Raw genomic sequence first — 461,373 nt, forward strand, 5'->3', positions numbered from 1 at the left:
CGCGGCACGATCGGCACATCGAGCCGGTGGCAGATCTGCACGATGCGCTGGACCTGCGATTCCGTTTCCGGCAATGCGACGGCGAGCGGCAAGCGCCGGTATGCGGCGAGGCCGTCGCACTCGTACGCAACGGTGTCTTCCTCCCGATACAGCAGGCAGTGTGTCGGCAGCACCGCCATCAGCGCCTGTACGACTTCGCGTTGGCGCTGCGCGAGCACTTCGGCAGTCAGTTCAGCGGGTGCATTCATCGGTGGTGTCTCCTCTTGCCGTTCAGCGGTCGCGCCGTTCCTGTCTTTGCTCAGGCCGCGGCGCGGTCTGCGCGTGCTGCGAATCAGGCTACCCAGTTGAATATCTTGCCCGGGTTCATCAGATTGCGCGGATCGAGCGCGTGCTTGATGGAGCGCATCACGTCCACCGCGACTTCGCCATGCTCTTCCAGCAGAAAGCCCATCTTGTGAAGCCCCACGCCATGTTCGCCGGTGCAAGTGCCATCCATGCTCAGCGCGCGTTGCACGATGCGATGGTTAAGCCGCTCCGCCTCCGCGAGTTCTTCGGGCTTGTCTGGATCGATCAGAATCACGACGTGGAAATTTCCGTCGCCAACGTGGCCGACGATCGGGCACGGCAGCGGCGACGCCTTGAGATCCTGCTCCGTCTCGACCACGCACTCGGCGAGACGCGAGATCGGCACGCACACGTCGGTGGTCACCGCGCGACAGCCGGGTTTGAGTTGCAGCATCGCGAAGTACGCGTTGTGACGCGCATTCCACAAACGGCTGCGGTCTTCCGGACGCGTGGCCCATTCGAAACCTTCGCCGGCGTTCTGCGCAACGATCTCCTGGACCAGCTCCGCCTGTTCTTTCACGCCGGCTTCGGTGCCATGGAATTCAAAGAAGAGATTGGGCGCCTCGCGCAACGTCAGATTCGAATGACGATTGATCGAGCGGATCGCGAGCGCGTCGACGAACTCCACGCGGGCAATCGGCACGCCGATCTGGATCGTCTCGATTACGGCGCGCACCGCGTCGCCCATCGACGGGAACGCGCACACGGCGGCCGACACCGCCTCGGGCTGCGGATACAGACGCAGCGTGATGCCTGTGATGACGCCGAGCGTGCCCTCCGAGCCAACGAACAGCCGCGTCAGGTCGTAACCCGCCGACGACTTGCGCGCCCGCGTGCCGGTGTCGATCACGCGGCCGTCGGCCAGCACCACGCTCAGACCAAGCACGTTCTCGCGCATCGTGCCGTAGCGCACGGCGTTCGTACCCGACGCGCGCGTGGCCGTCATGCCGCCGATGCTCGCGTCCGCGCCCGGATCGATCGGGAAAAACAGGCCCGTGTCGCGCAGCGCTTCGTTGAGCTGTTTGCGCGAGATGCCCGGCTCCACGGTGACGGTCAGGTCTTCGGCGTTGATCGACAGCACGCGGTTCATGGCCGACAGATCGATCGACACACCGCCCTGCACGGCGAGCAGGTGCCCTTCGAGCGACGACCCGTTGCCGTAAGGGATGATCGGAACGTTGTACTCGCCGCAAAGCCTGACGGCGGACTGTACGTCTTCGGTAGTGCGGGCGAAAACGACGGCGTCAGGCAGTTGCGGATCGAATGGAGATTCGTCGCGGCCGTGGTGAGCGCGTACCGCTTCGGAAATCGACGCCTGGTCGCCAAAAGTGGCCTTGAGCGCATTCAGCAGCTCGGCGGGAAACGGCCGGCGCAGCGAGGCCGGCGGCACGGGATGGTTCACGCATGTCTCCTGATATTGGGGCGGCGCTGGTCGACAGCCGTCTGCCGATTTTACGCCGATCGCCCACCGGCCGTGATGAAGCCGCCCGGCGCTTCTATAATGGCGGCGACCTGGCGATGCGCGCAATATGGATAAACGCGGTGATGCCGGCGCAACGCGCCGGCTGCGGCTCTCAAGGCGGCGCATCGTCTTCGAACTGGATGGGAGGCCTCATGGGCAACCGCTTGAGCAAGATCGCGACCCGCACGGGTGATGACGGCACGACCGGTCTTGGCGATGGCCGCCGCGTACGCAAGGACAGCGCGCGAATCGCCGCCATTGGCGACGTGGACGAGCTCAACTCGAATCTGGGCGTGCTGCTGTGCGAAACGCTGCCGGACAATGTTCGAGCGGCGCTGGTCGCGATTCAGCACGACCTTTTCGACCTGGGCGGCGAACTTTGCATTCCTGGCCACACCATGATTTCAGTGGAGCATCTCGCCCGGCTGGACGACTGGCTGGCCGACTACAACGCCACGCTGCCACCGCTGAAGGAATTCATTTTGCCGGGCGGCTCGCGGGCGGCTTCGCTTGCGCATGTGTGCCGGACTGTCTGCCGGCGCGCCGAGCGGGCGATCGTTACGCTTGGCGAGCAGGAAGAACTCAATGCCGCGCCTCGTCAGTATGTGAACCGGCTTTCCGACCTGTTGTTCGTGCTTGCGCGCGTACTGAATCGCGTGGACGGCGGCACGGATGTGCTCTGGCAGCACGAGCGTTGACAACTCCGCCGTTCATCGCTCGTTCAGCGAACGCTTTCGGCAAATGAAAAGCCCGGCTCATCATCGAGCCGGGCTTTTTGCCAATTGCCCGCGCAAAACAGGCGGGCGTTCAGTTGCCGCTGCCGCGTGCAATGCGCCGCTGCTTCACCGAATCGGCGAGACCTTCGAGCACGGCGACGCTTTCGTCCCAACCGATACACGCGTCGGTGATGCTCTGCCCATAGGTCAGCGCGCAGCCTTCCTGCAAGTGCTGGCGGCCCGCCACGAGATGCGACTCCACCATCACGCCGACAATCCGTTCGTCGCCCGAAGCAATCTGGCGGCCGATGTCCGCACACACCGGGATCTGATTCTCGTGCTTCTTCGAGCTGTTCGCGTGGCTCGCGTCGATCATCAGGCGCGCGGCGAGACCCGCCTTGCCGATGTCGGCGCACGCGGCGTTCACGCTGTCGGCGTCGTAGTTCGGCGTCTTGCCGCCGCGCAGAATGATGTGGCAGTCCTCGTTGCCGGCCGTCGAGACGATCGCCGAGTGACCGCCTTTCGTGACTGACAGGAAGTGGTGCGGCTGCGACGCGGCCTTGATCGCGTCGACGGCAATCTTCACGTTGCCGTCCGTGCCGTTCTTGAAGCCGACCGGGCACGACAGGCCCGACGCCAGTTCACGATGCACCTGCGACTCGGTCGTGCGCGCACCGATTGCGCCCCACGAAATCAGGTCGGCGATGTACTGCGGGCTGATCATGTCGAGGTACTCGGTGCCCGCCGGCAGGCCGAGTTCGTTGATGCGCAGCAGCAGTTCGCGGGCGGTGCGCAGACCGTCGTTGATCTTGAAGCTGTTGTCCATGTGCGGGTCGTTGATGAGACCCTTCCAGCCCACCGTCGTGCGCGGCTTCTCGAAATACACGCGCATCACGATTTCAAGCTCGCCCGCAAAGCGCTTGCGCTGCTCGACGAGTCGCCCGGCATATTCCATCGCGGCTTTCGTGTCGTGAATCGAGCACGGTCCGATGATGACGATCAGCCGGTCTTCCATGCCGTGCAGGATGCGATGCATGGCGTGGCGCGAGTTGTAGATCACGTCGGACACCCTTTCGTCGCAGGCGAATTCGCGGATCAGGTGGGCAGGGGGCGTGAGTTCTTTCAATTCGCGAATCCGGACGTCGTCGGTGTTATGCGGGGGCATGCTTGTTCTCCTGAATCGGTTCGTAGCGTGTTCGCTTAGGCAATGGAGACCGCGGAGGCTGCGAGGCAGGCAGCAGGATCAGCGGCGCCACGGCAAACGGCAGTCAAAAAGGTTTCAACGGCAAATATCAAAAGCGTCGGGCGAAAAAAAACCGCCAGGCTGGCTGGCGGTTTTTCGTGAATTCTGGTGTTCTGCGTGCACTAACACCCCTCTCGATCCGCCAGCGGTCTGAGATGCCAGAAAAAGTAAAAGTAAAACTTGGCGGACATGACGAGAGGTCGCTGGTCAAAAAGGGTGAGTGACTTTATAACCCGGTGAGGCTCGCCTGACAAGCCTGACCCGGGAAAAATACGGAAATACCGCATACTTTTAGGCAAGCATGCACGAAGTATGCGTTTTCTACACAATTAGGCCGTGCCGCCCACGGTCATCTTTTCGATGCGCAGCGTGGGCTGTCCAACGCCGACCGGCACGCTCTGGCCTTCCTTGCCGCACACGCCGACGCCCGAATCGAGCTTCATGTCGTTGCCGATCATGGTGACGTACTTCAGCGATTCAGGGCCGCTGCCGATCAGCGTCGCGCCCTTTACCGGATACGTGATCTTGCCGTTTTCGATCATGTAGGCTTCGGAGGCCGAGAACACGAATTTGCCGTTCGTGATGTCCACCTGCCCGCCGCCAAAGTTCACCGCATACAAGCCGTTTTTCACGGACGCGAGAATTTCCTGCGGGTCTTTGTCGCCGTTGAGCATGTACGTGTTGGTCATGCGCGGCATGGGCAGCGCGGCGTACGACTCGCGGCGTGCGTTCCCCGTGACCGGCATTTTCATCAGACGCGCGTTCAGCGTGTCCTGAATGTAGCCCTTGAGAATGCCGTCTTCGATCAGCGTCGTGCACTGCGTGGGATTGCCTTCGTCGTCGATATTTAGCGAGCCGCGACGGTTCGGCAGCGTGCCGTCGTCCACTACGGTCACGCCTTTCGCCGCCACCTGTTCGCCGATACGTCCGGCGAAGGCCGACGAGCCCTTGCGGTTGAAGTCGCCTTCAAGACCGTGACCGATCGCTTCGTGCAGCAGCACGCCCGGCCAGCCCGGTCCGAGCACCACGGTCATCGCACCGGCCGGAGCGGGGCGCGCGTCGAGATTCACGAGGGCCGCGTGCACCGCGTCGTCGACGTATTTCGACAATATGTCGTCTGTGAAGTACCCGTAGTCGAAGCGGCCACCGCCGCCGCCGCTGCCAATCTCACGGCGGCCGTTGTGCTCGGCGATCACCGTGACGGACACGCGCACGAGCGGCCGGATGTCGGCCGCAAAGCCGCCGTCGCTGCGAGCGACCAGCACCACGTCGTACTCGCCGGCAAGACCTGCCATGACCTGCTGGATGCGCGGATCGCGGCCGCGCGCCATCTGTTCGATGCGTTCGAGCAGCTTGACCTTGGCGGTTGCGTCGAGCGATTGCAGCGGATCGGCCGGCAGGTACAGATCGCGCCCGGCAATGCCGGTCAGCGACGACGCCACCTTGATTTTCTGCTTGCCGCCGCCCGCTTTGGCGATCGACCGGGTGGCGAGCGCCGCCTGCCGGATGGCTTCGGGCGACAGATCGTCAGAATAGGCGAAGGCCGTGCGGTCGCCCGACACGGCGCGCACGCCGACGCCCTGATCGATGCTGAAGCTGCCTGATTTCACGATGCCTTCTTCGAGGCTCCACGCTTCGCTGCGCGTGTACTGGAAGTACAGGTCCGCGTAGTCGATCTTGTGCGTGAAGATTTCGGCAAGCGTGCGGGTGAGCAGCGCTTCGTCGAGACCGTAAGGGGTCAGGAGAATGTCTTTGGCGGTGGCGAGATTGCGGATACCGGGTTCGATGATGTTCATTCGAAGTATGTTCTGCTCAATACGGAGGATTCGGTTAGCGCCACACGCTCATATGAGTGGGCAGCGCCGCAGTTTCAATGTCCAGCCATTGCGAACCGGCAGTTGGCTGAACGGGCGGGCCGATCGGCCAGCTCATGTACTCGTTCAGCTACCCAGCACGCGGTGACGCCAGGCCGGCAGACTCTGCCGCACTTCGTCGATGCGTGCCCGCTCGATTGTGCCGGCGACCACGCCGGCGCCTTCGTCGCGCACCGCGACGACTTCGCCCCACGGGTCGATCAGCATGCTGTGGCCCCAGGTTCGGCGGCCATTTTCATGTTTGCCGCCTTGCGCGGCCGCCAGCACGTAGCACTGGTTTTCCACCGCCCGGGCGCGCAGCAGCATGTCCCAGTGCGCGCGGCCGGTGGTGTAGGTGAACGCCGACGGCACCACGATCAGCGCGCAGTCGCCCATGCGCCGGTATAGCTCGGGAAAGCGCAAATCGTAGCAGACCGATAGTCCGACACGGCCGAACGGCGCTTCGAAGGTGCGGACTTCGTCGCCGGGACGAATGGTGCGCGCCTCGTCGAACGATTCTTCGCCTTTTTCGAAGCTGAACAGGTGGATCTTGTCGTAGCGCGCGGCCTCGTTGCCTTGCGGATCGAACACGAGTGTGGTGTTCAGCACGCGCGACGCTTCCGGCGCGGTAATCGGCAACGTCCCGCCGATCACCCACAGTTTGTGACGGCGCGCCGTGTCAGCGAGAAAACGCTGGATCGGACCGTCCTGATAGGGCTCGCGCACGGTGAGCTTGTCCGTGTCCTTGAAGCCCATGAAGCAGAAATACTCGGGCAGCAGGACGAGTTGCGCACCGCCGGCAGCGGCTTCTGCGATCAACCGTTCGGCCTCGGCCAGATTGCGATCGCGATCCGGCGTGCTCACCATTTGCAGCGCGGCGACGCGGAACGCGGTTTCGGAAGAGCCGCCTGCCTGCGCAGACGACGAAGCGGCCGAAGCTGAGGAAGAGACGTGTGTTTCGCTCATGAGCGTTTTGAAAAACTCCCGGCAAGGCGGCGGCGGGTGCCGCGGGCGCTGCGTTCAGTCATCAGGGCCGGCTGGGCCGGCGGCGCGGCTCTGCGTTTTCCCGCGGGGCCAGCGGAGCATGGCGCGGAAAGCTCAATTCGCCTCGACGGTCGAAGCCGGAGCGTCCATCTTACCGCGATCGCTTCTGACCCGCTCGATGTGCGGTTTCGACCATGCGCCGGTGATCGCATACTCGCGCGCAAACGCGTGCGACACCGATTGCGAGAACGCCAGATCGGCGACGAGCGCACCGAGCCCGAGCAGCGGATTGACGACCGCCGCCGCGACCACGGCCGCGCCGGCGCTGACCGTGGGAATGATCCGCACGTGCAGATCCTGCGTTTCCTGTGCCAGGTCTACCGAGCCTTTCATTTCGGCGCGAGCCGGCGCGGTCACCATCTCGAAATTTTCGGTGCGCCCGATGCCGTCGTGAACCTGCGCGGTGCCCGTCACGCGTTCGAACGGCAGGCCTTCGCCGATCACGTCGCGGAAATTCAGGGTGGCGAAACGCGCGAGGCTTTGCAGGCTGAGCACGCCGAGCAGCTTGGCGACGCCCGGATCGACCTTCAGGATCTGCCCGTGACGCAGGTCCACGGCAAGATTGCCGTTGAAGGTCGAGTAGTCGATGCGGGTGGGACCGCCCAACCACATCACCTTGCCCGACAGCGAGCCCGTGCCCGCCTTCAGCGTGCGCGGCTGGCCGAAGCGCTCCAAGAGCGCGCCCGCGTCCTTGATGTCCAGCTTGAAATCGAACACCGTGCGGCGGGGCGCGGTGTCGTCGGCGGACGTGCCGAGTTCGGTCGAGGTGCGCCAGTTTCCGGTCGCCGTCAGCGACGCGGCCGGATTGCTGACGTCGAGCTTGTCGAGTTGCCACACAGGCACGCCGTTTTCGTCGAAGTTATGCGCGTCGACTTCGAGACGCCCAATATTGCGATCGCGGAAAATCAGCTCGTTCACGACCAGATCGATCGACGGCATGTTCTGCGCCGGCGCGGACATTGCCTGGCCAATCAGATCCTTGTCTGTTGCCGACGGAATCACCACCCGTGCAAAACGCGCCTGCAACGTGCCGGGCGAGCCTTTGGTTGGGCCGGGAAGCCAGGACACGTGACCGGAGACCTGGTCCGACGCGATGTTCGCCTGCCATGTGTTATCCGCATGGGATGCGCCGACGACCACGCTCTCCCAGTGCCGCTTGAGCAGCGTCAATGTGCCGATGTGCACGGCGAAGCGGCTCGGCAGGAACTGCGCGACCATCGGATTGGGCACATTGGGCGCATTAGGCGCGTTAGACACATTAGCCGCGTCGGGAACATTAGCCGCGTCGGCCGCCGCGGCGGCAGTGACCGGTGCCGGCGCGGGCGCGTCCTTGCTGCGCATCTGGGCAACCAGCGCGCGCCACGCGTCGGCGTCGAACGCCTCCACCTCCACCGCCGCAACGACACCTTCGGCGGGCAAATCCGCCGGCCTGTTCACGCCGATCGCACCGCGCACCACGGTCGGCGTCGTTTTCGGCTGATAGTGCAGTAAATAGGTGGCGGCGATAGGTCCGAACGTGAGATCGGCGCGTTCCAGGCCGGCTTCACCCGGCGCGGCGGACGGCTTCACGGCAAAGCGCAGCGGCATCGGCTCGCCCACCGGCTTGTTGAACGGCGCGGGGAAATCGAGCGCGAGACCGGTCAGATCGGAATTGGCCGTCACCTCCGGCAGATGTCCTTTCGCGCCGCGCACGTTCAGCGCATACGGTGCGCTGCCGCTCAAGCGCGTGAGCACCTGCGTGGCCGGTCCATGCAGATCGAGGTTGCGTGCGGCATCCACGGCAATGTGGCCGCCCAGATCCAGCGCATAAGTGCCGTCCTGCTTCAGGCCGCCGTTCGCGTGCACGTCGCCGCCGAGGAACTGTGCGGTCAGGCGGTCCACCTGTGCGGTGTGCTCGGTGAAGCGTACTTTGCCGTTCAACTGCGACAGCGGCGGCACGTTCGCGACGCTCAGCCGGTTGTTCTGGAAGCCCACCGCGCCTTCCACGGCGATATGCGGCATCGGCGTGCGCGGCACGGTCAGCTTGAGTGCGAGCGACGCGCGTCCCTCGGCCTGTACCTTCTCGGTTTCATGCTTGGCCATGATGCCGAGCGAGCTGGCGTTCACATAGTCGAGCATGTCGGACAACGGCCCGAGGCCGTCGCCCTGGATCACGAGGCTCGACGCCTTCGTGCCGAGATCGTCGATCCGCCCCTTCACGCCGTGGAGCGCGACACGCTTGTAATGCGCGCGGTCGATGTCGAAGCGCATCACGTTCTGGCTGAGTTCGAACTTGCCGTCGATGCCGTCGAGCGGCGGCCAGATATTCGGCGTGCCGTTTCTCATCTTGCGGGGCGGGAAGGGCGACGGGTCGAACTTGCCGCCCCTGAACGGCGCGACGATATGGAAAATGCCGGCAGTCGGGTCGCGCGAATAAGGGAATTTGGTCAGGTCGCCGTGAATCTCGATAGTCGCGCCGTGGGACATGCCGGCTTGCAGACCATGTCCCAGATAAATGCGCAACTTCTCGCTGACGCTGGTCGGCAGATAACGGGCAATGCGCGTGACCTGCGCGCGCTGGAAGTCCGCTTTCAGGTCGAGCGCGCCTCGGCCGTGACCGGGGTTGCTGTAGTCGGCGGTGGCGGTGGCCGCCACGTCCGCGTTCGATACGCCGAAGTCCGCCAGCTTGACCTTGAACGCAGGGTGATTCTCGCCCGGCGCCTTGGGCGTGATCGTCCAGTCGGCGCGGCCATGCAGACGGTCGAGCTTCAGGCGCGGATCGTCGAACACGCCGGGCAGTGTAATGGCGACATTCGACGTGTCGAGCAGCGCGCTGCCGTGGTTCTCGTCGGCGTCGACGCTGCCCCACAGATTTTCGATGCCGGGCACGCCGGCGCGTGGGTGATTCAGCGCGGTGAGGCCCGGCGGCGGTTCCTGCGCGGCGAAGCTGATGCCCTGCAAATCGCCCTTGAAACGATAGCGCTCGACCGGCTCCGCGCCGGTCGCGTGACGGTCGCTGCCCGCTTCGCCGGATGGCGGCTTGTCGCGTTCGACCTCGATCACATAGTTGGCCACCATGCCGCGCGGGTTGAAGCGCACGAGATTGTTCAGCAGCCGCGGCGGCAACGGCAGCGCCCGGCTGAATTCCGCAAGAATGCCCAGGTCGACGCGATCGCCGCTCACGCTCATCAGTTGCCCATGTTGCTGCGACGCCGGCCGGAAGCGGCCGTCCAGCGTGGAAAACGACAGCGTGCGAGTGAGCGGCGTGCCGTCATCGAGCGGCGGCTGACCGAGTTCGGCGCGCAGGTCTTTCAGTTGCAGCGTGTAGTCGCCGCGTGTCGCTTCCACGCGCCACGAGAAGCTGGCGACCGGCACGAGCAGTTTGGGCTGGGTCGGACGCACGCGCATGGCGACGTCGGCGCCCGTTAGCTGGCCGCTCGCGGCGGTCATACGCCCATCAGCGAAGTCCGCCCAGATCGCATTGTCGATGCGGCCGGCAAAAGCCTCGATCGGGAAGTTGACGTAGCGCGCAAGCGCGGGCAGGTCCACGGGGCCGGTGGACATATAGATCTGACCGGTCCAGTTGGTCGGTTTGCCGATTGCCGAGAGCGCTGCGTGTCTGAAATGCGTGCGGAAATCGAGCGGTCCGTGCAGCACCTGACCGTCGGGCGGCGCCTGCAGCGCGAGCCGGTGGTCGTAACCGTCGTTGAGAATCGCAATTCGGATGTCGCGCAACGCGAGTTCCGGCGCGTTGTGCTGCGCGTCGCGCCAGCGCAGCACGCCGCCGCGTACCACGATAGCCTGCTGGCGCAGCAGCCAGGTGGACAGTGTGTCGTTGCCGCTATGTCGCGTGGGCACCGGCACGCCCGCTACGGAGAGCACGCCGTCGCTGGCGCGCGACACCAGCACGTCGGGCTGATCGACGATCAGGCTCGAGAGCGCCGGGTGCAACTGCCAGAGCGATCGCCACGACAACGTCGCCGTGGCGTGTGGAATGGTCAGTGCGGGCTTGCCGGCGTGGTCGCGAATGACGAGGTTGGTGACGTCGACACCGGGTTGGAAACCGCTCCAGTAAGGCGCGAGCTTGCCGATGGTGAACTGCGCGTGGAGCTTGCCGGACACTGCGGCCTCGATGCGCGGCCGGAATGAGTCGACTCGCGGCAGCACGACATAACGCAGGCCAAGGAACAGCCCCGTGGCGATGAAGTACAACACGAGCGCCAGCGCGAGGAGCACGTGAAATGTCCGGCGCAACGCGATGGGGTCGCTTCCGCTCGCTGGCCGGACCTGCCCGGCTTCCTGCTGGTCGGCGGATTCGTTTCGCTCGGACATGCTGCGGCGGGTGGGCGTATGGTAGTTTTGCGAATTAACGACGAAATGTAACACACGGGAAAGCGCCGGCGGACATCGTGCAAACGCTGTCTGTACGCCGCGTGGCGACCTGCGCAAGCACTTCACGCGTGGTCGCCGACATGATGCTGGCCCGGTGTACTGCGAACTGAACAACGCTGATCAAGCAACGAGCGAGCCAGACCCCTGATGACCGACGCCACTCTTCTGAGTTCGAAGTATTCCCACTATGCGGCGCGCGCCGTGGCGGCGCGTCCGGAACTCGCGGCTTATGTGGATGCGCTGGCTTGCGCGCCACTCACCCGCGAGCGGATCGACGCGCGCTTTGATGCGCTGTGCGCCGAAGCGTCGGGCGCAAGCGGCGCGCCGCTCTCCGAGGATGCACTCAAACGGGCCTTGCGTCAGTTGCGCACCGAGGTGTTTTGCGCCGTGATGGAGCGCGATCTGGCCGGTGAAGCCGATGTCGCCGAAGTCACCGGGGCAATGACCGACCTCGCGGAAACGACGATCCAGCGTGCGCTCTCCGTGCTGTCGGGCGAACTGGAAACGCTGTATGGCGAGCCGCGCGGACCCGAGGGCGAGCGGCTGTCGCTCGGCGTGGTCGGCATGGGCAAGCTGGGCGGTCGCGAGCTGAATGTGTCGTCGGATATCGATCTGATCTTCGTCTACGAAGAAGAGGGCGAAACCTCGGGCGGCCAGCGCTCGCCGATCGCGGTACAAGACTTTTTTACGCGGCTTGGCAAACGTCTGATCGGCGCGCTCGCCGAGGTGACCGCCGACGGTTACGTGTTTCGTGTGGATATGCGCTTGCGGCCGAACGGTGATTCGGGGCCGCTCGTGTGCAGTCTTGGCATGCTCGAAGAATATTTTTACGTGCAGGGCCGCGAGTGGGAGCGCTACGCGTGGATCAAGGGGCGGCTCGTGTCCGAAGGCGCGAGCGAGTCCGCGCAACGCCTGCAGAAACAGCTCGACGCGATCGTCACACCGTTTGTCTATCGCCGATACCTCGACTTCGGCGTGATCAGCGCGATTCGTGCGCTGCACGTGCAGATTCGTCAGGAAGCGCAGCGGCGCGCGTCGATGCGCCCCGATAAGGCCGACGACATCAAGCTGGGGCGCGGCGGCATCCGCGAAATCGAGTTCAGCGCGCAGGTGTTCCAGCTGATTCGCGGCGGCCAGGACGCGGGTTTTCGCGTACGGCCCACGCTTGCCGTATTGCGGCACGCGGCGACGCACGGGCTGATCGACACCTCGGTCTGCGTGAAGCTGTCGCAGGCTTATCGCTTTCTGCGCGAGGTCGAACATCGTCTGCAATATCGCAACGATGCGCAGACTCATGCGATGCCGGTCGATCCCGAGGATCGGGCGGCGCTGGCTCGCTCGCTGGGCTGCGACGATTACGCGAGCTTGATGACACGGCTGGACGCGCACCGCGAGTTCGTCGAGCAGCAATTCGATCAGATCTTCGCCGACAAGGTGAACGGTCGCGACGGTTGCGCTGCGCCCGAGGACGGCGCAGCGGCCTGGGTCTGGAGCAGCGCGCTCGACGACGACAGCGCCGGCGACGCGCTGCTCGCGCGCCTCGTCGAACTGGGCCTCCCCGAGCCGGCGCAACTGCTCGCAAGACTGAAGGCGGTGTGGCAATCGTCGCGCTACACAGGTCTCGCCGAGCGTAGCCGGCAGCGCTTCGACATCGTCGCGCAACGTGCGCTGGAGGCGGCGCGCACGCTGGAGCCGCCGGAGCGGCGCGGCGATACGATCGCGCGATTTTTCGACCTGCTCGAAACGGTGAGCCGGCGCGGCGCGTACCTCGCGTTGCTGACCGAGTATCCGCAGGCATTGCATCACGTGCTGTCGGTGCTGGGCGCCTCGCGCTGGGCGGCGGGCTACCTGATACGCCATCCCCAATTGCTCGACGAGCTGCTCGACGACGAGGCGCTCAATAGTCCGTTCGACTGGGCCGAGTTCAAACGCACGCTGCGTTTGCGTCTTGCCGCCGCCGACGGCGTCGAGCAGCAGATGGACCTGCTGCGCCACGCGCATCAGGCCGAAGTGTTCCGCATTCTGCTGATCGATCTGGCGGGCAAGCTGAGCGTCGAGCACGTGAGCGACCGTCTTTCCGAACTGGCGGACGCCGTGCTCGACGTCACCTTGCAGGCGGTCTGGAATCAGTTGCCGAAACGTCACCGCGATGTGCCGCGATTCGCGGTGATCGCTTACGGCAAGCTGGGGGGCAAGGAACTGGGCTACGCGTCGGACCTCGACGTGATCTTCCTCTACGACGATCCCGACGATGCCGCCGCCGATGTCTACGCGACCTTCACGCGCCGTCTGATTACCTGGCTGACCATGGCGACCGGCGCCGGCACGTTATTCGACGTCGACCTGCGGCTGCGGCCGAACGGCGAGTCGGGGCTGCTCGTCACCGATCTCGACGCTTTCCGCCGCTATCAGCTGCGTGAGGGCGATGCGGCGAATACCGCCTGGGTCTGGGAACATCAGGCGCTGACCCGCGCGCGTTTCTGCGCGGGCGACACGGAAATCGGCGCCACGTTCGAAGCGATTCGCGAGCAGGTTCTGACCATGCCGCGCGAGGCGGCGTCGCTCGCGAAGGAAATCGTGGAGATGCGCGCGCGGGTCGAGGCGGGGCATCCGAACCATACGCCGTTGTTCGACCTGAAGCACGATCGCGGCGGCATGGTGGATATCGAGTTCACCGTGCAGTACTGGGTGCTGCTGCATGCAGCAGGCGACCCCGAGCTGGTTCGCAACACCGGCAACATCGCGCTGCTGCGGGAGGTGTCGCGCCTGGGTCTGATGAGCGAGGAAGAGGCGGAAACCGTGGGCGCGGCTTATCGCACCTACCGCAAGCTGCAGCATAAGCTGCGGCTCGACGGAATGGAAAAGGCGCGAGTGGATCCCGCAAGCGTCACCGCCGAACGCGAGGCGGTGCTGGCTTTGTGGGAACGGGTGTTTGGTGAGAATGTGGCGCGCTAACGGTTGATGACGGCCTGAGGCGCTTGTGGTTGCCGAGTCGGCTCGCCGAGTGATGATGCCGCCTCGGGCCGCAGACTCAGACCGCTAAGTCAGCCAGCTACTCAGCCAGCTACTCAGCCAGCTAACTCAGCCAGCTAACTCAGCCAGCTAACTCAGCCAGCTACTTAGGCCGCGACTCAGGCCGCGACTCAGGCCGCCACCTCAGGCCGCCAACATTTCCTTCGCGTGCTTTCGCGTGGTCGCGGTAATTTCCAGACCGCCGAGCATGCGTGCCACTTCTTCGATGCGGCTCGTTTTGTCCAGCGAAATCACGCTGCTGGTCGTGCCGCCCTTGCCATTGCCTGCCTTCGCCACCTGGAAGTGATGATCGCCACGCGCGGCGACCTGCGGCAGGTGCGTCACGCACAGCACCTGCCGCGCTTCGCCGAGCTGGTGCAACAGCCGTCCGACCACTTCGGCGACGCCACCGCCAATGCCGGTATCCACTTCGTCGAAAATCAATGTTGGCGTGGGGCTAGCCGCGCTTGCGATTACCGCGAGCGCAAGGCTGATCCGCGCGAGTTCGCCGCCCGATGCGACCTTGGCGAGCGGCCGCAGCGGCACGCCCGCGTGGCCGGCGACCCGGAATTCGACCTGTTCGAGCCCGTGTGCGCCGCCTTCCGGCAGCGGCACGAGCGCGACTTCGAAACTGCCGCCCTTCATCGACAGTTCCTGCATGCCCGTGGTGACCGCCGAGCCCAAGGCCTTGCCGGCCTTCGCGCGCGCTTTCGAGAGCTTCTTCGCTTCGGCGAGGAATGCTTCTCTCGCGCGGGCTTCGGCCGCATGCAGGCTGTCGAGGTCGGCCGCGGCGTCGAGCGCGGCGAGTTGTGCGCGACGCGCCTCATGTTCCTCGGGTAGCGTCTCGGGCTGAAGACGGAATTTGCGCGCGGTCGAATGCAGTGCGTCCAGACGCTTTTCGACCTGCGCGAGACGGTCGGGATCGAGTTCGAGCTTCTGAGCGTAGTGACTCAGCGAATACGCGGCTTCCTGTAGCTGGATTTCGGCGGGTTCGAGCGCGGCCAGTACGTCGTTCAAAGCCGGATCGATCTCCGCGAGATCGCGCACTTTCGAAACGATCGACGCCAGATGCGTGATCATCGCCTCGTCCGATTCGGAGAGTGCATTGAGCGCGCCTTGCACGCCGTCGATCAGATTGGCCGAGTGCGACAGGCGTTTGTGCTCGCTGTTGACCTCTTCCCATTCACCCGGCTGCGGGTTGAGCCTGTCGAGTTCGGTGAGCTGCCATGCAAGCCGCTCGCGCTCGAGTTGCAGTTCGCGGTCACGCGTTTGCGCGTGCTCGACCGCCTGCACCTTTTCGCGCCAGGCCCGCCAGGCGCGCGTGACGGTGGCCGCGCTCTCGCTCAGGCCGGCATGCGTGTCGAACAGTTCGCGCTGCGCGTCTGGACGCATCAGCAACTGGTGCGCGTGCTGCCCGTGAATATCGACCAGCATTTCGCCGACTTCGCGCAACTGCGCGAGTGTCGCCGCAGTGCCGTTGATAAACGCGCGCGAGCGGCCATTTGCATCCACCACGCGGCGCAGCATGACCGTGCCGCCGTGGTGGTCGTCGCTTGCAGCCGTACCGAGCGCCTGCGCGTCGAGCCATTGCTCGACCTGCGCATGGGTATCGAACTCCGCGGTGATGTCGGCGCGGCTTTCGCCCGTTCGCACGACGCTCGCGTCGGCGCGCGCGCCGAGCGTGAGCGCGAGCGCGTCGATCAGAATCGACTTGCCAGCGCCGGTTTCGCCGGAAAAAACGGTGAAGCCGCTGTCGAATTCGAGATCGAGCGCGGCGACGATGACGAAGTCACGTATCGAGAGATGGCGAAGCATGAAGGGTCGTCTGGTGTGCTTGAGAGTCGGTTTCCGGCGGCGGTCGTATTCCAGCGTTGGCTCGCCGCTTACGGCTTGGTGTCTTCTTCGTGCGACGGGTACTCATTCCAGTGCAGCTTCTTGCGCAGCGTGGCGTAATAGCTGTAGCCGACCGGATGAAGCATGGGCACGGTATGGCGCGAGCGCCGCACTTCGATCGTGTCGCTCAATTCGAGCGACGTGAACGACTGCATGTCGAAATTGACGTTGACTTCGCGTCCCGAAACGATCTGAATGCTGACCTTCGAGTCGTCCGGCAGCACGATTGGCCGGTTCGACAGCGCGTGCGGCGCAATCGGCACGAGAACGATGCCTTGCAACTGCGGATGCAGGATGGGCCCTTGCGACGACAGCGCGTAGGCCGTGGAGCCGGTTGGCGTGGCCACGATCAGACCGTCGGAGCGCTGGTTGTACATGAAGCGTCCGTCTACCGATACATGCAGCTCCGCCATGCCCGAAAAGCCGCTACGGTTGACCACCACGTCGTTGAAAGCCAGCGCGTGGTAGATCGGCGTGCCGCCGCGCACGATGCGCGCTTCGAGCAACACGCGTTCCTCGCGCTCGAACTTGCCCGTCAGCATTTGCGGCACGATCTCGCTCATGTCCGAGATCGGAATGTCCGTGATGAAACCGAGCCGGCCGTGGTTGATGCCGATCAGCGGCGTGCGGTACGGCGCGAGCTGCCGGCCGATGCCGAGCATCGTGCCGTCGCCGCCGAGTACGACGGCGACGTCGGCGCGCGCACCGATTTCGGCAGGACGGAGCGCCGGGTAGTCGGTAACGCCGATTTCGGCGGCGGTGTCGGCCTCGAACACGACCTCGAAGCCGCGTTTCGCGATGCACGAGGCGAGCGCGGTCAACGGCTCGCGGATACCCGGCGTATTGTTGCGCCCGACGAGCGCGACGGTCTTGAACTGGCTGGTCACTTGCATGCCGGCATTACACCATAGGTAGGGCCTGAAAAGAACCGCCGGGCGGCCCGGTTGTGGGCCGGCCAGAACGGGCTGCCAGCGTAGCGCGGGATTATCGTTAGAATGGTGAAGCCTTGATGACATGCGCGCCGGTCGTCAGCGGCGCAGTGTTCGTCAGGGATGGGCGCCGTCAGCGCTCGCGGTGCTTGCGCCAATAAGCTAAAATTTTCCGTCATGCTAGATCCTCGCGCACAAACCCTCCTTAAAACGCTGATCGAGCGATACATCGCCGAAGGTCAGCCGGTCGGCTCGCGCACGTTGTCGCGCTATTCCGGGCTCGAGCTGAGCCCGGCCACCATTCGCAACGTGATGTCGGATCTCGAGGATCTGGGGCTCGTGATCAGTCCGCATACTTCCGCAGGCCGCATACCCACCCCGCGCGGCTACCGCCTGTTCGTGGACACCATGCTGACAGTGGAATCCGCCGCGGACGAAGAAGCCGTGATGCGCACCGTCAAGACTACGCTGCAGGCGGGCGAACCGCAGAAAATCGTCGCGGCGGCGGCGAGTGTGCTCTCCAGCCTGTCGCAATTCGCCGGTGTGGTGCTGACGCCGCGCCGCAGCCACGTCTTCAAGCAGATCGAATTCATGCGCCTGTCCGACAAGCGCATTCTGCTGATCATCGTCACGCCCGAAGGCGACGTGCAAAACCGCATCATGGCCACGCAGCGCGACTTCTCGCCGTCGCAACTCGTGGAAGCGTCCAATTACATCAACGCGCATTTTGCCGGCCTCTCGTTCGACGAGGTGCGCCGCCGCCTGCGCGAGGAGATCGACGCGCTGCGCGGCGACATGACCACACTGATGCACGCCGCCGTCACGGCGAGCACGGACGAAGCGGATACGGGCGAAACCGTGCTGATCTCCGGCGAGCGCAACCTGCTCGAGGTCGCCGATCTTTCTTCCGACATGGCGCGCCTGCGCAAGCTGTTCGATGTGTTCGATCAAAAGACGAGTCTCCTTCAGTTGCTCGACGTGTCGAGTCATGCGGCGGGGGTGCAGATTTTTATCGGCGGCGAGTCGAATCTCGTGCCGATCGAGGAAATGAGCGTTGTCACGGCCCCTTATGAAGTGAACGGCAAGATTGTCGGCACGCTGGGCGTGATAGGACCAACGCGCATGGCGTATAACCGCGTCATTCCGATCGTCGACATCACCGCGCGGCTGCTTTCGCTCACGCTCAGTCAGCAGTGACGGCCGCTGGCACCGCGTTGAGCCTCCAATAACGTCCGGCAGGTTCGTGCCGCATGTCATGCCGTCCATGATGCGCGACGGCGCGCGACTTGCCAATTGGCCGAACGGCCAGGGGTCCGCGGCGGACCCGGCTGCGAGCCCGCCGCTATAATGAATCTCACCTGAACGAGCCTCCGCCACAAGCGGACAACCCTGCTGCCTATGCGCTTCGACCTCGAGCGGCCTTCACAGAACGCCACGTCTCACCGCGTCGCCGTGATGCTGATCAATCTCGGCACACCCGACGCGCCTACGCCGCGCGCTGTGCGCCGCTATCTCGCGCAGTTCCTGTCCGACCCCCGTGTCGTCGAAATACCGGCGCTGCTGTGGCAGATCATTCTGCGTCTGTTCATATTGCCGTTCCGTAGTGTGGCGTCCGCAAAGAAGTACGCAACCGTGTGGATGCCCGAAGGCTCGCCATTGCGTGTTTATACGGAAAAGCAGGTGGAGGGGCTGCGCCATCTGCTGCACCTGAACGACTACACCGTGCTGGTCGACTACGCGATGCGTTACGGCACGCCTGGCATTCCGGCCATGCTCAACCAGCTGAAACTGGCGGGCGCCGAACGTATTCTGCTGATGCCGATGTATCCGCAGTATTCGTCGTCGACCACAGCCACCGCTTTCGACGACGCGTTCTCCGCGCTCAAGCGTATGCGCAACCAGCCGGAGATCCGCACGGTGCGTCAGTATGCCGATCACCCGGCCTACATCGGCGCGCTCGCCGCGCAAGTGCAGCAGTACTGGCATCAGCATGGGCGTCCTGATTTTGCCGCCGGCGACAAGCTCGTGCTGAGTTTTCACGGCGTGCCCAAGCGCACGCTCGACCTCGGCGATCCCTATCACGAGCAATGCCAGTTGACAGGCGCGTTGCTGATGCAGGCGCTCGAACTGACGCCGGTGGAATGCCGCATTACGTTCCAGTCGCGTTTCGGTAAGGCCGAGTGGCTGCAACCGTACACGGCGCCGACGCTGAAAGAGCTTGGCGCGGCGGGCGTGCGGCGGGCAGACCTGTTTTGTCCGGGGTTTACCGCCGACTGCCTGGAAACCGTCGAAGAAATCGGCATGGAAGTGCGCGATGAGTTCGTGCATGCGGGTGGCAAGGAGTTTCATCGCATTCCCTGTCTGAACGCGTCGCAGCCGTGGATCACGGCGCTCGGCGAAATCGTCGCGCAGAATCTGCAGGGCTGGCCGGTGCAGGCCGTTCCCGTACCGCACAACAGCGGAGGCTGATGAGCTCATGAATCACAAGATCTCCACCGAGCCAGGCGCGAAGCTGCGCATCGACAAATGGCTGTGGGCTGCACGTTTTTTCAAGACGCGCTCGCTCGCGGCAAACGCGGTCGAAAAAGGCCACGCGCGGATTGGCGGCGCGAGCGTCAAGCCGGCGAAAGAGGTGCGCGTGGGTGATCGGGTCGAGATCGAGATCGAGCGAGTCGTGTGGCAGGTCGAGGTGCTTGGCGTGTGCGACGTGCGCGGGCCGGCGAGCGTCGCGCAGACGCTTTATGCGGAAACCGAAGAGAGCAGGGCGAAGCGGCAGGCGGAACTGGAGCGGCGCAAAACGTATCGCGAGCCTGCCGCCACATTGCACGGACGGCCGACCAAGCGTGATCGCCGCACTATCGACAAATTTTCGCGTGAGGGTTGAACAGCTGTTCCATGGTCGCGTGAACGCCGCCGTACTCGGTGGTGCGGTCGTTCACAGCGCCGGACATGCAGATGGTCGTGGTGCCCGCAATCAGAACCAATGCGACCACCGAGATTGCAAAGGTCAGTTTCACGGTTGACTCCCCTTGGGAGGTTGCACTAAGGAAACGGGCTTTTCGGGTGGATTTTGAAAAGATGTCGGAAGGCTTACGTCAGATTAGGGTTAACGTGTCTTTTCCGGCCTTTTAATGGAGCATAGGCCACTTGCCGACTTCCCTCAATCTGAATCTCATTGCGCCGGAATAATGGTTGTAACCGCGCGTTTCCGGCGCGTAGAACAAGAATGAAAAGTTCGCCGGAACCGGCTTGAAACGGGTCTCTGCGGCCCCATCTGGGTTTGCGATGCGTGGTAGCGTAGTCTGCCGTCTGTCGCGATTTTGCAACGCACAAAATTGCGACCGGTTTAAACGTTACCGCAACCGTTCGTCCTTACTTTTTAACGACTTTCAGCGACATGGAAAACACGCAAGAGAACCCGACGAGCCAGAATCCCACGCCCGCCGACGAAACCGCGCGCCAGGCCGCCGAGGCCGCTGCCCAACAGGAAGCGCCCCAGTCCGGCGCTGAGGAAGCACCGGCAGCCGGCGGTGCCGAAGCCGCGCTGGCGGAAGCTCACGCGAAGATCGCCGAGTTGCAGGAGAGCTTCCTGCGCGCCAAGGCCGAGACCGAAAACGTGCGCCGTCGCGCGCAGGAAGACGTGGCCAAGGCGCACAAGTTCGCCATCGAGAACTTCGCCGAGCATCTGCTGCCGGTGATCGATAGCCTCGAAGCCGCGGTCAACCATTCAACGGACGACCTGCCGAAGGTCCGCGAAGGCGTCGAACTGACGCTGCGTCAACTCACCGGCGCGCTGGAAAAGGGCCGTGTGGTCGCCCTGAACCCGGTCGGCGAGAAGTTCGACCCGCATCGTCATCAGGCCATCTCCATGGTGCCGGCCGATCAGGAGCCGAACACCGTGGTCGCCGTGCTGCAAAAAGGCTTCGTGATCGCCGACCGCGTGCTGCGTCCGGCGCTCGTCACCGTCGCCGCGCCGAAGTAAGCGGCACCACGCGTTCGTCAGCCGCTCGCCCGGCAGGTACGGTCATGGCCAACATTCCCGTCGACGCCACTGCGTTCGCGGTCTTCGGCATGCAGGAACTGAGCGCTGCGTCGTTTGATGCCGCGCTGGCCGAAGCCGGCGACGAACTGGCTTTGGTGTTTTTCTGGGGTCTCGACTGCTTCAACTGCGAGATCGCCAAAAAGGCCATGCTGGCCCAGCCGGACGCGATTCGCGCGCTCGGCCTCACATGGTTCCACAGCAACGTGTACGAGCACCGCGAGCTGTCGAGGCGCTTCATGCTTCATGGCGTGCCCACGTGGTTCTTCTTTCACCGTGGCAAACGGCTCGGCCGCGCAACGGGCTGGCATGGCCTGGCGCAGTTCGAGGCGGCGGTTGCGGCGGCGCGCGACAAGATTCGGGCAGTGCAGGAACAGGGCGGCGCGCAAGAGGGTGCGCCCTGATTCGGCGAAAAGTTCGGTCGATTGAAAAAAATTAATGACCGCATCGCAAAAGAGGTCTTGAAAACGATGCGGCCGCACTTATGTTCAGTGCAGTGATGAATTGAGAGCGGATCGCCCCCCGCTGAATGGCAAAAAAGGGCGCTTCCCGCAGCGATCAAAGTTAGGAGATTAGTGAAATGGGCAAAATTATCGGCATCGACCTCGGCACGACCAACTCGTGCGTGGCGATCATGGAAGGCAATTCGGTCAAGGTGATCGAGAACTCGGAAGGCGCGCGTACCACGCCGTCGATCATCGCTTACATGGAAGACGGCGAGATTCTCGTCGGCGCGCCTGCGAAGCGTCAGTCGGTCACGAACCCCAAGAACACGTTGTACGCGGTCAAGCGCCTGATCGGCCGCCGCTTTGAAGAAAAAGAAGTCCAGAAAGACATCGCGTTGATGCCGTACAAGATCATCAAAGCCGATAACGGCGATGCATGGATCGAAGTGCGCGACCAGAAGCTCGCGCCGCCGCAAATCTCGGCGGAAACGCTGCGCAAGATGAAGAAAACCGCTGAAGACTACCTCGGCGAGCCGGTCACCGAAGCCGTGATCACGGTTCCCGCGTACTTCAACGACAGCCAGCGCCAGGCGACCAAAGATGCAGGCCGCATTGCCGGTCTGGAAGTGAAGCGGATCATCAACGAGCCGACCGCGGCTGCGTTGGCGTTCGGCCTCGACAAGAACGAAAAGGGCGACCGCAAGATTGCGGTGTATGACCTGGGTGGCGGTACGTTCGACGTGTCGATCATCGAAATCGCCGACGTCGATGGCGAAAAGCAGTTCGAAGTGCTGTCCACGAACGGCGATACGTTCCTCGGCGGTGAAGACTTCGACCAGCGCATCATCGACTACATCATCAGCGAGTTCAAGAAAGAGCAGGGCGTCGATCTGTCGAAAGACGTGCTCGCGCTGCAACGCCTGAAGGAATCGGCTGAAAAGGCGAAGATCGAACTGTCGTCGAGCCAGCAAACCGAAATCAACCTGCCGTACATCACGGCCGACGCGTCGGGTCCGAAGCACTTGAACCTGAAAATCACGCGCGCCAAGCTGGAAGCGCTGGTCGAAGAACTGATCGAACGCACGATCGAACCGTGCCGCATGGCGATCAAGGACGCAGGCGTGAAGGTCGGCGAAATCGACGACGTGATTCTGGTCGGCGGTATGACCCGCATGCCGAAGGTGCAGGAAAAGGTCAAGGAGTTCTTCGGCAAGGACCCGCGCCGTGACGTGAACCCGGACGAAGCCGTGGCCGTGGGCGCCGCGATCCAGGGCCAGGTTCTGTCGGGCGACCGCAAGGACGTTCTGCTGCTCGACGTGACCCCGCTGTCGCTCGGCATCGAGACGCTCGGCGGCGTGATGACTAAGATGATCAACAAGAACACCACGATCCCGACCAAGCACGCACAGGTCTACTCGACGGCTGACGACAATCAGAGCGCCGTGACGATCAAGGTGTATCAGGGCGAACGCGAAATGGCAGCGGGCAACAAGCTGCTCGGCGAGTTCAACCTCGAAGGGATTCCGCCGGCACCGCGCGGCACGCCGCAGATTGAAGTGAGCTTCGACATCGACGCGAACGGCATCCTGCACGTCGGCGCGAAAGATAAGGCGACCGGCAAGGAAAACCGTATCACGATCAAGGCGAACTCGGGTCTGTCGGAAGCCGAGATCGAGAAGATGGTGAAGGACGCCGAAGCGAACGCCGAAGAAGATCACAAGCTGCGTGAGCTGGCCGACGCCCGCAATCAGGGTGACGCGCTCGTCCACAGCACGAAGAAGGCGCTCACCGAGTACGGCGACAAGCTGGAAGCCGGCGAGAAGGACAAGATCGAATCCGCGCTGAAGGACCTCGAAGAGGCGCTGAAGAGCGGTTCGAGCGACAAGGCCGACCTCGAAGCCAAGATCGAAGCAGTGGCGACGGCCTCGCAGAAGATGGGCGAGAAGATGTACGCCGACATGCAGGCTGCTCAAGGCGCGGAAGCCGCGGCAGCGGGTGCGGCGGCGGGCGCGGGTGCCACGTCCGGTGGCGCGAGCCAGCAGCAGGACGACGTGGTCGACGCCGAGTTCAAGGAAGTCAAGAAAGACTAAAGCCAGGTCGCATTTAGACCGTAAAGCCGCACACAGCCTCGTGTGCGGCCCGGCTGCACGAGAGACTGCGTCCATTCGGACAGCAGACAGTGCAAGAGCGGTTATCTCGCCTGGCGAGCCTTTTTGGGCTCTCCGGGCACATTTGTTTTATGGAGGGCGTTGTTTCGAGCCGCATTCAGGCGGCACGAAACGGCGGCCGAACGAGTCGTAAGACTCCAGCATTCAAGAGGAGCCACCGTGCGCATTGCGCGAGTGGCGTTGAACCGATATGGCGAAACGGGATTACTACGAGGTTCTGGGCGTCGCAAAGAACGCGAGCGACGACGAAATCAAGAAGGCTTATCGCAAGCTGGCGATGAAGCACCACCCCGACCGCAATCCGGGCAACAAGGATGCGGAAGAGCGTTTCAAAGAGGTCAAAGAGGCCTATGAGATGCTGTCGGACTCGCAGAAGCGCGCCGCATATGACCAGTACGGGCATGCGGGCGTCGATCCGAATATGGGCGGGGCCGGCGCGCAAGGCTTCGGCGGATTTGCGGATGCGTTCGGCGATATTTTCGGCGACATCTTCGGTCAGGCGGCCGGGGGCGCCGCGCGTGGCGGCGGCGGTCGCGCCGGTCCGCAGGTGTATCGCGGCGCCGATCTGCGCTACAGCATGGAAATTACGCTGGAACAGGCCGCGCATGGCTACGACACGCAGATTCGCGTGCCGAGCTGGGTGTCGTGTGAAGTCTGTCACGGTTCGGGTGCGAAGCCCGGCACCAAGCCGGAAACCTGCCCGACCTGTAGCGGTTCAGGTTCGGTGCGCATGTCGCAGGGCTTCTTCAGCATCCAGCAGACCTGCCCGAAGTGCCACGGCACCGGCACCTTCATCCCTGAGCCGTGCGCCCACTGCCACGGTGCGGGCAAGGTGAAGGAAACCAAGACGCTGGAAGTGAAGATCCCGGCAGGTATCGACGACGGCATGCGTATCCGTTCGGCCGGCAACGGCGAGCCGGGCATCAACGGCGGTCCGTCGGGCGACCTGTACGTCGAGATTCACATCAAGCAGCATCCGGTGTTCGAGCGCGACGGCGATGATCTGCATTGCCAGATGCCGATTCCGTTCACCACGGCGGCGCTTGGCGGCGAGATCGAAGTGCCGACCCTCGCGGGCCGCGCGAGCTTTACCGTGCCGGAAGGCACGCAGTCGGGCAAGACGTTCCGTCTGCGTGGCAAGGGCATCAAGGGCTTGCGTTCGAGCATTGCCGGCGATCTGTACGTGCATGTGCAAGTCGAAACGCCGGTCAAGCTCACCGAGCCGCAGCGCGACCTGCTCAAGCAGTTCGAAAAGGCGCTGGTAGAAGGTGGTTCGCGGCATAGCCCGCAAAGCAAGAGCTGGTTTGACCGGGTGAAGAGCTTCTTCGATTAATAGCAGTTGGAAGTTGGCGGCAAGCATGACGGCAGAAGGGCGCGGCGCAGTGTTTGCGTTGCTCGACGATAGCGGCGCGTCGGTGGCGCGCCGTTCGAGCCGTCTGTACACAGGTTTCGTGCACGAACGGGTGTGCGCAGATGCCGCGCAGCTCGAAGCCGTGTGCGAGGCCGTCACGGCGGACACGCGGCGCGGCTTGCATGCCGTCGTGCTTGCCGATTACGAGTTTGGCCGGCATCTGCTCGAGCCGGGGTCGGCGAAGTCTTCAGAAACGCAGCGTGGCGATGCCACGCTGCGTTTTTTATTGTTCGAGCGCTGCGAAAGGCGTTCATGCGACGAGGTCGATGCGTGGCTCGCCGAGCACGACGCCGGGCTGCCTGAACCCTCGGTTGCAGGCATCGCCAACGTCCGCGCGAGCGTCGACCAGAAGCAGTTCACCGAGGCCATCGGCGCAATCCATGCCGCGCTCCGCGCGGGCGATTCGTATCAGGTGAACTACACGTACCGGCTGGATTTCGACGTGTTCGGGCCGCCCGTTGCGCTCTACCGGCGCCTGAGGGCGCGTCAGCCGGTCCCGTACGGCGCGCTGATCGCGCTGCCGGGCGGCAAATGGGTGCTGTCGTGCTCGCCGGAATTGTTCGTCGAAAAGGAAGGTGAGACGCTGCGCGCCCGGCCAATGAAAGGCACCGCTCCACGCTTCGCCGACGCAGAAGCGGACCGGCGCTCAGCGGATTTCCTGGCGAGCGATCCAAAGAATCGCGCAGAAAACGTGATGATCGTCGATCTGCTGCGCAACGATTTATCGCGCATTGCGCAGACGGGCACGGTCACGGTGCCGGCTTTGTTTTCGGTGGAACCTTATGCGTCGGTGTGGCAGATGACATCCACCGTGCATGCACGGTTGCGTGAGCACACGTCGTTCGCGGAAATCCTGCGGGCGTTGTTTCCATGCGGATCGATCACCGGCGCGCCTAAGCATCGGACGATGCAGTTGATCGAGGAGGTCGAGAGTACGCCGCGTGGGCTCTACACGGGGGCTATTGGCTGGCTCGATGCGCCATCGCCCGCTCCGGCGGCGTCCGCCTGCGAGGCCAGGCTAGCCGCTGAACCCGGCGCGTACTACGACACAACAAGCGTCGCGAACAGCAGCACCGACTTAAGCAACGGCACCGCCGCAAGCACCAGCTCTGGCACCAGCAGCATTCGCAGCACGAGCACGAGCAGCACCAGCCCCGGCTCAAGCCCCAGTTCATACCGCAGCCCCCTCCCTGCCTCAAGCCCCCGCCCCCGCGACAGCCATGTCGGCGACTTCTGCCTTTCGGTCGCGATCCGCACGCTGACCCTGATGCCGTCTGCGCAACCGGGCCTGTTACAAGGCCAGATGGGCGTAGGCGCGGGCATTGTGCTCGATAGCGTCGCAGCCGACGAATACAACGAGTGCCGACTGAAGGCCCGTTTTCTGACGGGCGCGCAGCCGGGCTTCGATCTGTTCGAAACGATGTACGCCACACGCGAAGACGGCGTGCGACATCTCGCGCGGCATATGGAGCGACTTGCATCGAGCGCAGCAACGCTGGGGTTTGATTTAGGTGATCCAGACGCGATTCGCGCGCAAATTCTGGCTCGATGCGACTCGCTGCCGGCCCATACTCCGCACCGTATGCGGCTCGCATTGAGCAAGGTCGGCACGCTGCAACTGACTGCCGCCGTGCTGATGCCGCTCGCGGAATCAACCGTCGGCGTATTGCTCGGCCCGGATCGCGATTTCGCGGCAACCGAGGCCGGCGACCCGCTGTTACGTCACAAAACCACGCGTCGCGGGGAATACGATCGCGGCTGGAAGCAAGCCGAAGCAGAAGGCGCGTTCGATACGCTCTTTTTCAACGAGCGCGGTGAATTGACCGAGGGCGGCCGATCGAATGTTTTCGTCCGAACGGCCGGACGATGGTGGACGCCACCGCTTGTGTCTGGTGTGTTGCCGGGGATCATGCGCGGTGTTCTGCTCGCAGACCCGGAGCTCGGCGCTGCCGAGCGAGTGCTCACGCGCCCCGATGTCGAGAAGGCCGAGGCGCTGCTGGTATGCAACGCACTGCGCGGCGCAGTCCCGGCCAGATTGATCGTGTGAAGCGCCGGAAGCACCTGGCCCCCGCTGATAGGATCAGAACGTATGTTCGGGACCGGGGAACGAGCCGTCTTTCACTGCGCGCACGTATGTTTCCACCGCCGCCTGAATACTCGGCTGACCGGCCATGAAATCCTTCACGAAGCGCGGTCGCTTGCCGGGGAAAATGCCCAGCATGTCGTGCAGCACCAGCACCTGCCCCGAGCAATCCAGGCCTGCGCCGATACCGATTGTCGGAACTCGCAGCTGTCTCGTGACTTCGCTTGCGAGCAGCGTTGGAATCGCTTCCATCACGACCATTTGCGCGCCGGCGTTCTGCACGGCGAGCGAATCGCGCAGCACCTGACTGGCGCCCGCCTCCGTCTTGCCCTGCACCTTGAAGCCGCCGAACGCATGCACGGATTGCGGCGTCAGGCCAATATGCGCGCACACCGGAATGGCCCGCTCGACGAGAAAGCGCACCGTGTCCGCAAGCCATTCGCCGCCTTCGAGCTTTACCATCTGCGCGCCCGCGCGCATCAGCTCCACCGAACTGCGAAACGCATCTTCCGGCGTGCCATACGTGCCGAACGGCAAGTCCGCGACGACGAGCGCCGAAGGCCGGGCGCGCGCGACACTTGCCGTGTGGTAGGCAATGTCGGCGAGGGTGACCGGCAGCGTTGTCGTCTGCCCTTGAAGCACATTGCCGAGCGAGTCGCCAATCAACAGCACGTCGACACCCGAGCGGTCGAGTAGCGCCGCAAAACTCGCGTCGTAGCAGGTGAGCATGGCGATTTTTTCACCGGCATCGCGCATCGCCTGCAGTTTCGGCACGGTGACGGCGCTCCGGCTCGCTTCCTGCAAATAAGTCATGGTCAATCCGTTGGAAATAAGAAGAAGCGCCGCCGCTCAGAGCGACGTGCCCTTGACGAAGAATTCCTTGCGGCCGCGCATGGTTTCAATGCGCTCGGCGAGCAATGCAAGGTCCGCGTCGGAGTCGAGCGGATTCAGATGTTCGGCGTTCACCGTCAGCACAGGAGTGCGGTCGTAGTGATAGAAGAATTCGTTGTACGCGTCGCATAACGCGTGCAGATAAGCGTCGGAAATCTGCAGTTCCATCGGCAATGCGCGTTTCTGGATGCGCGCGAACAGCACTTCCGGACTCGCCTGCAGGTACACCACGAAGTCCGGCGCGGGCGCGCTCACTTCGAGGTGCGCGGCGAGCGCGCGATACAGCTGCCACTCGTCTTCCTGCAGCGTCAGGCGCGCGAAGATGTCGTTCTTCTGCGTCATGAAATCGGCGATCAGCGGCGTGCGGGCAACGTGCGCGGCGGCCACTTCCTGAGCCTGCTGCGCGCGTTGCAGCGCGAACGAAAGTTGCGCGGGCAGCGCATAGCGCGCGGTGTCGCGATAAAAACGTTCGAGAAACGGATTGTCTTGCGGCCGCTCGAACAGTTCCTGCATCGACCAGCGCTGCGCGAGACGCCGCGCGAGAGATGTCTTGCCGACGCCGATCGGCCCCTCGATCGCGAGATAGCCGAACGGAGGCCGCAGTTGCGGCGCCGTGACGGTAAGCGGCGGTGAATTCATTCGCAGCGGCCCTTGCTGCCCGCAGCGTTACCGTCGGCCAATGTGTTCAGCATAGGGCACTGACACGGCGACTTGACCTTCTCGATACGTTGATCCTGTACGCCGCCAAGCAGCGCCTGGGCGTGGCCATGTTGCGGAATGATCAGTGCCGGGTCGATCTCGACGAGCGGCACGAGTGCGAATGCGCGTTCCACCAGGCGCGGATGCGGGACGATCAGATCGGGTTCGTCGATGGATTGATCGCCGAACAGCAGAATGTCCAGGTCGAGCGTGCGCGGTGCATTGCGAAACGGCCGCTCGCGGCCAAACTGATGTTCGATCTTGTGGCATAGCGCGAGCAGATGCCGCACGGGGAGCGTCGTGTCTACCTTGACGACGCAGTTGAAGTAATCGTCACCGCCCGCGTCGATCGGGGCAGTGCGATACAGGCTCGACTTGGCGAGCACGTTGATGGTGTGCTGCTGTGCGAGGCACACCACTGCGTCTTTCAGGGTCTGGCGCGCGTCCCCGAGATTCGCGCCGAGGCCGAGATAAGCAACCGTCATGGCATAACTTCCTACGACTATCGTTCGACGGCCTCAGCGAACGCCACGTCAATCTTCGTGCGAGCCGTTCTGGCTTGCGTCGTCGACCGTGCGTTCGGCTGGCGTGCCGCCCTCCATTCCGTCCCCCGGCTTGCGGTTTCTGGCGCCACTGCTGCGCCGCCGTCGTTTTCTGGGGCTCCGGTCTTTCCCGCCTTGCGTGAGCAACGCTTCACGCGCGGCAATGTCTCCTTCAATGAACTCCGTCCACCACGCGCCGACGGACTCATCGAGTTCGCCGGATTCGCAGCGCAACAGGAGGAAATCATACCCCGCTCTAAACCTTTGGTGTTCCAGCAGCTTCAGCGCGCTTCTTCCCGAACGTTTCTCGAGACGCAACTGCAGCCCCCAGATCTCACGCATGTCTGACGAGAAACGCTTGTGAATGGCGAGCTTCTCGGTTTGCATGTCGAGCACTTCGTCCATCGCGCGATGCAATGCGGGCACCGGATACTCGCCATTTGCTTCGAATTGTTGCCAGCGCTGCTGCACGTCGTGCCACAGCAGCGTGGCGAACAGGAAACCGGGCGATACCGGCTTGCCGGCGCGCACGCGTGCGTCGGTGTTGTTCAACGCAAGCGTAATGAATTTTTCGCCGATCGGTTGTTCGAGCACCACGTCGAGCAGCGGCAGCAGGCCATGATGCAGACCCTCCTGACGCAGTCGCTTGAGGCATGCGAGCGCATAGCCTGACAGCATCAGCTTGAGCATCTCGTCGAACAGACGTGCGGCCGGCACGTTGTTGATCAGGTCGGCCATTTTCGAGATCGGCTCGCGCGTGGTGTCCTCGATCTCGAAATCGAGCTTCGCGGCGAAGCGCACCACGCGCAGCATGCGCACCGGATCTTCGCGATAACGCGTGGCCGGGTCGCCGATCATGCGCAGCAGGCGCGCACGCATGTCGGCCATGCCGTTGTGATAATCCAGCACCGTTTGCGTGGCCGGATCGTAGTACATCGCGTTGATCGTGAAGTCGCGACGCGTGGCGTCTTCGTGCTGCTCGCCCCACACGTTATCGCGCAGCACGCGGCCGCTTGCGTCGACCGCATGCGTGCGCCGGTCGAGTTCGTCGCGTTTCAGGCGGCGTGCGGGCGGCGCATCAGCCGCGGGAGGATCGACCAGTGCACGGAACGTGGACGTCTCGATGATTTCCTGGCCAAACTGCACGTGCACGATCTGAAACCGCCGGCCGATAATGCGCGCGCGCCGGAACAGCTTCTGCACCTGCTCGGGCGTGGCGTCGGTCGCCACGTCGAAATCTTTCGGCTTGATGCCGAGCAGCAGATCACGCACCGCGCCGCCGACGATGAACGCGCGATGTCCGGCCTGCTGCAGCCCCTCGGTCACGCGAATCGCGTTGCGCGAGATCAGCGCGGGATCGATACCGTGTACGTCATGCGGAATGATGATGGGGACGTCGGGATCGCGCACGACCTTGGGCGCGGCAGCGCGCGCTGGTTTGCGGCGCGCCTTCGTCGTGCCGGATGCGTCCGTCGTACCGGACGGGTTGCGCGCCGATACGTTGCCGGCGGCTTCGGCGGTGGTGTCGGCGTCGTCGCCGGGCGGCGTCTCGTCAGCGGGCGCCGAGTCCTGGCCGAATAGCTTGCGGATAAATTTTTTGATCACGAGGGTTGAAAGAGTTCGAGGATGCGCCAGCCTTTGGCGTGCGCATGGGCGCGCAGTGTGTCGTCGGGATTGGTCGCGATCGGATCGGTGACCTTCTCGAGCAGCGGGATATCGTTGTGCGAATCGCTATAGAAATAGCTGTGCTCGAAGTCGCTCAAAGACTTGCCGAGTGACGCAAGCCACGCCTCGGTGCGCACGATCTTGCCTTCCTTGTAGCTCGGCGTACCAGTAGGGCGGCCGGTGTAGGCCGAATGCGGCTGACCGTCGACGGTCTCCACTTCGCACGCAATCAGCGTTTCGACGCCGAACGCCTGAGCGATCGGGCGCGTGATGAATTCGTTCGTAGCCGTCACCACGCAGCACAGATCGCCGGCGTCGAGGTGCTGCTTCACGAGTTCGAGCGCCGCGGGTGCGATCGTGGGTGTGATCACTTCGCGCATGTATTGCGCATGCAGGTCGGCAAGCTCGGCGCGCGTGTACTTCGCGAGCGGCGTGAGCATGGCGATCAGATAGGCGTGAATGTCCAGCTTGCCGGCTTTGTAGTCGGCGAAGAAACGGTCGTTTTCACGGGCGAAATTTTCGGCGTCGACCATCCCTTGTTTCACCATAAAGCGACCCCATTCGTGGTCGCTGTCGGTGGGAATGAGCGTGTGGTCGAGGTCGAAGAGTGCGAGGTTAGCCATGGGGGCCTATTTTACTTGAAGCAGCGGATGAAGCGGTTGAGCCCGGCGCGCCGCGCCGCTCGTCGGTGCCGGGCACGGCCAGCATGTCGCGCAGAAGCGGCAGCGTGACCGCGCGTTTCTGTTCGAGCGAGAACCGGTCGAGCGCGTCGAGCAGCGCCATCAGGCTCGGCATGTCGCGGCGAAAGTGCGTGAGCAGGTAGGCGGGCACGTCGTCGGCGAGCATGATGCCGCGCTCGCGCGCCGCGTGCTTCAGCACGGCCGCCTTGCCTTCGTCGGGCAGCGGCGCGAGATGAAACACGAGACCCCAGCCGAGGCGCGTGCGCAGATCTTCGCGCACCGTCATGTTGATCGGCGGTTCGCTGCCGGCGGCAACCAGCGCGCTGGTGGGATGCGCACGCACTTCGTTGAAGAGATTGAAGACCGCGATCTGCTGGGCGGCCGAGAGCGCGTCGCAGTCGTCGATTGCATACAGCGACACGCGCGGATCGAAGCCGAACGCGGCGAGACTGCTTTGCGGGCCGGCGTAGCGCGCGTGCCCCGGCGGCGCTTCGTGCACGAGCGCCTGCAGCAGATGCGTGCGGCCGTTGCCGGGCTCACCCCAGATATAGAAGGTGCGATCGGCGACCGGGCCGGCCGACAGCGCGTCGTCGAGCTCACGCAGACGCGTGACCAGCTCGGCGTTCGCGCCGGCGAAGAAATTGTCGAATGTCGATGGCGGCGGGGTGCCGAGATCGAGCGTCAGTTGACGAAGCACAGTAGGTGAATGCCGAAAATGAGGCTTGTCCGCAAATGGCCCGTGCGAAGGGCCCCAAACAGAGTCGATGCGCGGCCAGTGACGAGACCGCGACCAACCCGCGACGCGTCAATTGTTATAAAGCGTGCTGTCCAGATAGCTTTGCCGCAACTCGCGAATCGCCACCGACAGAATCGCGCTGACCGGCAACGCGAGCAGCACGCCGAAAAAGCCGAACAGTTGCCCGAACGCGAGCAACGCGAAGATCACCGCGAGCGGATGCAACCCGATCCGTTCGCCGACGAGCCGCGGCGTCAGATAAAAACTTTCCACGATCTGCCCGATGCCGTAAATCACCGCGACCGCGCCGAAACCGTACCAGTCGCCGAATTGCAGCAGCGCCGCGAGCAGCGCGAGCACGAGCCCGGTCGCAAAACCAATGTACGGGATGAACACCGCCAGTCCTGTGAAGACGCCCACCGGCAGCGCAATCTCGAAGCGCGCAACGCTGAGCGCAATCGCGTAGTACACCGCCAGCAATCCCATGACGAGCAACTGCCCGCGCAAATATTGCGACAGCATCTGGTCCATGTCGCGCGCGAGTTGCAGCGTCTTATCGAGCCAGCGGCGCGGAATCACGATCTGCGTGCGCGCGAGCATGCGGTTCCAGTCGTACAGCAAATAGAAGAGCACGAGCGGCACCAGCACGACATTGCCGACTACCGTCATCATCACGTTGCCGCTCGTGCGCACGTACGCCCACGCGTAGAGCGCCACGGTTTGCGCGCTGCCTTCGAGCTGGCCCATCACCAGATCGCGGATACTCGCGAAATCGAGCGAATCGGCCAGACCGAGCATGGCCAGTTTCGGCTGCAGCCACGCGCTGGCGTGCGCGAACATGACGGGCACCTGCTGGCGCAATTGCGGCCCTTCCTTCTGCACCACCGCGAGCACGAGCAACACGAGCAGTGTCATCAGCAGCGTGAAGAGCAGCATCATCAGCAACGCGGCGAGCGCGCGCGGCACGCGCCGGCGCACCATCCACGCGACGCCGGGCTGCAGGATGTACGCGAGTATCGCGCCGAGCAGAAAAGGCGTCAGGACCGGACTCAACAGCCACAGCAAAATGCCGACGCCCAGACCGATCGCCAGCCAGATGAAGGCGCGGCGTTGCACGGGTGTCAGGATCGTGGAGTTCTGTTGCAAGGTTGTTTCCTGGTGACGTCGACCGGATGATTCAAATTCCAGCCAGCCGGCCGGCATCGGGTAAAATCGCATTTTACCGACCTTCGAGCTCTTCCCCATGAATCAACCGAAATCCGCCCCGAATTCACCTGATTCGGCCCAAGGTTTGTCGTATCGCGACGCCGGCGTGGACATCGACGCGGGCGACGCGCTTGTCGACGCGATCAAGCCGTTTGCGAAGAAGACAATGCGCGACGGCGTGCTGGGTGGCATCGGCGGGTTCGGCGCGCTGTTCGAAGTGCCGAAGAAGTACAAGGAACCGGTGCTCGTGTCCGGCACCGACGGAGTGGGCACCAAGCTGCGTCTCGCATTTCAGCTGAACAAACATGACACCGTCGGCCAGGATCTGGTGGCCATGAGTGTGAACGACATTCTCGTGCAAGGTGCCGAGCCGCTGTTTTTCCTCGACTACTTCGCGTGCGGCAAGCTGGACGTCGGCACGGCGGCGACGGTCGTGAAAGGCATCGCTTACGGTTGCGAGCTGTCGGGTTGCGCGCTGATCGGCGGCGAGACGGCGGAGATGCCCGGCATGTATCCGGACGGCGAGTACGACCTCGCCGGTTTCGCGGTCGGCGCGGTGGAAAAGAGCAAGATCATCGACGGCAGCACGATCGCTCCCGGCGACGTCGTGCTGGGCCTCGCGTCGAGCGGCATCCATTCGAACGGTTTCTCGCTGGTGCGCAAGATCATCGAGCGCGCGCAGCCTGACCTGAACGCAGACTTCGACGGCCGTTCGCTGGCCGACGCGCTGATGGCGCCTACGCACATCTATGTGAAGCCGTTGCTCGCGTTGATGCAGCAGATCACCGTGAAGGGCATGGCGCACATCACCGGCGGTGGCCTGGTCGAGAATATTCCGCGCGTGTTGCGCGAAGGTCTGACGGCTGAACTGGATCATCGCGGCTGGCCGCTGCCGCCGCTCTTCTCATGGCTGCAGAAGCACGGCGGCGTCGCGGACGCGGAAATGCACCGTGTGTTCAATTGCGGTATCGGCATGGCGGTGGTGGTGTCCGCAGATGACGCCGACGCGGCAATCGGTCTGCTGTCCGCCGCCGGCGAACAGGTCTGGAAGATCGGCATGATTCGCGAAAGCGCGGCCGGCGAAGCGCAGACTGTCGTCGTCTAACTGGCTGATGAGCCGCGCGGCGCCTGAGGGCGCCACGCGGCGATATTTGTCTCTCAGAGCAGTTCTTCAATCAGCTTCGGCAGTTCCGCCAAAGCCCGCGCATCGCAGCAATCCACCACGATCCGTTCGGGCATGCTACGCAGCCAGGTGAGCTGGCGCTTGCACAACTGCCGCGTCGCAAACACGCCTTTATCGCGCATGGTCGAATAATCGACCGCGCCGTCCAGATATTCCCAGACCTGCCGGTAGCCTACGCAACGCATCGACGGCATCTCGGGCATTAAATCACCGCGCTCGCGCAACTTCACCACTTCGTCGACGAAACCGCTGTCGAGCATCGCGTCAAAGCGCTTTTCGATGCGCGCATGCAGCACGCTGCGCTCCGACGGCTCCAGCGCGATCGGCACGAATTGCCAGCGCGCGGCGGCGCTGTCTACGCGAGCGGGCGCGGCCAGCAGCGCCGACATCGGCTGACCGCTCAGCATGAATACTTCGAGCGCGCGCTGAATGCGCTGTGAGTCGTTCGGCGCGAGTCGCGCAGCGGTAACCGGGTCCACTGCCGCGAGACGCCCGTGCAGCGCTGGCCAGCCGTCGCGCGCGGCGTCGGCGTCCAGAGCGGCCCGCACGTCGGCATCGGCGCCGGGCAGCTCGCTCAAACCCTGCGTGAGCGCCTTGTAGTACAGCATGGTTCCACCGACCAGCAACGGCAGGCGGCCCCGCGCGCTAATCTCGCCGATGAGCCGCAGCGCATCCGCGCGAAACTCGGCGGCGGAATAGGCCGCCGTGGGATCGACGATATCGATCAGATGATGCGGCGCCACCGCACGTTCCGCGGCAGTCGGCTTGGCGGTGCCGATATCCATCTCGCGGTAGACGAGCGCTGAATCCACACTGATGATTTCTACCGGGCGCCGCGCGGCCAACGCCAGCGCGGCCGCCGTCTTGCCGGACGCGGTCGGCCCGAGCAGGCAGGGAACGCGGACCGGCGCGCGAGACGTGTTCGAAGTCATGAGCAGACCGGCAGGTTTAGTACGGGCGTCACCAGGCGCACGTCACTGCCCACGCATGAACAGCCGATCGAGATCGGACAGCGTCAGTTGATACCACGTGGGGCGGCCGTGATTGCATTGGTCGGCGCGTTCCGTGGCCTCCATCTGACGCAGCAGCGCGTTCATTTCGTCGAGCGTCAGTCGACGATTAGCGCGCACGGCGTGATGGCACGCGAGCGTGCCGAGCAGTTCGTGCTGACGCTCGGTCAGCACGCGCGAGCCGCCGAACGCATGCAGGTCGGTGAGTACGGCGCGTGCGAGTGCTGGAAGATCCGCGTCCTTCAGCAGCGCGGGCACCGCGCGGATCGCGAGCGTGGTCGGCGACAGCACGGCGAGATCGAAGCCGAGCGCGTCGAGCGTGTCGCGCTCCTCTTCCACGGTGCCGATTTCGATCGGGTCGGCTTGCATCGTCTGCGGAATCAGCAGCGGTTGCACCGCGATCGCACGATCGGCGAGCGCGTTCTTGAACTGCTCGTACAGGATGCGCTCGTGCGCGGCGTGCATGTCGACGATCACGAGGCCGTGCGCATTCTGCGCCAGCACGTAAATGCCGTGAATCTGGCCGAGTGCAAAGCCGAGCGGCTGCTCGTCGGCGGCATTGAATGCGGGCGACCCATACGGCGCGGCCGCGTGATAGGGCCCCGTCGATACGTCGCCCGAGTCGCGCATTTCGAAGAGCGTCGCGCCTTCCGACGTGCCGCTGTGGGTATCTTTACGGCCGAAGAGGGCGTCATAGAACGCCAGCGGTTGCGCAACGGGCAGCGTGCCTTGCGTCATGCGCGCCTGGCGCATCCAGGTGTTACCCGGTTGCGATGACGAGCCGAAGCCGCCGCTTATGCCGCTCATGCCGCTGATGTTGCCGCTCACACCGCCGCTCAAGCCACTCGTGCCGGCGCCGCCCGCACCGGCAGCGCCGCTAGCCGGCGCGCCGAAGCGACTATTCACAGCTCCCGCACCGTAGGAGCACAACACACCCGCGCCGCCCAAAGGCGTTGCGCCGAACGAAGCCGGTCCGCCCACTGACGGCGCAAGATGCGCGGCATGTCCGCCCGCCGTCGTCTCCGGCGACGCGCCCGCGTGCCGCGCCAGCGCGCGCTGCACGGCGTGAAACACGAACTGGTGAATCGAGCGCGAGTCGCGAAACCGCACTTCGATCTTCGACGGATGCACGTTCACATCCACCGCTTCGGGCGGCAGATCGAGGAACAGCACGTACGACGGGTACCGCTCGCCATGCAGCACGTCCTCATACGCGGCGCGCACGGCATGCGTGAGCAGCTTGTCGCGCACGAAACGACCGTTGACGAAGAAGTATTGCTGATCGGCACGCCCGCGACTCGCGGTCGGCAGACCTGCGCAGCCATACACGGCGAGCGGGCCGGCGGATTCGTCGAGCGGCAGATGCGCGGTCGCAAAAGTTTCGCCAAGAATTTTGGCGACCCGCACCGGCGGCTCGCTGGCATTCCAGTGCTCGATCGCCTTGCCGTTGTGCAATACCGAAATCGCGACGTCCGGACGAGCCAGCGCCGCGCGCCGAATCTGTTCGAGGCAGTGGCCGAGTTCGGTCTGTTCGCTTTTCAGGAATTTGCGGCGCGCGGGCGTGTTGAAGTACAACTCGCGCACTTCGATCGTGGTGCCCTGCGTACCGGCGGCCGGGCTCAACGCACCGGTTTGCGCGTCCACGCGCATCGCGTGCGACGCTTCGGCGGTGCGGCTCGTGATGACCATCTGCGCCACCGACGCAATCGACGCCAGCGCCTCGCCGCGAAAACCGAGCGTTGCGACCGCTTCGAGTTCGGCAAGCGAGCGGATCTTGCTGGTCGCGTGACGCATCAGCGCCAGCGCCAGTTCGTTTTCCGGAATGCCGCAGCCGTCGTCGGTGATCGAGATCCGTTTGACGCCGCCTTCGTCGAGCACGATGCGCAGCGTTTGCGCGCCTGCATCGAGGGCGTTTTCCAGCAGTTCCTTGACGACCGAGGCCGGCCGCTCGACCACCTCGCCCGCCGCGATCTGGCTGATCAACTGGTCGGGCAGCGGCTGGATTGCCCGCAACGCGCGCGGGACGGGCGCAGCGGCGGGAATCGCGGCAGCGGCGGCGTTGCCGGTGGACATTTCGGAGAATTCTGACATGGGCAAATTATAGCGATTTGGCGCATGTCGCCCGGGCGAGGTCTTAAACAGCTGGAGATTTTTAATTGTGCGCGGGCACTTTCTGTATCATGAGGCGGTCAATTTGCGGCGGTAAGCTGCTCTCGCCGTATCGCTCGCAGGCCGGCTTGTCCGGCCATTTCCGCCACGCTCACACTCGCTAATAAAGGACGCTTTTGGACACGTTGCTACATTTCGTCAACCTCGTCTTGCACATCGACAAGTTTCTGGGGGACTTCATCCACGTGTACGGCGCCTGGGTCTACGCGGTGCTGTTTCTGATCGTGTTCTGCGAGACCGGACTCGTCGTGCTGCCTTTCCTGCCGGGCGATTCATTGCTGTTTATTGGCGGCGCGTTTTGCGCGACCGGCGAGATGAATCTCCCGCTGCTGCTCGTGTTGCTGCTAGTGGCGGCCGTGGCCGGCAATACGGTCAATTACATGATCGGGAGGGCGATCGGGCCACGCGTGTTCAATTCGCATATTCCCGTGCTCGAACGCTTTCTCGATCGCGCGGCGCTGCAAAAGACGCACAATTTCTATGAAAAGCACGGCGGCAAGACGATCGTGCTGGCGCGTTTCATTCCGGTGGTGCGGACGTTCGCGCCGTTCGTCGCGGGCGCGTCGCAAATGACGGTGAGCCGCTTCCAGTTGTTCAACTTTATCGGCGCGCTGTTCTGGGTCTTGCTGCTGGTCCTGCTCGGCTACTTCTTCGGCAACATTCCGTTTATTCGTCAGTACCTGAATATCATCGTGCTGGTGGGTATCGGCGCGGCGGTCGTGCCGGTCGTGCTTGGCGGGTTGTGGAAGATGATGCGCAAGAACGCATCGACGAACGCGAGCAGCCGCTAGGCGTCGTAAGCTCGCGCGTTATCAGCGCGTAGACCACGCTGGTCGTGAAACGGCGTCGCGATTCTCGCGACGCCGTTTTTATTTTGGCTTTCGTCTCGCGCACGATTGCGCAGACAAAGCTCAATCACGCGAGGCTTGCGTTGCAGCGGGGGGCTCGTTGCTGCAATGCTCGCATCAAGGCGCATCGAGTCGTCTGAGGTCATGTGTCGTGGGCAGGGCGAGCGGCGTTTCGGACATCAGTCTCTGGTCGCTATCGGCGACGGCGAACTTGACCTCAGCACCGTTGCAGTGGGCCGCTGTGTCGTCGGGCGTCAGTTGCCACGATGCTGCGGGTAGGACGCTGCCTCACATCGGCAGATGAGACTCCGAATAGGGGGACGTGCGGATGACGACTGCGTCGCGCTTGGCCGCCTGCGCAACCGACCGGCGCTGCGCAACCCTGCGCGAGATCAACGCGATGCCCGCGGCCGCTACATACGCGCCGGCGCGCTCCAGAAATGCGGCGGTCGAACTGAACTGGCCGTAACGGCTCCGTGCGTCGGCGAAAACGAGAAAGGTGAGCGTGGCGTCGAGCACCATCGCGAGCAGCATCAGCGCGAAGAAAACGTGCGCTCCATTCAGCTTCACCCCTGGCATCAAGCGGTTGAACAGGTAACTCGCGCTCAGTACGACGACGAGCAGCGCGAGATTAAAAAACACGTTGAGAAAGAAATGGGTCATATCGACAGAATGAAAGCGCAGCGTAGTGCGGAGCGGCCCGAACTGTCGCGATTGCGAGAATCGCGCGCACATCCGGCCGCAGCGGCGGCGATCATTGCACGTCTTAATGTCTCAATAAACGTTGTCGTTCGAAGTGCGTTGTTTCGTCTGGCGCGGAAGACGCGGCCGCTGCCCTTTCACATTGTCTCTCCGGAGAATGCTGCCGAGTCGCGAGACATGTCGGTATGTTCAATCGGATTTTTCAGGCAGTGTTCCGGGGTGAGCGACAAGCGGCGAAGTCACGTTTAGGGGTGTCGGCGGTGATGGCGGGATGTGATCGGAATTGAGCTTCGGACTAACCGATACGCCGCGTGGCTACAGATCGATCTGCGGCACGTTGAATGCGCCTTCGAGCGACTTCAGTTCCGCGCGATGTGAGGCGGCCAGCTTCGCAAGCATTTTTTCTCCGGGTTTCAGCAGATGCACTTCTACCTAGCGACGGTCGGCTTCATTGATCTTGCGCTTGACGAGACCGAGCGCCTCGCAACGAGAGACCAGCGACACGACACCGTGATGCTGCGCTTGCAGACGTTCGGCAAGCTCACCGATGGTCGCCCAGTCGCGCTGCGGATACCCTTTGATATGCAGAAGCAGCAGATACTGCAACGGCGTGATGCCTTCGCTTTGCGCGGCCTGTTCCGAAAAACGTTCGAAGCGCCTCATCTGATAGCGGAACTCGGATAGTTGCTCGAAATCGGCTTTGTTCAGTTCGCGATTGGACGATTTCATTCGTATCACAATATGAGGTATTGGGATGGGATCACGCAGCGCTTTTCTATATCGTCAGGCGGCGCGCCTGTCGGCAACTGGCGACTGTGCCTGCTCTGCACGGTGATTCGGGCGACGGTATAACCCCGCAATCACATCCGCCTGCGTGACCGTGCCGGCGAGTTGGCCGGTCTCGTGGTTCAGCACAGGAATGTGGTGATGTCCGTGCTCGGCGAACAGCGGCACGAGTTCGGCAAGCGGTGTGTCGGTTCGGACTGTGCGAACCTGCGCTGTCATCAACGTGGCGACCGTGGGCTCGCTGCGGCTACGACCGCGAGTCATGGAGTGCCACAGGCGCACGAATCCACCGCGTCGTTCGCTGCCGCCGAGATCGGCGCGCGTGACGATGCCAATCACTTGCTGCGTGAGATCCGTCACCGGCAACGCTTTGACGCCATGTCGCTGCAACATCTGCGCCGCTGTTGAGGCTGGCATCGTTGCGCCGACGGAGATCATGTTGCGCGACATGATGTCTGCGCAGGTGAGTTCATCGAAACTGCGCGCGTAGGTTTGGAGTTGCAATGCACGCAGGAGCGCTTCGAGGTCGTCTGGCGCAACGTCGAGCCATTCCGTGCGACTGCTGAGCACCGCGTCGAGATCAGCGCGCGTGAAGGCTGCGCGTGCATCAGGGGCGAAATGGCTGGCGTTTGCGCCGTTGGTGCTGTTGATGCTGCCTGCGGTTCGCGCGGTGTGTGGATAGCGGTGGCCCGTCAGCGCGTGATAAACGATTGCAGACCCCAGCAGCGCGACTGATTGAAGCGCAATCGGCGCCAGGACGAAGCGGTAGCCGAGCGCATGCACGGTGGGTCCGCCGAGCACGGCTGTCAACGCGACCGCGCCCGAGGGCGGATGCACACAGCGCAGCGCGAACATCGCGCAGATGGCCGCCGCGACAGCGACAGCCGCCGCCTGCAGCGGATCATGAATCCAGCTGGCACAGGCGACCCCGAGCGTCGCCGACACAACGTTTCCGCCGATGATCGACCACGGTTGGGCCAGTGGACTCGCCGGCACGGCGAACAGCAACACGGCCGAGGCGCCCATCGGCGCGACCAGCATTGGGATATTGGCGCCGGGGCCTGACAGCACATGCGTGACGGCGCCGGTGAACGCGATGCCGAGCAGCGCGCCGAAGCACGAGCGCATGCGCTCCCGCCATGGAAGTGCGGCAGGGGCGGGGGCGGGGAGGAGGCGGGTCAACCAGCGAAGGGCAGCAGAACAGGGCAATGTTTTTGGCGCTTGAAGCGGTGGTAAAGAGCAGGCGTGACGGCGCGGAGCATGGCCGCGCAGCGACGTGAGCGGAAATTATATGTGATTGTGATATAAATTGCCGGCGGTGGATGCGGTGGCCGGCCACGTGCGGGGGCCAAGCCAAGGTCGGCCATTGACTCAAACACTTCCGCTGCCGGACCGAGTTTTAGCCGATCTGCGAGCAAGGCGTTGCTTCAGGATATTTTGACCAGGGCCGTGCTGAGTTCGCCGTCAAAGGCGGAGGCTGTGCGCGACGTTGATGCTCGCGACCAGTCGCCTGGTACAGCGCCATGATGAAATGGGCAGAAAGGAAGGGGCAAAAGAAAAAGGGCTCAGCTTGCGCTGAGCCCTTCGTATCTTTGGTAGGCCGTACGGGATTCGAACCTGTGACCAACGGATTAAAAGTCCGCTGCTCTACCAGCTGAGCTAACGACCCAAAAGAGAAGCAAAATTATAGCGAGCGACCCACCGGGTGTCAACCCGTTGCGCTCATCACAACGTTCGACACTTCAGATAGTGAAAAGCCCGGGCATCGCTACCCGGGCCTTCCAGCGAGAGGCGCGCGTGACTATGACGTCGGACACTGCGCGTTACTGCCTGCGTTGCCTACTGCACAACTACACGACGCCATCCGGCGTCTGACAACCCTGTCTGATCAAATCACTTGATCTGCGACAGTTTGCTCTGCGCTGTCTGCGCGACGTCCGAGCCACTGTATTGCGCGACAATCTGCTCAAGCGTCTTCTTGGCCGCAGCCTTCTGACCTTGTTCAAGCTGATTGTTGGCAATCGCCAGCAGCGCCTCCGGCGCCCGCGGATGCTGCGGATACTTCGTCACCACACCTTGCCAGGTGGCCGTCGAACCCTTGTAGTCGCGCAGCGCATACAGCGCGTTGCCGAGCCAGTACTGCGCAGTCGGCTGATAGGGGCTGTTCGGATACTTGGAGATGAAAGCGCGGAAAGAAGCCGCTGCGTTCTTGAAGTCGCCGTTGCGGAATTGCTGAGAAGCCGCATTGAACGAATCGGTCTCACCCGGCTGCACCTCACCCTGGACGCCGTCCACCGTCTGTTGCTGCGGCTCGAATTTCTTCAGGCGCGTGTCCAGATCGGTGTAGTAGTCCTTCTGCTGTTTCTGCAGCGTGGAGAGCTGGTTGCCCATGTCCTCGTTCTGTCCACGCAACGTTGCGACCTGCTGGTTCAACTGGTCGATACGGTTGGACTGATCGAGGATCGTGCGCTGCGCAGCCGAAAGCTGGCTCGACAGGCTATCGGTCTTCGAACGCAGATCGAGAATGGCCTGGCGGGCCTGATCGTCGTCGAAGATGCCCGCGTGCGCGGGCACAGCCGCGAAGGCCGTGCCCGCGACGCAGGCCGCTGCGGCGAACCGCAGCCAGGAGAAACGAAGCGTCATTCGGCTCATCACTCAGTCACTTACTGTTGATACACGAGGTCGGCGCGGCGGTTCTGTGCCCACGACGATTCGTCATGACCGTCAGCTTGCGGCTTTTCCTTGCCGAGGCTCACGGCTTCCATTTGCGAGTCGGGCACGCCCATCAGCGACAGCGAACGACGCACGGCTTCCGCACGCTTCTGGCCAAGTGCGAGGTTGTATTCGCTGGTGCCGCGTTCGTCGGTGTTGCCCTGGATCAGGACGTGACGTTGCGGATGGCTCTTCAGGTATTGCGCGTGTTGCTGCAGCAGCGACTGATAGTCGTCCTTGACCGAATAGCTGTCGAAGTCGAAGTAAATGCTGCGCTTCGCGAGCGGGCTGTTCGGATCGTTCAACGGATCGACGTTCACTCGCGCGACATCGTTCGGGTTCGGCTGCGTGGAAACTGTGCCGCCCTTGTTGGCGTTTTCATCGAGCTTGACGCCCGAGTGACATGCGGCCAGCGCACCGACCATCAAAACTGCAAATGCGATACGAAACTTGGACATCATTTGGTTACTCTCCTTGTGTTATTGCATCAACGTTATTGCATAAACGGGCCCCAGGACGGCTCGCGAACGCTGCCGCCCTGAACGGACAGGACCTGCCGGGTACGACCATCGGTCGATACTGCGGCCAACACGCCACGGCCGTTCACCTGAGTGGCGTAAAGAATGTACTGACCGTTCGCCGCGAAGCTCGGCGATTCGTCATGTGTCGTGTCCGTCAGGCCCGTGGCAGTGTTGCCTTGCAGGTCCTGGATATACAGCTTGAACCCGCCGCCGACGCGCGAGATATACGCAAGCTGTTTGCCGTCCGGGCTCACGCGCGGACTCGTGTTGTAGCTGCCCGTAAACGTGACGCGTTGTGCGGCGCCGGCACTTTCGCCTTGGGCCGACATTTTGTAGATCTGCGGTTGACCGCCACGGTCACTGGTGAAGTAGATCGACTGGCCGTCAGGCGAGAAGCACGGCTCGGTATCGATCGAGCTGCCTTGCGTGAGACGGCGCAGGCCGCTGCCGTCTGCATTGACGGCGAAAATCTGTGTGTTGCCGGTGCGCGAAAGCGCGACCGCCAGCGTGCGTCCATCCGGCGACCACGCCGGCGCGCTGTTGTTACCCTTCTGGTCCGAAATGACGATGCGGCGCCCCGTAGGCAGATCGTGAATGTAGACGATCGGCTTCTTCTTTTCGAACGACACGTACGCGACCTTCGTGCCGTCTGGCGACCATGCCGGCGAGATGATCGGCTCGGGGCTCGAGAGCGCGATGTGCGCGTCCTGGCCATCCGAATCGGAGATCTGCAACTGGTAACGACCGCCCGTCTTGATCACGTACGACAGACGCGTAGCGAACACGCCGCGCCCGCCCAACAACTTCGCGTAGATGTAGTCCGCGACCTTATGCGCGCTCATGCGCAGGCCGCTTTCCGGGCTCACCAGCACGAGGCCGCCGAGGCTTTCGCCCTTGACGGTGTCGTAGAGTTTGAAACGCACTTCGTACTGGCCGTTCGGCAAACGGTTCACGCTGCCCGACACGAATGCGTTGGCGCCCTTGGCTTTCCAGCTGCCGAGGTCGACGGAATCGGTCTCGGAAACCGGCGTGCTGCCCGCGTCGATATTCGTGAATTTGCCGCTGCGCTGCAGATCCTGGCGCACGATCGTGCTGACCTGTTGCGGGGAATTCGCCTCGTTGGCGAAGTTCGCCGTGGCGATCGGAAACTGGGTGGACCCGACGCCCGTCACGAGGACGTTGAGTTGAGCGTGGGCGGCGCCGCCAACGGCAATCAGGCACGACGCTACAAGTGTCCGCAGGCCTAGCTTGGTCATCAAACTCATGCTGTATGGATTCCCCAAAAACGGTTTTACTAACACTTCACGACAGCAGACAGACCCGAAAAGCCCTCATTCGTTCCCGAGCGCGCCCCTCCGGGGAGCGCACCGCGTCCGCTGTCGACGGACTGTCAAACTGCTGGATCAACTTGCCGGCCGCAACGTAATAAGGAAGCTGGTCGGTGTCTTGCCGTTGATGTCCTGAGGCATCGGATCGGTACGCTGGACGGCGCGCAATGCAGCGTCGTCCCATGCTGCGTTGCCGCTGCTGCGCGAGATCGTCGCACCGAGCAGGGTGCCCGTTGGCGAACAGCGCACGGAAACCACAGTTTCCAGGCCGCTCGTTTCGCCACCCCACGTGATGTTCGGACGCACTGCGCGGCGTACCTTGTCCGAGTATCCGGCGGACGCCGCCGTGCCACCCGACCCGCTACCCGTACCATTCTTGCCGAGGCCGTCACTGCTGGAACTGGTGCCGCCGGCCGAGCCCTGCATCATCTGCGCAAGACGCGCGCGACGCTCTGTGTCGAGCTTCTTCGCTTGCGCCGCAGCGTCCGCTTGCGCCTTGGCTTTCGCGGCCTTCTGCGCGTCAGCTTTCTTTTGCGCTTCGGCCTGAGCCTGCTTCTGTTGCTCCTGCTGCTGCTCTTCCTTCAGTTGCTGCTGCTTCTGCTGCTCGGCGAGTTGCTGCTGCTTCTGCTTTTCAGCCTGCTGTTGCTGCTGTTTCTGCTTCGCCGCCGCGGCCTTCTGCGCCGCAAGCTGTGCCGCCTGCTCAGCAGCGAGTTGCTGCTGACGCTTCGCTTCGGCTTCCTGCTGGGCCAGCAGTTTCTGTTGACGCTGCTGTTCAAGCAGCTGCGCCTCGCGCGCCGCTTCCTGTTGCTGGCGCTTCTTTTCCTGCAACGCGATGTCGGCCTGCTCGTCACGAACCGGCGGGGCAGGGGCAACCGGAACCTGTGGCGCGGGCGGCGGCGGATGCGGAATTGCCGTGTCGGGCACTTCGGTCCACAGTTCGGCTTCCTCGCCTTCCGGCGTGCTGTTTTGCCACTGAATCCCGTGATAGAGGAAGAACCCGAGCAGCACGTGCATCACCAGCGCGAACGCAAAGGCTCGCCCGGTGCCGCGTTCACGCGGTGGCTGAAGCGGGTAGTCGGAATTCTTGCGGATCATTGCGATTTGACGAGCAATCCAACGCGCTTGACGCCGCGAGCTTTCAGCTCGGACATCACGTTCATGACAGCTTCGTACTTCACGGTTTTGTCGGCGGCGATCACGACGGGCTGGTCGGGATGCGATTGCGCACGGTCGGCGATAAAGCCGTTCAGGTCCGCCTTCGTCATGTTTTCCTGCTGCTGCGCGCCGGAATCGTCCTTGTACTTGACGCTCATGTTGCCGTCCGCGCGAATGTTCACGATCACGGGCGGCGTTTGTTGTTGCGGCGCGGCGCCGCCGACGGTCGGCAGATTGACGATCGACGGTGCGACGAGCGGTGCGGTCACCATGAAGATCACGAGCAGCACGAGCATTACGTCGATGTACGGCACGACGTTGATGTCAGCCATCGCGCGACGCGAGCGGCCGCCGCGCATGCTGGAGGAACGGGAGCCTGGCATCGGGGACTCCTTACTGTGCCTGGCGCTGCAGGATATTCGAGAACTCTTCGATGAAGGTCTCGAAACGGATCGCCAGACGGTCGATGTCATGCGCGTAGCGGTTGTACGCCACCACTGCCGGAATCGCCGCGAACAGGCCGATGGCGGTAGCGGTCAGCGCCTCCGCAATGCCGGGTGCGACGTTCGCGAGCGTAGCCTGTTGGACGTTGGCGAGGCCGCGGAACGCATTCATGATCCCCCACACCGTCCCGAAGAGACCAATGTACGGGCTGACCGAACCGACCGACGCGAGAAACGCCAGGTTCGCTTCGAGTACGTCCATTTCGCGCTGGAACGCCGCGCGCATGGCGCGCCGCGCGCCGTCGAGAAGCGCGCCCGGGTCATTCAGACGCTTCTCCTTGCCTTTGAGGAATTCGCGCATACCAGATTCGAAAATTCGTTCGAGTGCGCCGATGGTGTGACGGTTGTTCGCAGCGCTTTGATACAGCGCCTGCAGGTCGCCGCCCGACCAGAAATCGCGTTCGAAGCGCTCAGTTTGCGCGCGGGCGCGGCGGATCGCAAACCACTTGCGGAAAATGAAGGTCCAGGACAACAGCGACAACAACAGCAGTAGCGCCATCACGGCCTGTGCCAGCAGGCTCGCATTCAGTACGAGAGAAACGATCGACAGATCTTGTGTAGTGTTCATAAAGATTCTTATTAACGTCCCGGAAAGGGGCGTCCGACTGCAGGGTCATTCGAAGCTTTCCGTCGGCAAAACGGAAGCGCCGGCGACACTGTTAGCCGAACCATGCTTTGTGCTGCTGATCGATACGCGTTCACTGGACCCGTAACAACGGGGCTCAGTCATGGTCCGTTGACAAGCCGGCCTCGCTCATGTCGCCGCCCGGTCCGCGGCGCAGTGCAGCGAGCACTGGCGGAGGGATTGCTGCCGGCCGCAATGCAATGCGGTCGACGCACCCAACCCGGATCGAACCCTTAGCAAGCAGCATGCCGCTGCGCCACGCCTCCTGTGCGAAGTCGACGGAGGCGCGACCCACGCGCTCGATCCGGCTAACTACATTGATGACGTCGTCAAGCCGGGCGGGCGCCCGGTAGTCGACGGCGGTACTACGCACGATAAAAATCGCGCCGCTTTCTTCCGCGAGCCTGTGCTGGTCGACGCCGCACGCGCGCAGCCATTCCGTGCGCGCCCGTTCGAAAAATTTCAGGTAGTTCGCATAAAAAACGATGCCACCGGCGTCGGTATCTTCGTAGTACACGCGAATGGGCCACATGTAGCCGTTTTCCGCACCGGGCTGGCTGGTCGACGTATTCATGCGGCGCATTTTACCGGAACGCCGACGCCCCGGTCTTTTTGCGCATGTGCGCCGCGCGTGGCGGGCGTGAGCGGCGCTCTCGCCGCTTCCATGTCCGCCTCAGTCCGCGCTTTTATCCGGGCTTCGAGTAGCCGGTTCCAGCCGCCTGTCCACTCAGGCTTCCAGCCGCGTAAGCACCCGCAGTTCTAGCCGCGATGCACCGCCAGACCGGCAAACGTCTGGGCCACGGGCATCAGTTCGATCGTATTGACGTTTACGTGCGCCGGAAGCGTCGCGATCCAGTAGATCGAGCCGGCAATGTCTTCGGGCGTGAGGGGTTGTACGTCTTTGTAGACGTTGGCCGCCTTGTCCGAGTCGCCGCGAAAGCGCACGTTCGAGAATTCGGTGCCGCCGCACAGTCCGGGTTCGACATCCGTGACACGCAGCGCCGTGCCTGCGAGGTCGGTGCGCAGATTCAGGCTGAACTGGCGCACGAATGCTTTGGTCGCACCATACACATTGCCGCCTGCGTAAGGCCACCTTCCCGCCGACGAACCGAGGTTGATCACGTGTCCGCGGTTGCGTTCCACCATGCCGGGCAGCAACGCGTGCGTGATTTGCGCGAGGCCCATGCAGTTGGTCTCGATCATCGTGTTCCAGTCGTCGAGGCTTGCCTTCTGTGCCGGTTCGACGCCGAGCGCGAGTCCCGCATTGTTGACGAGCACGTCGATCGCGGCGAAGTCAGCGGGCAAAGCCGCCGGCACCGCTTCGACCGCTTCGCGATCGCGCACGTCGAGTTCGTAGGGAAGGAGCGCGTCGCCGAGTTCATCGGCGAGCGCCTGCAGTCGATCCTTGCGACGCGCGGTAGCCACGACACGGTGGCCACCTTTGACGAAAACGCGAGCGATAGCCGCGCCGAATCCCGCCGACGCTCCGGTAATGAAGACGATCATTTCTGTTCCCTGCCCGGTGGATGAAAGAGGTCCAAAGCCTACTTGCAAAGGGCCGTGGCGGCAAGGATGAAGCGGCCGCACGTCGGCGCCCGAAGCCTTGAAAAGCGAATCCGCACGGACGTTTTATCAGACATTTGAAAGGCTTGCTCACCGGGGAACAAAGCCCAGTTGCGGACCACCTGGCGACGCGGTGGCGAGCGGTTGCCTATTCGATACTCTTCCAATAAACTAACGCGCTCATCCCTGCGTGACTGGCGATAGAACCGGTTCAATCAATCGGGTTCAAGGTGGAGCAACCCACCGTGAAGCGCAGGGTGCCGTTTTGCCGTTCGCCTGGGCAGCCGTCAACCGCGCGCATTGATCTGCGCTGACGGTGGCTGTCCTGCCTCGCGTGTGCGGCGACTCTCTCTGCCCCACGTCAGGGCTGGCCCAGCCGCCAGCAGCGCCGCGTACCCCCTACGCAAGATCCGGCGCACGATCCGGTCAACCTGAACACTCTCAACGGAATCCGTATGTTTGACAGAGCCCAAAGCACCATCGCCAACGTCGATCCTGAACTCTGGAAAGTCATCGAACAGGAAAATCGCCGTCAGGAAGAGCACATCGAACTGATCGCATCGGAAAACTACACCAGCCCGGCTGTCATGGCCGCGCAAGGCTCGCAGCTCACCAACAAGTATGCCGAAGGTTATCCGGGCAAGCGCTATTACGGCGGCTGCGAATACGTCGATGTCGCCGAGCAGCTGGCGATCGGCCGCGTGAAGCAACTGTTCGGCGCCGAAGCCGCGAACGTGCAGCCGAACTCCGGTTCGCAGGCCAATCAGGGCGTCTTCTTTGCCATGCTGAAACCGGGCGACACCATCATGGGCATGAGCCTCGCGCACGGTGGGCACCTTACGCACGGCTCGCCGGTCAACATGTCGGGCAAGTGGTTCAATGTCGTCAGCTACGGCCTGAACGAAGCGGAAGACATCGATTACGACGCGGCTGAAAAGCTCGCGCAGGAACACAAGCCGAAGCTGATCGTGGCGGGAGCTTCGGCTTTCGCGCTGCGCATCGATTTCGAACGTCTGTCGAAGATCGCCAGGTCGGTCGGCGCGTACTTCATGGTGGACATGGCTCACTATGCCGGCCTCATTGCCGCAGGCGTGTATCCGAATCCTGTGCCGCACGCCGATTTCGTCACCACCACCACGCACAAAAGCCTGCGCGGCCCGCGCGGCGGCGTGATCCTGATGAAAGCCGAGTTCGAGAAGCAGATCAACTCGGCAATCTTCCCGGGCATTCAGGGTGGTCCGCTCATGCATGTGATCGCCGGCAAAGCGGTTGCGTTCAAAGAGGCGCTGTCGCCGGAATTCAAGACGTATCAGCAGCAGGTCGTCGAAAACGCGCGCGTGCTGGCTGAAACGCTGGTCAAGCGCGGACTGCGCATTGTCTCGGGCCGCACTGAAAGCCACGTGATGCTCGTCGACCTGCGCGCGAAGAAGATCACCGGGAAGGTTGCGGAAGCCGCACTCGGCGCCGCGCACATTACGGTCAACAAGAACGCCATTCCGAATGATCCGGAAAAGCCGTTCGTCACGAGCGGTATCCGTCTGGGCTCGCCGGCCATGACCACGCGCGGCTTCGGCGTGAAAGAGGCGGAGCAGGTGGGTAACCTGATCGCCGACGTGCTGGACAACCCGGAAGACGCCGCTACGATCGAACGTGTGCGCGGCCAGGTCGCTGAGCTGACCCAGCGTTTCCCGGTCTACAAGTAAGCCGCCATGCACTGCCCCTTCTGCCGTCACGCCGATACGCAAGTGGTCGATTCGCGCGTATCCGAAGACGGCGCGACGATACGCCGGCGCCGCCGCTGCCCGGCCTGCGACAAACGTTTCACGACGTATGAGCGGGTCGAGCTGGCGTTGCCGGCGGTCGTCAAGAAAGACGGCAGCCGCACGGAATTCGATCGCCGCAAGATCGTCGCGAGTATGCAACTGGCGCTGCGCAAGCGCCCGGTTGCGGCGGACGCAATCGACGCGGCGGTTGCACGTATCGAATATCAACTGCTCGGCAGCGGTGAGCGCGAAGTGCGCAGCGAGCGACTCGGCGAACTCGTCATGAACGAATTGCGCGCGCTCGACACCATTGCCTACGTTCGCTTCGCTTCTGTATACCGGCGCTTCGAAGACGTCTCGGAGTTTGAAGACGTGATCGAGGAATTCCGCCGCGCTTCTTCTCCGCCCAAGCCTTCGCGCAAGCGCTGAGTGCGGTCGTAACCGGTCCGCCGTGTTCAACCCGTCCGTCAGGGTTGTCAATGTTCGCCGTACTGATCCACGCATCTGTGTTGTCCTTCCTTTTCTGATGGTCTCGCGTGCATTGTTGCGCGGGACGGCGTCTGAATAACACCTCGCCGTTCGGCCAATGGTTGGCGCTTCCAAAAGCCGCTAGATTGGCTGCGTTCTTCGAATGATCAGGGATGCAGATGATGTGGCTTGTGCTTCGCCGTCGGCCGTGCCGCGGCTTTACTCTCATTGAAACGCTGGTGGTGATCGCGCTGCTGGCCGTAATTGCGGTCATGGCAACGCCGTCGTTCGTCGCGTGGCAGGTGCGCGATCAGGTCGACGCGCGAGCAAAGGCGCTGATCTCGACGTTCGCCTATGCGCGCAGTGAAGCGCTGCGTCGCGGCTCACGCGTGACCGTGTGCCGGATCGATGCGGCGCGGCACTGCCTCGCCGTGGGGCAGCCATGTGCCAACAGCCTCACCGACTGGTCCTGCGGCTGGGCCGTCATGGCCGAGCGGGGCGCCGTCCTGTCGCTGTTGCGCGCGCATCCGGCGCTTGCCGCAGTCAGCGTGGTCGGCGCACAGACCAATCTCACGTTCACACCGCCAGCCGGGCAGCTGATCGGCGCTTTTCGGAGTTTCGATCTTGCCCCACGCATTCAATCGAGGGCAACTCAGGGTGACGCGCGGCGGCGTTGCATCAGGATCGCCGCAGGGGGCCGCGCCCGAGTGACCAACGGCGCATGTGGAGCGGCGTCGTGATGCGAAACCTTCGTGTCGGCCCACCGCGTTTCGGCGCATGCCCGCAGAGCGGTAGTTCGCTCCTCGAAGTGATGCTGGCCGTCGCATTGATGGCGGTGACTGCGCTGGGCCTGATTGCTGGCCAGTTATGGACTGCCCGTGAATCCCGTGCGATGGCCATGCGGGAGCACGCGGCATGGATCGCGGATTCCATTGCGGAAGCGCTGTACTTCCCTTCAGCAGCTGACGCCGCAGTCCGGCAATGGAGCACACGGGCAGCCGCGCTGTTACCGCATGGCGAGGCTACGCTGTCAATGGGCGGCGGCACGTCCGCCGCGCTTGTCACATGGACGACTTTGCGCGACACCCCGCACAGCGATGACGTGATCGACAAGCCGGAATCCTGCGGCACCGCGGACATGCCTGCAGGCTCCAGTTGTGTCGCTTTGGCGTTCGTCAAATGATGAAACGGCTTGAAGTCGAGGGTGGCCACACGTTGCTCGAATTCGTGATCGCCATCGCGCTGGGTCTCGTCGTGATTGCCGGCACGGTGTTGCTCTACACGGCGCAGCGTAGCGCATTCGAGCACGCGGCCGATGCGCAGCGAGTCCGCGACGCCGGGCTGACCGCGCTCACGCTGATCGGCCAGCAAGTACAGATGGCCGGTTTCGTTCCAGCGAACGTCACTCGCTATAACGCTCCGCCCGCGTTATTCGGTTGCTCGGGTGGCCGCCCGAGCGGCGCAGACGAGAGTCCCGCTTGCGAATCACTGCCGGGTCGCTCGGACGGCGTCGTCGTCCGGTATGTCGGCGACACGGTATCCACATGGCCGTCCGCAACGGCGCAGATAACCGATTGTCTCGGGCAGGCTGTGCCCAATGCCAGCGCCGTGCTGCTGGAGCAAGGCGCGCCCGTGGTGAACCGGTTCTTCGCGCGAACCAGCGGCTCGACCGGCGAGCCGGAGCTGTACTGCGAAGGGAACGGCAAGACAGGGTCAGCGCAACCGCTTGTCGAAGGCATTGAGCGCTTGCGGATCAGGTACTGGCTGGCGGGCGGCGTCGCGGCCATCGACGCCTCCGCAGTCACCGCCGATCAATGGGCGAGCATTGTCGCGGTGGATCTTTGCGTGCTCGTTCGTGGCGCCATGCAAGGGCAACGTTCGCGCTACGTCGACTGCGACAGCGTTACGGCGTTGGGCGCGGACACGCGTGTCCGACAAGCGTTTTGGCGCCGGGTAGCGATTCGCAATCAGGTAGGGGACGCAGCATGAGCGCGCAGCGGCCAGGCACGATTCGGTCAGGCTTGCAATTGCATTCTTGCGTGAGCCGCATGAGCAATGTCGACCGCAGCGGTTACACAGTCTGCGTCAACCAGCGCGGTGTGGTCTTGCCCATTGTTCTGCTGATCTCGGCGATGATCCTGACGAGTTTTGCGGCGTGGTTTGAAACGTCGCTTGCATCGGCGCGCGGCGCCATGAACGTGCGCGACTATCTCCAGGCATTTCACGCGGCCGATTCCGCGCTCACCCTGTGCGCTCGTACGACGCTAGCGACTGCCGCCGGGGCAACCGATCCGCTGCCCGTTACGGTCGGCGAGCCGACGCAATGGAAAGCCAAAGGCAGTTTTGAGACCAACGCTGTCCAGCCCGTCGCGCAGTGGCCCGGATCGTTACGCGCGCCGCAATGTCTCGTCGAACCCTGGCGTCTGCCGTCCCGGCCCGACGCGCGCGCATTTCTGCTGACGGCGCGCGGCTACGGTCGCAGCAAAGAGTCTCAGGTGTGGCTGCAACTGGAACTGGTGATCGCGGGTGAGACGGTCGAGCGCCATTGGCGTCGCGTCGTGGCGCGGCCATTCTGACAGGAGGATTCGTGATCAGGACTGCGACCAAGGGCTTCACACTGCTCGAACTGGTGATTACGCTGGCGATTATCGCTACGCTTGCCGTTTTTGCCGTGCCCGCGTATCGAAGCCATGTAGCAAGAACGCATCGTATCGACGCCGCCGCCGCGCTTTACCGCGCAGCGCAATTCGTCGAGCAGGCGGCCAGCAGCGCCGTGTCGGCGCTGCCGCCCGGCATGGACCAGGCACCGCAATTCGGTGCGCCTATTTACCTTTTGCGTGTGCTTCCGGCGAATGATACGAACGGCGGCTATTCGATCGAGGCGGCGCCGTCGGAAGCGGGTCCCGCGCGCGACGACGTCTGTGGAATCTTTACGCTCGACGCCACCGGGCAGCGAGGCAATCGCAACAGCAATACGGGTGCGAATGCGATCGCACCGTCGAGCGGCGAGTGCTGGAACACGAACTAGGCGTCGACGCGCGACGCGCACAACCCGCACGACGTGCGCAGCGCTCTCAGCCCGCGCTATCGAACGGCCCGGAGGCGGACTGCGGTGCAGTCGCGGAATCGTTCTTCATCTGTTGCCAGATTCGAAACGCTTCCCAACCGGCAAGCGCGAGACCGCCCCATTTGAGTGCCGGTTTTGCACCTGCGGCGACGGTCGCGCGCAGTGGTTTGGCGAGCACCATCGAAACAAAGGAACTGATCAACGGGTATTGCTTGAGCAGTACACCTAGGTTTCCCGCGTTGAGCAAACTTCCCATCGACCCACCGCCGCGGCCTGACCGCACCCGCGTAAAGCCGGGAACGATAAGTTTGAGCCAGCTAAAGTGGGTGACGGCTTGCCGCAAGTCGAGCGTCGCCTGGGCGAGTTCCATTCGCTCAACATCCGCGCGCACTAGCAGCAACTCCTTGCGCAACGCCCGCAGATGCGGCGCGCTGAGATCTTTGGCCGGATGGCGCTTGTTGCGAAAAGCAGTATCGGAATGGTTTTGGCTCATGGCGTGTCGGCGGCAGTGATAATCGGGCGGTGATGCAACGCTGCTAGCTGCGAGCTTGTGGAATCAGCACGCGGCAATAACCTTTGAACCGCGTACAACGCAACCGGATCGCGCGATTGCGCCCGCGAGGTTCAGTGCGTCATGGCTTACGAAATATGTCGCGGTCTTTCTCGAACTCGGCGATCGTCGCTTCGAAGACCATCGGACCATTGCGCAAGCCGCTGCGCGCTTTGAGCGCGCACGCTATGCCTGCTATTGCATAAATCGCGGTAATCCCGGCGAGCGCCTGCCACCGGTACGTGTCCCAGAAGGCAATGGCGATCAGCGCGGTCAGCGCGATCAGCGCCATGGTGGCAAGCATCATGGCGGCGAGACCAAGGAACAGTACGCCCAGCAGACGATCCTTTTCCTCGGCGAGTTCAATGCCGACCAGCTCGAGCCGTGTCTGCAGAATGGCAAACACGGAACCGAAAATACGGCGTAACGGACTATGTTCTCCGCGCTGCGATTGTGTGTCGATCGTCATAACTGTGGGCTGTGCGCGTGAAAGCCTGCCGGCGCGACAATGACATGCGCGCCAAGAGAAGCGGGCCGGCCTGACACGCGCCGGTCAGCTCGAATCACTAGCGTGCCGGACGCAAAAGCGCCCGGCACGCATTCAGTGTTACTTGCGGTTGATCAACAACCCAAGCAGCACGCCGGCGCCCGCGGCGACGCCGATGGATGCCCACGGATGCTCATGCACGTAGTCGTCGGTCGCGCGTGCGGCCTTCTTGCCTTTTTCGACGACCACGACCTGCACGTCGGCCGCCTTTTCCCTTGCTTGTTTCAGCCGCGTCAGCGCCGTTTCGCGCAGTTCGGAAGCACGCTCGCCAGTGGCGCTCGCGGCCTGTTTCAACAGATCTTCAGCGTCTGCGAGGACGGTTTTAATATCCGACATTAGTCTCTCCTTGTTGACTTCCGACATTGACAGCTCCCCTTCGTATCACGCCACGCGAGAATCGTAACCAAAGAAACGGTTCGTGGCGAGGCTATGGCCGGTGGGTTCAAACGAACGCACGAACCGTTCCTGGTTGAAGCTCTTCTAAAAAATGCGTTGCCCGCTGCACATGTCAGGCAAAGTTTGCTTACGATGGAGTTGATCTGTCCCGCAAAGTTTCCACTAAATCGGTGGAAATTACAAAAACGCATAAAGTAGTGACGCGATGTTTGTTCGCGGTGGTTCCGTGCTCCCGTATGCTTTATCGTTGCTTGGGCGCGGCGGGCGAACGTCCGCTTCGAATGTCCGAATATCTTAAGGAGATGCATCATGAGTCTACGTCTTGGCGATATCGCGCCGGACTTCGAGCAGGAGTCGAGTGTCGGCCGTATCAAGTTCCATGAATGGCTGGGCGATAGTTGGGGTGTGCTGTTCTCGCATCCCGCCGACTTCACGCCGGTCTGCACGACCGAGCTCGGCCTGACCGCGAAGCTCGCCGACGAATTCGAAAAGCGTAATGTGAAGACGATTGCGTTATCGGTGGACAGCGCCGAGTCGCACAAGGAATGGATCAAGGACATCAACGAAACGCAGGCGGCCAATGTCGGCTTCCCGATTCTCGCTGACGGCGACCGCAAGGTGGCTGAGCTCTACGACATGATCCACCCGAACGCGAACGAAACGCTGACCGTCCGCTCGCTCTTCGTGATCGATCCGAAGAAGAAGGTGCGCCTGATCATCACCTATCCCGCCAGTACCGGCCGTAATTTCGACGAAGTGTTGCGCGTGATCGATTCGCTGCAACTGACTGACAGCCACTCCGTAGCCACGCCGGGCAACTGGAAGCAGGGCGATGACGTGGTGATCGTGCCATCGCTGAAGGACGAGGAAGTGATCAGGCAGAAATTCCCGAAGGGCTATAAGGCGCTGCGTCCGTATCTGCGTATGACGCCGCAGCCGAACAAGTAAGCAGCGAAGTTGCCGCGCGTGCAGGCGCGGCGCATGGCAAAAGGCCGGTCCATATTGAACCGGCCTTTGTTTTTTTAAGCACGCCAGGCAAACCAACGCGCGTGATGCGATCAGCGGGTCAGAAAAATGCCTGAATGCCTGTTTGCGCGCGTCCGAGAATCAGCGCGTGGATATCGTGCGTGCCTTCGTACGTGTTCACCACCTCCAGATTGACCAGATGGCGCGCGATCCCGAATTCGTCTGAAATACCGTTGCCGCCGAGCATGTCGCGCGCGAGCCGGGCAATGTCCAGCGCTTTGCCGCAGGAGTTGCGCTTCATGATCGACGTGATTTCGACCGCCGCCGTGCCTTCGTCCTTCATGCGGCCAAGGCGCAGCACTCCCTGGAGCCCAAGCGTGATCTCGGTCTGCATGTCGGCGAGCTTTTTCTGGATCAGCTGGTTCGCGGCGAGCGGCCGGCCGAACTGCTTACGGTCGAGCACGTACTGACGCGCCGTGTGCCAGCACGACTCCGCCGCGCCGAGCGCGCCCCACGCAATGCCGTAACGCGCGGAGTTCAGGCAGGTGAATGGACCACGCAAGCCGCTGACTTCCGGGAAACGGTTCTCTTCCGGTACGAACACTTCGTCGAGCACGATCTCGCCGGTGATCGACGCGCGCAGGCCCACCTTGCTGTGAATGGTCGGCGCCGACAGCCCCTTCCAGCCCTTTTCGAGAATGAAGCCGCGGATCGCGTCTTTGCCGTCTTCCTCCAGCTTCGCCCACACGACGAACACGTCAGCGATAGGCGAGTTCGTGATCCACATTTTCGAGCCGGACAGCGAGTAGCCGCCGTCCACTTTTTTCGCGCGCGTGACCATGCTGCCCGGATCCGAACCGTGATTCGGCTCGGTAAGACCGAAGCAGCCGATCCACTCGCCGCTTGCGAGTTTCGGCAGGTACTTCTGCTTCTGCGTCTCCGATCCGAACGCATGGATCGGCACCATGACCAGCGACGATTGCACCGACATCATCGACCGGTAGCCGGAATCCACCCGCTCCACCTCACGCGCGATCAATCCGTACGCCACGTAGTTCAGACCCGGTCCGCCGTATTGCTCCGGAATCGTGGGGCCGAGCAGACCGAGTTCGCCCATCTCGCGGAAGATTTCGATGTCGGTCTTTTCGTGACGGAACGCTTCGAGTACGCGCGGTTGCAGCTTGTCCTGCGCGTAGGCCGCGGCGGCGTCGCGCACCATGCGTTCGTCTTCGGTGAGCTGCTGATCCAGCAGCAGCGGGTCTTCCCAGTGAAACTGCGCGGCCTCGGCCATGACGTATCTCCTGAATCCTTTGCTTGACTGAAACTATCCGGTACTTGACGCGTGTTCCGCTATGCGAAACAATGTTTTGCAAACCACGACCGAGTGTATCACCACATGTCGCCTCTATCCACTCTGCCCGAACCGCTCGACGACCGTAAATTCGTCGTCGCGCTCGCACGCGGGCTCGACCTGCTGCGCGCATTCAAACCGGGCGACACGATGCTGGGCAACCGCGATTTCGTCGAGCGCACCGGCTTGCCGAAGGCGACGGTCAACCGGCTTGCGTACACGCTCACCGTGCTTGGCTATCTGAGGCTCGACGAAACACTCGGCAAATATGCGCTCGATGCCGGCGTGCTGTCGCTCGGTTTTGCGCTGCTCTCGGGCACGGATACGCTCGAACTCGCGCGCCCGCACATGCGCACGTTCGCGCGCGAAGTGGGCGCGGCCGTGTCGTTGGGTTGTCGCGATGGGCTCGACATGATTTATCTTGAGACGATTCGCAGCGAAACCGCGCTAACGCTCGGGCTCGCGTCCGGGTCGAAACTGTCAATGCTGACGAGTTCAATGGGCCGTGCTTATCTTGCGGTGCAGCCGCCGGACGCGCGCGCGGCGCTCCTCGCCGAGCTGAAGAAAGCAGCGGGCAAGGAAGGCTCAGCGTTGGTCGCCGAAGCCGAAGCGGAAATCGCCGCTTTCGAGCGGCAGCGCTGCTGCTATTCGTTCCGCGCGTGGCATGACGACGTCAACGCGGTCGCGGTGCCGTTGCGCGAGCCGCGCGAGGGGCGCTGGCTGGTGCTGAGTTGCAGCGGGCCGGCGTCGTCGATGGATGAAGCGGTGTTCCGGGAGAGTGTGGCGCCAAGGCTGAAGGCGCTGGCACGGCGCCTTGGCGATACCGGCTGATAGAAAAACGGGCGGAGCGAATGGCGGCAAGTAAGTGCAGGCGGTAGCGGATCGTCGGCGAAACCGGACCCACGTCAGTCCAGCGAACTGCAAACCCGCGCTTCGACCCGTTTCACTCTGCCCGGTCGTGGTAGTAAGCATTGAAGAGCGGCCCCTGCACGAACCGCACGTCGTACTGCTGAAGCGCCACGAATTGCGGCTCATCCATCACGCGATTGAAGATCAGCGGGGTGCGCAGGCGGCTCGCATAGCCCACCAACGGTTTCACCATCGCATCACGTAACGCCGTGGTCGCATCCATTTTGATGAAGTCGAGCCGGGCGGTCTCCGACACGGACAGAATCTGGCCTGCGTTGGACAGATTGCCCGCCACCTTGAAGCCGTAGTGCTGGTAGCTCTTGGTCAGATAGCCAAGAAAAGTCTTATGCGCGACCGCCGCCGGCGGCAGTTCGATGACCACCCGCGACGGGTTCAGCCCGAACGACACCAGCACCGTCGAAAAATGCCGTCCGTGGTCATACTTCACGCTCTTGAGCAACCGCTCGTGCACACGCAGAAAGAGCAACCCATGCCGCTGTGCGCCAAAAAAGTTGATCGCATGCAGCGCGCGTGACATGCGGTCGAGCGCGACCAGCTCCTGATCGTCCGCGATACGTTCGAACGGATCGAGCGCCTCGAAAGGCGCACCGTCCACGCGATGCGTGACCGCCTGAAAGCCGAGTTCGTCGCCGAAACGGTCTACACCTTCAGCCCCCGAAGAGAGGGACTGCGCGAGCGCGTGCACGCTGATATCGAAGATCGGCTCGTAGGCGCTCGCCAGTTCCAGCCCGGCGAAATGCGCCAGCGCAACCTCGCCATGCTCGCCCGTTCCCTTTTCCAGATATTTGCCAAGGAACGGGTGCGCGGCGGCGCGAGCAATCAGGTCGGGGACGGTCGGCGGAATCATGTTGGTATGAAGGGCGATCAATGCGCGCTCGGCGCCGGCAACGCGACACGTTTGCCGCACCCACTGATGGTAGCAGCCCATACCACGGTCACATGAACAAAATGGTCATAACGTTATCGGCCGAACGCTTGTGGGCAGGGGTTACCGGCGTTTTTCCGTACCCGCCAGGGTATACGTTAATTTCACCATACGTAATTCGTTTTACTATACGTAAATCTTAAAAAGCGGAACGGGCGGCCGCCTGGCCGGAAGCGAAGCCGCCGTGCAGACAATCCATTCAGCAAGAGAGAGACGACCCATGAGCACCCACCAGGCCGGAATGCCGGCCAATGTGATTGAAGTCGAGCGCGTGCTCGCCGACACGCACCGCCCGGCATTCCAGTTGTTGCTGCTCGCGCTGTGCGCGCTCTGCCTCGTCATCGACGGCTTCGACGCACAGGCCATGGGCTACGTCGCGCCGAGCGTGATCGGCGAATGGCATGTACCGAAGGCCGCACTCGGGCCGGTGTTCAGTGCGAGCCTCTTTGGCATGCTGCTCGGCGCGCTTGGCCTGTCGGTGCTGGCCGACCGTGTCGGACGCCGTCCGGTGCTGATCGGCGCCACGTTCTTCTTCGCGCTCTCCATGCTGGCCACGCCGTTCGTCTCGACGATCCCCGCATTGATCGCGTTGCGCTTCATCACGGGTCTGGGTCTCGGCTGCATCATGCCGAACGCCATGGCGCTGGTCGGCGAGTTTTCGACGCCCGCGCACCGCGTCAAGCGCATGATGCTGGTGTCGTGCGGTTTTACGCTCGGCGCGGCGCTCGGCGGCTTCGTCAGCGCGGCGCTGATTCCGGCTTATGGCTGGCGCGCGGTCTTCTGGGTCGGCGGAACGGTGCCGTTGCTGCTGGCGTTCGCCATGCTCGCAGTGCTGCCGGAGTCGTTGCAATTCCTCGTGCTCAAAGGGCACAGCGAGCGCGCGCTGCGCTGGCTCAAGACATTCGACCCGGCGCTGCGTATCGACGCGAAAACTCGGGTGGTCGTGCAGGAAAAGGGCAACGGCGGGGCGCCGGTCGCCGAGCTGTTCCGCTCGGGTCGTGGTCCCGTTACGCTGATCCTGTGGGCGATCAGCTTCATGAATCTGATTGACCTGTACTTCCTGTCGAACTGGCTGCCTACCGTGATGCGCGACGCGGGCTACTCGCCGGGCACGGCGGTGATCGTCGGCACCGTTCTGCAGACGGGTGGCGTGGTCGGCACGTTGCTGCTCGGCTGGTTCATCGAACGCTTTGGCTTCGTGCGCGTACTCTTCGTGTGTTTCGCGGGCGCCGCGCTGGCGGTCGGCACGATCGGTACGGTCGCGCACGCGCTGCCGTGGCTGTTGATCGTGGTGTTCGCAGGCGGCTTCTGCGTAGTCGGCGGACAACCGGCCGTCAACGCGCTGGCCGGCCACTTCTATCCGACCACGCTGCGCTCGACAGGCATCGGCTGGAGCTTGGGCATCGGGCGGATCGGCTCGGTGATCGGACCGCTGGTCGGCGGACAACTGATCGCGCTGAACTGGTCGAACGTGTCGCTTTTTCATGCGGCCGCCGTGCCGGTGATGTGTTCGGCGCTGCTGGTTATCGCGCTGGCCGGCGCGATGCGCCAACGCCGCCGCCCGTCGGCCCCGCGCACGGCATAGGGAACGCGGCGCCCGCTGGACTTGGCGGGCTGACTGAACAGAACGAGTATCAACGGAGAACCTTGCATGGATACGCCAACACGTATGCCGAATACCGCCGGCTCACGGCTCGAAATCGAGCCGGGCTACCAGTCGGGTTTCGCGAACGAATTCGCGACCGAAGCATTGCCAGGCGCGCTGCCCGAGGGCCGCAATTCGCCGCAGCGCGCACCATACGGCCTGTACGCGGAGCAGCTTTCCGGCACGGCGTTCACCGCGCCGCGCGGGCATAACCGGCGGTCCTGGCTGTATCGCATTCGTCCCGCGGCGGTCCACATGCCGTTCACGCAACTGCCGTCGGATCGACTCGTCGCCAATTTCGCGGAGGTGCCGCCTACACCGCCCAATCAGTTGCGCTGGGACGCACTGCCCATACCCACGGAACCGACCGATTTTGTCGACGGCTGGGTGACGATGGCGGGCAACGGCTCGGCGGAATCCATGAGCGGTTGCGCGATTCATCTGTACTGCGCGAATGAGTCGATGAAGGACCGCTTCTTCTACAGCGCCGACGGCGAATTGCTGATCGTCCCGCAGGAAGGCCGTTTGCACATCGCGACCGAGCTGGGCGTGCTTGACGTCGCGCCGTTCGAGATCGCCGTGATCCCGCGCGGCGTGCGATTTGCCGTGACCTTGCCGGACGGCCACGCGCGCGGCTACATCTGCGAGAACTTCGGCGCGCTGCTGCGGCTGCCGGATCTTGGGCCGATCGGCTCGAACGGTCTCGCGAATCCGCGTGACTTTCTCACGCCGCATGCCGCGTATGAAGACCGCGAGGGCGATTTCGAGCTCGTCGCGAAAATGAACGGCAATTTGTGGCGCGCGGACATTGGCCACTCGCCGCTCGACGTGGTGGCGTGGCACGGCAACTACGCGCCGTACAAATACGATCTGCGCCGCTTCAACACAATCGGCTCGATCAGCTTCGACCACCCGGACCCGTCGATCTTCCTCGTGCTGCAGTCCCAAAGCGACACGCCGGGCGTGGATACGATCGACTTCGTGATTTTTCCGCCGCGCTGGCTCGCGGCCGAAAATACATTCCGGCCGCCGTGGTTCCATCGCAATGTGGCGAGCGAATTCATGGGCCTCGTGCATGGCGTGTATGACGCCAAGGCGGAGGGCTTCGTGCCGGGCGGCGCGAGCCTGCACAACTGCATGTCGGGTCATGGCCCGGACGCCGATACGTTCGAGAAAGCCTCGCATAGCGACACGTCCACGCCGAAGAAGGTCGGCGATACGATGGCGTTCATGTTCGAAACCCGCACGCTGATCAAGCCGACGCGTTTCGCGCTCGAAACCGCGCAGTTGCAGGCGCATTACTTCGAGTGCTGGCAAGGACTCACCAAACATTTCAATCCGGAGCAACGATGAGCGCATTGAGCGATCTTCAGGCGACGCTCGATCCGTCGCGCAGAAGCTGGGTCGAATCGGCGAACCATTCGACGAACGACTTCTCGATCCAGAATCTGCCTTTTGGCATCTTCAGCGACGCGCGCAATTCCGCGCGCCGAGCGGGCGTCGCGATTGGCGACGAGATCGTCGATCTGGACGCGCTGCAGGCGGCGGGTCTTCTTTCCGTCGCGCAGGAACGCGTGTTCGCGCACGACACGTTGAACGATTTCATCGCGCTTGGCCGCGACGCATGGCGCAGCGTGCGTATCCAGCTCAGCGATTTGCTGGCGCGCGACACCGCGACCTTGCGCGACGACGCTGCGTTGCGTTCCGCAGTGCTCGTGCGTCAGGCCGATGCGCAATTGCACCTGCCGCTGCAGATTCCCGGCTACAGCGATTTCTATTCGTCGAAGGAGCATGCGACGAACGTGGGCTCGATGTTTCGCGATCCGAAGAACGCGTTGTTGCCTAACTGGTTGGAGATGCCGATCGCTTACAACGGACGTGCGTCGTCGGTGGTGGTGAGCGGCACACCGGTACGTCGCCCGAATGGGCAGTTGAAGCTGCCGGATCAGGAGCGCCCCGTGTTCGGCGCGTGCCGCAAGCTGGACATCGAACTGGAGACAGGGTTCGTCATTGGCAGCGGCAACGCGCTGGGCGAGCCGATCGCCTGTGAAGACGCCGAAGCGCATATCTTCGGCATGGTGCTACTGAACGACTGGAGCGCGCGCGACATCCAGCAATGGGAATACGTGCCGCTCGGGCCGTTCAACGCGAAGACGTTCGCAACCACGATCTCGCCGTGGATCGTCACGCTCGACGCGCTCGAACCGTTTCGCGTCGCGCAGCCGGTTCAGGACCCTCAGCCGCTCGCGTATCTGCGTCACGAAGGCAGGCATGCGTTCGACATCTCGCTGGAGGTGAAGCTGCGCCCGCAGTCGGCCAGCGAGGCGAGCACCATCACGCGAACCAACTTCAGGCACATGTACTGGACGATGGCCCAGCAACTCGCGCATCACACGGTATCGGGATGCAACACACGTGTCGGCGACCTGGTGGGCTCGGGCACGATTAGCGGCCCGACCGCAGACTCGTTCGGCAGCCTGCTCGAACTGACGTGGAACGGCAAGAATCCGCTGGCGTTGAAAGAGGGCGGCACACGCAGTTTCATCGAGGACGGCGACGAGTTGACGCTCGCCGGCTGGTGTCAGGGCGACGGCTATCGTGTCGGCTTTGGCCCGTGTGTCGGCGAGATCCAGCCTGCGTTGAAGTAAGAGTGAGCTAGCGGCGAAGCCGCCGAACGGCGAGCACGGTGGCACGCCGCTTTTCCCACCCCACGGCAGCGAGGAATGCGAGCGCGGCCAGCAACAGCACGCCAACCATCGCATCGTTACCGACCGCCTTCATCAAGGCACCCGCGACCAGTGGACCGCCGAAGCTCGCCGCGCTCCACGAAGCGCCCACCAGCGAACTCGCGGACACCAGCGCGACACCGCGAAAGCGCTCGCCGCACGCCACGAGCGACAGCGTGTAAATCGCGCCGGCCGCCGCGCCAAGCCCATAGAGCAGCGGCCAGCACGACCACGGCGACGTCACGGCCCAAGGCAGAAACGGCAGCAACACGACGACGATCACGCCACAGCCGATATGCACGCGTTCGCGGCCGAGCCGATCGGCGAGCCAGCCGATCGGAAACTGCATCGTGGTGTCACCGAGCAGCAGAGCCGACGCGAACAGCACGGCCACCTCGCTCGAAATGCCATGCGACATCGCGAAAAGCGGCAGCAAAGACAGCGCGATCGTGTCGAACAACGCGAAGAAGCCGGTGCCGATCACGAGCGCGGGCATTTGCGGCAGTACGTGGCGCCAGCCTCCGTGCTCATCATGGTCTTCTTCGGAAGCATGCTGCGCCGTGCGGATCTGCGCGAGCATCGGCAACGCCAGCAGAAAAATCGCGCCGCAGATCATGAAGCGCCAATGCGGAAAATCGGCGATCTGACTGACCAGCACGGGGCCGGCCATCTGGAACAGCGTGAAGTTCGTCGCATAAATCGCAATGACGCGGCCGCGCGTGGCGTCGTCGGCGAGCTGGTTGACCCATGCTTCACCAATCGTGAAAAGCAGCATGAGCGCCGCGCCGCACAGCACGCGCAGCACGGCCCACAACCACAGGTTCGACGTGAACTGCATCGACGCGGTAGCCAACGCCACCGCCAGAACCGCACCGATAATCACCTGCCGGCCGCCGAAGCGGGCCGCAATCCATCCGGCCAGCGGTACGACGACGAGTCCGCCGCCCGCCTGCGCGGCGGTCAGGAGGCCAACCACGTCGGTGCCGTAGCCGGCTTGCGTGAGTGCGAGGGCAGTGAGGGGAAGCGTCGCGCCGCTGCCGAGCCCGACCACGGCGACGCTGAGAATCAGAGCGAGGAAATCGCGTGTGAAGATGACTTTCATCGGCCGGGATGCTACTACGGCCGTGCGTCATTCGCACCCTCCGCGTTGATGCGGTGCGGCAGCGCGTTCAGCCCGCGACGGGCATGCGGCGGTCGATCGACACCGACCACAACGTCAGCACCAGTGCGCCAATCGAGGTCGCCACGCCGACCCACGGCAGCGACGTGAGCGGGACATTCGCGCCGATCGCGATGCCGCCGAGCCACGCACCCGTCGCATTGCCGAGATTGAAGGCGCCCTGGTTCAGCGTGGAAGCCAGATTCGGCGCATGACTCGCGCGGTCGACGATCAGCATTTGCAGCGGCGGCACGACCGCGAAGGCGAGGATGCCCCAGACGAAGATCGTGATCATCGCGGGGATTTCGGCGTGCATGGTGCCCGCAAAGATCGCGAGAATGACGACGATCGCCAGCAGGAATGCGACGAGCGAAGGCATCAGCCGCCAGTCGGCGAGCTTGCCACCGAGCGTGCTGCCCACCGTCAGCCCGAGGCCGAACAGCAGCAGGACGAAGGTGACCGCGTGAGGCGTGAAGCCGGTCACGTCTTCGAGAATCGGCGTGATGTAGGTGAAGGTGGAAAAAAGGCTCGCCGACGCGAGCACGCTGATGCCGAGCACCATCAGCACCTGTGGATTTTTCAGCACGCTGAATTCGTGGATGAGGCTTGCCTTGTGCATCTCGATCTTCGCCGGCAGGCACGCCGCGAGCGCGGCCGCCGCCAGGATGCCGATGCCGGTCACGGCCCAGAACGTGGCGCGCCAGCCCACCGCCTGGCCGAGCGCCGTGCCGAGCGGCACGCCGAGCACGTTGGCGAGCGTCAGACCGGTGAACATCAACGCGATGGCTTGCGCGCGACGATTCGGCTCGACCAGCCCGGCTGCCACCACGGACCCGATGCCGAAAAATGCGCCATGACAGAACGCCGTGACGATGCGCGCGGCCATCAGCACCGCATAACCGGGCGCGATCGCGCATAACAGGTTGCCCACGATGAACACGCCGATCAGGCTCATCAGCGCTTTTTTGCGCGGCATGTTGGCCACCGCGATGGCGACGATCGGCGCGCCGATCGTCACGCCGAGCGCATACGCGGACACCAGCATGCCGGCAGCCGGAATCGACACGGACAGATCGCGCGCGACATCAGGCAGCAGCCCCATGATCACGAATTCAGTGGTGCCGATTCCAAACGCGGCAATGGCAAGAGCGAGCAGGGGTAGAGGCATGGCGACGGAGCAGATCGACGCGGCGGAAAGCGTCGCGCGGCAGGCGGCGCGTTTTCGGGTCGATAACGCATGCGCCTCAAGGGACAAACAGTAGGGGATTCTACCTAAGACAATTCAGGTTTGCTGAGCGTCAAAAGCGCCGTTGTGTTCGAGTGAAATGGTGTTGAAGCTCGTGCCGGTCGCGAGCACACTAGCTTCTATTGATAGCCGTGGAGGCGCGGAGCCCGGCTAGATCGCTTGGCCATGCCGGCCGGCGCCGCCGGTAAACCGTGCGGCGCCCGCCACCCCCTCGGCGAACACCGCCTCGTAGCCGCCGGCGCCTTCGCGTCTGAGTGCTTCGGCGAGATCGTCGCGCAGGCTGTTCTCGAGCGCGGAGCGCCGGTCGGCCAGCAGCGCGGCCTGTGGAAACGCTGCCAGTTCGGCCGCCAGCTGCTCGGCGGACGCGCGTGCGGTGCCGGTTGGCACGACACGGTTGGCGAGTCCGAACGCAAGTGCTTCCTGGGCGCTCACCGCGCGGCCGGTGAGGATCAGATCGAGCGCGCGCGACAAACCAATGAGACGCGGCAACCGGATCGTGCCGCCGTCGATCAGCGGAATTCCCACGCGCCGGCAGAACACGCCGAGCACCGCGTCCTCTTCGACCACGCGCAGGTCGCAAAGCGCCGCGAGTTCGAGACCGCCGGCGACCGCATAGCCAGCGACGGCCGCGATCACCGGTTTGCTGAATGTCATGCGCGTGGGTCCCATTGGACCGGGGCCGCGGCCGTCCGCATGCAGTTCATTGCGGCGGGTGTCGTCGGCGAGTGCGCTCAGGTCCGCTCCGGCGCAAAAGTTGCTGCCTGCGCCGAAGAGCACCGCGACGCGCCACGCCGGTTCTGCTTCGAAACGGACAAAGGCGGCGCTGAGCGCGTCGGCAGTCGGACGGTCGACCGCATTGCGCCGTTCGGGCCGCTCAAGAACGATGGTGGCGACGCCGTTATCCTCGTTAAATTCGATGCGTACATGATCGTTCATATTTTGCGTGGTTATCATTGTCGTCTCCTGGGGAGTTCAGCATTCGCGGTCGTGATGCGGATGTCTGTGCGGTGTACATGCGTAGCAATTAATAGCGTGGCTTGACATGCTTCTTACACAATCGGCTCGTAGCTTTAGCGCTCTCCTGACACGCTGGCGGTTCGCCGCCGGTATATCGAGCCTGCCTTTGCCCTTGACTCCATCATCGTCGGCCGCCGCGCCGGCCAGTGCCGAGACGGTGTGGCTCGTGCCCCTGCATGAGCATCCGTGGTACGACCATGTCCGCCTGAAACGTGTGTTCGTCGCTGACGGCACGCGCCACCAGGTCGTGCTGGTCGACGCGCGCAAACTGCTTGCCTGCGCCGATCGCGACAACACCGATTACGTGCTGCGACCCGTTGCCGAATGGCATTCCGGCAAAGTGCGCGGCATCCGCGAATTTCTGGACCCGGAGAATTCACGCGTGCCGCAAATGCCATACGTGACGATCTGCACGCGTCGCGCAACCGGGCTGCTCGGCTGGTTGGGGCTGGAGCGCGAAGGCGTGGTGGCGTTTCGCAACGGCCAGCATCGTGCGCGTTATCTGGCGGACGCCGGCGCGCGCTGGTTCCCGGTCGAAGTGCACGAACGCGAAGCGGCCCTGCTGCGTGAAATGTGCGGCGCCGCGGACGACGCCCGCACGGCAATCCGGGCTACCACGTTCACTAGCGACGGTCACGCCTGATCCAGCGCCCGCACCACGTTGCGCGGCGTTCCCGCCTGCCAGGCCGCGACGTTGTCGAGCGTGGTCCGGGCGATCTCCGCCATTGCCTCGCGCGTGAAGAACGCCTGATGCGCGGTGACGATCACGTTCGGAAACATCAGCAGACGCGCAAGCACGTCGTCCTGTAACGGCAGGTTCGAGTGGTCTTCGAAGAAGAGGCCGCTTTCCTCTTCATACACGTCGAGCCCGAGATGGCCGAGCTGGCCGTCTTTCAGCGCACCAATCAAGGCATTGCTCTCGACGAGCCCGCCGCGGCCCGTGTTGATCAGCATGGCGCCGCGTTTCATGCGGGCGAGCGCCGCGCCGTCGATCAGATGGTAAGTCTGCGGCACCAGCGGACAATGCAGGCTGACCACGTCCGATTCCGCAAGCAGCGTGTCGAGCGGCACGTAGCGCGCGCCGAGCGCGAGCAGGTCGGCAGCGGGGGTGCCGGGGTCGTAGGCGAGCACCTGCATGCCAAAGCCCGCCATGATGCGGCCAAATACGCGCCCGATCATTCCCGTGCCGATCACACCGACGGTCTTGCCGTGCAGGTCGAAGCCGAGCAGCCCATTCAGCGAGAAATCCCCTTCGCGCGTGCGGGCGACCGCGCGCGGAAGACGCCGGTTCAGCGCCAGAATCAGACCGACCGCATGCTCTGCGACCGCATGGGGCGAGTAGGCCGGCACGCGGGCGACAGTGATGCCGAGGCGTTCCGCCGCAGCGAGGTCCACGTGGTTAAAGCCCGCCGAGCGCAACGCGATTAACCGTGTGCCGCCCGCGTGAAGCCGTTCGAGCGTGGCGGCCTCCACGTTGTCGTTGACGAATGGACAGACCACTTCATAGCCTTGCGCGAGAACGGCCGTCTCGCTGTCGAGATGCGATTCCTGGAAATGCAGCGCGAAGCCGTAGCCGGCGTTGGCCTCGGTGAACGTGTCGGTGTCGTACGGTCGGGTGCTGAACAGGATCATGCGCATGACTGGCTCCGTAGGCATGGGCCCGGGCGCGAATAATCGAGACGCATGGCGCACGGACAGATCAGTATAGGAAAAGCATCCGGTAATGCATGCATTGTCTTCGTGTTCGGGTTGCCTTGCCGCAAATAAATCCGGCGATTTTCAAAGATCTTTTTTGCGCTGGCTCTCGCTGTAACAGAAATCATATTGACAGCTGTGAAGAACTGCCATATTTATAAAAAGCAGTCCGAAAAAAGCATGTTCAACATGCGTTCAGTACGGCCATCAGCAAAGCAATCTTCTCTAGACGTGACGCAACTTCGCGAGGAAAGAGTGACTGTCGAGCTACCGCACGAGCATTCTCGCAGCGCCGCCGCATCGCGGCCTCTCATTGATGAGCTGCCCGTCATCTCACTGCCATAAAAGCATTGGCATCCGTTTCCATGCGGAAGCGGCATGTCTTTGCATTGCGCAACAGAGCGCATTTTTATTTTGCAGTTTTAACTGGAAGTTTTTTGATCTTCTGCTAATGATCCCGTTAATTGGCGAGCCGACATGATCAGTGAATTGCTGAGGTCTCAACCGGAGATCGCGCTGTTTGCAAGCCTTGCTATCGGCTATTTCATTGGTTCGTTTCGCGTCGGACCGATCCAGCTTGGCGGCGTGTGCGGCACGTTGATCGTGGCCTTGCTGCTAGGGCAGACCGGCGCGCGGCTTGCACCGGATCTGAAAAACATCGCATTTGCGTTGTTCATCTTTGCGCTCGGGTTCACCGGCGGCCCGCAGTTCTTTGCGAATATCGGGCGCGGCTGGCGGTACGGCTTGCTGTCCGTCGTGGAGATCGTGTCCGTGCTCGCGCTCATCATGCTTGCGGTTACCGTGATGCGGCTCGACGCGGGTACGGCCGCCGGCCTGCTGGCGGGCGCGGCGACCGAGTCGGCAGTGATCGGTACGGCTTCCGAAGCAATCGGCAAGCTCGGCCTGCGCGACGCCGAAACATTGCGCCTGCAGGCGAACATCGTGACCGCTTACAGCGTCAGCTACCTGTTTGGCCTCATCACTATCGTGCTGTTTACAAGCCAGTTCGCTCCGTTGCTGCTGCGCGTTAATCTGCGTGACGAAGCCGAGCGCGTGTGGCGCAAGCTCGGCGGCGACGGCGCGTTCGGTGAAGGGCAGCAGGCGGCTGCGCCGGCCATCGTCGGCCGTGCGTTCAAGGTGGGCGCGGCCGCCGGCGCGACCATCCAGACGCTGGAACAGCAACAGGGCTTCAACCTCACCATCGAACGCGTGATGAGAGACGGCGCAGCGTTACCGGTCGAGCCGCACCTCGCGCTCGCGGCCGGCGACGTGATTCTGGTCGCCGGCCGGCGCGACGCGGTGGTGGCTTTGTCGTCGAGTCTCGGCGACGAAGTGGACGGCGCGGTCTTCGGTCAACTCTTCGCGGAAAAGATCGAAGTCGTGCTGACCCGCCGCGAAGCGGAGGGTCTGACGGTTGCGCAGGTACGCGAGCGGGCTGACCCGGCCGAAGGTCGCGGCGTGTACATCGCGGCTGTCACGCGGCTGGACACCACGGTGCCCGCGCTGCCCGGCACCGAACTGAATCGCGGTGACGTGCTGACGCTGGTTGGCGCAAAGGCCGATGTCGAGCGCGGCGCACAGCGGCTCGGCTATGTGCTGCCGCCGACCCAGAAAACCGACTTTGTCTACCTAGGCCTCGGCGTGCTCGTCGGCATGGCGATTGGCCATCTCGGCGGGCGCGTCGGCGGCGTGTCGGTCGCGCTCGGCACGGGCGGCGGCTGCCTGCTCTCGGGTCTGCTGTTCGGCTGGATCCGCTCGCGCCATCCGCTGATCGGCTCGCTGCCTTCGGCCGCCGCGCAGGTCCTCAAGGATTTTGGCCTTGCCACTTTCATCGCGGCCGTGGGTTTGTCGGCGGGACCGGACGCAATCAGGCTCGTGCGTGAATACGGTCTCGCTTTGCCCGTCGCCGGGATTCTGATGGTGCTCGTGCCGGGCCTGCTGTCGCTGTGGATCGGCCGCATGTTTCTCAAGCTCGACGCGCCCATGCTGCTTGGCGCAATTGCCGGTCAGCAGTGCAGCACGCCCGCGATCAGCGCGCTGGTGGGGGTGACCGGCAATTCGACGCCGGTAATCGGCTACACGATCACTTACGCGCTCTCGAACATTCTTTTGCCGCTGATGGGACCGGTCGTAGTCGGTCTCGCCGGAAAGATCGGCTAGGCGGCGGACGGGCCGCACGCCGACCGTGGCGCGCGGCCGGGTGCATGCGGGCGCCACGCTTCAAGCATGCGCAAGCGGCGACACCCTGCTTCAGGCTTCCACAGTAAGCCAGTGCGGCAACCCGTATCAAGCATCGCCAACTATTCAGTGAGGGCACGATGGACTGGCTACATGACATTTTTCACAAATCCCCCGAGATCGCATTATTCCTGTCTCTGGCGGTCGGTTACTTCATCGGGCAGATCAACTTCGGCAAGTTTCAACTGGGCGGCGTGGGCGGATCGCTGCTCGCTGCGGTCGTGATCAGCCAGGCGGGCGTGACGATCGACAACGGTGTGAAGGCGGTGATGTTCGCCGTGTTCATCTACGCCGTGGGCTACGACTCCGGGCCGGGCTTCTTCAATTCGCTGAATCGCAAGACGCTGCGTGAGATTGCGATGGCGATCTTTCTGGCCGTCTCCGCGCTGATTACCGTAGTGGTGTGCGCGAAAATCTTCCACCTGAACAAGGGCCTCGCGGCCGGGCTCGCGGGCGGCGCGCTCACGCAGTCGGCCATTATCGGCACTGCGGGCGATGCTATCGCGCGGCTCGGTCTGCCCGCCGACCAGGTGAAGTCGCTGCAGTCGGACGTGGCGATCGCCTACGCCGTGACCTACGTGTTCGGCTCGCTCGGCGCGATCATCGTTTGCGTCAACATTCTGCCCAAGTTCATGGGGCAAACCTTGCGCGACGCGGCGGCCGAGGCGGAGCGCGAGTTGGCTGCCGGTGCGCCCGCGCGCGCGGCGGGTCAGATTCCGGCGCTGCCGGAACTGGTGGGGCGCGCGTACATGATCGACGTGAGCGCCGGCAAGACGGTAAAAGCCGTCGAGACACAGCATAAGGACATGCTGACGATCGAGCGCATCAAACGCGAAGGCCAGTCAGTCGATCCCGCGCCCGACCTCGTGCTGAAGAATGGCGACGTCGTGCTGGTCGTGGGTCGCCGCGAGGCGATAGTCGAGTTTGGCGCGAACGGCAGCGAAGTGGCCAACGTCGGCGACATCGGCGTCGTCATGCAAACGCGCGACGGCGTGTTCACGCGCAAAGGCATGAACCATACGACGATCGCCGCCGCGCGCGAAGTCGTGGATCGCGACATGCGCCACGGCGTGTTTCTGCAGAACGTCACGCGCGCCGGCAGGCCGCTGCCGGTGCTGCCGGAAACCGAACTGGAACACGGCGACGTCATCACGTTCTATGGTTCGCCGAAAGATACCAAGCGCGCCGTCGACGCGGCCGGCTATGAGTTGCCGTACAGCATCAAGACCGACTTCATCTACATGGGCGTGGGGCTCGTGCTTGGTCTGCTGGTCGGCCTGATCGTCATCAACGTTGCCGGCATTCCGCTCACGCTCGGCTCGGGCGGCGGCTGTCTGCTGGCCGGTCTCGTGTTCGGCTGGATGCGCGGCAAGCATCCGATGTACGGGGTGATGCCGCCCGCGGCGTCGCGGCTCCTGCAGGACTTCGGGCTCGCGGCATTCGTTGCGGTGGTGGGACTCAATTCGGGGCTGCAGGCCGTGGTCACGGTCAGGCAGCTCGGCGTCACGATCTTCCTGCTCGGCGTGTTCGTCACGCTGTTTCCGTTGCTGCTCACCATGCTGTTCGGCCGCTATGTGCTCAAGTACAACAACGCGGCGATTCTGGCCGGCGCGCTGTCGGGCTCACGGAGCGCCAATCCGGCATTCGGCGGCGTGCTCGACAAGGCGGAAAGCGCCGTGCCGACCGTGCCGTTCGCGATCACCTATGCAATCGCCAACGTCGCGCTGACCCTGCTCGGCCCGCTCGTGGTCGGCCTCGTCTAGCCCACGTAAGTGGTTCCGGCTGCTTTCACGCTTGCGGGTGTCGCACTGCATGGATCCCACGCCGGCGTCTTTCACTCATTCATGGAGAACGCATCATGGCAAAAGAGAAAACCGGCAAGAAAAATGCCGACATGGCCCAGCCTGGACTGTCCGCGCTCAGTCCATTCGAACTCAAGGATGAACTTATCAAGGCAGCCGGTGGCGCCGCCGTGGAGCGTCCCGCCAACGTGTCGATGCTCAATGCCGGCCGCGGCAACCCGAATTTTCTCGCGACGATCCCGCGCCACGGCTTCTGGCAACTCGGTCTTTTTGCGATGCGCGAATCGGAGCGTTCGTTCGCGTATATGCCCGAAGGGCTCGGCGGCTTTCCGAGGCGCGACGGACTGGAGGAGCGCTTCGATCTGTTTCTGCGCGAGAACAAGGGCGTGCCCGGCATCGACTTTCTGCGCGGCGCGGTGTCGTATGTGCGGGACCAGCTGGGACTCTCGTCCGGCGACTTTCTCTATGAAATGTGCGAAGGCATTCTGGCGTCGAACTACCCGGTGCCCGACCGGATGCTTAAGTTATCCGAATTGATCGTCGGTCAGTATCTGCGCAAGGAGATGATTGGCGACCATCCGTTCGTCGGCGAATTCGACATCTTCGCGGTGGAAGGCGGCACAGCGGCGATGACCTATATCTTCAACACGATGCGCGAGAATCGCCTCATCAAGGCAGGGGACACGATCGCGCTCGGCATGCCGATCTTTACGCCTTACATCGAGATTCCGCGGCTGAACGATTATCAGCTGAACGTGGTGAATCTGGAGGCCGATGTCGAGAACGGCTGGCAGTATTCAGAGAAGGAACTGGACAAGCTGCGCGATCCGAAGGTGAAAGCCTTCTTCCTCGTGAACCCGAGCAATCCGCCGTCGGTCAAGATCAGCGACGAGAGCCTCCGGTACATTGCCGGCATCGTCAAGGAAAGGCCTGACCTGATCCTGTTGACCGACGACGTGTACGGCACGTTCGCCGACGATTTCGTCTCCCTGTTCGCGCTCGCACCGAAGAACACGATCCTCGTTTATTCGTACTCGAAGTATTTTGGCGCGACGGGCTGGCGTCTGGGTACGATCGCCACGCATCGCGACAATGTGCTCGACCAGCTGATCGCCGATCTGCCCAAAGACGTGAAAAGAGAGTTGCACGAGCGTTACGAGTCGATCACGACCGAGCCGGACAAACTGAAATTCATCGACCGGCTGGTGGCGGATAGCCGTACCGTGGCGCTGAATCACACGGCAGGTCTGTCAACGCCGCAGCAGGTGCAGATGGTGCTGTTCTCCCTGTTCTCGCTGATGGACACGCCGGACGCGTACAAGAACGCGCTCAAGCGTCTGATCCGCAAGCGCAAACAGGCGTTGTACGAAGAGGTCGGCATCTCGTTCAAGGACGACGATCCGAACAAGGTCGACTACTACACGATTCTCGACATTGAATTTCTCGGCGAGCGGATGTTCGGGCGCGAGTTCGTCGAATGGCTGCTGAAGAATACCGAACCGTCCGAACTGCTGTTCCGCCTTGCGCGCGAAGCGCGTGTGGTGCTGCTGCCAGGACGGGGGTTCGGCACTCAGCATCCTTCGGGACGTGTGTCGCTTGCCAATCTGAACGAGTCGGACTACCGGCAGATTGGGCGCTCCATTCGCAAGCTGATCGAGGAGTATGTCGAGCGCTTCAATGCGTCGACGGGAAAAAAGCTCGATAAGACGAAAGTGAAATAACACGCGACGCACGCTTGTTGGTGCGCTAGCAGCCGATGCGGTCAAGCGCGCATATAAAGCAGGAAGTACTGCCAAAAAACTTGCGCAATCCCGCCGAACGGTGAATGATCGAATGCATGGCCTCGCCAGTGTCACTCGCTGGCGAGGCCGCTTTTTCCTATGCGTTCCGACATTCACGTATTCATCATGCCGACTTCATCATTCACTCAGGTTTCGTCCGTCGTGCCCTGTCCGGTTGTCGAATCGCTCGACGCCATTCTTCCCGAAGAACCGTTGCTGATGATGGGCGCCGGCCCCGTGCCGATTCCCGCGGCCGTGGCCAAGGCCAATACGATCGTGATCAATCACCTCGGCGGCGCGATGGTGAAGGTGATCGGCCAGGTGAAGACGATGGCGCGCTACGTGTTCCAGACGAATTCGAAGTGGGTGCTCGGCGTGGCGGGGCCGGGCTCGGCCGCAATGGAAATGGCGATTTCCAATCTCGCGTGGGAAGGCACGCGCGTACTCAGCATCCGCAACGGCTTCTTCAGCGGACGGATGGCGGAAATGGGGCGGCGCGTCGGCGCGCGCGTGAGCACGCTGGACGTCGACGACCGCTCGGTGGCGAGCCTCGACCAGGTAGCCGACGCGATCCGGCGTGAGCGCCCGGAGATCGTCACGGTAGTGCAGGGTGAGACGTCGAATACGATCTGGAATCACCATCTGAAAGGCATCGCCGCGCTTGCGAAGGCAGCGGGCGCGCTCGTGATCGTCGACGCCGTTTGCACGCTGAGCACCATGCCGCTCGAAATGGACGCATGGGGTATCGACGCCGTGATCACGGGTGGTCAGAAGGGGTTGTCGTCGATTCCTGGCGTCTCGCTGATCGCGTTTTCTGACGCCGCCTGGGCTCGCGTGAAAGCACGGACCGCGCCGAATGCGCACTGGTGTCTGGACGCGTCGCTCGCGGAAAATTTCTGGCACAACGCGGGATATCACTACACGGCGCCGGTGTCGGGCGTGCTCGCGCTACACGAAGCATTGCGGCTCGTCTGCGCGGAGACGCTCGAAAAACGCTTTGCACGGCACCTGAAGTGTTCGCTCGCGCTACAGGAAGGCATCAAGGCGCTCGGGCTCAAACTGTACGCGCCCGAGGCGTGCCGGCTCAATTCCGTGGTCGGCATCGAGGTGCCGGCGGGCCTGAGCCCGGCCGATATTTGCGGGCATATCTCGCGGCATCATCAGGTGGAGATATCCGGGTCGTTCGGGCTGCCCATCGTACGCATCGGGCAGATGGGCGAACAATGCCGCGAGCACAATCTCTTCAGGACGCTGCATGCGCTCGGCAGGACAATGGTGGGTCTCGGCGTGCCGATGGATCTGCCGGCCGGCGTCGCGGCATTGGAAAAATCGTTGTCGGGAAGCGTGCGGGCGGCGGCGTAATCACGCATGCGGCGTTGCCGGCTCGCCACTGCGTGCGAGCCCTCGCGGCGCCGCTTGACGATAACCGGCGCCGCGCTCAGACGATCAGCGAAAGAGCTCGCATGACTCAGGTCGTAGCGGGCGCATTCGGCGCCCGTGAGTTGCGCATATAGAGCATGGTGGACAATCCCACTGCTGCCGCGGCGGCAACGGCCGCGAACAGAAACACCGACCCATAGCCGAATTCGCCCGCGATATAGCCGGCCAACGGCCCGGTAATACCGAGCGACAGATCGAGAAACACCGAATACGCCGAGAGCGCCGCACCGCGGCTTGCCGGCGGCACGAGGCCAACCGCTTCCACGCCGAGCGCCGGGAACACCAGCGCAAAGCCGAAGCCGGTCAACGCAGCGCCCGCGAGCGCAACGTGCGGCTCGGGCGCGAGCCACAGCATCAGCAACCCTGCACATTCGAACGAGAACGAAGCGATTGCGACGCGAAAGCCGCCATACGTCTTGATCGTATTGGCGAACAACAGGCGCGCACCGATGAACAGCGTGCCGAACACCGTCAACGACAGCGCCGCGTTCGGCCAATGCTTCGCGGCGTAGAACAGCGTGATGAACGTGGCGATGGAGCCAAAGCCGGCCGAGCCGAGTGCAAGTCCAATGCCGTGCGGCAGCACGCGCGTGAACACGCTGCGGTACGACATGCGCTCGCCGTGGACGATCGGCACCGGCGCCATTGGACGGGCCAGATAGAAGCCGAGCGCCGCCAGCAGGATCACCAGAATGCCGAGGGCCGCAAAGCCCACCGAATGCGCGATCGCCACACCGAGCGGCGCGCCGACCGCGAGCGCGCCATATGTGGCGATGCCGTTCCACGAAATCACCCGCGCGTTATTGCTCACGCCGACCCGGCCGATGCCCCACAGGATCGCACCCGTGCCGCACAGGCTTTCGCCGAAGCCGAGCACGAGGCGGCTGCATACCAGCAAGCCGAGGCTGAGCACGGGCCAGCGTCCGCACAATACGGCCAGCAGCAACAGCACGCCACTCGCGCCGCATCCCAGCAAACCGATCGTCACGGTGCGTTTTGGGCCGAGCGTGTCCGCCGAGCGGCCCGCCAGCGGCCGTGAAGCCAGCGTTGCCAGATATTGGACGCTGATCGCCGCACCCGCCAGAACCGCGCTGTAACCCAGGTCGTCGTGAACGTAGCCTGGCAGCACGGCGAGTGGAATACCGATGGTCAGGTAGCAAATAAAGGTGAAAAAGACGACCGGAATGATCTGCATGGTCGTCGCGAATTCGCTGCGGGATGACGCGGTGTCGGTGGACATGGGGAAAACGAGACTTGAAATCGGCGGGAAGCCGTGATTTTCCCATGGAACCGATTCTCTTGCAGGATTTGCTTAATTATTCGTCGGTTGAAAGAGGCCGTTCAGTTCACATAGTGGTCTCGCCGGGGCGGTGTGCGACGAAATTCGCTTGCAGGGCAACGTCGGAAAACACATAAATATGGCTGCTATAAGACAAAATCCGTCGAAGTGTCGATTTCGAGCCGCCGCACTATAAGCGCAGCGTGCGCAAAATTCATCTCGATATCGATTCGCCAGTATGTCCCGCATGCGATCCGAGCTATGGGTTGAGTTTATTGACGATGATAGTTTTCGAATCATCATCGCAGCACGTCCCCACGGACACAGAACATACGAGAGTACAGAGACATGACTGAGCCGATTCGCTTCTACCACCGCAACGCGATCCGCGAGATCAAGGACGCGCCTGTCACCCGCACGGTCCTGCAGTATCTGCGCGAGGACGCGCATTGCACCGGCACCAAGGAAGGCTGCGCCGAAGGCGACTGCGGCGCATGCACGGTCGTTATCGGCGAGCGCAACGCGGCGGGCGGGGTCGACTTCAAGGCGGTCAACGCGTGCATCCAGTTCGTGCCGACGCTCGACGGCAAAGCCCTCTACACCGTCGAAGACCTGCGCCAGCCGGACGGCTCGCTGCATCCCGTGCAGGAGGCGATGGTCGAGTGCCACGGCTCGCAGTGCGGTTTCTGCACACCGGGCTTCATCATGTCGATGTGGTCGCTGTACGAAAAGCACGGCCACGAACATAGCTGCGCGAACCGGACGGTGCCGTCGCGCGAAGCGATCAGCAACGCGCTGACCGGCAACCTGTGCCGTTGCACCGGCTACCGCCCGATTGTCGACGCCGCCGTGCGCATGTTCGAAGCGCCGGCGCCGAAAGCACCGGTGAATATCGAGGCGCTGTCGGAGACGCTCGCCACGCTCGAGCGCCGCGACACATTCCATTACGAGTATGCCGGCCAGGCGTTCGCCGCGCCGCGCACCGTCGAAGCACTCGCGAGGATCAAGCAGGCCGAACCGGCCACGCGCATTCTTGCCGGGAGTACGGACATCGGTCTGTGGGTCACCAAGCTGATGCGCGAACTCGGCAATATCGTCTATGTGGGGCAAATCGCGGAATTGCAGAAGCTCGAAACCAATGACGAGTGGATCGAGATCGGCGCGGGCGTGAGCGTCGAAAAAGCGTATGCCGAGATCGCGAAGCAGTATCCGGAACTCAACGAAATGTGGCAGCGCTTCGCGTCGCTGCCGATCCGTAACGCCGGCACGCTCGGCGGCAACGTCGCCAACGGTTCGCCGATCGGCGATTCGATGCCGGGACTGATCGCGCTCGGTGCGCGCGTGATCGTGCGCGGCGGCGAGATCGAACGCGACATGCCGCTCGAAGACCTGTACCTCGCGTATCAGAAGAAGGACATGGCCGAACACGAGTTCGTCGTCGGATTGAAGGTGCCGAGCCGTACTGGCGCGCGCAAGAACCTGCAGTTCCGCACGTACAAGCTGTCGAAGCGCTTCGATTCGGACATATCGGCCGTGTGCGCCGCCTTCTCGTTTATCGCCGACGGCAATGTGATCCGCGAGCCGCGCATCGCATTTGGCGGGATGGCCGCCACCTCGAAGCGCGCGAGCCACGCGGAAGCCGTGCTGCGCGACGCCGAATGGCACGAAGCGACGGCACAGGCCGCGATGCTCGCGCTTGGCAACGATTACGCGCCGCTCTCCGACATGCGCGCGACCAGCCACTACCGGCTCGAAGCGGCGAAGAACACGCTGTATCGCTTCTGGCTCGAAACGCGTCCGAATAATCCGCTGCCAAAGAGCGCGCTGGACGTGCGCGCAGTCGCTGCGGCGGGTGTGCCGGCCGGCGCGAACGTCTGAGACGCAGGAAGAAAACGGAGTCAACAACAATGAATCAGCAAGCCGAACCGTTCCTGAAAGACATTCAGGAAATCGAGAACTTCACGCAAGTCCACGTGTCGCGTCCGCACGAGTCCGCGCATCTGCACGTGAGCGGCCGCGCCACCTACACGGACGACATTCCGACGCTTGCCGGCACGCTGCACGCCGCGCTCGGGCTTTCGACCAAAGCGCACGCGAAGATCGTGTCGCTGTCGCTCGACAAGGTGCGCGCGACGCCCGGTGTGGTCGCGATCTTCACTGCCGACGATTTCCCGGGCGTCAACGACGTCGGCCCGATCGTCCACGGCGACGACCCGATTCTCGCCGATGGCGTCGTGCAGTACGTCGGCCAGCCGATGTTCATTGTCGTCGCGACGTCGCATGATATTGCGCGCCTTGCTGCGCGCCGCGCCGAAGTGGTGTTCGAGGAGTTGCCCGCCGTGCTCACCGCGCAACAGGCACGCGCTGCGAACCAGTCGGTCCTTCCACCGATGAAACTCGCGCGCGGTGAAGCCGCCACGAAGATCGCGCGTGCCGCGCATCGCGAAGCCGGTGAGATGCTGCTCGGCGGCCAGGAGCAGTTTTATCTGGAAGGCCAGATTTCCTACGCCGTGCCGAAAGACGACGACGGCATGCACGTCTACTGCTCGACGCAGCACCCGACCGAAATGCAGCATCTGGTCGCGCACGCGCTGGGCGTGGCCTCGCATAACGTGCTGATCGAATGCCGCCGGATGGGCGGCGGATTCGGCGGCAAGGAATCGCAGTCGGCGCTGTTCGCGTGCTGCGCGGCGCTCGCGGCGTGGAAGCTGCTGTGCCCGGTGAAACTGCGTCCGGACCGCGACGACGACATGATGGTCACCGGCAAGCGTCACGACTTCCACTACACGTATGAAGTGGGCTACGACGATCAGGGTGTGATCGACGGCGTGACGGTGGACATGACCTCGCGCTGCGGTTTTTCGGCCGACCTGTCCGGCCCGGTGATGACCCGCGCGCTTTGTCACTTCGACAATGCGTACTGGCTCCCCGATGTCACGATCGACGGTTTCTGCGGCAAGACCAACACGCAGTCGAACACCGCGTTTCGCGGCTTCGGCGGTCCGCAGGGTGCGTTCGCGATCGAATACATCATGGACAACGTCGCCCGGTCCATTGGCGTGGATTCGCTCGACGTGCGGCGTCGCAATCTGTACGGCAAGACGGAGAAAAACGAAACGCCGTATGGCCAGATCGTCGAAGACAACGTGATTCACGAACTCATCGACGAACTCGAAGCGACGAGCGACTACCGCGCGCGCCGCGCGGCGATCAACGAGTTCAACGCGAACAACACCGTGCTGAAAAAGGGCATGGCGCTCACGCCGGTCAAGTTCGGCATCGCGTTCAACGTGACGCACTTCAACCAGGCCGGCGCACTCGTGCACATCTACACCGACGGTTCGGTGCTGGTGAATCACGGCGGCACCGAAATGGGCCAGGGGCTGAACACGAAAGTGGCGCAGGTCGTCGCTCATGAACTCGGCATCAGCTTCAACCGCGTGCGCGTGACGGCAACCGATACGAGCAAGGTGGCGAATACGTCGGCGACGGCGGCATCCACGGGTTCCGACCTGAACGGCAAGGCCGCGCAGGACGCAGCACGCCAGTTGCGCGAGCGGCTGTCGGCATTCGCGGCCGAACGCTTCGGCGAGAGTGCCGTCGGTGCCGGCGAGGTGCGGTTCGCGCATGACCGCGTGATGGTGGGCGGCAATGTCGTGCCGTTCGAGGAAGTGATCGCGAAGGCCTATCTCGCGCGCGTCCAGTTGTGGTCGGACGGTTTCTATGCGACGCCCAAGCTCTATTGGGATCAGTCGAAGCTGCGGGGCCGGCCGTTCTACTACTACTCGTATGGCGCGGCGGTCTCCGAAGTGGTGATCGACACGCTAACCGGCGAAATGCGGGTACTGCGCGCGGATGCGCTGCACGATGTGGGCGCGTCGCTGAATCCCGCGCTCGACGTCGGTCAGGTAGAGGGCGCGTTCATTCAGGGCATGGGCTGGCTGACCACAGAGGAATTGTGGTGGAATGCCGGCGGCAAATTGATGACGCACGCGCCGTCCACCTACAAGATTCCGACCGTCAACGATACGCCGCCCGATTTTCGCGTGCGTCTCTTCCAGAACCGGAACGTGGAAGACAGCATTCACCGTTCGAAGGCGACTGGCGAGCCGCCGCTGCTGTTGCCGTTTTCGGTGTTCTTTGCGATTCGCGACGCGGTCTCGGCGGTCGGCGACCACAAGGTCAACCCGCCGATGAATGCGCCCGCGACGAGCGAGGAGATTCTGAAGGCGGTAGGCGCGGTGCGCGCGGCGACCGCCACTGCGCCCCATCGTGCGTGAATCGCAACCAACGGGAAGATCGACATGAACGAATTACCCTGCGTTCAGATCGGCCGACGCAGCGCCGTTCGGGCGCCGCGTCCGGCGCCGATGCACGTCGTGCTGTTTGGTGCGGGACACGTCGGGCACGCGCTCGTCGAGCTGCTCGGCAGCTTGCCGTGCGTGGTCCAGTGGGTCGATGAGCGTGATGAACTGTTCCCCGACGAGACGCCCGCCAACGTGCAGATCGAAGCAACCGACACACCCGAGGCGATCGTCGATACGGCGCCGCCCGGCGCGTATTTTCTGGTGATGACGCATAACCACGCGCTCGATTTTTCGCTCACCGAACGCATCATGCGGCGGCGCGATTTCACTTACTTCGGCATGATCGGCTCGAAAACGAAGCGCGTGAAATTCGAGCGACGTCTGCTCGATCGCGGCGTCGATCTGGACCGGCTGGCGGACATGACGTGTCCGATCGGTGTAAGCGGCATTGTCGACAAGGGGCCGCCGGTGATTGCGGTGGCGGTGTGCGCGGAGCTGCTGCAGATCCGCTCGCGTCAGACGGCGGCGCTGGCGGTCACACGGAAACTTTGTGCGAGCGCGTGAAGCGGGCGAATGCGTGATCGTTTGAGCACAGGCCGTTCGTGCGGCGCGCGGCAATCCGCCAACCAGGATGAACAGAAAACGTCAGCCCTTTGCGGCTGACGTTTCTTTTTGTTCAGCGGGCTTTGCACGTTTCACCGAAACCGGCCGCGGCCGGCGGACACGCTGCGCGACCAGACCATCCGACACCTGCGACATCAGCGCCCGCAACCAGCCGACATCGCTCGGCCGGTCGGGTTGCGGATGCCACAGCTGATAGCACTTGATGCGCGGGAACGGAATCGGCACCTCGATCACCGCAAGCGGCAGGATGCTCGCGTAGTGCGTGGCAAAGCGGCGCGTCGTCGTGAAAATCAGATCGGACTGCAACAGCGTTTGCGGGACGAGGCCGAAATACGGCAGCGTAGCGACGACGCGGCGCTCTGCCCGAGCGCGTGCGAAACCGATGTCGATGGCGCCGCCGCGCGCGCCGCTGTACGGCGTGGGCGCGAGATGCGGCGCGGCGAGATACGCTTCACGCGTGAGCGGCATGCGGGTCAGCGGATGATCGGCGCGCATCAGGCACACGACCGTGTCCGAGAACAGGTCGCTGCGCTCGAAGCGCGGGTCGGGCTTCGGCCAGTTGCCGATCACCAGATCGAGTTCGCCGGCGTCGAGCGCGGCGTGGTGGTCGAGCGTGGGGCTCAGCGATTCGACTTCGAGTCTCGCGTTCGGCGCCGCTTCGCGAAATTGCGCGATCACGGTCGGCATGAAGAAGTCGTTCAGATAATCCGGCGCGGCGACCCGGAACGTGCGGCGCGAGCGTGCCGCGTCGAAGTCGCCGTGCGGCGTCGCCACGAAATCGACCTCGCGCAGCACGCGCTGCGCGGACGCAAGCAGCGACTCGCCGTATTCGGTCGGCACCATGCCCGACTTGCCGCGCACGAGAATCGGGTCGTTCAGCGTCTCGCGCAACTTGCGCAGCGCGGTACTGATGGCGGGCTGGGTCTGATTCAGACGTAGCGCTGTCTGCGTGACGCTGCGCTCGACCAGCAGCGTGCGCAGCACGCGCACGAGCCAGATATCGAGGGAGGCGGCGGTATCGTCCATGTTATGTGGCGCAAGCGGATCGGGCAGCGCGGCATTGAAACCGGCTGCCGCGGGCCGGATCGGAACGCAAGGCGAAAAGGTTAATACCTTAGGCTCTTTGCCGTCCGGCGGCATAGCAGGCACGGTATGACCGGCATCAGCCGCCCGTCCCGACGCCCGTCTGTGATGCCGCAAAGATTACCCGTGATGCTAAAACCCTGGCTCGCGCTCGAACGACGGCATGCTTTTGCGCGCGTCACGTTGCCGGTCGATCCATCAATCCATCAATCCATCGGACCGGCGGCCAGCGCGCTGATGCGCTTCACTTCACGCGACTCCAGCCAGTTCGGGGTGCGGGCGCAGTAGAGCACCATCGGCAACGCGTCTTCGCCCCAGAACAGCTGGTCGTTCAGCACGAAGGTCGGCACGCCGTAGACGCCTAGACCGATCGCATCCGTGGTATTGCGCTTTAGTTGCGCTTTCACCTCTGCGCTTTGGATCAGCTGTGGGCCGTCGGGCATGCCGACGCGCTCGCACAATTCGGCGAATGCTTCGTCGCTCGACGGATCGCGGCCTTCACGCCAGATGAAGCGGAAAATCTCCCGCACGAACTGAAAGTCGCCTTTCGCCGCGGTGGCGAGCAGCAGCGGCCTCATCGAATCGAACGGGTGGGACGGCGGCATCTTGTACGGAATGCCGAGTTGCTCCGCGCGAAACAGCGCGTGCCGGTACATGAACGTGCGCTTGGCGGGCACGCTGTACGCGGGCCGCTGGCCCCAGTGCTTGTACAGTTCGTTGAGCACCACCGGCGTGAACACGAAGTCGAAGCCCGGCCATTTGTCGTGTTGCTCGAGCAACAGATAAGTAAACGGCGAGACGAAGTCGTAAAACCAAAGCGGTTGACTGGCGTCGATGCCAACGGTCATGAAATGTCTCCCTTTCGATCGTGTCAGCTGCAAAGCGCGCTGAGCCTTTGCGCCGACTGCGATCCTTGCAAGATACCTGCTGATTGCCTTGTGCGGCCGGTGCGTCCGCTGAAGCGGCGCAATGGTCATGATCTTACGCGGTGCCGCGCTGCCTTGCACCCGTCAATATGGTTTGGAGCCGCCGCGCGCGGGCGTTGCGCCGAGTTCCGCCTCTTGATCCGGCGTAGCCGGCGAAGCGAATTCGGCACACGCAGCCGACGTACCCGGCGCCTGTGAATTAGCCGCCGCAGCCGACGCCTGCGACACGGCCGGCGAAGTGCCAACACGCTCGCCGCTGTGCTCGCCCTCCGAAGCCTCGCCCGCCGAAGTCTTGTCCGCCGAAGTCTTGTCCGCCGAAGCCTCGCCCGCCGAAGTCTTGTCCGCCGAAGTCTCGTCCGCCGAAGTCGCCGCCTCCGCGTCCGCGTCGTCGCGATCATCGGGCGCGTCGTGCTGCGCGTCGCGCGCATGGGTCAAGCGTGCGCGCACGAAGCCGATATGCTCGCGCAGCACATAAAACTGATCCGCATAAGCAAGCGGCATCTTCAGACCATTGACCGATTCCTCGATGGCGTCGAGCCGCTCGATCAGCAACGCGCGCTCGGCGGCCGAATGCTCGCTCAGCGCGCTGCGCTCGATCGCGATCAGCGCGCCATACCAGCGATAGATCCGCGACTTGACCCGCCACGCATACAGCGACGGCACGAGCCGCAGCGCGGGCACCAGCAGCACGATCAGCGGTACCACGACCACCAGCAAGCGGTCGGCAAGGCTCGCGAGCCAGAACGGCAGGATGCGGTACAGGAAGCTCTTGCCCGACTTGTAGTAGCGCGCGGCGTCGTCGCTGATCGGGAAATCGTGCGCGAGCGGCGCGGGGAATTCGCCGGCGCGCTGCATGATGTTGGCCTTGCCGTGCACTTCGCGGGCCGCTTCGATCAGCAGATCGGACAACGCGGGATGCAGCGAAGTGCGCGCCACCAGTTCGGCGGTGGGGGCCACCATGTGAATGGGCGTCGAAGGCAGATTCTTGCCGAGATCGAACGCACCCATCGGCATTTCGAGCTGGGTCAGATACGGGAAGCGGCGCGTGTACGCGTCGGCCTGGGTGAAATCGTAGAACTGCACATTGGGCGTGCGATACAGCCTGCCCATGACCGCCGGCTGTGCTGAGTCGCCGGCGAGGAAGGCCGCGTCGACCTTGCCGGAGACGAGCGCCTCGGCGGCCTCGTCGCCGGACAGCGGCAGCAGTCGGGTCGGGCCGCCCGGCACGATGCCGTTGGCCTTGAGCAGCGCCAGCGCCAGTTCGCGCGTGCCGCTGCCCTCGGCGCCGACCGCGAGCCGCTGCCCTTTGAATTCGGAAAGCCGCGTGACCGTCGGGCCGTGGTAAAAAATGGCGAGCGGCACGTACGCCACGCTGCCGAGCGACATCAGACCGTCGCTTGCCGGACCGGGCGCCACACCGTCCTGCACGAAGCCTACGTCGACATCGGACTTCGGGTCGGACAGCCGTTTGAGGTTCTGCAGCGAACCTTCCGATGGCAGCACGTTCAGCGTGATCCGGTTGCGCGCGAGGATCGCCTTGTACTTCTGCGCCGCCGTCCAGAAGGTGCTGCCTTCCGGGCCCGCGCTGATGGTCAGCGTGCTGGGCGGCGCGGGCTGGATCAGCCGCACGGCAACCCAGATCGCGGCCACGGCGATCAGCAGGATCGGTCCGAAGGTGACCGCCAGATCGCGCCACGAGATCGCAACGAAACGGGCGACGAGTCGGGGAGGGCGCTTGCGGCCAAGGTCGGGCTTCATCGGGTGACGGGGCGGCTTCGGTGGAGATGGAAGGAGGAATGGACGTGCGGTTCGCGTCGCGCCGATGGTACCTGAGTTTCGCCTCGCGGCGGAACGCCGGACGGCGGGGCGCGCGGACAAACGCGTAACAAATCGTGAACCGCGTGGGACGGCCGTATGAACCGCACGTGAAGTCCGCATGAACCCCGTGCCTGCGGCTTCCGGTATGACTAAACCCTTTGCGCTTCTCGCCCGGCTAGATTAAATTGTGCGTCGCTGCCGCGGACGCACGTTCGCGCAGCGCGACCCGGCACGACACACAAGAACCGGGCGCGCTCGCGGACTTCGCGGCTTGCCGGCTTTCCTGCCGCATTGCATGCCCGTCATCGCATGCGGCCGGCGTCTGTCGGCCTCTCTCGCCTCTCGCACATCGTATTGCCGCCCATAGTCGGCCGTCGTCCGGATGCGTCACGCGCTTCGTGACGCCCGCGCGCGGTCGCCGGTAGTCGTAACGAAGCCGCTTGTAGAAGCGGTCCAATGTGAAGCAAAGGAGAGAAGAACGATGAAATCGGTTGGTTTTCTGAAGACGCTAGGCTCGGTGGTGGCAATGGTGGTGGCATGCAATGTGTACGCTCAGGCGAGCGACGCGGCCGCAAGCGGCGCAATGACGGCCGCCCCGGCTGCCAGCGCAAAGACCACTAAAAAGGCCAATAGCCAACTGGGTCGCAAGGTGCGCAGCGCGCTCGCGAAGACCCAGGGCATCGACGTGTCGAGCATCGCCGTGCGCGCGCGCGGCGGCGCAGTGACCCTGACGGGCACGGTGCCCAACCAGGGGCAGATCGACGCTGCCGGTGAAGCGGCCAAGGGCGTTGCCGGGGTGACGTCGGTGTCGAACAAGCTGACGGTGATGCAGCAGTAAGCGTCGGCTCATCCGGCGGCTCGTCAATGCAACTCAGGTGATCACGCATGGTGCAAGCGCATGGTGCAACTCATCGCCGAATTCATGTGGCAAGTTCTTGTCGCAAGTTCCTGCTGCAAGTTCATGTCGCATTGAGTTGACCCGTTCGACGCACTAAAACGAGCCGCGCCGCCATCAGGTCTGATCAACGCCGTACACGCGAACGAGCGGCAGGCACGCACCAGGCGCGGGCAACCGCAGCGCAAAAAAATGCCTTCTGGCTATGCGCGCAGGCGAATCATTCCTCAACCAAAAGCTCCGGCCCAACCGGAGCTTTTTTTCTTTCTTTTTCGTTGCGCGGATTTTTGAAGCGGTGATGATAAAGACATGACCTGTGCGCATTGGCGGCGTATTGCCGCCTGCGCTGCGTCTGTGCGCCCTGACACACAATTGACGCGGCGCAAGGCGTACTGTGATCGTGTTGGAAGAGAACCGGAGTCGACGCCATGGACACCACGCTTTTTCGCTACACGGACTTGCCGATCGGACATCGGGCGGCTTTCGAACTGGTTTGCGCGCGACATGGCTTCGCGCCGGCGCATTTCGGCATCAGCGTGAGCGCGGACCCGGACGACGTCGGGCACGAGCGGCTCGTCACGGTCACACGTGGCGGCTGGGCACAGTCCTACCATGACCGCCAGGGTCAATGGATCAGGCAGTTCGAAGCCGATCTGACCTGCCGGTTTTTCAAATAGCCAACGAGCCGAAAGGCTGGCGAGCCTCTGCTTGACGAACTGTCGAGCCGACGCGAATTCGACGCCAGCGCGCCTCACGCCAGCACGAGACGCACGCCGACCAGCGTCAGCGTGGCGGCGAGCAGGTTGCGCAGCAGCTTGTCCGGCGCGCGCGATGAGAGATAGCTGCCTATCGCGATGCCTGGCAGCGAACCCACCAGCAGCGACAGCAGCATCGACCAGTCGATCGAGCCCAGCAGCCAATGGCCCGCGCCGGCCAGCAGCGTGAGCGGCACCGCGTGCGCGATGTCGGAACCGACGATGCGCGTGGTCGGCAGCAGCGGATACAGCAGCAGCAACACCGTCACGCCGATTGCGCCCGCACCCACCGAAGTCAGCGACACCAGCACGCCGAGCACCGCGCCCGTCAGCATGGTGAGCGCGAGCGTGCGGCCCTGGCTCGGCGTGCGCTGTTTGCGCGCGCCGAGCGCGGCGAGTTGCGGCCGGAACACCAGCGCCACCGCCGTCACCAGAAGGGCTGCGCCGAGCACCACCTGAATCAGGTGGCTTGCGCCGGGCGAGTCCATCCCATAGCGATGCAGCAGGATGAGCGTGATCGTGGCGGCAGGCACGCTGCCGGCGGCAAGGCGCAGCGTCACCTGCCAGTCGACCGAGCCCTTGAGGCCGTGCACCAGCGTGCCGGTGGCCTTGGTGGCGGCCGCGTACAACAGATCCGTGCCGACCGCCGTGGCGGGATGCACGTTAAAGAGCAGGACGAGGATCGGTGTCATCAGCGAGCCGCCGCCGACACCCGTCAGACCGACCAGAAAACCGACGAACAGGCCGGAGACGGAATAAAGCAGTTCGATGTGGGGAAGAGCCATTGAGCAGACCGCAGACGGCCAGGAAAATAGACGGGTTGGAAAGCGGCGCGCGGCGCGGCGAAGTTCGCTATTGTCGCAAAACTGCCGCGCCTGCGTCCGGATGCCCGTCGGGTTCGCCTCCCGGCACCTTTTTGCGCGCGTTCACAGCGCGCGGCGAATCTCCGCGACGCCGAACGCCGCCAGCGTGATGCCCGCCAGGCGGTCGATCACGGCGCGCACTTTGCCGCCAATCGCGTGACGCGCAAGCGACACCACGGTCACGAGCAAACACCACCACGCAATCGAGCCGCAAAAGACGCCGCCGACGGTGGTGAGCGCGAGTGTCGGCGAAAACGCACCGCGCGGCGCGAGCGTAGTGAACAGCGCCGCGAACATGACCACGGTCTGCGGATTGGTCAGCGTGAGCAGCAACGAACCCGCGTAAGCGCGCAATGCGCCGGCGCGGCCGATCTGCGAGAGCTTGCCGCCGCTTGCGCCGGCGCTGGCGCTTTGGCTGGCGCTTTCGCTCCCGGTGGCGGTCGTCTCGGCGGGCGTTTTCTGCAATAGCGCGCGCAGGCCGAGATAAAGCAGAAACAGCCCCGCGAGCAGATGAAGCGGCCGGTCATAAGCGAGCATGAAGTGCGAAATGCCGACCAGCCCGAGGGCCGCGATCAATCCGTAGCTCGCGTCGCCGGTGGCGATGCCGAAGCCGATAGCGAGGCCCGCTCGCGGACCGCCCGTTAGCGTGCGGCGGATGCAAAGCATCCCCATCGGCCCGACGGGCGCGGCAATCGCGAGCCCGACGCCCGCAGCGGTCAGAAAAAGACTGGTGGTGGACATGGCGAATATCTTCGATCGGTGATGGCTCTGATTGTTCTGATCAGGCGGTGCGCAAGGGCGTGCCGCATGGTGGGCCGCGATGTCTGGCGACACGCGCCAGCCGTAGCCGCTCGCGGCAGCACGTCAGCTTAGCGGCGAACCAAAGCCGCAGCAAGGTTGGACGCGCCTCTTACGCAGATGCTGCCCCGCGACCCGGCTTCGCCATTCGCGGGCAGCGGACCGTTCGCGCAGCGAGCAGTCGACGCACAGCGTCGTTGGCGCGCCGTGATTACCCTGGCACGGGCTCCGGCACACGCCGCGTCATGCATAATTTTGCCACCTCAAACTCCGTGGACACGTCCGGCTCATGTGGCAGATCGATCAGGTGACGCTGCGCTTGTTCATCGCCGTTTGCGAGGAAGGCACGATTGCGCGCGCGGCCGAACGCGAGTTCATCGCGCCTTCGGCAGTCAGCAAGCGGCTTGCCGATCTCGAAGCGCTGGTCGATGTCGCGCTGCTCTCGCGCAGCCAGCGCGGCGTGCGCGCCACCGCCGCCGGCGAAGCGCTGTTGCGGCACGCTCGGCTCATCATGCGCAGCCATGAGCGCATGCAGGCCGAGTTGAGCGAATACGCGGCCGGCGCGCGGGGGCATGTGCGCGTGCTGGCCAACGTGTCGTCGATGGTGGAGTTTTTGCCCGAGGCGTTGTCCGTTTTTTTGACGGCCAATCCCGGCGTTCGCGTGGACGTGGAAGAGCGGGTCAGCGCCGAAATCGTGCGCGGGCTGGAAGAGGGCGTGGCCGATCTCGGCATCTGCCGCGACGTGGTGCAGATGGGCAGTCTCGACGTGCTGGCTTATCGCGCCGATCATCTCGCGCTGATCGTGCCGCGCACGCATCCGCTGGCTCGGGAAGCGGCGGTCGGCTTCGAACAGACGCTGGCTTTCGACCATCTTGGGCTCGCGTCGAATGCGTCGGTGAATGCGCTGATGCAGCGTATCGCAATGGAAAAAGGCCGCGAGCTGAATTACCGCACGTACGTGTCCACCTTCGACGCCGCCTATCGTTTCATCCAGGCCGGTCTTGCGGTCGCGATTCTGCCGCGCGAGGCGTTGCCGCGCCATGCCGCCGACGAATACGGCATCGTCGCCGTACCGTTGAGCGAAGCGTGGGCCGAGCGGCGTTTCGTGATCTGCATGCGCGATCGTCACGCGCTGACGCTGGCGGCGTCACATCTGCTGGATCATCTGCTGCAGCGCGCGTGAATCGCCACGGGCCGCACCGTCACACGACCCAATATCGCCCTCTGAAAAGCCCTTAAGGGTTTCCCCTTTGCGACGGCTCTCGCCCGTCCAGCATGCGCCGGCGTCCATCGCGAGCGGCGATGGACTGCGTCGTCAACGCAGACTTTGCCGCGCGCTCCTGCGCAGGCACGCTGTCAAACAGTCGCCTCATATCTTCCAGTTCCCCACGAACCCGTCACAGGATTCAGACCATGAAAGACACCCGCGAGCGCGTTGTCGTGACCGAAGTCGGCATGCGCGACGGCCTGCAAAGCATCGCGCGCACCATGCCGACCGAATTCAAACGGCGCTGGATCGACGCCGCCTACGCCGCCGGCGTCCGGCACATGGAAGTCGCGTCCTTCGTGCCGGCAAAACTGTTGCCGCAAATGGCCGACGCCGAAGAGGTGATCGCCCACGCGCTGACCTACGACGACCTGATCGTGACCGCGCTCGTGCCGAATCTGAAGGGCGCGCAACGCGCGCTCGACTGTGGCGTGCATCGTATCGTCGCGCCGATTTCGGTGAGCGCCGCGCATAGCGTGGCAAACGTGCGCAAGACGCCGGCTGAAATGATCGACGTGTTTGCGGCGATGCGCGATCTGATCGACCGCATGCCCACCGCGCCCAACGCGTCCACCCGGCACACGCGGCGCGTCGAACTGATTGCCGGTTTGTCGACGGTGTTCGGCTGCACGCTGCAAGGCGCAGTGCCTGATGCGGATATCGCGGCGATCGCGCGCGCCGCAGTGGACGCAGGCGCCGACGTCATCGCGCTCGGCGACACCACCGGCGAAGCGACGCCGCGCCGGGTCGCTGAGGTAATCGAACGGGTGCGCGGAGTCGCGGGCAGCAAGTTGCGCTCGCTGCACTTGCACGACACGCGCGGGCTCGGCCTCGCCAACACGCTGATCGCGTTACAGCACGGCATCCGCGAATTCGACGCGTCGCTTGCCGGACTCGGCGGCTGTCCGCATGCGCCGGGCGCAACCGGCAACGTCAACACCGAAGACCTGGTGTTCATGCTCGACAGCATGGGCTACGACACCGGCATCGATCTGACGCGGCTCATCGCGTCGCGCGCCGTGCTCGCGGACGCGCTGCCCGGCGAGCCGCTTTACGGCTATCTCGCTCGCGCCGGCGTGCCGATGCAGTTCGCGGCACACGCTCGACGTCTCGAATCCACTGAATCCAGGGTGCCGCAATGAATCAACTGTCGTCCACTTCGTCTGCCAGGTCCACCTCGGGTGAGCAGGGTGCGCTGCCGCTTGCCGGCATTCGCGTGATCGAGCTGTCGCATATGGTGATGGGACCCACGTGCGGGATGATTCTCGGCGACCTCGGCGCGGAAGTCATCAAGGTGGAACCGCCGCGCGGCGACGGCACCCGCCGTCTGCTCGGCACGGGAGCGGGTTTTTTCCGCACCTTCAATCGCAACAAGAAGAGCATTGCGCTCGACCTCGACAGCGAAGCCGGACTGGCGGCGCTGCACAAACTCGTCGACACCGCCGACGTATTCGTCGAAAACTTCAAGCCAGGCCGCATGGCGAGCCTCGGACTCGACTACGCGGCGCTGCGCGAACGCAATTCGAAGCTGATCTACGTGTCGCACAAAGGGTTTCTGAATGGGCCTTACGAGCACCGTCTCGCGCTCGACGAAGTCGTGCAGATGATGGCCGGCCTCGCGTACATGACGGGACCCGTCGGACGTCCGCTGCGCGCGGGCAGCTCGGTCAACGACATCATGGGCGGCATGTTCGGTGCGATCGGCGTGCTCGCCGCGCTGCACGAACGTCACGCGAGCGGCCGTGGCAAGGAAGTGCAAAGCGCGCTGTTCGAGAATTGCGTGCTGCTGTCCGCGCAACATATGCAGCAGTACGCGGCCACCGGCGTCGCGGCCGCGCCGATGCCGGAGCGCATCAGCGCGTGGGCCGTGTACGACGTGTTCAAACTCGCGAACGACGAGCAGATGTTCATCGCCGCGACCGGCGACGGCCAGTGGCGCGCGCTGTGCAACATTCTCGGCCGCGCGGATCTGCTGGCCGACCCGCGTCTGGCGACCAACAACGACCGCGTGCTCGCGCGCGACTGGCTGCTGAAAACGCTCGGCGACACGTTGAGCGGGTTTGAGGGCGCAGCGCTCGTGCCGCGCTTCGAGCGCGACCACATTCCATTCGCGTCGATTACGAAACCGGAAGAGCTGTTCGACGATCCGCACCTGAACCAAAGCGGCGGCCTCGCGCGTCTGACGCTCGACGACGGCAGTGAAACCGCGATGCCGCTGCTGCCCATCTCGATGGACGGCGCGCGCCTTCAGCCGCGTCGACCGATCGCAAAGATCGGCGAGCACACGGTCGACGTGTTGCGCGGCCTCGGCTACGACGATGCGCAGATCGCCGCGATCGCCAGCGGGCCGGCGCACACGCCGCGCGCGGCGGCGTGAACGGCAAAAGCGGGCGGACCCATTCCAGCCGGCATCAGACCGGCCTTCAAGGAGACACACAATGAAGTCGTCGAATCATGCGGTGTTCGCGAGCGCGCGACCCGATGCCGGCGTGTTGGGCGGCCTGTCCACGGGCGAGCGCGCAACGGCTGACAGCCACGCGGACGCAATCGCGCTGCAAGGCGCGCGCATTGCAGCGCGGCTCGACCGCCTGCCGGCCACGCGTTCCATCTGGAAGCTGGTGGCGCTGTTAAGTCTCGGGCTGTTCTTCGAACTGTACGACCTGATGTTCTCCGGCTATATCGCGCCGGGACTCGTGCGCAGCGGCATTCTCACCGCTACGACGCACGGGCTGTTTGGCACGAGCGGTGTGGCGAGCTTTATCGCTGCCCTGTTCGCGGGTCTTTTCGTCGGTACTGCGGCGTGCGGTTTTCTGGCCGACCGTTTTGGCCGTCGCGCGATCTTCACGTGGTCGCTGCTGTGGTACACGGCGGCCAATATCGTGATGGCGTGCCAGGACACGGCGCTCGGATTGAATCTCTGGCGTTTCATTGCAGGCGTTGGGATCGGCGTGGAGATCGTGACGATCGGCGCGTACATTTCCGAACTGGTGCCCAAGCATGTGCGCGGCCGCGCGTCGGCGTGCTCGCAGGCCGTTGGATTTTGCGCGGTGCCGATCGTCGCGTTTCTATCGTATCTGCTCGTGCCGCATCGCTACTTTGGTCTGGACGGCTGGCGGCTCGTCGTGCTGAGCGGCGTCGCGGGCGCAGCCGTGGTGTGGTGGATTCGCCGACGCCTGCCGGAAAGCCCGCGCTGGCTTGCGCAAAAAGGCCGCATCGACGAGGCGGATGCAATCATGACGCGCCTGGAAGCGCGCGTGGAACGCGAATACGGCCGCCCGCTGCCGACGCCGGCGCTGCCCGAGCCGGTCCGGGCGCGGGCAGCGTTTCGCGATCTGCTCGTGCCGCCTTACCGCAGGCGCACGCTGATGCTGATCATCTTCCACGTATTCCAGACGATGGGCTACTACGGCTTCGCGAACTGGATTCCGACGCTGCTGATCAAGCAGGGCATCACCGTGACGACGAGTCTCATGTACGCAAGCATTATTGCGATTGCGGCGCCGCTCGGGCCGCTGCTTGGCCTGCTGATCGCGGACCGGTTCGAGCGCAAGACGGTGATTATCTGCATGGCGGCGGTGAACGTGGTGTGCGGGCTGGCCTTCAGTCAGGCGCGGGAAACCGTGCTGCTCGTGAGTCTCGGCGTGTGTCTCGTGCTGGCGGGCAATATCATTTCGTACAGCTATCACGCCTATCAGGCCGAATTGTTCCCGACCAGCATCCGGGCGCGGGCCGTGGGATTCGTTTATTCGTGGAGCCGCATTTCCGCGATGTTCTCGGCGTTCGTGATTGCCGGCTGTTTGAGCCGCTTTGGCGTGAACGGCGTGTTCGTGTTCATCTCCGGCGCGATGGCGATCGTCATGGTGGCGATTGGCGTGCTCGGGCCGAAGACGCGCGACGTGGCGCTCGAGGATATTTCGAAGTAGACGGCCGGCCGCGAGACGGGCGGCCGTGGCCGGTGCTCAGTGCTTCTTGGTGGTCGCTGCAGCCGTTGGCGCAACGCGGATGGGCGGCGCGCCGGAAGGCGAGGTAGCCGGCTGCGGTTTTTTCGGCTGCTTCGGTTTCTTGACTTCGCGGTTACTACGCATCTGACCTTTTGCCATGATGAACTCCCATGTGGCGTTTTTTGCTCCTGACGGAAGCAATGAGGGAGTGTGCGCCTAATTTCCGCTTCGCGTTGGTATTTCTGCCTTGGCGCCAGCTTCCAGCCGCCTGCGAGGCCGCGAAAACCGCTCACTGGCGGCTGCGGCCGGTCCGGGTGCCGCGCCATAAGCCGTCGACTGGCTTCCTTCAAGCTTGCTACCGACAGAACGCCGGCTCGCGTGAGCGTTTATCGGCTTCGATCGCTGCCGGCTTGTTGCGGCATGAAGGGATACTCCGCGGCTCCACCCATTCCATTCAGCAGAGAAATGGGCGTTGGCGCTCATTGCGGCGCTGTTTTGGGCTTGGAGTTGGCGCAAAGACACAGGATCATGGGTGTAACGTTTCCTCGACAGTGATTTCGCGCCGGACCTGTCGCACTCATAGGGAGGCGATGACGCACCGATCCCGATTCGTTCGCTACGTACGACGGTGGGATGTCGACACTGATTCGGGCCCGTGCTTTCCGGCTCGGCTTAACTCATCCGCTGCGCAAAGAATGCGGTTATCCAGAGAGATAAATCGTGAGGATTCTCCAGTTAGTTCACGCACCGCGATTGTCCGGGGCAGAAGTGCTTGTGAAAGGGGTCGCCATTCATCATCAGCGCGACGGACATGAAGTGTGCATGGCGTCGTTGCTGCCGCAGCAGGACGATTTCGCCGCTATTCGCGCCGAACTCGAGGCTGCGGGCGTCACGTGTCTGTTTCCCGACATCCGGTATGGCCGGATCGGCAAGCTGCTGCACCTGTACCGCGTGGTGCGTCAGTTCCGCCCGGACTTCATCGTCGCGCACGCGACGCTCGCGGCGCTCTACATCCGCCTGCTGCCGGTCCATACACCGATCGCGTGGGTGATGCATTCGGGCGTCAACGACTTCGAGAACGGCGCGCTCAAACGCGCCGAGCGCCTGTTGTCACGGCGCGCGCGAGCGATCATCGGCGTTACGCAACAGAATATCGACGACTATCTGCGCGAAATTGGCCGCCATCCGTCGATGGTGGTCATTCCGAACGGTGTCGACGCGTCGCAGTTCGCCGAAGAGCACGGCCTCGCGTCGCCAGCGCTCGACGTGCGGCCCAAACAGATCGTTCAGCTTGGGCGCTATATCGAGGGCAAGAGCCAGCTCGACACCGTTCGCGCTTTCGAACGCGTGTTGCGCAGCGAGCCGGAAGCGCGCCTGCTGTTATGCGGCGTGATCGAAGACATTCCGTATCACGCGGCCGTGCTCGCGCTCGTCAAGCAGTTGGGCCTCGAAGACCGGGTGACAGTCAGCGGACCGCGCTCCGACGTCGCCGCGATTCTGCGTGCGTCGCATGTTTTCGCGATGCCGTCGGAATTCGAGGCGCAGAGCATCGGTTTTCTCGAAGCGCTCGCGTCGGGCATTCCGGTGGTGGCAAACCGTATTCCGTCTTTCGCGTTCGCCAATTCTTTCGAAGCGGTGAGCCTCGTCGACACGAAAGACTGCGACGCGTACAGCCGCGCGTTGCTGCAAGCGCTCAGCATGCCGCGCGCGGACCGTCAGCTTGCGGGATACACGTTGCACGACACGGCGGACCGCTACATGAACATCGCGCGCAAGTTCGTTCATCCGATGCAGGTCTCGGCCTGAGCGGCGCTGCCCAAACCTGACCTTTTTCCGACGACCGGCGTCGCGCAACCGCTCAGGCGGTCATTGCGCGAGCCGGTCGATTCGCACTGTCTCCGAGAAAAGCCCCGGCAGTTCGCCCAGATCTTCCAGTGTGCCCAACGCGAAGTTCTCCGACAGCGGATAGCGCGAGAGCGCCGGTGCGCCGCCGGTGAAATAGAAATCGCCGAGCGTGGCATCGGTTCGCCGGTAAAGCACGAGCGCCGCGCCGCGTTTGTCGTGCACGAGCGCCGGGAACACATCCGACCAGGACAGGCCGTGCAACGTCGCGACTTGCATGGGCGCGCGCTTCGGGTCATCCAGGTCGTGCAGATCGAGCGCCGCGATGTCGATCGTCGCGCCGTCGCTGCCGGCGTCGAAGTTCGGTGTCGACAGCAGCAGCGTATCGGCGATAGCGCCGGCGTTGTTGCTTGCCACGCCAACGGCCACTTTCGTGAACGCAGGGACGAAATTCGCCGGCAACAGTTTGCGTTCGCCGGGCGCGAAACGCATGCCCGTGTTATCGATGGGAGTGAGCGCAACTTTTTCGTCGGCACTCTCCACGGCGACAAGGGACGCGCGCTGTTTCGGCGCCGGTCCCGGCAGCGCCAGAAGATTGGCGTTCTGGCCGAGCGTCTTCGCTTGCGCCCAAAGCGCCGGCGCGGCGCCGCCTGACTTCGACCCCGCTGCGACCCAGAGATCCAGTCCGCTGTCGGCGCGCTTTTGCGCGATCAACACATCGGCGCGCCCCTCGCCCGTGAAGTCAGCCGCGACGTATTGCTGGGTCAGATCCGGCCTGAAAGCGTGACTTGTTTGCAGCCACAGCGTAGGCGCTTCGAAATGACTGCCGGTGCTGCGCAGCAGCCAGAACGCGGTGCCGCCTTCACGCGCGGTGATGACCATCAGATCGGCCTTGCCGTCGCCGTCGAAATCGCCAAGCAGAAAACGCGCGCTGTCGAAACACAGCTTGTCGTTCGCGCAACTCGGCGCGGTCGTGGCGAGCGGATCGAACGGCACGACGCTCGCGTACCACAGCGCAGGCCGCGACATCTTTTCCGTGGATGCGGCGAACACGTTGAATCCGGGGCCGTCGTGCTGACGCTGCACGTAGACGGCGGAAGGTTCGCCGCTGCCGGCAATGTCGCCGAGCATCATGGTGGCCAGCCGCAGATCGTTCGCCTGCACATGCTGCGTGGTAGACCAGCGAAAACGCGTGGTCAGCGCCGTGCAGCCGCGCATGGTCAGCTTGCCGTCGTTTTCACCAAGACAATGCCGCAAGGGTGTATAGACGAGGCCGAAGTCCCACGGCGTCCATTGCTGCGCGGTGTCCCATTGATCGCACGTCTCCGAGGTCAGAAAGCCGTCGCGCTCGCCGATGCATTGAGACGTTGCGACGCTCACGAGCGCGGCATTACGCGTGTTGCCTGGATAGACCGTCAGCGGATCCCAGCGCCATTGCTGCGCCGCCGAGCCGTTGCATGCTGCGAGCGTCGGCGCGCGGCCCGCGCCGGCCGACGTCAGGCAGCGGCTCGTCGCCGCATTGAAAAGTTGAACAGGGTGCGACTGAAAATCCGGCACGCGATGATCGCTGCGACCAGCGAACGCATAGCGCCGCGCGATCCAGTTGCCGTCCCATTGAAACTCGCCGAACACGTGCGAAGACTCGCTGCCGTCGATCGAAAAATAGCTGGCGACGATATCGCGTTTGCGCTGCACTTCTGGAGCGGGCAGATTGGCGGGCCAGTTCCCCGTGGGATAAGTCACGTGGTATTCGATCGGCACGCTATGACTCAGGCTCTGCGCGACATGGCGCGTGATGCGCGCGGCGTAGATATGATCGGGATGCTCGAGAAACGGCACGGTGTCCGGATTGAGCGTGTAGATCTGCGTGGCCTGCGCGAGAATCACTTTGAGTGTCGCGGACAATGCATCGCGATCGTAGCGAACGCGCACGGAACCGTCGGCGTTCATCGGATAGGTGGAAAGCGTGGCGTGCTGTTCCCACAGCAGACCGAGCGGAACGCGGCCGCCGCGCACCGCGCCGCCGGGCAGGCGCAGTTCGAGCAGACGAACCTGCGGCCGCGCCTTCAGCACCATTTCGTGCACGAGCTTGCCGGCAATCGTGATGCTGGATTCCTGCCACTCGTTCGGCACGCCTGCCATTCGTGCATAAGCGAGCCGCGAAGCGCGCTCGCGTGTCAGCACATACGCGAAATTCGCCCCGTTGGCGCCGCCGATCAGATGCACGGTGGTGATACACCAGCCGGCGTCGAGCCGCTCGCTGATCGCGGGGTCGACGAACAGCAGATCGTCGTCCAGATGCGCGACCACGGTGACGAGCGTGCCCGCTTCACAGGTGGCGGCGTGCGCCGCGCCTGGCAGCACGGCAAACACGATCAGCGAAACGAAAGCTGTCAATGCATTGCGGACGAACCCGGCTATCGATGGTCGCATGGTGATCCCAGCTTTTATAGTGGGTTACATCATACTTTAGCGACGTCGTGCGCGACGTTGGCGAGCTCACAATGGAGCGCGCATCGCGCTGTGGCAGCTGGCGGCCGCGCACGCGACCGCCGGCATCGGGTGACAAAAACAGCGGCCGGATCAGCGGAAGTACGCTTTGGTATTCTCGTGGACGTCGTCGCGCGCCAGCAGTTCAGCGGGCGTGACCCACGCGTAATCGCTATGCTGGTCGAAGCGGCCAACCGGCGCCGCGCCCGTCAGCGCAATCGCGTAACCCAGCACGATGTAATGGGTCGATACATCCGGCTCGCCGGCAAAATTGTCGCTGTAATGATGTTCGAACACGCCTTCGAAATGCGCCGCCGAACGCTGCGAATTCGCCATGCCCAATTCGGCGTCCACGATCCGCGCAAAGGCGGCGTCGAGCGTTTCGTCTTTATGGATGCGGCCGCCGGGTACGAACCATGTGCCGCGCGCGGGCCGGTTGCGCCGGTGGCCGATCAGCACGCGCCCTTCGGCGTCGCGGACGATCAGATCGATCGCGATCAGCGGCGTGAGACGCACCACGTCGAGGAAGTCGATCTCGGTCAGCATGACTTCTCCTGCGGGCGAGGCCCGTCGAGTGAAAGGGTGGGACGATGGGACTTCGGGACGATCAAGGCGATTGGGACGGCCGCCCGCGGGCTACTCGCACAGGCGGTCGTCGGCGGAACGGCAGAGACGGTCCGAGACATCCGCCAGTAATAGCGTGAATAGCGTTGCGCCGATCGAGGCAAACAGGAATGCGCCGATCATGGCGGCCAGCACCATCCTCGTCCATTCTGGGACGTTCATGATTGGCTCCAGCATGAGTGATGGGAAAGCATGCTAGCGCGCGTCCGCCACGGAGAATGTGCGCCACCCATCACCCATCACCGGTCACGTTTCTTCTCGCCCACGTACCGTCACGTCGCGCGGCTACCGTGCGACATAACCTTCCGGTGTGGTCACAGCATCTTTGAATACGTCCGCGTTGCCGGAGATCACGTAAATCGGAGCAGGCGAGAGTTTCAGACTCGCCACGCCGTCGCGATAAGGCAGGGTGGCCGGGTTGCCCATCATGTCGAGCACCGTCACCTCGCCGGACTTGCCGGGTGCGTCCACGCGCAGACGATAATCCGCTCTCAGACTCGCGTCGAAGCCCGTTCGCGCGCTCCAGCGGTCGTTGTCATGTGTCCAGAGCGCGGTCACGATCCTGCCGCCGCCGAGGCGGCGAAACGCGTAGCCGTACACGTTCTTCGGCAGACCTTTCAGCGGCCCGAGCGTATCCGTTCCGTCGATGATCCGCGTCATCGCGGCTATCGCCAGTGCCGCGGGCTTCGGACTGATGTGCGTCGCGCCGTAAGCGCCGGTTGGGTGATCGAGCTCGAAGAAGATGCCGTAGCCCGGCGCGGCGTCGGGCATATCGGCGAGGTAGAAAATGTAGGTCATGTCCGCGCCTTCGCCGAGCAGGATCAGATGCGTGCGCGCGACCACCGCCGCCTGCGCGTACAACACGTTTGCGCCCGGATAGTCCTTGCGATAAGCCTCGCCAATGTCGTAGCTGATGCCGGTTTCCGTCACGAATAGCGGTGCGCCGGGCTTCAGGTACAGGCGCATTTCGTGGCGCAGCGCGCGCATCGCGGCCGGCAGCGCGCCGGGCACCGTGCCTTCGTTAGCCGTGTCCGCCACGCGTTCCGGCGGATGCGAAGGCGTCGTGCCGATATCGTAATAGCCGTGCACGGTCATGCCGTCCATGTAGTGACCGATACCAAGCGGACCCAGGCGGCGCATGAATTTCACGTTGCCTTGCACCGAAGAATACGTGAGCCCCATCACGACCGCATGCGGATCGGTCTGGTGGATGCCTTCCCACACCGCCTTGTACATGGCGATGAAATTCGCGTCGGTGTCACGCCACGGCAGGCCGCCATCGGCGTCGGGTTCCCATGTCACCTGATAGTAGTTGTCGCGCTGTTTCGGGAAATAGGTCGTACGCACACGATTCGACTCCGTACCGACCTTCGCCATGTAGTCCCGCATCTGCGCGAGCGAGGTCGGCGCGTAGCTATGCGTCTCCTTGCCCGTCGGACTGGCCCATTGCGGAATGCCGTCGAGCTGGATCAGGCGCATGATGTCGCCGCGCCGGAAATACGGCGCGAGCTGTTTCGTGGCCGGGTCGAACGTGCCGGGTTTGTTGGGCTCCTCCACGTACCAGTTGCGGTTGTCGTTGACCCACGACAGGCCGAGCGCGGTATAGACCGGGCGATAGCCGTCGCCGTCGCAGCAATGCTGGCCTGGCGCGATGTAAGCGGTGCCCTGGCCGCCGAAGCGATGCAGATCTTCATAGGGAAAGTGCACGGCCGGCAACGCGGCAAGGGTCTGCGGCAGCACGCCGAAGGTGGCGATGCCCATGGGCCGTGTTCCCCGGGCGCCGAGCTGGCCATGCGCGCGTTCGAGCGACGCCGACACCGCAAAGTAACCCGCAACGGACGATGCGCAACTGAGCGTGGAAAGCGTTGCCCCGGCCGGCACAGCGAAGCGGCCGCTCGCGCGCACGGCGTTCCAGCTATCGCGTATCTGCCACGCGAGCGTATCGCCTTGCGCGGGTCGCGTGATAAAGGTCAGCGCAAACGGCAGGGACGCGGCGAACAGACGTGTGCCGTCGCTCGGCGTGTCGGCCTCGATCAGATCGCCGCTCGCGGCTGCCCTGACTTGCGACGACGGCGCGGCGCAGCGCAGCCCTTCGCCCGGCGGCGCTTTCAGGTTGGCCGAGGGGTTCGCCGACGGGTTAGCCGACGGGTTAGCCGACGCGGCAGCTCCGTCGGCGGGCGCGAGGTCCGGCGCTCCGGGCGTCGATGATGCCGACGGTGCGGCGGACTTGCCGCTCGCGCCTGCGGCCGCCACCGGTGCGAACGCGCAGCGCTTCTCGACGCCGGGGGCGGGGTCGCCAAACACAGCGTTATTGCAATCCGCGGTGTTCGAAAACGTCTTGATGACATGCTGTGCCGGTGTGCCGTACAGCACGTCGCGCGCGCCGTCGAACCTGCAGGTGCCGTATTCGGCGGCGCAGGGCGTCCATGTCCGGCCTTCGGCCTTGAATGACGCAGTGCTCGCGACGCCATCCGCGCTCGCAGAAGGCTGCGCCGCGTCTGTGGTTGTAGCGCCGGTGACTAGCGCGAGGGCGACGATGAACGCTACTGGCGCGCGCCAGTGTGCAGCGCCCGTCGCGAGAGTGGCAGCACGCTTTTGTAGCGCACGACTTGCCCGTGTATTCGACATGTTGTCCCCGTGCCGTTCGCGGTTTGAATGCCGGCGACGCTGCGTCGCCGGAAGACTGATTAGCCAGGCCAGAGCCGCCTGGGGTACGCCATATTGGAAAGTGTTGCGGCCAGAACATAGGCCACATCCGCTCCCGACTGACGGAAATGGAAGTCGCGCCAAGCATCAGATTCCGCCACTGCTCGCCCTGTCGCCCAGCATGATCGAGCAGCCCGATATATATGTTTCACGTCTGAAACACGAATTGTCGAAGTATATATTCCATTCTTCCAATTAACTGCCGGTTAAATAGTTTGTTCGCCGACATAGCCGCTTGAATCGCACAGAAGCCCGGATTATTCGCGCTGTAATCCGGAACGGGTGTTCGGAACCGCGAGACCGCCTGATGGTGTGATGGACAGCGCGGTAAGCGAGAAGATTCAACGCTTTGTGGGCAAACAGACAAAAAACCGGGTGGTTAAAATCAATAATACTCAACAGTATGAATTGCACCTGAAGCGTTTTGGAGCAGTAGAGGTATGTGCGGTGCCGAACGAAATAAGCTTTTTGCTTGAATTAAGATTCGCTCCATGCTGATTCAATGATCTGTGGAATGAGCGATTAAGTCTCCAGGAAACGCGTCGGGTGCCGACACTTTCCGACAGTCACTGCCCGAACAGCACCACAAAACGCCAACATGTCCGCCATTTCAGACATGGCGGCCAGACACTTGAACGTCGGACCGATTTTGCAGTGCAGGAAGGTGTTCTTGCGCAGGCCGATCAAGTGAACAAGTAGATCCGTTTCTTGGTGAGAGGATGACCATGACCTGCGCGAGTCTCGAGTCCGCAATGCTGCGCTGGGTGCACGCTCCGAACAAGGGGATGCGTCGCATCGCGATACTGATGTTCAACGACTGCTCGTTGCAGGGCGCGGGCGTCGTCGCCGAAGTATTTCAGACTGCGAACGAACTGGCGTCTTCCGGTTCGGGCGGCTGGCTGTACGACGTATCTTTCCTGTCGGCCGACGGCGGCATGGTGACCTCGTCGTCAGCGCTGCGCGTGTGGACCGACGGGCTCGATGCACGTCACTACAGCGGTTTTGACGCGCTCTACGTAGCGGGCGGCAAGGGCGCCTTCGCGGCGGCCAACGACGAGCGGCTGATCGCATGGCTGCGCCGCGTGCGCCGCCATACCGGCACGATTCGCCCGATCGGCGAAGGGCGCGCGGTGCTCGACGCTGCGTTCGCCACCGATGGCAGCGAGACCAGCGACGTGCGGCCGCTCACCCTGACCACGGGCCGTTCGCCGGAAGCCGGCGCTGCCGATTCCGGCGACCGCCTGGAGTCGATGCGAAGCGCCCTGGCCATGATCAAGCGCGACCTCGGCAGCGCCACGGCGCGCACCGTTGGCGAGCGCCTCGTTGCCGACTCCTGCACGAACATTGCGCCGCTGCTCGGCGAAGACGGCGGCATGAGCCCCGGCGACAAGGTGCGCGCCGCAGCTCGCTGGCTGCAGGAAAACTGCCAGCAGTCTATTTCGATTGCCGATGCCGCCCAGTTCGCGGCGATGAGCGAGCGCAATTTCCTGCGCCGTTTCAAGATGGAAATGGGCATCACCCCGTCTAGCTTCCTGCTGCACGAGCGCCTGGCGGTGACGTGCAGCCTGCTCACCGAGTCCGAGTTGCCGGTCGACAAGATCGCGCGCCGGACCGGCATGGGCAACGGCGATCGGCTCGCGAAAGTGTTTCGCAAACGCATGCGGATTTCCCCCACCGAATTCAGGATTCAAAGTCGCCGCCTGGTCGGCGAACAACGGGTTTCGAGCAACGAATAGCGCGTAGCAGGGACGAGGCCAGCCGGCCGGAGAATGCAGTGCCGGCGAGCGTCGATGCGGCCGATCGTCAGGCTCAGGGAATGATAAGGAATACGAATATGTTAACCCAGGAAACAGTGAGCGCCGCTTCGGCCGATCCGAAGGGCACGGGTACCGCGCCGGTGGACGCGCGTTGCACGCGTATCGTGCCGGTCATTCTCGCGGGCGGCTCGGGCACGCGGCTTTGGCCGGTGTCGCGCGAAAACTTCCCGAAACAGCTGATCGACGTAGTCGGTTCCGACTCGCTGCTGCAGGCAACCGCGCGGCGCATGAAGGACTTTCCGTCGGGCTGGAACGTGGACGCGTCGCCGATCATCGTATGCGGTGAAGAACACCGCTTCGTCATTGCCGAACAACTTCAGGAAAACGGCGTGGATGCCCGCCTCGTCGTCGAGCCGGCCCGACGTGACACGGCGCCTGCGTTGACGCTGGCTGCGTCGCTTGCCCGCGCGAACGGCGAGGACGCGATCCTCATCGTGATGCCAGCCGACCATGCGATAGCGGACAACCCGGCGCTTCAGCTTGCGCTGCAAAGCGCGGCACGTTACGCGCAAGGCGGTTCGATCGCGACGCTGGGCGTGCCGCCCACGCGCCCCGACACCGGATTTGGCTATATCCGCATCGGCACGCCGCTGTCGGCGGGCGCATATGCGATCGACGCTTTCGTCGAAAAGCCCGCCGAAGAGATCGCGGCGCAGTACGTGGAAGCAGGCACGTACTGGTGGAACAGCGGCATTTTCATCGTGCGGGCGAGCGTATGGCTCGACACGCTGAAGCGCTTGCAGCCCGCCATGTATGCGGCGTGCGAGCGTGCTTTCACGGGCGGCCGGCATGACGGCGCCTATTTCCGTCCGCTGGTCGAAGCATTCCTTGAATCGCCGTCGGATTCGATCGACTATGCGATCATGGAGCGCCTGACTGAAACGCGGGACGCCGTGGAAACCGGGCACGCAGACGCAACAGTGGCAACGCAGGAGCCGGCATCGCCGGTGCAGGCTTATCCCGCCGGCGTGGTCGTGGCGCTGGAGGCCGGCTGGTCCGATCTCGGTTCGTGGGACGCCGTATGGGCCGCGATGGAGAAGGACGTGAACGGCAACGCGGGACGTGGCCGCGTAACGTTCGAAGGCGCGGTGTCGAGCTATGCGCATTCAGAAGGACGGCTGGTCGCGTGCGTGGGTACGACGAACGTGGTGGTGGTCGAAACCGCCGACGCCGTGCTCGTGGTGGACCGCTCGCATGTGCAGGACGTGAAGGGGCTGGTGTCGCGCATCAAGGCGCAACGTGCGCCTGAAGCCGACGCGCATCGCAAGGTACGCCGTCCCTGGGGCTTTTACGACTCCATCGACCACGGCGAACGCTTTCAGGTGAAGCGCATCGTCGTGACGCCCGGCGCGCAGCTGTCGCTACAATTGCACCACCATCGCGCCGAACATTGGATAGTCGTGCGCGGCACGGCGCTCGTCACGCGTGGCGACGAGCAGTTCCTGCTGAGTGAAAACGAATCGACCTACATTCCGCTAGGCACCCGTCACCGACTCGAAAACCCGGGGAAGGTGCCGCTCGAGATCATCGAAATCCAGTCCGGCGCCTATCTGGGCGAGGACGATATCGTGAGATTCGACGACAACTACGGCCGCTGCTCGTAAGCAGCTCGCCAGATTCATTACCACAAGAACGGCAAAACGAGGTAATCAGAATGCGCAGGTTTCAGGATTTGCTCGCGCGGTTTTTCGATGTGGCGTTTGTGTTGGCGGGCGCGGCGGTGGCATCGCAAATCCGCTTCGATTATCTCGCTCAATCAGGGTTCTACTGGACGCTGGTGATGTTTTCGGCCGCGTTCGCGCTGGCCATTTTCCCGGCGTTCGGTGTGTATGAATCGTGGCGCGGCCGCTCCAAGCTCGCGCTCGCGGGCCAGGTGTCGCTCGCCTGGCTGATCGTCCAGGCCACCGCGCTCATCCTGATGTATTCGCTTCACCGCATCGACTTCGTATCGCGCCTGTGGTTTTCTTATTGGACCGCGATGACGGGCGGTCTGCTGATTTCGTATCGCCTCATTACGCACGCCGTGCTGGCGAGCGCTCGCGTTGCGGGCATGAATCTGCATCAGGTCGCAATCGTGGGCAGCGGCTCGCAATGCGACGCGATCATTCGCCGTATTCATGCCGCGCCCACCACCGGCTTTCGCGCGGCGGCGGTCCTGAATACGAGGCCGGATACGTCCGCGTCGACCCAGAGCCGCGTGCCGGTGTTCAGCGAGGTCGATGCGCTCGCCGACTACGTTCGCAGCAACGACGTGCACGAAATCTGGCTGATGCTTTCGCTTGCCGAGGAGCCGCTCATCTCGGCGCTCGTCAACGCGTTCCGTGACGATCTCGTGAATATCCGCTTCATGCCGGACGTGCGCAGCATTGCGCTGTTCGAAGGCAGCGGGCTGATCGAAGTGCTCGGCGTGCCGGCGATCAACCTGGTCGCGTCGCCGCTCTCGGCCAGCTCGATGCTGAAGAAAGAGATCTTCGACCGGCTGTTCGCGCTGGTCGCGCTGGCCGCGCTCGCGCCCGTTCTGCTGGGCATCGCGGTCGCCGTGAAGCTGTCCTCGCGCGGCCCGGTGTTCTTCAAACAGAAGCGAAAAGGGGCGGACGGCCGTGTTTTTACGATCTACAAGTTCCGCTCTATGCGCTTGCATACAGAAGAAAAGGGTATGCTCAGGCAGGCTACACGCAATGACCCGCGTGTAACCCGCGTCGGCGCTTTTCTCCGTCGCACCAGTCTTGACGAACTGCCGCAGTTTTTCAACGTGCTGCTTGGGGATATGTCAGTTGTGGGACCGCGTCCTCACGCACTCGAGCACGACGACCTGTATCAGAAAGTGGTCGCGGGCTATATCAACCGTTATCGGATCAAGCCGGGCATTACAGGCTGGGCCCAGATTAACGGATTTCGGGGCGAGACGGACCGACTCGAAAAGATGGAACGTCGTGTTGAACACGACTTGTATTACCTGGGGCACTGGTCGTTCGCACTCGACATGCGGATTATCGGCGCGACGATCGTTGCCGGACTTGGACATCGCAACGCTTACTAAGCAATTAACGAGCACGCGCGGCTCTGACTCCCATGTGGACAGGGGCCGTGACGCAAGGAGGAACATCATGAGCTCACTTGGGGTACGCACAGGAAGTCTCCTGGTTTTCGCAACTGCCGCACTGATTTCCGGTTGCGGCATTGCACCGGGCCAGCGGATGGTAACGCCCGCTACGCTGCAGGATACGGGTGGCGATTTCAGTACTGAAGCCGCCACGCAGCAGACCGTTCCAATCACGGATATCAATCTCACGATGCTGCGCAAGCTGCACACGGCGCAAGCGTCCGCGCCGCTGCCGGCGCAGACGCTTGCGCTGTTCGGCAAACCGACGGCTTACAAGGTCGGGCCGGGCGACGTGTTGCAGATCGTCGTATGGGACCACCCGGAACTGGCGGCCGCACTGGGCCAGCCGCAGCAGAACTCGAAACCGTCGGACGCCGCACCTGGCTTCCTGATCGACGAGAACGGCGACGTGCAATTCCCGTACGCGGGCAACGTGCACGTGGCGGGCAAGGACGTGACGACAATCCAGAAGGAATTGCACCGCCGTCTGAGCAATGTCTATCAGAAGCCGGAGGTCACGGTACGGGTCGCTTCGTTCCGTAACGCGCAGGTGTTCGTGGACGGTGAGGTCCGCACGCCTGGCTCGCAATCGCTGAACGACATTCCGATGTCGCTGATGACCGTGATCAACCAGGGTGGCGGGTTCACGGCGAATGCCGACCGCAGCCGCGTCGAACTGATCCGCAACGGCACGACGTACCAGCTGAACGTGGACGATCTGATTCGCCGCGGCCGCAATCCGTCGGACATCTACCTGCAGCCGGGCGACCTCGTGCGTGTGAACTCGCGCGAAGACAGCGGCGTGTACGTGATGGGCGAGGTGAACAAGCCCGCCACGATCCTGCCGATGCGCAACGGTTCGATGACGCTGTCGCAAGCGATCTCGGACAGCGGCAGCTTCGACTCGAACACGGCGGCGGCGAAACAGCTGTTCGTGATCCGCAATTCGACGAGCGAAACGCCGCAGATCTATCACCTCGATGCCACCTCGCCGGTATCGATGATCCTCGCTAATCAGTTCGAGCTCGAGCCGAAAGACGTGGTGTACGTCGGCCAGGGCGGACTGGTCCGCTTCAACCGCGTGCTGAACCTGCTGCTGCCGGCAATCAATGCGGCTGTGACGGGCGCCGTGCTCGCGAAGTAAAAACCGCGCAATGTGATCTTGAACCGCCGGGCTTTGTTGGGTGAAGAAAATGGCAATCAACTTCGAAAACCGCTACACCGATGTGTCCGGGCCGGACGAGCTCCATCTCTCGGACTACCTGCGCACGATCGTGCGCGGCTGGCGCACCATTGTCATGGTGACGCTGATCGCACTGGTGCTGGGATGCGCTTATGCGTTCCTTGCGCCGCCCACGTATCGTGCCGACGTGCTGTTCCACGTCGAGGACAAGACCGCGAATGCGAACGCGAACGGCAAGGACTCGTTGCCGCCGCTCACAGGCATGTTCGACACGAAGCCGTCTACCGCGGCTGAAATCGAACTGCTGAAGTCGCGGCTCGTCACCGAAGAAACGGTCAAGACGCTTCACCTCGACATCTCGGCAACACCGCGCTATTTCCCCGTGATTGGCGGGGCGATTGCGGGGTTGGTGAACGGGCAGTGGGGCTTCAGGCTGCCGCAGTTCATCAACCTCTCCGGCTATGCCTGGGGCGATGAAAGTATTCAAGTGTCCCGTTTCGACACCTCGAAAGAGATGTACGACACGACCTTCACGCTGATCGCCGGCAACGACGGCGCGTACGTTCTGCGTGACAAGAACGGCATCGCGCTCCTGTCCGGCAAGGTCGGCGAAACGGTGCAAACGGATACGGCCGACGGTCCGATCACGTTGCACGTCGACAAGCTGGTCGGTCCCGCTGGTTCGCGTTTCGAATTGACGCGCGCTTCCACGCTCAGCACCGTCGACCGCCTGCAGAAGCAACTCGTGGTGGCGGAAACCACGCTCCAGTCCGGCGTGATCCGCGCCAGCCTGGAAGGCAGCGACAGCGCGTTGACGGCTGCGATCGTCAACAGCATGGCACGCGAGTTCGTGCGCCAGGACGTGGAGAGCCGCTCGGCCGAAGCCGAGCACATGCTGGCCTTCCTCGACCAGCAATTGCCGGGTCTGCGCAAGGAACTCGACGACGCCGAACAGCGTTACAACAAGTTCCGTAATACGCACGGCACGGTCGATCTGGGTGAAGAAAGCCGCCTGCTGCTGCAACAGGTCGTCGACAACAAGACGAAGCTGATGGACCTGCAACAGCAGCGCGCGGAGATGTCGCAGCGCTTTACCCCGCACCATCCGGCGGTAGCAGCCCTCGACGCACAGATCGCCGCACTGGAGGCACAGGCGGCCAACATGAACCGTAGCGTGGCCGTGATGCCCGATACGGAACAGACGGCGCTGCGCCTGTTGCGCGACGTGCACGTGGATACCGATCTGTACACGAACCTGCTGAACAGCGCGCAGCAACTGCGTGTGGCGAAGGCCGGCCAGGTGGGCAACGTGCGTGTGGTCGATTACGCCGAAGCGCCCGACGAACCCGTGCGTCCGAAGCGTGTGCTGGCCATCCTGATCGCGCTCGGCGGCGGCTTGCTGGTGGGCATCGTGCTGACCTTCTTCAAGCGTGCGATGTACGGCGGCGTGGAGCGCCCGGACGAACTCGAAAGCATGCTCGGCGTGCCGGTGTTCGCTGTGGTGCCGCGCAGCCAGAACCAGTTGCGCCTGCAGGAAAACGTCATGCTGCGTCGTCGCGGACTGCACGTACTGGCTCAGACCGCGCCGGAAGACATCGCGGTGGAAGGCGTGCGTAACCTGCGCACCTCGCTGCAACTGTCGCTGGATCATGCCGAGAACAACGTGGTGATGATCACCGGTTCGCGGCCCGATTCGGGCAAGTCGTTCCTCTCCGTGAATCTGTCCGCGCTCGTCGCATCGGCTAACAAGCGCGTACTGATCATCGACGGCGACATGCGCCGCGGCGACGTGCACTCCCACTTCGGCATTGCGCATCAACCGGGTCTGTCAGACGTGCTGAGCGGCGGCGATCTTGCGTCGATGATCCAGCGCGACGTGCTGCCGGGTCTCGATGTGCTGGCCAAGGGCGCGCTGCCGTCGCATCCGTCCGAGCTGCTGATGAGCAAGCGTTTCGAAACGCTGCTCGAAGAAGTGAAATCGCAATACGACCTCGTCATCATCGATACGCCGCCGGTACTCGCCGTGACGGATTCGACGGTGATCGGCAGGTACGCGGGCACGACGCTGCTGGTGGTTCGCCACGGCCGTCATCCGCTGAACGAAGTGACCGAGACCGCCAAGCGTCTGCGTAACGGGGGTGTCGGAGTCAGGGGTGTGCTGCTCACGGACGTGCCGCAGGAAGGCGCGTTCCTGGGTTCGGGGTATCAAGGTGGTTACTACGGGTACGACAGCATCGCGGGTTGATTGAAGCGGCCGCCTGGCAACAGGCGAGGCGGCCGCCGCACACCGCTGTCTAACCGTGCAAAGAGAATAGGACTGCCAAGTTTAATTAGGAGAATCCTCCATGAAACGCAAGATCGCGCTGATTACCGGCATTACCGGACAGGACGGGTCGTACCTGGCCGAGCTGCTTCTCGAGAAGGGCTACGACGTACACGGCATCAAACGCAGGTCGTCCCTGTTCAATACAGACCGGATCGATCATCTTTATCGTGATCCCCATGATCCGGAGCAGCGGCTCTTTCTGCATCACGCGGACCTGACCGACTCGACGAGCCTGCTGCGCGTGATCCAGCGTGTCGAACCGGACGAGATTTATAACCTCGCGGCGCAAAGCCACGTTGCGGTGTCCTTCGAGGAACCGGAATATACGGCCAATGCCGATGGCCTCGGCGCGCTGCGGATTCTCGAAGCGATCCGGATTCTCGGCCTGCAGAACAAGACGCGCTTCTACCAGGCTTCGACCTCCGAACTGTACGGTCTCGTGCAGCAGGTTCCGCAGTCGGAGACCACGCCGTTCTATCCGCGCAGCCCGTACGCGGTCGCAAAGATGTTTGCGTACTGGACCACGGTGAACTATCGCGAGGCTTATGGTCTTTACGCGTGCAACGGCATTCTGTTCAATCACGAGTCGCCGGTGCGCGGCGAGACGTTCGTCACGCGCAAGATCACGCGCGCGGTCGCCCGTATCGCGGTCGGCATGCAAAAGACGCTGTATCTCGGCAACCTGTCCGCGCTGCGCGACTGGGGCCATGCACGTGATTACGTGGAGATGCAATGGCGCATGCTGCAACAGGAGCAGCCGGAGGATTACGTCATCGCCACGGGTGTGCAGTACAGCGTGCGTCAGTTCGTTCAACATGCGGCCGCTGAGCTCGGCGTGACCGTGCGCTTCGAAGGCACCGGCGTGGACGAAGTCGGCATTGTCGAAAAGGTGGAAGGGCGCGAGATCAAGATGTCGCCGGGCGACGTGATCGTGCGGGTCGATCCGCGCTATTTCCGCCCCGCCGAGGTCGAGACGCTGTTGGGCGATCCGTCGAAGGCGCATGCGAAGCTCGGATGGCAGCCGACCACGTCGTTCGCGCAACTGGTCAAGGAAATGGTGCGCTCCGACTATCAGATTGCACGCCGTGACGCGCTTGTCACGCTGGCCGGTTTCACCGCGCTTGAACATCACGAGTGATCGCAATGGACAAACAGGCACGCATCTTCGTCGCGGGGCACCGCGGCATGGTCGGCTCCGCGCTGGTGAGACGCCTGAGCGCAGCGGGTTACGCAAATGTGATCACGCGCACGCGGGCGGAACTCGACCTGACCGATCAGGCGGCCGTGGACCGCTTTTTCGAAAGCGAGCAGATCGACGTGGTGCTGCTTGCGGCCGCGCGCGTGGGCGGCATTTTCGCCAACGCGTCGCGCCCGGGTGAGTTCATCTATGAAAACCTGGTGATCGAAACCAACGTGATTCACGCCGCGTACCGCGCGAAGGTAAAACGGCTGGTGTTTTTCGGCTCGTCCTGCATTTATCCGAAGGCGTGTCCGCAGCCGATCCGCGAGGAGTACCTGCTGAGTTCGCCGCTCGAACCGACGAACGAGGCCTACGCGATCGCGAAGATCGCCGGTCTGAAGCTGTGCGAAGCGTACAACCGCCAATACAGCACGCAGTATGTGTCGCTGATGCCGACGAACCTGTACGGCCCGAACGACAACTACGATCTGAACAGCAGCCACGTGTTGCCGGCGCTATTGCGCAAGGCGCACGAGGCGAAGATGAAGGGAGAGCCGACGCTGGCCGTTTGGGGATCCGGCACGCCGCGCCGCGAGTTCCTGCATGTCGACGATCTCGCAGCGGCGACCCTCTTTGTGCTCGAACAGAACGTGACGGAAGGGCTCTTCAACGTGGGCGTGGGGCAGGACCTGTCGATCCGCGAACTGGCGGAATGCATCTGCAAGGTGGTGGGCTTCGAGGGCGAACTGGTGTTCGATGCGTCGAAACCCGATGGCACGCCGCGCAAGCTGCTCGACGTGTCGCGCCTCATTGCGATGGGCTGGCACGCGACGATCGGCCTTGAAGAAGGCATCGCGGCCACCTACCGGGATTTCATCGCCACGCACGCCGGTTCGGTGCCGGCTGCCGCCATGCAGGCCTGAATGCACGAGGCGCCGTTTGTTCGCGGCGCCGGCGGCATCGTTACGTTGAGACGTTGTGCGCGCGCTCCGGCGCGGGGCACGCAGGGAAGTTTTTTCGAGGAGCGGCATTAAAATGACAGCGTCAGTCACGATCTTCCATAACGTCGTGTGGTCGCGCCACAAGGGCGTTGTGTTCTCTGCGTTGCACAATATTTCGGCATCCGGAGCAATTCGTTACTCGATGGTGCAGATCGCGGACACGGAGCACGACCGCATCGGCTTCTCCGATGTCGACTATTCGTATCACCGTTATCCGATGCAGAAGCTGTTCGACGGCTGCTACGAAGACGTGCCGACCATGAAGATGATCGCGCGGCTCACGTGGGAAGTGCTGCGCGCCAAGTCGGATCTCATCGTACTGCCCGGTTATCACCGTCCGGAGTATTGGGCAATGCTCGCCGCCTGCATCGTCACCGGCAAGCGTCGCGCGGTGTTTTGCGATTCCACCGCACGTGACCGGCCGAAGAAACTGCTCACCTCCATTCCAAAGCGCGTGTTCTTTTCGCTGTGCGACGGCTATTTCGGCTTCGGCGAACGCAGCCGCGAATACTTGATGTCGCTCGGTGCGAAGCGCGAGAAGATTTTTATCCCGTGTCAGGCCGCGGCGTTGCCCGGCTCATTTTCGCCCGAGCGTGCGCTGGTGGAGCGTACCGCTGCGCGCGCGGGCAACGAACCGGTGTTTCTGTACGTGGGGCGCCTGTCGGAAGAGAAGGGTATCGGCACGTTGATCGAAGCGTTCGCGGGCGTGCGTCGGCGCATACCCGCGGCGAAGCTGCGCATCGTGGGTACGGGACCGATGGCCGCCGCACTGCACACCAAGGTGGCCGAGCTTCAATTGACCGATGCGGTGACATTCGTCGGCAGCCTTCAGGACGAGCCGCTCACACGCGAGTATTACGGCGCCACGTGCATGGTGTTGCCGAGCTACAGCGAACCGTGGGGCCTCGTCGTCAACGAGGCGCTCGCGCATGGCTGCCCGGCGGTGGTGAGCGAGAGCTGCGGTTGCGTGCCCGAACTGGTGATCGACGGCGTGAGCGGCTATGCGTTCACTGCCGGCGACGTGGCCGGATTGCAGCGCACGATGCTCAAGGCAATGGAGGCGTTTGCCGACGCCGGGGGCACGGCGCGCCGCTGCATGGATGTGATTCGCCGCTTCGATCCGCCGTCTGCCGCAGCCAATATTGCCCGCGGTTGCGCGCTGATGTTGAGCGACTGAGTTGCAGGATGGCCGCACGGCCATCTTGTGATCGATCTAGCCCTAACCTGTCTGGCAGCCAAAATGAAGATCCTGATCTACGGCCTGAACTACGCGCCTGAACTGACAGGGGCGGGCAAATACACAGCGGAAATGGCCGTGCTGCTGGCAAGCCGTGGACACGACGTGCGCGTTGTGTGCGCACCGCCTTATTACCCGCATTGGCGTGTGGCGAAAGGTTTCGCCTGGTGGCGTTACAGGCATGAAGTGCTCGACGGCGTGTCGCTGTACCGCGCGCCGCTCTGGGTGCCCTCCAAACCGGGCGGCGTGAAGCGCATGCTGCACCTCGCAAGCTTCGCGGTCAGTTCGTTGCCGTTGCTGGCGTGGCAGGCGTTGTGGCGTCCTGACGCGGCGATGCTGATCGCGCCTACGTTGATGTGCGCACCCGGCATGCTGATGCTCGCACGCGCGACGCGGGCGAGTGCGTGGCTGCACATTCAGGATTACGAGGTCGATGCGGCATTCGACCTCGGCCTGTTGAAAAGCTCGCGCGCCGCGCGCGTGGCGCGGTGGCTCGAGAGCGGCTTGCTCAAGCGCTTCGACGCCGTATCGTCGATCACGAGACAGATGAGCACGCGAGCCGCGTCGAAGGGGGTGGACCCGTCGCGCGTCGTGTGTCTGCCCAACTGGGTAGACGTGGCGACCATCTTCCCGCTCGAGCAGCCGAGCAAATACCGGCTTGAACTGAACATCCCGCCCGAACAGAAAGTGATTCTGTATTCGGGCAACATCGGCGCGAAGCAAGGCATCGAAACGCTCGCGGACGCTGCCGCGCTGCTGGCCGATCGAAGCGACCTGACTTTCGTTTTCTGCGGCGACGGCGCGGCGAAAGCCGATCTCATGAAGCGCTGCACCGGACTGACGAACTGCCTGTTCCTGCCGTTACAGCCGTTCGAGCGCCTCAACGAGTTGCTTAATCTCGCGGACATTCACGTACTGCCGCAACGCGGCGATGCCGCGGACCTGGTGATGCCGTCCAAACTCACCGGAATGTTTGCGAGCGGCCGCGCTACCGTGGCAATGGCACGGCGCGGCACGGCGCTTTATGAGGCAGTCGCGCCGCGCGGCGTGGTGGTGCCGCCGGACGATGCGAAGGAACTGGTCGCGGCGATCACCGTGCTTGCCGACGACTCGCAACGCCGCGCGCTGCTCGGCCAGGCAGGGCGCGAGTATGCGGAGAGGGAGCTGTCGCCGGAGTCCACGATCCGGACCTTCGAAGACCGGCTGAGCCTCTTCTATCGCCAGGACCTGCGCGGCAAGAGCGTGAAAACCGCGCCGTCGTATTTCGAGCCGAGGCCCGCACCCGTCGCCGCGCCGCAAGCGCCGGCTACTGCAGAGGAAGGCGCGCCGGAGTGATCCGGTTCGCGCCCTGTCATGAATGCGAGATCACCACGGGGACTTGTACACGGCATGCTTGCCGGCGTACGGGTCGGCGTAGGCGGTCTTCGCAGCGCCTTCTGGCCGCATCCCTTCCGCAGCATTCGGGGCGGCACCCTGGCCCGCGACATTGAGCGCACCGTTGTTGCCAGCCGCGCCGTTGCGCTGCTTTTTGCCGGGCGCGGCCTGCTTGCCCGGCGCGCCGCCTATCGTCATCCGTTGCGTGTCGAGCAGTGCTTCACGCTGGTCGTCGCCAGCGTTGCCTTGCGCTTCTGCTCCATAGCTGCGCGGTCCGCCGAGCAGATTCGTTTCAGTGCCGCGGCGCGCTGCCTGGCGATTCGCGGGTGTCTGCCCGGCGGCGCCGTAGTCGTTGGCGGGAACCGCGGCGGGCGCCTGCGCTTGCGCCTGTGCATCCGCACCGCCGTTGTTTTGCGCGAAGGCGGGCAGCGTGTGCGAGGCAAGTGCGACCAGCATCAAGGCAGTCGTTTGTCGAAGCGAGATATTCATCGTAGTCCCCAAGAAAGTGCAGTCGCGATAGAGCTATCGTGCGCCAACCAGCACGCGCGAAGCCGCCAAAACGCTTGCCCTCACAGCCAGTACGTGAAGACCAGAAAGGCGTCGCAACATAATGTAAGTGAATGGGCTGGCATGCATGACCATGTTTACCACGCCTTGTGGTTTGGAGAAAGCTGATGGGTAACATAGCCGACGATCCGCACATTGGACGCGTGCCGAAAAGCAACATTGCGCACGACGACGTTCGCGTCATCGACCTGAGCCTCGCCGGCAAAGGCAACTACCGGGCGAAGCGCGGCGCGCTGATCGAGCTCATCTGGTTCGTGCTCGAAGCATGTGTGATCAACAACAAACTGCTGCCTTTTTCCGGCGTGCGCGTCGCGCTGCTGCGCCTGTTCGGCGCGAAGATCGGTACCGGCTGCCGCTTCGTGCATCCGGTGCGCGTGAAGGCGCCCTGGAATCTCGAAGTCGGCGACAAATGCTGGTTCGGCGTGGATGTGTGGATCTACAACCAGGCCCCGATCCGCATCGGTTCGAATGTCTGCATCTCCCAAGGCACGTTCCTCACGGCCGGCTCCCACGACATGAGCACGACGATGGATCTGCGCGTCGCGCCGATCGTGATCGAAGACGGTGTCTGGATCACGTCGAAATGTGTCGTGCAGATGGGCGTGACCATCGGACGCTCCGCCGTCGTGACGCCGATGTCCGTCGTGCATCGGTCACTCGAACCGGGGGGCGTGTATGGCGGAAATCCTTGCCGTTTCATCCGCAACCGTTTTGATTCCGTTGCCTGAAGCACAGAAGAATAGCCAGATTATTTATACGCTTGAATGGCCCGGGTCGTGACGGTTAAAGGCAGTCGTCGCGAATCGGCTCGAGACCGGTATTGGCCGGTTGCACCCGGGGCGGCCCGGATATTCTGGCCGGTCACGACGTTTGCGCGAAGGCGCCCAGCCAGGACTGGCGCGCGGTCGTCGCAACGCACCCAAGACATGCATGAAGAAGATGGGGAGTAGGGGATGTTCATCGATACTCGCACTGTTGAGCAAAACTCGGTTGTTGAAACAACGGTCTGCATCATCGGGGGTGGTGTTGCAGGCATTACGCTCGCGCTGGAAATGTCGCGTGCAGGCGTCGACACATGCCTGCTCGAAAGCGGCGGATTTGCGCCCGATGACGAAACCCGCGATCTGTATCGCGGCGAAAACACCGGGCTCCCCTACCGATTCGCCGACGGCTCGCGCAGCCGCTATTTCGGCGGCAGCAGCAACTGCTGGGGCGGTTGGTGTCGGCCGCTCGATCCGTGGGATTTCGAGAAGCGCGACTGGATTCCGCATAGCGGCTGGCCATTTGGCCTCGACGAACTTGCGCCCTATTACGCACGCACGCATCAGCTGTTGCAACTCGGCCCGCAGAATTTCGACCCCGCTTACTGGGAGCGCGAAATTGGCCGTCCCGATGTGCGCCGCATTCCGCTGAGCACCGGTGATCTGCGCGACACCGTTGCGCAATTCAGCCCACCGTTGCGCTTTGGCAAGGTGTATCGCGACGAACTCGCCAATTCGAAACGCGTTCGCGTGTTTCTGCATGCCAATGTGCTCAACATCGACGCCAATCCGCAAGGCACGTCGATCACCCGCGTGAAGGTCGGCACGTTCACCGGGCGACGTATCTCGGTGTCCGCCAAGATTTTCGTGCTGGCTACGGGCGGCATCGAGAACGCGCGGTTGCTGCTCGCTTCGAACAACGTGCAGGCCGCGGGTCTCGGCAATGCAAACGATCTGGTGGGCCGCTACTTCATGGACCACCCGCGCATGATGTCGGGCAAGGTCCGGATGCGTCCGGGCGTTGCGCGCAACAAGCTGTACGACATCAAGTATCACTACCAGAACGTCGCGGTGTCCGCGCACGGCACGAAGATTTCTTCGCAGTTCGCGCCCACCGAGCAGTGGATGAAGCGCGAGCAGCTGCTGAACTCGCGCGTGTGGCTCTATTCGCGCTGGTATGGCGAGGGCAGCGCAGGCTCGGAGGCGCTGATCCGCTGCAAGGAAGCGCTGATGGGCAAGGATCAGCCCGGCCGCAGCATGAAGGCCGATATCGCGACCATGGCCGCGCATCCGCTCGACACGGTGGGTTTTGGTTTGACGCGGCTGTTGCAGTGGCCTGCGCTGATCACGGGCGTGACGTTGCAGGCGATCGTCGAGGCCGTGCCCGACCCGGACAGCCGGGTCACGCTGTCACCCGACAAGCGGGACCGCTTCGGCATGCCGCGCGTCCGCGTGGACTGGCGCCTCGGCGATCAGGTGCAGCGCACGTTCGACAAGACGTTCGGGTTGCTCGCGCAGGAGTTGCAACTGTCGGGCGTGGCGGACACGGTACTGGATGCGCCGCTCGAAGGCCGCACCTGGCCTGCGAAGCTCGAAGGGACGTGGCACCACATGGGCACGACCCGCATGCACGATTCGCCGCGCGAGGGCGTGGTCGATCGCAACTGCAAGGTACACGGGATGAGCAACCTGTATATCGGCGGCAGCTCGATCTTTCCGACGGTGGGTGCGAATTTCCCGACCATCACGATTGCCGCGCTGTCGTTGCGTCTGGCGGGTCATCTGGTCAAGCAGCTCGATTTGCCGGATGTGATCGGCAATACGCGTTACGAGGCCGCGAACAGTTCGTCCATGTCGATACAGTCGCCGCACGTGGACACACTGCCGATCGCCGCAGCCACGCTGACGCCGTTGATGAAGGAGCAGTGAACGCTGCAGAAGAAGCGAGGGCGTGTGCGCGGTCGGCACCCGCCCTTGCGCGTTTTTACGGGGTCAGGATGTGATGCTGCGGTGAAAACGGCAGCGCAGGAACGAAAAGGGCCGCTTCATGCGGCCCTTTTCGTATCCGGCGGTCAGCGGTGTCAGCGGCCTTGCGGCGTCGCCTCGCGAAACGTGGTGAGTGGAGCGGGATGGCGGTCGTCGTGACCGCCATTCGTTTCCAGCAAAGCGGTCAATGCGGCCGCCATCGTTTCGATCCTGAAGCGCGAATTGAACGTGCGAGCAGCCTGCACGCGCATGGCCTCACGCGCCGCGCGATCCATTTCGAGCCAGCGCAGCAGATTCTTTTCCGTGCCGTCGACGGTATCCGCGGCTACCAGCCCCGCACCGTCCATATCGATTTCGCGCCACACGTTGACCTTGTCGGAGATCAGCGCTGGCAGTCCGCAGCCGAGCGCTTCCGCCACGGCCACACCGAAGTTTTCCTGATGCGAAGGCAGCACGAACACGTCGCTCGCATGGAAAGCGCCCCACTTGAGCTCACCTTGCAGCATGCCGGGCAGGCTGACTCGCTGCGAGATGCCGGCAGCCTTCGCTTGCGCGCGCAGGCTGGTCATCCAGCCGGTTTCATCGGGACCGGCGATCACCAGATGCAGCGCCGGATCGCGGTTCGCCACGCGCGCAAATGCGTCGATCAGCAGATCGCAGCCTTTTTTAGCATGCACCCGTCCGAGAAACAGCACGATCCGCTTGTCACGCAAATCCGGCATTTTTTTCAGGAATGCTTCGCGCACGGCTGCCGCGTCGAGCGGCGGAACGATCGTGCCGAATGGCACGATGCGTTCGTTTGCCCGATAGAGCCAGAACGATTCGCGTGCGCGGGTTCGCTCTTCTTCCGTCGTGAAGATGACGGCACGTGCGTCGCGCAGCACGCGATATTCGGCCCACGGCCAGTACAACCACTTCTTCAGATGCTTGAGGGGATAGGCCTGCTTGAACCACGGGTCGAGCATGCCATGCGCGTACACGTAGTAAGGCACGTTGCTGTTGCGCAGCGCTTTCCACGCTGCGAGACCGTGATACTGCCAAAGCCCGTGGACGATGACGGCGTCGAAGCGGCGGGCGTTCTCGGCGATCCACGGCGCAAGGCGCTCGCTGTAGCTGTAGCGGTTGCGCGTCGGCCCGAACGCATGCACTGGAAACGGAAACGCGGCGAGGTAGGTCGCGCCGGGCGTGTCGCACGTTGCGACCTCGATCGTATGGCCGGCTGCCTGCATTGCCACGCCACTGCGGCTAACGCCTTCAACCGGACCGCCGTCGCGCGGGTCGACACTTGCAAGAAGGTGGAGGATTTTCATCGCGCGATATTGGGTCGGTTGCTGTGATGGCGCGGCGCGTTGTGCGGCACGATCGCCCCGAAATGATTGCTGCCTGACGAGTCCGGCGCTCCATCGCTGACGGTACGCGTCATGCCGAGCGCAGCCGGAAGGTCGGGGCGGCCCATGCCCGGATAAATGCGGTCGGGCTGCGCGGGCATCATGCCCGGGCGCGGCGGTCGGGGCCGCGGTGCACGTTTGGTCCGCGCGGGCAACGCGCGCTGCAGGCGCGCATAGGTGGCCACCATCAATCCGAGCGCCACGCCGAAAACCAGCCCGGAAAATCGTGGCCCGAGCGGATTGCCGCCAATCGACGTTGCCGGCAGCGCCGCAAACAGCATGATCGCGCGGCCGAGAACCGGCAGCAAAGGCGCGTCCGGTACGACCGAGCGCCAGTGACGGTAGGCGAAGAAGCACACGGCCAGCGCGGCGAGCGTAGCGAGCGGCATGCCGATGCCGAACAACAGACCGCCTGCGAAGAACTGATAGACCCAGAAGTTGTGACCGGCGGCCCATTCGTTGATCGCGTAGAAGTCCTGCTCGCTGATCTGGCCGGCGAGGTCCGGCAGATAAAGCGGGGAGTAGCGATAGTAATGTCCATAGCCCTCGCCGAAGAGCACCGTCTCGGGCGACTGTGTGACCTGGTCGTACTGATCGCGCATTTCCGCGAGGCGGGTGATCGTGGTTGGATCCTTGCCGGTCTTCGTTTCTTCCGACGCGAAAATGCGCTGTGTCCAGTGGTCGGCCACCGTCGGAAAGCTCAGCGCGGCGACGCCGGCCACGCCCGCGAGCACTGCGCCGACGAGCAGGCCGCGCGTGACCGCGCGCCACATGTGCTGCGCGGACGGTGCGCTCATCGCCAGTGCGATCACGAAGAGCAGTACGGTGCCCACCAGCAGACTGCGGGTGACGCTCAGCAGTTCGAACAGGATCGTGGCGAGGAAGGTCAACACTGAAATCAGCGTGTAGCGCCGCGCGACGACGAATTCGTGCAGCAACACGCCTTGCAGTCCGAGCAGCGTGACCGAGATGATCCGATAGCGCACGTCCTCCAGATCACCGCCCGTCGCCATGCCGTAGCCGAACGTGAAGAGGGCGCTGATCACGTTGGCGACGAACAGTGCCCTTTCGAACTGCGAGATCCGGTATTCGCTCCACGGGCGGCACGCCACCAGATAACCCAGCAGGAACAGCACGAAAGGCAGCAGCGTGCGCAGGTAGTTGCCCGTGTCGTTGTCCTGAAGGATCTGGGCAACAATGCTGCCCGCCACACACAGCATCAGACTGGACGTGACGACCGTTCGCAGCGTGGAACGCTCGCGAAAACGCGGAGCGATCAGATAAAGGGCTAGGCCTGCTGCAAAGGCCGGAATAACGAAAACGAACTGGATCAGGTGGCCCGTGTTGGCGTCGGTGGCTTTATAGTCAAACGCAAGTGGTATCAGAAAGATCCATATCCACGGCGTTGCGTACTGATGGCGCATTGTTGATTCCTCCCCGTTGCGGTTCATTCGCCGCCGGTCTGTTGCGGACGGTCTCACATAGATTCATTGTGCGGGAATCGCCCGTCGTGGATGTTGGGTTAACCACGTTCGTCACCAATTGCCTGGGTTCTGGCGACACTGGCAAGGGTATGCTCTGCAAGACGCGCGCACACTGGAACAGGTTGTCGGTCAATACCTTGAAGTTGGCGCACACGCGCGCATGGCGCCGCCGAATATGCAGAAAGGGCTTCGTGCCCTCGGAATCGACAGGGACCATTTTGCATGGGATTGGAAGCAGGCGCTCAGCGTCAACTCCGATCGACAGGGGAGAACAACATGAAATTAGTCGGCGGGTCGGGACCTGCAAAAGCGGACCGGGCAATCGAGCTCGACTTCGTCCGGGGTATCGCGATCATCGCGGTGATGGGCTTTCACTTTCATGCTGTTCACACCGGTAATGTCCTGATTCAGATCATCGAGTATCCGCTGAAGAACTTCGGCCGTGAAGGCGTCAATCTGTTCTTCACGCTGAGCGGCTTTCTGGTTGGCGGCCTGTTGCTTCGACAGTACTCGGAAAAAGGCCACGTCGACGCGAAACGCTTTATCATCCGGCGGATTTTCCGCATCTGGCCTGCTTATTACGTGCTGATTGCGTTCCATGTACTGGCGGGGCGCCATCCGTTGAACAGCTTTCTGTTCCAGAACCTGACCCATCTGCAGAACTATCTCGGCACTTCCATTTCGCAGACATGGAGTCTCGCGGTCGAAGAACATTTCTATCTCGTGCTGCCTGCGCTTTTGCTGCTGTTCGCCCGGATGCGACTGCGCGCGTGGACCATTGTGGGCATTCTCAGCGGGATCTGTGCGGTAGTGCTCATAGCGCGCTGTTTTGCGGTGGCGGGCGGCGACCTCGATGGCGCATTTGCCTATACGCAATACCGTATCGACAGTTTGCTCGTCGGCGTGATTCTCGCGGCGATCTACTGGATGAAGCCGGAAGTCTACAAACAGATCGCGCAGCGCAAGTGGATGCTGCTCACTGCGGTGGCGCTGCTTTGCGCATGGCTTGCGTTCGCGACGAAGAACCTCGCGCTCGACGAAAGCGTCGGCTACACGATTCAGGCCATCGGCTTTGCAGCGTTGATCATGTTCACGCTGCAGTACTCGGGTTCGTTGCGCAAGACGTGGCTGTATCGCGGCGTAGCGTGGATCGGTCTCTACTCCTATGGAATCTACCTGTGGCACTCGCTTGCGCTCGCGCCTGGCGACATGGTGATCCGCAAGGCGACTGCGCTCGGTCTTCCGCCGAGCGCGATCTGGATCGTCGCGCTGACGTTCCAGTTCGCCTTTGCGATTTTCATTGGTTACGCTACGACGCGTGCAATCGAGTATCCGTTCCTGCTGTTGCGCAACAAACTGTTCCCGGTGAAGCGCAGCAGCGCGGTGCGTGACGACGCGCTGCCGGCTGCGGAGGACACAGCGCCGGTCGTTGCCAATGAGGTCGCCACTGTGCGCGAGGAAACGCCGCAAGCAGCGCGCGAGGAGACGCCGCTCGTCCATCAGGATTTACCGCCGGTAGCGGGCGGGCAGTTATCCTGATGATCGTGCTACGCCGGCAACGGCGCCAGATTGCGTTATAGCGTCAAAAACAGATCGGCCGTCGCATTGACGGCCGATTGTATTTCAGGGACCCGTAGCGGCGATCCGGCTTGCGGATCGGCGTACGAATCAGCTCGGCTCAGGCCATCTGCTGAAGCAGCGTCTGCTTGAACTGGCCGAGCGTGTGGCGCGACATCAGGTCTTCACGCGCCGGGGGCACGTGTTGCGGTTCATGCGGCCACGACGTCATTGTCTCGGTGATCGCCTTGCCGATCGAAGCCGAACTCAGGTCGCTCATCACCGGTCCCAACTCGCAGCGCCGGCTGAACCAGCCGATCAGACCATCTTCGGTGGCGATCACGGGCTTGCCGAACCGGTAAGCCTGCACGAGCACGCCGCTCATGCCGTAGTGACCTTTGTAGCCGAGCCAGACGGCGTCGCAGGCGGAAAAGAGATCGCGCTCCATCTCGTTCGAAATGAACGAATCGAGCACGACGGGCGGCGGGTTCAGACTGCGGATGTGATTGCGCATGAAGTGCCGCGTGCCCGCGTCCTGCTCGCCTGCCACGATCAGCGCGGGAGCTTTGTCCATCCGTGTGAGCGCATGAACGAGTTCGTAGATGCCCTTCCTTTCCGTAATGGCGCCGTACACGAGCAGATATCGCTGATCGGGCGCGAGGCCGAGACGCGCGCGCGCCAGCGCCGGATCTTCGGCATGTTCATCGGGAAATGGGTCGGCCACGTAGGCCACTTTCGCGCTGCCTTTCGATGCATGACGCGCGGCCCATTCCGGCAACGTGGGATCGATCGTCAGCAACGTGCGCAAGCCCGTGGTGCGGACCGCACGCCGGAAAATAAGCGCCTTGATCGCGTTGACGAGCGGACGGTCGGGCGCCTTGATGCCCACCTTGTGATGATGAAAGGTCGAGCGCATGGTGATGCCGATCCAGGGCGTATCGCCGAATGGCGAACCGAGAAAGGGCAGCCCGTAAAAGAAGTAGTCGGCATAGGGCACGACCACGAGACGGATCGACTGCATGCGGCTGATGATCTTGTGCACGCGCTTGAAGTAGTGATGAAAGCGCGAGTACTGATTGGAGCCGCGCAGGCTTCTGCGAGGCAGTTCCTCAGGATCGACGAAGGCGATCTGCTGATCCGGGCGATTAGCCTCGCTGATCTGCCGCGCGAGCCGGTGATCTTCATTCGCGCATTCAGTGACGAAAATGCACGGATAGCCCGCCTCGGCGCACGCTTGCATGGTCCACTCGACATAGCGCCAGCGATGCCCCGTGAGATTGGGTTCCACTATCAGGACGTAGTCTTGTTCCATCGCGTCGGTCGCCATATTCGTTGTTCGAGATTGCCCATGCGCAGCCCTTCCAGCTGCGCTAGCAGAACAACGTTAGCACTGCCCGACGCGCATGAAACTGTCCATTTGAGCCGCTCTGTGGGTCAACGTACTAGCGGCCGCTGGTCGAGGCCGAACCGGCCTAGTTGATGGCGGTTGTCGGCGATTGTCTCGCGGTAAGGTCGTGGCTAGTGTTCGATCAAAACTTCGCCAGCTTGCTGGTGTGACCTAACTCATTATGCGCCGACGGCGTTCGCAGCGATGCTCGACATCCTCGCTGCGCAACCGATCGCGGCGTTGCGATTCAACGGAGATCAGCTTGCGGGCGATCAGGCTTCCGGCATTCTCGATAGCGGGCAGTTTCGGTGCGAGTGCGGCAACTTGGGTGTTGTTGCAGCAGTTCGCCGTGCGCGGGCTCGTGGCTATCAAATTCCTGGCGATTGGCCGCATGCTCGGCCCGGCTGCAATCGGTAGCGTGAGCGTCGCACTGCTTGCGGTGGCGATCGCCGAGGCACTGTCCGATACAGGGCTCGCGCAGGCGGTGATCCAGGGCGAGCATTCGCCGACGCGCTCCCAGCTCGGCGCGGTTTGGACCACGCTGACCGCGCGCGGCATCTTCATCTCGCTGCTGCTGGTGGCGCTCGCGCCGCTGCTCAGCAGCCAGTTCCATCTGAACGGCTCGCTCGTGCTGATTCAGCTGGCGGCCGCCTTGCCGCTGCTGCGCGGGCTGGCGTCGCCGACCTATTACGTCGTGCAGCGCGAGCGGCGCTTCCAGCATATTGCCGGCGTGGAAGTGGCGGCATCGTTCGTCGACTGTTCCGTCGGCCTTGGGCTCGCCTATTTCGGTGCCGGTGCGGCTTCGGTGCTGATCGGACTCGTCGCCGGCGAAGCACTGAAAAGCACGCTGACCTGGGCGACCATGAATCCGCGGCCGCCGGTGCGCCCGGTCTGGTCGGGCATTGGCCAGTACGTCGGCTTCAGCCGCTGGATCTGGGCCAGCAGCGTGATCAATCTGCTGCTGAACCAGTTCGACAAGGTGGTGGTCGGCAAACTGCTCGGACCGGCTCAGCTCGGCGGCTATCAGATGTCGTCGCGACTTGCGCAGATGCTGCTTGCCGACGCCGCGATCGCCATGTCGCAATATCTGTTTCCGACTTTTGCGGCGCATCATCGCAGGAATCCGCAGCAGGCTTCGCGGCTCATCAGGATCTATCTGCTGGCAGTCGCGGTGGGGCTTGCGGTGTTCGTCGAAGTGCTGCGACTGATCGCCGAGCCGCTCTTTTCGCTGATTCTCGGCGCGGCCTGGCTGCCGGCCGTGCCGCTGTTCCGGATTCTCGTGATCAACATGGCGATCGGTGCGTTGATCGCGGTGCTGGTGGCGTATCTGCGCGCAGTCGGCGACGCGAAGGCGACGGTCCACGCGTCCGCGATTCAGGTGGTGGTGCTGCTCGCGAGCGCGCCGCTCGCGGTGCACTACTGGGGCGTGACGGGCATTGCCTGGTCGATGACACTCGGGCTCGGCTGCGCGGCTGCGTGGATGCTGTTCCGGACGCTGACTGCGAGGACACCGTGATGCGTGTTTTTCACCTCGTGCTCGCGCCGCGTCTGTCGGGCGCCGAAGTCCTCGCGAAAGACCTCGCCCTCGATCAAAGTGCCGAGGGAATGGCCGTGTGCGTGGCATCGCTGTCGCCCGCGCACGCCGACTTCCAGTCGCTACAGGATGAGCTGACGGGCCACGGCGTGCAATGCTGGTTTCCGCGGCGGCGGCATCGTCCGCTGCGCAAGTTGTGGAACCTCTTTGCCGCGGTGCGCCGTTTCCGTCCGGACGTGATCTTCGCGCACGCCACGATCCCGTCGTTCTATGCGCGCTCGCTGCCGTTGGGCGTGCCCGTCGTCTACGTGATGCATTCGGCGACCAACGACTTCGAGCGGCCCTTGTTCCGGCGTATCGAACATATCCTGTCAGGCCGCGCGCGGATGGTGATCGGCGTGTCGCAGCAGGGCGTGACCGACTACGTGCAGGCAATCGGCGCGCATCCTTCGATGACCGTCGTGCCCAACGGCGTGGACCTCGCGCGCTTTGCGTTCACGGACGGCGTCGACTGCAACGACCGGCCGCCGCTTGTCGTGCAGATCGGCCGCTATGCGGCGGTCAAGAACCAGCTGCTGACGGTGCGTGCGTTCAGCGAAGTGCTCAAACAGGTCGAAGGCGCGCGCCTCGCGCTGTATGGCGTGGTCGAAGATCCGGATTATCAGCGCGCAGTGATCGACCTCACCAAGGAACTGGGCGTCGAGGACCGCGTCACCGTGGCGGGGCCTCGTACCGACGTCGCCACGCTTCTGTCCGAGGCGAGCGTGTTCGTCATGCCGTCGCGCTCGGAAGCGCACAGCGTGGCGTTTCTGGAGGCGCTTGCGTCGGGCGTGCCGATCGTCGCCAGCAAGATTCCGGCGTTCGCATTCGCCAACGGCTTTCCGGGTGTGCAACTGGTGGACACCGACGATCTGCGTTCTTACGTGGATGCGGTGGTGACTGCGCTCGGACAGAAGCGCGCGCAACGCTCGCTGGCGGGTCTGACGCTCAGGGATACCGCGGACCGGTATCGGGCGATTGCGCAACAGGTTTCGTCGCTGGCCGTTTCGACGCGCTAGCGGCGCGTTCCAGCCTGGCGCGGCTTTCCGGGCTTCCGGCTTCACGTCGCGCCCGCCCTTCGCCAACGCGAGGCGGCCTCGCGCATAGGCGCTTTCCAAGGGCCCGTTTAGTGATGGGCCATCAGATCCCGTAAATCGGCAACAGGCTCGGGCTGCGGCTCGACGACCGGCGGCGGCACGACCGCGAGCTGCGTCTCGCGCTGGGCGAGGGTCACGAGCTGCTGGGCTTCCTTGCTGCTGGAGTCGATCGTTAGCGCGGTGCCGGCGTTGCGCGACACGCAATTCCAGCGCGAAATATAGCCGCAACCTCGAGCAAGGCTCAGCAGCGCGTCGCGTTGCTGTTCGCGGGCGCTCACCGTGGCGCGCAGGCTCAGCGCGTCACGGTTTCGCGGTTCCTCGGCGATCGCGGCGGCAAGACGTGCCTTGGTCGCCGACAGATTGTTCTGCTGCAAATTCGCACGCGCGGCTCGCAGATGCCGCGCGACATCCGCGCGGGGCTTGTCGGCCGTCTCGCTGGCCAGCTGGCTGCCTTGGACGCGTGCGCTATCAGGCGGCGTTGTTTTCATTGCGGAGGCGGCGGCTGGTCCCGACAGCAAGCCTGCGGCCGAAGCCGACGCTGTCACGCCGCGCCGCTGACCCGGGGCCGCGGTAACGGCGGGCGCACTTGCCGGCGACTGAATCTGCGCGGGCCGCGCCGGCGCGGTGAACGGTAACGCGGCGACAATGGCCGAGCGCCGCGTGGCAACGATCGACGACGGCTGTCCGCTTTGCGTCTGCACCTTGCCGGACACGCCGATTGGCGGCGGCACGCTCGCGTCGTTGCTGTGAATGAACCCAAGATATACCGCCGACGCCACCAGCAGCGCCGACGCACTGAGGACGAGCGGCTGCCGCATCCTTTGAAGAACAGGCGGAGCAGCCACCGGCTCTTCGAGAAGCGCATACGGATGAGTCCGCGCGCTCGACGACGGGCGCCAGATGCGTCGAGCCGGCAAGTGCGTCTCGATCGGCAGCTCGGGGTCGGGCAGGGGAATGCGAAGCTTCGTGGCTTGCGGGGCAGCGGTCGGACGGGTGCTGAATGAATCGACCTGCGGCGCATGACACGATGGACACGCCGCGAGACGGGGGTCGAGCGGCGCACCGCAGTGGCCGCATTCGGATGAGTCGTGCTGATCGGAAGTCGGTTCGCTAAGCATTGCCAGTTCGTCTATGCGCACCGAATGCCGGCGCCACCATCGAAAAAACCAGGCACCGTGCAGGCTTGCCGCCGGGCTTACTGGACGACGTAACCCCGCGCCTGCATGCATGCGCCATACGCGGCCCAATATTGTGTCATCGGCGGCTCCGGTGCAGGCAGCGGCGGCATTTGTGTGCCGCTGCCGACTGCCGCGCTCTGCGCGCCGCTAGCCATAGCGGCTGACGATGCGCCGCTATCCGCGCTCGTTGCCGTCGCTGAGGCAGCCGTTGCTGAGGCAGCCGTTGCCATGGTAGCCGATGCGCCGGTTGCGGTTGTCGCGGTGGTCGTCGCCTTGCCTCGCGCGTGTGCCGTGCTCCCGCTTGCCGGCTTCGGCGCTGCGGCCGTGGCGGGCGCTGACGCGCTCGCGTCCGGCGCGCTCATGTCGGCGGGCATGCTCGTGCCGAACGGCGCCGCCGAGAAACTGCTGGGGGGCAGGGGTGGCCGCGACGGCACACCGGTGGAGGACGTTCTGGTCGCCGCCGGTTGTCGAGGCGGCAGTTGCGACTCGTGGGCGATATTGACCTTGGTCTGCTTGTTCGCCATGGCGTAGCAGGTCGCCGTATCGATGCTGCGCTGATACGGGCTTTGGCTGCGTACCGGATAGGTGAGCGGCTGCCATGCAAAAGCAGCACTGCTGAAGACCGCTAAAGTGATTGCTGTATATGTTCTAAGTCGCATCGCAGTCGCTCCCGCAGCGATGTTTAGCCGTTTGCCGGCATTGTTCTTCGCGGAGTGTTCTGATAGCTGCTAGTTCTGCCGCTGAACAGCGGCTGATTGCCGCGAAGGCTCTTGGTTTCAGCGTAACACCTGTGGTTGCCGCCGCAGCGATCAGCATAGCGCGCGAAAACGCCATCGTGCAGTCGATTAGCGACACATTCAAAAAATGCATGTGAAAATTCCGCGAAAAAGGCGAAAAAGCCTGGGAGAATCCCTGGCAATTGCGGGATCGGGGCAGTGTTTCCGGGAGCGGTGAGACCGTAATGAAGTGCGGTGAAAGTGGTTCATTCTTTCAGTTGCCGCACAGGCCAGAAATGCCGTCGCGCAGGCAAGCCGGAATGGGACATTTTTGGGTCAAAAGTAATTTAACTATTTTTCCGCGCACGTGTATCGGACGCTCGCCTACCATGACTCATGATGCTGTCGCGATCATGGCTCTCTCCGATCTGGCGGCTCGGGTCGAGCCTTTTTGGCCGCATGGGCCGGCATTGGTTGCCATTGGCCGCCAGCAAGGATTGCGCGATTTGCAGTGGATTTCGGTTGCCATCGTTGATAAGGGTGACAGAAGTTTCTGGACTCTATTGCGACGCTTAAATCACCCGGTTTTCCGAGTCGGCTGTTTTCTGAAATCGGCGGAAAGCAGCCGGATGGCGCAACGAACAAAGGCGGTCGAAAGACATTTCGTTGGCTGCCAATGAACACGTTATTGAGAATTGCAACCTTCATTTGCCATCAATACGCAAGCGTTAATGATTGGCCGTTCGTTCGCTTACGCACGTCGGCGGCGGTTTCATTTGTCTTCAACCAATTCAATCGGCGGCGGATCCTCGCTGCCTTGTTGCTGTTTTAACGCCGGGGCGGCGCTTACTTATGTATGGAGAGTGGTATGAAGCGTCTTGCTGTGTTCATGCTGTTGGGTCTTAGTGCAGCAGCGCTGGCTCAGAAGCCAGCCGTATATCCCGCGCATGGTCAGAGCCCGGAGAAGCAGCAGCAGGACGAAAGCGCCTGCTACACGTGGGCGAAGCAGAACACCGGGATCGATCCCGCGACCGTCGCTCAGGCCGCGCCGCCGCCTGCTCCAACAGGTGCGCGCGCGGCGGGCGCGGCCAGAGGCGCGGCGGCGGGTGCGATTGTCGGCGACGTGAACCATCACGATGCGGGGCACGGCGCGGCGGTCGGCGCCACGGCGGGCGTGCTGGCGGGCGGCGTGCGCAGCCGCCAGCAGCACGCGGCGCAGGCGCAGGCCGCGAACACCGGCAAGCAGAACGCAATGAACACATACTGGCATGCGTACGGTGCATGCATGCAGGGGCGCGGGTATTCAGTCCAGTAGCGGCGGCGTGTGCCAACGCCTGGGTGGCCCGAAGGGGCAGCCTGATTCAAGTCAGGCGTGCTCGAACAAAAGCTAACCGGCGCGGCGGACGTAAGGAGCGAGCATGGTGAAAAGGCAATATGTGTATCGGCGGCTGTTCCTGGCAACCTGCACGCTATTGCTGTCATTAGCCGCTGGCAGGCCAGCTTTCGCCGACCAGGACATCGCGAATGCGAATGTCGAGACGGCGGCCGAACGCGCGCATTTCGCACACGACTTTTGCGGCGTCGCGCCCGAGCGCATTACCGCGTATAAAGAGCGCATCAGACAGGTGCAGCACGGCGTCAGCGATTTCGAGCAGCACTGGCAGGCAGGCTGGCGCCGCATGGACGACGAGAGCACGCAAATGAGTCAACTGCGCGAGGGCGATCCGGCGGAGTTCGCCGCGCGCGTGAAGTCCGACTGTGGCCGGCTCAAGTGGATGGCGCAGAACGCAGTGCGTCCACGTTCTTCAAAGTAATGGCGGCTTTGTTCCGGAGCTTCGCGGTCCAGACGCGGGAGATTCGGGTCTACGTCAGTCGCTCTCAATATAGCCGTCACTTGGGTGGGCTGATGACATCGACGCCGGCCACGGCCTGCGCCAGGGATTTCCCTGGCAGGTCTGCGCGGGGAGTCTTCCCGCGTACCGGCGGCCGCTCGACTACGCGATTTTCCGAGCCCAAACAACTTAAGTGTGGGCACCACAGCGTGCAAGTGATTGTTTTGACGAAGAATCACGACTGGGCTATCTAGGCCCCGTCGCCGCATGAACTGCCAGTTTGGCGTGCAATTCGCCGGGTTTACACCGACGCACGGCATGATCTTCGCATTTGCCGCGCTTCCCTTCTTGAATTTGTCACCACCGCTCCATATAATTAGCACTCACTGCACGAGAGTGCTAACAACATCGCCGGTTGGCTCGGTCAGCCGGGTTTTCTCAGCGTTCTTCAGTCTCAATCAAGAGAGGAGTATGTATGAACCTTCGTCCTTTGCATGATCGCGTGATCGTCAAACGTCTGGATCAAGAAACCAAGACCGCGTCGGGCATCGTGATCCCCGAAGCCGCAGCAGAAAAGCCGGATCAAGGCGAAATTCTGGCAGTCGGCCCGGGCAAGCGCGACGACAAGGGTGCGGCAATCGCACTCGACGTGAAGGTTGGTGACCGTGTTCTGTTCGGTAAGTATGCAGGCCAGACCGTTAAGGTCGACGGCAACGAACTGCTCGTGATGCGTGAAGAAGACATCATGGCCGTGGTGCAGAAGTAAGCGCAAAGCCGCTACTTTTCCCGGTCCTATCCACAGAATTCAAGGAGTTAGAAGATGGCAGCTAAAGACGTCGTATTCGGTGATTCCGCCCGTGCCAAGATGGTTGAAGGCGTGAACATCCTCGCGAACGCCGTGAAGGTCACGCTGGGTCCGAAGGGCCGCAACGTTGTGCTAGAACGCAGCTTCGGTGGCCCGACGGTCACCAAAGACGGTGTGTCGGTCGCGAAAGAGATCGAACTGAAAGACAAGCTCCAGAACATGGGCGCACAAATGGTCAAGGAAGTGGCTTCCAAGACCAGCGACAACGCAGGCGACGGCACCACGACCGCTACGGTCCTGGCTCAGTCGATCGTTCGCGAAGGCATGAAGTACGTTGCATCGGGCATGAACCCGATGGACCTGAAGCGCGGCATCGACAAGGCTGTTGCAGCCGCTATCGACGAACTGCGCAAGATCAGCAAGCCGTGCACGACCAACAAGGAAATCGCTCAGGTCGGCGCGATCTCGGCGAACAGCGATTCGTCGATCGGCGACCGCATTGCTGAAGCAATGGACAAGGTCGGCAAGGAAGGCGTGATTACCGTTGAAGACGGCAAGTCGCTGCAAGACGAGCTGGACGTTGTCGAAGGTATGCAATTCGACCGCGGCTACCTGTCGCCGTACTTCATCAACAATCCGGACAAGCAGGTTGCCGTTCTGGACAACCCGTTCGTGCTGCTGCACGACAAGAAGGTCTCGAACATTCGTGACCTCCTCCCGGTCCTGGAACAGGTCGCAAAGGCTGGCCGTCCGCTGCTGATCATCGCTGAAGACGTCGAAGGCGAAGCACTGGCAACGCTGGTGGTGAACAACATCCGCGGCATTCTGAAGACGGTTGCTGTGAAGGCTCCGGGCTTCGGCGATCGTCGTAAGGCTATGCTGGAAGACATCGCGATCCTGACCGGCGGTCAAGTCATCGCTGAAGAAACCGGCCTGACGCTCGAAAAGGCAACGCTGGCCGAACTGGGTCAAGCGAAGCGTATCGAAGTGGGCAAGGAAAACACCACGATCATCGACGGCGCTGGCGAAGCGGCAAGCATCGAAGCACGTGTGAAGCAGGTTCGCACGCAGATCGAGGAAGCAACGTCGGACTACGACCGTGAAAAGCTGCAGGAACGCGTGGCCAAGCTGGCAGGCGGCGTTGCAGTGATCAAGGTTGGCGCTGCGACCGAAGTCGAAATGAAGGAAAAGAAGGCGCGTGTCGAAGACGCACTGCACGCAACGCGCGCAGCGGTGGAAGAAGGCATCGTGGCGGGCGGCGGTGTTGCGCTGATCCGCGCTCGCACGGCAATCGCAGGCCTGAAGGGTACTAACGCCGATCAGGACGCAGGTATCAAGATCGTTCTGCGCGCAATGGAAGAGCCGCTGCGTCAGATCGTCACGAACGGCGGCGAAGAAGCCAGCGTCGTGGTGGCAGCGGTTGCTGCTGGCCAGGGCAACTATGGCTACAACGCGGCAACCGGCGAGTACGTCGACCTGGTGGACGCAGGTGTCGTGGACCCGACGAAGGTTACGCGCACGGCGCTGCAAAACGCAGCTTCGGTCGCTGGCCTGCTGTTGACCACCGACGCAGCTGTCTGCGAACTGCCGAAGGAAGACGCACCGATGCCTGGCGGCATGCCCGGCGGCATGGGCGGCATGGGCATGGACATGTAATTGCCTTTGGGCCTCGTTCGAGGCTCAACGGGAACACATGGGGAAGTGCGCTGCGAGGCGCACTTCCCGAAAGAAAAACCCGCGCAAAACGCGGGTTTTTTCTTTGGAGTGCGCCTGGAACTGAAACGTGGCGAAGGGAAAGACGGGGCGGCGGCGCCAATACCACCAATGGACCTTCGGCAGGAATTCGGGCCAGCGCGGCAGGGGGCCGCAAAAAGGAGGTGAGCGGTCGTCTAATGACGCGCTTCGCCCGGTGCCGCATCCTTGCCGGTGGCGGGCGGCGTTTCGTCGTCGCTACTGCGGGCCCAGAAGAAGCGATCCGGCATGTACGCGCCCATTCCCGGCCGGAACGCGCTGCGCACGGCCTGGTACAGATACTCCTGAGCCTCGCGCACCGCTTCGGCCGGTTCCTGGCCATTGGCGAGCAATGCGGCAATTGCGGACCCAAGCGTGTCGGTTAAGCCCATGATCCGGTGGCTGCCGCGGTCCCACATGTCCTGGCGCAACTGGCCGTCTTCGCTGTAAAGCGTGTTGACGAGGCGGTGAGTGCCCGTTTCCGTCGACAGAATGTATTCGCAGCCTTGCGACAGCAGGTGCGAAATTGCCGCGTCGAGGCTCGGCGCCTCGGCGTCGCCGTCCGGCTGCGCGAGCGCGAGCAGAGTGGCGGAGTCGGCGACCAGCAGCGTGGTTTGCGGGGCAAGCAGGTCGGCAATGGCTTCGCGCAGTTCGTCGGCAGCGAGCACATGTTCGTCGTCGAGCGTGAAGTCGGGTGCGAGGATTAAGGGGATGTCGTCGTAATCGGCGACCACCTCCGCAATTGCGCTCACCACTTCAGCCCGGGTGCACGCGCCGACCTTGAAGGCGGCAATCGGCATGTCTTCCAGCAGCATTCGCGCTTGCGTCGCGACCACTTCCGGGTCGAGTCCGTTGACTTCGTCACAGGTGGCCGAGTCGCGTACCGTATAACCCGTCAGCACGGAGACGCCGTGGCAGCCCATGCTGGCGAGGGTCATCAGGTCGGCTTGCAGGCCGGAGCCGCCAGTGGGATCGGATAGGCCGAAGGTGAGGACAATCGGAGGCGTGTCGCTGGGCATGAAAATTTACGAAAAGGTGCGGTTTTTGGCGCGCTGGTTGCGCAATCGGCTCAATTATGCGGCCTAAACCGCCGCGAAGGCGTTTTTTCGCATTCTTCGTGCGACGGCGCCCGGCCGCTTGCGCAAGCGGATGCCGGCAAAGCATGAGCAGGCGCAAAGGAACGGCGGGAAAGCCTCGTCGGAAGCGGCCGGCACGCGCCGCATGCCTTTCTGATTGCTAGGCATTGGGTCGGCAACACGGTACCATCATGGCTCCCGTTTCCATGGACTCTTTGACGCGACACAAGATGGAATACCAAAGCTGGATGTGCCTGATTTGCGGCTGGATTTACGACGAAGAAGCCGGTTTGCCGGACGAAGGTATTGCGCCGGGCACCCGCTGGGAGGACGTTCCCATTAACTGGACCTGCCCTGAATGTGGCGCGCGCAAAGAAGACTTCGAGATGGTGCAGATCTGAGATTGGACGGGCAGCATAGTGCAGCGCGCGTGGTGCGTTGCGCAGTAACCCGACAGCGCGCAATTTGGCGCGCGCGCTTTGGCGTACGCGATAGCCATTTGAACGGTCTGGTCTGAATCGAAGCGTTCGCCACCCGGTAGTCGCCCGTAAGCGGCCGCCCATCCGCGGTCGCCGCCAATCGGTCGCCGCCAGTCGGTCGCAATCGCCCAAAGGGCATGGCCCGATCGTGGAGCGTCGGAACGTACTCGCTTTCAGTGTGTCGCAACGGTAGTCTGTCTTTTGTGCGTTGCCAGTTCGCGTTCGCCGGGCAGTCAGCGTACGGCGCGCCTCGCGACCGTCCGTCAGCCTCCCCTTGCCCGCTCATGAACCTTCGAAGCTCCGTCCCCGATTCCCTTGAAGCCCTGCCCAACGCGCGTGGCGGTGCGGTCCGTACCGCCGAACTCGCGCTGGCCGAGGCGCTGCTCGCGTTCGAGCAGCAGGAGGAAAGTGCGGTGGCGTTGCTGCGCGCGTCGAACGCGCTGCGTAGCGCCGGCTGGCTGAGCGCGCAACGCTTCGCAGACGCGCTGGTGCGGCTTTCGCCGCTGGCGGCGGGCAACGCCGCAGGAACAGGCGACGCCCGCGCGGCGTTCAGAGCGGCATTGCGCGACTTTCGCGCCGCGCTCGAGCGGCACAATCTGCGCGAGCTGGCCTGCTCGCCGCTGTTATTCAGCCATTACCGCGCGGTGTGCATCCATTTATCCGAGCACACGCCGGGGTCGAGTGCCGCGTTCGAAGACCTCGCATTGGCCGCGCGACCGGTCCCGATCGCGTCGATGCCGGTGCGTTCCGCCGATCAACTGGCCCTTCTGCGTGCGCGCTACGAGCGTGCGCTGCTGCCGGTACTGCGCTCGCAGCACGATAACGGGCGCACCGCGGTGCGCGCCATCACCGATGCGGCGCTCGATGACATCGACGCCGTCCTTGCCGAACTCGCAGGCCCCGATCCTTACGACTTCTGGCGGCTCGCGCAGGCATGCGCGAAGGCATTGCGCGTGAGCGGCCGTGCTGCGCTCGATGCCGACGGCCGCCGTTTCTATGCCCGCTGCAATCTGGCGCTGGGCGACCATGCGCGCGGCATCGAGCGCGCGCCGCGCTCGCTGGTGCGCGCCACACTTGCGCTGCTCTGGCGCGACTACGCGTTGTTCGGCGCCGCTGCGGAAGATGCCGGGCAGGTCGAAGTGCTGCGCGACTATGGCCTGACGGTCGACTGGCACGTGGCCGCAACGCAGGCATCCGAAATGCTGTGGGAAGCTGGCGTCGCGCAGGCGCAGGCAGTGAGCGCCGACCTGACGTCGCAGACGCGCGATCTGGGCGTGCTGACTGTCAACGCGCACGCCTACGAGGATTTTCTGCAAACAGCCGACGCGTCGATTGTCGCGCTGACGGACCACGCCCGCGCAGCGGAACAGCCTGAAAAGGCCGACCCGGGCGAGGCGCTGCAAGCCAGCGACGCGGCCTACCGGCTGGGCGCCGCCGCATGCGCGCTTGGCCTCGGGCACGCAGCGTTGCTCGCCGACGCGCTGGGCCTCGCGTGGCGCCGCCGCGCGCATGCGGGCGTCTCCGCGCCGGCGGTCCGCGCGCACGTCATGGTCGAGGCACCCGCTGTGAGCACACTGGAGCAGTCGGCCGAAGCGTTGCGCGCGACGCTGCACAAGGTTGCCGCGGGCGTAGCGCCGCCGGTCAGCGGGGACGCTTTGGCGGTGCTCACGCGCTCGATCGAGCAGGGCGGACCGTGACGGACAACCCGGCAGATCCGGCAAAAACCGGCACGCGCGGGGCACGAGCCACGCCGGCCCGGCTTGCGGCGCGATGAGTATGCGTTGCCTCACCTCGCTCGAAGCCTCTGGCGCATTTCCGGCGTGGCGCGTCATCCCGCCGGCCTGCAGCGTGGCCGCGACTCGCGTGCGTGATAGAGTGCAACTAGACTGCAATCTGATCCGCCGCCGGTGACTTGCGGCACGCGTGAACGAACATTAACGAACACTTCAGGGCGCATGTCGCGGTCACGCCGACAGCCCGCCATCCTGCATCGTCTTTGCTAAAATCCGAACTATGTCCAAGAGTACCGATCGCATCAATCTGACCAACCAGTTCCTGATCGCCATGCCCAACATGGCCGATCCGACGTTCTCGGGAACGGTGGTCTACCTTTGCGATCACAGCGAGCGTGGCGCGCTCGGCCTCGTGATCAACCGGCCGACCGACATCGACCTGCAATCGCTTTTCAATCGCATCGACCTCAAGCTCGAGATCGAACCCCTTCTGCATGTGCCCGTGTATTTCGGCGGCCCGGTGCAAACCGAGCGCGGCTTCGTGCTGCACGAACCGAAAAGCGGCGGCGGTTATACGTCGTCCATGTCCGTGCCGGGCGGTCTGGAAATGACCACGTCGAAAGACGTGCTCGAGGCGGTCGCCGGCGGCACCGGGCCGGAGCGTTTCCTGCTCACGCTGGGTCATGCGGGTTGGGGCGCCGGTCAGCTCGAAGAAGAGATTTCGAAGAACGGCTGGCTCACGGTGGAAGCCGATCCGAAAATCGTCTTCGACGTGCCCGCCGAAGACCGCCTCGAAGCCGCGCTCGCGCTGCTCGGCATTTCGCTGTCCATGCTGTCGGGCGAGGCGGGCCACGCATGAGCCTCGTAGCCGGACGTGAGGCGACGCTGCTTGCGTTCGACTATGGTGAAAAACGGATTGGCGTCGCGGTCGGCAATTCGCTGACGCGCAGCGCGCGGCCGCTCGTCATCGTGCCGAACCGCGGCCGCGAATATCGCTTCGAGGCGGTCGGCAAGCTGATCGCCGAATGGAAGCCGGACGCGCTGATCGTCGGCTTGCCCATGCATCCGGATGGCGCTCCGCATGAAATGACCCGGCTCGCCACGCGCTTTGGCAATCAGCTGAATGGCCGCTTCAATCTGCCGGTGACATGGGTGGACGAGCGCTATTCGTCGGTCGAGGCGAAAGCGGGCATTCGCGCCGGCAACGGCCGCGCCGACATGCTCGACGCCGAGGCCGCCAGCATCATCCTCCAGCAATATCTAGACGGACTTTCCGACGATCATGAGTTCCATTGACGCCGAAGCGCTATATTGCGCGTTGCTCGACCAGATTCGCGCGGCCTATGGCGACCAGCTCGGCGCCGGGCCGGATCGCGCCGAACGGCCGGTGCTCGCCGGCATCTATAGCGGCGGCGTATGGCTTGCCGAACGCCTTGCGCGCGACCTGAAGCTGCCAAGCTTCGGTGTCGTGAACGTGGCGCTGCATCGCGACGACTACGCGAAAAAAGGCCTGCATTCGCAGGCAAGCCCGACTTCGCTGCCTTTTTCGGTGGACGGTCGCCATATCGTGCTGGTCGACGACGTGCTGTACACCGGGCGCACCATTCGCGCCGCGCTCAATGAACTGTACGACTACGGCCGCCCGGCCGCGGTCGAGCTGGCCGTGCTGGCCGATCGTGGCGGCCGCGAGTTGCCGGTGGCGGCGCGTTTTGTCGGCGGCGCGGTGGACGTGTCCGCCGACGCGACGCTCGTGCTTGCCCGTGACGAGGGCGGCGCCGAGGGCAGTCCGCGTTTCACTTTTCATACCGAGGCGCGCGTCGATTGAACGAGGCGCGAGCCCGAATGCGCGCTCACCCATGCGCAATGCACCCGCATCGCCCAACTCGCGGACCGGTCGCCCCCACGCCGCACCGAAGTCCCTCACACGCAGCACGCATCGACACCGATCACGTTGAAGCCCGTTTCTGAAGCAGGTACGCCATGAACACCGCCACTCAAGCTCCCACGGATTCCGCCGACAGCGCCACCGAGCGCTTTCGCTATGGCTTCCTGAAGGGCAACCCGCAGCTCACGAAAAACGGCGAGCTCAAACATCTTCTGTCGATCGAGGGCTTGCCGAAGTCGATCGTCAATCACATTCTCGATACCGCCGAACAGTTCGTCAGCGTGACCGATCGTGAGGTGAAGAAAGTGCCGCTGTTGCGCGGCAAATCGGTGTTCAACCTGTTCTTCGAGAATTCGACGCGCACGCGTACGACCTTCGAAATCGCGGCGACCCGTCTGTCGGCGGACGTGCTGAATCTGAATATCAACGCGTCGTCCACGAGCAAGGGCGAATCGCTGCTCGACACCATCAACAATCTGTCGGCCATGCACGCGGACATGTTCGTGGTGCGCCACGCGTCGAGCGGCGCGCCGTATCTGATTGCGCAGCACTGCGCGCCGCACGTGCACGTGATCAATGCCGGCGACGGCCGCCATGCGCACCCCACGCAGGGGCTGCTCGACATGTACACGATCCGTCATTACAAGAAAGATTTCACCGGGCTGCGGGTGGCGATCGTCGGCGACATTCTGCATTCGCGCGTTGCGCGCTCCGACATTCACGCGCTCACCACGCTCGGCGTGCCGGAAGTGCGCGCGGTCGGCCCGCGCACGCTGCTGCCGGGCGGCCTCGAACAGATGGGCGTGCGCGTGTTCCACAATCTCGAAGAAGGCATTCGGGACGTGGACGTCATCATCATGCTGCGTCTACAGAACGAGCGCATGAGCGGCGCATTGCTGCCTTCGGCGCAGGAGTATTTCAAGAGTTGGGGGTTGACGCCCGAGCGCCTCGCGCTTGCCGCGCCCGACGCCATCGTGATGCACCCGGGCCCGATGAATCGCGGCGTGGAGATCGATTCGCAGGTCGCCGACGGGCCGCAATCCGTCATCCTGAATCAGGTGACGTTCGGCATCGCGGTGCGCATGGCCGTGATGGGCATTGTTGCCGGCAATCACGACTGAGCTTGCCGTTCACCCGGCAGGACGCAAAGAACGTATAGACGCACAAACGTACAGACGCACAGGACACAACCCGCACATCACGCGGAACCTGGCTGAACACAAAGGCAGCGCATGAAGATTCATATTGAAGGCGGCACGCTGATCGACCCGGCAGCGGGTACCGAACAGAAGCAGGACATTTTTATCGCGGCGGGCAAGATCGCCGCCATCGGCACCGCGCCCGCTGACTTCCACGCGGAAAAAACGCTCGACGCGAAAGGGCTGTTCGTCGCGCCCGGTCTGGTCGATCTGTCCGCGCGTCTGCGTGAGCCGGGCTACGAACATAAGGCCACGCTCGAATCGGAAATGGCCGCGGCGCTCGCGGGTGGCGTGACGAGTCTCGTATGCCCGCCCGACACCGATCCGACGCTCGACGAACCCGGCCTCGTCGAGATGCTCAAGTTCCGCGCGCGCAATCTGAACCAGGCGCATGTCTATCCGCTCGGCGCGTTGACCGTCGGTCTGAAAGGCCAGGTCATCACCGAAATGGTCGAGCTGACCGAAGCAGGGTGCATCGGCTTTTCGCAGGCGGATGTGCCGGTGGTCGACACGCAGGTCCTGATGCGCGCGTTGCAGTACGCGAAGACGTATGGTTTTACCGTGTGGCTGCGTCCCGTGGACGCGTATCTCGGCAAAGGCGGCGTGGCCGCGAGTGGCGCGCTGGCGTCGCGGCTCGGGCTGTCGCGCGTGCCGGTGTCGGCGGAAACCATCGCGCTGCATACGATTTTCGAACTGGTCCGCGTGACCGGCGCGCGCGTGCACCTGTCGCATGTGTCGTCGGCGGCGGGCATCGAGTTGATGCGGGCGGCCAAGGCCGAGGGCTTGCCGGTCTCCTGCGACGTCACCGTGAACCACGTGCATCTGATCGACCTCGACATCGGCTATTTCGACGCGCAGTTCCGGCTCGATCCGCCGCTGCGTCAACAGCGCGATCGCGAAGCGATTCGCGCGGGCCTCGCCGACGGCACCATCGACGCGATCTGTTCCGACCACACGCCGGTGGACGACGACGAAAAGCTGCTGCCGTTCGCCGAAGCCACGCCGGGCGCAACGGGGCTCGAACTGTTTCTGTCGTTGACGGTGAAATGGGCCGACGAAGCGCGCATGCCGCTCGCGAGCGCGTTGAACCGCATCACCACGTCGCCGGCCAATGTGCTGAACCTGGACGGAGCAGGTCGCATTGCGGTGGGCGGCGTCGCCGATCTCTGCGTGTTCGATCGCAACGTGCATTGGCGTGTCGAGCCGCGCGCGCTGAAGAGCCAGGGGCACAACACGCCGTTCCTCGGCTACGAGCTGCCGGCGCGGGTGCGGGCGACCATCGTGTCCGGTCATCTCGCGTTCGAACAGCGCTAACTGCGCGCCTTTGGCCAGTCACGGAATGATCCGACCATGAAGCTCGCGTTACGCAAGGCCCGGCTCGTTGCTCATCTGCTGCATGGCATGTGGATCGTCGCCACGCGCTTTCCCCACGCTAGCGCCGACGTGCGCCGCACGCTGAATCGCGAATGGTCGCTGAAAATGCTGCGGCTGTGCGGCCTGCGCCTCGTCGTGCATAACGACGGCGCGCGGCTCGACCGCGGCGCGCTGGTGGTGGCCAATCACATTTCGTGGATCGACATCTACGTGATCAATGCGTGGCGGCCCACGCCGTTCGTCTCCAAAGCGGAGATCCGGCAATGGCCGGTGGTCGGCTGGCTCGCGCAGCAGCTGGACACGGTGTTCATCCAGCGCGAGAAACGCAGCGACGCGAAGCGCATCATGCATGAACTCTCTGCGCGCCTGAGCGCCGGCGAGCTGATGTGCGTGTTTCCCGAGGGCACCACGTCCAATGGACTCGCACTGCTGCCGTTTCACGCGAACATGTTTCAGGCCGCCGTGTCGGCGTCAGCGCCGGTTCAGCCGCTTTGCATCATGTACGAGGACGCAAGCGGCCGGCAGTCGACCGCACCGGCCTATATCGACGACCTGTCACTGGCCGATTCGTTGAACATGCTGTTAAATCGCGGCCCGTTGACCGCGCACGTGTATGTGGGCGCGCCGCTCGCGCCGGGCGCGGACCGCCGCGCGCTGGCCGCGCAAGCCGAAGCGGTGATCGGTGCGGCGTTGCGGGAGCTGCAGGGCGGCACCGCACGCGCCGGCGCAATATTGGTGGAGCGGGCGGACTCGCCAGAAATCGCGAATCTGGAAATCGACGCGCTGGTCAAGCGGCCCGGTGATCGTCGGCCCGGTCAATCGGCCTGATCATTTGCCGACAACCGGCGGATGCCGGCGAGCTTTAATTCCCGCTGCCGCCGGGTTCGCGGCACGACTCGCAATTCACCTGCGTCAGCGTACGCGCGGCGGGGTCCTGCGTTAGCCGGATGGCGGAGAGCTTTTCGCCCCACACACAGCCCGAGTCGAGCCCAATCAGATTGTCACGCACGGTCAGACCAAGCGCGGCCCAATGACCGAATATCACGGTGACGTCCGCCGTTTTGCGCGATGGCACGTCGAACCACGGCATACAACCCGCCGGCGCTGCGTTCAGACCGCCGCTGCTGCTGAAATCCATCGTGCCGTCGGCATGGCAGAAGCGGATACGCGTCAACGCACTGCACGTGATGCGCAAGCGGTCGATGCCTTTGAGCTTCGGCGTCCAACGGTTTGGCTCGTTGCCATAGAGACCGGCAAGCGTCTCCTTCCAGTTCGGCGCGCGCAGTGCGCGCTGCAGTTCGTCTGCGAGTTCCAGCGTCAGATTCACGTCCCATTGCGGCAGCACGCCCGCGTGCACCATCAGCATTCCGTTCTCGAAATGCGCGAGCGGGCGGTGACGCACCCACTCGAGCAGATCGGCGGCGTCAGGCGCGGCGAGAATCTCCTCGATCGTGTCGCCTTTCTTCGACTTGCGGATGCCCGCCGATACCGACAGCAGATGCAGGTCGTGATTGCCGAGCACCGGCACCGCCCGCTCGCCGAGCGCGATGACATCACGCAACGTGGCAAGCGATTCCGACCCGCGGTTGATCAGGTCGCCCGCGAACCAGAGCGGCGTATCGGCAGGCGGTGCGGCCTTGGCGAGCAGTTGCTGGAACGGCTTGCGGCAACCCTGCAGATCGCCGAAGGCGAGCGGAGCCGGGAGCGGCGGTGACAGCGGGGAAGTCGTGGCGGCGGAGGTCATCGGGGGAAGTGAGTGCGGTTCGATACAGGCGGTTCGCATAACGTGTGCCGCGTTCGGCGGCGCAACATGCTGGCGTGACATAATAGCCCGTCTGAAGTGCTGCCATCGTGACGCGCGGCGCCGGCAGCGGCCGGCAAGCCTTAAAGCAGGCTTCGTCCGCGCTATTGCACCACAACAGGATGACCTACGTGAACGGAGCCGGCATGTCGTCTTCTCATGCAAAGCAACCGGTGCGCACGCTCATTACCGGCGCCAGCGGTTTTACCGGTCGCTATCTGGTCGAAAACCTGGCGGCGCGGGGTCACACGGTGATCGAAACCATCGTCGGGCGCAATGAAGCGGAGACCCCTCTACGGCTCAGGCTCGACGTCACGTCGCCGGAAGCCTGCCGGCGGGTCATTGACACCGCGCGGCCCGACTACATCGTGCATCTTGCGGCAATCAGTTTCGTCGGCCACGACGATCCGCTCGACTTCTACCGCGTCAACGTGATCGGCACGCTGAACCTGCTGGAGGCGTGCGCGGCGGTTGGCCATACGCCGCGCAAGCTGTTGATCGCGAGCAGCGCAAACGTCTACGGCAACGTGGCAAGCGGTGCAATCGACGAGACTTTTCCGCTTACGCCCGTCAATCATTACGCGGCCAGCAAGGCGGCAATGGAAACGATGGTGCACACGTGGTTCGACCGTCTGCCCATTCTGATCGCGCGGCCGTTCAACTACACCGGGCGCGGCCAGGCGTCGAACTTCCTGGTGCCGAAAATCGTCGGGCATTTTGCGCGCCGCGAGCGTTCCATCGAGCTTGGCAACATCGACGTCGCGCGCGATTTCTCCGACGTGCGCTATGTGGCGAACGCCTACGAAGCGCTGCTCGATTCCGAGGCCACCGCTGCAACGGTCAATGTCTGCACGGGCACGCCGTACACGCTGCGCGAGATTCTTTTGGCAGCCAGCGACATGACGGGTCATGAACTCGAGGTTCAGATCAACCCGGCGTTCGTGAGGCAAACGGATGTGAAGATGCTGGCCGGCTCGCCCGCCAGGCTGCGCTCGCTGGCGCCTAAAGTCGAGTCGATTCCGTTCATGGATACGCTGCGCTGGATGCTCGCCGCCTGAACCCCGAGGCTGAACGCCTTATTTCGTCAAATCAAGGGTGCCGCACGCGCCGGACTGCCGTAGTCCAGCGAGCGCGGCACTTTCGTTTGGCGCCGCGCTCGCGGAGCGAACGGCGCGGCGCACGCAATAGAAACGGAAATTGTCAAGCTGTTTCAAGTTGTTAGGGTTCTAGTTTTTGCCCGTTGCGGCTTTATAATCGGGGATTCATAAGATTGGCGTCCAAGCGCCTGCCGGCGGTATAGGGCAGGCGCCACGGCAATGACAATAATCGGACACCACAACGCAGGGTGAGCGGATCGGCGACCTGATCGCGACCGCCGCCAACCTCTAGAAGGGATTTACATGATTCTGGTAACGGGCGGTGCCGGCTTTATCGGCGCCAATTTCGTGCTCGACTGGCTGAACGCGTCGGACGAAGCGGTGTTGAACGTCGACAAGCTCACGTACGCGGGCAATCTCGGTACGCTCAAGTCGCAGCAGGGCAACCCGAAGCACATCTTCGCGCGCGCCGACATTTGCGACCGCGCCGCGATGGACGCGTTGTTCGCCGAGCACAAGCCGCGCGCCGTGCTGCACTTCGCCGCCGAAAGCCATGTAGACCGTTCGATTCACGGTCCGGCCGACTTCGTGCAGACGAACGTCGTCGGCACGTTCACGCTGCTCGAAGCCGCCCGCCACTACTGGAATTCGCTTAACGACGCCGACAAGGCCGCGTTCCGCTTTCTGCACGTGTCCACCGACGAAGTATTCGGCTCGCTGTCCGCCACTGATCCGCAATTCTCCGAAACCACGCCCTACGCGCCGAACAGCCCTTACTCGGCCACCAAGGCGGGTTCCGACCATCTGGTTCGCGCCTACCATCACACGTATGGGCTGCCGGTGCTGACCACGAACTGCTCGAACAACTACGGTCCGTACCAGTTTCCCGAAAAACTGATCCCGCTGATGATCGCCAACGCACTCGGCGGCAAGCCGCTGCCGGTTTATGGCGACGGTCAGAATGTGCGCGACTGGTTGTATGTTGGCGACCACTGCAGCGCGATCCGTGAAGTGCTCGCGCGCGGCACGCCGGGCGAAACGTACAACGTCGGCGGCTGGAACGAGAAGAAGAATCTCGACGTCGTGCATACGCTGTGCGATCTGCTCGACCAGTTGCGCCCCAAGGCCGACGGCTCGTACCGTGATCAGATCACCTATGTGAAGGACCGCCCGGGCCACGATCGCCGCTATGCGATCGACGCGCGCAAGCTCGAACGCGAACTCGGCTGGAAGCCGGCGGAAACATTCGAGACCGGTCTTGCGAAAACGGTTCGGTGGTATCTGGACAATCAGGCATGGTCCGACGAAGTCGCTTCGGGCGAATATCGGAAGTGGATGACGACACAATATGCACTCTAAGTCGACTCCTCCAACGCTGCTGATCACTGGAGCGAACGGACAGGTCGGTTTCGAGCTGCGGCGCAGCCTAGCGCCGCTCGGCCGTGTCGTCGCGCTCGACCGGGCACGCTGCGATTTGTCTCAGCCCACCCTGTTGCGCGCGCTGGTACGTGAGTTGCGGCCCAATGTCATCATCAATGCCGGCGCTTATACGGGAGTGGACAAGGCGCAGAGCGATCGGGCGCTCGCGCTCGCTGTCAACGGCGTCGCACCCGGCGTACTGGCCGAAGAAGCGCGCGCGCTAGGGAGCCTGCTTGTCCACTATTCGACCGACTACGTTTTCGACGGTACGAAGCAAGGGGCGTATGTTGAGTCCGATGCGGTCGGACCGCTCTCGGTGTACGGCGAAACGAAGCTGGCCGGTGAGCGCGCCATTGCCGAGGCGGGCGGGTCGTCACTGATCTTCCGCACAAGCTGGGTGGCAGGCGCTCACGGCGCGAACTTTGCGAAAACGATGCTCCGGCTCGCGCAGGAGCGTGACAGCCTGCGCATCATCGCTGATCAAACCGGCGCGCCAACCATGGCTTCGCTCATCGCAGACGTGACCGCGCAGATCATCGCTCGTCACTGGCTCGCCGGGAACCCGGCCAACCTGCGCGGCGGCGTCTATCACCTGACCGCAGGCGGCGAAACCAGCTGGCACGGCTACGCGGCGGAAGTGCTGCGTTATGCGGCTGGACGCGGCGTCGCGTTGAAGGTCGACCCAGTGCGCGTCGAGGCAATCCGGACCAGCGACTATCCGCTGCCTGCGCCGCGGCCCGCCAACTCTTGTCTCGATACCACAAATCTGCGCGAGACTTTCGGTATCCACCTGCCGGACTGGCAGCAGGGCGTGCACTATTTGCTCGATCAGCTACTTACCTAACCTTCTATCATGCGCAAAGGCATTATTCTGGCCGGCGGCTCTGGCACGCGGCTTTACCCGATCACCCGGTCGGTCTCGAAGCAGCTTCTGCCGGTGTACGACAAGCCGATGATCTACTATCCGCTGTCGACGCTGATGCTGGCGGGTATCAGAGACATTTTGATCATCTCGACGCCAGAAGACACTTCGCGTTTCGCCGACATGCTCGGCGACGGCAGCAAGTGGGGCATTAACCTGCAATATGCCGTTCAGGCCTCGCCGGACGGGCTCGCGCAGGCGTTCGTGATCGGCCGCGACTTCATTGCCGGTGATCCGTCCGCGCTGATTCTCGGCGACAACATTTTCCACGGCCACGACCTTGGTCTCGAACTGAATAACGCGTCGCAGCGCGGGTCGGGCGCGACCGTGTTCGCCTATCACGTGCATGACCCGGAGCGCTACGGCGTCGTTGAATTCGACATGAATTTCCGCGCGCTGTCGATCGAGGAAAAGCCGGCCGCTCCGCGTTCGAGCTATGCGGTGACCGGCCTATATTTTTACGACAGCCAAGTATGCGACATCGCGGCCGACATCAAGCCGTCGGCGCGCGGCGAACTGGAAATCACGGACGTCAACAAGCGCTATCTGGAAGCGGGCCAGTTGGACGTCGAAATCATGGGCCGCGGTTACGCATGGCTCGACACCGGCACGCACGACTCCCTACTGGAAGCGTCGAGCTTCATCGCCACACTGCAGAAGCGCCAAGGGCTAATGGTCGCTTGCCCGGAAGAGATCGCGTATCGCTCGAAATGGATTAGCGCCGACCAGCTCGTCGAACTGGCCCGTCCGCTCGTCAAGAGCGGCTACGGCCAGTATCTGCAGCGTATCGTGGCCGAAGCGATCAAATAGGAACAGTGATGAGTCTGAACGTAATCCTGACGGCCCTGCCGGATGTGCTGATTCTCGAGCCCAAGGTCTATGGCGACGCACGCGGGTTCTTCTACGAGAGCTTTAACGCGAAGGCCTTTGAGGCCGCCACCGGCCTTAAGCGCGACTTCGTGCAGGACAACCATTCGCGCTCGTCGCGCAACGTGCTGCGCGGCCTGCACTATCAGATCCGCCAGCCGCAGGGCAAGTTGGTGCGCGTGGTCGCAGGCGAAGTGTTCGACGTCGCCGTCGATCTGCGCCGCGATTCGCCGACGTTCGGCAAATGGATGGGCGTAACGTTGTCGGCGGAAAACCGGCGGCAATTGTGGGTGCCCGAGGGGTTTGCACACGGCTTTGTCGTAACGTCCGCCACTGCCGAGTTTTTGTACAAGACAACCGACTACTGGTATCCGGAACACGAGCGGAGTCTGCTGTGGAACGACCCCGACATCGGTGTCGACTGGCCCATCGAAGGCGAGCCTTCGATGGCGGCGAAAGACGCGGCAGGCAAGCGCCTCGCCGAGGCGGATGTGTTCCCGGCCGGCGTTTTCTAAAGCCTGAACGGCATCGCTGCACCCTGCACGTTAGCGCCGGCCGTTGCCTGCTTGGGACGAATCCGGTCAGAGGCAGGCGTGTAGAATACTTTGAAGTTTTTATGACGGTTTAACTTTCCGTCGATTGCGCGGTCGTGGAAGGATGGAGCAGTCCATGGTTCGCCTACCATTGGGCGCAGGATTGCATCGACCTAGGGGAAATTTGTGAGTCTGATACCTATTATCTTGTGCGGCGGGGCCGGTTCACGACTGTGGCCAGTCTCGCGTGAACTGCACCCAAAGCCGTTCATCCGTCTTGCCGATGGCGAGAGTCTGCTGCAAAAAGCGTTCTTGCGGGCGGTGACGCTGCCTGGTGTCGAGCAGGTACTGACGGTCACAAATCGCGAGCTGTTCTTCAAGACCGAGGATGAATTCCGCGAAGTTAACCATACTCACTGCGCGACGTCGTTCATCCTCGAACCGTTCGGTCGGAACACCGCCGCGGCTGTCGTGGCTGCGGCGTTGCGGGTTGCCGAGGCACAGGGTCCCGAGTCGGTGCTTCTGGTGCTGGCCGCCGACCATTTGATCACGAACCAGGCCGCCTTCGCCGCAGCGGTCGAGCAGGCCGAAAGCATCGCGAAAAAAGGCAGGATCGTCACCTTCGGCATTCGTCCGGAGACGCCGGAAACCGGCTACGGCTATATCGAGGCGGACGGCCACCGGGTCGTGCGTTTCGTCGAGAAGCCGTCGCTGGACAAGGCGCGCGAGTATGTCGAGTCGGGTAACTTCCTGTGGAACTCGGGCATGTTCTGCTTTACCGCGCAGGCCATTCTGCGCGAGTTCGAACTGCATGCCCCGGACATTCTCTCCGCGACCAAAGCTTGTCTCGCCCAGTCGCGCGCCGCGCAGGCGGCCGGTTGGACTCAAGTCGAGTTGGAAGCGAAGCTGTTCGGCGAGGTGCGCGACGAGTCGATCGACTATGCGATCATGGAGAAAACCGCCGAAGCCGCTGTCGTGCCGTGCGCAATCGGTTGGAGCGACGTGGGTTCGTGGGCGGCCATCAGCGAGCTGACCCGGCCGGACGACAACGGCAACCGTATCGAAGGCGATATGCTGCTGCACGACGTACGCGACTGCTACCTGGTCAGCCATGATCGACTGATCGGCGCAGTGGGCGTCGAAAACCTGATCGTTATCGACACGCCGGACGCGCTGCTGGTTGCCGATCGCAATCGTGCACAGGACGTGAAGCACCTGTACTCGGCGCTTAAGGCGCAGGGCCACGAGGCGCACCGGTTGCATCGCACGGTGCACCGGCCGTGGGGTACTTACACGGTGCTGGAAGAAGGGCAGCGGTTCAAGATCAAGCGCATCGAGGTCAAGCCGGGCGCCAGCCTGAGTTTGCAGATGCATCACCATCGCAGCGAGCACTGGATCGTCGTGAGCGGAATGGCGAAGGTCGTCAACGGCGAGCAGGAACTCTTTATTTCCACTAACGAGTCGACCTACATTCCGGCAGGTCACAAGCACCGGCTTGTAAATCCTGGCGTGATCGACCTTGTGATGATCGAAGTGCAGAGCGGCGAATATTTGGGTGAGGACGACATCGTCCGCTTCCAGGACATTTACGGGCGTGCCTGACATGGTCGAACTCGTATCGCTCGAACGCGGCGGGCAGGAAGACATCACTACCCACACGCGCAACGACGACCTTCTAGTCGGCATCAAGGCGTCGCGCATCTGGGGCACGCTCGGTTGGCACGACATCAAGCAGCGCTACCGCCGCTCGGTGATCGGGCCGTTCTGGTTCACGTTGAGCACGGCGATCATGGTCGTGGTGCTAGGAGCGCTCTATTCCACGCTGTTGCATCAGAACATCAAGGACTATCTGCCGTATCTGGCGGTGGGCCTCGTAGTGTGGCAATACCTCGGCTCGATGGCCAACGAAGGCTGCATGGCGTTCATCGGCTCGGCGTATCTCATCAAGCAGATCCGGATTCCATTGACGGTTCACGTGTGCCGCATCGCCTGGCGGAATTTCGCGATTCTGCTGCACAGCCTGCCGGTCGTAATCGTGCTGATGATCACCTTCGGCAAATGGCCGAGCTGGGAATTCCTGCTGGTGCCGGTCGGCCTCGTCGTGCTGCTGCTGCATGGCATCTGGGTTGGCGTAGCGCTCGGTGTGCTATGCGCGCGTTTCCGCGACATTCCGCCGATCGTGACAAATCTCGTGCAGGTCGTGTTCTTCTTCACGCCGGTCATGTGGTCGCCGGAAATCCTAAAGGATCGCGCGTGGGTTGCCGAATACAACCCGCTGTATCATTTGATCGAAACAATTCGCGCCCCGCTCACCGGCCGCCCGGTTCACTGGGAATCGTGGGCGTGGTCGATCGGTCTGCTCGTTGCTGGTTTTGCTTTTGCGCAGTATCTGATGAGCAGATACCGTGACCGTGTTCCCTACTGGCTTTGATATTGTGAGTTCATTTATCGTTGCACAGGGAATCTCGGTTGAGTTTCCCATCTATGAAAATTCGCACCGATCGCTGAAAAAGGCCGTGCTCAATCTGACGACAGGCGGCCGCATCGGTCAGGACGCCGGCCGTCACGCGATCGTGTCGGCGCTCGACAACCTGAGCTTCCGTTTTTCGGACGGCGAGCGTATCGGGCTGGTCGGCCATAACGGCTCGGGCAAGACGACGCTTCTGCGCACGCTCGCGGGCGTGTACGCGCCTGTGCGCGGCAAGCTCACCATGAACGGCAAGGTAGCCTCCCTGCTCGACGTGTCGATGGGTCTGGACCCCGACGCCACTGGCTTCGAGAACATCTATCTGCGCGGCATTCTCGACGGCCTCAGACCGGCCACGATCCGCAGCAAGGTCGACGACATCGCCGAGTTTAGCGATCTGGGCGAGTACCTGAATCTGCCGGTGCGCACGTATTCGAGCGGGATGATGCTGCGCCTCGCGTTCGCCATTTCCACCAGCGTCGAAGCGAACATCCTCATCATGGACGAGTGGCTCAGCGTGGGCGACGCCGACTTTGCCGTGAAGGCGGCCGGCCGGCTCGAGAAGCTGGTCGGCCAGGCGTCCATTCTCGTGCTGGCAAGTCACGATCCCAAGTTGATTTCTCGCGTCTGTACGCGCAAGATCGTCATGCATCACGGCAAGATCGTTTCCGATGAACCGGTTGTCGCAACTGCCGATCCGGTCGAATAAATCCTATGCGGCGCACGATCCGTTCGGCTGGCGCTCACGTCCTTAACAAATGGCCATCTGATTCGATATGCGAGCTGATCATCCGTTGCTCCGTTATGCGGACCGTTTCTTCGCGCACCAGCCTTTTCGTACACTGAAAGGCATGGTGGGCGGCTATATCGGCTATCCGATCGCTGAAAAGCAGGAAAAGCGCAGCGTCACGCCGAAGGTCCAAGAGCTGGAGCGTCATTACCAGTTGCCGATGCGCGAGCGCCGCGCCATTGCCACCGCGCGGCTGCGCGACATGCTCGAATTTGCGGGCGCGAAGGTGCCGTATTACCGCGACCTGTTTCGGGAGCTGAATTTCGATCCGGCCAGAATCGCCGCAGAGCCGGCACGCTTGCAGGAACTGCCTTACCTGACCAAGAACATCATCCGCGAGCAGGGCGACCGGCTGTTGTCGCGTCCGCTTTCAGAACTTCGTCACCACGCGTGCAAGACGGGCGGTTCGACCGGCCTTGCCTGCACAGTCTTCTACGACGAAGAAGCGGCGGATTATTCGTCTGCCGTCACGCGCTATGCGCGCCGGCGCATCGGCAAACGCTCATACCGCAGCGAACTGCACTTTGCCTGCCGTTTCCCAGATGCAGTCGTGCCGCAGTGGCCGTCGCGCGAAGACTTCAAATGCTTCGTAAATAACCGCAGCAACATCTTTTTCGACCGCATCGACGACGTCGGCCTCGAAGAAATCTGGCAGACACTGCTGCTGCGCCGCCCGTTTCTCGTGCACGCGCATCCATCCACGATCTACGCGCTCGCCTGCTACATCGAGCGCAAGCAGGGCACGGGCAGCGCGTTCCAGGTGTTCGAGTCGAGTGGCGAACTGCTCGAACCGCACATGCGCAACGTGATCGGCCGCGTCCTGCAATGCCAGGTGATCGACCGGTACGGCCTCGCCGAACTTGGCGTGATGGCCTACGAGGTGGACGGCCATGAAGGTGGCTTCAAGATTTTCGAATCGGAAGGCTGGGCCGAAAGCCGTCTCGTTTCCGACAATCCGGACGGCGCGCACGAACTCGTGTTCACCGGCTTCCGCAATCGCCTGATGCCGCTGATCCGTTACGCCACCGGCGACCTCGCGAAAGTGGAGGAGCGGCGTGACGGTTTCTTCCTGACCAACGTGGTCGGGCGGATTCACGACGTAGTGCCGATCAACGGTGTCGCGCATCCGACGCACCACATCCAGGACATGCTGGATCACCGCGTCGGCGGAATCCAGGAGTTTCAGATCGACCTGCGCACCAGCCCGCCCACTTTGCGGGTGGTGCTCGAACCGTGGGCGAACGCGGACGCCACGAAGGGCAAGCTGCGCGCATTTTGGGGTGAAGGCTTCCAGGTCGCTTTTGTCGGTCACGACGACTTCATTCGTGTCGGCAGCCGGGCTAAATTCAGACACGTGGTGACAGCATGATTGGCATTCTTTTTCCGCGCAGCGCGCAACAGGCGGCCAAGCTGGTGCTCGCGGCCGTGCGCCGTAGCGTCACGCACGGCCAGGCGAGCGCGATTGCACGCGCCGACGACTCGGCGCCCTCCATTCGCGTCGCCGTCGATCTGCCCGACGCATGGGGCGACGAACTCGTCGCGTGGCTGCGCGCGGGCGCGCGTAAGTTGGTGGTGTTTGGTCGCGTGCCGGCGGCGCTCGCCGACTCGCTCGGCTGGCGCTACGCCGAATTTCCGGCAGAGCTGGAGGCGGCGAGCCGCAGCGAGCCCGCGCCGTCACGCGAGTTCCGCGCAAGCCGAGCGGCCGTCGAATATGGCGAGGCGGCGGCGGTGCTGGGCGCCCGAGCATGGGCGCGTCCCTTCGAACGCTTCGATTTCGCCGACGAGTGGAACAACCTGGGCTACGGTGCGATCCGCGCCGACGGCTCGTGCTGGAGCATCGCGCAAGGGCGCGATGCAGGCGTCGCCGAACTCGCTGCGCTGACCATTGACGGAGCTCGTCATAGCTCGTATGCGGCGCTCGCCGACGTCGGCGCGTCGAGCGTGCTGTGGTTCAATCGTGCGGTCGGCCCGTGCGATTCGTACGAATGGCGCGTCGTCGAAAACTTCCTGTCCGGCTATCGGGCGGACAGTCTGCCGTGCCAGCCGGTGTTGAGCGAAATCCCGTATGGCTACGACGCAGCGATCACCTCACGTCTCGATTGCGACGAAGACGTCGAATCGGCTCGCGATCTGTACATGCTCTATCGCCATCTGAACATCCCGTTCACGCTAGCGGTCCACACGGTGAATCTCGCCGACGAGCGCAATCATCCGATTCTGCGCGAGCTGCTCGAACACGGCGGCGCGGTGCTGTCGCACACTGCGTCGCACGCGCCGAACTGGGGCGGCAGCTACGAAGCGGCGCTGCACGAAGGCACGCATTCGGCCAACCTGCTGCACGGCGTGACGGGCCGGCGCGTGCGCTATGCCGTGTCGCCGTTTCACCAGTCGCCGGACTATGCGCTGCGCGCGCTCGCGGACGGTGGCTATATCGGCTGCGTCGGCGGCATCATCCGGAACGATCCCGAATTTGTACTCGCGCGCGGCGGCGAACTCGCCGGCATGCCGCACGGTTTCATCGGCCACAGCCAGCAGTGCATGCTGCACGGCGAATGCATGCTCGCCGAAGGCGACGCGCTCGCGGTGTTCAAGCAGGCCTTCGACCAGGCCTTCCAGACCGGTACGCTGTTCGGTTACCTGGATCATCCGTTTTCGCCGCGTTACGCGTATGGCTGGCCCGACGAACCCACGCGCGTTGCGGCGCACCGGGCGTTCCTCGACTACCTGTCGACGCGCGCGTCTAAGCCACTTTTCCTGCACGAAGAAGCCGCGCTCGATTTCCTGCTGCAACGTTCCCGCGTACAGGTCCGCGAAACCGGCGGCGCGTTCAGCGTGACGCTGCCGGACAGATACGGCGCGGACGGTCTGCAGGTCGGTATCGAGTATAAAAGACGCCTGCTACCTTGTGTTACTGAGGCCGCGCTTTCATGAAAGTATTGGTCGTCATAGGCACCCGCCCTGAAGTCATCAAACTCGCGCCGATCGTTGCCGCGTTGCGCGGCAAGCTCGACGTGCGCGTATGCAGCACTGGTCAGCATCGCGAGATGCTCGACCAGGCGCTGGACTTCTTCGGCATCGCGCCCGACGTTCGGCTGGACTGCATGCGTACTGGGCAGTCGCTGAACGAATTGTCCGCGCGCCTGCTAACGGGCGTCGATCAGGTGCTGGTCGAAGAGAAACCCGACTGGGTGGTGGTGCAGGGCGACACGACCACGGCGTTCTGCGCCGGTTTCGCGGCGTTCCAGCGTGGTATTGCCGTGGGCCATGTGGAAGCGGGTCTGCGCACCGGCAATCTCGCGAGTCCTTTCCCCGAAGAGGCCAACCGCGCACTACTGAGCCGCATTGCAACGCGTAACTTTGCGCCGACCGCGCGCGCCCGCGACAATCTGCTGGCCGAAGGCATTCCCGCCGAAAGCATTCTCGTGACGGGCAACTCGATCGTTGATGCTATCGGCCTCGTGCGCGCGAGGTGGCAGGATACGCCGCCGCAACTGCCGCCCGCACTGTCCGCCGAGGCGCCGCAGATTCTCGTCACCTGTCACCGCCGTGAGAACTTTGGCGCGGTCATGCTCGACATCTGCCGCGCGCTGCGCAATCTTTGCGGGCGCTATAGCGCCTATCAATGGGTCTTTCCGGTGCACCTGAATCCGCAGGTGCGCAAGCCGGTCATGAATGAACTCGGCGGCGTTCCGAACCTGCATCTGATCGATCCGGTCGATTATCCGACCAGTCTCTATCTGATTAGCCGCAGCACGCTGATTCTGAGCGACTCCGGCGGCATCCAGGAAGAAGCGCCGACGTTCGGCGTGCCGGTCGTCGTGATGCGCAATCACACGGAACGCAGCGAAGGCGTGGACGCCGGATTCGCGACGCTGGCAGGCCAGCAATCCGACAACATTGAGGCCGCGGTGCGCAACTGGCTCGACGCGCCGGCACGCCGCGAAGCGCTCAGACACCAAGTGAATCCCTATGGCGACGGGCGCGCGTCGGAACGTACAGTGCAAAGCCTGCTCGGCCAGACGGCGGAGGCTTTCGGTGGTTGACAGGCAAGCGCGTGTCTCGCCCGGCGACTGCATCATGTTTTCGACAGCGGACTGGGACGAACCCTACTGGACCAACAAGCAGCACACGGCTGCGGTGCTCGCACGCCTGGGCTGGCGTGTGCTGTACGTGGAAAGCCCGGGCATCCGCTCGCCGCGCATGGCCAGCAAGCGTGACTGGAAACGCCTGTGGCGCCGATTGTGGCGCGGCGTGCAGTCCGTGGTGCTCGGGGCGCCGCAGCGCGACCACAACATCTGGGTGCTGTCGCCGCTTGTGTTTCCAGCCAAGCATCACTGGCCGTTCATCGGCTCGTTCAACAAGCTGCTTCTGCGCGGGACGATTGACCGGATGGCAAAGCGACTCGGATTCGACCATCCGGTGGTGTGGACGTATCACCCGTTCATGCTGAACGCCGTGTCGCACGTGGAGCGCGGCCCGACGGTATATCACTGCGTGGACGATCTGCGCGCGATTCCCGGCGTGGACATTGAAGCCTTCAATCTGGCGGAAGAAGAGTTGCTCAGGTCGAGTCAGGCGGTGTTCACCACGGCCCACGCACTGAAGGAACGCTGCAAGCGCCTGAACCCGAACACGCATTTCTTCGCAAACGTGGTGGATGCCGACCACTTCGAAGCCGCCATGCGCGAAGGCGGGTTGCCCGACGACCTCGAACGGATTCCAACGCCGCGGCTCGTGTACCACGGCGTGTTGTCCGACTTCAAGATCGACCTGCCGCTGCTGCTCGAAGTGGCGCGCCGTCGCAAGGACTGGAGCTGGGTCTTCATCGGCGAGGAGCGCGAAGGGCAGCAAAGCCCGCTCGTCGCCGAACTCAAGCGGTTGCCCAACGTGCATTTCCTCGGTTATCGAAGCTATCAGTCGCTGCCCGAGTATTTGCGCGGCATGCAGGTTGGCCTGCTGCCGACGCTGTTGAATGAGTACACGCGCTCCATGTTCCCGATGAAGTTCTTTGAATATCTCGCGGCCGGTCTGCCGGTCGTCTCGACGCCGCTCGCGTTTACCGAGCAGTTGTTCGACGGGCTGGAACTGGGCGGTGACGTGGCCAGCTTCGAGGTGGCCATCGAACGGCAACTGGCGCGCGGTCGGCTGACGCAAGAGGAGGCGCGCCTGTACGTCGGAGAAAACACGTGGGACGCCCGTACCGCAAAGATGCTCGAATATGTTCAATCGCTGAGACCCGTGTTATGAAAGTGTTGTTTTCAACCTATCCCATGGCGTTTCACACGCCCGGCGGCGGCGAAGTGCAGTTGCTTGCTTACGAGAAGCACCTACCGGCGCATGGCGTTGACGTCAAGCTGTTCGACATGTGGAAACCGGAGTTCCTGAAGTACGACGTGGTGCATTTTTTCTCATGTATCAGCGGCTCATACCACTTCTGTCACTTCGTCAAGCAACTCGGCTTGCCGCTCGTCATCTCTTCCAGCCTGTGGATCACCGAGGTAACACGTCATCTCTATCCGATCGATGAAGTCCGCGCGCAATTGAGTCTGGCCGACCGCGTCATCACTAATTCGAATCTGGAGAGCGATACGCTCGCGAGCGCGCTCGCATTGCCACGCGAAAAGTTTGCGACGGTCTACAACGGCATCGACGAATACTTCCTCAAGGACGTTCCGCCCAGCCTGTTCCGCGAGCATTTCGATCTGCCGGGCCGCTTTGTGCTGAACGTCGGCAATATCGAGCCGCGCAAGAACCAGTTGACGCTGGTGCGCGCTATGAAAGGGCATCCCGACGTCAAGCTCGTGCTGGTCGGCCAGCAGCGCGACCCGGCGTACGCGGCGCAGGTGCTGCGCGAGGGCGGCGACCAAGTCAGGTATCTCGGCGCGCTGCCGCACAACGAACTGCTGCTGTCGGGCTACGCCGCGTGCGACTTGTTCTGTTTGCCGAGCACGCTGGAGACGCCCGGGCTCGCCGCACTGGAGGCGTCCGCGCAGGGCGCACCGCTGCTCGTCACGTCCGAGGGCTCGTGCTCGGAGTATTTCGGCGATCGCGCCGCTTACGTGTCGCCGGATTCTGCGGACTCGGTACGCGATGCCATCGGTGCCATGCTGCAGCACGGCACCGCGCGAGCGGCTGCTGCGGCATCCGCATTTCGTCGCGATGCATTCACATGGGCTTCGACTACCGAAGCCTTGCGCCGTATTTATCAAGAACTTGTTTAACCAGCAGCGTCCGGCATCGACCGGCATGGATCTGGAAGAATTACCAGGAGGCGCAGAGGACATGAATTCCGGCTTGTTCGCGAACGATAGCGTGCAGAGTCGACCGCATGTGTTGATGGTCACGCACGTTTTGCCCTATCCGCCGGCAGCGGGCAACGAAATTCGCATCTACAAGATGCTGAAGTGGTTTCGCCGCAAGGGCTACGGCATCACGCTGGTGCTCAAGCCGCTCGGCGACACCGAAGTCACGAACGAATGCGTGCTCGGCCTGTGCGACGTGGTCGACAACCTGCATATTTTTGACAACCGCGTGATCCCGCCACGTGCCGACGTTGCGAGCGCGCGCGCGCCGCGTCCGGTCGACACGGATATGGACGATTGCATGCTCGCCCAGATTCAGGACGGCTTCTGTCCCGCGTGGTTCGTCGAGGAAGTGGCGGCGATCATCGCGGCAGTGCAGCCGGAAGTCGTGATCGCGCAATACGTGTTCACCAGCCGCGTTCTCGCGTTGCCGGAATGCGGACCGGCGCTACGCGTGATTGACGCGCACGATCTATTCTGCCGCAAGCAGGCCACGGTCGAGCAATACGGAATCAAGAACTACGGCCTGAGTCTCACCGACGACCAGGAACGTGGGTTGCTTAATCGCTCCGATGTCGTGCTGGCGATTCAGCGCGTCGAGCAGCTGGAAATCGCCAAGCTCGTGCCCGAGCGCAAGGTGCTGCTGGCCAGCTTCGATCTGGAAGTCCACACCGCAGACCCTCAACGCATGGTGCCCGATCAAGTGCTGATTGTCGCGTCGGGCAATGAATTCAACGTGCGCGGCACGCAGGATTTTCTCGACTACACGTGGCCGCTTATCCGCGAGGCCAATCCGAACGCGCGGCTGCGTGTGATCGGGCGCGTCTGTCGCGAGGTGACCTCGGACGATCCGACGGTATCGCTGCTTGGTTTCGTCGAAAGCCTCGATCTCGAATACCAACAGGCGGCCGTCGTGGTCAACCCGTGCCGTGTCGGCACCGGCCTTAAGATTAAGACGATCGAGGCCCTTGCGTGGGGCAAGGCGCATGTGGCGTGGCCCTCGGCGGCCGATGGCCTGCGTGAGCTCGGCGACGTCCCGGCGATCATCGCGACCAACGTGGTCGACTTCGCCGACGCGATCGTGGCCGTGCTGCGCGACGCGAAGAAACGAGAGACGTTGCAGCAGGGCGCCCATCGTTTCATAAGCGGACATTTTGGCGCGGAACATGTCTATTCCGGCTTGACCGACGCCATCGACGCCACCGTGGCCGGCAACATCGAAAAGGTGCAAAAGTGAGTGACAAGATTGCGATCATCGTGACGCCGGCAGACGGCGCTTATGTCTTGCCGCAACTGGCCTCGCTGAGCGGACACGCCACGAGCATTGTCGCGTTCGTGCACGCGGGCGCGGGTGCCAGCCTGCCGGAGTCGAGCCCTGCCTGGATGAAGGTCGTCGCTGTCGACACCGTCACGGACTACTATGCGGCGCTGAACCGCACGCTGCATCCGCTGATCGAAGCCGGAACGGCGGTGCTGTTCGTTTCACCGCACCACGTGTTCGACAACGCGGCGATTGGCACGCTACAGGGCGAGCTCGCCGCGGATTCGCTGTATGGCTTCGCACTGCCGCGCACCAACGTAGGCGGCTCGGCGCCGGTGCCGCGTTTGCGCGGCGAAGCGGCGGTCGACGGCCCGCAGGCGTTCGACGCGTTTTTCGACGGGTTGCCCGCGCGCCTGGGCGGCGGCATTGTGCAGGGCTTGCCCGTGCTGGTGCGGGCGAGTGTGCTCGCCACGTTCGGCCGCCTGAGCGGAAAGAGGTTCGACCTCGCCGATGCGCTCGCCACGCTGTTCATCCGCGCGAACCGGCGCGGCTTCAGCGCGGTGGTGTGCAACCGCGCGCTGTTCTTCGTGCCGGAAACCACTGCCTTCGGCGGGGCGGCCGAGCGGCCAGTGATCGAACGCGCGAAGGACTACTACCGCGCGCTCGACTGGCACGCCGAATTCCCCGAACAGCGTCTGGAAAAGCTGCTCTGGCATCGCTTGGCTGCAAAGCCGAAGCGCCAGGTGCTGTTCGACATCCGCAATCTCGCGCCGGGATACAACGGCACCGCGCAGCACATCCTCTCGCTGATGAAACCGCTGTGCGCGCTGGCCGGGCGATTCGGCATCGAGCCGCGCTTCTGGGTGTTGAAGGAGTCGGCAGAATTCCACCGGCTCGACTCGATCGCGCCGGGCCAGTTCGTGACCGAGTTGACCAGCGACGATCTGTTCGACGCTAGCATCCGTCTGTCGCAGCCATGGAGCTTCAGCGAATTGCGCGACCAAGCGTTCCGCTCGATGATTAACATGTACCTGATAATGGATGCGATTGCGTGGGACTGCCATTACATCCGCATGCCTCATATCGACGGCGTATGGCGCACGGCGGCCGCGCAAGCGGACGGCTTTGCGTATAACAGCGCGTTCACGCAGCGCGCGTTCCAGGAACGCTTTCCGGACGCGCGCAAGGTTCCCTCGGCGGTGTCGTACTGCTCTCTCGATCCGTCGGAATACTATGCAGCGGAAGTCGATCCCGCGAAGGCGCGGGAGGCGGCAGCGGCCAAGCCCTATCTGCTGGTGGTCGGCAATCAGTACTATCATAAGGGGCTGTACGAGGTCGTGCGTGTGCTGGCCGCGGGTTTCCCCGAGACTCAGATCAAGGTGCTAGGCGAGATCAGCGAAGAGTATCCGAACGTCGAACAAATTCCGTCCGGTTTGATCGCTCATGACGACATCGACCGTCTGTTCCGCGAATGTACGTGTCTCGTGTTTCCGTCGCATTACGAAGGATTCGGCTTGCCAATCCTGAAGGCGCTGTCGTTCGGCAAGCCGGTAATCGCGCGCCACAGCAGCCTGCTCGATGAGATCCGCGACCGTGTCAGCCCCGTCGACGGGATCGTGCCGTTCACGCGCAACACGGAATTGCTGCGCGCAATCGGCGAGGTGCTCGCCCGCGAGTCGCACTGGCGCGCTCAGAAAACCCAAGCCGCAACGCCGCGCGACGTGCACGACTGGGAGCGCGCCGCGCACGACATCCTGACGCTGTTGGAACGCGGACTCGCCAGCGTGAATGTCGAACGCTGTGTCGAGCGGCTCGAATTTTTCTATCGCTTCAACCAGTTCGACACGGAACGCGAAGGCTGGAGCAACGCGGACCAAAACAAGATCATCTTCGAGGTGGAGCTGGAGGAATGAAGTTACTGACTCTTTTCGTGCGTTATGGCGACTCGGATTATCAGGGTGCGTTCAAGCGCCTCTGTCAGCTCTATCAACGTATTGAAGGCCTCGACTACGACGCGGTTCTGATCGACACGGCGTTGCCGGTTGACATGCAGGTGAAGCTCGGACCGAAGATCCTGATGATCGGCGGCAACAACACGCGGCGTGAGTTCAGCGGTTGGAATACGGCGTTGGAGCGCTTTCCGGACCTGCTCGACGGCTACGACCTCGTGCATATCGTCACGTCTGCGTTTGAGAACGAATACAACGGCTTCTACCCTTACATCGAACGTCGCATGCTCTTGTATGCAGCGCGTCATCCCGAAGTCGCGCTCGCGCACGTTGACGCCTATCCGGACGCCGTGCGCCTGTTCGGCCGCAGCTTCCAGACGTGGGGCTGTTCGAAGTTCATCCTCGCGGCGCCGGAACGCATTCGCCGGCTGGCCACGTTTGTCGGCGACTTCAGTATCGACGATTTCTTCGCAAAATCGGCGAGCATGCCGTTTCGTCCAAATGCGCCGCTCTCGCAGAACTATCAGCAGCATCTGCTGAACTGGCTGACTGGCGAAGGGTTGCCGCATGGCCAGTGGCATTCGGTGTTCGAACTGTCCAGCGCCAATCTGCAGCGTTTTCATGCGAAGGCGATGTCGATCATCGACGAGCATAGTCTCTCGATGCGTCTGCGCGAAACCGGCGCCCGGATCGTCGATTACACTTGGCTGCATTCGCGCGGCATTGCCGCGAGCGCGTCGCAAATCCCGGACGAAGTCACGCAGGTCAAGCAGCGCAACCTGTTCCTCTTCAGCAATCCGATCATCGAGTCGCATCTGGACCTGATGGACCGGCCGGAGTCGAACAGTTTCCAACAGTTGTTCCACGTCACCGGCGATGCACCGTTCTCGCGCACCGCCGTGGTCGAAGCACTGTGGACCGGCAACCGCGAGTTGCAGAAGTATCTCGATCCCGACCGTCCGCTGCATAGCGCGGCGATCCACCTGAATCAGGACATGGCGATCGACGGGGAGCAGCGCGAATGGCTGGCGCAGCCCGACGACGAAATCACACAGGACAGTATCCTGCCGTTCACGCGCGGTATGCACGCCATTTGGCTGGCGCGCGACGATCTTCGCACATCGTTCGATGTCAACGAGCCGGACGGTCGCCGCGCGATGAACCGCTGGTGGATCCAGGAAGGCATGCACGACGCCCGTTATGCCGGCTTCGTGGACGCCGGCGCGTATTCCGAGATCGACGCCTTGACCACGCATGACATACCGCTGCCCATAACGCGCGGCCTGCACGCGGTCTGTGACGCACGTGAGGACATGCGCACGGCGATTGATCTGGCCGCGGCAGCAGGCCGCGAGGCCTTGCTCTCATGGTGGGTCCGAACGGGCATGCACGAGCCCGAGCTGCGCGGCTTCATGTCGGACGACATTTACGCACAGCCCTCGCCGACCGTCGAGCAGGATCAGCCGTTACCTGTCACGCGCGGTCTGCACGCCGTGCGCGACGCGCGTGACGACATGCACACGACCATGGATCTGTCGGGCGAAGCGGGGCGGCGCAGCCTGCTCAAATGGTGGTTGCAGACCGGCATGCAGCAGCCTGCGTTGAGCGGCTTCATGCCGGCCGGTATCTACGCGCAGCCATCGCCCTCGGTCGAACAGGATCAGGCGTTGCCGATCACGCGCGGCATGCAGGCGGTGTGCCTCTCGCGCGAGGACATGCGCGCGGCCATCGACCTGTCGACTGTGGAGGGCCGCCGCAAGGCAATAGCGTGGTGGGTGTTGACCGGCATGCATCAGCCCGAGTTGCAAGGCTTCATGCCCGTCGACGCGTATGCGCAGACGTCTCCGGCGGTCGAGCAGGATCATGCGCTGCCTATTACGTGCGGGCTTGTCGCGCTGCTCACGACCCGCGAAGACCTCGCGAAGCTGGATCTGGGCACGCGCGAAGGACGGCGGCAACTGATCTGCTGGTGGGTGAACGAGGGCCGTCTCGATACGCGGCTCGCGGGCTTCATGCAGAACGAGATCTACATGCAGCCGGACGCCACGCTGACGCAGGACGCGAGCTTGCCGATTACGCGTGGCATGCACGCGATCTGGCTGTCGCGCGACGATCTGCGCGACGTCATGGACATCGCCACGCCCGAAGGCCGCCAGGCGCTCGCCGACTGGTGGATGCGCGAAGCGCTCTACCGGCCCGACTTCGACTGTTTCGTGCATGCGTCCGTCTATGGCGACCTCGCGGCAGGCGTCGAGCAGGACACCTTCCTGCCTATCACGCGCGGGATGCACGCACTGCGCAACTCGCGCTCGGACCTGTTGGAATTCGCCGACCTGCGCACGCCGCAAGGGCGTGCAAGTCTGGTCGGCTGGTGGCTCATGGAAGGCGCGCACGACTCGCTGCTGTCGAGGCTGATTCCCGAGCACATCTACACGGACATCGATCCCGCGCTGCCGCAGGACGCCGGTATTCCGATCAATCGCGCAATGTGCGCATTCTACGTCACACGGCCCGACGCGCTCGACAACGACCGCGAACTGGGCACGCCGGAAGCCCGCAAGGCGCTGGTCAAGTGGTGGGTGGAGCAACTGGCGTACGGCACGCTGAGGTTGCCGTTCCGCATGACTGAGACGATGCTGTCGCTCGACGAATCCGGCTGGATGGTCACGCCCGACGTTGTGCATCCGCTCGCGCTTGCGCTGTACCAGGCGCGTGAAGACCTGCGCAACGCTTTCGATATCGGCACGCCGGACGGCCGTAAGGCGCTCAACGTCTGGTTGCACACTTACGGCCGCAACGAAATGAGCGTCAAGATCTATGGCTCGGTCGAAGCCGACGACTCGGGCGCCGAAGATGCGTCCGTGAAAGGCGGCTGGCGCGAGGGCGGCGTCAATATCGTCGGGTTCCCGCGCGGCGAACTAGGCATCGGCGAAGACGTGCGGATGGCGTCGCTCGCCATGACCACGGTGGATTGCGATCAATGCGTACCGCGTATCTCGCTGCGCATTGGGGCGCGCCAGTCGGACTTGGCGCTGCGCAATTACGAAGTCAACATGCCGCAGTACAAGACCAACCTGATCTTCCTGCCGCACTACGAGACGATCCGGTTGCTAGGCGCGTCCGGCGATTCGATTCTTGGTGGCCGCTACAACATCGGTTGTTGGCAGTGGGAACTGCCGCGATATCCGAAGGGGCTGGAGCTTGCGTTGGTCGTGGTCGACGAAATCTGGTCCAGTACCACATTTACCGCCGAGGCCATGCGCAGTGTCACTGACAAGCCGGTGCTCGTGATGCCGATGGCGGTACATCTGCCGGAGCTGACCCGCGCCTACGTGCGCCCGGAATTCGATCTGCCTGACAACAGGTTCGTGTTCCTGAACGTGCTAGACGGCAATTCGAGCGTGTACAGAAAGAACCCACTGGCGGTCGTGCAGGCGTTCCAAAAGGCCTTCCCGCGTGCAGTGGAAGGCGTCCATCTGCTGCTGAAGACGATGAACATGGGCACGCCGTCGGCGCAATGGGACAAAGTGCTGCTCCTGTGCGAGGGCGACCCCCGCATCTCGATCATTTCGGGCGCGTTGCCGCGTGAAAAGGTCATTGCGCTGCAATCGCTCGCCGACTGTTTCGTGTCGCTGCATCGCGCGGAAGGGTTCGGGCGCAATATTGCCGAAGCCATGCTGCTCGGCAAGCCGGTCATCGCGTCGAACTTTTCGGGCAATACGGACTTCACCAACGACACGACCGCCTTCATGGTGGACGGCGAGACAATTCCCGTGCTGCCGGAGCAGTACAGCTTCGGCGCAGGCCAATCTTGGTTCGACGCGGATGTGGACTCGGCCGCCGCGATGATGCAGCGCTGCTTTCAAGACAAGCCGGAGCGGGACGCGCGCGCGGCCGCCGGTCAGGCGTTCGTGCGCTCGCGCTATGCGCCGGAATCAGTGGGCCGCCGCTATCTCGAGCGGCTGCAAACGCTGAAACTGGTGCGCTAGGGGAGCGTGATGCGACTTTTTATTGCTGCACCCGACATCTGGCCGGGCGACGCCGTTGGCAACCATTGCATGAGTTTCGTGCGCAGCGCGCAGCGACTTGGCTATGAAGCCCGCGCGTTCGCGCAGCGTTCTGCCGGCGACGTGTCGCCGATCGACGAATTATTGTCGGCGGACAAGCCGGGCGGTATCGCCGCTGAAGACACGCTGCTCGTCAGCTACTCGATCCACGATCCGCTGCTCGACCAGTTGCTCGCGCTGCCGGGGCGCAAGCTCTGCTACTTCCATGGCGTGACCTCGCCGGAACTGTTGCGCGAGTTTGAGCCGGTCACGGCCGACCTGTGCGAGCGTTCGTTCGAACAGTTTGCGCAGCTAAAAAAGTTCGACGTGCTGATCGCGAACTCGCACGTGACCGCGCAAACCCTGACGCCGTACATGTCGATCGACGACGTGCGGGTGCTGCCGCCCGTGTCCGCCGACATGGCCGTGTTTTCTCACGTGCCACGGAAGCATGAAAAATCGCCGGACGCGCCGTTCGAGATTCTGGTGGTGGGCCGGGTGGTGCCGCACAAGCGCATCGAGGATGCGATCGAGGTTCTTGCGCAGGTACGCGAGCGTGGGGTGAATGCACGTCTGTCGATTGTCGGCAGCGCGCCGAATCGCACGTATTTGGCGTTTCTGGTCGAACATGCGCGCGCGCTCGGTGTCGACGCGCACGTCGAGTTCCGAGGCATGCTCGACGACGCGAGTCTGTTTCGCGCGTTCGACAGTGCCGACGCGTTGCTGTCTGTCAGCCAGCACGAAGGTTTCTGCGTGCCGGTGCTCGAAGCCATGCATCTCGGCTTGCCGGCGCTCGTGCGCGCAGGCACGGCCGCGAGCGAGGTCGGCACGGGAGCCGCACCTGAGTTCGCTACGCTCGACGCAGCGTCCGACGCCCTCTGCGATCTGCACGCAAATCCGTCGCGCGTCGCGAGTCTTGCCGAGGTTGGCCGGCGTCGTGCGGCCGAACTGCTCGCGCAGACTTGCGACGAAGTTTTTGGTGCCATTCTTATGGCGTCGCGATAACATCGCCTGCCCTTTTGTTGGATGCCACTGTGTCAGATCCGCGTGTTTTGATTACCACCTATCATCAGGCCTTCCTCCTCCGGGGAGGCGGTGAATATGAAATCTTCTCGATTGCCGACAGCCTGAAGCTGCGCGGGATGATCGTCGACATCTATGGTCCATATTCCCGCTCTCTCGACGACTACGACGTGGTGCTGCATTTCTCGGTGCACGGCGGCGGCATTGAGCTGCTCAGGGAGATCAAAAGTTGTGGCAAGCCGGTCGCGCTATGGCCGAACCTGTGGGTGCGCGACGCCGCCGAGGTGCCCGCGCAACTCGTCAACGCCCACGTCGGTCTCGCCGATGCCGTGATCTTCAAGTCGGCGGCGGAGCAGGCGCACTTTAGCCAGCGTTTTGCGCTGCCCGCAAACAAGGCGCGCCGAGTGACGGCGGGCGCAGATCCGGCGTACCGGCGTCCCGCGCCGCAAGGGCTGTTCAAAAGCCTGTACGGTCTGGAGCGCTACGCCATCTGGTTCGGCGTGATCGAGCCGAACAAGAACCAGTTGGCGGCCGTGCGCGCGCTGCGTGAGAAGGGCATTCCGCTCGTGCTGGTCGGCCGCAGCCGCGAGGAAAGGTATTTCAGGCAGTGCCGCGACGCGGGCGGTGACGGCGTGCTCTTCATCAAGGGTCTGCCGCAAAAGTCGGAGATCGTGCGCGCGGCTTTGCAGGAAGCGCTGTTCTATATTGAGGTGTCGCACGAGCCGCCCGGTTTGTCCGCGATCGAAGCGGGCCTGTCCGGTTGCCGTTTGCTGCTGAGCGAGTCGGAGTGGTCGCGCGAGCATTTTGGCGATCTCGCCGTGTACGCCGATCCGTCGGACGAAGCCGACATTGCCCGTGCCATTGACGACGTGCTCGCCACGCCTGCCGACACCACTACGCTCGTCGACGAGATGAAGCGCTTCTGCCTACCGCAGGCGGTCGATCCGCTCATTGATCTTCTGCGGGACATCGCGTAATGATTGTCTACTTGTTCCGGCACGGACGGTCCCAAGCGAACGAAGCCGCGCTCGTGACCGGCACGCCCGCCGACGAACTGAGCGCTGAAGGCATCGCCCAGGCGCATCGCACCGCCGAGTGGCTCGCGCAGGCCGGCATCGCTGCCGACCGGTACTACGTCAGCCAGTGGGGCCGCGCGCGGCAGACCGCCGCGATTCTGTATCCTGACGCGCATTGGCAGGAAGACACGCGACTTGGCGAAACCCACGCGGGCGAAGTCGCCGACTGGACGCAGGCGAGATTCGCGGCCGCTTATCCGACGTTTCATGCCGATCCGTCACAGCACTATCCGGGAGGCGAGTCGCATCTCGAACTGAACGCACGCGCGCTCGACTGGCTGCACGGGCAACTGTCGCAACCGTGCGACGCGGTGGCGGTTGCCGCGCATTCCGGGCCGATCTCCTGCATCCTGCAAGACGTGATGGGGATTGGCATGGCGCGGTTTCCGGCGTTCCTGCCGGGTCACGCGAGTCTGACCGTGATCGAGATGCGCAAACCGTCCGGGGGCGGCGAGTGGAGCGGTCGGCTGCTGGGCTTTTCGATGGGGCCGGTGACGAACTTGGCTGCCGCCATGCTCGGCCCGCAAAGGCCGCGTGCATCATGATCAAGACGCTTGCATTGCAACGTGAATCGCATGTGGCTTTCGGCGTGCCATCGCTCTCGGTGGCCGCGCGCATCACGGAAGTGCTCGAATACATGGAGTCGCGCGGCCAAGTCAGCTTCACGGCGATCTCGGAGAGCGACGAAATAGCGGCGCCCGGTGTCGACTGGGCCGACGTGCTGATCTTAAGCAAGCATAGTTCGCCGCAGGCGCTCGCGTTGGTAAAGCGCGCGCGGGCGCGCGGCGTGAAGGTGATCTATGACATCGACGACTGGATATTCTCATTTCCGAAGTACAGCGGCGGCCAAGTGCACCGCGACCGACACGGGCTGATCCACGAACTGATTTCGTTGTCTGACGTGGTCACGGTGGCGAATACCACGCTGATGAATAAGGTGCGCCCCTTTGTGCCGGAACCGGTGCTGGTGCCCAACGGCATGTGGGTCGAAAAGTATCTAACACCTGATCAACCTGCTGGCCTTGAAGCGTCGCCGCCGCGCATCGTGTTCACGAACGCCGACTTCCTCAAGATGCAGTCGGCCAAGGACATGCTGCTGACGGCGCTCCAGGTATTCTTCCTGCGCAACCCGGAGTATGTGCTTGACTTTTACGGCGATCCGTTTCCAGAAATGTTCTCGCTGCCGTTTCTGCACTTCACGAACCGCATGCCTTACGCCGAGTACATGCGTGCGCTGGTGTCGGGCCGCTACCAGTTCGCGATCACGCCGCTTGGCAGCAGCGAGGACCAGGAGGCCGCCGAATTCAACGCCTGTAAGAACCCGTTCAAGTATCTGAACTACGGCTCGGCGCAGGTGCCCGGCATTTATTCGCAAGCGCCAATTTATGAAAGCAGCGTCGCGCAGGGACAAACCGGTCTGCTCGTCAGCAACGATTTCACCGCGTGGGTGGACGCGTTGGAAACGCTGGCCCGCGACGCCGCATTGCGCGCGACGATCCGTCGCAACGCGTTCGAGGATGTGGTCGACCGGCATCACGTCCGCATGAGCGCTGAAGCGCTCGCCCGTGTAATGACGGGGGGCGCATGAACCGGCGTACCGTGCGCGCGCTGCACGTGTACCGCACGTATTTTCCCGATCCGCCCGGCGGCTTGCAGGAAGCCATCCGGCAGATTGCGCTCGCGTGTTCGTCGTACGGGGTGGAGTCGACGATCTTCACGCTGTCGCCGCAACCGCAGCCAGCGGAAATCCGGCGGCAGGAAGGTGGGGTGATTCGCTGCAAGTCGTATGCGGCGCCTGCGTCGTGCGATCTGGGCGGCCCGGAATCCATCGCGAAGTTTCGCGAATTGTCCGCACAGGCCGACGTCGTGCACTTTCATTTTCCCTGGCCGTTCGGCGACGTGCTGCATCTGTTCGGTCATCGAAACAAGCCGACTGTTATGACCTATCACTCCGACATCGTGCGGCAGCGTGCGCTCGGCTATGTGTATGGTCCGTTGATGCGGCGCACGTTGCGCTCCATGTCGGCGGTGGTCGCAACATCGCCCGCTTATGCGCGAACCAGCGAGGTACTGAGCGGCATAGTCCCGCCGCAGCGTCTGCATGTGGTCCCGCTCGGTATCGCGGATTACGCCGGTGCCGCAGCCGGGGCTTCAACGGATATTCTGACGCGTCTCTCGCTCGACCGCCGTCCGCTGTTTCTATCGCTGGGCGTGCTGCGCTACTACAAAGGGCTGCACACGCTGATCGAAGCCGTACCCGGCATCGACGCCGATTTCGTGATCGCGGGTTCCGGGCCCGAGATGGAGCGGCTGCGCGACCTGGCAGTCCGCCACAAGGCCGACAACGTGGTCTTCGCTGGGCAGGTCAGCGACGAAGAAAAGAACGCGTTGCTCGGCGCGTGCCGGGCGCTCGTGCTGCCGTCGCAGCTTCGCTCCGAGGCCTTCGGCATGGTGCTCGTAGAGGCCTCGATGTTCGGCAAGCCGTTGATCAGTTGCGAGATCAACTCCGGCACGAGCTACGTCAACGAGCATGGTCTCACCGGCTTTGTGGTGCCACCCGATGCGCCGCGCGAACTTGCATTCGCAATCCGCGAATTGTTGACGGACGAGCCGCGCGCGCAGAACATGGGGCGCGAGGCGCGGGCCCGCTACGAGCGGCTGTTCTCCGGTCCGGCGCTGGGCGAGGCGTATAGCAGGATTTATGAGCAGGTAGTGAGCGGCGAGGCGCGGAGCTAGAATGATCGAGCATGTCGTGTTGACAGGAGCGAACGGGTTTGTCGGCCAGGCGGTCAGGCGCGCGCTGCTCGCCTACGGCGCGCAGGTGAGCCTAGTTGTACGGCGGGCGTCGGCCGCGCCGGGTTCCGCGTCGACGCTGGACCCGGCAGCATGCGAAGTGCTCGCGGGCGACAATTTCGTCGACATCGGCGTTGCGTGGCCTCCCCGTCTCAAGCCGCATTGCGTAATCCATCTAGCGGCACGCGTGCACATGATGAACGACACATCTTCTGATCCGCTTGCCGCGTTCCGCGAAACCAATGTCGCGGGCACGCTGCGGGTTGCGGCGGCCGCGTCGCGTGCCGGTGTGCGACGCTTCGTCTATGTCAGCAGCGTCAAGGCGGTGGCCGAACGCGACGGCGGTCAGCCGCTCAGCGAGCGCGACCCGACCCATCCCGTCGATCCGTATGGCATTTCGAAGCTGGAAGCCGAGCTGGCGTTGAGCGCATACGGCGCACGTCATGGGATGGAGATTGTGCTTGTGCGACCGCCGCTCGTCTACGGGCCCGGCGTGCGGGCAAATTTCCTGAGCCTAATGTCGGTGCTGACGCGCGGAATACCGCTGCCGCTGGGCGCGGTGCAGGCGCGGCGCAGCATGATTTTCGTCGACAACCTCGCCGACGCGCTGGTGGCGTGCGCGACCAGCACCCACGCCGCCGGCGAAACGTTCCATGTCAGCGACGGCGAGGCCACGACCATTGCCGATTTTATCCGACTGCTGGCGCGCCAGCTTCAGGCGCCGAGCCGCCTGCTGCCGGTGCCGCCCACGCTGCTGCGTGTGGCGGGCAAGCTGACAGGCCGGTCCGCTCAGGTGGATCGGCTCATCGACAGCCTGCAACTCGATACGCGGCACATTCGCGAAGCGATCGGTTGGGCTGCGCCGTATTCGATGGAGCAGGGGCTGCTCGAAACGGCAAACTGGTATAGGGCCACTCACTAGTCCTGCTTATGTCGAGCTTCGACTTTTTCCTTCATCTTGCGGGTGTTGCGTTGCTCGCGCTGGCCCTGTGCTCGGCGATTCTGCTGGCGCTGCTGAAGACCGGCCTCGCCTCGCGGCTTGCAACGGATGTCCCTAATGACCGGTCGCTGCACACCCGTCCCGTGCCGCGCATCGGCGGATGGGGCATCGTACCGGCCGTCTGTGTGCTGATTGGCGCGCTGGCGAGCGGCCTGTGGATGACCGCGCTGCTGGCGGCACTGCTCGCGCTGCTGTCCCAGATCGACGATCGCCGCGGCCTGCCTGCGCGGGTACGATTCGCCGGACATGTGGCGGCGGTCGCGGCGCTCATCGTCGTTTATCCGGCTCAAGTGCCGTGGTGGTTCCTCGGGGGTCTCGGATTCGCGCTAGTCTGGCTGGTCAATCTGTACAACTTCATGGACGGCGCGAACGGGCTCGCCGGCGGTATGGCGCTATTCGGCTTCGGTGGCTACGCGGTTGCTGCGACAATCAGCATTCATGCCGATCCGTCGCTCGCGATGGCGTGCGCCATTGTTGCAGGTGCGGCGTCAGGCTTTCTGCTGTTCAATTTTAATCCGGCCCGGCTCTTTCTCGGCGACGTGGGCTCGATCCCGCTCGGCTTTCTGGCGGGCGCGCTCGGCTACTGGGGCTGGCTTCGCGGCGTATGGCCGCTCTGGTTTCCGGCCATGGTGTTCCTGCCGTTCATTGCGGATGCATCGGTGACCTTGCTCAAACGGCTTGCGCGCGGCGAGAAATTTTGGCAGGCGCATCGCGAGCACTATTACCAGCGCATAATTCGCAGCGGGATCAGTCACTCGGAAACTGCCGGCATTTGGTATCTGGGGATGGCGAGCGGCGTCGTGATCGGGTGCTGCGCACTGACGCTTGGGCTCGCGCTCCAGTTGACGGTGGTCGCCTTGTGGTGCCTAGTTCTGGTTTGCGCTGGATTGTTGGTGGACCGCCGCTGGAGGTTGTATGTCGCGCATTCCGAAAACCGTTCAAAGGCTTAAAGCCAACGATGAGATTCAAAGCGCGCTGATCCGGGATCGGCAGGTTCCGAACACGAGAGCGTTCATTGCCGGCTCAGAATGAAACGATCGAGATTAATTTGATGGCACTACGCATAATCTGCGGTTGCGTGGACGCCGGTGGCCGAAATGACTTGAGCGAGCCATCTGGCGTATTGAGATATTTTGCCGAACAGCCCTCTTTGGTTCGAAGGTGGAACTTCCACGGACGCCCCATAAAATCCGGATTCTGCGTATCCGCAAGATAATATTGCCGGCAAAGTGATACTGCAAAGCGCCACACAAAAATTCATGAGCGTGACCGGCATCGCAAGCAGAAGCCCGTAGAATGATCGCCACTACAAAGCGGGGAACCTTGCATCAGGAACGGTCTGATCGAGTGTTCAGCTTTCGCGGCAGAAATCAGGCGCTGCGTCCGTGGCACCGACCTAGCTTAATCAAAACGCCTCCGTTTCGTGTTTCGGGTGGGGTATGATCCCCGGCTCCGCCGACGATATAATCCCATTTGCTTATGGAAAAGAAGCCATTTCACGCTGCGTACATCGACGGGCTAAGGGCGATTGCCGTCCTGTCCGTCATTACATACCACCTCAACTCGAAATGGCTTCCAGGCGGGTTTGCCGGGGTTGACGTGTTCTTCGTGATCTCAGGCTTCGTGGTGGCCCTGTCGGTCAGCGAGCTCGGGAACATGGGCCTCTGGCGCTTCCTCGGCTACTTTTACGCGCGGCGCCTCGTTCGAATCACGCCGGCGCTGGTCGTGATGCTGCTGGTGACGTTCATTGCGTCGGCGCTGTTCATCCCGCAGGCGTGGCTCTCGCTATCCAATCAGCACACCGGGCTCTTTGCCTTCCTAGGCTTGTCGAACTTCATCCTATCGGCGAACACGGGCAACTACTTCTCGCCGGTTGCTGAATTCAATCCGTTCACGCACACGTGGTCGCTGGGGGTTGAGGAGCAATTCTATTTGGCGTTCCCGTGGCTGTTCGTGTTCTGGCTGCGCGGGCGCCGACGCCTTTCTATCGGCCTGTTCGCCGTCGCGCTGGTCGCGTCTTTCATCTGTGCCATCCGGCTCGGACGCACCGATGAGACGCAAGCCTTCTACATGATGTGGTCGCGTTTCTGGGAACTCGGCATTGGCGTGCTGCTGTTCCAGATCATGCACGCACGCGGGCACTCGTTCGACAATATAAGTCCGCAGAAGAAGTGGTATGCCATTGCTGCGGATATCGGTCTCGTTGCGCTCGGGGTCGGTCTGATTCTGGCGCGTCCTGAGACGGCGCCTTTTCCTGCGTGCGTGCTGCCAGTCATTGGCACAGCTATTGTCCTGGGCGCGATGCATGGGCGCCGCGGTGGCCTCGCGTACGCGCTGCTCACGCGTCCGCTGATGGTGCGCATCGGGAAAATCTCGTATTCCCTTTACCTCTGGCACTGGCCCGTCCTCGTTCTATTCCGCTGGACCGTGGGCCTGGATGCGTATTACTGGAAGGTTCTCGCGCTCTCTCTGACCGCCGTGCTGGCGCTGCTGTCCTATCGCTTTGTCGAACAGCCTCCGAGAAAGGCCCTGCGCAATGCCGCCAAGCCGGTGGTGATCGCGTCGGGTCTTGCGCTAGTGGCGTCGGGCTATTTTTTCTCGTCGGCCATCGCCTCGAACCAGCCTCGCATTTCTCTGAGCACAGTCACGCGAAACATGGCGCTTTGGTATCCGGAAGGTCCGCCCGTCGCGACGTCACCGGATGGCTGCCAGACGTCGCTCACCGCGCGTAATTTCGCGGGGGGTACCGTCTGGATTTACCAGCGAGGCGAATGTAAAACCCCCGCCACCTTCGCGCATAACGTGTTCGTGCTGGGGGATTCTCACGCGATGGCCTACACGGGCATGCTGAAGCAGTTCGTTGCCAATACCGGTGCAACCGTATATTCCTACAACGTAGGAGGCTGTCCGTTTATTAGCCTGCAACCGTGGGTGCCGGGCCGCGACGACCGGTGCAAGGCGTTTGGCGACGCGTCTGTCACGGACATGCTGCCGAACATCAAAGCTGGTGACATCGTCTTTCTCGCGTCCTTGCGGCTGCCCCGAATGGTCGAGCAGTGGACGATTTTTGGTGCCGACTCCGCCCATCGTGCGATGTACAGCGAATTGGCAGCGCAAGGACGCCAGCAGGCCATCGAACGCGCGCTCCCATTCCTTCGCGCCGTGGCGACACGTGGCGCACACGTCGTGTTCGAAGCGCCGACGCCGATGCTCGAAAGCATTCCCTATCGCTGCGCGGACTGGTTTAACCGCGACAACCCAATCTGCGCCAACGGGCTCTCCGAGCAGAGGTCGTTGCTCGAGAATTTGCGTGCGCCGATTCTTGCCTCGTATGGTCAAATCGAAAATTCGGTGCCGAATGTCAGCGTATGGGACCCGCTGCCCACGCTCTGCTCAAGCGACGCCTGTCACGCGTATCGTGACGGCAAGCCGGTGCTTTTCGACGGCGATCACATCACGTATTTTTCCAACATGCTGCTGCTGCCGTCGTTTACGGACTTCGTCGAGCACACCTCGGCTCAGTCTGCGCCGTCCGAAAGAAGTATCGATCGCCGTCCACGGTGATCCACGATGTTCGGGTTTCAGGCCACGGATAAACTAAGGAAGTTGTGGCAGACGCCTAACAATCCCGCCGTCCTGCTTCAGGTTCCCTTCCCGACATATGACACATTAGTCAGCGTGAGATCCTCGGCGAGTCGGCGACCGGTGCGAATGGTGTGAACCCTTATGTGAACACTTCACGCTGGATTCGTTGAAGATCCTGATCCAGAACCTCGGCATCTACGACGGCAGTCCGCGAATTTTAATCACAAGGCGCAGAAGCAGTTCCGCGAACCTGATGCAATCTATTGGCGACTCGCAGAAAAATGACCGAATGGCGATTCTCGAAGAGCCGAATCCGGTGAAGAGCGCCTCTATCAACATGGCTATTAGCAGGATGGGTCCACCATCGAGCAGATGGCGGCGCAGCAGCATTTACCGCTGCCAAAGCAGTACGGCCACGTTATGTCGTTGCCGAAGTGGCAGGCTCATGCTGAGCGACGGCCTTCACCCAAGCGACGGCCATCACAGATTGAAAACTCAACGGAAATACGACGTGCCGCATCGAACGTGTGAAGCTTTCAATAGAGTGGGGGTGGCCTCTGTAAAAGGTGGAAGAGTCGCGCGTTGACCGATGCGTGACATGGGAGAGCGCTGCGGCGTACGTTTGTCAGTATCAATTACAATTGGAAATCAGCAGGTTTTCGACGATCACTCCGGTGCGACCATTTCTAGCATCATAAACAATCAGGAAGGGCAATAACGATGAACGGTTTTGTCGATATTTTAACAAGCACGAAAATCATCGGGTGGTGCGATGTCGATGTTGAGGTCGTCGTCGATCGACGTTTCGTTATTCAGCCATCAAGCTTAATTTCTCGCTCGGATCTCGTCTCCGCCGGCATCGAAGGCACGGGTTTCGAATTCCGTATTGACGCCGCGTTGCCCGGCTATAGCCCTACCGAAATTATCGTGCGTCCCTGCGGAAGCGTCCGTCCACTTGGCGGTGGTTATTATAAGAGTGCCGGGGTGCGGACTTACCAGTATGTGCAAAGCAACGCGGAAGCTAGGGCGCATCACGACCGGCTGATGGCGGGTCCGGCGCGAGGCGTCTGCCTATTTACTTCGCGTTCTGGCGGAACGTATCTGGCCGATCGTATACGAGCGCATCCGAACGCCTATGCAGTTGCAGAGCCTTTGGATTCCTTTTCCGGTCGAGGCAGAGCGGAGTTTCTCGGATGGTTGGACGACTACTTTACTGTCCCAACCATGACCGAGTATCACAAGATTGTTGAAGAACCGAAGCTGATGTTCCTGACGTCGAAGATCAGAAAATACGATCACGAATTGATCTCCGCGTTCAATTACTATGACGTGAAGTATTTGAGGCTGTATCGGGAAAATGTTCTAAGACAGGCGCTTTCATATTTGGTTGCCCAGCAGCTTTATCTGACCACGTTTAACCACAATATAAAAATTAGCGATGCGGTTGCGAAACCTATTAAGAGACGCAAAGTTCACCTCGACCCGGCCCGGTTAATTAAAATTGCAGAGCAATATCAGAAAGCAGAAAAAGAAATTGACGACTTGATAACAAATGAAGTCGCAGGTGAGGTCTTTTCAATATCCTACGAGAAACTGACTAAAGATGAAGCCGGGATTGGCGCGGTATTCAGTTTTTTCGGACTGCCGCACTTTGATACTGCGGCCAGCCACCAAAAGATCAATGGGGGAGACTTGTCAGAAATCATTGAAAACTACGAGGAATTTTCAAGGTTTATTCGCGGCACCCGGTTCGCCCACTGGCTGGACTAACTGAAAGGTCACAGTTCGTGGTACAGCATTGCGCTGCAATTGCCTCAATTCGCCCGGTCGAGGCGTAAGCAACTGGTAAGGCCTCAAACAATTCAACGAACATGTCTTCGGTCGAACCTGCTTGCCAGTGGTAACATCTGGTAACGGACGGGAAGAGGGCAATGAAATCAATTCAGATCGAAAACCACGGACACGGGAACGAGGTGTTGCATCACGATGGCGCGATTCTGGACAACGTTCGCATCGTTATCTATGGAAACGGTAATCGCGTTCTTGTCGAGCGCTCCTGTCTCAACAACGTCGTTATCGAGATCCACGGTAACGACAACGAATATCGCTTTGTCGAAGACTGTTGCGTCAGCAACTTTCGTATCCAGTCGCAGGCGAACAATGGTCCGGAACGCATGGCTGACCGTACACGCCTCCTGATCGGTCGCGCAGTTCAGATCAGCGAAGGCTCCGCGACGCTGGGCGCCGACGAAACCTGTGTCGAGATCCATCACGCCACCACCATCGTCAAGGCCAATTTCTTCGCGGTCGAGCGCGCGACGAAAATCGTGGTCGGCGAGCGCTGCCTTTTTTCGTGGGACATCGACTTACGTACGAGCGACTGGCATTCAGTGTTCAATATGGAGACCGGCGCTCGCATAAATGAACCCAAATCCGTCGTGCTGGGCTCGCGCGTGTGGGTCGGGTCAGACGTCAGGATTTTGAAGGGCGTCTCGATCGGAGAGGGCAGCATTATTGGCGTGGGTTCGATTGTTACGAAATCTGTACCCGCGAATTGCGCGGCGGCAGGCAATCCGGCGCGCGTCATCCGGCGCAATGTACGCTGGAGCCACGACTCTTCGGTCAAAACTCCTCAGATTGAGCCCAACCAGGTTACCGCCATTCTGCCGACGTGAGCATTTGCACGGTGCGCATCTTCGCTTCAGTCCTCATTCCCACGCCCTAGCGGATCAACGCGCGCTGACCCTTTTTCCATCTGGCAGGTAGAACTACGTAGTACGAGCGCCCTGTCTACCATGTGTTCTGCCGACGCGTCAGCGCTGCTCGTCCGCTCTACCATTAACGCCCGCAGCGCAAGGCATGCAGCTAAACATCTGCTGCGCTTTTGCCGCCGCCCGAATGTGTGCGCCATTACAAGTCCGGTGCCAACGTCTTCGTGCGCATCATCGGGCAAATGGGGGCAGGGTGTACGGCGTGCACTATCACGCCGCGCGCCTAGCCCATAACCCGTCAATTTGTTACAGTCGATGCCGATCGCTTCATTCGCCGCCATATTCGCTTCCTTACTACTCAAGTCGCCCGTTGTGGCGCGATTGCGCTAGGCGCGGGGTGGCAGCGGTCACAGGCACGCACATGCACCATTGTTAAAACGCCTGCTGCGTGCGGTAAAGTTGTGGCAGCGCACTACGGCCACTATTATCGAGGACTGTGCAATCACATAACGGCCACGCCGCGACCGCCTGGGCGTGGTATTTCCTGATGGCGATGGGCATAATGCTTGCTTTGTGGGCATTGGGAGTTGCCGCCCTGCATCAATGGCTGGTTGTCGTCGCGTGGGCAGTGGTGCTCGTCGTGGCCGGGCTGTACATTGATCGCCACTGGCAGCGCCACCTGTCCCGTTCCGGGCAATCCTGAGGTTTCGCGCAATGAAAAGATTCAAAGCCCGATGGCTTTCGTTCAGTGCGTTCGCTTTTGACTTATGTGCCGTGGCGCTGGCCTGGATGCTGGCCTACGTGATCCGTTTTAACGGTCCGGTACCTCATCCGTTCTGGTCGAGCGGGCTGCACGCACTCGTCTGGGTGCTGCTGATCTATGCGGTGATGTTTCGCAGCTACGGTCTTTACCGTGGCATGTGGGTGTTCGCGAGCCTGCCCGACCTTGTACGGATCGCGAAGGCGATCGGCGTCGGCGCGCTCGTCGTGATGATCGGCTCGGCGCTGCTGCAACCGGCGCCGGTCGTGCCACGCTCTGTGCTGATCGTCTCGCCGATGCTGCTGTTTCTCGCCATGGGCGGCTCGCGCGCGCTCTATCGCGCGGCCAAGGAGTTTTACCGCTACGGCGGTCTCGTCGGCCAGGGCAAGCCCGTGCTCGTGCTCGGCGCGGGCAATGCCGGCGCGAATCTCGTGCGGGAGCTGAAGCGTTCGGGCGAATGGCGGCTCGCCGGGCTGCTCGACGACGATCCGGTCAAGCAGGGCCGCGAGATTTACGGCTACCGCGTGCTCGGCGCAATCAGCGACCTGCAGAAGATCACCGCCGACATGAAGGTGGAGCACGTGATCATCGCGGTGCCGTCGGCCTCCGTCGAAGCGCACCGGCGCATCGCCACGCTATGCGTGCGCGCCGGCGTGCGGGCCATGACGTTGCCCGCGCTGACGCCGCTCACGCAGGGCCAGGCCTTCCTGTCGCGCGTGCGGCAGATCGATCTGGAAGACCTGCTGGGCCGCGACCCGGTGATGATCGACACGGAACACGTCGAAGCGCTGCTGAAAAACCGCGTGGTGATGGTGACCGGCGCGGGCGGCTCGATCGGCTCGGAGCTGTGCCGGCAGATCCTGCGCTTCGGGCCGGTGCAGCTCGTCGCGTTCGATATCTCCGAGTTCTCGATCTACCGGCTCAACGAAGAGTTGCGCGATAAATATCCGGAAGTGTCGTTGGTGCCGATCATCGGCGATGTGAAGGATTCGCTGCTGCTCGACCAGGTGATGGCGCGCTACTGTCCGCATATCGTCTTTCACGCCGCTGCTTACAAGCACGTGCCGTTGATGGAAGAGGTCAACACGTGGCAGGCGGTGCGCAACAATGTGCTCGGCACCTATCGCGTCGCGCGCGCGGCGATCCGCCATGACGTCGCCCACTTCGTGCTGATCTCCACCGACAAGGCGGTCAATCCCACCAATGTGATGGGCGCGAGCAAGCGTCTCGCCGAGATGGCGTGCTCGGCTTTGCAGCAGCAGGGCACGCGTCGCACGCAGTTCGAGATCGTGCGTTTCGGCAACGTGCTCGGCAGCGCCGGCAGCGTGATTCCGAAGTTTCAGGAACAGATTGCGCGCGGCGGCCCGGTCACGGTCACGCATCCCGAGATCACGCGCTTCTTCATGACCATCCCGGAAGCATCGCAACTGGTGCTGCAGGCGTCGAGCATGGGGCGCGGCGGCGAGATCTTCATTCTCGACATGGGCAAGCCTGTGCGTATCGCGGACCTCGCGCATGACCTGATCCGCCTGTACGGTTTTACCGAAGAGCAGATCCGCGTGGTGTTCACGGGCCTGCGCCCGGGCGAAAAGCTGTACGAGGAATTGCTCGCGGACGACGAGACCACCACGCGCACGCCGCATCCGAAGCTGCGCATTGCGAAGGCGCGCGAAGTGCCGGATAGCCTGATCGACAACTTGCTGCCGTGGCTGATGCAGCACCGCGTGCCGGCCGACGACGAAGTGCGTCGTGACCTGCGCCGCTGGGTGCCGGACTACCAGCCGGCGACCACCACCGCGCTGCGCAGCGTGCCGCCGGCAACACGGGCTTCGTAAAAGCGCCGTAGCGGCGGGATCGTTACGCCTCGCTGCCGGCGCAGGCCTTGTGCGAGTTCAGTCGACGCCGGTCACTTCGTAGCGCACGGCTGCCGCGCCGTTCAGCGCGCTCACTTCACCCTCCGGCCGCCGTTCTCCGGATGTCGCCGGGCGCGCCACGAGCCGCACGCGGCGCTCTTCGCCCGGCGGCAGGTGAAACCAGTCGTCGAGCGCGAAGAAGTGCGGATCGACGATATGCACCCAGCGCGAAAGACGCCTCGCGCTGACCACCAGCTCCCACCCATCGCCCGCGGGTTCGACCCGCACGTCCAGACCGAGGTCGTGTCGCGCGTCGAGTGTGCGATCGGGAAAGTGGAATGCCTGCGACAGCAGTTCGCCGGTAGCCGCGTCGCGCAGCGAAACCACCGTTGCTTCGTGCTGCCGTGGTCCGAAACGGTACGCGTAGGTAAAATCGAAAAATTGTCCGATCAGTGCCGACGCCTTCACGCACGTCGTACCGCGCGGCTCGAGTGTCAGTTCACGTGACGCGCGGACCACAGCCGTTGCGCCGTCGCGCAGGCAGCGGATGTCCAATTGCGCCGTGAGCGGCGTCGCGCGTTCGTTCACCAGGTGAATGTCCAGACCATCGAGCCCTTCGTCGGTGACAAGAAGCTGCACTGAGCCAAAGACGCGCTTCATGCCGTGCCAGGCGCTTTTTGGCGCGCCTAACGCATCGACGACACCCCACCCGCACCCCGCGCGCAAGTCCTGAAACTGCCAGACGAGGCCGCCCGCACACGACGACCCGCTGCGCCGCCATTCCGAAAACACCTCGCCGATGAGTTCCGCGACAACCGCCCGCGACAGGTCGAGATAGCGTTCAGGGTCTTCATAGCGCAGACGTGACGGCTCGACGCCATACAGCGTTTTTAAGTAGTGCTCGCGGACGTCGTCGAAATCCCAGCTTGCGCCGGGGTCGCGCGGCACTGCACGTTTCCAGTTCGGCTCATGCGGGCGCGTTGCATGGGGCACCGCGTGCAGCGCGACGTCGTCGGGCACATTGGCGAACGCGAGGCACTCGCTCGCGAACCGTACGTTCGCCCGACGGGCGTCGTCCAGCGGGCGCTGGTAGGCGCCCACGCCGTAGTAGTGGGTAATGCCCGCCCGCGTGCCGAACGGCCAGCCGTCCGTATCGCCGGGCGCAACCGACGGCGAATTCACGACGTAAGGCACGTCGCGCCGATGAGCGGCGACGAGCGCGGGCAATTGCGCGGTGAAGAGTTTTTGCTCGCCAAGCGACGCGGGCAGACCGAGCATCGCCGCTTGCTGGTCCGCTTCGCTGCCGCCGCACAGCACGGCGAGCGAGGCGAAGCGGCGGGTGCGGGCGAGGAACTGCGTGGCCTCCGCGTGGACGGCTGCCTCGAATGCGGCGTCGGTTGGGTAGTCGAAATTCGCGAACGCGAAGTCCTGCCAGACGAGCATGCCGTAAGCATCGGCGAGCTGGTAAAAGCTGTCGGACTCGTAGAGCATCGTGCCGCCGACGCGCAGCATGTTCAAGCCCGCCTCGCGGGCAAGGGCGAACGACGCTTCGAGTTGTTGCGGCGTGCCGTCGAGCGTCACGATATCGGCGCAAGTCCAGCACGCGCCGCGCGCGAACACCGGCACGCCGTTGACGATCAACTGGAAACCTGCGCCGTCCGGGCCGCGATCGACGTCGATCGAGCGAAAGCCGACCGTGCCGAGTTCGACCGGCGCCGCGCCGTCGATATGCAATGTCGCCATGTGCAGCGTGGGCGTGCCATGCGTATGAGGCCACCAGAGCGGCACCTCGTCGATCCGCATGGTGCCGGCGAGCGTGTGCGCGTCGCGCCACTCGAGTTGCACCGATTCGCCGGCACACGTGAGCCGTGCTTCGGGCGAATGCTTCGCCGGATGGACAAAGCGCAACACGACATCGAGTATGCCCGCGCTGCCGTCCACACGCGTGTGCAGGTCGGCGCGCTCGATGGCGTATGCGGCCTCGTCCAGTCTTTGCACGGCGCGCCACGGGCCGACGGGCTGAATGGGCGGACACCAGCCGGGCATGTGGCCGAGCAGCGTCGTGCGGACGTTGCGCAACGTGGCGGGCTGCGCGAGCTTCGGGCGCCAGCGCGCGCGCGTGCGCTTTGCGGCCAGCGCGGGGCCGAGCGAGCGAAAGCACAGATAAAGCGTGGTGTCGCCGCGCAGTTCGACGTCCAGCTCGTGAGCGACGAACATCGAAGTCGAGTCGAGCCGCTTTTCTTCGTCGATCCAGACTTCGGCGATGCTGGCGAGTCCCTGGAAACGCAGACGGCACGGGCCATTGCCGGGAAGCGCCAGCCGGTACCAGTGGTCGTCGAAAGCGAAAGCGCGGGGCGTGTCGAGGTCGAGCTGGCCGGCTGCCCGCCACGCGGCCGCGACCGTTCCCGGCACCGGCGCGTCGAGCCATTGCGCGGTGACGGGCAGGGCCGCGAGCGCAGCGGGCGACGCGCATGCGCCGGCGGCGGTGCTCACACACTGCCAGCCGCTTTCGAGCGCGCGTCCGAAGGGTGCTGCAGCGACCAGGCAAGCGTGGGCGGGGACTAGGCTCGATGAAGTGAAACGCATCGCGGGGTTCGGTCCTCGATAGTGCGCGGAGGAAGGCGCGCGACGCCGCCTGCTCCTGTTACTGGCGCCGTCGCGCACCGCGCATGGCGGCTCGCATCAGCGGATGGCAGCCGCGTCGCCGAATAGCGCGACGAGCGGCGGAAGTGTTTGTTCGTAAGCGGCTTCAAGCACGTCGAAGCAGTCTTCACACAGATCACGGCGCTTGCGCATCAACGCACGCACGGTGCGGAACTGCACCACCATGGCCTCGCTCGCGATTGTCTTCGCCGCGGCGGGAATGCTCGCGGGAATCTCCACGTGCCGTTCCTGCAGCCAGCCGAGATACTTCGACAGGAGTTCGAAGTTTGCGCCGAACTGACGCATCACGTTGAACGTGTACAGATGAAAGTACGGCTCGCCACGCGCGAGGATAGTCTCCACATGCTGCGCAAATGCCGCGCGCCAGCGGGTAACGGGATTGTCCTGCGGACGCCGCGCGAGATGCGTCGCGAGCCTGCCCAGCGACGCCTCGACGAGCGCCGGGCCTGCCAGCGCGGGACGCGCGCGCTTCGTGAATTCGGCATAGGGGTACAACAGGTCGGGCTGAGCCGCAAGCGCGGGCAGTCGACGAAACACCCCGTCGTAATCCGTGCCTTCGAGTACGCAATAGAACGTGTTGTGAAAGTAGCCGAGGCGGCGCGCATCGGTATCGATAAAGTCGACACCAATGGTGGTTTTTACGTGGTCCCGCTGATACGTGGTTGCACGCGTATCGGGCAGGTAGAACGCATCCACTTCCACAAGTACGCTGTGGCCGCGCCGGATCTGCACGGCTACGCGCTCTTCCAGCGATTCATAGATCGCCAGCTCCTGCACGTCGAGCCCGTAAAGCAGGTCGAGATCTTCGAGCGGATACTTGAAGAACGTGAACTGGTCGTCTTCGAAATCCTGCCGTACGGTGAAACCGAGCGCGGCGTGCGGATCGAGACCATATGCGTTCAGCAGCTCGATCCACAGATCGACGTAGCAATTGGTTTCGGTCCACACGCGCTCGCCCTGATGCAACGCGTGCGGCTCGTGCGCGCGCATGAAATGCGCGCCGCTCCGCTCGAGGTGCAGTCCGTAGGTCATGCTCCGTCCATCATCGCGTCGTTGATCACGGCCTGTGTGTCGCCCCACAGCAGGTCCCGCACGGACTGCGGCCACGCGTTGACGTCGAGTCCGTGATGACGGAACAGCGCGAGCGTCGTGCGTTCCATGCCGAAGCCGACGCATGCCGTGTGCGCGATTTCGTCGTCTGCGCGGCGGATATTCCAGAGCACGCCGAAATGATCCATGTGATAGTTAAACGACAGGCACGCGGTCGGCCGATCCGGCGTTGCGACCGGAATCAGCAGCTCGAACTTGAGTTGCTGCGCGCGCTGGCTATCGGCGACGATCTTGCCGCCACGGCCAAAGAACGGGTCGTTCGCCAGGTCGATTTCGAACGGCATGGCGAGCATGCGCACGAGCAGGGAGCCGCGCTCGATCCACTTCTGGCGGAACGCCATCACCTGCTCGGGGCTGCCGACGCGCACGTATTCGCGCATCCGGAACATCTGCATGCGGCCCGGATCGATCGACGGTTCATGGCGGAAGCAGTACGAGAACACGTCGACGGTGCGGCCGTCTTCGGGCAGCGCGCCGCGTTTTGCCACGACCGGATAGATCGGATAGCACGCCGCGGGCGTCAGCACGAGACGCGTGGGCTTCTGCTGGTCCATCCATTCGTCGCTGCGCTCGCCGTCGCCGGCGGCCACGGTCTGGTCGAGCGCGGACAGCAGGCGGCGGTGGCCCGCATCGTTGCCCTGGAACGAGTGGATCGTGCCGGCGAGATCGGGGAAGCTCTTCAGATACTCGCTGTCCTCGAAATCGCGACGCCGCATGGCGGGCGGGAAGCGCAGCACTTCCGCGTGCTGATCCGCGCCCAGCAGCGTGATGACATGGTTCAGGCGCTCGATCACGTCCTCGAAGACTTCACTGCGGCCATAAAGGCCGTCTTCGCCGGTCGAGATGAGGATGCCTGCTTCGATCAGCCGGTCGCGCAGCGTCAGATCCGACGCGTTGTAGGCGGCTTCGGCAGCGACGATGGCTGCGTGTTCAGTGGTCGTGTTAATTTTAGATCTTCCCGGAAGTAGGTGAGCGCTGGGCAAGCAGCAGGTTCGCAGTGTTCAGTGCGATACGGTCGTTGCTGATCATCAGCGGCGCCGAGAAGAGGTCGCGCAGGTGACGCCCTACGCTGTAGTCGGTGCCGTTCTTGTAACCTGCCATCCCGCAGATCATCAGCGTCTCCTGAACGACCTGAAGCGCGGTCGTGGAGATGCAGACTTTCAGCGTATTCATGTCGGACGCGAAACCGAGCGCATTCGACAGCGGCGCGTCCATCTCGCTCGAAGCGCTGGCTGCGCGCGCGGCGACGGTGTCGCTGGCCGCGTCGAGCGCGACCTTCAGGCGCGCCTGCATCATGTGCAGCATGCCCACCGCTTCTGCGAGGCGTCCCGCCGAAGGCGGCAGCGAACCCGGCTTGCCGCGTGTCGATGCACGGAAAAACGCATGCGCGCGGTTCACCGCGTCGGACGTGATGCCGATCCACACCGACGCCCACAGCGTGTGCGACACGGGCAGCATGGTCTGGTCGGCGATCTGCGCGAACGGCACCGGCAGGATCTGTTCAGCGCGGCCGCTCGCGAGAAGCCGGAAGCCCTCGCTGCAGGTACCGCGCATGCCCATCGAATCCCACGTGCCGCGCTTTTCCAGCTGGATCTGGTCATGACCCGCGACGATCAGCACCTGGTCGGACGGCGGCGAATCCGGCGTGCGGCGGGCCGTAATCAGGATGCCGTCAGCGTGCGCGCCGTAGGAAATGGTCGGTGCGAGCTTCTCGATATGGAACGCGCCATCGACCAGTTCGACCGCGCAGGCGCTCGTGCGCATGTTGCCGCCGATGGTCTCCTCGGACGTCGCCGATGCGAGCAGCCACTGTTCGTCGACCACCCGGGCCAGCATGTCACGCTGCCACTCGATGCCCGTACCATGTTCGACGATGCACGCGACCTGAATCTGGTGCATCGCGTAGATCATCGCGGTGGACGAGCAGCCTTGCGCCAGCGCTTCGCAGATGCGAGCCACGTCGGCGAGCGTCAGACCTGCGCCGCCGAATTCGGCCGGAATCATCGCGGACATCAGGCGTTCACGGCGCAGTTCCTGGAATGCTTCGGCGGGAAAGCGCGCGTCGCGGTCGACCGCATTGGCATGCGCGCCCGCGACCTTGGCGATCCGGTGTGCCGCCGCGATCCAGTCGGCCACGCCGCGCTCGTGGGCGGTCACGACGGCGGCTTCTGCGAGGCTCGGCGCGTTCATGCTGCGGCCTGCGCCTGTTGCAGTTCCGTCACCGCGGCTGCGAGTACGTTGATCGACGAAAACAACCGGCGAGTCAGCATGCGGTCGGGAATCTCGATATTGAATTCGTCTTCGATCGCGAGCATCACGTGAACCGTGGCGAGCGACGATAGGCCGGCGGCGTACAGATCGGCGTCGTCGGTGAGCGACTCGGCCGACACGTCGAGGCGGGCGGTTTCGGAGAGAATGCGGCGCAGTTCTGTTTTCATGAAAAAAGGGCCTCTGAAGTGTCGTTGATGGCGGCTCGCCCGAATCCGGCGCTCGCGCCCCTGCGCGCTGCTGCCATTCGACTGAATACATTGCCTCGTGTCACCGGAGCGGAGCCGGGAAAGCGCCACCGCTGGTATCGTTCGCCAGATGCCGGCAGCAACTGCCCGCTCTGCGATCTCCTCTTTCCGGCCCTGATCCGAAGCAATATCCCGGTTAAGTTTGTCTGTGTATTAAACAGATTCAGATGCACAGGCGTCAGTGCGATTCCGCACGGAGATACATCCAACCAATAAAATTAACAACGTCCAGACACTGGGAAGCCCTGAGCGCCTCACCGCGCTCAGGAGTGCGCGGAGACAAACATGGGCGACTTGCCCGCTGCCGCAGGCGACGCGCCCGGCTGCAGATCTTTCATGAACGCCTGACACAGCGCGATCACCGTAGCGGACGCACGCGGATTGAACAGCGAATGGTCGACGTCGGCAATGACCGCGGCCTTGACTTTCGTGAAGCGCGACAGGCTCTTGCCGTTCTTGCCGAAGTGCGAGGTGAGCTGGTCCAAACCGCTGTCGAAAGCGCCATAGATGAGCAACGTCCGCACGCCTTTGTGTTCAAGCGCGTTCACGACACTTCTCGGGTCCATCGGCATGTCCTGCAGCGGGCCGCTCCTGTCATGGCTGCCGCGGAGTTCACCCAGTTTCAGGCGCAGTCGGGCGGTGCCTTGCGAAAGAATCGCGCGGGCAATAGGCAATGGGCTGCGTTCTCCGCTGAACAGGCGGCGCCATTTGTTCCACTCGAACATCGACGAAGCGTAGCCGGCCATCGAGTTGACCTGCTGATCGACGATCTCTTTCACGGAGATCCCCTCGGGCATATAGAAGCGTTGAATGTTCACCGTCACTACCGCCGCGATGGCCGGTTCGATCAGCGCCGCACGCAACGCGCTGTAAGCGCCCGAGCAGATACCGAACGAAACGACGTTGTCATAGCCTTGCTTGCGCAGCCAGGCGCCGGCGCTGGCAACGTCTTCAATGGTGGTGTTCGCGTGAATCGCGCCGGACGGGTTGCGTCGCGCGACGTCGGGAGGAAGCGGCGCGCTCTCGCCTATGCCGCGCGCGTCGATTCTCAACGAAGCGATGCCCTGTCGCGCCATCTCGCGTGCAATGCGCACCGAAAGACGGCTGTCACCGAGATGGGAACTCATCGACGTGTTGGTGATGAGCATGACGGGGCCGCTCGTCGGCTTGTTGCGCGGCTCGCACAGCACACCGAAAACCCCGGCGGTGCCGATCAGAACCGGCCGTTCGATTGCTTCGGGCGTTTCGATCACCAGCCGATGCCTGTCTTCATCGGCGATGGTGGCGTCGGTGTCGGCACGAGCGGGCACGGATGCTTCATCAACGGCAATCCACTGGGCGACCGTTTCGATCGCGCGTTCCGGCAGTACCGTGAACGCCGTTTCCTGCATGAATTCCAGATAGCCGTCGAATGTCTCGGTGCTCACGTCGACGCCGCACGCGCTCAGCGCATCGGCGAACGCCGTGTTGATCCCCGGGCGTGTCTCGAGCACGAGCGCGCGCCTGGGTGACGTGACGGGAGCGTTGCCCAACGATTTCGCGAGGTCGAGGGTTTTCAGTCCCTGGTGAAACTCGTCGCTATACACCTGCCCGAGTACGTTGAACGGCGCCTCAGGCTGCGCGGCGCGTACGGGCGCGGCCAGCTTGCCAAGCCAGGTCTTGTGCACGGCGCTCAGTTCGCGCAGATACATGCGGCCGCTCGTCACCGGAGCGAGCAGCACCAGTCCGTCGAGATCACACTCGCTTGCGGCGAGTGTCGCGAATGCCGCGCCAAGGCGCAGTCCGCACAGCGTGACCTCGGTGACGCCGGTCCGTTTTTTCAGCTGTTCGACAGCGGCGCGAATGTCGGCCAGGGCGCTGCCGAGCAGGTTGAATTCGCCGTCGACGCCGACCGAGTCACCGGTCGAACGATAGTCGAATCGAAGCACGGAGACATTGCGTGCGCTGAGTGCTTCAGCGAGGCGGCGCATGGCGTTGCGACTCCACACGTCTTCATGACCGAAGGCGTTGCACAGAACGACCCCGCGTTTGCCGAAACCGTTATGCAACCAGCCAAAGCGGCCCCCGAATACCAGTGGCGTCATTTAGTCCCCCGAAAAGCAAATCTGACTGATTTGAGCGCGTTGCCAGATAAAAACCGGGAAATAAAGCCGACTCTTATTCTGTGGATATTGCATTGCAACACCTGGCATTAACTGCTTGAAAACAAACGCTTCGCGTCTTCCTTGGTGTGTGCAAAGCGGGGATATTCTTGCAATGTGCGATGACATCGAAAACGGAAATGGCCGCTCTGGAGTCCTTCCACAGCGGCTGTGAGACCTGGTGGTGTGACTCAGCGGCTTGTCCGTCCTGTCGTGAGTAAACCAGTTCTGATGGTTGAGTTCGGTGCGATGTACAACATACGCGCGAATGCCGGCATTCACGCTTTCAGTTCGCGACAGGTTTACACGGAGTCAGGAATCGTAAATGGTGTCCCGTCATTCGACTGCCCGGTCTATTGAAGTTATCCGGTAAAAAGTGGAAGTCCCAGCCGAAAGAACGCCAATTTTTCTTTATTTTTATAGCCCCGGAAAAAAGAATGGGACCGCGTTTTCGTCTTGCAGGCGATTGCCCTGCGTGTGCGTCTGCACACCGCAGGCCGCACCTCGCGCAGAGAACGGTGCTCGCGCGCGAGTCGTCTTGCGCTGTCTACCGCTTGGCCTTTCTGACCACCATCCATCGTGGCGACTTGAAACGCACAATGCTCACATAGAGCCATACATAGGTAGCCGCAAACACCACCACGAAGCAGAACAGGTGCAGCGTGTGACGCCAGAAGAGTGTGGCCGGCACGACTGCGATCAGACACAGCAGCCACAGATACGGCGAGGTCAACGAATTGCGCCGCGTCAGTTCGCGCGCGGTGCGCGTGCCCACCGCCCAGCGCATCAACCGCTTGTAGACCAGCATGTGCAGATGCACGCCGTCTGGAATGCCCGGCGAAATGCCGCGAATGAACTTCTTGCGGTAAATGGAGAAACACGTTTCGAAGATCGGATACATGAACAGCAAGACCGGATACCACGCCGACACATCACGGTTGCGCATGACCAGCATGACCGATAGTTCGGCGAGCATGAAGCCGATGAAGTAGGCCCCGCCGTCGCCGAGAAAAATCAGTCCCGCCGGAAAGTTCCAGATGAAGAAGCCGAGCACCGCGCCCATCATCATGAACGACGCCGAGAGCACGATTGGGTCGGACACCTGAAAGGCGACGTAGGCGAGAGACGCAAACATCATGAACGCGACCATCGACGCGAGGCCATTGAAGCCGTCGATAATGTTGATCGCATTGGCGAGTGCCGCGACGGCCAGCACGGTGACTGCGAACGAAATGACGGCGTAGGACAGCAGGAAGTCCAGTGGCGGCACGCTGATTCGCGTCACCGCGATGTTGAGCAGCACGTAGGCGAGCGCGGCCGCCGCCATCGTGCAAACGAGCCGCGTGAGCGGCGAAACACGCTTGGTCAGATCTTCGACGAGGCCGGAGCCGAACGCGGGCAGGCCGCACGCGATCAATCCGAGAATGCCACGCGATACCGCAGGATAAGTGTGATGCAGTTGTAATGCGGCGACGACAAGCCCAAGCAGAATCCCCGCTCCGCCAATGCGTGGCACCGGACGCACATGAAACTTCTGCACGCCGGCCAGATCCGTGTCGGCGGACAGTCCCTCATGCAAATGCGCGTAGCGCACGATCAGCAATGTGATCAGCAATGAAACGAGAAAGCCGAGCGCGAAATTAAGCATGAAATTGGGCCTGAGCGAAATGGGCCTGAGCGAAGACGCCGGATTATACAAACGAACGGGCAACGCCCAGAAAAGCGGCTCGCTTTCGCTATCTCCGCCGTGCCCCGCCTCGCGCCCCGGCGACTGCGCGGCTCAGTCATGGATTTCCCCTATCCAGCCAGCGGCCGGCCCTGTCGATAACCGGGATGCGACGAAGCGCAGGTCAGGCATGGCCACACGTCTACTGCCACACGGGCCGCGCGGGCAAAGCCCGCGTGCGATCCGCTCGCTCCCGACAGACCGCACGTTCAGGAGAATCAATGCTCAACAACATTACCATTCGCGGCGGACTGACGCTCGTCATCAGCGTATTCGTCGCTTTCCTGCTGACTGTGATCGGCGTGGGTTACGGTGCACTCAAGCTGGCCAACAACAGCCTGAACGACACACAGCGCAGTTCGGCCGCGCTTTCGCATCTGAAGGCGAGCACCGAGAAACTGCTTCAGGTTCAGCTTGCGCTCGGCACGTATCAGACGCTCTTTAGCGTCGGCAAACAGACCGATGAACTGTTGCCCGCAGCGCGCCGCGTGCTCAACGGGTCGAACCAGGATTTTGCCGATTACATGGCAAGCCCGTTCGCGAGCCCCGAGGAGGAGAAGCTCGCGCAGTCCGTTGCGCACGCGCGCAGCGCCCTGGTCGATCAGGCGATCAATCCGGAATTCAAGGCGCTCACGGACTTCGATTTCAATACGTTTCGCAATATCCAGGGCGACACGGCCAATAGTCTGTATGCCGCTTACGCGAGCGCCATCGCTGCGCTTGAAAGCGTGCAGGTGGCCAATCAGCATCAGCAGGCCGCCACCGGCGTGACACGCTTCCAGATCGCCACGCAACTATTTGCGGCTATCGGCGCGCTCGCGATCGCCATCGGCGTGGCGGCGCGCATGGCGCTCTCCGGCGCGCTGATCAAACCCGTGAACACGACCGTGCAGCATTTCGAGCAGATGGCCGGTGGCGATCTGAGCGTCGCCATCCGCATCCGGTCGAGTAATGAAATGGGCAAGTTGCTGGGGGCGTTGACGCGAATGCGCGACGGCCTCGTGGAAACCGTCGGCAAGGTGCGCGCCAGTACCACGGCGATCACGCTCGGCGCGAACGAAATCGCATCGGGCAACGCCGACCTGTCGTCGCGCACCGAGCAACAGGCCGCGGCTTTGCAGCAGACCGCGGCGAGCATGGAGCAGCTTTCAGCGACGGTGAAGCAGAACGCGGATCACGCGCGGCAGGCGAACCGGCTCGCGCAGAGCGCACTGGACACCGTGACGCGCGGCGGTTCGGTGGTCTCGCGCGTGACGCAGACAATGGACGAGATCACGCAATCGTCGCGCAAGGTGGCGGAGATCATCGGCATGATCGAAGGTATCGCTTTCCAGACCAATATTCTCGCGTTGAACGCGGCCGTGGAAGCGGCGCGGGCGGGCGAGCAGGGGCGGGGATTCGCGGTGGTGGCCTCGGAAGTGCGCAGCCTCGCGCAGCGCTCGGGCTCGGCCGCCAAGGAGATCAAGGAGTTGATCGGCGTGTCGGCCTCGAAAGTGCAGGAAGGCGCCGCTCATGTATCCGATGCGCAGAAGACGATCCATGAAGCGCTCGGCGCGGTGCAGCGCGTGACCGGCGTGATGAGCCAGATCGAAGCGTCGGCGATGGAGCAGAGCGACGGCATCGAGCAGGTCAACAAGGCGATGTCGCAGATCGACGAGGTGACCCAGCACAACGCCGCGCTCGTCGAGCAGGCGGCTGCGGCCGCGAAGTCGCTGGAAGCCCACGCATTGGCGTTGCGCGACGCCGTGGCGGTGTTCCGGGTCGCCGCCTGACGGCGCGCCTCTATCGACCGGCGACGAACCGCCACAGCGCCGCACAGTCCTCGTCGGACGCCTGGAAGAGCGGCATCGATTTGCGCAGCAGCACGTGGGCGGGATCGATCCCGCCCCTGAGCACCGAGCAGAACGACGCCTGATCGTACGCGGTCGGCGGTCCGCCGCGACGGCTCGCGGCGAGCAGCAGCGAGTCGTGGGTCAGCGGCGGCGCGAAGGCCGTGCTGGGCGAGCCGGTGGCCGTGTGGCAGTTGACGCAGCGCGTGGTCCATGCGGGCAGCGCGCGGTCGTCATCGCGCAGGTGCGCCGGTATCGCGCGCTGCCCTGTGAAGATCAGGCAGCCCGTATCGTTCGGATCGCACGACTGATCTGCACGGGCCGCGAGCGATGCCGCCAGCGCGGCGACTGTCAGCATCGACGCAAAGCCGATTCTGAAACGTGCCGCACGGCCCGGGGTAGCTGCCGCCATCACTGGATCTGCAGCGTGCGCGACACGCTCGGCACGCCGTTCGCGTTCAACGCGAAGAGCATGTAATAGCCGGGAATCACCACGCCGGGGTCGGACGGGATGGTCAACAGATACTCCCCGCCCGTGCCGACCGTGAACGTCAACGGAATCCGGCGCTGCTCGTTGTTCAGCGAATGCGTGACCGACGACAGACGCATTAGCACGAACGACTTGACGCCGCTGCTCGCCGCTACCGAGATGGCCGTGCCGAGCTGCGCCGTGGTGGGCGCCGAGCTGAGCGTAGGCCGCGTGGCGGCTGCGCCCGTCGACGTCAGCAGATAGGGCGGCGTCAGAATCTCCACGTTGGGGTGATTGGTCGTGCACGTTCCGCACAGGCCGCCGCCGCCGCTCAGTACGCGTCCATCAGGCAGCAACAGTCCGAAGCTGTGGTACACACGGGGCACCGCCTGCGGATTGAGCGGCGAGAACGCGCGCGTCGTCGGGTCCCAAAGCTCGGGCGTCAGCACGGCGGTGTCGTCCGAGAACGGCAGCGCGAAGGACTGGCCGCCCAGCACCACCACCTGGCCATTGGGCAGCACCACGCTGTTGCTGAACGCGCGTTGATAGCTCATCGGCGCAAGCGTCGTGGTGGTGGCGACACCGGTGCTGATATCGATCAGTGTCGCATCGGAGGTCGCGTTCGACGAGTCGTAGCTCGGCGCACCGCCCACGGCCAGAATCTTGCCCACGTCGTACATGACGGCGTTGCCGTTCATCGCGTCGTTGTCCGTACCGCGATTTCCAGCCGCCGTGACGCTTCCGTTGCCTGCCGTGTCGAACCAGTGCATGGCCTTGCTCGGCCCCGCGTGAAACACGCGCCCGTTGGCGACGGCGAACAGCCACGCGTGATTGTCGGCGCGGAAGATTCCGCCAGCGTCGTTGGTGAGAATGTAGTCATCGGTGATCGCCGTGTTGACGGTCCAGCCGGAGCCGGAGGTCCACGTCTCGCCGGTCTTTCCGCCGAGCGGACCATTCCACGAGCCGCCTATCTGGAACACGCTGCCGTTGCTCAGCGTGACGCTGCCTTGATAGGCGCGCGGAATGTTCATCGGGTTGCCCGACGCCCATTTTCCGGTGGACGGGGTGTACAGGCTGGTCTTGTCGCTGCTCGAGCCGCCCATCACATAGATGCGCCCATCCGGCAGATTGACGATGCCGGGGCAGAACATGTCATGCCCGGTGTTCGTCACGAGCACCTGTTTGCTCGTTTGCGTGGTCGGATTGAACACGGCGGTATACGTGTTGCCCGGCGTGACCTCGCCCGGCGTGAAATTGAGCTGGCTATCCGCGGACCATGTCACGACCGTGCCGTCCGGCAGGTTGGCGGCCGCGACAGGGATGATAGGCATCGTAATGGGAGCGGTCCACTTCGAAGGCAACGCCGTGGCCACCTTCACGCCGGCCACGACCCACGTCTGTTGCGCGCTCGCGTTGCAAACCTGCTGGGTCATCTGCGAGCCCGGCGTGGTGGTGCTTCCCGACGTCAGACACAGCCCGCTGTTGTTCGCGACGATCGCATAACCCGCGCCCTGCTTTTTCAGTGTGTAGCTCTGGTTCGCGCCGCCGTTGCAGGTCCACTGGATCACCGGGCCACCTGCGACCGTGCTCTGATTCGCTACGTCCATGCACAGGCCGCTGTTTTTGTTCACGAAGCTGTATTGCGAACCCGAACCATTGGGCAGCCAGCTTTGATTGGCACCACCTGTGCACGTCCAGGTGATGGCGGGAGCGCCGGTCGCGAGCGATTCGTTCGCGACGTCCGCACACAGATTCGTTCCGCTGACCGTGATGGGCGCCGAGGTCTGCGCGTCGGCAAAGGTCGGTAGCGCGGCGAACGCTACAGGCACCGTGACCAGCAGCAGGCCCTTGAGCCACTGCGTGAACACGCGCGAGATGTTCCCGCCGAAAAACAATCGTGACATGGTCCTATTCTCCAATCGGTTAATTTATGCGCGTTCGAGTGCGGTGAGCACTTCGCAGATTTCTTCTGCACGGGGAAGATCGGCGCTGCGCCAGCGCAACATTCCTTTCGCATCGAAGCAGTAGATCTGTGTGGAATGGCTTGAGATGTCGCCGAGCGGCAAGGTATTGCCCGAGAGCGCCGTGCGCATTTTGTCCACGTCGTTCAACGACGGCGACGCACCGGTCCAAGCGGGGCCGGCCTGAAAGCGTGTGAGCCATTCGTGCAGCGCCGCTGGCGTATCGGAAAGCGGGTCGATGCCGATGGACAACAACTGGAACGGGTAGTGTGCGTTCATCGACGGCAGGCGTTCCTGCACGGCATTGAAGAGCGCCCCTTGCAACGGACACACTGAACTGCATCCCGTGTAAATCGTTTGAAGCGCCGTGACGCGGCGATCCAGCAGGTCGCTCAACAGGCGCCTTTTACCGTTCTGGTCCGTCAGCCAGGTATCGGTCAAGCGAACGGGCGGGTCGACCAATCCAATGCCCACGTGCTGCGCCATCGAGGGCCGAGTGAGCGTGGCGAACGGAATCGACAGGAGACCGCGCAGGACAGCGCGTCGAGTCGATTGACGAGCAGAGGCTCGCCCTGCGGAGTGGGGGCGTGAATTCATCGGGTTCGATGCCTTGAAGGCGGTCCGTACGAGTATCGAAAGAAAGGGCTTTCAAAAAAATCCAAAGCCAGAGAGGACGCTTCAGGCTGGACAGTGAGTGACCGGCGCAATGAATGTAATGTTGGCCGCGCCGGCCTGGCTCTGGCATCTGCGACAGTAAGACGAGGACGCGAAAGGCCTTTTAAAAACCTGTGGAAACCACATACGACGGCTACATTCTGGGCGGCGCCCGGTGTGTCGAACTGTGCGGTCGGCAACGCTATTGGCGTACTTTTGATGCGCGGCGCGTACAGAACGCATGTGAGCGGTTCACGACTTTGGATGGGTGCGGTGAGACAAGGGGACGGTCGCCCCAGGACTTCTGCGTGCTGTTTGTTTTTGTCGGCGATGCACGTTGAAATGAGGGGTGCCGAAATCATAACGGCGTGCTGACGGGACCATTATTGATATGCAAACGGCTTTGAATAGGCGGGGCTAATCAAATCATTTTTACCGGTGTGCGGTGTAAACCCTTAATAGCTAAATCCGCGTAATAAAAAAATTCGCAAAACAGAAAGGAAACGGCAATTAGGCCGGTCATTAAATGCATACTTTATATCCGCAAAAAGCGAATAAAAATGCTATGCGCGGAGGACCGGCCTCGGCATCTGGACGCGATTTCCGCCGCGGCGGGCTTTCAACCGTCTTTCAATGTGGCGTTAGCCGCCAGGCTTATTCCGCCAGCCTTTTTCGTAAATAGGGATCGATCATAATTTCGCCTTGACACCGTTTTGTGCGGCGAATTTCGCAACATTAGAGGAAAAACTCTAGACGCTTGCCTGTTCCGTCACTCTTTGCACATCAATGGTGAATTTTTCGGCTAAATTCATTGCGAAAACCTTGATAATCACGCGCCGAAAATTCGAGAAATGCTGTTTAGAGCCCGGCATAGCTGGTTTGTGGCGGAAACCGCCGGTGTTAATCAAATCTGTGCATCACGGCTAAAAAATACTTTTATATTATTAATATAAATAGCCGAAATTACTCGAATTCGATGTTTTGTTACAACCTGTTACGTACCAAGGGTCGTTCAAAACGTTTCATCTGTGTAACATGTGCCTTCCTTTCCAAGGCAGAACGAACGTTCTACTTGGACGGAGTGTGCTCGCTTGTTTGTGCCGCCTGGTCGGGGCGCATCGCCGCTCTGCCTTCCCATTTCGTGTCCACCCGATGAGACCTCTTCAGGAGGCCTCAGGCTAGCGTTTGCCAGGTTTTTGGACGGTACAAACTCAACTGTGGCTTTTCATGAGACTACAAACCTTACGTAAGCATTCAATCTATTTAGTACTCCCAATTTTGGCGGCCTGTGGTGGCGAGAGCGGGGGAAGCACTGCAGCAGGCGTAGCCAATGCGGCCGATCCAACGGCTGTCGTGGATGTGGCAAAGCATCCGGCATCGGTAAGCGGTACGGCGATCCCGCCGGCAACGTCGATCAACGATTCGTCGGGCGCGGTCTGGACCGTGTCGAACGGCGTCGTGTACCGCGCGGGCAAAACCGCGGCGTTCACGATGAACGTCAAGCTGTTGCTGTGGTACGCAGGCAAGGTGTACCAGGAAAACACCGACAACAACTGGTGGGTCTGGCAGAACAACGTCTGGAACCAGACTACCGATCCTCGCCCGGCAACGACCTCGTCCAGCGCGTCGTCTGCGACGGCCACAGCAAGTTCATCGAGCGCATCGGCCACCTCGACCTCCGCGGCGCAAACCGCGTCGGCAGCGATTCCTTTCGCGGGCATTAACGAGCACTACAACTACGGCGGCATCTACACGTCGATTCCGTTGGCGACGCAAGCTGCAACCCTGACCGATCTCGGCTTGACGGGCAACCGCCAGGATATTCACTCGTACAGTCAGATCGATGCCGTTGCCAACACGGTGATTCCGGGCATGGGTTCGAAGATTTCCATCATGCCGATGATCGATGCCTATCCCTGGGATGATCCTTCGCTGAACGGCGCCACGCCGACCGAAGCTAGCGCCTACGCGTATGCATACTCGATGGCGGCCTATGCGGCGACCAAGTTGAAGGGTGTGGCTGCGGTGGAATTCGGTAACGAATATGACCTTGACGGTCACAACAAACCCGTTGCCAACGACGGTGCGAACGTGTCGGACTTCGACAACAGCACGTGGCCGATTTTCCGCGGCGCACTGCGTGGTTCATACGACGGCTGGCGCTCGGTGGATACGACTGGCGCGACGAAAGTGATCGCGACCGCGTCGTCAGGATTCCTGCATCTGGGCTGGTACAAGGGCATGCTGACCGGCACGCAGCCGGACGGCTCGACGGGTCATCCGGTCGTGAAGACCGACATCATCCAGTTGCACTGGTATTCGGATGGCGGCGATCCGGAAAATACGTGGGGTGTGACGGGCACGAACTACAACGTGCTGAAAAGCCTGCACGATGCCTACAACCTGCCAATCATGTTCACGGAGATCGGCGTCAACACCGACTTCTCGACAGCGCAGGCACAGACTTACATCGCCAAGACGATCCCGGAACTGTACGCGGCTAAAGCCACGTATAACGTGATCGGATTCAACTGGTACGAGCTGTACGACGATCCCACCGGTCAGTATGGCATCTTGACGAGCAGCGGGGCGCAAAAGCCGATCTACGCGGCTATCAAGCAGGCCGTCGCGGGCTTGAAGTAACGGCTGGCCCGCCAGGCGGGTGCGAGTGGGTGCAAGCGGGTCCACGCGAGTCCGCCTGCTTCGGGCCGAGTCCGACCGGACGATTGCCGGGCACGGCAATGTCATCCGGTCGGTCCCGGCATGTAAAAGCGTGTGGTTGCTTCGAGCGAGCCTCAACGTTCGCTGAAGCGCCTCACGAAGCTGTAAAAGATCCGTGGATGGATCTTGAGCAGACACATCGCAAATGTGAGTTTGGGTCGGCTGTCCGCATACATGCGGTACAGATGCTGCGGGTGCAGCCGTTCCGAAACGATACGCAAGAAGGGCAGTGCCGACTGATAGGTCGGTGCTCTCATCGCGACCTGGAACGCAACCGTTCTGAAGCCCCAGATATATTTCAGCCTGAAAAGACGCACGCTCCGGTTTCTGATCGGCATCGAGGCCGTGGTCTTCTCCACCAGATCCATGATCGAGAAGAGGTCGAGGATCTTCGGATTGAAGCGCGTCGAGATACCCGTGTCGCGGAATACATAAAAATACAGCCGATCCGGTATCAGGCGAACCACCTTCGAGCGCCCCAAGGTCTGCACCGACACACAGATATCTTCGTAGATGAGTCCACTCGGATGATGAACATCCGCGAAGATCGAGCGCCGCACCAGCTTGTTCCAGCAGTACGCCTGCAACTTCAGGTCCATGATTCCTTCGACGGCCTCGACACCCGTGATGACCTTGTCGTCGCAATCAATCTGGTAATTGACCGTTCCATCGGCAAGCACGTTCGTCGCGGCGAACATCACGACGTCGGCGTCATGCTTCTCCGCTTCCTCGATCACGCGCTCGATCAGGTTGGGTTTTACATAGTCGTCACTGTCGACGCATAGGACATAATCGCCGCGCGCGTGCTCAACGGCGATCCGGCGGGATTCCGCCAATCCCTGATTCTGCTCGTTCGTGACGAGCTTCCACGCCACTTTGTCCTGCGCCTCCAGAATGCGTCTCGCGATGGCACCGGAACGGTCCGGGCTGCGATCGTCGACCGCGATGATCTCGAATTGATTCGAAGTCTGCGCCAGTAGCGACACGAGGCACGCCTCGATGTACGGCTCGACGTTATACATTGGAAGCAGAACACTGACTTTAGGCACGGTCATAAGTTGGGCCTCCAGATTGATGGGTCGACGGCGTTTTGTTTGAGGAATGCGGCCCCGGTCGGCAGAATTCCATTTAAAGAAACAGGTTAACGCGTACTTATCGTCTGGTCGGTGCGATACATCACACTTCAAAATCCGGCATTCATTTAATACTGTCGGCGCAGCTGGATATATCACTGGCCTTTCCTGATGGCCTTGCTCGGCGCTGTCGCGCGGTTCCGGCTCATGCGCTCACGTGCCGGCCTGCTATCCACTCCAACGCAGCCGCCACGGTCCTTTCATCTTGTGCGCCGGCACTGTGGGCTTCCGAACGTACGATATCCGCGGCGCACCGCAATATAGGGGTGTACTCGGGGGTGTACCGTCAATTGCGGTTTTTTGACGCTCAGACGACCTGGTCCTTTGCGGCAGGCCACGCGCAAGTATCGGCGCGATATGAGAGCAACGATTTCGCAGCCGGACAGGTTATTAAGGGGCAGTTCAATTTCCGACTTCCGGATTTGCATACCCGGTGGCATCCGCCGCATTGCCTTCGTCGCTTATCAGGCAAATTTTCGAACCATCGATTTAAAGAGTCGACCAGCCTATGAAACCAGTGGATAAAAGCAGTAGCGAGACAATTTTGTCCGTGGTCATTCCGGCCTTTAATGTCGAGCACTACATCGGTGTCGCGCTCGAATCGGCAATCGCCCAACCGCGTTCCGAAGAAATCGAGTTCATCGTCGTCGACGATGGTTCGACCGACGGCACGCTGGAACAGATTCTCAAAGTGAAGGCGAGTGCGCCGACTCACAAGATCACCGTTATCCACCAGGAAAATCAGGGTGTAAGCGCCGCGCGCAATGTCGGTATCGCACGAGCCGCATCTCCGTATATCGGCTTTCTCGACTCGGACGACGAGTGGGGCGCAAACTTTACCGCGGTCATCATGCCGATGCTCGACGCAGGGACGGCCGACATCATCGAATTCAATGTAGGCATTATCGACGTAAAAGGGCGTGTGGTCGATCAGCTGCAGATCGTCAACGATTCGACGGTCGGCCTGCGCAATAACGGCGCGGCAGCCTTGATGGCGTTTGCGCAGATCTGCGAAGTGCACTCCGGTGCGCGCGTGTACCGCCGCTCGCTGTGGGACGGTGTCGAGTTTCCCGTCGATTGCATCTATGAAGATGCGTGGGCGATTCCACGCGTGTACGCCCGTGCGAAAACGCTCTTTGGTATCGCCGATCAGCTGTATTACTACCGTCGCCGCGCGGGCAGCATTACGCAGACCACGACTCTGCGCGCAGTGGAGTGTGTGGCCCGCTTTGCAGGCGAAGCGCTGGACCAGAGCGAAAAAGACGCGCATCACGCCTTCTGGCTGGCGTTATTTCAGAAATTCTTCGCCAACCAGTGCTTCCTGACGTCTCGCGTCGATGCCGCTTCGCTCACGGCCGCCATGGAACTGGTGGAGGCCACTGCATCCAAGTATCGCGACTTTGCGATCCGCCAGAAAGAACCTTTGCCGCCGCTGCGTTATCGCGCGCAGATCACGGTCAACCGTCGTGTTTTCCAGATGAAAAAGCTTGTCAAACGCACGCTCGGGTTGGACCTGCGGGCGCCGGTGGCCGCGCCGCGCCGGGTCGAGCCACGCAAGGCCGAAGACCATCTTTGAACCGGCCGTAAAAAACGACATTTCGGGACGCGCGATACATGCAACTTTATCCAATTCACCCATCCTTCACGGTCGGAGATTGTTTCGATCTGGCCGTGCAGCCGCGTAGCAGATTTTCGATCGCGATCTACCAGCAGCAGGGCGGGGAGTCGATGGTCTGGGTCAGCAGCGTGATCGTCGCGGGCACGCGCGACGTCGCGGCGAAATTGTCTAACGGCCGGTACGTGTTCGAATCGACGCATGAACGCAAGGCCGTTCGCTACGACGAGGACTGGAACTGGCCGACCATCACCGTCAAGCTGGACGCGCAAGGTTTGGGTAGCGGCGCCTATGCGGCGGTCGCGTTCGAAGTGAATGCAGACGGCGAACCGCGGACTGAAGTCGGTCGCCGCTGCATGGCGCGCCAGCCGATTTTCGCCACGCCGCCGGACAGTGACGGGATGGCGCTGATCATCGCGCGCCCGCGTGGGCCCGCCGCGAAAATTGCGTACATCGTGCCGATCGCGACCTACCACGCGTACAACTCGATCGGCGGCGGCTCTTTTTACGGCGATCCCGTGCATCGCACGAAGCCGCAGACGAAGGTCACGCTATTGCGTCCGGGCGGGGGTCTGGGTGCGCAACTGGGCTATCCCGACGACGCGTACGACCTTCGCTCCCCGCGCCAGCATTTCACGCACTGGGACGCGAAGTTCATCCGCTGGTTGCATGCGCATGATTTCGCCTGCGATTTTTTTACCGACGTGGATCTTCACCGCGCCACCGATCTGGACCTCACGCAATACAGCGTGATGCTGAGCGTCGGCCATCACGAATACTGGAGTCAGGAAATGCGCGACCATGTCGCGCGTTTCATCGCGAATGGCGGCAATCTCGCCGTTTTCAGCGGCAACACCTGCTATCGCCCCGTCGATTTCGGCCCCAGCGCCGACATCAATGCGATCAGGACGATGAACCGGCTCGGCGAATCGTGGCCGGGCTACAACGAGAGCGACCTGATTGGCCTGAGCTACGGCTACGGCGGCGCGAAGTACGGTGTCTGGAACCGGTGGCGTCGCAAATGGCTGAAGCCGGAGCGCGAGCCAATCGGCTTCACGGTGCGGCGGCACGACCATTGGGTGTTCGAAGGTACGCAACTGAAGGACGGCGACACGTTCGGCGCAGAAGACCGGCTGGTCGGCTATGAAGCGGACGGTGTGCCGCCCGTAGCGAACGGCTTCGAGAAGCTGGCTGACTCCGTGCAGCTCGTGGGCTGGGATGTTGGCGGCTTCGCGGCGCTGGGCGTGTTCAAACCGGATTTCGGCAGCGGCGCGAACGGCGGTCAGGTCTTCAACTGCGGTACGACAGACTGGTCGCGTGTGCTGCTTGACGAGCGCGCATCCAGTCACGCCGTCGTTGAACAAATCACCTTGAACGTCATGCACAGATTTCTGGCCGGCATGAAAGAGGGTGCCGCAACCGAATCGTTGCCAGCCGGCGAAACCGGTGGTGCGCTTCGCAACCAGCTGGCTCAGACCAATGCGGAGAATGCATGATGGGCGCTCTTTGGGTAACGACTTTTTTTCTTGGCGTGTTGGGCGACGTCATGTCAGGCGTGGTGCGCTATTACACGTCGGCCATGGGCGTACCGCAGGCCATCTATCTGCCCAAGGCGATGATGGCGATCTGTATCGCGCTCATCGTGGTGCAGCGTCCGAAGGTGACGCATCTGTTCGTTGCAATGTATCTGGCGATGCAGGCGTGCGTGTCCATGACCAACGGGATCGGCATTAGCGCGGTCGCGTTCTGGGCCTGGACGGTACTGCCCCTGTTCTTCGCGCTGTCAGCGCCGCCCGAAGCGATCGACATCCTCAATAGGCCTCGCGCCCGCGTGTCGGCCGTGCTGGTGCTCCTGATCTGCGTGGCAGGGGTGATGATCAATTACTTCGGCCTGCTGAGCCCGGCGCCGTGGATCGGCGCCAGCACGATGGTCGGGGACACGGCAGTGCACGTGTCCGATGCGAACTTCGTCGGCACGACGCCGCGTTTGCCGGGATTTGGACGCGATAGCGCCGCCACTGGACTGATGCTCGGCCTCCTCGCCACGTGGCTCGTGCCGCGTTGCAGAACGATGATCGCGGCATTGCTGTTGCTCGGGATCGCAGGCTTCGCCATCTGGGCGACCACCAATAAGACGTCTCTGGTGGCGGTCGTGATCGTTCTCGGTGTGGCACGTTTCTGTCAGCTGCGCAACCTGCGCAAAGCCACCATTTTTGCGGCGGCCGGCGCGCTGCTGATTCCGCTCGCCGCCTATGTGATCACGTCGGCGGTCAATGAGTCGCTGATTGGCGGCGGTGCGCTGAGTTCGTTCCAGGACCGGTTCGACAACACCTGGCCGCTGCTGCTGCACGGCATCCTGCGCGAAAACATGATCTGGTTCGGCATCGGTCCGGGCGGATTCGGCGCGGCGACCAGCTACTACCAGAGCAATTTCGGCTTCAACACGGGGTACGCGGACAACATCACGTTGTGGACCATCGCGAATTTTGGTGTCGTCGGAGTGGTTATTTGCTGTCTTCTGTTATCCAGAATACTTTTCTCGAGCGAGTCGAGGGATAAAGTGGCTTGGGCGATGATGATGTTCCTGTTGATCAGCGGAATTACAACGGACATCTTCGAATCGGTTGGCTGCCTGCTCTTTTTCGGCGTCGCAGCCAAAGCGTTATGGCTGGACGTGGGCGTTACGCGTTTTCAGCTGAACCCGCAGTTCAGATTGCCGTTCAAGCGAATATTTTGAAGCGGTGACCGACAAATAATTCGAGCAGATGGGGCGCGCCGCGCCGACGTTCTGTTCCAGGGGGTAGCAAATGGCAGTTCAGCGAGACAAGCGGTCGAATCGCATCGTGCTCGTCACGATGTGCGCCGGCGTGGTGATTGCGCTGGCCAGCTCATGGTTCGTCCGTTCTTTCGCGATGACGGCTGAACCCGCAGTGGTTCTGAATGGAAAAGCCGCTTCCGACGAAATGTCCTATGTCGCGCTGCCGTCGTTTGTGGCCGCCCGCGCCGAGACAGGTGTTGCGATTCACGATATCGCCGACACCAGGCTGCTCGACGCCGTGAAAGACGTCGGTTTCTCGTTTGTTCGTACCGATCTTTTCTGGGAAGCGGTTCAGGCGCCGGACGGCTGGCATTTCGGTTCATTCGACAAGCTGGTGTCGAACCTTGCGCAACGACAGCTAGGGGCGTTGTTCATTCTTGGTTACAAGCACTACCAGTTCAGTCCGGACCAGCCGCCGACCACACCTGCCCAGCTCAATGCTTTTTATACGTACGTTCAGCAGTCGGTGAACCGGTATCGCGGTGCGAACGTTCGATTCGAAGTATGGAATGAAGAGGACGACAAGGTGTACTGGCTTGCCGATCCGTCACCGACGAACTACAGGAATCTGCTGAAGACTGCCGTCAAGGCGGCAAGAGCAGCAAATCCCACGGTGACGATCGCATCGGGCGGCGTGCAGCAGATCGATCTGGATTTCATCCGTTCCGTCGGCGACATTTCGAGCGCGACGCTGACCGGACCCGACGCGATCAGTGTGCATCCTTATCGCCAGGAGTATCCGGAGACAGTCTTCGCGGACTACCGGAAGTTGCGCGAGCAACTGTCGACGTACAAAAACTCGCCGGCCGTGTGGTCGACGGAATGGTCATACCCGAGCTTTGGCTACAAGTATGTGGCGGCGATCGGCAATGGGCATGCGCCTCACGCATTGGCGCTGCAGGCGAACTACGCGGTGCGGCGCTTTCTCGTGGACTGGATCTCCGGAGTAGGGCTCACCGCGTACTACGACATGCGCGACGACGGTACCAATCCGACCGATCGCGAACACAATTTTGGTCTGCTGGATGCAAGCAATAACAGACTGCCGGCGTATGACGCCTCGAAGCATCTGTTTGCGTTCACCGCGGATACGAAGAGTGCAAAGTACTTCATCGACGAGGACCATCATTACATCGTCCTGAAGCTGGCAACGCGGACGGGTGCCACGAAATACGTGATCTGGTCATACGGTGACGGTAGCGCGGTGAAGCTGGATATCTCGCATCTGCCGGGCCGCGCAGCGATCACCGACATGTACGGCAAGCCGATCGGTACGACCGGCACGCTCACGGTTCCTGAAACATCAGGTCCGGTTTTCATCAGCATGACGTCCTGGTAGTGCCTTTGCAGCTCGAAAACTTCTCGCCAGTTTCGTTACAGCAGTCCTGGAACTGGAAGCTTGTGTTCAAACGGGGTCACCCTCGTTTCTTACTGCGGAAAATGAAATGAGTTCATTCATCGGACAATCGGCAATGGGCATCAGTCCTGCCAAAAACGACGGGCTTCCGAGTCTCTGGCGCAACGTGGCCCGCCATAAGCTCCTGTTTGCGACGATCGTAGGCGCATGCTGTCTCGCGGGCGGCGTGTATGTTCTGGTCGCCACGCCCCAATATCGCGCGGATGCGCTGCTTCGTGTCCAGATCAAACCGGGTGCGTCGATCAGCGCGCTGTCGGACGTATCGGGAACGATGTCGGCAGACCAGTCCGCGGACGACGAAGCCGATGTGATGAGCTCGCGCACTATCGTCGACGAAGCGATCGCCGCAACGGGTGCCGATACGATCGTCGAAACGGATAGCCACTTCCCGCTGATTGGCCGCTATTTCGCTTCGCGTCACGCCGCGAGCACCCAACTGGCCCGCCCGATGTTCGGGCTGAGCGGTTTCGCGTGGGGCGGAGAAGAACTGAAGGCGACCACGTTCTCGGTCCCTTCGGCGGCACTGGGCCAGAAGTTTCGTGTCGTCGCGGGACAAAACGGCGACTACACGCTGTTCGACAAGGACGACCATCAACTGGTGCAGGGCCATGTCGGCCAGATCGCGAACTTCCAGGTTTCAACGGATGACGGCACCGGACCGGGTCAGCTGAAGATCGACGTGCTGCGCGCACGGCCTGGCATTGAGTTCACCCTGTCGAAGGTGTCGCTCGAAACAGCGTACGAAAATGTCAGCAACAAGCTGAAAACGTCGGTATCGGGCCAGGCTTCCTCACTGCGCGATTCGTCGATGGTGCGGGTCAGCTATCAGGCCGCGTCGCCGTTCGCCGCGCAGATGATGGTGAATTCGATCGTCAACGCGTTCGTCAAGCGTAACGTCGACGACCGCGCAGCCCAGGCGCGCATGAAGCTGGACACGCTGAATGCACGTCTGCCGGCATTGAAGTCGGAACTGGAAAAAGCCGAAGACCGGCTGAACACCTTCCGGATGCAAAACCACGCGATCGACATGGAGCAGCAGGGCACGATGCTCATCTCGCGAATGAACGCACTGACGGACAAGCAGGCGTCCCTGCGCCTGGAGTTCGACGAGAAGCGTCAGCTGTACGGTCCGGGCAGCCCGATTTATCGCGGCCTCGTGCAACAGCTCGATCAGGTGAATAGCGACATCGCCCAAACCGGTGAGCTGGCGAGAAACCTGCCCGAAACGCAGCGCGAATATATTCGCCTCGCGAGCGACGTGTCGATCAGCAAGCAGCTTTATACCGGCGTGCTCTCCAACGCCCAGCAACTCGAAGTGGCGGCGGCCAGCACGGCATCGGGTGTGAATGTGATGGACTGGGCCGTCGCACCTGAAAAGGCAGCATGGCCGCGTAAGGCAATCGTCCTGCTTGGCTCGTTGCTCGGAGGCTTGTTCGCGGCCACGGCGGCAGTGCACCTCACGTCGCTCAAACGCAAGGAACTGCGCACGCCGCAGGAGATCGACTACATCTCGAATCTCCCGCGCCTCGCTGTGGTGGCACGTTCGAAGACGCAACTGCGCAGCCTGACCGATGCACGCAAACGCCAGGATAAACGCACCCGTCTGCTGGCGGTCAGCAGCCCGCTGGACCCGAGCGTCGAAGCGCTGCGCGCATTGCCGAGCAGCGTCCGAGCCATGCTTGCGGACGACGGCATTGACCAGGGCAACAAGGTCATTCTGTTCACGGGTCCGACGCAAGGCGTAGGCAAGAGCTTCGTGTCGTCGAACTTTGCCTATCTGCTGTCGCAGACGGAAGAGTCGGTTCTGCTGATCGACGGAGACATGCGCAAAGGAACGCTCGGCCTTCTGCGCGCAGAGCAAAGCGGTCCGGGTCTTGCCGAAGTGCTCAAGGGCACGGCAACGCTCGACGAGGCGATCGTCAAACAGGAAGGCACCAATCTGTCGGTGCTCGCCGCGGGTAACGCCTATCCTTCCAACCCGGCGCAGCTGCTGAGCAGCAGTGCGTTCCGTGACATGCTCGAGACGCTGCGCAGTTATTACGACTACGTAGTGATCGATTCGCCGCCGGTGCTGCCCGTCAGCGACGCGGTGACGATCGCGGCGCAAGGTTGCGATCTGGTTCTGCTCGTATCGCGCGCCGATCACACAGGCTCGCGGCAGCTGGAAGAAACGCTGCAGCGCCTGGCGAACGTGGGCGCACGAGTCGGCGGACATATCTTCAACGGTTTCCTGCCGTCGCGTTATGGCGAGCGCGACGACTACGGACTGGACGCAGCGCACCGCTATTGAACGAACGCCGGTGCCCGCTTCTCGGACTTCCTGAGAAGCGGGCACCGGCGCGATGAAGTCGCTTTCTTGAAAAATAGAAATAAAAATGCCGGATGCACTTGCACCGGCGCCGCCGTTTGTACTTCCAGGCAAAAGTAAGGAAAGTAATGTCTCTGCGAGAAAAAACAATTTCGGGCGCGAAGTGGTCTGCGGCGTCGATGATCTCCGTGGTCGGCGTCCAGTTTCTTCAGGTGGCGATCCTTGCGCACCTGCTGCGACCGGTCGAGGTGGGCCTCGTGAGTATGGTTTCGCTGTTCACCACGCTTGCCGACATGTTCCTCGATATGGGACTTGGCACGGCAATCGTTCAGCGAAAGAATGTCACGTCGAACGAGCTCTCGTCGTTGTACTGGCTCAATGTGCTATTCGGCGCGGTACTCGGCACCGCGTTGATGGCAGGCAGCGGACTCGCGGCGTGGTTCTTCGGAGAGCCCGAGCTGAAGTCGCTCGTGGCACTCGCTGCGGCCATGTTCTTCATCTCCCCGCACGGGTTGCAATATCAATCGCTGATGGCGCGCGAGTTGATGTTCGACATGCTCTCGAAGATCGAGGTTGCCTCCAGCACCATGCTGTTCGGCACGACGCTGCTTGCGGCGATGCATGGCTACGGCGCCTATTCGCCGGTGATCGGCGCACTGAGCGCATGCGTTTGCCGCACGCTCCTGCTCAATCTCAGCGGGCGCAAGTTGCACAAGCCCGAATTCCGCTTCCGCCTGTCCGACACGCGTTCGTATCTCGGCTTCGGCGTGTTCCAGGCAATGGACTCGATGGTGAACTACCTGAATGTCAATTTCGGCGGCATTGTCGCCGGCCGCGCGTTGGGTGCGGCGACGCTCGGTGGCTATAACCTCGCGCTCAATTGCGCGGTGAATTTCCCCGCACGTCTGAATCCGTTTTTCACGCGCGTGCTGTTTCCTGTCTTTTCCATCATTCAGGACGATACGGCGCGGCTGCGCGAGAATTACTTCAAGTTGACGGGCTTCATCGTCATGTTCAACTTTCCGCTGGTGTTCGGTCTGATGATCGTCGCGCCGGACTTCATCCAGTGCATGTTCGGCGCCAAATGGCTGTGGGCCACGCCGGTGATGCGCGTGTTGTGTCTCGTGGGCGCGTTCCGCTGCATCGGCAACCCAGTTGCATCGTTAATGATGGCGACCGCCAATATCAAGCTGAGCTTCTGGTTCAATCTCGTGAAGACGCTCGCCATGTTGCCGGCGATCATACTCGGCGCGTATCTGGGCGGAGCATTGGGCGTTGCGCTGTCGCTGCTCACGGTCGAGGCAATCGGTTTCGTGCCGATGTATCACTTCATGCTCAAACGCGTGCTGGGTCCGAGCTTCGGTGAATTCCTGAGAGCGTTTCTGGTGCCGTTGCGGATGGTCGTGCCGATGGTGGCGGCTGTATGGGGCGCGTCGGAGTTTCTCGACGCGTCCATGCATCATGCGCTCAGGCTGGTGATTGAGGTCGGGCTGGGTGCCTTCGTATTCGGCGTCACGTTCCTGCTGGACCGTTCACTACTTTGTGCCGAGATCCGAGGTATTGTGCTCAAGATGGTCCGCAACGCGGCGTTGCGGCACGGGCTGCAGTAAGACGCGCTGGGCCTGGCCATCGAATACTTCACGCGAGAAGCGCGTGCGGAAAGAAGTGGTCAGGTCCGAAATCGGATAAGTACGAGCAGCAAAGATCTTTTCGATGAACGCGTCATGGTCGTGAACCGGGAACAGCAGTTCGGACGGCAGGTACGAACCGAGTGCCGACACATGTGACGCCACGATCGGACGACCGGCCAGAACGGCTTCAATCATGACGAGCGGCACGCCCTCGTAAGCGGACGGCAGCACGACGACGTCACTCGCCACGATATACGGCAGCACGTCAGGCTTCGGACCGATGATCCGCACATGCCGCGACAGCAACTCACTTCCTTCTACTGCCTCGCGCAACCTGTCAGCGTCCGGGCCGTCGCCCACCATCAATACGATCGTATTCGCGAAAGCGGCAGGGTTGCGCTCGATCGCAGCAAGCACGAAGCTTTGCCGTTTGTGCTGGAAGTGAATCCGGCCGATGTGCGCGCAAATGAACGTGCCGGTCTGTGGCAAGCCGAGCATGCTGCGCGCGGATTCGCGCGTCAGCGTCGAAGCGCTGAAGCGGTCGTCCACGTAGTTTTCCAGAATGGCGACCGGTGTGTGCGCCGCCTGTTTCAGCAGCTTCTCGCGCAGGTGTTCATTGAGCGTGATGTACTGGTTCGGAACCAGGTAGAGCGCGCTTTTTACGAGCGACTTGATTCGCTCCTTGAGCGGGGCGCCAGCCTCGGCTTTATCATCCACGAGGGGAATGTAGGTAACCGCCATGGTTCGCGCGAGCCGCGCGGCCAGCAGGCCGGCCATTGCCGATACGATCGTGCCCTGCGCGATGACGAGTTTCGTCAGGTCGAGCTTGCGCAGTATGGAAGCCGTTTGCCACGTAGTAGACAGAAGGGCCAGCGGATTGCGCTGGCCCGATTCGGAAGTGAAAGACAACGAGGTGATGGCGACATGTCGGTGACGCGCCGCGACCTCGTTGGCGAATGCGATCATGGCCGCATTCTGCGCCGGCACGAGAATATGAAAACTGTCGATACCGGGAGATTTGACAAGCGCGAGTACGAGCCGCTTGAGCATTTCTTCGTGACCACCGTTGACACTCGAGTCGCAGTAGATGCCGAGCTTCATGGATATTGCTCCTTTGATACGTGACATGCCCCGGCGATATGTCAGCCGTTATGGCCAGTCGGAGAACGGCAAAGCCGTAAAACGCTAGGACGCGTCGCGGCGCGACGCGCCGATCACCTTGCGCAACGATTCGGCGCTTGCGCCCCATCGAAAGCGCGCAGCATGGGCGTAGCCCCGTTCGATCAGCGTCGACCTCAGTTCGGGAGACTGCTGCAGGACGCGCAGCTTGTCCGCGATATCCTCTGCGGAGTAGGGGTCGCAATACAACGCCGCATCGCCACAGGTCTCCGGCAGCGCCGACGAATTGGAAACGACCACCGGGCAACCGCTACGCATGGCTTCGAGAGGCGGAATGCCGAAGCCTTCGTAGATAGACGGGTACACGAAACAGTGCGCGTGCTGATAAAGCGCCTTCAGCTTTTCGTCGCTGATGTAACCTACGGCCTTGATGTTGGGCGCCACGCCTTGCAGGTCCTGCACGTCGCCAAATACCGTCGAGTTCTTCATGCCGACGATCACCAGGTCCATATCAGGGTCGTTGAGTTGGCGGAACGCTTCGAGAATCCTGCCGAAATTCTTCGTAGGGTTCATGCTGCTGACCGCAAGCACGAAACGCTTCGACTGAAGGTTGTGTTCACGCAGCACGCTTTCATCGGGTGCCACGGCGTCGAGATGGTCCGCACCTAGAGGCACGACGGCGATCCGTTCCGGCGACACGCCACAGTGATACGCAAGACGCTTGCGCGAGAAGTCCGAATTGGTCACCACGCAGCTCGATGTGCGTGCGAGGATCCAGAACATCAGCTTGTACCATGCACGAAAACGCCATGAGAAATGCGCCGGCCTGTCGAATACGGCCGCGTCGTGCATATAGATCACCTGATTCAACCGGAAGATCGAGGCTGAATTGCTCAGATTGACGATACGATGCCGCCCGGCGAACAGGGGCAGGACGATCTGTTCCCAGAAAATGCCCTTGCCGAAACCGATCTTGACCGTGTTGGTGCCGTCTACCGATTCGAGATCGGGGATCGGCGGCACGGCAACGGTAACGCCGCCGCTGTCGGGCAAGTGTCCGAGCGCGACGATAAGCTCGCGTGCCACGCGCTGAACGCCCGTGGTCTTCTGTGTCGCAAAGCGGCCGTTATAGATAAACGTCGGCGCAGCCGAATACATGTTCTTCACTGGTTACCCCGGAGATCGGATTTCAGCTATTGACGTCGTAAGGAAGCGCGATGTCAGCGATCAACGGTTCGCTGCGCGTGGTCAGTACGTCGGACAATCCATATAAGGTTCGCCATTCGCGAAAAATCACGTCCATCGAGAAACGCTCCGTCGCGCGCTTGCGCGCGGCCGTTCCCATCTGTTGACGCAAGCTCGGGTTGTCGCGCAGAAGAGCCAGGTAGACCGCGAGTTCTTCCTCGTTCGATGCCACGAAACCAGTTACGCCGTGAATCACGATGTCCCGGTTTCCAACCACATTGGTGACGACCGCTGGAATGCCGGCGACCTGCGCCTCGATCAGCGCCATCGGCATGCCTTCATAACGCGAGGTCTGAACATAGACGTCGAGTTGCGACATCAACTCCAGTGCGCGGGCGCGGGTTACCCAGCCGCTGCATGTCACGGAGTTATCGCGATAGGCGTCCGGTACTTCCTGCTCGGTTCCGCCAATCCAGATAAAATTCATCGAGGTGTCGCGCAGATCGTGGGCGAGCTTGATGAACACTTCGTGATTCTTCTGATAAGACGCACGGCCTGTCATTCCGACCACGACCTTGTCGTCGGCCCGCTTGCAACGCAAAGGGATTCCGTTGGTATCCACGCCGTTCTCGATCAGAATCGAAGAACGGGCGCGCACGCGGCCCTTGATTTCATGCAATTCGCTGCGCGAGCACGCGACGATCGTTCCGCCGATAAAGCTTGCAAGCCGTTCGAAGCTCAAATAGGCGTATTGCTTGAGGGCAGAGACGTCGCGACGCAGAAAGGCGGGACCGTGCGGCGAATACAGTACTTTGGCGCGAGGCGTCGCGATTTTGGCGGCGGCCCGTCCCAGTACTCCGGCTTTCGACGAGTGCAGATGAATGACTTCCGGATTGCATTCACGCAATTGTTGAACCAGATTGCGCAGGCTCGACCAATCTTTCTTCGGATTAACCTCTCTGCACATCGAGACGTGCGTCATCTTGACCTTGGGATGAAACAGACTCGCAAAATCGGGGGGCGTCTCGCGTCGCAATGAATAGATGACGGAGACATTTGCTCCAGCTTCAGCCGCGCGATTGGAAAGCTCCGTTAGCATGGACAGAACCCCTCCTCCGAAGGCTTCTGTGATATGCACGATGTCTTTCATGGGTCTGTTCCCGTTATCGAGATTCTGGTAGGCGTGTTGGGACGACTCCGTAAAGGGGTGGTCCAACAGGATAAGAAGCAATGGCGCGTTATGTGATCTTCGCTTCGCCGGCGCAATAGTTCTGTCTGATAGCGCACACTGGTTCTGGTGCTTTAATTAGGCATCCAAAACAAAATGAATATGTGAAGAAAACGAGGCGTCACTATTTCCGCGCGACATGAAGATAAAACTATCGATCAGTGGCGGTAAAACACTGGCTCATGTTTTAAAAACGATTGCTGATTAATTGTTGTTGTGTGCGATGCAAGCGTGCATGGTTTCAATTCGCACTCTGCGATGCAAGCGATCTATAGACTGACGTATTGCCGCTGAGTGGCGCGACTGATTGCAATGAGCGGGTTGCCAATGATCAACGGCTATCAGGCACCCGCTTCAATCGAGTTCTTCGGATTTGCGATCGCGTCGAATAGTTGTGCGTTCATTATTCTGTGATGCAAAGTATAGGCGGGAGTTGCTGCGTGCTCCGTTGGGTATCGAACGCTCCCGCCGAGTTTTGACTGCGACAGAAGTGCTGATGCGCTTTAGAGTTGGCGACGCGCAGAGAGGGTTCCGGCAAGTCTGCAGCGCGCAAACTGACATTCGCGACGAATCGGCGGAAAAAGGGGGATAACCCGCTGATAACCTGCAAGACGCACCGGGAGGCGGCGAGAAGCAACGGAAACTGGCGGGAGAAAACTGAAACGCGCTGACGTCCAGCGTACGGCCTGCTTTACGCAAACGATTGCGCTTCTGCGGCGCCCCAATAGAAAACGGCGGGAGCCGTCGCTTGCTCCCGCCGTTGTTCTGCGCCAATCTCCTGTTCGATTCAGGCGAATCCCTGGGGATTGGTCGACTGCCAGCGCCAATGATCTTCGCACATTCTCTCGATACCATACTCCGCCTTCCAGCCTAGCAGCCTTGCCGCTGCCGCAGGATCGGCAAAGCAGGAAGCGACGTCGCCCGGACGGCGCGCGACGATTTCATAAGGTACCGGCTTGCCGGACGCGTTCTCGAACGAGCGCACCACGTCGAGCACGCTATAGCCCTGGCCCGTGCCCAGATTCACGACGAAGCTCGCGTCGTGCCTGACCAGAGCGTCGAGGGCCGCGAGGTGCCCGCGCGCGAGATCGACCACATGAATGTAGTCACGCACGCCCGTGCCGTCCGGCGTGTCGTAGTCGCCGCCGAATACGCGCAGTTTCTCCAGTTTGCCCACCGCGACCTGCGCGACGTATGGCATCAGGTTGTTCGGCACGCCCGCCGGATCTTCACCGATCAAGCCGCTCTCGTGCGCGCCGACCGGATTGAAGTAGCGCAGCGTAGCAATGCGCCACGACGGATCGGACACTTCGAGGTCGCGCAGAATCTGTTCGGCGATCAGCTTCGACTGGCCGTACGGATTGGTGGCCGAGAGCGGAAACGATTCGTCGATCGGCGAGCTTTTCGGCACGCCATAGACGGTCGCCGACGAACTGAACACGAACTGCCTGACGTTGCGATCGCGCATCACGCCAAGCAGCGCCAGCAGGCTGCCGACGTTGTTGCTGTAGTACTCGATAGGCTTGGCGACCGATTCGCCCACGGCTTTCAGCGCGGCGAAATGGATTGCGCCGCTCACCGGATGCGCGTCGAAGATACGATTGAGCGCTGCCTCGTCGCGTGCGTCGGCTTCGTAAAAGGTCACGGTCTTGCCCGTGATCTTCTCGACGCGCCGCAGCGATTCACGGTTGCTGTTCACGAGATTGTCGATTACCACGACGTCATAGCCGCCATTCAGCAGTTCGACGCATGTGTGCGAGCCAATAAAGCCTGCGCCGCCTGTTACCAGGATCGTGCCCTTCGCGGTCATTGTTGTTGCTCCGTTAAAGTAGAACACCCGTCATTTTTTGCACCAGGTCCTTATACGTTTCGACGACGACGCGTTCGTCGAATTCGTTTGCGATTTTCTGCCGGCCGCGCTCGGCCATGGCGCGCCGCTGCGCGCTGCTCATGTCGAGCATCTGCGCAAGTGCGGCCGCGAGGCTGTCCGCATCGCGGGCGTCGCATAGCAAGCCGTTGACGCCGTTTGCCACCACTTCGCGGCAACCCGGCACGTCGGTCGTCACAATAGGACGGCCCATTGCCGACGCTTCCATCAGCGTGCGTGGTACGCCTTCGCGATACGACGGCAGGACAATGCAGTCCGCATCGCTAATGAACGGGCGAACGTCGTGCGCTTCGCCGAGATACTCGATGATGCCTTCCTGCTCCCACGCCGTCACTTCTTCGCGCGTAATCGCGCTGGGATTGTCGACGCCGGCCGGACCGAGCAGCTGGAAGCGCGCGTGCGGATAGCGTTCACGCAGACGCCGCGCGGCTTCCACATATTCGCCCACACCCTTGTCCCACAACAGCCGTCCGATCAGCAGGAATCTGAAATCGGCGCGCTCGGGCAGCGGCGTGAACGCGAACTGTTCAAGATCGACCCCCTCGCCGTGCAGCAGTCTTGCACGTTCAGGGTGGACCAACAATTTCTGTTCGACGAACGCTGCCTGATCGTCGCGATTCAAAAACCATATTTCGCGGGGAAAACGGAACGCGAAGCGGTAAAGCATCTTGGCTACCTGCGCCGCGCGGCTTTGCTGGATGAACACGTAGCCCAGGCCGGTTGTCACCGCCACCGACTGCACGCCCGCCAGTTTCGCGGCAATTGAACCATAGATATTCGGCTTGATGGTGTAATGGAACACCACATGTGGGCGGAGGCTCACGTATTGGCGGAAAAGCGACCAGAGCGTGCGCAGGTCGTCGCGCGGACTCGTGCCTTTCGATGCGACCGGCAGCTCGATGCACAGGCAACCCATTGCAGTGAGCAGTTCGAACGTGCGATCGCGCGGCGCAAGCACGGTGACGTCCACGCCGCGTCCCACCAGCATCCGGATCAGACCTTGCCGGTACGTATAGATTGCCCACGCGGTGTTGCAGACGAGTGTAATGCGCAGCGCGGGCGTCGACTTCAGGGCAGGCTTCATGCGGAGACGGGTGTGAGAAGGAAAAGGCGTGCCGAATTCGCGCACAGTCGGTCAATGACCCGCGCGTGGCGCGAGCAGCACGCGCTTGACCCGCTGCAGCGTGCTGTATGGCATCACGAGGTGCAGCAGATTCTTCACGAGGCCGAGCCAGTCGTACGGATTGGCGATGTTGAAGTAACGCAGCTGCAAACGCAATGTCGAGCTCACCTGGCGGCGCCGCCTGGTTGCGCTGATGCCGCCTTCATTGAGTTCGTAATAGAGCCCGAGTTCGGGCAGATTCGCGCAATCGTAGCGCTCCATCAGGCGCGCGAACAGATCGAGGTCTTCCGCGGACGGATATTCGGCGCGATAGTTGCCTACCGCACGCACGGCGTCGATACGCAGCATCATCGAAGGATGCGCGAGGCAGGCACGGAAGAAACGCAACCGGCGCACCGCAGCCGGTTCGGCAGGTGGCCTCAGCATGAAGAGCGGCTTGCCTCCGCGCGTGACGACCTGCGTCCACATGCCGAGCCCCGCGACCTGCGGATGCGATTCCAGATAGGCGCGTTGCCGCGCGAGCCGCTGCGGCACGCTGCGATCCCCCGCGTCGATGCGCGCCGCGTAGCGAAAGCCGCGCTGCGCGAGGGCGTCGATGCCAGCCTGTAACGCGCGCTCTATCCCGCCGTTGCGCGGCAGGCGCAATATGTCGATTTCCATGTTCGCAATGGACGGCGCGACAATAGGCGGCGTGCTGCCGTCGTCCACGATCAATACGTGCACCAGCGCACTTTCATTGAACGAGGCGAGCGTAAGATCGACGTCGGCCTGGCCGTTGTACGCGGGCATGAGCACCGCGACGTCGTCGAGCGGAGTGTGCGCGGCGGCGGGTGAGTTCGTCATGGGCGCAACTTGAAGCGGATGTAATAGAGATTGACTGACACGGCCGCGACGTAGCCGGCGGCAAGTCCCACGAGCGCGCCGTTCGCACCGAGCCTCGGGATAGCGAGCAGATTGACGACGAATGCGACGGCTAGCGCGAGCAGCCATTTGAACAGCAACACGAATTTGGCCTGGTACTTCAGCACGATCAGATTGCCGATCGCCTCGATGCCGGCGGGCACGGAAAGCCAGACGGCCCAGCGGAAAATTTCGACGGCGCCTTCATAAGCCGGCCCGAAAACCCGGCGGATGATGAAGCCGGCCAGCAGATCGAGCACCAGTGCGCCGCTCACCATCAGTACGGCGGTCATGCCGGTGAGGCGCCACATGTTGCGGCGCAACTGCGCGGCGTCCTGCACGCGGTAGACGAACGCCGGCGCAATGGTCTGCGCGAGCATCAGTGCGAGCGTGATCCAGTTCTCGTTGAGCTGCTGTGCGGCCGAGTAGCGCCCGAGGTCGGCAAAGGAGATCGCGCGTTCGAGCATCAGCCGGTCGAGTTTCAGGAACAGATACATGCCGATCAGCCCGAGCCAGAACACCGTGCCCGCGCTGGCGAAATGTTTGAACAGCGAGCGGTCGAGTTGCCAGCCGAGTTTGCCGCCGTGCCGCCGTATGTAATAAGTGAGCAGCACCATGCCGATCAGCGCGGATTCGGCGGCCCACAGCCAGCCAAAGCGCGCGGGCGCGGCCGCGGCGCGTACCAGCAGATAGACGCAGCCGGCTTTGACGATCGCCGTGCTCATGCTGGTGAGCAACTGAGGCTTGCTGTAGGTCATGCTTTGCAGCCACGCATTGATCACGCCGACGAACGGCTCGCGAAACAGCATGGTCACCGCGAGACCGGCCAGCATGGCGCCGACCAGCGGATCGAGAAAATGCAGCGCAATGGCAAACCAGGTGAGCAGCAATGCGGCGGCCGACACCGAAATGCGCAGCGCAAAAGCGCTGCCGAGCACGGTGCCGAGCTGCGCGAGCGGCCGGTTGACGATGGTGGGCACGAGGATTTCCGCGCCGCACACCCAGGTGACTGGCGAGAGCACCAGCAGCAGCGTATTGGCGTACTGCCATTTGCCGAACGTGTCGGGGCCGAAGTACCGCGCGAGCACACCGCTGATGACGATGGCCACGCCGATTTGCGTGAGTCGTTCCAGCCCGAGCCAGACGATGTTGGTGAAGGCGCGCGTGACGTCGGGATTGGCGAAGCGCTTGAGCGTCAGCATCCGGTGACGGCCACGTGTGCGTTTGCCCGCCTGGCCGACTGTCGCGGCAACTTTACAAAAGGAGGGCGTCTAAGCATTAGAATGGTGTTTTAAGGCGGGTCCGAAAAACGCAATTATAAGTTGGAACCGGATCGCTTCCGGCAAGGGCGTTTCACGGGATTCGGCAGCGTGTTTTACCGATTCTCCAGTGGTGCGTCAGTCAAAATTTTCCATTGCACGCAAGTGAGCCAACATGATCTCCAAATCCATTTTCAAGGCGTATGACATTCGCGGTGTAATCGGCAAGACGCTCGACGCCGACGCCGCCCGTGCGATCGGCCGCGCGTTCGGCAGCGAAGTGCGGGCGCAGGGCGGCGACGCCGTCGTCGTCGCGCGAGATGGGCGCCTGTCGGGCCCCGAGCTCATCCAGGCATTGTCGGACGGTCTGCGTGCGGCCGGTGTCGACGTGGTCAACGTCGGCATGGTGCCGACGCCGGTCGGTTATTTCGCGGCGAGCGTGCCGTTAAAGCTCGACGGCGGCGAGCGCCGTATCGATTCGTGCATCGTCGTCACGGGTAGCCACAATCCGCCGGACTACAACGGCTTCAAGATGGTGCTGCGCGGCGCGGCCATTTATGGCGAGCAGATTCTCGCGCTGCATCAGCGTATCGTCGACGACAATTTCGCCGAGGGTAGCGGCACGTACACCGAGTACGACATTGCCGACGCGTACCTCGAACGCATTGCGAGCGACGTCAAGATCGCGCGCCCGATCAAGATCGTGGTGGATACCGGCAACGGCGTCGCGGGCGGCCTCGCGCCGAAACTGTTCAAAAAGCTCGGCTGCGAACTGGTCGAACTGTTCACCGAGATCGACGGCAACTTCCCGAACCATCACCCGGACCCGGCGCACCCCGAAAACCTGCAGGACGTGATTCGCGCGCTGAAGGAAACAGATGCCGAAATCGGCTTCGCGTTCGACGGCGACGGCGACCGCCTCGGTGTGGTCACCAAAGATGGCCAGATTATCTATCCGGACCGTCAGTTGATGCTGTTCGCCGAAGAAGTGCTGTCCCGCAACAAGGGCGCACAGATCATTTACGACGTGAAGTGCACGCGTAACCTCGCGAAGTGGGTGAAAGACAAGGGCGGCGAACCGCTGATGTGGAAAACCGGCCATTCGCTCGTCAAGGCGAAGCTGCGCGAAACCGGCGCGCCGCTGGCAGGTGAAATGAGCGGCCACGTGTTTTTCAAGGACCGCTGGTACGGTTTCGACGACGGCCTGTACACCGGCGCACGTCTGCTGGAAATCCTCACGCGCGTCGACAATCCGAGCGAGCTGCTGAACTCGCTGCCGAACTCGAACTCCACGCCGGAGCTGCAACTGAAGCTGGAAGAAGGTGAGAACTTCGAACTGATCGCGCGTCTGCAGCAGAACGCCAACTTTACCGGCGCGGACGACGTCGTGAAGATCGACGGCCTGCGTGTCGAGTATCCGGACGGGTTTGGCCTTGCGCGCTCGTCGAACACCACGCCGGTTGTCGTGATGCGTTTCGAAGCCGATAGCGACGAGGCGCTCAAACGCATTCAGGAAGACTTCCGCCGCGTGATTCTTGCGGAGAAGGCCGACGCAAAGCTGCCGTTCTGATCGTTTGAGCGGTGCCGGGGTTCGGATCGAATCGCGGCAGACGTAGAACGCGGCGCGGGTTTGACTGACCGCGCCGCGTTTTTTCATGCCTTTTGGCTATAGCGCGCTAGAATTGCCGTCCTTTCAACGCATCTTCGGGCCGGATAGCCGGTTTTCCCACTCTTGAGCGTGCAAAAGATACTGATCGTGAGGGTGTCGTCGTTGGGCGACGTCGTTCACAACATGCCGGTGATCGCCGATATCCGGCGCTGTCATCCTGACGCGCAGATCGACTGGCTGGTCGAAGAAAGCTTCGTGGGTCTGGTGCAACTCGTCACCGGTGTGCGGCGCGCGATTCCGGTTTCATTGCGGCGCTGGCGCAAGCGGCTTCTGTCTGCCGGCAACTGGCGCGAGATCGGCGCTTTCCGTCGCGCGCTTGCCGCTGAAAACTACGATCTTGTGATCGACTGTCAGGGACTCATCAAGACCGCCTGGCTCGCAAGCATGGCGCGCGGGCCGCTGGTCGGGCTCGCGAACCGCACCGACGGCGCCGGCTTCGAATGGCCGGTGCGTTTCTTTTATGACAAGCGCGTGCCGATCGAGCCGCGCACGCATGTGGTCGAGCGGACGCGGCAACTGGTGGCCGCGGCGTTGAACGATCCGCCGCCTCAACCTGCCGACGAAATCGACTTCGGTATCGACACGCGGCGCGCGGCGCTCGCCTTGTCCGAATCCGATCTGAATCTGCCGGTGCCCTATGTGGTGTTCGTGCATGCGACGTCGCGCGCCGACAAGCAGTGGCCCGACACGGCGTGGATCGAACTCGGCCAGTCACTGATCCGGCGCGGCGCGTCGATCGTGTTGCCCTGGGGCAGCGACGAAGAGCGCGCGACCAGCGAGCGGCTCGCAAAAGAATTCGGCGCGGCGGCGATCGTGCCGCCGAAGCTCTCGTTGCCCGCAGTGGTCGGTCTGATCGAGGGCGCTGCCGCGACGGTCGGCGTTGACACAGGTCTAGTCCACATTGCGGCGGCACTGAAGCGGCCCACGGTCGAGTTGTACAATTTCGCCACCGCATGGCGTACTGGCGGGTACTGGTCACCGAATGTCGTCAACCTGGGCACGGCCGGCAAACCGCCCACGCTGCAGGAAGTCAAATCCGCGCTGGCCGGCTTCGGGCTGCTGTAGCACGGTGCGCTTCGCCTTACGCTCCATCCGTTTTCAAGGGCGACCATGAACGAAACCCAGATCATCGAAGTAGCGAACGCCGACTGGCACGGGCGCAATCTGTCCGTGCCGCGCGAGACGCTGCTCGCCGGCGTCGAGCGCGGCAAGGTGCTGTATTTCCCGAACCTGCGTTTTGCCATTGAAGGCGGTGAGCCGGCGCTGCTCGATCCTGCGCTTGCCGATCCGAAGCGCAAGAACATCAGTCTCGAGCCGAATGGCGGCGCGTTGCATGGCGTGGTGGGCGACGCGGTCACGCAGTCGGCGGTGCGCGCGTTGATCGCGCGATATCAGGCCAATGCGCGTACGCTGGTCGACGGACTTTTTCCCGAATACAACGGACGGCTGCGCGTCGCACCGACGAGCTTGCGGCTGCACCGGGTGGAAACACGCCAGACGTCCTGGCGTAAAGACGATAGCCGCCTGCACGTCGATGCGTTTCCGTCGCGGCCGAACTATGGCGAGCGCATTCTGCGCGTGTTCGCCAACGTCAATCCGCACGGCGTGCCGCGCGTGTGGCGTGTGGGCGAGCCGTTCGAGGACATGGCCCGACGCTTTCTGCCGAACATCAAGGCGCAAGCACCGGGTTCCGCATGGCTGCTCAATCTGCTGCACGTCACCAAGTCAAAGCGCAGCGAATACGACCACCTGATGCTGAATCTGCACGACGGCATGAAGGCCGACCTCGACTACCAGAAGTCGAGCCCGCAGGAAACCATGCCGTTTCCGCCGGGCAGCGTGTGGGTGTGTTTCTCGGACCAGACCTCGCACGCGGTGATGTCCGGCCAGTTCATGCTGGAGCAGACCTTCTTCCTGCCGGTCAAGGCGATGGCGCAACCCGAATGCGCACCGCTTGGCATTCTCGAACGCCTGAAGGGTAGGGCGCTGGTTTGAGCGCCGCCCTCGCGAGGCAGGTCCGGCGCAGCACGTCGAAGTTCAATCGTTCGCTAAAGCAGGTGAGGCAACCATGCTGAGGGCGATCTACCGCGCGCTCTGGTGGATCATCGCGCCCGTCGCCGTGCTTCGGCTGCTGATCCGTTCGCGCAAGGAGCGCGGCTATCGCGAGCATGTGTGCGAACGCTTCGGCCGCTCGCGCGGACGGCTGCCCGAAGACAGCGCACCGCTGATCTGGGTGCATGCGGTGTCGGTGGGTGAGACGCGTGCGGCGCAACCGCTCGTCGAAGCGTTGATGAAGGCGCGGCCCGATGCGCGTATCTTGCTGACCCATATGACGCCGAGCGGCCGCGCCACCGGCGAGCAGATTTTCGGCGACCGTGTGCTGCGCAGCTATCTGCCGTACGACATGCCGGGCGCGGTGCGGCGTTTTCTGCGCGCGTGGCGGCCGTCGCTCGGCCTCGTGATGGAAACCGAAGTTTGGCCGACGCTGATCGACGAATGCCGTCGCGCGGATGTGCCGCTGGTGCTGACCAATGCGCGCATGTCCGCACGCTCGTACAGGCGCGCGGCAAAGTTCGGCGCCGCGACGAAAGACGTGTTCGGCGGCTTTGCGCGTGTGCTCGCGCAGAGTCCGTCGGATGCCGAGCGGCTGACGGCGCTCGGCGCACGGAACGTCGCCGTGCTCGGCAATCTCAAATTTGACATGAGCACGCCGCCCGAACTCGCAGCGCGCGGTCATGCATGGCGCGCGGCAATCGGCACGCGGCCGGTGTGGGTCGCGGCGAGCACGCGTGAAGGCGAAGAGGAACGGGTGCTGCAGGCGGTTGCGTCTCTGGGCGTCGAGAATGCATTGCTGATTCTGGTGCCGCGCCATCCGCAACGTTTCAACGAAGTGGCAGCGCTGGCCGAGAAGGCGGGGTTGCGCGTGGAGCGTCGTTCAGCGTGGGCGCCGGACGCGAAACTCGCGGCGGCGGCGGACGCGGCGGGCAATGTGCCCGCGCTGCCGGCAACAGTGAACGTGCTGCTCGGCGATTCGATGGGCGAGCTGGGCGCCTACTATGCGGCGTCGGATCTCGCGTTCATTGGCGGAAGTCTGTTGCCGCTCGGCGGCCAGAATCTGATCGAAGCATGTGCGGTTGGCGTGCCGGTGCTGATTGGGCCGCATGTGTTCAACTTCACGCAGGCTACCGCGGACGCGGTCGCGGCAGGTGCCGCGCTGCAGGTGCAGGACCCGGCCGATCTGGCGCGGGCATTGCGCGAACTGTTTGCCGACAAGGCGCGCCGGCTGGCAATGGGGGGCGCGGCCTCTGCATTCGCCGCACGGCATCGCGGCGCGACCGCGCGGACCGTGGATGTGTTGATGGCAGTGTTGCCGGAGTGAGCAAACGGGCGCGGTTCACACCGCCCGTTGCCCGTTCAGGCTCAAACCTTCAGCAAGCCTTTCTTCTCGATAAAGCTCACCACATCATCCAGGCCTTCGAGCGCTTTCAGGTTGCACATCACGAAGGGCCGCTCGCCGCGCATCTTTTTCGCGTCGGAGGCCATCACGTCCAGGTTTGCGCCGACCATCGGCGCGAGGTCCGTCTTGTTGATCACGAGCAGATCCGACTTCGTGATGCCCGGGCCGCCTTTGCGTGGAATCTTTTCGCCGCCTGCCACGTCGATCACGTAAATCGTCAGATCCGACAGTTCCGGGCTGAACGTCGCCGCCAGGTTGTCGCCGCCGGATTCGATGAACACGATGTCCGCGTCGGGAAAGCGCGTCAGCATGCGGTCCACGGCTTCGAGATTGATCGACGCGTCTTCGCGAATCGCCGTATGCGGGCAGCCGCCCGTTTCGACGCCCATGATCCGCTCGGCCGGCAATGCGCCCGCCACCGTCAGCAAGCGCTGATCTTCCTTTGTGTAGATGTCGTTGGTGATCGCGACGAGGTCGTAGCGGTCGCGCATCGCCTTGCACAGCATTTCGAGCAGCGTGGTCTTGCCCGAGCCAACCGGGCCGCCGACGCCGACGCGCAACGGCGGCAACTTCTTCGTGCGCACGGACGAGTGAGCGGGAGCGTGAGGTGCGTTCATGATGGTCAAAAAATGTTATGAGCGGAAGAGCCGCGAATATTGGGATTCGTGACGCGCCGACAGAATGCCGAGCTGCGGCGCAAACGTGCTGATAGCGTCCGGCGACGTGGCGAGCGCGCGGGTCACCGCGGCGCTGATCGGCTCGCGCAGCGCAACGATGATGCGCTGACCCGCGAGCTGGCCGAGCGGCACTGCCTTCAATGCGGCGGCTGCCTGGTTTTCGACCCAGCTGAATGCGTAGGCGGCAAGGGCGGCGTCAGGCGCGGCGTCGTGCGCATAGGCGGCGAAGGCGAACGCGGTGGGTTGCGCGAGCGGCGTCATCGAGGCGAGCGTCGCGCGGCGTTCGGCGTCGCCCCATTCGAGCGACACGCACAACTGGCGCAACGACCAGCCCATCTGTTCCGTTTCGCGCCGCAGTTCCGCCGACTCACGGCTCGCCAGAAACTCGCTGTTCGCTGCGCTCAAGGCGTGCGCGTCGTGAGCGCGCCAACGTTCGATCTGATGCGCGAGAAACGGCAGTTCGCCGCGCGCGAGCACGTCGGTCAACCCGCTCGCGATCCACTCGCGGGCGGACTCGGCGTCGGTAATCAACTGCGCTTCGATGGCCGCTTCGAGCCCCTGCGAGTAGCTGAAGGCGCCGATCGGCAGCGCGGGCGACGCGAGATGCAGCAGCACCGTGAGTTCAGCGATGCGCATGGTGCCTGTGATCGCCGTGGCCGCACGATTCGTCGTGCACGTGGCCGGCATGGTCATGGCTGTGCGCATGGTCGTGGTCGTGTCCGTGCGAAGCGTGCGCATGCGAATGACCATGTGTCCCGTGGTCGTGGTCATGGTCGTGCGAATGCTCATGCCCATGATGCTCACCGAACACCTGTTGCGCCAGCGCGTAATCTTCGGCGAAGGTCTCGTCGTGACCGTGCTTGTGGCCGCCGCCATACGCGCCCGATTCCGGCTGGAACGGCATGGACACCTGATCCACTGTCGCACCGATACGCTTGAGCATGTCGGCCAATACCGGATCGTATTCGAGCTTCAGAAAATCCACGCCCACTTCGACCGGCGTGTGGCGGTTGCCGAGGTGATAGGCGGCGCGCGTCAGCGTCAACGCGTCTTTCGCGCGCACGTACAGCACCGTTTCGGGCGCGGCCACCACGCGCACCAGAGCGCCGTCGTCGGCGACCAGCACGTCGCCGTCACGCAGCACGGTGCCGCGCGGCAAAACCAGCGCCACTTCCTCGCCGTTGTCGAGCGTGGCCGCGAGCCGGCTTTTGCGACGATCGTCGAACGTGAGCGTCAGGCTCGGCGCGCGCTTCACGAGCACGGGCGCGAGCTTCAGATGCGGTGCAACCAGTTTGTCGATAGTGCGCATGATCTAGAACAGGAAGTAGCGTTGCGCCATCGGCAGCACGGTGGCCGGGTCGCAGGTCAGCAGCCGGCCGTCGGCAATGACCTGATAGGTTTCCGGATCGACGCTGATCGCCGGGCGCCACGCATTGTGAATCATGTCGGCCTTCGTGATGTTGCGGCAGTTCTTCACCGCGACGATACGCTTGTTCAGCCCGTAACGCTCGGCGACGCCGGCCTCGGCCGCCATCTGCGAGACGAACGTGAGCGACGTGCGTCCGAGCGCGCCGCCGCGTGTCGCGAACATCTCGCGATAGTGGACGGGCTGCGGCGTCGGAATCGACGCGTTCGGGTCGCCCATCTGCGCCATCGCGATCATGCCGCCCTTGAGAATCAGCGACGGCTTAACGCCGAAAAACGCCGGCTCCCAGAACACCAGATCGGCCCACTTGCCGGGTTCGATCGAGCCGACTTCATGTGCGATTCCGTGCGTGATCGCCGGGTTGATCGTGTACTTGGCGACATAACGCTTCGCGCGGAAATTGTCGTGCCGCGCGTTGTCCTCGGGCAGCGCGCCGCGTTGCGCTTTCATTTTGTGCGCGGTCTGCCAGGTGCGAATGATCACTTCGCCGACGCGCCCCATGGCCTGCGAATCCGACGAGAGCATCGAAAGCGCGCCGAGGTCGTGCAGGATATCTTCGGCGGCAATCGTCTCGCGGCGAATGCGCGATTCGGCGAACGCAATGTCTTCCGCGATCGACGGGTCCAGATGGTGGCAGACCATCAGCATGTCGAGGTGCTCGTCGAGCGTATTGATGGTGTACGGGCGCGTCGGATTGGTCGACGACGGCAGCACGTTCGCCTCGCCGCACACCTTGATGATGTCGGGCGCGTGGCCGCCGCCCGCGCCTTCGGTGTGATACGTGTGAATCGTACGGCCCTTGAATGCGGCCACGGTCGCTTCCACGAAACCCGCTTCGTTCAGCGTGTCGGTGTGAATGGCGACCTGCGTGTCGGTGTCGTCGGCAACGCTGAGGCAGTTGTCGATCGCGGCGGGCGTCGTGCCCCAGTCTTCATGGAGCTTCAGGCCGATCGCTCCAGCCGCGATCTGTTCCAGCGCCGGTTGCGGCTGGCTCACGTTGCCCTTGCCGAGAAAGCCCAGATTCATCGGATAACCGTCGGCTGCCTGCAGCATGCGCTCGAGATGCCACGGCCCTGGCGTGCAGGTCGTGGCGTTCGTGCCGGTGGCCGGTCCGGTGCCGCCGCCGAGCATCGTCGTGACGCCGCTTGCGAGCGCTTCCTCGATCTGCTGCGGGCTGATGAAGTGAATGTGCGTGTCGATGCCGCCCGCCGTCACGATCAGGCCTTCGCCGGCGATCACTTCGGTGGACGCGCCGATGGCGATCGTCACGTTCGGCTGGATGTCCGGATTGCCCGCCTTGCCGATTGCGGCGATGCGGCCGTCCTTGATGCCGATGTCCGCTTTGACGATGCCCCAGTGATCGAGAATCAGCGCATTGGTCACGACCGTGTCGACCACGTCGGCGTGCACGCGCTGCGACTGGCCCATGCCGTCGCGAATCACTTTGCCGCCGCCGAATTTCACTTCTTCGCCATACGTCGTGAAGTCGCGCTCGACCTCGATCAGCAGGTCCGTGTCGGCAAGACGCACGCGGTCGCCGGTGGTGGGGCCGAACATTTCCGCGTATGCGCGGCGGCCAATACGTAATGTCATGGTGTGGGTCCGGAAATGAGCGGAACAGGCAGGCGTGGCGTGCGCGGTGCGCGCGTCACAGCTTGCCCATCACGCGCCCGTTGAAGCCGTAGACGACGCGCTCGCCCGCCAGTTCGACCAGTTCGACCGTGCGTTCCTGGCCTGGCTCGAAGCGCACGGCGGTGCCCGCCGCGATGTTCAGCCGGAAGCCGCGCGCGGCTTCGCGGTCGAACGAAAGCGCGTCGTTCACTTCATGAAAGTGGTAGTGCGAGCCGATCTGCACCGGCCGGTCGCCGGTATTCGATACGACCACGGTGACGGTGGCGCGGCCCGCGTTGAGCTCGTGTTCGCCGTCGTCGGTGAGGATTTCGCCGGGGATCATGGGCCTTCCTCGCGTTTGATCAGGGAATCGGGTGATGAACGGTGACGAGCTTGGTGCCGTCGGGGAATGTCGCTTCGACCTGAATGTCGGGAATCATCTCCGGCACGCCTTCCATTACGTCGTTGCGCGTGAGCAGCGTGGTGCCGTAATGCATCACCTCGGCGACGGTCTTGCCGTCGCGGGCGGCTTCCATCAGCGCGGCGGTGATGAAGGCGACCGCTTCCGGGTAGTTCAGCTTGAGACCGCGCGCGCGGCGCCGTTCGGCGAGCAGGGCGGCGGTGAAGATCAGCAGCTTGTCCTTCTCGCGGGGAGTTAGCTTCATCGAGTCAGCTTGATCGGATGGGTTGGGGGTGCGCCGGACCCGGCCGGGTCCGGCAGCGACAATGATAGGCGCTGCGTGTCGTGGACGCGATCATAGGCTTCGCACAGGATGAGTCCAGGACGGATGCAATGCCGGATAAGCCAGCCACGGTATCAAGTCCGGCTAACGACGCGCTTACAGATCCGCGGGCAGCGGCGCGCCGAACCACTTCCTGGACATCGCATTGAGGGTGCCGTCCTGCCGGGCTTGCGCGATGGCGGCGTTCACCTTCTGCTGCAGGCGGGGCTCGTTCTTGTTCATGCCGACGAAGCATGGCGAGTTCTTGATCACGAACTTCGGTTCCGGACGACGCGGCGGATTTTTCGCGAGGATCGCGGCCGCGACGATGTTGCCGGCGGCGATCAGCTGAACCTGGCCGGACAGAAACGCGGCGATCGTCGCATTGTTGTCTTCGAAGCGTTTGATGGTGGCATTCGGCGCCATCTGCGAAAGCTGGATTTCTTCCAGCGCGCCGCGAGTGGCGCCCACGGTCTTGCCGGTGAGATCGGCGGGGCCGCTGACCTTGATGTCGGCGGGACCGAACACGCCCTGGTAGTAAGGCGCGTAAGCGTTGGAGAAATCGATCACCTTGTCGCGTTCCGGCGTTTTACCGAGCGACGAGATGACGAGATCGACCTTGCCGGTTTGCAGATACGGAATGCGGTTCGCGCTGTTGACCGGCACGAGTTCGAGCTTCACGTTCATTGCCTTGGCGAGTAGCGCGGCGGTGTCGATGTCGTAGCCTTGCGGCTTCATGTCCGCGCCGACCGAGCCGAACGGCGGATAGTCTTCCGGCACGGCGACTTTCAGCACGCCAGCCTTGGTGATGTTGTCGAGCGTATCCGCATGGGCGACCGGCGCGGTGGCCGCCAGAACGGTCGACAGAAGGAGCGTGGCAAGCCAGGCGCGACGCGCGGGGCGGTGGATTGGTCGAGTCATGTTATAGGAGGATGGGTGGTCGCGAGCAATGAATGCCGTCGTGCGCGGCAGCATGGTGCTGCCATTAATGCAGGATATGTGCCACGCCAATAAACAGTGGGCATAGCGAGGCATCAGGAGTGATATGCACCGACTCGAGGCAGGTCGATGCACCATGCTTGAGCGTAATCTGGCTTGCAAGGGCGAAAGCTTAGGTGCTCCAAATTCTGAGCGGGACTGCTTCGACGCCATGCACGCCTGTCCTGATGTCAACCCAGCACTGGGTGAAAGCCCGCTGCAAAATTTCGACAGACCTGGAGACCCCACGCACGATCACCACGCCTGCAGTGACACACGAAGCCGCAACACGAACCGACTCATCAAACGGAAGCCGGGCAGTCAGACTCTCGGCCAGCGCGTCATTACACGCATCGCCGATGGCCCAGAGCGTTCCGTAAGCGGGAAACCCGCCAAGCCCCTGCGCGGCGTCACGCAATGAATCTCCTGCGACGAGACTGGCGCGCTCGACCCACAGCAATCGACCGCGAGCATCCACCACTCGCGAAACCGAGCGCAAGCAGCCCGCCGACCACCGCTCACCCGCCGCCTGCCGCCCAAGCTGAGTCACATCCCAGCCGATAGCCGTCGCCCCGTCACCCAGCGTCAACGAGAAATCCAGCTTCGCATTCGCCTGATCGAAAACGATATTGTTCTGCGGCAACCAGTCGAGCTTCGCGCGATCGCCGACGCGTACGCCGATCTGCTGTCGCGCCTCGCGTCCGTTGGACTTGTACCATTTGGTCGCCCCGGGCGTCGTGATCACGGCATGCGCTCCTGCCCCGACATCGACATCAATGCAAAGCTCGTCGCCGCCCGCAATTCCGCCCGGCGGATGCACGATCACCGCATGACACACGCGTTGTCCTTCGGGATAAAGCGGGCGCTGGACACGCAGCGGCCCGTCATGCAGCCGATGTTTGAGCGTCGTCCGCTCATCCTCTTTGACAAAGCCGAGTTCGAGCCGCGCCCGCCATTGCGAATGCGCGGAAGACGCGCCCGCCGTTTGGGCGTGGGCCAGCGTAGCGTGATTTTCGTGAAGCGACATGCGAGTGGAATGTGACCGGGCAGAGGAACGAGAAACAAGGCATGAGGAAGCGCGCAGGGCAACGCGCAGAAACGGTTCAACCGTGTTGCCACAGCAGACGTGCCGAGAATAGCACGCGGCCCGCTCAGGTCCGCTACACCGCAATCAATGCGCGTACCCCGTCCGCATCCATATTCGCGCCTTCGCCGCCGGCAACGATTTCGCCGCGGCTCATCACCCAATACCGGTCGGCAATGTCTTTGGCGAAGTCGTAATACTGCTCCACGAGCAGCACCGTCATCCCCATGTCCTCGACCAGCTGACGCAGCGTGCGGCCGATGTCTTGAATGATCGACGGCTGAATCCCTTCCGTGGGTTCATCGAGAATCAGCAATTGCGGCTCGCTCATCAGCGCGCGGCCAATCGCGAGCTGTTGCTGCTGACCGCCCGACAGATCGCCGCCGCGGCGGCTGCGCATGTCCTTCAGAACCGGAAACAGCTCGTAAATACGGTCGGGAATCTGTTTGGGCGCCTTCCTGCTCGCGGCGCCCACCAGCAGGTTTTCTTCGACGGTGAGTCGCGGAAAGATATCGCGCCCTTGCGGCACGTACGCGAGTCCTTTTTCCACCCGCGAGTAGGTCGGCAGTTTCGTGATCGGCGCACCGCGCCACGCGATCGACCCACTCTTTGTCTGTACCACGCCCATCAGGCAGCGCAGCAGCGTCGTCTTGCCGACGCCGTTGCGCCCGAGCAGCACCGTCAGCTTGCCGTCGGGCACGGTCAGCTTCACGTTGCGAAGAATGTGGCTGCCGCCGTAATACTGGTTCAGGTTTTCTACTTCGAGCATGTCCGTTCGACCTTTTATTTGAGCGTCCCTTTCGTGCCACGCGCTTTACCGTCCCAGGTAAGACTCGATGACGGTCTCGTCCCGCTTCACTTCGTCGAGCGTGCCGTGCGCCAGTACGCGACCTTCGGCCATCACCGTCACCTTGCCGGCGTCGCCCGCCAGCGCGGCGACGAATTCCATGTCGTGCTCGACCACCATCATCGAGCAGGTGCCGCGCAGGTGATTGAGCAGCTCGGCCAGTTGCATGGTTTCGTCATCGGTCATGCCGGCGGCGGGTTCGTCGAGCAGCAGCAGTGCAGGCTGCTGCATCAGCAGCATGCCGATCTCCAGACGCTGTTTCTGTCCGTGCGACAGTTCGCCGGCCAGTCGTCGCGCTTCGCTTTCCAGTCCGATCAGCGCGAGCGTTTCCTCGATCCGCGCCTGCGCCTCGCGATCGAGCCGCGCGCGCAGCGAAGCCAGCCAACCCTTGTCCGCCTTCATCGCGAGTTCGAGGTTCTCCCACACGGGGTGCTGCTCGAACACGGTCGGCTTCTGGAACTTGCGGCCGATGCCCGCCCGCGCGATGGACGGCTCGTTCATTCGCGTGAGGTCGATCGACTGTCCGAGAAACACCTTGCCGGAATCCGGCTCGGTCTTGCCGGTGATGACGTCCATCATCGTCGTCTTGCCCGCGCCGTTCGGCCCGATGATGCAGCGCAACTCGCCGGCGTCGATGGTCAGCGTCAACGCGTTCAGTGCACGAAAGCCGTCGAAGCTGACCGTCACGTCTTCGAGATAGAGGATCGTGCCGTGCGACACGTCGATCTCGCCGGGCACGACTGCGCGGCCCATGCCGGCCACGCCGCTCAGCGACGTTTCAGCGGGCTCTTCGGGTAAGGCCAGATCAGGAACCATCGGGTTTTCGTTCATGAGCGGTTCCTCTTGCGCGTCACGAGCTCGACCAGTCCCATGATGCCGTTCGGCAGCAGCAGCGGAACCAGTACGAAAATCAGACCAAGGAAGAACAGCCAGTATTCAGGGAAATTCGCCGTAAAGAAGCTCTTTGCGCCGTTCACCGCGAACGCGCCGACGATCGGTCCGATCAGCGTGCCGCGGCCGCCGACGGCAACCCAGATCGCCATTTCGATCGAATTGCCCGGCGACATCTCGCCCGGATTGATGATGCCGACCTGCGGCACGTACAGCGCGCCGGCAATCCCGCACAGCACCGCGGATACGGTCCACACGAACAGCTTGTAAGCGAGTGGGCTGTAGCCGAGGAACATGAGCCGCGTTTCGCCGTCGCGCACCGCGGTGACCACGCGGCCGAGTTTCGACGTGACGATCGCGCGCGCCGCGATGAACGAGAGGATCAGCACCGCGAACGTGATCAGCAGCAACCCGGTGCGGGTGCCCGGATGCGTAATCGGAAAGCCGGCAATACGCTTGAAGTCCGTGAAACCGTTATTGCCGCCGAAGCCCGTTTCGTTCCGGTAGAACAGCAGCATCGCGGCAAACGTCATGGCCTGCGTGATGATCGACAGATAGACGCCTTTCACGCGCGAGCGGAATGTGAAAAAGCCGAACACCCAGGCGACCACCGCCGGCACGAGCACGACGAGCAGCAACGCGTAGCCGAGGTGCTGCGTGCCTTGCCAGTACCACGGCAACTGATGCCAGTCGAGAAACACCATGAAGTCGGGCAGATCGCTGCCGTATTTGCCGTCGTGGCCGATCGCGCGCATCAGATACATGCCGATCGCGTAACCGCCGAGCGCGAAGAAGAGCGCGTGGCCGAGACTCAGGATGCCGCAATAGCCCCACACGAGATCGAGCGCGAGCGCGGCGATCGCGTAACACATGAACTTGCCGGTCACCGTCATCGCATAGGCGGACAGATGCAGCGAGCTCGTCTCGGGCACCACCAGCGTGGCGAACGGCACGCCAAGCCCGAACACGATGATCAGCGCGATCAGCGCAAGCCATGCGCGGCGCGACAGCAGCGCCGGGCGCGGCGGCAGGCCGAGCGCGAAGCCGGATTGCGCTTCGCGGCCGGCAGCGGCGCCGCTGCCGCCGGCTCCGACGTGAGCCGATGAAGTTGCAGTGGTCATCTCATGCCTCCGCGCTACGGCCCTTGAGGGCGAACATGCCCTGCGGACGCTTCTGGATGAAGAGGACGATCAGCACGAGCACCGCGATCTTCGCCAGCACCGCGCCCCAGAACGGCTCGATCGCCTTGCTGACGAGCCCGAGACCGAAGCCGCCGATCACCGTGCCGGCCAGCTGGCCGACGCCGCCCAGCACCACGGCCATGAACGAATCGATGATGTAGCTCTGCCCGAGGTCCGGTCCCACGTTGCCGATTTGCGAGAGCGCGCAGCCGCCGAGGCCCGCAATACCGGCGCCGAATGCGAATGCATACGAATCGACCCGCGCCGTTTTCACGCCGACGCAGGCGGCCATCCGGCGGTTTTGCGTGACGGCGCGCACGAAGAGGCCGAGGCGCGTTTTCGTCAGCACCGCCCACGCAATGCCGACGACGATCAGCGAAAACGCCAGAATTGCGAGCCGGTTATACGGCAGGATCAGATTGGGCAGCACGGTGACGCCGCCGCTCATCCACGACGGGTTGATCACCTGCACGTTCTGCGCGCCGAACAGCATGCGGGTGGCCTGAATCAGGATCAGGCTGACGCCGAACGTGGTCAGCAGCGTTTCGAGCGGACGTCCATACAAATGCTTGAGCACCAGGCGTTCGAGCACGATGCCGACAATGCCGGCCGCGGCGAACGAAGCCGGCACGGCGAGCAGCGGATACCAGTCGAATGCGCCCGGCGCGAAGCGCTGAAACAGGTTCTGCACCACATACGTAGCGTACGCGCCGATCATCAGGAATTCGCCGTGCGCCATGTTGATCACGCCGATCAGGCCGTACGTGATCGCGAGACCGAGCGCGGCGAGCAGCAGCACGCTGCCAAGCGACAGCCCCGCGAACAGCGTGCCGGCGATCTGGCTGCGCCGCTGGATTGCGTCGAGTTCGTCGATGCCCGCTTGTGCGGCGGCGCGCACGCGGTCGTCGGGTTCGTTGAAGGTGCCGTCCGGTTTCTTCGCGACGAGCGGACGCAGCAGTTCATTCATGTCGAGATCGTGGCGCGCGGCGACCAGTTGCACCGCTTCCAGCCGTTTGGCCGCGTCGGCGTCATGCAGCGCGGTCATCGCCCATAGCGTGTCCAGACGCTTCTTCAGCGCGGGATCGGTTTCCTTCGCGCGGGCGGCGTCGACGAGCGGTTTGATCGACGGATCGGGATTCTGCAGCAGCGCGGTCACCGCGGCGTCGCGAGTGGCGAGGTCGGGCGAATCGAGTTGCATCCCGGAGAGCGCGCCCGCCACTTTCGCGCGCAGCAGATTGTTCAGCGTGACCGGTTGCGCGTCGCCGGCGGCGACTGTCTTGCCGGTGACGGCGTCTTTCGCGGTGTCGCCGTCCTGCAGCAGCACGGCGCCGGAGTCGGTAGCGAGCGCGCTATCGTCGGAGAGCGCCTTGAGCACCGCGAGCGACGCCTTGTCGTGATTGGCGATCAGCTTGTCGATGGCGGCGGACTTGGCATCGAAGTCGTCGGCGGCGAGCGGCGCGACGTCGGCCTGGGTCAGCGCGAACGCGGTGAGCGGCGCGCCGGCGAGAAGCACGAACGCCACGCTGCCGATGCTGCGTCGTGCGAAGGAGAGGATTGAAGACGCCATGGTGGCCTTTGAAGAAAACTGGCTGGCGGCGCGGCCTGGCGGCAGGCGAATCGCCGTTGCCGCGCCGCTGGGTTACGGGACGCGGCTCGCGCGCCCGTGGCAGGAACGGGTTGGAGCGCGACGCCCCGCCAGCCGCCTGGGCGTTGCGCTCCGTTCGATCAGGCGACCCGTTGACGCTTCAGAAACGCCGGAATGGAGCTGACCACGTCCGGTTTGCCCGCATTGCCGGCGATATACGGGCTCCACGGCTGCGCGCGGATGGCGGTCTTGGTTCGCCACACCACGTTGAACTGGCCGTCGGCGCGTACTTCGCCGATCATCACCGGCTTGTGCAGATGGTGATTGCCGTCCATTTCCAGCGTGAAGCCCGACGGTGCGGCGAACGTCTGGCCGATCATCGCCACGCGCACCTTGTCGACGTCCGTGCTCTTCGCCTTTTCGGCCGCCTGCTTCCACATGTGAATCCCGACGAACGTCGCCTCCATCGGGTCGTTCGTCACACGCTTCGAACCGCCCGGCAGGTTGTTGTCCTTCACCCATGCGGCCCATTGCTTCTTGAACTTTTCGTTGGCCGGGTTGCGCAGCGACATGAAGTAGTTCCACGCCGCGAGATTGCCGACCAGCGGCTTCGTGTCGATGCCGCGCAGCTCTTCCTCGCCGACCGAAAACGCCACCACGGGCACGTCCGACGCCTTCAGCCCCTGGTTGCCCAGTTCCTTGTAGAACGGCACGTTGGAGTCGCCGTTCACCGTCGAGATCACCGCGGTCTTGCCGCCCTGCGAGAAGGTCTTGATGTTGGCGACGATGGTCTGATAGTCGCTATGGCCGAACGGCGTGTAGACCTCCTGAATGTCGGCCTCCTGGACGCCTTTCGACTTGAGGAACGCGCGCAGAATCTTGTTGGTCGTGCGGGGGTACACATAGTCGGTGCCCAACAGGAAAAAGCGCTTGGCGCCGCCGCCTTCCGCGCTCATCAGATATTCGGTTGCCGGAATCGCCTGCTGATTCGGCGCTGCGCCCGTGTAGAACACGTTGCGCGACATCTCTTCACCCTCGTACTGCACCGGATAGAACAGCAGGCCGTTCAGTTCCTCGAACACCGGCAGAACCGATTTGCGCGACACCGACGTCCAGCAGCCGAACACCACCGCGCACTTTTCCTGCGTGATCAACTGGCGGGCCTTCTCGGCAAAGAGCGGCCAGTTCGAAGCCGGGTCCACGACGACCGGCTGAAGCTGGCGGCCCAGCACGCCGCCGTTCTTGTTGATGTCCGAAATGGTCATCAACGCGGTGTCCTTCAGCGACGTTTCGGAGATCGCCATCGTGCCCGACAGCGAGTGCAGAATACCCACCTTGATTGGACCGCTGTCCGACTGCGCCTGCGCAAACGGAACCTGGCCGGCGAGTGCCAATGCGCCTGACATGGAGCCGAACTTCAACAGACTACGACGTTTCATGTGTATCCCCTTGCCATTGATGGTGAGTGTTTTATGGGCGTCGATATCAGCCAGCGAGGCTTATCCCGCATGGCGAGCCGCTTCTGTACTGCAATGGCTATGCCATGTGGCATTCGGACTCGGGGAGTGTCGGCGGCGCGGCGTGGTGCGGCGCGCGCCAACGTCAGTTATGCGTGGTAGCGCGCGAATGTGGTGCAGCGAAAGGGGAGACGCCTGTTTCAGGTGCGCGTCGCGCCGCAACGAGGCGCGCCAGCCGCCAGCGGCCAGATGAGGTGCATGGCCGCCACGCCTTTGTGCATGCGCCGCATCGGAAAGACATGCGGCTTACTGCGCAGCCGCTCCGTTGGGCATGCTTCGGCGACCGAGCTTGCCCGCGGCGCCTTTAGCGCCGACGCCCGGATGCGGCACGGCCGGCGCCTGCGGCAGCGCGGTGAGGGCGCCGTCGTCCACAGGCGAGAGCAAGGAGGCGAGTTGCAGCACGTCCGCGTCGGTCAGATTCGCGGTGGAAGCCTTCAGCTTGAGGCTATTGACCAGCGTGCCATAGCGCGCCTTGGCCAGATCGCGGCGTGCTGAAAAAAGCTGGTCTTGTGCGTTGAGCACGTCGATATTGATTCGCACACCGACCTGATAACCGAGCAGGTTGGATTCGAGGGAGGTGCGCGCCGATTGCTCGGCGGTCTGCAGGGCGCGCACCTGCGCAAGCCCGCTCACCACGCCAAGAAACGCCTGTCGCGCGGAGAGCGCGGCGTTGCGCCGGGCCGTGTCGAGATCGGCGGCGGCCTGATCTTCGAGCGCCAGCGTCTGGCGCACACGCGCCTGGGTTGCGCCACCGGCGAAGATCGGGATCGTCACCTGTACGCCGATCGTGCTGTTCGTGTAAGACGACCCCAGATTGCCCAGTTCGGCAGCGAGCGCAGGCGTGCCGGGCGTAATCGTGTTCGTGCCGCTGCCAAAGCCGCCGCCGAAATTCCCGCCGAAGTTGCCCGCGCCCGCCGCGCCCAGGCTGCTGCGCGAGCGGCTCGCGACCAGATCGACGGTGGGCAGATGCCCGGCCTTCGCCTTCGACGTTTCGCGCTGCGCGTTATCCAGCGCGATCTGCCTGAGCACGACCTGGTAGTTGCCGTCGCTCGCGGCGTCGACCCATTGGTTGATGTCGGCAGGCATCGGCGGCGGCAGCGGCGCGCCCGCAGCCAGGCCGTCGATCCGTTCGACGGGATGCCCCACGATCTGCTGCAACGTCGCGAGCTTCACCGCGAGATCGTTCTGCGCGGCGATTTCCTGCGAGACAGCCTGGTCATATCTGGCCTGGGCTTCGTTGGTGTCGGTGATCGTCGTGTTGCCAACTTCGAATGAACGTTTGGCGGATTCGAGCTGCTGCGCGATCGACGCTTTCTGCGATTGTGCAATCGCAAGACTGTCCTGAGCGCCGAGCGCGTCGAAGTACGCCTCGCCCAGCCGCACGATCAGATCCTGGCGGGCCTGCGCGAACGACGCCTGCGCTGACTCCACCGCAAGCTTGCCCTGCGCATAGCCGTACCAGCTGTCGACGTGAATCAGCGGCTGCGTGAGCGAAATCACATAACCATTGCTGTTGCCATACGAGGACGGGAAGCCGCCGCCGAAGTCGGTGCTCTGCCGGCTGCCGGTGAGCGACGCCGAGATTTGCGGCAGCAGTTTCGCGCGCGCGAGCGGCAATTCTTCGCTATTTGCCGCAAGCGACGCGCGCGCGCTTTGCAGTTGCGCGTCGTTTGTAAGCGCTTCGTCGTAGAGCTGGGACAGACCGACCGCGGCTGCGGCCGGCGCATGGAGAGACGCGAAAGCGATTGCGCAAGCCAGCGCGATGGCGCGCGAGAAGCCAGGCAACCGCTGGCGCGTCATTGCGGGTGTGCAGTCAGTAGGTCGGAACGGACGGATCGACCTGACGCGACCACGCGTCGATTCCGCCTTGCAGATTGAACACGTTGGTGTGCCCGCGCGATTCGAGGAACATCGCCACTTGCGCGCTGCGTGCGCCGTGATGGCAGACACAGACAATCTGCGCGTCGTCGTCGAGTTCTTCGCTGCGGGCGGGAATGTCGCGCATTGGAATCGACACTGCGCCGGCGAGCGACGCGGTCTGGATTTCCCACGGTTCGCGGACGTCGAGCAACACGGGGGCGGGGCGCGACGTGTCGGCGAGCCATTCGGCCAGTGCGGGAGCGGTCAGGTTTTGCATCAGCAGGACATCCGGTTCAGTGGACGGCGCGGCGTGCCGGCCGTCCGGATAAACATGCAGCTCGGGAGACAGACGCCGCGCGACTCGCGGCCACTCCGTGCCGGAAGATCAGAACTTGAAACGCGGCGGTTGCACGGCGTTGACGAGCGGCTCGACATACGTTTCGAACACGTCGGCAATGCGGTACTGCTTTTCGTCGATACGCGTGATGACCTGCGCCTTCATGACCGGCGCGGTACCGACGAACGCTGCCAGACGGCCGCCGATCTTCAGCTGTTCGAGCATGTCCTGCGGCAGCACGGGCAGCCCGCCGGACACGCAGATCACGTCGTAGGGCGCGGCGCCTGCCCAGCCACGCGCAGCGTCGCCGGTGGCGACTTCCGCGTTCAGCACGCCGTTGGCGATCAGGTTGCTTTTCGCCAGTTCCGCCAGTTCCGGTTCGATATCCACTGTCAGCACGTGTTGTGCGCGGTGCGCGAGCAGTGCCGCCATATAACCCGAGCCCGCGCCGATTTCCAGCACGCTCTCGTGCTTTTTCACCGCCAGTTCCTGCAGCACGCGCGCTTCGACGCGCGGCGCCAGCATATGCTGGCCGCCCGGCAGCGGCACTTCGAAGTCGACGAAGGCCAGCTCACGATAGGCGGCGGGGACGAAATTCTCACGCTTGACGATCGACAGCAGATTCAGCACGTCCTGGTCGAGCACTTCCCAGGGGCGGATCTGCTGTTCGATCATGTTAAAACGCGCTTGCTCGATGTTCATGGTGGGTTCGGCTAAGTGGTTTGGCGAGTTGTGCGAGTCGGTCCTGGCGGCGAGGCGGGCTTCGGGCTGAATGTTGGCGGGTTCAACCTCGCACGCATGCCACGGCAGGGTAACTGCGGGATTGTACCAAATGGCGCTGTCGAGCCGCTGCGCGGCGGACACGGCGGCGCGCCGCTCGGCGGGCGCCGGTCAGCCGCCTTTGCTTTTTTTGATCTGCGCTTCGAAGGCGATATCCAGCTTGCTTGCCTTGCGCGGCTTGGGTGGACCAAAGGCGTCGACGAATCTGACGAAATCGTCGAGCGTGAGCGGGTCGGAGACTTTCGTGTCGGCGCCGCCCGATCGGTCGACGAGATAGAACAGGCCCCCGGACAGGCTGATCGCCGCGAACTGCGGATTGCCGCTGCGGGTCTTCAGCCGCTCGACTGCGTGGATGGCTCGAGTGGTGCGCATGATGGGAACGGCTACGTCGTAGGAAGACTTCTACTGTAGCAACTTCGCAGCGGGAATGCGTTACCGGTCGTGGCGGCGGAACCTGCGCCGCAGCCAGTCCGCCCAATCCTCCAGCACGGTGTACACCACCGGCACCACCACCAGCGTCAGGATCGACGACGTTATCACGCCGCCGATCACCGTCTGGCCGAGCGGCCCACGCTGCTCGCCGCCCTCACCGAGCGCGGCGGCAAGCGGGAGCATGCCGAAGATCATCGCGAGCGTGGTCATCAGGATCGGTCGCAGACGCACGCGCGCGGCTTCGAGCAATGCGTCGCGCCGTTCCATCATGCGGCCTTTGCCGGACGCGTCGAGCAGCGTGCCGCGCCGCGCCTGATTCGCGAAATCGATCAGCAGAATCGCATTCTTGGTGACGAGCCCCATCAGCATCACGAAGCCGATGATCGAGAACATGTTCAGCGTGCTGCCGAACAGCAGCAGCGCAATCAGTACGCCGATCAGCGTGAGCGGCAGCGACGCCATGATCGCGAGCGGCTGCGCGAAGCTGGCGAACTGCGACGCCAGAATCATGTAGATGAAGATCACCGCGAGCGCCAGCGCCTGCACCGCGTACACGAACGACTCGTTCATGCTTTTGGTCGAGCCTTCGAAACGGTAGTGATAGCCCGCGGGCAGATGCATCGCGTCGAGCGTCCTCGCAATGTCGCCGGCCACTTCGCCGGGCGAGCGGCCGTTCACGTTCGCGGACAACATCACTTCACGTTGCAGATCGCGCCGGTTCAGCACGTCGGGGCCGGTGGTCTGCACGATGTCCGCGACCTGGCGCAACGGCACCAGCACCGGCGCGCCGTTCGCGTCGGTACGGTTAGTGGCGATCATCAGCCGCGCGAGGTCGTCCACGTTGCGCCGCTGCGCGCTTGGCAGGCGCACGCTCACGTCGTAGTCCTGGTCGTCGGGCGCGCGCCAGGTGCTGATGGCGTCGCCCGACAGCAGCGGCCGCAGCGCCGTGCCGATATCCGCGACGCCGACGCCCAGGTCGGAAGCCAGCTCGCGCTTCACGTCGATCGCGACGATCGGCTTGTCGGCCTTCAGGCTCGAATCGAGATCGACAAGGCCAGGAATCTTCGCCATGCGAGCCTGTGCGGCTTCCGACAGGCGGCGCAGTTCGTCGATGCCGTCGCCCTGCAGGCTCACCTGAATCGCCTTGGTGCTGCCCGCGCCGTCCGGCACGCCGATCTCCGTGATCGAGATGCCCGCCACGGAGGCGAGCCGCGCGCGGAACACCTGGTTCAGCTGGAGCATGCCGCGCGTGCGGTCGCGCCGGTCTTTCAGGCGCACGGTGATCAACGCCGTGTTCTTGCCCTGCGTATTGCCTGAGTTGATCGTCGCGTAGCTGAAGCGCACCTCGGGGTACGTCGTGAGGATCGCCTGCACCTGTCTGACTTTCTCCGACGTAGCGTCGAGCGATGTGCCCACGGGCGTCGTCAAACCGATCTGCGTCTCGGAGAAGTCCGCGTTGGGCACGAACTCGGTGCCGACGAACGGCACCAGAAGAAGGCTGCCAAAAAACGTCGCCGCGGCGACGACGAGCGTGAGCGCGCGATGCCTGAGCGACCAGCCGAGCAGACGCTGATAGAACGCGGTGAGACCGTCGATCTGGCGATCGAACAGATGCAGCGAGCGCTCGATGAAGCGTCCGTAGCGATACCCTTTGCGGCCTGTGTCGGCGTCGTGCAGATCGGGGTCCGGCCAGATCGATGAAAGCATGGGATCGAGCGTGAACGACACGAACATCGAGATCAGCACGGCGGCGGCCACTGTAATGCCGAACTGATGAAAGAAGCGGCCGATGATCCCGCCCATGAAACCCACCGGCAGGAACACGGCCACGATCGAGAACGTGGTGGCGAGCACCGCCAACGCGATTTCCTTCGTGCCGTCGAGCGCGGCGGTGCGATGGTCCGCGCCGAGCTGCACGTGCCGCACGATGTTTTCGCGCACCACGATCGCATCGTCGATCAGCAGGCCGACGCACAACGAAAGCGCCATCAGCGTGATGACGTTGAGCGTGAAGCCGCATGCGTACATAACCGCGAACGTGCCGATCAGCGCGATCGGTAGCGTCAGTCCGGTAATCACCGTGCTGCGCCACGAGCCGAGAAACAGGAACACGATCAGCACCGTCAGCAGCGCGCCCTCGATCAGCGTCCGCTTGACCTCGTTCACGCTGTCTTCGATGTTGATCGACGAGTCGTCGGTGACGCTCAATTGCACGCCCGGCGGCAACTGCGATTGCAGGCGCGTGACTTCGTCGCGCACGCCGTGCGCCACGTCCACGGTGTTTTCGCCCTGCGCCTTGATGATCGACAGGAACAGCGCGCGCTGGCCGTTGAGCAGCGCCACGCTGTCGGGTTCCTGCTGGCCGTCCACCACATCGGCGAGCTGGTCGAGTGTGACCGGCTGAGTTGCCGAACTGGCCGTGGGAATGGCCGACTGCGCGCCGCGCCGCGCGACGATGATGCGTTTGAAGTCGTCCGGTTTTTCGAAACGGCCTTTGATCTGTACCGTCTGCTCGACATGGCTCGACGTGAGCGGCCCCGCGGGAATCTCCTGGTTCTCGTTCTGCACCGCGCGGATCACCTGATCGACGCCGATTGAAAGCGCCTGAAGCTTCTCCGGCTTCACGTCGATCTGCACTTGCCGCTTCACGCCGCCCACAAGCGACACCGAGCCGACGCCGCGCACGGTTTCGAGCCGCTTGCGCACGATCTGGTCGGCCACGGTAGTGAGGTCGCGCGTCGACAGCGACGCGCCCGGCGCGTTGGACACCGCGACGGTAATGATCGGCGTGTCCGCCGGGTCGTAGCGCAACACGCGCGGGTCTTTCACGCCATCGCGCAGATCGGGGCGCATCAGCGCGATCTTGTCGCGCACGTCCTGGGCGGCCTGCACGGCGTCGACGGCGAGATCGAACTGCACGATCACGACCGATTGCGCGTCGTACGAGCGCGACGTGATCTGGTCGATGCCGCTGATCGTATTGACCGCTTCCTCGATCTTGCGCGTGACATCGGATTCGACCGACTCCGGCGACGCGCCCGGATACGCGGTTTGCACGACGACGATCGGGAACGTGATGTCGGGAAACTGATCGACCTTCAGCCGCTGATACGAGAACAGACCGATGACGAGGAACGCCAGCATCATCATCGTGGCGAGCACCGGGTTGCCGATGCTGATGCGCGTGAACCACATAGGCGAGGGCTCCGGCTCAGCGCGCGCTGGCGCTCGGGGCGCCAGCGGCGGGCTGCGCCGACGCCGGCTGAACGGGCTGCGCGGGCTGCACCACGTGCACCGTACTGCCGATGCGCAGCGAGCCGAGATTGTTCTTCACGATCTGCTGCCCGTCCGCCAGCGCTCCGCCGACGATTTCGGTCCACGTATCGCCGTCGGCGTCGCCGGTTGCGCCTGTCTGCACGGGCTGTTCGACGAGCTTGCCGCCCGCGAGCGCGTACACGCTGCGGCGCGTGCCGTCCGTGCGCACGGCGGTGGCTGGCACGACCAGCACATTCTGCCGGCTGCCCACGCCGATCGTGCCCGTGCCGAACATGCCGACGCGCAGCACACCCGACGGATTGGCGATGCGCACGTACACCATGATCGAGCGCGAGCCGGGCTGCGCGGCTGGATTGATGCGCGTGATCGCGCCTTGCACGGGTGTGTCGATGCCGTCGAACGAAATCTGTACCGGCTGGCCGATCCGCACGCGGCCAATTTCCCCTACCGGCACCGGCGCTTCGAGTTCGAGCACGCGAAGATCGACCACATCGAACAGCTTGCTATCCACGGCGACTTTTTCGCCCGGCTCGACCGTGCGCGAGGCGATCTGTCCGTCGAGCGGCGAGCGTATAACCGTATCGTCCAGTGACAGATTGGACGACGCGAGCGCCGCCTTCGCGGCGTCGAGATTGGCGCGCGCGATCTCGTACTGGCTTTGCGCGGTGTCGAACGCGTTTTTCGAGATGAAACCTTTTTCGACCAGCACGCGGTTGTTGTCGAGCGTCTGTCTGGCGATGTCGAGCTGACCGGCCATCGCGGCCATCTGGCCGCGCGTCTGCCCGGCACGCGCGGCATAATCACGCGCATCGATTTTCGCGAGAATCTGGCCGGTCCTGACAGCGTCGCCCTCGCGCACGTCGACTTCGAGCGCGGAGCCGCCCACTTTCGATTTGACGGCCGCCTGTGTAACGGCGCGCAGGCTGCCGGTGAGCGGCAGCGTTTCGGAGAGCGTACGGCGGGTGACGCGGGTGAGATCGTCCGGCGCGAACTCCACGACGGAAGTGCCGGTTTCCGCGGGACCGGCCGCCACGCTGCTGCGCTTGCGGATAGCCTGGCCGATCGCGATCGCGAGGATCACAACAACGACGAGAGCGGCGACGATGATGCGTTTTCTGGTTTTGAGCATGCGCGGTCTGACGGACTTCACGGACGTCACGAATGCGCAGCGGCCCTCGGGAGGCAAGCGCCGCACATTCGCTCGGAATCGGCAAATTGGCCTGTGCCTGCGTTCATCGCAAGCTGGCCGTCAGCATGGTACACGCAGCGTGAGCGTGGGTGCGCCACCCGTCCAGCGCATAGACGAGGGTTATACGCGGTGAGTCGGAAGCAGCCCGCTCCCGCGATCGAATGGTGCCGTGCGGTTACTGGCTCAGATACACGAACTTGCCGTTTCTGATCGTGCCCATCACGCTGGCGCGCTGGTCGAGGCCGACGTGATCTTTCGGGCTCGTGTTCACGACACCATTAGGCACGACGAGCTCATGCGCGTGCTCGAGTTCATCGCGCAATGCGCTGCGGAATGCGGGCGTTCCCGGCTGCGCTGTTTTGAGCGCGCGCGTCACCGCATCCTGCAGACGCGGATAGACGCCTGCCGCATCGCCCGCGAACTGGGTGACGCTGCCCGGGCCGTATTTCGCTTCATATTCGTTGGTGAACGCGAGGGCGGCCTTCTTGGCCGGATGATCGGCCGGCAGCGTATGCGCGACCACGACCGGCTGCGTAGGGAACAGCGTGCCCTCGACGTCCTTGCCGCCGAGCTTGATGAACTCGGGCGTGGCAATGCCGTGTGTCTGGTAGATCGGCCCTTTGTAGCCGCGCTCGATCAGCGTGCGCTCCGGCAGCACCGTCGGCGTGCCCGCGCCGGCGATCAGGATCGCGTCGGGTTTCGCGGACATCAGCTTCAGGATCTGGCCGGTCACGCTGGCGTCCGTGCGGTTATACCGCTCGGTCGCGACCAGCTGGATGTGGCGCAGCGCCGCGAACTTGCTGAACTCGTTCAGCCAGCTTTCGCCGTAGCCGTCCGCAAAACCGATGAAGCCTACCGTTTTCACGTTGTGATTCGACATGTAGCGCGTCATCACGTCGGCCATCGCGCTGTCGGTCTGCGCCATCTTGTAGGCCCAGATTTTCTTGCCTTCCTGCGGCTCGACCACGCTTGCCGAGCCGACCAGCGTAATCATCGGCGTCTGGCTCTCCGCGACCGGATCGAGCGCCGCCATTGCCGCGGGCGTGATGTTCGGTCCGACGATGACGTCGACATGATCCTCGTTGATCAGCTTGCGGATGTTGCGAACGGCGGCGCCGGGATCGGACGCGTCGTCGAGGAAGATGTAGTCGGCCTTCTGGCCGGCGATCGTGGCCGGCCACATCAGCATGGCGTTCTTGCTGGTGATGCCGATCACGGCCGCCGGGCCGGTGCTCGACAGATCGATGCCGACCTTGATGTCGGCGTGCGCCGCGGTAGCGGGCAAAAGCGCGCCAGAAGCCAGAGCCAGAGCGGCGCTAAGTGTGCTGATTTTCTTCTTGTACGACGTCATCGAGGGTCTCCGTAGCGGGGAAGCGTCATGAAGCTAGAGTTCGTAGGTTTCGTGTTCGCCCTTGAGCGCCTGTTCGATCAGCTTGCGGTTCATGCTCGGCGATAGCAGTTCGACGAGCGTATACACATAGCTGCGCAGATAGGCGCCCTGTTTCAGCGCGACCCGCGTCACGTTGCTGCCGAACAGATGTCCGACCGGCATGGCGCGCAGGTGGCGATCGCGCTCGGCGTTGAACGCGATATCCGCCATGATGCCGACGCCCAGACCCAGTTCCACGTAGGTCTTGATCACGTCGGCGTCGATGGCCTCCAGCACGATATCCGGATGCAGCCCGCGCAAACGGAACGCCTCGTTGATCTTGGTGCGGCCGGCGAACGCATTGTCGTAGGTGATGAGCGGATACTGGGTCAGATCATCCAGCGACAAAAGTTTGCGGTCGAGTAGCGGATGATCGGGCTGCACGATTGCGACGTGGTGCCACTGGAAGCAGGGCAGCGACACCAGCTCCTTATAGTTGGCGATGGCTTCGGTCGCGATGGCGAGGTCCGCCTGGTCGTGCAGCACCATGTCGGCCACCTGGGTCGGGCTGCCTTGCAAGATAGAAAGGTGAACTTTGGGAAACCGCTTCTTGAATTCGGCGATGGCGGCCGGAAGTGAGTAGCGGGCCTGTGTGTGGGTGGCCGCGATCACGAGATTGCCCTGATCCTGTGCTGCGTAATCTTTACCGACGCGCTTGAGGCTTTCCACTTCCTGCAAGATTTTCTCGACTGACTGCAGGATGATGCGGCCCGGCTCGGTGAGGGAGCGCACGCGCTTGCCGTGGCGGGTGAAGATTTCCACGCCCAGCTCGTCTTCGAGTTCGATGATCGCCTTGGAGACGCCCGGCTGGCTTGTATAGAGCGCTTTGGCCGCTTCAGTCAGGTTGAAATTCTGCCGCACAGCCTCGCGGACGAAGCGGAACTGGTGCAGGTTCATATATAACCTCTCCGCATATCAAAAGATTTTTTTAGTCGTTTGAAATATAAAGCGAGTTTATTACGATCAGTCCATCTTTTTCAATATGGATATCTGTATTTGTCATAAGCAAATGAGCGATGGGTCTAAACGTTCATGTGCCGTTGGTGACAAACAGGAATATTCAGGGCGCGGCGCAACCGGAGCGCTGCGTGTCATGGCAAAAATTGGGGTCCCCGAATGTACCAATACGATCAGTACGACCAGACCATCGTCGATGAACGGGTCGCGCAGTACGCCGATCAGGTTCGCCGCCGCTTGTCGGGCGAATTGAGCGAAGAGGAGTTTCGTCCGCTGCGGCTGCAAAACGGTCTGTACATGCAGCGTCACGCCTACATGCACCGTATTGCGATTCCGTACGGCAACCTGCGCAGCGACCAGATGCGCGTGCTCGCGCAGATCGCGCGCGAACACGATCGCGGTTACGGCCATTTTTCGACGCGCTCGAACATCCAGTACAACTGGATCAAGCTCGAAGAGACGCCTGAAATCCTGCGCAAACTGGCCGCCGTGCAAATGCACGGCATTCAGACCTCGGGCAACTGCATTCGTAACATCACCGCCGATCAATTCGCGGGCGTCGCGCCGGACGAAATGGTCGATCCGCGCCCGTGGGCGGAGATTCTGCGTCAATGGTCCACGTTCCACCCCGAATTTGCATGGCTGCCGCGTAAGTTCAAGATCGCCGTGTCTGGTTCGACAGAGGACCGCGCGGCGGTGCAGGTTCACGACCTGGGCGTGTATCTGAGGAAAAACGAGCAGGGCGAACTGGTGGCCGACATTCTGGCCGGCGGCGGCATGGGCCGCACGCCGATCATCGGCGCGATCATCCGGCGGGATCTGCCGTGGCAACACCTGCTGACCTACTGCGAAGCGGTGCTGCGCGTGTACAACCGTTATGGACGCCGCGACAACATCTACAAGGCGCGTATCAAGATTCTGGTGAAGGCGCTGAGCCCGGAGAAGTTTTCGGCGCAGGTCGAAGAAGAATGGCAGCACCTGAAAGACGGCCCCGCAACGCTCACGCAGACCGAAGTGGATCGCGTGTCGCAGTACTTCCAGCCGCCCGTCTATGAAAAGCTGCCGGATACGGATGCGTCGTTCGAAAAGCATCTGCTGGAGAACCGCGGCTTTTCGCGCTGGGTCGAGCGCAATGTGCGTCCGCATAAGGTATCGGGCTATGCGTCGGTCACGCTGTCGCTGAAGCCGGCCACGATCGCGCCGGGCGACGCCACCGACACGCAGATGGAAGCCGTTGCCGACTGGGCCGACGAGTACTCGCTCGGCGAAATCCGCGTCTCGCACGAGCAGAACCTGATTCTCGCGAACGTCAAGAAGCGCGACCTGTTCGCGCTGTGGGAAAAAGCTAAAGCGCAGGGTTTTGCGACGCCGAACGTCGGTTTGCTGACCGACATCATCGCGTGCCCGGGCGGCGACTTCTGCTCGCTTGCGAATGCGAAGTCGATTCCAATCGCGCTTGCCATTCAGGAGCGTTTCAACGATCTCGACTACGTGTACGACCTCGGCGACGTGTCGCTGAACATCTCGGGCTGTATCAATGCGTGCGGTCACCATCACGTCGGCAACATCGGCATTCTGGGCGTGGATAAAGACGGCTCCGAGTGGTATCAGGTGACGCTCGGCGGCGAGCAGGGCACGGGCGCCACCGGCGCGCACCTTGGCCGCGTGATCGGCCCGTCGTTCTCGGCCGAAGAAATGCCGGACGTGATGAGCAAGGTGATCGATACGTTCGTGGAGAACCGCCACGAAGGCGAACGCTTCATCGAAACGTATAACCGGATCGGCATCTCGCCGTTCAAGGAACGCGTGTACGCGTCGCGTCAACCGGCTCACGCGTAACCGCGAAAGGATACTGAACAGATGGCTTCTATCATCAAGAATCGTACGATCGTCAACGACGACTGGACGGTGATCCGCCCGGCCGAAGACGGCTCGCTGCCCGCGGTGAACGAACTGCCGGCGGGCAAGGTGCTGGTGCCGCTCGCGCTGTGGCAGGCTTCCCGTGATGCATTGATCGCCTCGCGCGGCGCAGACGACATCGGCGTGTGGCTCGCGCCCGACAGCGAACCGGCGGATATCGTCGCCGATTTCGACAGGATTGCGCTGATCGGCGTGGACTTCCCGGTGTTTCGCGACGGCCGCGGCTACAGCATTGGCCGTTTGCTGCGCGAGCGTTATGGCTACAAGGGCGAATTGCGCGCGATCGGCGACGTGCTGCGCGATCAGATCACGTTCATGTTCCGCTGCGGCTTCGACGCTTACGCATTGCGTGCGGACAAGGACCTCAACGACGCGCTCAAGGCGTTCGACGAATTCAGCTTCAACTATCAGGGTGCGGTGAATTCGGTGCCGCTCTTTCGCCGTCGCGAGGCAGGCGAGCTGCATGGCGAACGGCAACAGGTGTCGGCATGAGCGACGTGCAGATGCTTACGCCGGAACTCGCTGCAAAGGTCGAGCGCCTCGATGCGCTGCTCGACTCGATCGCGGCGCGTCACGCGAACGTGAAGCTTGCCAGCAGCCTCGCTGCGGAAGACATGCTGCTTACGCACGCCATCCTGTCGCGCGGCGTGAAAATCGGCATTTTCTCGCTGAATACCGGACGGTTGCACGCGGAAACGCTGGGCATGATCGACCGCGTGAAAGAGCGTTACGGCTATGACATCGAGCAGTTTCATCCGCAGCCCGAGGCGGTCGACGAATATGTGAAGTCGCACGGCCTGAATGCTTTTTACGAAAGCGTCGATCTGCGCAAACGTTGCTGCGAAATCCGCAAGGTCGAGCCGTTGAATCGCGCGTTGTCGAACGTGAGCGCATGGGTGACGGGCCAGCGTCGCGAGCAGTCGGTGACGCGCGCCGAACTGCACGCCGAGGAGCACGATGCCGCACGCAACATCGCCAAGTTCAATCCGCTGACGGACTGGACCGAAGCCGAAGTGTGGGCGTATCTGAAAGCGTTCGACGTACCGGTGAATCCGCTGCATGCGCGCGGTTATCCGAGCATTGGCTGCGAGCCGTGCACGCGCGCGATCCGTCCCGGTGAAGACAGCCGGGCAGGGCGCTGGTGGTGGGAGTCGCGCGACACCAAGGAATGCGGCTTGCACGTCACGACGATCACGCCGATTCCCGCAAGCAGCAGCCTGAACGCATCGGCCTGACGCGATTCAGGTGGTGCAGGCACCTGGCTTATCGGCTGAACGCCGCACTTATTGATCTGAATACTTCCGTGACGCGGGCAACCGCCTGCGACGCGAACCAACGAAGGACCCAAACATGAGCACCACGCTCGATTCCACTGTGAACGCTCCGCTTAGCAACTCGGCCAACCGGATGGATCACCTCGATTGGCTCGAAGCCGAGTCGATTCATATCCTGCGCGAACTGGTCGCCGAATGCAGCAAGCCCGCGCTGCTGTTCTCGGGCGGCAAGGATTCCGTCGTGGTGCTGGCGCTTGCGCTGAAGGCGTTCGGCATTGGCGCGAATCGCAAGACCGTGCTGCCGTTCCCGCTCGTGCATATCGACACCGGCCACAACTATGACGAGGTGATCGACTTTCGCGATCGTCGTGCGAAAGAGATTGGCGCCGAACTGGTGGTGGGTCACGTCGAAGATTCGATCCGGCGCGGCACCGTGCGTCTGCGCCGCGAAACGGATTCACGCAATGCGGCGCAGGCAGTCACCCTGCTCGAGACGATCGAACAGCATGGCTATACCGCGCTGATCGGCGGCGCGCGCCGCGACGAAGAAAAGGCCCGTGCGAAAGAGCGGATTTTTTCGTTCCGCGACGAATTCGGCCAATGGGACCCGAAGGCGCAGCGCCCGGAACTGTGGAGCCTGTATAACGCCCGCCTGCATAACGGCGAGCATCTGCGCGTGTTCCCGATTTCGAACTGGACCGAACTCGACGTGTGGCAATACATCGCTCGCGAGAAGCTCGAACTGCCGTCGATCTACTACGCGCATCAGCGCGAGATCGTGCGCCGCAACGGTCTGCTCGTGCCCGTCACGCCGATTACGCCGATGCGCGAAGGCGAGACCAGTGAAACCGCGGTGGTGCGTTTCCGTACTGTCGGCGACATCAGCTGCACGTGCCCGGTGGAAAGCGACGCCGACAATCTCGAGAAGATCATTGCCGAGACGGCCGTGACCGAGATTACGGAGCGCGGCGCGACGCGGATGGACGATCAGGTCTCCGAAGCCGCGATGGAACAGCGGAAAAAGCAAGGCTATTTCTAAGCACGTGACGTGACGGGAGCAAGTGCCAACGCGCTTGCTCCGGCCGACAAGGACAATGTAATCATGAGTATTCATCAACCGGAAGACCTCGGCGTACTGCGTTTCATCACCGCGGGTAGCGTGGACGACGGCAAGAGCACGCTGATCGGCCGTCTGCTGTACGACAGCAAGGCCGTGCTGAGCGACCAGCTTTCCGCGTTATCGCGTGCGAAGAACAAGCGCACCGTGGGCGACGAAATCGATCTGTCGCTGCTGACCGACGGCCTCGAAGCCGAGCGCGAGCAGGGCATCACGATCGACGTCGCCTATCGCTACTTCGCGACCGCCAAGCGCAAGTTCATCATCGCCGACACGCCGGGCCACGAGCAGTACACGCGCAACATGGTGACGGGTGCGTCGACGGCGCACGCCGCGATCATTCTGGTCGATGCCACGCGCGTGACGTTCGTCGACGGCGTCGCGCAGTTGTTGCCGCAAACCAAGCGTCATAGCGCGATCGTGAAGCTGCTCGGTTTGCAGCACGTGATCGTCGCGATCAACAAGATGGATCTGGTCGAGTACAGCGAAGCGCGCTTCAACGAGATTCGCGACGCGTATGTGGAACTCGCGCGTCAGCTCGGACTGAGCGACGTGCGTTTCGTGCCGGTGTCGGCGCTGAAGGGCGACAACATCGTGACGGCGAGCGAGAGCATGCCGTGGTACGCCGGCGAGCCGCTGCTCGACGTGCTGGAAGCTTTGCCTGTCGATGTGCCGACCGGTCAGGCGCTGCGTTTCCCGGTGCAATGGGTCGCGCGCCAGGACGGCAACCAGGCCGACGACTTCCGCGGCTACATGGGCCGTGTCGAAGCGGGCGAGGTGAAAGTCGGCGACACGATCGTCGTGCTGCCCGCCCATCGCGAAGCGACGGTTGCCGAGATCATTGCGCCGGTGGTCGGCGGCACGGCCGCGGTGAATCGCGCGTTTGCCGGTCAGACCGTGACGATCCGTCTCGCGGAAGATGTGGACGTGTCGCGCGGCGATATGTTCGTACTGAGCGAAGCTGCGCCGGAGCCGGCGAAAAAGCTGGAAGCCGACCTGTGCTGGTTCGACGACACGCCGCTGTCGACGCAACGCAAGTATCTGTTGAAGCAGACCACCAGTACCGTATTTGCGCGGATTGGCGCGATCAAGGAAGTGCTCGACGTCCATACGTTGTCGCAGGCCACCGATCGCAAGGAACTGGCGATGAACGACATTGGCCGCGTGGCGCTGACGCTGCAAAAGCCGCTGGTGTGCGACGTGTACGACTCGCATCAGGGCACGGGCGCGTTCGTGCTGATCGACGAGGCGACGCATCACACCGTCGCGGCCGGGATGATCCGGGCGTTTTCGGCGTAAGTGAGCGAAGCGGGCGGCGCATCGTCTGCGCCACGCTGGCGCCCCAATCAACAGGTTAAGGCAAATGGGTAAGGTGTATCTGATCGGCGCAGGACCAGGCGCCGCGGACCTGATTACGGTGCGCGGCGCGCGTTTGCTCGCCGCCGCCGACGTGGTGTTGCACGACGCGCTGGTCGAACCGGCCATGCTCGACTACGCGCCATCGCATGCGCGGCGTATTGCTGTTGGCAAGCGCTGCGGGCGGTTATCGACGGCGCAGCAGTTCATCAACAAGCAGATCGTGGATGCTGCGTTGGAGCACGAAGTAGTCGTGCGCCTCAAGGGCGGCGACCCGATGCTGTTTGGTCGCGCCGATGAGGAGATGCGGGCCCTGGAAGCGGCCGGCATTGCCTATGAGGTCGTACCCGGCATTACGGCTGCGTTGGCGAGCGCCGCGTCGTTGAAACGCTCTTTGACTTTGCGGGGTGTATCGCGGAGTGTGGCGTTGGCGACGTTCAGCCGCGCGCCTGGGTCGGAAGAAATTCGCGAGCAGGTGAATGCGGATTCGCTCGTGTTTTATATGGGCCGGGATAGCGGGGTGCAGATTGCGCAGCAACTGATCGATGCTGGGCGGTCGGTCGCAACCCCCGTGATGATTGTCGAGGCGTGCAGTACGGAGCGCGAGCGGGTGTTGAGTTTGACGCTCGAGGCGTTGGCGCGCGGTGACGCGCATCAATGGGTTGATGCTTCGCAGCCTTCGGTGCTGATGATCGGGGAGGCGTTTGCTGCTCGGGCGCAGCAGGGCGTTGGGGTGGATTTTGAGGGGTTGGTCGCGGCTTGAGGGTTTCGCCTGCGGCGTGGGGGTGTTTTTTGTTTTTCGTCTTTTCTTGATTTGCCTTTGGCCTTTTCTTGATTTGTCTTTGGCCTCTCCTTGATTTGTTTTTGGTCTATTAGCGTTGCCCCTGTGCGGGGCGGCACCTACTTCTCTTTGCCGCCGCAAAGAGAAGTAGGCAAGAGAAAGCGGCTCAAACCGCTAATTCTTAAGCGGGTCCCCCAGTTCGCAGAAGGCAGTGGCCCATCTGGAATCCGTGCCCCCGCACACTCCGCTCCCGTGACAAGGCAGTCATTCTTCCGGCAGCGCTACGCGCGCCCCCGGGTACATCCCCAACCATCGGTTGTCCGCGCGCTCCGCGCAAATCTGGACCATCGGTTTTTCCGGCGCCTCGCCGGGGCGAAGCCGATGGCCCCGCCGCCGTGTCACCGCCCCACTGGTTTCCCTGGCAGACCCGTCCGCGACGCACGAAGTGCGGAGTGGGAACGGATGATGGCTGTGTCACGGGCGTGGAGTGTGCGAGGGATCATTCGTAGATCGAACCAATATGCCCTCCAGGCCAGGGCACCCGCTTCGTGGCTGGCGGTGTGAGCCGCTTTCTTTGCTTACTTTCTTTGCGGCTGCAAAGAAAGTGAGTGCCGCCCCGCACAGGGGCAACGCTAATAGACCACAAACAAGTCAAGGAAAGGCCCAAACCCCAATCCAACAGAAAAAACCCACACCTGGTAAAACCAAAAAAATCAAACCTGCCGAAGGCAATAACCAGCAACAGCATCCAGCACACCCTCATCCTCACCCACAGCGACAGCGCACCGAACCTCAACCCCAGGAAACAGCCCCCGACACTTGTCGATGACCTCAGGCAAATCCCGTCGAACGTGGCCGCCCTGCCCAAAAAACACAGGCACGACAGTAACAACATCACACCCGTCGGCGACAAGATCCCCCACAGCCGTAGGCAAATCCGGCTCCATCAATTCGAGAAAGGCCAGCGTGACAGGCCCCCCGTCATCACCCGAACCGCGCGCAAGGCGCAACTTGTCCGCGAGCCTTTCGAACGGCTCCCGCCAACGCGCATCCCTCGCGCCATGCGCAAACAACACCAACCCGTGCGTAGCCATGACAACGGCTCCTAATGGCGATCCACCCACTTCAATCCGACCAGCCCCAGCACCAGATAGACCAGGCCCGGCGTAGCCGCAGTCAACGGCGCAGGCCACGTATTCAGCGTGCCAATATGCGAGAACAACGTGTTGAACAGCTGGAAACTCATCCCCAGCATAATCCCGCCAAAAACCTTCACGCCCACCACCCCCGCCCGCGTATGCAGATACGCAAACGGCAACGACAGCACCAGCATCACGAACACCGCAAACGGATAAAGCAGCTTGCGCCAGAACGCAATCTCATACCGCTGCGTGTCCTGATGGTTCTCGGTCAAATGCTGGATGTAGCGAAACAGATTGAACATGGACATACGGTCCGGTGACACCAGCAGCACCGACAGAATCTGCGGCGTCAGTTCCGATCGCAGCGAGTACTCGGGCAAGCTCACTTGCTTCGCGCGATACACCGGGTTCAACGCGTCAGCCGGCGTGCCCGGAGGCGGAGGCACGTCGATCAACTGCGTGTCGGTGACGTCGGTCAACTGCCAGTGGCCCGGCGGCTGGTACTTGCCGCTCTTCGCCTGACGCACGTTCGAAAGGCGGAACCTGGAGTCGAATTCGTAAATGCGCACATTGCTGATCGTCGCATCCGGCTTCAATTCGCCGACGTTCACAAAGCGCGTGACCTGTTCGCCGTCGGCCCGCGCGGTCAGCGTATCTTTCACCCACACGCCCGACTGGAAATTACTCGACACCGACGACCCGAGCGCCTCCAGCCGCACGCGCTCCGACAGCTGGTCCGTATACGGGCCGACCACTTCGCCGATCAGATACGTGAGAAACACGAGCGGAATGCCGATCTTTAGCAGCGAACGCAGCGCCTGATTAGTGGCAAGCCCGGACACACGGAAGATCGTGTATTCGGAATTCGCCGCCATCTGCGCGAACACGTAAATCGCGCTGATCAACGCGGCAACCGGAATGATTTCGTAGAAACGCGACGGCGTTTGCAACGCTACCCGCAGCACCGCGTACTGGAATTTGTAGTTGCCGTGGCCAACCGAATTCAGTTCGTTAATCAGGTCGAAGAAAAAGAACAGACCCGAAAACGCAAACAGGATAAAGACGAACGTGAGATAGATCTGACGCGCGAAGTATCTTTCATAGATGCGCATCGGTCAGGCTCCCTGCGAACGGCTGAACATGGCCCGCGTGAATAGCGGCCGGTTGCGCACCCGCATCCAGAATATGAACGCGACGATCGCCGCCACGATCACGTGCAGGACCACCAGTCCCACGCCGAACGACATCTTCCCCTGCTCGATCCACGACTGCACCACGTTCAACAGATTCGAATACGTCAGATAGATAAGGACGGCCATCACCAGATTGATGGTGCGACTGCGCCGCGGATTCTGGTGCGCAAGCGGAATGGCGAGCAGCATCAGATTGATCGCGATCAGTGGCAGCCCCGCGCGCCATGCGAACTCGGCGAGATTGTCGCGGGTGGGATTGCGCAGTAGCGTGAGCGTGGGCGTGCCGGTCGTGGTCGGCGTATTGACCACAGGCTGGCTCTGGATCTTCACGCCATAGCGCTCGAATTCCATGATCCGGAAGTCGGGATGCCCGGGCTCGCCGTCATAGCGCCGGCCGTTTTCCAGCACCACGAAGCGGTCGCCATTCTTGTGCGTTTCGGTGTGGCCGTTCTTCGACACGACCACGTTGACCTTGCCGTTCTCGGTGCTCGTGACGAACACGTTTTCCACGTGCCCCTGGTCCGGCGACATCTTCTCTATGAAGAACACGCGGTGGCTCGTTGCCGATTCGCGGAACTGGCCCGGCGCGAGCAGCGAGACTTCGTCGCGCTGCTGGAAGCGCGCGCGGATCAGCTTGCTTTGCTGATTCGACCACGGCCAGCCGACGAACACGAAGAACATGATGAGGATGATGATCGGCGTAGCAAAGATGCCGATGGGCTTGATGAATTGCGTCAGACTGACGCCCGAGGACAGCCACACGACCATCTCGGAGTCTTTGTACCAGCGGGTCAATACGAACAGGATCGACACGAACAGGGTCGCGACGAGCATGATGGCCAGATAACCGATGACGGTCAGCCCGATCAGGACCAGCACGTCGCGCGGGTCGATCTCGCCCGAAGCCGCGAAGCCGACGATGCGGATCATCATCGTGGTCAGCACGAGCGTGAGGAGAACCATGAACACGGCACCAGCCGTGTACGCGAGTTCGCGCTGGAGGGAGCGTTCGAAGATCATTATTGATGATGAGAGGGGGCGCTCCCAGCGATGTGCGGGTTGCTTCCCGTCACGTCTCCGGTGCAGCCGCCGCGGGAAAAATAGCGGATAATTGCGGCTTTCATCCTAAGCCCAGATTTTATCCGAGGACAAGCGCGATGGACTTTAGCATAAAAGCCTGTGATTGGACCAAAGGCTCGTCAAACGGTTTCCTGACTGGGAAATCCGATTGCATCGTAATCGGTGTGTTCGAGTCACAAACGCTTTCGGGCGCGGCTCTCGAGATCGACGAGGCCACGCGTGGCCTGTTGACGCGCATCATCAAGGCCGGCGACATGGACGGCAAAGCCGGCACCACGCTGTTCCTGCATGAGGTGTCGGGCATTGGCGCCTCGCGGGTGCTGCTGGTCGGCCTCGGCAAACAGGACGCTTTCAACCAGAAAGCCTATGGCGAAGCGGTGCGCGCCGCCTGGCGCGCGTTGCTCGCCACCAAGGTGGTCCAGGTCACGTTCACGCTCGCGCAGTTGCCGGTCCTCGAACGCACGGCTGATTGGGGCGTGCGTGCCGCCATCCTCGCGCTGCGCGAGCTGACCTACCGCTTCACGCAGATGAAGAGCAAGCCGGACACCACCGCGCGCGCGTTGAAGCGCGTCGTCTTCAGCGTGAACACCGGCGACGAGAAGGCCGCGAAAGTCGCGGCAAAGCAGGGCGCGGCGCTCGCCAACGGCATGGACCTCACGCGTGATCTCGGCAACCTGCCGAGCAACGTCTGTACGCCCACGTACCTCGCCAACACCGCGAAAAAGCTCGCCAAAGACTGGAAACTGAAAGTCGAAGTGCTCGGTGAGAAGCAGTGCGAAGCGCTGAAAATGGGTTCGTTCCTGTCGGTCACGGCGGGCTCGGTCGAGCCGGCGCAATTCATCGTGCTGCAGTATCAGGGCGGCGCCGCGAAAGCCGCTCCCGTGGTGCTGGTGGGCAAGGGCGTGACGTTCGACACGGGCGGCATCTCGCTCAAGCCGGGCGAAGGCATGGACGAGATGAAGTACGACATGTGCGGTGCCGGTTCGGTGCTGGGCACGTTGCGCGCCGTCGCGGAAATGGGTCTGAAGATCAACGTGGTGGGCATCATTCCGGCTGTCGAGAACATGCCGTCGGCCACCGCCACCAAACCCGGCGACATCGTCACCAGCATGAAGGGCCTGACGATCGAAGTGCTCAATACCGACGCCGAAGGCCGCCTGATCCTGTGCGATGCGCTCACCTATGCGGAACGCTTCAAGCCGGCAGCGGTCGTCGACATCGCCACGCTCACGGGCGCCTGCATCATCGCGCTGGGTCATCACAACAGCGGCTTGTTCTCGAAAGACGACGCGCTCGCGGGCGAGTTGCTCGACGCATCGCGTGAAGCGTCCGACCCGGCCTGGCGCATGCCGCTCGACGACGAGTATCAGGACCAGCTCAAGTCGAACTTCGCGGACCTGGCCAACATCGGCGGCCGTCCGGCAGGCAGTGTGACGGCGGCGTGCTTCCTGTCGCGTTTCACCGACGCGTATCCGTGGGCTCACCTCGATATCGCCGGCACCGCATGGAAGAGCGGCGCGGCGAAGGGCGCGACGGGCCGTCCGGTGCCGTTGCTCGCGCAGTTCCTGATCGACCGGGCTGCGGACGGTCGCGGCGCACAATGACGCATTGCAGTAAAACCGCCGGCAACGGTGCCCATGCAGCGCAGAGCCGCCGATGACGAGAATCGATTTTCACTCGAACGTCGGCGATTCGCTGCTGTATGCGTGCCGCCTGATACGCAAGGCGTATCAGGCCGGCCAGCCGACCATCGTGCTGGCCGAGCCCGAGCGCCTGCGGGCGCTCGACGAACAGCTGTGGACCTTCTCGCCGCTCGACTTCGTGCCGCACTGCATGGCCGGCACCGCGCTCGCCGCGCAAACGCCGATCGTCCTGGCGTCCAGTCTCGAAGACGTGCCGCATTACCAGGTGCTGCTCAATCTCGGCGCCACGGTGCCTGCGCAATTCGCGCGCTTCGAAAGATTGCTGGAAGTGGTCGGTAACGCACACGAGGAACTCATCGCAGGCCGCGAGCGCTATCGCTTCTATCGCGATCGCGGCTATGCTTTGAACAACTACAAGCAAGGCAGCTAGCTGGCAAACTGTCCGCGTGCGTGGCGTCCCGATTCAAGGATCCGGCGTACGCGCGGCCTTCTCAGGCGTCGACTTTCGACTCAAACACGGAGGAGCACGTGTCCGATCCCAACGACAATTCCATTCCGGTCCTGCACGAGATCCTCGTACCGGGCAAACGCGCCCAGCCGCATCCCGCATCGAACGAAGCGGCCGTCGCCGCCGATCCTTCGACGCCGCGCGAGCCGTCGTTTGCCTCCGAGCCCGCCTTCGCGCCGCAGGCGCGGCATCCGCAAGAACCCGCGTTGATGCCGCGCCCCTCGCGAGCGGCGGAGCCTGTGTCCGCACCGGCATACCCGCACGAGCCTGACCGCGGGCATTTGCCCAGGCGCGTGCCCAGCGGCCAGGCAAGCCAGGCGAACCAGGCGAATCACGCGGCAGGGCAGGAAGCCGCGCTTGCCGGCGTATTCGATCGTGTCGAACCGGTCACGCCGCTCGAAGCCGGAGCGACCGTGCCGCCCGACATCGCTCAGGATGCCGCGGCGACTCCGCCATCCGAGCTCGATGCCGATGTCATTGCCGAGCGTTTGCGCGGACGCTTCGCCGGCTTTCTGACCGGGGAAGGGCGCGCAATGATTGAAGCGCGTTGCCGCGACGCACTGCAGGATCACACGTCATGGCTCGTGAGCCACATTACGCGGGAAGTCGCGCTCACGCTGGAAACCGAAATGACCGGCTGGGTGCGGGAAGCGGTGGCGGAAGAAATCGCGCGGCGCGGCTAGTGCATGACTGAGCAGACTGGCCGGCAAGGCCGGCTTACTTGAGCGTCAGAATCCAGGTGGCCAGCGTGGCCGCCTGATCGGGCGTGAGTTGGGTATTGGCGGGCATCGGCACGACGCCCCATACGCCCGCGCTGCCATCCAGAATCTTGCGCTTCAGATACACGGCGGCGTCTTCGTGATCGGCGTACCGGGTGGCGACGTCATGGAGCGCCGGGCCCATGAACTGGCGTGTGACCGAGTGGCAGCTCATACAGTTTTCCTGCTGCGCAAGCGCGAGGCCCGTTGCGGCCTCTGCCCGCGCAGTGGGACTGCCGCTGCCGAGTATTGCGCCCAGCGCGGCGGCAGCGGCAAGCGCCGCATACGACTTTGATTTCATTAGGGTCTCCGTCGGTCCCGATGCCCGACTCGTAGTGCGAGCATTATAAAAGGAAAGGGACGCACGATTTCCCGTGCGCCCCTGAGCGCTCTTACGTTGTCCGCGCGGCCGTGTGCGTTACTGCGCAGCGCGGGCCGCCCCCACTCGACAAGCCAGTTGAAGTGCGGCGGATACCGCGCGCTTAGCCGGTCACCGCGCCCTTGTTCGCCGGCTGCGCGAGCGCGAAGTATTTCGCCATTACGCCGTGCGTATAACGCGGCTTCGGTTGCTGCCACGCGTCGCGGCGGCGTTGCAGTTCGGCATCGTCCACGTTCAGTTGAAGCAGCAGCTTGTGCGCGTCGATCGTGATCGAGTCGCCTTCGTGGACCAGCGCAATCGTCCCACCGACGAACGCCTCCGGCGCCACGTGTCCAACGACCATGCCCCACGTGCCGCCCGAGAAGCGTCCGTCCGTGATCAGGCCGACGCTTTCGCCCAGCCCTTTGCCAATGATCGCGGACGTCGGCGCCAGCATCTCCGGCATGCCCGGACCGCCCTTCGGACCGAGGTAGCGCAGCACCACCACGTCGCCTTCGACTATTTTGTCGGCCAGAATCGCTTCGAGCGCGCTTTGCTCGTCGTCGAATACGCGGGCCGGACCGGTGATCACCGGATTTTTCAGGCCCGTGATCTTGGCGACCGCGCCGTCCTCGGCGAGATTGCCCTTCAGGATCGCCAGATGCCCTTCGTCGTACAGCGCCTTGTCGATCGGGAAGATCACCTGCTGGTTCGAAGGCGGCTTCGCGGGCACGTCCTTCAGCTCTTCGGCGATGGTCTTGCCGGTGATCGTCATGCAGTCGCCGTGCAGCAGGCCCGCGTCGAGCAGGATCTTCATCACCTGCGGGATGCCGCCGGCCTTGTGCAGATCCGTCGCCACGTACTGGCCGGACGGCTTCAGGTTGCAGATCACGGGCACTTTCTTGCGCATGCGCTCGAAGTCCTCGATCGTCCACTCCACTTCGGCCGCATGGGCGATGGCGAGAAAGTGCAGCACCGCGTTGGTCGAGCCGCCGGTGGCCATGATCACGGCTACGGCGTTCTCGATCGACTTCCGGGTGACGATGTCGCGCGGCTTCAGATCCTTCCTGACCGCTTCGACCAGCACGCGCGCCGATTCGGCGGCCGAGTCCACCTTTTCCTGATCCGGGTTGGCCATGGTCGATGAATACATCAGCGACATGCCGAGCGCTTCGAACGACGAACTCATCGTGTTGGCCGTGTACATGCCGCCGCACGAGCCCGTGGAGGGACACGCGTTTTTCTCGACCCCTTCGAAATCTTCCTGCGACATGCGGCCCGCGGTGAACTCGCCCACGGCTTCGAACGACGAGACGATGGTCAGGTCCTTGCCCTTCCAGTTGCCGGGACGGATCGTGCCGCCGTACACGTAAATGCTCGGCACGTTGGTGCGCAGGATGCCGATCATGCCGCCCGGCATGTTCTTGTCGCAGCCGCCGATCACGATCACGCCGTCCATCCACTGGCCTTGCACGCACGTCTCGACGCAGTCTGCGATCACCTCGCGCGACACGAGCGAGTATTTCATGCCCTCGGTGCCCATCGACATGCCGTCCGAAATGGTCGGCGTGCCGAAGATTTGCGGATTGGCGTCCGAGCCCTTGACCGCGGCGACGGCTGCATCCGCGAGACGCTGCAACCCGGCATTGCACGGCGTGATGGTCGAATGGCCGTTGGCAATGCCGATCATCGGCTTGTCGAAATCTTCCTTCTGATAGCCGAGCGCGTAATACATCGAGCGGTTCGGCGAGCGCGCCACGCCCTGCGTGATGTTCTTCGAACGACGGTTGTATGCCATGGGAGCTCCAATGTTGTTTTGGGCCGTGCCGCGTGGTCGCGGCGCGGTGGCCGCTGTCAGCGGCTTTCACGTGGCCGGTGCGCCATCGCTGCCGCGCCGGCGCGTCGTTCCAAGTTTAGTTCGACGCACGTCGGGCAAGGATGATGTTTTGCCAGACGCGAGTCCAATATATTATTCGGCGTCGATTAGGTCGTAGAATGTATTAGTCATGATGCCCACCGTCCCCGATCTGCGGCAGTTGCGCTATTTCGTTACCGTTGCTGAGGAGAAGCACTTCGGCCGCGCGGCCACGCGGCTTTCAATGACGCAGCCGCCGCTCTCGCAGGCGATCAAGGCGCTCGAAGAGACACTCGGCGTCGAACTGTTCGCACGGACCAAGCGGTCGGTCGAACTCACGCTGGTCGGCGCCGATCTGCTGCCCGAGGTGCAACGCCTGCTCGCCGCCGCCGAAGCGCTGCGGCCGCTCGCGCAGAGCCTTGCACGCGGCGAGACGGGCGTGCTGTCGCTTGCGTTCGTGTCTACTGCGGACTACGGCCTGTTGCCCCTGCTGCTGCGTGATTTCGGCGCGCGCTACCCGCGCGTGCGGCTCGAATTGACCGAGGCCACGAGCGACGTGCAAATGGACGAACTGATGGCCGGACGCATCGACGCGGGCCTCGTGATCGCGCCGCTGCCGTCCCGCCATGCCGGGCAGCTCGCGTGGCTGCCGATCGCGCGCGAGCCGCTCGTGATCGCAATGTCCGCGGACACCGCCGCCAGTGTAAATAGTGCTGGCGACCCCGCCATGGAGTGGCTCGACACGCCGCTCAGCCTGCGCGAACTCGCCGATGCGCCGCTCGTGATCTTCCCAAGACGTCTGGCGCCTGGCTTTTATGACATCATTATGGATTGCTACGGCGTGGCGGGGCTCACACCCCGGATTGGCCAGGAGGCGATCCAGATGCAGACGATCGTGAGCCTCGTGTCGGCCGGCATGGGTGTCGCACTGGTGCCGCAATCGTTGCGTAACCTGCGCCGCACCGGCGTCGTGTACCGGCCGCTCGCCGGATCGGTGCCTGCGATCGAGACCGGTCTCGTGTGGCGCCCGGCGCAGGTGAGTCCGGTGCTCGCCGGTTTCATTGAAATCGTGCAGGCCCATGCTGCCACGTTCGAGCCGCAGTCCGCGCCGCCCGCCTGATACAAGCCGGCTGAAAAGCCGTCAGATAACCCGCTTCCGAACTTGAACTGCCCATAACAACACGATGCTCATTCACCCGAATTTCGACCCCGTAGCCATTCATCTGGGGCCGCTTGCCGTGCGCTGGTATGGACTGATGTACCTCGTTGCGTTCATCGCGGCGATCGTCGTCGGCCGTTTGCGGCTGCGGTTGCCCTACGTCGCCGCCCAGGGCTGGACCGCGAAAGATATTGACGACATGCTGTTCTACGGCGTGTTAGGCACGATCCTCGGCGGCCGGCTCGGCTACGTGCTGTTCTACAAGGCGAGTTTCTACTTCGCGCATCCGCTCGACGTCTTCAAGGTGTGGGAAGGCGGCATGTCGTTCCACGGCGGCTTCCTCGGCGTGACGCTCGCCATGGTGCTGTTCGCGTATCAGCGCAAGCGCTCGTGGCTGCAGGTCACCGACTTCGTTGCGCCGATGGTGCCGACAGGGCTGGCCGCAGGGCGCCTCGGCAATTTCATCAACGGCGAGTTGTGGGGCCGCGTAACCGAGCCGTCTGCGCCGTGGGCCATGCTGTTCCCAGGCGCCGCGCCCGACGACGCCGCGTGGCTCGCCGCGCATCCGCAACTGGCCGCGCAATGGCACCTGAACGAAGTGTTCGCGCAATACCATATGCTGCCGCGTCATCCGTCGGAGCTCTATGAGATCGCGCTCGAAGGCGTTGCGCTCTTCTTCGTGCTGTTCTTTTTCTCGCGTAAGCCGAAGCCGTTGGGTGCGATTTCCGCCGTGTTCCTGATCGGCTATGGCCTCGCGCGCTTTACCGTGGAATTCGCACGCGAGCCCGACGATTTCCTCGGGCTCCTCGCGATGGGCCTCTCGATGGGTCAATGGCTTTCGCTGCCAATGATCCTCGTGGGCATCGCGTTGTTGGTGTGGTCGTATCGCCGCGCCGGTCGCGAACGGACGCACGCTGTCAGCGCGGGCTGAACGCGCGGCGCTACAGCGGCTTTCGCTTAGCGCTTCAGTCGTGCTTCTTGCTGCCCGCCGCTCACGGGTGGTCGAATGAAAACGCCACGGCATGCCGTGGCGTTTTCGTTTCCTTTTCAGGCGGCGCTGCGCATCGAGCGCGACACGCGCATTACTTCATCTGTACCGAGCCGGACACGTTGACCGTCACCGTGGACGTGCCGCCTTCGATCGGCACCGGCGCCGACACTTTCGCATCCGCGCCCATGGCTCGCGCGCTCATCATCATCACGGGGCGCGGCATCGATCCATTGTGGCCGACGTTGACCTCGCGAATCGAATAGCCGCTGTAGCCGAAGGCCTGCGCCGCCGCCGACGCCTGCTCGCGGAACGACCGGATGGCTTCGCCGGTGAGCTTCTGTTCGGCGGCGCGCTGTGCGTCGGGCGACAACGAGAATTGCACATTGCCGACCTGCATGGTCGATGCCATTTGTCCGGCGAGCTTCGACGCCGTAGCGAAGTCGTGCGATTCGAGCACGATCTCCGTGCGGCCGCGCCATGCGGAGATGTGCCCGTCACGATCCGTTGACGGATAGATCGAGAACGACCCCGTGCGCGCCGTGACACCGCTCACGCCTTTGGCTTTCTGCAGCGCCGCGTCGGCACGTTGATTGAGCGTGGACGTCAGCGCGGATGGGTCACTCGCCTCCTGCTCGTAGAAGAGCGTGATGTCGACCACGTCTTGCGGCACGTCCGCGCTTGCCTGCGCATTCAGCGACAACACGCCCGCAGGCTGATATTGCGCGACGCTCTGCGCACGCGCGACGACCGGCGTTAGCACGAGCGCCGCCGGTGCGGCGCAAGCGAGCGCGAAAGCGAGTGCACGTGCAGTGTTTTTCGTCATTGTTAAACCCCTTGCTTGAACAGGTTGTGCACGACCGGGAGAGGCGCGACGCAGGAGCGTCACGTTATCAGTCCCGGTTTCAGCGTCCGTTAGGCGGTTGTAACCTTCGCTTGGTTCCCTGAGTCGACGCGCGGCTCAGCTTTGACTGTAGGCGTTAAGCTCGCGGATGCGCCCAATATGCGATTGGAATGAGACCAGAAGACAAGCGGAATCAAACCGGAATGCAGCGGGGATCAGATCAGCCGTTTGGTAATGAAGCGCCATTCGGCTTCGGTCACCGGCGTGATGGAAAGACGATTGCCTTTGGCGAGCACGCGCATGTCCTTCAACTCCTCGTGCTCGCGCAACGCGGCGAGCGGTATCAGCGGAATCTTCTTCTTGAAGACGACGTCGACGAGCAGCCAGCGCGGCGTTTCCTGGGACGACTTCGGGTCGTAATACGGACTCTTCCTGTCGAACTGCGTGGGATCGGGATAAGCCGTAGACGACACTTCGGCGATGCCCGCGATGCCCGGCTCGGGACAACTGGAGTGATAGAACAGAACGCCGTCGCCCACCTGCATCATGTCGCGCATGAAATTGCGCGCCTGGTAATTGCGTACGCCGGTCCAAGGCAACGTGCGATGCGGTGCGTTCGCCAGATGGTCGATGCTTGCTTCGTCCGGTTCGGACTTCATTAGCCAGTAGCGCATGAATCGAAGTGAACGTGAAGAGTTGGATGAAACCTGGAGATGCGGAGCCCAAAGAAAAACGGCACCGGACGTGTGTCCGATGCCGTTCTTGATAAGGTCCCCGCCTTAGCCGCTAGGCCGGCATCCTGAACCGGAGGTTCAGAATTGGTCGCAGTTAGCAGCACTTCGGGTACATCAGACAGAGTGACGCGCACACCCGTGCTACAAATTTCCGCAACCGTGCACATGGCATTGGTTCAAGGAATATATGACCTTGGCGAACCAGGCAGGGAAGCTAAACCGATGAAGCTATAAGCCATTGAAGCAACAACCATTCAACCAGCACTACAAGGAAACCGCGACTCACCGCATACCACTTACTGCATGCTGTACTGCTGAATCACTGTCCCCAGCTGTTCGTTCATTTGATGCATTGTACGCCGGATTTCTTCAGCGGGAAATGCTTCTCCATGTCGCACGCTCGACTGCAGCCTAAGCAGTTCCGATGCCAGCGACAGCGCAGCCATGACGGCAATGCGATCCGTGCCGCGCACATTGCTGTTATTGCGAATCTTCGACATTTCGGCGTCGACGCGCGCCACTGCTTCAAGCAATGCCCCTTCCGTTTCCGCCGAGCACGCGAGGCGATAGGGCACGTCGAGAATCGACACTTCGATCTGCTTCGTGGTCATGCATTTTCTCCGTGGCGGGTCACGTCGCTTTGCGTTTCGACTTCCTGCTGCGCGGGCTCGAGCAGATCGAGCTGGCTGTCCGGCTCGCTTTGCGTGCGACCGCGCGGCAGCTTCTCGAGAATGGCGTTCAGGCGTACCTGAGCGTCGTCGATTTTCGCGGACAGGGCGTCGCGTTCCGCTTGCAACGCGTCGCGCTCGTCGCGCAGCGCTGCAAGTTCCGTGCGCGTGGCCTCGACCTCGGCGCGCGATTGCGCAAGCTGCTCTTCGAGCGCGATTCGCGCTTCATTGTGGCGCTGGCTGATCGCAATCAGCTGGCCGATATTCTGTGAAAGTGTTTCGAGTTCGGTGAGCATCTGCTGCGTCCTCTAAAGACATCGCATTTTAGCGCGGAATATTGCAGGTTCCGACATTTGTCTCGTTTCGAGACGTAACAACGTCGCTTTATGCGGGCTTTTGTCGACCATATGATGAATAACGACTCCCGCGCCAGAACAGGAACCTGCCTCTTTGAAGAACAGGTTGGCGGGAGCCGACGATTCTTGACGAGCCCCAAGGCCACTCATAAACTGGCCGCACTTTGGTGCCCGCGCGCGCTTCTCGACAGTGCGTGCAGTTAAACGGGAAGCAGGGCGCGTAGTCACGATGCGCCAACCTGCGCTGCCCCCGCAACGGTAAGCGACCGCATTCTCGATGCAGATCGATTCTGAACGCATGTTCGAAGCTGAACGTGCGAGTGTGCCACTGCGCGTCCTGCGTGGGAAGGCGGAGTCGATAAGTCGCCAGCCCGGATACCGGCCAAAGGGAGAGGGACGTCCCACGCAAACGTTGAATGCAAGGGGGTCGCCTCGTTACGCATCGGCCTGCGGGGAAGCGGGCCGTGCACGCTATCCACAGGAATGTCATCCAATGTTGTCCCCCATCGCTCGCGCGGCGCTTGTCGCCTTCGCGGGTCTGCCGTATGCCGTGCATGCTCAGGCTGCCGCTTCTTCTTCCACTTCGTCTTCTTCTTCTGCTCTCGCCGCGGGTGAAGCCAGCAGCGCCAGTGACGCCGGCGGCGCGAGCACCGCAGACTCTGCTTCCGCCGATTCATCCGCCACGCTGCTGTCGCCGGTGGTGGTGACGGCGGCTCGCTCGCCGCAAGCACTTGCCGATACGATTGCGCAGACCACGCTGTTCGATCGGCAGGATATCGCCGATACCACCGCAACCGATCTTCCCGGCTTGCTGCAGCTCGCGCCGGGCGCGCAAATCTCTCGCACAGGCGCACCGGGTTCGACGGCAAGCCTCTCCCTGCGCGGTGCGTCGTCCACGCAGTCGCTCGTGCTGATCGACGGCGTGCGGGTCGACTCGGTGAGCCTCGGTGCGTCGCAGATCGCGTTGATTCCGCTCGATCAGGTCGACCACGTCGAAGTGGTGAACGGCAACGTATCCGCGTTGTACGGCTCCGGCGCGATAGGCGGCGTCGTGCAGGTGTTCACGAAGGACGGCGGAGATCACCCGCCGCGCTTCAATTTTTCCGTCGGCTACGGCAGCTATCACACGCAGACGCAGCAGGCCGGGGTGAACGGCGCGCTCGATAAGGACGGCAATACGACCTTCAGCCTGTCACTGGCGCGCTCGAAGGACGACGGCTTCTCGTCGATCGATCCGCGCGAAGCGCCCGGCGCGAATCCGAACGCGAACGGCTATCTGAACGAGAGCATCTCGGCCTCGCTGCGGCACAGGTTCGACGCGAAGTGGGACGCGGGCATCACGTATTTCCAGTCCAACGGTAACGACAGCTACGACAACGCGTACGGAGCGCCCACCGATCTGAACAACCTGTACAGCAAAGTGCGGCAGATGTCGGTGTTTGCGAACGGCAAGCTGACAGACTGGTGGACCACGCACTTCATCGTCTCCGAGGGCGACGACCGCAGCGTGTCAGATACGAATGGTCTCTATAACGGCCGCTTCGACACGGACAACCGGCAGTACACCTGGCAGAACGATTTTGCGCTGGCCGCGCAGCAGAAACTGCAGGCCGGCTACGAGCATCTCGATCAGAGTCTGGATTCGGATACGTTCGCAGCGCCGAACCGTCACGTGGATTCGGGCTTCGTCGGCTACTCGGGACGCTTTGGCCGCAACCAGATCCAGGCGAACGTGCGGCGCGACCAGTATTCCGATTTTGGTGGGGCGAACAGTTACTATCTCGGCTACGGCTTCGACATCACGAACCAGTGGAAGGCAACCGCAAGCTATTCCGATGCGTTTCGCGCGCCGAGCTTCGACGATCTGTACTATCCGTACAGTGGCAATCCGTCGATTCAACCGGAACGCAGCCATTCGATCGAAGCGGCGCTGCAGTATGCGTCGAATGCGTTGGGCGTGATGCGCTTGAGCGCGTTCCAGACGCGCTACTCGAATCTGATCGACTACCCGCAGGTTTCGCCCGGTGTTTATCTGGCCGAGAACGTCGGCCATGCGAAGGTGCAGGGACTCGAAGGATCGTGGAGCGGACACGTCGGCAAGACGGACGTGCGTGCTTCTTTTACGATGCAAAACCCCGTCGACCTCGATAACGACATCGACCTTGTGCGGCGTGCGCGGCGCTTCGGATCGCTCGCGCTGAATCGCAGCATCGCGGGGTGGCGGGTCGGCGGCGAGTGGATCGTGAGCGGCCCGAGCAACGACAGCAGCGGCAAGCTCGGCGGCTATAACGTAGTGAATCTGTCCGCGCGCTACAACATCACGAAGGCGTGGTACGTGGCGGCGCAAATCCAGAATCTGTTGAACAAGGACTATGAGACGGCCTACTCGTATCACTCGCCGAAGCGCGGTGCGTATGTCACGGTTGGCTGGCAACAGCAGTGACGGGGGCGCCGCGCCGGGGCTGCGCGAATGAACCGGCGCCCAGGCCCGATGCCCGCCGGGCGACTCACACGCCCGGCCGGCACCGCGCGTCCGGCGCCGTTGCGCGTGATGACCGCACGGCGCGCCGCAACGATCTGGCTCGCGTTGGCGTTGGTCGCGCTCGTCGTGCTGGTGGCGTCGCTCGCGCTCGGCAGTGTGCCGCTCGCGCCGTCGCATGTATTCGCGGCGCTGATGCCGTCCTCCGCGTCGCCTGGCAGCGCGAACGATCTCGCCGTGGAAATCGTCCGCACGCTGCGACTGCCTCGCGCCATCGCCGGCTTTGCATGCGGTGCGCTGCTGGCTCTCGCCGGCGCGTTGCTTCAGGTGCTGCTGCGCAATCCGCTTGCTGAGCCCTATGTACTGGGCGTCTCGGGCGGCGCGGCGACCTTCGCGCTCGTCGCGATGATCGCGGGCAGCACGTGGTGGATCGTCGACGCCAGCGCGTTCTGCGGCGCTTTCGTGTCGATCCTGCTCGTCCTCGGTCTGGCGCGCCGCGAGTTGTGGCGAGGTGAACCGCAGGACGCGTCGCCACGTTTGCTGCTCACCGGCGCGGTGGTCGCAGCCGGTTGGGGGGCGCTCATCACGTTGCTGCTCAACCTCGCACCCGATAACCGTCTGCGCGGCATGCTCTTCTGGCTGACCGGCGACCTCAATGGCGGCGCCATGCCGTGGACAGCGCTCGTCGCGCTCGTCGTCGTGCTGATCGTGATCGTCCCCGCTGCGCCGCGGCTGAACGTGCTGCTGCGCGGCGACGCCGCCGCGCAGGCGCTAGGTGTCGCGGTCACGCCGTTGCGCCTGCGCGTGTATCTGGTTGCGTCGCTCGCGGCTGCCGCCGCCGTGACGACGGCGGGCACCATCGGCTTTGTCGGGTTGGTGGTGCCGCACATGCTGCGGCTTGCGTTCGGCAACGATCAACGCATGCTGCTGCCCGCCGCGGCGCTAGGCGGCGGCGTTGCGGTGATGGGCGCCGATCTGCTCGCACGCACCGTCGTCGCACCGGCGCAATTGCCGGTTGGCGTGATCACGTCGATCATCGGCGTGCCGGTATTTCTCTGGATGCTGCTGCGCACCCGCCGATGATCGACGCTCCTCACATCAAGAGTGGACAAAGCGGCAATGGCGCGAGTCATGCCGCGCTCAGCGCGCAACGTCTAACGCTGCAAGCAGGCGAGCGGATGCTGCTCGACACGTTCACACATACCTTTCACACAGGTGAAATCTGGTGCGTCGCGGGGCCGAACGGCGCGGGCAAGACGACGCTGCTGTCCACGCTCGCGGGTTTGCGGGCGCCGTCGGCGGGGCAGGTCGAACTGGACGGCGTGCGCGTCGGCGACTGGCAAGCGTTGCCGCTGGCCCAGCGCCGCGCGTTGATGCCGCAAAGCACGCCCGATGCGTTCAGCGCCAGCGTGCTCGACATCGTGCTGCTGAACCGCTTTCCGCATCTGGGCGGCTGGGGCTGGGAACGCGAGGCTGACCGTGAGACTGCGTATGCCGCGCTGGACCTGCTGGGGCTTGCGCCGTTGGCCGCGCGTGACGTGCTGTCGCTCTCGGGCGGCGAGCGTCAACGCGTGGCGCTCGCGGCCGTGCTGTGCCAGCAGGCGCCGTTGCTGCTGCTCGATGAACCGCTGTCGCACCTGGACCTGCACCATCAGATCGGCTGCCTCGACGCGCTGCACGCGTGGGTCCGCGAACCGGGGCGCACCGTGCTGTTCTCGTGCCATGACCTGAATCTGGCGCGGCGCTTCGCCACGCATGCGCTCCTGCTCGACGGCCAGGGCCACGCGTTCGCCGGCGCCGTGCGCGACGTGTTGACGCCCGAGCTGACGAGCCGCACATTCGGCTATCCGATGGTGCTGATTCGCGACGGCGCGCACGAAGCGCTGATTCCCGCGCTGCGTCCCAATCATGAATCGGCTTCCAGTTATGATTTTCCGGCCGGCTGACCGGTCGACCGAAACAACTCTCTCTTCCCAAACGCTTATGACCGTCACGTCACGTCTGCCCGGATTACCCGAAGTCGAACCGCTCGATCAAACGTTGCGCGCAGACCTGCAACACATCATCGACACCAAGACCAAGCCGCCTGGCAGTCTGGGCCGGCTCGAAACGCTGGCGCGGCAGATGGGCCTGATCCAGCGCAGCACGCATCCTGCGGTGACGCGTCCGGCGATGATCGTTTTCGCCGGCGACCACGGCGTCGCGGCCGAAGGCGTGAGTCCTTACCCGCAGGCCGTGACTGCGCAAATGGTCGCCAATTTTCTGGCGGGCGGCGCGGCGATCAATGCGTTGAGCCGTGTGTCGGGCATGGAGCTCGAAGTGGTGAACGCTGGAATGGCAACCCCGCTACCGTCGACGGAAGGACTCGTGGACATTCCGGTCGCGTCCGGTACACGCAATTTCGCGCACGAACCGGCGATGACGCGCGAGCAGGCGCTCGCCGCGATGCAGGCCGGCGCGGCACGCGTAGAGCATCACGCGGCGCTCGGCACCAACGTGATCGGCTTTGGCGAAATGGGGATTGCAAATACGTCGGCGGCGGCGTGTGTGATGAGCCGCCTGTGCAACGTGCCGATCGACGAATGCGTCGGCCGTGGCACCGGGCTCGACGACGAGGGACTGGCAAGAAAGCGCAACGTGCTGGCGTCGGCGCTTGCGCGGCATGCCGTGTCGTCGGACTCGCTGGATGTGCTCGCCACGTTCGGCGGCTTCGAGATCGCGATGATGGCCGGCGCGTATCTCGCCGCCGCCCACGCGCGCATGACCATTCTCGTCGACGGTTTCATCGCCACATCGGCGCTGCTGATCGCCGACGCGCTTGCGCCGGATGTGCGCGAGTACTGTGTGTTTGCGCATGCGTCGAACGAGGCGGGACACCGCCGCATGCTCGACCATTTCGGCGCGACTCCGCTATTGGCGCTCGACATGCGGCTCGGCGAAGGCACCGGCGCCGCGTTGGCCGTGCCGCTGCTGCGCGCGGCCGCGGCGTTCGTCAATGAGATGGCGAGCTTCGAGTCGGCCGGCGTCGCGAATCGGGAATCCTGACATGCCGATGAACCTGCTTTCCGATTCCCCGTTGCAGGCCGCTCATCCATGAATCCGCTCGCGGAGCTGCGTTACTTCTTCACCGCGCTCGGTTATTTCACACGGGTGCCCGTGCCGGGATGGGTGGGATTTCAGCCGCATTATCTGAATGCAGCGGCGCGCTATTTTCCGCTCGTCGGCGTATTGATCGGTGCATTGAGCGCGCTCGTCTATCTTGGTGCGCTGCATGTCTTTCCGGCGAGCGTGGCGGTGCTGCTGTCAATGGCGACGTCGTTGCTGGTTACCGGCGCGTTTCACGAAGACGGTCTCGCCGATTGCGTCGATGCGTTCGGTGGCGCCTATACGCAGGAGGATGCGCTGCGGATCATGCGTGATTCACGCATCGGCGCTTTCGGCGCTATCGCGCTGATCGTTGCACTGGCGTTGAAATGGCAGACGCTGACCGCATTGCCGCCGATGCGCGCCGCCGCCTTGATGGTCGCGGCGCACGCAGCGAGCCGTGCGGTCGCGATCAGCTATCTGGTCACGCTCGATTATGTCCGCGCGGAAGGAAAGGCCAAACCGGTTGCGCGGCGTTTGAGTGTTCTCGCGTGGCTCATTGCCGCCTTGTCCGGTCTGCCGTGGCTGTTCTGGCCTGACGGATTCGGCGCGCCGGCGTGGCGCTTCGGCGGTGCAATGCTTGCTGTCCTGCTCGTGCTGCGTGTCGCGATGGGCCGCTATTTTGTCAGACGCATTGGCGGTTATACGGGAGACTGTCTCGGCTTCGCGCAGCAGATTTTCGAAACGGCCATCTATCTGGTGGGGCTTGCATGGATATCGTATTGATTCGTCATCCGGCCGTCGCGCTCGATGCGGGCGTGTGCTATGGCCACAGTGATGTCGCACTTGCAGAGGATGCCGAAATATCGTCGACGACACTTGCGTTGAGGCTCGCGACCCTGCAGATACCCGCGCCGCGCGTGGTGCTGTCGAGTCCGCTGAAGCGCTGTTCGGCGCTGGCTTCCGAGTTGGCGGCCGATTTTGGCTGCGCGCTCAGCCACGACGATTGTCTGAAGGAAATGAACTTCGGCGATTGGGAAGCGCAGCGCTGGGATGCAATCGACCGCGAGTTGCTCGACGACTGGGCGTCGAATTTCGAACACGCGCGCGCACACGGCGGTGAAAGCGTCGCGCAATTCGCCGCGCGCGTCAGGGTGTGGCTCGACGCGTTCGTGCAGACACGCGAGTTGTCGCCGGCTTATGTGGTCACGCACGCGGGAGTGATGCGGGTGATTGCGTCGCTGGTGCTGGAGGTGCCGCTGGAGCGCTGTCTGCGCTGGTCGCTGGAAACGGGATGCGTGGTCTGGCTGCGTCGGGACGACGCGACGCAGCAGTGGTCGCTGGTCAGGTGGAACGCATGAGTGCCGCAGAAAGCGCGGCGGCCGGCGCGATGGGCTGATCGCGCCACGCATGCCTAGTCGCGCGTCTTCTGCCTTGTGCGCGCCACTTCCAGATCCTCACACAACGCTTTCGCACCCTGCGCGATCCGCGGCGCGGGGCGATTGATCAGATCGCCGTCGATTGCAAAGAGGTTGTTCTCGGCTACCGCTTTCAAACCCGGCCACGCACGCCACGTGCCGAGTTGCGGCAAGCTCGTGTCGGGCTTCGTGGCACCCGGGGCGGCGGTCACGATCACCTCGGGATTGGCGGCGAGCACCGCTTCGGTCGAAACCGTGGGTACCAGCGGTTTCAGTCCGGCGAACACATTGCGGCCGCCGCACAGCGCGATCACGTCGCTGATCATGTGCTCGCCGTTCAGTGTCATGAGCGGCCGATCCCATACCTGATAGAACACGCTCACCGGCGGCCGGCTTGCATAGCTTGCGCGCAGTTGCGCGATGTCCCGCCGGAAGGACGCAGCAGCGGCGTCGGCGATCTGCGAGGTGCCAAGGAGTTCGCCGAGTTTCGTCAACGACACGGCGACGTCGTCGAGACGATGCGGCTCGCTGAAATAAAGCGGCACATGCAGCTCGCGCAGACGTTCCAGCTCACGTTGCGCATTGCCATGCCGCCACACCACGATCAGATCCGGTTTCAGCGCCACGATCCGTTCGAGGTCGAGCGCCTTGTTATCGCCGACGCGCGGCAACTGTTGCGCCGCAGGCGGGTAGTCGCTATACGACACCGCGCCGACGATTTTCGTACCGCCACCCGCCGCGTAGAGCAGTTCGGTCACGTGCGGCGCGAGGCTGATCACGCGCTGTGCCGGTGCGGCAAGCGTTACGGCCGCGCCGGTGTCGTCGGTGACGGTGATGGCGGCGCACGCGGGCAGCGAGATGGCGAAAAGCGTGGCGGCACTCAGGGCGCTCCACAGGTGCGAGCTCGAGCGGGCGAACGGGAAGCGGGACGTCGGTCGGATCATCGTGTCATCGTGTGAATGCGCTGGCGTGGATGGGACCGCCGGATAGAGAGGGTGGAGGGCGTCGCTTCAGAATGAATTCGCGGGCGCGTCCATGTCGCGAACCGCGTCACGCAGACTGTCCTCGAAGCGTGTCCATTCGTGAGCATTCGCCGGCAGGCCAAAGCGCACACTGCCCGACGGTTCGAAGAGGCGCGTCCAGATACCGCGACGCGCCAATGCGTGATGCAAAGCAGCGGCGCGCGCGTCGGCGGTCCACGCGAAAAGCGGCGTGCCGCGCGTGGCGAAACCGTGCGCGCCGAGCAACGCCACCAGCCGCGCGCTTTCGGCGTCGAGTCGCACGCGCATGTCGCGTTGCCACGCTTCGTCTGCAAACGCGGCTTTGACCGCGTGGCGCGCGGGACCGCTGACCGTCCATGCGCCGAGTGCGCCGCGCAGCGCAGACAGCGTGGCCGGCGTGGCGAGCACGAAGCCAGAACGCACACCCGCGAGGCCGAAGAATTTGCCCGGCGAGCGCAGCACGATCAAGCCGTCACGATGTGTGTGCGCAGCGAGCGATCCGGACGCCGACGGCATCGCATCGGCGAACGCTTCGTCGACGATCAGCGTGCCGCCTCGCGCGCTCAATTGCGCATGCCAGTGCAACAGCGTGGCAGCGTCCTGTCGCTCGGCGGTCGGGTTGTTCGGGTTGACGACAACCCCATGCGTCAGCGACTCGGGCAGCGCGTGCGACGACATATCGAGCGATGCAACCTCGTGACCGGCGCGCTCGAACGCCGGCGCATATTCGCCGTAAGTCAGCGTCGCGATTCCCACCCGCGCGCGCGGCAGGCATGCCGGCAACGCGCGAATCGCCGCCTGGCTGCCCGCGACCGGCAGCACGTGCGCGGCGTCCGGCGCGCCGTAATAGCGCGCGGCGCAGGCGGCAAAACCGTCGCCTTCGTCGGGCAGGCGGCGCCAGACATCGGCGGGAACGGGAGGAACCGGATAGCCGTGCGGATTGATGCCGGTCGACAGGTCGAGCCATTGCTCGTACGGAATGCGGTAAAGCTGCGCCGCTTCGTGCAGATTGCCGCCGTGCCTGATGGCGGCGCCGACCGGGGCCGCGATGGTCAGCGCGGCGGCCGCTTCGCTCGTGCCGGCGCCGCACGTAAAACCAGGCGAATGGGAATCAGCCATGACGATCAGCGCGCAAAGGGCACGCTCAGCAACGCCAGCACGATCAGCAGGGCCAGCCACAAAATGACGGTGCGCTCGACGAGCGTCAGCGCGGCCGTGACATGGCTGGCCCTGGCGGGATGGCCGAAGCCGAGGGTGGGCCGGTATTCGACCGAGCCGTGATAGACCGCCGGGCCGCCGATCAGCACGTTCAGGCTGCCCGCGCCGGACGCCATGACCGGTCCGGCGTTCGGACTGTCCCAGCGCGGCGCCTGCTCGCGCCAGCAGCGCCACGCAGTGCGCGTGTCGCCGAGCAGCGCATAGCTCGCGGCGGTAAGGCGTGCGGGAATCCAGTTCAGCACGTCGTCAAAGCGCGCAGCCGCCCAGCCGAAACGCAGATAGCGCGGCGTGCGATAACCCCACATTGCGTCGAGCGTATTGGCGAGACGGAAGCCGAGCGCGCCAGGACCGCCCGCGATCGCAAACCAGAACAGCGCGCCGAATACGGCGTCGTTGCCGTTTTCGAGCGCCGATTCGACGGCCGCGCGCGACAGTGCGGCTTCGTCGGCATTCGCGGTTTCGCGCGAGACGATCCGCGCCGTCAGCATTCGCGCCTGGTCGAGATCGTGTTGCGCCAGCGCCTCGGCAATCGGCGCGATGTGATCGCGCAGACTGCGCGCCCCGAGCGCGAACCAGAGCAACAGAACGTGCACCATGCAGGCCGTGAAAAACGGCAGCACGGCGACGAGCGCCCACGCGACCAGCACCGGGGGCAGCACCGCGATCGTCCACGCGAGCATGCCTTTGAGCCTGAGACGCCGGCCCGTGTTGTAGCGTTTTTCGACGCGCATCGCCCATTTGCCGAAAGCGACCAGCGGATGCGCGACACGCGGCTCGCCAAACCAGCGGTCGACCACGACGCCCGCGGTCGCCAGCGTGACGGTAAGCGGCAGCGACAGCATCATGCGCGGTCCGCCGCTTTCAGCGCGAGCGGCAAGCCCGCGACCATCATCGTGACCTGCGTGCTGAGGGCGGCGACGCGCTGATTGAGGCGGCCGAGTTCGTCGACATAAAGACGCGTCGCCGCGCCGAGCGGCACGACGCCGAGGCCGATTTCGTTGCTGACTACGATGATTTTGCCTTGCGCGTGCGTGAGCGCCGTTTCGAGCGCGGCGAACTGCGCGTGATGGTGGCCGGCTTGCGGCGCCTCGACCGTGTCGGGCGGGCAAAGCAGATTGGCGAGCCACAGCGTGAGACAGTCGATCAGCAGACAATGGCCGGGCTTGTCCAGCCGCGCGACGGCTTCCGCGAGATTGACGCCCGCTTCGTGCAGACCCCACTGCGCCGGGCGCCGTTCGCGATGATGCGCGATGCGCGCGCTGAACTCGGCGTCGTCGCTCGCGCGCGCGGTGGCGATGTACGTGACGGGCAGCGCGCTATCGGTCGCCAGCTGTTCGGCGTGCAGGCTTTTGCCCGAACGGGCGCCGCCGAGAACGAAGGTGAGGTCGCGGGAAGTCATCGCGTGATTGTACCGGCGCGCAGCGCGGCCCGGCGCGATGGGATAATGCGCCGTTGCCCCTTCGCGCCTCCCATTGTGCCAACGTCAATCCCGTGACCATCCCTTCCATTTCGCAGGACGCCATTCCCGTGCCGCGCGGCACGCTGATGATTCAGGGCACCACGTCCGACGCCGGCAAGAGCACGCTCGTGGCCGGCCTGTGCCGTCTCGCGCGGCGCGCCGGCGTGCGGGTCGCGCCGTTCAAGCCGCAGAACATGGCGTTGAACAGCGCGGTCACGGTCGACGGCGGCGAGATCGGGCGTGCGCAGGCATTACAGGCGGTGGCCGCGGGGATCGACGCACACACCGACCTGAACCCGGTGCTGCTCAAACCGACGAGCGACCGCGGCGCGCAGGTGATCATCCACGGCAAGGCGCGCATGAATCTCGACGCGCGTGCTTACCACGACTACAAGCCGATTGCGTTCGAGGCCGTGCTGGAATCGTATGCGCGCTTGCAGGCGGCGTACGACACGATTTTCGTGGAAGGCGCGGGCAGTCCCGCCGAGATCAATCTGCGTGATCGCGACATTGCCAACATGGGATTTGCGCAAGCGGTGGACTGTCCGGTGGTGCTGGTTGCCGACATCGACCGCGGCGGCGTGTTCGCTCATCTGACCGGCACGCTCGCGTGTCTGTCGGCGAGCGAGCAGGCGCGCGTGCGCGGCTTCGTCATCAACCGTTTTCGCGGCGACCTCAGTCTGCTCAAGCCGGGGCTCGACTGGCTGGAAGCGAAAACCGGCAAGCCGGTGCTCGGCGTCGTCCCCTATCTGCATGGCCTCACGCTCGACGCCGAAGACATGCTGCCGCCCGATCTGCGCGCGGCGGGACGCGCCGACGCGAGCCGGATGCTGCGGGTGGTCGTGCCGGTGCTGCCGCACATCAGCAATCACACGGATTTCGACGCGCTGCGGGCGCATCCGCAAGTCGACTTCCAGTACGTGCGCAGCGGCATGACGCCGCCGCCCGCCGATCTGATCATCCTGCCGGGATCGAAAAACGTGCCGGGCGATCTGGCGTTTTTGCGCGCTCAGGGCTGGGATGCGTTGTTGCAGAAGCATTTGCGTTACGGCGGGCGGGTGATCGGCATTTGCGGCGGAATGCAGATGCTCGGACGCGAGGTGGCCGATCCGCACGGTGTGGAAGGCGCGCCGGGGACATTCGCCGGATTGGGGTGGCTCGATTATTCGACGGTGCTCACGCGCGAGAAGACGCTGAAAAACGTGGCGGGCCGCCTTTCGCTGCCGGGCGCGCCGGAGGTGGCCGGCTACGAGATCCACATGGGCGAGACGCACGGAGCGGCACTGGCGTGTCCCGCACTGCGACTCGACGGCGCAGCGGAGGCGCGGCCCGATGGTGCGCTGTCCGCCGATGGCCAGATTCTCGCCACGTATGTGCACGGCCTGTTCGACACGCCCGCGGCCTGTGCGGCGCTGCTCGCGTGGGCCGGTCTGAGCGACGCCGAGGCGATCGACTATCCGGCGCTGCGCGAAGCGTCGCTCGAGCGGCTGGCCGACACGCTCGCGGCGCATCTGGATCTGGCGAAGCTCTATTCGGCGATCGCTTGACGTCCGGCAGCCGCTTGTGTCATTTCACGGTCAATACAGCACGATCTGCGTACAACGGAACAGCGCCATGGTCTTGCCGGTGGGGTCGGTGACCGTCGCGTCCCAGACCTGCGTGCTCCGCCCGAGATGCACGCTCGTTGCCACCGTGCGGATCGTGCCCGCCGTCGCCGTGCCGAGAAAGTTGCTCTTCAGTTCGATGGTGGTGAAGCTGCGCGCCGTGTCCGGCAGATGAGCGAGGCACGCATAGCCGCAGGCAGTGTCCGCGAGGCCGATCACCGTCGCGGCGTGCAGAAAGCCGTTCGGCGCCAGCAATGCCTCGCGCACCGTCAGTTCCGCAGTCAGCATGCCTTCTTTGAGCGACAGCACGTGCACCCCCAGCAAGTCGGGGAGCGTACCTGTCTGGCGTTCATGCAAGCGTTCAATGGTGTATTCGGGGCGAAGTTTGCTCATGGAGTCGGTTCTCGTAGTTAAAATCGGCGGCGCACAGCGGTTATTTAATCGTTCAGGGCTTCGACCCTGATGAATTTGTCGATATTATCAACGGCTGGGCCGGCGGGGGCGTCTCTATCCGGCGGGGCTTTCACACACCAGCGTGGGCCGGCGAGAACAGTGCGGCCAACCGGCTGGGCGGCGCCCAGCTTTCTTTCCGGGAGAATTCATGACGGTGATCGTGGTGGCGAATCCGAAGGGCGGCGTGGGCAAGAGCACGCTGTCGACCAATCTGGCCGGCTATTTCGCGTCAACCGGCGAATGGGTCGCGCTGGCGGACCTGGACAAACAGCAGTCGTCTCAGGCGTGGCTCGCATTGCGGCCCGAGACGCTGCCGGCCATCGAGACCTGGGAAGTCAACCAAGACACGCCGGTCAAGCCGCCGAAAGGGCTCGAACACGCTGTCATCGACACGCCGGCCGGCCTGCACGGCAATCGCCTGAACATTGCGCTGGATCTCGCCGACAAGGTGATCGTGCCGCTCCAGCCGTCCATGTTCGACATTCTCGCCACGCAGGACTTTCTCGAACGGCTCGCAAAGGAAAAGGCGGTGCGCAAAGGCGCCATCGAAGTTGGCGTGGTCGGCATGCGGGTCGACGCCCGCACGCGCTCGGCGGAACAGCTGCATCGCTTTGTCGAGGGATTGAAGCTGCCGGTGCTGGGCTATCTGCGCGACACGCAGAATTACGTGCAACTCGCGGCGCACGGGCTCACGCTGTGGGACGTCGCGAAAAGCCGGGTGGAAAAAGATCTGGAGCAGTGGCAGCCGATCGTCGAATGGACGAACGGAGCAGGGAAGAAGGGCTGACGCACGATCAGACGGCGGCGCCCGTCATGCTGCGCTCGCAGCGGCTGCCACGAAGCGCTATGCCGCTCAGGTCCAGTTTTGTGTCGGCACGTGATCGCGGCTGCCCTTGATCCTGTTGTTCTCGTCGACGAACACCAGATCCGGCTTCCAGCCGGCCTTCAGTTCGGCTTCGTCCACCACCGCAAACGCGGCGATAATCACCAGGTCGCCCAGTTGCGCGCGCCGCGCGGCCGAGCCGTTCAGCGAAATCATGCCGCTGCCGCGCTCACCCTTGATCGCGTACGTGGAAAACCGCTCGCCGTTGTTGATGTTCCAGATGTCGATCCGTTCGTTTTCCACGATGTTCGCCGCTTCGAGCAGATTTTCGTCGATCGCGCACGAGCCTTCGTAATGAAGCTCGCAATGCGTGACCGCGACGCGGTGAATCTTCGATTTCAGCATGTTGCGTTGCATGACCCAATCCCTTGTTGCTGCGTATGCGTGTCTGTGCCGGCCTTGGCGGCGTCAGATTTCGAGGTTGTCGATGAGGCGCGTGGCGCCGAGTTTGGCGGCAGCCAGCACGACGAGTTCCGCATGGGCGTCTTGCGGACCCGGTGGCAGCAGATTCGAGCGCTTGCGTACCGCAATGTAGTCGGGCTGCCAGCCGCGCGCGGCTAAGGCCGCCATCGCCGCCTGTTCCAGCTTCGCGAAGTCGCGCTCGCCGGAAAGCACCGCTTCGCGCACGCGATTGAGTTCAGCGGCCAGCACCGGCGCCTCGGCGCGCTCGGCGGCCTGCAGGTAGCGGTTGCGCGAACTGAGCGCAAGGCCGTCGCTGTCGCGCACCGTTTCGGCGGCGATGATGTCGGTGGGCAGCGCGAACTGGTGGCACATGCGGCGCACGATCATCAACTGCTGATAGTCTTTTTTGCCGAATACCGCAACACGCGGCTGCACGCACGACATCAGTTTCATCACCACCGTGCACACGCCCTGAAAGAAACCGGGCCGGAATTCGCCTTCGAGAATGTCGCCCAGATCGTGCGGCGGATGCACGCGATACTCCTGCGGCTCCGGATACAGATCCTTCTCCGTCGGCGCGAAAAGCACGTAGACGTTTTCCTTCTGAAGTTTTTCGATGTCCGCTTCCATCGTGCGCGGATATTTGTCGAAATCTTCGTTAGGACCGAACTGCAGCCGGTTGACGAAAATACTCGCCACGACCGGGTCGCCGTGTTGACGGGCAAGGCGCATCAGCGAAAGATGGCCCTCGTGCAGGTTGCCCATGGTCGGCACGAAGGCCGTGCGATTCTGGCCGCGCAACTGGTCGCGCAATTCATGGATCGAGCTGATGACTTTCATGATCGGACAGGGATTTGCTCGCGCGGCGCGAGACTCGGTTGGCGCCCGCCGTCAGCGCAGCGCGCGCTTGGCGGCCACATTGATGATGACAGGTTCGGAGCGCGGGATTGTAGTGGATTTGTGAGCGGGACGCACCGAATAGAGGCACCTGCGCCCGCGCAGCGGGATCGAACCCTGTAAGAGGGCGTCAGGCCGGCAGATACGCGAGGCGCACATAGATCGGCGCGAACGGCTCCGCCTGGGTAATTTCCACCAGCGATTCGCGGCACAATTCGAGCACCGCGATGAAATTCACCACCACGACCGGCACGCCCTTGGTGGTGTCGAAGAGGTCGGAGAATTCCATGAAGCGCGCGTTCTGCAACTGCCGCAGGATCGTGCTCATGTGCTCGCGCACCGACAGTTCTTCGCGTGAAATCTTGTGGTGCTGAACCAGCTTCGCGCGCTTGATCACGTCCGCCCACGCTGCGCGCAGGTCTTCGCTGTTCACGTCGGGAAAGCGCGGCGTGATGCTTTGCTCGATGTACACCTCGGCGCGCAGGAAGTCGCGGCCAAGTTGCGGCAACTGGTCGATGCGTTGCGCGGCAAGCTTCATCTGCTCGTATTCGAGCAGCCGCCGCACGAGTTCCGCGCGCGGGTCTTCGGCTTCTTCGCCGCTATCGGCCTTCTTGACCGGCAACAGCATGCGCGACTTGATCTCGATCAGCATCGCCGCCATCAGCAGATATTCGGACGCGAGTTCGAGATTGGTCTGGCGCAGTTGCTCGACATAGCCGAGATACTGGACGGTGACATCCGCCATCGGGATGTCGAGCACGTTGAAGTTTTGCTTGCGGATCAGATACAGCAGCAGATCCAGCGGTCCTTCGAATGTTTCGAGGAAGACTTCGAGCGCGTCCGGCGGAATGTACAGATCCGTCGGCAGCCTGAAGAGCGGCTCGCCGTAAAGGCGAGCGAATGCAATGCCGTCGACGGTATCCGGTGTCGAATCGGTAGTGGGCGCGGCGAGCGCCGCGTCGGCGGGTGCCGGCTGCGGGCCGTGTACCTCGTCGGCGTGGCTCACGCGCTTAGAAGTTCTGGTAGTACGAGTAAGGCGTCTGTTCTACGCGCGACGCTTTCTGCTCCGCGCGCTCCTCCAGGTCGATCGGCTGCTTGTCCCACAACAGCGCACGGCCACGGCGCTGCTCAGCTTCCAGATTGGGTTTCTGCTCCTTGAGCAGGTTCAGGAACTGTGTAATGTCCGATTGATACATGGCTAGACGTCCGTGATGAGTGGAATGGCGGGCGCCGCACGTCGATCCGCCGACGCCGCACGCTATCCAGTAATTTTACCGCATGTGCCGCGCGCGGTCGAACAACGAGCACGGCGGCGCGCTGACGTCGGTGGAATGCGGCGAAGACGTGGCGGGCATCCGGCGCTTGCGCAACGGTTTCGGGCGTTGTCTCCCGGTTGCATGAGCCTCTTCCCGCCGGATCTCAAGGATTGGACGCTGTCTTTCCGGCCGTCTGGGACAGCAGTGTCAGTACGGCTTCGCCGAATGCTTCTGGACGCCCCTCGAAAAGCCGCTCGACCGCTTGTTCGTCGATCAGCCGCTGGCGCAGCGCTTCGCGCTCGTCGTGCTGATTGGCAAGCCGTACCGCGGCGCGCACGTATTCGTCCACGCTCGATGTGGTTAGCCAACCGGGCAGTCCGGCGCGCGCAAACAGCCCGCTGTCGATATGCTCGAACACTTCGGCGCCGCACAGGTTGACGCCGGGCAGTCCCAGCGTCAGCGAATCGACGATGCCGTTCGTATTGCCGAACGGGAACGGACTCAGGAACATATCCATCGTATTGAGAATTTTCAGGTACCGCGGATAGTTGATCGACCCGTAGACCCACGTACGTTCTTCCGGCAACGCCGCGAGAATCGATTTGCGGACATACGCCAGATCGACCCCCTCGCTCCACGCGGTCATGAAATGCAGCCGCACCGGAATGCCGGCCGACTCGATGATCGCGCGGCAGGCTTGCAGAAACCGCGGATTGATCTTCATCGCGCTAGCGGTTACCGCAATGTTGATGTAGTCGCCAGGCGGCGCGATGGCGGGCGTGACGGCGTCGAATAGCTTCGAGGGCCGGTAGGGCTGGCCGTCCTTCGGCAAACGCAGCAGCTTCTCGCTGAAACAGCCGGGGTCGCCGACGAAATCTTCCTCGACGCTCACGTAATCCATCTGCGTGGCGTGCATGGTCGCCGGGTGCCCGAGCCCGGCGATCTGTAGCGGCGCAAAGCGCACATTGGACGCGAACACGGTATGCGCGAACATGCCGACGCTCGGCATATACAGCACTTGCGGACGATGTTCATCGACGAATGCCTGCAGTTGACGGACGCAATCGCCGATGTATTCCGGATACTCGAACGGGATGAACCGGTCAAAGGTGGCGCGCCCCGCCTCGTCCACGTGCTGCGCTTCGCCGAACGCCACGACTTCGAAATGCTCGCGCGCGGCAAGCATCGTGCGCGAATGCGTGCGGTAAATCGAGTGGCCGCCGGTAAACCATTCGAGCACTACGAGCATCACCGGCTTGCGGGTGTCGGCGACGTCGCGCACCGGGGCACTCAGGGCCTTCAGTTCCCAATCGAGCAGGCCGAGCGTCTGGAGCTTGTTGCGCACCAGCCGGTTGATGCTGCGCTTGATCGCATGCCGCTGCGGCAGAAGCGAATAGCTGCAATGCATGTAGGCGGCGCACACGGCCGAGTTAGGCAGGTCGTCCAGATCGTCGATCGTGTCGAGCACGGCGGGCAGCCATTCGATCATCCGCTCGCGCTTGGCGTGCGCCGCCGGCGAGATGACGACCGCTGCGCCGAGCATCGACACGCCGAGGCTGGCCGCGAGTACGGGCTCGTTTTCGGCCAGCGCGACCAGATCGATTTCCAGCAGCGATTCCGCGGTGTACAGCGCCAGTTGCTTGCGGGTGAGCGCGTTTCGCGCGGCCAGGTCGTCGGAAGCGGACGTCTGGGCGAGCAGCGCTCGCACGATATGGTCCGTATTGCCATACGTCGTCACGGCAAACAGCATGTTGATCCACGGACGGCCCCAGAAAAGCTGGGCGAACTGTTTGTCCGAAAGCTGGAAACGCGCATCGGACAGCAGCGTGGTTAGCGCATCGGCGATGCGTTGCAGCGTTTGCTGCGATTGCGCGTCCGCCGGCTCGTTCGGCGCGATGCGGGCGAGCTTGTCGTCAGGCAACGTGCCGCGCCGGTCGATCAACGTATCGAGCAGGCTCACGACTTCTGCATGGGCCGCGTCGTAGTCGCGGGACTGGACGAGCGATTCGAGCCGATCGAGTGAAAAAGGTGTGCTCATGGTTGGGGTCGAGGGTGAGCGCCGGCGTCCGGCCAGATGCGCGTCGGTGCTAAACAAGCGTCTGGCCGGACGGCATGCGTGCCTGCGTTGCAGACCGTCACCGAAAGGGAGGCGGCGAGCCGCAACGCCGTGAAGCTTGCGCGCGGCCAAGGTCTGTGCGACCGGCTGACGACCATTGTCGAAGAACCGCCCTGCGTTGCCTGTAGGAGCAGTCTTATTTTTGAGAGAGTTGAGTGGGACTCGGGCCGCCGCATTTCAAAACGCTCGGCCAGCGCGCGTGGCAAAAAATGTCGCCGGGACGGTTTCGAGGAACATTTCATGGAACGACCGCGTCCAAAGCGGGCGCGTCTTGCCGACCTAGTCCGTCCGGCCGGGTCCGTCCGGCCGGGTCCGTCCGGCCGGGTCCGTCCGACCGGGTAGAGCCGACCGGGTCCGTCCGACCGGGTCTATCCGACCGAGTCCGTCCGACCGAGTGCGTCCGACCGGGTCGATCTGATCCAGTCGGTCTGATCGGAATATCCAAGCTGGGGCACGCATCCGGTGCGGCGCGGAACCAGGCGGCTTCATGGTTTGACCGGTTCCCGCTGGCTCTTCAGAAAAATCCGGTAGCGCCGGAAATGGCGCGGTCGCGCCAATGTGGTCAAATAGCGGGCGGCTTCGCCGGCCATCAGCAACCGGGCGTCAGCATTCTCGAACAACTGTTAAATGTAAGCCGGAGGTCGTGTTTGGCAGGGTGGGCAAACGAGCGGTTGCACATGCGCCGTCGCGAAAACGAGGTGAAAGCCCGGCATGCCAGGCGCGGCGCACGGTTTGCCGCCGTGCTGTTGCGTGGCTGGCTTGCGTGCGTGTTCAGCGTGCTCGCGCTCGTCACGGTAGACGCGCACGCCGCGCGCGCGAAGGGGTCGTATAAGGTCGATATCGAAGCCACGCCGCGTTCGCTGCGCAGGCTGCTCGAACAGCATCTCGACATCGCGCGCTTTGCCAAACGTCCCGACATCAGCGACGATCAATTCGAATTCCTCATCACGGCCACCCCGCAACAGGTGCGTGATCTGGCGGCCACACAAGGCTATTTCACGCCGGTCGTGCGAACCGACGTGCGCACCCTCGACGACGGCAAACGGATCACCGTGAGCGTCGACCCGGGTCCGCAAACGCATATCAGTTCGGTGTCGATCTCGTTTCGCGGCCCGGTGCTGACCGAAGACCCGGAGCAGGAAAATGCCGCACGGTTCGCGTTTTCGCTGCATGAAGGCGATGCTTTTTCGCAAGGCGACTGGGACGACGCGAAGAATGCGTCGCTCAAGGCATTGCAGTCGCGCCGGTATCTCGGCGCGAAAATCTATCACTCCGAGGCGCGCGTCGATCCGCGTACGCACGAGGCGACACTCGCCGTGACCTACGAAAGCGGACCCACCTTCACGATGGGCAAGCTGGACGTGTCGGGCACCCGGCGCTACCCCGAGCGTATCGTCGACAATGTGAATCCGCTTGCCGTCGGCGATATCTACGACGTGCAGCGCATCACCGAATTGCAGCGGCAGTTGCAGAACACGCCCTACTACGCGAGTGTGGCGATCGACGTGGACAGCGATCCCGCCAAACCGCTCGACACGCCCGTGCATGTGAAAGTGTCGGAGTATCCATACCACAGCATTCGCGGCGGCGTCGGCTATTCCACGGATAACGGCCCGCTCGTGCAAGGCGCGTATTCGTATCTCGACACCTTCGGCAAGGCGTGGCCGTTTACGATCGAAGGCCGCGTCGACCAGATCCAGCAATATGGCCAGGTTCAGCTGTCCATGCCGCCCGGCCCGCGTGCGTGGACCAACAGCGTGCTCGCGTCCTATACGACTACCGACGTGTCCGACACGCGCATCTACAGTATTCGCGCTGGCGTGCAGCGGGCGCGCACGTCGCAGTTCATCGACTACAACTATTCGATCCTGTACTACCAGGACCGGCTCGACCAGAACGCGATCGCGCCGACCACGAGCCGCGCGCTCGTGCCGTCATGGTCATGGACCCGGCGCAATACCGACGACCCGTTGTTCCCGCGCAGCGGCAATCTGCTCCACGTCGAGGCCGGCTTCGCGGTGAAAGGGGCGCTGACCGACCAGACCTTCATTCGCGGCTATGCGCGCGGCCAGCAGTATCTGCCGATCGGCAAGGAAGATCTGATGCTGTTTCGCGCGGAACTGGGCGGCGTGTTCACGAGCGGCAGTTCGAGTGGTATTCCGGCGTCGCTGCTGTTTCGCGCCGGCGGCTCGAACTCGGTGCGCGGCTATGGTTACCAGAGCATCGGTAACGACGTCGACGGCTCGGTGCTGCCGACCAAATACCTCGTCACGGCCGCCGCGGAATACCAGCACTGGTTCACGCACGACTGGGGCGCGGCCGCGTTTTTCGACGTCGGCACCGCGACGGACACGTGGGGCGAGAAAGTCTTTTATCCCGGCGTGGGGGTAGGTGCGCGTTGGCGCAGCCCGGTGGGGCCTGTCAATGTCGACCTCGCCTACGGCATTCGCAACCGCAGCGTTCGGCCGTATCTGACGTTGGGCATCGCCTTCTGATGACAACCCGCATTCACATGATTTCCGCATGACCACGGACGCTTCCGCTCAACCCCCCGCACCGCCCTCCGGCGCTGATCCGCACGGATACGCGCCCGGATTGGGGTCGGGCTTGCCCAGCGGTGTGCCGCCCGGTTCGCCTGGTTCGGCGGGCGAGCCGCCGGGACCGCCCGCGGGTCCGCAGCCGCCCGGCGTGCCGCCGCCGCGCCGCCCGCGCGGCCGGTTGTTGCTGAAAACGCTCGCCTGGCTGCTCGCGGTGCTCGTGCTGTTGATCGCGCTGGCGGCCGGTTTGCTGTACGGCGCGCTCACGACCGAGCGCGGCACTGCTTACGCGTGGCAGGCGGCGGTCAAACTGCTCGGCGGCAAGCTAAGCGGCACACTCGAAGGCGGGGCGCTCGCGAGCGGCGTGCAATTGCGGCAGGTGCGCTGGCGCAGTCTCGACGGCAGCGGCACGGATATCCAGGTGGATCGCGTCGCCGGACACTGGTCGCTCGCTCGCCAGCCGTGGCGCTTCACGATCGACTATCTGCATGTCGGGACGATCGACGCGCGGATCGGCGCGTCGTCGAGCAGCAGCGGGCCGATGAAACTCCCGCAGGAGTTGCGCTTGCCGATGCAGCTCGACGTGCGCGACGTCCAGGTCGACAGGCTGCTGCTGCATCAGGGCACGTCGACGACCGAACTGTCGCGCTTCATGTTCCACGGGCGCAGTGACGGGCGGCATCACGAGGCGGCGGTCGAGCGGCTGGATACGCCGTTCGGCGCGGTGACGGCGTCGGCGAAGCTGGACGGCGTGCGGCCCTTTGCGCTGACGGGCGACGTCGGCTATTCAGGCAAGGTGAACGAGGAAGCGGTGCAGGTGGCCGGTCATCTCAGCGGGTCGCTCGAAAATCTGATCGCCGAGCTCGACGCGACTGGCATGAAGCTCGCGGGCCACGCGCGGATTGAAGCGACGCCGTTCGGCGAGGTGCCTTTGCAACGCGCGACGCTGACGTTCGATCACGTCAATCCGCAGGCATTTGCGCCCGGCGCGCCATTGGCGGATCTCGCGGTGCGGGCGGAGTTGCAGCCGGTCGCGCCACCTGCCGGGCCACATGACGGGCCACATGACGGGCGGCCCGAGGGACAACCGGACGCACGACCAGAAGGGCAACAGGAAGGACAACAGGAAGGACAACAGGAAGGACAACCTGTAGCGGCACCCGGTCGGCAAACCGCAGAGCAGCCGGCAAGACAGGGTGTGCCGGGCCCAGCCAAAGCGGCTCCCGTCGGCAAGCATGAACAACCATCCGCCGCCGCTTTCGCCGTCACCGGCCATATCTCGATTGTGAACGCGAAACCCGGCGCAATCGACGAGCATCTGTTGCCGCTCATCGACGCCAATGCCGACGTGCGCCTCGACGCGCAGGCACAACGGATCGCGAATCTGAACGTGCGGCTCGTCAAACACGCCACGCTGACGGGCGGCGGCGCGCTCGCCGGCAAGCGCGGTCAATTCGATCTGCATGTGGCCGGCCTCGACCTGAATGCGCTGCAGGCAACGGTGCTGCCGACGCAACTATCCGGACCGATCGGCATTCGTCTGAACGACGACGTGCAAAGCATCACGCTCGATCTGGCCGATCCGAAAGCGGCGTTGCGCGCGCAAGGCAAGATCACGCTCGACCCGGCGCGCATCAGTTTCAACGACGTGCGCATCACGTCGGGCAAAGGCCGCATCGACCTGTCCGGCGCGCTCAAGCACGACGCGAACTCCAGCTACAACCTGAAGGCGCAACTCACCGATTTCGACCCGCTGACGCTGGCCTCGCAGATGCCGGCGCGCACGCCGGCGGCCGGATCGACCGCGACGTCCGAGAAAGCGAAAGGCAATACGCGCGAGGCTGCGGCCGCGAACAAAACGGGCAGGCCGGCCGGAACGGGCAGGACCGCCAGCGCGGGCACTGCTCGCACCCGCAGCGCCGCAAGCGGAGCCGCGGCGCAAGCGTCGCGCACTGCGGACACCCCGCTCGCTTCTGGATCCGACCTCACGGCCGGCGCAAAAAGCGCTGCACCGGGCGACAAGGCGGCCGCTGTCGCCACGAACACGGCGAAGGCGGTCGTGAGAACCGAAGTCGTCCAGCGTAAAACGCCGCCGCCAGAGCGGGGCCGCGCGCCCGTGCGAAAAATCGAAGCGCGCGTGAACGGCACACTCACCGCGTCCGGCATGATCGCGCCGGTCTTTACCACCAAGGCGGAATTCAAACTGGGTCCGAGCGTCTACGACGGCCTTCCGCTGACTGGCGGCGGCACGGTCCAACTGGCCGGCTCGCGCATTCTGCCAAGCCGCGCCAATATTTCGGTCGCGGGCAACGCAGTCGATCTTCAAGGCAGCTTCGGTGCGCGTGGCGACCGGCTGCGCTTCAAGGTCGACGCGCCGCAACTGGATCGCCTCGGCTTCGGTCTGGCGGGCCTTATCGATGCCGACGGGGATGTGACCGGCTCGTTTGCGCATCCGAACATCACGCTGAACTACAAGGCCGACAGCGTCGTATTCAGCAGCAACCGGATCGGTCATGCGGAAGGCCATGCCGAATTGCGCGACGGTGCGAACGGCGCGCTCGTCTTTACGACCGACGCGCGCAACCTGAGCGCGGGCGGCGTGGATCTGACAACGCTCACCGCGCGTCTGTCCGGCACGCGCGCGAATCACACGCTCGAGGCCGCGGCCACCGGCAAGCTGCAGGACCGCCCGCTCGATCTGACGCTCGCCGCCAACGGCAAGCTGACCGAGGCGCGCGACGGCACCCGCTGGGACGGCAGCGTCACGCGTCTTGCGAATCGCGGCACACCGGCGCTGAATCTCGAATCGCCGGTCGCCGTCAGCGCCGGTCCGGGCAGGCTGACGCTCGGGGCAACGCGCGTTACGCTCGAAGGCGCGGTGCTGAGTCTGAAATCTTTCGCTTTCGATCACGGGAAGATCCAGTCGGCCGGCACGTTGACCGACATCTCGGTCGCGCGGCTGCAGGACTTGAAACGCGAGATTACCGGCGAACCGCCAGTGGTAAAGACCGATCTCGTGTTCGACGGCGACTGGGACTTTACGCTCGGCAACACGGCGAGCGGTCACATCCAGCTGAAGCGGCGAGGGGGCGACGTCACGGTGGAAATCGGCCGCGGACTGACGTCGTTGGGCATCACGGACATCACCGCGCGCGCGGAATTCTCGGGCGGCAATCGGCTCAATGCGACCGTGCATGCGCAGGCAAGCCGGATCGGCGTGATCGACGCCGACGCGCACACCAGTCTCGTCATGCGCGACGGACTCCTGACGGTCAGCGAGGAAGGCGCGCTCACGGGCAGTGTGAATGCGAACGTGCCGTCGCTCAAAACGACCGGCGGTCTGTTCGGCCCGAGCTATCTGCTCGACGGCCATCTCGCGCTGAAGCTCGCGCTCGGCGGCACGGTCGCGAGGCCGAACCTGACGGGATCGCTACTGGGCGACGGGCTCTCCGCCACACTGGTCGACCAGGGCGTGCAGTTAAAGGACGGAGTGGTGCGCATCCTGTTGTCGCAGAATCTGGTGGACTTCCAGCAGGTCGAGTTCCATGGCGCGAGCGGCACGCTGCGCGCCACCGGCCGTGTGCGCCTGGATGGCGCCGAGCCGGATCTGACCGCAAGCATTGTCGCGGACAAGCTCGAACTGTTCGCGGCACCGGACCGCAACCTGTCGCTGTCGGGCAGCGCGAGCGTCGCCAATGCCGGCGCGCAGGGCGGCATGGCGATCAACGGCAAATTTGCCGTCGACCATGCGCTGTTCGACATGCCCGAGCAGTCTGCGCCCAAACTCGGCGACGACGTCGTGGTGGTGCGCCCCGACGGCACGGTGGCGGGCGAACGGCCGCGGCCGGTGCCAGGCAGCAACAAGCCGATCGGGCCTTTTGCGCCGCGCGCCAACATCGACATCAGTCTGGGCGACAACTTCCGTTTTCGCGGATCGGGCGCCGATCTCGGCCTGACCGGCACGGTCACCGCGCTGAGCGCGCCGAACCTGCCGCTGCGCGCGGTCGGCAACGTGCGGGTGACGCAGGGATCGACCTACACCGCGTTCGGCCGCAAGCTGAACATCGAGAACGGCTTTTTCACGTTCAATGGTCCGGTGGCGAATCCCGGCATCAACATTCTGGCGATGCGGCGCAACCAGCAGGTCGAAGCGGGCGTGCAGGTCACGGGCACTGTGCAGTTCCCCACGGCCAAGCTCGTGTCCGAGCCGAACGTGCCGGATAACGAAAAACTGTCGTGGCTGCTGTTCGGCCACGGCACCGATCAGGGCAATAACCTCGGCCAGCAAAGCACCATGACGACCGCGCTCGCGCTGCTGGGCAGCGCGAGCGGCAAGCGGATCGCGCAGACTTTCGGGCTCGACGAGTTTTCGGTTGGCCGAAGCGAAGTCGGGCTGACCGATCCGCAGGTAGTGATGGTGTCGAAGGCAATCAACGAGTGGCTCGTAATCGGCTACGAACAGGGTTTGCAATCCGCGAGCAACGCGATCAAGGCGACGATCAACCTGACGCGCTACTGGTCGGTCGCGCTGTACGGCGGAACGTTCGACGGCATCGATCTGCTGTACACGCGGCGCTTCGACCGGATCAGATGGTGAGGTGACGCGGCGCGCCGGCGGACTGAACTGGCCGGGCAGCCGGATGACAGGTGCTGATCGCCGCGCATAAAAAAACGGCACGCTTCTGAAGCGTGCCGCTTCCCGCATGGGCGTGCGCGTTACTTGACGCGCATGCCCGGCTTTGCGCCGCTATCCGGTTCAAGCACGTAGAGACCGGGTTCGGCTTTCTCGTCGGTCGCCGACGCGGCCAGCACCATGCCTTCGGACAGGCCGAACTTCATTTTGCGCGGCGCGAGGTTCGCGACCATGACGGTCAACTTGCCGATCAGCTGCTCGGGCTGATACGCCGACTTGATGCCCGAAAAAACGTTACGCGTTTTCTCTTCACCCACGTCGAGCGTGAGCTGCAGCAGCTTGTCCGACCCCTCGACCGCCTTGCAGTCGACGATTTTCGCAATACGCAGATCGATCTTCGCGAAGTCGTCGATCGAAATGACGCCTGGCGCTTCCGCTTCTTTCGCGGCGGCCGCTTTGGCAGCCTTGGCCTTGTTCTTCGCGTCCGCTGAGGTCGCTGCGGCGGCGGTTGCGGCGTCCGGCGTGGCTTGCAGCGAATCGCGATTGGCGCCGAGCAGCGCTTCGATCTGCTTCGGATCGACGCGCGTCATCAGATGCTTGTATGCGTTGATCGGACGCGCGGCGGTGAGCGGCACGTTCGCGTCTGCCCACACGAGCGGCTCGATGCCGAGGAAACCTTCGACCGCTTCCGCCAGCTTTGGCAGCACCGGCTTTAACGCGAGCGACAACAGGCGGAACGCCTCGATACTCACGCTGCACGTTTCATGCAGCGCAACCGCGTTCGCCGGGTCTTTCGCCTGATCCCACGGCTTGGCGGTGTCCACATACGCGTTGACCGTGTCGGCCAGGTCCATGGTCTGACGCAGCGCACGGTTGTATTCGCGCGCCTCGTAGTTCGCGGCAATCTGCGGCACGGCGGCGCGCAGCGACACGAGCAGCGGATGCTGCATCGCGCTGTCCTGCACGCGGCCGTCGAAGCGCTTGATCAGGAAGCCGGCGGCGCGACTCGCGATATTCACGTACTTGCCGACCAGATCGCTGTTCACGCGCGCCTGGAAGTCGTCGAGATTCAGGTCGAGGTCTTCCATCGTGCTGTTGAGCTTGGCCGCGAAGTAATAGCGCAGCCATTCCGGATTCAGACCCGTGTCGATCACACTTTGCGCGGTGATGAACGTGCCGCGCGACTTCGACATTTTCGCGCCGTCCACGGTAAGAAAACCGTGCGCGAACACGTTGGTCGGCGTGCGGTGGCCCGAGAATTCGAGCATGGCCGGCCAGAACAGCGTGTGGAAATACAGGATGTCTTTGCCGATGAAGTGGTACTGCTCCGCCTTCGAGCCCGGGCGGACCCATGCGTCGAAATCGAGCCCACGCTTTTGCGCCAGGTTCTTGAAGCTCGCGTAGTAGCCGACCGGCGCGTCCAGCCACACGTAGAAGTACTTGCCCGGCGCGCCGGGAATTTCGAAGCCGAAATAGGGCGCGTCGCGCGAAATGTCCCAGTCGGCGAGCTTCGCCTCGCCGGCCTCGCCGAGCCATTCGCGCATCTTGTTGGTGGCCTCCGGTTGCGCGAGACCGCCGACCCACTCGCGCAGGAAATTCTCGCAACGCGGATCGGACAGACGGAAGAAGTAGTGCGTCGAGGTCTTACGAATCGGCGTGGCGCCTGAGACCACCGAGTACGGGTTGATCAGATCCGTGGGCTGGTAAGTCGAACCGCACACTTCGCAACTGTCGCCGTACTGGTCTTTCGCGCCGCATTTCGGGCACTCGCCCTTGATGAAACGGTCGGGCAGGAACATTTCCTTGACCGGGTCGTACGCCTGTTCAATGTCGCGCGCCTCGATCAGGCCCGCTTCCTTGAGCGCCAGATAGACGTTTTCGCTGAGAACGCGGTTCTCTTCGGAGTCGGTGGAATAGTAATTGTCAAATGAAATGCCGAAGCTGTCGAAGTCGCGCTTGTGCTCCAGCCATACGCGTTCGATCAACTGCCGCGGCGTCAGTCCTTCCTTCTCCGCGCGCAGCATGATCGGCGTGCCGTGCGTGTCGTCGGCGCCCACGTAGTACACCTCGTGGCCGTGCATTCGCAACGTCCGGACCCAGATGTCCGTCTGGATATATTCGACCAGATGGCCGATATGAATCTGCCCATTCGCATACGGAAGAGCCGACGTGACAAGAATCTGGCGACGGCCTGACGGCGCGCCTGCGGAAAGATCGGTTGCGGGTGCTGACATATGGATCGGGGGAACCTGCGGTGGGACGAAACGTTGATTCTAGCAGGGCGGCCCGCCGACGCGGCGCGGGTTGCCCGGGCGTGACGCGTGTCGCCGGAAGTGGCCGTCACGAAAAACGCGTGGCGCTGCCGGAGTCACGACGTAGCGGAAAAGGGCGACGGGAAGATGAGCGAAACGGGAAGGACTTGAAGCGAAACCGACGTGCGATTTGCCGGGCATCTTGCGCGCACATAAACCGAGCGCCCAAAAAAAACCGGGGCTATTAAACCCCGGAGCAACAACGACAAGAGGAGAATGGTGACGCGGCGGCATCGCCAGCCACGTACCGTAAAGACAGACCGCGGATTTTCCGCAGAGTTCGAAATTTTTTTCGTTCTCGCGCAGATTTCCTGTTCCGCATTTTTTACGACGTCACCGCATACCGTGACGCCGCTGTGTCCATTCTCCGATGCCCCTTGTTGCGCTTTACTGCGTGGCGTGCTGAGCCGTGGCGCGCAGATAGATTTCCACGCGACGGTTCGCGGCGCGGCCGGCTTCGGTATTGTTGTCGGCGATCGGCTGGGTCTGACCCATGCCTTGTGCCGACAGGCGCTGCGGCGCGACGCCGCGTTGCGCGAGGTAGCCGGTTACGCTTTGCGCGCGATTGACCGACAGCGTCTGGTTATACGCCGGCTGGCCCGTGCTGTCCGTATGGCCGACCACCTGAGCGATCAACTCCGGATTCTGCTGCATGGTTTGCGCCAGCTGGTCCAGCACCGGCGCGAACGACGGCTTGACCGCGTAGCTGTTGGTGTCGAACGTGACCGAACTCGGAATGTTCAGCTTGAGCGAGCCGTCCGGCTGCTCCGTGATCTGCGTGCCGGTGCCCTTGGTGGCGCCCGACAGTTTGTTGTGAATCGCCTGCCAGTTGTAGCCGGTAATGCCGCCCACCGCAGCGCCGACGCCGGCGCCGATCGCCGCGCCCTTGCCGCCGCCGAAAATCGCGCCCAGTGCGGCGCCCGTGCCGGCGCCTACGCCGGTGCCGACTGCCGTGTTGGTGCCCTGTTGCGATGCGCAGCCTGCCAGCAAAGAGCCAGCAACAGCAAAAACAGCCAGGCGAGTCATGATTTTTGCATTCATTTTGATTCCTCTTGAGTGATGCGAATAACGCGAGTAACCCGCAGCCGGTGGTGCCGGGACGAGCCGGCGAACGTGACGGCAATACGGCGAACTTCCGACTTCAAGGATAGTGCAACCTCATTCGCTGTCCCGGTCTGACAGCAAAGAAGGGTCTTCCGGCACGGCATGGCGGCAGCCACTACAATATGACTGAAGCTCGCAGCGATGCGGCGCCATGGCGCTCCGCCTGCCCGAAGGGTGCCCGGCACGCCAGGATTACGCAATGCTGTCTAACAATTTTTTTCAAATTCCGGCGCGTGGCCGAGCTTTCGATTCCACCGCGCCGCGAGCGTTCCCCACGGAGTGTCAATGAGTATCGATCGGGCTTTGGTCGACGCCGCTGTTGCGGCCGTCACTGACCCCAACACCGCGCGGCCATACGCCGCTGCGAAGAACATCAGAAACGTGACCGTCGAGGGTGACACGGTTGCTGTGCAAGTGGTACTTGGCTATCCGGCCATGCGACAGTTCGAGTCGATCCGCGCGCAGTTCGCCGACGCGCTGCGCGGCGTGCCGGGCGTGGCCCGTGCAAGCATCGCAGTTTCCCAGCAGATCGCGGCGCACACGGTCCAGCGTGGCGTCAAATTGTTGCCGAACGTTAAAAATATCGTCGCCGTCGCGTCGGGCAAGGGCGGGGTCGGCAAGAGCACGACGGCCGTCAACCTGGCGCTCGCGCTGGCGAGCGAAGGCGCGTCGGTCGGGATTCTGGACGCCGACATTTACGGCCCGTCGCTGCCCATGATGCTGGGCATCACAGGCCGCCCCGAGTCGCCCGACGAAAAGTCGATGAATCCGATGAGCGGCCACGGCGTGCAGGCCAACTCGATCGGCTTTCTGATCGAGCAGGACAATCCGATGGTGTGGCGCGGGCCGATGGCCACGTCGGCGCTCGAACAACTGCTGCGGCAGACCAACTGGCACGACCTCGACTATCTGATCGTCGACATGCCGCCGGGCACCGGCGATATCCAGCTCACGCTGTCGCAACGTGTGCCCGTGACGGGCGCCGTGATCGTCACCACGCCGCAGGACATCGCGCTGCTCGACGCGAAGAAGGGCCTCAAGATGTTCGAGAAGGTCGGCATTCCGATTCTCGGCATCGTCGAGAACATGGCTATGCATATCTGCTCGAACTGCGGGCATGAAGAGCATATTTTCGGCGCGGGCGGCGGCGAGCGGATGGCGCAGGAGTACGGCGTGGAAGCGCTCGGCAGCCTGCCGCTCGACATTTCGATCCGCGAGCAGGCGGATTCCGGCAAGCCCACGGTCGTGGCCGACCCGGAAGGCCGCGTCGCCGGGATCTATCGCTCGATCGCGCGCAAGGTGGCGATTCGCATCGCCGAGCGCGCGCGCGACATGACGTCGAAGTTTCCCAGTATCGTCGTGCAGAACACCTGAGCCACGCTGAACAGCCGTTCGGACAAGGGGGCGGCACGTCTGTTTTCGCGTGCTCTCGCGGTATCATGTCGGCTTCACAAGTTCGGCTCGGCGGCCGCAGGGGCGGTCACCAGGCCGGCAAGAGGATCGCATGGGAAAACGAATCGACGGGCAGGCGGTGCATGCGTTCATCGTCCTGACTGCCAGCAGTGTGCTGTTATGCGGCTGTACCGCGTTCCTGAGACCACAGGAAAAACGCGCGGACGCGCAGTTGCTGCCCACCGTGGGCAATCAGGCGCGCGGGCTCGTCACGTTTATCGAGCGCTCGGACGGCGTCCAGGTCACCTACAATCTCGCGGGCTTGCCGCCCAATAGCGATCACGCGCTGCAGGTCCACGAGCGCGGCGATTGCAATGCTGCCGACGGCTCCAGCGCGGGCCAGGTGTTCGCGCCGGCCGCCGAGCGTCTGAAAGCGGGCGCGCGGGTCGAAGGCGATCTCGGCAATATTCACGCGGATTCCAATGGCGTCGCCACAGGTTTCATCGTGGCGCCCGATGTATCGCTCGACGGCGTCCGCTCGGTATTGCAGCGCGCGGTGCTGTTGCATCACGACGCAACCGACCCCTACGCGTATCCGCAGCACGGCGCGGGCCCCGCGCTTGCGTGCGGTCTGATTCGCCAGTGAGTGCGAGCTTGCCAAGAGTGCGACGGGCACAACGGCGCGCGCGGGCAGCGCAGCAGTTCGATGATCGCGTAAAATAAGCGCTTTTTGCCGCCCGGCGCCGGAACTCTCCTCGCCGTTAGCGCTGCGCACGCTGGCATTCACGCCGAGCGGCCCGCCGGAAGGCCGTCGCGAACCCCAGCCGAAAGTTGCCCGGTCGCCACCGGGTTGTTATTCCGTCACACACCTGTCATTCACGTCGAGCAGCGTTCACCTATGACCATCAAATCCGACAAGTGGATTCGGCGCATGGCCGAATCGCACAAGATGATCGAGCCGTTCGCGCCCGATCAGGTCCGCGTCTCAGAAGACGGCCGGAAGATTGTCAGCTACGGCACGTCGAGCTACGGTTACGACATCCGCTGCGCCGACGAATTCAAGATCTTCACCAACATCAACTCGACCATTGTCGATCCGAAGAACTTTGACGAGAAATCTTTTGTCGACTTCAAGGGCGACGTTTGCATCATCCCGCCGAACTCGTTCGCGCTTGCGCGCACAGTCGAATATTTCCGCATTCCGCGCAGCGTGCTGACCGTGTGTCTGGGCAAATCCACGTATGCGCGTTGCGGGATCATCGTCAACGTGACGCCGTTCGAACCGGAGTGGGAAGGGCACGTCACGCTCGAATTCTCAAACACGACACCTTTGCCTGCGAAGATCTACGCAAACGAAGGCGTCGCCCAGGTGCTGTTTTTTGAAAGCGACGAAATTTGTGAGACGTCGTACGCGGATCGCGGCGGCAAATATCAAGGTCAGCACGGCGTCACGTTGCCGAGGACGTAACGCCGGCAGCGCACTGACCCACCAGCTATTCGGGTGACCGCTGCCATTCGCGGAATGCAGCGGTCGTTCTTTTTGGAGATTCGCCCATGAAGTTTCGTTTTCCCGTCGTCATCATCGACGAAGATTTCCGCTCCGAGAACATCTCGGGTTCCGGCATCCGGGCTCTCGCCGAAGCTATCGAGAAAGAAGGCGCGGAAGTGCTCGGGTTGACGAGCTACGGCGATCTCACGTCGTTCGCGCAGCAGTCGAGCCGCGCGTCGTGTTTCATTCTGTCGATCGACGACGACGAACTGCTGCCCTACGTCGACAACGTGGTAGTGGAAGGCGAGACGCCCGAGCTGGCCGCGGCGATTGTCGCGCTGCGGGCGTTCGTCACTGAAGTGCGCCGCCGCAACGCGGATATTCCGATTTTCCTGTACGGCGAAACGCGCACGTCGCGTCACCTGCCTAACGACATCCTGCGTGAACTGCATGGTTTCATCCACATGTTCGAGGACACGCCGGAGTTCGTCGCGCGCCATATCATCCGCGAAACCAAGGTGTATCTGGACTCGCTCGCGCCGCCGTTCTTCAAGGAACTGGTGCAGTACGCGGACGAGGGTTCGTATTCGTGGCACTGCCCCGGACACTCCGGCGGCGTCGCGTTCCTGAAGAGTCCGCTTGGCCAGATGTTCCACCAGTTCTTCGGCGAAAACATGCTGCGCGCCGACGTGTGCAACGCAGTCGACGAGCTCGGCCAGCTGCTCGACCACACCGGTCCGGTGGCCGCCTCCGAGCGCAACGCCGCGCGCATTTTCAGCGCCGACCACGTGTTCTTCGTGACCAACGGCACGTCCACGTCGAACAAGATCGTCTGGCATGGCACCGTCGCACCGGGCGACATCGTGCTGGTGGACCGCAACTGCCACAAGTCCATCCTGCACGCGATCACGATGACCGGCGCGATTCCGGTGTTTCTGACGCCCACGCGCAACAATTTCGGCATCATCGGGCCGATTCCGCGCAGCGAGTTCGAGCCGGAAAACATCAGGAAGAAAATTCTCGCCAACCCGTTCGCCCGTGAAGCGCTCGCGAAAAATCCGAATTTGAAGCCGCGTATTCTGACGATCACGCAAAGCACCTATGACGGCGTGATCTACAACGTCGAGATGATCAAGGAAATGCTCGGCGACTGGCTCGACACGCTGCATTTCGACGAAGCCTGGCTGCCGCATGCCGAGTTCCACGAGTTCTACCAGGACATGCATGCGATCGGCGCGGGCCGTCCGCGGATTGGCGCGCTGGTGTTCGCCACGCACTCCACGCACAAGCTGCTGGCCGGCATTTCGCAGGCGTCGCAGATCGTCGTGCAGGACTCGAAGAACAGCCGCTTCGACAAGCACCGCTTCAACGAAGCGTATCTGATGCACACGTCCACGAGCCCGCAGTACGCGATCATCGCCTCTTGTGACGTTGCCGCGGCGATGATGGAAGCGCCCGGCGGCCCGGCGCTCGTGGAGGAGTCCATTGCGGAAGCGCTGGATTTCCGCCGCGCGATGACTAAGGTCGACGCCGAATATGGCGACGACTGGTTCTTCAAGGTGTGGGGCCCGGACCAGTTCGCCGAGGAAGGCATTGGTTCGCGGGAGGACTGGATGCTGCGCCCGAACGACGCGTGGCATGGCTTCGGCCCCCTCGCCGAGGGCTTCAACATGCTCGATCCGATCAAGGCGACGATCGTCACGCCGGGTCTGGACATGGACGGCGGCTTCGGCGAGTCGGGCATTCCGGCCGCCATCGTCACGAAGTATCTGGCCGAACATGGGATCATCGTGGAGAAGACGGGGCTCTACTCGTTCTTCATCATGTTCACGATCGGCATCACGAAGGGCCGCTGGAACTCGATGGTCACCGAACTCCAGCAGTTCAAGGACGACTACGACAACAATCAGCCGCTGTGGCGCGTGCTGCCTGAGTTCGTCTCGCATCATCCCATGTACGAGCGCGTCGGCTTGCGCGATCTGTGCGAGCAGATCCACAGCGTGTACCGTGCCAACGACATCGCGCGTCTCACGACCGAGATGTATCTGTCGAGCATGGAGCCGGCGATGAAGCCTTCGGATGCGTTCGCGAAGCTCGCGCATCGCGAGATCGACCGGGTGCCGATCGACGAACTCGAAGGCCGCGTCACGTCCATTCTGCTCACGCCGTATCCGCCGGGCATTCCATTGCTGATCCCGGGCGAGCGCTTCAACAGGACCATCGTCAGCTATCTGCGTTTCGCGCGCGAGTTCAACGAGCGCTTTCCGGGCTTCCATACGGACATCCACGGGCTCGTGGGCGAAACGATCAACGGGCGCATCGAATATTTCGTCGATTGCGTGCGCGCCTGACCATGCGGCGCTTGCTGGGAGCGCTGGCGGTGGCGCTTATCGTGCTGTCGCCGGTTGCGCACGCCGAGGTAGCGGCCGCCGATCCGATCGACGCGTCGATGCGCACGTGTCTTGCGCGCAGCGACATGTCATCGACGATGGGACAGGTGCAGTGCATGGACAACGCGCGAATCGGCTGGAACAGCGCGTTGGATAGCGCGTGGCAGCAGTTGGAGACGAAGTTGCCGCCCGCGCGCCGCAAGGCGTGGCAGAAGAGCCAGATGGCGTGGCGTGCGTCACGCGAAGCCGAGAAGCAGTTGCTGGCCGCCGTGTTCGCCACCACGCGCGGTTCCATGTACGTGCTCGCCGAAGCCGATATGCAATTGCAACCGGTGCGCGACCGCGCGCTGGCTTTGCGCAATGCGGTGACGCAAACGGACGGCGGTCCGCCGCGCCACGTGCGTGCCTGCACGTCAGACGCGCAATGCGAACATGCGATGTTCGATCTGAACCGCTATTACCACCGCCTGCAGTCGAAAATGCCTGCGCGCTCGCGGCCCACGCTCGTGCGGGCGCAGCGAGCGTGGAGTGCATATCTGAACGCCACGGCGCCGCTCGTGGACGAGCGTGGACGCGTCGACATCATTGGCGCGCGGGTGGCGACGCTCAAGCGTTTGTCGGAGACGGTCGGCAACGATTGAGTGCGGCGTGGTCGCAGTCGATCAGGTGAGTATGTAGCCCGTGTCGCGCGGCTTGGGCAGTTCCAGACCGGGTTCGCCGAGCAGATCGCGCATGGCGTCTTCGATGAAGAGCGACATCATGTCGAGCGCGAGGTCGTTGTCGTCGGTGCCGAAGGGTTCTTCGATTTGCGACGCGATGGCTTCGTGCGCCATGAACGTGTACGCGACGAACACCGCGAAGACCGGTGTGAGTATGCCGATGCTGTCGACGAGTCCGAACGGCAGCGACGCGCAGAAGAAGTAGACCGTGCGGTGGATCATCACCGAGTACGCGAACGGCAGCGGCGTAGACGCAATGCGCTCGCATCCGCCGATTACATCCGATAAAGCACCCAGATTGCGGTCGATGGCAACCACGGCCATGGGATCGAGTTCGCCTGCCTGCGCGCGACGCTGAACCCATTCACCGAGAAAAAGCATGAGCGTTGCGGGCCTGTGGCGCGACGACATGACGCGTTCCAGCAGAGTCTGGGGCAGGCGCGCCGCGAGGTCATCGCGCGGATCGGTTTTGCGAAGCTGATGGCGCAGTGCGTGCGGCAGTGCGCTGAGTGCCGCGATGAATTCCCTGATGTCTTCTTTGGGCACTTGCCGCACAGGGAGCGTGAGCGCCTGGCGAGTGAGCGAGCGCGAATCGTTCAGAAGCTGGCCCCACAGTTTGCGGGCTTCCCACCAGCGGTCGTAGCTGGCGTTGTTGCGAAATCCGAGGAAGACCGCCAGCGCGATGCCGATGAGGGAGAAGGGCGCGGTGGAGTTGAGGTTCAACGAGATGGGCAGCAGGTGATCGTGGGCCGCCACGGCGACGATGGAAATACAGAAGATCAGAAATAGCCGCGGCAGCAGGCGCGGGAGGACTGAGCCTCGCCAGGCCAGCAGCATGCGGAACCAGTGGAGATGGGGGCGGATGATCATCTGGGGTTTGGGGTTGGGTTGCCTTCGGCGGTGGGGGTCTATTATCGCTGGTGTTTTTGGGGGTGGGGTTTTGCCTTCGGCGGGGTTTGGTTTTTTTGGTTTTACCAGCTGTGGTTTTTTTCTGTTGGATTGGGGTTTGGGCCTTTCCTTGATTTGTCTTTGGTCTATTAGCGTTGCCCCTGTGCGGGGCGGCACTCACTTTCTTTGCAGCCGCAAAGAAAGTAAGCAAAGAAAGCGGCTCACACCGCCAGCCATGAAGCGGGCGCCCTGGCTTGGAGGGCATATTGGTTCGATCTACGAATGATCCCCCGGACACTCCACGCCCGTGACACAGCCGTCATCCGCTCCCACTCCGCACTTCGTGCGTCGCGGACGGGTCTGCCTGGGAAACCAGTGGGGCGGTGACACAGCGGCGGGGCCATCGGCTTCGCCCCGGCGACACGGCGGAAACCCATAATTAGTGTGCGGGGGGCGCGGACAACCGATGGTTGGGGATGTACCCGGGGGCGCGCGTAGCGCTGCCGGAAGAATGACTGCCTTGTCACGGGAGCGGAGTGTGCGGGGGCACGGATTCCAGATGGGCCACTGCCTTCTGCGAACTGGGGGACCCGCTTAAGAGTTAGCGGTTTGAGCCGCTTTCTCTTGCCTACTTCTCTTTGCGGCGGCAAAGAGAAGTAGGTGCCGCCCCGCACAGGGGCAACGCTAATAGACCACAAGCAAGACAAGGAAAGGCCAACGCCGCATGCAAACACCAAAAAGGCCAACGCCGCAGGCAAACAACCATCCCTACGCAGCCAGAAAACCAACCACCGCCGCAGCCAAAAAAAACCTAAACCCTCATTCAGGCGCTGAAGAAGCCGCCCCATGACTTAACCAGTCCAACACAGCACTAGCATCATCATCAGCACCCTGCCGCGCCTTGGCGACCGTCTCGGCCACATCCGCGCTAGGCACGGCGCGCCGAATCGCGACGCCGACCGCGAGAATGTCGATCATCACCAGATGCAGAATCCGCGAAATCATCGACAACTGCGACTCGCGAATCTCGATGTGATCCGTCTCGAGCGCCACCGTGGCGCGCTTGGCCAGCGGCGTATTGCTCGACGTGATCGCAATGACCTTGGCCCCCGCCTGCATCGCAACATCGAGAACGCGCAACAACTCCGGCGCGCGCCCGGACTTGGACACGGCCACGATCACATCGCCCTTTCCAAGCAACGCCGCCGACGCCGCCTGCATGTACAGATCGCCATAAGCAATCGTCGGAATGCCAAACCGGAAGAACTTGTAATGCGCATCCTGCGCGACGATGTTCGAATTGCCCAGCCCGTAAAACTCGATACGCCGTGCACCGTTCAACAGATCGATCGCGCGCTCCACCTGCTCGAAATTCAGATGCTCGCGCAGTTGCAGGATGGCCGACACGGTGTTGTCCAGCACCTTCGCGCCGAAATCGGTTGCGGTGTCGCCGAGATGCACCTGGCTATGGCTCACCGGAATCGTTCCGGTCAAACCGGTCGCCAGTTTCAGCTTGAAATCGGACAAGCCCTGGCAGCCGAGCGAACGGCAGAAACGGATCACCGTCGGCTGGCTGACGTCAGCCTTGCGGGCAATGTCGACGATCGGATCGTTGATGATCGAACGCGGATGATTCAGCGCGAGATCGGCCACCCGGCGCTCGGCCGGCGTCAACGCGTCGCGCATCTGGCGAATCCGCTCGAACACCGCCGACGAACTGCCGCCCGCGCGATTCGACAACTGCTCGGCCAGAATCGCCGACACGCCGAGAAATGCCGGGTATTCGGCCGTGATCACATACGTCGGCACGTTCCGCAAATACGCTTCAAAGCGGCCCTTGGCCTCGAACCGCTTGCGGAACGACGAACGGGCAAACGTTTCGCCCAGGCGCGGCACGACGCCGCCGCCAATATAGATGCCGCCCAGCGCGCCGAGCGTCACCGCGATATTGCCGGCGAACGTGCCGAGAATGCCGCAGAACACGTCGACGGACTCGGCGGCGAGCGGCTCGCCCTCCAGCGCACGCCTGACGATCTCGATCGTGTCGACGTTCGCCGCCACACGCTTCTTGTCGCGGCCCGCAAGCGCACGGTAAATCACTTCGATGCCCGGCCCCGCCGCCACGCGTTCGAACGACACATGCGGCCACTTCTTGCGCGCATAGTGCAGCACGATGTCCTCGCGCTCGTCGGCCGGCGCGAAAGTGGCGTGGCCGCCTTCGCTGCCGAGCGCAATCCAGCGGTCGTCGGCAGGAATCAGGCCGGACACGCCCATGCCGGTGCCCGGTCCGAGCAGACCGATCACGCTGTTCGGCCGGCGCGTGCCGCCGCCCACCTGCACACGTTGCGCGTCGTTCAGACCGGGAAGCGCCATGGCGAGCGCGGTGAAGTCGTTCACCACCAGCAGCGTGTCGAAACCGAGCGTGCGGCGCGTGGCTTCGATCGAAAAGCTCCAGTCGTGATTGGTCATGCTCACCTGATCGCCGTCGACCGGATTCGCAATCGCAATGGCCGCATGATTCACACGGCCAATCTTCGTGTCCTTCAGATACTTCTTGATGACTTCGGCTACGCCCGGATAGTCCGCGCATGGATACACCTGCACGGAGCCGATTTCGCCCGGCGCGTATTCCAGTGCGAAGCGCGCATTGGTGCCGCCGATGTCGGCCAGCAGCCGGGGTCCATCGGCATGCTGGCCCGCGCCCGGAGCAGCCTTAGTTTGCACACCAGTAGACATCGAGTCTCACTCCCTTGTCGTTTGCCAACTGCGAGATGGCATTTTTTTCTAGCGAAGCGGCGGCTGCGTTGAGCACGTCCATCTTGCGCGGTCCTGCGATCAGCAAAAACAGATGCTTCACCTGTTTCAACGCCGACATCGACCAGCTCACGCGCGCATGCGGCGCGGCACCCGGATGCACGGCGACGAAGTGATCCTGGGTGGTGATCGCGTGATCCCACTCGGGCGAGTCGGCAAACAGGGACGCTGTATGGCCGTCTTCGCCCATGCCGAGCACCGCGACGTCCGGCACCACGGCAAAGCGCGGGTCGGCATTGAGCGCGGCGACATGCGCGTTCAGATCGTGCGACACGTCGACGAGCGGCCAGAACGTGGCGTTCTTCGCGGCATTCTGCAGCAGCGTTTCATGCGCGAAGCGCGCATTGCTGTCGCTGTCCGTATCGGGCACCCAGCGGTCGTCGACCAGTGTCACTGCGATGCGCGACCAGTCGAACGTTTGCGTGGATAGCGTCTTCAGGAATGGACGCGGGCTGCTGCCGCCGGACACCGCAAGCATGACAGGGCGCGTGCCGGCGCCCGGCGCGGCCGTTTGCGCGGCCAGCGACGCATTCAACGCGTCGCCGACTGCCTTTGCCAACGCATCGGACTGGGCACTTTGATCACTGAATGTGTGAATCTGGATCACTTCTCCTCCGTGCTGCTTTCTTGTTGGATCTGCGGAAATCCGCGGGACTGCCGTCACGGTTCGTCTGCAGCACAGGCTGCATGACAGACACCGCGTGGCAGACGCCATTCCGTTCAGTTCGTCGGTGGGTCTGGGTAGCGAAGCGCGGCGCTCGAACACACACCGCACTGCGCCGCGATTCAATTCTCTTCTTCGAGCCAGCAGGAGCCGTGCTGCGCGAGCATCGCGCTCGCCGCAGCCGGTCCCCATGTGCCCGCTGCATAGGGTTTGGGCGGTCTGTTCGACACCTTCCATTCGTCGAGTATCGGTTCGACCCAGCGCCATGCCGCTTCCTGCTCGTCGCGACGCACGAAGAGCGCGAGGCGTCCGTTGATCACGTCGAGCAGCAGACGCTGGTAGGCCTCCATCTGGCCTTCGCGGAAGAACTGGTCGAATGCGAGGTCGAGGTGGACGCTGGCGAGGTTCATGCCCTCGCCCGGTTGCTTCGCAAGACAGTAGAGCCGAATGGTTTCGTTCGGCTGCAGACGGATCACGAGACGGTTTGCGCCGGCGCGCAATGCGGAAGTTCCGAGCGCCGAATGCGGCACCGGACGGAAATTCACGACGATCTCGGCGACACGGTCCGCGAGACGCTTGCCCGTGCGCAGGAAAAACGGCACGCCGGCCCAGCGCCAGTTATCAATCTCGACTTTCAGCGCAACGAAGGTTTCCGTCTGGCTGTCCGGCTTGACGCCATGCTCGGTCGCATAGGCCGGCACCGACGCGCCGCGGATCACGCCCGAGTGATACTGGCCGCGCACGGCCACCTTGCCGATGTCGCGCGGGTCGACCGGTTTCAATGCGCGCAGCACGCGCAGCTTTTCGTCGCGGACCGAATCCGAATCCATGGAATGCGGCGGCTCCATCGCGACAATGGAAAGCAGTTGCAGCAAGTGGTTCTGCACCATGTCGCGCAATGCGCCGGTGTTGTCGTAAAAGTCGCCGCGCGCTTCCACGCCAAGTTCTTCGGCGATCGTAATCTGAATGCTCTCGACCCACTCGCGGCGCCACAGCGGCTCGAACAGCGCATTGCCAAAACGCAATGCAAGCAGGTTCTGCACGGGCTCTTTGCCGAGGTAGTGGTCGATACGATAGATCTGTTCTTCAGCGAAGATTTCGCCAACCGCATCATTGATTGCGTTCGACGATCTGAGGTCGTAGCCGAGCGGCTTTTCGAGCACGATGCGCGCGTTCCCGTTCAGTCCGACCGAGGCGAGCGCACGGCAGATCGGCACGAAGAGGGAGGGGCCCGTTGCCAGATAAAACACACGAATGCCCGGCAGATCCTGGATCGCGTCGCGCAGATGCACGAAGTCTTCCGGATTGCCCAGGTCGATGTTCACGAACTCGATACGTTCGAGAAAGCTCGCCCATGCCGCTTCATCCACACCTTTCTTCGACACGTGCGGTTTGACGTGCTCGTTCACCCACTGAAGATACTCACTGCGATCCGCCGCATGCCTCGCCACCGCGACGATCTTGCCGCTGTCGGCCAGCATGCCGCCCGCACGGTGCGCTTCAAACAGTGCAGGCAGGATCTTGCGCATCGACAGATCGCCGGTACCGCCGAAAAGAACGAAGGTGAAGCCTGAATCGGTTTGCATGAGTCTCCGTCGATGTCCTGGGGCCGCGCAAGTGAGCGAAAAGCGCGACCGTAGTCCGATAAAATATTTTTTGACACTGAATTGTAGTTTAACTACAATCCAAATCAAGAGGTAGCGCTAATTCGATGAAAAAAGCGTGCACTGTCAGGCAGGATGCGCGTTTTCGCGAATCGGCAGGCGTCCCCTGCATGTTAAAGGACATTGCGCAAGAGCACGTGCCAGCTTGTCCCGCGGCCTCGATGGAGTGCAGGACGAGGCGGCGTCAGGCGAACTGCTTCAGGCGAATTGCTCCGATCAACATGTAAGGCACCTCGAGTCTGCCGCGCTACGCGGGCAGGCAAAAATCAAAAGAGGAGACAGTCAGTTGCATCCCGAACCACTCATCTCTTGAGCTTCCAGCGGCCGGACATCGGTCCGCCGGCACATGCCTCGCGCATGCGCCCGACCGTGCTCGATCGCCCAGTGTTTTGCCTGTTTGAACCAACCACAGCACCCTGGCGACATCAGGGGCCATTCGTTTTTTGTTCAGGTGTCTGGAGGAGATAAGCAATGAAATTTCGCGCGATCATGGGCGCTTTGTGCGCCGCAGGTCTGATGTGTGGCGTCTCGGCAGTGCAAGCAGCCGAGTCGATCGAAGTGTTGCACTGGTGGACTTCGGGCGGCGAGTCGAAAGCCGTCGGCGTCCTCAAGGACGACATGACGAAACAGGGTTACACGTGGAAGGACTTCGCGGTTGCAGGTGGCGCAGGCGCGGCTGCCATGACGGCACTCAAGACGCAGGTGATCTCGGGCAACGCGCCGAGCGCTGCGCAGATCAAGGGCCCGCTGATCCAGGACTGGGCTTCGCAAGGCGTGCTGGTGCCGATCGACTCCGTCGCGGGTGACTGGAAAAAGAACCTGCCGCCGGAAATCGACAAGATCATGCATGCGGACGGTCACTACGTCGCCGCGCCGTTCTCGGTGCACCGCGTGAACTGGCTGTACATCAACAAGGCAGCGCTCGACAAGGCAGGCGGCAAGGTGCCGACCACGTGGCCTGAGTTCTTCGCGGTGGCCGACAAGATGAAGGCCGCGGGCATCCAGCCGATCGCGATGGGCGGTCAGCCGTGGCAGGACCTGACGCTGTGGGAAGACGTCGTGCTGTCGCAAGGCGCGGACTTCTACAAGAAGGCGATCGTCGACCTCGACGAGAAGACGCTGACGTCGGACAAGATGGTCGGTGTGTTCGACACGGTGCGCAAGATCCAGGGTTACTTCGACGCGGGCCGCACGGGCCGTGACTGGAACCTGGCCACGGCGATGGTCATCAACGGCAAGGCCGGCATGCAGTTCATGGGCGACTGGGCGAAGGGCGAATTCGCCAACGCCGGCAAGAAGTCGGGCTCGGACTACGTCTGCGCTGCGGTGCCGGGCACGGAAAAGGCCTACACGTTCAACGTCGACTCGTTCGTGTTCTTCCAGCAGAAGGGCTCGAAGACGGCAACGCCGGGTCAACTCGCGCTCGCCAAGACGATCATGACGCCGGACTTCCAGGAACAGTTCAGCCTGAACAAGGGTTCCATCCCGGTGCGCCTCGGCGTGTCGATGGCCAAGTTCGACGACTGCGCGAAGAAGTCGTATGCGGATGAACAGGTCGCGATCAAGTCGGGCGGCTACGTGCCTTCGCTGGCGCACGGCATGGCTCAACCGGACGCGGCAGCCGGCGCGATCTCGGACGTCGTGACGAAGTTCATGAACTCGCAGGAGGACTCGAAGAGCGCGGTTGCCGCACTCGCGAAGGCAGCGAAGACGAAGTAAGCAGCACGTAGTCGATCGAGTGAGGCGGCGCGCCCGGTTCTTCCCACAAGGATGCCGGGCGCGTCCTTCAGGTCCGCTGATTGCGTGAACGGCCGCCCGGGCAGCAGGCGGCTTCACTTTGTTTCAACGGGTCACACCTATGCCGCGACGGCCTTGCGCGACTCACGCGCACATGTCCCGCGGTACAGTTTCAGCAGGAGTCGAGTAGTGACTGCTTCCATTAGCGGAAACGGGAAAACGGCCACCGTTACCCGCCGCGCGTCGCCCATGGCGGCCCTTGCCGATCGCTGGATTCCGAAGCTGGTGCTCGCACCCAGCGTCGTGATCAGCCTGATCTTCGTCTATGGCTTCATTGCCATTACCGGCTATCTGTCGCTGTCCAATTCGCGACTGATGCCTCGCTATGAATTTGTCGGTTTAGACCGTTATCGCGAACTGTTCGATAACGACGTGTTCTGGACGTCCGCTGCCAACCTCGGCTGGTTCGGCATCCCGTTCATTGGTATCTGTATCGGTCTCGGCCTCTTCCTTGCCATCCTGCTCGATCAGCAGATCCGCAACGAAGGCGCGCTGCGCGCAGTGTTTCTCTACCCGATGGCGCTGTCGTTCATCGTCACCGGCACGGCGTGGCAATGGATCATGACGCCGAGCATCGGCCTCGAAAAGGTGTTTCACGACTGGGGCTGGACGAGCTTTTCGTTCGGCTGGCTCGGCGACCCCGACAAGGCGATTTTCTGCGTCGTGATCGCGGCGGTATGGCAATCCACCGGCTTCGTGATGGCGCTCTTCCTCGCCGGTCTGCGCGGCGTGGACGGCGAGATCTTCAAGGCCGCGCAGATGGACGGCGCGGGGCTGCCGACCATCTACCGCAAGATCGTGATTCCGAGCATGCGTCCGGTGTTCTTTTCCGTGCTGCTGATTCTCTGCCACATCACGATCAAGACCTTCGACCTCGTGGTCGCATTGACCGCGGGCGGTCCGGGCACGTCGTCGTCGCTGCCGGCTATTTTCATGTACACGTTTTCGTTCAATCGCGGGCAGCTGGGCGTCGGCGCGGCATCGTCGATGATGATGCTCGCCACCGTCGTCGCCGTGCTCGTGCCGCTCATGTATCTGGAATCGAGGAGCACGCGCAATGCAGCCTAAGATGACGATCAGCCGTGCCGTCATTTACGCGGCCCTGATTCTGTTCGCCCTGTATTTCCTGTTTCCGCTGTACGTGATGCTGTCCACGTCGTTCAAGGACATCGACCAGTTGCGCACCGGCAATCTGCTGACGCCGCCGACCCACTGGACCATCGATCCGTGGATCAAGGCATGGAGCGGCGCCTGTACCGGCGTGCGCTGCGACGGCATGCAGCCGTTCTTCATGAACTCCGTGCGCATGGTGATTCCGGCCGTGCTGATCTCGTCGATCATCGGCGCGTTCAACGGTTATGTGCTCACGCACTGGCGTTTTCGCGGCGCGGACCCGATCTTCACGATGATCCTGGTCGGCTGTTTCATTCCGTTCCAGGCGATCCTGCTGCCGATGGCGCGTTTCGAAGGCGCAATGGGTCTGTCGAACACCACGACCGGTCTGGTGGTCGTGCACGTGATCTACGGTATCGCGTTCACCACGATGTTCTTCCGCAACTTCTACGTGAGCATTCCGGCTGAACTCGTGAAGGCGGCCCGCATCGACGGTGCGGGTTTCTTCACGATCTTCACGAAGATCCTGCTGCCCGTTTCGCTGCCGATCTTCATGGTGTGCCTGATCTGGCAATTCACGCAGATCTGGAATGACTTCCTGTTCGGGATCGTGTTCTCCGGCGTGGATTCCATGCCGATTACGGTGGCGCTGAACAACCTCGTGAACACTTCGACCGGTGTGAAGGAATACAACGTGGACATGGCCGGCGCAATTATCGCCGCGTTGCCCACGCTGCTGGTCTACATCATCGCCGGACGCTATTTCGTGCGCGGCCTGACGGCCGGCGCGGTGAAGGGCTAAACCATCCGAGCTCGGCGGCGCAATCCGCGCAAAGTGCGGGAGGCGCCGCCGTCACCCGACCAAGACGTTTTCAAGCAGTACCAGAGACTAGAGGATTCACAGCATGGCAAGCCTTTCCATCCGTGACGTGTACAAGACTTATCCGAACGGGGTGCCGGTTCTGAAGGGTGTCAACATCGACATCGAAGACGGCCAGTTCCTGATTCTGGTCGGCGGCTCGGGCTGCGGGAAGTCGACGCTGCTCAACATGATCGCCGGCCTCGAAACCGTGACCAAGGGCGAGATTCAGATCGACGGCAAGACGGTCAACAACCTGTCGCCGAAAGATCGCGATATTGCGATGGTGTTCCAGTCGTACGCGCTGTACCCGTCCATGACGGTGCGCGAAAACATTTCGTTCGGCCTGAACATCCGCAAGGTGCCGAAGAACGAGCAGACGCAGATTGTCGACCGTGTGTCGAACACGCTGCAGATCACGCACCTGCTGGACCGCAAGCCGGGCCAGCTGTCCGGCGGTCAGCGTCAGCGCGTGGCAATGGGCCGTGCGCTCGCGCGCGACCCGGTCATGTTCCTGTTCGACGAACCGCTGTCGAACCTCGACGCGAAGCTGCGTATCGAAATGCGTTCGGAAATCAAGCTGCTGCATCAGCGCCTTGGCACAACGATCGTCTACGTGACGCATGACCAGATCGAAGCCATGACGCTCGGCGACCGTATCGCGGTGATGAAAGACGGCATCGTCCAACAGTTCGGCGCGCCGCAGGACATTTACGACTCGCCGTCGAACCTGTTCGTGGCCGGCTTTATCGGCGCGCCGCCGATGAACTTCATTCAGGGCAAGCTGGTCGGGCAGGGTTCGGGCGTTGGGCTCGAACTCGATACGGGCGTGACGCGCCAGGTGCTGAATCTGCCGTTCGACACCGCGAAGGTGAAGTCGCATATCGGTCGCGATGTGATTCTCGGCCTGCGCCCGGAGCGCATCACCGACGCACGCGCCGCGCACGGCGACAACGCGCAGTTGCAGGCGATCGACGTGAAGGTCGACGTGATCGAGCCGACCGGTCCGGACACACTGGTGTTCGCGCAGGTCAACGGCAAGCGCGTGGTGAGCCGCGTGCACCCGGCTTCGAATCCGCAACCGCTGTCCAATAGCACGCTGCTGTTCGATACGTCGAAGGCAGTGCTGTTCGACCCGGCGAACGAAGAGCGCATCGCCTGACGTCGGGCCTGGTCCAGCCCGGCTTCGGGCAGTGAGCCGATCAGTCCAGTCAGAAAAAGCCCCGCACGTTGTAAGACGCACGGGGCTTTTCCATTTGCGTCGTAGCTCAAGACACGTCGGGCATGCGCAGATCCGGATTGTTCTGCACGAGCGCCGTGAACCACTCGGTGAACGCGCGCAGTCGCGAACTCAGATTGCGCCGATGCGCATACAGGATCGAAAGCGGTGTGCTCGGGCTTCCGAAGTTCGAGAGGATTTCAACCAGCGCGCCTTGCTCGATCAGGTCCGCCACCATGTAGCGCGACGGCTGGATGATGCCGTGGCCGAGCGTGCCGGCGCCGATATAAACGCTGCCGTCGTTGACCGCCAGCACGCTTTTCAGCGTGACCTTGACGATCTCGCCGTTCACGTCGTACTCGAACGGAAACGTGCGGCCCGTGCGTGCGGACACGTAGTTGACCGCGCGATGCTGCGCGAGGTCGTCGAGCGTGGTCGGCGTGCCGTACTTCTCCAGATAGCGTGGCGACGCGCACGTGACGATCTTCGCCTGTCCGATGCGCCGTGCGACGAGGCTCGATTCCTCCGGCGTGCCCATGCGGATCACGCAATCCACCCCGTCCTGAATCAGGTCGATGTTGCGATCGGCGAGGCCGAGGCGCACGTCGATCTCCGGGTATTGTTCATAGAAATCGTCGAGCGCGGGCAGCAGCAGCGCGCGGGCGAGCGTGCCGGACGTGTCCACACGGATCGTGCCGGACGGACTTTCGCGCTTGTTCGACAGCGACGACTCCGCGTCGGCGACTTCCGCGAGAATGCGCACGCAGCGCTCGTAGAACAGCGCGCCGTCTTCAGTCACGCTGACCTGACGCGTCGAGCGGTTCAGCAGACGCACACCGACGTGTTCCTCCAGCGCCTGGATCGTGCGGCTGACCTTGGCGCGGGGCAGGTCGAGCGACTCGGATACTTTGGTGAAGCTGTTTGCATCCACCACACGCGTAAATATCTCCATCGCTTCGAAACGGTCCATGTTTTGCCTTGTAAGTGATGTCGCGAAAAGAGCGTTCGACCTGAAGTGTAATAGCTGGAAATTTTGTTGTCCGCGTGCGTGCGCGCAGCGGGTTCACGCGAGTCTCTCGGGCGGCCGAACGGCCGTTTATCCGACGGCGCGGCGGTCACCAATAATCCGTCGCGGGTTGCCGCACTATCGTGGGCGGATCGAAAAGCGCTGGGGCGTTGGCGAGCAGCAAGCAGGCGACGTGAGCGGGGCGCCGCTCAATGTGGCAACCTCACGTTGAATCTGAATGTCAGAAGCCTGGCGAGCAGAATGAACGCGGTGGCGATCAACACGCTGTACACCGTGTCAACCTGCATGTAATCCAGCAGCACGTAAAGCCAGCAGCCGACGAACGCACAGGTTGCATAAGGCCGTGAGTCGCGCAGAATCAGCGGCACTTCGTTGCACAGCACGTCACGAATCACGCCGCCGAACACGCCCGTCAGCACGCCCATCATCACGGACGTGAACCACGGCATCTGCGCGTCGTGCGCGATCGAGGTGCCCGCAATGCTGAACAGCCCGAGTCCGATCGCATCGGCCACGAGCAGCACGCGCTCGGAGAGCAGACGCGACGTCATCTTCAACACGATTGGCGCGAAGAGCGCCATCACGAAGATTGCGATCAGATAGTCCTGATGTTCGACCCAGTAGAACGGGCGCCGCTCCAGCAGCACGTCGCGCAACGTACCGCCGCCGAAAGCCGTGGCGATCGCCACGAGAAACGTGCCCACGGCATCGAGCCGCCGCGTTTTCGCTTCGATGAAGCCGGAAATCGCGTAGGCGAAAATCGCCAGCGCTTCCATGATGGTCAGCGCGAGCGTCAGCCTGGGATGGATCACCGCGGCCCCGTCAGGATCGGGCGTGAGCCGGCGACGCGCCCGGCTGCAGCAGCACGACCACTGCACCCGCGCCGCCGTCGTGAGGACGCGCCTGGCAGAACGCGATCACCTCGGATTTCTGTACCAGCCACGCGCGCACCTTGCCTTTGAGCACCGGCTCCTTGCCGATCGAGCCGAGTCCCTTGCCATGAATCACGCGCAGGCAGCGCAAGCCGCGTTTGACCGATTCGCGGATGAACTCCGCCAGCGCCTCGCGCGCTTCCTCGCGCCGCATCCCATGCAGGTCGATCTGCGCCTGCACGATCCAGTCGCCGCGCCGTAGTTTTCGCACGACTTCCTGACTCACGCCAGGCCGACAATAGGAGAGTGTCTCGTCAGTCTCCAGCAGGATCTCGGGATCGAATTCGTCCGAAATCGCTTCATGCAGCACGGCTTCCTCATCGAGTCTGGTTTGCACCGGCAGCGGGGGCGGCGGATTGCGCGGTATCGTTGCGCGCGGCGGTACCGCGAGCGGCGCCACTGCGCCGATCTCGCGACGGAACAGGTCAGCTTCCGCCGCGGCCTCGCGTTGCGCCGCCGCGGCGGCTGTGCGTTGCCGCTCGCGACGCTCGGCGTCCCCCTTTAATGCTTCACGCAGCGCGCCGAGACCGGCGAGTCCGGCCGCCCGTTCTATCTTCGGCGCAGCGGCGGGCGCGGTCTGCTCCGCCGCAGGCTTGGCCGCGCCACGCGCGCGCTTTGGTTCGCTCGGATGAGGCAGATTCTTCGGCATATCGCAAAGAGACGGAGAGATGGACGATTGCGCGCGGTACCAACCACATGAATCACGCGAGTCAAAACGCAAAAGGCCGCAGGCTTGTCAGCCGCGGCCTTCGCTGTGGCAGACGGCCGGGCCGAGCCCCGCCGCCATTTTACCGTTGCGCCTGCATGACCGACGGGCGCTGCGGCATCCGTTTGCCGATTAACGCTCGGCTTCCTGGCTCATCGCATGCTCGCCGGCCATCTCGTTGATCGTTTCGAGGTAGCGCTGTGCGTCGAGCGCGGCCATACAGCCCGTGCCGGCGCTGGTGATCGCCTGACGATACACGTGGTCCTGCACGTCGCCGGCCGCAAACACGCCGGGCACGCTCGTGGCGGTGGCAAACCCGTTCAGGCCGCCCTGCGTGATGATGTAGCCGTTCTTCATCTCCAGCTGGCCTTCGAAAAGGTCCGTGTTCGGCTTGTGGCCGATCGCGACGAAGATACCTTGCAGCGCGATGTCCGTGGTTGCGCCGGTTTGCGTATTCCGGATGCGCAGACCGGTCACGCCGGACGGGTCGCCGGTCACTTCGTCGAGCACGCTGTTCCATTTGATATCGACGACGCCTTCCTTCTCTTTCGCCAGCAGACGGTCGATCAGGATCGGCTCGGCGCGGAACTTGTCGCGGCGGTGAATCACCGTGACCTTCTTTGCGATGCCCGACAGATAGAGCGCTTCCTCGACCGCGGTATTGCCGCCGCCGATCACGGCGACGTGCTGCTGCTTGTAGAAGAAACCGTCGCACGTGGCGCAGGCGGACACGCCCTTGCCCATGAACGCTTCTTCCGACGGCAGGCCGAGATACTGCGCCGACGCGCCCGTGGAGATGATCAGCGAATCGCACGTGTATTCGCCCGAATCGCCAATCAGACGAATCGGCCTCTCATGCAATTTGGCTGTATGAATGTGGTCGAAAATGATTTCGGTGTTAAAGCGCTCGGCGTGCTCCAGAAAGCGCCCCATCAGTTCCGGCCCTTGCACGCCGTTCGCGTCGGCGGGCCAGTTTTCGACGTCGGTCGTGGTCATCAGCTGGCCGCCCTGGGCAAGGCCCGTGACGAGCACCGGCGCGAGGTTGGCGCGTGCCGCGTAGACCGCGGCGGTGTAGCCGGCGGGACCGGAACCGAGAATCAGAACCTTGGCGTGTTTCGTGGAAGTTGCGGGCATGATCGAATCCTTTTACGGCGCCCGGCTCGCCATGCGAGGCCGCGCGACTTGGGGTGAAACTGTAGATGGGTATCAGCCGAGCATTATAAAGGGCGGGGCGAAGGCCCGCTCCATGAAGCTTTCCGATCGTGCCGATAGCGTCGGCTCGCGGCCGGAATACTGCCCGTTCGTCGCGCATGTGTGGCGATCCTGTCGCGGATAGTCGGCCAGTCGGCCAAGTTACCGTCATTTACAGCCTCGCGCGAGGCAGTGCGTTTACAATAGGCCGGATCGAAGATTCCGGTCGCCCGAATCGGGCCGAAGCCGCGCCGGGCGAGGCTCGGACCCCGCTTGAGCCCCGGCACAGGCCAAAGATGGCCCTACACGCAACAGGATCAATGGCAAAAGCTCCTTATTCCGCGAGCGCGCAGGCATTGCCGCACCGCATGTCGCGCCTTTTCACCGAAATCCGCTGGATATTGCAGGTGGCGCTCGGCGTCTTTCTGCTCATGGCGCTCGTCAGTTACAACAGGCGCGATCCGAGCTGGACGCACGCCGCGCAGGTCGATCACATCGGCAACTGGGCGGGCCGCGTCGGCGCGTGGACGTCGGACATTCTGCTGCTGCTGTTCGGGCTGTCCGCCTACTGGTGGATCGTGCTGCTCGGCCGCCATATCTCCGCTAACTACAAGCGCATCACCCGCAGCGAGGAACCGGAAGAAGACACGCCGCGCCACAGCGGCTGGCTGACCGACGCCTTTGCGTTCATGCTCGTGCTGCTCGCGTGCGACGGCATCGAGGCGCTGCGCATGTGGTCGCTGAAGGTGCAGCTGCCGCGCGCGCCGGGCGGTGTGATCGGCGAGGCGGTGGCGCGCGGCGTGTCGCACGCGCTCGGCTTCACGGGCGGCACGCTCGCGCTGCTGATCGTGCTCGGCATTGGTTTGTCGCTGTACTTCCGGTTTTCGTGGCTGTCCGTGTCGGAAAAGGTTGGCGAGTCGATCATTTCGGGCGTCACGCTCGCAAAGCTGCGCCGCGAGGCCGGCCGCGACCGCAAGCTCGGGGAAGCGGCGGCCGTGAAGCGCGAGGGCAAGGTCGAGAAGGGCCGCGTGCGGATCGAGGAGCACGAACCCGTGGTAATCGTGCCGCCGGTCGTCACCCCGGCCAAGTCGGAGCGCGTCGAAAAGGAACGGCAGGTGCCGCTCTTCAAGGATCTGCCGGGCGACTCCACGTTGCCGCCCATCTCGCTGCTCGACCCCGCGCCCGCCGCGCAGGAAACGATTTCCGCCGATACGCTCGAATTCACGTCGCGGCTGATCGAGAAGAAGCTGAAGGATTTCGGCGTCGAAGTGAGCGTGGTGGCGGCCTATCCGGGTCCGGTCGTCACGCGTTACGAAATCGAGCCGGCCACCGGCGTGAAGGGCAGTCAGATCGTCAACCTCGCAAAAGATCTGGCGCGTTCGCTCTCGCTTGTGTCGATCCGTGTGGTCGAAACGATTCCGGGCAAGAATTTCATGGCGCTCGAATTGCCGAATCAGCGCCGCCAGACCGTGAGCCTCTCCGAGATTCTCGGCTCGGCCGTGTATGCGGATGCCGCGTCGCCGCTCACCATGGGGCTCGGCAAGGACATCGGCGGCAAGCCGGTCTGTGCCGATCTCGCGAAAATGCCTCACCTGCTCGTGGCGGGCACCACGGGTTCGGGCAAGTCGGTGGGGATCAACGCGATGATCCTGTCGCTGCTCTACAAGGCAAGCGCCGACCAGGTCCGCATGATCCTGATCGACCCGAAGATGCTCGAAATGAGCGTCTACGAAGGCATCCCGCACCTGCTTTGTCCGGTGGTCACGGACATGCGCCAGGCCGGTCACGCGCTGAACTGGGCGGTGGCCGAAATGGAGCGCCGCTACAAGCTGATGAGCAAGCTCGGCGTGCGCAATCTGGCCGGCTACAACAACAAGATCGACGAGGCCGCGAGGCGTGAAGAAAAGCTGCCGAATCCGTTCAGCCTCACGCCGGACGATCCGGAACCGCTCGCACGCCTGCCGAACATCGTCGTCGTGATCGACGAGCTGGCCGACCTGATGATGGTGGTCGGCAAGAAAGTCGAAGAGCTGATCGCACGGATTGCGCAGAAGGCGCGCGCGGCCGGCATTCACCTGATTCTGGCCACGCAGCGTCCGTCGGTGGACGTGATCACCGGCCTGATCAAGGCCAACGTGCCGACGCGTATGGCGTTCCAGGTGTCGTCGAAAATCGACTCGCGCACGATTCTCGACCAGCAGGGCGCGGAATCGCTGCTCGGCATGGGCGATATGCTGTATCTGCCGCCTGGCAGCGGGCTGCCGGTGCGCGTGCACGGCGCATTCGTGTCCGACGAGGAAGTGCATCGCGTCGTCGACAAGCTCAAGGAACAGGGCGAGCCCAACTATATCGAGGGCATTCTCGAAGGCGGCGTGACGGGCGAGGGCGACGAAGGCTCGGCAGGCGCCGGTGGATCGGGCGACGGCGAAGCGGATCCGTTATACGACCAGGCGGTGGACGTCGTGCTGAAGAACCGTCGCGCGTCGATCTCGCTGGTGCAACGGCACTTGCGCATCGGCTATAACCGCGCGGCCCGGCTGCTCGAACAGATGGAAAACTCGGGCGTGGTATCGGCGATGTCATCGAATGGCAATCGCGAGATTCTCGCGCCGGCGCGGGAAACCGAATAACGCAGGCGCCGCCGCGGTATCCGCCCCGTCGGCCCAGCCACCCCTAAGTCCCGTTTAAGGCTTGCCGCTTAACGTGTGTCTGCATGGGCGGCCGCGCCGGTTTTTTCTTTCGAGTGCCGGCGCAGGCCTCGCTTCACGTAGCGGGCCGCTTCATCGGTTACGAGCGCCATCGAAGCCGCTCAACGAATTCATACAAGGGAGAAAACCATATGCAGCGATTCGCGCAACAGCACGTTCATCGGAGTGCTCAATCCAGCCGGTTCAAGCAGCTTGCGCGAAGTATCGCGCGCGGTGTCGGCACCGTCGCGATCGGCGCGACGATGCTCGTCGCCTCGCAGGCGTTCGCAAGCGGCACGGAGCAACTGAAGGCGTTCGTCGCGCAAGTGCATTCGGCGCGCGGCACGTTTGTTCAGCAGGAAGTACGTGCGCCGAAACCGCAGGGTGCAAGCGGCGCGAGCGGTGTACTGTCGACGAGCGGCGCGGGGAAAACGGGCACGTCAAGCGGCACGTTTACCTTCGCGCGTCCCGGCAAATTCATCTGGGCATACGAGAAGCCTTATGCGCAATTGCTGCAGGCCGACGGCGACAAGCTCTATGTGTATGACAAGGACCTGAACCAGGTGACGGTGCGCAGCCTCGGCGGCGCACTTGGCGCAAGCCCGGCCGCGATCCTGTTCGGCAGCAACGATCTGGACAAGAACTTCACGCTGCGCGATGCCGGCGTGAAGGCAGGGATCGACTGGCTCGAACTGACGCCGAAAGCAAAAGATACGCAATTCCAGCGTGTGGGCATCGGCTTCAAGGACGGCAATCTGGAAGCCATGGAGTTGCACGATGTATTCGGCAATGTCACGCTGCTGACCTTCTCGAACATCCAGAAGAATCCGCCGCTGCCGGCGGACGCGTTCAGGTTCACGGTGCCCAAAGGCGCAGACGTGATCAACGGCTGAACGTTGAAGCGGCCGGGCGGCCGAACTGAATGATGGCTAAAGGCCGCGCCAGCTGGAAGGCGCGGCCTTTTTTGTGTTGCGTGCGTTTTTTGTCACCGCTTCGACTCGCACGCGGTGGTGCGCGTCTGCTCGCGGCGACGGTCGCGTTACTCGTCCGTTTTTTGTCACCGCTTCGACTCGCACGCGGTGGTGCGCGTCTGCTCGCGGCGACGGTCGCGTTACTCGTCCATTTCGAGCCCTTGAGCCGGGTGCGCGGCTTTCATGTCGTCGATAAAAGCTTCGACGATATCCGTCCGATGCTGCCGCGCCCGCGTGACCATGTGGAACGCCACGCGATAGCGCATCTGCGCCGGATTCAACGCGGCAAGCAAGCCCTGTTTGACGAACGGCGCCGCGAAGTGCCCCGGCAGATAGCCAAGGTGATGTCCCGACAGCACGAGCATCGCGACCGCTTCCATGTTGTCCGCGACGGCCGTGACGTTCTGCGGCGTGGTCGAACTCTCCGCCTCGGGTAGCGGATAGCTGCGCCACGCCCACTCGTACGCGGCGGCTTCGGCGGGCGCGACGTTGCCGGCCGACGCAAATAGCGGATGCCCTTTCGCGCAATATGCCAACTGGTCCTCGGCAAACACCTCCGTGTATTCGAGCGACGGCACGCGATGCCAGAAGTAGCCAATGCCGATCTGAATCCGGCCGTTGAGCAGCAACTCCTCCAGTTCGCCCGGCGAGCGAACCAGAATGGAAAATCGCACCGATTGGTCGCGCCCGCGGAAGCGGCCGATCGCTTCGCTGATGCGCGCGCTGGCCGACACCGGCGTATGGCCGATCATCCCGATATCGAGCGTGCCGACCAGCTTGCGGCCGACGTTGCGCGCCTGCATGCCGAACGTATCGACGGCGGCGAGCAAGGCGCGCGCTGCGTCGATGAACTGTTCGCCTCGCGCCGTCAGGCTGAAACCGCCGCGCCCGCGTTCGCACAGCCGGTAGCCGAGGCGCGTTTCCAGCGTGGCGAGTTGCGTGCTGATGGTCGACTGGCCGACGTTCAGCGTCGCCTGGGCCGGCGAGACGCCGCCGGCGTCCACGATGGCCAGAAATACGCGGATCAGCCGCAGGTCGAGGTCGGTCAGTTGGGAGAACATGCGTCAGGATACATCGTCGTGGATCAATGTGAAGGTTCTGCGGTTCGTATTTTAACTTCCCCGAAACTGCTCAAGAATCGTGATTCGCCCGGCGGAGTGCGTGACTCTCATTGATTCCTCGGCCGGTTGCAGACATTGGGGCGAACGCCCTTTTCCATTGCCGAGACACGATGAATTCTTCCTTTATTTCTCCTGACGCCGGCGAACGGCCGCAGCCGCTGTCGGGCAACGCAATGCCTCGCTGCGGCGGCATTGCAACGATGATGCGTCTGCCGAATGTCGGCTCGGCCGAGGGGCTCGACGCGTGTTTCGTCGGCGTGCCGTTCGACCTGGGCACGTCCAACCGCACCGGCGCGCGTTTCGGGCCGCGCCAGGTGCGCAGCGAATCCGTGCTGCTGCGTCCGTACAACATGGCGACGCGCGCCGCGCCATTCGACTCGCTGCGCGTCGCCGACATTGGCGATGTCGCGATCAATCCGTACAACCTGCCCGATTCCATCAGGCGGATCGAAACCGCCTATGACGACATCCTGCAGCACGGCTGCAAACCGGTGACGATCGGCGGCGATCACACGATCGCGCTGCCGATTTTGCGCGCGATTCACCGCAAGCATGGCAAGGTCGGCCTGATTCATGTGGATGCCCACGCCGACGTCAACGACACGATGATGGGCGAAAAAATCGCCCACGGCACGCCGTTTCGCCGCGCGGTGGAAGAGGGCCTGCTCGACTGCGATCGCGTGGTGCAGATCGGTTTGCGCGGCACGGGTTACGCGGCGGAAGACTTCGACTGGTGCCGCGATCAGGGCTTCGAAGTCGTGCAGGCCGAGGCGTGCTGGAACCAGTCGCTCGTACCGCTGATGGCGCGCGTGCGTGAACGCATGGGCGATGGGCCGGTGTACATCACGTTCGATATCGACGGTATCGATCCGGCTTTCGCACCGGGAACCGGCACGCCGGAAATCGCCGGTCTGACGGTGCCGCAGGCACTGGAAATCATTCGCGGCACGCGCGGACTGAACATCGTTGGCTGCGATCTGGTCGAAGTGGCCCCGCCGTACGACCCGTTCGGCACAACCGCGCTGCTGGGCGCGAATCTCGCGTTCGAATTGCTGTGCGTGCTGCCTGGTGTCGAGTATCGCGCTGCGGGGCGTTGAGGGCTTGGGGAGTTGGATGAGCGTCGGGAGCAGCAAGCGCTTCAATAGAAAAAGGCCCGCGTGTTATGCAGGCCTTCCGCTCTTTTCGGCGCTCCCGGCGAGCGGCCGCGCAAGCTCATGCGTACGCAGTTTTGCGAGCCGACACGAACGCCAGGTAGCACACCGCGCCGATCGCCAGCGCGGGCAGCGTGGCGCCGAGATTGGGCAGCCACTGGTTGATCACCTGATACGCCACGATACCGATCGCCCATGCGGCGAACGCGCTCAGATGCCACCCGCCCGAATAGCCATAGCGGCCACGCAGGTCGGCGAGCAAGTTCGCCGCGATGCGCCGCTTGCGCACGATGAAGTGGTCCACGAGCACCACGCCGAAAAGCGGAGCAAACACGGAGCCGATCAGCAGCAGGAAGTTCTGATACTTCGCCATTGGCACGACAAGCGCGATCAGCGTGCACAACGCGCCGAATCCGGCTGACAGCATCGGCACGCTGCCGCGTGTCCAGAACGTGCCGGTCGAAACCGCGGCCGAGTGAATATCGGCGAACGCATTGTCGATCTCGTCGATCAGGATTAGCAGCAACGCGAAGCCGCCGCCTGCCTGAGCGAGTGCGCCGGTCAGCAGTGCGTCGCCGCCGCCTGCCGCGAGGCCGTAGACCGCGCCGAGCGCGTAGAACCAGATGTTCGCAATGCCGTAGCCCAGCAGCGTGCCCCGGAACGTTTCGCCAGGGCGCCTCGCAAAGCGGGTGTAATCAGCGATGAGCGGCAACCAGGAGAGCGGCATGGCCACCACCAGATCGATTGCGCCGCCAAACGACATGTCGCCCGTGCCCGGACGCCGCATCAACGCGCCGAGATCGTGCTTCGCCAGCAGATTCCACGTGAGCCACGCGGCGCCCGCGAGCAGCAGCCAGATGCCCCACGTGCGCAGAAAGCGCCGCACGAACGAAAGCGGCCCGCTGATCGCGAGCAGGGTGGCGAGCAGGCCGAAAATCACCGTCCAGACGAGCGGCATAGCGAGGCCGAACGCCTGTTTCGCGAGCGCGTCGGCGGAATCGCGCATGACGATCACCTCGAACGAACCCCAGCCGACCAGTTGGACCGCGTTCAGCACGGCAGGCACCGACGCACCGCGCACCCCGAGCGTCGGCCGCAACGAGGACATGGCGGCGAGCCCGGTGTCGGTGCCGACCACGCCGGCCAGCGCGAGCAGCACTACGCCGATCACGCTGCCGATCGCGATGGCGAGCAGCGCGTGGGGCAGCGACAGGCCGGGAACCAGCAGCGCACCCGCCTGCGCGACCAGCAGGCCGATGCCGAGCGAGAACCAGAGCGCAAACGCGTCGCCGGTACGGAACGCGCGGCGCGCGTCGGGCACCGGTGTGAGCGGCGCGTAAGTGGAACCGGCGTTGCCGGCGATTGGATCTTGTGCCATCTGGTCTTGTCCCTGTGCTGGTCGCAGTCGTGAGTGCCTGCGATGTTATGCGAATTTTTCCGGCTAGCCAGCCTCGCGCGCCGACGTTGGCCGATCGGCCAGGGCGTGTTCGGACGCCGCGGCTGTCATAATGCAGGACGTTGCCCGCGCTTTGACGCACCGGCGCGGCTCACCGGCATCACGCCGCCTGACTACGGACCGCGTCCGGAAAAGCCGAGATTATCCCCAAAACGTCATGTTCGAAGAAACCCGTGCCAATGTCCCGCTCGCCGAACGCCTGCGGCCACGCAATATCGACGAAGTGATCGGCCAGAAGCACCTGCTCGGTCCGAACAAGCCGCTGCGTGTCGCATTCGAATCCGGCGAAGCGCATTCGATGATCCTGTGGGGGCCGCCCGGCGTCGGCAAGACCACGCTCGCACGGCTCATGGCGGACGCGTTTCATGCGGAGTTCATCGCGCTGTCGGCGGTTCTCTCGGGCGTGAAGGATATTCGCGAGGCGGTCGAGACCGCGCAGATTCATCGCGCGAACGGGCATCAGACGCTCGTGTTCGTCGACGAAGTGCATCGCTTCAACAAGAGTCAGCAGGACGCATTTTTGCCGCATGTCGAGTCGGGCCTGTTTGTGTTCGTGGGCGCGACGACCGAAAACCCGTCGTTCGAGGTGAACAGCGCGTTGCTCTCGCGAGCCGCCGTCTATGTGCTCAAGAGCCTCACCGACGAGGAGCAGCGCGAATTGCTCTTGCGCGCGCAACGGGAACTCGGCGGTCTCACCTTTACGGACGAAGCACGCGACGCGCTGATCGGTTCCGCCGACGGCGATGGCCGCAAGCTGCTGAACAATCTGGAGATCGTCGCGCGCGCGGCGTCCCAGCAGAAAACCACGGAGATCGACGGCCCGCTGCTCGGCAGCGCGCTCGCCGAAAATCTGCGCCGTTTCGACAAGGGCGGCGACGCGTTCTACGACCAGATCAGCGCGCTGCACAAGTCCGTGCGCGGCAGCAGTCCGGACGGCGCGCTGTACTGGTTCTGCCGCATGCTCGACGGCGGCGCGGACCCGCGTTATCTCGCGCGGCGCATTGTGCGAATGGCGTGGGAGGATATCGGACTCGCCGACCCGCGCGCGGCGCGCATTGCGCTCGACGCCGCCGAGACCTACGAGCGGCTCGGCACGCCCGAGGGCGAACTGGCGCTTGCGCAAGCAATCATTTACCTCGCCGTCGCGCCGAAGTCGAATGCCGGCTACAACGCGTATAACGAGGCACGGCGCTTTGTCGGCAAGGATCAGTCGCGCGGGGTGCCGGTGCATCTGCGTAATGCGCCGACCAGGCTCATGAAAGAGCTGGGCTATGGTCACGAATACCGCTACGCGCACGACGAGCCCGACGCTTACGCGGCCGGTGAAACCTATCTGCCGGAGAACATGCGCGACCCGCACTGGTACGAGCCGACGCCGCGCGGGCTGGAAGGCAAGATTGGCGACAAGATGGCCCGGCTTGCCGAACTGGATGCGCAGTGGCGCGCCGAGAACAAGCCGAAGAAGGGTTGAGATTAAGACGAAGAACGGCTGAGATTAAGACTGAGCACCGGCCACGCGCGCCGCTGAGCTAAAATCCCGGATTCACCTAACGAACATCCGCCCCATCCCATGCTCGACATCCAGTTGCTGCGCAAAGACCTCGACGGCGTCGCCCAACGCCTCGCCGACCGCGGCTATACCCTCGACGTGGCGGCGTTCACCGCGCTCGAAGCGGAACGCCGCGACACCCAGACCCGTACCGAAGAGATGCAGGCGCGCCGCAATAGCCTGTCGAAACAGATCGGCGCGATGAAAGGCAGGGGCGAGGACACGTCGGCGGTCATGGCCGAAGTGGGCGGAATCGGCGACGAGATGAAGGCGTCGGCGGCAAAGCTGGATGACATTCAGAAGCGTCTGTCGGACCTGCTGCTCGGCGTGCCGAATCTGCCGCACGAAAGCGTGCCCGTCGGCAAGGACGAAACGGAGAACGTGGAAGTGCGCCGCTGGGGCACGCCGCGTAAGTTCGATTTCGAGGTGAAGGACCACGTCGACGTGGGCGCGCCGCTCGGCCTCGATTTCGAGACCGGCGCGAAACTGTCCGGCGCACGCTTCACGATGCTGCGCGGACAGATCGCCCGGCTGCACCGCGCGCTCGCGCAGTTCATGATCGACACGCATACGCAGCACCACGGCTATACGGAGGTCTACACGCCGTACATCGTGAATCCGGAGATTCTGTACGGCACGGGCCAGCTGCCCAAGTTCGCCGACGACATGTTCCGCGTCGAGAAAGGCGGTGAAGAGAACACGGTCACGCAGTATCTGATCTCCACGTCGGAAATTTCGCTGACGAACACCGTGCGCGAGAGCATCGTCGAAGCGGATGCGTTGCCGATCAAGCTGACCGCGCATTCGCCGTGCTTCCGTTCGGAAGCGGGCTCTTACGGACGCGATACGCGTGGCCTGATCCGTCAGCATCAGTTCGACAAGGTGGAGATGGTGCAGATCGTCGCGCCGGACAGCTCGTATGACGCGCTCGAAGAGATGGTCGGGCATGCGGAGACGATCTTGCAGAAGCTGGAGTTGCCGTATCGCGTCATTACGCTTTGTACCGGCGACATGGGCTTCTCGGCTGCGAAGACTTACGACCTCGAAGTGTGGGTGCCGGCTCAGAACACCTATCGCGAGATTTCCAGCTGCTCGAATACGGAGTCGTTCCAGGCTCGCCGGATGCAGGCGCGCTTTCGCAATGCGCAGGGCAAGCCGGAACTGCTGCACACGCTGAACGGTTCGGGTCTGGCGGTGGGCCGCACGCTTGTCGCCGTGCTGGAGAATTTTCAGAATGCCGATGGTTCTGTCACGGTGCCTGCGGCGTTACGTCCGTACCTGGGTGGCATCGAGCGTCTGGAAGTGCCGGCGGCCTGAGTGTTCGATCGATGCTGCGCTGACGCCGCAGTGCATGGCCAGGCGCCTGGGCGAACTTTTTGGGCGCGGGGGCTTGGCAAATTCAAATCAGCTGTTTTATAATCTTTTTCTCCCAAGCAACGACCCGCTTGAACTGGCGAAGCAGTCATCCCGCAATACAGACTGTGAGCTAGTAGACCCCGGAAAGGTGGCAGAGTGGTCGAATGCGCTGGACTCGAAATCCAGTGTACCTTTAGGGGTACCGTGAGTTCGAATCTCACCCTTTCCGCCAAATTAAAAAGCCCCCGCAGAGCGAAAGTTCTGCGGGGGCTTTGCTTTTGCATTCTGCTCTGTGGTTGCTTTATCGAGCTTACGCTGCGCTGGGTCCGCAGCGCCAGGCCGCGTTCGCTTCTAACGCCTTTATCCGCTGCATCCATTTTCCCCTCCGCCGCGTAAATCCACTCAAGGACGCGCAACCGCCATACCCATTACTTTCCGCGCGTCGCTCGATCCGTTCAGAACAGGAGATGCGCGCATGATCCAACCCGCACCGACTTCACCCCTGCCGCGCGGCTCGCGGGTTGCGGTCATCGGCGCCGGTATTTCGGGTCTGGCGAGCGCGTACCTGCTGGCGCGCAACCATCAGGTCACGCTGTTCGAATCGGCGGGATACGCGGGCGGGCACACCAACACCGTCGACGTCACGCTCGGCGGCAGCACGCATCCCGTCGATACCGGCTTCCTGGTGTTCAACGATCGCACGTACCCGAACCTGGTCGCACTCTTCGACGAGCTCGGTGTGCGCGCGCATCCAAGCGAAATGACCTTCTCTGTCTCGCTCGACGAAGGCCGTCTGGAATGGGCCGGCACGAGCCTGAACACCGTGTTCGCGCAGCGCCGCAATCTCTTTTCGCCGACTTTCATCGGGATGCTGCGCGACATCATGCGTTTCAATGGCAGCGCGCAACGCAACCTCGAAATCGCGACGCAAACGCGTGCGTCGATGGGCGAACTCCTCACCGCGGGCGGCTACGGCGGCGCGTTCCAACGTCACTATCTGCTGCCGATGGCGGCTGCCATCTGGTCGAGCGCGACGTCGGACATTCTTGCGTTTCCGGCCACGACCTTCCTGCGCTTCTGCCTGAATCACGCGCTCCTGCAGGTGAATCATCGGCCGCAATGGAAGACCGTGGTCGGCGGCGGGCGGGAGTATGTGAAACGCATTGTGGGAAAACTCGACGATGTTCGTATCGGCTCGGCCGTGCGCGCCGTGCGTCGTGACGAACAGGGTGTCGATGTGATGACCGACGACGGCACGCAGCGCTTCGATGCGATCGTGCTCGCAACGCACGCGCCCACTTCGCTGAGTCTGCTTGCCGACATCGATCCGGATGAGCGCAGCGTTCTGAGCGCCGTGCGCTACCAGCCGAACGTCGCCGTGTTGCATACGGATACGAAACTGCTGCCGCGTCGTCAGCGTGTGTGGTCTGCCTGGAACTATCTGGGCAGCCGCGGCATCGACGGCACGAATCCGGTGTGCGTCAGCTATCTCGTCAACCAGCTGCAGCCGTTGCCATTCCGGACGCCGCTCGTCGTCACGCTGAATCCGGTCACGCAGCCCGCTTCGGGCACCGAACTGCGCCGTTTCGTGTATGACCACCCGCTGTTCGATCTCGCCGCGATCGATGCGCAGCATCGCCTGCCGTCGCTGCAAGGAAAGCGCCGCACGTGGTTTGCGGGCGCGTGGACGGGCTACGGATTTCATGAAGACGGGCTGAAATCCGCGCTGCGTGTTGCCGCCGACTTCGACTCGTCGCCGGCGTGGGCGAAGCTATGAATCGCCGACATGTCGACCCAGGCGCCCGGTATATTCACGAGAGCACGGGCAAGGGCAAGCGCGCGGACACTCACGAGGCCGACGTCGAAAGCAGCAGCAGCGACACGCCGCCAGCATGGCTGCTGACCGGCAAGGTGATGCACGAACGCTTGCGCCCTACGCATCACCGGTTCATTTATCCGGTGTTCTATGTGCGCGTCGACCTGGACAGGCTGGCGTCGCTGCAAAGCCGTTGGTTCGGCGTCGACCGCTGGCGTCCGTTGAGCCTGCATCGACGCGACCACGGCCCGCGCGACGGCAGCGATCTCGCTGCCTGGATGCGCACGCAACTATCGGCAGCCGGCATCACGCAGGCAGACGGCAAGATCTGGCTGCAGGCGTTTCCACGCGTGTTCGGCTACGCGTTCAACCCGGTCAGCTTCTGGTTTTGCTACGACCGGAACGGCCGTTTGCGTGCGTTGCTCGCCGAGGTGCGCAACACGTTCGGTGATCGTCACAGCTATCTTCTGAGCGCGCCTGGCCACCAGCCGATCCTCCGCGACACCCCGCTCACGTGCAGAAAGGTGCTGCACGTTTCGCCGTTCTGCCGGGTGGAGGGTGACTATGCATTCGGCGTCGCGGAAGCGCCTGGCAGCACGACTGTCTCAATCGACTACCACGACGCCAACGGGCTGCTGATTCGCACCGCGCTTGGCGGCCGCCTCGCGCCGCTGACCCGCACGACGGCGCTCGCCGCGCTGATCCGCCAACCGCTTCTGACGGTCGGCGTGGTTGCTAGGATTCATTGGCAGGCGTTGCGGCTGGCCTGCAAGAAGACGCCGTTCTACGGCAAGCACCCCCCGCCGGAGCGTGGCGCCGACGCGTCCACCGCACCCCCCGCAGCCGGCCGGCCGACCACCGCTGCGCAGACCATTTCGCCGGATTGAGGAGATTCAGCCATGGCGCTTTCAAGAACCCTGAGCGGGCAACAGACCGCGCCCGCGTCAGGCCGTCTGTTTCTATCTTTGCTCGAACGGATTCGTATCGGCCATCTGGTGCTGATTACGCCAGACGGTCAACAGCGCGTGTTCGGTGACCCGCATGCTGCGCCCGGTGCGCGTCTGGAGTTGCGCGACTGGCGCGCGTGCGGCGCGATCCTGCGTAAGGGCGACATCGGTTTTGCGGATGCATGGCGCTCGTTCTGGGTCGATACGCCAGATCTGGCCGCGTTGCTGCGTGTCGCGATCCGCAACGAACGCGCGCTGCAACGCACGGTGTACGGCGGCTGGCTCGCGCAACTCTGGTATGGATTGCGCCACAAGCTGCGACCGAATACCCGCTCGGGCAGCCGCCGCAACATTCACGCGCACTACGACATCGGGAACGCGTTCTACTCGCAGTGGCTCGATCCGACATTCACCTATTCGAGCGCGGTGTTCGACGGCAACTTCGATCAGCCGCTCGAAGACGCCCAGCACGCGAAATACCAGCGCATTATCGATACGCTCGGTTTGCGCGCGGGGATGCGGGTGCTCGAAATCGGCTGCGGGTGGGGCGGTTTTGCGATGCATGCGGCGCGGCAGGGCATCCACGTGCATGGCGTGACGATCTCGCCGGCGCAACTCGAATTCGCGCGGACGCGCATCACGCACGCAGGTCTGGACGAGCGCGTGCAACTCGAATTGCGGGACTATCGCACGTTGACGGGTCAGTACGACGGCATCGTCTCGATCGAAATGTTCGAAGCGGTCGGCGAAAAATTCTGGCCGACGTATTTCCGCATTCTGCGCGAACGTCTGCTGCCGGGCGCGCGCGCTGTCGTGCAAACCATCACGATCGACGAGCCGCACTTCGCCGCGTATCGCGCGACAAGCGATTTCATCCGCGAGTTCATTTTCCCTGGCGGCATGCTGCCGAGCCCGGAGCGTTTCACCGCGGCGGCGCGGCAGGGCAAGCTGACGGCGCAGACGTCGCTCGCGTTCGGCCGCGACTATGCGGAGACCTTGCGCCGCTGGCGCAGCGCGTTCGAGTCGCAACTCGACACGATCCGCACGCAAGGCTTCGACGAAATTTTCGTGCGCACATGGCGTCTCTATCTGGCTTACTGCGAAGCGGGTTTCGACGAAGGCCGCACGGATGTCATGCAGTTCGTGCTCGCAGCGGCGCAATGACATGCGCGCGCTCGCGGTGGTCTTGCTCGCGTTGTGGAGCAGCGTCGCATGCGCCGACTGGCGCGACGACGTGCAGTCCGCGAAGCTGGTCGGCGAGGGCGAGTTCAGCGTGCTCGGCTTCCGGCTGTATCGCGCGCAGATGTGGAGCGAGCGCGTGCCGGTCGATTACGACGAGCGCTTCGCGCTGCATATCGTCTACACGCGCGGCATCGGGCGCGAGCGGCTGGCGGACACCGGCATCAGCGAAATCAAACGGCTGGCGGCAACGCCGATTCCCGCTGACACCCTCGAGCGCTGGCGCGCGGACATGCTACAGGCATTCACCGACGTCGGACCCGGCGATCAGCTGAGCGCGGTCTATCTGCCGGAGAAGGGCGTGCGGTTCTATGCAGGCGATCGCATGACCGGCGAATTCGACGACCCCGCTTTCGCGCGCGCGTTTTTCGGCATCTGGCTCGATCCGTCGACGCGCGCACCCAGGTTGCGCAAGCAACTACTCGGCATGGAGCCGTGACGCGCGGCGCACATTGCGCACATCGCGCACCTCAGTCGGTCTGACCGATCCCGCGTTGCTGCGCGCACCGGGTGTCTACGTGGTTCGCAGGGTTTGCCGCGTTCACCGCACAAGGCGCCATGTCGGCTGTTGCGCGACGGCGCATCTGATACACGTTGTCCGGCGCGCCGGCAGACGAGGACCGGGCCGGCAATGGCTGCCTGTCGCCATCACGCTTCAGTTGGTCATTGATAAATGCGCTGGTATCGTCGAGCACCGGCGCGAAGCCGCGCAGCGGCGCCGCCATTGCGCCGACCAGCAGCGCGTGTCCGACGTGCGGGTAGTGTTTCACCTTCACGCTGTCGCCGGCGGCACGCGCCTTCGCCGCGAGTCGGTCGGTATTGCCGGGGTCGACGGTGGTATCGCGCTGTCCCGCCGCAAGGAACATGGGCGGCTCGTCGCCTTCGACGAAATTGATCGGCTGACTCGCCGCCCGTACCGCGGGCGGGAAAATCTCTTCGAGCGTCGCGTCCTGCAGCGGCAGAAAATCGTACGGGCCGGCAAGTCCGATCACGCCGCTGATATCGCGCTTGCTCATCTGCTGGGCGGCCAGATAGCGGCCGTCGGTCGCGAGCAGCATCGCGATATGCGCGCCCGCCGAATGACCCATCAGGAAGATACGCGACGGATCGCCGCCGAACTCGGCCGCATGATCGCGTGCCCAACGCACGGCTGCTGCGGCGTCGTCGACAAAACCCGGAAACGCGGTGTCCGGCCATGTGCGGTAATCGGGCACCACGGTCACATAACCGCGCGACGCAAGCGCCGCGCCGACGAACAGATAGTTCGCACGCGAGCCGTTCTGCCAGCTGCCGCCGTAGAAGAACACCACGACAGGGTGACCGTGCGTGTCCGGCTGCGGCGCGCTCGCAGCGGTCGGCACGTACACGTCGAGCTTCTGCCGACTTGCGCGGCCGTACGCGAGACTGTCTTGTGCCTTGAAGGCCTTGTGCGACACGGCGGCGTTCAGCACGGTGGCGGCGCTGCAACCGCCGAGGGCGGCGAGCGCAAGCGCGGCGGTCAGTTTGAGCAGGCGTCGGGGCATGGGGCGGCTTTGTCCGGAAAAATTCGTTCGAACAATGTACGCGACGGCCCTCTGTCTGGATGCAGACGCCAGCCTCCAGTCCTAAGCTTCAACCCGCATGGAACGGTGGCTACGGTGAGAGCCCGGCGATCTGCAACAGCAGAATCAGATTCAGCGCGAGCACGGCGATGGTGCCGAACACTGCCGCGAACGTCGTGACGCGGCGGTTCCGGTAGCGGCCCATCAGATCGCCGCGCGACGTGAACCACACGAGCGCGATCATCGGCACCGGCAATGCGATGGAGAGCACGACCTGGCTTAGCACCAGCGCGCGCGTGGCATCCACGCCGCACGCGACGACCACGAAGGCCGGCACCATGGTGATCAGGCGACGCGCCCACACAGGCAGGTGAAAGCCGACGAATCCCTGCATGATAATCTGGCCGGCCATCGTGCCGACGACCGAACTCGACACGCCGGACGCGATCAGCGCAGCGAGGAACAGGCCCGCGGCCGCGCCGCCGAGCAGCGGCGTGAGCGTTCGCCAGGCGGTCTCGATCGTGGCGATTTCTGGATGCCCTGCATGAAACGCGCTCGACGCCATGATGACCATCGCCATATTGATGAGTCCGGCGACGCCGAGTGCGGCCACCACTTCGATATTCGAAAAGCGCAGCAATTGGGCGCGCTCGCGTTCGTCGCGCGGCTTCACACGATTCTGCGTGAGGCCCGAGTGCAAGAACAGCACATGCGGCATCACGGTCGCGCCGATTATGCCGACGGAGATCGTCAGCGCGTTGCTGTCGGGCATGCTGGGTATGAACGTATGCCTGACGACCGACGGCCAGTGCACAGGCGCGATCAGCAGCTCGGCGAGATACGACAGACCGATCACGCCGACAAGTGCCGCAATCGCCAGTTCGAGCGGCCTGAAGCCGCGCTTTTCGAATTGCAGCAGACCGTACGTGACGGCTGCGGTGATGACCATGCTCGGCATCATCGGTAGATGCGTGAGCAACGATACGCCGATTGCGCCGCCGACGAATTCCGCGAGGTCCGTTGCCATCGCTGCAATCTCGCTGATGCCCCACATCGCGATCACACAGCGGCGCGGTAACGCGAAGCGGCACAGTTCGGCCAGATTGCGGCCGGTCACGAGCCCCAGTTTCGCCGATAGCGACTGGAACAGCATCGCCACGACATTCGCCACGGCCACCACCCACAGCAGCGTGTAGCCGTAACCCGCGCCCGCCTGAATGTTGGTCGCGAAGTTGCCGGGGTCCATATAGGCGATCGACGCGACCACCGCCGGTCCGATGAACGGCAACCAGGCACGCACTCCGCGCCGCCGGCCCGCCAGCGTCTCGCGGATGTCGAAGCAGGTCTGCTCGGTCAGGGTCGACGGCGCGGCGCTCGGGATGGTCGCTTCGTTCATGGCTCCTCCTGTACGTCGTCAAACGGTCGGGACAATCCACGCGGTTGCGCGGCGCCGGCCAACGGGGTGAGCGCGATCGTCATCGCGGTCATCCGTTGCCGGTCCGCTCAGGTTCAGCAATTTGCGTGCTTCCTCGCCGGGTTCAGGCGCTCATATTGAGTGTGCCATTCACGCCGTTCGGGAAGAAGCCGCCTTTGGTCGCCGCTGAACTCGTCAGATAGACGATGTTGAGGACGTTCCCATAGCCGCGGCTGAAGGCGAGCCCATTGCTGTCGAGCGGCACGATATTCGACGTGCCCGCCGTCGCGCCGGTGATGCCCTGATCGTCATGGCCGTTGTTATCGAGGCTGTCGCGCGCGGCAGAAATCGCGTTGGCGGCGGTCACGAGACTCGTCATGTCGATGCCTTTCGAGTACAGCACCGTGCGCACGAGGCCCGCGTGGTAAGCCTCGGCCGCAAGAATGCCGGCGGCGGCTTCCAGAAAGGTCTTGTTCGTGATGAGCGGCGAAGCGCCCTTATAAGCCGTTACGCCGACGTCCTCGAAGATGAACGCACCGAGCAGAAAGCTGTTGTCGTCCGCGTACGGATTGAAGGCCGCGCCCGCGCCCACGAGTCCTGCCGCGCGTGCTGCGTTCGAGAATGCGCCGTTCGGATTGGTGCCGCCAATGTCGATTGCGGGCATCGCCACGGCCGACGAACCCAACGCGCTACGCAGGAATGCTACGTGTTCGCGCTCGTCGTTGGCGATCTCGTTTGCGTAGGCTTTGACGACCGGATCCTGGAAAGGGACCTGCGTGCCCGGAATCACCGCGCCTTGCGTGCCGACGCCGGCTGTCATGCTGGCCGGCAGGCCTGCGCCCGTCGTCGCATACGTATAGAACTGCGATTCGAGATACTCGAGATTCAACGCGAAGTTCAGGATTTCCGCGTCGGTGGGTGCGCTCGCGGCTGACACGCTTGAGCCGGAACCGCCGCCGCATGCGCTAATCAGCGTGCCGCCGACCAGACCCAGGCCCAGGCCGCCGGCGTTGCGGAAAAATTGCCTGCGCTGCAGGCGGCGTTCCGTGCGACGGTCGAATGCATCGATAAGTTGTGCAGATTGATTGCTGGATTCCGACATGGCGATGCTCCTCAAATGGTTCGCTGCCAATGCCGCGGACTTGCGACGCACATGCGCGCACTTACTGCTGCTCACGCTTGCAGGACGCAAATCGCGGACGCAAAGAGGCCTCCGTTCTTCTGAGAAGAACTAAATGTCCGGCACGGAAGAAGCGAGTCCTCAAGCGCCTTTACGGAGCAAATCGGCCGCTAGATGCAAACCTCACAAAACATTTCTGTGTGCGTTTGCAGCATGCGGGAGTTGCGCCTGTGTCGGGTCGGTCGTCGTTCCGGTCGCGTTCCGGTCGCCTTCCGGTCGCGTTCCGGTCGTTATGACCACCATGCGTCATGACGCGGGCCGTTCCGGCATGCGTAGCCCGTTTCGCGGAGGCCGGGCGGCGTTCCTCTGTACAATTGGCCGATTGACACCGGGCGCCGCCAGCTGCGCGCACGGCCGATGCTCGCGCGGCCCGAAGCCGCCTGCGCCGCTTCCTTTGAACATCGAATCGATTCGACTCACTCCACGAATTCATGGCCATTACCTACAAGACTCCCGAGGACATCGCCAGGCTGCGCATTTCCGGTCGCCTCGCGGCCGACGTACTGGCGATGATCGGCGAACACGTCAAGGCCGGCGTGTCCACCGAAGAGCTGGACGCGCTGTGTCACGACTACATCGTCAATACGCAGAAAGCGGTCCCGGCGAATGTCGGCTATCTGGGTTTTCCAAAGACGGTCTGCACGTCGGTCAACCAGGTCGTCTGCCACGGCATCCCGAATCGTGCAGAGGTGCTGAAAGACGGCGACATCATCAACATCGACGTCGCGATCATCAAGGACGGCTATTTCGGAGACACGAGCCGCATGTATTGCGTGGGCCAGCCGAGCACGGTGGCGCGCCAGCTGATCGACACCACGTATGAGGCGATGCTCGCGGGCATTCGCGAGGTCAAACCCGGCGCGACGCTCGGCGACGTGGGTTATGCGATCCAGAAGATCGCCCAGCGCGAGGGCTTTTCGATCGTGCGCGACTATTGCGGGCATGGCATCGGCAAGGTCTACCACGAAGATCCGCAGGTGTTGCACTATGGCCAGCCGGGGCAGGGGCTGCGTCTTAAGCCGGGCATGGTCTTCACGATCGAGCCCATGATCAACGCCGGGCGCGCGGGCACCACCGTGATGCGCGACGGCTGGACCGTGGTCACCAAAGATCGTTCGCTGTCGGCGCAATGGGAGCACATGATCGCCGTGACCGAAGACGGCTATGAACTGCTGACCCCGTGGCCGGACGGCACGGGCCACTACGAAGTCCCCTGAAGCACGCGCGTTGAGCGGCCGCGCGGGTGGGCGGCTGCCGGGCGCGTGAAATGCTGGAGAGTTCTGTGTGTGTCTCGTGCTTGGAACTCGCGTGTGAGCATGGCTTCGGCAAGAATGATTTGACTCTCACGCCCGTTCGGTTAAAGCTACGCCTTAGTGTTTCAAGGGGTTTTCGTCTGCATGAGTCCGTCATTGACCGTTCGCCGCATCGCCGCTGATCAAGGCGCCGTTTTTCGCGAACTCCGCACAGCGTCGCTGCGAGAGGCACCTTATGCCTTCGGCGCGACGCTCGAAGACGCGTTGTCGGCGGATGCCGCCAGTTTTGATGCCACCGCTGCCGCGCACGCGGTGTCGTTGGACGCCACCACGTTCATCCTTTACACCGAAGGCCATCCTGCCGGACTGATCGAAGCGCATTTCGACGACAGCGACGCGCGCCGTGCATTCGTCGGCGAACTGTGGGTCGCGCCGGCCGTGCGTCATCTGCGCGGCGGAGAGTTGCTGGTCGACACGGCGTCCGGTTGGCTCGCGGGCGAAGGCGCGATGGAAATCTACGCATGGGTCGCCGACGCGAACCGCAACGCCATGCGTTTTTACGAAGCGCTCGGCTTCGGTCCGACCGGCGAGCATCGCCGGGTCGCGCGCGCACCCGAGCAGGCTGAAAGTCTGCTGGTGCGCCACGTGCCCACTACGTCCCAGGTATTCCAGCAGTGACTCCGCGAGCGGCGCGACGGTCTGCCGCTCGAATCCCATCCGCGTCTGCACAGCGTTCGTGGCCAATACAGGGTCAGCGCGCGGTCCCGATCGCGCTCTTGCGTTCCGCGCGCTCGTGATGGCCCGTTTCCCGGCAAAAAAACTGGCCGCGCGCGTCGACGCCTGTAAAATACGCAAAATTTTTTGCCGAACGTTATGTCGCCCAAGAAATCGCCCTTTTTCGAACTCCGCAGCGGCTCTGTCGACACGCTTCTATTCGTGGTCAAGACAACCGACCTCGAAGCCATGCGAGCCGAGTTGACCCGGCGCTTCGAGGCGACCCCTGAATTTTTCGCGAACGACGTCGTCGCGATCGACGTGCGCCGACTCGCCGGGAGCGAAAGCGTGCCGCTCGCCGACATCGCGCAACTGCTCGACAGCGTGCGCATGCGTCCGGTCGGCGTAGTGGCGAATGCAGAGCAGTCGTGGGCGGCCGAGTCCGCGTTGCCGCTGCTCGAAGCGCGCGACCGTCGCGGCGCCGCACCCAGACCCGCGGACGAAGACAGCGCAAGCGCCGCGTCGCCGGCTGTCACGGCGGCCACGGCCACGCCGCCTGCCGATCTCTTCGAGGCCGCCGGGTTCGCGCCCGAAAACGGCACGCCGGCCAGCGCGGCGGCGGTCGAACCCGCGCCTGCCGCCGAGCCCGTGAAGCTCGCAACGTCGTCGCAAACCATGGTGGTCGACAAGCCGTTGCGCTCCGGCCAGCGTATCTACGCAAAGGGCGATCTCGTCGTGCTGGGGCTCGTGAGCTACGGCGCCGAAGTGATCGCGGAAGGCAACATCCATATTTACGCGCCGCTGCGCGGCCGGGCATTGGCCGGCGTGCAGGGCAACCACGACGCGCGCATTTTCTGCACGTGTCTCGAGCCGGAACTGATCTCGATCGCGGGCATTTACCGTACGACCGAAAACCCGCTGCCGTCCGACGTGCTCGGCAAGCCGGTGCAGATCTGGCTCGAAGAAGAAAAGCTGATGATTGAACCGCTGCGGCTCACGTGACCGGCGTGAAGCGCGCGTGGCGCCGACCACTGGCGGCGCGCCGCGTTTTCACTGCAGATCGGGCTGCACAAAATTGACGAATTTGACGAACACAAGGTAAGGGTAATGGCAAAAATCATTGTGGTGACTTCGGGCAAGGGTGGCGTGGGCAAGACGACCACGAGCGCGAGTTTTGCATCGGCCCTCGCGTTACGGGGCCACAAAACCGCCGTGATCGACTTCGACGTCGGCCTGCGTAACCTCGACCTCATCATGGGTTGTGAGCGCCGGGTGGTGTACGACCTGATCAACGTGATCCAGGGCGAAGCCAACCTGAACCAGGCGCTGATCAAGGACAAGAAGTGCGAGAACCTGTTCATCCTGCCGGCCTCGCAAACGCGTGACAAAGACGCGCTGACCATGGAAGGCGTCGAGAAGGTCATCAACGACCTGATCGCGATGGACTTCGAATACATCGTTTGCGATTCGCCGGCCGGTATCGAATCGGGCGCGCTGCTCGCCATGCATTTCGCCGACGAAGCACTGATCGTCACGAACCCGGAAGTGTCGTCGGTGCGCGACTCGGACCGGATCCTCGGCATTCTGTCGTCCAAGACGAAGCGTGCGATCGAGAGCAAGGAGCCGATCAAGGAGCACCTGCTGATCACGCGCTACAACCCGAAGCGTGTGAGCGAAGGCGAGATGCTGTCGCTGACCGACATCCAGGAAATCCTGCGCATCGATCTGATCGGCGTGATTCCCGAGTCGGAAGCGGTATTGCATGCGTCGAACCAGGGCCTGCCGGCCGTGCATCTCGACGGCACCGACGTGGCCGAAGCCTACAAGGATGTCGTGTCGCGTTTCCTCGGCGAGCAGAAGTCGCTTCGCTTTACCGATTACCAGAAGCCCGGGCTGCTGCAGCGCCTCTTCGGCACCAAGTAAGGGGAGCGCACGTCATGTCGATTCTTTCGTTTTTGCTGGGCGAGAAGAAGAAATCCGCGTCGGTGGCGAAGGAACGTTTGCAGCTGATCATCGCGCACGAGCGCGCCGGCGGCCACGCGCCCGCCGATTATCTGCCTGCGTTGCAACGTGAACTGGTGGCCGTGATTTCGAAGTACGTGAAGATTTCCGATGACGATATCCGCGTGAGTCTCGAACGCCAGGACGACCTCGAAGTGCTCGAGGTCAAGATCGAGATACCGCAAGCCTGATCTACGGCGAGTCGTCGCGTCAGTTGGCCCGATGATGCCCGCCTGATTGTTCGCGGCTCCGAGCCGTCCCGTTCGAGGGCGAGTCGGAGCCGCGCACGTTTTCCATCGCCTGACCATCCTCTTCCTCGCGTTCGCCGGTGCACTTCTCCGTGCAGGGCGGCATGCCGAAATAATCCGTTGCACTTGCGCGTATGCCGTTACACGGCCGCGGTCAGCGGGTTTCGTCCCTCGAGCATTAAACGGGTAACGCCGCATGCGGTGTCCATCCAGAGAGGGAAAAAATGAACAAGACTTTTCGTTTGCTGATTGCCCACGCCGTTCTGATCGCAGCGGGTGCTTCTGCGGTTGCGTCCGCTAGCGCGGCCGAAGTCGTGGTGATCGCGCCGTCGGCGCCGCCGCCGGTGCGCTACGAGGCAGTGCCCGCAGCGCGTGTCGGTTATGTGTGGGATCACGGTCACTGGCGTTGGGATCATGGCCGTTATGTATGGGTCGCGGGTCACTGGCAGGCCGAGCGGGTTGGCTATCACTGGGTGCCCGGTCACTGGGTCGCGCACGGCCCGAACTATCACTGGGTCGAAGGTCACTGGGCTTGACGCCCTGGGTGCCTCATGAAAAAGAATCTGTTTCTGATCGCCGTACTGGCGCTCGTGCTGACCGGATGCGTGGTCGTGCCCGGACGACCACTTTATCTGCGCGCACCGGCGGTCGTGGTCTATTGACGACAAGGTCCGTGCGCCGTGCCATCAGCGAAACCGCGCTTGCCGAACCAGCGTGGGAGCGTGACGGACGGCGCGCGGATTGTTATAAGCACCTGCTGTGTAACGCATCGTATTATTGACAGGCCCGGCGATGTGCCGTGTCGGATTAGGCTTATTCGATACGTCGGCTAAAATAACGTGATGTTCGAACACATCACGGGTTATCAATGAAGCGAGTCCTTATCGTCAAGGTCACGTCACTCGGCGATATCGTGCAGGCGCTTCCGGTCGTCGCCGATATCAAACGCGCTTTTCCGGGCGTCGAGGTGGACTGGGCTGCCGACGAGGCATTCGCCGAAGTCGCAACCTGGAGCCGCAGCGTGGACCGCGTGCTGTGCGCGCCGTTGCGCCGTTTCAAGAAAGCGCGCCGCTGGGCCGATTTCAAGGCGATCGCAGCTTCCATCGCGGAACTTCGCGCCTATCGCTACGATTTCATCATCGACATTCATGGCGTGTACAAGAGCGCGATCATCGCGTTTCTCGCACGCTCGTCGCGCCGCATTGGCTATCAGTCGCAGGATCTGGGCGAGCGCGGCGCCGCGTTTGCCTACACCGGCCGTTTCGGTCCGCGTCCGCAATGCAATGCATGGCACGGCATGCGCATCAGCGCGGGCGAAGCGCTCGGCTACGAGGTGCAAGGGCCGGCTGTCTACAACCTGCGTTTGCCGGAGCCGGACAGCAAGCCGTTTGCCGACATGGCCGCGCCAGTCGCTGCGCTCTTTCACGCAACGTCTAAAGACGACAAGAAGTGGCCGGTGCCGCATTGGATCGCCGTCGGGCGCGAGCTGGCGCAGCGCGGTTTCCACGTCGTGCTGCCGTGGGGTTCCGAAGGCGAGCGCGCCGAAGCTGCGCAGATTGCGTCGCAGGTGCCTGGCGCGGCCGTGCTGCCGAGAATGAGCGTGACCGAAATCGCGCAGATGATCGACGCCTGTTCACTGGTGGTCGGCACGGATACCGGCTTTGTCCATCTTGCTCATGCGCTGCAAAAGCGCACGGTGATGATTTTCGTCGCCACGTCGCCGTCTCATTGCGGCATCGAGGCGCCGTTCCGTTCCGTATCCATCGGCGACGGTCAGTCCGTACCGCCCGTCAGCGCCGCGCTGGAAGCCATCGATTACGTCCACTCCGGCGAGTTGCAGCCGTTTGCGCTGACCCACGGTTCAGCCGCCTGAACGTCTGAATCCGCTGCGCCGTGCGCAATCGTTTGCGCACAAGAAAAGAGGCGCGACGCCGCAGTGAGCCCGGTTAAGAGCGCTGCCACGTAACGCCTCCGAAAAACGCCCGCGTCGGGGAACTACGGGCGGAGAGGAATCGGTACGGCTGACATTCAGCGTAAAGCGTACGCGTGCTGCATTACACGCCTGTTAATTGTGTCGCTTTTGGTTGAGTGCCTTGCTGTCCAGATAGGCACTCGTGGGTGTCTTTCTGGTGTTGCGCAGCACTCCCGTTTGCGACGGGATTCGCATTCAATCAAGACCGGCAATCGGCTCGACGGGCCCTGTCGCCGCCGCCGGCGCGGCGCATACAACCAGTGACGGTGCCTAACGCAGTATAGGCGGTGTTTTGTCGCGCGATAGGCCGGCTATCTCGCGGAACGATGTCGTACGACGCGATCATGTAACACCTTCGTGATCTTCCCTTACAAATCGCAACGCTTGCGGGACGTGCCGTCGTGTTCAATCGAGTCATTCGGGATTTCGGCTCGAATGATTCTGACTCGACGGAGAACAACCATGAAACGCGTAATTCTGAGCCTGATCGCAGGCACGCTACTGGCAACGGCGCTAGGCGGCTGCATCGTCGCGCCGGCACCCGGCTACTATGGCGGAGGCGGCTACTACCATCACGGCGGGTACTACTACCGCTGAGGACCGTCGCGGGAGCGTGGCGCACTGGCATTCATGCGTCACACTCTCGCCTGGAACGACTGTGCGGCTCAGGCCAGCAGCATTTCAAAGGCGACCACCGCGGCAATAGCCGCGGCGTTCGCCGCCAGCGCTTCCACGACAATCCCTTTCCATGTCGCCGGACGAAAGCGCAGTGCCAGCAGCAGCGAACACAGCAGCGCCAGCGCGATGATCACGACGATATCCGCGTTGTGAAGATGAAGGTTCATCCAGTGCCTCCCGCTCGCCTAAGGGTGATTGGAATCGAGTATAGGCATGTCAAAAAGACGCGCAAGGCAGGGAATTTACTCAGGAATGCTCGTCAAACTCCCCGATTCAACAGAAAGGCTCTGGAAAGCAGCGGCGTTTCACATCAGACGGGTATCGCGCGTTTCCCGCATGCACAGCACCCCGATCATGCTGACGGCCGCGGCAATCGACACGTACGCGCCGACATACGGCAGGCCGCCGCGTGCGGCGAGCACCTGAGCGATATACGGCGCGACCGACGCGCCCAGAATGCCGCCGACGTTATACGCCACGCCCGCGCCGGTATAGCGCACGTTAGTCGGGAACAACTCCGGCAGCAGCGCGCCCATTGGCGCGAAGGTCACGCCCATCAGGAAGAGTTCGATTACGAGGAACAGCAGCACTTGCGGGGTCTGTCCGCTGCCGAGGAGCGGCGCCATCGTGAAGCCGGACAGGATCGCCGCGATGATCCCGACGATCAGCACCGGCTTGCGGCCGAAGCGGTCGCTGGCCCACGCCGACAGCGGCGTCGCCAGCGCCATGAACACGACGGCGATACACAGCAGACCGAGGAACGTCGGACGCGGGATATGCAGCACGGAAACGCCGTATGACAGCGAGAAGGTCGTCGCGTTGTAGAACAGCGTGTAGCAGACCACCATCGCGAGCGCGCCGAGCAGCGTGGGCAATCCGTGTTGTGAGAGCAGCGTGGCGATCGGCACCTTCACACGTTCCTGGCGTTCGATCGCCGCCTTGAACGCCGGCGTTTCGGCGATTTTCAGCCGCACGTACAAACCGAGCGCGACCAGCACCGAGCTGACGAGGAACGGCACGCGCCAGCCCCAGGTGCGGAACTGGTCTTCGCTCAGCGAGACGGCCAGCGCGAAGAACAGGCCGTTCGAGGCCAGAAAGCCGATCGACGGTCCAAGCTGCGGGAACATGCCGAACCAGCCGCGCTTGCCGGCGGGCGCGTTTTCGGTGGCGAGCAGCGCCGCGCCGCCCCATTCGCCGCCGAGCCCGATCCCCTGTCCGAAGCGCAGCACGCACAGGAGGATCGGCGCGAGGCTGCCGATCGAGTCATAGCCGGGTACGAAGCCGATCAGTGTGGTGGATAGGCCCATGACCAGCAGCGACGCGACCAGTGTCGATTTGCGGCCAATCCGGTCGCCGAAGTGGCCAAACAGAAATGAGCCGATCGGCCGCGCGATGAACGCGATGCCGAACGTGACGAATGCCGACAGCGCTTGCGCGGTCGCCGAGCCATGCGGGAAAAAAACCGGACCGATGACGAGCGCCGCGGCGGTCGCGTAGACATAAAAGTCGTAAAACTCGATCGCGGTGCCGATGAAGCTTGCGAAGATGATCCGCGCGCTGCTGTTTTGTCCGGCCGCGTTGGGCTGGGCCGCGGAAATCGGCGAAGTGGACATGCAGGGTCTCCAATATGTCGTGAAGCCGTCGGCGGCACGCGTCGGTTCTGTTCCGGCGCGCGCCTGACTGGCGCTTTGTTCGAGGTCGTGCGCGGGAGCGCGTGTCGTGGACGCGGGTGACGCCACGCGTGGCGCAAGCAACGAAGCAACAGCTTACAACGGCAGCCGGGCGCAATCGCACGCGAAAACGGTCGTACCAGGGCAATAACCAGGCGGGCTGATTCGATCAGCCGAGGGTGAAGCGCCCTTACTCAGGCCGGTCGGCATGACGCGTGCATTGGACCGATGCGACCACCGCGACAGCGGGTGTCGGCTCGCAGCCGTCAATCAAGCGTGCTTCGTGCTTCGTGCATCAGGCAGACACCACTCGCGGGTGGCGCGGCGGCATGTGCAATCGGGCTCGGGCCAGGCCGGCGGGTGAGCCGGCGGGGAGAGCCATGCCGGGAGGCTCCGGCGCAAGGAATCCGAAAATTATAGCGAGCGCGGCGTTGACGCGGCAAGACGCGTCGAGCCGCCGGGCCGCGATACTCATTTGCAGCAGTTTGAGCCGCCGATCATTTGTCTAGTCGATGGTCTGCGACTGTGGCGACGCCAGTTCGCGTAACTGGAACTTGCCGTCGTCGTTAAAAAGCCAGTCCTCGAACAGTTCGAGCTGGCCGCGCCCGTTGAGCAGTTTGCCGGGCGGCAGCGGCAGCGGCGACGCACGCCGCAGACTGGCGAGCGCGGTGCCCTCGGCTTCGTCGTCGCCATTCGTGCGATAGACCGACGATTGCAGCACGCGCCCGTTGCGGTCTACGGTGAACGACACGACGACCAGTGAGCGCAACATCGCTTGCGGTGTGCCGCGCAACACATAAGACGGATTACGTTCGACGATGCGTCGCGCGACGGCGTCGCGATACTGATCGAGCGTTACGCTGCTCACGGCGGCGGCGGGCGTCGGTGCCGAAGCATGCGGCGGTGGCGTAATGGTGCAGCCGCTCACGACGAGCGCGCAAGCCGCCGCGCAGGTCACCGCCCGCGCAACGTTGCACAGCGACGTGCGGCGCAAGCATGGAGCGCGAGTGGACCCGGCATGCTCGTGGTGACGCTGATCTGGGCGGATGGACATGGTTGAACCTGAAAGCTGAACGGAACCTGGGGCGAAACTCATTTGATGGTAGTCAAAAAGCGCCAGGTTTCAATCCGCGTTCGCCCGCAATGCGTACGCTTTTCCCGGTCGTGCGGGGCCTTGCATCGGTTCGTCATCGCGTGAAATATGAGCAGATTGGTATGCGGGCGAAACGCGCCTACACTGCATTGGCCTCTTTCGGGAGGCATCGGTGGAAGTCTTTCATTTGGCCCGCTTCGCGCGGGCTTTCTTTTGTCCAAAACGCTTGCGTACGCTTCCCCACGGTCAAAACAAAAAGGCGAACCCAATCACGGATTCGCCTTCTGCTTACACAGCCGCGAGCGCGCGACGCGCGCACGGCGCGGGACGTGGCATCACTTCAACGCTTCACGCGCGGCCCTGGCCGCAGCCAGCACCTGCTCGGGCGCCGTGCCGCCGGGGTGATTGCGGCTCGCCACCGATCCTTCCAGCGTGAGATACGAGAACACGTCCTCGCCGATCAGATGCGCGACATTCGGCAGTTCCTTGCGCATTTCTTCCAGCGACAGATCGGCGAGATCGCAGCCACGGTCGGCACAGATCCGCACGGCCAGTGCGACGGCTTCATGCGCGTCGCGAAACGGCAGGCCACGCTTGACGAGGTAGTCGGCCAGATCGGTTGCCGTGGAAAAGCCTTGCAGGGCGGCGTCGCGCATTGCCTGCGGCTTCACCGAAATGCCGGCCACCATTTCAGCGAAGATTCGCAGCGTGTCGGCCACGGTGTCGACCGTGTCGAACAGCGGCTCCTTGTCTTCCTGATTGTCCTTGTTGTACGCGAGCGGCTGACCTTTCATCAGCGTGAGCAACGCGATCAGGTGGCCGTTCACGCGACCGGTCTTGCCGCGCGCGAGTTCGGGCACGTCCGGGTTCTTCTTCTGCGGCATGATCGACGAACCGGTGCAGAAGCGATCCGCCAGATCGATGAAGCCGACGCGCGGGCTCATCCACAGCACGAGTTCTTCGGAGAAGCGCGAGATATGCGTCATCACGAGCGCCGCTGCCGCCGTGAATTCGATCGCGAAGTCGCGGTCGGAGACCGCGTCGAGCGAGTTCGCGCAGATGCCCTCGAAGCCGAGCGTCGTCGCGACCGCGTGACGGTCGATCGGGTAGCTCGTGCCGGCGAGCGCCGCTGCGCCGAGCGGCAGACGGTTCACGCGTTTGCGGCAATCGAGCATGCGCTCGGCGTCGCGCGAGAACATTTCGACGTAGGCGAGCAGGTGATGGCCGAACGTCACCGGCTGCGCCACCTGCAGATGCGTGAAGCCCGGCATGATGGTCGACGCGTTTTTCTCCGCCATGTCGAGGAGCGCCGTGCGCAGTGCTTTCAGCAGATCGACGATCCGGTCGATCTCGCCGCGCAGCCACAGACGAATGTCGGTGGCGACCTGGTCGTTGCGCGAGCGGCCCGTGTGCAGGCGCTTGCCCGCGTCGCCGATCAGCGCGGTCAGGCGCGCTTCGATGTTCAGATGGACGTCTTCCAGATCGAGCAGCCACTCGAACTCGCCGCGCTCGATTTCACCCTTGATCTGCGCCATGCCGCGCTGGATGGCGGCGAGGTCTTCGGCGGCGATGATCTTCTGCGCGGCCAGCATCGAGGCGTGCGCGAGCGACCCTTCGATATCGACGAGCGCCAGACGCTTGTCGAAGAAAACCGACGACGTGTAGCGTTTGACGAGTTCCGACATCGGCTCCGAGAAGCGAGCCGACCAGGCTTCGCCTTTTTTGTGCAGTTGGGACGTCATGGTGTTGGGCAGTTGAGCAGCGGTTGAGCAGCAATGAAGCGGCGGTTGAGTAGCCGAGTTCGGGCGATGAAGCGGCCGGCGGCGCGGGATGAATGCGCGACGCAAAGCATGCCGCTGAGGCGCGCAAAGACAGGGATTTTAACACCGGCGACGCGCGGCAAAAGCGCTGCTCGGCGCAGCCGCGTTGTCGTTGGCCTGCGCCGTCTGGCGTCGCGCCGGTGGCGTGCCGCGTGCTTCATGCCGCAAGCGCGGCGCGTCTCACTCCTGCACGAGCACCACCAGCTTCAGGTCCTCGCGATGCGCGGGCTTGAACGTGATCTGATCGTAGACGAGGCGGCCATCGCGCGGATGGTTGAATTCGCGCCGGCCGCCCTCCCGGCCGCCGACATCCTGCGACGCCCAGAAGCGCGCGAATGCATCGCTGGCGATGGTCAGCGCGTCGATCAGCGCGCGCGTCGGCGCGTCGTTCAGATGACGGATCGAGTCGGCGCGGAATTCGGCGGCAAGACGCCGCGCGCGCGTTTCCCAATCGACGATCAACGCGCGCGCCGCCGGCTCGGTGAAGGTATAGCGCAGCAGATTGCGGTCATGCGAGCCATCCAGCCAGCCGACGAACAGCCCGGCCGCCCGCTCGTTCCACGCGAGCGCATTCCACTGGCGGTCGAGCACGTAAGCCGGCGCATCCACGAGCTGCACGGTTTGCAGCAGCGTGGCGGGCGCGTCGGTGGCGGCCGGGTCGGGCTCCGCCGGATCGCGCTGGGCGGCCAGTTCGAACAGATACGCGCGTTCCGCTCGCGACAGTTGCAGCGCGACCGCTATGCGCGCCAGCGCGTCCGCCGATGCGGAGACCGGCCGTCCCTGTTCGATCCAGGTGTACCAGGTGGGACTCACGCCGCACAGTTGCGCGACTTCCTCGCGCCGTAGGCCGGGTGTGCGACGCCGCGGGCCCGGCGGCAAGCCGACCGCTTGCGGCGCAAGCCGTTCCCGGTGAGCCCGGATGAAGTCGCCGAGCGCACGGGCGGGCGTGGCTTCGAGCGGCGGCGGATTGTCGTGGCGGGACGGCGTGGTCATTCGATTCAGATGCGTAGCGGAAACAGTGAGTCGGCGCGCGGGCGGCGCGCACGCGTCCGGTCCTGGACGGGTGGTGCAACTAATACCAGAATAATTGCTTAACTTGTACTGGTACACGGCGGGCTCTATTGTAGCGGCTGAAATCGCTGCTGGAACGGCACAAAGCGCTTTGGCGCCATCGGCAGAACGACCCACCCGTCCACATTGGAGTATTCCCATGAAACACCACGATCAGGTCGCCGACGCATTCGGCTCGACCGCCGCCGCCTATCTGACGAGCCCGACCCACGCGAGCGGCGCCGACCTGCAGACGCTGGCGGAGGCGATTGCGGCGACGCCAGTCGTGGCGACGCCCGGCGTACCGACGCCCCGCGTACCGACGCCCCGCGTACCGACGCCCGGCGCAATCGTTCTCGATCTGGGCTGCGGCGCGGGCCACGCGAGCTTTGCGGTCGCGCCCTATGCTAAAGAAGTGGTCGCGTACGACATCGCGCCGCCGATGCTTGCCACCGTGCAAGCCGCCGCCAAGGAGCGCGGGCTCGCCAACATCCGCACCCAGCAGGGCGCCGCTGAATCGCTGCCGTTCGACGATCACTCGTTCGACTGGGTGATCAGCCGCATGAGCGCGCATCACTGGCACGACGTGCCGCTCGCGCTCGCCGAAGTGCGGCGCGTGCTGAAGCCGGGCGGCCGCGTGCTGTTCATCGACATTGCCGGAAACGAACATCCGCTGCTCGATACGCATCAGCAGGCGATTGAACTGCTGCGCGACGGCTCGCATATCCGCAACTACCGCGCCGACGAATGGCTTGCGCTTTTTACGGCCGCGGGATTCCGGGCATCGATTCGCGAGCGCTGGCGTATCGATATCGAGTTTGCGTCGTGGGTCGCGCGCATGCGCACGCCGGAACCGCATGTGGTTGCGATTCGCTCGCTGTGGGCGCATTCGCCGGATGAAGTGCGCGCCCGTTTCGATGTGCAGGAAGACGGCTCGTTCAAGCTCGACGCGCTGATGGTCGACGCGCAATGAGCCAGCAAGCAAGCCGGAAAGCAGTCCACATGTGATAAAGCCGGACGCGGATCAGCTGACCCGCGCCCGGCTTTTTATTGCAACGATCCGGCGAGCAGGCCGCCGCGCTCTTCGGTGCGCTTAGCCCGTATTGCGCAGGCCTGCCGCGATCCCGTTGATGCTCAGATGAATGCCGCGCCGCACCCGCGCGTTCGTATCGCCCGCGCGGTGGCGCTTGAGCAATTCCACCTGCAGGTGATTCAACGGATCCAGATACGGGAAACGGTTCTTGATCGAACGCGCGAGCAGCGGATTCTCAGCGAGTCGATCGCTCTTGCCCGTGATTTCCGACAACACCTTCGACGTGCGCTCCCATTCCGCGACGATCCGCTCGAACACATGCTTGCGCAACTTCTTGTCCGATACGAGCGCGGCATAACGTGATGCAACAGCGAGATCGGTCTTCGCGAGCACCATGTCCATGTTCGACAGCAGATTCGAAAAGAACGGCCACGTCTTGTGCATCTTCTTCAGCAGCGAGAGGCGCCGTGCGCGTTCGGCGTCGGTCGGCGCGCTGTCCAGATGCGCGGCCACCGCGCTGCCGAAGCCGTACCAGCCGGTCAGCAGCAACCGGCACTGGCCCCACGAGAAGCCCCATGGAATCGCACGCAGATCCTCGATCTTGCGCTGCTTCGGGTCCTGCAACTTGCGCGACGCCGGGCGGCTGCCGATGTTGAGCTCGGCAATCTCCGAGATCGGCGTGGACTCGAAGAAATACTCCTTGAAACCCGGTGTTTCGTAGACCAGCGCGCGATAAGACGCCATGGCCGCGTCCGAGAGCTGCTGCATCGTTTCCTCGAACACAGGCAACTGCTCGGGCGCATTGCCGTGCGGCAGCAGCGACGCTTCGAGCGTTGCGGCCACTACGGTTTCCAGATTGCGCCGACCGATCTCCGGATTGCCGAACTTGCTCGCGATCACTTCGCCCTGTTCGGTCAGGCGGATTTGCCCGTCGACGGTGCCAGGCGGCTGCGACAGGATGGCCTGATAGGTCGGACCGCCGCCACGACCGACGGTGCCGCCGCGGCCGTGGAACAGTCGCAGCGTGACGCCGCGCTCGTTGAAGAGCGACACCAGGGCGAGTTCGGCCCGGTACAGCTCCCAGTTCGACGTGAGAAAGCCGCCGTCCTTGTTGCTGTCCGAATAGCCGAGCATCACTTCCTGCTCGTTGCCCTGATGTTCGATCAGGCCGTCCACGCCCGGCAGCGCGATCAGGTCGCGCATGATATGCGGTGCGTTGCGCAGATCGGGTATGGTTTCGAACAGCGGAATCACCATCAGGCCGGCGGTAGCCGGATCGTGCGCGTTGCCCAGACGCCCTTGCAGCAGGCCGGTTTCCTTCTGCAGCAGCATGACTTCCACCAGATCGCTGACGCTCTCCGTGTGCGAAATGATGTAGTTGCGCACCGCGCGGTCGCCGAACTTTTCGCGCGTGACGCGCGCTTGCTCGAGCACGCCGAGTTCGCTTCTGACGAGATCCGAGTAATCGGCATACGGCAAACGCAGCGGGCGCGGCTGCGCGAGTTCCGCGAGCAGCACCTTGAGCTTTTCTTCTTCGGAAAGCGCCGCGTAGTCGTCCACGACGCCCGCGCGTTTGAGCAGCTCCGCAATCACGGCTTCGTGAATGTCCGAACTCTGGCGCAAGTCGATGCTCGCCAGATGGAAGCCGAATACTTCGGCCGCGCGCGCAAGCGGTGCGAGACGCGGCGCGGCGAGCGGCGCGCCATGATGCGCGGCGAGCGAATCGATCAGCACATGCAGGTCGCGCACGAACTCCGAGGCGTCCGCGTACGGCTTCGCACGCACGGGCGCCGCGCCGCGACCCGCGCTGCGCAGCGGCACGCTGCCTTCGCCGAGCCGCACCCGCGCGCTGGCCGCAAGCCGCGTGTACATGCCGATCAACGCACGGCGATACGGTTCGTCGGTGCGATGCGGCGACTGGTCGGGCGATGCGTCGGCCAGCGCCTTCAACTCGTCGCTCGCGCCGGCCAGCAGGTTCGACACCGACAACTCGGCGCCCAGCTTGTGCACCTGTTCCAGGTAGTGCTCGAAAATCACCGCGGCCTGGCGGGTGATCGCGTGTTCCAGCGTTTCGGCGGTGACGTTCGGGTTGCCGTCGCGATCGCCGCCGATCCAGCTGCCCATCTGGAAGAACGGCGGCAGACGTGCGTCGAGACCGTGCTCACGCAGCGCGTCCTCGATATCGGTGTACAGCGCGGGGATTTCTTCGAGGAACGTGGCGCGGTAGTACGACAGTGCGTTCTCGATTTCGTCGGCGACCGTGAGACGCGCGTCGCGCAGCATGCGCGTTTGCCAGAGCGACGTGACGCGAGCGCGCAGCATCGCTTCGTTGTGCGTGCGTTCGCGCTCGGTCAGTTGCTGGTCCCGTTCGGCGAGCAGGCGCGCCACGTCGTGCTGCGCGTCGAGAATGCTCTTGCGTTGCACTTCGGTCGGGTGTGCGGTGAGCACGGGGACGATCAGCGCGTCGTTGAAGAACTGTTGCAGCACCGGCGTGGCGGCGGCGCCCGCTTCGACGAGGCGTTCGAGCGCATGCGCGATGGTGCCCGGCTGCGAGGTGGAACCGGCGAGCGCGTGAATGCGATGACGGCGATTGCGGTGGCGGTCTTCGGCGATGTTGGCGAGGTGCGAGAAGTAGCTGAACGCGCGCACCACGCTGACCGTCTGGTCAGGACTCAGCGAGCGCAACTTCTTGTCGAGCGTTTGCGCGGCGGCGCTGTCGTCCTCGCGACGGAAACGCACTGCCGTCTGACGGATCGTTTCGACGACGTCGAAGACTGCGTCGCCTTCCTGCTCGCGCAGCACGTCGCCAAGCAGACGGCCGAGATAGCGGATGTCCTGGAAGAGCGGGTGGTCCTTGTCCTCGCGGGTGCGGCGGCCGTTCTTCGCGGCGGGCGCGATGGCGTCTTTCGATGCCGCCTGTGCATTAGGTGCAGCCTCAGGTGCGGCCGCGGGTTCGGCCGCAGATTCCATTACAGGTGCACTTGCAGGCGCGGCAGCGCCGTTTGCGCCGGCCTTGATCTTGGACGATTTGACCTTGGGCTGCTTCGCCCCATTGGCGCGGTTCATGGCGGGCGTCGGAGGCGCAACCTGCGTTGCCGCAGCGCCGACGGTCGCTGCCGCCCGCTTTGCCGCCTTCGCGGCCTTCGAATTTTTCTCTGCCTTCACCGGTTTGACCGCCTTGTCCGCCTTGGCGGCCTGCGTGTCTTTGGCATCTTTGATGATGCTCGCCGCGCTGGCGGGCTGCCTGGCTTTCGCGCGTTTGCCCGGGGTGGATGGTGCGGTGCCGACGGCGGAAAGAGCGTTTGCCGCGGTGGTATCGGCCACGGCGGCTTTGGGCGATGCGATGTTGCGGCGGGCAGGGCGCGCCGATCCGGAAGACGTCACGATGGGTTTCCTCAGGGAAGCCAGGGTCTGTTGAGTGATGAACTGCTACTGCGCAACTGCACTATGAACTGCAACGTGAACTGCACGAACGGTATGCGCCGATGGTGACGCGCCAGAGGACGAGGCCGTGCTCTTGCGTGGGACTGCATGGTTCACCGCGCACGCACAGTGCGGCCGGCGAACCCGACTGATTGCGCCGCATTGCATCATCCCGCATGCCGACGCCCGGTGCGCGAACGACCGTGCGTGAACCGGCGGAAATGCAGCGGCACGCAGCACGCGTGACCTGTCTCCTCCATCGATACCGTGCTAGCGAAACGCCTGCCGGATGCCCCGAATCCCGAGCCTGGGCACGGGGGTCGGCACAGGTGCGCGTGCTAACATTGTTTGTTATTGAATCCCGTATCCGATCAGCAAGCCAATGAACAACGAGACGTTATCTGCGCCACCCCACACGCTTGTGATTGCGTCGCGAGAAAGCCGCCTTGCCATGTGGCAGGCAGAGCATGTGCGATGTGCGCTGCACAAATTATATCCATCTTGCGACGTGCAAATACTCGGGATGACAACACGTGGCGATCAAATACTCGATCGCACTTTATCGAAGGTTGGTGGTAAGGGCCTCTTCGTGAAGGAGCTGGAAGCGGCGCTCGCCGACGGCCGCGCGGACCTCGCCGTGCATTCGCTCAAAGACGTGCCGATGCAATTGCCCGAAGGCTTTGCGCTTTCCACGATCATGGAGCGCGAGGATCCGCGAGACGCGTTGGTCTCCAACGAATACGACTCGCTCGCCGCCTTGCCGGCGGGCGCGGTGGTGGGCACGTCGAGCCTGCGCCGCGAAGCCATGTTGCGCATGCGCTACCCGCATCTCGTGGTGCGGCCGTTGCGCGGCAATCTGGATACGCGCCTGTCGAAGCTCGATCGCGGCGACTACGCGGCGATCATTCTCGCCGCGGCCGGCCTCAAGCGGCTCGGCCTTCCCGGCCGGATCCGTGCACTGCTCGATCCGGAGGACAGCTTGCCTGCGGCCGGACAGGGCGCGCTCGGCATTGAGATTCGCTCGGACCGGCCGGAGCTGGAAGCGTGGCTCGCGCCGCTGCATCACGAACACACGGCGGCGGCGGTCGAAGCGGAGCGGATGGTGTCGCGCGCACTTGGCGGCAGTTGCGAAGTGCCGCTCGCCGCTTACGCGACGTGGCGTGACGGTGCATTGCATCTGCGCGGCATCGTCGCCACGCCCGATGGCCAGCGTGTGTTGAGCGCGCAGGCGTCGGCGCCCGCGCCGACCGTCGAGCGTGCTCTCGCGCTGGGTGAGGAAGTGGCGAGCGCGCTCGAACAGCAAGGTGCAATGGAAATTGTTCGCGCGCTCAGCACGGCCAGCGGTCCCGCCGCGGCTTCGGCACACCCACTGGCGGACACGGCCGGCGAATCGGCAAGCAGATCAGCGAGCAGCGCGGCAAGCGGGTCCGCAGACGGCGCGGTGACCGGCGAGTGATGGCGGCCGACAACTCCGGCGGCATCTCATCGTCCGGCGGCAACGCGGGTTTTACGGTCGTGATCACGCGACCGGCCGGTCAGTCGGACGATCTGATTGCGCAACTCACGGCGGCAGGCGTCGCCACGCTCGATTTTCCGCTGATCGACATCGCACCCGTCATCGACGAGGCGCCGCTGCGCGCAGCTCTCGCGTCGCTCGAACGGTATGCGCTCGTGGTGTTCGTATCGCCGAACGCCGTCGACCATGCGTTTGCCCGCAGCGCTTCGATCTGGCCGCATGCGCTGCCGGTCGGCGTCGTCGGTCCGGGCAGCGTGCAGGCGCTGGCGCGGCATGGTGTAACGGCGCCGGCCTATAACGTGATCAGCCCACCGTCCGGCGCCGACGAGGACACCGCGCGCTTCGATTCCGAAAGCCTCTTCGCCGCGATCGACAACGCGCTCGGCGCAACCGGCCTGGAAGGCAGGCGCGTGCTGATCGTGCGCGGCGACGGCGGGCGCGAGTGGCTCGCGGACCGTCTGCGCGAAGCGGGCGCCGAAGTCGACACGGTGGCGGCGTACCGGCGGCTCGTGCCCGAACCGTCGATCGCCGCCTGGGCGCGCGTGCACGCGCTGCTCGCCGGCGAACCGCATGCGTGGCTGCTCACCAGCTCCGAAGGCGTGCGCAATCTGAACGAACTCGCGCACGAACATCTGACCGCTGACGAAATCGTCGCGCTCAAACGCGCCGCGCTCGTCACGCCGCATCCGCGGATTGCGCAGACCGCGCGGGCATTGGGTTTTGATAGCATGACGGTGTCCGGCGCGGGCGATGAACGCATTGCGCGCGCGCTCCTTGCCGCCGTCCCGACCGTAGTTCAACCGGTACCGTCCAATCCGGCTCATTCACCGGCTAAATCACGCATGACTGAAACGAACGCATCCACGAACGCTTCACCCCAGCCGGCCGCAACCACTGCGCTGCCGCCGAATTCACCTTTCACGCCCTACGAAGCGCAAAAGCGCCGCAGCGCGAGCGGCCCGCTGCTGTGGTTTGTCGTCGTGATCATCGCCTGCGCGGCGGGCGTGGGCGGCTATGCGCTCAATCGCAAGGTGGAGCGCACCGAACAGCAGCTCGTGCAGCGTCAGCAGGCGAACGACACGCAGACCAACGAACTGCGCATCAAGACCGATCAGGCGCTCGCCACCGTGCATCAATCGGATTCGCAGGTCGCGCAGCTCGAGGGCAAGCTCGCCGACGCGCAGGCCGCGCAGCAGGCGCTGCAACAGCAATACGCCGACCTCGCGCGCAATCGCGACGACTGGACGCTCGCCGAAGTGCAGCAGATGCTGTCGGCGGCCAGCCAGCAGTTGCAGCTCACCGGCAACACGCAGCTCGCGCTCTTCGCGCTGCAAAGCGCGGACACGCGGCTTGCCGCGTCGGACAGTCCACAGGCGGTCGCGGTGCGCAAGGCGATCGCGCAGGACATCGACAAGCTGAAGGCCGCGCCGTCTACCGACCTCACGGGTCTCGCCATCAAGCTCGACAACGCCATCGAGCAGGTAGACGGCCTGCCGCTCTCGGGTGAGGCGCAGATCGCGCATGCCACGCCGAAGGCCGCGACGTGGGCGGACACCGCGCAGATCTCCGCCACGACCGGCGAGCCGCGCTGGAAGGTGTGGTGGCGTGAAGTGACCACGGGCATCGGCCAGCAGTTGACCAGTCTCGTGCAGGTGCGCCGCATCGATAACGCCGACTCGATGCTGGTCGCGCCCGACCAAGGTTATTTTCTGCGTGAGAACGTGAAGTTGCGTCTTCTGTCGGCGCGCCTTGCGCTGCTCTCGCGCAATCAGACGACGCTCAAGTCCGATCTGCAGGCGGCGCAGGCTGCGCTCACTCGCTACTTCGACAATTCGTCGAAGAAAACGCAGACCGTGATCGATCTCGTCAAGCAGGTGGACGCGGGTTCGGCCGCAGTGGAGCTGCCGAATCTGAACACGAGCCTGCAAGCCGTCAATCAATACCGGAGCCGAGGTTAATCATGGCGATCCGGGGACTTTTATGGCTGGCGTTGCTGTTCGTGGTCGCGGTGGCGCTGGCGGTGGTCGGGCGCTTCGACATGGGGCAGGTGCTGTTGATCTATCCGCCGTATCGCGTGGATATCTCGCTGAATCTGTTCGTGGTCGGGCTGGTGGTGTTGTTCATCCTGATGTACGCACTGCTGCGCATCATCCGCAATATCTGGCGCATGCCGCAACGCGTGGCCGCCTACCGCGCGCGCTCGCGTGTCGCGAAAGCGCACGCCGCGCTGCGTGACGCGATCGGCAACCTGTACGCCGGCCGTTTTTCGCGCGCGGAGAAAGCCGCGAAGGACGCGCTCGCGAACGGCGACAACAAGGGCGCGGCTGGCCTGATCGCGGCGACCGCCGCGCATCGTATGCATGAATACGCGCGGCGCGACGAATGGCTCTCGCAGATCAACGAGGCCGACTGGCAGGATGCGCGTCTGATGGCCACCGCCGACATGCGCGCCGACGGCCGCGACGCCGACGGCGCACTCGTCGCGCTGACCGAAATGCAGTCGCAGGGATCGCGTCGCATTCACGCGCAGCAGATCATGTTGCGCGCGCAACAACAGTTGAAGAACTGGAGCGAAGTGCTCAAGCTCGTCAAGACGCTGGAAAAGCGCGAGGCGATTCATCCGGCAGTGGCCGTGCGTCTGCGTCAACTGGCGGCGGAAAATCTGCTGCGTGACCGTCGTCACAACGTGGATGCGTTGCTGGAACTGTGGCATTCGCTAACGCCGATCGAGCGTCACTCGCCGCGTCTTGCCGACCTCGCCGCCGAACTGCTCGTGGCGCTGAACCGTCCGCAGGATGCGCGCAAGATTGTCGAGGAGGCGCTCGCGCAGAACTGGGATGCGCGTTTGCTGCGTCGCTATCCGGACACGGCCGGCGGCGACGCGTTGCCGTTGATCCAGAAGGCCGAAGCCTGGCAGAAGGATCGCCCTGACGACGCGGATCTGATGTTTGCGCTTGGCCGCTTGTGTCTGCACCAGCAGTTGTGGGGCAAAGCGCAATCGTTCCTCGAACGCGCGCTGAAGCTGGCCGATAACGAGACGTTGAAGATTCGCTCGCATCGCGCGCTGGCTCGTTTGCACGAGCAGCTTGGCGACGCGGACAAGGCTAGCCAGCATTACCGCGAGAGCGCGTTGGCGATGAATATCGTTTGAGTGTCGTTGCCCAGGGTGTTGGGCGGCGCGCGCGGTCAATGCCCGCGCGCTGCCTGATCGACGTGTCGAGCCATGCCGGTGTCGCGGCGGCGCCATGCCGATCCCGCTTCAACGGTGACCGGCGCGGCCGCCACGTTCTTCACCCGCGTTACTTGTTCACGATTCTGGCCGGCACGCTGATCGCGAGCAGGCCGCCCAGCGCCATGAACGCGGCCAGCATATACATCCCCGAGTCATTGGCCGCGGTCACCTGCTTAAGCCAGCCCACCGCGTAGGGACTCAGAAAGCCGGCAAGATTCCCAATCGAATTGATCATCGCAATGCCAGCCGCTGCGCCTGTGCCCGCCAGAATCGCGGTGGGCAGACTCCAGAACAGCGGCAGCGTGGTCAGAATTCCCATCGTCGCGAGTGTCAGCGCGGCCATCGCGAGGACCGTGTTGTTTGTCCACACCACCGACAGCACGAGACCGATCGCGCCCGCGAACGCCGGCAACGCGATATGCCAGCGCCGCTCACGTCTGCGGTCCGCGCTGCGCGACACGAACACCATGGCCACGACGGCCGCCGCGAACGGAACAGCCGAGAGCAGGCCGATCATGAACGCGTCGGTCACGCCGGTCGCCTTGATGAGGGTCGGCAGCCAGAAGCTCACACCGTACAAACCCATCACGAACGAGAAATACGTGAGGCTCAGCATCAGAACGCGCCCGCTGGTCAGGACCTGGCGAACCGGCATGTCGTGCTTGGTGGCTTCTTCGGCTGACACGTGGCGCGCGATCAGTTCCTGCTCTTCGCGCGTCAGCCATCTGGCCTTCGACACGCGATCGTCGAGCATCACGAACACCATGACGCCGACGATAACCGACGGAATCCCTTCGAGCAGAAACAGCCACTGCCAGCCATGCCAGCCGTTCGTGCCGTTGAAGTTCTTCATGATATAGCCCGACACCGGGCCGCCGATGACGCCCGATAGCGCAATCGCCGTCATGAACCAGGTCGTCATGCGACCGCGCCGATGCGCCGGATACCAGTAGGTGAGATACAGAATGATGCCGGGGAAAAAGCCCGCCTCGGCGACACCGAGCAGGAAGCGCATCACGTAGAACATCGTGGGCGTGGTGACGAACATCGTCAGCATGGAGATGATGCCCCACGACACCATGATCCGCGCAATCCAGACGCGCGCGCCGACCTTGTGCAGAATCACGTTGCTCGGAATTTCGAAGATGAAATAGCCGACAAAGAAAATCCCCGCGCCGAAGCCGTACACGGCGTCGCTCAGGCCGAGGTCGGTCGTCATCTGTAATTTGGCGAAGCCGACGTTCACGCGGTCGAGATAGGCGACCACGTAGCAAAGCATCAGCAGCGGCGCGAGCCGCCAGGTCACCTTGCGGTAGGTTGCCTCTTCGAACGTGGAAGAGGGCGGCGCGCCCGCGCCGGGATGATGAAGCGGATTTGCGGGACTAGCCATGGTGTCTCCTCTTTTCTTGTGGAAATGACGTGCCGCCTTCAACGATTCTAGCCGCGCCGGGTACTTTGCACGACGAATCGATACCCGGGGAAAACACTGACTTTCGCCGCGCCAGTGCGGCCGCGCGCAAGCGCCGGGCCCCCGTTGTCCGCAACCGGACTGCCGACAGGCTGCCGCGGGGCTAGCAACTGGCTTGCACGTGCCCGGCGCCAGGCTGCCGCCCGGGACGCCACCGGCCGATTGGCTATAATGGCGCATTCCGCACTGTCCGGCGTGCTGTTCCGCGGTTCGAGGCTGTTTGACGCAGCATGCTTCGAGCACCGGTTGCCGCACGCCGTGTTCCGAATTCCATCCTGATCAGAGAGCGCTCATGAGCTTCAATCACGTCCCCGCAGGCAAAGACCTTCCGCACGATTTCAACGTCATCATCGAAATCCCGGCGCAAAGCGATCCGGTGAAGTACGAAGCCGACAAGGACCTGGGCCTGCTCGTCGTCGACCGTTTCATCGGCACCGGCATGCGCTATCCGGCCAACTATGGGTTCATCCCGCAAACGCTGTCGGGCGACGGCGACCCGGTCGACGTGCTGGTGATCACGCCGTTCCCGCTGCTGGCAGGCTCCGTGGTTCGCGCGCGCGCGCTCGGCATGCTGCAAATGACCGACGAATCGGGCGTGGACGCCAAGCTCGTGGCCGTCGCACACGACAAGATCTGCCCGATGACCGCCAGCCTGAAGTCGATCGACGACGTGCCGGCGTATCTGAAAGACCAGATCAAGCACTTCTTCGAGCAATACAAGGCGCTGGAAAAGGGCAAGTGGGTCAAAGTCGAAGGCTGGGCTGACATCGACGCGGCGCACAAGGAAATCACCGAAGGCGTGGCGAACTTCAAGAAGTGACGCACGTCGAGCCAGCAGCCATGCTGGTCATGAAAGACCGCGCGAGCCCGTAAAGGCTGCGCGGTTTTTTTTCGGCCCGACCCGGCGGCGACGCGCTCGTATAGCCCGCATGCATTGAAGACATGAAGCGAAGCCATTTTTATGTCTAGGTATAAACCCTTATCATGCAACGGCAGCCACGCATGCTACGCGGTGCACGCCGAATAGCAAGCTCGCGGCGCAGCGCACCTCGGCCCTGCGCCAAAACAATCACAAAGACCTCCTGGAGCAGACTGCCGGATGCCGAATCGCAAGTCCAACACGTCGTTGCCACGCGGGTCGAGCCGGCTGTATGGCATCGTCACCGCCATCTACCGCAAGCGGCCGGTATGGATGGTGTCGTTCTCGGCAAGCGAGGCGAGTCTATCGGAGGGACTGCGCGCGGCGTGTGCGGCAACGGCCATGCTGGCAGTCGGCAATCTGCTGCACGACCCGGCCTTCGCGTGGGCGGCGATCGGCGCTTTCTGGACCTGTCTGGCAGACGCGGGCGGCTCGAACCGCGCACGCTTTGCGTCGATGATGGGCTTCGCGCTGCTGTCCACGCTATGCGGCGGCGCGACGGCTTTCGCGTCCGGCGTGAGCGTGCTGCTCGCCGCGCTCGCCGTGCTGGTCTTCACGAGCCTCGGCGCGTTTGGACGCATCTGGGGCGCGGCGACTTCCCAGGTGACGATACTCGCGGCGACTGCCTGCGTCGTGATGGTCGACCGGCCCATGCACAGCGTGCGCAGCGGTATGGCGTTTCTCGGCGTGTACCTGGTCGGCTGTCTGTTTGCCGTCGCGCTGAGTCTGACGGTCTGGCGTATTCATCCATTCGGTGCGAGCCGCGCGTCGCTGCGCACGGTCTACCTGCGTCTCGCCGACATCGCGCTCGACAGCGCGCGTCTGCTCGAGGCACGCGCCGCGCCGAAAGAGTGGGCGCGCCACGCAGCGAAATTCCGCGCCGACGCGCGCGCGGCGCTCGAACGCGCGCGCAAGGTGCTGGCGGACGTGCCGGCGTCGCGAACCGGCGGCCGCGAGACCTACGACGATCTGCTCGGCCTGCTGGCCGACGGCGAGGCCCTCTTTGCCTATCTGATCGCCGTATCGGGCGCGTGCGAGAAAGTCCCCGACGAAGCGCGCCGGGCGACACGCGCGGTGCAGCTGCTGTCGGGCATCGGCGGCGTACTGCGTGGCATGGGCACGGCCGTGGGCGACGCCCGATGGACACGCCTGAACCATTCGCAGCAGCGTTTGCGCCGTCTTGCGTCCCGGCTCGAAGGGGCGTTGATGGAACCGGTGAAGCTGAAATCCGGTTTCGAGCTGGTCGATTTCGCGCCGGGCTTCACCCAACCCGAGAGCGGGCGCGAACGCGCGAAGCGCCTGTGGGCAAGCACGTGGGCCACCCTCAACGCCAATCTCTCGTTCGATTCGGCCGGCTTTCGCCATGCGGCGCGCGTCGGCGTGACGACCACTGCCGGCTTTCTGCTGATCCGCATGTTCGGACTGCCGTTCGGTTACTGGGCGACGATGGCGACATTGCTGATCCTGCAGCCATCGATTGCAGCGACCTGGCCGCGCAGCATCGAGCGCGCGGCGGGCAGTATCGTGGGCGGCGTGCTGGCGGCGGCTATCGGTTACGCCATTCATTCGCCGCTCGGCATCTCGCTCGCCGTGTTCCCGCTGGTGCTTGCGACCATGGCGCTGCGGCCGGTCAGCTACAGCCTCTTCGTGCTGTTTCTCACGCCGACCTTCGTGCTGGTCGCCGATTTCGCGACGCCCGGCGCCAACGAGTTCGCATTCGCACTCACGCGGCTCGGCAACAACGTGCTCGGCTGCGTGCTCGCGTTGCTGGCCACGTTCTATCTGTGGCCCACACGCGAGAAGGTCGACCATCGCGCCTGTCTACGCGACGCGGTGCGGGCCAATCTCGTGTATCTGAAGGCGTCGCTGGGGTTGCCGCTTCAGAACGACAAGGAGATGGAGCGCATGCGCCGCGCCGCGGGACTCGCCAGCAATAACGCCGAAGAAGCGATCGGCCGGATCCGGCTCGAAAAACTCGAAGACTCGCTGGTCGATACGGTGACGCTCACCGTGCTGAGCCTGCTGCGCCGGATGGCGGGCACCGCGACGCAACTGCGCTTGAGCCGCAATCGTCGCCATGCGCACGACGAACTGAGCGCGTGGATCGACGACGTGAGCGCGGACATCGACGCCGCGTTGAACCGCACGCTACGGCCGATCCGTCACGAACTGCCGGCGCGCGCGAGACTGACATCGCTCGAAGCAGACGCGGTGGGCGAACTCGCGCTGATGCACCGCCTGCTAACCGAGCGGATGCGGGAAGCCAGGGGCTAGACGGCAAAAGCTCGACGTCACAGCTCCACTTCAGCAGCTGGCTGACGCGGATTCGGCCGGCGAAGCGGTATCAGTCGGCGCTTCCGGCCTCGCTTCCTGCTCCGCTTTCGTCTCAGCTTCCGTCTCGGCTTTCGTCTCAGCTTCCGCCTCCAGCGGCAACGCCGGCATCACCGATTCCAGTGTCCGGCCGCCCGCAGCCAGTGCGCGCTTTTGCGGCGGCGTGAGCCGCTTGACCCAGTACTCCGCCCGCGAAGCGCTCGCCCGGTCCGGCAATTCGAACGACACCAGCACGCGAACTGGTTTGCGCGAACGCGTGTAACGCGCGCCGACGCCGCTCGCGTGTTTCTCGAAGCGCGCCTGCACGTCGGTGGCGATGCCGGTATATACGCTGCCATCCGAACATTCGAGCAGATACAGAAACCACGCCATCGATACGCTTCAGCCTTTGAATGGGTTATGTTCGCGCAGCTCATCCACGTACGCGTGAATGCTGTTCTTTTCGTTGTCGAGAAAATGGCCGACCGCGTCGGCGAAAGCAGGATGCGCGAGCCAGTGCGCCGAGCGCGTGACAGTGGGCAGAAACCCGCGCGCCATTTTGTGTTCGCCCTGCGCGCCGCCCTCGAATACACCGAGCTTTTCTTCGATGCAGAATTCGAGCGGCTGGTAGTACGCGGTTTCGAAGTGCAGACATGGCACGTGTTCCAGCGCGCCCCAGTAGCGGCCGTAAAGCGTGCCGCCGGTTTTCGCGTCGCGCTGATAGACGACGAGCGAACTGGCGATCGGCTTGCCTTCGTATTCGGCGATGACGAGCAGCAGGTTCTCCGGCATCGACGCGCCGATCATCCGGAAAAAATCGAGGTTCAGATACGGACTCGAAAAATGCTCGCGGTACGTTTGCCGATAGCATTTGCTGAAGAAACGCCAGTCAGCGTCCTGAATGTCTTCGCCTCGAATGCGGCGCATGGTCACGCCGGCTTCCTGCACCTTGCGGCGCTCGGCGCGAATGTTCTTGCGCTTTTTCTGTTCGAGCGTCGAGAGGAAATCGTCGAAGTCGCGATAACCGTTGTTCAACCAGTGAAACTGCACGCCTTCGCGTTGCATCATGCCCATGCCGGTCAGCGCGCGCGCTTCGGTTTCAGTGGGAAACAAGACGTGCAGAGACGATACGTCGGCCTGCTCCGCGAATGCCATCAGCGTGGCGGCGAGGTGCCGGAGTGCGTGCGCGTCGGCGGATAGCAGGCGGTTGCCCTGCACGGGTGTAAACGGCACCGCGCACAGCAGTTTCGGGTAGTAGGGCAAGCCGTTGCGTTTGTAGGCGTCGGCCCATGCCCAATCGAACACGTACTCGCCGTACGAATGCCCTTTCAGATAGACGGGCGCCGCGGCGGCGAGCTTGCCCGTGCGCGGATCGGTCAGCGTGACGAATTGCGGCGCCCAGCCCGTATCCGCCACCGCGCACCGGGTGGCGTGCAGCGCGCTCAGAAATTCATGCCGCAAAAAAGGCGTGGGTTGCGGCTGTTGCGCGAGAAGGGCGTTCCATTCGGCGGCGTCCACCTCGGACGGCGACGCCAGAATGCCCGTGCGATAATCAAAGCGTTCCTGGTTCAATCTGTGTGACTGTTCCCAATGAGCGACGCGGTACTGCATGCACTGCGTCGTTCGTTAATCCGATTTGTCCATTCCGTCGAGCTCACCAGCCGCGGTACTCGCCAGCCGTGCCGGCTTGCCTGTCCATCCTGCCATGAAGACCCGAATCGCTCTTGCTCAAATCAATGTCACCGTCGGCGACTTCGCCGGCAACGTCGCGAAAATTGTCGCCGCCGCGCGCGCTGCGCACAGCGATGGTGCGAAGCTGCTGATCGCGCCTGAACTTGCGCTCTCCGGGTATCCACCAGAAGACCTGCTGTTGCGTCCCGCGTTCTATAGCGCAAGCGCTGCGGCATTGGCCGAACTTGCCGACGAGCTCAAGCCGTTCGCCGGCTTGCATGTGATCGTCGGCCATCCGCTCCGCGAGCCGGCGCACGGCCATGGTAATGCAAACGATCGAAACGCGCCGATCGCGCGCGGCGTGCCGCCGGTGGACACGTTCAACGCCGCGTCGCTGATCGTCGACGGGAAAGTGGTGGGCACCTATCGCAAACAGGATCTGCCCAATACCGAAGTGTTCGACGAGAAGCGCTACTTCGCCTCCGATCCCCAGCCGTTCGTGTTCGATCTCGACGGCGTGAAGTATGGTGTGGTGATCTGCGAGGACGCGTGGCACGCATCGGCCGCGCAGATGGCAAAGGCGGCGGGCGCGCAGGTGCTGCTGATTCCGAACGGCTCGCCGTTCCATCTGAACAAGGAGGCGGTGCGCTTCGACATTCTGCGCGCGCGGATTCGCGAGACAGGCTTGCCGATGGTCTACGTGAACATGGTCGGCGCGCAGGACGAACTGGTGTTCGACGGCGGCTCGTTCGTGCTCGACGCGAAGGGCGAACTGGTCGCGAAGATGCCGCAGTTCGAGGAAACCACCGCGATCGTCGAGTTCGAGGCCGGCCACGCGCTGCGCTCGGCCATCGCGCCGGACCTGTCGCTCGAAGCGCAGGTCTACGCCGCGCTCGTGATGGGCGTGCGCGACTACATCAACAAGAACGGTTTTCCCGGTGCGCTGATCGGCCTGTCCGGCGGCGTGGATTCCGCGCTCGTGCTGGCGGTAGCATGCGACGCGCTAGGCGCCGACCGCGTGCGCGCGGTGATGATGCCGTCACGCTATACAGCGGACATTTCCACCACGGACGCCGCCGAGATGGCGCGCCGGGTCGGCGTGCGTTACGACGAGATTGCGATCGCGCCCATGTTCGACGCCTTCCGCAACTCGCTCGCCGACGAGTTCGCCGGCCGCGCCGAAGATGCCACCGAAGAAAACATCCAGGCGCGTATTCGCGGCACGCTGCTGATGGCGCTCTCGAACAAGTTCGGCTCGATCGTGCTCACCACCGGGAACAAGAGCGAAATGGCCGTCGGGTATTGCACGCTTTATGGCGACATGGCCGGCGGCTTCGCGGTGATCAAGGACATCGCGAAGACGCTCGTCTATCGCCTTTGTCATTATCGCAACCAGGCCACGACGTTCGCGCAGCAGGACGTGATTCCAGATCGGATCCTGACGCGCGCGCCGTCGGCGGAACTGCGCGAGAACCAGACCGACCAGGACAGCTTGCCGCCGTACGAAGTGCTCGACGCGATCATGCGGATGTATATGGAAGAGGATCGCTCGCTCGCCGAAATCATCGCCGCCGGCTACGCGGTCGACGACGTGAAACGCGTCACGCGTCTGATCAAGATCAACGAATACAAGCGTCGTCAGGCGCCCATCGGCATTCGCGTCACGCACCGTGCATTCGGACGCGACTGGCGTTACCCGATTACGTCGCGCTATACCGAACCGGTGGAGTGAGCGTCGCGCGCCGGATTGCCGCAACGCATCCGGCGCGGCGTAGAATAAAAATCATCCAATTCCCTTTCACTTTTCCCATCACGACACGAGGTTCGCCATGAAGCGCATCACTGCAGTCATCAAGCCGTTCAAACTCGACGAAGTGCGCGAAGCGCTTGCCGAAGTCGGCCTCACGGGTTTGACGGTGACGGAAGTCAAAGGCTTTGGTCGCCAGAAAGGTCATACCGAGCTTTATCGTGGTGCAGAGTATGTGGTCGATTTTCTGCCGAAAGTGAAAATTGAAGTCGTAGTCGCAGACACGCAGTGCGATCAGGTCATCGACGCGATTATCGGCGCGGCGCGTACGGGGAAGATCGGCGACGGCAAGATTTTCGTCGCGGACGTGGAGCGAGTGATCCGTATTCGCACCGGCGAAGAAAACGAAGCGGCAGTTTGAACAACGGTAATTGCACCTCGGCGGTGCGGTGGCCGCAGTAGCAACAAATGGAAAACGGTGCTGCAGGTGGGAAGGTAAACCGCGCGCGCCAATAAAAAACGGTGCGATACCCTTGCGGACATCGCACCGATACGCGCCTCTCGCAGCAGCGTGAAAAAAGATTCTCTTGAAGAAATCTGTGACGGCGCCCCGCAGGTTATCCCGTTGGGGCGCGCCGTTCGATTAGAACGAGTGTTGAATACCTGCGTACACGCCCGTTTGCTGGTGGCCGACCAACGGGTTGTCCGTGACCGTCGACGTACCGGCGTTGTTCGCATTCAGGCCGAAGTTAGCCGTCTTGCTGTTACGCGTCTGAGCAACCTGGATGTCGAACAGCGTGCGCTTGGACAGGTTGTACGAACCACCCACCGTGTAGATGTTCGCGTTGCCCGCACCGTTGTTGCCGTTCACGTGGTACACCGCTGCAATCAGCGCTGCAGCCGGCGTTGCTTGCCACGTCACGCCACCCCATTCGTGATCGAGCGTCGTCGGCTGGCCCGGCAGAACGCCCGTTGCACCTGCCGAACGGATCGCCTGGTAGGCACCCTGAATCTTGAACTGACCCAGGAACACGTTCACGAAAGCCGAGTATTCGCGCGATGCTGCGAACACGCCCGTACCGATGTTGGCAGCGTTGGCCGGAGTCGCAGCCGCCGGGCCGTACAGACCGCCGTTAGCCGGGTTGCGGATTTCGTCGTACATACCGCGAACCTGGAACAGCGAGTTCGTGTAGGTGACCTGTGCGCCAGCTTCACGACCTTGCGGAGTCGTGCCGTTACCGTTGAAGCTCGTCGCATTCGACAGCGCGTACTGGCCGTAGAAGTCAAAGCCTGCAATCTTCGGCGACTGGTACGCGAAGTTGTTGCTCGATTGCGGCCAGTTGCGGCCACGCACCAGCGATGCCGACGACCAGTTGGATTGACCGAACGGGTCGAAGTCCCAGTCGCCGTTCGAGATGAAGAGCATGCGGCCCATCGTGAACGTACCGTACTGGTCGTTCGAGAGGCCTACCGTTGCCCAACGATTGAAGAGACCGCCACCGCCAGGGCCTGCGCCGGTCATGGTGTTGAAGGAGCCTTCCAACTGGAACAGCACCTTGTTGCCACCACCGATGTCTTCAACGCCCTTCATACCCCACAGGCTGGTGCCCCAGTCGCCGCTTTCCGCGCGCCAGCGGCTCGTGCTGCCCGTTGCCTGACCATTCGCACCCACGCCTTGCGGAACGCCCGACATGTACTCAATGCCGGCATCCAGGCGGCCGTACAACGTCACGCTGCTTTGGGCGTGCGCAACAACACCGGCTGTCATCAGCGCAGCGGCGAGCAAAGCTTTCTTCATCTTCTCCTCCATACCCTGTCAAAAAGTGAAACCCAGTACTGCGAATGGTGTTCGGACGCGAGCCGCGCCGAACAGAAAGCGGTACCAGGGAGATTAGCGGGTGGATTGGGTTTCCTGCCGTGACGTGTAGCCTTCGGGCTCTCTGCTCGTCATGCCGATCCCTCGCCGACCGGTTCTCCTCTGTGCTTTGAAGTGAAACTACTTTTAATGAACTTTGTTTTGCTACTTTGGTTACTAATTTATCAAAAATACCCTTAGGTGGGAGAAGAAAATAGAACCTGCCTTGATTGGTGTCTCCAAATTGCAATAACTGTGTGCGCTGCGACCCATTTCACTTTTTCACGAGAAGCTGGAAACCCTTGCGCGACAAGGGGATCACGGTTCGTCGCAGGCTTGCTTAAGGATTGCCACTATTGACGCCTGGCAAGCGGCGGAGTAAGGCAAAAACAGCGTGTCTGACGCGTTGAATGCGGAGATCTGGCGCCCGAAATCACCGGATTACGCAGGTGAGCGAAACAAAAAAGGGCGCTCGTAAGCGCCCTGTAATACTACTTCGACTACAGCCAGTCGAACCCGTAATGGTCACTCACCGGGTTTATTTGAGACTGCCCGAGAGGAACTGCTTGAGGCGCTCGCTTTTCGTGTTTCTGAATACCTCGTCGGGATGCCCCTCTTCTTCCACGCGCCCCTGATGCAGGAACATCACGTGATTGGACACATTGCGCGCGAACGCCATTTCGTGGGTGACGACGATCATCGTGCGGCCTTCCTCGGCGAGCGTCTGCATGACCTTGAGCACTTCGCCGACCAGTTCAGGATCGAGCGCGGAGGTCGGCTCGTCGAACAGCATCACGTCGGGGTGCATGGCGAGCGCGCGCGCAATCGCCACACGCTGCTGCTGGCCGCCTGACAGATGCGACGGATACTGCTTCTCCAGACGCGGCGCAAGGCCGACCTTTTCCAGATATTCGCGCGCGCGGTCTTCCGCTTCCTTGCGCTTCAAACCCAGCACATTGACCGGCGCCTCGACGATATTGTCGAGCACGTTCATATGCGACCACAGGTTGAAATGCTGGAAGACCATCGACAGTTTGGTGCGCACGCGCTGCAGCTGCTTCGCGTCCGACACGCGTAGCGCGCCATTTTTGGCGATCTGCGTGCGAACCTCTTCACCGTCGACGAAGATGCGCCCCGAGTTCGGCTGTTCGAGGAAGTTGATGCAGCGGAGCATCGTGCTCTTGCCCGAACCGGACGAGCCGATCACGCTGATCACGTCGCCGGCATTCGCTTTCAGCGATACGCCCTTCAGAACTTCGTTGTCGCCGTACTGCTTGTGAAGCTCATCGACGAAGAGCTTTTGCTTCCTGGTGTTCATCAATCGGATTCCTTGACTGGCTCGCGAGCCGGGGCGTCGTGGCCTGGATTACTTGCCTTGCGGTCGCAGGTAAGCGAGCCAGCGTCGCTCGGCGCGGCGGAACAGCCATACGAGCGCAAATGAAATGCACAGATAGAGCAGGGCGGCGATGCCGAACGCGTTGAACGACTGGTACGTCGCCGAGTTCACGTCGCGCGCGATCTTGAGGATGTCAGGCACGGTCGCGGTGAACGCAACGGTGGTGGCATGCAGCATCAGGATCACTTCGTTGCTGTAGTACGGCAGCGCGCGGCGCAGCGCCGACGGCAGAATCACGCGCCGATACAGCGTGAACGGCGACATGCCGTACGCGCGCGCCGCTTCGATCTCGCCATAAGGCGTGGCCTTGATCGCGCCGGCGAAAATTTCCGTGGTGTACGCACAGGTGTTCAGCGTGAACGCGAGCAGCGTGCAATGCATGCCGTCGCGGAAGAAGGCGTTGGTGAGCGCGTGATTGCGAACGATCTCCAGGCTATAGAGACCCGTGTAGCAAAGCAGCAGCTGCACGTAAAGCGGTGTGCCGCGAAACACATAGGTGTAGAGCCACACGAGCCCGGCAAGCCATTTCTTCTTCGACACCCGCGCCACCGCGAGCGGGATAGACAGGCAGAAGCCGAGTCCGATCGACACCACCAGCAGCCACAGCGTAATCACGACGCCGGTGAAGCGGTAGCCGTCGCTATACAGATAGTTGCGCCAGTATTCCTGAATGATCTCGATCATAGATCCGCCTTTCGCACGCCGGTCGAGTAACGTCTTTCGAGGTACATCAGCACGAAGTTCGACACTGTGGTGATGACGAGATAGATGGCCCCCGCGAGCAGGGTGAAGAAGAAGAAACGCAGCGTGCCCTTGCCCGCGTCCTGCGAAGCCTTGACCACGTCCGCGAGACCGATGATCGACACCAGCGCGGTGGCTTTCACCATGACCTGCCAGTTATTGCCGATGCCGGGCAGCGCAAAGCGCATCATCTGCGGGAACATGATGCGCGAGAACACCTGCCAGCCGGTCATGCCGTAGGCCGCGCCCGCTTCGAGCTGACCGCGCGGCACGGCGAGGAACGCGCCGCGGAAGGTTTCCGTGAAGTACGCGCCGTAGATGAAGCCGAGCACCGCGACGCCGGCCACGAACGGGTCGATGTCGATCTGGTCCCAGCCGAGCAGGTCGGTCAGGTTGTTCAGCCAGATCTGGATGCTGTAGAAGAGCAGCAGCATCAGCACGAGATCGGGCACCCCGCGCACGAGCGTCGTATAGATCGTGCCGACGCCGTTCGAGAGGCGGTTTTTCGACAGTTTCGCCGCCGCGCCGAGCAGGCCCAGCACGAAAGCGAACACCAGCGACAACACCGCCAGTTTGACGGTTTGCCAGGTGCCGTTGAGAAGCAGCGGGCCGTAGCCTTGAAGATCCATTTGGGGTCCTTGACGATGCGTTGCGACGCACCGCGAAAGACGCGGCCCGCTGTGCGCCCATTGGCCGCGAGCCGGGGCTCGCGGTAGTCGGCGCACAGCGCACCGCTGTGCAAATCATGACTGCATGACCGTTGCCGGACTTGCAGCGCGCTTTTCGACTCGTGTTTTGAAGCTGTACGACTCTATTACGAAGCCCGGAGAAAGCCCATGCGGGCGAGCCCCGGGTGTCGCGGATACTGCCAGTTGCTGGAATTCGGTGTTGTGACCGGCTACCTAGTTCAATGACTGGAATAGATGTCCAAATCGAAGTACTGCTTTTCGAGCCTGTTGAACGTGCCGTCCTGGTGAATCTGCGCCAGTGCCTGATTGAGCATCGTCCTGAGATCGGAGTCGTCCTTGCGCACGCCGATGGCGGTGCCGTCGCCGAGCGTTTTCGGGTCCTTCACTTCCGGCCCGGCCCATGCGAAGCCTTTGCCACGGGGCGTTTTCAGAAAGCCTGCGTTGGCCTGCACTTCGTCCTGCAGCGCGGCGTCGAGCCGGCCCGACGTGAGGTCGGCATACACCTGATCCTGATTCTGGTAGGTGACCACGTTCACGCCGTTGGGCTGCCAGTAAGCCTTTGCATAGGTTTCCTGCGTCGACCCCTGCTCGACGCCGATGGTCTTGCCCTTGAGCGATCCGGCCGTCGGCAGCAGCGGCGAACCCGCTTTCGCAATCATGCGGGTCGGGGCGTCGAACAGCTTGTCGGAGAAGTCGATCTGCGCGCGGCGCTGGTCCGTCACGGTCAGCGACGAGACGATCATGTCGAACTTCCTGCCCTTCAACGCGGGAATCATGCCGTCGAAATCCTGTTCGACCCACACGCATCTGACGTTCATCTTCGCGCACAGCGCGCGGGTCAGGTCGACGTCGAAGCCCACCATCTGGCCGCTCGCCGCCTTCGATTCGAACGGCGGATAACTGGCGTCCACCCCAATGCGCACGGTCTTCCATTCTTTTGCCACGGCGCCTGTGGCCATGACAGCAAGCGCCACGCACAGTGCGAGCTTCTTCATGATTCTCCTGGATCAGACTGATCGTCCTGGTGTGCCGATCTCGACGACCGCCGGCTCATGGCCGGCCGTCGCTATTCTAGGCGGTCAAAATTGTCGCGCCGCGTGGCGATCGCGCCCGGATGAGCCGGCGTCTTCCCGGCGGACGAAGCCTCTGTCATGACGGCAGCAGCGGCGCCGTCAGGTGCGGCGGGCGCCCACGCGTCTTGAAAAGGGCGGTATTTTACCCGAACAGGGCCGCGGCGCCAGCGCGGCGCGTGGATGCCGGCAAACTGCGTCGGTCAGGCGTTGTACGTGCGCGACGCCGGCGTTCAGGCTCCCGCACGAGACCCGAAAGAGCGCGTTGTGTGCCGTGAGCCGATCCGATTGCGTGGATTTCTGAAACGATCCGGTGCGGCGGCACATGGTTGTGCCGGCCGGCGTGCGCCCCTACATTCTCTCCATTGCAACGACTCCCGAGGAGTGCTCCATGATCGAGATTCGCCGCTCCAATGAACGGGGCCACGCCAACCACGGCTGGCTCGATTCGTATCACAGCTTTTCTTTCGCCGACTATCGCGACCCGCAACACGTGCACTTCGGGCCGCTGCGTGTCATCAACGAAGACCGCATTGCGGGCGGCCAGGGCTTCGGCACGCACGGCCATCGCGACATGGAGATCGTCACCTACGTGCTCGAAGGCGCGCTCGCGCACCGCGACAGCATGGGCAATGGCTCGACGATCCGTCCCGGCGACGTGCAGCGCATGAGCGCCGGCACGGGCGTCATGCACAGCGAGTTCAACGCGTCGCAGGATGAAGAGGCGCACTTGCTGCAGATCTGGATCATTCCGCAGCGCGCGGGCGACCAGCCCGGCTACGAGGAAAAGCGCTTCGACGCTGCCGACAAGCGGGGCCGCCTGCGCGTCGTGGCATCGCCCGATGGCCGCGAGGGTTCCGTCACGATTCACGCGGACGCATCGATCTACGCGGCGCTGCTCGACGGCGAAGAAACGGCCACGTTCGCGCTGCCGGCGGGCCGGCTCGCCTATGTGCACGTGGCGCGCGGCGCGGTGACCGTCAACGGCGAAGCGCTGCATGCGGGCGACGCTGCCAAGTTAAGCGCTACCGATACGGTCACGCTGACCAACGGCGAGCGCGCGGAAGTGCTGCTCTTCGATCTCGGTCAGCTTAACGGGTAGAACGGAAGGCACGGGCGCGCGGGCCGTGCCTTGCTTGTAAAGCGCTTTTAACGAGCTTGTGACGAGTCGTTCAGCCAGACAGCAAAAACGCCACGAACCTTGGGGGTTCGTGGCGTTTCTGTTTATGCGAGCTTTATATGAGCGCGCAAGGCGCGACGCGATGCGACCCGCCGGGCGCCCACGGCGGCACGCTTACTGGTTGGCGGACGGCGCCGAAGCCGCGCCCCGATGCTGCTGCCAACGCTCGCGCATCTTTTCGTGACGTTGCTCCATCTTCGCAAAGCGCTGTTTGAGCGCCGTGCTGACGGTCGTCTTCTGCTGATCGTTCAGGCCGTTGTAGAACTTGAGCCACGCATCGGTGGTTTGCTGACGCAGTTGCGCGTCTTTCTGTTCGACCTGCTGATGAGCGGAGGCCATCGCGTTCAGATCCAGAATCGGCTGTTGCTGGGCCGACTTGAACTGGTTCTCGATCTGCTCATGATTGGCACGCATGGCTTCGTGGTTCTGCTTCATCGTGTCGAGCGCGGCTTGCCATTGCTTTTCCTGATCCGCATTGAGCTTCAACTGGTCGTGCAACTGAGTCATTTCCTTCATGAAGTGACCATGCCAGCCGCCGGGGCCGCTATGCGCGTCTTGGGCAGGTTGTGCGGCGTAGGCGGCGCCCGCGCCGATCGCGAGGGCAGAGGCTGCAACGGCGAGAACGCGCGACATCTTTCTGGTGGACATATAAGGCTCCTTGTAATGGAATAGCCGACGATGCAACCGGTGTTTTGAGGACGGCCTGCACTCGGTAAGGCACAGCGTAGAGAACTGGACAAAACGCTGTGTTACGCGGCCGCACGTGGCTATTACCGGACATTACGCGTGGCTTTCACCGTAACACCCGGTAACCCTTGAGCCCGGTTTGAAATCGAAAACCGTCCTGCTGAGCGTTAAACTTCATTCCATGGCTACTCAAATACTTGTTGTCGACGACGACGTCGAACTGCGTGATCTGCTGCGCGACTATCTGGCCCGGCAGGGCATCGAGGTTTCGGTGCTGCACGACGCGGGCTCGCTCGAGCGCAGGCTCGAACGCGAACGTCCGGACCTGATCGTGCTCGATCTGATGATGCCGGGCGTGGACGGTCTCACCGCGCTGCGCAAGCTGCGCGCGTCGGGCGACGACATCCCGGTCATCATGCTCACGGCACGCGCGGACGACGTCGACCGGATCGTCGGCCTCGAACTCGGCGCGGACGATTACCTCGGCAAGCCATTCAATCCGCGTGAGCTGCTCGCGCGCGTGCAGGCCGTGCTGCGGCGTCGCCGAACGCTGCCGTCCGCGGCGGCCCCGGAACAGCGCGAGCCGTTCAACTTCGGCCGCTTCACGCTGGATTTCCAGTCCCGCACGCTGCATCAGGAAGACAAGCCGCTGACGCTGTCCGGCAGTGAGTTCGCGCTGCTGAAGATTTTCGTCAATCACCCGATGCGTACGCTGACGCGCGAGCGCCTGCTCGAACTGCTGCACGGTCCCGAATACGACGGCACCGACCGCGGCATCGACGTGCAGGTTTGGCGTCTGCGCCGTATTCTCGAAACCGATCCGTCCACTCCGCGCTTCATTCAAACGGTGCGCGGGCGCGGTTACGTGTTCGTGCCCGACGGCGAACAGCATGCGCCGGCCCATTGATTCGCTTTTCGGGCGGCTCGCGCTGCTCGTCGTCGCGGTACTGCTGCTCTCGCATTTCGCGTGGTATGCGCTGATGCGCCTAGAGCGCAGCCAGTTGCAAACGCGCTACGCCGTCGAAGAAGCCACGTTCCTCGTCGAGGCCGTGCGCCAGCACGTTGCACGCACGCCGGATCAGCCGTTGCCCTCGCGCGTCAAGCTGGTGGATCCGGCAAGTCCCGAGGTCCCGCCCGAGCAGGCGAATATGCCGGCCCCACTGGAGCGCTTCGTCGAAGACGTGCGCGACCGCATGCCGTCCGGCACGCAGGTGCGCGTCGGCTTGCCGGGCGCTCCGCCCACACTGTGGGTACGTGGAACCGCCGACCGGAGCTGGATCGTCGTGCCGGTGCAGCCGTTGCGCACGCCGCGCTCGCTCGACCGCACGGTGCTGTGGCTCGCGATCATTTTTTCCTTTGCGGTCATGGCGGCGCTGTTCGCAGCATGGGCGCTCCAACAGCCGTTGCGTTCGCTCGCGCAGGCGGTCGCGCGTTTCGGACGCGGCCTGCCCGTGCCGCCCGTTCCCGAGCGAGGTCCGCGCGAGTTGCGGCAGCTGACGCACGGGTTCAACCAGATGGTCCAGGAAGTGGCGCGCACGGAAAACGATCGCGCGGTGATGCTGGCCGGTGTCGCGCATGATCTGAAAACGCCGCTTGCGCGTTTGCGTCTGCGCGCCGAAATGATGGATGAAGCGAAGGTGCGCGACGGCGTGGTGCGCGACGTCGATTCGATGACACATATCGTCGAACAGTTTCTGGTGTTCGCGCACGACGGCGCCGACCGCAGCGAGGCCGTCGAGGTGGATGTGCAATGCGAGCGTGTGGTGCGCAGCTACCGCGCGGTGGCGGGCGGCATGCCGGCAGTACAAACCGAGCTGCATGCGGGGCCGGGATTTCTGCTGCCCGCGGCCACGCTCGACCGGATTCTGTCGAATCTGCTGGATAACGCACACGCTTATGGCGCGCCGCCCGTTGTCGTGGCCACGGCGCGCACGTCGCAGGGCTTTACGCTATCGGTCAGCGACAACGGCAGCGGCATCGCCGCGCAGGACCTGATCAACGCAAGCCGGCCGTTCGTGCGGCTCGATCCGGCGCGAGGCGGCAACGGCCATAGCGGGCTAGGCCTCGCGATCGTCGAACGGCTGGTGCGCCGCGCGGGAGGCGAGTGGGTTATCGGCAACCACGAAGGCCGTGGCTTACGTGTTCTGATGACCTTTCCGTTCGAAGTCGTGCCGCGTGTGACGGCAGCGTCGGAAAGCGTCTGGTGAAGTGGACGGAAACGAGCGGAGCGGCTGCAGGTGTGTGCGTCAGCCCCGCTTTCGTTGAGGCATTGCCTTCGTTGAATCGTCTTTACTGACCCGTTGCGGCGAGTCAGCCATGCGGGTTCAATCCGAAAACAGCGTGTTCAGTGCATTGGCCGCGTCGCTGTCCACCGTATTCCACGTCACCGTTTCGGCCTCGAAAATATAGTGTGTCGTGTATTTGCCGAGCCGCGCGAGTATCTCTTCCTGAATCAGCTCCGGCGCAACGTCGAGTTTCAGATACCACGCGGTGGACGACAGGCGCGTCTGGAACGCGCCGTATTCCGCCAGCAGATGGTCGAACGCGCCAGCATCCTGATCGCGGCAGACAATCACCAGATTTCCCTTCATGCGAATCTCCCGTTAGAGCCTAGCAGTCACCTCGTATCAGGTTCGATGATACCTGCTTCGACTGGGATGCCACGAGCGCGGCACCGGCGTTATGCGGTGCGTGCGTGGTTCGCGGGTGTTTCGTCCGATATCACCAGGCGGTGGCGACCGTGCGTGCGGGCGGTGCGGTGTCGTCGGGCGGGAGGGCTTCCGTGCGGTCGCGGCCACCCGTCTTTGCTGCATATAGCGCGATGTCGGCGCGGCTCATGATCCGCTCAGGCAGGTCGTCGGGCGAAAGCTCGGTGATGCCGATGCTCACGCTCAGCCCCGCCGAGGCGGGGAGCTTCGGCGAAGGCACGGCCTTCAGCCGCAAACGCAGCCGTTCCACCACTTCGCGTCCGCCGGCCAGATCCGTGGCCGGCAACAGCAAGCCGAACTCCTCGCCGCCCAGACGGCCGATGGCGTCGGTGCTGCGCAACTCCGCGCGGCAGGTGTCGACGAAATGCTCGAGCGCGCGGTCGCCGGCGGCGTGGCCGAAGCGGTCGTTGATCTGCTTGAAGTGGTCAAGGTCGGCGATCGCCATGCATAACGGCTCATTGGCCGCATGCGCGCGTTCGATCTCCCGTCGCAGCAGATCGAGGAAGTAGCGTCGCGACAACGCACCTGTGAGCGCATCATGGCGCGCCTCGGCGGAAAGCAGCGTATTGGCCGACTGCAACTGTTCGGCGAGATCGCGCGTGCCGCGATGATGACGCCGCTCGCGCACATACGAAACGGTAATGACCCACGCGAGCGCCACCGTGCCGGCCAGCGTCAGGAACACCAGCAGGTGGTCACGCTTGTGATTGCGCAGCAGTTCGGGCCATGCGGCAAGCGGGTCGACCAGATGCGCCGACAGCCCCGAGTTCAAGCCGCTGCGCGCCTGGTAGAGCGAAGGCCCCGGTTGCTCGCGCATGCTGAACAGTTGCCCGGCGACCGACGCCGGCACCCACGGCGCCTGTTTGCGCACGTCGTTGTCTGCGTGAATCTGAATATTGGGAAAGGTCGAGCGTCGATAGACGACGAGCCGCTCCGCCGCGCTCATTTGCATGACGCGCGCCCCAGGCAGCGCGTGACCTTCCAGTGCACTGTTATGCGCCATGATGATCACGCCGTTTTCGTCGGCGACGAACGTGCCTGCATGCGCGACCCAGTGCCGCAACCGCGCAATACCGACCTTGGCGACCACGGCGCCCGCCAGCAGTCCGTTCGCGTAGACCGGCGCCGCGATGAAGATGCCGGGGTCGCCGCTCGCACGGCCGACGCCATACGCTTCCGAAAATGCACCCAGCAGCGCATTGGTCAGGTAGCCGCGAGTACGCATGTCGATGCCCACAAAAGAACGTGCGGCGGCAACCGGCGTATCGGTCGCGTAGCTGGTTGCCACGCAGATGCCGTTGGCGTTCACGAGCCAGATCTGGTCGAGCCCGGAGAAGCCTTGCGCATCGTGCAGGAACTCGCTGACGGCGGTCATGCGCGGGTCTTTTAGCAACGCGGCGTGCAGCGCGGGTTCCGCCGTCTCGTTGTTCACGGCATAATTCCGGGATTGCACCAGAGCACGCTGGACCACGTCCATCTTGGCCATGGTGGCAGGAATGGCGCGGGACATCGCGAGGTCGCTGGCGATCACCTCCGCCATGTTGTCGACGATCGACGTGGACATCTGCCGCTGCGCCCGCAGGGCCGCGTCCAGCTCTTGCTGTACCATCCGGTCCGCGACCATGCCGGCCACGAACCAGCAAACCAGAACGATCAGCATGAAGCTGACCGGTCCGATTGCCTGGCGCAAGGTTGTCCTGTTCATCGACCCTCTAATCCGTCTCGCTGTGACATGCAACTAGCTCTTTCGTGGCAGCGCAATGCTGATATTTCGCCCCGCCGCCGGCAGCCGCCCATACGACGCCGCTGCGGCCCGGGATGACTGCTCGCTGATGCGTCTCCGGATTTTAACCGGCATAGAAACCGACGCCACCGTTATTGCGGTCATGCGAAGTTTGCCCGCCGCGTCCATCAGATATTTAACGGCAGAAGACGCTACTACTTGATGGCTGTGCGGGTTTTCCGGATGACGCCGGCGCGTCTCGCGTCTATTGCGGTCAGCCACCCATGTCGCCGGCGCGCAACGAACAGGGACTCGTGGATGATCTCTTTGGGCGCCTCGCACGCAGCGTTGCCGGCCGTTTCGCTCGCTTTGCCGCTATTTGTCGCGAAAGGTTGTGCCTGAAACATAGGATGGTGTAGTGTCGTGCCGTCCAAAACAAGGAAAGCTCGCCAGCCCACGGGCGGCGCCTGCGGTCACGGGAATCCGGCTCCATGATGGCGGTCGCTGGACGACGCGTCCCTGACACGTCCGCCGCCGGTTCGCGAGTCACTCACGCTAACGATTTACCGCGCACACGCGTTTTGCCATGCCCGATTTCCGCTTTCCGGACCGATCACCAGACCGCCGCGCGTCGTTGCCGGGCTCCCTCGTGCGTGACCATACATATAGCAGCAGGGAGGGCATCTGATGGATTTCAGCTTCAACCTCAAGCGCACCGCCAATGCGTCGGCCTGGCGGGTGTTGCCCAATCGCTGGGATTTCGTGGCGTTTCCGCTGATCATCTGCATCATCGCGATGGCGGCGATCGGCTTTCATGAAACGCTCGCACCCATGTCGGTGCTCAAGAGCCAGGCGATTTCGCTGGACCCGTCGAACCTGCCCGAGTATGCAATGCGCACCACGCTGCGCATGCTTGCGGCAATGGTCGCGTCGCTGATCTTTACGCTCGTGTATGGCACGCTCGCCGCGAAGAGCCGCCGCGCCGGCATGGTGCTGGTGCCGATTCTCGATATCCTGCAGTCGGTGCCGGTGCTCGGCTACATTTCGTTTACGGTCACGTTTTTCCTGGCGCTCTTTCCCGGGCGCGTCCTCGGCGCCGAACTGGCAGCGATCTTCGCGATCTTCACGAGCCAGGCGTGGAACATGACGTTCAGTTTCTATCAGTCGCTGCGCACGGTGCCGCGCGACCTGGACGAAGTGTCGCGCGGCTTTCATCTGACTTCGTGGCAGCGTTTCTGGAAGCTCGAGGTGCCGTTTTCAATGCCGGGCCTGATCTGGAACATGATGATGTCCATGTCCGGCGGCTGGTTCTTCGTCGTGGCATCCGAGGCGATCACGGTCGGCAATAACACGATCACGCTGCCGGGAATCGGCGCGTATCTCGCCCAGGCCATCTCGGACAAGAACCTGCACGCGATCGGCTGGGTGATCCTTGCCATGACCGTCGTGATTCTTGCGTACGACCAGTTCCTGTTCCGTCCGCTCGTCGCGTGGGCCGACAAGTTCCGCATGGAGAACACCAGTTCCGGGGATGCGCCGGAATCGTGGCTGCTCGACCTGATCCGCCGCACGCGTCTGATTCACCGGCTGCTGGTGCCGCTTGGCTGGATGTTCGCAAAGGCCGCGCGCGTGCCGTTCCGGCTGCCTGCCATTCAGGGCCCGCGCTTTCCGATTCCGCATACGCAGAAGAATTCGCGCCTGGGCGACATGGTGTGGGCCGTGGTGGTACTGGTTGTGACCGTCTTCGTCGTCTATCGCGTGATCACCTATGTGCGTACCGGCGTGTCGCTCGACGAGGTCTGGCATGTCTTCCTGCTCGGTCTCATCACGCTGCTGCGGGTGGTGGTGCTGATTGCGCTCGCGTCCGTCATCTGGGTGCCGGTCGGCGTGCTGATCGGGCTGCGGCCGGCGCTTTCGGAGAAGATTCAGCCGCTCGCGCAGTTTCTCGCCGCGTTCCCGGCGAATCTGCTGTTTCCGGTTTTCGTGATCGTGATCGTTCGGTTTCATCTGAATCCGGATATCTGGCTGTCGCCGCTGATCGTGCTCGGCACACAGTGGTATATCCTGTTCAACGTCATTGCCGGTGCGTCGTCGTATCCGAACGACTATCGCGAGGCGGCCAAGAATTTCCATATTCGCGGCTGGCAGTGGTGGCGTCAGGCGATCCTGCCGGGCATTTTCCCGTACTACGTGACAGGCGCGATCACCGCGTCCGGCGGCGCATGGAATGCGAGTATCGTTGCCGAATACGTGCAGTGGGGCGACACGAAAGTGGCTGCGCACGGGCTCGGCGCTTACATTGCGCAGTCCACCGCCGCAGGCGACTATCCGAAGATCATCGTGGGCATTGCCGTGATGTCCCTGTTCGTCACCCTGTTTAACCGCCTGCTGTGGCGTCCAATGTACGCCTACGCCGAAGGGAAGCTCCGGCTCGATTGAGTGCCCTGAACCTGTCGCTTCGCGCCAGGCTCTCCCAAGGGGCGTTGACAGACCTTGGGGCGGCCCGGCGTTTTCTTGAGATTGAAGGCAAAACGCGATGCAAAATCCTAAAGCTGCTCTGAGCGCCGCACCGATCCAGACGCCACCGAAGCCGCCGCGCCTCGGCGAAGAGATCCTGCGCGTCAAGGACGTGTGCCGCGGGTTCAACAAATCGCAGGGCGAGTTGCTCGTCCTCGACGACGCGAATCTGTCGCTGCGTGAAGGTGAGATCGTCGGTCTGCTGGGCCGTTCGGGTTCGGGCAAGTCGACGCTGTTGCGCATCATCGCCGGGCTGATCGAGCCGACCGGCGGCGAAGTCACCTACATGGGCAAGCCGCTGGACGGCCCGGCCAAGGGTGTCGCCATGGTGTTCCAGACGTTCGCGCTGTTCCCGTGGCTGACCGTGCTGCAAAACGTTGAAGCCGGTCTGGAGGCGCAAGGTGTCGGCGCGGCCGAGCGGCGCACGCGTGCGCTCGCGGCGATCGACCTGATCGGTCTGGACGGTTTCGAAAACGCGTATCCGCGCGAGTTGTCGGGCGGGATGCGTCAGCGCGTGGGGTTTGCGCGCGCACTGGTGGTCGATCCCACGCTGCTGCTGATGGACGAGCCGTTCTCCGCGCTCGACGTGCTGACCGCGGAAACGCTGCGCACCGACCTGCTCGATCTGTGGACGCAAGGGCGCATGCCGATCAAGGCGGTGCTGATCGTCACGCACAACATCGAGGAAGCGGTGTTCATGTGCGACCGGATTCTGGTGCTGTCGTCCAATCCCGGCCGTGTGATCGCCGAAATCAAGGTGCCGTTCAAGCATCCGCGCAATCGTCTGGACCCGGCGTTCCGCCGTCTGGTCGACGAGATTTACGCAAAGATGACCGCCCGCCAGACCGACGAAAAGACCAAGAAGGGGCTCGAACTGCATAGCTGGCTGCCGCATGTGTCGACCAACCTGATGGCCGGCCTGATCGAGACGCTCGCTGCCGCCCCATACCACGGTCGCGCCGACATGCCGGAAATTGCCCGCTCGCTGCACCTCGAAGTGGACGACCTGTTCCCGGTCGCCGAAGTGCTGCAACACCTCGGTTTTGCCGACGTACGCGAGGGCGACATTTTCCTGACCCCGCCGGCCCGCGTGTTCGCCGAGTTCGGCACCCAGGAGCGCAAGATGATGTTCGCCGAACATCTGCTGCGCCACGTGCCACTCGCCGCGCGGATCAAGAAGGTGCTGAACGAGCGGCCGGGGCATCGCGCGCCGCGCGTGCGTTTCGAGCAGGAGCTGGAAGACTTTCTGTCGGATAGCGCAGCCGAAGAAACGCTCGACGCGGTCATCAACTGGGGCCGTTATGGCGAAATCTTTTCGTATAACGATCAGACGGAAATCTTCAGCCTGGAAGACGTGGAGTCGTGACGCGCGAGCGCGTCCGATAACCGGATGCGGCGGCGCTGTCCGCGCCGGCAGCAAAACGGCAGGGGAGACCCCTGCCGTTTTTTTATTTCTGCCCGTTCTGAAGAGCGCCTACTGCAGATTGCCCCAGCGTTCGACCGCAGGTTCCGCCGATGCCCATTTCCAGCCCTTGTCCTGCTGACACGCGCTGGCGGTGTACCAGTCCTCGCGTGCTTTGGCTCCTTCGCCGTCCTGCACGGAGAACACGAATTCCTTGCACAGCGCGATGGCGGAGCTGAAGGCGCGTGTCACGCGTACCTGACCGTGACCGTTCTCGATGGGCAGCGTGTGCTTGACCGCCCACGGACGGGTTTCACCGACCGGCATCGCGCCGGCTAGCGCGGCAATCATGTCCTGCTGATCGGTGTGCATGACGCGCATGTAATGGGCGACCGCTTCGTCGGTTGCGGCCTGTACCGCGATGCCCACGCCGATGCCCACGGCCGGATTCGACGTGACGAGGCCCGACGCCACACCCGCTGCCGCACCGCTTGCCGCCCCAACGGACGCGCAGCCGCTCGTCATCAGACTCGCACCGACGCACAGGGCGCCGGCCAGTACGAGCCGCATGCGGGTCGAGAAAATCGGGCGGGTTGCGCGGGTCCGTGCCGCGGGAGCGGCAGCGGCATCGAGCGCGCCGGTGAATGCGCGTGCCGTCATTGCAGCGCGCCCCAACGTTCGGTAGCCGGCTCAGCCGACGCCCACTTCCAGTTATCGCCGTCACGGCAAATCGAAGCGACGTAGAACGCGCTGCTGGCCGGTACGTTTTGAGTGGCGGTTCGGTCCACCGAGAAGACGATTTCCTTGCAATCGAGCGCGCCGGTGCTGATCGCACGACTCACCGTCACGCGGCCGTGTTCGTCGTCTTCGAGCGGCACGGAGTGGGTCACGCTCCAGGGCGCGACGCCGCCGACGTCGAGCGGACCGGCGATCTTCGCGATGCCGTCCTGCGTATTACGGTGAATCACGCGCTCCGAATACTGGACGCCCGCGCGGGCCGCGGCCACGGCGCCGAGACCGATGCCGGTCGCGACAGCCGCATTGCTCGTGACCTTCGCAGCGATGCCCGCACCCGCGATACCGGCGCCGGCCACGGCGCCTTCGGTGTAGAGCGAATTACACCCGCTCAGTAACGACGACAAAGCGATCGCCGCCACGACAAGCGCCAGCAAGCCGGTACGGCCGCGAGCGGCGGCCGGTTGTTCCGCTTTGGCCCACAGCATGTTTTTTTGCATTTCCCTGTCTCTGCTCCTGCAAATGCCTTTCTTCCGCGCATCTACGACGTGTGGTTAACGGTCGGCATGCGTTTCCACGTGCATGCATTGTGCTGCCGCATTTTGCAGGATGCGATTTGTAATTGGCAGTGGGAAAGTGCAAGAAATTGCAAAAAAGAGTGCGACATGCAGCGCTTTCTGCTGCACGTCGACACGATTTGATTGGGCGTGCGAACGAATTCCAGGCCTCCCGCACGGAGGTTCAGCGGCACCCAGGCCGGTCAATCCGCCAGGCGCCACGACAGGAGGCGAGCCGACCTATTGCTCCGTTTCTTCTTCCGCGCCTTCGTCGCCGCCGTAGGCGCTCAAGCGGTTATAGAGCGTCTTGAGGCTGACGCCGAGCGCTTTTGCCGCGCGCCGCTTGTCGCCGCCGCAGTGTTTGAGCGTGCCGAGGATGATCTGTTTTTGCGCATCGGCGAGCGGCGTGCCGATCCATACGCTCATCGCGTCGCCTTGGGTCACGGCCTTTTTTACACGCGACGCAAGGTGCGGATGCGGCAATTCGACCGTCTTCTCCGCGAGAATGAATGCGCGATACACGGCGTTTTTCAGTTCGCGCACGTTGCCAGGCCACGACCATGTGCGAAGCGTTTCGATCGACCGTTTGCTGAAGGTCTTGCTCGCGCCTTCCTGCTGGTTCAGCTGCGAAAGGAAGTGCTGCGCGAGCAGTTCGCGGTCGTTCTCACGTTCGCGCAGCGGCGGCGCGCGCAAAGGGAAAACCGCAAGGCGGTACATCAGATCTTCGCGCAGACCGTTTTCCTTCACCGCCACGGCCGGGTCGCGGTTGGTCGCGGCGATGACGCGCACGTTGCCGCTGATCAGCTCGTTACCGCCCACCCGATAGAACGTGCCCGTCTCGAGCGCGCGCAGGAGTTTGACTTGCCGCACCGGCGCCATTTCGGTGATTTCGTCGAGAAACAGCGTGCCGCCGTTCGCGTGTTCGAAGTACCCAACGCGGCCCTGGACCGCTCCGGTGAAGCTGCCTTTTTCGTGGCCAAAGAGTTCGGCTTCGATCAGTTCATCGGGAATCGCGCCGCAGTTTACAGCGACGAACGCTGCGTCCTTGCGGGTGCTTTTATCGTGAATCGTGCGGGCGATCAGTTCCTTGCCGGTGCCGGATTCGCCGATGATCAGCGCGGTCGCGTCGGTGCCGGCGACGCGTTCGATCTGTTCGTACAGATCGAGCATCACCGGCGACGAGCCATACAACAGCCCATACGATTTCAGTCCCGCCACGCCTTCCGCACGCTGCTTCGCCTGAGACGAAGCGTTGCCGCCGGAGACGGTGGGCGAGTCCAGATCGATTGACGCCATAAACGGGGAGTCCTGTGCAAATGTGGTGTTCGTTGTTACGGCGCGCAGGCCTTGGAATGAGGTGTACTGAGAAGTCACTATCTCACAAAATTCGATTTAACCACTTCGGTGCTGGTTCCGGCAATCCGTGTGACTGTATCGGTCGAAGATTGCATGCGCGTCGGTCGAATGTGCCAGAACACGAGCCCTCCGCATGTGCGCGAGACAACTTTACCGGGTATAGGGTTTGCAATTGTCTCCCGACACGCGCGTCGTTCTTTGTGGTGCGCGTGAACGCCGAAATCAGACGAGGAGTGAATGATGACTGACACCACGCAACAGCTTGCACTCGGCGGCCAGAAGATTGTCGAGGATCTGCGAGTGCTGCTCAGGGACTCGGAGGAAATGCTGCGGCTTGCCGCGAACGTTCCCGGCGAAGGCGTCGGCGCGTTGCGCGACAAGCTCGGCACGCACGTCGAAACGCTGCAGTCCGCGCTTGGCGACGCGCAGAACAATGTACAGCGTCGTGCGCGTGCGGCGACCGTCGGTACGGAACGCTATGTGCGGCAGAACCCGTGGCGCGCCCTTGGCGTCGCTGCCGGCGTCGGCTTCGTGCTGGGCGTGCTGACGACGCGATAGTGCGGAACGCATGCAGCCTGGCACGGATTCGTTTAACGACTACAGGAGTTCACGATGGCACGACCCAGAATTGGCATCTTCGGCGCATTGATGGCGCTCGGCGGTTTTCTCGCAGTTCGATACGTGCAGCGCAAGCAGTCCACGCAGGGACCGGCACCGCGCGAGTTGAGCCGTTGGGAGGGAGAAGGCGGCAACGTTGCCACGCCGGTCACGCCGGGCGCGAGTGTCGCAGCAACGTCTGCTAACCCGAGCGCACACGGCGCAAACGGGTCGACTTATGCAAATGGCAATGGCGGAGCATGGCCGTTTCCACGCAGCTAGGTTGACGTGGCGTCACCGAGGTACTTGATGCGCAGTGCATAGCAAGGCGCCTGTGCCAAAGGCGCGGCACTCGCCGCGCCTTGCAATTTTGTCTCGATAAGGCCGTATAATAAAAAAAACGACAACAATAGCAGTCCTGATGTGTAGGTTTTTCCGTCTATTGTTGCGATATCGCGCTAAGTTGAATATGTCGGTAGTTTTTGCCTATTCGTCGGTGTTCGCCTGTGCGGGTACCCTCCGCAGCGCGAACGCTCCGAGCCGGCTTATTCGCGCACATCAGCTTTTCCCATCCCACGCTTGCAGGCTTTTGAGACGCGATGCCACATGTACTGATTGTCGATGACGATGCCGGTACCCGCGAGGCACTTTCCGCCATCATCGGGGAAGACGGCCTGACCACCGCCACCGCGGGCGATTTGCGCGAAGCGCGCATTCAATTGGTCCGGCAAATGCCGGACGTTGTATTTACCGACCTCAAGCTTCCCGACGGCAGCGGGGTCGATCTGTTCGAAGACCTGGATCCGCGCTCCGGCGTGGAAGTGATCGTGATCACCGGCCACGCCACCGTGGAATCCGCGGTCAACGCGCTGAAGATGGGCGCAACCGACTATCTGGTCAAGCCGATCAACATGCAGCGCGTCAAGGCGATCCTGTCGCGCCTGCCGCGCGCCGGCGATCTGAAGGCGGAAATCGGCACGCTGCGCGGCGAACTACGTCGCATGGGCCGCTTCGGCCTGATGCTCGGCAATTCGCCGGCCATGCAGGAGGTCTATGACCAGATTGGCCGCGTCGCACCCACGGCCGCGTCGGTCATGTTGGTAGGCGAATCCGGCACCGGCAAGGAAGTCGCCGCGCAAACGCTGCACGAACTCAGCCTGCGTCGTAAGCACGCGTTTCTTGCCGTGAACTGCGGGGCGATCTCGCCGAATCTGATCGAGTCGGAGATGTTCGGCCACGAGCGCGGCTCGTTCACCGGCGCGGACCGGCAGCACAAGGGCTATTTCGAACGGGCAAACGGCGGCACGCTGTTCCTCGATGAAATCACCGAAATGCCGATCGAGTTGCAGGTCAAACTGCTGCGTGTGCTGGAAACCGGCATGTTCATGCGCGTGGGCACGACCAAGGAGATCGAGACCGATGTCCGTCTGATCGCCGCGACCAATCGTGACCCCGAGCAGGCCGTGCTCGAAGGCAAGTTGCGGCTCGACCTGTACCACCGTCTGAACGTGTTTCCGATCAGCCTGCCGCCGTTGCGTGATCGGGGTAAAGACGTCGAGTTGCTGGCTCAGGCGTTCCTCGACGAACTCAATGACCGGCACAGCACGAAAAAGCACTTCCCCCCGGCAGTGAAGGAGATGCTGATGTCGTACCCGTGGCCCGGGAATGTGCGCGAATTGAAGAACTACGTGCAACGCGCTCACATCATGTCGGGTACGGATTCGGACAGTACGGCGACGGTGCCGCTGCAGATTACGCTGTCGAAGCCTGCAGCCGGCACGGCGATTACCATTCCGTTTGGCACGTCGCTCGCGGAAGCGGATCGTCAGTTGATTCTCGCGACGCTCGAACAGTGCGGCGGCGTCAAAACGCGTGCGGCAGAGATTCTCGGCATCAGTCTGAAGACGCTGTACAACCGTCTCGTTGAATATGGCAACGACGCGCGCGAAGACGGTGAAGCGGCCGACGAGTCACGCGCGTTGGGCGGCGCAGACGCGTAGATCGAGTAGGAATCTGAGCGCCCGAGAGCCGCCGGTCCGCAAGGGCTGGCGGCTCTTGTCATTTGTCGCGTGACGAGCGTCGCGTGCCCTCAGCGCGCCGGAGACGCCCGCAATGGCAACGGCACATCCCTTGCTGCGATTCGATGGAACCGCAAAAACGAGGATAACGATATGTCGGACTACGCTGCTGCTCCCGCGCTTTCTCCGTCGAAGCACGCTCACCGCCCTGAGCCGATCGAGCCGCCGTCTGCTCCACCTGCGGCCCCGCCTAGCCCTGGCGAGCCGGACACGATACCGGTGCCGAGTCCCGATCCCGGACCGCAACCTATCGAACCCGTCGAACCCGTTGCGCCGCCCATCGGCGATCCGCCGCCGCAACCTACACAGACACCGCAGGCCAGCCCGAGCCACTCGTTCGCTCGGCCCTTAATGCAACTCTGACATGCTATGTGCGCTGCGCCACACTTCGGCGCAGCCATTTTATGTATTTGTTACAAAGGCGGCGTATCTTTTACCGGCAATTTGCTGCGGCAACCCCTAGACTGTACTAACGCCGCATTCCCCAGCGGCGGGCTTCCGATGGAGGCATCGATCATGAGACACCCAGCACTGCGCCGCTCTGCGCGCCATTCAAAACGCGACGCGCGGCCGGCCGCAAGTGAGCCGTCGCCCCAGCATGATCCCGCGGGACAGAATCGCGTCGCGCCCGATGCGCCGCCCGACGGTGAGCACAATCAGGGCGGCGTGCGTCAGGAGGGACTGGAGTATCAGCGCGACCTGGGGTCCGAACAGGACGCCTGACCTGAACCTCCATTCGTTGCGCTGCGTTCTCAATGCGGCTTACGAAAAAGAAAAAACTTCTTTGCGGCGTCGCTGCATGGCGGGGTTGTGCTCGTCCGTCACATTTGCATACATTTTTATTCCGTCGGCGATGAAAAACGGCACGCGACTTGCATGCACCTTTTTGGCACATATCCGTATGCAACGAAACAACTGAACTAGGTGGAGCACCAATGAGCAGACTGATCGTGGTATCGAATCGTGTCGCGCCGACGCAGGAAGGCCGTCCCGCAGCGGGCGGCCTCGCGATTGGCGTTCTGGATGCGCTCAAGGAAACCGGCGGCGTCTGGTTCGGCTGGAGTGGCGACACGGTGGCGGAGCCGTCGTCTCCGGTGATCGAGAAGCAGGGTAACGTCACCTACGCAACCGTAGGTCTGACGAAGCGGGACTACGACCAGTACTACCGCGGCTTTTCGAATGCGACGCTGTGGCCGACGTTTCACTATCGGAACGACCTGTCGCGCTATGACCGCCAGGAGTACGCGGGTTACCAGCGCGTGAACGCCACGCTTGCAAAGCAACTCAAGGAGTTGCTCAAGCCCGACGACATCATCTGGGTTCACGACTATCACCTGCTGCCGTTCGCACGCTGCCTGCGCGAACTCGGCGTCAAGAATCCGATTGGCTTTTTCCTGCATATTCCGTTTCCGGTGCCAGAAGTGCTGCGCACGATTCCGCCGCACGAAGAGCTGGTCAAAGCGATGTGCAGCTACGACGTGATCGGCTTTCAGACTGAAGCGGATCGCCAGTCGTTTGTCGATTTCATCGAGCGCGGCCAGCACGGCACCTCGAGCGAAGACGGCATGGTGCACGCGTACAACCGCTTCCTGAAAGTGGCGGCTTACCCGATCGGTATCTATCCGGATGCCATCGCCAAGGCGGCCGAACAGTTCACCGACCGCAAGCCGGTGAAAAGCCTGCGCGATGGGATGCGTGGCCGCAAGCTGATCATGAGCGTCGACCGGCTGGATTATTCGAAAGGGCTGGTCGAGCGTTTTCAGGCATTCGAACGGTTGCTGCTGAACGCACCGGGTTGGCATGGACGCGTGTCACTGGTGCAGATCGCGCCGCCGACACGCGCCGACGTGACCACGTATCAACGCATCCGTCAGACGCTGGAAGGCGAGGCGGGGCGCATCAATGGCCGTTTCGCCCAACTGGACTGGACGCCGATCCAGTATCTGAACCGCAAGTACGAGCGCAATCTGCTGATGGCGTTGTTCCGACAGTCGCAGGTGGGCTATGTGACGCCGCTTCGCGATGGTATGAATCTGGTCGCGAAAGAATACGTGGCGTCGCAGGACCCGGCGGATCCTGGCGTGCTGGTGCTGTCGCAGTTCGCCGGCGCTGCCGAGCAGCTGCCAGGTGCGCTGGTCGTGAATCCGTTTGATCTGTCGCAAATGGCCGAGGCGCTCGAGCGTGCATTGTCGATGCCGCTCGCCGAACGTCAGGTGCGGCACGCGGACATGATGGCGCCGATGCGCGAAAACAATCTGTCAGTGTGGCGCGACACGTTCCTCGGCGACCTGCGCCATGTTGCGACCGCATCCAAGGTGACAGCCAAAGCGGTAAAGCTCGCTGACGTGACGGCCTCGTCGTAAGTGGTTGGACGGCCGTGCGGCGGGTTCGCGCCGCGCGAGCTTGTCACGTCGAATGCAGTGTCGAACCGAAATCGCATTAATGAAGGGCAAAGCTTGCTACGTCGCGAGTTTTGCCCTTTTGTCTGTGTGCTATGGAGGCCTGATGTCGGCCGAGTATTAGCGGAGTATCGGAGGCGTGTCGGCCGACCGTCGCCTGCGTGATCTCTGCGGGTCGACACCCTATGCGATCACGCAGTTCGAGCGGTGGCTCCATGTCGAACGCGCATGGTGCTGACCACCGCGGCGACCGCCGAAAAACATGCGGCCACGTACAAGGTGACGACAGGCCCCGAGCGGGGCGCGAGGCCAAAAATCAGCGCGACCAGTGCCGCGCCAACCGTCTGCCCGGTGAGGCGCGCGGTGCCGAGCATGCCGCTCGCGCCGCCGCTGCGCTCTCGCGGCGCGGACGACAGCATCGTGCGGTTATTCGGCGACTGGAAGATGCCGAAACCCGCGCCGCACAGCGCCATCCGCCATGCGATCTGGAACGGCTCCGGATGTGCGCCGAGCGTAGCCAGCAATAGCAGGCCGACGGTCATTGCGGCGAGTCCAACGCCGCCCAGCCACCCCGACGACACCTTGTCCGACAGCACGCCCGCGATCGGCGCGGCGATGATGATCACCGCCGGCCATGGCGTCATCAGTAGACCCGTTTCCACCTGCGACATGCCTAACGAGTCCTGCAACATGAACGGCAGCGACACGAAAGCCAGCATCTGCGCGCAGAACGAGCACACCGACGTGCCGATGGAGAGCGCGAACACGGGGATTTTCAGCAGATCGATGGGCAAGAGCGGAGCCGGCTGGGATAACTGCCGACGCACGAAGAAGTAGCCGATCACGATCGCGCCGATCAGTTCCGCCGCCACGAAAGCGAGGCGCTCGCCGTGGCCGAGACCGTCGACAGCGAAGATCAACAGGCCGAACACGAATGCGTTCATGACCGCGCTCAGGTAATCGTACGGCGACTCGTGACCGGGATTCATCGGCAGCGCTTTCAAGCCGCCGACGATCGCCGCAATGCCGATCGGCACGTTGATCGCGAAGAGCCACGGCCACGTGGCGACGGCCAGTACGCCCGAGGCGATCGTCGGGCCGACCGCCGACGACACCGCGACCACCATTGCATTCACCGAGATACCGCGGCCGAGATGCGCGGGCGGATAGATCATGCGCACGAGCGCCGTATTCACGCTCATGATGCCCGCCGCGCCGAAGCCCTGAACGACGCGGGCGAGCGCGAGCATCGGCAGCGACGTGGACAGCGCGCAGCCGAACGACGCCACCGTGAACAGCATCAGTCCCGCGAGATAAATGCGCCGGTAGCCGATGCGGTCGCCGAGCGACGCGAGCGGCAGCAGCGAAATGGTAATTGCCAGCTGGTAGGCATTGACGACCCAGATCGAGCCGGCGGCGCTTGCGTGCAGATTGCGCGCGATGGTCGGCAGCGCGACGTTCGCAATGGCGCTGTCGAGCACCGCGAGCGTGAGCGACAACGCGATGACGAGCATCGCCCAGTAGCGCTGCGGAATCGGCAGCCCCTGCTCGGGACTGTCCGCGAACGACGGCTGTGCCGAGGCCGCGTTGGCTTGCGGGTCTGGCGAGGCGCCGTCTTCGCGCGATGGTTGTGCGTGCATCGAATTTTTCGATTTGTGATGAGGCGGCCGGCATGTGGCACGATGCCGGCGCGCGCCACGCGCGTGGTCGGCTGCCGACAGCGTGCGGCGTCCGGCGGCCTTCAGAGACGGTGCCGGCGCGCAAGGGCGACGACACCGGGTCCCGGCTTTTACTTGAGTTCGTACAGACCGGTATGCGTGGTCGAGTCGAGTTCGTTCAGGTGCGTCATGAAGCGCCCGACCGCGTTCGTGGCGTCTGCGCTGATCGGCAGATGCGCCACCTTCAGCGCATGCAGGCGGAAGATGTAGCGGTGTGCCTTGTCGCCGCGCGGCGGCGCGGTGCCGCCGAAGCCGGCTGTGCCGTAGTCGTTGCGCAACTGCAGCGCGCCCTGCGGCAGCAGCGAGCCGTCCGCCTTGCCGGCATTACGCGGCAGCGAGCGTGCGTCGGCGGGAATGTTGACCACGACCCAATGCCAGAAGCCGCTGCCGGTCGGTGCATCCGGATCGTAGACGGTCAGCGCGAAGCTCTTCGTGTCGGCCGGCGGCGCGTCCCACTGAAGGGCGGGCGAGATGTTCTCGCCATCCACGCCAAACGCCTTGTCGTGATATTCGTGGGCTTTCGGCATGAAGCCGTTGTTGGGAAAATCGTCGGACCAGAGACGGAAATCAGCCATTGTGTGCCTCCCTTCTTGAGTGGTTCTGGGATGGTCGGGCGTCCGGTTTCGAGCACCGGGGTTTGACGATCGGGTGTGAGCGATCGCCACGCGGCGGGACGGAACACACCCGGGTAGCCAATCGAGTGTATCACCAGCCATTCCCTCGATTCGACCGATGCGGCGGGGAGCGGACAAGTTCAGCCGCGCTCCTCGAAACGCGGCGCATCGCTTTGTAGCCAGTCGACGAGCCGCTGCAAGACGCCATCTATATCGCGATTGGCGCCACGCAAAGCGCATTCCCAGACTACCGCGACGCGCCAGCCCTGCGCGAGCAACGCGTCACCTACCTTGTTGTCGTTGCTGCGGTTGCAGCCGATTTTGTCGCGCCAGAACTCCGGCCGCGTTTGCGGCCATTTGAAGAGATGGCAGTCGTGGCCGTGCCAGAAACAGCCGTGCACCAGCACCACGGCGCGGTAGCGCGGCAGCACGATGTCGGGGCGGCCGGGCAGATCGCGCGCGTCGACGCGGAAACGGAAACCACGGCGATGCAGGAGGCTGCGGATCAGGATTTCGGGCTTGGTGTTGCGGCCGCGAATGCCGGACATCATCCGGCTGCGCGTTGCACTGTCGACGATATCGACCATCTTTACACACCCGTTGTCGGCTCTGGGCGGCCGCTGCCCCGGTTCCGTGCGATGTGGGCGTCCCGGCCTGGTCGAATGCGTGAGTCAGGCGTACAGCGAAAGGGCTTGCTTCGAACCATCATGCGTTTCCTTCGCGAGCAGAGTCTGCAGATTCGGCAGCATGATGCGCGCCACTTCCCGCATCACCGGCATCACGACGCTGTTGCCGAACTGCCTGTAAGCCTGCGTATCGCTGACGGGAATCCGGAAAGTGTCGGGAAAGCCCATGAGCCGCGCGCATTCGCGGGGCGTAAGGCGACGCGGTCGAAGCGTGTCGCCCTGATGGACGAGAATTTCGGAGCCGTCCTTGTGATAGCGCGCCGACAGCGTGCGCGTAATGCTGTCCGGATACGCCATCCCAAAACCAAAGCCGTTGCCGGCTGCGCGATGCTTGTCAGCGTAGTTTTGCAGGTAGGTCCAGAGATTCGATGTGAGCGTGTACTTCGGCTGCACGGAACGTTTCGTAGGGTCGAAGAAGCGGTCGTGATCCCACGGCAACACGGGTTCGCTGCCGTCCGTGCGATGCAGGATCGCGCCGAGTCGCGGGCCCGCGCTCGGTAGCCGCAGATCGTCCCATGTGAACGACGTCTTGCCGCGAAAGCCGACGATGATGATGCGCTCCCGGTGCTGCGGCGTGAAATGCTGGCCGTCGATCACGCGGTAATGCACGTCGTAGCCAAGTTCGTCGCGCAGGGTTTGCAGAATCACGTCGAAGGTACGGCCTTTGTCGTGGGAAAGCAGATTTTTCACGTTCTCCAGCAGAAAGGCCGCCGGCCGCTTGGCCGCGATGATCCGCGCGACGTCGAAAAAGAGCGTGCCCTGCGTGGTGCACTCGAACCCGTGCGGGCGGCCAAGCGCGTTTTTCTTGCTGACGCCGGCAATCGAGAACGGCTGGCAGGGAAAGCCGCCGAGCAGGACGTCGTGGCTCGGCACGTCTTCGGCGCGGAAAGAAACGATATCGCCGATTAGCGTGTGCTCTTTGCCTCCGGGATAGTTCTCGCGATAGGTTTTTGTCGAGAAATCGTTCCATTCGCTGGTAAAAACGCACTCGCCGCCGTGCGCTTCGAAACCCATGCGAATTCCGCCAATACCCGCGAACAGGTCGATGAAGCGGAATCGGGCCTCGTTGCCGGAGTCAGCAACGCGGTCTCGTATTTGCGCACCGCTTTGCAGCAGATCGCGCAGCGCCGGTTCCAGCATGGCCGGACAGGGCGTGTCGCCCTTTTCCCATCGACGAACCGTCTTGATGTCCTTGCCGACATGCGCGGCAATTTCACGTTGAGTGAAGCGGGCTCGCGCCTGTCGGAGCAGGTCGAGTGGTACGGCGACGGTCACGGGCGTCCTTGCTGGGAATTTTTGCGGACATTATGACCTAATGTCGTCCCATTTTCGTCGACCGCAGCGCCGTTTGGCAGAAATTTTCCGTTTGCGCGGATGCGCATCGTCTAAACGTGCCTGTCACATTCATACATGTACGCTAGCTCCGTGACGCGATTCCCAGCGTTGCGACGTGTTGTTGGCCGCAGCCGGTTTGCGGCCTTTTTCCCGTTTAAGTTCGGTTTGCGGCGTTACGCGGTCGCAGCGGCGGGAAGCTAAACGCCGATCTGGGCCACGTCCGGCGAAGAAGTGGCCGGAAACGGAGCGGGGGCTGCCGGGAGGCCGTCCCATGCAGTAAGAGGCTCGGCTTCGAATCGATCGAGCTGCAGCAGAAAGCTGTCGACTGCGCGCAATTGCGCGTGAGAGAGGTTGCCCGTATCGAGTAATTGATACAGACGCTTGCGCCAATAGGCGACGGTCAGAATCGGCCTACCGGGGTCACCGTGTAAAGATGGCCGCATCACGCGCGCAATGTGCGCGATGTCCTGATCGATCAGTGCTGCATGCGTCGACCCTGAAAACTTGATGTTGATGCTCATGCTGCCCATGCCGTCTCCTTTGTTGCATTACGGCTGGACGCGGCGCGACTTTAGTCCGATTGCATATTCGGTGGCAAAAAGGTGGGTCGATCGATAGTCGCCGGCTCACCCGGGCATACGCGTTGCTCAGCAAGGTAACTGGCGTAATATCGCGCCGGCATTCCAGATAGTGGAGCCGAACCATGAACAAAGACCAGGTGAAGGGTGTGGGCGAACAGATCAAGGGCAAGGTCAACGAAGCCGTTGGCAAGGCCACTGACAATCCCGCGAAGGAATTGAAGGGCGACATGCAGCAGGGCGCCGGCAAGGTCCAGAAGGCCTACGGCGACGCCAAGGAAGATGCGAAGGACAATGCCAAGCGCAACGCGCCGTAAGTACGGCGGACGTTTGGCAGTCCCTGAAAAAGGCGCTTCGGCGCCTTTTTCTATGGTTTAACGCATATTTGGCCAAGGCGGGATGGTCGAAGCGAAGTTCCGCGCAACGTGCGTCGCGTTTAGACTGGGCGCAATCATCACGCGCTTTCACTTCTTCTGCCTGAAGGTTCACACCACCACATGACCGATCTCTCTGCTTTCCCGATCTCGAAGAAATGGCCCGCTGAGCATCCTGAGCGGATCCAGCTCTATTCGCTGCCCACGCCAAACGGGGTGAAGGTGTCGATCATGCTCGAGGAAACCGGCTTGCCTTACGAGCCGCATCTCGTGCGTTTCGACGCGAACGACCAGTTGACGCCGGAGTTCCTGTCGTTGAATCCGAACAACAAGATTCCCGCGATCATCGATCCCAACGGGCCGGACGGCAAGCCGCTAGCGCTTTTCGAATCCGGCGCAATCCTGATCTATCTGGGCGACAAGTCAGGCCAACTGATTCCGCAGCACGCTGCAGGGCGCTACGAAGCCATTCAGTGGCTGATGTTCCAGATGGGCGGCATAGGCCCGATGTTCGGCCAGCTTGGCTTCTTCCACAAATTCGCGGGCAAGGATTACGAAGACAAGCGTCCGCGCGACCGCTACGTGGCCGAAGCGAAGCGCCTGCTCGGCGTGCTGGAAGGGCGTCTCGAAGGGCGCGACTGGCTTCTCGGCGATGCCTACTCGATCGCCGACATCGCCACGTTCCCGTGGGTACGCAATCTGATTGGTTTCTATGACGCGGCCGAACTCGTCGGCATTGAAGACTTTCCAAATGTGCAGCGCGTGCTGGCCGCTTTCGTCGCACGGCCGGCGGTGGAGCGAGGCCTGATGATCCCGAAACGGCCTTGAGTATGCCGGTGAGTGTCGGAGCGGTACGACAGCCCAGCTGATATACCATGACGCGCTGACTGATTGAATCGATTCGAAGGGTATGCAAAGCATCAGGAAGTACCGCTCCATCCAGACCTTACGGGCGCTGGCCGCGCTGGGCGTGGTCGCCTTCCACACCAACGGCAATGTGCTCGTGTACGGCTGGTTGCCGGAACTGTTCGCGCGCGTGTCGCGCTACGGCGAAATTGGCGTCGACGTGTTCTTCGTCATTTCCGGATTCGTAATGGCGATGGTGACCCATGGCGAGCCGGTGGGATGGGCGTCTGCCCGAACGTTCATGGCAGCGCGCCTTGCGCGGGTCGTGCCGCTCTACTGGCTGCTGACGGCGCTCTTTATTGCGCTGCTTCTCGTGGTGCCCGGCGCGTTTGGCAATGCGCACTTCATCGCGTGGCATGCCATTACGTCGTTTCTCTTTTTCCCTTCGCTGAACTGGGCGCATATTACCGCGCCGGTGCTGGGTGTCGGCTGGACGCTGAACTATGAGATGTGGTTCTACATCGTCTTCATGCTGGCCATGTGCGCGACGCGTTACCGGTTGCTGCTGGTGTCCGCGTTGCTGTTGCTGAGTTGTTCATTGCGCTGGCTTCTCGACGGCAGCGTCGCGTTGGATTTCTACACGAATCCGATCGTGCTCGAATTCGTGTTCGGCTGTTGCGTCGGATGGCTGTATGCGTCCGGACGCACGGTTCCGGTCCGCGTCGCAGGGCTCCTGCTGGTGGCGGTCGCCGTTGCCGGAAAGGTGTTTGCGCCGACGCTCACCGACACAAACCGTTTTCTCGTGTTCGGGCTGCCGGCGCTCGCCGTGGTGGTGGCCGGGTTGGCGCTGGAAGACAGGGTGCGATGGAGCGCGCTGCTCGAACGCATCGGCGACGCTTCTTACTCGCTATATCTGACGCACGTGTTTTCGGTGCCGATTGCGGCGAAGGTGCTGCAGGTGCTCGACAGGCGGCATCGGCTGCCCGGCGATCTGGCCTGTTTGCTGGTGGTGCTGGTTGCTACTGCGGTGGGGCTCGCGTGTTATCGATGGGTCGAGCGTCCGTTGATCCGCTTTTGCAGGCCATCAAGGCGCACGCGGGTGCGGAAGGATCTGTTGCGCGCGCCGGGTGTGGACGGGTGAGGCGGTGAGGGTGAGGTGGTGAGATGAGGAGTGAAGCGCGGCGTTGCTGGGCTGGTCCCCCTGACAGGAATCGAACCTGTATCTAGCGCTTAGGAGGCACTTGTTCTATCCATTGAACTACAGGGAGAGGACCAAACCGGAATGATCGCTGCAATCCTGCTGCAGGACAAGCTGGGCAAGAACAGGAGATCAAATTCGCCGGCGAGCGCAGAGTATAGCAAACGCGCGCGGCCGCGAGAAAGGCCGGCGCGCGCGGTGCAGCGAGCGCCATCTTGCAGTGTGGCGGTCATGGAACCGGCACGCACAAAAGCAGACGGCCCAGCGAGGACGCCCGCTGGGCCGTACGGAACCGTGCGCATGGGTAGGACGCTTGCCGCGCTCAATCAGGCCATATCGCCCGAACGCGCGGATTCAGACGATCCGCTTCAAAACTCCACCACGGCGAACTCAGCCTTGCTGACGTCGCACAGCGGGCAACGCCAGTCTTCCGGGATAGCGGCGAAACGGGTGCCCGGCGCAATGCCTTCTTCGGGCAGACCCTCTTCTTCGTTGTAGATCCAGCCGCAAATCAGGCAGACCCAGCTCTTATATTCAATCAGTTCGATAACTTCGCTCACGACGTACTCTTGTTTGGTAAAGGCAATGATCCGCTCGGTGTGCCCCTTTTTTAGGCACTGCGGCGACCCGCAATACTACCGGAATTTGTCAATCGCGAAATAAATAGCGACGCTCGCGCGGGCGCCGGGCGTCGATCGTCATGACGAGCGGCGTTCTGCGAGTTCCGTCAGATACACCGTGTATGCTGTGTTTCGAAGCGGTGCGCCGAACCGGCGCAGGCGACGGCCACATCGATTTCGCGACAATCTGTCACAAGCGAAGTGGCATGCGAACCAATGGCCGTGCCGGTATGCGCGCAACCCTCGGCATGCGCGCAGCGCCCGCATTCGTTTTCCAACCAGGAGAAAAACAATGTTCAGGAACAAGTGGATGGCCGGTGCGGCGTTGGCTGGGTGGCTCGCGGTATCAGGCGTCGCGCAGGCAGCGAGTGTTTCGTTCGTGCAGCCTGCCGACGGCGCGACCGTCAGCAATCCGGTGCACGTGGTGTTTGCCGTCGACGGTATGAAGATCGCGCCGGCCGGCACGATCGCGGACGGCACGGGTCACCATCATCTGCTGATCGACGGCAAACCGTTGCCGAAGGGCGAGGTCATTCCGGCCACCGACAGGTCGTTGCACTTTGGCAAAGGTCAAACGGAAACGGACCTGACGCTGCCGCCCGGCGACCACACGCTGACGCTGCAATTCGGCGACGGCGCGCATCGTTCTTACGGGCCCGAAATGAGCAAGACGATCACGGTGCACGTCAGGTAAGCGCCAACGGCAGGTAACCGGAGACGGCAGCCCCTGAGCCGGAATGACAAGAAACACGCGGATACGTGCAGGGCTCGCCCGGACGTATCCTCCCCATCGCGTCCCGCTGGCGCGAGCCGCCGGCCAGCGTTGCGGCCACGCGCAAGCCGGCCGTTCGATCTATCTCTTCCGGCATACAGGCAGCGGCACGTGCGCCCGGTACAATGGGCAGTTCCGGCGCATCGCTGTCTTCTCCAATCCCCATTCCCATGTCGCTTTACACCATTACCGGAGCCCAACTGGCCTTCGGTCACGTCGCGTTGCTCGATCACGCGGATTTCTCTCTCGAAGCGGGCGAGCGCGTCGGTCTGATTGGCCGCAACGGCGCGGGCAAGTCGTCGCTGCTGAAAATCGTCGCCGATCTGGCAAAGCCGGACGACGGTCTGGTCACGCGTCAGCAGGGCCTGACCACAGTCTACGTGCCGCAGGAGCCCGAGTTCGACACGGACGACACCGTGTTCGAGGCGGTCGCGGCCGGCCTGACCCACGCCCGCGCACTGCTGGATGAATACGACGCGGTGGCCAATCAGCTTGCCGACGAGCCTGAAGGCGCGACACACGACGCGCTCATGGCGCGCATGAACACGCTGCAATCGTCGCTCGATCATGCGGACGCGTGGAACTGGAGCACGCGCGTGGCCACCACGCTGCAGCAGATCGGCCTGAACGGGGAAGCGCGGGTGGGGTCCCTGTCGGGCGGTATGCAAAAGCGCGTTGCGCTGGCTCGCGCGCTGGTCGTGCAGCCGGACGTGCTGCTGCTGGACGAGCCGACCAACCATCTGGATTTCGACGGCATTCGCTGGCTCGAAGACCTGCTGGTGTCGCTGCGCGCGGGTCTGCTCTTCATTACCCACGACCGCGCGTTTCTGGATCGGGTCGCCACCCGCATCATCGAACTGGATCGCGGGCGTTTGCTGTCGTATCCGGGCAATTTCTCCGCTTACCAGACGCGCAAGGCACAGCAACTCGAAATCGAGCAGGTGGAAGCGGCCAAGTTCGACAAACTGCTCGCGCAGGAAGAAGTGTGGATTCGCAAGGGCGTCGAGGCGCGGCATACGCGCAGCGTCGGCCGGATCGCGCGGCTCGTGCAGATGCGCAATGAGCGCGCCGAGCGTCGCAACGTGCAGGGCAACGTGAAGCTCGACGTCGGTCAGGGCGAGAAGTCCGGCAAGATCGTCGCCGAATTGACGGACGTCACCAAGCGCTATGGTTCGCGCACGGTCGTCGACCATTTCACGGCCACCGTCATGCGTGGCGACAAGATCGGCTTTGTCGGCCCGAATGGCGCGGGCAAGACCACGCTGCTCAAGATCATTCTCGGCGACTTGCCGCCGGACGAAGGCAACGTGCGGGTCGGCACCAATCTGCAGGTCGCGTATTTCGACCAGATGCGCGCGCAGCTCGATCTGGAAAAGAGTCTCGCGGACACCATCAGCCCCGGCAGCGAATGGGTCGAAGTGAACAATCAGAAGAAGCACGTGATGAGCTATCTCGGCGACTTCCTGTTCGCGCCGGAACGTGCGCGTTCGCCGGTCAAGTCGCTGTCGGGCGGCGAACGCAACCGTCTGCTGCTCGCGCGTCTCTTCGCACGGCCGGCCAATGTGCTCGTGCTCGACGAACCGACCAACGACCTCGACATTCCCACGCTCGAACTGCTCGAAGAACTGCTGATCGACTACGACGGCACGGTGCTGCTCGTCAGCCACGATCGTGCGTTTCTGGATAACGTCGCCACTTCGGTGATCGCGTCGGAAGGCGGCGGCAAGTGGCGCGAATATGTCGGCGGCTTCACGGACTGGCAGATCCAGCGCGATCGCTCGCTGCAAATGGCGGCCGCGCAGCAGCCGCCGAAGGAAACGGTCAGGGAAGCGCCGAAAGACGGCGGCGCGGTCCGCGCCGCGCAGCGCCCGGTCAAGCTGTCGTTCAAGGAACAGCGTGAGCTCGACGCGCTGCCGGAACAAATCGCCGCGCTCGAAGCCGAGCAGAAAACAATCGGCGCGCAACTCGAAGACGGTTCGATCTTCGCGAAAGACGCGCAGGAAGGCACGCGTCTCACTGAACGGTACGCCGCGATCGAAGAGCAACTGCTGGTCGCACTGGAGCGTTGGGACGAACTGGAGAACCGGCGCAAGTGACACTGACGGACGGCGCGTCTTGTCCAGACGGCTAATCCAGCGCAAGTGAATTGATGCCTGATTCGAAATCAGTAAAATACCCCGCGAACAGGCTTGGCCGGCGTTCGCACCGGCACCCGAGGTCCGCCCGAAGCGAGGCTCGCTTCAGGTCAGGTGTCGGCCCATCCAATGCCGGACCGATGCCGAGGCAAGCCCAGGCGCTCGCTGTCGAGCGATGCAGCCGGGAAGCCAACGCGACAAACAGCTTGCCCGCATGGCGGGCACCCCTCCTAACCACGTTGTTTCGTTTCGCTTTTTTTGAAAACTCAACGCATTGTCCACGGACCTGTCCACAGGACCTGTGGACAACGATGAACCGACGCACCCGAGTCAACCATGTCTACGAAAAAGCCAAACGCCGCGTATAGCGAAGCGTCGATCAAGGTGTTGAAGGGCCTCGAGCCGGTCAAGCAACGGCCCGGGATGTACACCCGCACCGAAAACCCGCTGCACATCATTCAGGAAGTCATCGACAACGCGTCGGACGAGGCCCTCGGCGGCCACGGGCGGCAGATCACGGTCACGCTGCACGCGGACCATTCAGTATCGGTCGAAGACGACGGCCGTGGTATCCCATTCGGTCTGCATCCGGAAGAAGGCGTGCCGGTCGTCGAAATCGTGTTCACACGGCTGCACGCGGGCGGCAAGTTCGACAAGGCCGCCGGTGGCGCCTACACGTTCTCGGGCGGTTTGCACGGCGTCGGCGTGTCGGTGACCAATGCGCTGTCCACGCGTCTGGACGTCACCGTGTGGCGCGAAGGCAAAGTCGCCGAACTGAGCTTTGCGCACGGCGACGTCGCAAAGGAACTTCAGGTCCGCGCCGCGACGAAGGCGGACAAGAAATCCGGCACACGCGTCACCGCGTGGGCCGATCCTAAATACTTCGATTCACCGAACCTGCCGCTTGGCGAGCTGCAACGTCTGCTACGCTCGAAAGCCGTGCTGTTGCCGGGCGTCGAAGTCACGCTCGTCAACGAAAAAACCGGCGAGCAGCAAAGCTGGAAATACGAAGACGGTCTGCGCGGCTATCTGCTCGAAGGCATGAACGGCAGCGACCTGCTGATCCCGCTGTTCGAAGGCGAGCGCTACGTCGAGAACTCGCGTGCAACCGAAGAGACCTTCGCCGAAGGCGAGGGCGCCGCATGGGTGGTCGCGTGGAGCGAGGAAGGCACGCTCATGCGCGAGTCGTACGTCAATCTGATTCCCACGCCCGCCGGCGGCACCCACGAGTCCGGTTTGCGCGACGGTCTGTATCAGGCGGTCAAGAGCTTCGTCGAACTGCATAATCTGCAGCCGAAGGGCGTCAAGCTGCTGGCGGAGGACGTGTTCGCCCGCGTGTCGTTCGTGCTGTCGGCAAAGGTGCTCGATCCGCAGTTCCAGGGGCAGATCAAGGAGCGCCTGAATAGCCGCGACGCCGTCAAGCTGGTGTCGTCGTTCTCGCGGCCGGCGCTCGAATTGTGGCTGAACCAGCACGTCGAGCACGGCAAGAAACTCGCGGACCTCGTCATCAAGCAGGCACAGGCGCGCACGCGTGCCGGCCAGAAAGTCGAGAAGCGCAAGAGCTCGGGCGTCGCCGTATTGCCAGGCAAGCTGACCGATTGCGAGTCGACGGAAATTGGCCGCAACGAGCTCTTTCTCGTCGAGGGCGACTCGGCGGGCGGCTCGGCCAAAATGGGCCGCGACAAGGAATACCAGGCGATCCTGCCGTTGCGCGGCAAGGTGCTGAACACGTGGGAAACGGAGCGCGACCGGCTGTTCGCCAACAATGAAGTGCACGATATTTCGGTGGCGATCGGCGTCGACCCGCACAGCCCGGACGACAAGGTCGACCTGTCCAATCTGCGCTACGGCAAGATCTGCATTCTGTCGGATGCCGACGTCGACGGGTCGCACATTCAGGTGCTGCTGCTTACGCTGTTCTTCAAGCATTTCCCGCAACTGATCGAACGCGGCCACGTGTGTGTCGCGCGCCCGCCGCTGTTTCGCGTCGACGCGCCCGCGCGCGGCAAAAAGCCCGCACAGAAACTCTACGCATTGGACGAAGGCGAGCTGGAAGCGATTCTCGACAAGCTGCGCAAGGACGGCGTGCGCGAATCGCAATGGTCGATCAGCCGCTTTAAAGGCTTGGGCGAAATGAGCGCGGAGCAGCTGTGGGACACCACGATGAACCCGGACACGCGCCGCCTCACGCCTGTGGCACTGGGGGAGCTCGACTACGACGCCACGGTCGCGCGCATGACCATGTTGATGGGCAAGGGCGAAGCGGCGTCGCGTCGCAGCTGGCTAGAAGAAAAGGGCAACGAAGTGGAAGCGGACATCTGAGCGCCAGGCTTCATGGCGCTTCATAGCGCTTCACTTTCGCACGAACACTTCAGGCCAGATAAGCGCCAAATACGGATACGGAATTCCAGATGGACGACGATAACACTCTCGACCTTTTCAATGAGCCGCCGCCGCCGGAGGGCGACTTCCTGACGCTCGGCAATTACGCGGAGCGCGCGTATCTCGACTATGCGGTGAGCGTGGTCAAGGGCCGCGCGCTGCCGGATGTATGCGACGGCCAGAAGCCGGTGCAACGCCGCATCCTGTTCGCGATGAACGACATGGGTCTGTCCGACAACGCGAAGCCGGTGAAGTCCGCGCGCGTGGTCGGCGACGTGCTCGGTAAGTATCACCCGCACGGCGACCAGTCGGCTTACGACGCACTGGTGCGTCTTGCGCAGAATTTTTCGATGCGCTATCCGCTGATCGACGGCCAGGGCAACTTTGGTTCGCGCGACGGCGACGGCGCGGCGGCCATGCGATACACCGAAGCACGTTTGACGCCGGTCGCAAAACTGCTTCTCGACGAAATCGATCAGGGCACGGTCGATTTCATGCCGAACTACGACGGCTCGGAACAGGAGCCGCGTCTGTTGCCGGCGCGCTTGCCGTTCGTGCTGCTGAACGGCGCGTCGGGCATTGCGGTGGGTCTGGCGACGGAAATCCCGTCGCACAATCTGCGCGAGGTCGCGGCGGCTACCGTCGCGATGGTCCGCAACCCGAAGATTTCGCACGCCGAATTGATGCAGCATTTGCCGGGTCCGGACTTCCCCGGCGGCGGCCAGATCATTTCGAGCGAAGCCGAAATCTCTGCCGCCTACGAAAGTGGGCGCGGCAGTCTGAAGGTCCGTGCGCGCTGGAAGATCGAGGAACTCGCGCGTGGCCAGTGGCAACTCGTGATCACCGAACTGCCGCCGAATACCGCCGCGCAGAAGGTGCTCGAAGAAATCGAGGAGCAGACCAACCCGAAGATCAAGCTCGGCAAGAAGACGCTCACGCCCGAGCAGTTGCAGACCAGACAGACGCTGCTGGGCCTGCTCGACGCCGTGCGCGACGAGTCCGGCAAAGACGCGCCCGTGCGGCTCGTGTTCGAGCCGAAATCGAGCCGCATCGACCAGACGGATTTCGTCAACACGCTGCTCGCCCATACGAGCCTTGAATCGAACGCGTCGCTGAATCTGGTGATGGTGGGCGGCGACGGCCGGCCGCGCCAGAAAGGTCTGAGCGAAATCCTGCACGAGTGGGTCGCGTTCCGCTTCACCACGGTCACGCGGCGCACGCGTCACCGGCTGACCAAGGTCGACGACCGGATTCACATCCTCGAAGGCCGGATGATCGTCTTCCTGAATATCGACGAGGTCATCCGCATCATTCGCGAATCGGACGAGCCGAAGGTCGCGCTGATGGCCGCGTTCGGTTTGTCCGACCGCCAGGCCGAGGATATTCTCGAGATCCGGTTGCGTCAGTTAGCGCGTCTGGAAAAGATCAAGATCGAGAAAGAGCTGTCCGAACTGCGCGACGAGAAGGCGAAGCTCGAAGAACTGCTCGGCAGCGAGCCGGCAATGAAGCGCCTCATCATCAAGGAAATCGAGGGCGACGCGAAACAGTACGGCGACGATCGCCGCACGCTGATCCAGCAGGAAAAGCGCGCGACGTTCGAAGCACGCGTGGTCGATGAACCGGTGACGGTGGTGGTTTCGCAGAAAGGCTGGGTGCGCGCGCTCAAGGGTCACGGGCTGGACACGGCGGGCTTCACTTTCAAGGCGGGCGATGGTCTGTACGCCGCGTTCCAGTGCCGCACGCCGGACACGCTGATTGCATGGGGCAGCAACGGGCGCGTGTACTCGGTGGCGGTCGCGCTGTTGCCGGGAGGACGTGGCGACGGTGTGCCGGTCACGTCGCTGATCGAACTGGAGTCGGGCAGTCATTTGATGCATTACTACTCGGCTTCCGCGGATCAGGCGTTGCTGCTCGCATCGAGCAACGGCTTCGGCTTTATCGCCAGGGTCGGCGATATGGTGAGTCGCGTGAAGGCCGGCAAGTCGTTCATGACGATCGACGCCGGCGCGGCACCGCTTGCGCCGATGCCGATGTTGCCCGATGCGACGCAGGTCGCGTGTCTGTCCTCAGGCGGCCGTTTGCTGGTATTCGGCCTCGACGAGATGAAGACACTCTCGGGTGGCGGGCGCGGTGTCACGCTAATGAGCCTCGACGACAAGGAAACACTCGTGCAGGCGCTCTCCATCAATAACGCAGGCGTGATGCTGATCGGTACACGCCGTGGCGGCCGTCTCGATGAAGAGAAACTGAGCGGCGCGGCGCTCGCGCCGCATGTCGGCAAGCGCGCGCGTAAAGGCCGCCCACCCGAGAGCAAGCTGAAGCTCGAAGGTATGCGTCCCGTGCTGGCGAGTTGAGCGGTTGAGTTTCGATGTCGATAACGATAGAAAACGGCGAGAATGGCGCTTGATTGTGGAACCGCGTGAGAAGCACGTGGTCGAACGCGCTCAATAGCCGTTGCCATGCACGCTAATAACAGTCGTCCTGAACGGTGCGGCGTAGTCGGAAGAGGAAAAACAAAATGAACAAGGCAATCGAGCTCGCACTCTTTCTTCATTTGCTCGCGGTCGCGGTGTGGGTCGGTGGGATGATCTTCGCGCATTTCTGCTTGCGCCCGGCCATTGCCGATCTATCGCCGCAACTACGTCTGCCTTTGTGGGAATCGGTGTTCGGCCGTTTCTTCAACTGGGTCGCCGGCGCCGTGCTGGTCATTCTGCTCAGCGGTGGTTTCCTGCTGATGCAGTTCGGCGGCGGCCATGCGATCTGGCCGTTGCATGCCATGGCCGGCCTCGGCATCGTCATGATGCTGATTTTCGGGCACATCCGCTTCGCTGTGTTTCCGCGCATCCGCCGCGCCGTGCAGGCGCAAAAGTGGCCGGACGGCGCACGCGCGGTCGGCACGATCCGGCGTCTCGTGTTGATCAATATCGTGCTGGGCGTGGTGACGATCGGCGTCGCGGTGCTGTCCCGCGGCCTCTAAAGAAAGTGAGCAGCGCCCTTTGTCCGCCTCCTGACAGAGGGCGGCGCGCTCTGCACAGTGGCTGCGCTTCTTATGCCAGCGCGCCGTAGGCGAGCCAAAGTCCGCACGCTACCGCAACGGTCCCGTACACCACGTACACCGGCACCTTGAGTTTGGCGAAGCACATGCCCGAAAAAAGCGCCGTGATCAGGTAGACCGGCTGCAATGGCACGTGCGCCACGATTCGAAGCACGGCCACCGCAAGGAATGCCGTCGTGACCGCGCGCAAAATCCGCATGCCGTGCTCAAAGCGAGGATGGGCCTTCAACTGATGCAAGTGCCGCTGCGCGAGCACCACGAGGCAGCCCGACGGCACGAACAGCGCGAGCGTGGCGATGAGTGCGCCGGCCCAGCCATCCACGAGATAGCCGAAGAACGGCACCACGTTCAGCAACGGTCCTGGCGACAGCGGCGACAGCGAGAAGGCCAGCGTGAAGTCGTTGTCCGACACACCGACGGCCGGTGTGACGAACAGTGTCTTGAGCACCGGCAGCGCCGAGAACCCTCCGCCAAACAGCGTCATGCCCGCACCGGCAAGCCGCGGCCACAGCAACGCAAGGTCATAGCGATGCGGCAACGGCACGACGAACACCAGCAGAAAACCACAGAGCGCAGCCAGTATCTGCCAATCGCCGCGCGCGAACGACACGACGATGCGCGACTGCCGGTCCGGACTCACGAGCCAGCCTGCGCCGAACGCGCCGCCGAGCATCACCACATACGCTGCGGGACTGCGTGCATAAAAGAGCGCGATGCAACCGAGCACCGCCGCTGTCCATTCGAGTTTGCCGCGCACCAGCGCGCGCGTCTGCTTATACCAGGTGATCGCGATGAGCGTCGCCAGCACGACGCTGAAGTGATTGAGCAAGGTTGGCGATGCGGCGGCGCGCACGAACGGCGTGCGGTAGAAGATCGCGAACAGCGTCATCAGCATGAAGAAGGGCAGCACGCTCGCGATGCCCGCGACCCACGCGCCGGCCCGTCCGCGCAGCGCATGTCCCAACTGCACGGCGACATTGCAGCCTACCGGCCCGGGCACCATCCAGGCGAGCGCGATCAGATCGGAGAATGCGATGCGCGAGAGCCGGCCCTCGCGTTCGACATAGTGATGCTCGAGTTGCGCCATTAGCGCCAGTCCACCCCATGACAGCGCCGACAGGCCGCACACGACCCTGAACAGCGTCCATAGTGGCTCGCGCTCGCCTCGTCTCGCGGCATCCTGGCTTGTGATCGTCTGCATGGCGCCCACGGACGCCGGCAATCGGGCGCCCGTCCTTTGGGATCATCGTTGTATCGTGGCGCGCGCCGCAGCCGGCTACGCGCAGTGACGCAGTACAGCGAGAATGTAGCCGGTTTTGTAGGGTAGCGGTAATCTGACGCAACAACCGGCACTGCGCGCGACGCGCTCAGGTGTTGGTGCTCGCGCTCGCATTGGTGCTGGGAACGTTGCGGGTGGTCTCGCCAGTGTCGTGATCCGCACTATGACCCGTATTGTTGCCAATAGTGTCGATTTCGTGCGACTCGCGCCGGTTGCCCGCCATCCCGCACACGCCGAAACGGTCGAGCAACGCGGGAATCGCCTCCACCGGCACAGGACGCGAGAACAGGAAACCCTGCGCCTCGATATGGCCGAGTGCGGCGAGCCAGGCGATCTGCTCTTCGGTTTCGGTGCCCTCTACCACCACCGTCAGCCCAAGCGAACGCGCGAGGTTGACAATCGCGGTGACCATCACGCAGACGCTGCGGTCTCCCGGAATGGCCTGCACGAACGAGCGGTCGACCTTCAGCGTATCCACCGAAAACCGGTTCAGGTAGGACAGCGATGAATAACCCGTGCCAAAGTCGTCGAGTGCGATACGCACGCCAAGGCGTTTCAACGCAAAGATCTTTTCGGAGACGAGATCCGGAAACTCCATCATGGCGGTTTCGGTGATCTCGAGTTCGAGGCGGCGCGCGGAAATGCCGCTTTCCTCGATTGCATGCGAAATGGTTTCGTAGAGATCGCCGCGCCAGAACTGCACCGCCGAAATATTTACCGCGAGCGACAGCGTGTCATAACCCTGCTGCTGCCAGGACGCGAGTTGCCGGCAAGCCGTTTCGATCACGAAATCGCCGATCGGCACGATCAATCCGGTAGACTCCGCGACCGGAATGAACTCGTTCGCCGGAATCAGACCGTGCTGCGGATGACTCCAGCGCACCAGTGCCTCGAAGCCGGTAATGCAGCGGCGCGTGAGATCGATCTTCGGCTGATAGGCAAGGAACAGTTGACCTTCGGCCAGCGCCACGCGCAGCTGCTGCTCCCACTTCATCAAATGGTCCGCGCGGTGGGACAGTTGCGGCGAATAGAACTGGTAGCAGTTCTTGCCCGCATCTTTCGCGCTGTACATCGCAAGGTCGGCTTTTTTCAGCAGATCGATCTCGCTTTCGTTGGCGACGGAGTAGAGCGCAATGCCAATGCTCGCATGCAGCACGAACGAACTGCCGCGCACTTCGAACGGTTTGGCGAACGCTTCCGCTGCAGCTTCCGCCAGTGAGACCGCGCGCTTCTCGACGTCTTCACCCTTGATCACGACGACGAACTCGTCGCCGCCGATGCGGCTTAGCGTGCCGCCTTCGCCGACCGCCGCGGACAGGCGCGACGCTGTCATCTGCAACACGATGTCGCCGGCATTGTGGCCGAGCGTGTCATTGACCGTCTTGAAGTTATCGAGGTCGATGAAGAGAATCGCCAGGCGCCCGAGGTTAGCCGGTTGTGCGACGTCGTGCCGCAAGCCTTGCAAGGTGGCGTAGCGATTGCGCAGGCCGGTCAGCAGATCGAATTCGACGAGGTGGGTCATCTCGCGCTCGCGCCCGAGCAGTTTGCCGATGAGACCCGTGGCCACCGCGAAGAAGCTCAGCATGGCGAGCGAAATGAAGCCCGCCATCAGCAGATAGACGTTGCGCGTGTGGTTGTAGTCGGCGAATTCTTCGGCTTCCGAAAGGCCCACCAGCACGCCGAGCGGATAGCCGTCGATATGCCGGTAAGAGACGATGCGCGTGACGCTGTCGATCGAATCCACGTAGGTGCCCGACACGTGTTCCGACGTCGGGTAGGAGCCGCTCGCGGAGAATACGCCGTTAGGGTTGTCGGCGCTGCCCGTGCGGCGCGCGAGCACTGCGCCATTGTCCGAGATCACCGCAATCACGCCTTCGCGGCCAATCGCTGCGTTGTTATAGAAGTCGCTCGTGAAATAGCTCGGGTCTTCGGAAACCACCACCACGCCCGCAAACGATCCGTCCGGATGATTCAGACGGCGCGTCATCTGCAATGTCCAGTGTCCGGACACACGGCCGAGCACCGGCTTGCTGATAAATAACTGGTCGTCGTTTTCGTGCTCATGGACCTTGAAGTGCTCGCGGTCCGACAGGTCGATGTGTTTGGGATTCAACTCGGCCGTGTTGGCTATTAACGTACCGTGCTCGTCGATCAGCGATACTTGAACCAGCGTTTCGCTCTGCACGACGCCCTTTTCGACCGTGGTGGCTAGATCGAAATGATTCGGTGTTTTCTCAAATTCATATTTGACGAAGCGCGTGATCTGATCGACCTGGTGAATCGCCTTGACCGTATGCTGCTCCAGCGCCGCGGACAGTATTGCAGCGGAAGCCATCGCCTCGCGATATGTCGCTTCCTTTTCGACTGAAAGGCGCGCGAAAATCACGGCCCACAACAGGATTAAAACGAGTACGCCAAGTGCCGGAATAGCCAGCAAAGCGCGCCGGCGCGAAATAGCCGGATCGCGGCGAGGTGTGGAGTCGCGCTTGTCGGAGAAGCGGGATGGGCTCATTGCGCGGCCCGAGGCTGAATGCCGGCCGGCTGCAAACGCGCGAGCATGGACTGCGCTGATTTCATGGGTGGCTGCATGGTGACCAAGGTGCCGGGCCTGCTGCGCAGGAGGTGAGATCGTGGCGACGAGCCGGTCCGTCCGCAGGTCATCGGGTACATTTCGATATTACTTAATGCCACTAGATTAAGGAAGGGTCCGGACTGCGGGTATACGCGGCACCGGGCAGTCGGCCGGTCGTGCCGCTGAGCGCCCGATGCGGGCGGTTTTCCTGCCGCCGCCTTTGCGTTGCATGCGCATCGGTCATCCCGTTCTCGGCCTGTTGCGTCTGGCGAACCGTTTGTTCGGGACGTCGGCTGCGCCTTTGCCGCCCCGCCGCCCCACGTGAGCAGTGAGCAGGCAAGGACGGGCCGGTCATGGCAGCCTGAACGTTCCGTCGACGATCGTGACCGTCGCGCCGCCAATCCAGGTCTTGCCGTTTGCATCGTCGTAGTGCACGGAAACCCGGCCCGCGCGTCCGAGCACGGTGCCCTGGCGCGCGGAATACTGAGCGCCCGGACGCAAATGCTGTGCGCTCAGCAAGCCGGCCAGCGCGGCGTTGGCGCTGCCCGTCACCGGATCTTCGCCGACGCCGAAGCGGCCGCCCGCCATCAGGCAGCGAATCTCGAAGGTCGCGGGACCGTCGGCTTCGTGCGGGCCGTAGACCGCAAGCCCATGCGTATCGACTGACTCCACGAGCGCCGCCAGCGCGGCCGCGTCGGGCTCCAACGCGAGACAGTCGCGCGCCGAAGCGACGCGCACGACGAGCCACGGTGCGCCGTTATCGACCGCGCACGGCGTTGCGCTGAAGTCGATCGCGTCGCTGCGCAAAGCCGCGGCGAGCGCCTGATACCGATCCTCAGGCAACGCAGCGACGCGCGCGGGCGGCGCGGCGAAGGCCCACGCGTGCTGGGTTGCATCGTGGTTTGCGTCGTGGACTAAGCCGTCACGTATGTCGTGAGTTGCATCCGTCTCAGGCGTCAACGCCTTCAACTCGACAAGGCCGACGCCGCATTGCTGGACTAGCCGGCCGGCCTGTTTCGGCTGGTAGCCGCTCTCCAGCAGCGCATGCGCGGTGCCGAGCGTGGGATGACCGGCAAACATCAATTCGCCGCACGTCGTGAAAATGCGCACGCGATAATCGGCGGCCGGGTCGCTGGGTTTGAGCAGGAAGGTGGTTTCCGACAGATTCGTCCAGTTTGCAATGGCTTGCATCTGCTCCGTGCCGAGCGCGTCGGCGTCGAACACGACTGCGAGCGGATTGCCTTTGAACGGCACCGACGTGAACACGTCGACCTGTTTGAAACGAACGATGTTGGCAGGCATGGCGCGCTATCCAGCGAATCCGGCGGTTGGGTGGTGGGCGGATTCTATCTGGTGAAGGCGGAACGATCCACCTCGCCACACATGCGCAACGCGCCGCGGGTGGCAGGCACCTCGCGACGCGTTTCATTCGAACGCTCGCACGACGCTTACGCCAGGACCGGCGCGGCGCGTGCAGCAGATTTTATGCGCAGTGAATCGTTGCGCGTTCGTTACTCGACTTCGGCGATCATTTCGATTTCGACGCATGCGCCGAGCGGAATCTGCGCGACGCCGAATGCCGAACGCGCATGTTTGCCGCGCTCGCCGAACACGTCGGCGATCAGTTCGGACGCGCCGTTCGTGACCAGATGCTGCTCGGTGAACTCGAACGTGGAGTTCACAAGGCTCATCAGCTTGACGATGCGCGTGACGCGGTTCAGGTCGCCCACGTGTGCGTGCAGCGTGGCGAGCAGGTCGATTGCGATCGAGCGTGCCGCCGCCTTGCCGTCTTCGGTGCCGAGCGTGTCGCCGAGTTTGCCGGCCCACACCTTGCCGTCTTTTTTGGCGATGTGGCCGGACAGATAGACCGTGTTGCCGCTCTGCGCGCTCATCACGTAAGCGGCGGCGGGCGCGCCGGCGGTCGGCAACTCGATGCCCAGGTCCTTCAGCTTGTCGTACACATTTGTTTGAGCCATCTGGTGCCTCTGTTCAGTAGTGGAAATCGGTAGCGTGGCGGCGCGAAGTGAATCTCACGCGCCGCCCGATCGCAACTTGGGTTCGGCTTAAACTTTCGCGCGGATCAGCGCGGCCAGACGCGACACACCTTCGTCGATCTTCGCCGGCGGCACCGTGACGAACGACAGACGCAGCGTGTTGTGCTGCGCTTCGTTTGCGAAAAACGGACCGCCGGGCACGAAGGCGACATTCTGCGCGACGGCTTCTTCGAGCAGCTTCATGCTGTCGATCTGCGCCGGCAGCTTGACCCACACGAACATACCGCCTTCTGGACGGTTCCACGTCACGCCTTCCGGCATGTACCGTTCGAGCGACGCGAGCATGGCCGCGCATTGATCGCGATACAGTTCGCGAATGCCCGGCACGTGCTGGTCGAGGAAACCGTCCTTGATCACTTCATGGACGATGCGCTGCGTGAAGCTCGGCGTATGCAGATCGGTTGCCTGTTTGGCCTGCACGAGCTTGAAGATCAACTCTTCGGGCGCAATGATGTAGCCGACCCGCAGGCCTGGCGCCAGCACCTTGGAGAACGAGCCGAGATGAACGATGTGATTCGGCGCCATGGACAGCATGGTGGGCAGCGGCTCGCCGGCGTAATCGAGCGCGCCGTACGGATCGTCTTCGATCACGGGGAACGGTGCGGTTTTCGCGAACTCGGCCAGCATGCGGCGGCGCTCGACGGGCAGGCGGCGCCCTGTCGGATTCTGGAAGTTGGGCTGCGCGTACAGCAGGCGCGCGCCGGCCGTCAGTTCAGGGGTAAGCGCTTCGGGAATCAGGCCTTGCTCGTCGGTCGGCACTTGCACGTAGCGCGGCTCGTACATCGAGAACGACTGCAATGCGCCGAGATACGTCGGCGTTTCGACCAGCACCGGGCTGTCTGGACATACGAGCACCTTGCCGAGCAGATCGAGCGCCTGCTGCGAACCGGTGGTGATGAGGACCTGGCTCGCGCGAATCTGCGCGCCGTTCACCGAATAGCGATTCGCGACCCATTCGCGCAGCGGCGCGTAGCCTTCGGTTGCGCTGTACTGGAGCGCCGCGGCGGGGGCGTCGCGCAGAATGCGGTCGGACGCTTCGCGCATCCGTTCGGCAGGGAACGTGGCCGGCGAAGGCAGGCCGCCCGCGAACGAAATGACTTCAGGCCGCTCCGTGACCTTCAGAATCTCCCGAATCGCCGAGCTGGTGAGCTTGCGCGCGCGTTCGGACAATTGCCACGTAGGGGCTTTCAAGTCGCTTTGGTCCATGGTCTCCTCTGCTGGTTTGAATGGAACAGGTCTGAATGCTGACCGGATAAAGTGTCGATTATCGCGCGAGTCGGCGACCCGCGCCCACTGCTTATTCGAGCGTGCGCGGACCTTCGGGTGTGTCGAACTCGGCGACGAGGCGAGCCGCGCCTTCGGTGGGCTGCACGTCGATCAGATGTGCGGCCCCCAGCCACTTCAATTGCTCGTCGATCACGTCGGCGCGCGGGTGAAAGGCTTTCAACGCTCTCAGTGCGATGCCCGATTCCGGCAGCGCCGCCGACGGATGCCGCACCGAATCCCACTGGATCAGGGACGGCAGCACGCCGTCGCCGACGCCTTGCCAGCTTGGAAACGCGCCGTCTTGCGGTATCGACAGGCCCCACGTGAGATCGCCGCGCGTCATCGGCACGATCGGCGCAATGCGTTGGGGATACTGTGCTTGCCACGCCGGCAGGCGCTTGGGCCGTTCGACCCGGGCGACCCAGTGTGACAGGTAGGGCCCGTTGTCGAGCCGGGTCTGGGTGGCGGGGTCGTCGAGCGCGAACAGGCGCGCGTGCGTCGCTTGACCGGCGGACGCCGGCGCCGCGTGCGGGTCCACCGCAATCACTTCCAGATACACGCCGCCCCACAGATTCAGCAGACGATTGTGCGTGCGCATCAGCGGATGCGCGCCGCCGCCGGACGGCGCCACGCCAAGCGCATCGGCGACATACTGCGCGCCCTCGTCGAGCGTGCGGGCGGAGACGACGAGATGATCGAGACGAAGCAAATGAGCGGTCATGACGGATCGGGCAAGCGGTTTTCCATGGCGAATCGACCGGCGCGCGGCGGCGCCTGGCGCTCGCGTAGCCGGGGCCGTCAGCATAACCGCTTGGCGGGTAGGGCGGCTATGCGGGGCGCTTTCGCGTCCTGAAAATGTAGCGGCGAAGACCTGCACAGTAACGGTACAATCGGCCCGATACCATTCGGTACAGTTGGAGCCAGCCATGTCCGTCCCGCTTGCCCAGATTCCTTCTCCGCACGACACCGCGTCGCTGACACTCGTCGAGCAGCTCGTCCAGTGGGCGCGGCGGCGGATCGAGGAGCGCGTCTTCCGTCCCGGCATGCGCATGCCGTCCATTCGCAAGCTCGCGCTCGACAAAGGCGTGTCGCGTTTCACGGTGGTCGAAGCCTATGAGCGGCTGGTGGCGCAAGGCTTCCTGGAATCGCGGCGCGGGTCGGGCTTTTACGTGCGCGAACGGCTCGGCGGCGCGCCGGTCAGCGAGATCCATTCGCCGGCCGCGGCCGCGCCAGCGCCTGTGCCCGCCGCGATCGACGTGGTCTGGCTGCTGCGCAACATGCTCCACACCGGCGCGCGGCCCGAGCGCAGCCCCGGCCTCGGCTATCTGCCGGCGCGCTGGCTCGACGGCGATCTCATCACCAACGCGCTGCGCACGCTTGGCCGGCAAAGCGGCGCGCAAATGCTCGGCATCGGCACACCGCAGGGTTTTCTGCCGCTGCGCCAGCAGTTGCAAACGCGGCTGGAGGAACTGGAGATCGGTGCGTCGCCGGATCAGATCGTGATGGTGTCCGGCATCACGCAGGCTATCGACCTGATCTCGCGCATTTACGTGAAGCCGGGCGACGCGGTGATCGTCGGCGATCCGGCGTGGTTCCAGATGTTCGGGCGTTTCGCCTCGCAAGGCGCGCGGCTCGTGGGCATGCCGTACACGCCGGACGGCCCGGATCTCGACGCGCTCGAATCGCTGGTGCAGACATGGCGGCCCAAAATGCTGGTGATCAATTCGGTGCTGCAGAATCCCACCGGCACTTCACTGACGGCGGCGCAGGCGTTTCGCATCCTGCGGCTGGCGGAGGCGTACGACTTCATCGTCGTGGAAGACGACGTTTATGGCGATCTGTGTCCGCCGGGCTATCCCGGCACGCGCCTCGCGAGTCTCGACCAGTTAAAGCGGGTGATCTACCTCGGCAGTTTTTCCAAGACGCTCGCGCCGAATCTGCGCGTCGGTTTCATCGCATGTGCGCCGGAGGTGGCCACCGCGGTCAGCGATCAGAAAATGCTGGTCGGCATGACGAGTCCGGAACTGAACGAGCGCGTGCTGTACAAGATCCTGACCGAAGGCCATTACCGCCGGCATGTGGAGCGGCTACGCGCGCGGCTCGACGCCGTGCGCGAAAAATCGGTGCGAATGCTGGAGAAGACCGGCCTCAAGCCATTTCTGACGCCGGCGGCCGGCATGTTCCTGTGGGCCGACACCGGCGTCGACGCCGACGCGCTCGCCGCCGCCGGTCACGAAGCCGGTTTCCTGCTGACACCCGGCAGCCTCTTCTCGCCGCATCAATCGCCCACCACGTGGATGCGCTTCAATATCGCCAACTGTGGCGACCCGGAGCTGGCGGCTTTTTTATGCCGCTATCTCGACGGCGTTGCGCGCCGCGCCTCTTGAAATCGCGCCGGATCGTCCCCAACTGGGCGGACAATTCGGCGCGACGCGCAGCGGACCGGCGTCCGGTCATGCGCCGTCGTCGCCCATCGCCCCGAATCCTATTCGCAACAGAGAACCGAGAGGAAGTCCGACCATGGCACAAGAAACCATGAGCTTTCAGGCAGAAGTGAAACAGCTTCTGCACCTGATGATCCATTCGCTGTACAGCAACAAGGAAATCTTTCTGCGCGAGCTGATTTCGAACGCGTCCGACGCCGCGGACAAGCTGCGTTTCGAAGCGATCGAAAATAGCGCGCTGTACGAAAACGACCCGAATCTGCGGATTCGCGTGTCTTACGACAAAGCCGCCCGCACCGTGACGATAGAAGACAACGGCATCGGCATGAGCCGCGACGAGGCGATCGCCAACCTCGGCACGATCGCCCGCTCGGGCACCAAGGAATTTTTCGGCAAGCTCTCCGGCGACCAGCAGAAAGACGCGGCGCTGATCGGACAGTTCGGCGTGGGCTTTTACTCGGGCTTTATCGTCGCTGACAAAATCACCGTCGAGACGCGCCGCGCCGGTCTGCCGGCGTCCGAAGGCGTGCGCTGGGAAAGCGCGGGCGAGGGCGACTTCGCCGTCGAGCAGATCGAACGTGCTGCGCGCGGCACCTCGATCACGCTGCATCTGCGTGCCGACGAAGACGAACTGCTGTCGGCGAACCGCCTGAAGTCGATCATCCAGAAGTACTCGGACCACGTCGCGCTGCCCATCCTGATGCAGAAGGAAGAGTGGGACGCTGAAAAGAGCGCGATGGTCACGAAGGACGAAGACGAGACCGTCAACCAGGCAAGTGCGCTGTGGACGCGGTCGAAGAACGACATTACCGAAGAGCAGTACAAGCAGTTTTACCAGCACCTCGCGCACGACCACCAGGACCCGCTCACGTGGACCCATAACCGCGTGGAAGGCCGCAGCGAGTACACGCAACTGCTGTACGTGCCTACGCACGCACCGTTCGACTTGTGGAACCGCGATCATCGCGGCGGCCTCAAGCTGTACGTGAAGCGCGTGTTCATCATGGACGACGCCGAGCAGTTGCTCCCCACCTATCTGCGTTTCGTCAAGGGCGTGGTGGATTCGAGCGATCTGCCGCTGAACGTGTCGCGCGAAATCCTGCAGGAAAGCCGTGATGTGAGGGCGATCCGAGAAGGTGTGACCAAGCGTTCGCTGTCCATGCTGGAAGATCTGGCGAACTCGGATAACGAAGCCGACCGCGAGAAGTACGCCGGTTTCTGGAAGGAATTCGGCCAGGTGCTGAAGGAAGGCATCGGTGAAGACTTTGCCAATCGCGACCGTATCGCAAAGCTGCTGCGTTTCTCGTCGACGCATACGGACACGCCGGAGCAGACCGTATCGCTTGCCGACTACGTCGCGCGGATGAAGCCTGAGCAGTCGAAGATCTACTACGTGACCGCCGACACCTGGCAAGCCGCCACGCACAGCCCGCACCTCGAAGTGTTCCGCAAGAAGGGTGTGGAAGTGCTGCTGCTGACCGATCGCGTGGACGAATGGGCGCTGTCGTTCCTGACCGAGTTCGAGGGCAAGCCGTTGCAAAGCGTGGCGCGGGGCGACCTGGACCTCGGTGCGCTGAACGACGAGGAAAAGCAGGCGCAGGAGAAGGTGGGCGAAGAGTTCAAGCCGCTCGTCGAAAAGATGAAAGAGTCTTTGAAAGACAAGGCCAAAGACGTGCGCCTGACCTTCCGCCTCACGGATTCGCCGTCGTGCCTCGTGGCCGACGAGGGCGAAATGAGCGGCTATCTGCAACGCATGCTGAAGGCCGCGGGCCAGCAGGCGCCGTCGTTCCACCCGATTCTGGAAGTGAATCCGGAGCACGCGCTGGTGAAAGGCCTGCACGCAGACAGCGCGAACTTCGACGACTGGTGCCACCTGCTGTTCGATCAGGCTCTGCTCGCCGAAGGTGGCGCGCTCGAAGATCCGGCCAGCTTCGTGAAGCGTACCAATGCGCTGTTGCTCGCACGTACGAACGAAGCTTGACGGTGCGAATGCGCGGGCTTCGCGCGTTCGGCTGAGTGTTGAAATCAGACTGTGAAAAAGCGCTGCCGCGGCAGCGCTTTTTTTACGCGCACGGTTTGCCGCGTAACCCGCTTCCTTGGCCCGGCATGACGACTGCAACGCCGGGCCTGTCAGCGCGATGCTTTAGCGGCTGGGTACGACTCCATGCAGGCGACGTACTTGCGCGAGTACGCTGCCGGCCAGTTCCTTTGCCTCGAAGCATGACGCGTGGTCGCCGAGCACTTTGGCGGCGAGACTGCCGATTGCCGCGCTGGTCTGTTTCAACGTGTGGTGCTGCGACAGCGCTGAGCCAGCGAGTTCCTTTTCCAGGTGCGTAGCGCCCTGACGCCTCAAGACGATCGACGCCAGATGGGCAATGCGGTCGGACGTTTCCTTCGGATTCATGCTGATCAAAATGGGCTCCCTGATGCCTGTGAATGGTTTTTGCCGTGGATGTTGTTTAGGAGTGGCAGCCGGTTTGCTGCCGATCTGCTCGACAGTTAGGACATTTCATGCCGTCGAGTGAAAATAATTATGGTTAACTAACTAAAAATTTTCAACGACGATAAATTGAGATTGGTTTATGAGATGTAAAAGCGGGGCATTATCTTATGCTTCTACGGTTTAAATTCGGAGACTTAAAGAATTAAAACTGTTCTTTAAGTCGGTTATTGTTCGTGCCGCACGCGATTAATCGTTCATCGGTAATCTAGCTGCCGGCGTTCGCGAATTGTCCCGGGTATGTCCAACTCTTCCATGTCCGATTTCATACTGACAACGCCGGCTGCCCGAGCCGCAGCGTCCTCGTCGACGGCGCCGCCTGGGCGCGGTGCCGTCACCCCGCCTGCCGACTCCATTCACCGGCTTTGGTCCATTCTGCGCGACGAAGGTATCGAGGCCGCCGTCCAATGCGCCGCCGCCCTGGCGGCTGCTGGCGAGACGTCGCAATTGCATGCGGACTTATGTGCGAGCGCGGGACGCTTCGAGGCGGCTTATCACAGCGCGTCGCAGGCGGATGCGTCGGCGAACGGCGCCCGCCACGCACGGCTTGCGCTGTTTGCCGACGCGCTTGGCCACACCGACGCCGCCGCGCGCCATAGTGAACTGGCCGTCTCCATGCAGTCGCACGCGGCGTCGCTCGAATGGATCGTCTGGTTGAGCAATCGTTGCGGTGCGCATTCGGCGGCGGTTCACATGCTGCGGGCCTATGAGCGGCAGGTGCCGAACGATGCGCGCGCGCCGTGGTGGCTGGCAATCTCGCTTGCGGCGGCGCGCGCCGCACCGGGGTTAACGCAAGGCCGGACCCCGGCCCAGGCGCAAACCGAGCGGCGCGCCGCGCTCATGCGCGCATACGCGCTCGACCCGTCGGTAGACGCCGCGCTGCCGTTGCAACTGGCGTTGGCTTTGCGCGAAATTCGCGATTGGCGGGCGGTCGAGCGCCTATGCCGCGAAGCGCTCGCACGCGATCCCGCCGACGCCGAGATGGCCTGGCAGCTCAGTCACGCGCAGTGGCAATGCAACGACGCGGCCGCGGCCGAAGCGACCATGCGCGCCGTCGACACGCTCGCGCCCGGCAACGCTCAGGTGATGGCGGCGATCGGTATGTATCTGGGTGAGCAGGGGCGCTACGCGCAAAGCGAGGCGGTATTGCACGCGGCGCTCGCCATCGATCCTTCCGCGACTCAGGCGGCCGTCGATCTGGCCGATCTCGAACTGCGGCGCGGCGCATGGGCGCTCGCGTGGCCGCGTTTCGAAGCCCGCCTCGCGCGGGACGACCGCGAGCAAAATAACGTCGTCAGCGTGATGGCGCGTGTAGGGCCGCGCTGGCGAGGCGAGCCGCTCGCGGGCAAGACGCTGGTCGTGCACAGCGAACAGGGGTGTGGCGACGACATTCATATGGTCCGCTTCGTGCCGCAACTCGCGGCGCGCGTTCGGGCCGAAGGCGGCCGCCTGGTGCTGGCGGTGCGTCGTGCGTTGCAGCCGTTGTTCGTGTCGTTTTACGCCGATTGCGTGGCAATCGAGGCGACGTCGCTCGCTTTTGCCGACTTCGTGCTGCCGATGATGAGCATGCCGCTCGTGCTGGGCTTGCTGCCGGAGCAGGTGCGCGGCGGCGCGTATCTGCAGGCCGACGCGTTACTCGTCGGCAAGTGGCGGGAGCGCGTTCGCGCAAGCGCACCGAACGCGAGACTAAGTGTTGGCCTCGTCTGGTGCGGCAGCCCGACGCATCGGCGGGATGCGAAACGGTCTATTCCGCTTGCCGCGCTCGAGCCTTTGTTCCGATTGCCCGATGTCGCATTTCATCCGCTCACGCCCGGGCGCGGCGCCGACGTCGCGGCGCTGGTCGCGCGAGGCCATCGCATCTGCGATCTGACCGCGCAGTACGACGCGGGTTTTGCCGACGTCGCCGCCCATCTCGCCGCGCTGGACGCGCTCGTGACGATCGACAGCGCGCCGCTGCATCTCGGCGGCGCGCTGGGCCGCCCGGTGTTCGCGCTGCTCGATCACGTGTCGCACTGGTCGTGGGGCAACGCGGAAGCACAACCCTGGTACGACTCCGTGCGTCTGTTCCGGCAGCCGGAGCCAGGCACATGGACGCCAGTGGTGCAACGCGTGGTGACGAAACTCAAGGAGCTGGAAGCAACCGGCGGCACGGCATAAGCGGGCCGGACGATTCCACGCGCCGCGTTAACGCCTACTTCACGCCCATCAGCGTATCCATCGTCTCCCCTCGCACGACGATCTCGGTACGCCGGTTCAGCGCGCGGCCTTCGGGGGTCTCGTTGCTCGCGACGGGATCGTTGAATGCGTTGCCCTTGGTCCGAATCCGCTCCAGTGCCACGCCGCGCGCCACCAACGCGTACCCGACCGCGACGGCGCGTGCTTCGGACAACTGCTGGTTGTAGTCGAGCGTGCCGACGTTGTCGGTATAGCCCTCGACCAGAATCGGCTTTTTGCTGCGCTTGAGCAGCACGGCCGAGCGATCGAGCACCGGGTTGGCGTCGGCGCGCACGTCGGACCGGGCGAAGTCGAACAGCGCGCTTTCGGGCAGCTTGACCGACACGCCGTCTGCGCGTGGCGTCACTTCAATGCCGACCGCCTTGTTCAATGACATTTCCGTCTCGCGATTCAATGGCGCCGTGCAACCGGCCATGAGCACTGCGGACAGTGCGCACACGCCGGCATGCAAAAATGTCTTCATGTTTTTTTCTCCTGTTTTGACTGATTCGTTGATGGCGGTCTTCTTGACCGAGCTGAGCGGCCGCATGTGTAAAGCAACCTGAAGCAACGCGTATTAACGTGAAGCGAAGTGAGGCACGAAGGTTTTTAACGTGTGCCGACGGAACGGGTGAATCGGAACTGTCCGAAACCCGTGCCGCGCGTCTCGCGTTGCGACACGCGCGTGCCCGTCGCCGGAATCGCCGCGCAGCGTGCGCGGCGCGGCGGACATCGGCATTCGCGCCGCTATAATCCGACACCATGTCCATTCGTTTCGATGCCGCCGACGCGCACTGGCGCGTCGCGCCTTCACCCGGCCTGAGCGCCGCGCAAAAAGACTGGCTGACCCGAGGTGGTTCGCTGACTGCGCATTTGCGCACGCTCGGCGTGGTCGCGGTGCGTGTCACGCATGAAGGCGTCGCGCTGCCCTGGTCCGATGAGCACGCCGCGCTCGGCCTCGCGCCGCGTGCGCCGGTGTGGTTGCGGGAAGTGGTGCTGTCCGTGGACGGCGTGCCGTTTATCGCCGCACACAGTGTCGCGCCGCTCGCCGCGAGCGTCGGCGTCTGGCAGGCCACTCGCCGGTTGCGTACGCGGCCGCTAGCCGAACTGCTGTATAGCGATCGCAGCGTGAGGCGCTCGTCGCTGGTGAGCCGGAAGCTCACCGCGCGGCATCCGTTGTATCGTCTGGCCGCGCGTGCCATCGGCACACAAGCGGTACAAGCGGTACACGCACAGCCAATGCCCCGCGTGCCGCACTCGCTGCTCGCGCGCCGTTCGGTGTTCGAGCGTGACGGCGAGCCGTTGATGGTCACCGAATGCATGTTGCCGGCGCTGTGGGCGCATCTCGCGTTATCGAATACGCAAGCCACGCCAGCCGCGCATGCCCGCTCGCGCGAGCAGGGGCGTGCGCTGGAACGTACTGTCTCGCGCGCGCACCCATCAGCGCGTACTTCCGACGAGCGGAGCCACTGATGCTGCGAGGCTTTCCCCCGGTCGTCGCGGCCAATACGCACACGCTGATTCTGGGCAGTTTTCCCGGTGAAGCGTCGCTCGCCGCGATGCAGTATTACGCGCATCCACGCAACCAGTTCTGGCGGCTGCTCGGCGCGGTGCTCGGCGAAACATCACTGCACGAGCTGCCGTACGACGCGCGGCTCGAACGCGTGCTTGCGCACGGCATCGGGATCTGGGACGTGCTCGACGCATGTCACCGGGTAGGCAGTCTCGACTCCGCGATCCGCAATGCCCAGCCCAATGACTTCGCTTCGCTGCGTGAGCACGCGCCCTTGCTCAGGAAAGTGTGCTTCAACGGCAAGACGGCGGGCCGCTTCGCGCCGGTGATCGGCGAGGCGGGCTACGTGACCCTCGTGTTGCCTTCGTCGAGTCCCGCGAATGCTATGCTCTCGTTCGACCAAAAATTGCGCCTGTGGCGCGACATCCTCACATGACCACCCTGATCAAACGCGCTTCCGCTGAAGCGCGTGCTTTCCGCAAGCGCGACGCTGATGGCGTCGGCGGCAAACAAAAAGCAATGCGCAACAAAAAGCGTTCGTTGCACGACGACGACCTGCACGACGCGCCGCAAATCGAAGCGCCGCGCAAACCGCGTTTCGCACCGGTTACGTTTTCCGAAGAAGGCGGTGTGCGCTTCCTGCACTTCGGCACGGAATGGGTGCAGGGCGCAATGCGTCTGCGCAAGCCGGATCACATCGAACTCGAATACGCGCAGCAGATGATGGCCTGGCTGCTCTTCATCGAAACGCCGAAGCGCATCGTCCAGCTCGGTCTCGGCGCGGCGGCGCTGACCAAGTTTGCGTACCGCTTCCTGAAGCGCGCGAAGGTCGAGGCGGTGGAGGTGAACCCGGCCGTCGTGGTGGCCGCGCGCACGATGTTCGAACTGCCGCACGACGACGCGCGCCTGACCGTCCACGAAACCGATGCATGGGACTTCGTCAACGACCGTGCGAATCACGGCACGATCGGCGCGTTGCAGATCGACGTGTACGACGCGACCGCGCGCGGCCCGGTGCTCGATAGCGTGAGTTTCTATCGCGCAGTGCGTGCGTGTCTGACCGATGCGGGCGTGGTCACAGTGAATCTCTTCGGCGATCATCCGAGCTTCGTGCGCAATATGAAGCGCCTGAACGAAGCGTTCGACGGCCGCGTGGTCGCGCTGCCGGAAGTGCACGACGGCAACCGCATCGCGATTGCGTTCTCCGGTCCGGTGCTCAATGTGCCGTTCGCGTCGCTGCAGGCGCGCGCGAAGCTGATCGAAGCGGAGCTCGGCTTGCCGGCGCGCAAATGGATCAAGGGCTTGCGGGAGTCGACCGGACAGACCGGCGCTTCATTCTCGATCTGATCGTTCGGGCAGCCGGGCGGGCGCGGGCGGTCCAAATTTGAACAAACCGGCGGCGCACCAGGCCCGCGCGTTGCGCCAACACCGCCGACCGCCGACCGCCGACCGCCGCCCTTCGGCCGTTGCGTCCGCGCGACGCGGGTCCTCTGCGTCCGCCTCGCATTGCAGTCCATGTCCGCGTCCCGTCGAGACGGACTGCAACGCGCAAACCCGTAAGCCATCCGTTACGCCGCCTGTCCGCGGCTCCTCCGATACCGCGCCGCGCGTCCTCGCGCACCAGAATGGACGGGCCGCGAAGTGCCGTCGCGCCTCGGGTCGTCCCTGCTTGACCGCACGTTTGCGGCTCCTATACTCTTTCGAAGCTTTCGGGGCGCCCGCAGGCAGCTGCGGGGCGGCCGTCCGTGGGGCAACCCCCCGCAGCGGAGTTCACCACCCGTCAACACGCGGGCCAACAATCAAGAATAGGGAAGAGGAGACGTCATGGCTCACGACGCCGACGCGAACAAAGCCAGCAAGCACTGGCTGTGGTTGCTGCTGTTGCCCTGGATCGCAATGATCTGGGTGCCGTCCTACAACAAGGTCGAACCGCAGCTGTTCGATTTTCCGTTCTTCTACTGGTATCAGCTGCTGTGGGTGCTGATCAGCGCGGTTATCACGGCGCTCGTGTACTTCAAGACCAAGGCGCGCTCCACGGGCCGTCCGCAAGGGGGCGCACGATAATGAACGCCACCGCAACTTTCGTTTTCGTACTGTTTTTCATCGGCGTCACGATTCTCGGCTTCATCGCGGCGCACTGGCGGCGCGGCGATCTTGCCCATCTGGAAGAGTGGGGTCTCGGCGGCCGGCGCTTCGGCACCATCGTCACCTGGTTCCTGCTAGGCGGCGACCTGTACACCGCGTACACCTTCATCGCGGTGCCGGCGCTGGTATTCGGTGCGGGCGCAACGGGTTTCTTCGCGCTGCCTTACACGATCCTGATCTATCCGTTCGCATTCGTGGTGTTCCCGAAACTGTGGAGCATCGCGAAACGTCAGGGGTACGTGACATCCGCCGACTTCGTGTCCGCGCGCTACGGCAGCCGGATGCTCGCGCTGGCCATCGCGGTGACCGGTATCGTCGCGACCATGCCGTATATCGCGTTGCAGCTGGTGGGGATCGAAGTGGTGATCGGCGCACTGGGTTTCGACACCAAGGGCTTCGTCGGCGATCTGCCGCTGATCATCGCGTTCGCCATTCTCGCGGCCTACACGTACACGTCGGGCCTGCGCGCGCCGGCCATGATCGCGGTGGTCAAGGACATCCTGATCTACATCACGATCTTTGCGGCGATCATCGTGATTCCGCCGCAACTGGGCGGCTTCGGCCATATTTTCGGCGTGGTGCCGCCGGCCAAGCTGCTGCTCAAGGCGCCGGACGTATCGAGCCTGAACGGCTATAGTGCGTACGCGACGCTCGCGGTAGGGTCGGCGCTCGCGTTGTTCCTTTATCCGCATTCGATCACGGCGGTGCTGTCATCGAAATCCGGCAATACGATCCGCCGCAACATGGCCATGCTGCCGGCCTATTCGCTCGTGCTCGGCCTGCTCGCGCTGCTCGGCTTCATGGCGCTGGCTTCGGGCGTGAAAGATATGCCGGAGTTCGCGCCGTACTTCAAGGCCTTCGGCCCGAACTTCGCGGTGCCGGCGCTGTTCCTGCACTTCTTCCCGTCGTGGTTCGTCGGCGTGGCGTTCGCGGCAATCGGCATCGGCGCGCTGGTGCCGGCGGCGATCATGTCGATTGCGGCGGCGAACCTGTACACGCGCAACATCCACAAGGAATTCATCAACCGCAATATGTCGCACGACCAGGAGACCAACGTCGCCAAGCTGGTTTCGCTGATCGTGAAGGTTGGCGCGGTGGCGTTCATCCTGGGCTTGCCGCTCACGTATGCGATCCAGTTGCAGTTGCTGGGGGGCATCTGGATCATCCAGACGTTGCCGGCTATCGTGCTGGGTCTGTACACGCGCGTGCTGGACTATCGTGGTTTGCTGATCGGCTGGGCCGTAGGGATTGCAACGGGCACATGGATGGCGATTTCGCTGAAACTGGCCGGCTCGATCTTCGTGATCCATCTGTTCGGCATGGCGATTCCGGGTTACGCAGCGGTGTGGTCGCTGATCGTGAATCTGGTGGTGTCGGTGGTGGTGAGCCTGCTGGTGCGCATGACCGGCATGCAGCGCGCGGTAGACCGCACGAGCCCGGAAGACTATCTGGACGTGGTCGAAAGCTGAGCGTCGCCGAGAGCGATCCGGTCTGAATCGTCATGCAGCGCCCGCGAATGGAAGTTCGCGGGCGTTTGTGTTTCTGGGGCAGTCCAGGGCAGGATAGCGGAACCGCCTCTCGAAACGTTCCGCGCGCGCCGCCATGGCTTCTACTGAATCCCGCACCGTGATCGGCCGTCGGCCGGTCATTAGCCGCATGATCCGGGCGGTCACCTCGCCGTACTATCGCTACCGCCACGCGAAACTGCTGCACAGTTTGCGCGTGAGCCTCGCAATGCTGGTGTCGATTCTCGCGACCACCGGCATCGACATTCCGCACGGTATCTGGTCGTCGGTGACTTTACTGGTGGTGATCGGCGGCCTGCAGCATCACGGCAATATTCGCAAGAAAGCGGCCGAGCGGGCCGCGGGCACGCTGCTTGGCGCGTCGATCGGTCTGGCGCTGATCGTGCTGCAGAATCTGACGGGTTCGCTGCCGCTCACCTATGTGCTGATGTCGATTGTCGCGGGCATCTGCGCGTGGTTCGCGATCGGGTCGTCGGGCTATATCGGGCTGCTGACGGCCATCACCATGTGCATCGTGGCCGGCCACGGCGATAATCTGATCGACGTCGGACTATGGCGTACGCTGAATGTGCTGATCGGCATTGTGATCGCGCTGGCGTTCTCCTTCGCGTTGCCGCTGCACGCCACCTACTCGTGGCGATATGGACTGGCGGCCAATCTGCGGGAATGTGCACGCATCTACACGCGGCTGATTCAGGGCGAGACGATCAGCGAGGAAGAGCAGGTCAAGCACTTCCTCGACATCAACCGGCGGCTCGTGCAATTGCGTTCGCTGATGCCTTCGGTCGCGAAGGAAATTGGCGTGCCGCAATCACGTCTCGAGGAAATCCAGCGGCTGCACCGCTCGATACTGAGTTCGCTGGAATTGCTTGCCACCGGCCCGCTGATGCGCGCGGACGCGACCGCGCGAGCCTCCTATGCGCTCAAGTGCGGCGTCGAGGTGCGCGCGGTGCGCACTATTTTGCTGGCGATGGCGCGCGGTTTGCGTTTTGGCCGGGCAACGCATTTCGGCATTCCGGCGGTGTCGCCGCTGGCAGAAGTGAAACAGAGCGCGGCGTACGACTTGCCGCCTGATTTGCAGGGCCCGTACTGGCTGGGTCAGCGGCTTGCCGAACAGGTGGAGCGGCTGCGCGAATTACTGCTCGAAACCGAGCCGAAATGGAATATCGAGCGTCATTCGCGCATGTTGATGAGGGCGTAGCGTTCAGTTTGTCCGCGCCGCAACGCTCTACGCGACGGCATCGCGCGGTGCGTCTTCAGTGGATGGTAGTTGCCGGTCGGGAAGCGCTTGCGACTTGTTCTCGTCGTGAGGATAGACGGCTAGGCCTGCGCAGAAGCGGAAAGCGCGGTGTAAACGGCACGCGGCCCCGAACCGGACAGGCTCAGGGCCGCGCATGCAGCGAACGTTCCGGCCGCCCCGCGTTATCGCACAGCGCGCAGGCCGGGCGAAACACCCCGCGCGGATGAACGTGCAGGCTGGCGTGCGGGCTGGCGTAGTTAACGCAGCGCGTCGATCAGTTTTTCGAGCTTGACGGCGTCCGCAGCAAACGCGCGGATACCTTCAGCCAGCTTTTCGGTTGCCATTGCTTCATCGTTGACGAGGAAGCGGAACGACGATTCGTCCACTGGCACGCGCTCGATGTCCGCGTCTTTCGCCATGTCCGGCGACAGCTTGCGCTCGACTTTCTCGGTGCTGTCCTGCAACTTCTGCAGCAGATCCGGGCTGATGGTCAGCAGGTCGCAGCCGGCCAGTTCCAGAATCTGCCCCGGCGTGCGGAAGCTCGCGCCCATCACCTCGGTCTTGTAGCCAAACTTCTTGTAGTACGCATAGATTCGTTGCACCGACTTGACGCCCGGATCGTTGGCGCCGCCGTCTTTCGCTTCGTCCCACGCGCTGCCGGCGTTCTTCTTGTACCAGTCGTAGATCCGGCCGACGAACGGCGAAATCAGCTGCGCGCCGGCTTCGGCGCAGGCGGCGGCCTGCGCGAGCGAGAACAGCAGTGTCATGTTGCAGTGGATACCTTCTTTCTGAAGCACTTCCGCCGCGCGGATGCCTTCCCACGTGGATGCCAGCTTGATCAGCACGCGCTCGCGGCCGATCCCATGTTCCTTGTACAGATCGATCAATTCGCGACCTTTGGCGATCGACGCTTCGGTGTCGAACGAGAGGCGGGCGTCGACTTCGGTCGACACGCGGCCCGGAATGATCTTGAGGATTTCCGTGCCGAACGCGATCAGCAACTGGTCGATGATCTCGCCGACCGGCTTCGACGCATGCGCCTTGACCGTTTTTTCGAGCAGCGGCTTGTAGTCGTCTTTCTGCACCGCTTTCAGAATCAGCGACGGATTGGTGGTCGCGTCCTGCGGCTTGTACTGCGCAAGCTGCTGGAAGTCGCCGGTATCGGCGACGACGGTGGTGTATTGCTTGAGTTGATCGAGTGCGGTTGTCATGTTCGAGCCTTCAAGGCGCGCGTGCGCCGTGGTTCAGGAGAAATGAGGTCGCCACCGTAAAACTGCCGGTGGCCGCGAGTCACGCTACAGCGTCTTCCACCCGGTTCCGGCGAATCGGCTGGAGAACGCTGCCGGATGCTTCTATTCTATGGCGGATCGCCTGAAGCAGTATGGACACTTGCCCATGGCGATCCGTTCAAACGGAATTCTGGCGGAAAAGCGGGCGACAAATCCGACGACAAAGCTGACGACAACCCGACGACTAAGCGGACGACTAAGCGGACGACTAAGCGGACGACTAAGCGGACGACAAATCCCGCGACGGGTCGGGCGGGAAATATGACGGCGAGTCTGGCGGTCAGAAGCCCGGCTGAAGGCCGCCGGAAACCTCTGCTTTCATTTCGCGCCGTCAATTTCGCCGGGCGTTCAATACCAGCTGCGTGACGACGCCTGCCACCAATCCCCAGAATGCGGAGCCGATGGAAAGCAGTGTCAGCCCGGACGCCGTCACCATGAAAGTGACGAGAGCCGCCTCGCGCTGCCTGATGTCCTGCATCGCGTTGGCGAGACCGCTCATGATCGAGCCGAACAGCGCGAGCGCCGCCACGGACACGACCAGCGCCTGGGGCAACGCGGCAAACAGCGCGGCGATGGTCGCGCCGAAAATCCCGGCAACCATATAAAGGATGCCGCACCAGAGCGCGGCGGTATAGCGCTTGTCGCGGTTCTCGTGCGCTTCGGGACCGGTACAGATCGCCGCTGTGATGGCCGCAAGATTGATGCCGTGCGAACCGAACGGCGCGAGCAGCAGCGACGCGATCCCCGTGGTCGAAATCAGCGGCGCGGATGGGGTGGCGTAGCCGTCTGCTCGCAACACGGCGATACCCGGCACGTTTTGCGACGCCATCGCCACCACAAAAAGCGGAATGCCGATGCTGACGCCGGCTGCTACGGAAAACACGGGCGCCGTGAACACCGGATGCGCGAGCGCCACGTGAAAGCGGCTGAAGTCGAGCAGCCCGAGCGCGCCGGCGGCGACCGTGCCGACAATCAGCGTGGTGACGATCGCGTAACGCGGCGCCAGCCGCTTGATGACCAGGTAAGTGAAAAACATAGTCAGCACGAGCGCGGTCTGAAACTGCGCGGCGCGAAAAATTTCGATGCCGATCTCGAACAGAATGCCGGCCAGCAGCGCCGATGCGATGCCCGCGGGAATTTTCTTCATCAGCGAGTCGAACCAGCCGGTCAGGCCGACCGCCGTCAGCAGCACCGCGCAGACGATGAACGCACCGATCGCCTCCGGATACGTCACGTGCGGCAGCGACGAAACCAGCAACGCCGCACCCGGCGTGGACCACGCGATCACGATCGGCGCGCGAAAGCGCAGCGAAAGGCCGATCGTGCAGACCGCCATGCCAACCGAAAGCGCCCAGATCCACGAAGAAATCTGCGCGTCGGTGAGGTGCGCGGCCTGGCCGGCCTGGAACATCAGCACGAGCGAACTGGTGTAACCGGTCATCATCGCGACGAAGCCCGCGACGATGGCGGACAACGACGTATCGGCGAGCGGTTTGAGCGGCCCGACGCGCGCGCTGTCAGAAGAGATGTCGGGCGATGAAGACGAAGTCATGCAGTTGCTTTCTTATCGTTGGGGTGAAACCTGGGCCGGACTATTTGCTGAGCATGCGCATCGCGCTTTCGAGGCCTGCCAGCGTGAGCGGATACATCCGCTGGCCGAGCACTTCGCGGATGGCGCTCACCGACTGCCGGTACGCCCACAAGCCCTCGGGCTCGGGATTGAGCCAGGCGTGGTGCGGGAAGTGGTCCGCGAGACGGCGCAGCCATACCGCGCCGGCTTCCGCATTGTTGTATTCCACGGAGCCACCCGGTTGGAGCACTTCGTACGGGCTCATCGTCGCGTCGCCGACGAAGATCAGCTTGTAGTCCGGCGTGAATTTGTGCAGCACGTCCCACGTAGGCATGCGTTCGGCGTGCCGGCGCCGGTTGTTTTTCCACAGGAAGTCGTACACGCAGTTGTGGAAGTAATAAAACTCGAGGTGTTTGAACTCGGCTTTGGCGGCGGAAAAGAGTTCTTCGGTGCGCTTGATGTGGTCGTCCATCGAGCCGCCGACGTCGAGCAGCATCAGCACTTTCACCTTGTTATGGCGCTCCGGCACCATCTTCAGGTCAAGCCAGCCGGCGTTCGCGGCGGTGCTGCGGATCGTGTGGGGCAGATCGAGCTCCTCGGCGGCGCCTTCGCGCGCGAAGCGGCGCAGCCGGCGTAACGCCACCTTGATGTTGCGCGTGCCGATTTCCACCTGGTCGTCGTAGTCGCGATAGGCGCGCGCTTCCCACACCTTGACCGCGGTGCGGTTGCCCGCCGCGTCGCCGCCAATGCGCACGCCTTCCGGGTTGTAGCCGCCATTGCCGAACGGCGACGTGCCGCCCGTGCCGATCCACTTGCTGCCGCCTTCGTGGCGCTCTTTCTGCTCGTCAAACAGTTCCTTCAGGCGCTCCATCAGCTTGTCGAGGCCGCCCATGGCTTCGATCTGTGCCTTTTCTTCCGGCGACAGGTCACGCTGCAGCTTTTTTTTCAGCCAGTCGAGCGGTATGTCGAACGCCAGCTCGGACGTCTGCGCGACGCCCTTGAAATACGCGCCGAACGCCTGGTCGAACTTGTCGAAATACTGCTCGTCTTTTACGAGCGTCATGCGGGCGAGGTAGTAGAACTCGTCGAGCGACGGTGCGATCACGTTGCCCTTGAGCGCCTCCAGCAGAGTCAGGTATTCCTTCACCGATACCGGCAGTTTCGCGGCGCGCAGCGAGTAGAAAAAATCGATCAGCATGCGGTGTCCTTCCCGGTGGCGGGCCGCATGAGCGCGTGCGCGTTCGCAGGCATTGGCGCGGTCGCGGCGGTTGGCCGAGCGCTGGGGCTCAGCGGTTGTTGCGGTTCATGAAGATCAGCCGTTCGAACAGGCTCACGTCCTGCTCGTTTTTCAGCAGCGCGCCGTGCAGCGGCGGAATGATCTGTTTCTGGTCGGCGGAGCGCAGCGCCTCGGGCGGAATGTCCTCGGCAAGCAGCAGTTTCAGCCAGTCGAGCAGCTCCGAGGTGGACGGCTTCTTTTTTAGCCCGGCGACGTTGCGCAACTCGAAGAAACTCTGCATGGCGGCCGCCAGCAGCTCTTTCTTGATGCCCGGATAGTGCACCTCGACGATCTGCTGCATCGTGACCGGGTCCGGGAACTTGATGTAGTGGAAAAAGCAGCGGCGCAGGAAAGCGTCCGGCAGCTCTTTCTCGTTGTTCGACGTGATGATGACGAGCGGGCGCTGCTTCGCGCGAATCAACTCGTGGGTCTCGTATACGTAGAACTCCATGCGGTCGAGTTCGCGCAACAGATCGTTCGGAAACTCGATGTCCGCCTTGTCGATTTCGTCGATCAGCAGCACGGCTTGTTCGTCCGACTCGAACGCCTGCCACAGCACACCTTTGACGATGTAGTTGCGGATATCTTTCACACGCTCGTCGCCCAGCTGCGAATCGCGCAGGCGCGACACCGCGTCGTATTCGTACAAACCCTGCTGCGCCTTGGTGGTGGACTTGATGTGCCACTGCAGCAGCGGCATGCCGAGCGCCGCCGCCACTTCTTCCGCAAGCATGGTTTTGCCGGTGCCGGGTTCGCCCTTGATGAGCAGCGGGCGCTTTAGCGTCATCGCGGCGTTGACCGCGAGCTTGAGGTCGTCGGTGGCGACGTACTGCGATGAGCCTTCGAAACGCATGGCGAGGTGCTCTTGTTCGGGAAAAAACCCAGTATAAGTCAGAAGCCCTGTTGGCCTGAAAACGGCTCGCGTATGGTGTCACCCGCGGTGTCGGCCGCGGCGTCGCACGCGAAACCGGTTCGTACGCGACGCCGGCGGCGTACTTCGCGCGTGTCCGGCGGCCCGGTGGGCGGGCTTGCCGGAGCTGCGCCACGGCCGCGCGCCCGCGCAGTTCGCGGGCCGGCGACGCGCGGCGGGGCCCGCGCCCCCACTCGGTGGACGTTGCGCGCGGCGGCGCGGTACAATTAGCCCGATTTTTTTGGCCTGCGTGGCTACCCTACAAGAAGAACGGCGCGGGCCGTTGCCTTTCTGGGCGCCCGTTCCCCTCAAGCCAGGTTACATGCTATGAACAAATTCGTTGGCAAACACGTCGTGATCGCTGCCTTGTTGGCGCTCGCGGGCTATACGGCCGGTGCGCAGGCAGCGGATGTCGTCGGCAACGCCAAGGCGGGCCAGAGCAAAGTCTCGATGTGTATCGGCTGCCACGGCATTCCTGAATACCGCACGGCTTATCCCGAGGTGTACCGCGTGCCCATGCTGGGCGGCCAGAATCAGCAGTACCTCGAAAACGCGCTGCACGGCTACAAGAAGGGCGACCGCCATTTCGAGACCATGCACGCGATCACCGTGTCGCTGTCGGACCAGGACATTGCCGACATCGCCGCTTACTACGCGGCGCAGAATGCCTCTTCGAAGAGCAATCCCGACAAGTGATCGGCTGCGATCATCCATCGAGTCGGTCGGCCAATAAATTTGCGGGATAGGAGAATTCATGAATAAGCCCCAACAGGCGCTCCACACAGTGTTCAAGGCTGCATGCGCGTCGGCGGCAGTGCTCGGTCTGGCTGCAGCGAACCTCGCGTACGCCGCCGACGCCGGCAATGGCAAGGTACTGGCCGAGGCCCACAACTGTGCGGCTTGCCACGGCGCCAATCTGAACAAGCCGGTGAGCCCGGAATACCCGAAGCTTGCCGGTCAGCACGCCGATTACATTTACTGGGCGCTGCGTCAGTATCAGATGGGCAACGGCAACCCGCACCTGGGCCGCAACAACGCAATCATGCAGGCGCAGGTGCAAAGCCTGTCGCAGGGCGATATGAAAGACATTGCGGCTTACGTCGAATCGCTGAACGGCGATCTGGTGCAGAAGAAGTAAGCGCGCCGGGGCGTCAACGGTATGCAAGAAACACCTCGCTGCGGCGGGGTGTTTTGTTTTGTGGCGGCGTTTGGGCGCGACCAGGTCTTCGTCGTGCGCGCAGCGGCTAATCGCGTGTGGCGCGCCGCTCGATACGCTGCAGGTACGCATCGGTGTCGGGTGGCGTGCCGGTGCGCTGGGCTTCCCAGATGGTCTCGCCGAGGCAGTCCATGATCGCGTGCTGCGCGTCGTGCGTCGAACCGAGACGCGCGGCGAGCCGCTCATGCGCCGCGCGGATGCCCGGCGGCTGGTCGATGGATAACTGTTCGGTGATCGCCAGATGCATCGACAGATGCAGGAAGGGATTAGTCTGCCCACGCTCGGGCGAATAGTCCTGCGCCTGGGCTGCGTCGCGGTCCGTCAGGTCGGCGTGATACTCGGGATGCTCGACGATCCAGTCGGCGGCGATGGCCTCCAGCGGCGTCAGAATCTCGCCTTGACGCTGCTTGCGCCAGGTGTCGGTGAAAAAGAGGCGAACCTCGTCGCGGCTGGGATTGAACATCGTGGAACCGGTGCGTTGTATGCGTTGGGAAATGAGCAGTTCGTGAGCAGGGCGCCCGATAACCGGCCGGACAAAGCCCGCGGTCACGCGTTCACGCGGCGGCCGTAGCCGTGCTCCGAACCCGGAGGTGGCGCCGCTTGGGCCACGCAGCGCATCATTTTACGCCGTGGCCGGTGTGCTCGCTGACAACGCACCCGGCATGCCACCTGCATGACGCACGCTCACATCAAAGATCCGGCGGCGGCGTTTTCGGCTTGTACTCGCACAATGGTTCGATCACGCAGTGCCAGCATTCGGGCCGACGCGCCTTGCAGACATAACGCCCGTGCAGGATCAGCCAGTGATGCGCGTCCTGCCGGAACTCGGGCGGCGTGAATTTTTCGAGCGCCGTTTCCACCGCTCGCACGTCCTTGCCCGGCGCAAGACCGGTTCGGTTCGCAACCCGAAAGATATGGGTGTCCACGGCGATCGTGGGATGACCAAACGCCGTATTGAGAATCACGTTAGCCGTCTTGCGGCCGACACCCGGCAAGCTCTCGAGCGCCTCCCGATCTTCCGGCACTTCTCCGCCGTACTGGTCGAGCAGAATGCGGCAAGTGGCGATCACGTTCTTTGCTTTGGTGCGGTACAGGCCAATCGTCCTGATATAAGCGGTTACGCCTTCTTCGCCGAGTTCGAGCACTTTGCGTGGCGTATTGGCGACCGGAAACATCTGGCGCATGGCCTTGTTCACCGACACGTCGGTGGCCTGCGCTGACAGCAGCACGGCGATCAGCAGTTCGAACGGAGTGGTGTACTCGAGCTCGGTAGTGGGATGCGGATCGATGCTCTGGAATGTTTCGTAGATGGCCCGGCGTTTGTTCGCATTCATACGGAGCGTGCGTGTGCGTGCAATGCGTTAGCGTTTGCTGGAGGGCTTGTCGGTATCCGCGGCGAGTCCGAGACGGCGGCGGCGTGCTTCGGCGGCGTCGATTTGTGCCTGCACGTCCGCGCTGACATGGTCGGTGTTCAGCGGACCCTGGCCTTTGGCGGCCAGTTCCTCTTTTTTCTTGCGAGCGCGTTCGAGCGCCGCCTGAATGATCGCGCGTTTTTTCGCGTCGGCATCAGCGTCGGCGTTGGCGTTGGCAGAAGCGGCGGGCGATGCGGTGGCGGCAGCGCCGGCGGCAGCGCGGTGCGGCTGCGAGGGATCGCTCGCGCCGTTGCTCGCGCGCCTTGCGGCAGCGCGCGCTTCCGCTGCTTCGCGCTCGCGCGCGAGGCGCGCTTCGCGCCGGTCATGCCGCTCGCGCGCGGCGTCGGCCTGGCGCTGACTCCATGCATCCCAGCCGGTGGCTTCGCCCGTGACCGATGGCATCGCGATACAGTCGACAGGACATGGCGGCACGCACAGATCACAGCCGGTGCAAAGCTCGGCAATGACGGTATGCATCTGTTTCGGTGCGCCAACTATCGCGTCGACCGGACACGCCTGCATGCACAACGTGCAACCGATGCAAACCTGTTCGTCGATTATCGCCACGGGACGCGGCCGCTCCACGCCATTGGCGGGATTGAGCGCAATGATGGGCTTGCCGAGCAGCGCAGCGAGACGCGCGATGCCTTGCGCGCCGCCCGGCGGACACTGGTTATAGCCGGCCTCGCCACTGGCGACAGCTTCGGCATACGGGCGGCACGCGGGGTAACCGCACTTCGTGCATTGTGTCTGGGGAAGCAGATCTTCGATGCGATCGGCGAGTGTGTTGATGTCTGTCACGGTCACGACGAGAGAGCTTGGCTTGCGGCCGAACAGCTTGAACTAAATGGCACATTATCGCCGATTTCCCCAATTGCCATCCGCAATCCATGTGCCATAATCAAAGCGCTTTTTCGAAAGACCGCAGAAGGGTGTCCCCCAACCATGGCGCGCCCGCTCAGTGCCGTCGGTAAAGGCCGAGGAGAGGCCGGCAGCACGATCCGGATAACGCGGCTCACGAAGACGATGCCACCATGAATCAGCCGAAAATCAAAAGAGATCCTGAAGGCACGCGGCGCCGTATCCTGCTTGCGGCGGCCGAGGAGTTTGCAAATGGTGGGCTATTCGGCGCGCGCGTCGATCAGATCGCCCGCCGAGCTGAAACGAACGAACGCATGCTCTATTACTACTTCGGTAGCAAGGAGCAACTTTTCACCGCGGTGCTCGAGCACGCGTTCAGCGCGCTCAATGAAGCGGAGCGCACGCTCGAATTGAACGGTATCGCGCCCGTCGAGGCGGTCACGCGTCTCGCGCATTTCGTTTGGGACTACTATCGCGATCATCCCGAGCTGCTGCGTCTTATCAATAACGAGAATCTGCATGAGGCGCGCTACATGCAGAAGTCCACGCGTATCCGTGAAATGATCTCGCCGATCGTCGCCACGCTCGGCGGCATTCTCGAACGTGGTCAACGCGCGGGGCTCTTCCGCAACAATGTCGATCCGCTGCGTTTTTACGTGACGTTATCGGGCATGGGCTACTACATCGTTTCGAATCGTTTCACGCTGGAGGCTACACTGGGTCGCGACTTTAGCGGCGCGGCCGAACGTAGCGAAGTGATCCAGATGAACACCGAGTTGTTGCTCGCGTATCTGTTGCGAAAGTAGTGTGTCACGCAGCACGGTTGCTCACGCGGCCGTGCGCGGCAGAAACGGCAACGGCCTCCGTAGAGGCCGTTGTGAATCACCGCGCGCGACACTTACGCCTCGGCTTTTTCCTTCACCACCTTCGGCGCAGTCTGGTTGTGTTCGAGGATGAACTCGCGCAGCTGCGGGTAGATGATCGTGCGCCAGCGGCGCCCGGAGAAAATGCCATAGTGACCGCACTTTTCGGCGGTGAAATGGCGCCTGTCTTTTTCGGGAATGCCGGTGCACAGATCGTGCGCGGCGTAGGTCTGGCCGTCGCCGGAAATGTCGTCCAGTTCGCCTTCAATCGTAAACAGCGCGGTTTTCCGGATGTCCTGCGGACGCACGCGTTCACCGGCCACGTCCCAGGTGCCCTCGGCCAGGCGGAATTCCTGGAACACCACCCGGATCGTGTCGAGATAGTAATCCGCGTCCATGTCCAGCACGGCGTTGTACTCGTCGTAAAAGCGGCGATGCGCTTCGGCGTCGTCTTCGTCACCGCGCAGCAGGCTCTGGTAATAGTCCCAGTGCGACGCTGCGTGACGCTCAGGATTCATCGCAACGAAACCCGTGTGTTGCAGAAAGCCCGGATAAACCTTGCGGCCTACGCCAGGATAGTTCGGCGGCACCGTGAAAATCACGTTGTTTTCGAACCATTCGTACGAGTGCTGCGTGGCGAGCGAATTGACCGACGTCGGGCTCTTACGCGCGTCGATCGGACCGCCCATCATGGTCATGGTGCGCGGCGTTTCCTCGCCACGGCTCGCCATCAGCGAGATGGCGGCCAGCACCGGCACGGTCGGCTGGCATACCGAGATCACATGCAGGTTCTTCGCGCCGATATGGCGGATGAAATCCTGAATGTAGGCAACATAGTCGTCCAGCCGGAACTCGCCGGCTTCGAGCGGCACCATGCGCGCGTCGATCCAGTCGGTCAGATACACCTTATGGTCTTGCAGCAGCGTGCGAACGGTGTCGCGCAGCAGCGTGGCATGGTGGCCCGAGAGCGGTGCGCACACCAGCACAACCGGTTCGTCTTTCAGTTGCGTTACGGCGTCGCTGTCGTCGGCAAAGCGCTTGAAGCGCATCAGACGGCAGAACGGCTTCTCGATAATGGTTTGCTCGATGATCGGAATGTTGTGACCATCTTTGACGATCTGATGCAGATTGAACTCGGGCTTTTCGTAATCCTTACCCAGCCGGTACAGCAGTTCGTACCCGGCGGAGAGGCGGGTGGCGCCCGGCACATAGGCTAGCGGGCTGGCCGGATTGGCGAAGGATTTGGATGCAGCCTGGGCCCAGGCCGTAAGAGGGCTTAACAGCGCCCGCTGGAATTCATGCAGTTGGTAGAGCATGGGTGCTCCGTTTTTAAGCGGTTTGCAGGGGTCGCCGCAAACACGCGTTTGGCGTTGCGTCAGGCCAGATTGGTTGTAGGCACATTCATTTTCAGCCGACATTACATTCGATCATAGCGAACTCGGCGTACTTGTGCAATGCAGCAATCCACGGGCCATAGGCCCGCAAACTGTCATTAAATCATGCTACTGGCGATGTTGCTGTGCCGCTATCAGGGCTTGCCGCAGCCTTCAGTTCGTCGGCCATGCTGCCGATATCGGGCGGATGCCCTGTTGCCTCCGCCATCGACTGCTCGTGTTTCATCAGATTCAGTCCGGTGTGGACCAGCGCCACGTGCGAAAAGGCCTGCGGGAAATTGCCGACGAGCCGCCCGGCAGCCGGGTCATACTCCTCGGCAAGCAGACCGACGTCATTACACAGGGCCAGGAGCCGCTCATACATGGCGATCGCTTCGTCAAAGCGCTGTTGCAAAGCCAGGTTGTCCACCATCCAGAACGAACACGCAAGGAAGGTGCCTTCTCCCGGCGGCAGCCCGTCGTCGTAATCGGTGGTGCGGTAGCGCATGACGAAACCGTCGTGCATCAGGTCTTTTTCGATCGCCGCGACCGTGCCGACCACGCGAGGATCCTCGGGCGGAAGAAAGCCGACCAACGGCAACAGGAGCACGCTCGCATCGAGCTGATTGCTGCCGTACGACTGCGTGAACGCATTCAACTCCGGATTCCAGGCCTTTTCGCAGACCTGAGCATGAATGGTGTCGCGCGTGGCACGCCAGCTGTCGAGCGGTCCCTCCAGATCGAATAGTTCGGCCGACTGGATCGCACGGTCATAGGCGACCCACGCCATGATCTTCGAGAACGTGAAATGCTGGCGGCCGCCGCGCGTTTCCCAGATGCCTTCGTCCGGCTCCGACCAGATCGTATCCAGATGCTTGAGCAGCGCGCGCTGAACGTTCCACGCGGTGTCGTCCGCCTGTAAGCCGCCGACGCGCGCCAGGTGCAGCGCGTTCATGACCTCGCCATACACATCGAGCTGCCGCTGGCCGACCGCGTTATTGCCGATGCGAACCGGCTTGGCGTCCTGATAGCCGGGCAGCCAGTCGAGTTCGAACTCCGGCAGCCGCCGTTCGCCGGCAATGCCGTACATGATCTGCAACTGCTCGGGCGAGCCGGCCATCACGCGGCCGAGCCAGCTTCGCCACGCACGCGCTTCGTCGTAGTAGCCGCCGCGCATCATCGCGAGCAGCGTGATGGTGGCGTCGCGCAGCCAGCAGTACCGGTAGTCCCAGTTGCGTGTACCGCCGAGCTGTTCCGGCAGCGAAGTGGTCGGCGCCGCGACGATGCCGCCGGTCGGCTGATAGGCGAGCGCCTTCAGCGTGATCAGCGAGCGGCGGATCGGGCCGGCCCAGCGGCCTTCGACGGTGCTGCGCGCCGACCACTCGAGCCAGTGATTTTCCGTGCGTGCGAGCGACGTGTGCGGATCGTGAGCGCTCGGAATGTGCAAATGCGAGGCCACGTAGGCAAGCGAGAACGGCACACGCTCGCCGGCGTTGACGGTGAACTCGGCCACCGTCTTCATGTTCTCGCCGCGCAACTCGACCGGCGTGCGCAGCACCGCGGTGTCCGGCCCCGCGATCGCCTTGATGCCGCTGTCGTGCTTCAGCCGGTCGACCCACGGCACGGAGAAGCCGTAGTCGAAACGCAGTACCAGCTCCATCTGCATGCGCACGGTGCCGCGCCGGCCGACAACCATGCGCACCATTTCCGACGAGCCATTGCCCGGCGGCATGAAATCGATCAGCGTGACGGCGCCTTCGGGCATGTCGAAATCCGTCTCGAGAATCAGGGTTTCGCCGCGGTAACGGCGCGTAATGGTGGGCGGGGTGTCGGTGATCGGCGCAATCAGCCAGCGGCCATTCTCGGGCGTGCCGAGCAGTGCGGCGAAGCAGGCCCCGGAGTCGAAACGCGGCCAGCAGAGCCAGTCCACGGAACCTTCGCGGGAGACGAGCGCAGCCGTGTGGCCATCGCCGATGAGCGCATAGTCTTCGATGAGTGCGGGCATGAGGAGCGTGTCAGAGTGACGCGGAACACGAGCGGCCGCGCCAGGGGTTATTGTTACTACCGGACCCGCTTAACGTGTTTTGGTTCAGCGCACAATGCAGCAAAATGCGAGTTGGTATTCTGTCAGACGACTGCCTACAATCGGATTTCAGGCCGCTTTCCGGCGCGCTCCGGAGGATCAACCGGCCACGTCCATTGTATGCAGACGCCGCTTCCGAGGAAAAAGCCATGCTGAATCCGTCGAAATCCGATTGCATTACGATCCTCTCGGCCGCCAGCGAACTTGCCGACGATTCGATGTTGCCACTCGATCATGGCCGTCTAGGTCTCAGCCGGAACGGGATGCTCGCCGCCGCGGCCTTTCTGATCGAACGGGCCTGTTTCAGGGATTACCAGCAAGGCGACGGCCAATATGCTGTCGGCGCATTGTCGCTGCAGGGCCGGTTGCGGCTCGAACAGCTGGCCAACGGCTAGGCGCCGCCGTCCGCGCAGGCTCGCTGCGAGGCAAACCGAACTTCCGCCAACTCTCAAGTCCGCGCTGCGCGCCATGCGCCGCGTGCGCATCCGCTCGTCTTGAGACGACCGGTACACGACAGCGCCGGGCCCGGGTGCGCCCGGTCGTGTCCGTCGACGGCAGCGGTTTTGCTCGGTCACCCGCTGCCTTCGCTGCTCAGAAATGTGACGAGCCCACGCCAAAGATCCCAATGATGCCAATGATGATCAGATAGAGCGCGACGATGTAGTTCAGGAGGCGCGGCATGACCAGAATCAGGATGCCGGCGATCAGCGAAACAAGCGGGCCCAGGCTGAGTGTGACGTTCATGAAGACTCCGTAGTGTGTGACGCGTCAGACGCGATTAAAAAGATGCCCCGGTCAGGCGGGACATTTGCTACTCATGCGACAGCGCCTGCATGCCCGGTCGGTTGATAAGGCACGTGGGCAGGCTGGTTTCGCTGCAGAATCCGGTGTAACGCTCTTATACTCGCTGCGATAAAACAGCCTGACAACCATGACCCGACCACGACGCTCGACCCGTCGCGCCGCAGACCCGTGACATGATTACAAGCGCTTAAACCGAATAACCGATGTCCAGGAGGTCACTTATGCTTCTTCGTCAACGCGCTGCCAGGCGCGCCACCTCAGTTGCCAACCCAGTTGCACAGTCAGGCGTCAGTGTGTCGGCCCATGCTGAATCCACGTCGCTCTCTGCTTCGCGACGCACGGCCGGTGCAGCGCCGTTGCGATCCGCCCGCTCGATAATAAAAGGTTTCGCGCTCATGGTCTCGATTGTCGCTTCGCACGCGTTCGCGCAAGATTCCGGCCCGGTCCCCGCCGACGGTGTGTACGACATGCTCGTGGGCACGTATACCGGTGGCAAAAGCGAAGGGCTGTATGTGTATCGCTTCGACACGAAAACGGGCGACGCGACACGCGTTTCCGTCGCACAGACGGTGAACCCGTCTTACCTCGTCGTGAGCCATGATCGCCGCTACGTGTATGCGGTCAACGAATTGCCCGGCGACAATGGTCCGGCCACGCAGCGCGGCGGCATCAGCGCTTTCCGTTTCGACGCGGCGAGCGGCCAGCTCACGTTCCTCAACAAGGTCTCCGCGGACGGCAATGATCCGTGCTATCTCAGCATCTCGCCGGACGGCAAGTATCTGCTGAGCGCGAACTATTCGGTGGCCGCCGACCCGGGCGGCAGCTTCGCCGTATTTCCGCTTCAGGCCGACGGACAGGTGGGTTCTTCGGTGCTGACCGTGCATCACGAAGGCGGTGGTCCGGTGAAGGGACGTCAGGACAATTCACACGTGCACTCCACTGTGTTTTCGCCGGACGGCCATTACCTGTTCGCGCAGGATCTGGGCGCCGACAAGCTTTACTCTTACCGCTATACGCCGGATGGCAGCCGTGGACTGTTCGGACCGACCGACTGGCGCTACACCCAGGAGAAAGCCGGCACGGGTCCGCGGCATCTGGTGTTCGGCCCGGACGGCAAGCATGCGTACCTGACGAGCGAACTGGCGGGCACGGTGAGCACGTTCAATTACGACGACGGCAAGCTCACGCAGGTGCAGACCATGACGCTCGCAGAGCCGGGTTTTAAGGGCGCGGTGGGTGCAGCGGCGATCCACCTGTCACCGGACGGGCGCTTCCTGTATGCATCCAATCGTGGCGATGCGAACGATATCGTCATCTTCTCGGTCGACCCGACCAACGGCCTTCTGAAAAAGATCGGCCATCAATCGAGCCTCGGCAAATCGCCGCGTGAGTTCGCGATCGATCCGACCGGCAACTGGCTGATCGTCGGCAATCAGCTGAGCGATACCATGTATGTGTTCAGGCGCGACCCGCAGAGCGGTTTGCTCGAAGCGAATCCGAAGCGCATCGACATCGGCTCGCCGGTTGATTTCAAGCTGGTATCACCGTCGTAAAGAGAACGAGTCGGGGCTTGTCCTAGCCATCGCAGCGTGGCCATTCTGAGACCGGATGGCCACGCAATGAATAGGGCGTGAGAACGCGCCCGCGCTTGTGCGCGGCGTGTGCTGAAGCTTGCAGCGGCCTTGAATTCCTACTCCGCCGCGCCGGGCGCGAGCACCTCGCGGCTGCCGTTGATTCCCATTGCCGACACGAGGCCGGCGCTTTCCATCTGTTCGACGAGACGCGCCGCGCGGTTATAGCCGATGCGCAACTGCCGTTGCACCGACGAAATCGACGCGCGCCGCGTGCGCACGACGAATGCCACGGCTTCGTCGTAGAGCGGATCGGCTTCGGCGTCGGGCGATTCGCCGAACAGGTCCTGTGCCGCGCCGCCGTCGGTGGCCGGCCCGTCGAGAATGCCTTCTTCGTATTGCGGCTCGCCGAACTGCTTCAGATACTCGACGATGCGGTGCACTTCTTCATCCGCGACGAACGCGCCGTGCACGCGCTGCGGGTAGCCGGTGCCCGGCGGCAGGAACAGCATGTCGCCCTGGCCGAGTAGCGATTCCGCGCCCATCTGGTCGAGAATCGTGCGCGAGTCGATTTTCGACGACACCTGGAACGCCACGCGCGTCGGAATATTGGCCTTGATAAGGCCGGTGATCACGTCGACGGATGGACGTTGCGTCGCCAGAATCAGGTGGATACCGGCCGCGCGCGCCTTCTGCGCGAGGCGCGCGATCAACTCTTCGATCTTCTTGCCTGCGACCATCATCAGGTCGGCGAGTTCGTCGATCACCACGACGATCAGCGGCAGCGGCGCGAGCGGTTCCGGCGCCTCCGGCGTCAACGAGAACGGATTGCCCAGTTTCTTGCCCTTGGCTTCGGTATCGCGAATCTTCTGGTTGAAGCCGGCCAGGTTACGCACGCCGACCGCCGACATCAGCCGGTAACGCTTTTCCATTTCGCCGACACACCAGTTGAGCGCGTTCGCGGCGAGCTTCATGTCGGTGACGACCGGCGCAAGCAGATGCGGAATCCCTTCGTAGACAGAGAGTTCCAGCATCTTCGGGTCGATCATGATGAGCCGGACTTCTTCGGGTGTCGCCTTGTACAGCAGCGAGCAGATCATCGCGTTGATCGCAACCGACTTGCCCGAGCCCGTCGTGCCTGCGACCAGCATGTGCGGCGCCTTGGCGAGATCGGCGACGACCGGATGACCGGTGATGTCCTTGCCCATGGCGAGCGTCAGTTGCGAATGCGAATTCTGGTAGACGTGCGCTTCGAGAATCTCGGAAAGGCGAATGGTCTGCCGCTTGGCGTTCGGCAGTTCGAGGCCCATGCAGGTCTTGCCGGGAATCGTTTCGACCACGCGGATCGACGTCAGCCCGAGTCCGCGCGACAGGTCCTTCATCAGGCCGACAATCTGGCTGCCGCGCACGCCGAGCGCCGGTTCGATCTCGAAGCGCGTGATGACCGGTCCCGCCGAATGTCCGACCACGGTCACCGGCACTTTGAATTCCTGGAGACGCTGTTCGATCAGCAGACCCGTCTCGATGAGCTTTTCCTCGGAAACGGGTTCGACGTCGGTGTCGGCGCGCGCGAGCAGATCGAGCGTGGGCAGCTCGACCATCGATGCCGCCGGCGCATGGAATTCGAAACCGCTGGTCGGTCCGTGACCGCGCAGCGGAGCGCGCTGAATGGCGTCAACGCGCTCTGCGGGTGCCTCGGGTTGCCACGGCGCCGGCGGTACATCCGTGCCCGCCATCCCGACGGGCGGCGCGGCTGGCGTGGCCTGCACGGCCTGAATGACCTGAGCGGCTGGGTGCGGGAAGCGAACGATGTTGGTGGGTAAGGGCGCGTCGATCGGGCTGTGTGTAACGGGCGACAGAGCGTCTTCGGGTTCGGCGTGCAGTTCAGCTTCGTGTTCGGGTTGGGCTTCGACGTGGGCCTTAGTCTCGTTTTCTGCGTCGGCGTTGGCGTTGGCGTCGGCTTCCGCGGGAGTCGGAGCCGGAGTCTGAGCATGGTCGATACCGACGCGCGTGACACTGTCGGCTTCAACCGCGGACCCAGCGTTGGAGCCGGCCGTGAACTGCGCCGGCGGCTCTGCTGCTTCGCCGCGCGGGCCGAAGTCCACTTCGTCGTCGACGGCTTCCAGATTCGCGGCGAAGACTTCGAAAGGCGTCCGGGTGGCGACATGTTGTGTTTGCGGGGCCAGTCGATCCGAAGCGGCGCCAACCGCGGGCGCCGTGGTTTGAACCGGCGTACCGGCGAGCGCCGATGCGGGTGTTGCCGCTACAGGCGTCGCAACCGGGTTGGTCGCTGGAACCGGGTCCTCAGTGGGAACCGGCGTCTGAGCCGGAGTGTGCTGGAAGGTCGAAACCGGCGCCGCTTCCGAACTGTCGGACCGATCCGCCACTTCGCGTTCGATCGGCGCTGTCTTTATCGACGTCGCCGGCGGATGAAAAGCCGGCGGTTCGATCGGCCATTGCACGACGGGTTCGCCGCCGGCTTCGACCGGCGCGGCCGGCAACGTTTGCGGAACAGATGGTCCGATGGGCAACGGCGCGGATTGCTGAGCCGCGTCCACGCGGGCGGCTTGCTCAACAGCTTCGTCACTCTGCACCGGCCGCATATCACCAGGCCGCGTAGCGTTCGAGTCAGCGGCCTCGTGGGCGGCAGGTGACGGCGTGGCAGCCGCCGGCGCGGCGCCCGTCGCGCTGCCTGTACTGCGCGCAAGGCTGACGCCGGCGATGTCGGTCCAGCGTGCGGCATTTTCCGCAATGCTGCGCAGCGTTTCCTGCACGCTCGCGGGCGGTGTGATCTTCTCCGTTGTCGCCATCGGGCGCGTGTAGGTCGGCGCGGGCAACGGTGAGCGTCGAGCCGGCTGCCTCGCGATCGGATCGATCTGCGACGTGCCGCTCACCGGTTGCCGCGCGTTCGTGTGCCGGCTTACTGGCGTGGCGCCGCTTGCACCGGCATATTGACTTGCGGACGACCGGCCAAGCCCGGCCGCCGCATTTGCCGTCGAACCATTCGCCGGGCCGGATGCGGCGCTGGACATCGCGCGCGCGGTTTGGGCCGCAGCGGGATGAGCGGCGTTCGCGCCGGCCATGCCAGCCAACGCCGCGCCCAATCCGGGCGTTCCGGCTTGCCGCTGTTGACCGGGGATGCGACGCCCGACTGGCGATGCGGGTGTGCGTGCCGGTGTAGCGGATGATGCACTGGCGCCCGCGTTAAAACCCGTCGCGGGTCGCGCGGTCGAACCGGTCGCAGGCAATCTCGATTCACGCAACCCCGGCTCATGCAGCCCCGGCTCCCTCAGCCACCCGGCGGGCGCAACCGGCTCGGTGGGCATCCAGCGCGGCTTGTCGGCGCGCGCGTCCCCGGTCGTACCAGGCGTGGGGGCGGCCGGCTGACGTGGCGGTTTGATCGTACCCGTGCGCAGCACCGGCTCACTTTGCGAGCTCTGACGACGCAGCTTGTCCGTGCCGGCACGCCAGCTTGCGCCCAGACCGCGGCCGGCCGCATCCCGGCCGTACGCGGTGCGGCTTGCGCCTGCAGCCAGACCCGCGCCCGAGGCGGCGCCTGCGCCGGTCGCCGCGCCACGTCCGCCCGCGGGCGGACGCCATGCCGTCGGACGCGCGTTCCGGCCGTTGCTTCGCGGCGTCGTCATGGTGGGAGCGGAGGAACCGTGCCGCAATAAACCGTCGTCGACCGTCCGATGGCGGCGCGCATCTTCATCGCGCTTGGCGAGCCCGCGCGTCAGGCCAAGGCCGAATGCGCCGTCGGCCCACGCGGCAACATCGCGCCAGCGAAAATCGATCAGCCAGGGCAGGGCGATCAGCAGCAGCGCAAACGCCGCGAGCGGCGTGCCGATATGTCCCAGCAGGCGGCTGACGCCCGCGGCCAGCGCGTGACCGAGCCCGCCGACGCCGGCCACGGAAACGAGCGAGCCTTCCAGCGTGCAGCTCGCGAGCATCACGCAGACGAAGCCAAGCCACAGCCGGATCGTGCCGGGACCGCGCAAACCCGCGCCGCCAGGCAGCGCTGCTTTCACGAGCCGCCAGAAGAGAGGAATGAACCAGACGGCTGACCCGCCGAACCAGCCGAAAACTACCGTGTGCATGCTAGACATCAACGAATGACGGACGCGCTAACGCAATCCGTCGAGTTTAAACCGGCGAAGCCCGATGCTCCGAAGGCAGACACAAGTATGCTTGCGTCCAGAAACAAAGCAGACCGCACGCGGCCTGCCGTCGGTGAAAAACAACGCGCGTCGCTCCGGTCGGCGTAGCGGTGTGTCGACGCGTCCATGGCGACGTCACTTTGCGCGGCTGTCGAACGTCAGCGTATCGCCGTTATCGAGTACGAGCTGCATCTGCTGCGGCGCACGCATCTGCACGCCGGTGCGGTCGATATGGTTGAGCGCGTTCAGATAGGCGCTTTCGAGCTGGCCGCCGGGCGTCGCGCACGCCATGCGCGTGCCGCCCAACGTGCCGAACGCGAGCTTGCCGTCTTTCAGCGAATAGGAACCCATGTAGCGGTTGCAACCGGAAAAGCCGCTCGCGTGACGCTGGCCGGTTGCGGTGGAGAGCGTGAGCGTGATCGGCGTGCCCTCGCCGGCGGCCGGCACTGCGCGCGGCGCACCGTCTGCCTGCTTCCACCCGGTCAGCACCCAGCTGGTGTCGTCGAGCAACTGTGTCGCGGCGGGATTGAATGGATCAGGCGCCGCGGCTTCGGAATCGGGATGTTTCGGAATCGCGCAGGCGCCGAGCAGCGCGGCGACGCTCAGCGCAGCGAGAGCCTGGCGCGCAAGCGGGGTGAAGCGCGCAACACATCGCGCGGAGGAGCTTTGGAGCATGACGTCGTTCCTCTTCAGACTGGCGAAGGCGTAAGGGTAACGTATCAGGCGCGGCGCACGCGAGCGCTGCGGCGCGCGCCGTGTCGAGCCGCCGCGCGCAAGACGCGGCGAGGGGCCAGCATGTTAACATCGTGTCCTACCCAATCCCACCCTCATCCGACTTTTATCTGGAGACCTCATGCAGATCGGCCAACGGATCGGCACGCCGCTTTCTGAATCCGCGACTCGCGTCATGCTGCTCGGCGCGGGGGAACTCGGCAAGGAGGTCATCATCGCGCTGCAGCGGCTGGGTGTGGAAGTGATCGCCGTCGACCGTTATGCGAATGCACCGGGTCACCAGGTGGCGCACCGCGCACATGTGATCGACATGACCGACCACGCGGCGTTGCGCGCGCTGGTCGAAAAAGAGCGTCCGCATCTGATCGTTCCCGAAATCGAGGCGATTGCCACCGACGCGCTCGCCGCGATCGAAACCGACGGTCTTGCCGAGGTGATCCCGACCGCGCGCGCTACGCAGCTCACGATGAATCGTGAAGGCATCCGGCGCCTCGCCGCCGAGGAACTGGGCTTGCCGACCTCGCCCTATGCATTCGCCGATTCGCTCGACGAATTGCGCGCCGGCATCGCCAGGGTCGGATATCCGTGCGTGGTGAAGCCGGTCATGTCGTCGTCGGGCAAGGGGCAATCCGTGCTGAAAAGCGACGCCGACGTCGAACCCGCCTGGCACTATGCGATGGCGGGCGGCCGCGTCAATCATGGGCGCGTGATCGTCGAGGGCTTTATCGACTTCGACTACGAAATCACGCAACTCACGGTGCGCGCAATCGACCCCGTCAGCGGCAATGTCAGCACGTATTACTGCGATCCGATTGGCCACGTGCAGGTAGCAGGCGACTATGTCGAATCATGGCAGCCGCAGCGTATGAGCCCGCTCGCGCTCGAACGTTCGCGCGAAGTCGCTCATCAGGTCACGCATGCGTTGGGCGGGCGCGGTCTTTTCGGCGTGGAACTTTTCGTACGCGGCGACGAAGTATGGTTTTCCGAAGTGAGTCCGCGTCCGCATGACACGGGTCTCGTGACGCTGTGCTCCCAGCGTTTTTCCGAGTTCGAATTGCACGCGCGCGCGATTCTCGGGCTGCCGGTGGATACGTCGCTGCGGGCGCCGGGCGCGTCGGCGGTGATCTACGGCAAACTGGACGAAACAGGTATCGCGTTTGAAGGCGTCGCGGCGGCGTTGGCGGTGCCGGGCGCCGACTTGCGGCTCTTCGGCAAGCCGGAGAGTTTCGTCAAGCGCCGCATGGGAGTCGCACTCGCCACCGGCGAAACGACCGACGAAGCCCGTTCGCGCGCCGGCCAGGCCGCGGCGGCCATCCTCCCGGTGTCGGCAAAGTGAGCACGGAGGTGCGTATGGCGCTTGAACAACGCAACATCGGACGGCGCGGCGGCATCGGTCGTCGGCTTGGCGCGCTCGGCGTGCTGGTCGCGCTGTGCGCGGGCCTTGGCGGGTGCGGTCTTGCCGCAGCGCCGTGCCGGGTGGCATCGGCTGGATTGAAGATCGTGCCGCTCGTCGGCCACGTGGCGGCCGCGCCCACCGACGCCTGCGCGGACGTGATCGATCCGTAAATGCGGCAGCAAAGCGAATGCGCACCGTTCGCGATGTGACCGTCGGCAATTAAACGAGGCTCTCCATGAAAAAGTGGCTGGTTGCAATCACCGTGACGGCGGCCCTCGCAGCACTGGCCGGCAATGCGGACGCCGCGACGCCGAACTTCACGCAGATGCCGGCGAAAAACCGGCAAACGCACAAATACACGTGCGCGACCGGCAAGATTTTGCAGGTCACGTACTGGAACACGGCCAACGGCCAGAGCTTTGCGCTGGTTCCGGTCAAAGGGCAGCAACTGCTGTTCGTCAACACGCTGTCCGGCTCGGGCGCGAAGTATCAGGCCGGCAGCTATACCTGGTGGACCAAGGGTCCACGCGCCGATCTGTATGACGCGACGAACGGCGACAACGCGCCGCCCATGCTGTCCGACTGCATTACGATCAACCGCTGATCCAGTCCTTGCGCGGTGCACTCGGCCGCGTGTTCGTCGCTGCCTGCGTGCTGTCCTCTGTCTCGTGCTTCCTGTCTGCTGTCTGCGCTCTTGCCGGCGTTTCGCGGCGTTGCCTGTCCCACGCGCATCATTTCCGTTCGAGTAGTAAGCTGTTTCGCACCGTATTCGTGTCACACCCGAGTTCGCCATTCGCGGGTCGGCGCGGTTGTTGTCGTCTTCGCTCGTCCCGTTTCCGCACCCACCGATCGGCAGCGCGCCTGTACGCACTTTTCCGCGGCCGTTCTCATCAAGCGAGACACAGAATGAAAGCATCGGACCTGTTCGTCAAATCGCTGGAAGCTGAAGGTGTCGAGTACGTGTTCGGCATTCCCGGCGAAGAAAATCTCGATCTGCTCGAATCGCTGCGTCGCTCGAAAATCCGGCTGATCCTCACGCGACATGAACAGGCGGCCGGTTTCATGGCGGCGACTTATGGGCGGCTGACCGGCCGCACCGGCGTGTGCATTTCCACACTCGGGCCGGGCGCGACCAACTTCGTGACCGCCGCGGCTTATGCGCAACTCGGCGGCATGCCAATGCTGATGGTCACCGGCCAGAAGCCGATCAAGTCGAGCAAACAGGGCCATTTCCAGATCGTCGACGTGGTGCGCATGATGGAACCGCTCACCAAGTACACGCGCCAGATCGTGTCGATCGGCAATATTCCGGCAGCGGTGCGCGAGGCGGTGCGTCAGGCGGAAGAGGAGCGCCCGGGCGCCACGCATCTCGAATTGCCGGAAGACGTCGCACACGAGGAGGGCGACGGCAAACCGCTGCCAAAGAGCTTCAGCCGACGTCCCGTGGCCGAGGAAAAGGCGGTGGCGCGCGCGGTCGAGGCTATCACGAAGGCGAGGCACCCGCTGCTGATGATCGGCGCGGGCGGCAACCGCAAGACCACCACCCACATGCTGCGCGAATTCGTCGATCAGACCGGCATTCCGTTCTTTACGACGCAGATGGGCAAGGGCGTGATCGACGAATCGCATCCCATGTGGCTCGGCAATGCCACGTTGTCGGACGGCGATTTCGTGCACCGCGCGATCGATCACGCGGATTGCATCATCAATGTCGGTCACGACGTGATCGAGAAGCCGCCGTTCTTCATGCGCGCAGGGGAGTCCAACGAGAAAACCGTGATTCACGTGAACTTTCTCGGCGCGGAAGTGGACCCCGTCTATTTCCCGCAGATCGAAGTGGTCGGCGATATCGCGAACGCGGTCTGGCAACTGAAGGAGAGTCTTAAGGAGCGCCAGGAGCATTGGGATTTCACGCGCTTCAAGGAGATCAAGGAGCACTTTGAGGCGCACCTCGTCAAGGGCCAGCACGACGACCGCTTCCCGATGTACCCGGTGCGGATCGTCAACGACGTCTACGAGACCACGCCGGAAGACGGCATCGTCTGTCTGGACAACGGCATGTACAAAATCTGGTTCGCGCGCTATTACCGCGCTCATGAGCCGAATTCGCTGCTGCTCGACAACGCGCTGGCCTCGATGGGCGCCGGTCTGCCGTCCGCGATCGCGACCAAAATCGTCCACCCGGATCGCAAGGTCATGGCCGTGTGCGGCGACGGCGGCTTCATGATGAACTCGCAGGAACTGGAGACAGCGGTGCGTCTCAAGCTCGACCTGGTCGTGCTGATCGTGCGCGACGACGCGTTCGGCATGATCCGCTGGAAGCAGGAGAACATGAATTTTCCCGATTACGGCATGACGCTGTCGAACCCGGATTTCGTTGCTTACGCCGAGAGCTACGGCGCGAAAGGACATCGGATCGACTCGGCGGCGCAATTCGCGCCGTTGCTGCGCGAGTGTTTCGCGACGCCGGGCGTGCACGTGATCGATCTGCCGATCGACTATTCGGACAACGAGCGTGTGCTCAACCGCGAAATCAAGCGGTTGAGCGCGCAACTTTGAGCAGTCTTGCCGGTCTGCGCCGGCCATGTCCGGCGGCGGGTCTGTGCTGCCGCCATTATGGTTGACGGCTGCGCCGGCTCAGGATCGAAGGAGAACGTGACATGTTGCAGAAAACCTATCCGTACTACCTTGCCAACGAAGCGGTGGCCGCGAATACCGATCTCGAAGTCACCGACAAATTCAGCGGCGAGGTCGCCACGCGCGTCGCGATGGCCGACGCCGCCGCCATCGACAAGGCAATTGGCTATGCGGTGGACGCGATGCCCGCGCTGCGCGCTTTCCCGCCGTTCAAGCGTCAGGCCGTGCTCGAACATTGCGTGAAGCGTTTTCGCGAGCGTTACGACGAACTGGCGCTCGCGCTATGCATCGAGGCGGGCAAACCGATCAACGATTCGAAGGGCGAAGTCACACGCCTGATCGACACGTTCAAGGTGGCGGCAGAGGAGTCGGTGCGAATTGACGGCGAAATCGTCACCCTGGAGATTTCGCCACGCGCAAAGGGTTATCACGGCTATGTGAAGCGCGTGCCGATCGGGCCGTGCTCGTTCATCTCGCCATTCAATTTCCCGCTGAATCTGACTGCGCATAAGGTCGCGCCGGCGATCGCCGCGGGTGTGCCGTTCGTCCTCAAGCCTGCGAGCCGCACGCCGGTCGGCGCGCTGATCATGGGCGAAATTCTGGCGGAAACCGACCTGCCGAAAGGCGCATTCTCGATCCTTCCGGCACATCGGGACGGCGCCGATCTGTTTACCGCCGACGAGCGCTTCAAGCTGCTGTCTTTCACCGGTTCGCCGGCCGTCGGCTGGGATCTGAAGAAGAAGGCGGGCAAGAAAAAGGTCATTCTGGAGCTGGGCGGCAATGCGGCGGCCATCGTCGACGGCGATCAGGGCGACAAGCTCGACTATGTGGTCGACCGGCTCGCGTTCGGTGCGTTCTATCAGTCGGGGCAAAGCTGTATCGGCGTACAGCGGATTCTGATCCACGCAAAGATTTACGACGCCCTGCGCGAAAAGCTGATCGCGAAGACGAAGTCGCTCGTGATGGGCGACCCGAAAGACGAAAAAACTTTCGTTGGGCCGATGATTTCAGAATCGGAATCAAAGCGTCTCGCTGGCTGGATGGAGAGTGCGGTGCAGGCAGGCGCGAAAATCGTCGCGGGCGGCAACGTGGACGGCGCGATGTTCGAGGCTACGCTGCTCGAAGGCGTGAAGCGCGACACGGACCTGTACCGCAAGGAAGCGTTCGGGCCGGTCGCGATCCTGGAGCGTTTCGACGACTTCGACGCGGCGCTCGCCACCGTCAACGACAGCGACTTCGGCCTGCAGGCCGGTGTGTTCACCGATTCGCTCGCGCACGCGCATCGCGCGTGGGACGTGCTGGAGGTCGGCGGTGTAGTGATCAACGACGTGCCGTCGTTCCGGGTCGACAACATGCCGTATGGCGGCGTGAAGGACTCGGGACTGGGGCGCGAAGGGGTCCGTTACGCGATCGAAGACATGACCGAAACGCGGCTGATGGTGATGCGCGAGACGTGGTGAGTAAGCGGAGCGCGGCGGGAGGTGCGCTCACCCAACGCCGGACCGGTCGCGCCCGCATGCCGCGAGGGTCCGGCCGGCCATGCAGAAAGCCGCCAGAAGCGCCATGAGTGTTTTTGCTGAAGTGCTACAATACCGGCCTTTCCGGCGGGTGTTTCCGCCGGCCGGAGCCGGCCGCATTTGCCCGCAACACTGACGGGTCCCGTGCGGAACGCCGTGGCTCCGCCTTCATCCTGATGCCCTCTGCGGTTCCGGCCGCTGCCGCGCGCACCGCGCCAAGCGCATTTTTAGCGAAAGCCACCATGTCCGACACACCTGTCACGCCCAGCACTGCGACTTTTGACCAATTCGGCCTCGCGCCCGACATTCTGAAAGCGGTCAAGGAATCCGGCTACACCGTGCCCACGCCGATCCAGGCGCAGGCAATTCCCGTCGTGCTGGCCGGCCGTGACGTGATGGGCGCCGCGCAAACCGGCACCGGCAAAACGGCAAGCTTCTCGCTGCCGATCATCCAGCGGCTGCTGCCGCAAGCCAGCACGAGCGCTTCGCCCGCACGGCACCCGGTGCGCGCGCTGATCCTTACGCCCACGCGCGAACTTGCCGATCAGGTCGCCGCGAACGTGCAGTCGTACGCGAAGCACACGGCGCTGCGCAGCGCCGTGGTGTTTGGCGGCGTCGACATGAATCCGCAGTCCGACCAGCTGCGCCGCGGCGTGGAAATTCTGATCGCGACGCCGGGCCGCCTGCTCGATCACGTGCAACAGAAAACGGCGAACCTCGGCCAGGTGCAGATTCTCGTGCTCGACGAAGCCGACCGCATGCTCGACATGGGCTTCCTGCCCGACTTGCAGCGCATTCTGAATCTGCTGCCGAAAGAGCGTCAAACGCTGCTGTTCTCGGCCACGTTCTCGGGTGAAATCAAGAAGCTGGCGGCCACGTACCTGCGCAACCCGCAGACTATCGAGGTCGCGCGCAGCAACTCGACGGCGACCAACGTCACGCAGATCGTCTACGAAGTGGCCGAGGGCGACAAAACTGGCGCCGTCGTGCAACTGATTCGTGAGCGCGGCCTCAAGCAGGTGATCGTGTTCTGCAACAGCAAGATCGGCGCGAGCCGCCTCGCGCGCAGTCTGGAACGCGACGGCGTGGTCGCCACCGCGATTCACGGCGACCGCTCGCAGAACGAACGGATGCAGGCGCTGGACGCATTCAAGCGCGGTGAAATCGAAGCGCTGGTCGCCACGGACGTGGCCGCGCGCGGTCTGGACATTGCCGAACTGCCGGCGGTGATCAACTTCGATTTGCCCTTCAACGCGGAAGATTATGTGCACCGCATCGGCCGGACTGGCCGTGCGGGCGCGTCGGGCGACGCGCTATCGCTGTGTAGCCCGAACGAGAAGAAGCAGCTTGCCGATATCGAGAAGCTCATCAAGCGTCCGCTGGACGTGCAGCGCTTGACCGTGGATGCGCCGGTTCGCCATCACCACGAAGAGCGCGCGCCGCGCCGCGAGCGCAGCGAATCGCGCGACGAACGCGGCGGCCGTCGCCGTTCGGGTGCGCCGTCGGGCTCGTACGACCGGCCGCATCACCATCGCGCGCAGCCGGTGGATGATTTCTTCCTCAAACCGTATGAGCCCTCGCCGGCTTCGGTTCGCAAGATGGAAGAGAGCACGGCGTCTTCCGCGCCGCAGAAGTCGAAGCAGCCGCTGGCGGCCTTGTTGGGTGGGTTCGGAATGCCGCGGAAAACGCCTTCGTCTTCGTGACGGAGTCGTTGGTAGCAGGGCGGTTTCCGGAGCCGTTTGCGAAGCCGCCACACGCCTGATGGTTCCGCAGGCGTGGCGCCTGCGCTTACAACAGCGCTTACACGCGCACATCCATCTTCACGGCCCATGCGGCCGTTGCCGCAGCATAAAAATCTTCTAACGATGAATGCGTCCCTGAACTCATGTCGAGTTCGAGGTGCTGGGCCGCCGCATAAAGCGCTTCGAGCGGCTTCGCGCGATCAAGCGCAGTGGCGCCCGTTTGCTTGCTCAGCTTCTCCCCGTCCTGATTCGTCACGACCGGCACGTGCAGATACGAGGGTGTTGGTACGCCGAGGCAGCGCTGGAGGTAAATCTGCCGCGCCGTCGAATCCAGCAGATCCGCGCCGCGCACGATGTGCGTGATGCCAGCGTCGGCATCGTCGACGACTACCGCGAGTTGATATGCCCACTGGTCGTCAGCACGCCTGAGCACGAAGTCGCCCACTTCAGTGGCGAGGTTTTGCGTTTGCTGGCCCTGCCAGCGGTCGTGAAAGCGGATGATGGCGGCGTCGCCGTCAGGCACGCGCAGCCGCCATGCGCGCGCCGGTTTTCCGTGCAGGCCGTCGCGGCAGGTGCCAGGATAGGCGAGAGTGGTATTGCGGGTGTGTGCGCGCAGTAGCGAGTCGGCAATTTCCTTGCGCGTGCAGCCGCACGGGTAAATTAGCCCGCTTGCCTTCAACTGCTCGAGCGCCTGCCGATAACGCGCGGTCCCCGTGCTCTGCCAGAGCGGCGCTTCGTCGGCATGCATGCCGAAGCTGCCAAGCGTGGCGAGAATCTCTTGCGCTGCGCCGGGGACAGTGCGCGGACCGTCGATATCTTCAATCCGAACGAGCCACGTGCCGCGGTGCGCGCGGGCGTCCAGCCAGCTTGCCAGCGCGCTGACGAGCGAGCCGAAGTGCAGCGGGCCGGTGGGCGACGGCGCGAAGCGGCCGCGATAGGTCATTGGGCGGCCACCGTCACGCGGCGTGGGCTGCCTTGCCGTCCGGATGACACGCGGGGCACGTCTTGCCCGCCACGTACAGCGGCGATTGCTGCGCCTCGGGCGAGACCACCGCGCGGCAGCCAAAGCACTGTCTGGTCGCGGTGGGTTCGAGTTTGGGATTCAGCGCGGTGCGGTAATCGAACACGAAGCAGTCGCCGTGATAATGCGCGCCGCCTACCTCCTCGAAGTACTTGAGAATGCCGCCTTCGAGCTGATAGACGTTCTCGATGCCGACTTCCTTCATGTGAATCGCCGCTTTCTCGCAGCGGATGCCGCCCGTGCAGAACGACACCACGGTCTTGCCTTCGAGGTCGGCGCGGTGCTGCTCGATCACTTCGGGAAACTCGCTGAATTTCGTAATGCGATAGTCGAGCGCGTGGTCGAACGTGCCGACGTCTACCTCGAACGCGTTGCGCGTATCGAGCATGACGACGGGCCGGCCTTCGTCGTCGTGACCGCGGTCCAGCCAGCTCTTTAACGTGGGTGCGTCGACGAACGGCGCGCGGCCCAATTCCGGACGAATGGCCGGCTTCTTCATCGTGATGATTTCACGCTTGAGCTTGACCAGCATGCGCGTGAACGGCTGCTTCTCCGAAAAGCTCTCCTTGAACTGCAAATTCGCGAACTTGCCCTCGAACAGCGCGTCGTGACGGATGTAGTCGATGAACGCATCTGCAGCTTCACGCGTGCCAGCGACGAACAGATTAATGCCTTCCGGCGCCAGCAGAATGGTGCCGCGCAAACCGAGCGCGTTGCAGCGTTCGGTAACGAATGGGCGCCATGCGGCGGTGTCTTCGATGGTCGCGAAATGATACGCGGCGAGATTGACGATACTCATGTGTGTCCAGCGGTAAGAAATGACCGGCGCCGTGCGAAAAACGGGACGCAATGAACTGCCGTGCGGGGCCAGGGCGGCGCGGCCACGTCGAATAGGGCGAAACCCGTATTATCCCTCAACCCGGCAATTTTCCCGACCTGGCCGGATGGCCAGGGGTTTGCGTTAGCGCAAATCGCCTGCAGAACGGGGCTGCACGGGCTTTGCCGAATGACGTCTTAAGCCGGATGGCCAACGTGAGGTTTCGGTCTGAAATCCGGCGAAGAGCGGAGTTACAATGTCGCCCATGTCAGATCCCCGCTTCGTTCATCTCCGCGTTCACTCCGAATTCTCGATTGCCGACGGCATCGTGCGCCTTGACGACATCGTCAAGGCCGCTGCCAAAGACGGCCAGGGCGCGCTCGCCCTTACCGATCTGGGCAACGCATTCGGCCTCGTCCGTTTCTACAAGGAAGCGCGTGGCAAAGGGGTCAAACCCATTGCCGGCTGCGACGTCTGGATCACCAATCCGGATGACCGTGACAAACCATCGCGACTGCTGCTCCTCGTCAAAGACCGGCGCGGCTACCTGAATCTGTGCGAGTTGCTCAGCAAGGCTTCGCTCACCAATCAGTATCGCGGCCGCGCTGAAATCGAAGCGGGCTGGCTCGAATCGGGTCTCGGAGAGGGTTTGCTCGCGCTTTCCGGCGCGCAGCAGGGTGACGTGGGTCTCGCGCTCGCCGCAGGGAATGAGGAAGCGGCGAAGCGCAACGCGCTGCATTGGGCAAAGGTGTTTCCGAACGGTTTTTACATCGAGCTGCAGCGTTGCGGGCAGCCGGGCGGCGAGCAGTACGTTCAGCAGGCGGTGGCGCTCGCCGCGTCGCTGAAATTGCCGGTCGTGGCCACGCACCCGATGCAGTTCATGACGCCGGACGACTTCACCGCGCACGAAGCGCGCGTGTGTATTTCCGAAGGCGACATTCTCGCGAATCCGCGCCGCTCGAAGCGTTTCACGTCGGAGCAGTATTTCCGCACGCAGGAGGAGATGGCGGCGCTGTTTGCGGACATTCCGTCGGCGCTCGCGAATTCGGTTGAGATCGCCAAACGCTGCAACCTGACGCTCGAACTCGGCAAGCCGAAACTGCCTCTCTTTCCGACGCCGGACGGCATGTCGCTCGACGACTACCTCGTGCATCTGTCGAAAGAAGGTCTGGAAAAGCGTCTTGAGCAGCTGTATCCGGATGCGGCCGAGCGAGAGGCGCAGCGGCAGACGTATTATCAGCGCCTCGAATTCGAGTGCGGCACGATCATCAAGATGGGCTTTCCGGGCTACTTCCTGATCGTTGCGGACTTTATCAACTGGGCCAAGAACAACGGCGTGCCGGTCGGTCCGGGGCGGGGCTCGGGCGCGGGTTCGCTGGTCGCCTATGCGCTCGGCGTGACCGATCTCGACCCGCTGCGCTACAACCTGCTGTTCGAGCGCTTTCTGAATCCGGAACGGGTGTCGATGCCCGACTTCGACATCGACTTCTGCCAGCACGGCCGCGATCGCGTGATCCAGTACGTGAAGGAAAAATACGGCGCGGACGCAGTGTCGCAGATCGCCACTTTCGGCACGATGGCGGCGAAGGCGGCGGTGCGCGACATCGGCCGGGTGCTCGATCTCGGCTACATGTTCACGGACGGCATCGCGAAGCTGATTCCGTTCAAGCCGGGCAAGCACGTCACGATCGCGGACGCAATGAAGGAGGAGCCGCTGCTTCAGGAGCGCTTCGACAACGAAGACGAAGTGCATCAGCTTCTCGAACTGGCGCAGCGCGTGGAAGGACTGACCCGCAACGTCGGCATGCACGCGGGTGGCGTGCTGATCGCCCCGGGCAAGCTCACCGATTTCTGTCCGCTCTATACGCAGGGCGACGAAAGCGGCGTCGTGAGCCAGTACGACAAGGACGACGTCGAAGCGGTCGGTCTCGTGAAGTTCGACTTTCTGGGTCTGACAACGCTGACCATTCTCGACTGGGCCGAGCGCTATATCCGGCGCCTCGATCCATCGAAGCAGGACTGGTCGCTCGCGCAAGTCCCGCTGGACGACCCCGCGTCGTTCTCGATTCTCAAGAAAGCGAATACGGTCGCCGTGTTCCAGCTGGAAAGCCGCGGCATGCAGGGCATGCTGAAAGACGCGCAGCCCGACCGTTTCGAGGACATCATCGCGCTCGTCGCGTTGTACCGTCCCGGCCCGATGGACCTGATTCCGAGCTTCTGTGCGCGTAAGCATGGCCGCGAGGTGGTGGAATATCCGGACCCGCGCGTCGAACCTGTTCTGAAAGAGACCTACGGCATCATGGTCTACCAGGAGCAGGTGATGCAGATGGCGCAGATCATCGGCGGCTATTCGCTGGGCGGCGCCGACCTGCTGCGCCGCGCAATGGGTAAGAAAAAAGCCGAGGAAATGGCCCAGCATCGCGAGCTGTTCCGCCAGGGCGCCGCGAAGAACGGGCTGACCGGCGAGAAAGCCGACGAAATCTTCGACCTGATGGAGAAGTTCGCGGGCTACGGTTTCAACAAGTCGCACGCAGCCGCTTATGCGCTGCTCGCCTACCACACGGCGTGGCTGAAAGCGCATCATCCGGCAGAATTCATGGCGGCGAACATGTCGCTCGCCATGGACGACACGGACAAGGTCAAGATCCTGTTCGAAGACTGTCTGGCGAACAAGATGGCCGTGCTGCCGCCGGACATCAATCTGTCCGCTTATCGGTTCGAGCCGGTCGCGGAGCCGGACGGTAAGCGGTCCAAAACGATCCGCTATGGTCTCGGCGCGATCAAGGGCAGCGGGCAGAACGCGATCGAAGAAATTTTGCGCGCGCGCGAAGACGGTCCGTTCATCGACATTTTCGATTTCTGCAATCGCGTCGACCGCCGCGTCGTCAATCGCCGTACGGTGGAAGCACTGATCCGCGCAGGCGCGTTCGACACGCTGCACGCCAATCGCGCGCAGTTGATCGCATCCGTGTCGCTCGCCATGGAAGCCGCTGAGCAGGCCAGCGCCAATGCAATGCAGGCGGGTCTGTTCGACATGGGCGACGCGCCGTCACAGGGTCACGAACTGGTCGACGAGCCGGAATGGCCGGAAAAGAAAAAGCTTCAGGAAGAGAAGGCCGCGCTCGGCTTCTACCTGTCGGGTCATCTGTTCGACGCCTACAAGGATGAAGTGCGGCGCTTCGTGCGGCAAAAGATCGGCGAGCTGAAGGAAGGGCGTGACAAGCTGGTGGCTGGCGTGATTGCGTCGCTGCGCACGCAGATGACCCAGCGCGGCAAGATGCTGATTGCGTTGCTCGACGACGGCACCGGCCAGTGCGAAGTCACGGTATTCAATGAGACGTTCGAAGCGCACAAGCAGCTGTTCAAGGAAGACGAACTGCTGGTGGTGCAAGGCCAGGCGCGCAACGACGCGTTCACGGGCGGCATCCGCTTCACGGTCGACACGGTCATGGACCTTGGCCGTGCGCGTTGCCGCTATGCCGAGGCAGTGAAGGTGCAGATGAATGGCAATGCAGACGCATTGGCGTTGCGCCGCGTGCTCGAAGCGCATAGCGCGGGCAAGGACGAAGCGCAGGCCACAGCGCCGGCTGCGTCGTCGCGTGGCGGCAATGGCGGCAGTGGCGGCGGCAATCGCAACAATGGCGGCAGCAACGGGGGCGGGAGCTTCGGCGGGAACGGCGGTGGCCGTAACGGCGGCCATGGCGGCTTTGGGGGCAATGGTCAGCGGCAAGCCGTGCAGATTCCAAACGGCCTTGCCGTGCAGGTGGTGTATCGCAGCGAAAACGCGCAAGGTGAAATGCGTCTGGGCGACGCGTGGCGCGTCAAGCCCACCGACGAACTGCTCGCTGCGCTGCGCGGCGAATTTGCAGGTAGTTCGATCGAGATCGTGTATTGATAGCGCTGACGCACGGGCGATGCGCGAGCGACGCATTGCCAGTCCGGCGGCCCGGCCGCCCGTCGGTCGTCGCTGTGTGGGTCGCTTTGCCTGTTCTCGTCGCGACCAATTTCTAAAGCTCTGGCCGCGCGGCCTTCCACCAACTCCGGCAACCCGCTGCTTTTAACGCCGCGCCTCTTTACCCAGTTGCATTAGCTTAAGAAACCGGTAATACACGGTCTCCGCATTGAACACCGCAATCATGAAGCCCGCGCGACCGTCCAGAAAGCCGCGCCGCAGCACATACGTGCGCACGAACGCCCACGCGCCGCGCGCGAGCGCCCGGCCAAAACTGCCGCGCTTGCCTGCGGCGTGACGCTGCTGCGCGCCGGCCGTCGAGTAAGCATCGAGCTTGCGCAGCACGGCTTCGAAGTCCTCATACGAGTAATGCATCAGCTTGCCGGTCAGGCGCTGCGCCGGGACGTCGAACACGAGGCGTTCGTGTACGAGATCGTCGGAGAAACGGGCGGCACCCCGCCTGAACAGGCGCGGGATCCAGTCGGGATACCAGCCGCTGTGATGAATCCAGTGACCGCAGAAACTCGATAGACGGTCTACCGCATAAACGTCCGCGGAGGGCGCTGCGATTGCCGCGCGGATCGACGATGCCAGTTCCGGCGACACGATTTCGTCGGCGTCGATCGACAGGATCCAGCTTGTCGAGAGCGCGTTCACCGCGCGGTTCTTTTGCGGGCCGAAGCCGGGCCAGTCGGTCTCTTCGATCACGCGCGCGCCGTGAGCGCGGGCGATCCCGGCGGTGCCATCGGTGCTGCCGCCGTCGATCACGACGATCTGGTCGGCGAAGGCCACGGCCTGCAGGCATTCGGCCAGCCGCGCCGCCGCGTTTCGGGTAATGATGGCGACGCCGAGGGTGGTTTCTTGCATACCTGAGTTGCGCGGAGAAAGGCGGTTGGACGGAACGGGTCGCGCAAGTATACACAGCGGGTCAGGGCACACGTCGCGTCAGGCTCCCCCGTTTGACGCAGTCGGGCTACTGCTCGCAGTCGGCCGCCGTCGCCGACCGTTTACAATGCTGTTTCTCGATACTCCGCACGACGGGCATTCCGTCCAACGAGCGGACGCCGTTCTGCATTCCCAGAGGATTCCTTGAGCGCGAAGCCAACGTTAAGCAAACCCATCGGTACAGGCGAGGCGTCGTCGCCATCCGTCGTTTTCCGGCGCTTGTGGCCGTATATCAAGCCGTTGCTCTGGGTGATCGTCGGCGCGGTGATCGCCATGGCAGTGAGCGCCGGCACCGACGCGGCCATTCCCGCGCTGCTCAAGCCCCTGCTGGACAAAGGTTTCGGCGCCCACGCGAGCGACAAGGCCGCATGGTTCGTGCCGATGGCGGTGATCGGCCTCGCACTGGTTCGCGGCGTGTCGCAGTATGCGTCCGGCTATCTGCTCGCGTATGTGTCGAACCGGATCCTGCTCGAACTGCGTCTGACAATGTTCAACCGCATGATTCACACGAGCGTCGCGTTCTTCCAGCGCGAAACCGCGAGTACGGTGATCAATGCGATCGTCTTCGAGGTCAACCAGATCCTGAACGTGCTGCTGAGCGTCATGGTCACGCTGGTGCGCGATTCGCTGACGGTCATCTTCCTGCTCGGCTACCTGTTCTATCTGAACTGGCGTCTCACGCTGATCGTCGCCGTACTGCTGCCGGGGATCGGCTGGCTGGTCGGCAAGATCAACCGGCGTTTGCGCCGCCTGAACCGCGAGCATCAGCTGCTGACCAACGAACTGTCGTATATCGTCGAAGAAACCGTGGGCGGCTACAAGGTCGTCAAGGTGCATAACGGCGAGCAATACGAGATCGACCGCTTCACGTCGATGAGCAAGCGCCTGCGCGGCTACGCCATGCGCATGACCGTTTCCGGCGGCCTCGCACAACCATTGACGCAGTTCCTCGCGTCGATCGCGCTCGCGGTCGTGATTACAATCGCGGTGGTGCAGTCGTCGTCGGATCAGACTACGGTCGGCGGCTTCGTTGCATTCGTCACGTCCATGCTGCTGATCATCTCGCCGTTGAAGCACCTGATGGACGTGAACCAGCCGCTGCAACGCGGCATGACGGCATGTGAGCTGATCTTCGGCCTGATCGACGAGCCGTCCGAGCCCGAAGGCGGCGGCAAGACACTCGATCGCGCGCGCGGCGAAGTGGAGTTTCGTGACGTGACCTTCACGTATGGCAGCAACGCGACGCACAAGCGCCACACGCTCGACCAGGTGTCGTTCAAAGTGGCGCCGGGTGAAATGGTGGCGCTGGCGGGCCCGTCCGGCGGCGGCAAAACCACGCTCGTGAACCTGCTGCCGCGCTTTTTCGACCCCACGGCCGGCACCATTCTCGTCGACGGTGTCGCATTGCCGGAATACGACCTGCATGCGCTGCGCAGTCAGGTGGCGATGGTGAGCCAGGACGTGGTGCTATTTAATGACACCGTGGCGAACAACGTCGCGTACGGACAGGCCGCGGATGCGCACAAGGTCGAGGCGGCGCTGCGCGCGGCCAACTTGTGGGATACGGTCGAGGCCATGCCGAACGGTATCGACACGCTCGTCGGCGATAACGGCATGATGCTCTCGGGTGGGCAGCGGCAGCGTCTCGCGATTGCACGCGCCATCTACAAGGATGCTCCGATCCTGATTCTCGACGAGGCAACCTCCGCACTCGATTCCGAATCCGAGCGCCACGTGCAGGCCGCGCTGGAGACGCTGATGAAGGGTCGCACGACGCTCGTCATCGCGCACCGCCTGTCGACGATCGAACGCGCGGATCGCATTCTGGTGATGGACGCAGGGCGCATTGTCGAGCGGGGCAGCCATCGCGAATTGCTGGGACAGAACGGGTTGTACGCGCATCTGCACCGGATCCAGTTTCAGCAGAACGCGGCGTAGCCTCGCTGTACCTTGTAAGTCGTGCCGGGGCAGCGCCGCGGCACGACTTACGGCCCGACCGGAGCGCTGTGCAGGCGCTGTTGCGTCGGCGTTTATCGCACCATGTCGTCTGGCCCTGCCATATGTCCAGATGCCGGGCGCTGGGCGCTAACGCCGGCCACTTTCCTCAGCCGGCGTTTTCAACCAGCGTTTTCAGTCAGCGTATTTAGCCTGCGTTTTCAGCCAGCGTCTTCCGCCAGCCTCTTTGGCCACCGTCACCGCCCGTTCTTCCGCACGATCCGTTTGAGCCAGATGCCCGGCGCGTAGACCGCTGGACAGCTCGCATACAGAAACATGCGCAAACGCAGTCCGAGCTTCACGTCACGACTGCCGACGAGCAGCCGAGCGCGTTCGCCCCATCCGCGAGCATCGAACATCGCGTGAATGAACTGCTCGCGCGCCAGTTTGGGCGCCATCGCCTCGCGCATGCGCTCACCGATGCCGGCTATCTCCGCGTCGCGTTGCAATTGCGCAAGCTCGGCCAGCCCATAGCGATTACTCTGGCGCATCCGCGCGATCAGTTCCTCGACCGAGTTGTAGCGGCGCTTGCGCGACAGTCCGCCGCGCCGGTAGCGCACGAGTGGCTCGTGCAGGCTGACCGCGCCGCCCGACAGGATCGCGCGCAGCACCATGATCTGATCCTCGGCGGCGGCGCCGGGCAGCATCGGGCCGAAGCGCTCGAACAGACGCCGCGACCACGTGTGCGCCGCGCCGACGAGCCACGGGCGGCGCGCGTGCCAGTCGTCGAAACTTCGGTAGTCGTCGAGCCTCGTTGGACTCATGTGTTCGTGCACGTTGCCCGCTTCGTCCATGTCGGCGAGATCGGTCGCGATCAGGTCCGGCCGCCGGCCGTGCTGCAGCCAGCACTCCACCACCCGCGCGCAGCGTTGGGGCGCGGACATGTCGTCGCCCGCGGCCACGAACAGCAGTTCGCCTTGCGCCATCTGCGCAAGCTGCGACAGATGGGCGCTAATGCCCTGATTCGTCGAGTTGCGGCGCACGCTCACGCGGTGCGGGCCGTGATAGCCGGCGATCGCGGCTTGCATGGCGGCGAACGTGCCGTCGCTGGAGGCGTCGTCGGAAATGATGATTTCGAGCGGCTGGTAGGTCTGCGCGAGTGCGCTGCGGATCGCGTCGGCAATCTGCCTGTCCTGGTTGTACGCGATCAGCAGCATCGAGACCAGCGGGCGCGCGGCATCCGGCGCGGCGCTGCCGCCGTCGGAAGTGGCGCGGGCGGGGCGAGCGGGTGAGGGGGTCGGTGTCGGGCTGTCGGTCATGAAAAACGTGATGAATGCGGTTCGTGCGATTTTAATGGGTGGTGGCCAGCCGACGTCACGTTGGCGATGCTGCTGCCGCGCGAGGGCATCCTTTACAATTGCCGCTCCTCCGATCAATCCGCACGCGCGCGTTCGCCGCGCGCGTGCCTTTGCCGAGACCGATCCTTGTCCGACCCGCTCCGCCGCCCGCTGACCGACCTCGCGCTGACCGCCCAGGCGCTGAAAAACAGCGGCGGCGCCGAACGCTACACGCGCGACGTGATTGCCGGTCTGCATCGGATGGGTTTGCGCCCGACGCTTTTTGCGCGCGAAATCGATCGTGCGCTGCCTGAAGCGGAATGGATCGACGCGCAGCCGCTCAACGTGAGCTGGGCGCCGCGCAAGTTGCGCAATCTCGCCTTCGACTGGCGGCTGAAGCAGCGGCTCAAACGGCACCGCCCCGCGTG

382 protein-coding genes, 3 tRNA genes, 1 other RNA gene, 1 pseudogene and 2 riboswitches (2 of these 389 cut by a window edge) are annotated in these 461,373 nt (G+C 63.2%); of the genes and pseudogenes, 205 read left to right on the forward strand and 182 right to left on the reverse strand.

Annotation, left to right across the window (positions count from 1 at the left end):
• Together AAGS40_RS02305 and AAGS40_RS02310 are read right to left on the reverse strand one after the other, a co-directional pair.
• Positions 1–248, reverse strand: the start of a protein-coding gene (locus AAGS40_RS02305; protein ID WP_345812921.1) for an FAD-linked oxidase C-terminal domain-containing protein. 1,246 nt of this gene lie to the left of the window's left edge; only the first 248 of its 1,494 coding nucleotides appear in the window; the start codon lies at positions 246–248; its stop codon lies off the left edge, out of view.
• Between the two features lie 83 nt (positions 249–331).
• Positions 332–1,747, reverse strand: coding sequence for an FAD-linked oxidase C-terminal domain-containing protein (locus AAGS40_RS02310; protein ID WP_345812923.1), 1,416 nt, complete (start codon positions 1,745–1,747; stop codon positions 332–334).
• A gap of 212 nt (positions 1,748–1,959) precedes the next feature.
• Here AAGS40_RS02310 and AAGS40_RS02315 point away from each other — a divergent pair, with 212 nt between their 5' ends.
• Positions 1,960–2,505 carry a cob(I)yrinic acid a,c-diamide adenosyltransferase gene (locus tag AAGS40_RS02315; RefSeq protein ID WP_345814467.1) on the forward strand — a complete coding sequence of 182 codons (546 nt, stop codon included), beginning with the start codon at positions 1,960–1,962 and terminating at the stop codon, positions 2,503–2,505.
• A 109-nt stretch (positions 2,506–2,614) separates the two neighbouring features.
• Here the strand turns inward: AAGS40_RS02315 and aroG are convergent, their stop codons facing one another.
• The 4 genes from aroG to AAGS40_RS02335 all read right to left on the reverse strand — a co-directional run bounded on the left by aroG (position 2,615) and on the right by AAGS40_RS02335 (position 10,974).
• Complete coding sequence (gene aroG, locus AAGS40_RS02320) at positions 2,615–3,688, reverse strand: 3-deoxy-7-phosphoheptulonate synthase AroG (RefSeq protein ID WP_345812924.1); 1,074 nt, start codon at positions 3,686–3,688, stop codon at positions 2,615–2,617.
• A gap of 407 nt (positions 3,689–4,095) precedes the next feature.
• Entirely contained in the window at positions 4,096–5,562 is a 1,467-nt protein-coding gene (tldD, locus tag AAGS40_RS02325) for a metalloprotease TldD (RefSeq protein ID WP_345812925.1), read from the reverse strand.
• A gap of 144 nt (positions 5,563–5,706) precedes the next feature.
• On the reverse strand, positions 5,707–6,585 hold the full coding sequence (locus tag AAGS40_RS02330) for a carbon-nitrogen hydrolase family protein (RefSeq protein WP_345812926.1): 879 nt from the start codon (positions 6,583–6,585) through the stop codon (positions 5,707–5,709).
• A gap of 132 nt (positions 6,586–6,717) precedes the next feature.
• Positions 6,718–10,974: a YhdP family protein gene (locus tag AAGS40_RS02335; RefSeq protein ID WP_345812927.1), complete on the reverse strand. Its 4,257-nt coding sequence runs from the start codon at positions 10,972–10,974 to the stop codon at positions 6,718–6,720.
• A 207-nt stretch (positions 10,975–11,181) separates the two neighbouring features.
• On the opposite strand from AAGS40_RS02335, the gene glnE reads away from it, so the two are divergent.
• Positions 11,182–13,989, forward strand: coding sequence for a bifunctional [glutamate--ammonia ligase]-adenylyl-L-tyrosine phosphorylase/[glutamate--ammonia-ligase] adenylyltransferase (gene glnE / locus AAGS40_RS02340; RefSeq protein WP_345812928.1), 2,808 nt, complete (start codon positions 11,182–11,184; stop codon positions 13,987–13,989).
• 201 nt (positions 13,990–14,190) lie between these two features.
• Here glnE and recN read toward each other — a convergent pair whose 3' ends face one another.
• Together recN and AAGS40_RS02350 are read right to left on the reverse strand one after the other, a co-directional pair.
• Positions 14,191–15,861 (reverse strand): DNA repair protein RecN, encoded by a 1,671-nt coding sequence (recN, locus tag AAGS40_RS02345; RefSeq protein WP_345812929.1) that lies wholly within the window; start codon positions 15,859–15,861, stop codon positions 14,191–14,193.
• Positions 15,862–15,929: 68 nt separating this feature from the next.
• Positions 15,930–16,832, reverse strand: coding sequence for an NAD kinase (locus tag AAGS40_RS02350; protein ID WP_345812931.1), 903 nt, complete (start codon positions 16,830–16,832; stop codon positions 15,930–15,932).
• A gap of 213 nt (positions 16,833–17,045) precedes the next feature.
• On the opposite strand from AAGS40_RS02350, the gene hrcA reads away from it, so the two are divergent.
• The 3 genes from hrcA to AAGS40_RS02365 all read left to right on the forward strand — a co-directional run bounded on the left by hrcA (position 17,046) and on the right by AAGS40_RS02365 (position 19,752).
• Entirely contained in the window at positions 17,046–18,065 is a 1,020-nt protein-coding gene (gene hrcA, locus AAGS40_RS02355) for a heat-inducible transcriptional repressor HrcA (protein ID WP_345812932.1), read from the forward strand.
• Between the two features lie 201 nt (positions 18,066–18,266).
• Positions 18,267–19,337 (forward strand): ferrochelatase, encoded by a 1,071-nt coding sequence (hemH, locus tag AAGS40_RS02360; protein WP_345812933.1) that lies wholly within the window; start codon positions 18,267–18,269, stop codon positions 19,335–19,337.
• A gap of 7 nt (positions 19,338–19,344) precedes the next feature.
• On the forward strand, positions 19,345–19,752 hold the full coding sequence (locus tag AAGS40_RS02365) for an RNA-binding S4 domain-containing protein (RefSeq protein WP_345812934.1): 408 nt from the start codon (positions 19,345–19,347) through the stop codon (positions 19,750–19,752).
• Here the strand turns inward: AAGS40_RS02365 and AAGS40_RS02370 are convergent.
• Entirely contained in the window at positions 19,724–19,885 is a 162-nt protein-coding gene (locus AAGS40_RS02370; RefSeq protein WP_345812935.1) for a hypothetical protein, read from the reverse strand. The genes AAGS40_RS02365 and AAGS40_RS02370 overlap by 29 nt on opposite strands.
• Positions 19,886–20,265: 380 nt before the next feature.
• Here AAGS40_RS02370 and grpE point away from each other — a divergent pair, with 380 nt between their 5' ends.
• The 5 genes from grpE to AAGS40_RS02395 all read left to right on the forward strand — a co-directional run bounded on the left by grpE (position 20,266) and on the right by AAGS40_RS02395 (position 26,979).
• A complete protein-coding gene (grpE, locus tag AAGS40_RS02375; RefSeq protein WP_345812937.1) occupies positions 20,266–20,850 on the forward strand; it encodes a nucleotide exchange factor GrpE in 585 nt (194 codons plus the stop codon).
• 44 nt (positions 20,851–20,894) lie between these two features.
• On the forward strand, positions 20,895–21,311 hold the full coding sequence (locus tag AAGS40_RS02380) for a thioredoxin family protein (protein WP_345812938.1): 417 nt from the start codon (positions 20,895–20,897) through the stop codon (positions 21,309–21,311).
• A 176-nt stretch (positions 21,312–21,487) separates the two neighbouring features.
• A complete protein-coding gene (gene dnaK / locus AAGS40_RS02385; RefSeq protein WP_345812939.1) occupies positions 21,488–23,443 on the forward strand; it encodes a molecular chaperone DnaK in 1,956 nt (651 codons plus the stop codon).
• 268 nt (positions 23,444–23,711) lie between these two features.
• The gene (gene dnaJ, locus AAGS40_RS02390) at positions 23,712–24,854 is read left to right on the forward strand and encodes a molecular chaperone DnaJ (RefSeq protein ID WP_345812940.1); all 1,143 of its coding nucleotides are present in this window, start codon (positions 23,712–23,714) and stop codon (positions 24,852–24,854) included.
• A 25-nt stretch (positions 24,855–24,879) separates the two neighbouring features.
• The gene (locus AAGS40_RS02395; protein ID WP_345812941.1) at positions 24,880–26,979 is read left to right on the forward strand and encodes a chorismate-binding protein; all 2,100 of its coding nucleotides are present in this window, start codon (positions 24,880–24,882) and stop codon (positions 26,977–26,979) included.
• Positions 26,980–27,012: 33 nt separating this feature from the next.
• Here AAGS40_RS02395 and panB read toward each other — a convergent pair whose 3' ends face one another.
• The 7 genes from panB to AAGS40_RS02430 all read right to left on the reverse strand — a co-directional run bounded on the left by panB (position 27,013) and on the right by AAGS40_RS02430 (position 33,374).
• Positions 27,013–27,828 carry a 3-methyl-2-oxobutanoate hydroxymethyltransferase gene (gene panB, locus AAGS40_RS02400; protein WP_345812942.1) on the reverse strand — a complete coding sequence of 272 codons (816 nt, stop codon included), beginning with the start codon at positions 27,826–27,828 and terminating at the stop codon, positions 27,013–27,015.
• 36 nt (positions 27,829–27,864) lie between these two features.
• A complete protein-coding gene (locus tag AAGS40_RS02405) occupies positions 27,865–28,545 on the reverse strand; it encodes a deoxynucleoside kinase (protein WP_345812943.1) in 681 nt (226 codons plus the stop codon).
• Positions 28,542–29,090, reverse strand: a complete 549-nt coding sequence (folK, locus tag AAGS40_RS02410) for a 2-amino-4-hydroxy-6-hydroxymethyldihydropteridine diphosphokinase (RefSeq protein ID WP_345812944.1) — start codon at positions 29,088–29,090, stop codon at positions 28,542–28,544. The genes AAGS40_RS02405 and folK overlap by 4 nt, the downstream gene beginning before the upstream one ends.
• Positions 29,091–29,138: 48 nt before the next feature.
• Complete coding sequence (gene pcnB / locus AAGS40_RS02415) at positions 29,139–30,752, reverse strand: polynucleotide adenylyltransferase PcnB (protein ID WP_345812945.1); 1,614 nt, start codon at positions 30,750–30,752, stop codon at positions 29,139–29,141.
• Positions 30,749–31,435: an HAD family hydrolase gene (locus tag AAGS40_RS02420; RefSeq protein ID WP_345812946.1), complete on the reverse strand. Its 687-nt coding sequence runs from the start codon at positions 31,433–31,435 to the stop codon at positions 30,749–30,751. Before AAGS40_RS02420 ends, pcnB begins: the two co-directional genes overlap by 4 nt.
• Complete coding sequence (gene hda / locus AAGS40_RS02425; RefSeq protein WP_345812947.1) at positions 31,428–32,189, reverse strand: DnaA regulatory inactivator Hda; 762 nt, start codon at positions 32,187–32,189, stop codon at positions 31,428–31,430. The genes AAGS40_RS02420 and hda overlap by 8 nt, the downstream gene beginning before the upstream one ends.
• Before the next feature lie 108 nt (positions 32,190–32,297).
• Positions 32,298–33,374 (reverse strand): AI-2E family transporter, encoded by a 1,077-nt coding sequence (locus tag AAGS40_RS02430; RefSeq protein WP_345812948.1) that lies wholly within the window; start codon positions 33,372–33,374, stop codon positions 32,298–32,300.
• Between the two features lie 97 nt (positions 33,375–33,471).
• Between AAGS40_RS02430 and purM the strand changes: the two genes are divergently transcribed.
• Positions 33,472–34,539, forward strand: coding sequence for a phosphoribosylformylglycinamidine cyclo-ligase (gene purM / locus AAGS40_RS02435; RefSeq protein WP_345812949.1), 1,068 nt, complete (start codon positions 33,472–33,474; stop codon positions 34,537–34,539).
• A gap of 53 nt (positions 34,540–34,592) precedes the next feature.
• Here purM and miaA read toward each other — a convergent pair whose 3' ends face one another.
• Both miaA and mutL read right to left on the reverse strand, forming a co-directional pair.
• Positions 34,593–35,549, reverse strand: coding sequence for a tRNA (adenosine(37)-N6)-dimethylallyltransferase MiaA (miaA, locus tag AAGS40_RS02440; protein WP_345812950.1), 957 nt, complete (start codon positions 35,547–35,549; stop codon positions 34,593–34,595).
• 42 nt (positions 35,550–35,591) lie between these two features.
• Positions 35,592–37,718, reverse strand: coding sequence for a DNA mismatch repair endonuclease MutL (gene mutL, locus AAGS40_RS02445; RefSeq protein ID WP_345812951.1), 2,127 nt, complete (start codon positions 37,716–37,718; stop codon positions 35,592–35,594).
• A 194-nt stretch (positions 37,719–37,912) separates the two neighbouring features.
• Between mutL and AAGS40_RS02450 the strand changes: the two genes are divergently transcribed.
• Positions 37,913–38,587 carry a DedA family protein gene (locus AAGS40_RS02450; protein WP_345812952.1) on the forward strand — a complete coding sequence of 225 codons (675 nt, stop codon included), beginning with the start codon at positions 37,913–37,915 and terminating at the stop codon, positions 38,585–38,587.
• A 345-nt stretch (positions 38,588–38,932) separates the two neighbouring features.
• On the opposite strand, the gene AAGS40_RS02455 is transcribed toward AAGS40_RS02450, so the two are convergent.
• The 12 genes and pseudogenes from AAGS40_RS02455 to ydfG form a co-directional block, all read right to left on the reverse strand.
• On the reverse strand, positions 38,933–39,307 hold the full coding sequence (locus AAGS40_RS02455; protein ID WP_345812954.1) for a hypothetical protein: 375 nt from the start codon (positions 39,305–39,307) through the stop codon (positions 38,933–38,935).
• Between the two features lie 354 nt (positions 39,308–39,661).
• A pseudogene (locus AAGS40_RS02460) lies at positions 39,662–40,075 on the reverse strand (helix-turn-helix domain-containing protein).
• A gap of 54 nt (positions 40,076–40,129) precedes the next feature.
• Entirely contained in the window at positions 40,130–41,341 is a 1,212-nt protein-coding gene (locus AAGS40_RS02465; RefSeq protein ID WP_345812955.1) for an HPP family protein, read from the reverse strand.
• A 384-nt stretch (positions 41,342–41,725) separates the two neighbouring features.
• Positions 41,726–41,801 (reverse strand) — tRNA-Lys (locus AAGS40_RS02470).
• 224 nt (positions 41,802–42,025) lie between these two features.
• The gene (ybgF, locus tag AAGS40_RS02475; protein WP_345812956.1) at positions 42,026–42,775 is read right to left on the reverse strand and encodes a tol-pal system protein YbgF; all 750 of its coding nucleotides are present in this window, start codon (positions 42,773–42,775) and stop codon (positions 42,026–42,028) included.
• Positions 42,776–42,795: 20 nt separating this feature from the next.
• Positions 42,796–43,305, reverse strand: a complete 510-nt coding sequence (gene pal, locus AAGS40_RS02480; protein ID WP_345812957.1) for a peptidoglycan-associated lipoprotein Pal — start codon at positions 43,303–43,305, stop codon at positions 42,796–42,798.
• 32 nt (positions 43,306–43,337) lie between these two features.
• Positions 43,338–44,630 carry a Tol-Pal system beta propeller repeat protein TolB gene (tolB, locus tag AAGS40_RS02485; protein WP_345812958.1) on the reverse strand — a complete coding sequence of 431 codons (1,293 nt, stop codon included), beginning with the start codon at positions 44,628–44,630 and terminating at the stop codon, positions 43,338–43,340.
• 138 nt (positions 44,631–44,768) lie between these two features.
• Complete coding sequence (gene tolA, locus AAGS40_RS02490; RefSeq protein WP_345812959.1) at positions 44,769–45,788, reverse strand: cell envelope integrity protein TolA; 1,020 nt, start codon at positions 45,786–45,788, stop codon at positions 44,769–44,771.
• Complete coding sequence (gene tolR / locus AAGS40_RS02495) at positions 45,785–46,231, reverse strand: protein TolR (protein ID WP_345812960.1); 447 nt, start codon at positions 46,229–46,231, stop codon at positions 45,785–45,787. The genes tolA and tolR overlap by 4 nt, the downstream gene beginning before the upstream one ends.
• A 10-nt stretch (positions 46,232–46,241) precedes the next feature.
• Entirely contained in the window at positions 46,242–46,919 is a 678-nt protein-coding gene (tolQ, locus tag AAGS40_RS02500; protein WP_345812961.1) for a protein TolQ, read from the reverse strand.
• Between the two features lie 154 nt (positions 46,920–47,073).
• On the reverse strand, positions 47,074–47,559 hold the full coding sequence (ybgC, locus tag AAGS40_RS02505; RefSeq protein WP_345812962.1) for a tol-pal system-associated acyl-CoA thioesterase: 486 nt from the start codon (positions 47,557–47,559) through the stop codon (positions 47,074–47,076).
• A gap of 176 nt (positions 47,560–47,735) precedes the next feature.
• Complete coding sequence (gene ydfG, locus AAGS40_RS02510) at positions 47,736–48,482, reverse strand: bifunctional NADP-dependent 3-hydroxy acid dehydrogenase/3-hydroxypropionate dehydrogenase YdfG (RefSeq protein WP_345812963.1); 747 nt, start codon at positions 48,480–48,482, stop codon at positions 47,736–47,738.
• A gap of 237 nt (positions 48,483–48,719) precedes the next feature.
• Positions 48,720–48,828, forward strand: a riboswitch (ZMP/ZTP riboswitch).
• 166 nt (positions 48,829–48,994) lie between these two features.
• Here ydfG and glyA point away from each other — a divergent pair.
• The 7 genes from glyA to AAGS40_RS02545 all read left to right on the forward strand — a co-directional run bounded on the left by glyA (position 48,995) and on the right by AAGS40_RS02545 (position 53,798).
• Positions 48,995–50,242, forward strand: a complete 1,248-nt coding sequence (gene glyA / locus AAGS40_RS02515; protein WP_345812964.1) for a serine hydroxymethyltransferase — start codon at positions 48,995–48,997, stop codon at positions 50,240–50,242.
• A gap of 6 nt (positions 50,243–50,248) precedes the next feature.
• Positions 50,249–50,731: a transcriptional regulator NrdR gene (nrdR, locus tag AAGS40_RS02520; protein WP_006047856.1), complete on the forward strand. Its 483-nt coding sequence runs from the start codon at positions 50,249–50,251 to the stop codon at positions 50,729–50,731.
• A gap of 212 nt (positions 50,732–50,943) precedes the next feature.
• Complete coding sequence (locus tag AAGS40_RS02525; protein ID WP_345812975.1) at positions 50,944–51,510, forward strand: GspH/FimT family pseudopilin; 567 nt, start codon at positions 50,944–50,946, stop codon at positions 51,508–51,510.
• Entirely contained in the window at positions 51,510–51,953 is a 444-nt protein-coding gene (locus tag AAGS40_RS02530) for a hypothetical protein (protein WP_345814214.1), read from the forward strand. Before AAGS40_RS02525 ends, AAGS40_RS02530 begins: the two co-directional genes overlap by 1 nt.
• Positions 51,950–52,759 (forward strand): PilW family protein, encoded by an 810-nt coding sequence (locus AAGS40_RS02535; RefSeq protein WP_345812977.1) that lies wholly within the window; start codon positions 51,950–51,952, stop codon positions 52,757–52,759. The genes AAGS40_RS02530 and AAGS40_RS02535 overlap by 4 nt, the downstream gene beginning before the upstream one ends.
• A gap of 59 nt (positions 52,760–52,818) precedes the next feature.
• The gene (locus AAGS40_RS02540) at positions 52,819–53,346 is read left to right on the forward strand and encodes a PilX N-terminal domain-containing pilus assembly protein (RefSeq protein ID WP_345812979.1); all 528 of its coding nucleotides are present in this window, start codon (positions 52,819–52,821) and stop codon (positions 53,344–53,346) included.
• A gap of 14 nt (positions 53,347–53,360) precedes the next feature.
• On the forward strand, positions 53,361–53,798 hold the full coding sequence (locus tag AAGS40_RS02545) for a type IV pilin protein (RefSeq protein ID WP_345814215.1): 438 nt from the start codon (positions 53,361–53,363) through the stop codon (positions 53,796–53,798).
• Positions 53,799–53,844: 46 nt separating this feature from the next.
• Here AAGS40_RS02545 and AAGS40_RS02550 read toward each other — a convergent pair whose 3' ends face one another.
• The 3 genes from AAGS40_RS02550 to AAGS40_RS02560 all read right to left on the reverse strand — a co-directional run bounded on the left by AAGS40_RS02550 (position 53,845) and on the right by AAGS40_RS02560 (position 55,297).
• Positions 53,845–54,330 carry a DUF3318 domain-containing protein gene (locus AAGS40_RS02550; RefSeq protein WP_345812980.1) on the reverse strand — a complete coding sequence of 162 codons (486 nt, stop codon included), beginning with the start codon at positions 54,328–54,330 and terminating at the stop codon, positions 53,845–53,847.
• A 139-nt stretch (positions 54,331–54,469) separates the two neighbouring features.
• A complete protein-coding gene (locus tag AAGS40_RS02555) occupies positions 54,470–54,856 on the reverse strand; it encodes a phage holin family protein (protein WP_345812982.1) in 387 nt (128 codons plus the stop codon).
• A 138-nt stretch (positions 54,857–54,994) separates the two neighbouring features.
• On the reverse strand, positions 54,995–55,297 hold the full coding sequence (locus AAGS40_RS02560; protein ID WP_345812984.1) for a DUF883 family protein: 303 nt from the start codon (positions 55,295–55,297) through the stop codon (positions 54,995–54,997).
• Positions 55,298–55,639: 342 nt separating this feature from the next.
• Between AAGS40_RS02560 and AAGS40_RS02565 the strand changes: the two genes are divergently transcribed.
• Positions 55,640–56,278, forward strand: coding sequence for a peroxiredoxin (locus tag AAGS40_RS02565; RefSeq protein WP_345812986.1), 639 nt, complete (start codon positions 55,640–55,642; stop codon positions 56,276–56,278).
• A gap of 118 nt (positions 56,279–56,396) precedes the next feature.
• On the opposite strand, the gene AAGS40_RS02570 is transcribed toward AAGS40_RS02565, so the two are convergent.
• The gene (locus AAGS40_RS02570) at positions 56,397–57,587 is read right to left on the reverse strand and encodes an acyl-CoA dehydrogenase (protein ID WP_345812988.1); all 1,191 of its coding nucleotides are present in this window, start codon (positions 57,585–57,587) and stop codon (positions 56,397–56,399) included.
• A gap of 105 nt (positions 57,588–57,692) precedes the next feature.
• Between AAGS40_RS02570 and AAGS40_RS02575 the strand changes: the two genes are divergently transcribed.
• Positions 57,693–58,478 carry an IclR family transcriptional regulator gene (locus AAGS40_RS02575; protein WP_345812990.1) on the forward strand — a complete coding sequence of 262 codons (786 nt, stop codon included), beginning with the start codon at positions 57,693–57,695 and terminating at the stop codon, positions 58,476–58,478.
• A gap of 112 nt (positions 58,479–58,590) precedes the next feature.
• Here the strand turns inward: AAGS40_RS02575 and AAGS40_RS02580 are convergent, their stop codons facing one another.
• Positions 58,591–59,424, reverse strand: coding sequence for a diguanylate phosphodiesterase (locus AAGS40_RS02580; RefSeq protein ID WP_345814216.1), 834 nt, complete (start codon positions 59,422–59,424; stop codon positions 58,591–58,593).
• Positions 59,425–59,722: 298 nt separating this feature from the next.
• Here AAGS40_RS02580 and AAGS40_RS02585 point away from each other — a divergent pair, with 298 nt between their 5' ends.
• The 3 genes from AAGS40_RS02585 (at position 59,723) to fahA (ending at position 63,795) form a co-directional block, all read left to right on the forward strand.
• Positions 59,723–61,087, forward strand: coding sequence for an MFS transporter (locus tag AAGS40_RS02585; RefSeq protein ID WP_345812992.1), 1,365 nt, complete (start codon positions 59,723–59,725; stop codon positions 61,085–61,087).
• 66 nt (positions 61,088–61,153) lie between these two features.
• Positions 61,154–62,500, forward strand: coding sequence for a homogentisate 1,2-dioxygenase (hmgA, locus tag AAGS40_RS02590; RefSeq protein ID WP_345812994.1), 1,347 nt, complete (start codon positions 61,154–61,156; stop codon positions 62,498–62,500).
• Positions 62,497–63,795 carry a fumarylacetoacetase gene (gene fahA, locus AAGS40_RS02595; RefSeq protein ID WP_345812995.1) on the forward strand — a complete coding sequence of 433 codons (1,299 nt, stop codon included), beginning with the start codon at positions 62,497–62,499 and terminating at the stop codon, positions 63,793–63,795. The genes hmgA and fahA overlap by 4 nt, the downstream gene beginning before the upstream one ends.
• A 7-nt stretch (positions 63,796–63,802) precedes the next feature.
• Here fahA and AAGS40_RS02600 read toward each other — a convergent pair whose 3' ends face one another.
• The 3 genes from AAGS40_RS02600 to AAGS40_RS02610 form a co-directional block, all read right to left on the reverse strand.
• Positions 63,803–64,975, reverse strand: coding sequence for an MFS transporter (locus AAGS40_RS02600; protein WP_345812996.1), 1,173 nt, complete (start codon positions 64,973–64,975; stop codon positions 63,803–63,805).
• A gap of 67 nt (positions 64,976–65,042) precedes the next feature.
• On the reverse strand, positions 65,043–66,200 hold the full coding sequence (locus AAGS40_RS02605; RefSeq protein ID WP_345812997.1) for an MFS transporter: 1,158 nt from the start codon (positions 66,198–66,200) through the stop codon (positions 65,043–65,045).
• Between the two features lie 228 nt (positions 66,201–66,428).
• Positions 66,429–67,232 (reverse strand): crotonase/enoyl-CoA hydratase family protein, encoded by an 804-nt coding sequence (locus AAGS40_RS02610; RefSeq protein WP_345812998.1) that lies wholly within the window; start codon positions 67,230–67,232, stop codon positions 66,429–66,431.
• 88 nt (positions 67,233–67,320) lie between these two features.
• On the opposite strand from AAGS40_RS02610, the gene AAGS40_RS02615 reads away from it, so the two are divergent.
• The gene (locus AAGS40_RS02615) at positions 67,321–67,938 is read left to right on the forward strand and encodes a hypothetical protein (protein WP_345812999.1); all 618 of its coding nucleotides are present in this window, start codon (positions 67,321–67,323) and stop codon (positions 67,936–67,938) included.
• On the opposite strand, the gene AAGS40_RS02620 is transcribed toward AAGS40_RS02615, so the two are convergent.
• Complete coding sequence (locus AAGS40_RS02620; RefSeq protein WP_345813000.1) at positions 67,929–68,933, reverse strand: 2-hydroxyacid dehydrogenase; 1,005 nt, start codon at positions 68,931–68,933, stop codon at positions 67,929–67,931. The genes AAGS40_RS02615 and AAGS40_RS02620 overlap by 10 nt on opposite strands.
• A gap of 534 nt (positions 68,934–69,467) precedes the next feature.
• Between AAGS40_RS02620 and aspT (AAGS40_RS02625) the strand changes: the two genes are divergently transcribed.
• The 4 genes from aspT (AAGS40_RS02625) (at position 69,468) to AAGS40_RS02640 (ending at position 76,173) form a co-directional block, all read left to right on the forward strand.
• Complete coding sequence (gene aspT, locus AAGS40_RS02625) at positions 69,468–71,150, forward strand: aspartate-alanine antiporter (protein WP_345813001.1); 1,683 nt, start codon at positions 69,468–69,470, stop codon at positions 71,148–71,150.
• A gap of 158 nt (positions 71,151–71,308) precedes the next feature.
• Positions 71,309–72,991: an aspartate-alanine antiporter gene (aspT, locus tag AAGS40_RS02630; RefSeq protein WP_345813002.1), complete on the forward strand. Its 1,683-nt coding sequence runs from the start codon at positions 71,309–71,311 to the stop codon at positions 72,989–72,991.
• A 95-nt stretch (positions 72,992–73,086) separates the two neighbouring features.
• Positions 73,087–74,751, forward strand: a complete 1,665-nt coding sequence (locus AAGS40_RS02635) for a bifunctional aspartate transaminase/aspartate 4-decarboxylase (RefSeq protein WP_345813003.1) — start codon at positions 73,087–73,089, stop codon at positions 74,749–74,751.
• A 186-nt stretch (positions 74,752–74,937) separates the two neighbouring features.
• A complete protein-coding gene (locus tag AAGS40_RS02640; protein WP_345813004.1) occupies positions 74,938–76,173 on the forward strand; it encodes an aminotransferase class V-fold PLP-dependent enzyme in 1,236 nt (411 codons plus the stop codon).
• A 106-nt stretch (positions 76,174–76,279) separates the two neighbouring features.
• Here the strand turns inward: AAGS40_RS02640 and AAGS40_RS02645 are convergent, their stop codons facing one another.
• Entirely contained in the window at positions 76,280–77,491 is a 1,212-nt protein-coding gene (locus AAGS40_RS02645) for an MFS transporter (RefSeq protein ID WP_345813005.1), read from the reverse strand.
• 387 nt (positions 77,492–77,878) lie between these two features.
• Between AAGS40_RS02645 and xdhA the strand changes: the two genes are divergently transcribed.
• From xdhA to xdhC, 3 genes are read left to right on the forward strand one after another with little or no spacing between them, the layout of a single operon-like run.
• A complete protein-coding gene (xdhA, locus tag AAGS40_RS02650) occupies positions 77,879–79,408 on the forward strand; it encodes a xanthine dehydrogenase small subunit (RefSeq protein WP_345813006.1) in 1,530 nt (509 codons plus the stop codon).
• Positions 79,409–79,437: 29 nt separating this feature from the next.
• Complete coding sequence (gene xdhB, locus AAGS40_RS02655) at positions 79,438–81,810, forward strand: xanthine dehydrogenase molybdopterin binding subunit (protein WP_345813008.1); 2,373 nt, start codon at positions 79,438–79,440, stop codon at positions 81,808–81,810.
• Between the two features lie 24 nt (positions 81,811–81,834).
• The gene (xdhC, locus tag AAGS40_RS02660) at positions 81,835–82,401 is read left to right on the forward strand and encodes a xanthine dehydrogenase accessory protein XdhC (protein ID WP_345813010.1); all 567 of its coding nucleotides are present in this window, start codon (positions 81,835–81,837) and stop codon (positions 82,399–82,401) included.
• Between the two features lie 81 nt (positions 82,402–82,482).
• On the opposite strand, the gene AAGS40_RS02665 is transcribed toward xdhC, so the two are convergent.
• The 3 genes from AAGS40_RS02665 to AAGS40_RS02675 form a co-directional block, all read right to left on the reverse strand.
• Entirely contained in the window at positions 82,483–83,487 is a 1,005-nt protein-coding gene (locus tag AAGS40_RS02665) for a LysR substrate-binding domain-containing protein (RefSeq protein WP_345813011.1), read from the reverse strand.
• A 263-nt stretch (positions 83,488–83,750) separates the two neighbouring features.
• Positions 83,751–84,392, reverse strand: a complete 642-nt coding sequence (locus AAGS40_RS02670; protein WP_345813013.1) for a 2-hydroxychromene-2-carboxylate isomerase — start codon at positions 84,390–84,392, stop codon at positions 83,751–83,753.
• A 162-nt stretch (positions 84,393–84,554) separates the two neighbouring features.
• Positions 84,555–86,228 (reverse strand): TAXI family TRAP transporter solute-binding subunit, encoded by a 1,674-nt coding sequence (locus AAGS40_RS02675; protein WP_345813014.1) that lies wholly within the window; start codon positions 86,226–86,228, stop codon positions 84,555–84,557.
• 541 nt (positions 86,229–86,769) lie between these two features.
• Between AAGS40_RS02675 and AAGS40_RS02680 the strand changes: the two genes are divergently transcribed.
• Both AAGS40_RS02680 and AAGS40_RS02685 read left to right on the forward strand, forming a co-directional pair.
• The gene (locus tag AAGS40_RS02680; RefSeq protein WP_345813015.1) at positions 86,770–87,126 is read left to right on the forward strand and encodes a BON domain-containing protein; all 357 of its coding nucleotides are present in this window, start codon (positions 86,770–86,772) and stop codon (positions 87,124–87,126) included.
• 485 nt (positions 87,127–87,611) lie between these two features.
• Positions 87,612–87,860: a hypothetical protein gene (locus AAGS40_RS02685; protein WP_345813017.1), complete on the forward strand. Its 249-nt coding sequence runs from the start codon at positions 87,612–87,614 to the stop codon at positions 87,858–87,860.
• A gap of 74 nt (positions 87,861–87,934) precedes the next feature.
• Here AAGS40_RS02685 and AAGS40_RS02690 read toward each other — a convergent pair whose 3' ends face one another.
• Both AAGS40_RS02690 and AAGS40_RS02695 read right to left on the reverse strand, forming a co-directional pair.
• Complete coding sequence (locus tag AAGS40_RS02690) at positions 87,935–88,723, reverse strand: sulfite exporter TauE/SafE family protein (RefSeq protein ID WP_345813018.1); 789 nt, start codon at positions 88,721–88,723, stop codon at positions 87,935–87,937.
• Between the two features lie 141 nt (positions 88,724–88,864).
• The gene (locus AAGS40_RS02695) at positions 88,865–89,542 is read right to left on the reverse strand and encodes a LysE family transporter (protein ID WP_345813019.1); all 678 of its coding nucleotides are present in this window, start codon (positions 89,540–89,542) and stop codon (positions 88,865–88,867) included.
• Positions 89,543–89,888: 346 nt separating this feature from the next.
• On the opposite strand from AAGS40_RS02695, the gene AAGS40_RS02700 reads away from it, so the two are divergent.
• From AAGS40_RS02700 to AAGS40_RS02720, 5 genes are all read left to right on the forward strand, one after another.
• Positions 89,889–90,782 carry a LysR substrate-binding domain-containing protein gene (locus AAGS40_RS02700; protein ID WP_345813020.1) on the forward strand — a complete coding sequence of 298 codons (894 nt, stop codon included), beginning with the start codon at positions 89,889–89,891 and terminating at the stop codon, positions 90,780–90,782.
• Between the two features lie 230 nt (positions 90,783–91,012).
• Positions 91,013–92,008 (forward strand): hydroxymethylglutaryl-CoA lyase, encoded by a 996-nt coding sequence (locus tag AAGS40_RS02705; protein WP_345813021.1) that lies wholly within the window; start codon positions 91,013–91,015, stop codon positions 92,006–92,008.
• A complete protein-coding gene (locus AAGS40_RS02710; RefSeq protein WP_345813022.1) occupies positions 92,005–93,243 on the forward strand; it encodes a CaiB/BaiF CoA-transferase family protein in 1,239 nt (412 codons plus the stop codon). Before AAGS40_RS02705 ends, AAGS40_RS02710 begins: the two co-directional genes overlap by 4 nt.
• A 61-nt stretch (positions 93,244–93,304) precedes the next feature.
• Complete coding sequence (locus tag AAGS40_RS02715) at positions 93,305–94,789, forward strand: MFS transporter (protein ID WP_345813023.1); 1,485 nt, start codon at positions 93,305–93,307, stop codon at positions 94,787–94,789.
• Between the two features lie 738 nt (positions 94,790–95,527).
• On the forward strand, positions 95,528–96,613 hold the full coding sequence (locus AAGS40_RS02720) for a glycosyltransferase family 4 protein (RefSeq protein ID WP_345813025.1): 1,086 nt from the start codon (positions 95,528–95,530) through the stop codon (positions 96,611–96,613).
• Between the two features lie 60 nt (positions 96,614–96,673).
• Here AAGS40_RS02720 and AAGS40_RS02725 read toward each other — a convergent pair whose 3' ends face one another.
• The 4 genes from AAGS40_RS02725 to AAGS40_RS02740 all read right to left on the reverse strand — a co-directional run bounded on the left by AAGS40_RS02725 (position 96,674) and on the right by AAGS40_RS02740 (position 102,391).
• Complete coding sequence (locus tag AAGS40_RS02725; RefSeq protein WP_345813026.1) at positions 96,674–99,082, reverse strand: FG-GAP-like repeat-containing protein; 2,409 nt, start codon at positions 99,080–99,082, stop codon at positions 96,674–96,676.
• A 150-nt stretch (positions 99,083–99,232) separates the two neighbouring features.
• On the reverse strand, positions 99,233–99,685 hold the full coding sequence (locus AAGS40_RS02730; protein ID WP_345813027.1) for a GDP-mannose mannosyl hydrolase: 453 nt from the start codon (positions 99,683–99,685) through the stop codon (positions 99,233–99,235).
• Between the two features lie 90 nt (positions 99,686–99,775).
• Positions 99,776–99,925, reverse strand: a complete 150-nt coding sequence (locus AAGS40_RS02735) for a hypothetical protein (protein ID WP_345813028.1) — start codon at positions 99,923–99,925, stop codon at positions 99,776–99,778.
• Positions 99,926–100,048: 123 nt separating this feature from the next.
• On the reverse strand, positions 100,049–102,391 hold the full coding sequence (locus tag AAGS40_RS02740) for a hypothetical protein (RefSeq protein WP_345813029.1): 2,343 nt from the start codon (positions 102,389–102,391) through the stop codon (positions 100,049–100,051).
• Between the two features lie 803 nt (positions 102,392–103,194).
• Here AAGS40_RS02740 and AAGS40_RS02745 point away from each other — a divergent pair.
• From AAGS40_RS02745 to AAGS40_RS02785, 9 genes are all read left to right on the forward strand, one after another.
• Positions 103,195–104,205, forward strand: coding sequence for a helix-turn-helix domain-containing protein (locus AAGS40_RS02745; RefSeq protein ID WP_345814218.1), 1,011 nt, complete (start codon positions 103,195–103,197; stop codon positions 104,203–104,205).
• Positions 104,206–104,303: 98 nt separating this feature from the next.
• The gene (locus AAGS40_RS02750; protein WP_345813030.1) at positions 104,304–105,890 is read left to right on the forward strand and encodes a sugar phosphate nucleotidyltransferase; all 1,587 of its coding nucleotides are present in this window, start codon (positions 104,304–104,306) and stop codon (positions 105,888–105,890) included.
• A 50-nt stretch (positions 105,891–105,940) separates the two neighbouring features.
• On the forward strand, positions 105,941–107,326 hold the full coding sequence (locus AAGS40_RS02755; protein WP_345813031.1) for an undecaprenyl-phosphate glucose phosphotransferase: 1,386 nt from the start codon (positions 105,941–105,943) through the stop codon (positions 107,324–107,326).
• Positions 107,327–107,393: 67 nt separating this feature from the next.
• Positions 107,394–108,533 carry a polysaccharide biosynthesis/export family protein gene (locus AAGS40_RS02760; protein ID WP_345813032.1) on the forward strand — a complete coding sequence of 380 codons (1,140 nt, stop codon included), beginning with the start codon at positions 107,394–107,396 and terminating at the stop codon, positions 108,531–108,533.
• A gap of 49 nt (positions 108,534–108,582) precedes the next feature.
• Positions 108,583–110,817, forward strand: coding sequence for a polysaccharide biosynthesis tyrosine autokinase (locus AAGS40_RS02765; protein WP_345813033.1), 2,235 nt, complete (start codon positions 108,583–108,585; stop codon positions 110,815–110,817).
• 100 nt (positions 110,818–110,917) lie between these two features.
• A complete protein-coding gene (gmd, locus tag AAGS40_RS02770) occupies positions 110,918–112,036 on the forward strand; it encodes a GDP-mannose 4,6-dehydratase (RefSeq protein ID WP_345813034.1) in 1,119 nt (372 codons plus the stop codon).
• A gap of 5 nt (positions 112,037–112,041) precedes the next feature.
• Positions 112,042–113,001, forward strand: coding sequence for a GDP-L-fucose synthase (locus tag AAGS40_RS02775; protein ID WP_345813035.1), 960 nt, complete (start codon positions 112,042–112,044; stop codon positions 112,999–113,001).
• 112 nt (positions 113,002–113,113) lie between these two features.
• Positions 113,114–114,256 (forward strand): glycosyltransferase family 4 protein, encoded by a 1,143-nt coding sequence (locus AAGS40_RS02780; protein WP_345813036.1) that lies wholly within the window; start codon positions 113,114–113,116, stop codon positions 114,254–114,256.
• A 63-nt stretch (positions 114,257–114,319) separates the two neighbouring features.
• A complete protein-coding gene (locus tag AAGS40_RS02785) occupies positions 114,320–115,651 on the forward strand; it encodes a glycosyltransferase WbuB (RefSeq protein ID WP_345813037.1) in 1,332 nt (443 codons plus the stop codon).
• Positions 115,652–115,681: 30 nt separating this feature from the next.
• Here AAGS40_RS02785 and AAGS40_RS02790 read toward each other — a convergent pair whose 3' ends face one another.
• Positions 115,682–116,146, reverse strand: coding sequence for a hypothetical protein (locus AAGS40_RS02790; protein ID WP_345813038.1), 465 nt, complete (start codon positions 116,144–116,146; stop codon positions 115,682–115,684).
• Positions 116,147–116,364: 218 nt separating this feature from the next.
• On the opposite strand from AAGS40_RS02790, the gene AAGS40_RS02795 reads away from it, so the two are divergent.
• Both AAGS40_RS02795 and AAGS40_RS02800 read left to right on the forward strand, forming a co-directional pair.
• Entirely contained in the window at positions 116,365–116,985 is a 621-nt protein-coding gene (locus AAGS40_RS02795) for a DapH/DapD/GlmU-related protein (protein WP_345813039.1), read from the forward strand.
• A 225-nt stretch (positions 116,986–117,210) separates the two neighbouring features.
• Positions 117,211–118,947: a GMC family oxidoreductase gene (locus AAGS40_RS02800; protein WP_345813040.1), complete on the forward strand. Its 1,737-nt coding sequence runs from the start codon at positions 117,211–117,213 to the stop codon at positions 118,945–118,947.
• 152 nt (positions 118,948–119,099) lie between these two features.
• Here the strand turns inward: AAGS40_RS02800 and AAGS40_RS02805 are convergent, their stop codons facing one another.
• The gene (locus AAGS40_RS02805) at positions 119,100–120,314 is read right to left on the reverse strand and encodes a glycosyltransferase (protein ID WP_345813041.1); all 1,215 of its coding nucleotides are present in this window, start codon (positions 120,312–120,314) and stop codon (positions 119,100–119,102) included.
• Positions 120,311–121,816 (reverse strand): hypothetical protein, encoded by a 1,506-nt coding sequence (locus AAGS40_RS02810; protein ID WP_345813042.1) that lies wholly within the window; start codon positions 121,814–121,816, stop codon positions 120,311–120,313. Before AAGS40_RS02810 ends, AAGS40_RS02805 begins: the two co-directional genes overlap by 4 nt.
• A gap of 336 nt (positions 121,817–122,152) precedes the next feature.
• Between AAGS40_RS02810 and AAGS40_RS02815 the strand changes: the two genes are divergently transcribed.
• Positions 122,153–123,415, forward strand: a complete 1,263-nt coding sequence (locus AAGS40_RS02815) for an acyltransferase (RefSeq protein WP_345813043.1) — start codon at positions 122,153–122,155, stop codon at positions 123,413–123,415.
• 139 nt (positions 123,416–123,554) lie between these two features.
• On the opposite strand, the gene AAGS40_RS02820 is transcribed toward AAGS40_RS02815, so the two are convergent.
• On the reverse strand, positions 123,555–124,760 hold the full coding sequence (locus tag AAGS40_RS02820; protein ID WP_345813045.1) for a glycosyltransferase: 1,206 nt from the start codon (positions 124,758–124,760) through the stop codon (positions 123,555–123,557).
• Between the two features lie 322 nt (positions 124,761–125,082).
• On the opposite strand from AAGS40_RS02820, the gene AAGS40_RS02825 reads away from it, so the two are divergent.
• Positions 125,083–126,336 (forward strand): oligosaccharide flippase family protein, encoded by a 1,254-nt coding sequence (locus AAGS40_RS02825; protein ID WP_345813046.1) that lies wholly within the window; start codon positions 125,083–125,085, stop codon positions 126,334–126,336.
• Positions 126,336–127,412 (forward strand): glycosyltransferase family 4 protein, encoded by a 1,077-nt coding sequence (locus AAGS40_RS02830; protein ID WP_345813047.1) that lies wholly within the window; start codon positions 126,336–126,338, stop codon positions 127,410–127,412. The genes AAGS40_RS02825 and AAGS40_RS02830 overlap by 1 nt, the downstream gene beginning before the upstream one ends.
• Positions 127,413–127,519: 107 nt before the next feature.
• On the opposite strand, the gene AAGS40_RS02835 is transcribed toward AAGS40_RS02830, so the two are convergent.
• Positions 127,520–128,608 (reverse strand): hypothetical protein, encoded by a 1,089-nt coding sequence (locus AAGS40_RS02835; protein WP_345813049.1) that lies wholly within the window; start codon positions 128,606–128,608, stop codon positions 127,520–127,522.
• Positions 128,609–128,685: 77 nt separating this feature from the next.
• Positions 128,686–129,327, reverse strand: coding sequence for a hypothetical protein (locus AAGS40_RS02840; RefSeq protein WP_345813050.1), 642 nt, complete (start codon positions 129,325–129,327; stop codon positions 128,686–128,688).
• 302 nt (positions 129,328–129,629) lie between these two features.
• On the opposite strand from AAGS40_RS02840, the gene AAGS40_RS02845 reads away from it, so the two are divergent.
• From AAGS40_RS02845 to groL, 5 genes are all read left to right on the forward strand, one after another.
• Positions 129,630–130,064, forward strand: a complete 435-nt coding sequence (locus AAGS40_RS02845; protein ID WP_345813052.1) for a hypothetical protein — start codon at positions 129,630–129,632, stop codon at positions 130,062–130,064.
• Positions 130,065–130,252: 188 nt separating this feature from the next.
• On the forward strand, positions 130,253–130,699 hold the full coding sequence (locus AAGS40_RS02850; protein WP_345813054.1) for a glycine zipper domain-containing protein: 447 nt from the start codon (positions 130,253–130,255) through the stop codon (positions 130,697–130,699).
• Between the two features lie 103 nt (positions 130,700–130,802).
• Positions 130,803–131,198, forward strand: coding sequence for a hypothetical protein (locus AAGS40_RS02855; RefSeq protein WP_345813055.1), 396 nt, complete (start codon positions 130,803–130,805; stop codon positions 131,196–131,198).
• A gap of 493 nt (positions 131,199–131,691) precedes the next feature.
• Positions 131,692–131,982: a co-chaperone GroES gene (gene groES, locus AAGS40_RS02860; protein ID WP_008923887.1), complete on the forward strand. Its 291-nt coding sequence runs from the start codon at positions 131,692–131,694 to the stop codon at positions 131,980–131,982.
• A gap of 54 nt (positions 131,983–132,036) precedes the next feature.
• The gene (groL, locus tag AAGS40_RS02865; protein ID WP_345813060.1) at positions 132,037–133,677 is read left to right on the forward strand and encodes a chaperonin GroEL; all 1,641 of its coding nucleotides are present in this window, start codon (positions 132,037–132,039) and stop codon (positions 133,675–133,677) included.
• Between the two features lie 233 nt (positions 133,678–133,910).
• Here groL and AAGS40_RS02870 read toward each other — a convergent pair whose 3' ends face one another.
• Positions 133,911–134,771, reverse strand: coding sequence for a hydroxymethylpyrimidine/phosphomethylpyrimidine kinase (locus AAGS40_RS02870; protein WP_345813061.1), 861 nt, complete (start codon positions 134,769–134,771; stop codon positions 133,911–133,913).
• A gap of 287 nt (positions 134,772–135,058) precedes the next feature.
• Between AAGS40_RS02870 and AAGS40_RS02875 the strand changes: the two genes are divergently transcribed.
• From AAGS40_RS02875 to AAGS40_RS02910, 8 genes are all read left to right on the forward strand, one after another.
• Complete coding sequence (locus tag AAGS40_RS02875) at positions 135,059–135,229, forward strand: rubredoxin (protein WP_006047743.1); 171 nt, start codon at positions 135,059–135,061, stop codon at positions 135,227–135,229.
• Between the two features lie 362 nt (positions 135,230–135,591).
• A complete protein-coding gene (locus AAGS40_RS02880; protein ID WP_345813062.1) occupies positions 135,592–137,004 on the forward strand; it encodes a hypothetical protein in 1,413 nt (470 codons plus the stop codon).
• A gap of 316 nt (positions 137,005–137,320) precedes the next feature.
• On the forward strand, positions 137,321–137,899 hold the full coding sequence (locus AAGS40_RS02885; RefSeq protein WP_345813063.1) for a YqgE/AlgH family protein: 579 nt from the start codon (positions 137,321–137,323) through the stop codon (positions 137,897–137,899).
• Entirely contained in the window at positions 137,896–138,336 is a 441-nt protein-coding gene (gene ruvX / locus AAGS40_RS02890; protein ID WP_345813064.1) for a Holliday junction resolvase RuvX, read from the forward strand. Before AAGS40_RS02885 ends, ruvX begins: the two co-directional genes overlap by 4 nt.
• Entirely contained in the window at positions 138,323–138,865 is a 543-nt protein-coding gene (pyrR, locus tag AAGS40_RS02895; RefSeq protein WP_345813065.1) for a bifunctional pyr operon transcriptional regulator/uracil phosphoribosyltransferase PyrR, read from the forward strand. Before ruvX ends, pyrR begins: the two co-directional genes overlap by 14 nt.
• 155 nt (positions 138,866–139,020) lie before the next feature.
• Positions 139,021–140,046, forward strand: a complete 1,026-nt coding sequence (locus tag AAGS40_RS02900; protein WP_345813066.1) for an aspartate carbamoyltransferase catalytic subunit — start codon at positions 139,021–139,023, stop codon at positions 140,044–140,046.
• A 111-nt stretch (positions 140,047–140,157) separates the two neighbouring features.
• On the forward strand, positions 140,158–141,438 hold the full coding sequence (locus AAGS40_RS02905; protein WP_345813067.1) for a dihydroorotase: 1,281 nt from the start codon (positions 140,158–140,160) through the stop codon (positions 141,436–141,438).
• A gap of 36 nt (positions 141,439–141,474) precedes the next feature.
• Positions 141,475–142,326, forward strand: a complete 852-nt coding sequence (locus AAGS40_RS02910; RefSeq protein ID WP_345813068.1) for a lysophospholipid acyltransferase family protein — start codon at positions 141,475–141,477, stop codon at positions 142,324–142,326.
• Positions 142,327–142,360: 34 nt separating this feature from the next.
• Here AAGS40_RS02910 and AAGS40_RS02915 read toward each other — a convergent pair whose 3' ends face one another.
• The gene (locus AAGS40_RS02915) at positions 142,361–143,242 is read right to left on the reverse strand and encodes a symmetrical bis(5'-nucleosyl)-tetraphosphatase (RefSeq protein ID WP_345813069.1); all 882 of its coding nucleotides are present in this window, start codon (positions 143,240–143,242) and stop codon (positions 142,361–142,363) included.
• A 203-nt stretch (positions 143,243–143,445) separates the two neighbouring features.
• Here AAGS40_RS02915 and AAGS40_RS02920 point away from each other — a divergent pair, with 203 nt between their 5' ends.
• The 28 genes from AAGS40_RS02920 (at position 143,446) to AAGS40_RS03055 (ending at position 179,735) form a co-directional block, all read left to right on the forward strand.
• Positions 143,446–144,357, forward strand: a complete 912-nt coding sequence (locus AAGS40_RS02920; protein ID WP_345813070.1) for a GDP-mannose 4,6-dehydratase — start codon at positions 143,446–143,448, stop codon at positions 144,355–144,357.
• 342 nt (positions 144,358–144,699) lie between these two features.
• A complete protein-coding gene (gene rfbB, locus AAGS40_RS02925; RefSeq protein ID WP_345813072.1) occupies positions 144,700–145,755 on the forward strand; it encodes a dTDP-glucose 4,6-dehydratase in 1,056 nt (351 codons plus the stop codon).
• Positions 145,745–146,659, forward strand: coding sequence for a dTDP-4-dehydrorhamnose reductase (gene rfbD / locus AAGS40_RS02930; RefSeq protein WP_345813073.1), 915 nt, complete (start codon positions 145,745–145,747; stop codon positions 146,657–146,659). The genes rfbB and rfbD overlap by 11 nt, the downstream gene beginning before the upstream one ends.
• Positions 146,660–146,668: 9 nt before the next feature.
• Positions 146,669–147,547, forward strand: coding sequence for a glucose-1-phosphate thymidylyltransferase RfbA (gene rfbA, locus AAGS40_RS02935; protein WP_345813074.1), 879 nt, complete (start codon positions 146,669–146,671; stop codon positions 147,545–147,547).
• Between the two features lie 8 nt (positions 147,548–147,555).
• The gene (gene rfbC, locus AAGS40_RS02940; protein ID WP_345813075.1) at positions 147,556–148,119 is read left to right on the forward strand and encodes a dTDP-4-dehydrorhamnose 3,5-epimerase; all 564 of its coding nucleotides are present in this window, start codon (positions 147,556–147,558) and stop codon (positions 148,117–148,119) included.
• A gap of 204 nt (positions 148,120–148,323) precedes the next feature.
• Positions 148,324–149,739, forward strand: a complete 1,416-nt coding sequence (locus AAGS40_RS02945; RefSeq protein ID WP_345813076.1) for a mannose-1-phosphate guanylyltransferase/mannose-6-phosphate isomerase — start codon at positions 148,324–148,326, stop codon at positions 149,737–149,739.
• 1 nt (position 149,740) lies between these two features.
• Positions 149,741–150,568 (forward strand): ABC transporter permease, encoded by an 828-nt coding sequence (locus AAGS40_RS02950; RefSeq protein ID WP_345813077.1) that lies wholly within the window; start codon positions 149,741–149,743, stop codon positions 150,566–150,568.
• 1 nt (position 150,569) lies between these two features.
• Positions 150,570–151,313, forward strand: coding sequence for an ABC transporter ATP-binding protein (locus tag AAGS40_RS02955; RefSeq protein WP_345814227.1), 744 nt, complete (start codon positions 150,570–150,572; stop codon positions 151,311–151,313).
• A 67-nt stretch (positions 151,314–151,380) separates the two neighbouring features.
• Positions 151,381–152,763: a phenylacetate--CoA ligase family protein gene (locus AAGS40_RS02960; RefSeq protein ID WP_345813078.1), complete on the forward strand. Its 1,383-nt coding sequence runs from the start codon at positions 151,381–151,383 to the stop codon at positions 152,761–152,763.
• The gene (locus AAGS40_RS02965) at positions 152,760–154,325 is read left to right on the forward strand and encodes a polysaccharide deacetylase family protein (RefSeq protein ID WP_345813079.1); all 1,566 of its coding nucleotides are present in this window, start codon (positions 152,760–152,762) and stop codon (positions 154,323–154,325) included. The genes AAGS40_RS02960 and AAGS40_RS02965 overlap by 4 nt, the downstream gene beginning before the upstream one ends.
• Positions 154,322–155,437 (forward strand): UDP-N-acetylglucosamine 2-epimerase (non-hydrolyzing), encoded by a 1,116-nt coding sequence (gene wecB / locus AAGS40_RS02970; protein WP_345813080.1) that lies wholly within the window; start codon positions 154,322–154,324, stop codon positions 155,435–155,437. The genes AAGS40_RS02965 and wecB overlap by 4 nt, the downstream gene beginning before the upstream one ends.
• A gap of 34 nt (positions 155,438–155,471) precedes the next feature.
• Positions 155,472–156,641, forward strand: a complete 1,170-nt coding sequence (locus AAGS40_RS02975) for a glycosyltransferase (RefSeq protein ID WP_345814228.1) — start codon at positions 155,472–155,474, stop codon at positions 156,639–156,641.
• Complete coding sequence (locus AAGS40_RS02980; RefSeq protein ID WP_345813081.1) at positions 156,638–157,615, forward strand: glycosyltransferase family 4 protein; 978 nt, start codon at positions 156,638–156,640, stop codon at positions 157,613–157,615. The genes AAGS40_RS02975 and AAGS40_RS02980 overlap by 4 nt, the downstream gene beginning before the upstream one ends.
• Positions 157,616–157,676: 61 nt before the next feature.
• Positions 157,677–158,933, forward strand: a complete 1,257-nt coding sequence (locus AAGS40_RS02985) for a glycosyltransferase family 4 protein (RefSeq protein ID WP_345813082.1) — start codon at positions 157,677–157,679, stop codon at positions 158,931–158,933.
• Positions 158,930–160,870, forward strand: a complete 1,941-nt coding sequence (locus tag AAGS40_RS02990; protein ID WP_345813083.1) for a glycosyltransferase — start codon at positions 158,930–158,932, stop codon at positions 160,868–160,870. Before AAGS40_RS02985 ends, AAGS40_RS02990 begins: the two co-directional genes overlap by 4 nt.
• Positions 160,867–164,895, forward strand: coding sequence for a glycosyltransferase (locus AAGS40_RS02995; RefSeq protein ID WP_345813084.1), 4,029 nt, complete (start codon positions 160,867–160,869; stop codon positions 164,893–164,895). The genes AAGS40_RS02990 and AAGS40_RS02995 overlap by 4 nt, the downstream gene beginning before the upstream one ends.
• 9 nt (positions 164,896–164,904) lie before the next feature.
• Entirely contained in the window at positions 164,905–165,957 is a 1,053-nt protein-coding gene (locus AAGS40_RS03000) for a glycosyltransferase family 4 protein (protein WP_345813085.1), read from the forward strand.
• 29 nt (positions 165,958–165,986) lie between these two features.
• On the forward strand, positions 165,987–166,952 hold the full coding sequence (locus tag AAGS40_RS03005; RefSeq protein ID WP_345813086.1) for a glycosyltransferase: 966 nt from the start codon (positions 165,987–165,989) through the stop codon (positions 166,950–166,952).
• Positions 166,952–167,596 (forward strand): histidine phosphatase family protein, encoded by a 645-nt coding sequence (locus tag AAGS40_RS03010; protein ID WP_345813088.1) that lies wholly within the window; start codon positions 166,952–166,954, stop codon positions 167,594–167,596. The genes AAGS40_RS03005 and AAGS40_RS03010 overlap by 1 nt, the downstream gene beginning before the upstream one ends.
• Positions 167,593–168,639, forward strand: coding sequence for a glycosyltransferase (locus tag AAGS40_RS03015; RefSeq protein ID WP_345813089.1), 1,047 nt, complete (start codon positions 167,593–167,595; stop codon positions 168,637–168,639). The genes AAGS40_RS03010 and AAGS40_RS03015 overlap by 4 nt, the downstream gene beginning before the upstream one ends.
• Positions 168,636–169,787, forward strand: coding sequence for a glycosyltransferase (locus AAGS40_RS03020; RefSeq protein ID WP_345813091.1), 1,152 nt, complete (start codon positions 168,636–168,638; stop codon positions 169,785–169,787). Before AAGS40_RS03015 ends, AAGS40_RS03020 begins: the two co-directional genes overlap by 4 nt.
• Position 169,788: 1 nt before the next feature.
• On the forward strand, positions 169,789–170,766 hold the full coding sequence (locus AAGS40_RS03025; protein ID WP_345813092.1) for an NAD-dependent epimerase/dehydratase family protein: 978 nt from the start codon (positions 169,789–169,791) through the stop codon (positions 170,764–170,766).
• Positions 170,767–170,774: 8 nt separating this feature from the next.
• On the forward strand, positions 170,775–171,794 hold the full coding sequence (locus AAGS40_RS03030; RefSeq protein WP_345813093.1) for a glycosyltransferase family 4 protein: 1,020 nt from the start codon (positions 170,775–170,777) through the stop codon (positions 171,792–171,794).
• Positions 171,795–172,323: 529 nt separating this feature from the next.
• A complete protein-coding gene (locus tag AAGS40_RS03035; RefSeq protein WP_345813094.1) occupies positions 172,324–174,408 on the forward strand; it encodes an acyltransferase family protein in 2,085 nt (694 codons plus the stop codon).
• 741 nt (positions 174,409–175,149) lie between these two features.
• A complete protein-coding gene (locus AAGS40_RS03040) occupies positions 175,150–176,199 on the forward strand; it encodes a hypothetical protein (protein ID WP_345813095.1) in 1,050 nt (349 codons plus the stop codon).
• Between the two features lie 161 nt (positions 176,200–176,360).
• On the forward strand, positions 176,361–177,104 hold the full coding sequence (locus AAGS40_RS03045) for an acyltransferase (RefSeq protein ID WP_345813096.1): 744 nt from the start codon (positions 176,361–176,363) through the stop codon (positions 177,102–177,104).
• Between the two features lie 532 nt (positions 177,105–177,636).
• Positions 177,637–177,843: a hypothetical protein gene (locus tag AAGS40_RS03050; RefSeq protein WP_345813097.1), complete on the forward strand. Its 207-nt coding sequence runs from the start codon at positions 177,637–177,639 to the stop codon at positions 177,841–177,843.
• Between the two features lie 11 nt (positions 177,844–177,854).
• Positions 177,855–179,735, forward strand: a complete 1,881-nt coding sequence (locus AAGS40_RS03055) for a nucleoside-diphosphate sugar epimerase/dehydratase (RefSeq protein WP_345813099.1) — start codon at positions 177,855–177,857, stop codon at positions 179,733–179,735.
• Positions 179,736–179,792: 57 nt separating this feature from the next.
• On the opposite strand, the gene AAGS40_RS03060 is transcribed toward AAGS40_RS03055, so the two are convergent.
• The 7 genes from AAGS40_RS03060 to AAGS40_RS03090 all read right to left on the reverse strand — a co-directional run bounded on the left by AAGS40_RS03060 (position 179,793) and on the right by AAGS40_RS03090 (position 189,832).
• A complete protein-coding gene (locus AAGS40_RS03060; RefSeq protein ID WP_345813100.1) occupies positions 179,793–182,339 on the reverse strand; it encodes a glycoside hydrolase family 2 protein in 2,547 nt (848 codons plus the stop codon).
• Between the two features lie 96 nt (positions 182,340–182,435).
• Complete coding sequence (locus AAGS40_RS03065) at positions 182,436–183,449, reverse strand: DUF1839 family protein (RefSeq protein ID WP_345813102.1); 1,014 nt, start codon at positions 183,447–183,449, stop codon at positions 182,436–182,438.
• The gene (locus AAGS40_RS03070) at positions 183,446–184,474 is read right to left on the reverse strand and encodes an amino acid--[acyl-carrier-protein] ligase (RefSeq protein WP_345814229.1); all 1,029 of its coding nucleotides are present in this window, start codon (positions 184,472–184,474) and stop codon (positions 183,446–183,448) included. The genes AAGS40_RS03065 and AAGS40_RS03070 overlap by 4 nt, the downstream gene beginning before the upstream one ends.
• Position 184,475: 1 nt before the next feature.
• On the reverse strand, positions 184,476–185,717 hold the full coding sequence (locus AAGS40_RS03075; protein WP_345813103.1) for an acyl-CoA dehydrogenase family protein: 1,242 nt from the start codon (positions 185,715–185,717) through the stop codon (positions 184,476–184,478).
• Complete coding sequence (locus AAGS40_RS03080; RefSeq protein WP_345813104.1) at positions 185,714–185,965, reverse strand: acyl carrier protein; 252 nt, start codon at positions 185,963–185,965, stop codon at positions 185,714–185,716. The genes AAGS40_RS03075 and AAGS40_RS03080 overlap by 4 nt, the downstream gene beginning before the upstream one ends.
• 341 nt (positions 185,966–186,306) lie before the next feature.
• Positions 186,307–188,127, reverse strand: coding sequence for an alpha/beta hydrolase (locus AAGS40_RS03085; RefSeq protein WP_345813105.1), 1,821 nt, complete (start codon positions 188,125–188,127; stop codon positions 186,307–186,309).
• A gap of 604 nt (positions 188,128–188,731) precedes the next feature.
• Positions 188,732–189,832, reverse strand: coding sequence for a glycosyltransferase (locus AAGS40_RS03090; protein WP_345813106.1), 1,101 nt, complete (start codon positions 189,830–189,832; stop codon positions 188,732–188,734).
• 299 nt (positions 189,833–190,131) lie between these two features.
• Between AAGS40_RS03090 and AAGS40_RS03095 the strand changes: the two genes are divergently transcribed.
• On the forward strand, positions 190,132–191,682 hold the full coding sequence (locus tag AAGS40_RS03095) for a methyl-accepting chemotaxis protein (RefSeq protein ID WP_345813108.1): 1,551 nt from the start codon (positions 190,132–190,134) through the stop codon (positions 191,680–191,682).
• A 10-nt stretch (positions 191,683–191,692) separates the two neighbouring features.
• Here the strand turns inward: AAGS40_RS03095 and AAGS40_RS03100 are convergent, their stop codons facing one another.
• The 3 genes from AAGS40_RS03100 to AAGS40_RS03110 are packed head-to-tail and all read right to left on the reverse strand — an operon-like array spanning position 191,693 to position 194,766.
• Complete coding sequence (locus AAGS40_RS03100; RefSeq protein ID WP_345813110.1) at positions 191,693–192,151, reverse strand: hypothetical protein; 459 nt, start codon at positions 192,149–192,151, stop codon at positions 191,693–191,695.
• A complete protein-coding gene (locus tag AAGS40_RS03105; protein WP_345813111.1) occupies positions 192,151–194,112 on the reverse strand; it encodes an RICIN domain-containing protein in 1,962 nt (653 codons plus the stop codon). The genes AAGS40_RS03100 and AAGS40_RS03105 overlap by 1 nt, the downstream gene beginning before the upstream one ends.
• Positions 194,113–194,136: 24 nt before the next feature.
• The gene (locus AAGS40_RS03110) at positions 194,137–194,766 is read right to left on the reverse strand and encodes an SCO family protein (protein ID WP_345813112.1); all 630 of its coding nucleotides are present in this window, start codon (positions 194,764–194,766) and stop codon (positions 194,137–194,139) included.
• 1,416 nt (positions 194,767–196,182) lie between these two features.
• Here AAGS40_RS03110 and AAGS40_RS03115 point away from each other — a divergent pair.
• On the forward strand, positions 196,183–197,466 hold the full coding sequence (locus tag AAGS40_RS03115) for a beta-glucosidase (RefSeq protein ID WP_345813113.1): 1,284 nt from the start codon (positions 196,183–196,185) through the stop codon (positions 197,464–197,466).
• Positions 197,467–197,618: 152 nt separating this feature from the next.
• On the opposite strand, the gene AAGS40_RS03120 is transcribed toward AAGS40_RS03115, so the two are convergent.
• Positions 197,619–198,776 (reverse strand): glycosyltransferase family 2 protein, encoded by a 1,158-nt coding sequence (locus AAGS40_RS03120; RefSeq protein WP_345813114.1) that lies wholly within the window; start codon positions 198,774–198,776, stop codon positions 197,619–197,621.
• A 409-nt stretch (positions 198,777–199,185) separates the two neighbouring features.
• On the opposite strand from AAGS40_RS03120, the gene AAGS40_RS03125 reads away from it, so the two are divergent.
• From AAGS40_RS03125 to AAGS40_RS03150, 6 genes are all read left to right on the forward strand, one after another.
• On the forward strand, positions 199,186–200,253 hold the full coding sequence (locus AAGS40_RS03125; RefSeq protein WP_345813115.1) for a glycosyltransferase family 2 protein: 1,068 nt from the start codon (positions 199,186–199,188) through the stop codon (positions 200,251–200,253).
• A 38-nt stretch (positions 200,254–200,291) separates the two neighbouring features.
• Positions 200,292–201,788, forward strand: coding sequence for a N,N-dimethylformamidase beta subunit family domain-containing protein (locus AAGS40_RS03130; RefSeq protein ID WP_345813116.1), 1,497 nt, complete (start codon positions 200,292–200,294; stop codon positions 201,786–201,788).
• A complete protein-coding gene (locus tag AAGS40_RS03135) occupies positions 201,785–203,029 on the forward strand; it encodes a hypothetical protein (protein WP_345813117.1) in 1,245 nt (414 codons plus the stop codon). Before AAGS40_RS03130 ends, AAGS40_RS03135 begins: the two co-directional genes overlap by 4 nt.
• Before the next feature lie 70 nt (positions 203,030–203,099).
• On the forward strand, positions 203,100–204,449 hold the full coding sequence (locus AAGS40_RS03140) for a cellulase family glycosylhydrolase (RefSeq protein ID WP_345813118.1): 1,350 nt from the start codon (positions 203,100–203,102) through the stop codon (positions 204,447–204,449).
• 106 nt (positions 204,450–204,555) lie between these two features.
• Positions 204,556–206,817 (forward strand): polysaccharide biosynthesis tyrosine autokinase, encoded by a 2,262-nt coding sequence (locus tag AAGS40_RS03145; RefSeq protein WP_345813119.1) that lies wholly within the window; start codon positions 204,556–204,558, stop codon positions 206,815–206,817.
• 146 nt (positions 206,818–206,963) lie between these two features.
• Positions 206,964–208,445, forward strand: coding sequence for an MOP flippase family protein (locus AAGS40_RS03150; protein WP_345813120.1), 1,482 nt, complete (start codon positions 206,964–206,966; stop codon positions 208,443–208,445).
• Here AAGS40_RS03150 and AAGS40_RS03155 read toward each other — a convergent pair.
• The 7 genes from AAGS40_RS03155 to AAGS40_RS03185 all read right to left on the reverse strand — a co-directional run bounded on the left by AAGS40_RS03155 (position 208,371) and on the right by AAGS40_RS03185 (position 217,111).
• Entirely contained in the window at positions 208,371–209,567 is a 1,197-nt protein-coding gene (locus tag AAGS40_RS03155) for a glycosyltransferase family 4 protein (RefSeq protein ID WP_345813121.1), read from the reverse strand. The genes AAGS40_RS03150 and AAGS40_RS03155 overlap by 75 nt on opposite strands.
• An 84-nt stretch (positions 209,568–209,651) precedes the next feature.
• Positions 209,652–210,743, reverse strand: coding sequence for a glycosyltransferase family 1 protein (locus AAGS40_RS03160; RefSeq protein WP_345814231.1), 1,092 nt, complete (start codon positions 210,741–210,743; stop codon positions 209,652–209,654).
• A gap of 31 nt (positions 210,744–210,774) precedes the next feature.
• The gene (locus AAGS40_RS03165; RefSeq protein ID WP_345813122.1) at positions 210,775–211,920 is read right to left on the reverse strand and encodes a glycosyltransferase family 4 protein; all 1,146 of its coding nucleotides are present in this window, start codon (positions 211,918–211,920) and stop codon (positions 210,775–210,777) included.
• Positions 211,921–212,785: 865 nt separating this feature from the next.
• Positions 212,786–213,808: a UDP-glucose 4-epimerase GalE gene (galE, locus tag AAGS40_RS03170; RefSeq protein WP_345813123.1), complete on the reverse strand. Its 1,023-nt coding sequence runs from the start codon at positions 213,806–213,808 to the stop codon at positions 212,786–212,788.
• 13 nt (positions 213,809–213,821) lie between these two features.
• A complete protein-coding gene (locus AAGS40_RS03175) occupies positions 213,822–214,970 on the reverse strand; it encodes a glycosyltransferase family 4 protein (protein ID WP_345813124.1) in 1,149 nt (382 codons plus the stop codon).
• Between the two features lie 51 nt (positions 214,971–215,021).
• The gene (locus AAGS40_RS03180) at positions 215,022–215,852 is read right to left on the reverse strand and encodes a glycosyltransferase (RefSeq protein ID WP_345813125.1); all 831 of its coding nucleotides are present in this window, start codon (positions 215,850–215,852) and stop codon (positions 215,022–215,024) included.
• On the reverse strand, positions 215,849–217,111 hold the full coding sequence (locus AAGS40_RS03185; protein WP_345813126.1) for an oligosaccharide flippase family protein: 1,263 nt from the start codon (positions 217,109–217,111) through the stop codon (positions 215,849–215,851). Before AAGS40_RS03185 ends, AAGS40_RS03180 begins: the two co-directional genes overlap by 4 nt.
• 232 nt (positions 217,112–217,343) lie before the next feature.
• On the opposite strand from AAGS40_RS03185, the gene AAGS40_RS03190 reads away from it, so the two are divergent.
• From AAGS40_RS03190 to waaA, 4 genes are all read left to right on the forward strand, one after another.
• The gene (locus AAGS40_RS03190; RefSeq protein WP_345813127.1) at positions 217,344–218,738 is read left to right on the forward strand and encodes a phosphomannomutase/phosphoglucomutase; all 1,395 of its coding nucleotides are present in this window, start codon (positions 217,344–217,346) and stop codon (positions 218,736–218,738) included.
• 162 nt (positions 218,739–218,900) lie between these two features.
• Positions 218,901–219,902: a lipopolysaccharide heptosyltransferase I gene (gene waaC, locus AAGS40_RS03195; protein WP_345813128.1), complete on the forward strand. Its 1,002-nt coding sequence runs from the start codon at positions 218,901–218,903 to the stop codon at positions 219,900–219,902.
• 45 nt (positions 219,903–219,947) lie between these two features.
• A complete protein-coding gene (locus AAGS40_RS03200) occupies positions 219,948–220,832 on the forward strand; it encodes a Kdo hydroxylase family protein (RefSeq protein WP_345813129.1) in 885 nt (294 codons plus the stop codon).
• Positions 220,833–220,905: 73 nt separating this feature from the next.
• Positions 220,906–222,216, forward strand: a complete 1,311-nt coding sequence (gene waaA / locus AAGS40_RS03205) for a lipid IV(A) 3-deoxy-D-manno-octulosonic acid transferase (protein ID WP_345813130.1) — start codon at positions 220,906–220,908, stop codon at positions 222,214–222,216.
• Between the two features lie 41 nt (positions 222,217–222,257).
• Here the strand turns inward: waaA and ureG are convergent, their stop codons facing one another.
• The 21 genes from ureG to AAGS40_RS03310 form a co-directional block, all read right to left on the reverse strand.
• On the reverse strand, positions 222,258–222,911 hold the full coding sequence (gene ureG, locus AAGS40_RS03210) for an urease accessory protein UreG (protein ID WP_345813131.1): 654 nt from the start codon (positions 222,909–222,911) through the stop codon (positions 222,258–222,260).
• A gap of 15 nt (positions 222,912–222,926) precedes the next feature.
• Positions 222,927–223,607 (reverse strand): urease accessory UreF family protein, encoded by a 681-nt coding sequence (locus tag AAGS40_RS03215; RefSeq protein ID WP_345814233.1) that lies wholly within the window; start codon positions 223,605–223,607, stop codon positions 222,927–222,929.
• On the reverse strand, positions 223,594–224,280 hold the full coding sequence (gene ureE, locus AAGS40_RS03220; protein WP_345813132.1) for an urease accessory protein UreE: 687 nt from the start codon (positions 224,278–224,280) through the stop codon (positions 223,594–223,596). The genes AAGS40_RS03215 and ureE overlap by 14 nt, the downstream gene beginning before the upstream one ends.
• A 3-nt stretch (positions 224,281–224,283) precedes the next feature.
• The gene (gene ureC / locus AAGS40_RS03225) at positions 224,284–225,990 is read right to left on the reverse strand and encodes an urease subunit alpha (RefSeq protein WP_345813133.1); all 1,707 of its coding nucleotides are present in this window, start codon (positions 225,988–225,990) and stop codon (positions 224,284–224,286) included.
• A gap of 55 nt (positions 225,991–226,045) precedes the next feature.
• On the reverse strand, positions 226,046–226,351 hold the full coding sequence (locus AAGS40_RS03230) for an urease subunit beta (protein WP_345813134.1): 306 nt from the start codon (positions 226,349–226,351) through the stop codon (positions 226,046–226,048).
• Between the two features lie 19 nt (positions 226,352–226,370).
• The gene (gene ureA / locus AAGS40_RS03235; RefSeq protein ID WP_059945063.1) at positions 226,371–226,673 is read right to left on the reverse strand and encodes an urease subunit gamma; all 303 of its coding nucleotides are present in this window, start codon (positions 226,671–226,673) and stop codon (positions 226,371–226,373) included.
• A gap of 174 nt (positions 226,674–226,847) precedes the next feature.
• The gene (locus AAGS40_RS03240; RefSeq protein ID WP_345813135.1) at positions 226,848–227,651 is read right to left on the reverse strand and encodes a transporter substrate-binding domain-containing protein; all 804 of its coding nucleotides are present in this window, start codon (positions 227,649–227,651) and stop codon (positions 226,848–226,850) included.
• Between the two features lie 190 nt (positions 227,652–227,841).
• The gene (locus AAGS40_RS03245; RefSeq protein ID WP_345813136.1) at positions 227,842–228,735 is read right to left on the reverse strand and encodes an urease accessory protein UreD; all 894 of its coding nucleotides are present in this window, start codon (positions 228,733–228,735) and stop codon (positions 227,842–227,844) included.
• 133 nt (positions 228,736–228,868) lie between these two features.
• The gene (gene urtE / locus AAGS40_RS03250) at positions 228,869–229,561 is read right to left on the reverse strand and encodes an urea ABC transporter ATP-binding subunit UrtE (RefSeq protein WP_345813137.1); all 693 of its coding nucleotides are present in this window, start codon (positions 229,559–229,561) and stop codon (positions 228,869–228,871) included.
• Positions 229,562–229,606: 45 nt separating this feature from the next.
• The gene (gene urtD, locus AAGS40_RS03255) at positions 229,607–230,470 is read right to left on the reverse strand and encodes an urea ABC transporter ATP-binding protein UrtD (RefSeq protein ID WP_345813138.1); all 864 of its coding nucleotides are present in this window, start codon (positions 230,468–230,470) and stop codon (positions 229,607–229,609) included.
• On the reverse strand, positions 230,467–231,651 hold the full coding sequence (gene urtC, locus AAGS40_RS03260; protein WP_345813139.1) for an urea ABC transporter permease subunit UrtC: 1,185 nt from the start codon (positions 231,649–231,651) through the stop codon (positions 230,467–230,469). The genes urtD and urtC overlap by 4 nt, the downstream gene beginning before the upstream one ends.
• A gap of 1 nt (position 231,652) precedes the next feature.
• On the reverse strand, positions 231,653–233,278 hold the full coding sequence (urtB, locus tag AAGS40_RS03265; RefSeq protein ID WP_345813141.1) for an urea ABC transporter permease subunit UrtB: 1,626 nt from the start codon (positions 233,276–233,278) through the stop codon (positions 231,653–231,655).
• Between the two features lie 158 nt (positions 233,279–233,436).
• A complete protein-coding gene (gene urtA, locus AAGS40_RS03270; protein WP_345813142.1) occupies positions 233,437–234,735 on the reverse strand; it encodes an urea ABC transporter substrate-binding protein in 1,299 nt (432 codons plus the stop codon).
• Positions 234,736–235,059: 324 nt separating this feature from the next.
• Complete coding sequence (locus AAGS40_RS03275; protein ID WP_345813143.1) at positions 235,060–236,613, reverse strand: TolC family outer membrane protein; 1,554 nt, start codon at positions 236,611–236,613, stop codon at positions 235,060–235,062.
• A 13-nt stretch (positions 236,614–236,626) separates the two neighbouring features.
• A complete protein-coding gene (locus tag AAGS40_RS03280) occupies positions 236,627–236,950 on the reverse strand; it encodes a rhodanese-like domain-containing protein (protein WP_345813145.1) in 324 nt (107 codons plus the stop codon).
• A 108-nt stretch (positions 236,951–237,058) separates the two neighbouring features.
• Positions 237,059–237,712, reverse strand: a complete 654-nt coding sequence (locus AAGS40_RS03285; protein ID WP_345813146.1) for a protein-L-isoaspartate O-methyltransferase — start codon at positions 237,710–237,712, stop codon at positions 237,059–237,061.
• 189 nt (positions 237,713–237,901) lie between these two features.
• Positions 237,902–238,162 (reverse strand): hypothetical protein, encoded by a 261-nt coding sequence (locus AAGS40_RS03290; RefSeq protein ID WP_345813147.1) that lies wholly within the window; start codon positions 238,160–238,162, stop codon positions 237,902–237,904.
• 60 nt (positions 238,163–238,222) lie between these two features.
• Positions 238,223–241,417, reverse strand: coding sequence for an efflux RND transporter permease subunit (locus AAGS40_RS03295; protein WP_345813148.1), 3,195 nt, complete (start codon positions 241,415–241,417; stop codon positions 238,223–238,225).
• 16 nt (positions 241,418–241,433) lie between these two features.
• Complete coding sequence (locus AAGS40_RS03300) at positions 241,434–242,627, reverse strand: efflux RND transporter periplasmic adaptor subunit (RefSeq protein ID WP_345813150.1); 1,194 nt, start codon at positions 242,625–242,627, stop codon at positions 241,434–241,436.
• 235 nt (positions 242,628–242,862) lie between these two features.
• Positions 242,863–244,038 (reverse strand): ABC transporter substrate-binding protein, encoded by a 1,176-nt coding sequence (locus AAGS40_RS03305; RefSeq protein WP_345813151.1) that lies wholly within the window; start codon positions 244,036–244,038, stop codon positions 242,863–242,865.
• A 33-nt stretch (positions 244,039–244,071) separates the two neighbouring features.
• Positions 244,072–245,013 carry a CysB family HTH-type transcriptional regulator gene (locus AAGS40_RS03310; RefSeq protein WP_345813152.1) on the reverse strand — a complete coding sequence of 314 codons (942 nt, stop codon included), beginning with the start codon at positions 245,011–245,013 and terminating at the stop codon, positions 244,072–244,074.
• Positions 245,014–245,232: 219 nt separating this feature from the next.
• Between AAGS40_RS03310 and AAGS40_RS03315 the strand changes: the two genes are divergently transcribed.
• The 6 genes from AAGS40_RS03315 (at position 245,233) to cobA (ending at position 251,503) form a co-directional block, all read left to right on the forward strand.
• Complete coding sequence (locus AAGS40_RS03315) at positions 245,233–246,912, forward strand: nitrite/sulfite reductase (protein ID WP_345813153.1); 1,680 nt, start codon at positions 245,233–245,235, stop codon at positions 246,910–246,912.
• 21 nt (positions 246,913–246,933) lie between these two features.
• On the forward strand, positions 246,934–247,485 hold the full coding sequence (locus tag AAGS40_RS03320) for a DUF934 domain-containing protein (protein WP_345813154.1): 552 nt from the start codon (positions 246,934–246,936) through the stop codon (positions 247,483–247,485).
• The gene (locus AAGS40_RS03325) at positions 247,482–248,228 is read left to right on the forward strand and encodes a phosphoadenylyl-sulfate reductase (RefSeq protein ID WP_345813155.1); all 747 of its coding nucleotides are present in this window, start codon (positions 247,482–247,484) and stop codon (positions 248,226–248,228) included. Before AAGS40_RS03320 ends, AAGS40_RS03325 begins: the two co-directional genes overlap by 4 nt.
• 115 nt (positions 248,229–248,343) lie before the next feature.
• A complete protein-coding gene (cysD, locus tag AAGS40_RS03330; protein WP_345813156.1) occupies positions 248,344–249,306 on the forward strand; it encodes a sulfate adenylyltransferase subunit CysD in 963 nt (320 codons plus the stop codon).
• A 60-nt stretch (positions 249,307–249,366) separates the two neighbouring features.
• Positions 249,367–250,683: a GTP-binding protein gene (locus AAGS40_RS03335; RefSeq protein WP_345814235.1), complete on the forward strand. Its 1,317-nt coding sequence runs from the start codon at positions 249,367–249,369 to the stop codon at positions 250,681–250,683.
• A gap of 64 nt (positions 250,684–250,747) precedes the next feature.
• On the forward strand, positions 250,748–251,503 hold the full coding sequence (cobA, locus tag AAGS40_RS03340) for a uroporphyrinogen-III C-methyltransferase (protein WP_345813157.1): 756 nt from the start codon (positions 250,748–250,750) through the stop codon (positions 251,501–251,503).
• Positions 251,504–252,234: 731 nt separating this feature from the next.
• On the opposite strand, the gene AAGS40_RS03345 is transcribed toward cobA, so the two are convergent.
• The 3 genes from AAGS40_RS03345 to lptF are packed head-to-tail and all read right to left on the reverse strand — an operon-like array spanning position 252,235 to position 254,876.
• Entirely contained in the window at positions 252,235–252,615 is a 381-nt protein-coding gene (locus AAGS40_RS03345; RefSeq protein WP_345813158.1) for a CbiX/SirB N-terminal domain-containing protein, read from the reverse strand.
• A gap of 11 nt (positions 252,616–252,626) precedes the next feature.
• On the reverse strand, positions 252,627–253,775 hold the full coding sequence (lptG, locus tag AAGS40_RS03350; protein ID WP_345813159.1) for an LPS export ABC transporter permease LptG: 1,149 nt from the start codon (positions 253,773–253,775) through the stop codon (positions 252,627–252,629).
• Positions 253,776–253,778: 3 nt separating this feature from the next.
• Positions 253,779–254,876 (reverse strand): LPS export ABC transporter permease LptF, encoded by a 1,098-nt coding sequence (gene lptF, locus AAGS40_RS03355; RefSeq protein ID WP_345813161.1) that lies wholly within the window; start codon positions 254,874–254,876, stop codon positions 253,779–253,781.
• Positions 254,877–255,013: 137 nt separating this feature from the next.
• Between lptF and AAGS40_RS03360 the strand changes: the two genes are divergently transcribed.
• The 3 genes from AAGS40_RS03360 to AAGS40_RS03370 all read left to right on the forward strand — a co-directional run bounded on the left by AAGS40_RS03360 (position 255,014) and on the right by AAGS40_RS03370 (position 257,770).
• On the forward strand, positions 255,014–256,540 hold the full coding sequence (locus tag AAGS40_RS03360; RefSeq protein WP_345813162.1) for a leucyl aminopeptidase: 1,527 nt from the start codon (positions 255,014–255,016) through the stop codon (positions 256,538–256,540).
• Positions 256,541–256,592: 52 nt separating this feature from the next.
• Complete coding sequence (locus AAGS40_RS03365) at positions 256,593–257,009, forward strand: DNA polymerase III subunit chi (protein WP_345813163.1); 417 nt, start codon at positions 256,593–256,595, stop codon at positions 257,007–257,009.
• A gap of 98 nt (positions 257,010–257,107) precedes the next feature.
• Complete coding sequence (locus AAGS40_RS03370) at positions 257,108–257,770, forward strand: DUF2486 family protein (protein ID WP_345813164.1); 663 nt, start codon at positions 257,108–257,110, stop codon at positions 257,768–257,770.
• Between the two features lie 34 nt (positions 257,771–257,804).
• Here the strand turns inward: AAGS40_RS03370 and AAGS40_RS03375 are convergent, their stop codons facing one another.
• Together AAGS40_RS03375 and ilvD are read right to left on the reverse strand one after the other, a co-directional pair.
• Positions 257,805–258,146 carry a c-type cytochrome gene (locus AAGS40_RS03375; protein ID WP_345813165.1) on the reverse strand — a complete coding sequence of 114 codons (342 nt, stop codon included), beginning with the start codon at positions 258,144–258,146 and terminating at the stop codon, positions 257,805–257,807.
• Positions 258,147–258,327: 181 nt separating this feature from the next.
• On the reverse strand, positions 258,328–260,001 hold the full coding sequence (gene ilvD, locus AAGS40_RS03380; RefSeq protein ID WP_345813166.1) for a dihydroxy-acid dehydratase: 1,674 nt from the start codon (positions 259,999–260,001) through the stop codon (positions 258,328–258,330).
• A gap of 208 nt (positions 260,002–260,209) precedes the next feature.
• Between ilvD and AAGS40_RS03385 the strand changes: the two genes are divergently transcribed.
• Together AAGS40_RS03385 and lgt are read left to right on the forward strand one after the other, a co-directional pair.
• Positions 260,210–261,178, forward strand: a complete 969-nt coding sequence (locus AAGS40_RS03385) for a LysR family transcriptional regulator (protein ID WP_345813167.1) — start codon at positions 260,210–260,212, stop codon at positions 261,176–261,178.
• 64 nt (positions 261,179–261,242) lie between these two features.
• On the forward strand, positions 261,243–262,148 hold the full coding sequence (gene lgt / locus AAGS40_RS03390; RefSeq protein WP_345813168.1) for a prolipoprotein diacylglyceryl transferase: 906 nt from the start codon (positions 261,243–261,245) through the stop codon (positions 262,146–262,148).
• A 151-nt stretch (positions 262,149–262,299) separates the two neighbouring features.
• Here the strand turns inward: lgt and AAGS40_RS03395 are convergent, their stop codons facing one another.
• From AAGS40_RS03395 to AAGS40_RS03415, 5 genes are all read right to left on the reverse strand, one after another.
• The gene (locus tag AAGS40_RS03395; RefSeq protein ID WP_345813169.1) at positions 262,300–263,031 is read right to left on the reverse strand and encodes an SIMPL domain-containing protein; all 732 of its coding nucleotides are present in this window, start codon (positions 263,029–263,031) and stop codon (positions 262,300–262,302) included.
• Positions 263,032–263,264: 233 nt separating this feature from the next.
• Complete coding sequence (locus AAGS40_RS03400) at positions 263,265–263,723, reverse strand: EVE domain-containing protein (RefSeq protein ID WP_345813170.1); 459 nt, start codon at positions 263,721–263,723, stop codon at positions 263,265–263,267.
• Between the two features lie 93 nt (positions 263,724–263,816).
• Positions 263,817–263,998: non-coding RNA, 6S RNA (gene ssrS / locus AAGS40_RS03405), on the reverse strand.
• A gap of 81 nt (positions 263,999–264,079) precedes the next feature.
• Positions 264,080–264,394 (reverse strand): cell division protein ZapA, encoded by a 315-nt coding sequence (locus AAGS40_RS03410; RefSeq protein ID WP_345813171.1) that lies wholly within the window; start codon positions 264,392–264,394, stop codon positions 264,080–264,082.
• Positions 264,391–264,747, reverse strand: a complete 357-nt coding sequence (locus tag AAGS40_RS03415) for an ATPase (protein ID WP_345813172.1) — start codon at positions 264,745–264,747, stop codon at positions 264,391–264,393. The genes AAGS40_RS03410 and AAGS40_RS03415 overlap by 4 nt, the downstream gene beginning before the upstream one ends.
• Before the next feature lie 208 nt (positions 264,748–264,955).
• A riboswitch (cobalamin riboswitch) is annotated at positions 264,956–265,209 on the forward strand.
• Between the two features lie 91 nt (positions 265,210–265,300).
• Between AAGS40_RS03415 and AAGS40_RS03420 the strand changes: the two genes are divergently transcribed.
• The 6 genes from AAGS40_RS03420 to cobC are packed head-to-tail and all read left to right on the forward strand — an operon-like array spanning position 265,301 to position 271,731.
• Positions 265,301–267,250: a TonB-dependent receptor gene (locus tag AAGS40_RS03420; RefSeq protein WP_345813173.1), complete on the forward strand. Its 1,950-nt coding sequence runs from the start codon at positions 265,301–265,303 to the stop codon at positions 267,248–267,250.
• A gap of 48 nt (positions 267,251–267,298) precedes the next feature.
• Positions 267,299–268,369: an iron ABC transporter permease gene (locus tag AAGS40_RS03425; protein ID WP_345814238.1), complete on the forward strand. Its 1,071-nt coding sequence runs from the start codon at positions 267,299–267,301 to the stop codon at positions 268,367–268,369.
• A complete protein-coding gene (locus tag AAGS40_RS03430; RefSeq protein ID WP_345813174.1) occupies positions 268,366–269,232 on the forward strand; it encodes an ABC transporter ATP-binding protein in 867 nt (288 codons plus the stop codon). The genes AAGS40_RS03425 and AAGS40_RS03430 overlap by 4 nt, the downstream gene beginning before the upstream one ends.
• A gap of 37 nt (positions 269,233–269,269) precedes the next feature.
• Complete coding sequence (gene cobT, locus AAGS40_RS03435) at positions 269,270–270,331, forward strand: nicotinate-nucleotide--dimethylbenzimidazole phosphoribosyltransferase (protein WP_345813175.1); 1,062 nt, start codon at positions 269,270–269,272, stop codon at positions 270,329–270,331.
• 48 nt (positions 270,332–270,379) lie between these two features.
• A complete protein-coding gene (locus AAGS40_RS03440; protein WP_345813176.1) occupies positions 270,380–271,156 on the forward strand; it encodes an adenosylcobinamide-GDP ribazoletransferase in 777 nt (258 codons plus the stop codon).
• Positions 271,141–271,731, forward strand: a complete 591-nt coding sequence (cobC, locus tag AAGS40_RS03445; RefSeq protein WP_345813177.1) for an alpha-ribazole phosphatase — start codon at positions 271,141–271,143, stop codon at positions 271,729–271,731. The genes AAGS40_RS03440 and cobC overlap by 16 nt, the downstream gene beginning before the upstream one ends.
• Positions 271,732–271,784: 53 nt before the next feature.
• Here the strand turns inward: cobC and AAGS40_RS03450 are convergent, their stop codons facing one another.
• The 4 genes from AAGS40_RS03450 to cobU form a co-directional block, all read right to left on the reverse strand.
• Positions 271,785–272,732 (reverse strand): cobalamin-binding protein, encoded by a 948-nt coding sequence (locus AAGS40_RS03450; protein ID WP_345813179.1) that lies wholly within the window; start codon positions 272,730–272,732, stop codon positions 271,785–271,787.
• Between the two features lie 66 nt (positions 272,733–272,798).
• Positions 272,799–273,908, reverse strand: coding sequence for a threonine-phosphate decarboxylase CobD (cobD, locus tag AAGS40_RS03455; protein ID WP_345813180.1), 1,110 nt, complete (start codon positions 273,906–273,908; stop codon positions 272,799–272,801).
• 5 nt (positions 273,909–273,913) lie between these two features.
• Complete coding sequence (gene cbiB, locus AAGS40_RS03460) at positions 273,914–274,849, reverse strand: adenosylcobinamide-phosphate synthase CbiB (protein ID WP_345814239.1); 936 nt, start codon at positions 274,847–274,849, stop codon at positions 273,914–273,916.
• Complete coding sequence (gene cobU, locus AAGS40_RS03465) at positions 274,849–275,406, reverse strand: bifunctional adenosylcobinamide kinase/adenosylcobinamide-phosphate guanylyltransferase (RefSeq protein ID WP_345813181.1); 558 nt, start codon at positions 275,404–275,406, stop codon at positions 274,849–274,851. Before cobU ends, cbiB begins: the two co-directional genes overlap by 1 nt.
• 146 nt (positions 275,407–275,552) lie before the next feature.
• On the opposite strand from cobU, the gene AAGS40_RS03470 reads away from it, so the two are divergent.
• Positions 275,553–277,013: a cobyric acid synthase gene (locus AAGS40_RS03470; protein ID WP_345814240.1), complete on the forward strand. Its 1,461-nt coding sequence runs from the start codon at positions 275,553–275,555 to the stop codon at positions 277,011–277,013.
• 30 nt (positions 277,014–277,043) lie between these two features.
• Here the strand turns inward: AAGS40_RS03470 and AAGS40_RS03475 are convergent, their stop codons facing one another.
• Positions 277,044–277,463: a PaaI family thioesterase gene (locus tag AAGS40_RS03475; protein WP_345813182.1), complete on the reverse strand. Its 420-nt coding sequence runs from the start codon at positions 277,461–277,463 to the stop codon at positions 277,044–277,046.
• A gap of 208 nt (positions 277,464–277,671) precedes the next feature.
• Here AAGS40_RS03475 and AAGS40_RS03480 point away from each other — a divergent pair, with 208 nt between their 5' ends.
• Complete coding sequence (locus AAGS40_RS03480; RefSeq protein WP_345813184.1) at positions 277,672–278,310, forward strand: ParA family protein; 639 nt, start codon at positions 277,672–277,674, stop codon at positions 278,308–278,310.
• A gap of 66 nt (positions 278,311–278,376) precedes the next feature.
• Here the strand turns inward: AAGS40_RS03480 and panD are convergent, their stop codons facing one another.
• The 5 genes from panD to AAGS40_RS03505 all read right to left on the reverse strand — a co-directional run bounded on the left by panD (position 278,377) and on the right by AAGS40_RS03505 (position 282,999).
• Positions 278,377–278,763, reverse strand: coding sequence for an aspartate 1-decarboxylase (gene panD / locus AAGS40_RS03485; protein ID WP_345813185.1), 387 nt, complete (start codon positions 278,761–278,763; stop codon positions 278,377–278,379).
• Positions 278,764–278,814: 51 nt separating this feature from the next.
• On the reverse strand, positions 278,815–279,648 hold the full coding sequence (gene panC, locus AAGS40_RS03490; protein ID WP_345813186.1) for a pantoate--beta-alanine ligase: 834 nt from the start codon (positions 279,646–279,648) through the stop codon (positions 278,815–278,817).
• Between the two features lie 187 nt (positions 279,649–279,835).
• Entirely contained in the window at positions 279,836–280,711 is an 876-nt protein-coding gene (locus AAGS40_RS03495; protein WP_345813187.1) for a ScpA family protein, read from the reverse strand.
• Between the two features lie 4 nt (positions 280,712–280,715).
• On the reverse strand, positions 280,716–280,901 hold the full coding sequence (locus AAGS40_RS03500) for a DUF3460 family protein (RefSeq protein WP_345813188.1): 186 nt from the start codon (positions 280,899–280,901) through the stop codon (positions 280,716–280,718).
• Between the two features lie 223 nt (positions 280,902–281,124).
• Positions 281,125–282,999 carry an adhesin gene (locus AAGS40_RS03505; protein WP_345813189.1) on the reverse strand — a complete coding sequence of 625 codons (1,875 nt, stop codon included), beginning with the start codon at positions 282,997–282,999 and terminating at the stop codon, positions 281,125–281,127.
• A gap of 755 nt (positions 283,000–283,754) precedes the next feature.
• On the opposite strand from AAGS40_RS03505, the gene AAGS40_RS03510 reads away from it, so the two are divergent.
• The gene (locus tag AAGS40_RS03510) at positions 283,755–285,572 is read left to right on the forward strand and encodes an autotransporter assembly complex family protein (RefSeq protein ID WP_345813190.1); all 1,818 of its coding nucleotides are present in this window, start codon (positions 283,755–283,757) and stop codon (positions 285,570–285,572) included.
• Positions 285,573–285,600: 28 nt separating this feature from the next.
• A complete protein-coding gene (locus AAGS40_RS03515; protein ID WP_345813191.1) occupies positions 285,601–290,211 on the forward strand; it encodes a translocation/assembly module TamB domain-containing protein in 4,611 nt (1,536 codons plus the stop codon).
• Between the two features lie 119 nt (positions 290,212–290,330).
• Here the strand turns inward: AAGS40_RS03515 and metG are convergent, their stop codons facing one another.
• Together metG and AAGS40_RS03525 are read right to left on the reverse strand one after the other, a co-directional pair.
• Positions 290,331–292,481: a methionine--tRNA ligase gene (metG, locus tag AAGS40_RS03520; protein WP_345813193.1), complete on the reverse strand. Its 2,151-nt coding sequence runs from the start codon at positions 292,479–292,481 to the stop codon at positions 290,331–290,333.
• Positions 292,482–292,946: 465 nt separating this feature from the next.
• Positions 292,947–293,600, reverse strand: a complete 654-nt coding sequence (locus tag AAGS40_RS03525) for an OmpA family protein (RefSeq protein ID WP_345813194.1) — start codon at positions 293,598–293,600, stop codon at positions 292,947–292,949.
• Positions 293,601–293,948: 348 nt separating this feature from the next.
• Here AAGS40_RS03525 and apbC point away from each other — a divergent pair, with 348 nt between their 5' ends.
• The 5 genes from apbC (at position 293,949) to AAGS40_RS03550 (ending at position 299,575) form a co-directional block, all read left to right on the forward strand.
• Positions 293,949–295,037: an iron-sulfur cluster carrier protein ApbC gene (gene apbC, locus AAGS40_RS03530; RefSeq protein WP_345813195.1), complete on the forward strand. Its 1,089-nt coding sequence runs from the start codon at positions 293,949–293,951 to the stop codon at positions 295,035–295,037.
• Positions 295,038–295,167: 130 nt separating this feature from the next.
• On the forward strand, positions 295,168–295,701 hold the full coding sequence (locus AAGS40_RS03535) for a superoxide dismutase family protein (RefSeq protein ID WP_345813196.1): 534 nt from the start codon (positions 295,168–295,170) through the stop codon (positions 295,699–295,701).
• 252 nt (positions 295,702–295,953) lie between these two features.
• Positions 295,954–296,523, forward strand: coding sequence for a dCTP deaminase (gene dcd / locus AAGS40_RS03540; protein ID WP_007175915.1), 570 nt, complete (start codon positions 295,954–295,956; stop codon positions 296,521–296,523).
• A gap of 86 nt (positions 296,524–296,609) precedes the next feature.
• Positions 296,610–298,895, forward strand: a complete 2,286-nt coding sequence (locus tag AAGS40_RS03545; protein WP_345813200.1) for an arginine/lysine/ornithine decarboxylase — start codon at positions 296,610–296,612, stop codon at positions 298,893–298,895.
• Positions 298,896–298,897: 2 nt separating this feature from the next.
• Positions 298,898–299,575, forward strand: a complete 678-nt coding sequence (locus AAGS40_RS03550) for a lysozyme inhibitor LprI family protein (protein ID WP_345813201.1) — start codon at positions 298,898–298,900, stop codon at positions 299,573–299,575.
• 21 nt (positions 299,576–299,596) lie between these two features.
• On the opposite strand, the gene AAGS40_RS03555 is transcribed toward AAGS40_RS03550, so the two are convergent.
• The 4 genes from AAGS40_RS03555 to zwf all read right to left on the reverse strand — a co-directional run bounded on the left by AAGS40_RS03555 (position 299,597) and on the right by zwf (position 305,605).
• Positions 299,597–300,523, reverse strand: coding sequence for a bestrophin family ion channel (locus AAGS40_RS03555; protein WP_345814241.1), 927 nt, complete (start codon positions 300,521–300,523; stop codon positions 299,597–299,599).
• Positions 300,524–301,360: 837 nt separating this feature from the next.
• A complete protein-coding gene (locus AAGS40_RS03560) occupies positions 301,361–303,277 on the reverse strand; it encodes a bifunctional transcriptional regulator/glucokinase (RefSeq protein ID WP_345813203.1) in 1,917 nt (638 codons plus the stop codon).
• Positions 303,255–303,962: a 6-phosphogluconolactonase gene (pgl, locus tag AAGS40_RS03565; RefSeq protein WP_345813205.1), complete on the reverse strand. Its 708-nt coding sequence runs from the start codon at positions 303,960–303,962 to the stop codon at positions 303,255–303,257. Before pgl ends, AAGS40_RS03560 begins: the two co-directional genes overlap by 23 nt.
• Before the next feature lie 179 nt (positions 303,963–304,141).
• On the reverse strand, positions 304,142–305,605 hold the full coding sequence (gene zwf / locus AAGS40_RS03570; protein ID WP_345813206.1) for a glucose-6-phosphate dehydrogenase: 1,464 nt from the start codon (positions 305,603–305,605) through the stop codon (positions 304,142–304,144).
• A gap of 549 nt (positions 305,606–306,154) precedes the next feature.
• Here zwf and AAGS40_RS03575 point away from each other — a divergent pair.
• The 4 genes from AAGS40_RS03575 (at position 306,155) to ugpC (ending at position 310,614) form a co-directional block, all read left to right on the forward strand.
• Positions 306,155–307,402 (forward strand): ABC transporter substrate-binding protein, encoded by a 1,248-nt coding sequence (locus tag AAGS40_RS03575; protein ID WP_345813208.1) that lies wholly within the window; start codon positions 306,155–306,157, stop codon positions 307,400–307,402.
• 207 nt (positions 307,403–307,609) lie between these two features.
• Entirely contained in the window at positions 307,610–308,548 is a 939-nt protein-coding gene (locus AAGS40_RS03580; RefSeq protein ID WP_345813211.1) for a sugar ABC transporter permease, read from the forward strand.
• The gene (locus AAGS40_RS03585) at positions 308,538–309,395 is read left to right on the forward strand and encodes a carbohydrate ABC transporter permease (RefSeq protein ID WP_345813213.1); all 858 of its coding nucleotides are present in this window, start codon (positions 308,538–308,540) and stop codon (positions 309,393–309,395) included. The genes AAGS40_RS03580 and AAGS40_RS03585 overlap by 11 nt, the downstream gene beginning before the upstream one ends.
• 103 nt (positions 309,396–309,498) lie before the next feature.
• A complete protein-coding gene (gene ugpC / locus AAGS40_RS03590) occupies positions 309,499–310,614 on the forward strand; it encodes a sn-glycerol-3-phosphate ABC transporter ATP-binding protein UgpC (RefSeq protein WP_345813214.1) in 1,116 nt (371 codons plus the stop codon).
• A gap of 106 nt (positions 310,615–310,720) precedes the next feature.
• Here ugpC and AAGS40_RS03595 read toward each other — a convergent pair whose 3' ends face one another.
• The 4 genes from AAGS40_RS03595 to trxB all read right to left on the reverse strand — a co-directional run bounded on the left by AAGS40_RS03595 (position 310,721) and on the right by trxB (position 314,470).
• Positions 310,721–311,641, reverse strand: a complete 921-nt coding sequence (locus AAGS40_RS03595; protein WP_345813215.1) for a LysR family transcriptional regulator — start codon at positions 311,639–311,641, stop codon at positions 310,721–310,723.
• Positions 311,642–311,886: 245 nt separating this feature from the next.
• Entirely contained in the window at positions 311,887–312,507 is a 621-nt protein-coding gene (locus AAGS40_RS03600; RefSeq protein ID WP_345814243.1) for a trimeric intracellular cation channel family protein, read from the reverse strand.
• A 13-nt stretch (positions 312,508–312,520) separates the two neighbouring features.
• The gene (locus tag AAGS40_RS03605; protein ID WP_345813216.1) at positions 312,521–313,279 is read right to left on the reverse strand and encodes a Smr/MutS family protein; all 759 of its coding nucleotides are present in this window, start codon (positions 313,277–313,279) and stop codon (positions 312,521–312,523) included.
• A 189-nt stretch (positions 313,280–313,468) separates the two neighbouring features.
• Positions 313,469–314,470, reverse strand: coding sequence for a thioredoxin-disulfide reductase (trxB, locus tag AAGS40_RS03610; protein WP_345813218.1), 1,002 nt, complete (start codon positions 314,468–314,470; stop codon positions 313,469–313,471).
• A gap of 377 nt (positions 314,471–314,847) precedes the next feature.
• Here trxB and AAGS40_RS03615 point away from each other — a divergent pair, with 377 nt between their 5' ends.
• Both AAGS40_RS03615 and lolA read left to right on the forward strand, forming a co-directional pair.
• Positions 314,848–317,157, forward strand: a complete 2,310-nt coding sequence (locus AAGS40_RS03615) for a DNA translocase FtsK 4TM domain-containing protein (RefSeq protein WP_345813220.1) — start codon at positions 314,848–314,850, stop codon at positions 317,155–317,157.
• 209 nt (positions 317,158–317,366) lie between these two features.
• Positions 317,367–318,107 (forward strand): outer membrane lipoprotein chaperone LolA, encoded by a 741-nt coding sequence (lolA, locus tag AAGS40_RS03620; protein ID WP_345813222.1) that lies wholly within the window; start codon positions 317,367–317,369, stop codon positions 318,105–318,107.
• A gap of 218 nt (positions 318,108–318,325) precedes the next feature.
• Here lolA and AAGS40_RS03625 read toward each other — a convergent pair whose 3' ends face one another.
• Positions 318,326–319,246 carry a LysR family transcriptional regulator gene (locus AAGS40_RS03625; protein ID WP_345813223.1) on the reverse strand — a complete coding sequence of 307 codons (921 nt, stop codon included), beginning with the start codon at positions 319,244–319,246 and terminating at the stop codon, positions 318,326–318,328.
• Between the two features lie 170 nt (positions 319,247–319,416).
• On the opposite strand from AAGS40_RS03625, the gene speB reads away from it, so the two are divergent.
• Positions 319,417–320,403 (forward strand): agmatinase, encoded by a 987-nt coding sequence (speB, locus tag AAGS40_RS03630; protein ID WP_345813225.1) that lies wholly within the window; start codon positions 319,417–319,419, stop codon positions 320,401–320,403.
• Between the two features lie 115 nt (positions 320,404–320,518).
• Here the strand turns inward: speB and cytX are convergent, their stop codons facing one another.
• Positions 320,519–321,835: a putative hydroxymethylpyrimidine transporter CytX gene (gene cytX, locus AAGS40_RS03635; RefSeq protein ID WP_345813226.1), complete on the reverse strand. Its 1,317-nt coding sequence runs from the start codon at positions 321,833–321,835 to the stop codon at positions 320,519–320,521.
• Between the two features lie 235 nt (positions 321,836–322,070).
• On the opposite strand from cytX, the gene AAGS40_RS03640 reads away from it, so the two are divergent.
• From AAGS40_RS03640 to AAGS40_RS03670, 7 genes are all read left to right on the forward strand, one after another.
• Positions 322,071–323,384, forward strand: a complete 1,314-nt coding sequence (locus AAGS40_RS03640; RefSeq protein ID WP_345813227.1) for a replication-associated recombination protein A — start codon at positions 322,071–322,073, stop codon at positions 323,382–323,384.
• 99 nt (positions 323,385–323,483) lie between these two features.
• A complete protein-coding gene (gene serS, locus AAGS40_RS03645) occupies positions 323,484–324,779 on the forward strand; it encodes a serine--tRNA ligase (RefSeq protein ID WP_345813228.1) in 1,296 nt (431 codons plus the stop codon).
• A 181-nt stretch (positions 324,780–324,960) separates the two neighbouring features.
• A tRNA-Ser gene (locus tag AAGS40_RS03650) sits at positions 324,961–325,050 on the forward strand.
• A 243-nt stretch (positions 325,051–325,293) separates the two neighbouring features.
• Positions 325,294–326,595 carry an FAD-dependent oxidoreductase gene (locus tag AAGS40_RS03655; protein ID WP_345813229.1) on the forward strand — a complete coding sequence of 434 codons (1,302 nt, stop codon included), beginning with the start codon at positions 325,294–325,296 and terminating at the stop codon, positions 326,593–326,595.
• Positions 326,592–327,521, forward strand: a complete 930-nt coding sequence (locus tag AAGS40_RS03660; protein WP_345813231.1) for a DUF1365 domain-containing protein — start codon at positions 326,592–326,594, stop codon at positions 327,519–327,521. The genes AAGS40_RS03655 and AAGS40_RS03660 overlap by 4 nt, the downstream gene beginning before the upstream one ends.
• Positions 327,522–327,533: 12 nt before the next feature.
• On the forward strand, positions 327,534–328,745 hold the full coding sequence (locus AAGS40_RS03665) for a cyclopropane-fatty-acyl-phospholipid synthase family protein (RefSeq protein ID WP_345813233.1): 1,212 nt from the start codon (positions 327,534–327,536) through the stop codon (positions 328,743–328,745).
• 1 nt (position 328,746) lies between these two features.
• Positions 328,747–329,259, forward strand: coding sequence for a chalcone isomerase family protein (locus AAGS40_RS03670; protein ID WP_345813236.1), 513 nt, complete (start codon positions 328,747–328,749; stop codon positions 329,257–329,259).
• 31 nt (positions 329,260–329,290) lie between these two features.
• On the opposite strand, the gene AAGS40_RS03675 is transcribed toward AAGS40_RS03670, so the two are convergent.
• The 3 genes from AAGS40_RS03675 to AAGS40_RS03685 all read right to left on the reverse strand — a co-directional run bounded on the left by AAGS40_RS03675 (position 329,291) and on the right by AAGS40_RS03685 (position 332,877).
• The gene (locus tag AAGS40_RS03675) at positions 329,291–330,343 is read right to left on the reverse strand and encodes an alpha/beta hydrolase (RefSeq protein ID WP_345813238.1); all 1,053 of its coding nucleotides are present in this window, start codon (positions 330,341–330,343) and stop codon (positions 329,291–329,293) included.
• Positions 330,344–330,452: 109 nt separating this feature from the next.
• The gene (locus AAGS40_RS03680; RefSeq protein WP_345813239.1) at positions 330,453–331,757 is read right to left on the reverse strand and encodes an Nramp family divalent metal transporter; all 1,305 of its coding nucleotides are present in this window, start codon (positions 331,755–331,757) and stop codon (positions 330,453–330,455) included.
• A 142-nt stretch (positions 331,758–331,899) separates the two neighbouring features.
• Positions 331,900–332,877 (reverse strand): ferritin-like domain-containing protein, encoded by a 978-nt coding sequence (locus tag AAGS40_RS03685; protein ID WP_345813240.1) that lies wholly within the window; start codon positions 332,875–332,877, stop codon positions 331,900–331,902.
• A gap of 509 nt (positions 332,878–333,386) precedes the next feature.
• On the opposite strand from AAGS40_RS03685, the gene map reads away from it, so the two are divergent.
• The 8 genes from map to AAGS40_RS03725 all read left to right on the forward strand — a co-directional run bounded on the left by map (position 333,387) and on the right by AAGS40_RS03725 (position 339,740).
• On the forward strand, positions 333,387–334,172 hold the full coding sequence (gene map, locus AAGS40_RS03690; RefSeq protein ID WP_345813241.1) for a type I methionyl aminopeptidase: 786 nt from the start codon (positions 333,387–333,389) through the stop codon (positions 334,170–334,172).
• A gap of 180 nt (positions 334,173–334,352) precedes the next feature.
• Positions 334,353–334,886, forward strand: coding sequence for a GNAT family N-acetyltransferase (locus AAGS40_RS03695; RefSeq protein WP_345813242.1), 534 nt, complete (start codon positions 334,353–334,355; stop codon positions 334,884–334,886).
• Between the two features lie 195 nt (positions 334,887–335,081).
• Positions 335,082–335,924: a septum site-determining protein MinC gene (minC, locus tag AAGS40_RS03700; RefSeq protein ID WP_345813244.1), complete on the forward strand. Its 843-nt coding sequence runs from the start codon at positions 335,082–335,084 to the stop codon at positions 335,922–335,924.
• A 105-nt stretch (positions 335,925–336,029) separates the two neighbouring features.
• Complete coding sequence (gene minD, locus AAGS40_RS03705; RefSeq protein ID WP_074263651.1) at positions 336,030–336,845, forward strand: septum site-determining protein MinD; 816 nt, start codon at positions 336,030–336,032, stop codon at positions 336,843–336,845.
• A 14-nt stretch (positions 336,846–336,859) separates the two neighbouring features.
• Positions 336,860–337,114 carry a cell division topological specificity factor MinE gene (gene minE, locus AAGS40_RS03710; protein ID WP_008922443.1) on the forward strand — a complete coding sequence of 85 codons (255 nt, stop codon included), beginning with the start codon at positions 336,860–336,862 and terminating at the stop codon, positions 337,112–337,114.
• Positions 337,115–337,395: 281 nt separating this feature from the next.
• On the forward strand, positions 337,396–337,707 hold the full coding sequence (locus tag AAGS40_RS03715) for a YXWGXW repeat-containing protein (protein ID WP_345813256.1): 312 nt from the start codon (positions 337,396–337,398) through the stop codon (positions 337,705–337,707).
• A 332-nt stretch (positions 337,708–338,039) separates the two neighbouring features.
• Positions 338,040–339,044 (forward strand): lipopolysaccharide heptosyltransferase I, encoded by a 1,005-nt coding sequence (gene waaC / locus AAGS40_RS03720; protein WP_345813257.1) that lies wholly within the window; start codon positions 338,040–338,042, stop codon positions 339,042–339,044.
• 561 nt (positions 339,045–339,605) lie between these two features.
• Complete coding sequence (locus tag AAGS40_RS03725) at positions 339,606–339,740, forward strand: hypothetical protein (protein ID WP_345813258.1); 135 nt, start codon at positions 339,606–339,608, stop codon at positions 339,738–339,740.
• Positions 339,741–339,808: 68 nt separating this feature from the next.
• Here AAGS40_RS03725 and AAGS40_RS03730 read toward each other — a convergent pair whose 3' ends face one another.
• The 5 genes from AAGS40_RS03730 to AAGS40_RS03750 form a co-directional block, all read right to left on the reverse strand.
• On the reverse strand, positions 339,809–339,988 hold the full coding sequence (locus tag AAGS40_RS03730; RefSeq protein ID WP_345813259.1) for a hypothetical protein: 180 nt from the start codon (positions 339,986–339,988) through the stop codon (positions 339,809–339,811).
• Positions 339,989–340,126: 138 nt separating this feature from the next.
• The gene (locus AAGS40_RS03735; protein ID WP_345813261.1) at positions 340,127–341,434 is read right to left on the reverse strand and encodes an MFS transporter; all 1,308 of its coding nucleotides are present in this window, start codon (positions 341,432–341,434) and stop codon (positions 340,127–340,129) included.
• A 562-nt stretch (positions 341,435–341,996) separates the two neighbouring features.
• Complete coding sequence (locus AAGS40_RS03740; RefSeq protein ID WP_345813262.1) at positions 341,997–342,545, reverse strand: TonB family protein; 549 nt, start codon at positions 342,543–342,545, stop codon at positions 341,997–341,999.
• 374 nt (positions 342,546–342,919) lie between these two features.
• Positions 342,920–344,326: an argininosuccinate lyase gene (gene argH, locus AAGS40_RS03745; RefSeq protein ID WP_345813263.1), complete on the reverse strand. Its 1,407-nt coding sequence runs from the start codon at positions 344,324–344,326 to the stop codon at positions 342,920–342,922.
• A 258-nt stretch (positions 344,327–344,584) separates the two neighbouring features.
• Positions 344,585–345,397 (reverse strand): helix-turn-helix transcriptional regulator, encoded by an 813-nt coding sequence (locus AAGS40_RS03750; RefSeq protein WP_345813264.1) that lies wholly within the window; start codon positions 345,395–345,397, stop codon positions 344,585–344,587.
• A 217-nt stretch (positions 345,398–345,614) separates the two neighbouring features.
• Between AAGS40_RS03750 and AAGS40_RS03755 the strand changes: the two genes are divergently transcribed.
• The gene (locus tag AAGS40_RS03755; protein WP_345813265.1) at positions 345,615–346,427 is read left to right on the forward strand and encodes a class I SAM-dependent methyltransferase; all 813 of its coding nucleotides are present in this window, start codon (positions 345,615–345,617) and stop codon (positions 346,425–346,427) included.
• 120 nt (positions 346,428–346,547) lie between these two features.
• Here the strand turns inward: AAGS40_RS03755 and ppc are convergent, their stop codons facing one another.
• Positions 346,548–349,553 carry a phosphoenolpyruvate carboxylase gene (ppc, locus tag AAGS40_RS03760; RefSeq protein ID WP_345813266.1) on the reverse strand — a complete coding sequence of 1,002 codons (3,006 nt, stop codon included), beginning with the start codon at positions 349,551–349,553 and terminating at the stop codon, positions 346,548–346,550.
• Between ppc and AAGS40_RS03765 the strand changes: the two genes are divergently transcribed.
• The 4 genes from AAGS40_RS03765 to AAGS40_RS03780 all read left to right on the forward strand — a co-directional run bounded on the left by AAGS40_RS03765 (position 349,507) and on the right by AAGS40_RS03780 (position 354,577).
• Positions 349,507–349,905 carry a hypothetical protein gene (locus AAGS40_RS03765; protein WP_345814476.1) on the forward strand — a complete coding sequence of 133 codons (399 nt, stop codon included), beginning with the start codon at positions 349,507–349,509 and terminating at the stop codon, positions 349,903–349,905. The two genes, ppc and AAGS40_RS03765, sit on opposite strands and share 47 nt — an antisense overlap.
• Positions 349,906–350,292: 387 nt before the next feature.
• Positions 350,293–351,366 carry a hydroxymethylbilane synthase gene (gene hemC, locus AAGS40_RS03770; protein ID WP_345813267.1) on the forward strand — a complete coding sequence of 358 codons (1,074 nt, stop codon included), beginning with the start codon at positions 350,293–350,295 and terminating at the stop codon, positions 351,364–351,366.
• Positions 351,366–353,384: a fused uroporphyrinogen-III synthase HemD/membrane protein HemX gene (gene hemDX / locus AAGS40_RS03775; protein ID WP_345813268.1), complete on the forward strand. Its 2,019-nt coding sequence runs from the start codon at positions 351,366–351,368 to the stop codon at positions 353,382–353,384. The genes hemC and hemDX overlap by 1 nt, the downstream gene beginning before the upstream one ends.
• Before the next feature lie 2 nt (positions 353,385–353,386).
• Entirely contained in the window at positions 353,387–354,577 is a 1,191-nt protein-coding gene (locus tag AAGS40_RS03780; protein WP_345813269.1) for a heme biosynthesis protein HemY, read from the forward strand.
• A 148-nt stretch (positions 354,578–354,725) separates the two neighbouring features.
• Here the strand turns inward: AAGS40_RS03780 and AAGS40_RS03785 are convergent, their stop codons facing one another.
• Positions 354,726–356,048: an MFS transporter gene (locus AAGS40_RS03785; RefSeq protein WP_345813270.1), complete on the reverse strand. Its 1,323-nt coding sequence runs from the start codon at positions 356,046–356,048 to the stop codon at positions 354,726–354,728.
• 370 nt (positions 356,049–356,418) lie between these two features.
• Here AAGS40_RS03785 and ppa point away from each other — a divergent pair, with 370 nt between their 5' ends.
• Both ppa and AAGS40_RS03795 read left to right on the forward strand, forming a co-directional pair.
• A complete protein-coding gene (gene ppa / locus AAGS40_RS03790) occupies positions 356,419–356,946 on the forward strand; it encodes an inorganic diphosphatase (RefSeq protein ID WP_345813271.1) in 528 nt (175 codons plus the stop codon).
• 279 nt (positions 356,947–357,225) lie between these two features.
• Entirely contained in the window at positions 357,226–359,319 is a 2,094-nt protein-coding gene (locus tag AAGS40_RS03795) for an FUSC family protein (protein WP_345813272.1), read from the forward strand.
• 30 nt (positions 359,320–359,349) lie between these two features.
• On the opposite strand, the gene AAGS40_RS03800 is transcribed toward AAGS40_RS03795, so the two are convergent.
• Together AAGS40_RS03800 and AAGS40_RS03805 are read right to left on the reverse strand one after the other, a co-directional pair.
• Complete coding sequence (locus tag AAGS40_RS03800; RefSeq protein WP_345813273.1) at positions 359,350–359,748, reverse strand: GIY-YIG nuclease family protein; 399 nt, start codon at positions 359,746–359,748, stop codon at positions 359,350–359,352.
• 9 nt (positions 359,749–359,757) lie between these two features.
• Complete coding sequence (locus AAGS40_RS03805; protein WP_345814245.1) at positions 359,758–360,927, reverse strand: GNAT family N-acetyltransferase; 1,170 nt, start codon at positions 360,925–360,927, stop codon at positions 359,758–359,760.
• A 133-nt stretch (positions 360,928–361,060) separates the two neighbouring features.
• Here AAGS40_RS03805 and AAGS40_RS03810 point away from each other — a divergent pair, with 133 nt between their 5' ends.
• Both AAGS40_RS03810 and glnK read left to right on the forward strand, forming a co-directional pair.
• Positions 361,061–362,758 carry an NAD+ synthase gene (locus tag AAGS40_RS03810; RefSeq protein ID WP_345813274.1) on the forward strand — a complete coding sequence of 566 codons (1,698 nt, stop codon included), beginning with the start codon at positions 361,061–361,063 and terminating at the stop codon, positions 362,756–362,758.
• A gap of 97 nt (positions 362,759–362,855) precedes the next feature.
• The gene (gene glnK, locus AAGS40_RS03815) at positions 362,856–363,194 is read left to right on the forward strand and encodes a P-II family nitrogen regulator (RefSeq protein ID WP_102630255.1); all 339 of its coding nucleotides are present in this window, start codon (positions 362,856–362,858) and stop codon (positions 363,192–363,194) included.
• 222 nt (positions 363,195–363,416) lie between these two features.
• Here glnK and AAGS40_RS03820 read toward each other — a convergent pair whose 3' ends face one another.
• The 5 genes from AAGS40_RS03820 to AAGS40_RS03840 all read right to left on the reverse strand — a co-directional run bounded on the left by AAGS40_RS03820 (position 363,417) and on the right by AAGS40_RS03840 (position 368,449).
• On the reverse strand, positions 363,417–364,571 hold the full coding sequence (locus tag AAGS40_RS03820) for a porin (RefSeq protein WP_345813277.1): 1,155 nt from the start codon (positions 364,569–364,571) through the stop codon (positions 363,417–363,419).
• Positions 364,572–365,166: 595 nt separating this feature from the next.
• Positions 365,167–365,946, reverse strand: a complete 780-nt coding sequence (locus AAGS40_RS03825; RefSeq protein WP_345813278.1) for an ATP-binding cassette domain-containing protein — start codon at positions 365,944–365,946, stop codon at positions 365,167–365,169.
• A 48-nt stretch (positions 365,947–365,994) separates the two neighbouring features.
• A complete protein-coding gene (locus AAGS40_RS03830) occupies positions 365,995–366,708 on the reverse strand; it encodes an ABC transporter permease (protein ID WP_345813279.1) in 714 nt (237 codons plus the stop codon).
• Complete coding sequence (gene hisQ / locus AAGS40_RS03835) at positions 366,705–367,394, reverse strand: histidine ABC transporter permease HisQ (RefSeq protein WP_345813280.1); 690 nt, start codon at positions 367,392–367,394, stop codon at positions 366,705–366,707. Before hisQ ends, AAGS40_RS03830 begins: the two co-directional genes overlap by 4 nt.
• Before the next feature lie 278 nt (positions 367,395–367,672).
• Positions 367,673–368,449: an ABC transporter substrate-binding protein gene (locus AAGS40_RS03840; RefSeq protein WP_345813282.1), complete on the reverse strand. Its 777-nt coding sequence runs from the start codon at positions 368,447–368,449 to the stop codon at positions 367,673–367,675.
• Between the two features lie 466 nt (positions 368,450–368,915).
• Between AAGS40_RS03840 and AAGS40_RS03845 the strand changes: the two genes are divergently transcribed.
• Complete coding sequence (locus AAGS40_RS03845; RefSeq protein WP_345813283.1) at positions 368,916–369,626, forward strand: pirin family protein; 711 nt, start codon at positions 368,916–368,918, stop codon at positions 369,624–369,626.
• Positions 369,627–369,818: 192 nt separating this feature from the next.
• Here AAGS40_RS03845 and AAGS40_RS03850 read toward each other — a convergent pair whose 3' ends face one another.
• Positions 369,819–370,352 (reverse strand): periplasmic heavy metal sensor, encoded by a 534-nt coding sequence (locus tag AAGS40_RS03850; RefSeq protein ID WP_345813284.1) that lies wholly within the window; start codon positions 370,350–370,352, stop codon positions 369,819–369,821.
• A gap of 220 nt (positions 370,353–370,572) precedes the next feature.
• Here AAGS40_RS03850 and AAGS40_RS03855 point away from each other — a divergent pair, with 220 nt between their 5' ends.
• Both AAGS40_RS03855 and AAGS40_RS03860 read left to right on the forward strand, forming a co-directional pair.
• The gene (locus AAGS40_RS03855) at positions 370,573–371,298 is read left to right on the forward strand and encodes a response regulator (RefSeq protein ID WP_345813285.1); all 726 of its coding nucleotides are present in this window, start codon (positions 370,573–370,575) and stop codon (positions 371,296–371,298) included.
• Positions 371,282–372,598: an ATP-binding protein gene (locus AAGS40_RS03860; protein ID WP_345813288.1), complete on the forward strand. Its 1,317-nt coding sequence runs from the start codon at positions 371,282–371,284 to the stop codon at positions 372,596–372,598. The genes AAGS40_RS03855 and AAGS40_RS03860 overlap by 17 nt, the downstream gene beginning before the upstream one ends.
• A 117-nt stretch (positions 372,599–372,715) precedes the next feature.
• Here AAGS40_RS03860 and AAGS40_RS03865 read toward each other — a convergent pair whose 3' ends face one another.
• Both AAGS40_RS03865 and AAGS40_RS03870 read right to left on the reverse strand, forming a co-directional pair.
• The gene (locus AAGS40_RS03865; protein ID WP_345813289.1) at positions 372,716–372,982 is read right to left on the reverse strand and encodes a hypothetical protein; all 267 of its coding nucleotides are present in this window, start codon (positions 372,980–372,982) and stop codon (positions 372,716–372,718) included.
• A gap of 130 nt (positions 372,983–373,112) precedes the next feature.
• Positions 373,113–374,804, reverse strand: coding sequence for a diguanylate cyclase (locus AAGS40_RS03870; RefSeq protein WP_345813290.1), 1,692 nt, complete (start codon positions 374,802–374,804; stop codon positions 373,113–373,115).
• 705 nt (positions 374,805–375,509) lie between these two features.
• On the opposite strand from AAGS40_RS03870, the gene AAGS40_RS03875 reads away from it, so the two are divergent.
• Entirely contained in the window at positions 375,510–377,261 is a 1,752-nt protein-coding gene (locus AAGS40_RS03875) for an ABC transporter permease subunit (RefSeq protein WP_345813291.1), read from the forward strand.
• Positions 377,262–377,358: 97 nt separating this feature from the next.
• A complete protein-coding gene (locus AAGS40_RS03880) occupies positions 377,359–378,705 on the forward strand; it encodes a nitrate/sulfonate/bicarbonate ABC transporter ATP-binding protein (protein WP_345813293.1) in 1,347 nt (448 codons plus the stop codon).
• A 108-nt stretch (positions 378,706–378,813) separates the two neighbouring features.
• On the opposite strand, the gene AAGS40_RS03885 is transcribed toward AAGS40_RS03880, so the two are convergent.
• From AAGS40_RS03885 to AAGS40_RS03895, 3 genes are all read right to left on the reverse strand, one after another.
• Complete coding sequence (locus tag AAGS40_RS03885) at positions 378,814–379,311, reverse strand: hypothetical protein (RefSeq protein ID WP_345814246.1); 498 nt, start codon at positions 379,309–379,311, stop codon at positions 378,814–378,816.
• A gap of 86 nt (positions 379,312–379,397) precedes the next feature.
• On the reverse strand, positions 379,398–379,976 hold the full coding sequence (locus AAGS40_RS03890) for a hypothetical protein (protein ID WP_345813294.1): 579 nt from the start codon (positions 379,974–379,976) through the stop codon (positions 379,398–379,400).
• 297 nt (positions 379,977–380,273) lie between these two features.
• A complete protein-coding gene (locus AAGS40_RS03895) occupies positions 380,274–381,329 on the reverse strand; it encodes a sigma-54 dependent transcriptional regulator (protein WP_345813295.1) in 1,056 nt (351 codons plus the stop codon).
• 300 nt (positions 381,330–381,629) lie between these two features.
• On the opposite strand from AAGS40_RS03895, the gene AAGS40_RS03900 reads away from it, so the two are divergent.
• From AAGS40_RS03900 to otsA, 6 genes are all read left to right on the forward strand, one after another.
• On the forward strand, positions 381,630–381,947 hold the full coding sequence (locus AAGS40_RS03900) for a DUF883 family protein (RefSeq protein WP_345814248.1): 318 nt from the start codon (positions 381,630–381,632) through the stop codon (positions 381,945–381,947).
• Positions 381,948–382,001: 54 nt separating this feature from the next.
• A complete protein-coding gene (locus AAGS40_RS03905; RefSeq protein WP_345813297.1) occupies positions 382,002–382,268 on the forward strand; it encodes a hypothetical protein in 267 nt (88 codons plus the stop codon).
• A gap of 317 nt (positions 382,269–382,585) precedes the next feature.
• Positions 382,586–383,986 carry a sigma-54 dependent transcriptional regulator gene (locus AAGS40_RS03910; RefSeq protein WP_345813298.1) on the forward strand — a complete coding sequence of 467 codons (1,401 nt, stop codon included), beginning with the start codon at positions 382,586–382,588 and terminating at the stop codon, positions 383,984–383,986.
• A 171-nt stretch (positions 383,987–384,157) separates the two neighbouring features.
• The gene (locus AAGS40_RS03915; protein WP_345813299.1) at positions 384,158–384,427 is read left to right on the forward strand and encodes a hypothetical protein; all 270 of its coding nucleotides are present in this window, start codon (positions 384,158–384,160) and stop codon (positions 384,425–384,427) included.
• 153 nt (positions 384,428–384,580) lie between these two features.
• On the forward strand, positions 384,581–384,787 hold the full coding sequence (locus AAGS40_RS03920) for a hypothetical protein (RefSeq protein ID WP_345813300.1): 207 nt from the start codon (positions 384,581–384,583) through the stop codon (positions 384,785–384,787).
• Positions 384,788–384,999: 212 nt separating this feature from the next.
• Positions 385,000–386,427 (forward strand): alpha,alpha-trehalose-phosphate synthase (UDP-forming), encoded by a 1,428-nt coding sequence (gene otsA, locus AAGS40_RS03925; RefSeq protein WP_345813301.1) that lies wholly within the window; start codon positions 385,000–385,002, stop codon positions 386,425–386,427.
• A 227-nt stretch (positions 386,428–386,654) separates the two neighbouring features.
• Here otsA and AAGS40_RS03930 read toward each other — a convergent pair whose 3' ends face one another.
• From AAGS40_RS03930 to AAGS40_RS03950, 5 genes are all read right to left on the reverse strand, one after another.
• Positions 386,655–388,103, reverse strand: coding sequence for an MFS transporter (locus AAGS40_RS03930; RefSeq protein ID WP_345813302.1), 1,449 nt, complete (start codon positions 388,101–388,103; stop codon positions 386,655–386,657).
• Between the two features lie 149 nt (positions 388,104–388,252).
• Entirely contained in the window at positions 388,253–388,756 is a 504-nt protein-coding gene (locus AAGS40_RS03935; RefSeq protein ID WP_345813303.1) for a YbhB/YbcL family Raf kinase inhibitor-like protein, read from the reverse strand.
• 179 nt (positions 388,757–388,935) lie between these two features.
• Positions 388,936–389,382: a very short patch repair endonuclease gene (locus AAGS40_RS03940; RefSeq protein WP_345813304.1), complete on the reverse strand. Its 447-nt coding sequence runs from the start codon at positions 389,380–389,382 to the stop codon at positions 388,936–388,938.
• An 84-nt stretch (positions 389,383–389,466) separates the two neighbouring features.
• Positions 389,467–390,756 carry a DNA (cytosine-5-)-methyltransferase gene (gene dcm / locus AAGS40_RS03945; protein WP_345813305.1) on the reverse strand — a complete coding sequence of 430 codons (1,290 nt, stop codon included), beginning with the start codon at positions 390,754–390,756 and terminating at the stop codon, positions 389,467–389,469.
• Between the two features lie 257 nt (positions 390,757–391,013).
• Positions 391,014–391,346, reverse strand: a complete 333-nt coding sequence (locus AAGS40_RS03950; RefSeq protein ID WP_345813306.1) for a hypothetical protein — start codon at positions 391,344–391,346, stop codon at positions 391,014–391,016.
• Between the two features lie 173 nt (positions 391,347–391,519).
• Here AAGS40_RS03950 and AAGS40_RS03955 point away from each other — a divergent pair, with 173 nt between their 5' ends.
• From AAGS40_RS03955 to AAGS40_RS03965, 3 genes are all read left to right on the forward strand, one after another.
• Positions 391,520–391,711, forward strand: coding sequence for a CsbD family protein (locus AAGS40_RS03955; RefSeq protein ID WP_345813307.1), 192 nt, complete (start codon positions 391,520–391,522; stop codon positions 391,709–391,711).
• 180 nt (positions 391,712–391,891) lie between these two features.
• On the forward strand, positions 391,892–392,596 hold the full coding sequence (locus AAGS40_RS03960) for a glutathione binding-like protein (protein ID WP_345813310.1): 705 nt from the start codon (positions 391,892–391,894) through the stop codon (positions 392,594–392,596).
• A gap of 82 nt (positions 392,597–392,678) precedes the next feature.
• Entirely contained in the window at positions 392,679–393,755 is a 1,077-nt protein-coding gene (locus AAGS40_RS03965) for an acyltransferase (protein ID WP_345813312.1), read from the forward strand.
• Between the two features lie 52 nt (positions 393,756–393,807).
• Here the strand turns inward: AAGS40_RS03965 and AAGS40_RS03970 are convergent.
• Together AAGS40_RS03970 and AAGS40_RS03975 are read right to left on the reverse strand one after the other, a co-directional pair.
• Positions 393,808–393,882, reverse strand: a tRNA-Arg gene (locus AAGS40_RS03970).
• Between the two features lie 298 nt (positions 393,883–394,180).
• Positions 394,181–394,372 carry a rubredoxin gene (locus tag AAGS40_RS03975; protein WP_345813314.1) on the reverse strand — a complete coding sequence of 64 codons (192 nt, stop codon included), beginning with the start codon at positions 394,370–394,372 and terminating at the stop codon, positions 394,181–394,183.
• Positions 394,373–394,724: 352 nt separating this feature from the next.
• Here AAGS40_RS03975 and AAGS40_RS03980 point away from each other — a divergent pair, with 352 nt between their 5' ends.
• The 5 genes from AAGS40_RS03980 to AAGS40_RS04000 all read left to right on the forward strand — a co-directional run bounded on the left by AAGS40_RS03980 (position 394,725) and on the right by AAGS40_RS04000 (position 402,698).
• Entirely contained in the window at positions 394,725–395,126 is a 402-nt protein-coding gene (locus AAGS40_RS03980) for a DUF4399 domain-containing protein (protein ID WP_345813316.1), read from the forward strand.
• 248 nt (positions 395,127–395,374) lie between these two features.
• A complete protein-coding gene (locus AAGS40_RS03985) occupies positions 395,375–397,300 on the forward strand; it encodes an ATP-binding cassette domain-containing protein (RefSeq protein ID WP_345813318.1) in 1,926 nt (641 codons plus the stop codon).
• A gap of 375 nt (positions 397,301–397,675) precedes the next feature.
• Entirely contained in the window at positions 397,676–399,661 is a 1,986-nt protein-coding gene (locus AAGS40_RS03990; RefSeq protein WP_345813320.1) for a DNA topoisomerase IV subunit B, read from the forward strand.
• Positions 399,662–399,750: 89 nt separating this feature from the next.
• Positions 399,751–402,075 carry a DNA topoisomerase IV subunit A gene (gene parC, locus AAGS40_RS03995; protein WP_345813322.1) on the forward strand — a complete coding sequence of 775 codons (2,325 nt, stop codon included), beginning with the start codon at positions 399,751–399,753 and terminating at the stop codon, positions 402,073–402,075.
• Between the two features lie 164 nt (positions 402,076–402,239).
• Positions 402,240–402,698, forward strand: coding sequence for a CopD family protein (locus tag AAGS40_RS04000; protein ID WP_345813325.1), 459 nt, complete (start codon positions 402,240–402,242; stop codon positions 402,696–402,698).
• A gap of 70 nt (positions 402,699–402,768) precedes the next feature.
• On the opposite strand, the gene AAGS40_RS04005 is transcribed toward AAGS40_RS04000, so the two are convergent.
• From AAGS40_RS04005 to AAGS40_RS04030, 6 genes are all read right to left on the reverse strand, one after another.
• The gene (locus AAGS40_RS04005) at positions 402,769–403,977 is read right to left on the reverse strand and encodes a chromate transporter (protein ID WP_345813326.1); all 1,209 of its coding nucleotides are present in this window, start codon (positions 403,975–403,977) and stop codon (positions 402,769–402,771) included.
• Positions 403,978–404,143: 166 nt separating this feature from the next.
• A complete protein-coding gene (locus tag AAGS40_RS04010) occupies positions 404,144–406,567 on the reverse strand; it encodes an EAL domain-containing protein (RefSeq protein ID WP_345813328.1) in 2,424 nt (807 codons plus the stop codon).
• Between the two features lie 411 nt (positions 406,568–406,978).
• Positions 406,979–407,929 (reverse strand): PhzF family phenazine biosynthesis protein, encoded by a 951-nt coding sequence (locus tag AAGS40_RS04015; RefSeq protein ID WP_345813330.1) that lies wholly within the window; start codon positions 407,927–407,929, stop codon positions 406,979–406,981.
• 209 nt (positions 407,930–408,138) lie between these two features.
• A complete protein-coding gene (locus AAGS40_RS04020; protein WP_345813331.1) occupies positions 408,139–408,603 on the reverse strand; it encodes a RidA family protein in 465 nt (154 codons plus the stop codon).
• Between the two features lie 87 nt (positions 408,604–408,690).
• Complete coding sequence (locus tag AAGS40_RS04025; protein ID WP_345813333.1) at positions 408,691–409,887, reverse strand: PLP-dependent aminotransferase family protein; 1,197 nt, start codon at positions 409,885–409,887, stop codon at positions 408,691–408,693.
• A 91-nt stretch (positions 409,888–409,978) separates the two neighbouring features.
• A complete protein-coding gene (locus AAGS40_RS04030; RefSeq protein ID WP_345813335.1) occupies positions 409,979–410,668 on the reverse strand; it encodes a VOC family protein in 690 nt (229 codons plus the stop codon).
• 205 nt (positions 410,669–410,873) lie between these two features.
• Between AAGS40_RS04030 and AAGS40_RS04035 the strand changes: the two genes are divergently transcribed.
• Together AAGS40_RS04035 and htpG are read left to right on the forward strand one after the other, a co-directional pair.
• The gene (locus tag AAGS40_RS04035) at positions 410,874–412,334 is read left to right on the forward strand and encodes a PLP-dependent aminotransferase family protein (RefSeq protein ID WP_345813337.1); all 1,461 of its coding nucleotides are present in this window, start codon (positions 410,874–410,876) and stop codon (positions 412,332–412,334) included.
• A 133-nt stretch (positions 412,335–412,467) separates the two neighbouring features.
• On the forward strand, positions 412,468–414,372 hold the full coding sequence (gene htpG / locus AAGS40_RS04040; protein ID WP_345813339.1) for a molecular chaperone HtpG: 1,905 nt from the start codon (positions 412,468–412,470) through the stop codon (positions 414,370–414,372).
• A 162-nt stretch (positions 414,373–414,534) separates the two neighbouring features.
• Here htpG and AAGS40_RS04045 read toward each other — a convergent pair whose 3' ends face one another.
• Positions 414,535–414,795 carry a hypothetical protein gene (locus AAGS40_RS04045; RefSeq protein ID WP_345814250.1) on the reverse strand — a complete coding sequence of 87 codons (261 nt, stop codon included), beginning with the start codon at positions 414,793–414,795 and terminating at the stop codon, positions 414,535–414,537.
• 351 nt (positions 414,796–415,146) lie between these two features.
• Between AAGS40_RS04045 and AAGS40_RS04050 the strand changes: the two genes are divergently transcribed.
• Entirely contained in the window at positions 415,147–417,048 is a 1,902-nt protein-coding gene (locus AAGS40_RS04050; protein ID WP_345813341.1) for a glycosyltransferase family 9 protein, read from the forward strand.
• A 34-nt stretch (positions 417,049–417,082) separates the two neighbouring features.
• Here the strand turns inward: AAGS40_RS04050 and AAGS40_RS04055 are convergent, their stop codons facing one another.
• Positions 417,083–417,589, reverse strand: coding sequence for an OmpA family protein (locus AAGS40_RS04055; protein WP_345813343.1), 507 nt, complete (start codon positions 417,587–417,589; stop codon positions 417,083–417,085).
• Between the two features lie 278 nt (positions 417,590–417,867).
• On the opposite strand from AAGS40_RS04055, the gene AAGS40_RS04060 reads away from it, so the two are divergent.
• From AAGS40_RS04060 to AAGS40_RS04085, 6 genes are all read left to right on the forward strand, one after another.
• Positions 417,868–418,578 (forward strand): chorismate lyase, encoded by a 711-nt coding sequence (locus AAGS40_RS04060; RefSeq protein ID WP_345813344.1) that lies wholly within the window; start codon positions 417,868–417,870, stop codon positions 418,576–418,578.
• Positions 418,578–419,054 (forward strand): DNA-deoxyinosine glycosylase, encoded by a 477-nt coding sequence (locus AAGS40_RS04065; RefSeq protein ID WP_345813346.1) that lies wholly within the window; start codon positions 418,578–418,580, stop codon positions 419,052–419,054. Before AAGS40_RS04060 ends, AAGS40_RS04065 begins: the two co-directional genes overlap by 1 nt.
• Positions 419,051–419,965, forward strand: a complete 915-nt coding sequence (locus AAGS40_RS04070; protein WP_345813348.1) for a spermidine synthase — start codon at positions 419,051–419,053, stop codon at positions 419,963–419,965. Before AAGS40_RS04065 ends, AAGS40_RS04070 begins: the two co-directional genes overlap by 4 nt.
• Before the next feature lie 477 nt (positions 419,966–420,442).
• A complete protein-coding gene (locus AAGS40_RS04075; RefSeq protein ID WP_345813350.1) occupies positions 420,443–420,682 on the forward strand; it encodes a DUF3311 domain-containing protein in 240 nt (79 codons plus the stop codon).
• On the forward strand, positions 420,682–422,232 hold the full coding sequence (locus AAGS40_RS04080) for a sodium:solute symporter (RefSeq protein ID WP_345813351.1): 1,551 nt from the start codon (positions 420,682–420,684) through the stop codon (positions 422,230–422,232). The genes AAGS40_RS04075 and AAGS40_RS04080 overlap by 1 nt, the downstream gene beginning before the upstream one ends.
• Before the next feature lie 133 nt (positions 422,233–422,365).
• Positions 422,366–423,490, forward strand: a complete 1,125-nt coding sequence (locus AAGS40_RS04085; protein WP_345813352.1) for an FUSC family protein — start codon at positions 422,366–422,368, stop codon at positions 423,488–423,490.
• A 296-nt stretch (positions 423,491–423,786) separates the two neighbouring features.
• On the opposite strand, the gene tal is transcribed toward AAGS40_RS04085, so the two are convergent.
• The 4 genes from tal to AAGS40_RS04105 form a co-directional block, all read right to left on the reverse strand.
• On the reverse strand, positions 423,787–424,740 hold the full coding sequence (gene tal / locus AAGS40_RS04090; protein WP_345813354.1) for a transaldolase: 954 nt from the start codon (positions 424,738–424,740) through the stop codon (positions 423,787–423,789).
• Between the two features lie 409 nt (positions 424,741–425,149).
• A complete protein-coding gene (locus AAGS40_RS04095; protein ID WP_345813355.1) occupies positions 425,150–426,370 on the reverse strand; it encodes a benzoate/H(+) symporter BenE family transporter in 1,221 nt (406 codons plus the stop codon).
• A gap of 40 nt (positions 426,371–426,410) precedes the next feature.
• Positions 426,411–427,586, reverse strand: coding sequence for a VWA domain-containing protein (locus AAGS40_RS04100; RefSeq protein ID WP_345813357.1), 1,176 nt, complete (start codon positions 427,584–427,586; stop codon positions 426,411–426,413).
• A gap of 88 nt (positions 427,587–427,674) precedes the next feature.
• A complete protein-coding gene (locus AAGS40_RS04105; protein WP_345813359.1) occupies positions 427,675–428,517 on the reverse strand; it encodes a MoxR family ATPase in 843 nt (280 codons plus the stop codon).
• A gap of 384 nt (positions 428,518–428,901) precedes the next feature.
• Here AAGS40_RS04105 and AAGS40_RS04110 point away from each other — a divergent pair, with 384 nt between their 5' ends.
• Positions 428,902–429,270: a c-type cytochrome gene (locus tag AAGS40_RS04110; RefSeq protein ID WP_345813360.1), complete on the forward strand. Its 369-nt coding sequence runs from the start codon at positions 428,902–428,904 to the stop codon at positions 429,268–429,270.
• Positions 429,271–429,328: 58 nt separating this feature from the next.
• On the forward strand, positions 429,329–429,712 hold the full coding sequence (locus AAGS40_RS04115; protein WP_345813362.1) for a c-type cytochrome: 384 nt from the start codon (positions 429,329–429,331) through the stop codon (positions 429,710–429,712).
• Between the two features lie 106 nt (positions 429,713–429,818).
• Here the strand turns inward: AAGS40_RS04115 and AAGS40_RS04120 are convergent, their stop codons facing one another.
• From AAGS40_RS04120 to rsxB, 3 genes are all read right to left on the reverse strand, one after another.
• Positions 429,819–430,253 (reverse strand): DUF1841 family protein, encoded by a 435-nt coding sequence (locus AAGS40_RS04120; protein ID WP_345813363.1) that lies wholly within the window; start codon positions 430,251–430,253, stop codon positions 429,819–429,821.
• Between the two features lie 226 nt (positions 430,254–430,479).
• Positions 430,480–431,124, reverse strand: coding sequence for an endonuclease III (nth, locus tag AAGS40_RS04125; protein ID WP_345813364.1), 645 nt, complete (start codon positions 431,122–431,124; stop codon positions 430,480–430,482).
• Positions 431,125–431,151: 27 nt separating this feature from the next.
• A complete protein-coding gene (gene rsxB / locus AAGS40_RS04130; RefSeq protein ID WP_345813365.1) occupies positions 431,152–432,009 on the reverse strand; it encodes an electron transport complex subunit RsxB in 858 nt (285 codons plus the stop codon).
• 227 nt (positions 432,010–432,236) lie between these two features.
• On the opposite strand from rsxB, the gene AAGS40_RS04135 reads away from it, so the two are divergent.
• The gene (locus AAGS40_RS04135; protein WP_345813367.1) at positions 432,237–432,869 is read left to right on the forward strand and encodes a TetR/AcrR family transcriptional regulator; all 633 of its coding nucleotides are present in this window, start codon (positions 432,237–432,239) and stop codon (positions 432,867–432,869) included.
• Positions 432,870–432,961: 92 nt separating this feature from the next.
• Here the strand turns inward: AAGS40_RS04135 and phaZ are convergent, their stop codons facing one another.
• Both phaZ and AAGS40_RS04145 read right to left on the reverse strand, forming a co-directional pair.
• Complete coding sequence (phaZ, locus tag AAGS40_RS04140) at positions 432,962–434,242, reverse strand: polyhydroxyalkanoate depolymerase (protein WP_345813368.1); 1,281 nt, start codon at positions 434,240–434,242, stop codon at positions 432,962–432,964.
• Between the two features lie 181 nt (positions 434,243–434,423).
• Positions 434,424–436,304, reverse strand: a complete 1,881-nt coding sequence (locus AAGS40_RS04145) for a glycoside hydrolase family 15 protein (RefSeq protein WP_345813369.1) — start codon at positions 436,302–436,304, stop codon at positions 434,424–434,426.
• A 227-nt stretch (positions 436,305–436,531) separates the two neighbouring features.
• Between AAGS40_RS04145 and AAGS40_RS04150 the strand changes: the two genes are divergently transcribed.
• Positions 436,532–436,777 (forward strand): hypothetical protein, encoded by a 246-nt coding sequence (locus AAGS40_RS04150; RefSeq protein WP_345813371.1) that lies wholly within the window; start codon positions 436,532–436,534, stop codon positions 436,775–436,777.
• A gap of 196 nt (positions 436,778–436,973) precedes the next feature.
• Here the strand turns inward: AAGS40_RS04150 and AAGS40_RS04155 are convergent, their stop codons facing one another.
• Positions 436,974–437,126, reverse strand: coding sequence for a DUF3096 domain-containing protein (locus tag AAGS40_RS04155; RefSeq protein WP_007175701.1), 153 nt, complete (start codon positions 437,124–437,126; stop codon positions 436,974–436,976).
• 455 nt (positions 437,127–437,581) lie between these two features.
• Between AAGS40_RS04155 and AAGS40_RS04160 the strand changes: the two genes are divergently transcribed.
• Positions 437,582–438,739 carry a lactonase family protein gene (locus AAGS40_RS04160; RefSeq protein ID WP_345813388.1) on the forward strand — a complete coding sequence of 386 codons (1,158 nt, stop codon included), beginning with the start codon at positions 437,582–437,584 and terminating at the stop codon, positions 438,737–438,739.
• 137 nt (positions 438,740–438,876) lie between these two features.
• Here AAGS40_RS04160 and AAGS40_RS04165 read toward each other — a convergent pair whose 3' ends face one another.
• A complete protein-coding gene (locus AAGS40_RS04165; protein WP_345813389.1) occupies positions 438,877–442,854 on the reverse strand; it encodes a DNA translocase FtsK in 3,978 nt (1,325 codons plus the stop codon).
• Between the two features lie 195 nt (positions 442,855–443,049).
• Positions 443,050–443,589, reverse strand: a complete 540-nt coding sequence (locus tag AAGS40_RS04170; protein ID WP_345813391.1) for an META domain-containing protein — start codon at positions 443,587–443,589, stop codon at positions 443,050–443,052.
• A gap of 178 nt (positions 443,590–443,767) precedes the next feature.
• On the opposite strand from AAGS40_RS04170, the gene purT reads away from it, so the two are divergent.
• The 6 genes from purT (at position 443,768) to AAGS40_RS04200 (ending at position 450,899) form a co-directional block, all read left to right on the forward strand.
• Positions 443,768–444,982, forward strand: a complete 1,215-nt coding sequence (purT, locus tag AAGS40_RS04175; RefSeq protein WP_345813392.1) for a formate-dependent phosphoribosylglycinamide formyltransferase — start codon at positions 443,768–443,770, stop codon at positions 444,980–444,982.
• A 14-nt stretch (positions 444,983–444,996) separates the two neighbouring features.
• The gene (locus AAGS40_RS04180) at positions 444,997–445,212 is read left to right on the forward strand and encodes a DUF6726 family protein (protein ID WP_345813394.1); all 216 of its coding nucleotides are present in this window, start codon (positions 444,997–444,999) and stop codon (positions 445,210–445,212) included.
• Positions 445,213–445,277: 65 nt separating this feature from the next.
• Positions 445,278–445,646, forward strand: coding sequence for an MliC family protein (locus AAGS40_RS04185; protein ID WP_345813395.1), 369 nt, complete (start codon positions 445,278–445,280; stop codon positions 445,644–445,646).
• Positions 445,647–445,948: 302 nt separating this feature from the next.
• Complete coding sequence (locus AAGS40_RS04190; protein WP_345813396.1) at positions 445,949–447,601, forward strand: acetolactate synthase large subunit; 1,653 nt, start codon at positions 445,949–445,951, stop codon at positions 447,599–447,601.
• A 101-nt stretch (positions 447,602–447,702) separates the two neighbouring features.
• Positions 447,703–449,139: an aldehyde dehydrogenase family protein gene (locus AAGS40_RS04195; RefSeq protein ID WP_345813397.1), complete on the forward strand. Its 1,437-nt coding sequence runs from the start codon at positions 447,703–447,705 to the stop codon at positions 449,137–449,139.
• Between the two features lie 299 nt (positions 449,140–449,438).
• Positions 449,439–450,899: a DEAD/DEAH box helicase gene (locus tag AAGS40_RS04200; protein ID WP_345813399.1), complete on the forward strand. Its 1,461-nt coding sequence runs from the start codon at positions 449,439–449,441 to the stop codon at positions 450,897–450,899.
• Positions 450,900–450,996: 97 nt separating this feature from the next.
• Here the strand turns inward: AAGS40_RS04200 and gluQRS are convergent, their stop codons facing one another.
• Together gluQRS and AAGS40_RS04210 are read right to left on the reverse strand one after the other, a co-directional pair.
• On the reverse strand, positions 450,997–451,881 hold the full coding sequence (gene gluQRS / locus AAGS40_RS04205) for a tRNA glutamyl-Q(34) synthetase GluQRS (RefSeq protein ID WP_345813400.1): 885 nt from the start codon (positions 451,879–451,881) through the stop codon (positions 450,997–450,999).
• A gap of 13 nt (positions 451,882–451,894) precedes the next feature.
• On the reverse strand, positions 451,895–452,758 hold the full coding sequence (locus tag AAGS40_RS04210; RefSeq protein ID WP_345813401.1) for a sulfurtransferase: 864 nt from the start codon (positions 452,756–452,758) through the stop codon (positions 451,895–451,897).
• 274 nt (positions 452,759–453,032) lie between these two features.
• On the opposite strand from AAGS40_RS04210, the gene dnaE reads away from it, so the two are divergent.
• On the forward strand, positions 453,033–456,671 hold the full coding sequence (gene dnaE, locus AAGS40_RS04215; RefSeq protein ID WP_345813402.1) for a DNA polymerase III subunit alpha: 3,639 nt from the start codon (positions 453,033–453,035) through the stop codon (positions 456,669–456,671).
• Between the two features lie 162 nt (positions 456,672–456,833).
• On the opposite strand, the gene AAGS40_RS04220 is transcribed toward dnaE, so the two are convergent.
• A complete protein-coding gene (locus AAGS40_RS04220) occupies positions 456,834–457,595 on the reverse strand; it encodes a glycosyltransferase family 2 protein (protein ID WP_345813403.1) in 762 nt (253 codons plus the stop codon).
• A gap of 222 nt (positions 457,596–457,817) precedes the next feature.
• On the opposite strand from AAGS40_RS04220, the gene msbA reads away from it, so the two are divergent.
• Positions 457,818–459,611 carry a lipid A export permease/ATP-binding protein MsbA gene (msbA, locus tag AAGS40_RS04225; protein ID WP_345813405.1) on the forward strand — a complete coding sequence of 598 codons (1,794 nt, stop codon included), beginning with the start codon at positions 457,818–457,820 and terminating at the stop codon, positions 459,609–459,611.
• A 254-nt stretch (positions 459,612–459,865) separates the two neighbouring features.
• On the opposite strand, the gene AAGS40_RS04230 is transcribed toward msbA, so the two are convergent.
• Positions 459,866–460,825 (reverse strand): glycosyltransferase, encoded by a 960-nt coding sequence (locus AAGS40_RS04230; protein WP_345814251.1) that lies wholly within the window; start codon positions 460,823–460,825, stop codon positions 459,866–459,868.
• 267 nt (positions 460,826–461,092) lie between these two features.
• Between AAGS40_RS04230 and AAGS40_RS04235 the strand changes: the two genes are divergently transcribed.
• Positions 461,093–461,373 carry the 5' portion of a glycosyltransferase gene (locus AAGS40_RS04235; RefSeq protein WP_345813406.1) on the forward strand. 799 nt of this gene lie beyond the right edge of the window, so 281 of the gene's 1,080 nt are visible here — the first part of the coding sequence; it begins with the start codon at positions 461,093–461,095; the stop codon falls past the right edge of the window.

The sequence above is a fragment of the Paraburkholderia sp. PREW-6R genome (assembly GCF_039621805.1).
In the GTDB taxonomy this organism is placed as follows: Bacteria; Pseudomonadota; Gammaproteobacteria; order Burkholderiales; family Burkholderiaceae; genus Paraburkholderia.

Excerpts from the sequence above, each read along its gene's own strand:
- urtB (WP_345813141.1), bottom strand. The coding sequence starts at position 233,278 with ATGGCGTCTTCAATCCTCTCCTTCGCACGACGCAGCATCGGCAGCGTG.
- AAGS40_RS04220 (WP_345813403.1), bottom strand. The coding sequence starts at position 457,595 with ATGCAAGAAACCACCCTCGGCGTCGCCATCATTACCCGAAACGCGGCG.
- AAGS40_RS03725 (WP_345813258.1), top strand. The coding sequence starts at position 339,606 with ATGAAACGCGTAATTCTGAGCCTGATCGCAGGCACGCTACTGGCAACG.
- ppc (WP_345813266.1), bottom strand. The coding sequence starts at position 349,553 with ATGAACCGCGCCAATGGGGCGAAGCAGCCCAAGGTCAAATCGTCCAAG.
- AAGS40_RS03385 (WP_345813167.1), top strand. The coding sequence starts at position 260,210 with ATGATGCCCACCGTCCCCGATCTGCGGCAGTTGCGCTATTTCGTTACC.
- AAGS40_RS02455 (WP_345812954.1), bottom strand. The coding sequence starts at position 39,307 with ATGACCCATTTCTTTCTCAACGTGTTTTTTAATCTCGCGCTGCTCGTC.
- cysD (WP_345813156.1), top strand. The coding sequence starts at position 248,344 with ATGAGCACCACGCTCGATTCCACTGTGAACGCTCCGCTTAGCAACTCG.
- AAGS40_RS03870 (WP_345813290.1), bottom strand. The coding sequence starts at position 374,804 with ATGAACAGGACAACCTTGCGCCAGGCAATCGGACCGGTCAGCTTCATG.
- AAGS40_RS03930 (WP_345813302.1), bottom strand. The coding sequence starts at position 388,103 with ATGCACGCACAACCATCGCGCGAAGACGGCGCCTCGCCAGACCCGCAA.
- AAGS40_RS04030 (WP_345813335.1), bottom strand. The coding sequence starts at position 410,668 with ATGACCGCTCATTTGCTTCGTCTCGATCATCTCGTCGTCTCCGCCCGC.
- tolB (WP_345812958.1), bottom strand. The coding sequence starts at position 44,630 with ATGAGTTTGATGACCAAGCTAGGCCTGCGGACACTTGTAGCGTCGTGC.
- AAGS40_RS04060 (WP_345813344.1), top strand. The coding sequence starts at position 417,868 with ATGTCCATTCGTTTCGATGCCGCCGACGCGCACTGGCGCGTCGCGCCT.
- lolA (WP_345813222.1), top strand. The coding sequence starts at position 317,367 with ATGCAGCGATTCGCGCAACAGCACGTTCATCGGAGTGCTCAATCCAGC.
- AAGS40_RS03525 (WP_345813194.1), bottom strand. The coding sequence starts at position 293,600 with ATGAATGCAAAAATCATGACTCGCCTGGCTGTTTTTGCTGTTGCTGGC.
- ugpC (WP_345813214.1), top strand. The coding sequence starts at position 309,499 with ATGGCAAGCCTTTCCATCCGTGACGTGTACAAGACTTATCCGAACGGG.
- AAGS40_RS03360 (WP_345813162.1), top strand. The coding sequence starts at position 255,014 with ATGGACTTTAGCATAAAAGCCTGTGATTGGACCAAAGGCTCGTCAAAC.
- AAGS40_RS03395 (WP_345813169.1), bottom strand. The coding sequence starts at position 263,031 with ATGACGAAAAACACTGCACGTGCACTCGCTTTCGCGCTCGCTTGCGCC.
- AAGS40_RS03900 (WP_345814248.1), top strand. The coding sequence starts at position 381,630 with ATGACTGACACCACGCAACAGCTTGCACTCGGCGGCCAGAAGATTGTC.
- AAGS40_RS02690 (WP_345813018.1), bottom strand. The coding sequence starts at position 88,723 with ATGGCTCTTCCCCACATCGAACTGCTTTATTCCGTCTCCGGCCTGTTC.
- AAGS40_RS03065 (WP_345813102.1), bottom strand. The coding sequence starts at position 183,449 with ATGACCTACGGACTGCACCTCGAGCGGAGCGGCGCGCATTTCATGCGC.
- AAGS40_RS03560 (WP_345813203.1), bottom strand. The coding sequence starts at position 303,277 with ATGTCTACTGGTGTGCAAACTAAGGCTGCTCCGGGCGCGGGCCAGCAT.
- AAGS40_RS03125 (WP_345813115.1), top strand. The coding sequence starts at position 199,186 with ATGAAACCAGTGGATAAAAGCAGTAGCGAGACAATTTTGTCCGTGGTC.
- AAGS40_RS03555 (WP_345814241.1), bottom strand. The coding sequence starts at position 300,523 with ATGATCATCCGCCCCCATCTCCACTGGTTCCGCATGCTGCTGGCCTGG.
- AAGS40_RS03755 (WP_345813265.1), top strand. The coding sequence starts at position 345,615 with ATGAAACACCACGATCAGGTCGCCGACGCATTCGGCTCGACCGCCGCC.
- AAGS40_RS03640 (WP_345813227.1), top strand. The coding sequence starts at position 322,071 with ATGTTCGAAGAAACCCGTGCCAATGTCCCGCTCGCCGAACGCCTGCGG.
- AAGS40_RS03230 (WP_345813134.1), bottom strand. The coding sequence starts at position 226,351 with ATGATCCCCGGCGAAATCCTCACCGACGACGGCGAACACGAGCTCAAC.
- hemDX (WP_345813268.1), top strand. The coding sequence starts at position 351,366 with ATGGCGGCCGACAACTCCGGCGGCATCTCATCGTCCGGCGGCAACGCG.
- AAGS40_RS04010 (WP_345813328.1), bottom strand. The coding sequence starts at position 406,567 with ATGAGCCCATCCCGCTTCTCCGACAAGCGCGACTCCACACCTCGCCGC.
- AAGS40_RS03200 (WP_345813129.1), top strand. The coding sequence starts at position 219,948 with ATGAACGAAACCCAGATCATCGAAGTAGCGAACGCCGACTGGCACGGG.
- nrdR (WP_006047856.1), top strand. The coding sequence starts at position 50,249 with ATGCACTGCCCCTTCTGCCGTCACGCCGATACGCAAGTGGTCGATTCG.
- AAGS40_RS02780 (WP_345813036.1), top strand. The coding sequence starts at position 113,114 with ATGACAGCGTCAGTCACGATCTTCCATAACGTCGTGTGGTCGCGCCAC.
- ruvX (WP_345813064.1), top strand. The coding sequence starts at position 137,896 with ATGAGCCTCGTAGCCGGACGTGAGGCGACGCTGCTTGCGTTCGACTAT.
- AAGS40_RS03875 (WP_345813291.1), top strand. The coding sequence starts at position 375,510 with ATGGATTTCAGCTTCAACCTCAAGCGCACCGCCAATGCGTCGGCCTGG.
- serS (WP_345813228.1), top strand. The coding sequence starts at position 323,484 with ATGCTCGACATCCAGTTGCTGCGCAAAGACCTCGACGGCGTCGCCCAA.
- ureG (WP_345813131.1), bottom strand. The coding sequence starts at position 222,911 with ATGAACGCACCTCACGCTCCCGCTCACTCGTCCGTGCGCACGAAGAAG.
- AAGS40_RS02775 (WP_345813035.1), top strand. The coding sequence starts at position 112,042 with ATGGACAAACAGGCACGCATCTTCGTCGCGGGGCACCGCGGCATGGTC.
- AAGS40_RS02830 (WP_345813047.1), top strand. The coding sequence starts at position 126,336 with ATGCGTGTTTTTCACCTCGTGCTCGCGCCGCGTCTGTCGGGCGCCGAA.
- AAGS40_RS03715 (WP_345813256.1), top strand. The coding sequence starts at position 337,396 with ATGAACAAGACTTTTCGTTTGCTGATTGCCCACGCCGTTCTGATCGCA.
- recN (WP_345812929.1), bottom strand. The coding sequence starts at position 15,861 with ATGCTTCGCCATCTCTCGATACGTGACTTCGTCATCGTCGCCGCGCTC.
- AAGS40_RS04015 (WP_345813330.1), bottom strand. The coding sequence starts at position 407,929 with ATGCCTGCCAACATCGTTCGTTTCAAACAGGTCGACGTGTTCACGTCG.
- AAGS40_RS03190 (WP_345813127.1), top strand. The coding sequence starts at position 217,344 with ATGATCTCCAAATCCATTTTCAAGGCGTATGACATTCGCGGTGTAATC.
- AAGS40_RS04120 (WP_345813363.1), bottom strand. The coding sequence starts at position 430,253 with ATGTTCAATCCCAGCCGCGACGAGGTTCGCCTCTTTTTCACCGACACC.
- AAGS40_RS02735 (WP_345813028.1), bottom strand. The coding sequence starts at position 99,925 with ATGAACGTCCCAGAATGGACGAGGATGGTGCTGGCCGCCATGATCGGC.
- AAGS40_RS02880 (WP_345813062.1), top strand. The coding sequence starts at position 135,592 with ATGAACCTTCGAAGCTCCGTCCCCGATTCCCTTGAAGCCCTGCCCAAC.
- AAGS40_RS03015 (WP_345813089.1), top strand. The coding sequence starts at position 167,593 with ATGATCAAGACGCTTGCATTGCAACGTGAATCGCATGTGGCTTTCGGC.
- lptG (WP_345813159.1), bottom strand. The coding sequence starts at position 253,775 with ATGCGCATCTATGAAAGATACTTCGCGCGTCAGATCTATCTCACGTTC.
- AAGS40_RS02750 (WP_345813030.1), top strand. The coding sequence starts at position 104,304 with ATGTTAACCCAGGAAACAGTGAGCGCCGCTTCGGCCGATCCGAAGGGC.
- AAGS40_RS03345 (WP_345813158.1), bottom strand. The coding sequence starts at position 252,615 with ATGGCTACGCACGGGTTGGTGTTGTTTGCGCATGGCGCGAGGGATGCG.
- AAGS40_RS02960 (WP_345813078.1), top strand. The coding sequence starts at position 151,381 with ATGCGAGCTGATCATCCGTTGCTCCGTTATGCGGACCGTTTCTTCGCG.
- AAGS40_RS03670 (WP_345813236.1), top strand. The coding sequence starts at position 328,747 with ATGCGCGCGCTCGCGGTGGTCTTGCTCGCGTTGTGGAGCAGCGTCGCA.
- hemH (WP_345812933.1), top strand. The coding sequence starts at position 18,267 with ATGCGCTTCGACCTCGAGCGGCCTTCACAGAACGCCACGTCTCACCGC.
- AAGS40_RS02565 (WP_345812986.1), top strand. The coding sequence starts at position 55,640 with ATGAGTCTACGTCTTGGCGATATCGCGCCGGACTTCGAGCAGGAGTCG.
- AAGS40_RS03185 (WP_345813126.1), bottom strand. The coding sequence starts at position 217,111 with ATGCTGACGCTCAAGCGCTTCGCCAATCCCGACGTCACGCGCGCCTTC.
- AAGS40_RS03090 (WP_345813106.1), bottom strand. The coding sequence starts at position 189,832 with ATGCTTAATTTCGCGCTCGGCTTTCTCGTTTCATTGCTGATCACATTG.
- AAGS40_RS02605 (WP_345812997.1), bottom strand. The coding sequence starts at position 66,200 with ATGCCTCTACCCCTGCTCGCTCTTGCCATTGCCGCGTTTGGAATCGGC.
- AAGS40_RS03325 (WP_345813155.1), top strand. The coding sequence starts at position 247,482 with ATGAGCGACGTGCAGATGCTTACGCCGGAACTCGCTGCAAAGGTCGAG.
- dnaJ (WP_345812940.1), top strand. The coding sequence starts at position 23,712 with ATGGCGAAACGGGATTACTACGAGGTTCTGGGCGTCGCAAAGAACGCG.
- waaA (WP_345813130.1), top strand. The coding sequence starts at position 220,906 with ATGCTGAGGGCGATCTACCGCGCGCTCTGGTGGATCATCGCGCCCGTC.
- purT (WP_345813392.1), top strand. The coding sequence starts at position 443,768 with ATGCAGATCGGCCAACGGATCGGCACGCCGCTTTCTGAATCCGCGACT.
- AAGS40_RS03910 (WP_345813298.1), top strand. The coding sequence starts at position 382,586 with ATGCCACATGTACTGATTGTCGATGACGATGCCGGTACCCGCGAGGCA.
- AAGS40_RS03020 (WP_345813091.1), top strand. The coding sequence starts at position 168,636 with ATGAACCGGCGTACCGTGCGCGCGCTGCACGTGTACCGCACGTATTTT.
- trxB (WP_345813218.1), bottom strand. The coding sequence starts at position 314,470 with ATGCCCGCAACTTCCACGAAACACGCCAAGGTTCTGATTCTCGGTTCC.
- AAGS40_RS02675 (WP_345813014.1), bottom strand. The coding sequence starts at position 86,228 with ATGAAGCCCGACCTTGGCCGCAAGCGCCCTCCCCGACTCGTCGCCCGT.
- AAGS40_RS02755 (WP_345813031.1), top strand. The coding sequence starts at position 105,941 with ATGCGCAGGTTTCAGGATTTGCTCGCGCGGTTTTTCGATGTGGCGTTT.
- AAGS40_RS03955 (WP_345813307.1), top strand. The coding sequence starts at position 391,520 with ATGAACAAAGACCAGGTGAAGGGTGTGGGCGAACAGATCAAGGGCAAG.
- AAGS40_RS03400 (WP_345813170.1), bottom strand. The coding sequence starts at position 263,723 with ATGCGCTACTGGCTAATGAAGTCCGAACCGGACGAAGCAAGCATCGAC.
- AAGS40_RS03105 (WP_345813111.1), bottom strand. The coding sequence starts at position 194,112 with ATGTCACGATTGTTTTTCGGCGGGAACATCTCGCGCGTGTTCACGCAG.
- parC (WP_345813322.1), top strand. The coding sequence starts at position 399,751 with ATGGACGACGATAACACTCTCGACCTTTTCAATGAGCCGCCGCCGCCG.
- AAGS40_RS03515 (WP_345813191.1), top strand. The coding sequence starts at position 285,601 with ATGACCACGGACGCTTCCGCTCAACCCCCCGCACCGCCCTCCGGCGCT.
- AAGS40_RS02725 (WP_345813026.1), bottom strand. The coding sequence starts at position 99,082 with ATGCGACCATCGATAGCCGGGTTCGTCCGCAATGCATTGACAGCTTTC.
- AAGS40_RS02920 (WP_345813070.1), top strand. The coding sequence starts at position 143,446 with ATGTCGTCTTCTCATGCAAAGCAACCGGTGCGCACGCTCATTACCGGC.
- AAGS40_RS03505 (WP_345813189.1), bottom strand. The coding sequence starts at position 282,999 with ATGAGCACACCTTTTTCACTCGATCGGCTCGAATCGCTCGTCCAGTCC.
- tolQ (WP_345812961.1), bottom strand. The coding sequence starts at position 46,919 with ATGAACACTACACAAGATCTGTCGATCGTTTCTCTCGTACTGAATGCG.
- AAGS40_RS03905 (WP_345813297.1), top strand. The coding sequence starts at position 382,002 with ATGGCACGACCCAGAATTGGCATCTTCGGCGCATTGATGGCGCTCGGC.
- fahA (WP_345812995.1), top strand. The coding sequence starts at position 62,497 with ATGAGCGCATTGAGCGATCTTCAGGCGACGCTCGATCCGTCGCGCAGA.
- AAGS40_RS02965 (WP_345813079.1), top strand. The coding sequence starts at position 152,760 with ATGATTGGCATTCTTTTTCCGCGCAGCGCGCAACAGGCGGCCAAGCTG.
- AAGS40_RS02620 (WP_345813000.1), bottom strand. The coding sequence starts at position 68,933 with ATGCGCATGATCCTGTTCAGCACCCGACCGTACGACACCGACACGTTC.
- glnK (WP_102630255.1), top strand. The coding sequence starts at position 362,856 with ATGAAGCGCATCACTGCAGTCATCAAGCCGTTCAAACTCGACGAAGTG.
- ilvD (WP_345813166.1), bottom strand. The coding sequence starts at position 260,001 with ATGGCATACAACCGTCGTTCGAAGAACATCACGCAGGGCGTGGCGCGC.
- hmgA (WP_345812994.1), top strand. The coding sequence starts at position 61,154 with ATGGATACGCCAACACGTATGCCGAATACCGCCGGCTCACGGCTCGAA.
- AAGS40_RS02395 (WP_345812941.1), top strand. The coding sequence starts at position 24,880 with ATGACGGCAGAAGGGCGCGGCGCAGTGTTTGCGTTGCTCGACGATAGC.
- zwf (WP_345813206.1), bottom strand. The coding sequence starts at position 305,605 with ATGCAAACCGATTCAGGCTTCACCTTCGTTCTTTTCGGCGGTACCGGC.
- AAGS40_RS03675 (WP_345813238.1), bottom strand. The coding sequence starts at position 330,343 with ATGCCCCGACGCCTGCTCAAACTGACCGCCGCGCTTGCGCTCGCCGCC.
- AAGS40_RS04150 (WP_345813371.1), top strand. The coding sequence starts at position 436,532 with ATGCTGAATCCGTCGAAATCCGATTGCATTACGATCCTCTCGGCCGCC.
- AAGS40_RS02980 (WP_345813081.1), top strand. The coding sequence starts at position 156,638 with ATGAAAGTGTTGTTTTCAACCTATCCCATGGCGTTTCACACGCCCGGC.
- AAGS40_RS03110 (WP_345813112.1), bottom strand. The coding sequence starts at position 194,766 with ATGAATTCACGCCCCCACTCCGCAGGGCGAGCCTCTGCTCGTCAATCG.
- AAGS40_RS03310 (WP_345813152.1), bottom strand. The coding sequence starts at position 245,013 with ATGAACCTGCACCAGTTCCGCTTCGTCCGCGAGGCTGTGCGGCAGAAT.
- pal (WP_345812957.1), bottom strand. The coding sequence starts at position 43,305 with ATGATGTCCAAGTTTCGTATCGCATTTGCAGTTTTGATGGTCGGTGCG.
- AAGS40_RS03215 (WP_345814233.1), bottom strand. The coding sequence starts at position 223,607 with ATGCGCATCGCTGAACTCACGGTGCTGCTGCATCTCGCGTCGCCCGCG.
- panB (WP_345812942.1), bottom strand. The coding sequence starts at position 27,828 with ATGACTTATTTGCAGGAAGCGAGCCGGAGCGCCGTCACCGTGCCGAAA.
- AAGS40_RS03575 (WP_345813208.1), top strand. The coding sequence starts at position 306,155 with ATGAAATTTCGCGCGATCATGGGCGCTTTGTGCGCCGCAGGTCTGATG.
- AAGS40_RS02420 (WP_345812946.1), bottom strand. The coding sequence starts at position 31,435 with ATGGCTAACCTCGCACTCTTCGACCTCGACCACACGCTCATTCCCACC.
- urtE (WP_345813137.1), bottom strand. The coding sequence starts at position 229,561 with ATGCTCGAAGTAGAAAACCTGAACCAGTATTACGGCGGCAGCCACATT.
- AAGS40_RS03920 (WP_345813300.1), top strand. The coding sequence starts at position 384,581 with ATGAGACACCCAGCACTGCGCCGCTCTGCGCGCCATTCAAAACGCGAC.
- hemC (WP_345813267.1), top strand. The coding sequence starts at position 350,293 with ATGAACAACGAGACGTTATCTGCGCCACCCCACACGCTTGTGATTGCG.
- rfbA (WP_345813074.1), top strand. The coding sequence starts at position 146,669 with ATGCGCAAAGGCATTATTCTGGCCGGCGGCTCTGGCACGCGGCTTTAC.
- AAGS40_RS03685 (WP_345813240.1), bottom strand. The coding sequence starts at position 332,877 with ATGTCGGAATCCAGCAATCAATCTGCACAACTTATCGATGCATTCGAC.
- AAGS40_RS03080 (WP_345813104.1), bottom strand. The coding sequence starts at position 185,965 with ATGAAAACAGAACTGCGCCGCATTCTCTCCGAAACCGCCCGCCTCGAC.
- xdhA (WP_345813006.1), top strand. The coding sequence starts at position 77,879 with ATGACTGAGCCGATTCGCTTCTACCACCGCAACGCGATCCGCGAGATC.
- nth (WP_345813364.1), bottom strand. The coding sequence starts at position 431,124 with ATGAATGCGAACAAACGCCGGGCCATCTACGAAACATTCCAGAGCATC.
- AAGS40_RS02790 (WP_345813038.1), bottom strand. The coding sequence starts at position 116,146 with ATGCTGGTCGCACTTGCCTCGCACACGCTGCCCGCCTTCGCGCAAAAC.
- argH (WP_345813263.1), bottom strand. The coding sequence starts at position 344,326 with ATGACGTCCCAACTGCACAAAAAAGGCGAAGCCTGGTCGGCTCGCTTC.
- AAGS40_RS03820 (WP_345813277.1), bottom strand. The coding sequence starts at position 364,571 with ATGAAGAAAGCTTTGCTCGCCGCTGCGCTGATGACAGCCGGTGTTGTT.
- AAGS40_RS02765 (WP_345813033.1), top strand. The coding sequence starts at position 108,583 with ATGGCAATCAACTTCGAAAACCGCTACACCGATGTGTCCGGGCCGGAC.
- AAGS40_RS02995 (WP_345813084.1), top strand. The coding sequence starts at position 160,867 with ATGAAGTTACTGACTCTTTTCGTGCGTTATGGCGACTCGGATTATCAG.
- AAGS40_RS03290 (WP_345813147.1), bottom strand. The coding sequence starts at position 238,162 with ATGCGCACCACTCGAGCCATCCACGCAGTCGAGCGGCTGAAGACCCGC.
- AAGS40_RS03315 (WP_345813153.1), top strand. The coding sequence starts at position 245,233 with ATGTACCAATACGATCAGTACGACCAGACCATCGTCGATGAACGGGTC.
- dnaE (WP_345813402.1), top strand. The coding sequence starts at position 453,033 with ATGTCGCCCATGTCAGATCCCCGCTTCGTTCATCTCCGCGTTCACTCC.
- mutL (WP_345812951.1), bottom strand. The coding sequence starts at position 37,718 with ATGTCAGAATTCTCCGAAATGTCCACCGGCAACGCCGCCGCTGCCGCG.
- AAGS40_RS04005 (WP_345813326.1), bottom strand. The coding sequence starts at position 403,977 with ATGCAGACGATCACAAGCCAGGATGCCGCGAGACGAGGCGAGCGCGAG.
- AAGS40_RS03420 (WP_345813173.1), top strand. The coding sequence starts at position 265,301 with ATGTTGTCCCCCATCGCTCGCGCGGCGCTTGTCGCCTTCGCGGGTCTG.
- ybgF (WP_345812956.1), bottom strand. The coding sequence starts at position 42,775 with ATGACGCTTCGTTTCTCCTGGCTGCGGTTCGCCGCAGCGGCCTGCGTC.
- ppa (WP_345813271.1), top strand. The coding sequence starts at position 356,419 with ATGAGCTTCAATCACGTCCCCGCAGGCAAAGACCTTCCGCACGATTTC.
- AAGS40_RS03365 (WP_345813163.1), top strand. The coding sequence starts at position 256,593 with ATGACGAGAATCGATTTTCACTCGAACGTCGGCGATTCGCTGCTGTAT.
- metG (WP_345813193.1), bottom strand. The coding sequence starts at position 292,481 with ATGTCAGCACCCGCAACCGATCTTTCCGCAGGCGCGCCGTCAGGCCGT.
- AAGS40_RS03480 (WP_345813184.1), top strand. The coding sequence starts at position 277,672 with ATGACGGTGATCGTGGTGGCGAATCCGAAGGGCGGCGTGGGCAAGAGC.
- groL (WP_345813060.1), top strand. The coding sequence starts at position 132,037 with ATGGCAGCTAAAGACGTCGTATTCGGTGATTCCGCCCGTGCCAAGATG.
- AAGS40_RS02820 (WP_345813045.1), bottom strand. The coding sequence starts at position 124,760 with ATGGCGACCGACGCGATGGAACAAGACTACGTCCTGATAGTGGAACCC.
- htpG (WP_345813339.1), top strand. The coding sequence starts at position 412,468 with ATGGCACAAGAAACCATGAGCTTTCAGGCAGAAGTGAAACAGCTTCTG.
- AAGS40_RS03865 (WP_345813289.1), bottom strand. The coding sequence starts at position 372,982 with ATGAAGGGAAATCTGGTGATTGTCTGCCGCGATCAGGATGCTGGCGCG.
- AAGS40_RS03300 (WP_345813150.1), bottom strand. The coding sequence starts at position 242,627 with ATGCTCAAAACCAGAAAACGCATCATCGTCGCCGCTCTCGTCGTTGTT.
- AAGS40_RS02575 (WP_345812990.1), top strand. The coding sequence starts at position 57,693 with ATGTCGCCTCTATCCACTCTGCCCGAACCGCTCGACGACCGTAAATTC.
- purM (WP_345812949.1), top strand. The coding sequence starts at position 33,472 with ATGAATCAACCGAAATCCGCCCCGAATTCACCTGATTCGGCCCAAGGT.
- AAGS40_RS02845 (WP_345813052.1), top strand. The coding sequence starts at position 129,630 with ATGAAGTGCGGTGAAAGTGGTTCATTCTTTCAGTTGCCGCACAGGCCA.
- AAGS40_RS04080 (WP_345813351.1), top strand. The coding sequence starts at position 420,682 with ATGAACGCCACCGCAACTTTCGTTTTCGTACTGTTTTTCATCGGCGTC.
- rfbD (WP_345813073.1), top strand. The coding sequence starts at position 145,745 with ATGCACTCTAAGTCGACTCCTCCAACGCTGCTGATCACTGGAGCGAAC.
- ureE (WP_345813132.1), bottom strand. The coding sequence starts at position 224,280 with ATGCGCACTATCGACAAACTGGTTGCACCGCATCTGAAGCTCGCGCCC.
- apbC (WP_345813195.1), top strand. The coding sequence starts at position 293,949 with ATGAGTATCGATCGGGCTTTGGTCGACGCCGCTGTTGCGGCCGTCACT.
- minE (WP_008922443.1), top strand. The coding sequence starts at position 336,860 with ATGTCGATTCTTTCGTTTTTGCTGGGCGAGAAGAAGAAATCCGCGTCG.
- AAGS40_RS03660 (WP_345813231.1), top strand. The coding sequence starts at position 326,592 with ATGAATCGCCGACATGTCGACCCAGGCGCCCGGTATATTCACGAGAGC.
- AAGS40_RS04165 (WP_345813389.1), bottom strand. The coding sequence starts at position 442,854 with ATGCACACGGTAGTTTTCGGCTGGTTCGGCGGGTCAGCCGTCTGGTTC.
- AAGS40_RS02555 (WP_345812982.1), bottom strand. The coding sequence starts at position 54,856 with ATGACGATCGACACACAATCGCAGCGCGGAGAACATAGTCCGTTACGC.
- AAGS40_RS03780 (WP_345813269.1), top strand. The coding sequence starts at position 353,387 with ATGGCGATCCGGGGACTTTTATGGCTGGCGTTGCTGTTCGTGGTCGCG.
- AAGS40_RS02800 (WP_345813040.1), top strand. The coding sequence starts at position 117,211 with ATGTTCATCGATACTCGCACTGTTGAGCAAAACTCGGTTGTTGAAACA.
- AAGS40_RS03940 (WP_345813304.1), bottom strand. The coding sequence starts at position 389,382 with ATGGTCGATATCGTCGACAGTGCAACGCGCAGCCGGATGATGTCCGGC.
- AAGS40_RS04190 (WP_345813396.1), top strand. The coding sequence starts at position 445,949 with ATGAAAGCATCGGACCTGTTCGTCAAATCGCTGGAAGCTGAAGGTGTC.
- AAGS40_RS04050 (WP_345813341.1), top strand. The coding sequence starts at position 415,147 with ATGTCCGATTTCATACTGACAACGCCGGCTGCCCGAGCCGCAGCGTCC.
- AAGS40_RS03915 (WP_345813299.1), top strand. The coding sequence starts at position 384,158 with ATGTCGGACTACGCTGCTGCTCCCGCGCTTTCTCCGTCGAAGCACGCT.
- AAGS40_RS02915 (WP_345813069.1), bottom strand. The coding sequence starts at position 143,242 with ATGACCTCCGCCGCCACGACTTCCCCGCTGTCACCGCCGCTCCCGGCT.
- AAGS40_RS02365 (WP_345812934.1), top strand. The coding sequence starts at position 19,345 with ATGAATCACAAGATCTCCACCGAGCCAGGCGCGAAGCTGCGCATCGAC.
- panC (WP_345813186.1), bottom strand. The coding sequence starts at position 279,648 with ATGAAAGTCATCAGCTCGATCCATGAATTGCGCGACCAGTTGCGCGGC.
- AAGS40_RS03935 (WP_345813303.1), bottom strand. The coding sequence starts at position 388,756 with ATGGCTGATTTCCGTCTCTGGTCCGACGATTTTCCCAACAACGGCTTC.
- AAGS40_RS03795 (WP_345813272.1), top strand. The coding sequence starts at position 357,226 with ATGCCGAATCGCAAGTCCAACACGTCGTTGCCACGCGGGTCGAGCCGG.
- AAGS40_RS02540 (WP_345812979.1), top strand. The coding sequence starts at position 52,819 with ATGAGCAATGTCGACCGCAGCGGTTACACAGTCTGCGTCAACCAGCGC.
- AAGS40_RS02760 (WP_345813032.1), top strand. The coding sequence starts at position 107,394 with ATGAGCTCACTTGGGGTACGCACAGGAAGTCTCCTGGTTTTCGCAACT.
- AAGS40_RS02350 (WP_345812931.1), bottom strand. The coding sequence starts at position 16,832 with ATGCAAGTGACCAGCCAGTTCAAGACCGTCGCGCTCGTCGGGCGCAAC.
- xdhB (WP_345813008.1), top strand. The coding sequence starts at position 79,438 with ATGAATCAGCAAGCCGAACCGTTCCTGAAAGACATTCAGGAAATCGAG.
- rfbC (WP_345813075.1), top strand. The coding sequence starts at position 147,556 with ATGAGTCTGAACGTAATCCTGACGGCCCTGCCGGATGTGCTGATTCTC.
- AAGS40_RS03535 (WP_345813196.1), top strand. The coding sequence starts at position 295,168 with ATGGGAAAACGAATCGACGGGCAGGCGGTGCATGCGTTCATCGTCCTG.
- AAGS40_RS03040 (WP_345813095.1), top strand. The coding sequence starts at position 175,150 with ATGAACGGTTTTGTCGATATTTTAACAAGCACGAAAATCATCGGGTGG.
- tolR (WP_345812960.1), bottom strand. The coding sequence starts at position 46,231 with ATGCCAGGCTCCCGTTCCTCCAGCATGCGCGGCGGCCGCTCGCGTCGC.
- AAGS40_RS03140 (WP_345813118.1), top strand. The coding sequence starts at position 203,100 with ATGGCAGTTCAGCGAGACAAGCGGTCGAATCGCATCGTGCTCGTCACG.
- AAGS40_RS04160 (WP_345813388.1), top strand. The coding sequence starts at position 437,582 with ATGGTCTCGATTGTCGCTTCGCACGCGTTCGCGCAAGATTCCGGCCCG.
- AAGS40_RS03100 (WP_345813110.1), bottom strand. The coding sequence starts at position 192,151 with ATGGCGGCAGCTACCCCGGGCCGTGCGGCACGTTTCAGAATCGGCTTT.
- AAGS40_RS03585 (WP_345813213.1), top strand. The coding sequence starts at position 308,538 with ATGCAGCCTAAGATGACGATCAGCCGTGCCGTCATTTACGCGGCCCTG.
- AAGS40_RS03150 (WP_345813120.1), top strand. The coding sequence starts at position 206,964 with ATGTCTCTGCGAGAAAAAACAATTTCGGGCGCGAAGTGGTCTGCGGCG.
- AAGS40_RS03735 (WP_345813261.1), bottom strand. The coding sequence starts at position 341,434 with ATGTCCACTTCGCCGATTTCCGCGGCCCAGCCCAACGCGGCCGGACAA.
- AAGS40_RS04025 (WP_345813333.1), bottom strand. The coding sequence starts at position 409,887 with ATGGACCAAAGCGACTTGAAAGCCCCTACGTGGCAATTGTCCGAACGC.
- AAGS40_RS03825 (WP_345813278.1), bottom strand. The coding sequence starts at position 365,946 with ATGAACACCAGGAAGCAAAAGCTCTTCGTCGATGAGCTTCACAAGCAG.
- AAGS40_RS02550 (WP_345812980.1), bottom strand. The coding sequence starts at position 54,330 with ATGAGCCAAAACCATTCCGATACTGCTTTTCGCAACAAGCGCCATCCG.
- AAGS40_RS04110 (WP_345813360.1), top strand. The coding sequence starts at position 428,902 with ATGAACAAATTCGTTGGCAAACACGTCGTGATCGCTGCCTTGTTGGCG.
- AAGS40_RS03165 (WP_345813122.1), bottom strand. The coding sequence starts at position 211,920 with ATGAAAGACATCGTGCATATCACAGAAGCCTTCGGAGGAGGGGTTCTG.
- cobU (WP_345813181.1), bottom strand. The coding sequence starts at position 275,406 with ATGACTTCCCGCGACCTCACCTTCGTTCTCGGCGGCGCCCGTTCGGGC.
- AAGS40_RS03305 (WP_345813151.1), bottom strand. The coding sequence starts at position 244,038 with ATGACGTCGTACAAGAAGAAAATCAGCACACTTAGCGCCGCTCTGGCT.
- AAGS40_RS02380 (WP_345812938.1), top strand. The coding sequence starts at position 20,895 with ATGGCCAACATTCCCGTCGACGCCACTGCGTTCGCGGTCTTCGGCATG.
- minD (WP_074263651.1), top strand. The coding sequence starts at position 336,030 with ATGGCAAAAATCATTGTGGTGACTTCGGGCAAGGGTGGCGTGGGCAAG.
- lptF (WP_345813161.1), bottom strand. The coding sequence starts at position 254,876 with ATGATCTTCGAACGCTCCCTCCAGCGCGAACTCGCGTACACGGCTGGT.
- panD (WP_345813185.1), bottom strand. The coding sequence starts at position 278,763 with ATGCAACGCAACATGCTGAAATCGAAGATTCACCGCGTCGCGGTCACG.
- phaZ (WP_345813368.1), bottom strand. The coding sequence starts at position 434,242 with ATGCTCTACCAACTGCATGAATTCCAGCGGGCGCTGTTAAGCCCTCTT.
- speB (WP_345813225.1), top strand. The coding sequence starts at position 319,417 with ATGAATTCTTCCTTTATTTCTCCTGACGCCGGCGAACGGCCGCAGCCG.
- AAGS40_RS04200 (WP_345813399.1), top strand. The coding sequence starts at position 449,439 with ATGTCCGACACACCTGTCACGCCCAGCACTGCGACTTTTGACCAATTC.
- AAGS40_RS02875 (WP_006047743.1), top strand. The coding sequence starts at position 135,059 with ATGGAATACCAAAGCTGGATGTGCCTGATTTGCGGCTGGATTTACGAC.
- minC (WP_345813244.1), top strand. The coding sequence starts at position 335,082 with ATGTCGCCCAAGAAATCGCCCTTTTTCGAACTCCGCAGCGGCTCTGTC.
- AAGS40_RS03695 (WP_345813242.1), top strand. The coding sequence starts at position 334,353 with ATGAGTCCGTCATTGACCGTTCGCCGCATCGCCGCTGATCAAGGCGCC.
- AAGS40_RS03000 (WP_345813085.1), top strand. The coding sequence starts at position 164,905 with ATGCGACTTTTTATTGCTGCACCCGACATCTGGCCGGGCGACGCCGTT.
- AAGS40_RS03850 (WP_345813284.1), bottom strand. The coding sequence starts at position 370,352 with ATGTCCACCAGAAAGATGTCGCGCGTTCTCGCCGTTGCAGCCTCTGCC.
- AAGS40_RS03130 (WP_345813116.1), top strand. The coding sequence starts at position 200,292 with ATGCAACTTTATCCAATTCACCCATCCTTCACGGTCGGAGATTGTTTC.
- AAGS40_RS04070 (WP_345813348.1), top strand. The coding sequence starts at position 419,051 with ATGACCACCCTGATCAAACGCGCTTCCGCTGAAGCGCGTGCTTTCCGC.
- AAGS40_RS02705 (WP_345813021.1), top strand. The coding sequence starts at position 91,013 with ATGAAAGACACCCGCGAGCGCGTTGTCGTGACCGAAGTCGGCATGCGC.
- AAGS40_RS04085 (WP_345813352.1), top strand. The coding sequence starts at position 422,366 with ATGGCTTCTACTGAATCCCGCACCGTGATCGGCCGTCGGCCGGTCATT.
- AAGS40_RS03845 (WP_345813283.1), top strand. The coding sequence starts at position 368,916 with ATGATCGAGATTCGCCGCTCCAATGAACGGGGCCACGCCAACCACGGC.
- AAGS40_RS03320 (WP_345813154.1), top strand. The coding sequence starts at position 246,934 with ATGGCTTCTATCATCAAGAATCGTACGATCGTCAACGACGACTGGACG.
- AAGS40_RS02535 (WP_345812977.1), top strand. The coding sequence starts at position 51,950 with ATGATGAAACGGCTTGAAGTCGAGGGTGGCCACACGTTGCTCGAATTC.
- AAGS40_RS03655 (WP_345813229.1), top strand. The coding sequence starts at position 325,294 with ATGATCCAACCCGCACCGACTTCACCCCTGCCGCGCGGCTCGCGGGTT.
- dnaK (WP_345812939.1), top strand. The coding sequence starts at position 21,488 with ATGGGCAAAATTATCGGCATCGACCTCGGCACGACCAACTCGTGCGTG.
- AAGS40_RS03425 (WP_345814238.1), top strand. The coding sequence starts at position 267,299 with ATGCCCGCCGGGCGACTCACACGCCCGGCCGGCACCGCGCGTCCGGCG.
- AAGS40_RS02905 (WP_345813067.1), top strand. The coding sequence starts at position 140,158 with ATGAAGATTCATATTGAAGGCGGCACGCTGATCGACCCGGCAGCGGGT.
- AAGS40_RS04065 (WP_345813346.1), top strand. The coding sequence starts at position 418,578 with ATGCTGCGAGGCTTTCCCCCGGTCGTCGCGGCCAATACGCACACGCTG.
- AAGS40_RS02805 (WP_345813041.1), bottom strand. The coding sequence starts at position 120,314 with ATGAAAATCCTCCACCTTCTTGCAAGTGTCGACCCGCGCGACGGCGGT.
- AAGS40_RS03830 (WP_345813279.1), bottom strand. The coding sequence starts at position 366,708 with ATGATCGAGATCATTCAGGAATACTGGCGCAACTATCTGTATAGCGAC.
- cobC (WP_345813177.1), top strand. The coding sequence starts at position 271,141 with ATGGATATCGTATTGATTCGTCATCCGGCCGTCGCGCTCGATGCGGGC.
- AAGS40_RS03375 (WP_345813165.1), bottom strand. The coding sequence starts at position 258,146 with ATGAAATCAAAGTCGTATGCGGCGCTTGCCGCTGCCGCCGCGCTGGGC.
- AAGS40_RS02585 (WP_345812992.1), top strand. The coding sequence starts at position 59,723 with ATGAGCACCCACCAGGCCGGAATGCCGGCCAATGTGATTGAAGTCGAG.
- gmd (WP_345813034.1), top strand. The coding sequence starts at position 110,918 with ATGAAACGCAAGATCGCGCTGATTACCGGCATTACCGGACAGGACGGG.
- AAGS40_RS04105 (WP_345813359.1), bottom strand. The coding sequence starts at position 428,517 with ATGCGTTTCGAAGGCTCATCGCAGTACGTCGCCACCGACGACCTCAAG.
- AAGS40_RS02640 (WP_345813004.1), top strand. The coding sequence starts at position 74,938 with ATGCCGACTTCATCATTCACTCAGGTTTCGTCCGTCGTGCCCTGTCCG.
- AAGS40_RS04095 (WP_345813355.1), bottom strand. The coding sequence starts at position 426,370 with ATGACTTCGTCTTCATCGCCCGACATCTCTTCTGACAGCGCGCGCGTC.
- AAGS40_RS02635 (WP_345813003.1), top strand. The coding sequence starts at position 73,087 with ATGGCAAAAGAGAAAACCGGCAAGAAAAATGCCGACATGGCCCAGCCT.
- AAGS40_RS02900 (WP_345813066.1), top strand. The coding sequence starts at position 139,021 with ATGAACACCGCCACTCAAGCTCCCACGGATTCCGCCGACAGCGCCACC.
- AAGS40_RS03840 (WP_345813282.1), bottom strand. The coding sequence starts at position 368,449 with ATGAAGAAGCTCGCACTGTGCGTGGCGCTTGCTGTCATGGCCACAGGC.
- AAGS40_RS02730 (WP_345813027.1), bottom strand. The coding sequence starts at position 99,685 with ATGCTGACCGAGATCGACTTCCTCGACGTGGTGCGTCTCACGCCGCTG.
- AAGS40_RS02615 (WP_345812999.1), top strand. The coding sequence starts at position 67,321 with ATGCTTCTTACACAATCGGCTCGTAGCTTTAGCGCTCTCCTGACACGC.
- AAGS40_RS04100 (WP_345813357.1), bottom strand. The coding sequence starts at position 427,586 with ATGCTGATCGATTTTTTCTACTCGCTGCGCGCCGCGAAACTGCCGGTA.
- tldD (WP_345812925.1), bottom strand. The coding sequence starts at position 5,562 with ATGAACATCATCGAACCCGGTATCCGCAATCTCGCCACCGCCAAAGAC.
- map (WP_345813241.1), top strand. The coding sequence starts at position 333,387 with ATGGCCATTACCTACAAGACTCCCGAGGACATCGCCAGGCTGCGCATT.
- AAGS40_RS03595 (WP_345813215.1), bottom strand. The coding sequence starts at position 311,641 with ATGGACCGTTTCGAAGCGATGGAGATATTTACGCGTGTGGTGGATGCA.
- AAGS40_RS03605 (WP_345813216.1), bottom strand. The coding sequence starts at position 313,279 with ATGCCGAAGAATCTGCCTCATCCGAGCGAACCAAAGCGCGCGCGTGGC.
- AAGS40_RS03800 (WP_345813273.1), bottom strand. The coding sequence starts at position 359,748 with ATGGCGTGGTTTCTGTATCTGCTCGAATGTTCGGATGGCAGCGTATAT.
- AAGS40_RS03980 (WP_345813316.1), top strand. The coding sequence starts at position 394,725 with ATGTTCAGGAACAAGTGGATGGCCGGTGCGGCGTTGGCTGGGTGGCTC.
- ureC (WP_345813133.1), bottom strand. The coding sequence starts at position 225,990 with ATGACATTACGTATTGGCCGCCGCGCATACGCGGAAATGTTCGGCCCC.
- AAGS40_RS03885 (WP_345814246.1), bottom strand. The coding sequence starts at position 379,311 with ATGCGGCTCGTACTGGCCGGCGCCCTGTGCGTCGGTGCGAGTCTGATG.
- AAGS40_RS03500 (WP_345813188.1), bottom strand. The coding sequence starts at position 280,901 with ATGTATCAATCGGACATTACACAGTTCCTGAACCTGCTCAAGGAGCAG.
- AAGS40_RS02710 (WP_345813022.1), top strand. The coding sequence starts at position 92,005 with ATGAATCAACTGTCGTCCACTTCGTCTGCCAGGTCCACCTCGGGTGAG.
- groES (WP_008923887.1), top strand. The coding sequence starts at position 131,692 with ATGAACCTTCGTCCTTTGCATGATCGCGTGATCGTCAAACGTCTGGAT.
- AAGS40_RS02810 (WP_345813042.1), bottom strand. The coding sequence starts at position 121,816 with ATGCGCCATCAGTACGCAACGCCGTGGATATGGATCTTTCTGATACCA.
- AAGS40_RS03960 (WP_345813310.1), top strand. The coding sequence starts at position 391,892 with ATGACCGATCTCTCTGCTTTCCCGATCTCGAAGAAATGGCCCGCTGAG.
- tolA (WP_345812959.1), bottom strand. The coding sequence starts at position 45,788 with ATGATCCGCAAGAATTCCGACTACCCGCTTCAGCCACCGCGTGAACGC.
- AAGS40_RS03410 (WP_345813171.1), bottom strand. The coding sequence starts at position 264,394 with ATGACCACGAAGCAGATCGAAGTGTCGATTCTCGACGTGCCCTATCGC.
- AAGS40_RS03245 (WP_345813136.1), bottom strand. The coding sequence starts at position 228,735 with ATGTCGCTTCACGAAAATCACGCTACGCTGGCCCACGCCCAAACGGCG.
- urtA (WP_345813142.1), bottom strand. The coding sequence starts at position 234,735 with ATGAAACGTCGTAGTCTGTTGAAGTTCGGCTCCATGTCAGGCGCATTG.
- AAGS40_RS02835 (WP_345813049.1), bottom strand. The coding sequence starts at position 128,608 with ATGCTTAGCGAACCGACTTCCGATCAGCACGACTCATCCGAATGCGGC.
- ydfG (WP_345812963.1), bottom strand. The coding sequence starts at position 48,482 with ATGATCGTCTTCATTACCGGAGCGTCGGCGGGATTCGGCGCGGCTATC.
- gluQRS (WP_345813400.1), bottom strand. The coding sequence starts at position 451,881 with ATGACCTATCGCGGCCGCTTCGCGCCGTCGCCCACCGGCCCGCTGCAC.
- AAGS40_RS04055 (WP_345813343.1), bottom strand. The coding sequence starts at position 417,589 with ATGAAGACATTTTTGCATGCCGGCGTGTGCGCACTGTCCGCAGTGCTC.
- AAGS40_RS04155 (WP_007175701.1), bottom strand. The coding sequence starts at position 437,126 with ATGAACGTCACACTCAGCCTGGGCCCGCTTGTTTCGCTGATCGCCGGC.
- AAGS40_RS03175 (WP_345813124.1), bottom strand. The coding sequence starts at position 214,970 with ATGAAGCCTGCCCTGAAGTCGACGCCCGCGCTGCGCATTACACTCGTC.
- glnE (WP_345812928.1), top strand. The coding sequence starts at position 11,182 with ATGACCGACGCCACTCTTCTGAGTTCGAAGTATTCCCACTATGCGGCG.
- AAGS40_RS02580 (WP_345814216.1), bottom strand. The coding sequence starts at position 59,424 with ATGATTCCGCCGACCGTCCCCGACCTGATTGCTCGCGCCGCCGCGCAC.
- AAGS40_RS03730 (WP_345813259.1), bottom strand. The coding sequence starts at position 339,988 with ATGAACCTTCATCTTCACAACGCGGATATCGTCGTGATCATCGCGCTG.
- AAGS40_RS02745 (WP_345814218.1), top strand. The coding sequence starts at position 103,195 with ATGACCTGCGCGAGTCTCGAGTCCGCAATGCTGCGCTGGGTGCACGCT.
- AAGS40_RS04135 (WP_345813367.1), top strand. The coding sequence starts at position 432,237 with ATGAATCAGCCGAAAATCAAAAGAGATCCTGAAGGCACGCGGCGCCGT.
- AAGS40_RS03280 (WP_345813145.1), bottom strand. The coding sequence starts at position 236,950 with ATGCAAAACCTGACCGCTCCCGCACTGGCCGAATGGCTCGCCGACACG.
- AAGS40_RS02715 (WP_345813023.1), top strand. The coding sequence starts at position 93,305 with ATGAAGTCGTCGAATCATGCGGTGTTCGCGAGCGCGCGACCCGATGCC.
- AAGS40_RS02330 (WP_345812926.1), bottom strand. The coding sequence starts at position 6,585 with ATGAGCGAAACACACGTCTCTTCCTCAGCTTCGGCCGCTTCGTCGTCT.
- aspT (WP_345813001.1), top strand. The coding sequence starts at position 69,468 with ATGATCAGTGAATTGCTGAGGTCTCAACCGGAGATCGCGCTGTTTGCA.
- AAGS40_RS04195 (WP_345813397.1), top strand. The coding sequence starts at position 447,703 with ATGTTGCAGAAAACCTATCCGTACTACCTTGCCAACGAAGCGGTGGCC.
- AAGS40_RS02405 (WP_345812943.1), bottom strand. The coding sequence starts at position 28,545 with ATGAATTCACCGCCGCTTACCGTCACGGCGCCGCAACTGCGGCCTCCG.
- AAGS40_RS04020 (WP_345813331.1), bottom strand. The coding sequence starts at position 408,603 with ATGGCTCAAACAAATGTGTACGACAAGCTGAAGGACCTGGGCATCGAG.
- AAGS40_RS03180 (WP_345813125.1), bottom strand. The coding sequence starts at position 215,852 with ATGACGAACTCACCCGCCGCCGCGCACACTCCGCTCGACGACGTCGCG.
- galE (WP_345813123.1), bottom strand. The coding sequence starts at position 213,808 with ATGACCGCGAAGGGCACGATCCTGGTAACAGGCGGCGCAGGCTTTATT.
- AAGS40_RS04170 (WP_345813391.1), bottom strand. The coding sequence starts at position 443,589 with ATGCTCCAAAGCTCCTCCGCGCGATGTGTTGCGCGCTTCACCCCGCTT.
- AAGS40_RS04185 (WP_345813395.1), top strand. The coding sequence starts at position 445,278 with ATGAAAAAGTGGCTGGTTGCAATCACCGTGACGGCGGCCCTCGCAGCA.
- AAGS40_RS03990 (WP_345813320.1), top strand. The coding sequence starts at position 397,676 with ATGTCTACGAAAAAGCCAAACGCCGCGTATAGCGAAGCGTCGATCAAG.
- urtD (WP_345813138.1), bottom strand. The coding sequence starts at position 230,470 with ATGAACGAAAACCCGATGGTTCCTGATCTGGCCTTACCCGAAGAGCCC.
- AAGS40_RS03010 (WP_345813088.1), top strand. The coding sequence starts at position 166,952 with ATGATTGTCTACTTGTTCCGGCACGGACGGTCCCAAGCGAACGAAGCC.
- AAGS40_RS03615 (WP_345813220.1), top strand. The coding sequence starts at position 314,848 with ATGGCAAAAGCTCCTTATTCCGCGAGCGCGCAGGCATTGCCGCACCGC.
- AAGS40_RS02975 (WP_345814228.1), top strand. The coding sequence starts at position 155,472 with ATGTTTTCGACAGCGGACTGGGACGAACCCTACTGGACCAACAAGCAG.
- AAGS40_RS03470 (WP_345814240.1), top strand. The coding sequence starts at position 275,553 with ATGATTCAGGGCACCACGTCCGACGCCGGCAAGAGCACGCTCGTGGCC.
- AAGS40_RS04180 (WP_345813394.1), top strand. The coding sequence starts at position 444,997 with ATGGCGCTTGAACAACGCAACATCGGACGGCGCGGCGGCATCGGTCGT.
- AAGS40_RS03950 (WP_345813306.1), bottom strand. The coding sequence starts at position 391,346 with ATGGGCAGCATGAGCATCAACATCAAGTTTTCAGGGTCGACGCATGCA.
- AAGS40_RS03785 (WP_345813270.1), bottom strand. The coding sequence starts at position 356,048 with ATGGCTAGTCCCGCAAATCCGCTTCATCATCCCGGCGCGGGCGCGCCG.
- AAGS40_RS03030 (WP_345813093.1), top strand. The coding sequence starts at position 170,775 with ATGTCGAGCTTCGACTTTTTCCTTCATCTTGCGGGTGTTGCGTTGCTC.
- AAGS40_RS03145 (WP_345813119.1), top strand. The coding sequence starts at position 204,556 with ATGAGTTCATTCATCGGACAATCGGCAATGGGCATCAGTCCTGCCAAA.
- AAGS40_RS03450 (WP_345813179.1), bottom strand. The coding sequence starts at position 272,732 with ATGATCCGACCGACGTCCCGCTTCCCGTTCGCCCGCTCGAGCTCGCAC.
- AAGS40_RS02795 (WP_345813039.1), top strand. The coding sequence starts at position 116,365 with ATGGGTAACATAGCCGACGATCCGCACATTGGACGCGTGCCGAAAAGC.
- cobT (WP_345813175.1), top strand. The coding sequence starts at position 269,270 with ATGACCGTCACGTCACGTCTGCCCGGATTACCCGAAGTCGAACCGCTC.
- AAGS40_RS02560 (WP_345812984.1), bottom strand. The coding sequence starts at position 55,297 with ATGTCGGAAGTCAACAAGGAGAGACTAATGTCGGATATTAAAACCGTC.
- AAGS40_RS03475 (WP_345813182.1), bottom strand. The coding sequence starts at position 277,463 with ATGAGCAAACTTCGCCCCGAATACACCATTGAACGCTTGCATGAACGC.
- cytX (WP_345813226.1), bottom strand. The coding sequence starts at position 321,835 with ATGGCACAAGATCCAATCGCCGGCAACGCCGGTTCCACTTACGCGCCG.
- AAGS40_RS03965 (WP_345813312.1), top strand. The coding sequence starts at position 392,679 with ATGCAAAGCATCAGGAAGTACCGCTCCATCCAGACCTTACGGGCGCTG.
- dcd (WP_007175915.1), top strand. The coding sequence starts at position 295,954 with ATGACCATCAAATCCGACAAGTGGATTCGGCGCATGGCCGAATCGCAC.
- AAGS40_RS03625 (WP_345813223.1), bottom strand. The coding sequence starts at position 319,246 with ATGTTCTCCCAACTGACCGACCTCGACCTGCGGCTGATCCGCGTATTT.
- aspT (WP_345813002.1), top strand. The coding sequence starts at position 71,309 with ATGGACTGGCTACATGACATTTTTCACAAATCCCCCGAGATCGCATTA.
- xdhC (WP_345813010.1), top strand. The coding sequence starts at position 81,835 with ATGAACGAATTACCCTGCGTTCAGATCGGCCGACGCAGCGCCGTTCGG.
- AAGS40_RS03985 (WP_345813318.1), top strand. The coding sequence starts at position 395,375 with ATGTCGCTTTACACCATTACCGGAGCCCAACTGGCCTTCGGTCACGTC.
- AAGS40_RS02785 (WP_345813037.1), top strand. The coding sequence starts at position 114,320 with ATGAAGATCCTGATCTACGGCCTGAACTACGCGCCTGAACTGACAGGG.
- glyA (WP_345812964.1), top strand. The coding sequence starts at position 48,995 with ATGTTTGACAGAGCCCAAAGCACCATCGCCAACGTCGATCCTGAACTC.
- AAGS40_RS03135 (WP_345813117.1), top strand. The coding sequence starts at position 201,785 with ATGATGGGCGCTCTTTGGGTAACGACTTTTTTTCTTGGCGTGTTGGGC.
- hrcA (WP_345812932.1), top strand. The coding sequence starts at position 17,046 with ATGCTAGATCCTCGCGCACAAACCCTCCTTAAAACGCTGATCGAGCGA.
- ybgC (WP_345812962.1), bottom strand. The coding sequence starts at position 47,559 with ATGCGCCGCATGAATACGTCGACCAGCCAGCCCGGTGCGGAAAACGGC.
- ureA (WP_059945063.1), bottom strand. The coding sequence starts at position 226,673 with ATGAAGCTAACTCCCCGCGAGAAGGACAAGCTGCTGATCTTCACCGCC.
- AAGS40_RS02985 (WP_345813082.1), top strand. The coding sequence starts at position 157,677 with ATGAATTCCGGCTTGTTCGCGAACGATAGCGTGCAGAGTCGACCGCAT.
- AAGS40_RS02700 (WP_345813020.1), top strand. The coding sequence starts at position 89,889 with ATGTGGCAGATCGATCAGGTGACGCTGCGCTTGTTCATCGCCGTTTGC.
- grpE (WP_345812937.1), top strand. The coding sequence starts at position 20,266 with ATGGAAAACACGCAAGAGAACCCGACGAGCCAGAATCCCACGCCCGCC.
- AAGS40_RS03810 (WP_345813274.1), top strand. The coding sequence starts at position 361,061 with ATGAAGACCCGAATCGCTCTTGCTCAAATCAATGTCACCGTCGGCGAC.
- AAGS40_RS03240 (WP_345813135.1), bottom strand. The coding sequence starts at position 227,651 with ATGACTCGACCAATCCACCGCCCCGCGCGTCGCGCCTGGCTTGCCACG.
- AAGS40_RS03415 (WP_345813172.1), bottom strand. The coding sequence starts at position 264,747 with ATGCTCACCGAACTCGAAACACTTTCACAGAATATCGGCCAGCTGATT.
- AAGS40_RS02335 (WP_345812927.1), bottom strand. The coding sequence starts at position 10,974 with ATGTCCGAGCGAAACGAATCCGCCGACCAGCAGGAAGCCGGGCAGGTC.
- AAGS40_RS02855 (WP_345813055.1), top strand. The coding sequence starts at position 130,803 with ATGGTGAAAAGGCAATATGTGTATCGGCGGCTGTTCCTGGCAACCTGC.
- AAGS40_RS03155 (WP_345813121.1), bottom strand. The coding sequence starts at position 209,567 with ATGAAGCTCGGCATCTACTGCGACTCGAGTGTCAACGGTGGTCACGAA.
- AAGS40_RS02870 (WP_345813061.1), bottom strand. The coding sequence starts at position 134,771 with ATGCCCAGCGACACGCCTCCGATTGTCCTCACCTTCGGCCTATCCGAT.
- AAGS40_RS03085 (WP_345813105.1), bottom strand. The coding sequence starts at position 188,127 with ATGACGCCACTGGTATTCGGGGGCCGCTTTGGCTGGTTGCATAACGGT.
- AAGS40_RS04035 (WP_345813337.1), top strand. The coding sequence starts at position 410,874 with ATGTCCGTCCCGCTTGCCCAGATTCCTTCTCCGCACGACACCGCGTCG.
- AAGS40_RS02645 (WP_345813005.1), bottom strand. The coding sequence starts at position 77,491 with ATGTCCACCGACACCGCGTCATCCCGCAGCGAATTCGCGACGACCATG.
- AAGS40_RS03680 (WP_345813239.1), bottom strand. The coding sequence starts at position 331,757 with ATGAACGAAGCGACCATCCCGAGCGCCGCGCCGTCGACCCTGACCGAG.
- AAGS40_RS03665 (WP_345813233.1), top strand. The coding sequence starts at position 327,534 with ATGGCGCTTTCAAGAACCCTGAGCGGGCAACAGACCGCGCCCGCGTCA.
- AAGS40_RS03060 (WP_345813100.1), bottom strand. The coding sequence starts at position 182,339 with ATGCGTTTCACTTCATCGAGCCTAGTCCCCGCCCACGCTTGCCTGGTC.
- AAGS40_RS03880 (WP_345813293.1), top strand. The coding sequence starts at position 377,359 with ATGCAAAATCCTAAAGCTGCTCTGAGCGCCGCACCGATCCAGACGCCA.
- AAGS40_RS03740 (WP_345813262.1), bottom strand. The coding sequence starts at position 342,545 with ATGTCCATCCGCCCAGATCAGCGTCACCACGAGCATGCCGGGTCCACT.
- AAGS40_RS02740 (WP_345813029.1), bottom strand. The coding sequence starts at position 102,391 with ATGTCGAATACACGGGCAAGTCGTGCGCTACAAAAGCGTGCTGCCACT.
- cobA (WP_345813157.1), top strand. The coding sequence starts at position 250,748 with ATGGGTAAGGTGTATCTGATCGGCGCAGGACCAGGCGCCGCGGACCTG.
- folK (WP_345812944.1), bottom strand. The coding sequence starts at position 29,090 with ATGACGGTTGCTTATCTCGGCCTCGGCGCGAATCTCGGGGACGCGCGC.
- AAGS40_RS02600 (WP_345812996.1), bottom strand. The coding sequence starts at position 64,975 with ATGAAAGTCATCTTCACACGCGATTTCCTCGCTCTGATTCTCAGCGTC.
- AAGS40_RS03440 (WP_345813176.1), top strand. The coding sequence starts at position 270,380 with ATGAATCCGCTCGCGGAGCTGCGTTACTTCTTCACCGCGCTCGGTTAT.
- AAGS40_RS03075 (WP_345813103.1), bottom strand. The coding sequence starts at position 185,717 with ATGAACGCGCCGAGCCTCGCAGAAGCCGCCGTCGTGACCGCCCACGAG.
- AAGS40_RS04000 (WP_345813325.1), top strand. The coding sequence starts at position 402,240 with ATGAACAAGGCAATCGAGCTCGCACTCTTTCTTCATTTGCTCGCGGTC.
- AAGS40_RS03545 (WP_345813200.1), top strand. The coding sequence starts at position 296,610 with ATGAAGTTTCGTTTTCCCGTCGTCATCATCGACGAAGATTTCCGCTCC.
- cobD (WP_345813180.1), bottom strand. The coding sequence starts at position 273,908 with ATGGCTGATTCCCATTCGCCTGGTTTTACGTGCGGCGCCGGCACGAGC.
- AAGS40_RS02685 (WP_345813017.1), top strand. The coding sequence starts at position 87,612 with ATGGACACCACGCTTTTTCGCTACACGGACTTGCCGATCGGACATCGG.
- waaC (WP_345813257.1), top strand. The coding sequence starts at position 338,040 with ATGAAGCGAGTCCTTATCGTCAAGGTCACGTCACTCGGCGATATCGTG.
- urtC (WP_345813139.1), bottom strand. The coding sequence starts at position 231,651 with ATGACCACTGCAACTTCATCGGCTCACGTCGGAGCCGGCGGCAGCGGC.
- AAGS40_RS02665 (WP_345813011.1), bottom strand. The coding sequence starts at position 83,487 with ATGGACGATACCGCCGCCTCCCTCGATATCTGGCTCGTGCGCGTGCTG.
- AAGS40_RS02840 (WP_345813050.1), bottom strand. The coding sequence starts at position 129,327 with ATGCGACTTAGAACATATACAGCAATCACTTTAGCGGTCTTCAGCAGT.
- AAGS40_RS03045 (WP_345813096.1), top strand. The coding sequence starts at position 176,361 with ATGAAATCAATTCAGATCGAAAACCACGGACACGGGAACGAGGTGTTG.
- AAGS40_RS02315 (WP_345814467.1), top strand. The coding sequence starts at position 1,960 with ATGGGCAACCGCTTGAGCAAGATCGCGACCCGCACGGGTGATGACGGC.
- AAGS40_RS02815 (WP_345813043.1), top strand. The coding sequence starts at position 122,153 with ATGAAATTAGTCGGCGGGTCGGGACCTGCAAAAGCGGACCGGGCAATC.
- AAGS40_RS02695 (WP_345813019.1), bottom strand. The coding sequence starts at position 89,542 with ATGTCCACCACCAGTCTTTTTCTGACCGCTGCGGGCGTCGGGCTCGCG.
- AAGS40_RS04075 (WP_345813350.1), top strand. The coding sequence starts at position 420,443 with ATGGCTCACGACGCCGACGCGAACAAAGCCAGCAAGCACTGGCTGTGG.
- AAGS40_RS02680 (WP_345813015.1), top strand. The coding sequence starts at position 86,770 with ATGAAATCGGTTGGTTTTCTGAAGACGCTAGGCTCGGTGGTGGCAATG.
- lgt (WP_345813168.1), top strand. The coding sequence starts at position 261,243 with ATGCTCATTCACCCGAATTTCGACCCCGTAGCCATTCATCTGGGGCCG.
- AAGS40_RS03285 (WP_345813146.1), bottom strand. The coding sequence starts at position 237,712 with ATGAACATCGAGCAAGCGCGTTTTAACATGATCGAACAGCAGATCCGC.
- AAGS40_RS03750 (WP_345813264.1), bottom strand. The coding sequence starts at position 345,397 with ATGACCACGCCGTCCCGCCACGACAATCCGCCGCCGCTCGAAGCCACG.
- AAGS40_RS04045 (WP_345814250.1), bottom strand. The coding sequence starts at position 414,795 with ATGAATCCGAAGGAAACGTCCGACCGCATTGCCCATCTGGCGTCGATC.
- AAGS40_RS03855 (WP_345813285.1), top strand. The coding sequence starts at position 370,573 with ATGGCTACTCAAATACTTGTTGTCGACGACGACGTCGAACTGCGTGAT.
- miaA (WP_345812950.1), bottom strand. The coding sequence starts at position 35,549 with ATGACTTCGAACACGTCTCGCGCGCCGGTCCGCGTTCCCTGCCTGCTC.
- rfbB (WP_345813072.1), top strand. The coding sequence starts at position 144,700 with ATGATTCTGGTAACGGGCGGTGCCGGCTTTATCGGCGCCAATTTCGTG.
- AAGS40_RS02530 (WP_345814214.1), top strand. The coding sequence starts at position 51,510 with ATGCGAAACCTTCGTGTCGGCCCACCGCGTTTCGGCGCATGCCCGCAG.
- AAGS40_RS02570 (WP_345812988.1), bottom strand. The coding sequence starts at position 57,587 with ATGGCCGAGGCCGCGCAGTTTCACTGGGAAGACCCGCTGCTGCTGGAT.
- AAGS40_RS04115 (WP_345813362.1), top strand. The coding sequence starts at position 429,329 with ATGAATAAGCCCCAACAGGCGCTCCACACAGTGTTCAAGGCTGCATGC.
- wecB (WP_345813080.1), top strand. The coding sequence starts at position 154,322 with ATGAAAGTATTGGTCGTCATAGGCACCCGCCCTGAAGTCATCAAACTC.
- AAGS40_RS03160 (WP_345814231.1), bottom strand. The coding sequence starts at position 210,743 with ATGTATTCGGCTGCGCCGACGTTTATCTATAACGGCCGCTTTGCGACA.
- aroG (WP_345812924.1), bottom strand. The coding sequence starts at position 3,688 with ATGCCCCCGCATAACACCGACGACGTCCGGATTCGCGAATTGAAAGAA.
- AAGS40_RS02850 (WP_345813054.1), top strand. The coding sequence starts at position 130,253 with ATGAAGCGTCTTGCTGTGTTCATGCTGTTGGGTCTTAGTGCAGCAGCG.
- AAGS40_RS02950 (WP_345813077.1), top strand. The coding sequence starts at position 149,741 with ATGGTCGAACTCGTATCGCTCGAACGCGGCGGGCAGGAAGACATCACT.
- AAGS40_RS03890 (WP_345813294.1), bottom strand. The coding sequence starts at position 379,976 with ATGCAAAAAAACATGCTGTGGGCCAAAGCGGAACAACCGGCCGCCGCT.
- AAGS40_RS03430 (WP_345813174.1), top strand. The coding sequence starts at position 268,366 with ATGATCGACGCTCCTCACATCAAGAGTGGACAAAGCGGCAATGGCGCG.
- cbiB (WP_345814239.1), bottom strand. The coding sequence starts at position 274,849 with ATGCTGTCGCTGCCGCTTACCGTCACGCTGGCGACCGCGGGCGTCGTG.
- otsA (WP_345813301.1), top strand. The coding sequence starts at position 385,000 with ATGAGCAGACTGATCGTGGTATCGAATCGTGTCGCGCCGACGCAGGAA.
- AAGS40_RS04230 (WP_345814251.1), bottom strand. The coding sequence starts at position 460,825 with ATGCTGCTGATCGCGTACAACCAGGACAGGCAGATTGCCGACGCGATC.
- AAGS40_RS03035 (WP_345813094.1), top strand. The coding sequence starts at position 172,324 with ATGGAAAAGAAGCCATTTCACGCTGCGTACATCGACGGGCTAAGGGCG.
- AAGS40_RS04210 (WP_345813401.1), bottom strand. The coding sequence starts at position 452,758 with ATGAGTATCGTCAATCTCGCCGCGTATCATTTCGCGACCATCGAAGAC.
- AAGS40_RS02525 (WP_345812975.1), top strand. The coding sequence starts at position 50,944 with ATGCAGATGATGTGGCTTGTGCTTCGCCGTCGGCCGTGCCGCGGCTTT.
- pyrR (WP_345813065.1), top strand. The coding sequence starts at position 138,323 with ATGAGTTCCATTGACGCCGAAGCGCTATATTGCGCGTTGCTCGACCAG.
- AAGS40_RS03275 (WP_345813143.1), bottom strand. The coding sequence starts at position 236,613 with ATGACGCGCCAGCGGTTGCCTGGCTTCTCGCGCGCCATCGCGCTGGCT.
- AAGS40_RS03860 (WP_345813288.1), top strand. The coding sequence starts at position 371,282 with ATGCGCCGGCCCATTGATTCGCTTTTCGGGCGGCTCGCGCTGCTCGTC.
- hisQ (WP_345813280.1), bottom strand. The coding sequence starts at position 367,394 with ATGGATCTTCAAGGCTACGGCCCGCTGCTTCTCAACGGCACCTGGCAA.
- AAGS40_RS04145 (WP_345813369.1), bottom strand. The coding sequence starts at position 436,304 with ATGCCCGCACTCATCGAAGACTATGCGCTCATCGGCGATGGCCACACG.
- AAGS40_RS03095 (WP_345813108.1), top strand. The coding sequence starts at position 190,132 with ATGCTCAACAACATTACCATTCGCGGCGGACTGACGCTCGTCATCAGC.
- AAGS40_RS03510 (WP_345813190.1), top strand. The coding sequence starts at position 283,755 with ATGCGCCGTCGCGAAAACGAGGTGAAAGCCCGGCATGCCAGGCGCGGC.
- AAGS40_RS02670 (WP_345813013.1), bottom strand. The coding sequence starts at position 84,392 with ATGACCGTTGGCATCGACGCCAGTCAACCGCTTTGGTTTTACGACTTC.
- AAGS40_RS02910 (WP_345813068.1), top strand. The coding sequence starts at position 141,475 with ATGAAGCTCGCGTTACGCAAGGCCCGGCTCGTTGCTCATCTGCTGCAT.
- tal (WP_345813354.1), bottom strand. The coding sequence starts at position 424,740 with ATGACAACCGCACTCGATCAACTCAAGCAATACACCACCGTCGTCGCC.
- AAGS40_RS02610 (WP_345812998.1), bottom strand. The coding sequence starts at position 67,232 with ATGATAACCACGCAAAATATGAACGATCATGTACGCATCGAATTTAAC.
- AAGS40_RS03550 (WP_345813201.1), top strand. The coding sequence starts at position 298,898 with ATGCGGCGCTTGCTGGGAGCGCTGGCGGTGGCGCTTATCGTGCTGTCG.
- AAGS40_RS03055 (WP_345813099.1), top strand. The coding sequence starts at position 177,855 with ATGAAAAGATTCAAAGCCCGATGGCTTTCGTTCAGTGCGTTCGCTTTT.
- AAGS40_RS03025 (WP_345813092.1), top strand. The coding sequence starts at position 169,789 with ATGATCGAGCATGTCGTGTTGACAGGAGCGAACGGGTTTGTCGGCCAG.
- AAGS40_RS03895 (WP_345813295.1), bottom strand. The coding sequence starts at position 381,329 with ATGGCGTCAATCGATCTGGACTCGCCCACCGTCTCCGGCGGCAACGCT.
- AAGS40_RS02885 (WP_345813063.1), top strand. The coding sequence starts at position 137,321 with ATGTCCAAGAGTACCGATCGCATCAATCTGACCAACCAGTTCCTGATC.
- AAGS40_RS03295 (WP_345813148.1), bottom strand. The coding sequence starts at position 241,417 with ATGTGGTTCACGCGCATCAGCATCGGCAACCCGGTGCTCGCCACGATG.